This window comes from Dorea phocaeensis, assembly GCF_900240315.1.
In the GTDB taxonomy this organism is placed as follows: Bacteria; Bacillota; Clostridia; order Lachnospirales; family Lachnospiraceae; genus Dorea_B; species Dorea_B phocaeensis.
Genome location: NZ_OEPZ01000001.1, coordinates 519,045 through 845,705 on the forward strand (window position 1 = coordinate 519,045; position 326,661 = coordinate 845,705).

A 326,661-nucleotide genomic window follows, 5' to 3' on the forward strand; every position below is an offset into this window, starting at 1 on the left:
AACAGAAAATCTGTATTTCCTGTCTTTCGCATCTGTTTTTCTATCCGCTCTTTTGAAAGCGGCTGGCTCTGAGCCTTCTGAACTATCTCCCCGGTACACAGAATTTGCGTTTCCTTGGCGCTCACCACCAGTTTAGCACTCTGCCCGACAGAAAGTATTAATTTGCCATTAATTTTTTCTTGTATTTTTTCATCCAACCAGCTGTTTCCCTGATCTTTTTCCCGATCTTTTGCCGGCTGCGGACGCTGAAAGGATATCATATTCTTTCCGTTGTGCTGTCGATAATACCCTTCACTATATCCCCTTCTTTGATAAGCCTCCTGCAGTTTCTGAAGATCACTTTGCGTAACCCGGAACTTCTCTCTTCCATTTGCAAGATACGCGTCCGCATACTTCCGATACATCTGAGTCACCACAAACACATATTCCGGCTGTTTCATCCGACCTTCGATTTTAAAGGAGTCGATTCCTGCATCAATCAAATCCGGAATCATCTCAATTGTGCACAAATCTTTCAAGCTCATAAGATCCTTCGGCTTCTGCCCCTTCACTTGCCACGGAAGACGGCATGGCTGAGCACACTGTCCTCGGTTGCCGCTTCTTCCTCCAATCATGCTGCTCATTAAACACTGGCCAGAATAACAGTAGCAGAGAGCTCCATGTACAAAACACTCTACCTCCAGACCCGTTTCCTGCTTGATCTGTCTAACCTCCGCAAGAGACAGTTCCCTGGCCGGAACAACACGAGTAATCCCCTGGGCTTTCCAAAATGCCGCTCCCCTGCTTCCGGTAATGGTCATCTGAGTACTTGCATGGATCTGAAGATCCGGAAAATAACGGCGGATATAAGCTGCCACACCTGCATCCTGTACGATCACCGCATCCAATCCTCTTTTATAGTATGGAAGAAGATAACTGTACAGTCCATCCATCTCTGAATCTTTCAGCAAGGTATTCACCGTCAGATAAATCCGCCTCCCATGGATATGCACATAATCAATTGCGTCTAACAATTCTTCTTCTGACAGATTTTTTGCATACGCTCTTGCGCCAAATTGTATGCCGCCGATATAAACGGCATCAGCCCCTGCAAGAATCGCCGCTTTTAAACTTTCTATCGATCCGGCAGGCGCCAATATTTCAACTTCTCGTTTCATCATATTCCTTTTCCTATCCCTATTTATCTAGCAGGGATTTGTCTGTTCCCCGCACCTTATCTCTTTGAAGAAAAATAGGCTGTCCTCGGACAGCCTATTTTTTATGATTATTCTTTATCTCTGTTTCAAGCTGTACGATCTTCATCTGAAGCTCCTTGTTCTCCTCTTTCAGCTTGTCCATCGCTTTTTCTGCATTCTCAAGCTTAATCTGTACAGAGATCAATTCATGTTTCAGATCGTACATCTCCTTGTCCTTGGCTTCGATATCACTCTCCAGCGTACTTCCCTGCTTTTTCGCCTTAAAGTAATCATCTGCAATATTCAATGCCAGCAGGATACTTCTTGTCTCCGCACTCTGCTTCCGGTATCCATCGCTGTTCCCACATTCGTCAATCTTATGATTCAGATAAGTAGATACCTTCTGCAGATACTCTTCACTCTCGAATCCGCTAAGCGTAAATACTTTTCCCCCAATTAATACTTCTGTATAATTTTTTGATGATGCCATAAAAAGCCTCCTCGAACTTTCCTAATACTCTGATAACTATTATAAACTAATCCGCTGCAAATTGCCACAAATTTATTCATTTTCGCATGAAATTCCAAGATGACGATATGCATGATCTGTTACAACCCTTCCTCTTGGTGTTCTCTGAATAAATCCATTTTTCAGAAGATAAGGCTCATATACGTCCTCTATGGTTCCTGCATCCTCGCCAAGTGATGCCGCCAGCGTATCGAGTCCTACCGGCCCTCCCTGGAACTTTTCGATCATAATCAGAAGTAAATCCCGATCCGTCTGATCTAACCCTTCCTTATCCACATCCAGCAAATCCAGCGCATAGTTAGCCACTTCCTCTGTAATATGTCCTTCGTATTTTACCTGCGCAAAATCCCGAACTCTCTTTAAGAGGCGGTTAGCCAGACGCGGCGTTCCTCTTGACCGTCTGGCAAGAGCGTAAGCGCCTCTTTCATCAATTCCAACCTCCAGCACATGTGCTGATCGTATAATAATCGTCTTTAATTCTTCCACAGTATAGTATTCCATCCGGTTTACCACACCGAAGCGATCCCGCAGAGGAGCCGTCAGCATTCCCGCTCTGGTGGTAGCACCAACAAGGGTAAATTTCGGCAAATCCAGACGAATCGACCTAGCACTTGCCCCTTTTCCAATCATAATATCAATTGCATAATCTTCCATCGCCGGATAAAGTACCTCTTCCACCTGCCTGTTCAGCCGATGAATCTCATCCACAAAGAGAACGTCTCCCTCCTGAAGATTGTTCAAAATCGCCGCCATCTCCCCCGGCTTTTCAATTGCCGGTCCAGAGGTAATCTTCAAATTCACATTCATCTCATTGGCAATAATTCCCGCCAGTGTTGTCTTCCCTAACCCCGGAGGACCATAGAACAGCACATGATCCAGAGCCTCTCCTCTGGCTTTCGCTGCTTCAATATATATTTTCAACGTCTCCTTTGCCTTCTCTTGTCCGATATAATCTTCCAAAAGCTGAGGACGAAGATGGTTCTCTATCTTAATATCTTCTTCCAAATTCTCCGTCGTGATAATTCTTCTGCTCATGCTCTGCTCCCTACATCATGTATTTCAGCGCCTGTTTCAGCACCGTTTCCACATCGGTATCTGCCTGCATCTCTACCTGTTTCACAGCTCTTAAAGCCTCTGTACTGCCATAACCAAGAGCCACCAACGCCTGTACCGCTTCACTTTGCACCTCTCCTTGTCCACCGGAAGAGACCCCCGATGTAGGTGCTTCTTCCAGATGATCCAGTACATCCTCTAGATGAAGCTTGTCCTTTAATTCCAAAATCAACTTTTCTGCTGTCTTCTTTCCGATTCCCGGCGCCGCACAGATTGCCTTGACATCATTGGACAGAACCGCAAATCGAAGATCATCAGGCGACAGGACAGACAAAACCCCAAGTCCTCCTTTCGGACCAATTCCATTTACTCCAATCAACAATTTGAATACCCGCAAGTCATCGCGGGTAAAAAAGCCATATAACTTCATGGCATCTTCCTTTACACTTAAGTATGTGTGTAGTTTAACCTCACTTCCTGCTGGCGGAAGCATTCCCATGGCAGAACCCGCCATGTAAATTCCATATCCCACTCCGCCTACATCTACAATCACCTTGTCCTCTTCGCAGTCCACAAGGGTTCCTCTGATATACGATATCATAACTCCTCCTACAATTGAATATCTTTTAGTCTCCTAATCATCCCGTTTGCCACCAGACCAATCACCAGACCTGTTGCCACTCCGGCAACAAGAAGAACCGGCACATAATAAGCCACGCTGAACGTCTCAACGACCAGCATGGCAACAATTAACTGACCGATATTGTGGCAGACACCTCCAGCCACACTGACTCCCATCACGCTGAAGCCGTCATTTTTTTTCAAACACGCCATAGCTGTCAGGCTCAAAAGCCCCCCTGCCAAACTGTATATAATACTAAAATAATTTCCAAATATAAATCCGGATAAAACCACTCTGACTACTGAGAGTAGATAGGCTTCCGAAAGACGCATTTTATAAAGTGCGATCACAATAATCAAATTGGCAAGCCCCAGCTTCACACCTGGGATTCCGAATGAAATCGGAATCAGCGTCTCTACATAACTGAAGATCAGAGCCAATGCTGTGAATACGCCAAAATATGCTACTCTGCTTTTCACTGCTCTTCCTCCCTTGCCGTCCCGTTAATTACTGATCCCGTCCAGCTTTCCTGACTCTGCGCTTTCCACTTCCACTACAACCTTATGCGGCAGACAAATAATGCTCTCATGGTTTTTTGAAATGGCTTTCTGGTGCACACAGAGCTGATCCGGACAATCCGCTTCCTCCATATCTGCTTTTCCATCTTTGATTATGAGGATGTTCGTTCCTCCATTGATCGAAATTTCCTGATCCTTAGACAACGTATAGGTACCTTCTAGCACACCGTCCACCTTCACGCTAATAACACCGGCGCCCTCGCCCCCAATCAGCTCGTGAAACAGAAATGCAGCGCCTGCCACAACCACAATAATTCCTATCAGAAGCCAGTCTTTCTTTTTGAATCGAAATTTCTTTGTATGATTTTCACCCATGGTTTTTACCTCTTTCATTCATTCTGTTCTATTTTAACACAAGAAATCTATGCCATCAACCATATGTCAGTTTGCAGATCCGACTTTTCATGGTATAATAATTGCATTATATGCAATTCAAGCCGATATATCGGCTTGCTGTCACGCCCGTGACAGATTATACCCTGCAATCCAATTTTACAGATCAAAGAGGTGTCTTATGAAATCAAAACGACTGATTGTTTTGCTGGCATCTGCCGCGCTCCTTTTAAGCGGATGTTCCAGCTTATCGAAAAAGAAAGAACTGACTTATACTGATACCCTGTTCGATACCGTCATCAGTGTACAGATTCTAGATCCTGCAGAAGAAAGCATCCTTAACGGCTGCAAAAAACTGTGCCAGAAATACGACCTGATGTTCTCTTCTTATAATGAAGAAAGCGAAATTTCTAAAATCAATTCTGCCGGCGGCGCACCCGTAGAAGTGTCCCCTGAAACGGCAGCGCTGATCAAAAAGGGAATCTATTATAGCGAGCTTTCCGGCGGTGCCTTTGACATCACCATTGGCCCCGTATCCAAATTATGGGACTTCAAATCCGGTGAGCACATCATACCGGATGCTGGTGCGATCGCCGAAGCTCTATCTCATGTAAATTATGAAAACATTATGATCTCCGACAATGTGGTCACTCTTGCCGATCCGGCAGCTGCCATCGATCTTGGCGCACTGGCCAAGGGATACGTTGCTGACCGCATCCGCGATTACCTGGAGAAGCAGGGAGTCAAACACGCTTTCATCAATTTAGGAGGAAATATTCTGGCCATGGGAACCAAACCAGACGGTTCTGATTATAACGTTGGAATTCAGGCTCCTTTTAAAGACACTGGAGAACCGATTACTTCCGTGAAGGTTGCCGACAAATCTGTCGTAACTTCCGGTACATACCAGCGCTACTTCGAAGTAGACGGGAATCTGTATCACCACATTTTGGATCCAAGAACCGGTTATCCATGCGAAAATACGCTGACCAGCGTTACCATCATTACAAATTCCTCTTTGACGGCCGATGCTTTCAGCACTACCTGCTTTCTGTTGGGCTACGACGAAAGCATGAAAATGATCAGCCAGATGGAAAACGTGGATGCTGTCTTCATTACAAATGACAATAAGATTCACTACTCCGCTAATTTTCAACAGAAATAAATCAAAAAGCAGACGGCTCATTTTGTCGCAAGGTCTTCCCAAGTGGATGACTCTAAACAAAATAAACCCTCTGCTTTTTATTTTTATACCTTCTGATACGAATCTTTATCTCTCTATACAGCCCTTCCTTTTCGGAAAACTCATAAATATTCCCGAATTCTTGACAGCAGATTTCCCGGATAATAACTCATAGGCGGCTCTCCCGGATAATAGCGAAACATCCGCCATACGTAGAACGCTACCATAAGAAGCATACCTGCCACCAAAAGCTGCAGCATCCATTTTCTGCTCTCTCTAAGGAACACATACCGATTGATTCCGAACAAAAGCACGAAGAATATTACTGCATAGATAAATGGATGGATTTTCCATGCCCCTGCAAAATCAAAATGCAAAAGACATATTCCCGCTCTGGTAAGTCCACATCCCGGACACGGCATTCCCGTAATCAGAACCCATGGACACCCACCGTGAAAAAACGTTCTTAAAACGACAAAATAGGCGATTATACCCATAATCACCCATTTTATCTCTTTGACGTCACTCCACAGCAGACGCAGTCCATCCCGCACAACCTGCCTGAAAGTTCGTCTTTTCATGCTATGTCCTCTCTTATAAGATAATCTTCTTCGGACACTTCTCTGCACATTTTCCACAGTTCGTGCATTTTTCCGGATCAATGTGGGCGATATTGTCGATGACTTTCACTGCATCAAATTCACATACCTTCTCACACATCTTACATCCGATACATCCTACGGAACATGCCTTCATAACATCCTTACCTTTATCTCTGGAACTGCACTGTACCAGATGTTTCTGATCATATGGCACCAATTCAATCAAGTTCTTCGGACATACGGCAATACATTTTCCACATGCCTTACACTCATCCTTATCCACCACTGCAACTCCATCTACGATATGGATCGCATCAAATGGACAGGCTTTCACACAGCTTCCTTCTCCAAGGCAGCCATAATTACATGCTTTTGGCCCTCCGTCCTGCATCATATTCACCATTACGCAGTCGTTTAAGCCATGATATTCATATTCCTGCTTTGCTTTGTCACAAGTTCCTGCACATTTTACAAAAGCAACCTGATGAACCTGTGTTCCCGCTTCGATTCCCATAATCTTGCCAACCTTCTCCGCAACCGGAGCACCGCCGACCGGACATCCGCCTACTTCAGCTTCTCCTTTTACGATGGCTGCTGCAAGACCGGAACAACCTGCATATCCACATCCTCCACAGTTATTTCCAGGAAGGACTTCCAGGATAGCCTCTTCTCTTTCATCTACTTCTACTGCAAACTTTTTTCCCGCAATTCCAAGGAACACACCAATGAATAATCCGGTGCCGCCTACGATTGCAGCAGCAATAATAATTCCTGTAATACTCATAGTCTGTTTCCTCCTAAATCAGTCCAGAGAATCCAAAGAACGCAATAGACATCAGTGCTGCTGTAATCAGCACGATCGGTGTTCCCTGGAAGGACTCTGAAATATCATTGTATTCAATCTTCTCACGGATTCCTGCCATAATCACGATGGCGATAGCAAATCCAACAGAAGTTCCGATACCATTGATCACACCTGTCAGAATACCGTAATCCTTCTGTACGTTGGTTAAGGCAACACCCAGAACCGCACAGTTAGTAGTAATCAGCGGAAGATATACTCCTAACGCATCATACAGAGACGGCATTGATTTCTTCAGGAACATTTCCACAAACTGTACCAGCGCCGCAATCACAAGGATGAATACGATCGTCTGCAGATAGGAAATATCCAATGGAACCAATATAAACTTATAGATCAATCCTGTAAAGAATGATGCAATTGTGATAACGAAGATAACGGCTCCACCCATACCGGAAGCTGTCTCAACCTTTTTTGATACTCCGAGGAACGGACAAATTCCCAGGAACTGGCTGAGTACAACGTTATTTACAATTGCAGACCCAATTGCAATAATCAATAATTCTTTCATCTATGTACTCCTCCTATTCTTCATTTCCCGTTGGGAATACTTTGCCGCTGCATCCTCCGCAGGAACCGCAGCCTTCTCCGCATCCGGAAGTCTCTGTAACCTTCTTGCCCTTCTTTGCCGCATTTTTCTTAATCTTATTCTGTAATGCTACCAAGCCTGCCAGTACAAGGAATGCACCAGGAGCAAGAATAAAAATGGTTACCGGAACGTATCCTGCTTTTCCCGCCGCCTCATCTGCAAGTGGAAGCAGCTGATATCCGAAGATCTGACCGGCACCGATCACTTCACGCACGATACCGATACATGTTAAACCAACTGTAAATCCAAGCCCCATACCAATTCCATCAAAGATAGACGGAAGCACCGGATTCTTAGATGCGTAACTCTCAGCACGTCCAAGGATAATACAGTTTACTACGATCAGCGGTATGTAAAGCCCCAATGCATCATAAAGACTTGGAACAAATCCTTCCAGCAGGAACTGTACAATTGTTACAAAGGATGCTACGACTACAATGAATGCCGGCATTCTGACAGAATCCGGAATAACCTTACGCAGCATGGAAATCAACATGTTAGACAGTACAAGTACGACCGTCGTAGAAAGACCCATACCCACACCGTTGATTGCGGATGTTGTTACCGCAAGGGTCGGACACATACCCAACATCAAAACGAAGGTAGGATTTTCTTTGACCAGACCGTTATATACTCTTTCGGTACATCTATTCATCTTTCACTACCTCCCTACATAAATACATTCTGGTAGTAGCTAAGGGCAGCGTTCACAGCTCCTGTTACCGCTCTGGAAGTAATGGTTGCACCGCTTAACGCATCGATCGGCTCCCCGTCTCCTCCATCCTTAGATACCACGAATTTTTCTGCCTGTTTTCCCTGATACTGCTCATAGAATGCAGGTTCTTTAGCCTTCATACCAAGACCTGCAGTCTCACTGATAGACAGAATAGAAACACCGTTTACCGTTCCGTCTGCTGTGATTCCGACGGTAATCTTAATATCTCCGCCGTATCCTTCAGAATCTGTAGTTGTGATCACATATCCTTCCTCGCCAACGGTACAGACTTCATCAATAGATCCTTTAATTCCTAAATCTTTGATCACCTTGTCAGCAGCCTTCTGATCCACATCCATCGGCTCAAATTCATCAAGATCCGCCTCTGGGAATACCGCCTGCCATGCTTCTTTCTTTGCAGCTTCCTGTGCCTGAGCGATCGGCTCTTTGGTAATTTCATACACAAATCCAAGTCCCAGACCAGCCACCAATGTAATGACTGTAAGAATCAATGTGTTTTTAATAATCTTATTCATTATTTTTCTCCTCCTTTACCGAATGGTTTTGGAAGAGTAACCCTTTCAATCAACGGAACCAATAAGTTTCCAATGATGATTGCATAGGATACACCTTCTGCTGATCCGCCAAAGAGACGGAACAGACCTGTTAAAATACCAAGCAGCGCACCATAGACATACTGCCCTTTCTTGGTAATCGGCGCCGTCACATAATCGGTTGCCATAAACCATGCACCGAGCATTAAACCGCCTCCGCACAGATGTGCTGTAATGTACTGCGGATCGAAAAGTCCTACAGACGCTTCTGTAAACTGTCCGAAGATTCCCACGAAGAGCACGAAGCTTACAATGTATGTTCCCGGAATACGAAGATCGATGACACCCGTCAGAATCAGTAAGATTGCTCCAATAATAATTGCAATCACGGAAGTCTCTCCGATGGTTCCCGGAACGGTTCCGATCAGCATATCCATCGTGTCAACTGCTTCGCCGCCCTTTAACAATGCCAAAGGAGTCGGTCCTGTCACACCATCGTAGATAAATCTGGTCATCGGTCCTGTAAAGGAAATCAAAAGGAAACATCTTGCTCCCAATGCCGGGTTCATAAAGTTCTGCCCCAGACCGCCAAACAACTGTTTTACGATCAGAATACCAAACACACTTCCCAGCGCTCCCATCCACCATGGTGCGGTTGCCGGCATGTTCAGTCCAAGTAATAAACCTGTAACCACTGCACTGAAATCATTGATGGTTACTTTCTTATGCATTAATTTCTCGTATATGTACTCTGTCAGGACTGCAGATACCGTTGTGCTGATCAGCATAATCAGCGCAGGCAGTCCAAAGTTCCAAACCCCGAAAGCTGCTGACGGCAGAAGTGCCACAACAACCAAAAGCATAATATTGCTTGAGGTAATCTTGGAACGAATGTGTGGTGAAGATGACATTTTTAATAAATTGTTCTCACTCACGATTGTTCACCTCTTCCAAATTATTTTTTCTTTTTGCGATTTGCCATTGCAATCTTTCTCATAGATCCGATTGCCTGCTTTAACGGACGTTTTGCTGGACATACAAAACTGCACGATCCACATTCCATACATTCCAGACCCTCGCGCTTTGTAAATGCTTCCTCATTATGATGCTCCGCGTAGTCTGCAAGTCTGGATGGAATCAAACGGCTTGGACAGGCTTCTACGCAGCGCCCGCAGTTGATACATGCCGTCGGCTCAAATTTTGCCACCTCGTCTTTGGTAAAGCACAGAATGGAGGAAGATGTCTTTGTCACCGGAACATCCAGCGTAAACATCGCAAATCCCATCATTGGACCGCCGGAAATCATTTTTTCCGGATCCACCTTAAATCCGCCCGCTGCTTCTACAAGCTCTGCCTGGTTCGTTCCAAACGGCACCTTAAAGTTTCCAGGCTCATTGATCGCATCACCACTTACCGTAACAACACGATCCATAGACGGCTTGCCTTCTGCAACTGCCTGGTAAATATTGATCATCGTCTCTACGTTGTCTACCACACATCCTGCATCAGCCGGAAGCATTGCGGAATTGATTGCTCTTCCTGTTGTTGCATAAATCAGCTGACGCTCTCCGCCCTGTGGATACTTGGTCTTAAGCGCAAGCACTTCCATACGCGGTTCATCCTTCGTCAGTTCTTTTAATTTTGCAATACAATCCGGTTTGTTGTCTTCTACACCGAAGATTCCTTTTGCATTGTCGAACAGCTTCAGAACAACCTTCATTCCTCCGACCAGCTTCTCCGGATTTTCAAGCATCCGTCTGTAGTCCGCCGTAATGTAAGGCTCACACTCCGCACAGTTCGCGATTACATATTCGATTTTCTCAGGTTCCTTCGGTGACAGCTTTACTTTCGTCGGAAATCCAGCTCCGCCCATTCCGACTACTCCTGCTTCCCCAATTGCATTCAGGATCTCTTCCTTTGACATCTCGTCCAAAGATTTTACTGCCGGATACTCTACTTCTTCATATTCTCCGTCATTCTCAACTACGATACTGTTAACCGTAGCACCCGTCGGATTCATATGTGGTTCAATTGCTTTTACAGTACCAGATACAGATGCATAAATCGGTGCTGATACGAATCCTCCGGCCTCTGCAATCTTCTGACCTCTCAGTACGCGCTCTCCGACTTCTACAATTGGGCTTGCCGGAGCACCAATATGCTGGGATACCAGATACACCAGATCACCCTGGGGTTTTACTTCGACAATCGCCTTTTCCTTTGCTAGGCTCTTGCCGTCATCCGGGTGGATACCACCCTTAAATGTTAACAATGCCATCCCTTTATCCTTCCTTCCTTTTTACTCTTTAATATACTATACAGGAATATGCACTGTTTTTCCAGTCAATACAGGCAATTCCTTGTATATTTCCATAAACATTTTGTTGTTTTTTTAACAGACAGAAAAGATAGAGGCTGATACGCCTCTATCTTGTATTTCGATCAACATATTCTCTTTTCAGATTATTCTGCTGTATCTTCTTCTCCAACTTCTTCCACGCTTTCTGCCGGTTCTAAAGCTTTCATGCTTAAGCTGATCTTCTTCTCAGACTCGTTCAGATCAACGATCTTCGCTGTAATCTCCTGTCCGATAGCCAGAACGTCAGACGGCTTATCCACATGTGCTCTTGAAATCTGAGACACGTGAAGCAGTGCATCCACACCAGGTGCAAGCTCTACAAATGCACCAAAGTCTGTCATTCTTGCAACTTTACCTGTAATTACAGTTCCTACTGCATAATTCTCTGCTGCATTTGCCCATGGATTTGCCTCTGGGAATTTCAGAGTCAGTGCAACCTTGGTATCGTTAATATCTTTGATCATAACTTCTACCGTCTCACCAACCTGGAATACCTTCTTTGGATTCTCAACGCGTCCCCAGGACATCTCAGAGATATGAAGGAGTCCGTCCACTCCGCCAAGGTCGATAAACGCACCAAAATCAGTTACGTTCTTAACGGTTCCTTCCATTCTGTCTCCAACCTGGATCTTTGCAAACAGTTCTTTCTGCTTCTCTGCACGTTCTGCAACTAACAGCTGTCTTCTGTCACCGATCACGCGGTTTCTTCTTGGATTGAACTCACTGATTACGAATTCAATCTCCTGATCCTGATATTTGCTCAGGTCTTTCTCATAAGTATCAGATACCAGGCTTGCCGGGATGAATACTCTTGCCTCATCGATAACAACGCTTAATCCTCCGCCAAGGATCTGTGCTACAGGAGCTTTCAGAACCTCATGGTTCTCATAAGCTTCTTTCAGTCTCTCGTTGCCCTTCTCAGCAGCCAGTCTCTTATAAGTCAATAATACCTGACCTTCTCCGTCGTTTACTTTCAGTACCTTTGCTGTCATCTCATCTCCAACAGACACCATCGTTGTAAGATCTGCACCTGATTCATTGGTGTATTCACTTCTTGTGATAATGCCGTCTGCCTTATAGCCTATATTTAAGATGATCTCATCCGGCTTAACGTCGATGACCGTACCATCTACGACCTCTCCATTTCTAATTGTCTTAAATGACTCTTCTAACATCTGTTCAAAAGTTAATTCTGACATTATTTTGAACCTCCTCAATTATATTGTTGGGCGTGGATGCCCCTGCTGTAATACCTACTGTTTCCACGGACCCTAATTGATTCATATTCAAATCGCCGAGTGTCTGTATATAGTACGTATTAAGACATGCATTCCTGCATATTTCAAATAACTTCTGAGTGTTGGAGCTGCGCTTGTCGCCAATGACGATCATCGCATCCACACTCTCTGCAATTTTACGTGCCTCTTCCTGGCGTTCTTTCGTTGCATTGCAGATCGTATTTAAAACAATTATATCATACCCCTTTTTTTCAATGATTTCAACTAAATCTTTGAATTTATTGTAATTAAATGTCGTTTGGGATACAATACAAACTTTCTGACTCTGATCTGGAAGGAAAAAGCTTTTCGCATCCTCCGGTGTCTGAATAACAGTAACCGGACTTTCTGACCACCCCCGGATCCCCTCCACCTCAGGATGCTCGCTATTTCCAATGATCACAATGTGGGATCCTTTCGCGCTTTCTTCTGCCACAATGCGATGAATTTTCTTCACAAATGGGCAGGTAGCATCCACACAGTCAACCTCTTTTCTTTCCAGCATATCACAGATCCTTTTGGGTACGCCATGGGATCGAATAATCACCACTCCCTCTGTCAGCGCCTCCAGCTCCTCTTCGCTGTCCACAACTTCTACACCATGCCGCTTCAGATCCTTGATCACTTCTTCGTTGTGAATAATCGGTCCATAGGTGTAGATTTTTTTCCCTTTATGAAGAGCAATCTGTTCATAGACTGTATCTACCGCCCGCTTTACGCCAAAGCAAAACCCCGCCGTCTTTGCCAGTTCTACCTTCATCTTTCGCCTTTCGCTCCTTCCTCTTCCTTCTACCTGCAAAGCTTCACAATTGCAGCCACCACTTCATCAATCGTCATATCTGAGCTGTCCAAAAGGACTGCATCTTCTGCCTGACGAAGCGGTGAAATCTCCCGGTTTTCATCCCGTTCATCCCGCTCCTTAATATCTCGTTCAATCTCAGCAAGATCGCAAGCCGCACCTTTTTCTCTTAACTCATCATAGCGTCTCTTTGCACGCGTCTCTACACTGGCAGTTAAAAACACTTTCACATCTGCATCCGGTAGCACACAGGTTCCAATATCCCGTCCATCCATAATGACGTTCTGTGTCCGTGCCAGTCCCTTCTGGAGCTCCAGAAGCTTTGCCCGCACTTCCGGAATTGCGGACGTTACAGAAGCCATATTTCCTACCGCCTCATCTCTAAGCCTCGCCGTAATATTCTGCCCGTTAAGATAGACCTGCTGAAGACCATCTTCATAGCAGATTGTCACATCTGCACTTTCACATGCCTTTACTACTTTCTCCGTCTCATTTGGCAAAATTCCCTGATCCAGAAAATGAATCGCAAGACCGCGATACATCGCGCCTGTATCTACATAAACATAACCTTTTTCTTTTGCTACCAGCTTTGCAATCGTACTTTTCCCCGCACCTGCCGGTCCGTCAATCGCCACATTATATCCCATATCGTTCCTCCGAATGTCCTTTTTCTAGTTATATTTCAACTCTTCTTAGTATAGCGCATGCTTCTATACGAAACAAGCTGTTTCCTTACTCTTCTTTACACAGACATTCCTGCCGCATATCCGGTAGACCACGCAATCTGCAGATTAAATCCTCCGGTTACCGCGTCAAGATCCAGCACCTCACCGGCAAAGCAAAGTCCCTTAACCAGCTTTGACTCCATCGTCCCCGGATCAATCTCCTTTACTTTCACACCGCCCTTTGTAATAATCGCTTCGTTATATCCCCGAAGACCGGTTAATGTCACCGGAAGATTTTTAATCAGCGACACAAATCTCTGGCGTTCTTCTCTGGAAATAATATTTACCTTTTTATCTTCATCAATTCCACTCAATTCAATCATCACAGGAATCAGTTTTGCTGGAAAGAGCTTTCCAACCGCATTCTTAAACTGACGATTCTGATTCTCTTCAAAATCCCGCAGCACCCGCTTTTCCAACTGTTCCATAGAAAGAGCAGGCTTTAAATCTATTACAAGCTTTAATTCTTTTTCTCTTAGCTTCTTCCCCACAATGCTGCTGGCACTTAACATCAGAGGCCCACTCACGCCGTAATGGGTAAACAGCATTTCACCGAATTCCTCATAAAGCCGCTTCTTTCCATCATAGATCACTGCGCTGACATTGCGAAGCGACAATCCCTGAAGCCTCGGAACCCAGTCTTCCTTCGCCGTCATTGGAACCAATGCCGGCATACACGGCGTAACACTATGTCCATTCTCTTTTGCAAAGCGATGTCCGTCTCCGGTAGATCCTGTTGTCTGGTAGGAAAGTCCTCCAGTCGCCACAATACAGGCATCCCCCTTGATCTGGCTGCCATCTGTAAGTTCAATGAAGGAAAATCTTCCCTCATCCGATACCACACGCCGAACCTCTGTGTACAAATGGATCTGAACTCCCCTGCGCCGCATCTCTGCTTCCAGTGCACGGATTACATCTGAAGAATGATCCGATTGAGGAAAGACTCGCTCTCCTCGTTCGACTTTGGTTTTCACGCCAATCTGTTCAAAGAAATCAATCACATTCTGATTGGTATATCCGTAAAAGCTGCTGTATAAAAACTTGGAATTCGTCACGACCGCATCAAACAGCGTCTCCATATCACAGGCATTGGTAATATTGCATCTTCCCTTTCCTGTAATAAAAAGTTTCTTTCCCAGTTTTTCATTTTTTTCGTATACATGAACCTCGTGTCCGTTCCCTGCCGCCGCAATCGCCGCGAACATTCCGGCGGCTCCGCCGCCAATCACCAGTGTCTTACTCATCATCTTCTCCCGTCTTCATCTTCATGGTCAGCTCTACTTTATCTCCTACCATATTCAGCTCATCTTTACTGTAAACCTGATATTCATCCCAGATCTGTTCCAGTGTCTCCAACGTAGTAATGACTTCCTCCTGCTTTTTCATGCACAGAGCCACCACTAACGCATTCACCACGCTAAGGGGGGCTACCAGCGAATCCACGATGGATGCCATATCGCTTCTTGCAATCAGATTACAGGAGGAATAAATCGTCATCGGAGAGTGTACACTATCCGTCAATGTAATCACCTTTGCCTTACGATTGCTTGCGAACTCCAACGCCTTCAAGGTTCGCATCGAATATCTTGGGAAACTGATTCCAATGACCACATCCTGCTCTCCTACCCGGATAATCTGCTCAAAAATCTCGCTGGAACTATTGGTATTCACCAGTTTTACATCCGGACAGATCAGATTCAGATAAAATCCCAGAAAACTTGCAAGCGGAGCGCAGCTTCTAATTCCAATAATGTAAATGGATTTGGCATTTAAGATGGTGTCTACTGCCAATTCAAACACGCTATGATCGATGGATTCCATCGTCATCTTAATTTTTTCAATATCCGACTGCAAAACGGATGCAAGAATCTCTCCCTGACTGATTCTTCCATAAGTCACTTCCATCCGCTGAATGGAATTTAGCTTCGTACGCACCAGTTCCCCCAGCGCTTTCTGGAACTCCGGGTATCCATTATACCCAAGCGCAGTCGCAAATCGAACAACCGTAGATTCACTGACTCCTACTTCTTCTCCCATCTTTGCCGCCGTTAAAAACGCTGCTTTATCATAATACTCCCGGATAAAATCAGCCAGCTTTTTCTGCCCCTTGCTGAACTTTCCATATCCTTCCTCTATCTTCTGCAATAATTCATTCTTATTTCCCATATATTTGCTGTCCTTCTCAAATCCGATTTCTTTCAAAATTATAACAGAATTATTATATAGCGAATTCCGTTAAGATTCAAGCAAAGAAAAAAGCCCTGACAGGGAACCTCTATCCAAAAGATAGAGATTGCCCTGACAAAGCTTTTCTATTTTCTGTCAGAAAATATTTTCTTATACCGGATAGCTTCCGTTTTCTGTATCAGCTACAGTCTGATCCACTTTGGTCTGCTGTGCTTCTCTGTATTTGAAGAAATCCGTTGCAACCTGTGGGAAGAGTGCATATGTCAATACATCTTCATCCTGCTGGCTCCACTGTGCCATCTCCTGTCTCAATGTATCCAGCTCATCTGGAATCAGGTCTGCCGGACGACAAGTGATAATCTCAGCGTCATCGCCAAGAACTTTCTTTCTTACCTCTTCATTAAATGGTTTTACAGTTGCACCATACTTTCCACTTAATACATCCTTAGTCTCTTTTGTCGCCATCTTATAACGCTCGCCCATCAGCACGTTAAATACAGCCTGTGTACCAACGATCTGAGAAGAAGGAGTAACAAGCGGCGGCTCTCCTAAGTCTTTCCGAACCTTTGGAACTTCCTCTAATACTTCATAGTATTTGTCCTCTGCGTTCTGCTCTTTCAGCTGAGAAGTCAGGTTGGAAAGCATTCCACCAGGTACCTGGTATAACAATGTTTTAATGTTAACACCAAGGTTCTTTGGATTCAAAAGTCCGCTTTCTAATGCTTCGTCACGAATTGGACGGAAGTAGTCAGCGATCTCTGCCAATAAGTTCTGATCAAATCCTGTATCGTATGGCGTTCCCTTAAAGGTCTCAACCATAACTTCTGTTGCCGGCTGAGAAGTACCCAGTGCAAATGGTGACATTGCAGTATCAATCACATCCACACCTGCTTCTACTGCCTTTAAGTAAGTCATAGAAGCCACACCAGAAGTATAGTGTGTGTGCAGCTGGATTGGAAGATCCACTGCTTCTTTCAATGCTCCGATCAACTCGGTTGCTTTATAAGGAACCAGAAGTCCTGCCATATCTTTGATACAGATAGAGTTTGCACCCATATCCTCGATTCTCTTTGCGATGTCTACCCAGTAATCTAGAGTGTATGCATCTCCCAGTGTATAGGACAAAGCAACCTGTGCCTCAGCCTTTTCTTTATTTGCTGCAGATACTGCTGTCTGAAGATTACGAAGGTCGTTCAGACAGTCAAAAATACGGATGATATCAATTCCGTTTGCAGCTGATTTCTGTACAAAATACTCTACTACATCATCTGCATATGGACGGTATCCAAGAATATTCTGTCCACGGAACAGCATCTGAAGTTTGGTGTTTTTAAAACCATCACGGAATTTACGAAGTCTCTCCCATGGATCTTCTTTCAGGAAACGAAGGGATGCATCAAAAGTAGCTCCACCCCAGCACTCTACAGAATGATATCCGACCTTGTCCATCTTTTCTACGATCGGCAGCATCTGTTCTGTCGTCATACGTGTGGCAATCAGAGACTGGTGAGCATCTCGCAGGATCGTCTCTGTAATCTTAATTGGTTTCTTTTCTATTTCTGCCATTATATCTTCCTCCATATATAATTATTATATTATTACATTACTCCGAAAATAGCCATAAATGTTCCGGCAGCTACCGCTGTACCGATAACACCGGCAACGTTCGGTCCCATTGCATGCATCAGCAGGAAGTTTGTAGGATCCGCCTCTGCTCCCACCTTCTGGGATACTCTGGCAGCCATCGGCACTGCTGATACACCGGCAGAACCAATCAGTGGATTTACCTTACCATGCGTTGCAATACACATTAATTTACCAAACAGAACACCTGCCGCGGTTCCGAACGCAAACGCGATCAGTCCCAAAGCTACAATTTTCAATGTATCAAGATTCAGGAACGCTTCTGCACTCGTTGTTGCTCCTACGGATGTTCCCAGCAGGATAACGACAATGTACATCAATGCATTGGAAGCCGTATCGGTCAGCTGTCTTACCACTCCTGATTCACGGAATAAGTTACCCAGCATCAACATACCAACCAATGGTGCTGTAGTAGGAAGAATCATACATACGACGATGGTAACAATGATTGGGAACAGGATCTTCTCCAGCTTGGATACTGGTCTTAACTGCTCCATCTTAATCTTACGTTCTTTTTCCGTTGTCAATAATTTCATAATCGGCGGCTGAATAATCGGCACCAGTGACATATAAGAATATGCCGCTACTGCGATCGGTCCAAGAATCGCCGTCTGCTGTAATTTACCGGCAAGGAAGATGGATGTCGGTCCGTCTGCTCCACCGATAATAGAAATTGCTGCCGCTGCCTTATCAGAGAATCCCATTGCCATAGCTCCCAGATAAGCTGCAAAAATTCCAAACTGTGCCGCTGCACCAAGAAGGAAACTCTTCGGATTTGCAATCAGCGGTCCAAAGTCTGTCATCGCTCCTACACCAAGGAAAATCAATGACGGAAGGATGGACCATTCGTCCAGCATGTAGAAGTAGTAGAGCAATCCGCCCGTTCCGTTTGCAGCATCTTCTGCATGCAGCATAATATCCGGATAGATATTAACAAGCAGCATACCAAATGCAATCGGAACCAGAAGCAGAGGCTCAAACCCATGTCTGATTGCCAGATATAGGAACGCACATGCAACCGCAATCATGATCAAATTGCCCCATGTAAGACTGAAAAAAGCGGTCTGATGCACGAGGTTTCCTAATGTTGTTGTTATATATTCCATTTTTTAACCTCCAGTCGTTTCAGTAAACGTCTTCTGCCTATATGCTAGTTCAATGTAGCCAATACCTGTCCAGCATCGATTGCATCGCCTACAGCCACATCAATACTTGCCACGGTTCCGTCTTCCGGTGCCACAACTGGGATCTCCATCTTCATCGCTTCGATAATGACAACAGCGTCACCCTTCTTTACGCTCTGTCCTACACTCGCCTCAACCTTGAATACTTTTCCGGCTGCTCCTGCTTTTACTTCAATAGAACCTGCTCCTGCTGCCTTTGGTGCTGCTTTTGGAGCTGCCTTCGGTGCTGCCTTTGGAGCCGCTTTCGGTGCTGCTGCAGATGCTGCTGCATTTCCGTTTTCTTCTACTGTTACATCATATACATTACCATTTACTGTGATTGTATAGTTTTTCATCTTTCTTAATCCTCCTGATTTTTCGGTATTGGTTATTTCTTACCACTTATTCGATGGACGGCGTCTAATACTTCTCACAGTAAATCCGTCCGTACTGCTGCTTCCTTCTGAAGCTGCGATTGCCGCTGCAATAACTGCAACCAACTCTGTATCATCTGTTACGTCTTCTGCTTCTTCCACACTTGGCGCTGCCTCTGGCTGTACTGCCGGAGCTGCCTTCGGAGCATCCTTTTTCTTCTTGAATGCTGCTTCAATTGCCGGAATGAAACGGAACAGAGAAATCAATGCTGAAATAAAGATCAGTACCACAAACACGGTTCCCATACCAAGCACGGTATTCAGACCTGCTTTTTTCAGAATCTCTCCCGTTGTATATTCCGCATCTACCGTCATACTGTCCAAATACTGATTTTCATCAAACACAAATGTAATATGCGCATCCCGATCTGCAAATTCAGCCTCTGTAGATACTTGTAATTCATCCTTGGAGGCCTCGTACGTATAGTCTCCATGACTTACGTATTCGCCACATTCCTTCTCTGCTGACTGCCATGCATCCAAAGCACCCAAGAATCCATCTTTGGTAAATGGAAGTCCTGCCTGTGTCAGCTGAGACTCCAGCGCAAAGTCTGTCATCGTCTCCCACTGTTCTACCGTATCGTCCTGCATACTGGCACAATACTCGATCAGAAATTCCGTGCTCTGCTGCACTGTAGCTTCATCATACGCCATCGTCTCCTTGCTGCTTCCACAGCCGGTAAAGCACAGCGTCACTGCAAGTCCACAGAATAATAAGCTAATTTTCTTTCTCACTTTGCCTCACCTCTCTAAACCGTTCCATGCTTTTTCATCGGACGATCTTCTCTCTTTGTGAATAACATTTCAAAAGCACCGATCACATACTTTCTGGTATCTTCCGGCTCAATGATCGTATCCACATATCCTCTTCTTGCTGCAGATAACGGGCTGGACTGTAATTCCTTATATTCTGCTGCTTTTTCTTTCAATGTCGCAGCGTCTGCTCCTGCATACATAATCTTTGCTGCAAGTGCTGCATCCATCATTCCAATCTCTGCATTTGGCCATGCATAGACCATATCTGCACCTACAGATTTGCTGTTCATGCTCACATAAGCTGTTCCAAACGCTTTACCGATCACAACATTTACCTTCGGAACGGTTGCATTTGCGAATGCATAAGTCAGTCTTGCTGTCTGTCTTGCAAGATCTTTCTCTTCTTCCATGCCTGCCTTGAAGCCAGATACGTTGGTAAGTGTCAGAACCGGAATATTAAATGCATCACAGAAAGATACGAACTCTGCTGCTTTCTTTGCTCCGTCTGCTGATAAAGAGCCATCGAATTCTGCAACCACTTCTGCCTCTTCATTATAAACTTTGGAACGGTTTGCAACTGCTCCAACAGTCATTCCGTTCAAACGGATAAATCCTGTTACCATATCCTGTGCGAAATATTTCTTTGTCTCAAAGAAGATACCTTCATCAGAGATGGATGCCAGTGCAATCGCTGTATCCTCTGCTGCATTCTCGATTCCTTCGCATGCACGGTTCAAATCATCGTTGCACTCATCATAAGAAGCATCTTCCTCATTATTACATGGAAGCATGCATACCAGAGTACGGATGTTTTCCAACATCTCTTCCTCTGTTCCCATATCATCTACAAGACCTGCTGTCTCTGCCTGATATTTTGCAGAAGAGGTATCGTTCTTGGAGATCTCATTTCCAGGAATTGCATTTGGAGAATTGACAAAGAGTTTGCCTTTCTTTTCTTCCATAAATGTAAAGTCTGTCATAGCCGGAACTACGGATAATCCTCCTCCGCATGTACCGAATACAGCTGTAATCTGTGGAATCACACCAGAAGCCAGTGCCTGTTTCAGATAAAGTCCGCCGAATGCCTCCAGCGCGTCTGTCGCCTCCTGAAGTCTCATTCCGGCACAATCGATCAATCCGATCACTGGTGCCCCCATCTTCATTGCCATATCATAAATGTTAGCAATCTTCTTTGCATGCATCTCACCGATTGCTCCGTTTAACACGGATACATCCTGGCTGTATACATATACCAGGTTTCCATCGATTACTCCGTATCCGGTGATAACACCGTCTGCCGGAGTTGCTTTGTCCTGCAGATTGAAATCTGTATTTCTGGCTGTTACAGCGCCGCCGATTTCAACAAAACTGCCTGCATCAAGCAAAGAATTAATTCTTGCGCTTGCTGCGCTTTCTGTTGCCATGTTGCCCATAGTCAAATCCTCCATTTTCTAAGATATTAAAAGTTGGTTAATACCAAATTTTTTGCCAATTATATTATATATCTTTTCTTCCGATTGCGCAACAGTTTTTCCCTATTTTCGTTAAGAAATTGACAAACAAATATGGACACCTTTTTTCAAGATGCCCACACGCTTTTCTCCTTGTTTATATTCTCTTTTTTCTGCCTATTTCTGGCTCCTGAACTGCATTGGCGTCATATCGTACGCCTTCTTAAACAGCCGGTTAAAATGTTCTACATTTTGATACCCAACTGTGAGCGCAATATTCTCTACCGTCATATTACTGCTCTTAAGAAGCGCTCTTGCCTTCTTCATCCGAATCTGTTTTACCAACTCGCCAAAGGTCATTCCGGATTTTTCCTTGATGTATTTGGACAGATACGGCTTTGACAAATAGAATTTTTCCGCCAAATCATCCAGTGTAATATCAATATAGTTTGCCTGAATATAATTCAGCATCTCGATCATCCTTGGATCTTTACATCCTTCGGAATTCCCGATTTCATCAATTTTATTGACCGCTACCGTCAGCGCCTCCATAGACGCGCTGATAATATCTGCATCAATACCAACTCCCCAGAAGGTCTTTCCCTTGAAAACGATTCCCACATATGCCACCGCTTTAGAAGATGATCCTTTCGTCAGGGAATGCTCCTCATAAAAGCTCAGCTCATAACTAATATTAAAATATTGCTTGATTGCATTGCTGACCGCATCCAGACGTCCATTTCCCATAGCCGCTATGGTGTGCACCTTATTCTCATGGTTCAGCGTCACCTCTGCAGTAATTCCATCTGCCTGTTTAAAATGGCACTCGTCAATATGGAACACCGGCTTGGTATTCACATAATGATCGGAGAAAATCTGGTATACCCAGTCAGCCGTCAGTTCCTTGTGTGCTTTATCAGAAATATCCTTCACCAGATATCCCACTTCGGAACGCATTTCCTGCGGAAGATTGATTCCATGGCTCTGCTTCAGAATATAGTTCACACCGCCCTTACCGGACTGACTGTTAATCCGAATCACATCCGAATCATACTGGCGTCCCACATCCTGCGGGTCAATCGGAAGATACGGAACAGACCATGTTTCGCATGCCTTCTCTTCACGGTATGCCATTCCCTTGGCAATCGCATCCTGATGAGATCCTGAAAAAGCGGTAAACACCAGGTCTCCTGCATAAGGCTGACGCTCATATACATGCATCCTGGTCAGTCGCTCATAGGTTTCCCGAAGACGCTTCATATCTGAAAAGTCAAGCCCCGGATCTACTCCATGGGAAAACATATTCATTCCCATTGTAATCAGATCCACATTTCCAGTCCGCTCTCCATTGCCAAACAGCGTTCCTTCGATTCTGTCTGCTCCTGCCAGCACACCAAGTTCCGCCGTCGCCACGCCGCATCCTCTGTCGTTATGCGGGTGCAGACACAGAATAACGCTGTCGCGGTATTTTAAATGTTTATTGACATATTCCAACTGACAGGCAAATACATGCGGCATTGCATTTTCTACCGTAGTCGGAATATTGATAATTGCTTTATTGTCCTGCGTCGGCTTCCACACATCTAAAACTGCATTGCAGACGTCCACCGCGTAATCCACTTCCGTCCCCGAAAAACTCTCCGGACTATACTGGAAGGTAAAGTTTCCATCCGTCTCAGATGCCAGTTCAAGAAGAAGCTTCGCTCCGTCTACTGCAATCTGCTTAATCTCTTCTTTGCTTTTCCGAAATACCTGTTCCCGCTGCGCAACCGACGTGGAATTATACAGGTGAATCACAGCGTGAGGCGCTCCTTTTACAGCCTCAAAGGTCTTCTTAATGATATGTTCTCTGGCCTGCGTTAATACCTGAACCGTCACATCATCCGGAATCATATTCTTCTCAATCAGGGTCCGCATAAACTGATATTCCGTCTCAGACGCTGCCGGGAATCCTACTTCTATCTCTTTTAATCCGATGTCTACCAGCATCTGAAAGAATTCCAGCTTTTCCTCCAGGCTCATAGGTTCAATCAACGCCTGGTTTCCATCTCTAAGATCCACGCTGCACCAAATCGGAGGCTTTTCAATATATTCCTTTTTCACCCAGTCATAAGTTACCTCCGGTGGCATAAAATATGCACGTTCATACTTCTGATAATTCTCCATTGTTGCATTCCTCTCCTTCTTATATCCTATTTTGAAAGGCTTTGCTTGCGAAAGTCATTCGGATAATATTCATCAACTTTGTTGTTTATTTTTAACACTCTTTTATCCTATCATATGTGTTTTTAAAATTTAAGTGACATTTTTAATCACTTTTATTGATCTTTTTTAATCTTTCCAATCTTTCATCCCAATTCTTCTACTCCCGACAATTATTTCTGGTCTCCAAGGGAAGATTTTCTAGAAATCACAACCTTTTCTTCATAACACTCAAAGATCTGATCCACCTGTTCCCGTTTCGGCTTCGGCGTCAGCAAACTGACCACAGGCACCACCACAAGTCCCGCCGCCATGGCAAATGCTCCTGCATTAATGGGAGACTCAATATAACCGATCACCATGTTTGATACAGTAATTCCTACACCAACGGCAAAGCTTGCCCACACAGAGGCTTTCGTCACCCGTTTCCAGTATAATCCGTAGAGGAACGGCGCCAGGAATGCTCCCGCCAGCGCTCCCCAGGAGATTCCCATCAGCTGGGCGATAAATGTCGGCGGATTCCATGCCAGAAGTACCGACACCGCAATAAAAAATACGACCAGAATCTGCATCACCCGAATCTGTTTCTTTTCACTCATCTCCTGCATCAACGTATCCTTCAGGAAATCAAGGGTCAGTGTGGAACTGGAAGTCAACACCAGTGACGCCAATGTCGACATGGAAGCAGACAGAACCAACACCACCACAATTCCGATCAGAATATCCGGAAGGGAAGAAAGCATATGAGGAATAATACTGTCAAATACCACCACGCCAGATGCATCGTAAATTTCTTTCCCGTCAAACAGACGCCCAAATCCTCCAAGGAAGTAACACCCCCCGGAAATAATCACCGCGAAGATCGTGGAGATCACGGTTCCTGTATGGATGGATTTTTCATCCTTGATTGCGTAAAACTTTCCGACCATCTGCGGCAGCCCCCAAGTTCCAAGAGAAGTCAAAATAACAACTCCCAGAAGGTTCAAAGGATCTGGTCCGAAGAAGGAAGTAAATGCTCCCGGCTGCCCCAGTGTCACCGGAATATCACTTGGAATCTCCGCCATCTTCTCTATCGCTTCCAAAAATCCTCCCTGACCGCTAAGCACAGAGGCAATGACTGCCACAATTCCAATCAGCATAATAATTCCCTGAATAAAATCATTAATAGCCGTCGCCATATAACCTCCCAGAATCACGTAGATTCCTGTAAAGACCGCCATCCCTGCCACACACACTGTATAAGGTATGTGAAACGCCATTTCAAAGAGCCGTGACAGCCCATTGTAGATAGACGCTGTATAAGGCACCAGAAAGACGAACACGATCACCGATGCCGCAATCTTTAAAGCACGGCTTCCGTATCTGTTCCCGAAGAAATCCGGCATTGTTCTGGAACCTAAGTGCTGCGTCATTACCTTCGTCCGTCTTCCCAGAACGACCCACGCCAGAAGACTTCCAATCACTGCATTTCCAATTCCAATCCAGGTAGAAGACAACCCGTACTTCCAGCCAAACTGTCCGGCATATCCAACAAATACTACTGCAGAGAAATAGGAGGTTCCATATGCGAACGCTGTCAGCCACGGTCCCGCCGACCGTCCACCCAGCACAAATCCATCTACGCTCGTTACATGCTTTCTTGCATAAAGTCCGACTGCTACCATAACAGCAAAAAATACGATTAGTAATGCAATCTTAATCCCCATATCTGTTCTCCTTTTCTCTTTGTTTCGTCTTACTTTAAAGCGTTGCGCTTTAAAGCATTAAAGTTTTCTTCATAAGAATAACACACTGCTAAAAGAAATGCAAGTAAAAACAGGGCAGAAAGCCTTTTTGCCTTCTGCCCTGTTTTTTAACGCATTTTCTCGACCCGGTCCTGAATCGTTTTATTAAAATTCTCTACCTTCCGGCTGTATTCTTCTGTCATAAACTTAGAATTCAGCATAAAGTCTGCTGTTGCCAGGTTATTCGCTACCGGAATGTCATACACTACCGCGATTCTAAGAAGCGCTTTCACATCCGGATCGTGAGGCTGTGCCTCCAAAGGATCCCAAAGGAAGATCATAAAATCCACCTGGCCTTCCACAATCTTGGCGCCAATCTGCTGATCTCCTCCCAGAGGACCGCTGTTATAAGCTCTTACCGGCAGTCCCGTTTTATCTGCGATCAGTCTGGCCGTAGTTCCGGTTCCACATAAGAAATGCCCTTTTAAGACATCCTTGTTCTTATCGCACCACTCAACCAGTTCCTTCTTCTTTCCATCGTGCGCAACCAGCGCAATGCGTTTCGCTTTTCCAATCTCGAAAGATACATAATTATCGTTCATCATCTGCATTTCCTCCTTCATAATATTTCATCAGCGCCTGAGTTCCCAATTCTCCATACCCTTCTGCTTCTAATTCCTCATAGTTGGCAAGTACCTGACTTAACACGTCTAAGCTTAGGCCACTTCTGTTCGCCTCAATAAGCGCCAGCTTCATATCCTTAACAAAATGTTTCAGGAAAAATCCCGGCGCATAGTCTCCTGCCAAAATCTTCGGTCCAAAGGTATCAAGCTGTTTACTTCCCGCAGCTCCGGTTGCCACTGATTTCAAAACGGTATCAAGGTTCATCCCTTTGGCTTTCGCATAGGTAAGCGCTTCACAGACGCCAGACAATGTGCCTGCGATCATAATCTGATTGGCCATTTTGGCATGCTGGCCACATCCTGCGCTTCCCTGATAATTGATATTCGTTCCCATGGCTTTAAAAAGCGGCAGACAGGCCTCATAATCTTCCTGTTTTCCTCCCACGAGGATGGACAGCGTCCCTGCCTTCGCACCACCGTCGCCTCCGGTTACCGGCGCATCCAGCACGCGGCACCCTTTCTGCTGTCCGGCTTCGCTGATCTTCTCAGCCAGCATAGGACTGGTCGTTGTCATATCAATCAAATAGGTGCCTTCCTTCACGCTGTCTAAAATATTGCCTTCTTCAAAATATACTTCCTCTACATCTTTCGGAAAGCCAACAATTGTAATTACCGCGTCGCATCCTGTCACACAATCCTTTATGGTTTCATGGAATACCGCTCCTTCTGCAATGACGTCTTCCACCTTTTCTTTGTGTCTTGCAAAAATATGAAGCTCATATCCCGCCTTCATCAAATTACGAACCATGGATTTCCCCATAATTCCAACTCCGATAAATCCGATTTTCTTCATTGTACTCTCCTTTTATATTCCGCTTTTATTGTTTTTCAACTACTTCTCCCTGTCTTTTGTAAATACTCTCCTGCGGAACAAACCCTCTGACACTGGAAAGAGGATAAATATTCGTACGCTTTCCTACGACACTTCCCGGATTCAGCACAGTTCCACATCCTACTTCTACTTCATCACCAAGCATTGCACCGAATTTTTTCAGTCCGGTTTCCAGATTCCCTTCTGCCGTCTTAACCACAACCAGCTTTTTATCCGACTTCACATTGGATGTAATGGAACCGGCTCCCATATGCGCCTTGTATCCAAGGATAGAATCTCCCACATAATTGTAATGAGGTACCTGCACCTTGTTAAACAGAATGACATTCTTAAGTTCTGTAGAATTTCCTACCACCGCACCTTCTCCTACAATTGCATTTCCCCGAATAAACGCGCCATGCCGAACTTCTGCATCTTTCCCGATAATGGCTGGTCCATGAATATAAGCCGATTCAAATACATGTGCAGATTTTGCAATCCACACATCCTCTCCCACTCGGTCATATTCCTCTTCCGGAAGTGTTTCTCCTAATTTTAAAATAAAATCATGAATCTTTGACAATACTTCCCATGGATAAACCGCACCCTCAAAAATCTCTGCCGCAATGGTCTCATCCAATGTATATAGTTCCTGAATTGTTAATGCTTTCATCTCTTCTTATCTCCTTTTTTACTATTTGCCGTCGTCTTATAAAACTGCGCCGCCTTGTCATAACAGCCACGAAGCTGCCACTGATTTGCCAGCCCTTTGACTCCCTGCGTTCTGCTGACAATAAAATGATCCAGCTTCTGCATATATTCTTCCGGTGTGATCTCTCCGTCCGCCACGTAATTAAGTCCCTTTTCCCAGCTGGCTGTAAGCTCTGGATTCAAAAGCGATTTAATCGAGTGATCCACCACATCGTAAATCATCTCGCCCAACATGGTTGGCGTTACAATCTGCGTCTTTTTATTCAACGCCAGATATTTGTTGTGGAACAATTTTTTCAGGATTTCACCCCTGGTCGCACTGGTTCCAATTCCGCTTCCCTTAATCTGTGCACGAAGCTCCTCATCCTCGATCAGCTGCCCGGCATTTTCCATCGCAAGGATCAAAGACCCGGAATTGTAACGCTTTGGCGGCGACGTCTTTCCTTCTTTGATCGCGAGATTGGAAACCTCCAAAGACATCCCCTTTTTCAACGTCTGTATTTTCTGAAAAAAGGCTGCATCGGCGTCACGATCGTCTTCGGACTCTTCTTCCTGCTCTTCTTTTTCCTTCTTTAACGCCTGTGGCTTCGCCACCTTCAGATACCCTTCCTCTGCCAGCACCTTAAAGCTTGAGAAGAAAGACTCTTCCTTTATCTTCGTCACAATCGCCACTTTTTGGTACACCGCAGGCGGGTAAAAGATACTTAAGAACCTGCGCACAATTACATCATACACCATTCCTCCCAATCGTGGAAGAGAAGAAAGTGCATTCATTCCCTGTCCCGTCGGAATAATGGCATAGTGATCTGTAATCTGCTTATCATTTACATAGCGGGTTTTCTCCAGGCCTTTGTAACTCCCAAAAGATACAATTTCCTGAAGATACGGTACCGCCGGATCATATTTCATCAGACCATTTAAGTTTTTGTGAATCTCTTTTGCCACCGCAGTAGACAAAACTCTGGCATCCGTTCTCGGATAGGTCACCAATTTCTTTTCGTACATCTCCTGAACAATCCGAAGGGTCTCATCCGGGCTGATCTTAAAGCGCTTGGAGCACTCGTTCTGAAGTTCCGCCAGATTAAATAAAAGCGGAGGATTCTTCTTTTCCTTCTTTTTCTCAATGGTGGCAATCTGACACTTTAGAGGTTTTCCCTCTTCTGTTCCTTCCCGAAGCCAGCGGATCAATTCTTCTGCCTTTTCTTTCGTCTTAAAGCCATTTTCCTTATACAAATCAAAGGACTCAAAATAACGGGAGCCTTGCACTGCTCTCCATTCTCCTTCAAACCCCAGTTCTGATCCTCCGATCGTACTGATTACCCGGTAGAAGGGAGTCTCAACGAACTCCCGGATCTCCCGTTCCCGACGTACTACCATCCCCAGAACGCAAGTCATAACCCGCCCCACAGAAATGACCGAATATTTTGTATGTAAATAATTAGAAATACTGTTCCCATATTTCAATGTCAGAAGTCTGGAAAAATTAATTCCCATCAAATAGTCTTCTTTTGCCCGCAGATAAGCCGACGCAGAAAGATTGTCATATTCTTTCAAATCTTTTGCTTCACGAATCCCTCGAAGAATCTCTTCCTCTGTCTGAGAATCGATCCACACCCTTCTTCGCTCCTTGCCATGGACACCTGCCTGTTGTTCCACCAGTCGGTAAATATACTCTCCTTCCCGTCCGGAGTCGGTGCACACATAAATGGTATCCACGTCCTCCCTGTTTAAAAGGCCTGCCACAATCTTAAACTGCTTTGCCACTGCAGGAATCACCTCATATTGGAACTCCTGCGGAATGAATGGCAGTGTTTCCAGATTCCATCGCTTCAGCGCCGGATCATAGGCTTCCGGATAGCTCATGGTAACCAGATGTCCCACGCACCAGGTAACCACCGCATCTTCAGATTCCAAATATCCGTCCTGCCGTCTTGTCTTCATCTTTAATGCTTTGGCAAATTCCTGTGCAACACTTGGTTTTTCCGCGATATAAAGTGATTTCCCCATAAATATTATTCTAACTCCTTATATTTACTGTCTTTTATACCAGGCGGCAATACTCATTACCTCCGAAACAGACTCCTGATTCGTGCTGCAAAACTTTCTTTTTTCTCCTCCGGCTCTTTTCTTGCCGCCTGCAGAGCTTCTTCCATAAACACTGCCTGAGAATCAATAAATGGCTCGGACTGCTCCTTTTTTCGATAACTTCCGTCTCTTTGCAGCACCCTGGCTTTGATATTATCTTCCAGCATAATTTTCAAATAATGATTGATCTGTTCCTTAACCTCTTTATCCCGAACCGGACATGCAACTTCTACACGCTTCTCTGTGTTTCTCGTCATCATATCTGCAGAGCCAATATAAATTTTCTGCTCCGCTCCAGTTCCGAAACTAAAAATTCGCGGATGCTCCAGATAGCGCCCTACCACGCTCATCACCCGCAGATTGTCGGTATATCCCGGTACTTGCGGAAGTATACAACAAATTCCCCGGACAATCAAGTCAATTTTCACACCTGCACGAGACGCCTCTGATACTTTCTCGATAAAATCCGTATCCGTTACGGAATTCATTTTCATAATGATTCTTCCGTTGCTTCCTTTCAAAATTTCCTCATCCATCAGGGCAAGCACCGTCTGTTTCAGACTGGTCGGCGCCACAATCAGATGATGATAACTTCCATTCAGATTACTGATCGACATATTTTTAAAGAACTCTGCGGCATCCATTCCAATCTCTGGATTGGCAGTCATCAATGACAAGTCCGTATACATAGCAGCTGTCTTCTCATTATAATTTCCAGTACCAATCTGCGTAATATATTGAATCTCTCCTCGATTCCGGTAAGTGATAAGACAGATTTTAGAATGCACCTTATATCCTTCAAATCCATAAATCACCCGACAGCCTGCTTCTTCTAGTCTCTCCGACCATTCAATATTATTCTGTTCATCAAATCTGGCCCGAAGCTCGATAAGTACCGTGACTTCTTTGCCATTTTCCGCTGCTGCACAAAGATATTCCACCAGTCTTGCTTTCTTTGCCAGACGATAAATGGTAATTTTAATGGTCATAACATTCGGATCCACAGAAGCTTCTTTTATGAGCTTCAAAAATGGATTCATACTCTCATAAGGATAGAATAACAATAAATCCTTCTTCCGAATCTGCTTCATCATACTGCCGCTTGTCACTCTCGCAGATTCCTGCGGTGAAAATGCCGGGTAAGTCAATGATTTTTTCATAGGCTCCGGAAGATTTCCACTCATCGCAAAAATGTAGGAAAGCTTCATAGGCATTTTAGTACGGAAGATCTGATATGGTTTAATATCGAACTTCTCGCAGAAATATTTCTGCGTTTCGTCATTTAACTTCTCTGCCACTTCCAGACGCACCACAGACATTTTGCGACGTCTGTGAATGGTCTTTTGCATTAGTTTGCGGAAATCATCCGTAACTTCCAGGCCTTCATCATCCGGCGAAACGTCCCCGTTTCTGGTTACGCAGATATAATTAGCATCAGAAACCGTATACTGCTCAAATACCAGATCCAAGAACTCCAGAATCACCTTCTCCATGCGGATATAACGGATATCATGCCCCGGAAGATACAGCACATCTGAAATATACTGAGGCACAGGAACAATTCCCAGCATGGATTTCTCTTTCCATTTCAATGTCGCTGTCACATAGATTTCTTTATTAATCAGATGTGGAAACGGATGATTCGCATCCACAATCTGTGGAGACAGAACCGGAAGGACCTGTTCCTTAAAGTACTTCTTTACATATTTCTTTTCTGTCTGCTCAAGCTCCTTAAAGTCCAGCCCGCACACCCCATAAGGATGCAGCTGCTTCTTGATATCTGCGTAAGTCTTATCTCGTTCTTTGTAAAGCGGCGCAACCGCCTCATAAATCTTTGCGAGCTGCTCCCCTGCCGTCATTCCGGAACGGCTGTCCACCGCCTTTTCATCCGTGTGTACCATATCAAATAAACTTCCCACACGAATCATAAAAAACTCATCCAGATTACTGGTAAAAATTGCAACAAACTTCATGCGCTCCAACAGCGGAACGGTGATATCTCTTGCCTCTTCCAGTACCCTCTTATTAAATTCCAGCCATGATAATTCACGGTTCTGTGTGTAATTCAAGATTTCCTTTCTCATGGATAGCCTCCCCTTCTTCTCACGGTGTTCGAGCTGAATATCTGACGAAAATGTCAAAAACTTCCACTTATAAAACGTGATATCAAGCATGCATTTTCTGAAAGAGGCAGATAAGATATAATATCTGCTGTATGGAATGTTCTAGATACTCAGCACTCAAATATGCCAAATAAGATAATAGAAAATATATTTTTTATCATCTTAACATAAGCAACACCCAGTCTCAAGTAGAAAGCATGTTAAGTTCTTGTTAAAATTGATTATTTCAACGACAAAAAGGACAGAAAATCTCTGTCCTTTTTGTCGTGATCTTATTTTGCCTTAATATATCCCTTCGCAGTCAGCGCCTCTGCACAGAGCACTGCTCCGCCTGCTGCTCCTCGAACCGTATTATGAGAAAGTCCGATAAATTTGAAATCGAACATAGAGTCCTCTCTCAATCGTCCAATGGACACACCCATACCATTCTCATAATCCACATCCATTGTTACCTGCGGACGATTATCCTCTTCCAAATACTGGATAAACTGCTTTGGCGCGCTTGGAAGCTCTGCCTCCTGTGGGAATCCCTTGAAGTTTACCAGCTTCTCAATCAGCTGTTCCTTCGTAGGCTTCTTCTCGAAATTGATAAAGACTGCTGCCGTATGTCCATTCAATACCGGTACACGCACGCACTGACAGGTAATCTTTGGAAGACTTGCCTTGACGATCTCACCATTTTCTACCTTTCCAAGCACACGAAGCGGTTCCTGCTCGCTCTTCTCCTCTTCTCCGCCAATGAACGGAATAATATTTCCTTCCATCTCCGGCCAATCCTTAAATGTCTTTCCTGCACCGGAAATTGCCTGATAGGTTGTTGCAACTACTTCCTTTGGCTCAAACTCTTGCCACGCTGCAAGGCATGGCGCATAACTCTGGATAGAACAATTTGGCTTTACCGCAATAAATCCACGTGTTGTTCCCAGACGCTTCTTCTGATCAGCAATCACATCAAAATGATCGGCATTGATCTCCGGTACAACCATCGGTACGTCCGGTGTCCAGCGGTGCGCGCTGTTATTGGATACTACCGGAGTCTCTGTCTTTGCATAAGCCTCTTCAATCGCTTTGATTTCATCTTTTGTCATGTCCACCGCACTGAATACAAAATCAACCGTTTCCGCTACTGCTTCCACTTCATTGACATTATGTACAATCAGATTCTTTACAGCTTCCGGCATCGGAGTCGTCATCTTCCAACGTCCGCCAACAGCTTCCTCATATGTCTTTCCGGCAGATCTTGGGCTTGCCGCAACTGTCACCACTTCAAACCACGGATGATTCTCTAAAAGCGCAATAAACCGCTGTCCTACCATTCCCGTTGCTCCCAAAATTCCCACTCTTAATTTCTGTTCCATGTTCCTTCCTCTCCTTTTCTTGGTTCTCTTTATGCAATTCCTCTATACTGTCTCGTATGTCTCCATATATTTCTTATAAACTTCAATGACCTGCTTCATCACCGTCTGTCCCGGAGCCCCCGTCGTAACTCGCTTATTCACACAGGTTTCCAGACTGATCGCTTCATAGATATCCTCTTCAAAAACCGGAGAAATCTTCTGATATTCAGCAAGCGGAAGCTCATCTAATGCAATCTTCTTCTCCAGACATGTTAATACCAATTGTCCCACAATTCCATGGGCATCTCGAAATGCCACTCCATGATTCACCAGGTAATCTGCCGCATCCGTCGCATTGGTAAATCCATGCCTTGCACTGTCCTTCATACGATCCTTGTTAAACTGCATGGTTTTCAACATCCCAGTAAACAGGGAAATGCATCCTTTCGCATTGTCGATTGCATCAAAAGCCCATTCCTTATCTTCCTGCATATCTTTATTGTAAGCAAGCGGAATTCCTTTCATAGTAACTAAAAGGCTGTTAAGCGCTCCATAAACCCGTCCCGTCTTGCCGCGTACCAACTCCGCAATATCCGGATTTTTCTTCTGCGGCATAATGCTGCTTCCAGTACTGTAGGCATCGTCAATCTCCACAAAACCATATTCATTGGAATTCCAAATGATCACTTCTTCAGAAAACCTGCTTAAATGCATCATCATAATGGAAAGTGCAGACAAAAGTTCTAACAGATAATCCCGGTCAGACACCCCATCCATGCTGTTCATCGTAGGTCCGTCAAATCCAAGAAGCTCTGCCGTATAATTCCGATCTAACGGATACGTCGTTCCGGCCAGCGCACCAGATCCAAGCGGACAGGTGTTCATCCGTTTGCGAATATCTGTCAGTCTTTCGTGATCTCTTTTAAACATCTCGAAATAAGCTCCCATATGATGCGCAAGGGTAATTGGCTGCGCTTTCTGAAGATGGGTAAATCCCGGCATATAGGTATCCGTATTTTCCTCCATAATCACAAGTAACGCTTCTAACATCTCTTTTACCAGACCATTCAGCACTTCGATCTCATCTCTGGTGTAAAGCTTCATATCCAAAGCCACCTGATCATTTCTGCTTCTTCCTGTATGAAGTTTTTTACCCGGTTCTCCGATTCGGTCAATTAAAGTTGCCTCCACAAAGCTGTGAATGTCCTCATATTGATCTGTGATCTCAAGTTTACCACTTTCTACATCCGCAAGAATCCCTTTTAATCCATCAATAATCGTTTCTTTTTCCTCTGCGCTTAGAATTCCCTGCTTTGCCAGCATCGTCACATGCGCAATACTTCCTGTAATATCTTGTGCATAAAATCTTTTATCAAAAGAGATGGATGCATTAAAGTTGTATACGAGCTGATCTGTCTCCTTTGTAAAGCGTCCGCCCCATAATTGTGCCATATTTTCTGCTCCTTCCTGTTTTGTCATGTATACGATTGTACCACATTTTTGCATAAAATCAAGTATTTTGCTTATATTTATACATTTCATTGCATGATTCTATGCTTTCTGCTGTTCTCGTTCCCGTTTGGAAAATTCGCATCCACAATAATCCTGCCGGTAGAGTCCGTATTCCTTCGATAATTCAATGGAACGTTTATACCCATTCTTTTTCTTAAAATCTGACAATAGATACGCAACCTGATATTCTTCTGCCAACCGCATTCCAATCTCATTTAACTTAACCGCGTTCTTCATCGGGCTGATACTAAGCGTCGTAGTAAAATAATCAAAATTTCCTTTTTTTGCAACTTCCGCTGCTTCCCGAAGCCTAAGTTCATAGCATTTCATACAGCGCGCACCGCCTTCTTTTAACGCCTCCATCCCCTCTGCCATCGTATAGAAGCGTTCTTTGTCATAAGCTCCCGCCATAAAGGAAATGGGATGTTTACTCTTCATTTGGCCAATCAGCGTCTGCTGCTCCAAAATCCGCTTGGTATATTCACTCTCCGGATAGATATTCGGATTATAGTAGAATACAGTAATTTGAAAATACTGGCTTAAATATTCCAATACATAACTACTGCAAGGCGCACAACAGCTGTGAAGCAGAAGTGTTGGAACCTTCGCTTCCTTATCTAGCTGTTCCAAAGTCTTATCCAATTCTTTCTGATAGTTCATCGGGTCTTTCTCCCTTTCTCATATAATGGTTATACTTTTGAATTATACTGCTTCTGACTCCTTCTGACAAGCCTTAGCCATCCTAATCCTTTCACCAACCACCGTCTCCTGTCATAGAATACAGTATAGTCCATCCAGGAGGTTCCCATGAAACGAATCTTAGAATTAGAACACGTCCACTATGCCTATCACACACCGGAAGGGGAGACCCCTGCACTTACAGATCTTACCTTTTCTGTGAACGCCGGAGAATTTCTGGCTATCGTCGGTCCGTCCGGCTGTGGAAAAACCACACTGCTTTCTCTGATCGCAGGACTTCTGACCCCCGAGAAAGGACAGATCCGAATCTATCAAAAGCCCTTGAGCGAAAGCACGACAAATATCGGTTATATGCTCCAGCATGACGAGCTGTTTGAATGGCGCACCATCTACCAAAACGTACTGCTCGGTCTGGAAATCCAGCATATGTTAAACGCCAGTACACGCCAGCATGCCCATGAACTTTTGGAAACCTACGGATTAAAACAATTTGAAAACGCAAGACCTTCGGAACTTTCCGGCGGCATGCGCCAGCGCGCTGCACTGATCCGCACCCTGGTCCTAAAGCCAGATCTTCTTCTCCTAGACGAACCATTCTCTGCGCTGGATTACCAGACCAGGCTCAATGTAGGCGATGATATTGGGCAGATTTTAAGAAAAGAGAAAAAAACTGCCATCTTAGTCACGCATGACCTATCCGAAGCAATCTCCTTAGCTGACCGGGTCATCATTCTCTCCCGCCGTCCCGCTACCATACACCAGACAATCCCCATTTTCTTTGACCTTGACAACGATACTCCTCTGAACCGCAGAGATACTCCTGAATTTAAGTCTTATTTCAAATTGATCTGGAAGGAGATGAATGAACATGAATAACCTGTCTACCGGACAAAAAAATTATCTGCATCAGCGAAGACAGCACCGGCGCATCGTCTCTTTTTCCCGAATTCTAATTCTCGCAGGATTTCTCCTCCTCTGGGAAGCGACCACTGCCGCTGGAATCATTGATTCCTTTATTTTCAGCAGCCCTTCTGCAATCGCACAGTGCTTCTTCCGAATGATTTTAGACAAAAGCATTTTTCTACATTTGTCAGTCACACTCTATGAAACGATCCTAAGTTTCCTGCTGGTAACAATTTTCAGCATTTTGGCGGCCGTACTCCTGTGGTTCAGCAAAAAGCTATCGGAGATTCTGGACCCATTTCTAGTCGTATTAAACAGCCTTCCAAAATCCGCACTTGCCCCACTTCTCATCGTATGGCTGGGGGCAAATCAGACAACCGTCATCGTTGCCGGTATGTCGGTTGCCATCTTTGGAAGTATCCTGAATCTTTATACCAGCTTTACCACCGTCGATCCCGGAAAAATCAAACTCATCTATACCTTGGGCGGAAGGCGTTTACAGGCGCTTTCCAAAGTGGTGCTTCCAAGCTCCATTCCCTCTATCATCAGCAATATGAAGGTGAATATCGGACTTTGTCTCGTAGGCGTGATCATCGGGGAGTTTCTGGCAGCTAGAAGCGGGCTTGGGTATCTGATTATCTATTCCTCACAAGTTTTCAAAATGGATTGGCTATTAATGTCAATTGTTCTTCTTTGCATCATGGCAATGGGTCTATACGCAATCATTAACCTCCTGGAAAAATGGTGTATAAGGAAATTCTGATCATCCACCACAAAAAGAGAGCCTATGGAGAAACCTTAACATCTACATAGACTCTCTTTTTTCGCAAGCTGGAAATCGGACTTGAACCGACGACCCCTTCATTACGAGTGAAGTGCTCTACCGACTGAGCTATTCCAGCATTTGTAACCTTTGACAGTCACAAATATTATTATACTCAATTCTGAGTTTTTTGCAAGACTTTTTTTCGTGAAATTACCCTTTCATATGCACTGCCAGCTGCGGATACGGGATTTCAATTTCATTCTCATCCAGAGTCAGCTTAATTTCTTCCAAAAGCCGCCATCTGGTTGCCCAATACTCCTCACTCTTCACCCATGCACGGGCACCGATAATAACTGCACTGTCCGCCAAATCATCAACAAACACATTGATCTCTTCTTCCTTGATGGTAGAGGGATCCTCACGAAGCAGGTTTTCTATCAGGGTCTTTGCCTTTTTAAGATCCGCTTCATAAGATATAGACACCTTCAGATCCAGCCGTCTCTCATCCTTTGCCGTCGCATTGGTCAAACTGTTATTCGTTAAAATTCCATTAGGAATCACAATCGTCTTATTGTCAATGGTACTAAGCTTCGTGTAAAAGATCTGTATCTCCTTTACCGTACCTTCATTTTTATTCGTATCCTCAATGATATAGTCTCCTACTTCAAATGGTTTCAAAAGCAAAATCAACACTCCGCCTGCAAAGTTGGACAGACTTCCCTGCAGCGCCAGACCAATCGCCACACCTCCGGATGCGATTAACGCTGCCACAGACGCCGTATCCACGCCAAATTTTGCTGCGATGCTAAACAAAAGCAGAAAGTAAAGAATGAACTTCAAAAAGGAATCTACAAACTGCTCGACTCCTTTATCTGCCTTCGAGTGTTCCATAGACCGCCGCACAATTTTACGGATCCATTTGATCAAAAATCTTCCAATAAAGAAGAAGATCAACGCAAACAACACCTTGATGCCAAATGCAATAAGCGACGGAATATGATCCTGCAGATACTGTGCAAACCGTCCTACTTCCTCCACTGTCTCCTGCGTCACTTCTTCTACTTCATTTGTTCCTGACAAAAGCATAATCCCAAATGCCATATCATTCCTCCTGTCGTATCCCTTCTTCTTCGATGCAACGGCTTTTTTGCCGTTCTTTCTATTTTAATGCCAAAAACGCGCTTAAATTTCCTCGTTTGCCACCGGTCGCCCGATGGGAAAACAACACATTCGGATTACAGTGTGTACAAAGATTCGTCACTGCAATCTGATCCTTTGGAATTCCCGCTTCCTTAAGAACTAATTCATTTGCCTTCCAAAGATTCAGCTGATATTTCCCAGCTTCTCTTTGCTCTTCTTTCTGGTAAAACAGCTGCTGCCAATGGCATTCTTCAAAACTGTCCCGGAACTTTGCAATTACGTCTTCACTTACCTCGTAGCAATCCTGGCAGATAGACGGTCCGACAGCCGCCACGACATCGGCAGGATTCGTTCCATAGACCTCCGTCATCTTCTCCACTGTCACTTTTCCCATCTTATGAACCGTGCCCCTCCATCCGGAATGGCTAAGCCCGATCACTTTCTTCACCGGATCTACAAAATATAACGGCACGCAGTCTGCATAAAACGTCACCAGACAGATTCCAGGTACATTCGTTACCATTCCGTCGGTCTCCATAAATCTTGTCCCGCGATCTTCTTCCCGAACCACCGCTACATTCGTCGTATGCGTCTGATAAGTAAAAGTAAAATCTTCCACTTTCACTCCCAGCGCACCGGCAAGACGCCTTTTATTCTCCTCCACAGCTTCCGGCGCATCACCTCTTGTAGTACTGATATTCATCGTCGCACAATCTCCGGTGCTGACACCCCCTAACCGCGTAGAAAATCCATGCTTTACAACATTCGTTCTTTCCAACAGCGGATAAGTCAGAAGCGGAACTCCATTTACCACCTTTTCTTCTAATACGTTTTGGTCATCCTTATAAATTAATCCCAACATTTTTATTCTCCATAATCAAATGCGTTCTGATACAGCCGAAACTGCTCCCCTTCAATGCTGACCACATCAAAGCGTACCGGCACATCCACAAGACCATGCACCATCAGATAATAAAGCGCACATTTTGAAATCTTCTTCTGCTTGCGAAGATCCACCGCTTCCTCCGGATAACCACTTCCTGCCCCCGAGCGATACTTCACCTCGCAAAACACCAGGTACTCACCGTCTCTTGCTACAATGTCCACTTCTCCCTGACAGCATCTGTAATTGTATTCCAGAATTTTATATCCGTATTTTTCCAGATAGGCGCCTGCTTTCCTCTCATAAACGGCTCCTGTCCGGCGTGTATTCTGATAGCTTTCCTTTTTCATCTTTTCTTCATACTTCTGATACAAAATTTTTGATAAAGGTTCTTCTATGAATCGGACTTGCCCCCTGACTTTTCAGCGCTTCTATATGAGCTTTCGTTCCATATCCTTTATTTTTAGCAAAATCATATCCCGGAATCACCCCGGCATACTCCGCCATCAAACGGTCTCTTGTTACCTTTGCCACAATACTTGCCGCTGCGATCGACACACTTTTCGCATCACCTTTGATAATCGGAATCTGGCGGATCTCAACTTCCGGAATCGTCACCGCATCATTAAGCAGAAGATCTGGCTTTACCGCAAGCTTGGAAATAGCCTCCCGCATCGCCTCATAGGTCGCCTGCAAAATATTAATTTCATCAATTCTTGCCGGACTTACCATTCCAATTCCTACCGCAACCGCCTTTTCCATAATTTCATCATATAGCTGCTCTCTTTTCTTTTCCGACAGCTTCTTAGAATCGTTAAGATAGAGAATCGGTTCATCTTTTGGCAGAATGACAGCTCCTGCTACCACTGGACCGGCAAGAGGGCCTCTGCCCACTTCATCAATTCCGCAAATATACGTACAGTCTGAATGTTCTGTTTCGTATACACTCATGCCTTTGATGCGTTCCATCTCTTTTTCCAGCTTTTCCTGCTGCTTTCTTCTGCGCTCTTCTTCCCTCTTATTCATGCCGAATCACTCCCATCTTATCAAACGGGTAGATTCTGACCCAAGCTTTTCCGATCAGATCTTCCCGATGCAGAATTCCAACACTTGGATCCCTGCTGTCAGAACTATGATTTCGGTTGTCGCCCAATACAAAATATTCGTCTTCCCCCAGCGTAATTGGCTCTGCAGCAATTCCAGGGGAATCCATGATCTCTGCGCCATAAATATCACTGGTCAGCTGCTGTCCGTCAATATACGCATATCCATCTATCACCTGCACAGTTTCCCCCGGCAGACCGATAATCCGCTTAATATAATAAGTATTTTCTTCATATTTATAAGGAAATACAACAATATCATACCGTTTCGGATCTTTAAAACGATAACTCAACTTATCTACAATCAGATTATCTCCATCACTGAGCGTTGTCTCCATAGAATGCCCACTGACTCTGGTTCTCTGTCCGACGTAAGTAATAATCAGATACGTAAGACCAATCAAAATCAGAATATAAACAAGCCATCCAAATATCGTTGAAAAAATTCCTCTTTCCTTTTCTTCCAGTCTTCCCATAACTGCCTGTTTCCCCTTTCCGGCTTCTCTTTACTTCTGCAGCTTCTTTCCTTCTACTTTTCACCTTCTGCCGGATATTCCAGCGTCAGTCTTCCAAGCCTGCCACTGCGGAAATCATCCAGCATCAGCATTGCCGCCTTCTCTGTATCCAGCCCGCTTCCTTTTAACAGACAATGTCTGCTCTGTGCAATTCGTTCCAAAACCACATATGGATCAGCCGACGACTCCAGTGCATACTTTTCTTCTAACACTCCCGAATAATACGTATTCATAAATGTGATCGCTTCCGCTGCCAACTCTTCCGTCTGCAGAATCTCATCCTTAATGGAACCAATCAGCGCAAGACGAAGTCCCACTGCCTGATCTTCAAATTTCGGCCACAGAATCCCCGGAGTATCCAAAAGCTCTACCTGCTTATTCAAACGAATCCACTGCTTTCCTTTTGTAACTCCCGGCTTATTTCCGGTCTTTGCCGCAGCTTTTCCAGCCAGCGAGTTAATAAATGTGGACTTTCCAACGTTCGGAATCCCCACAACCATTGCCCGCACCGGACGGTTTAAAATCCCTCTTTTCCGGTCTCTCTCCATCTTTTCTTTGCAGGCTTCCTGAATCACATTCTGAATGGATTTCAGTCCGCCTCCTTTTTTGGAATTCACTTTTACTACAGAATATCCCTGTCCTTTGAAATATTCCGCCCATGCATCATTCCATTTATCCTCTGCAAGGTCTGCCTTATTCAACAGAATCATTCTTGCTTTATTTTTTCCCAGCTCATCAATATCTGGATTTCGGCTGCTCATCGGAATTCTCGCATCCACAAGCTCAATTACCAGATCAATCAGCTTAATATTCTCCTGCATCATACGCTTTGCCTTCGTCATATGACCCGGATACCACTGAAAATGCATCTATCTGCCTCCTTTTAATCAAATACAAGCCCAAAGTGCTCTTTTGGGGAAAGTGTCAGCCAGATCTTTCCATAGATATAGCTGCGTTTCACATTCCCTACATCCGCATTCCGGCTGTCCTCACTGTTTTCCCGATTGTCTCCCAATACAAAATATTCGTCTGTACCAAGCTGTATTTCTTCATTTACAATTCCAACATCATCAATCTTTGTCGTCTTGTAGTCCTCTTCTAATTTCTTTCCGTCAATATAAATCCGATTTTCCACAATTTCGACCTTTTCACCTGGAAGTCCCACAATCCGTTTGATATAGTAGTGTGCATTCTCATTTCCTTTCGGCTTAAATGCAATAATATCTCCCCGTTTCGGTGTCGTTGCATTATAAATAATCCGATTCACCAGTGTCACATCCTTATTATGCAGCACCGGGTTCATGGAATCTCCAATTACGCTGACCCGCTGACCAAAATACCATACTGTCACATATGCAAATAGACAGACAACGCCAATTTTAAATATCCACTTTCCCACTGATTTCCACCTGGAAAGACTGAAATGAAATGTTCTTTCCCGTTTGACTTTTTTTACCTTGCGGGAACTCTTTTTCACACTATATACCGGCTGTTTTTTTCTTTTGTGCCTCATGAAACACCTCATATGTGCATATACAGAAAAAGGACAATATACATTATGTACTTGTCCTTTTTTGTTTCAGCTATTATTTTACTAATTCTTTTACTTTAGCTTTCTTACCTACGCGCTCTCTTAAGTAGTTCAGTTTTGCTCTTCTTACTTTACCTCTTCTTACTACTTCTACACGTTCAATGTTTGGAGAGTGCAGCGGCCATGTCTTCTCAACACCGATTCCATTAGAAGTCTTTCTAACTGTGAAAGTCTCTCTGGATCCGCCTCCCTGTCTCTTCAGTACAGTTCCTTCAAATACCTGGATTCTTTCGCGATTACCCTCTTTGATCTTACCGTAAACTTTTACAGTATCACCAACGTGGAACTCTGGTGCATTCTCTTTTAACTGCTCTGCTTCAATGTTTCTAATAATATCGTTCATAATGTGTGCCTCCTTATTTTCTCGGATGTTCTTAATACCTTTCGTACTAGAGGACCATCTCTTTTCTTCACAACACGCTACATTTTATCATAGATACCTTCTGTTTGCAAGGATTTTCTTGCCAATTCCTGTTCTTTTTCGCTTAATTCTGCCTTTTCCAACAAATCCGGACGATTCTTTGCTGTTCTGATAATGGACTGTTCCCGTCTCCATTTTTCAATATTGGCATGGTGCCCCGACAACAGCACAGAAGGCACCTGCTTCTCATGCCAGATCTCAGGTCTTGAATACTGCGGATACTCCAGCAAATGATCTTGAAAGCTTTCAAATTCCGCAGACACATCATTGTGGAGCACTCCCGGTACCAGTCTGGAGATACAGTCTACCATAATCATCGCCGGAAGTTCTCCTCCCGTCAGCACATAATCCCCAATAGATACATAGTCCGTCACAATTTCTTCCAGCACCCGCTCATCAATTCCTTCATAATGTCCACAAAGGAAAACTAAATCATCCTCTTTCGCGAATTCTTCTGCCATTTCCTGATTAAATGTTCTTCCCTGCGGCGACAAATAGATCACTCTCGGCTTTTTCACCGCTCCACCGCTCTTTTTCTTTTTCTGTATAATCTGTTCTTCCAACGCACGATAACACTGGTAAACCGGCTCCGCCTGCATCAGCATCCCGGCTCCCCCTCCATAAGGGTAGTCATCTACACTGTTATGCTTATTAAACGCAAAATCCCGGATGTTCCAGGCTTCAATGCCAAGAAGGCCGTTATTGACAGCCCTTCCGATAATACTCGTATTTAAGCCTTCCATCACCATATCCGGAAATAAAGTCATAATATAAAACTGCATCGCCACTCCTTACCGCTTTGCTAAATCAATCCGTCCATCAGATGGATCTGCATCTTCTGTTCCTCTATGTTAATGTCCAGAATACATTCTTTGATTGCCGGAACCAGCACTTCTCCATGTTCACTGCTTTCAATGATATACACATCATTTGCGCCCGTCTCAATCACGTCTTTCAGAGTCCCGAATACGGCGCCGTCCTCTGTCACAACCTGCATTCCAATCATATCTGCAATAAAATATTCATCTTCCTGAAGTGGTACTGCATGATCTCTGGTTACTAAAAGCGGGCATCTCTTATAACGCTCCACTTCATTTATATTATCAATCCCTTTGAACTTCAGTATCACAAACTGTTTGAAAAACTTCACGCTCTCCACTTCCAGATCCCGCTTCTCTTTTCCGGTATCCAGGATCACCTGCTTCAACTTTTTGAATCTTTTCGGATCATCTGTTGACGGAAATACCTTCACTTCTCCCCGGATTCCGTGGGTGGAAGTAATTACTCCTACCTGTAATAATTTTTCCATGTCAGTCTCCTTTGCTTTCTGCCAAAAACAGGGACAGGCTTCGATCTCTCGGGCCTGTCCCTGCCTGGAAAGCAAGCTTATGAATCTAAAATATCAACAACTACTTTCTTATCTTCCTTCGCTGCAGCTGCTTTTACAACAGAACGAATTGCTTTCGCAATACGTCCCTGCTTTCCGATCACTTTTCCCATGTCGGAATCCGCAACCCGCACTTCCAGAATCGTCGTCTTCTTATCCTCGCGCTCTGTTACCACAACGCTGTCCGGATCATCCACCAGTGCTTTCGTAATCACTTCAACTAACTCTTTCATCTCGAGCACCTCCAGTCAAGCATCTCAAGGGCAAACTTATTTATTTCTCAATGCCTGCTGCTTTTAAGATCTTGCTCACTGTCTCAGTTGGCTGTGCACCGTTTGCAAGCCACTTTCTAGCTGCTTCCTCGTCAACCTTGATTGCACTTGGATCACAGTTTGGATCATAAGTTCCAACCTCAGCGATGAATCTTCCATCTCTTGGTGATCTAGAGTCAGCAACAACGATTCTATAGAAAGGAGCCTTCTTCTGTCCCATTCTTCTTAATCTCATTTTTACTGCCATGTTACTTACACCTCCATAATTTTTTATCATTCATTGTTTTATCTATATAACGCGCTATGCGCGATATACCTTAGTTAGAACGGCATTCTGAATTTTCCTCTTCTTCCGCCTTTTCCCATCATCTTCATCATCTTCTTCATCTCGTTAAACTGCTTTACCATGCGGTTTACCTCGCTGATGTCCACGCCGGCGCCCTTGGCAATCCGGTGCTTTCTGGATGGATTCAACAGATCCGGGTTTCTTCTTTCTTCCAGCGTCATGGAATAAATCATCGCTTCCATTCTCGCCAGATTCTTCTCAGCCTGGGCTGTCTGGTCATCATCAAGACCCTTCATCTTACCCATGCCGCCAAGTCCTGGCAGCATACTCATCACACTGCCAAGGCCGCCCATATTCTTCATTTGACTCATGCTGTCTAAATAGTCTTCAAAATCAAACTGGGCTTTCTTGAGCTTCTGGCTCATCTTCTTTGCCTTCTCCTCATCAATCTCAGCTTCCGCCTTCTCGATCAGAGTCAGCACATCTCCCATACCAAGAATACGGGATGCCATTCTCTCCGGATAGAACTGTTCCAGATCTGAAAGCTTCTCTCCCATACCTACATACAGGATTGGCTTACCGGTCACCGCTTTTACAGACAGCGCCGCACCGCCTCTGGTATCACCGTCAAGCTTTGTGACGATCACACCGTCTATTCCTATCTTATCGTTGAAATCTTTTGCAACATTGACTGCATCCTGACCCGTCATAGCATCAATTACCAGGATCGTCTGATGTACGTCTACCGTATCCTTGATCTCCTGAAGCTCTGCCATCATGTCTTCATCAATGTGAAGGCGTCCCGCTGTATCCAGGATTACGATATTATTCTTATTCTTCTGAGCATGCAGAAGCGCCGCCTTTGCAATATTAGCCGGCTTATGGTTCTCTCCCATGGAAAATACTTCCACGCCCTGCTTCTCACCATTGATCTGCAGCTGTTTAATCGCAGCCGGACGATATACGTCACAGGCTACCAGAAGTGGTTTCTTTCCCTTCAACTTAAACTTACCTGCAAGCTTCGCGGTCGTCGTTGTCTTACCGGCTCCCTGAAGGCCCGCCATCATAATGACTGTAATAGCGCTCCCCGGCTGAAGTTTAATTTCGGTCGTCTCGGATCCCATCAGTTTTACCAACTCTTCATTGACGATCTTCACAACCATCTGCCCTGGGTTCAGACCATTCATAACATCCTGCCCGATTGCACGTTCCTGGACGTTCTTAATGAAATCTTTTACCACCTTAAAGTTTACATCCGCCGCCAAAAGTGCACGTTTGATCTCTTTCAGTGCTTCTTTTACATCATCTTCGGTAAGACGTCCCTTACTTCTTAGATTTTTAAATATATTCTGAAGTTTTTCTGTCAAACTGTCAAATGCCATGCTACAACTCCTCTATAATCTCGTCAGATATTCTGCGGATACTTCCAAGCAGTTCTTCTTTTTGCTCTTCTTCATATTCTTCCAGTAATTGATCAATCTGCTTTACTTTCTCCTTAACTGCCACAAACTTCTCCACCAGATGCAGTTTCTCCTCATAACCTTTGAGCGTCTGACTGCACCGCTTCACCAGATCGTGTACTCCCTGTCTGCTGATCCCCGCTTCTCTTGCGATCTCGCCCAGCGAAAGATCCTCTAACACAAACTGTTCATAGATTTCTTTCTGATGTTCCGTAAGAAGCTCGCCGTAAAAGTCAAAGAGCAGAGCCTGTTCCAGAATTTCATTCACATTTATCACCTGTGTTATCATACAACAAAGCCTCTCTGGTGTCAAGTATTTTTTCTTGTCGAACTTATGTTCTTTCTTTATCTTTATTTTGAAATTGATTTCCATGGTATTTTGTCGTAATATAGAAATGCGCCAAAGGGGAGGCGTAAATCAGGGGAGGCAATCAGCAATGATGCATACGAATCAAAATGACGAAAAAAATTACTATGATATATTAGAAGTAACACAAACGGCATCTGCCGATGAAATTGCAGCGGCCAAAAACCGACTCGCAAAAAAATTTCATCCAGATACCAATCTTCAATACGGAATCGACACCACAGAACAGATGCAGGAAATTCTGGAAGCATACCGAATTCTTTCCGATCCGGTCTCCCGTGCCGATTATGACCAGTCTCTTCAGGGGCATCGCTCTTCCATGCAGACCTTCGACTTAAAAGAGGAAGACACCGCATCAGAAGACGCTTCTTTTGTCACCTGTTGGAAAGCTTCCGGGCATCTCTATGAACTCATCCTGGAAAGTGAGGAATTATTTCGTTCCCACAATCGAACCAGCCGTTTAACGCATCTTTCCATGCAGGCACTAAAGGATATTCTCGTTCTTAAGGAAGCTCAAATCCCGGAACAATACTGGTATCCCGATATCATGAACTGGCTGCTGTTCAAATGGTATCAAAACCGGAACTTCACCGTTCCGTATCTGCTGACACTCTATGACGAATATACAAAACAGGAAATGAAAGCTGTAGATCGCCTGAAACTTCAGCACCGTGCCAATCGTTTCTGCCATGCACTGAAACGATTGATGAAATATTAGCTCATCCTCTTTTCACACTTTGAAATCTTCCACATATGATATTACTGTAAATAAGATTAACGGAGGATTTTAACATGAGTGATTTAAGTGCGGCTAACTGCGGATGTGGATGTGGATGCGAGGCTGACAGATGTGGACGGCATAATGGATGCGGTATGATGAACAACAGTTGTATCTGGATTATCCTTCTTCTCTGCTGCTGCGGCGGTTTCGGTGGAAATGGCGGATGCGGCGGACGTGGAAACGACAGCTGTCTGTGGATCATCCTTCTGCTTTGCTGCTGCGGCGGTTTCGGTGGAAATGGCGGATGCGGCGGCTATGATGATGGCTGTGGATGCGGATGCTAATATAAACGTCATACCATTTCAGCAGAACAATTCTTAGTCAAAATAGAGAAGAGGGTGCGGAGTATATCACTTCGCACCCTCTTCTCTGTTTCGATTCTGCGCTTCATTCATTCCTTTTTCTACTTCCTCCTGTGTCAGTCTTTTCTTAAGCCGGCACTCTTCATCAATCTCATAGACTGCATTTCCTTCGATAATCAATGTACGCCCCATAGCTTCTCCTTTCTATTCCCATTTTTTACTTTCTTTTATTTTTCAAAAAGAGTATTGCCCCATTTCATAAAATTCATTCCCGTATCATATATATTTACAACGTTATCTTCAGGGGGCTTTTATGAATCAGAAATTTCCCAAACCCATGACGCCATTTGACAGCCTTGTCACGCCTCACCATCTCTATCTTATGAAGCTTTTGCTCCCTTATGTTCCCCCAGCTTTCCAACGTATGCTTGCCTGCTATATTAAATTCATGGAATTTCAATATACATTGGAACACTTCCAGGGATTCTCCTCTTCTTCCGATGAGACTTCCCATATTCTAAACGACCTAAAGCCCTACATGGACCCCGGTGAACAGGAAATGATGGAACAAATGGAAAGCATGATGAATATGATGGAAATGGTACAGGGAATGCAGGAAATGGCATCTTCTATGCCGGATTCCGATTCTGATAATACGGCCTCTCCAGGGTTTGATCCCATGGAAATGCTAAAATCCATGCTGCCCCCCGATTCTTAAAAAGGAGTATCTGATTATGAATGAATGGATGAATCACCCCGCCATGAAAAATCTGGATCCGATTAAGCTGGAGCTGATCCGCTCTGCCGCTTCCCAGACTGCCGGAAAGACCGGACGCTCTCTTGCTCCCGTTATGATGACTCTCATCACCAATGCCAACAAGAAGGGAATCCGATTCACCTCCGATGAAGTTTCCTTAATTCTGGAAATCTTAAAAGAAGGCAAAACAGAAGAAGAACAAAAACAAATTGAAAATATGATAAAAATGGTTACTACTTATATGAAAAAACAAAAATAGGAAAAGAGCCGGCGTCAGCCGACTCTTTCTCTATTCGCATCAGAATTATAATTCTTTCTATATTCCTTCTTCTTTTCTGCGCATCTTAAGATCTTTACGCATCTTGGCTTTCTCCCACTCTTCCCGATCTTCATCCGTCTCTAATTCCAACCGCGGAACCGGAACTGGTTTATCATCTGGTCCTAAACCAACCATCGTAAAATAGGCATGGTTAATCGGTGTCATCTCACCGTCAATCGTCTCGATATAGGTATCTACCTTTACTTCCATAGAGGTTCTGCCTACATAGGTGACTTTCCCGACAATCACAATGACATCATTCTGATAAGCTCCTCTCAAAAATGAAAGATTATCAATTGATGCCGTCGTAACATTCATTCTGGCATGACGCTTTGCCACAAGACCTGCGATCTCATCAATCCACTGTACCAGAATTCCGCCAAACAAACGTCCCGCACCATTGAGATGATTTGGACGTACCATATGAACTGTTTGCACCATAGATTCTGATACTTTTCTGCTTTGTATACTCATTGATAACTCTCCATTCTAGTGTTTTTCTATAATTTCTTCAATTCTGCTATTCTTTTCTGATCAAGCCCTTTTATTATACCACAGGATTTGTTATACTGAAACTGATTTATGACACAAGGGAGCGATTTGAATGAGAAATATTCGATTAACTATAGAATACGACGGAAGCCGTTACCAGGGCTGGATCCGTCTCGGAAAAGAAGAGACCGGAAGCAATACCATTTCCGGTAAGATTATGGAAGTCTTAAAAAAGATGACCGGAGAATACTCCATAGAATTAAACTGTGGATCACGCACCGAAGTCGGTGTGCATGCCTATGCTCAGGTTGCCAACTTCAAAACACAGTCAACCATGGACGTTTTGGACATCAAGCACTATCTAAACCGTTATCTGCCAATGGACATCGCCATTACCAGCGTAGAAGAAGTGCCGGAACGCTTTCACGCACAATTGAACGCCACTTCCAAAACCTATGTCTACCGAATGACGATCGATGATGTCCCAAGCGTCTTCGACCGTAAATATACCTATCACTGTTACCGAATTCCAGATAAACATCTGATGCAGCAGGCCGCCATGCTTCTGATTGGAAAGCATGATTTCCGTTGTTTCTCTTCCGCTAAGAAAACCAAGGTAACAGAACGAGAAATTTATGAAATTGAAGTCTATGGAGATACCGAAGAAATGCAGATTCTAATCCATGCAGACGATTTTCTTCATAATATGGCAAGATACATTATTGGCACCCTTTTGGACATCGGATTCGGAATTCGTCCCAAAGAGGACATTGAAGAGATCTTCGCAGGGAAGGCACTTCCAAGCACCGCCTGCGATCCCAAAGGTCTGTATCTTCAGGATATTACTTACTAACATAATTCAAGACACCAAACACCTTTTTAATACCTTAAAAAGAGACTTGCCAAAATCGGCAAGTCTCTTTTGCTAATGATCAATTTTGTCCCCGGATGATCACGGTTCCCATCTGCCTCAACTCTTCCAGTTCTTCTTTACAAAACTTATAGTCTGTCACGACTGCCGTGTAATCTTTCAGATGGTTCACACGGACCATCGCCTGACGGTCAAACTTGGAATGATCTACAACCAGATAGGCCTTTTCGCACTGCTTCGGGGTCTCCCTCTTAATCCACATTTTTTCAACCGTAGGTGTCGTCACCTCATAAGCTTCGTTGATGGATGCCGCACCAAAAAATCCAATGTCAAATTTGAAATCTGCAAGAAGTCCTGATGCATACCTATCAAACATGCTTCCAGTCTCCTTCTGCACTCTTCCGCCGCAGACGAATACTTCCACTTCACTGTCCATAAATAGTCTCGCGATCTCCAAATCATTGGTCACAATCAAAATGCCAGGAATCTCCTTAATCCGTTTCGCAATCTCATAGGTCGTTGTTCCCGCATCCAAAAAGATGGTATCTCCCTCTGACACAAAAGATGCACATTTACTGGCAAGCTGCTCTTTCATATTTCTATGACTGGTCTGCTTCTTAGCATAATTAACTTCCTTTTTTGCCACTGCCCCACCATGACAGCGCTCCACCGTCCCTTCTTCCTGCAGCTTCACCAGATCTCTTCGAATTGTCATAGCGCTGACTTTCAGTTCCTGTGCCAGATCTTCCACCTGCACACTCCCCCTGCTTTTAATCATCTCTGTAATCTTCGCCTGTCGTTCTGCCGCCAGCATATACACCCCTCCTTTGTCATCTATTCTTATTATAATAAGAAACACAGCAGGAAGCAACTCCTGCTGTGTTTCTCGTATGTAATCATTGTATTTTTACATGAAGATGTTTAAGATCAAAACTTCCACAACACCAATTGCCCATGCGATTGTAGATGTTACTGACCATACCGTCAGCTGGTCTTTCGCTTCGCTGACACCAAGTGTTCTGTTTACTACCCAGAAATAACTGTCATTGAAATATCCAAAGAACAGGGAACCTACACAACATGCAATCGCTCCAAGAAGCGGACTTGCTCCGGATGCAAGAATAATCGGTGCAGAAATACTTGCTGCCGTTGTCATTGCAACAGTACCTGATCCCTGAATAAAGCGCATTGCTGTAGAAATTAACAGCGGAAGAATAATGATCGGGATTGCAGTCTGTGCAAGTCCTTCTGCCATAAAGTTTCCAAGTCCGGAGTCTTTAATAATCTGTCCTAAAGCTCCGCCTCCACCGGTAACCAGCATAATAATACCTGCAGACATCATTCCTTTTTCCATCTCAGAAAGACAAGTATGTCTATCCAGCTTTCTTCCCAGTGTAAAGATTGCAACCAATAATCCAAGACCTACCGCTACAATTGGCTGTCCAAGGAAGACCAAAATCTCCATAGCACCTGACGTTTTACCAAGTGCAGACGCGATTGTATTGATCAGAATCAAAATAATCGGAACCAAAAGTGGCATAAAGGATTCCAATGCTCCTGGCACTCCGTGCATATCCATTGCAAATGCGCCTTCGTAATCCGGCTCCTGATAAGGTACTTCTACAATTTCACCTTCGTCATTTGGAATACGGTAATATTTTTTAGATAAGAATAATCTTGCATATGCAATACATGCAATCGTCATTGGCAGTGCAAGCACAATCGTAAGAAGAATAAAACTTCCTACGTCAATACCAAAGATACCACATACTCCTAACGGTCCCGGTGTCGGCGGTACCAAAGAGTGCGTAATAACAAGTCCTGCTGCCAGAGCTACTCCAAGACCAATGAAGGACTTCTTGGTAGCCTTTGAAATCGCTTTTGCAATTGGCGCCAAAACCACAAATCCAGAATCACAGAAAATTGGAATAGATACTAGGAATCCTGTCAAGGCAAGTGCTTCCTCTTCTCTCTTCTTACCGAACAGGCGCAAGAATGTATATGCCATTCTCTTCGCAGCACCCGTTACTTCAAAAATCTGCCCCATCATAACACCAAAGCCGATGATAATACCAATACTTCCAAGTGTTCCTCCGAATCCAGATGTAATCGAGTTAAGAATACCAAATGTCTTTTCTACTCCATCTACTTCAATTGTAATGTTAGCAAGCGGCATACCGCCAACTACACCAACGATAATCGTACAGATAATCAATGCCAGGAATGCCTGTACTTTTGTTTTCAATACCAGGAAAATCAGAACTGCAATACCTATTGCCAAACCGATTAGCATTCTTTCCCCACTAAGTCCATTTACCATGTTAGACCTCCTCGTTTCCTTTTGCCTTATTATTTTGTAAAGTTTGGTGCGTATTTTGCTGCCAGTAAAATAGCTTCGATCATGCTGACGGCACTTACGATTCCTTTTCCTGCGATATCAAATGCCGTTCCGTGATCTACGGATGTCCGTAAGATCGGCATTCCATTGGTAATCGCAATCGTCTTTTCAAAGTCGAGCGTCTTTGTCGCAATGTGTCCCTGATCATGGTACAAGGATAATACACTGGTATATCTGCCCTGTGCTGCCTGATGAAATACAGAATCCGCCCCGATCGGTCCTGCTACATCATATCCTTCCGCTTTCAGTTCCTCCACTGCCGGAATAATCTCATTGACTTCTTCCCATCCAAAAAGTCCATGCTCTCCACTATGTGGATTCAATCCGGCAATTGCCATTGTTCCATCTGTCACACCCAGCTTTTTAAGCGCTTCCAGACAACGTTTCACATAATCTTTGATTCTGTCTTTCGTAATCATATCAAGCATCTCTCGAAGTGATACGTGTCTGGTAAGGAAGAATACTCTCATCCCGTTGGTCTCAAACATGGTCAACGGATCCTCGGTGCCTGTAAGGGCTCCGAATATTTCCGTATGTCCGATGTAATTGATCCCGCCTGCACGGAGAGATTCTTTGTTGATCGGTGTCGTTGCCACAGCATCAACCTTGCCGTTATTGGCCAGCTCAATACACTTTGCAATATATTCATATGCGGCTTTTCCGCACATTCCATCGACCTTGCCAAATTCAAATTTGGCCATGTCAACATTGCCAAGATCAATTAGATTCAGGATTCCTTCCCGGAAATCTCCCTCCTCTGGTTCTGCAATCAGATTCACTGTCAGGTCTGCACCCACAATCTGAATCGCATTCTCCATAATCTGTCTGTCTCCCACAATTACGCAGTTGGCCACATCAAAGACTTCTTTTGATGCAACAGATTTTGCTACAATTTCCGGCCCTACTCCTGCCGGATCTCCAATTGGTACTGCAATAAGTGATTTTTTCATGCTGTCTCATCCTTTCCTTGAATTTATAAAACGTTAGATATATAATTTTTCCTTCAAATAAGTGATACAACGGTTGATAGCGTCTCGTCCGCCCTGACTTCCACCCTTGGTAATAATATGAACTCCTTCAAACTTTCCTTTCAGGAACTGCCCGTACGCTGCCAACGGCAATACTTCATCCATCAGACTTAATCCTGCCGTTTCAAATCTTTGGCAAACAGACACTGTCACATCCCCACCACTGGTATAGAGTCCTTTGAAGGTTGGCTCCGCCTGGAAGATCCGGTAAGTAATCTCCGCAAATGCCTGGTTGATCTTTCCTGTCACCTCATCTAAAGAGCACTGATAACGTTCCATATAAGGTGCAAAATCAATTCGATTCTCCGGATAAATACCATCTCCGGTCACTGTAGAAATCACATTTCTATCGCACTCGTCTAGAATTTCCTTCGTAACACGTGCAATTTCCTGTTCCCGTCTTCCTTCATCCTCCAAAAGTTCTTTCGTCTGAACAAACACATTGTGTGTCCGCTGTGACAGCCATAACTCCTCCATTTGTACCTTTGTATTCGAGTTAACACTTCCTACAACGGCAAGAATTTTATTTTTCTCTTTTTTCTTTGCCGGTACAATTAATTTTCTGGAAAGAGTCGCCGTAAAGACACCCGGATCTACTGCAACCACTTTCAACTTACTGGTAATCACCGCATCGGCAATCAAATCCAGATCCTCCTGTGTCACACAGTCCACTGTAATAATCCTGCTTCCGGCGTTGACACAATCCAAAAGCCGATCCGCCAGATAATGCTTTCCGTGCATCATATCCTTCATATAAATAGAGGATACCTGATACTTGCTCTGCTCCTTAAACAGCACTTCCACCTCAGACACTTTTACCGGAGTCTTCGGATCAATCGCAATATTCGTCTTATGGAGAGGAATTCCTTCTACCAGCATATAACCACCGATCACAATACGCCCGGAAGACGGAAAACAAGGCGCCACAATCGCCACGTAATCTTCTCCCAGTCCGTCCAGCATGGCATCCGTCTCGCTTCCAAGATTTCCTCGCAGGGTACTGTCAATTCTTTTGGAATAGACCTTCACCTCATCATTTTTCAACAGATTACATACATTGTATACCCGGTTATATGCAATCTCTGATTCCACCCCGCGGCTGTCTGTCGGATACAGCACACAATCACATTCCGAAAGCGTCTCCAGTTCAATCCGTTCTGTATTCATTACCGTGTACGCTTTATAATTCATTTTCTTCAGGAGTACCCCCGTGGCATTGGCCCCGGTCAGATCATCCGCAATCACAACACACTGTGGCATGGTATTTTCCCCCTTTTGCTACCGTTTATGTTTGTTTATGTTCATATTGTACTCCTAATGTTTGTTTTTGTCAAATAAATCTATTTTTTATCAATCCTTTTTCACTAATTGCACAATATCAATGTTATTATTTGTTCATAAGTACTTCCACAGCTTCTTTCAAAGTTGTAATCTCTCCTACATTTCCAGGGAAGATCACATACGGAGTAAGCGGAAATCTGCTTTCCTCTCCCGTCTGCCACACCGGGATGCCTGGTCGAATCTGACCTAACACATTCGCCTTCTTCACCGCCAGCGCTTTCGTACCCACGTCGCTGGATGTAATACCGCCTTTGGCAATTACAAAGCTTGGAGTAACAGAAAGACGTCCCACCAAAGACTGAACCGCATCGGAAATCTTTACAGAAAGACGAAGTTCATCCTCCTTATCTCCCGTATCTGCGGTAATCAATGCACGTGTCGTGTAACAGCATACTGTTTTCCCTGCCCGGATACATTCTTCTTCCTTTGCAAGGCATCTTTCCACCTCTGCCTCAAACGCTGCATCATCTTTCACGAGCGTCGCATCCAATTCGATAAATTCAAGATCCTGCAATTCTTTCAGGCACTCTACCTGCTTCGTTGTCTTCTCCGTATGAGAGCCTACCACAATAATACCGCCATTTTCTGTCTCTTTTACCAGCATCTGGTCTCTGCTAAGAAGCGGCTGGTCTGTCACTGCGCCCATCACCTTCACAATCGCCGCTGCCGTACGGAACATAAATACTTTTCCTTTTGCCATAGCCCGGTAAAGCGCCACACAGAACACCTTCACATCCACATAATCAACCGCATTGACGATGATTTTGTTAAAATCTTTCACTTCCATTAACTGCGCTTCTATTTTATCAATATCCATATTGTGAATATCTTCCAGGGAAATGCAGGTTACATCAGAAGCCTTGTATTCACCTTTCGTCTTCTCTTCAATGTATTCCGGCATGGTAGACGCTGTATATCCAAATGTCTTATCCTTCGCAAACTCTGTTTCATTTGCCGGAACCAGCTCATCCCCATACTTTACATAATGTACATTATCAATGGTAAATCTTCCGCCTTCTTTGAAGAACGGACACATAATTTCTCCATCAATAGTACTTCCTGTATATTTTTCATAATCCGCCTTTAGAAGCTGTGTCTCCAACGGATAATGGCCGCGCAGCGTACTGTCGCTCCGGCTGATAAATATGTACTCTTTGCCGGTTTCCTTCGCAACTTCATCCACCACTGCCGCAATCTCATGGTGCGCTTTTGTCGTCTGTTCCACTGTAAACCCTCTGGAATTTGTCAAAATGTAGAACAGATGATTTTCTTCTTCAAATCCCTGTCTGATGCTTTCCTTCTCCCAATTCGTATAAACCGAAATGTCATGCACCGTCTGTACTCCCGTCGGATCATCGTCAAGCACCACGATCTTCTTATTATTCGCTGCAATCTCTTTCTCCAAAAGTCCATCAATATACGCTTCATCAATTGTTTTAAAAGAAGTCAATACCTCTGCTTTGATCGCCATATTCCTCTCCTCCTGTCCTAACGCTTCCTCTTAGTCGAATTTCTTCACTTCTACATCGGCCAGTTTTTCAAAATACTGTACGATTCCGCCATGATCATCATTCATATGGCCATGAATCTTCAGCGCCTGAAGAATCTCATATAACTGCGCGGTATATGGAATGGGAACATCAATGGCATGAGCTGTATTCACGACATTCTTAATATCCTTATGATTGATTCTAATCGGTCCGCCCGGCTTAAAGTTGCGCTCTACAATCATTGGAATTTTCGCATCCAGCACAGCGCTTCCTGCCAGTCCGCCGCGAATCGCTTCGTATACTTTCTGCGGATCTGCCCCTGCCTTTGTCGCCAGTACAAACGCCTCAGATACTACTGCGATAGTGTTATTTACAATAATCTGATTCGCAAGCTTGGTTACGCTTCCACTTCCGGACTCGCCGATCAAAAGTGCAGAAGAACCAAGAATATCAAAATATTCTTTCAGTGCATTAAAATCCTTCTCGTCTCCTCCTGCCATAATTGCCAGGGTTCCTGCAATTGCCCCCGGTTCTCCGCCGGATACCGGAGCGTCCACAAAGCCCACACCCTTCTCTTTCAATCTTGTGTAACATTCTTTTGACTCTACCGGTGTCACAGAACTCATATCACATACGATACTTCCTGCTTTCAGCGTGGATGCCACTCCATTCTCATCAAACAGAATGGATTTTACAATGTCTCCATTTGGAACGATTGTGAACACAATCTCACATGCCTCTCCAATCTCCTGATAACTGGCTTCTTTCGCCCCTGCTGCCACTACATCTGCAACCGCTTCCTTGTTCAGATCCGTCACCAACAGTTCTACCCCTGCTTTTACAAGGTTTTTTGCCATAGGTCTTCCCATAATCCCAAGTCCGATAAATCCTACTTTCATAATGATGTCCGCTCCTTTTCTCTTATTTTTTAATGTTTGATCCTGTTTTTTGAAATAATTCGTTCATTATTTCCTGTCTTAAGCACACTATACTGCAAACCGGTATACCGGTCAACCACCCATATATTCTTTCTCCCATTTTCACATAATTTTCCTTTATTTTTTATGCAATTTTCACATAATAATCACGTTTTGTTCGTTATGTTTTTAACATTTTAGACATAAAAAAGCGCGCATTTCTGCGCGCAATATTGACCCTATCAGCTATTTGTTGTATGATATTCTTTAGAAAAATCAAAGAAGGAGATACCATGACAGCATTAAACGAACAAGCTTACGAACATCTGCAAAACTTAATCTTATCAAACCAGCTCTCCTACCAGCAGGTATATTCCGAGACAAAGCTTTCCAAAGAACTTGGAATCTCCCGGACACCTTTTCGTGACGCCATCCACCGATTGGCTCAGGAAGGCTATGTTGATATTATTCCAAGCCGTGGATTCACACTTCACCAGCTTTCCAAAAAAGACGTCGAGGAAACCTTCCAGATCCGTTCTGCACTGGAGTGCTACTGTACCCTGCAAATTGCGAAACATGCCGATACACCGGACGCTGCCAGACTATTCGGGGAACTGGACTTGATCATGGAAAAGCTGCGTGAAATTCTAAACACCACCCAATCCATTCCAGCATTCAGCAAATATGATTTTCAGTTCCACACCAAAATTATCGAATATCTGAAAAACGAACAGTTTGCCTCTGTTTTCGCAACCTTTCTATATCGAATGCAGCGTCTTGCAGCGCTGTCTTTATCACACGAAGGCCGGATGCAGGACACCTTCCTGGAGCACCAGGCAATTCTGGATACTATGAAACGCGGCGATACAGAACACATCTACGAGGTCACCCTGCAGCACATGGAGAAACCACGGGAAATCAATCTGGAAGATCTGTAAGACATCCCCTTAATAAGCCCTTGCTCCCACTACTGCTCCAGATATCGTTCCAGCGCCTCATACTGACGCTTCATCAACCGATATCCATGCTCATAGAAATACATCAGTGTATCATAATTTTTTTCCAGCCTGGACACCGTTGGAACCAAAGGACGAAGTACGAATATCTTCCCCTCTTCTTCCAGCTGTTCTACCAGTTTCATCTGTTGATTGTACATCAGACTTCTGCGAATGCAGGTTCGCGTAAGATTCGGATACTTCTGATAGGATCTACGGTAAAGTTTCCCCACTGCCTTGGAAACAGGTTTCTTACGGTATCCCGGATTTCGGGTTAAAATCAGCACAATTTTCTCATTTCCCTTCTGAAGCGCCCGTTTCACAGGAATCGAATCTGCCAGACCTCCATCCAGATAGGGAACCCCATCAATATTCACAATGGGCGATACCAGCGGCATACTGCTGGATGCCCGACAAATCTTCATCAGACGGCCTCCGTCTTTCGTTTCGGTCATATATTCTGCCTGTCCCGTCTCACAGTTTGTCGTAACAATCTCACACTCTATCTCCGAACGAAAATACGTATCAAAATCAAACGGAAATACTTCTTTCGGATATTTTTCAAAAACCATATCCATATCCAACAGACTCTTCGTCTTAATGGACTTTGTAATGCTGTTATAATAACTATACTCTTTCTCTCTGTGAATCATACAGTCCCTGGTTCTGCCCGGCTGCTTTGATACATAATCCACACCATTGCAGGAACCGGCAGATACTCCTATCACATGGGACAGATAAAGTTCCTTTTCCATCAGATAATCCAATACGCCAGAGGTAAAGACACCCCTTGTGGCTCCGCCTTCTAATACGATTGTTGCTTTTTCCATACTCGTCTCCCTCGCTTTCTATTCTGTTATTATATACCCATTTTTTAGGTTAGCAAACCATTCTGCAAAGAAAAAAGTATCCTTGCTATTTCCCTTCATATTTGTTAAGATGAGAATTGTATGTAGAAATAGAATGAATAACAATCATAAGGAGTATTGAAATTATGATAAGTGCAAGCAATGTCACACTGCGCGTTGGTAAAAAAGCGCTGTTTGAAGATGTCAATATTAAATTTACCGAAGGAAACTGCTATGGCCTGATTGGTGCAAACGGAGCCGGAAAATCCACATTTCTGAAGATTCTCTCCGGACAATTAGAGCCAACCAACGGAGATGTCATCATCACCCCCGGAGAGCGTCTGTCTTTCCTGCAGCAGGATCACTTCAAATATGATGAATTTCCGGTTCTCGACACCGTCATGATGGGAAATGCAAGACTTTATGAGATCATGAAGGAAAAAGAGGTAATCTACGCGAAAGAAGATTTCACCGATGAGGACGGAATCAAGGCCAGTGAACTGGAAGCAGAGTTCGCTGCTATGAACGGATGGGAAGCAGAATCTGACGCTGCTACTTTGCTAAATGGGCTTGGTATCCCGGCAGAGATGCATTATGATATGATGAAAAATTTAACCGGTCCGGAAAAAGTTAAGGTCCTTCTTGCCCAGGCTCTGTTTGGCAATCCAGATATCCTTCTTCTTGACGAGCCGACCAACCACCTGGATCTGGACGCTATTGCATGGCTGGAAGAATTCCTGATTAACTTTGACAATACAGTTATCGTAGTATCTCACGACCGTTATTTCTTAAATAAAGTATGTACACAGATCGCCGATATCGACTACGGAAAAATCAAACTGTACGCAGGTAACTACGACTTCTGGTACGAATCCAGCCAGCTTCTGATCCGTCAGATGAAGGAAGCAAACAAAAAGAAAGAGGAAAAGATCAAGGAACTGCAGGAGTTTATCTCAAGGTTCAGTGCCAACGCTTCCAAATCCAAGCAGGCGACATCCAGAAAACGTGCGTTAGAAAAAATCCAGCTTGACGACATCCAGCCGTCCAGCCGAAAATACCCATACATTGATTTCCGTCCAGACCGCGAGATTGGAAATGAGGTTCTCATGGTAGAAGGTCTCAGCAAAACCATCGATGGTGAAAAAGTATTAGACAACATTTCCTTTACCTTAAACCGCGAAGATAAAGTTGCCTTCGTTGGCGGCAATGAGCTCGCCAAGACCACCTTGTTCCAGATCCTCACCGGGGAAATGGAACCGGATGAAGGAACCTATAAATGGGGAGTAACTACCTCTCAGGCTTATTTCCCATTAGACAGCGGAAAAGAATTCGATAACGACTACACGATCGTAGAGTGGCTGACCCAGTATTCTGAAATCAAAGACGTCACCTATGTCCGCGGCTTCCTTGGAAGAATGCTGTTCTCTGGTGATGACGGCGTCAAAAAAGTCAAAGTACTTTCCGGTGGTGAGAAGGTGCGCTGCCTGTTGTCTAAGATGATGATTTCCGGCGCCAACATCTTGCTCCTTGACGAGCCAACCAACCACCTGGATATGGAATCTATCACCGCCTTAAACAACGGACTGATCAAATTCCCAGGTGTAATCCTCTTCTCTTCCAGAGACCATCAGATTGTACAGACAACCGCCAACCGAATTATGGAAATCGTTCCAGGCGGCAAACTGATTGACAAGATCACAACTTACGACGAATATCTGGAAAGCGATGAGATGGCAAGAAAACGCCAGACTTACAGTGTACAGGAAGAAGACAACTAAAACGAAATAGAACCTTCAAAAAAAGATCCTTTGGGAAATTACTCATTTCCCAAAGGATCTTTTTTATGCAATTTACTGCGCAGCGTTTCATAAATCTCATCGAACGTCTCCTGAAGCCCATCCCCTTTCACACAGGATACGATCTCATGGCGACCTCCTTGCGGATCCGTTAGAAACAGTACTTTTTTAATATCCTGCTGCTTTCCTACCTCAATCTTCTCCATATCCTCGATCCGAAGGATCTCCGGGACCGACTGATCTGTCAGCACATAATCCTTACTGATCATCACATGCACCAGCGGATATTCCAGAAGATCCGGCGCTGAAAGCTGCCAGAAAAAATCTTCCCTGTCTTTCACCCCATCCAAACATTTCATCAGCGCCTTTCTGGAATTATGATTGGCTGCTGCCAAAAAGATTCCAATTGCTCCCAAAACCACACCTATCATAATATTGGAAAGGGCTGAAATAAACGCCACTCCCAACATGCTGACCCATACGATTCTTCCCGTTTCAAGTCTGGTCGCTCGTTCTTTCATAAAATCATAATACTTCTGCTGTCCTGCCGTCTGTATCTTCATTCCGTATTTCCCCTTTCATTAGCGGATTCTCTCCGGAAATCCAACCTTCTTCTGCACTTTTCGCAGAGTCTTCATCGCGAAATAATTGGCTTTTTCTGCATTATTCTTAATGACACTGTCAATATAAGCCTTATCCTTTTCAAGTCTTGCTACTTCATCCTGCAGTGGCTTTAACACGGATACTACCGCTTCACCCACTGCCATCTTAAAGTCTCCATATCCCTTACCGTCGAATTCTTTTACCACTTCCTCCGGCTTCTTTCCGGTACATGCACTGTAAATATCAATCAGGTTCTTTACACCCGGCTGCTCATCCCGATAAAGGATCTGAGCCTCTGAATCGGTTACGGCACGCTTGCATTTGCGGATAATCGTATCCGGATCATCCATCAGATAAATGCTGGCATTCGGATTCTCATCTGACTTCGACATCTTTCTGGTCGGATCCTGAAGGCTCATAATCTTCGCTCCCACTTTTCCGATATAAGCCTCCGGTACCGTAAACACATCTCCATAAATATTGTTAAACCGCTCCGCAATATTACGGGTCAGTTCCAGATGCTGCATCTGGTCAATTCCAACCGGCACGACGTCCGCCTGATAAAGCAGAATATCCGCTGCCATCAGGACGGGATAGGTAAATAATCCCGCATTGATATTATCTGCGTGCTTAGATGCCTTATCCTTAAACTGTGTCATACGATTCAGTTCTCCCATATAGGTAAAGCAGTTCAGAATCCATGCAAGTTCTGCATGACCTGATACATGGGACTGATAATAGATACAGTTTTTCTCCGGATCCAATCCCGCTGCAATGTAAAGGGTCAAAAGAGCTCTTGCACGCTTTCTAAGGGTAGCCGGATCCTGTCTGACTGTAATGGAATGCATGTCCACCACACTATAAAAGCACTCATACTCGTCACTTAATGTCACCCAGTTTTTCAATGCCCCCAGATAATTGCCAAGCGTCAGATTTCCCGTCGCCTGCATTCCGCTGAACAGCACTTTTTTATCATTAATCATATCTTCATCCTCCTCTTGCCATCTATCTGGAGACTGTCTATTTCCCAATTCCCCAGTCTTCTACTTTATCATCATAATAAACTACATTTTCAGACAGAATCTCAATTCTGCCGTCTGCCGCGAACAATTCTGTCACTGCACAATTCTTATGTACGCCAATTCCCCAGTATTCTTCTATCGAGCCGCCCCGGATATGGTTCAGAATTCCTGCCAGCGCAGCTCCATGAGTCGTAATCAGAACATTACTCTCCTGATACTGCCTCTTCCCGCAGAGCTCCTCAATGAATTCTCCTGCACGTTTCTGCACCTGTTCAAAGGATTCTCCGCCTTTCGCAGGCTTAAAATGTGCCGGGTCGTGAAAAAAGCATTCAAATTCCTGAGGAAGGTTCCACCCTTCTTTGGAACAGCATTTTCCTTCGTATTCTCCAAATGCCATCTCCATAATCCGATTATCTGTAATAATCGGAACATCTCTTTCATTTAGAATCAGCCGCGCCGTCTCTTCCGCCCGTCCAAGAGGACTGCTGTAACAGACATCAAAAGGAATACTTTTCAGTCCTTCTGCCGTCTTCTTTGCTAAACTTCTTCCAAATGCATTCAGTGGGATATCTACTTGCCCTTGTATCCTCTTTTGCTTATTCCAGTCCGTTTCACCGTGGCGCACCAAATATAGTTTCATTTTCCTTCCTCCTTAAAACTCACCCTGTAAGTATAGCACATCTTCTGACATTTTTCATAGTATATTATACGTAAAAGTGCTATAATACCTGTAATTACAGAGAAAAGGAGTACAAAAATATGCAGAAAATTACCAGTTTCACAATAGACCATTTAAAATTAATTCCCGGCGTCTATGTTTCCCGGGTAGATTACGCAGGCGAATCACCGATTACCACTTTCGACCTTCGCATGACCAGTCCCAACGATGAACCTGTGATGAACACCGCCGAGATGCATACCATTGAACATCTTGCAGCAACTTTTCTTCGCAATCATGCCGAATTTGGCGATAAAACAATCTATTTCGGCCCTATGGGATGCCGAACCGGCTTCTATCTTCTCCTTTCCGGTAAGTATGAGTCTCGCGACATCATTCCTTTAATGCAGGAAATGTTTTCCTTCATTGCCGCTTTTGAAGGAGAAGTTCCCGGAGCATCCGCAAAAGATTGCGGAAACTACTTGGATATGAATCTTCCCATGGCAAAATATCTGGCAAAAAAATATCTGGAAGAGGTCTTAACCGACATTACCGATGAACGTCTGATCTATCCCTAATGTGGCAAAATCGTTTATTGTCCGATAATCTGAATCTGACACATATTCATAGCCTGCAATGCATTTTGATGGCTTTCTACCGTAACTCCGGCACAACAGCTGGCATCTACAATCACCGGAGTTTCCGGTAGAAATGCCTTCACCAGCAAAGCATTTGAAATCACACAGATATCGGTGCAAAGCCCTACCAGCGTTACCGATGTAATTCCCTCTTTCCTTTGTTTTTTCAGATCCTCGTCCTGCGCTTTCAAAAGCTGGCCAAGCACCGGACTTCCAAACGTCGGCTTATCGATCGGCTGCTCTTTTCTAAGCAATTCTATTTCCGGACAAATCTCCCATCCTTGCGTTCCGCGGATACAATGGCGTACCGGAAGATGACGTCCTTCCTGCGTATCAAGGTAATTCTCTTCGTGCGTATCTCTAGTGTACAGAACCCGACTGTTGGTTCCATCCTTGAAAAGACGAATCTTCTCTGCAACCTTCGGCACAATCTCTACCGCTTCTTTTGTTCCAAGCGCACCATCAACAAAATCATTCTGCATATCTACCACTACTAATATTTCCATGTTTTTCTCCTTTTTATTATCAACTATACTCTTGTTAACAGCTATCTACTTCCCTCAAAAATCCGTCTTGCTTCCTCTTCCTCAAACTGCTTATCATACAGATTTCTATAATATCCCTGCCGGGCCAGCAACTCTTCATGCGTTCCTTGCTCAATCACTTTTCCATCCTTCACCACCAAAATCAGATCTGCATTCCGAATGGTAGACAGGCGATGTGCAATTACAAAAGAGGTGTGCCCTTTCAGCAGTTTTTGTGTTGCCTTTTGAATCAACTGTTCTGTTGCCGTATCAATCGAAGAGGTCGCCTCATCCAATACAAAAATTGCCGGATCTGCCAAAATCGCCCTGGCAAAAGACAAAAGCTGCTTTTCACCCGTCGATAAACGGCCACCACTTTCACCAACATCGCTGTCGTATCCATCTTTTAATTTCCGAACCACCTCATCTGCCGATACACTTCTTGCAGCTTCCTCTACTTCCGCATCTGTTGCATCCAGACGGCCATACCGGATGTTCTCCCGTACCGTCCCTGAAAAAAGATGAGGATTTTGAAGGACATACCCGATCTGGCTATGAAGCCAAAGCTGACTTCGTTCTCGATAATCTACACCATCAATCAGAATCCGTCCCGCCGTAGGCTCAAAAAACCGTCCCACCAAGTTTACAAGAGTTGACTTTCCAGCCCCTGTTTCTCCCACAATTGCCACATTCATGCCTGCCGGAACATGCAGATTAAAATGCTCCAACACATATTCTCTTCCATCAGGATAGCGAAAGGACACATCTTCAAATACAATATCTCCTTTTATCTTCTCCCAGTTTTCCTTTTTCGGCTGAAAATGATCTCCATACTTTTCGATTACCTCCGCCCGATCCGTTACGTTCGGTGTCTGTTCCAAAAGATCCATCACCCGTTCAATATTTGCCTGACAGGAAATCAAATCGGCCAGAAGCCTCGCCAGCTGCTGAATCGGCTCAAAAATAACGACCGCATAGGAAATAAACACCGACAGCGTTCCCAGCCGTATCAAATCCTCCTGTACCATGTAGCCACCTCGGTATAAGACGAACGCGGCAGCCGATGATCCGCAAAGCAAAATCAATGGAATATAGACAGCATTTAGCTTTGCCGCACGCCCCGCCGCCTGGTACATATCCGAGGTTCGCCCGGAAAAGGCATCTTCATTCCCCTTCTCAATCCCCATACTTTTCGATGTCCGAACACCGGTGATTCCTTCGTTATACGCACTGGTAATCTGAGAATTAATCTTTCTGACCCGCCGGTTCCAGTAAAGAATCTTATTTTGAAATACCACCGTCAGTACAGCAATACAAGGCACGATTACCAGAAGAATCAACGCAAGACGAGCATTCAAAAAAAACATAATGATAAACACGCTGACCACATAGAGGAACGCCCAAAACATATCCACTAGCCCCCAGGCAACTACGCTGGCAATCTTTAACGTGTCACTCATCACCCGTGCATGAATATACCCCACCGGCGTCGTATTATAATAGGAAAAAGATAACGTCTGCAGATGCTTAAACTGTGCCCATTTCAAATCCTTCCCTACACACATCTCAATCGTAGTAGCCGCGTGAACCGACCAGTACACCGACACCGTCTGCATCACGATCATTCCCACATAAGCCGCTGCAAACACTCCGATTCCCTGCAGCGTATTCGGAACAATAAAATGATCAATCGCATAACTTTGAAACAGTGGTGTCAACACATCCACGCCTGCCAGGAAAATATTCAATCCCAGTGTAATCATAAAATATTTTCGGTAAGGCTTAAAAAACGGAAACATCTTTGCCCAGACTTTCATTTGAAACGGTTTCTTATACTCCTGTTCTTCATAAGCCGCCATCTTGCTTTTTCACCTTCTTTCTGTCATCCTGACTCATCTGTATCTCATAGATCTTTCGGTAAATTCCCTGTCCCTGAATCAGCTGCTCATGGGTTCCCAGTTCTTCTACCCTTCCATGATTCAAAACCAGGATCTGATCCGCTCCCATCAATGTTGTAATCCGGTGAGAAATCAAGATCATCGTTGTATCTTTTCGATTCTTAAGAAGCTCCTTACGGATCACATAGTCCGTCTGTGCATCCACTGCAGACAGCGAATCATCAAACACCATCACCTTTGCATTCTGAAGCAGCATTCTTGCTATCGCAATCCGTTGCCTCTGTCCACCTGACAGGGTAACGCCCCGCTCTCCTACCAGTGTATCATAGCCATCCGGAAATCCCATAATCGCATCGTCCACACAGGCAATCTTTGCGGCCTGACGGATCTCTTCTAAGGATGCTCCCGGCGCAGAAGCCTCGATATTCTCCCGAATTGTTCGTGAATAGAGAAATGGTTCCTGCAGCACCATCCCCACCATCTTTCTAAGTTCCTCCAAAGGGATATCCTGAACTTCCCGGTCTCCCACGAAGATCTTTCCCTTCCCCTTCTCGCACTCATACAGACGGGTCAGAAGCTGTGCAATTGTAGACTTACCGCTTCCGGTTCCTCCCAGAATTCCAAATGTTGTCCCTCCTGGAATCTCAAAAGATACATCGGAAAGAACTTCTTTGCCTTCTCCATAAGAAAAGTCAACATGTGAAAACCGAATATCCAAAGCTTTCTCACATTCCTCCTTCTTTGCATTCTGCCCATACGCCTCTTCTTCTCCCTTTACAATGTAGTCTACACGTTCAAAAGACACGCCAGCCTTACTCATATCAGAGAGAATTCTTCCAAGTCCGCGAATCGGCCATACCAGCGTCGTATTATAGGAAGCAAACGCCACAAATTCTCCCACTGTAATATTGCCATAAACCGCCTCTACAGCACCAATCACAATCACCGTCACCACCTGAAGCCCGGTAATCAGATCTCCCACGCCCCAATAGAGGCCGGAAAGTGTTCCAAGCTTAATCCACAGCTTCGCAAATGCGTCATTTTTCTCTTGAAATCGATCCATCTCAAACTTTTCTCTTCCAAATGCCCGCACTACCCGAACCCCGGTAGCATTTTCCTGCACTACGGTAGACAATTCTCCTTCCGCCTCATCGGCATCCGTAAACCGCCTTGCAATCAGGCGATAAAAAACAGCCGAATATAGCACAACCACCGGGACAAATCCCAGAACAATCAGCGACAATTTCCGATTCATGGAAAACATCATACCAAACGATACTGCCACCAGAAATGCAGTCCGAAACACCTCCAAAAGCTGTGTCACAACAAAATTTCGGATCACTTCCACATCCGAAGTACAGCGCTGAATAATATCTCCTGTCTGATTGTGGTCATGCCAGGACATCGGAAGCTTCTGCACATGGGAGAACAATGACTCCCGCATATTTCTGGCAAATGTCTCTCCCGCCAGCGCCGTTCCAACCCTTCCCATATACAGAAAAATTCCGGACAAAGCTGCAACTGCCACCAGTATCAGCGCCATGATCCACAGATGCGACGACAGATATGGGTATTTTCCACTTCCCAACACCGAATCGATGGTAAATCGAAAAATCTGGGGCGTCAAAGCATTCAGTGCAGTCGTCATAAGAGATGCAAGAACTGCTCCTGCAAAATACCTTTTTGCACCGTTAAAAAACTGTGCTGTCATGCGTATTTTTCTGCTTTTCATATATTTTTCTCCTCATAATTTCCTATGTTACAAGAAAATGATACAAGAAAATCCCGGACTTATGCCCGGGATCCATCTTATAACTTTTTCATCCAATTAAGCAAGTTTGCTCTTAGCAAGCTCTGCAAGTGCTGCAAATCCTTCTGCATCATTAACAGCCATCTCTGCAAGCATCTTTCTGTTCATGTCAACATTTGCTACCTTTAAGCCGTGCATGAATTTGCTGTAAGACAGACCATTCATTCTTGCTGCTGCGTTGATACGAGCGATCCAAAGCTGACGCATCTGACGTTTGCGCTGTTTTCTTCCTGCGTATGCAGAAGTTAAAGCTCTCATAACAGACTGTTTTGCAACTCTGTACTGTTTAGAACGTGCTCCTCTGTATCCTTTTGCTAACTTTAATGTTCTATTGTGTTTCTTTTTAGCGTTTAATCCGCCCTTAATTCTTGCCATCTCTTATTATCCTCCTTCAATACTTCCGATATCTTACAGATATGGTAATACTTTCTTCATGTTCTTTACGTTAGTTTCATCAGTAATGATTGATTTTCTAAGATTTCTTTTTCTCTTTGTAGATTTCTTAGTTAAGATATGGCTCTTATAAGCTTTATTTCTTTTTAATTTTCCTGTACCTGTTTTTTTGAAGCGCTTTGCAGCCGCTCTATTTGTTTTAATTTTTGGCATAATAACTTCCTCCTTAAATTTGTAAATGTATTTTTAACGTTTTACGGTTAAAACCATGCTCATACTTCTGCCTTCCATCTTAGCAGGTTTTTCTACTACAGCAACATCTTCCAGCATTCCGGCAAAATCATCCAAAATATGTTTACTCTGCTGAACATGTGCCATCTCACGTCCTCTGAATCGAAGCGTTACTTTTACTTTGTTTCCTTTACTGATGAACTTCTTAGCATTGTTCACCTTCGTATTCAAATCATTTGTATCGATATTAGGTGACAGACGTACTTCCTTCACTTCAACGGTCTTCTGTTTTTTCTTCGCCTCTTTTTCTTTTCTTGCAAGCTCATATCTGTACTTACCATAATCAATAATCTTGCAAACCGGCGGCTGAGCCTTTGGAGCAATCTTTACCAGATCAAGCTCTGCTTCCTGCGCAAGTTTCATTGCTTCTCTGGATGACATGATTCCCAACTGGTCTCCATTCTCTCCAATTACTCGTACTTCTTTGTCTCTGATTTGCCCGTTAATCATTAAATCGCTAATTGTCGTGCACCTCCATCATCATAATAAAAAATAAGTGAACAGTCTCAGACCATCCACTTATATATCTGTATACACACGAACTTTCATCGTCGTAATACTCAATATCAAACCGATAGTCACCCGATTGTGCTACGGTGAGAGTGGATACTCTGCTTTCTTTTTTCCTCATGCATTTATTAATCTACCATAACTGCGTTCAGATGTCAATAATTATTTTTCTTTCTTCTGCTTTTCTTTCATTTTTTACCATATTTATTATAATTTTCGACATCGTTTCATTAATTGTAACAGTTTTGCTTGAAAAAATCAATCTTTCATGCAATAATAGAGCATAATCTATTTTTTAGGAATGATTGCATACTATTTTTAGAGGAGGTTTTGTAATATGCAAAAACGAAGTAACTTTTCCAGTAAACTGGGATTCGTACTGGCTGCTTCCGGTTCCGCTGTAGGTCTTGGAAATATCTGGCGTTTCCCTTATCTTGCTGCCCAATACGGCGGTGGTTCTTTTCTTCTGATCTATTTGATTTTGGCAGTCACCTTTGGTTTCACACTCATGGTTGCCGAGATCGCAATCGGAAGAAAGACCGGCTTAAGTGCCATCGGCGCTTTTAAGGTTCTCGACAAACGATTCAGTTTCCTCGGCGTATTGGCTGCACTGGTTCCGATTATCATCTTCCCTTATTATTCTGTAATCGGCGGATGGGTAATTAAATACTTCGCAGTATTTTTAACTGGCGGCGTACATACTGCAGCAGAAGATACTTATTTTAATAGTTTTATCAGCGGAACTTTTGAACCCCTTGGATGGTTCTTCCTGTTTATCGCTCTGACTGCTATTATCGTACTGTGCGGAGTAGAAAAAGGAATTGAAAAAGTCAGCAAGGTGATGATGCCGATTCTGGTTCTTTTAACCATATTTATTGCGGTATACGGATTGACACTTGATGGAGCAATGGAAGGATTCGTTTACTACATCAAGCCACATATGTCTGACATCTCTGTAAAGACAGTTCTTGCAGCGATGGGTCAGCTCTTCTACTCCATGTCCCTTGCAATGGGTATTATGGTAACCTATGGTTCTTATATGAAGAAAGAGAACAACCTGGAAAGTTCTGTCAGACAGATTGAAGTATTCGATACCGGTATCGCCTTTTTGGCAGGACTGATGATCATCCCGGCCGTATTCGTATTCTCCGGCGGTGACCGTTCCATGTTAAGTTCTGGTCCTGGACTGATGTTCATGACACTTCCAAAAGTATTTGACAGCATGAAACTCGGCGGATTTATCGGATGCCTGTTCTTCCTGATGGTATTCTTCGCAGCACTTACTTCTGCGATCTCCCTGATGGAAACTATCGTATCCATCTTCCGTGACAAATTCCACTGGAGCAGAAAAGGCGCTTGTCTGTTCGTAACAGCTCTTGCACTGGTAATGGGTATTCCATCCTCTCTCGGATTTGGACCTCTTAGCTTCATCAGCTGGATGGGACTGACAATTCTGGATATTATGGACTTTTTAAGCAACAGTATACTGATGCCAATCGTAGCATTCTTTACCTGTATCTTTGTAGGATTTATTATTAAACCAAAGGCAATCGCAGACGAAGTCAAAGAAACCAACGGTAAATTCAAAGGCGAAAAGCTTTTCACTGTTATGATCAAATGGGTTGCTCCAATTTTCCTGATTCTGATTCTGGTAAGTTCTGTAGCCAATACATTTGGAATCATCAAATTATAATTTTAAAATGAATCCATAATAAAAACACCGGATTTGATATTCTTACAAATCCGGTGTTTTCTTACCTTTTATTCTACAATCCAGCTTTCTATTTCTTCTGCACCTGCGTAAGTTTCCAGATACCGTTTCCCGTATTCTAATGCCTTTTCCAGATCGTCATTGTCCGAAAAGGAATAGATTAGCGTCAGAACCTCGGCGGCTGATTCTGTAATCATCGCACGCTCCGAATCACTGGTAGAGCTTCCAATGGCTCCTTTTTCATCCGCCAGAACCGGAAGACAGTCGATTTTGATCTCTTCTTTTCCAATTCCTTTGTAAGTCTCTCCTTCTCGCCCTACACGAAACACTAAGTCTTCTTCGATATTCGCAGTATCATAAGAACCCACTGAGAAGCCTGATTCAATCGAGATCAGGTTGTTCACATCCACCACTGTATTGACCTCATACAGACCTTTGCCCTGTCCAATTCGGCGAATCAACGCTTCTGAGGATACGCGGTAACGGCTAGGATCCTTGCCAAAAGCCTTATATGCAAGTCTTGACTCTTTAATATTGGGAATATCATTTACCCCATAATCAAAGATTGCATCCTTCGTTTTTTTGAAAATATCCTTCTTCAGATACTTCCACATTTCTTCATTTTTCTTTTCTACCTTTACCCGATACTGAAAACACCCAACCCTTGTCGCCGGCCAGAGTTCTTTCATTTTGGCATCAATCGTCAGATTCTTCTTCATTTTTGTTTCCTCCGACTCTGTTAACGCTTATTTCCCATACAGAATACCGCTACCACTCCCGGTCCTGTATGACTTCCAATTACCGTTCCTATATTATTAATCAGAATATTCTCAATTCCCATCTTCGCGCGAACCAGTTCTGCAACATACTGGGCATCTTCCAGACAGTCTCCATGGGTAATCATTACAATGTCCTGTTCCCATCCTTTGCTTTGTTCAACTGCTTTATCCACAATCTTATTCAGAGAGCGCTTCCGTCCTCTTTCTTTTCCAACTACCTGAAGCGAACCATCGTCAGCCACATGAATCATCGGCTTAATCTGTACCATTGTTCCAAGAACGGCTGCCGTCTTTGAAATCCGTCCGCCCCTCTGCAGATGATTCAAGTCATCTACGGTAACATTGTGACAGATATGAAGTTTATTTTCCTCCACCCACGCTTCCACTTCTTCGATGGTTTTTCCTTCCTGCTTAAGTTTCAGCACATAATAGAGAAGAAGTCCTTCTCCAAGGCACGCGCACAGCGTATCGATCACGATAATTTTCCGCTCTGGATATTCCTCTTTCAACTCTTCCGCCGCAATCCGCATACTATTGCAGGTGCCGCTAAGAGCAGAAGAAAATGCCAGATGGAGTACATCTTTTCCTTCTTTTAAAAACGGCTCCAATGCCTCCCTTGCTTCCTCCGGGTTGATCTGTGATGTCGTAGCCATCTTTCCGTCTCTTAGTTTCTGAAAAAATTCTTTGGATGACAGCCCCGCCATATCTTCACAGGTCTCGCCATCTATGGTATATTTCAAAGGAATGACCGGAACATTTCTCTCTGCAAGCCATTCTTTCGGAAGATCCACGGTACTATTCACTGTTACAACATAATCGCTCATGTATTTCCCTCCTCTGATGCTTAATTTTTCTTTTCCTCCATCATATCACTTTTGCCCATCTTAGGCAAAATTTTTTTCATTGTAAAGATAAACAATATCGATGTAACAACCACAGACGTTACATCCGCAATTGGCTCTGCACGATAAATTCCCATAACACCCATCCATTTCGGCAGAAGAATTGCCAGAGGGATTAACAAAATCACTTTCCGAAGAAGTGCAATCAGCACCGACACTTTTGCCTCTCCAAGCGCCAGAAAAGTAGACTGACACGCAGACTGAATACCAAAAATGGTAAGCCCCATAAAATAGACCGGCATCACCTGAGACGTCAGTTCCACCAATTCTCTCTTAGATGTAAAGATGGATGCATACACCTCCGGTGCCAGCACGGCAACTCCGGCAAGGACCAGCGTTGCTCCAAAACAGATTCCAATCAGACGGCTGAATGTGCCAATCACTCTCTTCTTATTCCCGGCTCCATAGTTATAGCTGATAATCGGCTGTACCCCTTGTGTAATTCCCTGTACCGGAATTACGATCATCTGCATAACACTGGTCATAATCGACATCGTTCCCACATAAAGGTCTCCGCCGTACTTTTGCAGTCCGGCATTCAATGTAATACTTACCAAACTCTCCGTGCTTTGCATAATAAACGGTGAAATTCCAAGGCTTGCGATATTGCGCACAATCTTTCCTTCTAAGCGCATATTGGATGTTTTCAGCCGGATCACACTCTTGCCCGAAACAAGGAAACGCACAACCCACACTGCGCTGACCGCCTGTGAAATCACTGTTGCAAGAGCCGCTCCCTTCACTCCCATATCCAGCGCAAAAATAAATACCGGATCCAGGCAGATATTGATCACTGCTCCAATAAGAACCGACAGCATCGCAGTCTTTGCAGCTCCCTGCCCGCTGATAAATGTATTCAGTCCCAAAGCAAGCTGTACAAAAATCGTTCCAAATAAGTAAATTGTAATATAATCTTCTGCATATCCAATTGTTGCATCACTGGCTCCAAAAGCATAGAGAACCGGCGTCTTAAAAATCAAAAATCCAATGGTAAGAACAATGGAAAAAAACACGATCATTCCCGCAGAATTTCCAAGGATTTTCTCGGCCTCCTGATAATCCTTTTTCCCCAGCTGAATGGATGCCAACGGTGCTCCACCCATTCCGGCAAATGCACTAAATGCAGCGATTAACATAATAATTGGAAATGTCACTCCTACTCCAGTTAATGCCACATCTCCATACCCCTTAATATGGCCAATATAAATTCGATCCACAATATTATACAGCAAGTTAATAAGCTGAGCTGCAACCGCCGGAAGCGCCAATGATACCATCAGTTTCCCAAGCGGTTCTGTTCCCAGTCGATTATCTTTTTTCTCCTGCATATTTTTCAAACCTCTTCCCTTCACAAATTATTTCACATTGTATGATTTTAACACTATCCTCTCATTCTGTAAAATAAAATTACTATGAAAGAGTCGGATAAATCCCAAAAAACACCTGTATAAGCATCCACAAATCCGGGCATTCTATTGCTGAAACAACTGATTGAATAAGCGGAGGAAATCATATGCCGGAACCAAAAATCATTACAGCATCCAGAGAAGCCAGCATGAACTATATGAACGAAACACTGCCGGTGAAAGAAAGCTTTGACATTATTCAGCGGGACATGCTGATCGGAGGCCGCATGGCGACCTTTTATTTTATAGATGGATTTACCAAAGACGAAGTCATGCTCAAAATCATGGATTCCATGTTCAAGGTAACAGAAGAAACCATGCCTGCAGATGCCACACAATTTGCACGCATGTGCATTCCATACGTAGAGGTAGACGTTCTTGGCGACTTTGACCAGGTATTAAAAAACGTCCTGTCCGGAGTCACCTGCCTGTTCATAGACGGCTATGAGTCCTGCATCGCCATCGATTGCCGCACATATCCTGCAAGAAGCGTGGAAGAACCAGACAAAGACAAGTCCTTACGCGGATCCAGGGATGGATTTGTGGAAACGATCGTATTTAATACGGCACTTCTTAGACGACGCATCCGGGATCCTCATCTGACCATGCAAATGCTGGAGGTAGGCGAAAGTTCCCGCACTGACGTCGCCATCTGCTATATGTCAGACCGGGTGGATCAGAAGCTTCTGCAGACCGTATCCGAACGGATCAAAAACATTCAAACCAATGATCTTCGTATGAACCAACAAACCCTGGCAGAATGCATGTTCAAACGCAAATGGTACAACCCATTCCCTAAATTCAAATTCACGGAACGACCGGACACTGCCGCCGCCTGCCTGTTTGAAGGGAAAGTGATTATCCTTGTAGACAACTCGCCGTCTGCAATGATTCTCCCTACTTCTGTACTGGATATCATTGAAGAAGCCAACGACTATTATTTTCCAACGCTCACCAGCGTATACCTGAAGTTTTCCCGCGTATTGATTAATCTGATGACCATATTTTTAACCCCTTTATTTCTGCTCTTTATGCAAAACTTAAACTGGCTTCCTAAAATTTTTGCCTTCGTAGCCGTCAAGGACACGGTTAATATTCCGCTGATTTTTCAGCTCCTGATGCTGGAAATCGCCATCGACGGTCTGCGCCTTGCAGCCTTAAATACCCCTAGTATGCTAAGCACTCCCCTAAGTGTCATCGCCGGCCTTGTGATGGGAGAATTCTCAGTGAAATCCGGTTGGTTCAACTCCGAAGTCATGCTTTATATGGCATTTGTCGCAGTGGCAAATTATACCCAGCCCAACTTCGAACTTGGTTACGCCTTGAAATTTATGCGGTTGCAGCTTCTGATTCTGACTGCGTTATTTAACTGGGCAGGCTTTGCTGCCGGATGTCTCGTTATCCTCTTAAGCTTCTGCTTTAACAAGACATTATCGGGACGAAACTATTTGAACATTAAACTAAACTAACGAAAGAGGAAGAACGCTTCGCTGGCTGTTCTTCCTCTTTCTATCTTTCATTCCCTTTTATTTTTTATCTTCTTTTACTGTTTTCTATTTGGTCGTACTTCCAAATCCGCCATTTCGAACTTCTGTTGCTTCATCATCTACCGTGATGCCATACTCCACAAAGATTCCCTGCATAAATCCGATTCCCTGCTTTAACTCCACCGTCTTTCCTTCATTGCTGTCGTTGGTAATCTTCGCAAAAATATGCCCTTCATTATCAGACATATAATAATCACTGTCAATAATTCCCACGGTATTATTCAACTGCAAACGATATTTAAATCCCAGTCCGCTTCTCGGATAGCACTTTAATACCCAGTCAGTCGCAATCTTAACACGGATTCCCGTTGGGATCTTCAGAGTCTCTCCCGGCATTAATTTCGCTGTAATCGGCATATAGAAATCATACCCCGCAGACCCTTTCGTTGCCCGCTTTGGAAGCTTAATCTCCTCATAAATTCCGCGAAGCACTTCCTCATCTATTGTTCCAAATGTATCCTCATACCCTTGCTGAAACTGCTCAAAACTTACTTTAAAAAACTGTGCAACTTTCTTTGCCATCCTTTGCTCTCCTTCTTTCTTTCTAATGTCTTCTAAGATTGTAGCCGATTTTGCAAAGTACTGCAAGCACATTCCTAATTTCCGCACTCAATACTAATCTCATTAAACAGACCCAAAATCTCTTCTACCGACGTTTTTTCCTTCTCTTGCCCCTTCTTATCCAGAATCACCCGTCCCTGGTGCATCATCAGCAGACGGTTCCCGTACTCTACCGCATACCGGAGATTATGAGTCACCATGATCGTCGTCAGGTTCTTTTCCTTTACCACTTCGCTGGTCAGCTCCATAATCCGATCCGCTGTCTTAGGATCCAGCGCTGCCGTATGTTCATCCAAAATCAGGAAATCGATGGGTGTCATCACCGCCATCAAAAGTGCCAGTCCCTGACGCTGTCCGCCGGACAGCGCTCCTACTTTTACCTCCAGCTTATCTTCCAGTCCCAGATTCAGCTTTCTTAATTCTTCCCGGTAAGCCTCCACTCTTGCCTTATTACTCCCTCTTCCCAAACCAAAGCGTTTTCCTTTGTTATCTGCCAACGATAGATTTTCCAATATCGTCATAGAGGGGCAGGTCCCCATTGCCGGATTCTGATAAACGCGTCCAATCTTTGCATTTCTCTGGTATTCCTTTTTTCTTGTGATATCACGCCCCTGCATCAGCACCTGACCTGATTCTAGCGGAATGCTTCCGCAGATGATATTCAGCATCGATGTTTTCCCTGAACCGTTGCTTCCAACCACCGACACGAACTCTCCTTGTTCAACCTTCAGATCAAATTGATCAAACAGGCACATTTCATTTATGGTCCCTGGGTTATAGTATTTACAAATTTTTTTCAACTCAAGCATGCTTCTTCGCCCCTCCTTTTCTCTCCATACTGAAAATCAAAATAATCAGGAACAGAACGGCCGTAATCAGCTTCATTGCATTCGGTTCAAAGTTTTTAAGAGCAATTGCCACACACGCCTTATAAATAATCGAACCGATTAAAACTGCCGTTGTTGCCTTGAATACCGTCATCTTCCGAAACAAACTCGTTCCGATAATCACACTGGCAAGACCAATTACAATTGCTCCGGTTCCCATGGATATCTCAAAGACCCTTTCTTCCTGCGCAAATATACTTCCTGCCATTGCAACCAGTCCATTAGCAAGGGAAAGTCCCAGTATCTTCACATTCCCCTGATCCTTTGCAAGCGCTGTCACCAATGCCTCATTATCGCCCACTGCCCGCAGCAGATACCCGGATTTTGTCTTTAAATAAAGGTCTAGAAGCACTTTGCAGATCATCACCAGTACCAGAATCAGAATCAGCGTTGAATAAGGACGCAGACTCTTTGGAACCATTCCATCCATCAGTTTATTTTTGAAAATCGTCTTCTGTGAAAAGAGTGGTACATTGGAAGTCCCCGCGATATAAAGATTCACAGACCACAGAGCCGTCATCATAATAATCCCTGAAAGCAGATCTCTGACTTTCCCCTTTACATGAATAAGACCGGTACAGATTCCCGCCAACGCTCCTGATGCAAAGGATACCAGAAGCGTCAGATAAGGGTTCATTCCCCTGGTAATGAGCGCCGCTGTAACAGCCGCGCCCAATGGAAAGCTTCCATCCACCGTAAGATCCGGGAAATCCAACACCTTATACGTAATATATACTCCCAGTGCAAGGATTCCGTAAATCAGTCCCTGCTCAATAATCGTCACCATAAAATTCATAACTCTGTCTCCTTATTCTGCGGAAATCTCATGAAAACTTTCTACTGCATTTTTTGCCAGTTCTTCCGGTACTTCTACTCCCAAGTTTTCTGCTACCTTGGTATTGACATAGAATCCCGGCTCCGTGATAATCTCATATTTCATTTCGGATGCTTTCTTTTCTCCCTTTAATACTTTTGCTGCCATTTTCCCAGTCTGTTCACCAAGAGAAATGTAATCGATTCCTTCTGCTGCAAGACATCCAAGTTTGACCTGCTCAATCTCACTTCCAAATACCGGGATCTTCTTCTCCCCAGCCTTCTCCAAAATTGTAGCCAGTGAAGAAACCACCGTATTGTCTGTCAGATTCGTAATACAGTCCACTTCACCAAGAAGCTCATCTGTCGCCAACGGAATATCTGCAGTTGCCGTAATTCCTTTCTCTACAATCGCAAACTCATAGTCTCCCGCCAGTTTCTTATATTCTTCAATTGCAGATACAGAGTTTGCCTCGCTTGTCGTATACATAATTCCAATCTTCTTTGCATTTGGAAGGAGATTTCTGATCATCTCAAGCTGTGCTTTGATTGGAAGCTTATCAGAAGTTCCTGTCACTTCCCCAACCGCATTGCCATCCGCGTCTGCCAATTCCGCTTCTACCGGATCTGTAACTGCGGTGTAAATCACGGGGATCTCCGCATCCATTGCTACATTATATGCACTCTGCGCCGCTGGGGTTGCAATCGCACAAATCATATCTACTCCATCAGATACAAAGCTGTCGGAAATCTGTCCTGCCGTTCCCATATCTGCCGCCGCATTCTTGTAGTCTATCGTCAGATTCTCACCTTCTACAATCCCTTCACTTTCTAACCCTTTTAAAACCCCTTCCCGGCAGTTATCTAAAGAACCATGTTCTGCAAACTGCTCAATTCCAATGGTATAACTTTCTTTTCCGCTTTCCTTCTTGTCTCCAGATGATCCTGCACATCCTGTTAACATCATTGTCATCATTGCTGCTGTTAATAATCCTGCTGTTACTCTTCTTTTCATAGCTCCATTCTCCTTTTTTCATGCTGATTCTTACGCAAATGCGCTGTTTCACTTTGTTAGGAGAGAAAGTTGCCGCCATGTCCCGGAAACTAAAAAACCGCCCCAAACCTTACGGTTTGAGACGGTAATAATATACTTATTATCGCGGTACCACTCAAATTGACGAATCGTCCACTTTCTCATGTACTAACATACACTCCTGATTGATAACGGGTTCGGTTCCCGACAAGTCCTACTGTTCCTGAATTGAAATTTCAGACTGCCCTCGAAAGGCCATTCGCTCATCTGCTTCATACAGCAATCTCACCATCTGCTGTTCTCTTTGATGCCGCCTGATAAGTTACTCTTCTTTCTCAACGGTTTTGCTCTTTATATTTATCACTTTAATCCATTAAAATCGATTTGTCAATCCCTTTTTTTATTTTTATTCATCCAAAACCGGTACCGGCTCCTCATCCCATGCATCCAGATTGTTGATGTACTTCTTCGTCTCTTTTGCAATTACATTTGACAACAGAAGCACCGCAATCAAGTTCGGAATCGCCATCAACGCATTCAGAATATCTGCCAATGCCCATACAACATCAAGTGCTACAATTGGTGCGATTGCTGCAACTGCAACATAGAGAATACGATATGGCACCAGTCCCTTTTTCCCTGCAAAATACTCAACCGCACGCTCTCCGTAATATGCCCATCCAAGAATCGTAGAGTAGGCAAAACAGATAATTCCAAGCGTCAGAATAATCGGTCCAAGAACTGGAATCTGTCCAAATGCCAATGTCGTAAGAATACCACCATCTTCGATCTGATCCGCATTAATCGCCGGATTCTTCATAATCGTGGAAACCAAAACCAAACCTGTCAATGCACATACCACTACCGTGTCCCAAACAGTTCCTGTAGAAGATACCAATGCCTGACGAACCGGATTTCTTGTCTGTGCTGCCGCTGCTGCGATTGGCGCAGAACCCATACCAGATTCATTGGAGAATAATCCTCTCGCAATACCATACTGCATTGCCAGACGAATACCGCTTCCTACCAGACCGCCTGCTGCTGCGCCCGGTGTAAAGGCAAGCTTAAAAATAGTGGACAATGCCGGAATAATATAATCATAGTTGATTCCCAGAATGATAATACATCCAAGTACATAGAAAATCGCCATAAACGGAACTAACTTTTCACAAACTTTTGCAATAGACTTAATTCCGCCAAAGATTACGATTGCCGTTAATACTGCCACTGCGATACCAACCGCCGCCTTTGGAATACCAACGTTCTCCTGAACGATATTAGCAATTGCATTTACCTGTGTTGCACATCCGATACCAAAAGAGGCAAATGCTGCAAAGATTGCGAAGATAAGTCCCAAGGCTTTTCCCAGACCTTTCCACTTCAGTCCCCTGGAAAGTGCGTACATCGCGCCGCCCTGCATACGCCCGTCTTTTGTCTTTACCCGGTACTTAACTGCAATCAATGACTCAGAATACTTGGTTGCAATTCCAAATACACCAGACAGCCAACACCACAGAACTGCTCCCGGACCTCCAAGTGCAATTGCCGTACCAACACCGACAATATTACCAGTTCCGATCGTTGCTGCCAAAGCGGTTGTCAATGCACCAAAGTTGGATACTTCACCTTCTGCTTCCGGATCTTTCGTAACGGACAATTTAATTCCTTTACTGAAAGTCTTTCTCTGAATGAATCCGGTTCGAATCGTCATAAAGATATGCGTTCCGAACAACAAGATGATCAGCCACCACCCCCAAATAATGCCGTCCACTTTGTAAATCCAATCTGCAATCTGTCCAAACATACTATGCCCCCTTTTCCTTTAAGTTTTGTTGTGCACCTTCCACTCACGAAATTAATTGTTAATTCATTCTACCTTAATACTTTTAAAATAGCAATAATAGTTACAGAAATGACATTCTTTTTGTTTATTTCTACTTATTTGATAGAATATTTGCATTTTATTTTGTGTTAATTATATAACAATCATATTTTATATATATTCTCTGATTATTCACACTATTCTGGAGGTATCACCGATATCCGAACAAGCTTATTGGCCGATTTTAACAGATTCTCCCGGTAAGTTAAATTCTTATAACGGTGAATCTGTTTTACCGTAACTCCCATCTGTCCTGCTGTCTCTTCCTCATTAGCACCATAAGCAAACAGTGTTACTCCGCAGGTATTACGGATACTCTGCGCACTATAACAGGGAATTCCTGCCTGCATCTCATATTTTTTCAACATCCTGCTGATATACATCAAATTCAACACATCTCCGCGCCGGTTACGGAACAGATACCCCTGTGGCTGACACACCTCCAAATAATGAAGCAGAACCTTTGCTGCATCTTCCGGAACATAACTTGGCGCCTTTCGCCCCGGTACCGCTAGATACATTCCATTATCATAAAGCAGAATATTTTTCACCTTCATTTCTGTAATCTCCCTTGACGTAAGTCCTGCCCGATACAAAAGTGTAATAATTGTATAGGATGCTTCATCCTCCCTGGCCGCCGCTAAAAGTCTGTCGATATCCGCAATCGGAACCGACCTCGCATAACGTTCCTGCTTTGCCAGATAAGGAAGATATCCTGCGTAAACATCCGAATAACTTTTCGGAATCTGATACTTTTCCCGATGCTCGCACAAATAGGCCGCAAAGGAATGATATTCTTTAAATTTCTTTGCCATTGTAGCGGGACTGATTCGCCCAGCCTTCGTCCTCTCCTTCAATTCTTCATAAAAGGCCTTTACCTCTTTTGCCGTAATCTCCTGAAAATCTTTCCGACAATAAGCCATCAATTCTTCAATATCTGCAAGATAAGACCCCTTCGTCGTTTCGCTTTTAAAATGTGCAATATAGTCCGGCCAGATTTGATTTTTCAGTTTTTTCGATGCATAACTGCTTTTCATAAGACGGTCCCTCCCTCCTTGTCTGCTTTTTCCGCGAAGCGGATTCCCTAGGAATGTTAGAAGTATTCCTCATACTATAACATGTTTTGTGTAAAAGAAAAGACTTTTACAAGCCTTTTCCCAATAAATATTTTGCCTGTTCCAGATCTTTTTGGTGTACAAACACTTCATATTCATACATCAGCTCCATGGACTGACCAAAGCTTCCCGTCCGTCCGCGAACGGTACCTTCCCGTCCTGCCCAGCTTCCCGCCTGATTCTTTACTTTGTAGGTATAGTCAATATGGTTCTGCGCCAGGCATTCCCGCACCTGTGCACACTTCTGCATATCAAAACCGATATATACACTCCTGCGGTTCCAAACTGCGATCATATTTTCCTCCCCTCCGTCTCTACGAAAGAAGTCTTAAAAATTCGGTGTTCCTTCCAAATCATACGGTGTTACCTGGTATACATAATAATTCAGCCAGTTGGTGTACAGATTATTCGCTGTCGCTCTCCACGTCAGAAGCGGCTTCTTGGTTGGATCATCGTTTTCATAATAATTCTTCGGCACCTCAATCTCCAGACCTTTACCAAGATCTCTTTTATATTCTCCATCTAACGTAATCCGGTCATACTCAGGGTGTCCCATTACAAAAATCTTGCGCCCCTCTTCTGCCATCGCAAGAAACAGACCTGCTTCCTGTGACTCTGCAAGAACCGTCAACCTTTCCTCTGCACGGATCTGATCCATCGGAATCTCCGTATGTCTGGAATGCGGCGCCATAAATACATCGTCAAATCCTCTAACCAAAGGAATTCTTCGATTCATCACCCGATGTTCAAAGATTCCGAACATTTTATGATCCAGCTGCACTTTATTAATTCCATAATGATAATAAATGCCCGCCTGCGCTCCCCAGCACAAATGCAGGGTAGATGTCACATGGCTTTTCGTCCACTCCATAATTTCTGTCAGTTCTTCCCAGTAATCTACCTCTTCAAACGGCATCTGCTCTACCGGTGCTCCAGTAATAATAAATCCATCAAATTTCTGATTCTTAATCTCTGAAAACTTCTGATAAAACTTATTCAGATGGCTGGTCGGCGTATTCTTAGACTGGTGACTTGACACCGTCACAAAAGAGACGTCCACCTGCAGCGGCGTATTGGATAAAGACCTGAGAATCTGAAGCTCCGTGTCTTCTTTTAATGGCATCAAATTTAAGAGACCTATTTTGATAGGTCGGATATCCTGATGCGTTGCGCGGTGTTCATCCATTACGAATATATTTTCTTTCTCTAAAATCTCCTTTACCGGAAGATCATTCTGTACACGAATTGGCATATGTTATTTCCCTCCTTGCTCCATTTCCTGTTCCTTTACATGGCGGTATTTTCCATTGCTGTCCACATAACTTAGGGCATCATAATTCTGCGAATCTACCGGTAGCTTCTTCTTTTCCAATCGATTGTTCATCAACATTTCCACAATATAATACAAAACTGCAAACGTCGGGACACCCATAATCATTCCTGCAAATCCGAACAAGCCTCCTCCCAGCAAAATGGCAACAATTACCCAAAATGCAGACAAGCCTGTCGAGTTTCCAAGAATCTTCGGTCCCAAAATATTTCCATCAAACTGCTGCAAAAGTAGAATGAAAATCACAAAATAAATTCCCTTCAGCGGATCAGACAGCATAATCAGAACTGTACTTGGAATTGCACCGATATAAGGTCCGAAAAACGGAATAACATTTGTCACGCCAACGATTACACTGACCAGCATTACATACGGCATATCCAAAATACTAAGTCCAAAGAAGCAAAGAACTCCGATAATCGCAGAATCAATAAGCTTTCCGATGATAAACCCGCCAAAGATCTCATTACTCTTCGTCGTCAGATGCAGTACAAAATTCGCATGTCTTGGTGAAAACATCGCATAGATGCATTTTTTACACTGACTGGAAAACGTCTCCTTGCTGAACAGAATATAAACCGATACAATCACACCGATCAATGCATTGAAAATCTCATTCAGAAGATTGATCACACCCTCTGTCAGATTCGTCATCAATGCATTGGTTCTGGCCAGAAGGTCAGTACGCAGCCATTCCTGCAGCATATTCGTGCCCTCTTCTAACGCTGTCTTCATCAATTTTCCCGTCGTGGAATCGTCAATCTCAATTCCGTTTAGACTCTGAATCAAGTCATTTAACTGTCCCGGAAGGGTAAAAATCATGTTGCGGATACTGGAATATAATTCCGGAATCAGCAGGTTGAACAGCGTAACAATCAATACCGTCATCAAAATCAGTGAAGCCAGAATCCCGATTCCCCTCGTCAGCTTCAACGCTTGTTCCGGCTTTTTCATATGCTTTTCCAACTGCGGCCGCAAATATGTATCAATCTTTTTCACCAGCGGATTCAGAAGATACGCGATCACACATCCATACACCACCGGTTTTAACACATTAAAAACCTTGTTCAGCACTCCTGAAATATCCGTCATCCTAAGCAATGCAAAGTAGAACAGCAGACTGGCTGCAACAACCAGAAAAAATGTCATTCCTCTGCTGAACTGCTGTCTAAGCTTAGATGGTCCTCCCATTCCAAGCTTCGGTCTGCTGGCATAATATGCGCGCTCTTTCTCCGCTTCTGTCTGTGATTTTATTTCTTCTTTTTTTTCTTCCTGATTCATGCAATACACCCTCGTTTTCTACATATAGAACAATTATAACCTTCCGGCATATATGCGTCAAGACGCAACGAAATGGACGACACGAAAAAAGGAGAGACTTTTCAAATCGTCTCTCCTTGTCCTTTAAGATCCACACGAAAAGGTTGCACACTCTGTCTGCTCACATTTGCAGGCGCTGCTTCCCTCTACGCTGATTTTTCCGGCATGACAGTTACAGTCTTTATTGTACATACATTCCACCGCTTTGCAGTCGATCTCACTCTTCGGAGACGCTTCACCGGTTACATTGCTGTAGGAATCGGCAGTACGTTCCTCGAAGCTGTCACAGCAAGTCTCACCGGAACGCTTTGCACCACTTCCTCCCACTACAATCTGATCTAAATCACAATAAAAGTTTTTGTTGTGTGTACAAGTCTGTACCGTACATTTTAATTCTGGCATAATAATCCCTCCTGTTACAATGATCAGTAATTATTATGCCCACTTTTTTCTGTCTTACCCGTAAAATTTAATCTTCTTTGGTCACTTCTCTCTGCGTCTTTGTATCAATTTCTTCCCGAATCGCACTGATAAAATCAGCAATGCTCTTCTGTCCTTCATCTCCTGCAAAACGGCTTCTGACAGATACCAGAGAACTTTCTTCCTCTTTTGCTCCTACTACCAGCATATATGGAATCTTCTGCATCTGAGCTTCACGAATCTTATATCCGATTTTTTCTGCTCTCTCATCAATTTCTGCACGAATTCCTACTGCTTCCAACTCTTTCAAGACCTTCTGTCCGTATTCCAAGTGTTTCTCAGAGATTGGAAGTACCTTCACCTGTACCGGTGCAAGCCATGTTGGGAACGCACCTGCAAAATGTTCAATCAAAATACCGATAAAACGTTCAATGGAACCAAATGCCACACGGTGAATCATAATCGGGCGATGTTTTTCTCCGTCTGCTCCTGTGTATTCCAGCTCAAATCTCTGCGGCATCTGCATATCCAGCTGAATCGTTCCACACTGCCAGGTTCTTCCGATAGAGTCTTCCAGATGGAAGTCAATCTTCGGTCCATAGAATGCGCCGTCTCCTTCATTTACCACATAATCAAGTCCTAAGTCCTCCAGCGCTCCACGAAGTCCTTCGGTTGCAAGTTTCCAATCTTCATCGCTTCCCATGCTGTCTTCCGGACGTGTAGAAAGTTCAACATGATACTTAAATCCAAATAGACTGTAAACCTCATCAATCAGACGGGCAACTCCCTTGATCTCCTCACGAATCTGATCTGGCATCATAAAGATATGTGCATCATCCTGCGTAAAGCAGCGAACACGGAACAATCCATGCAGTGCTCCTGATTTCTCATGTCTGTGTACCAGACCCAGTTCTCCTGCACGAAGCGGCAGATCTTTATAGGAACGTGGTTCTGATTTATATACCAGCATTCCGCCTGGGCAGTTCATCGGTTTTACTGCGAAATCTTCTTCATCAATTACCGTTGTATACATATTGTCTTTGTAGTGATCCCAATGTCCGGAATTCTCCCACAAGTGTCTGCTTAAGATGATCGGTGTGGAAATCTCCACATAACCGTTTCTCTTATGGAGGTCTCTCCAGTAATCGAGCAGCGTATTCTTAAGCACCATTCCCTTTGGCAGGAAGAATGGGAAGCCTGGTCCCTCATCGCACATCATAAATAAGCCAAGCTCTTTTCCTAACTTTCTGTGGTCACGCTTCTTCGCCTCTTCCAGCCTGTGCAGATACTCTTCCAGCTCCGCTTTCTTTGGATAAGAGATTCCATAGATTCTGGTCAGCATCTTATTCTTCTCATCGCCGCGCCAATAAGCACCTGCAAGGCTTGTCAATTTCACAGCCTTTACCGTCTTCGTAGACATCAGATGCGGTCCTGCACACAGGTCCGTAAACTCTCCCTGTTTATAGAAGCTGATCTCTTCTCCTTCCGGAAGATCCTCTACCAGTTCTACCTTATATGGTTCCTCATTCTCTTTGAAATATGCAATAGCTTCTTCTCTTGGCATCGTGAAACGTTCAATCGGAAGCGCTTCTTTTGCAATTTTCTTCATCTCAGCTTCAATTTTTTCCAGGTCTTCCGGCACAAATGGTGTCTCTCTATCTAAATCGTAATAGAAACCATTATCAATGGATGGTCCAATTGCCAGCTTTGTCTCCGGATACAGGCGCTTTACTGCCTGTGCCAGAATATGGGATGTCGTATGCCAGAACGCACCCTTTCCTTCTTCTGAATCAAAAGTCAGAAGTTCCAGTTCACAGTCTTTCGTAACTTCTGTTCTCAGATCAACAATCTCCCCATCCACTTTCGCAGCTGTTGCCACTCTTGCAAGGCCTTCACTGATATCCTTTGCGATATCCAGCACGGACATGCTCTGCGCATATTCTTTGACAGATCCGTCTTTTAATGTAATTTTCATACGTCATTTCCTCTCTTTTACTTTTGTTTTATTTTCATGGTCTTATCGACCTTTTTGAACCGTTTTAAACTGTTCTCTCACTGCAGCCGTCCGGGTGAAGCCGGGACCAGCCGCTCTGCGGAATTGTGCCGATTCTGTACATATCTTCCTCGGAAATTTCAAAATCAAACACATCCTGATTCTGTTTCATCCTCTCATATGCAGAAGATTTTGGAAGCGGTACGATGCCTCTTTGCAGCGCATAGCGAATACAGATCTGCGCCACTGACACGTGATATTTTTCTGAAAGCTTCAAAAGAACCGGATGGTCTAAAAGAGCGCTCCGACCGATCGGACTCCATGCCTGCACCAGAATGTCCCGCTCTTTGCAATACTGCACCGTCAATTCCTGGGTATACCCCGGATGAAATTCAATCTGATTCACCATCGGTTTGATCTTGCTATGCTTCATCAGATTCTCCAGATGATAAGGAAGAAAATTGCTGACTCCGATTGCCCTTACGCGCCCCTCCTCGTACAGCTCTTCCAACCCTCTCCAAGTCTCAAGATCCAGTTTTTCCCAATCCTCATATCCATCTTCCGGAAGAGGCCAGTGAATCAGGTAGAGATCCAAATAATCCGTCTGAAGTCTTTTTAGCGATTCTTCAAATGCCTGTCTGACCTTCTCATATCCCATCTCCGTCTTCCACGCTTTGGAAGTCAGGAACAAATCCTCTCTTTTTACTTTGGACTCCTGAATCGCTTCTGCCAAATACTCCTCGGTTCCATAAAAGGACGCTGTATCAAAATACCGATACCCGGCATCCAGCGCTGTTTTTATCACTTCCGCGCTCTTCCCGTCCGCCGCTTTATAGGTCCCGAATCCAATACAGGGATTCTTCACCCCGTTTCTAAGTTCATATCCGTCATACATATTGTTCATACTGCAGTCTCCTATAAATAAAAAGCCCCCTACAGCTATAGCTGTAAGGGACGAGTTCACATTTCTCGCGGTTCCACCCTGCTTGAACCGGCACACATGCCGGAACCACTTCATTTTACGATGGTAACGGAATCACCGGACTGGTTCACAGTCACTCAGAGGTGGTCTTCAGTTGGTTTCCGATTAAGAAGCTCGCAGCCCATGGCTTCCCTCTCTGCAAATCTTTCTCCAGCCTACTCTTCTCTTCAACGTGTTGCAATATATGTTACTATTATATCACGGAAGATCACTTTGTCAACCACATCTTCCAGATGGCAAAACATTCCCGCACCATGTAATTCACGAACAATACCGGATTACATCCTGCTGCAATCGGGCATACATTGGAATAACCTGCCGCCTTCGCATACTGAAGCGCTCGATACAAATGGAAATTATTGGACACAATCCCTACCGGGCATCCACTCTCCTTTATAAGCGCCGCTGAAAACAACAGATTTTCCTTCGTCGTTCTTGACTGATCTTCCTGGGAAATGCGCTCTTTTGCAATCCCGTTTTCCATTAAATAGGACGCCATTGCTTCCGCTTCTGAAAGATCCTCTCCTTTGCCTCTGCCTCCGGACACAATCACCAAAGTCTCCTCATTTTGAACCAGATATTCTCTCGCCCGGTCAAGTCTGCGCTTCAGGGAATCGGTAATCCGTCTTCCCGAAACCTGAGCTCCCAGTACAATCAGATACCGACATGGTTCCTTTTCACCCCTGCGCATCCCACTGCCAATCAGAAGGCAGGTAAAAAGGACTGTCAGGACAAAAACGAGCAAAAGAATACCAAAAATCCCCGTGCATCCAAGTCTTTCTGCCACAAAGCTTCCTAACAGCAGAAAAATCCCTGCTGCCAGCCAAAAGCTCGAAAACGTAGAGTTCCACTTACGAAGCGTACCCGCAATCAAAAAATAGTACCCCAGACACAGAACTCCTGCCGCACAGAAAATTATCTGCCACAGCATTTCTTATATTTCTTTCCGGAACCGCACGGACACGGATCATTTCTTCCGATCTTCTTCTCCTTGCGAATCGTTGTAGACTCCTTCTGCTCCTTGTACAGTCTCTTTAATTCTTCTTCAGAATAAATCTCTTTCCACTGTGGAAGTTCATACAGCCAGTCTGCCTTTGCAGCAACCATATTCTTATACAGTTTCTCCTTGTCAAATGCAAGGCTTACAACCGTATCTTCTTCCATCGTCTCAATTGGATTTTCTTCCTTCAGACTTTCATTGATTCCATCCAAAAATCCAACCATAGTGAGAACTTCCTGTCCATATTTCTCAGCCAGTTCTTTTACAGTTCCCTTTACTTCCTCGTCCGGATTTGTCAAAAGCTTTTCATAAATTTCTTTTTCAATCTGAAAATAAGTTCCCCAGAATCTCTGAAGCTGCCCTCTGTCAGCAGTCTCATCATAAGCAATATCTCTCCACTGATCTAATAATGTACGACTCATATTCTTGTACTCCTTTGTATATTCATTTGCAATTTTTCATCGCTCTTTATATAATATACTAAAGTCTTGTATAGATGTAAAGGATGATTTGTGATGAAAAAATGGAAACGTATTATTGCCCTTGCGGGCGCAGTGCTTCTTGTAATCATGTATGGATGTACTCTCATCCTTGCATTAACCGACCAGTCAGAGACGATGGGGCTTTTTAAAGCATCTGTTGCCTGTACCATTATTATCCCGGTGCTTCTCTACGCCTATACACTGGTCTACCGTCTTATGCGTCACGATAAAGATGACGATGATACGACGTAATATTCATATGGAGTCAGACCGCTCTGCCTAGTGCGGTCTGGCTTTCTTACTTTTTTCCTTCTATTTAGGTATTCTTCCATAGAAATCACTTCCGGTTCCGGTACAACCCATTCTCTCTTATGCATATTCATACCTCCGTTTCCCTATTATTTATACTCTTCTTATCTTCTCCCCAAGGCCAATCCTGCACTCTATCATTATATGAGCACATTCTCTATTATATGCAGCGTTTGTGACCAGAATATGGCAGAAATCTAAAAGAAACATTAGGAATTCCTTAAGGCGCTTCTATGCAAAAAACAGGAAACCCCCGCATTTTGCGCAGTCTTCCTGTTCTTTTCTTTGGTACTATTCTTTATCGATAAATAATATCATCCCGTCCCGGTCCATTGGAAACCATGGTAATCGGATATCCGATTTCTTTTTCCACAAATTCAATATAATTTTTGCAGTTTTCCGGAAGTTCCTCATATGTTCTGATTCCTCGGATATCACACTTCCAGCCTGGCAGCGTTTTGTAAACCGGTACTGCCTTTTCAAGCAGATGCGTAGGCGGAAACTCTGTTGTTACCTCTCCCTGAATCTCATAGCCGACACATACCGGAATCTCATCCAGATATCCCAGCACATCCAGCACGGTAAATGCCACATCCGTCGTTCCCTGCATCCGGCATCCGTATTTGGAAGCCACGCAGTCAAACCAGCCCATTCTTCTTGGCCGTCCGGTTGTTGCTCCGAATTCTCCTCCATCTCCGCCGCGGCGTCTTAATTCATCCGCCTCGTCTCCAAAGATTTCACTAACGAACGCTCCCGCTCCTACTGCACTGGAGTAAGCCTTACACACCGTAATCACCTTCTTAATCTCATATGGCGGTACTCCTGCACCAATGGCTCCAAATGCTGCCAGTGTAGAAGAAGACGTTACCATAGGATAAATTCCGTGATCCGGATCTTTCAACGTCCCTAACTGTCCCTCCAGCAGAATCTCTTTTCCCTCTTTTATCGCTTGGTGAAGGTAAAGAGCCGTATCACACACATAAGGCTCTACCATTTTTTTATATTCCTGAAGTTCCTTATAGAGGTCTTCCGGATCAAGCTCCGGTTTCTGATATAAATGTTTCAAAAGCACATTCTTCTGCTCTGCCACACGAATCACCTTTTCTTTGAGCAGTTCATCATCGAACAGCTCACTGACCTGGAACCCAATCTTCGCATACTTGTCAGAATAAAACGGTGCAATTCCAGACTTGGTGGAACCAAAGGATTTTCCTCCCAGACGTTCCTCCTCATAGGCATCAAAATCTTTGTGATAAGACATCACGATCTGTGCGCGGTCAGATACCAGTATCTTCGGCATCGGCACCCCTCTGTCGATGATGGTCTGAATCTCGTGAAACAAAACCGGGATATCAAGTGCAACACCATTTCCGATCACACTGGTTGTGTGGTCATAAAATACTCCTGACGGCAGTGTATGCAGCGCAAACTTACCATAATCATTGATGATGGTATGACCTGCATTGGCTCCTCCTTGAAATCTTACAATAATATCCGCCTCTTTCGCGAGCATATCCGTAATCTTTCCTTTTCCTTCATCGCCCCAGTTTGCACCTACTACTGCTTTTACCATATTCATTCCTCCTGAATTATGAACCTGTATCTTCCTGTTATTCTGTGCAATTCCATAAAAATTACTTAAAAATTATACTATAATTCTTCTTTCGTGTAAAACGCAATTTTCCTCTTATTTCACAAGAAATTTCCCCTTATTTTCGTGCATTTCCCACAAAAACTATCGGTTTTTCTGTGCTTTACATCAGTGGCGCAATCAGACGGAGTACCTGTCCTGCAATCTTGGTAAAGGCGCTTCTTTTCTTCACTTCAATCAACGTCACCTTATGGCACTTGGCAAGTGTCTGCTGAAAATCCCGCTCAATTCGGTCGATCTCTGAGTTGTTATAAATAAATGTTCCACATTCAAAGTGCAGATATAAGCTTCGGTAATCCAAATTGATGGTTCCCACCGTAGCGGTATCATCATCCGCGACAAACACTTTCGCATGGACAAATCCCGGCGTGTATTCGTAAATCTGTACCCCACTTTCAATCAACTCCTTATAGTATGTCTTCGCCACTACAAATGCATACCATTTATCTGGAATATGAGGCATAATAATGATCACTTCAATCCCACTTTTTGCCGCTCTGGTAAGCGTCGTAATCATCTCATTATCAAGGATCAGATACGGCGTCATAATATGGACATATTTCTTGGCATGATTCAGAATGTGGAAATACACCTCTTCTCCCACATTTTCATTGTCAAAGGGACTGTCAGCATATGGAATCACGTATCCTAACTCCCTTTTAAGCCCCGGTGTCTTCGGCGTCAGATAACGCCTGTAATCTTCCTCTTTCCGTTCATCCACATTCCACATCTGCAGGAAAATCATTGTCAGACTCTGAACCGCATCTCCTTTAAGCATCACAGCAGTATCCTTCCAATGTCCAAAGCGTTCCTTCCGATTGATATATTCATCTCCCAGATTGATTCCTCCTGTAAATCCAACGCAGCCGTCGATGACGCAGATCTTCCGATGGTCGCGGTTATTCTGGGTCGTCGACAAGAATGGTTTCACCTTGTTCACCATCTTGCACTTAATTCCCCAGCGATTAATCTTATTCGGGTAATCATATGGAAGCATAGAAATGGCGCACATCCCATCATACATGAAACGAACCTCCACCCCTTCTTCTGCTTTATGCCGCAAAATATTCAGGATCGTTCCCCACATATAGCCTTCTTCTACAATAAAGTATTCCATAAAAATATACTTCTTTGCTTTTTTCAGTTCTTCCACCAGCGCTTTAAACTTATACTCTCCCAGTGGGAAATATTTCACTTCTGTATTCCGGTACGTCGGAAATCCAAGTCTCTGGGACAGATAGTAGGACAACTGTGCATTGGCGGATTTACTTGCCCAAAGCGCTTCTAACACTTTCGGCTCCTGCTGCAGATAAGGATCCGTCTCAATCCGAAGTTTTGCCAGGCGATGCTCCATATAGCTAGATCCAAACTGCATCTTCACGAACAGATAAAACAGTGTTCCAATAATCGGAAATGCCAGCACACACAGCATCCATGTCATCTTGAATGCCGGATTTCCTTCCGAATTAATAATATAGATCAATACCACAACCTCCAAAATTGTGGTAGCTCCATAAATATAGGTCATATATTCTTCCAGATAAAGAGGCATTCCAATAAAAACCGCCGCCTGCAATGCAATCAAAAGCAGAATAATCCCTGTTCGACTGAATACAATCCGAAATAAGCCTTTTTTGGCTGTACCTGACACTTCATTTTTAACCATAAAACGCATTTCCTCCCTCTTCTTTCTATTCAAACATATGCTACAGTGTAACACACTTTTTTCTTCATCTCAACTTGGCGCGTATTTTATTTTTATTTTATACCCAAAATCAGATGATATGTGTTATGATATAAGTTATAAATTGATTTTGAAAGGAGTTATATTATTATGGCAAAATGGGGAAAGAAAATTTTAAGTCTGGCTGTAATCGGAAGCGCAGCTGCAGGACTTGTATATTACTTTAAAAAGAAAGAAGCTTCCGAAGATGAGGCATTCGCCGATGACTTTGAAGATCTGGATTTTGATCTCGACAATGATTTAAAACCGGTATCCGACCGTGAATACGTGCCGCTTACTCCAGCTGCAAAAGAAGCAGATACAAAGGCGGAAACTTCAGAAGAGGCACCGGAAACCAAGACCGCTCCTGCTGAAGAAGTCTCTACTGAAGAAGCACCTGCTGAGGAAGATCCTGCTGAAGAAGCGAAAACAGCAGAGGAATAAAATCCATATCCGACTATCTCCTAAAACAAAAGAAAGCGGCGGCATCTAAGGTGAATAAGGCCTCAGATGCCGCTATTTTGGTTTATCTCCACACCCGGTTCAGCACTTCTGCTGCATCCCGGATCTCATCTTCACTTAAATTAGCATACCCTAAAAGAATGGTTGCCCCCTCTTCTTTTCTGCCTTCTTCAATACAGTAATCCGAAAGCCCATACACTTTGATTCCCTGTTCTTTTGCCAGGGAAACCAATTCCTGCTCGGTCCGCCCATTTTCAAAGGTCAAAAGAAGATGTACTCCTGCATTTTCCCCAGACACCCTACAGACAGAAAGGAGCGGTCTTAAAGATTCTAACAACGTATCATGCCGGCTCCGATAGAGGGAACGCGTCTTATTCAAATGACGTTCATAATGCCCTTCCTCTAAAAAACGCGTCACAATCATCTGATCTACTTTGGATACTGTAGAATGAACAAAACCAAGTCTTTCCCGGTAGGTTTCCGCCAGTTCTTCCGGCAGCACCATATAGCTTAATCGAATGGCCGGTGCAATGGATTTGGAAAACGTTCCCAGATAGATCACTCTCCCATGGACATCATATCCCTGGAGCGCCGGAATCGGTTTGCCCTTATAGCGAAACTCACTGTCGTAGTCATCCTCCACGATATAACGCTCTCCTTCATCCGCCCACTTCAGCAGTTCCATCCTGCGTCTGATCGGCATTACAATCCCAGTGGGATACTGATGCGAGGGCGTTACATAAGCAATATCGGTCCCGGAATCTTCCAGCGCGTCTACCCGCATTCCATACCGGTCAAGCCCCACGGGAACCGTCTCATATCCAAGCTTTCTCACTACGCGGTACGCCTGCTTATAAGCCGGATCCTCGAAAGCAAACTTGTGCTCCCTCCCAAGAATCATCCCCAGAAGCATCAGCATATAATCGCTTCCTGCTCCCACAATCACCTGCTTAGGCGTACAATTCACTCCCCTGGCCTGGTGAAGATACCGACAAACTGCACTGCGGAACTCATACTCTCCCTGTGAATCTCCAGAGCGGAACAATTCCGTTCTGTCATCCATCAGAATCTCTCTGGAAAGTTTCCTCCACACATGATACGGAAAGCTGTTTAAGTCCACCCCATAAGGCGTAAAATCATAGGCAAACGCCTCTTCTTTCTGCTGTGGCTTTATCGGGATGGAAGCGGCTGTTTCCCACCGGTACATCCCTTCAATCTGCGCTACGAAAAAGCCCCTGCAGGGTTCCGATTCAATATACCCTTCCGACAACAGCTGCTCATAGGCAAGCTCCACTGTACTCCTGCTTACTTCCAGATGCCGGCAAAGTGCTCTCGTTGAAGGAAGCTTCTCACCATAGAGAAGCTTCCCATCCTGAATATCCTTTTTAATATACTGATAAATCTGCTCATAAAGCGGAACGTTCCCTCCCGCCTTAAGATTGATCGTCAATTCATTCATCTTATTCTTATTTTGGCAGTTTAAAAGAACTCTTCAGCGATACGATTCGGTTAAACACCAGGTTCTCCGATGTGGAATCTTTGGAGTCAATGCAGAAATATCCATTTCTTACGAACTGGAAGCTGTCGCATCCCTTCGCATCTTTGAAGCTGTCTTCTACATAGCATTCCTTTAAGATGGTTAAAGAATTTGGATTCAGGTTCAGGGAACCGTCTTCCTTATTATAAACACCCTTCTCTTCATCTACCAGGTTCTCGTAGAGTCTTACCTCCGCCTGTTTTGCATACGGCGCTGCCACCCAGTGAATCGTTCCTTTTACCTTGCGTCCCGTAAATCCGGTTCCACATTTTGTCTCCGGATCATAAGTTGCATGTACCACTGTCACATTGCCATCTGCATCCGTCTCAAAGCTTTCACATTTCACAAAATATGCATTCATCAAACGCACTTCATTGCCTGGGAACAGACGGAAATATTTCTTCGGAGGCTCAATCATAAAGTCTTCGCGTTCAATGTACAGCTCTCTGCAGAATGGAATCTGTCTCTTGCCAAGTTCTGGATTCTCCATGTTGTTATCCACATCCAGGTACTCTACTTCTCCTTCCGGATAATTATCAATCACCAGTTTAATCGGATCCAGAATCGCCATCATACGTGACTTCTTCAGCTTCAGATCCTCTCGGATACAGTATTCAAGCATTGCGTAGTCTACAGAACTCTGGCTCTTGGAAACTCCGCAAAGCTCAATAAACATTTTCAAAGACTCCGGTGTAAAACCTCTTCTTCTTAACGCTGCAATAGACACCAGTCTTGGATCGTCCCATCCATCTACAATCCCATCCATAACCAGCTTTTTGATGTATCGTTTTCCAGTTACCACGTTAGTCAGATACAGCTTTGCAAACTCAATCTGTCTTGGCGCCGGATCAAATTCACACTCTTTTACCACCCAGTCATACAGTGGTCTGTGATCTTCAAACTCCAAAGTACAAATAGAATGCGTAATCTTCTCCACTGCATCTTCAATCGGATGCGCAAAATCATACATCGGATAAATACACCACTTATCTCCGGTATTATGGTGCGTCATATGAGCCACACGATAGATAACCGGATCACGCATGTTGATGTTCGGAGAGGACATATCAATCTTGGCACGAAGCACTTTTTCCCCATCCTTGTACTTGCCTTCCTTCATTTCCTCAAAAAGCTGCAGATTCTCTTCTACAGAACGATCACGGTACGGACTGTTCTTTCCCGGCTCTTTTAATGTTCCTCTGTATTCACGAATCTCATCTGCCGTCAGATCGCAGACAAATGCTTTTCCTTTTTTAATCAGCTTTACTGCACACTCATACATCACATCAAAATAATCAGATGCAAAGTACAGATGCTCTTTCCAATCAGCGCCCAGCCACGCCACATCTTCCTTAATAGATTCTACAAACTCCATATCCTCTTTCATCGGATTGGTATCATCAAATCGCAAGTGGAATGTACCATTATATTTTTTTGCAAGTCCTGAATTCAGCAAAATGGACTTAGCATGTCCGATGTGCAGGTATCCGTTCGGCTCCGGCGGGAATCTGGTGCACACTTCGCTGTAAACACCCTCTGCCAGATCCTTATCAATCTCCTGCTCTATAAAATTTTTGGAAACTGTCTCTTCTCCCATTCTTTTCCTCCTACTACTAAAAAATCTCTTAAAAATCCCTTGTTCCTTATCTTATCATAAAAAATATGGCGAAACAAGGTGACTTTGCAGGATTTTATCCCCACTTTCTCGAATCCCATCCTGAAATCAAGCGATTTTTACAACTAAACAGGAACTATTGACTTTTGATCCTTCGCTTGCTAAGATGTAGAAATAGAGCAGAGAAGTCCTTCGCCGTAAGGCGAGGACTTTTTGATTATGTCAAATGTAAAAAGGAGTATTTCCATGGAAGAAAATAGAACCAAAACCAACGAAAATAAGATTGAGGGGCGTAACGCCGTATTAGAAGCTTTCCGCTCCGGCAAGCCGGTAGACAAGCTTTATGTACTGGACGGCTGTCAGGACGGACCGGTACGGACCATCATCCGGGAAGCCAGAAAACACGATACGCTCATTCAGTTCGTAGAAAAGGAACGTTTATCTCAATTGTCAGAAACCGGGCACCATCAGGGCGTCATCGCCTTTACCGCAGCATATGAATATTCTGAAGTATCCGATATGCTGGAACTGGCACGAAAGAAAGGGGAGGATCCTTTCCTGATCCTTCTTGACAACATAGAAGACCCTCACAACCTGGGCGCCATTATCCGTACGGCAAACCTGGCCGGCGCACACGGTGTCATCATCCCCAAACGAAGAGCCGTCGGTCTGACGGCCACCGTCGCCAAAACCTCCGCCGGTGCGCTGAACTACACCCCGGTTGCCAAGGTAACCAATTTAAAGAAAACCATGGAGGACTTAAAAAAGGAAGGTCTCTGGTTCGTATGTGCCGATATGGGCGGGGAAAAGATGTACGATCTGAATCTGACCGGACCGATCGGACTGGTGATTGGAAATGAAGGCGAAGGCGTCAGCCGCCTGGTACGGGAAACCTGTGATTTCATTGCCAGCATTCCAATGAAAGGTGAGATTGATTCCCTGAATGCATCGGTGGCAGCCGGCGTACTGGCCTACGAAATCGTCCGGCAGCGTCTGCCAAAATAAGAAAAGGCGGGAATGGTATATGGCAGGATATGAACAAAAGACGGATGAACAGCTCATCCGAATGCTCCGCAAAGGAGATACTGCAATCACCGATTATATTATGGAAAAATATAAAAATCTGGTCCGCAAAGAGGCGAACGCCATGTATCTTCTAGGCGGCGAAAACGATGATCTGATTCAGGAAGGTATGATCGGACTATTTAAAGCCGTACAGAATTATGATCTGGCACAGGAAACATCTTTTTACAATTTTGCCAGACTCTGCATTACCAGACAGATGTATTCGGCAATCGAAGCGTCAAAACGAAAAAAACACAGTCCGCTGAACAGTTATATCTCTCTTTATGAAAAAACGGGAGAAAAGGGACCGCTGATTGATACAATGGAAGCCGCCAAAGAAAGTAATCCGGAAGAACTTCTGGTAGGCAGGGAATATGTGGAGCTGCTGCAAAATAAGCTAATGGAGAACTTAAGCGATCTGGAAAACCGTGTTTTATATCTGCATCTTCTGGGAACAGACTATAAAACCATTGCCAGGCTTCTTGATAAGAGTCCCAAAACGATAGATAATGCACTGCAGCGAATAAAAAGTAAAATGGAAAAAATTTTAGCAAAAGAAAAAGCAGAAAATTAAGAATTCATATTGACAAATACCAGGGCAGTATTGTATATTAATACCGTTGCATGTCACACATGTGTGCTGCCTTGGCTCAGTCGGTAGAGCGTCGCCTTGGTAAGGCGGAGGTCGGCGGTTCGATTCCGCTAGGCAGCTTAAAGAATACTTATTAAAAGCCCTTGTTTTCAAGGGCTTTTATGTTGTTCAAAAAAAGAAAATAACAAAGGAGGAAAACCTATGGAACGTAACACCACGATGACAGAAGGCTCCATCTGGAAAAAGCTGTTGTTTTTCTCGATCCCGCTGATTTTGGGAAATCTGTTCCAACAGCTGTATAATACGGTGGATTCGATTATTGTCGGCAACTATATTGGAAGTGAGGCCTTGGCCGCAGTTGGTGCCAGCGGTCCGATCATTACATTGCTGATCGGTTTCTGTATCGGTGCATCTACAGGAGCCGGAGTTGTCATCTCCCAGTATTACGGGGCAAAAGACAAAGAAGGCGTAAGAAAGGCCGTACATACGACACTGGCCATTGCCATCGGCGCCGGCGCCATCTTAACCATGGTCGGAATTCTTCTGGTACCTTTCATTCTGCGGGCAATGGGCACACCGCAGGAAGTATTCGATCCGGCAGTTCAATATCTGCAGGTCTATTTTGGTGGAATTCTCTTCTCGGTAATCTACAATATGGCTGCAGGAATTCTAAACGCAGTAGGCAATTCCAAGCGATCCTTAGTTTATCTGATAATTGCAGCCGTATCCAATATTTTCCTGGATCTTCTGTTCGTAGTCGGACTGAAAATGGGAATTGTCGGCGCAGCGCTGGCAACGGATATCAGCCAATTCCTTGCATTCGTGTTTATTATGCAGTTCTTGATGCGAAGTCAGGATATTTACAAAGTACGACTGAGGGAAATCCGGGTATACGACCATCTTTTTTCCAAGATTGTGCGGATCGGTCTGCCTACCGGGATTCAAAATATCGTAATTTCTCTGTCAAATGTAATCGTACAGTCCAGCGTCAACAGTTTTGGCGCAGTCGTGATGGCCGGATACGCAGCCTACGTAAAAATTGACGGATTCAATATCCTGCCCGTCCTAAGCATCGGCATGGCCGCAACCACATTTGCAGGTCAAAACATCGGAGCAGGTAAATACGACCGAGTAATGAAAGGCATGAAGGTGTCGCTTTTGATGGGACTGATCTATACCATTTCAACCGGAATTCTGCTTCTGATCTTCGCACCTCAGGTCATTGGCATCTTTACCAATAACCAGGAAGTGGTAAACATTGGTATTTATATTATGAGATTCTTCTGTCCATTCTACTGGCTGATTGGTATTCTTCAAATTGCATCCGGAAGTATTCGCGGCGCCGGAAAAACAATGGAAACCATGTTGGTATTCCTGTTCTCCCTGTGCATTTTCCGGGTGGCATGGATCTGGTGTGCAATGAAGATCTCCCATGAACTCTTTGCCGTCATGATTATCTATCCACTATCCTGGGTAGTCGGCGCACTTCTGATTCTTTTGTATGCCTGGAAGGGCAAATGGATGCCTCCAAGCTACTATGAATCCTTATCAGAAAAAAGCAACTGTTAAACGAAAAAAGATCAGGCAGGAAATTCTCCCGCCTGATCTTTTTTCGTTTTTCTATTCCAGACTTTCCAGTCCAATCTTAATCAAGTCCAGCATCCGCTTCCACTCTTTTTTCAAATACAAATATCCCATCAAAGCCTCAAATCCTGTTGCCCTTCGATAATCTGTAATAGACTGGTTCTTCGCCGGCGAAACACTTTTCGTATTTCTTCCGCGCTTAAAGACGGCATGCTCTTCTTCCGTCAGATGTTCCTGCATCCTGCGCATCATTTTCGACTGCGCAGACGCCTGTACCAGTGTACTGGTCGCCTTATGGAGCTTCTGCACCTGTTTGTTGCCTTCATTTACAACTAAAGATTTAATCACCAAATCATAGATACTATCTCCAATGTAAGCCAGTGTCAACGGAGAATACGTCCCCGGATCCACCTCTTTCATCTGAAAGATTTCCTGCATATATGAATCAAACTGCCATACTACGCCTTTTTCCATTTTACACCTTCTCTGGTATCTTCCAGAACAATTCCTTTTTCCAACAGTTCATCACGGATTGCATCTGCTCTCGCAAAATCTTTTGCCTTTCTTGCAACCTGACGTTCCTCGATCAGCTTTTCAATATCTTCTGCAAGGATTTCCTCTTTTTTATCCACAATAAGACCTAACACGTCGGTTAATTTCACCAACAGATCGAATAAATTCTTGAGATACTCCTTGGAGCTTTCTCCATCTGTATTGGTATTGATATATTTTACCAGATCAAATACGGATGCGACCGCATCTGCCGTATTAAAGTCATCGTCCATCGCCGCTTCAAAGCCATCTACAAACGCATCTGTTTTCGCATAAGCTTCCTTCTCTTCTGCTGTCATAGCTTCCGCTTTCGCATTCTTCATCAGATACTTTAAGTTATCTGCTGCATTTACGATTCGCTCCAACGCATTTTTAGAAGACTCCATCAGATCTGCACTGAAGTTCAGCGGACTTCTGTAGTGCGCGCTCAGCATAAAGAACCGAAGCACCTGAAGATCATACTGCTCACTGATTTCTCGAACCGTACGGAAATTGCCAAGAGATTTGCTCATCTTATGGTTATCGATATTCAAAAATGCATTGTGCATCCAGTATTTTGCAAATTCTTTGCCGTTAGCAGCTTCACTTTGCGCAATTTCATTTTCATGGTGAGGGAATACCAAATCCTCTCCACCTGCATGAATATCAATCTGCTCGCCCAGATATTTCTTAGACATCACAGAACACTCAATATGCCAGCCCGGACGTCCGTCACACCATGGAGACTGCCATGCCGGCTCTCCCTCTTTTTTCGGTTTCCAAAGCACAAAGTCCAGCGGATCTTCCTTCTCATCCTCTCCGGTTACCAAAAGAGAACGCTCTCCGGAACGCAGATCATCCAAGTTCTTGTGGGATAACTTTCCGTATTCTTTAAACTGTCTGGTACGGAAGTACACGGTACCGTTCTTCTCATAGGCATATCCCTTATCAATCAATGTCTGAATCATCTCTACCATGCCGCAGATCTCTTCTGTTGCAAGAGGATGCTTGGTGGCAGGTTTTACATTCATGCCAGCCATATCTTTCTTACATTCCTCAATAAAACGTTTGGATACCTCATCTGCAGAGGTGCCTTCTTCAATCGCTTTTTTGATAATCTTATCGTCCACATCGGTAAAGTTGGATACATAATTAACATCATATCCCTTGTATTCAAAATAGCGTCTTACCGTATCGAATACGATCATCGGTCTTGCATTTCCGATATGGATAAAATTGTACACGGTCGGACCGCACACATACATTTTTACCTTTCCTTCCTCCAACGGAACAAATTCTTCTTTTCTCTTTGTCAACGTATTATATAATTTCATGACTGTCTTCTCCTCCTTCGTCAATCTTCTCTTTGCTTTTTAAACACTTCATATGCTTCTCCATCTCATAGATCTGCTGGTGAAGCTTCAAGTTCTCAGACTGAAGCTGTTCAATCTCGCTGCTGATCGGGTCAGGCAGATGCACCTGATCCATATCCATCCGCGGCAGTCTTTCATTATCCCTCTTTACAATACGACCGGGAACACCAACCACGGTACAATTCGGCGGCACTTCTTTTAACACGACAGAACCGGCTCCGATCTTCGAGTTTTTCCCAATGGTAAAAGATCCAAGAACTTTTGCCCCGGCACTGACCATCACATTATCCTTCAGAGTCGGATGGCGCTTTCCCTGCTCCTTTCCGGTACCCCCAAGGGTTACACCCTGATACAGCGTCACATTATCTCCTAACTCCGCTGTCTCCCCGATGATCACGCCGCTTCCGTGATCGATAAACAGACCTTTCCCGATAGTTGCTCCCGGATGAATCTCAATTCCTGTCTTCCTAACTGCCCGCTGAGACACCCATCTGGCCAGGAAATAATGCTTCTTCAAATACAGCTTATGAGCCACCCGGTAACGCATAATTGCTTTAAAACTCGGATATAAAAATACTTCCATATTCGACTTAATCGCCGGATCCCGTTCCCGAATCACTTGAATTTCTTCTCTTACATACGATATGATCCCCATGCCGTGCGCTTCCTTTCCATAAAAATAAAAAATTCGTCTCCTGAATAATTCAAGAGACGAATTCAATCCGCGGTTCCACTCTTCTAAAGGCTCCAGATCTGATCATCCGTATAAGCCTCCACTTGATACACGTAACGTGTGTAATTCCCGTATCCGGCTACCTGGGATCTCTCCCGCTCGCCAGATCAACTCCCGGATGCACTTCACAGCCATTTCACCGAAAACTGCTTTCAGCCGGTGACAGTTTCTCTCTGTCGGATCCATTATCTGCTACTCTTTCCGTTCTAAGTCTTTTTCGTATACATTATATATTATGCGAAAAAGACTCATTTGTCAAATAAATTAAAACGTTATCTCCACTTTAAATAAGTCTGCTTCTGTCTCTATCTGCATTTCCCCTTTCTGCAATTCCACAAAACTTTTGACAATCGCAAGTCCCAGACCCGATCCTTCGGTATTCCTTGATACGTCTCCTCTTACGAACCGTTCGGTCAGTTCTTCCGGATTGAAGTTCAGTTCTTGTGCTGACATGTTCTTTAACTGGACCACTGTTTTCCCAGCTTCCCTTGCAATCCTTACGTACACTCGCGTATGCGGCATCGCATACTTGGTGATGTTCACCAACAGGTTTTCAAAAATACGGAATGTCTTCTGACTATCTAATGGTATCACAATTTTTTCTTCCGGATAATCACACCGAAATTCAAGTCCCGCTGCGGCAAACTTATCTTCCATCTCCAGCTTTACCTGTTTAAAAAGATTTACAATATCGACATCCACCACGTTTAACGTTACATTCTGACTGTTTGCCTTACTGATTTCAAAAAGATCTTCAATCAGCACCTTTAACCGCAAAGACTTTCTCTCTAACACGTCAATGTATTCTTTTTGTTTCTCTTCATCTTTTTCTTCTTTTAATAAATTAACATAAGTAATGATTGCTGTAAGCGGTGTCTTTAAATCGTGAGACACATTGGTAATAAGCTCCGTTTTCATACGCTGGCTCTTCACTTCTTTGTCCACCGCCAGTTTGAAGCCCTGGCGAATCTTTTCCATCTCCGCCTTAAATGGGGTGAAGACTCCCAGATCTTCTGTGATCTCCACATCCAGATTCCCTTCTGCCATCTGGTTTGTCGCTTTTAATAAGATTGCGTACTTTGCTTTCAGATCATTGAAATATTTCCGCAGGATCAAAAACAGGATCACCGAATAAATAACCAGTGCAATGATACCGAAAACCCAGATAGAACAAATGCAGACAAGGATTACAAAGTTCACCAGCACAAGCTTTAAAATAAACCTATTGTTCTTGTCATCCAGATCAATGTAATCAAAGGAGCGATAAATCTTATCCAGTCCCGCCTTACACTTTTCTATCATCCACCGTACTCCTTTTTTGATCTTTCCAGAGAAACGCACAATCAGGGAATTTTCTTTCAGATATCCTTTCAGTCCCATTGTAAAGAGATGTCTTACATTTGCCGCTGCCCAGTAAGTTCCTGCGAATACTCCCGTCCACACAAGTACATCCAGCGCTTCCACCCTTCCTTGATTTCTGGAAAACAGATACCAAAGATTATCAAAGAGTATGATATAGCCAAAGAATGCTGCCGCTACAACGATTTCCATCGGACACCGGAAAATTTTCTCTGTTCCTGTGTGCAAGGTTGAAAATATCGGAAGCAACAAAGCCGCTGCCGCTACGACACATAAGAGTATGAGAATCACTCCACTTGTTCTTTCAGACACCATATAACCGGTATAATGCCAGTTATCCATATAGGCCTTTAAGTTGCTTTCCGTCATTGCAAATGTAAAGGTACGGTTTTTCGGCGTTCTCATATAGACGTCCGCGCTTTCTTCCGCAGAGTACTGATATCTGTCCTGAATATTTCTGGAAAATTCATTCAGTACAGAACGAAGCTCCCGGATCTGCCCCGACTTATATTCACCCGCCTGAATCTTCGCCTCCGGAATTCCATTCCGATCGTAGTGGATCGTCATTGCAAGTCCATAAGAAGCAATGGATTTCTTCCCGGAATTGACCACGCTTTCCGCTACTGTCTTTCCCTCTTCGTCCTCCACAGAATACTCCAGATATGGATATAGATTGTCAAACTCATTCAATTCTTCCTGAAAGTCATACTCAAGCTCCTGCTCTTTCTCTACCTTTGACATTCCCGCATCCGATTCCGTAGAATAGAGAATGTAGCTTGCCCATACGAATTCTTCCAGAAAGTCAGAAGAACAAAGAGCCGCTTCATCTAACTCATTCTGAAGATTTTCACACTCTCTGGAATATGCAGGATATCCAGAAAGTACCGCCATCGTCGGGATGGCAATCATCAATAAAATTAATACAATGGCAAGTTTATGCCTGTTTTTCAATTTTGTATCCAACTCCCCACACCACCTTCAAATATTTTGGTTCTTTCGGGTTGATCTCAATCTTCTCCCGAATATTTCTGACATGTACCATAATCGTATCCGTATTTACTGCCCGTTCATTCCACACTCGTTCGTAGATCTCTTCTGCCGAAAAGACTCTTCCCGGATGCTTCGCTAACAAAAGCAGGATCTTATACTCTATCGGCGTCATCTTGATAACCTCTCCGTCTACGGATACCTCCACCGCATCCTCGTTGATCTCCAGTCCGCCGATGGTATGAATATTGGCCGTCTTTTCATGGTTTTTAAGCTTTTCTAAGAATTTCCGGTATCGACGAAGCTGGGAATTTACCCTTGCTAACAGTTCCATTGGAGTAAATGGTTTCGTCACATAATCGTCAGCTCCAATATTAAGTCCCATAATCTTATCCACTTCTTCCGATTTTGCCGACAGAAAAATCACCGGAAAATCATGTTTCTCCCGAAGCTTAATGGTCATGGCAATCCCATCCATCCGCGGCATCATTACATCCACAATAGCCAAATGGATCTCTTCTTTTTCAATGATTTCCAGCCCTTCCACTCCGTCTGCCGCCTGATACACTTTATATCCCTGGCTTTTTAGGTAGATCTCAACTCCCTTCCTAATTTCTGCATCGTCCTCCACAATCAGCACATGATTTATTTCCATTGTATGTTTCATCCTTTCTCATTCCCTTTGCCGTATTCTCTTACATCTGTCCTGATACCTTATAGTTCTCAACAGGTATCCCTGTCATTATACTACATTCCTCCTCATTCTGACAGATCCGAATTCCGGCCGGCTTACGGGCAGATACCACTCCATAGGAATCAAACCGTACCGTAAGTTTAGAAAACGGAAGCGGGATATGATAATGATCCCACCTCCCAAGAAGAGAAACCTTCCCCGAATAGGACAGGGTAACTCCCACCAGACTTTTCTGACTGTTCTCTGACAGTACATACGTCAGTTTCTTTGGAATATGCCTCGGTCCAAGAGGACCGTCCATAGCAATGGCTACACTTCGGTTTTCTTCCTTCAGTGCCCCAAGCAGTTCTTTTAAGATTCCGGCATTGCAAAATCCATATCCAATCCGCACCGCCTTTCCTCCACACTTTTCAATCAGATATTGAATATACTCTCCTCTTTCATCTGCTGTCACCAGCACATCAACATTCTTACCTCTTGCAGAAATTTCAGAAAGAATCAGGTTCATAGCAAAACTGTCCTCATGCCAGAAACCCACCACATGATTGCCCTCAAATACTTCCGGATGAATCCATTCCATCCGCACCGTCTTTTTAAGACATTTTAAATAGCCGTAAAACAGATGATTTAACATGTTTCTTTTCCACTGCCTCATATCCATATGCCGTCTTCCTCTCCTTAAAATTCTGCCCGTCATACTGCCAAAGCGCCTGCTGGTAATACTGCTCTGCCTGGGCTGCGATATCTTCCATCCGATAATTCTGCGCCGTCATTTTTGCACCCCTTTTCAGCCTCTTATAGTCTTCCTCCCGCTCCAGCATCGTTAAGACCTTCTTCGCATACGCTTGTGGATCCTCTTTAGCCAGGTATCCATTCTTTCCATCTTCCACGATGTCGTTGACACCACAGGCGCTTACAGCAGTCACCGGAAGACCTGCCGCCATTGCCTCTGCCAGTACGATGCCCTGAGTTTCAGACTTGGACGAAAATAGAAACGCATCGCACGCTCCCAAATAATCTCTCACTTTCCGGTTGGGAACGCCGCCGGTAAATATTATTGTATCAGAAAGCCCCTTCTCCTTCGCATACTGCCAAAGGGCTTCTTTTTCTGCTCCTTCTCCGATAAACAAAACCTTGACCAGGTCGCCTGCTTGTTCCCGTATCTTGCCGATACAATCCAACAGAAAGTAAAGATTCTTTTCTTTATCCATCCGGGACACCGTACAAAGCAAGTACTTTCCTTCTCCCAAATACTCCCTTCTGATCCTGTCGGAACTCTCTTTACACTTCTCATAAGCGAAATCCGAAAGCCCTGTTGGAAGTACACATACCGGCGTTTTTATCTTTTGCTGATACAGATAATTCCGAAGATCTGAGGACGGCGCAATCACCAAATCACAATGGTTCGCATAGGCATTTAGATATTTGGGGAGCAGCTTTTTCCCCTTCTCCCTCAGATACCTTCGCATCATCTTCTGACACTTTTCATCCGAAAACATTCCAATATAATGCAGGTATTCCTCATACCTGGTATGATATGTATACACCAGCGGAATCTGATGCTTCCTAGAAAGGTGCATCGCCACATTTCCAATCAGCATAGGCTGATGCACATGAATCAGATCAAAGGATCTTTTCTCAAACTCCCGACTAATGACCGGATCCATGATATTAGGAATCACCATTTTGTTTTTCAGTCTTTTCTCACAGGAACGATATCGTACAATATCTTCTTCCTCTTTATCTTCTGTACTTCCCTCATACTGCGGTGCAAAGATACAAACCTCATGTCCTTTTTTCCGAAGCCCTTTTGCAAGGTGCTCTACGGAAATCGGAACTCCTCCTACAAAAGGTTTATAATTATTCGTCATCATTGCAATTCTCATTTTTATGTCCCTCCCTCTTGCTGTCACGTCAGCAGGTTCCACACGGCATCTCCCAGATAATATCCGGCTCCTACAAAGACTAGATTCCAAACCAGAACTCCAAGAAGAGAACTGATCGTATAGGAAAGAAAATCCATGGAAATCATTCCTGCCGGAATGGAAACCAGCGTTCGCACCATAGGCAGCAATTTACTTACGAATACTCCCGGCGCTCCTTTCTTTCGCAAAATTCCAATATGTTTTTCTAACACATCTTTCTGCTTCGGAAACTTTCTTACATAAAACCGAAAGAAACGATCTCCTCCAAGTCTTCCTAAAAAGTATAGAATCCAACTGCCAAGAAGCCCTGCTGCCACCGACAAAAGAAGCACCACTAGGAAGCTTACCTCTCCTTTTGCCGCCCAGATTCCAGCAAGCGGCATGATCACACCCGCCGGAAAGCCCGGAAGATTTAAGTATTCCAGCAGCACAATAAAAAACACGAAAAACGCTCCGTACTGTGCAAAATACTGTGTCAGTTCCTGTACTCCCATTTCAAACCGCCTCCTTTCTTCTGATGGTATTAGGATACCCACAAATTCTTAAGATCCTTTTCTTCAATTTCCAAAGATTTTCTAAAGATTTATGAAAAAACAAGCGGATATGGAAATTTCTTTCCATATCCGCCTGGATTGTACAGATTGAATTTTATTCATTATTATAATTTCAGTACGCCAAAAATCACAGCCGTCAAAATAACCACTACGTTGGTCACTGTCTGAATTGGAACCGCTTTTTTACAGAAATGCGGCACCTCTGTTTCCGTTAATGCACAACCAAGATAGGTGGACGAGTTCGTCGGTGTAGAGCTTGTCGCCAGCGAAAGGTTACATACAAATGGCGCAATCATCGCCACCGGAGGAATTCCAAATCCCGCACCGATGGAAACAAACACCGGATACATGGCATTGAAAATCTGAAATGGTACAAAGTAGATGATCACAACACAAAGAAGCAGCAACACAATATGAATGTACCGGAGCAAAAATTCCGGACAAATTGCAACCAGCCCCTCTGACAGCGCTCCCACCATACCGGTACTGTTAAACACTGCCTGATACATGGAAATCGCAAGCAGCATGACCAAAATATTCAGATACATCGGTCCCACCTTATTAAAGATCTCCCCATAGTTCTTCGGATAGTTAATCATCGCAGTCACAACCGTTGCCACGATAAATACGAGATACGGTGCAATTCCAAATACTCCAAGCGCAACCATAAACACAATAAACAGAATCAGGTTTACCCAGAAAAGTTTCGGGCGAACATTCGGTTTTTCTTCTTCCTGCTCTTTCTTTTCCTCCAGAGCCGCTACCGCCTGGAATGTTCCTACTCTCTTTTTATGTTGTCTGGCAAAATACACCCACTGCAGGATAATCGCCGGAATAAAGCAAAGCCCCCAAGGCATGGACGCTGCCGCCAGTTCTCCGGTATCAATTCCTGAAGCCATCGCGGTATACGCCATTCCAATTCCCCACGGAATAAAACACATTGCCGACATCGCCGTCTGGGCAATAATAAATGCCGCTTCCCTGTCAAAATCAAACTTTTTGTATAACGGCACCAAAATCGGGAATGTGATCAGATATGCCGGTGTAAAGTTTCCAGTCAGAATACTGAACGCACCGATTACTGTCGTCAATATCATAATCATAATAACATTCATTTTGTTCCCAAGCTTTTGAATCAATGCTGAAACAATCGTATCGAACATTCCTGTCTCTGTAAGCATCGTAAAATACAAAAATGCAAACAACAACATAAATCCCGTCGATTTCATCAAAGATGCAAACTGCTCCAACACAAAATCGCTGACCTCTGTCACCGAAAATCCAAGCAGCATAGCACATACCATTGGAATAATTAATAACACAAAATTAAATGGAACCTTCTTGGTTACGACCGTTAATACAACAATCAAAATCAAGAGAATCGCCATAATCGTAACATTCATCTTTTCTTTTTCCTTTCTTTATAAGTATTTTCTGATAAACGTTTCTACCAGATCCATATTCTTCTCTGTCCAAAACGCAACATCGCCGTGACCGGCATTTTTCATCCGGTAGAACTCTACTTCTTTTCCTTCTTCCAGAAGTTTTTGAAATAACCGGACACTCTGATAATAGCTGACCATCTGATCATCCATACCATGCATCATCAGAACCGGCGGCGAAGGAATCTCTCTTCGCACATAATTGGCACATGCAATTGGTCTTGATAACTGCGGATATTCATAGACGTTTCTTCCTCCGATCAGTTTCCCTTCCGGACTGTCCGGCTCCCCCTGATTCAAAGTTGTCGGGAAATCTTCCTTCACACAGACATCCGATACTCCATAGAAATCTATCACGGCCTTTACTTTACAAGAATATTCTCCGTATACATCCGTATCCATCTGATTTTCATCCGCCGTGAATGCAGCGATAAAAGCGGTATTTCCACCGCTGGAATCCCCCATCAAAAAGATCTGATCCGGATCAATGTGATATTCCTGCGCATATTTTCTAAGAAAACGTACTCCCGTTTTCGTGTCTTCGATCTGTGCCGGAAAAGATGCAATTTCACTCTCTCTGTATTGAAGAATTGCCGTCACAAATCCTCTCTGTGCAAAACGCGCCATCACACCAAGTCTCTTATATTCATCTTGTTTCATCCACGCCGACCCCTGCACATAGAGAAGCGCCGGATACTTCTTCCCTTCTTTTTTCATTTCGGGAACAATCATTTGAAGCGTGCGCTTTATCCCGTCTCTTTCTACATAACATACATCGTGCTTATATAGGCTGTATTCTTCGTCTCCCTCTGCAGTAAGTGTATGTACCTGTTCCATCCCATCCATTGCTTTTTCAAATTCTTTCAGGTTCATATCTTCCAATACGATTCCCTCCTTTTTCAATTGCTTTCTTCATATTGTTAATTTTATAACCAGCACTTACTCCCAGGTCAACCGAGTTTCCATTCTATTTCTGCATGGATATTGCTACTTTTGTTTATTTTCTTTTTGTGTTATCTATTGATTGTCTTATTTATTTTCAGCTGTTTTTCCAGTTTTCTTCCCCAAACACAAAAAATCAGGGCAACCCGTGAGTCACTCTCAGGTTGCCCTAATCTTCTATTCAGGATCCGGGATCACAATTTTAAAATAATTCCAATCCTTTCCCTCTTCATCATACGTAATTTTAATCCGAATCGCATAGGCTGATGTCTCGAATGTATCTCTATATTCTCCATAAATTCTGCGAATCTTTTCTATCATCTCGCCTTGTGAGACATAGGGTCCGGTTACCCGCATATAGGTCACAAACGCTCTCCTTGCAAAAATATGTTCAAATCCTTTCCGATCCTGCATCCAAGTTTCTCCTTCCCGGATACAGATTCCCTGTCCCCAGGAAAAACGAACGGCCTTCCCGTTTAGATACTCCGGTGCGATTTTCACCACATTCTTGCTGCGCGGCGCGTAATCAATCAAGTTGATACCATCCGACTCCATGTACCCATCATCCAGGTATTCCAGATTTTCCGACTGCCTGCGAAAATAAAAATCCGGACACCTCTCTAGATACCATTCGTCAAGATGTTCATCCAACATTTCCAGTTCTTTAGAGTATTCCCGGATACAATCTCTAAGTACACATGCCTTTCGGATCTCTTCTTCTACTTCTTCCAATCGTTTGGCAAGCATTTGCTTTAACCGATCATCGTCTGCCTCGCCGTGAAGAAGACCGATCTCTTTCAGCGAAAATCCCAAATTCTTATACTTCACACACTCATAAATATCGGTACAGGCTCTCAAGCCATAAGACCTGTAATTCGACTGTTCCTTCCTGTTTGCACGGAAAAGTCCTATTTTTTCATAATATTTAATTGTATGCGACGATACTCCGGTAAATCTGGCTAATGTTCCTATCGTTGTCTCTTCCATAGACATTTTACGCATGCAGCTTCTTCAGTATCCATGCCAGATCCTCTACGCCGATCTGTCCCGGTGCCGAAGCCTTCTTCGCTGCTCCAAAGGTAAGTGCAGATCCAAAAGTTTCCCCTGCAAGGCGGCTGATCACCCCCGTTCCCGCCATAGACATGGTAATAATCGGACGGTCTGCATGCATTTCCTGCATGGTAAGGGTTGCATCAAGAAGTGTCAGAACATCCCGGCTGCATGTCGGCATTGCGGCAAGCTTCGGAATGTCTGCTCCCATCTCCTGCATTTTCATAAGACGTCTGACAATCTCGTCTTTCTTTGGCGTCTGATCAAAATCATGGTTGGATGCCACAACCTTCACTCCAGCCTTATGAATTCCTTCTATCATGCGGGTTACTTCCTCATCTCCAGTAAACGCTTCTACATCTACCAAATCCACATAACCGCTTTCTGCCACCTGAATATTCAACTTTTCATATTCTTGGGTCGAAATCGCCTTTTCTCCGCCTTCCTTCTTCGTACGAAATGTAAAAAGTAACGGAATCTCTCCCAAAACCGTCCGAAGCTGTCTTGCCGTTTCCAGCGTTTCTTCCAATTCAAGCACCTGATCGTACCAGTCGGCTCTCCATTCAACTACATCAAGCGGAAGCTCCTTACACTCCTCTGCCGCCGCTAGAATTTCTTCCCTTGTATTTCCTACAATCGGAACACAGATTTTGGGAATTCCTTCTCCAATCGCGACTCCTCTTACTACTACCGGCTTTATCATAATCATCCTCCTAGTCGTACTTAATATCCAGAATCTCTTTCATATATGGAATTGGCATTGCTTTTCCTGTGTACAGCTGCACCGCTGCATCTCCCTGGAATAACATCATGCCCAGTCCATTCATTGTCTTACATCCTACTTCTTTCGCCATCTTAAGAAGTGCTGTCTCTCTTGGTGCATAGATCACATCTACTACAATCAAATCCGGTCTTAAGTAGGAAGCATCCGGAATATAGGTCTGACCTTCCAAAGGTTTCATTCCCACGCCAGTCGCGTTAACAAACAGATAACTGTCTGCAATCTCTTCTTTTAATTTCGCAAGATCCGCAAGATCATATACGTGAGCGGTACATTCTGTATTGTTGTTAATCTTTTCTGCATTCGTAATTGCACGCTCCCAAGAAGCATCTTTGATATTAAAGATGGAAATCTCTTTCACCCCGTCAAGAGCTGCCTGAATCTGAATTGCAGTTGCCGCTCCGCCTGCACCTACAATCGTCATTTTCTTTCCAATCACGTCGATATTATTATCTTTCAAAGCAGCCATAAACCCAAGACCATCTGTGTTGTGTCCTGTCAGATGTCCATTATCATTTACAACCGTATTAACTGCTCCACACAGCTTAGCTGCCGGAGACAATTCATCCAAATACTGCAAGATCTCTGTTTTATTTGGCATAGATATATTAGAGCCTCTCATACCAAGCGTACGAATCGCATTCACTGCATCCTTCAAATTGCTGTTGTCCACCTCAAATGCCATCTGTACATAATTAAGCCCCAGCTTTGCATACGCCTCATTGTGCATGGTTGGGGAACTGGAATGTCTGATTGGATCAGCCATCAGCCCGATCAATATTGTTTTTGCATCTACTCTTTCTGCCATCTTTCTTCTCCTTTCAAGATTGTCAAATTCTTAACTTAATTATAAACTTAAGCCTACCTTCCGACCAATACTTATTACTCTTCCAACCTATAATTTTTATCTATCGGTTGTCTCCTTATATCTATAATAAATATTTATCAAAAAATAAAATATTATAATTTTACATTATTGTTAATCTGCGTTATATTGAACTGGAAGAACAGATAACGAAAATCCATCCACAGGAGGAATTGAAATGATGTACGATATAATCATTATCGGTGCCGGACCAGCTGGAATCAGCGCCGGACTTTACGCAGTCAGCAGGGGAAAGAAAACACTTGTTATTGAAAAACACGAAGTCGGCGGACTGATCAAAAAGGTATCTTCCGTCACCCATTACAGCGGATTGATCGAACAAGAAACTGGAGCTACCTTCGCTGCCCGATTAAAAAAACAGGCAGAAAACGCAGGTGTTTCCATCGTGCAAGAAACGGTAACGGAAGTATCTCTGACTCCGACAACAAAAACCGTCACTACCGACACTCATACCTATGAAGCTCCCCGCATCATTCTTGCTTGCGGAACTACTCCACGCAGACTTGGTATTCCCGGTGAACTGGAACTTTCAGGAAAGGGTGTATGCCAAAATGCCACAAAGGACGCTCCCCTTTGCGCCGGTAAACATGTTTATGTCGTAGGCGGAGCAGACGGCGCCATAAAAGAAGCGCTCTACCTTGCAGGCTTTGCCAAAAAGCTTACCATTCTTCATTTTGAAGAACAATTGGGCTGCATCGCAGAATTTAAAGAAAAGCTGAAAAAAGCAGAAAATATAGAAGTATGTCTCTCTTCCCGTCTCCATGCAATTCACGGGACAGATCAGATTGAGACACTGGAAATTAAGAACGAAATCGATTCATCCATCACTACCATCCAGGATCCTGGCTGTCAGGTATTTATCTATGCCGGATCCACACCAAACACCGAACTTTTTACGGAACTCTCTTTAGAAGACGGTTATATTCCGACAAATGAAAGGATGGAAACCTCCATTCCCGGAGTCTACGCTGCCGGCGATATCCGTATGAAGCAGGTGCGCCAGGCTGCAACTGCTGTATCTGACGGAGCTGTCGCAGCAATCAACGCTTCTATGTAAACCACGTAAAATCCCCCCGCCTGTGTGTTGGCATCTTCTGCCAGCACACAGGCGGGGGGATTTTATAATCGACTTTTGCATTCTCTTCTCAAAAAGCCCTCTAGACTATCTCATTTAAATAAATCCGGCTTAGAGGTATCAATTTCTTTAATTCTTCTTTCAGCCTCACAGAAAGTTCAACCCCTTCTTCTTTCTCAATCCCTTCTACGGAAGCCGCACCAAAAATCAGACTTGTAAGGGCTCCTATGGTAATGGTTCCCTCCTTTTGATGTTCACTTCCCTCCATCAGCATAACACCGGAATATTCTGTCCCCGTCAACAAAATGCAGCGATTGTTCTCTTCAATCACTGGATCGGTAACCCGAAAACACATACCGACAAAGGAGCAAACAGAAAGACTCATCAAAAGCCGCCTCACATCCACAATCCGAACCATAATCTTCGGGCGCTTCTCTCCCTGTGGCTCTGAAGCAGCAATCCTGCAGTCTGTAATATGTCCATCTGTCCGATAAACCATCAATCTGCCGCCATCACTTTCGCATTCTTTCCAAAGTCTTCTGTAATACGCCTCGTCCCGAAATGCATACACCTGATATTTGGAAGCCAAATCCTGATTGGCCGCCCTGGAAAGTTCTGATAAGTCCGCTTCCGTCACCTCCGCAACCTGCACGTTTTTAGGATACACTTCACCATCCTGATAATAGAGCGGATTCTGCTCATATACCGTCCGAAAATCATAAGGCGTATAAATTGCTTCTGCCGCTGGCATCAAAAAGGTAAATGCCTCTCCTTCCTGATACATATCGTTTAAGGCTCGCTTTAACAGCGCACCCATATATCCACGCCCTCGATATTCCTTTTGCGTGGCAACCGCCACAATATAATTGGCATTCTTTTTCCCCCGGTTTACCATTAGTGAATACGGATTCAGGTGAAGCATCGCCCGAATTTCACCATCTTCTATCACAGTATAAATCTGATTATCCTTTGTTTTCTCTGTGTAGTAGTAATCCACAAATGCCCGGCTATCCTCTGAGAACACGGTCTCATAAAGCGGCCTGGTATCTGCGCGTTCCAATTCTTCAAGTTTCCTGATCTCCATCCTTTGCTCCTACTCTCTTTATCTGTCAGTCTGTTTGCATCCCGGGCAGGAGTCGCAGGCTCTGTCCGTATCTTCTACTGTATAACTGTAATTGGAAATGGTATCCAGGGCAGCAATCGCCTGAGCTGAAATTCCTTCTCCACTTCCTGTAAAACCAAGTCCCTCTTCCGTCGTTGCCTTAATATTAATCTGGCTGACATCAATATGAAGAGCTTCTGCTACATTTTTTCGCATTGTTTCTATATGCGGAGCCATCTTTGGACGCTGTGCAATAATTGTCGCATCAATATTTCCAATTACATAAAGCTCCTTCTCAATCAGCTCTCCAACGTGTTCCAACAGACGGATACTAGAAGCCCCTTTGTACGCCGGATCGGTATCCGGAAAATGTTTTCCGATATCTCCAAGCGCCGCTGCCCCCAAAAGCGCATCCATAATCGCATGCAGAAGCACGTCCGCATCTGAATGCCCCAAAAGCCCTTTTTCATAAGGAATTTTCACTCCTCCCAGGATCAGCTCTCTTCCTTCTACCAACTTATGCACATCATAGCCCATTCCTATTCGCATGTCCCTTCCTCCTTTTCTTCTTAACTTTGCAAAAAAAGCCCATGTATCATGGGCTTTTCTCTAGTAGCGGAAACTGGATTTGAACCAGCGACACCACGGGTATGAACCGTGTGCTCTAGCCAACTGAGCTATTCCGCCATATAATATTTTGATGGTATGGGACCAATAGGGCTCGAACCTATGACCCTCTGCTTGTAAGGCAGATGCTCTCCCAGCTGAGCTATGATCCCATTTTCCGTTCTGTCGTGTTCCTCTCTCGAACCGACTTCGTTATTATACTATTATCTCATGCGAAATGTCAACACTTTTTTTCACTTTTTTTATTTTTTTATTTTCCAAGGATTTTCTTACCGTTTCCAGCCTAAAAGAGCCCACTTTTTTCCCTTCTGCAAATGCCAGAAAAGGAGCCAAGAACCCTTGCGGATTCTTGACTCCTTTTCGTCTTTCATCTTAGCTTTCCCTTACGGTACTTCTTGGCTGTTCATCAATATGTGTTAGATTTTCTTTCTCTTACGCATAACGACTACTGCCGCTCCTGCCAAAAGAAAAGCTGCTGCCCATCCGGCAACCGGAGCAGTATCTCCAGTCTTTACACTGCCTGCCTTGTTTCCGGCTCCCTTATCTGAACCGCTAGAAGCAGAACCAGAGCCCTGTCCATTTCCAGATCCATTAGGTCCTGTCTGGCCGCCCTGGCCTTCGTTCTGGTCGCCCTGACCTCCCTGGCCACCTTGACCTTCACCTTCATCCGGATCTTTCACTTTTTCCAAATTGCCATAGGCCTCTTTCAGTGCACGGACAGCTTCTGCCACCGCATCTTCCAACGCATCCGGATCCTCACTGACCTTCTGTGCTGCCTCATATGCCTTCTGGAATGCCTCGTATGTATCCTTGGTATATAACGTTCCATCTACATTCTTATACTCTTCCAGAAGCTGATTTAACTCGGTCTTATCTCCAAGTACGCCGCCCGCAATCTCAACATCTCTAAGCACACGGTTATAAACCTTAACATTGTCAAAATATCCCTGGAAGTAAGCATCATTTCCATAGAAGGACTTTCCAAGATAAGATTTTAATCCCACGCCAAGATCCTTTACAGAGATCGGAATATCATTCTGCTCTGCAATCAGGTTTTCACCCAGATACAGCTTCATGGTTCCATCGTCCATAACTACTGTCAGATGCAGCCACTGATCCTTCACCGGCTCTTCCACTTTCTGAGTAAATCCAAACTCTCTTCCATAAGAACGAGTTGTCATTACGGATTTCAGGGAATCCTTTGATGTCTTTAAGAAATAATATTTGTTACTGTCTTGTCCAAATGTAAAGGTAAAGAAATCACCGTCCACTTTTTCCGGCTTCACATCCATGGAAATAGAGAAGGTGTCGCGTCCATCAAAGAAACCTACAGGAAGTTCTGCGAATGTTCCATTACTTCCATCCAGATACAGTGCGTTGCCGCTTCCGTCTTGTCCTTCCTTAATGGCTGCATTTCCATTTAAAACTGCGTCATTGCCATTGCCGCTGACATCTGTAACAATTGTCTGATCTACCGTTTCAAAATCATATTCCAGTACCGGTTTCAGCTGCTCTTCTTCTGCATTTTCCGGTGCCACATCTCCCCATTTTGCCATAACAGCATCATACTCTTCTCTTGTAATCCGAATCGGAGTACCGTGTCTTGCACGAGATGGCATTAAATGAGTCGCGTCATCCGGACGGGTGAACTCACCGCTTGCAAGATCATTGGTCAAAAGAGGATAATAACCGATTCCGCCAAAGTTATCTACCAGCAGACACCACTGATCATTTTCTGAATCATCTGCATTAAACTTGAAGATTGTCGGACCTTCCACCCATTGATTTGCATTCAGGGACTCTGATCCTACCGGTGTCCATTCGCCCAAAAGAGTTCTGGACTTTTCAATAAAGATGGACTTTGTCTTCGCACCCAGTTCATTGGTGTTTCCACCTTCATTCTTGGTATAACGGTAGTACATATCCTCTTTGTCATTGTAAATAACGGTCGTGTCGATGCTGGATTCATTCTTTTCGATAAATTTCTTTGGCTCTGTAAAGCTATAGAAATCTCTCGTCTTTGCATAATAAACGATCTGCTTTCCATAGTTGTCCGCAGATGTCTTAGATGCCCAGTAGACGATGTATTCTCCCGTAATCGGATCATAGGTTGCCTCCGGCGCCCAGGTACATCCCGCATCAATGGAAGCGCTAACCTCTACCATACGCATATCGGACCAGTTCACCAGATCGTTGGACTCCCACACCATCAGGGACTGGCTTCCGGCTCTCTGAGCTGCTCCCCAGTCATTATTGCCATAGATCTTTAAATCCGTCGCGATCATGTAGAACTTATCCCCTTCCGGAGACCGAATAAGAAATGGGTCACGAACTCCCTTTTCTCCCTTATCAGACGTCAGTACCGGTTTGTTTCCATTCAAATCATTCCATCCAATACCATCCTCACTGGCTGCAAAATAGATCTGCTCTCCATCACTATATCCTTCGCCTGCAAAATAACCGAAGAAATAATCCGTGTAATCTTCTTCTGTCAGCTTTGGAACGGCTGCTTTTACCAGGAATTTAAATTCTTTCGTATCAGACAGCTCTCCGAGGGAAATGGTCGCTTTCATCGTTACCACAGTATCTTCAGCCGGTCTTGTCACTGTTCCTGCCGGAGTTGGATCATACCCTTCATTGGCATGCTCTTCTACGTCAACAATTCCTTTTCCGTCTGTTTCTTCCCAGGTAATCGTGGTCTCATTGAGTCCTGTGGACGGAAGCGTAATATTTCCATATACTGGCTGAGTCGTCTCATTATATGGAAGATTCAACGCTTCTTTCGCTTCTGCTAATTTTCCTGCATCAGAATGATCCTTTGTTTCTGCAAGAATCTTAAATGATTTTAAGTTGCCCTTAAATGTCGGATCTGGAGAATAGAGAGATTTTCCAATGTATCCCATCGCGTCTCCTTCTGTACCGTTCTTTAAGATCTCCTGAATCGAATATCCTGTTTCTCGTTCTCCTACCAGATTTCCATCTACAGAAACCTTTAAGAGTCCCTGCTGGAATTCATAACGAACCGTATGATACTGATTTAAATCCAGTTTCATAGACTCATCTAACAGAAGTTCAGAACTTCCATCTTTAATTCCTGTACGGACATTGCCCTGTTTTCCATTGTTATTATTGCCCTGTGCCGGACAAAAGAATGCATAGTTCTTAACATTTGGCCATTTATTTACCTTAGTTCCAAGACAGAACAGCCAGGAATTCCCCTCTGCTTTTGCCTGAAATACAGCTTCAATAGCAAATGCTTCTTTTTCGATCAATCCCGCTGGAAGCGTAACATACTGTTCTTTCTTTCCCTCGAAATTCAGAACGTTTTCTCCGTCTTCCACCACGAAATTTTCCTCTGCGAAGCCGGAATAAGGCGCATCATTTCCGTTTCCGGACTGATCTTTTAACACGCCGTCCTTATGGCTCATATCGTATGATGCCACAAGTTCCATCTTCGCATCCTGCGGCGGATTCTCTTCGGCTCTGGCAGGTAGCGCCGGCAAGAGAGATACCGCCATCACCGCACTTAAGATCCAGGCGGCGATTCGTTTTGTTCTCTTCATGTGTCTCCTCCTTTTCTCACCGGTCAAATCCGGCTCAAACTTTTCCATATATACAATATCATTTTCCCCAAAAGAAGGATACGGAATTATTTTCGATCTTTGTTGGAATATTTTTGATCTTTATTGAATATTTTTTGCTTTTTTAAAAAGCCGGCGCACACTGCACCGGCTTTCGATTCTGTTTCACATATGTTTTTAGACTGTCCTTACTACGGTTCTTTACACAATTCCCTGAGCAGTCATTGCATCTACAACTTTCTCAAATCCCGCAATATTAGCTCCAACTACATAATTGCCCTCTGCTCCGTAACGTTTTGCAGCGTCCGCCATGTTGTGGCAGATATTCACCATGATTCCCTGCAATTTTGCGTCTACTTCCTCAAAGGACCAGCTTAATCTCTCGCTGTTCTGAGACATTTCCAATGCAGATGTTGCCACACCGCCTGCATTAGCTGCCTTTCCAGGAGCAAACAATACGCCGTTCTCCTGCAGATATTCTGTTGCCTCTAAGGTAGTCGGCATATTGGCACCTTCTGCAACTGCCATACATCCATTTTCCACCAGCATCTTAGCATCTTCCAGATGCAGTTCATTCTGGGTTGCACATGGCAGAGCAATGTCTACTTTGACAGACCATACGCCGCGTCCCTCATGGTACTCGGCATTTGGACGATACTTCTTGTACTCTGTCAGTCTTGCGCGGTTTACTTCCTTGATCTCTTTTAATGCAGCAAGATCAATTCCTTCTTCATCATAAACCCATCCAGTAGAATCACTGACTGTTACAACCTTGGCCCCAAGCTGCTGTGCCTTCTCAGCCGCATAGATAGCAACATTTCCGGATCCAGAGATCGCAACCGTCTTTCCTGCCAGCTCCTGTCCATTTAATTTCAGCATTTCCTGTGTCAGATAGAGAAGTCCGTATCCGGTTGCCTCTTTTCTTGCCAAAGATCCTCCATAGCTTAAACCTTTTCCGGTCAGCACACCTTCGTATACGCCGCGGATTCTCTTATACTGCCCAAACATATAGCCAATCTCTCGCGCACCTGTTCCAATATCACCAGCCGGAACGTCAGTATCTGCACCGATATATTTGCAAAGTTCTGTCATAAAGCTCTGGCAGAATGCCATCACTTCTCTGTCTGATTTGCCCTTTGGATCAAAGTCAGCTCCACCTTTACCGCCGCCGATCGGAAGTCCAGTCAGCGAATTTTTAAAGATCTGCTCAAATCCCAGGAATTTGATAATTCCAAGATTTACAGATGGATGCAGACGCAAACCACCCTTATATGGTCCAATCGCACTGTTAAACTGTACACGGTAACCAGTGTTCACCTGTACCTGTCCATTGTCATCTACCCATGGTACACGGAATTTAAACTGTCTTTCTGGTTCTACCAGTCTCTCAAGAAGAGCATCTTTTCTGAACTTCTCTTCATTTGCCTCTACTACCACTCTCAGGGATTCCAGAACTTCTTTGACTGCCTGGTGAAATTCTGGCTCTGCCGGATTCTTTGCAACTACTTTCTCCAAGACTTCATCAACATATGACATAACTTCTACCTCCTAATGCTGCTTTTAACTTTCACTGTTTAGTATTGTAAAGTATTTTTATCTATAACACAAGATTTTTTTATAAAAAATTTTTAGTTTTTGCAATTTGTTTTTATTTTTCCTGCAAGTTAGATGATTTTTATGCAGTTTTTATTGATGTATTCCACTATATATGCAACAAACCATAATTAATGTTGCATTTCTTGTTGTTTTAAACATAGCAAAAGCCCCAAATAATTATGAAACCTATAGGGCAAATCTACTTCCGCTTCCCCTTTGACCAGCAGTAGCTACACAGAAAATACAGTTTGCGACAGGGGGAAACGTAATTTGGGACGGAGTAAAGTTTCATTTTACTCCGTCCCAAATTAATTATTTAAAATATTTCACGCCTGATTCAAAGATCTTCAAATCCTGCTCACCATAGATATTTTTCGCTACGCTTCTTGCACGTCTCTCGGAGTGCGCCATCTTACCAAGCACACGTCCATCCGGGCTTGTGATACCCTCGATTGCACAGTAGGAACCGTTGACATTCCATTCTTCGTTCATAGTAATATTTCCTTCTGGATCACAGTACTGCGTTGCTACCTGTCCATTAGCAAAAAGTTTGTCTATCCATTCTTTGCTTGCCACGAAACGTCCTTCCCCGTGAGATGCCGGGTTCGTGTATACACCGCCAAGCTCTGCACCCTGAAGCCATGGAGACTTATTGGTCACCACTTTGGTATATACCATCTTGGAAATGTGGCGTCCGATGGTATTGTAGGTCAGTGTTGGAGAATCTGCGGTCTGTCCGGTAATCTCTCCATTTGGAACCAGCCCTAATTTAATCAGTGCCTGGAATCCGTTACATACACCAAGTACCAATCCGTCACGCTCGTTCAAGAGCTTCTCTACCGCCTCTTTCATCTTCGCATTCTGGAATGCCGTTGCAAAGAATTTTGCAGAACCATCAGGCTCGTCGCCAGCAGAGAATCCACCTGGGAACATGATGATCTGTGACTGGCTGATCGCTTTCTCAAACACTTCTACAGAATCTACAATATCAGAAGCGCTCATGTTCTTGAACACCTTCACAATCGTCTTCGCGCCAGCACGCTCAAACGCTTTCTTGCTGTCAAACTCGCAGTTTGTTCCCGGGAATACCGGAATAAATACAGTCGGCTGTGCAATTTTATGAGAGCAGATATGAATGTCGGAAGCATTGTAAAGTCCTTTCTCGATTACCTCTTCCTGTCCCTCTGCTCCGGAATTGGTCGGAAATACTTTCTCTAAAGTTCCCTTCCAAGCTTCCTCTGCCTCAGATAACGGAATCTCTACATCTCCATAAGAGAATACAGCATCATCTGTTACTTCACCAATCACAGTATATGTAATGGCAAGTTCGCCAAGTTTTTCTGCCGGAACTTCTGCAATGATATCACCAAATGCAGGAGCAAATAAATCTCTTGCGTCCACATTATGCTCTAATTTCACACCCATGCGATTACCAAACGCCATCTTGCTTACTGCGGAAATAACGCCGTGTCTGTCAAGCGCATATGCAGATACGATTCTTCCAGCTCTGATGTCTTCTGTAAATTTACCATACTGAGCCATCACTTCTTCGTATTTTGGCACGTCATACTCATCCGTCGGAATACGAAGCCATACTAACTTATTACCAGCTTCTTTTAATTCCGGTGTAATAATATCTTTCTCCGTTGCAATATCTACTGCAAAAGATACCAGTGTCGGCGGAACGTCGATATCTTCAAACGTACCGGACATACTGTCTTTTCCTCCGATAGACGGCAAGCCGAAACCAAGCTGTGCATTGTAAGCTCCAAGAAGCGCCGCAAACGGCTGGCTCCATCTGTGTGGATCTTCAGTCATACGACGGAAGTACTCCTGGAAAGTGAAACGGATCTTACTATAATCTCCACCTGCTGCCACGATCTTTGCCACAGACTCTGTCACTGCATAAATCGCTCCGTGATATGGACTCCAAGTAGAAAGATATGGATCAAATCCATAACTCATCATGGATACGGCATCGCAATCTCCTGTAAGTACCGGAAGTTTCGCTACCATTGCCTGTGTCTCTGTCATCTGATATTTTCCGCCATGAGGCATGAATACGGATGCAGCTCCGATAGAACCGTCAAACATTTCTACCAGACCTTTCTGAGAACATACATTCAAATCTTTCAATACAGAAAGCCACTGTTCTTTTACATCTTTTACCTCTGCTCTTGTAAGAACGGTATCCTGTCTGTTTGGAATATCCACCTCTACGGTTGTCTCCTGATGAGCTCCGTTGGTATCCAGGAATGCACGGGAAAGATTTACAATCTCTTTGCCTCTCCAGGAAAGTACCAGTCTTGGAGACTCGGTTACTACCGCAACCTCAATAGCCTCTAAGTTTTCTTCCTTCGCATAGCCCATGAACTCTGCCACATCTTTTGGATCCACTACGACCGCCATACGCTCCTGAGACTCTGAGATTGCAATCTCAGTACCGTCCAGTCCCGCATATTTCTTCGGCACTTTATCCAGATCAACCTTCAGTCCATCCGCCAGTTCTCCGATCGCAACAGAAACACCGCCGGCTCCAAAGTCATTACATTTCTTAATTAATTTACTTACTTCTTCTCGTCTAAAAAGACGCTGAATCTTACGCTCTGTCGGTGGATTTCCTTTCTGTACCTCAGCACCGCAGGTCTCAATGGATTCCTCTGTATGTACTTTAGAAGAACCAGTAGCGCCACCGCAGCCGTCACGTCCTGTACGTCCGCCAAGTAAGATGATGATATCACCCGGATCAGAAGTCTCACGAATAACCGCACGCCTTGGTGCTGCGCCCAATACCGCTCCAATCTCCATACGTTTTGCCACATAATTTGGATGGTAAATCTCTTTCACCGCACCGGTAGCCAGACCAATCTGATTTCCGTAGGAACTGTAACCATGAGCCGCCTCGCGAACCAGTTTCTTCTGAGGAAGTTTTCCTTTCATCGTATCTTTCACAGACACGGTTGGATCTGCTGCTCCTGTCACGCGCATTGCCTGATATACATATGTACGTCCAGAAAGCGGATCGCGGATCGCTCCTCCCAGACAGGTAGCTGCCCCGCCAAAAGGTTCAATCTCTGTCGGATGGTTATGGGTTTCATTCTTAAAGTTTACCAACCATTCTTCTTCCACGCCGTCAACCTTAACCGGAACCACGATACTGCATGCATTAATCTCATCAGATTCTTCCTGATCTTCTAACTTTCCTTCCCGTTTCAGTTTCCGCATTGCCATAAGTGCAAGATCCATTAAGCAGACAAACTTGTCTTCTCTGCCTTTAAAGATCTCGCTGTGATCTGCAAGATACTGACGATAAGTCTCTTCGATTGGCTCTCTATAATCTCCTTCTCCAAAACTTACATCCGTAAGTTCCGTAGAAAACGTCGTATGACGGCAATGATCAGACCAATAGGTATCAAGCACACGAATCTCTGTCATGGAAGGATCTCTTAGTTCCTCTCCCTTAAAATAATTCTGAATGTGCTGGAAATCTTTAAAAGTCATAGCAAGCCCCAAAGAATCATATAACTCTCTCAACTGACCCTCTGCCATGTCCTTAAATCCATCAAAAACAATCACATCATCCGGTTCATCAAAAACTGTCACCAATGTCTCTGGTTTCTCCATACCTGTTTCTCTGGAATCCACCGGATTGATGCAGTGATTTTTCACTGACTCAAATTCCTCATCCGAAATCGGAGCGTTCTTTCCTACAATCACATAAGTCGTTGCCGTCTTAATTACCGGCTGCTCATCCTCTTTGATAAACTGAATACACTGAACTGCAGAATCTGCTCTCTGATCAAACTGACCAGGGAGAAACTCTACAGAAAATACTCTGCTGTTTGCTTCTGTTTCAAAATCTTCTCTATAAAGGGTATCCACCGGAGGCTCGGCGAAAATACCATTACATGCTTTTTCAAATACTTCGTCAGAAATATTTTCCACATCATAACGGATCAGAACTCTTACATCTTCCAAATCTTTAATACCGAGATAGCTTTGAATCTCATGCCGGAGATCTTTTGCCTGTACTGCAAAATCAGATTTCTTTTCTACATACACTCGTCTTACATTACTCATACATTTTCCTCCATTTGGTAACTTGGTAATTCCATTACACTGTTAGTTTCATTGTAACACACTTTTTGTTATTAATGTAATTAATATAAATTAATATTTTTATAACCTCTCCTTATAATTCTCATATCTTTTCCACAAATAAAACAGGACCCAGACTCCCAACAGTATTCCCAAAAATATACCGCCAATCCGAAATACCATATCTGCGAAAAATCCTTCCGGCAGCATCCGAATCATATAATCGGAAGCCGGATCAAACAGCCAAAGATCATTTGAAAAAAAGAGCTCATGAAACAAAGTAAAGCAGGCTGTAAAATCAACCGAAACCGCCACTGCCAGCAAGGTGATCGTCAAAAGAAATACCCCCAATGAAATGGAATACGCCCGGAAACATTGATTCCCGATGTCCCTCTCCTTCTGTCCCTCTTTCCGGTTCTTCCATAACAGTGAAAGAAGGAAAAGAGCTGCCACAAACACCACAAGGAAATTCCTTATCTTCAATCCTCCGAGAAAGAGCTTTCTTACATCTGCCATATGAAGTCTGTCCTGTTCATTAAAAAAATCCTGCCTTCGTCCATCCACTTCGGTCTTAACAGACAACACCTCTTCCCGTCCAATCAGATAATCCATCATATAATCCGTAACTTTCATCACATTTTCCATTGACATATGAAGGTCTTCTGTCACCCGGTACTTTCGATACTCTTTTTCATAAAATCGATATTCGCTGTCTCCGTAAATAGCAATCTGAAAGCTGGTGATCAAAATTATCATCACCAATAAAAACATCGCCGTAACCGTTCCGGCCATCCGTAATTTCCTCATACCCTCCTATATCTCCCATGCAAGCAGTCTTAATCAAACATTTCTAAATGATCTTACCAGTAAGTATATCACAATAGCAGTTGTAATTCACTTCCTTTTGACTTATAATAAAAAATAGTTTATTAGGAGGACTTATAATGGATATTAACTATGAATTATACAAGGTATTCTACTACGTTGCCAAAACGCTTAGCTTCTCCGAGGCATCTAAGCAGCTCTTTATCTCTCAGTCGGCCGTCAGCCAGTCTGTAAAGGCTCTGGAGAAAAAACTGGATCAGACCCTCTTTATCCGCAGCACCAAAAAAGTTCGATTAACACCAGAAGGGGAAATTCTGTTCCGCCATGTAGAGCCGGCAATGACACTCATTCAAAAAGGGGAAGCCCAGCTTCTTGACACCGAGAATGGCAGTGGGCAGATTCGCATTGGAGCAAGCGACACCATATGCCGGTACTTTCTGATCCCATACCTGGAAAAATTCCACAAAGCATTTCCTCGCGCCCACATCAAGGTAACCAACGCAACCTCGATTCGCTGCGTAGAGCTTTTGGAAACTGGTCAGGTGGATCTGATTGTTGTAAATTACCCCAATCCGGCTCTTGGAAGCATCTACAATGTCAAAAAGATCTTGGAATTTCAAGACGTCTTTATCGCCAATGAGACTTACTCCGAATTAAAGGGTCGTCACCTCTCTGCGGAAGAGCTTCTGAAGTATCCAATCCTTATGCTGGATAAAAAAAGTACCACCAGTGAATTCCTGCACGCACTCTTTCAGAAATATCAGCTGGATCTGGTGCCTGAAATCGAACTTAGCAGTAATGATCTTCTGATTGATCTGGCAAGCATCGGGCTTGGAATTGCTTTCATTCCAGACTACTGCCTTCCAAGGAAGCCCGAAAATCTGTTTATTGTAGAAACCCAAGAAGAGCTTCCCAAACGAGAACTTGTCATCGCGTACAACGATCACATTCCGGTTTCCAAAGCAACCCGCGAATTCTTAAACTACTGGCAGGGGGATCTTACTTCCTAATCCCCCTTATCCTCCTTATCCTTTCTGTTCTTCCCCCTGTTCTTCTCCCTGTTCTTCGCTTTGTTCTTCTATCTGCTCCCAAAACGTCTCCATCTTATCAGCCACATTATCTGCATTACAAGTTCCATAGTCTTTCCACTCTCTTGGAAAAATTTCCTGATAACGATAGTCGCGAAAGCGTTCATCCAGCAAAAGAATAACGCCGCAGTCCCTATCCGTTCGGATCACACGCCCTGCAGACTGCAGTACCTTATTCATACCGGGATACAGATATGCATAATCAAATCCTCTGATGCCCTGTTTCTGAAAATAGTCTTTCAAAAGTTCTCGTTCCCGACACACCTGCGGAAGGCCGGTTCCAACAATTGCTGCGCCAATCAGCCGATCCCTGGAAAGATCGATCCCTTCCGAGAAAATTCCGCCCATCACACAGAATCCAATCAGACTTCCCTCCCGTTCTTCCTCAAAATTCTCAAGAAAAATCTCCCTTGCCTCCTCGGACATATACTGAGATTGAAGGATATAATCAATCTCTTCTAGCTCTCCTGCAATTCTTTGCTCGGCAAGCAGAATTTCAAATGCCTCATAAACCTCTTCCATAAAACGGTAAGAAGGAAAAAACGCCATATAATTTCCTGCTTTCGCCCGTACCATACAAAGAAGATACCTCGCATATCGGCGATACATTTCCTCACCCCTGCTGGTATACTTACTGCTCACATCATTGCCCACAAGAAGAAGTCGTCTCCTTACATCAAAGGGAGATCTGGCATACACCGCATAATCTTCCTTCGATGTACTCAGCAAGTTTTTATAGTAATGAATCGGAAGTAAAGTTGCCGAGAAAAAAACTGCACTATTCCCTTTCTCTAAAAATTCCTGCAGGCAGGCGGATGGATTAACACAGAATAACCGAATCCAGAAATGCCCTTTTCCATCTAATTCTGAGTAAATCAGATAGTTCTCATCCACCCTTTCATAGATATTGACAAACATCCGTACCTGAAAATAAAAATCCAAAACCTCTTTTCTGACCTCCGGATCTGTGCATTCTTCTAAATACTGTTCCAATTCCCCCATCAGTGCAATCAATTTCAAATAGATATGTCCTACACTATTTAAGATCTGATATTCTTCACATTCCCGCTTCAATGCCAACATCTGCTTATTGCATTCTTCCAGCCTTCTGACAAGTTTCGGATCACTCATTTTTACCAGGCGCTTCACCTTCAACACTTCTTCTTTACAGACGGAAGCGCTATACATCTCCCTCCCCCGATCCACCAGGTTATGCGCCTCATCGATCAGGAACAGGTAATCCCCTTTCACGCTTTCTCCAAAAAAGCGCTTCAAATGAGCGTTGGGATCAAACACATAATTATAATCACAAATCACAGCATCCACCCAGGTTGACACATCTAAACTCATCTCAAATGGACAGACCTTCCACTTCCTTGCATGTTCTTCCAGAATCTCCCGGCTCATTTCATCGGAAGCGGTCAGAAGTTCATAAACCGCATCGTTCACCCGGTCATAATGACCTTTGGCATAAGGACATTTTTCCGGATTGCAGTCCGCTTCTTCACAGAAACAAATTTTCTCCTTTGCCGTCAGTACCAGAACCTTCATCCGAAGCGCCTGTTCTTTTAACGTATCAAACGCCTGCCACGCCACCGTTCGGGTAATCGTCCTCGCCGTCAGATAGAAAATCTTCTCTCCCAGTTCCTCTCCCATCGCCTTCACTGCCGGAAACACGGTAGCCATTGTTTTTCCCACGCCCGTCGGCGCCTGGATAAACAGTTTCTTCTTCCGAAGAATGGTACGATACACAGAAACCGTCAAATCTCTTTGCCCCTCCCGATAAGGAAACGGAAATTCAATCTTCTTAATCGATGCATTTCGCTTCTTTCTCCAGCTAATCTGATATCGCGCCCATTTTTCATACTGTCCCGCCAACTCCAAAAACCAACGTTCCAGCTCTTCATACGGATACACATTTTGAAAACGTTTGATTTCCTCCGTCTCCAGATTACAGTAAGTCATTTGGACACCAATGTCAGAAAGCCCCTGCTGATTCGCATAGATATAAGCATAACACATCGCCTGTGCCAAATGTACGGGAACCGGCTCCTTCAAAAATTCCAATTCTTTATAGATTCCTTTTATTTCATCAACAACAATCCCGTCCGCAGTCTCCATAATTCCGTCTGCTCTTCCTTCTACAGACAAGATAAAGCCCCGGCATAAAATCTCATGCTTTAACGATACCTCTGCATGATACCCCGCCCCCATCTGTCTTTGAATCTTTCGATGGATTTTGCCTCCCATCAGCATGGCGTCCTTGTCCATACCTGCTATACGATTGTCAATATCTCCGCTTCTTAAAATAAATTCCACCAGATTCCGTACGGAAATCCGGATGATTGGCTGTTCCTGTTCCATTGTACACTTCCACCTGCCTCACTGGCTGTCATCATTTCTTCTATCTTATCATACTTTTAGCCTCCCTGTGAAAATTCTGTCATATATGGACGAAAACGAAACGGCAGATGCTGTGCCTGCGCCTTTTTATCTTCCCTCTCTGAAATGGAAATCGTCTCACAAAACCCTCTCCACAGCTTTTCGTATCTTTTCTCCTGTTCCGACACCTCCAATTCTTCCAAACAAAATTCTTCCAAACAAGATTCTTCTGCCCAAACCACCACCCACCGTCTTCCTGATTCATGTACGGCAAACATCCGATGCGACTTGTCATAAATCATCCAGTTCTCTTTCGGAAGACGTTCTTCAAAATGGGGTGCAAGACAGGGAAGCACCTGACTTTTCGGACGAATCACCGCACAGAGAATCCCTCCCTTCAACTCTCGAAAACGTACAAATCCTTTCAAAGCGTGCGCTTCTGCTCCTACTCGTCTGCTAAGTTCAAATACCTTTTCCACGTCAGGATGTGTCAGATGTTCCATGATTCTTCGGCTGTCTGGAATATGCCTGGCCTCCATCATTGTTCCAAGAATAGCGTCCCCTCTTCCCGGATCATCTGAAAGAACTGCCTGGCTAATCTCCTGATAGGCTGTACCTCCCAAATGCCTGCATATCATGCGGTCTACCGCCGCTGCTTTTTCTCTGTTTTCCTCCACCTCTTCGTAAGTACAAAATAGCTCCGGTTCCACATGTCCTGCCAATGCAATTCCACTATCCTGCTGATCTTTCCGTCTCCAGGCTTCATAAATCCCAGAAAAAATCCCCGTCGCTGAATCACTGCATATATATACCTTTTTCACCCAAACCACCTCCAAACCTTACATCATCGAACAGTGACAATTGCTGATATCCCATATGAACCACCTCTTTCGGAAGCCGTTCCCCAGATGCCAGAAGATTTCTCGCAATCGACTCCTCGGTAAACTTCACCGGATACATCATCTTCCCCTCACAGGTAATAAAATAAACAGCCCTCTTAAGTACCACTCCCATCTTCTTTAAATCTTCATAGGTTAAGGTACCAAGCCGTCTCGCCTTCACAATTCTGGATGCCGATTTGTATCCGATTCCAGGCACCCGAAGGAGCGTCTTATAGTCTGCCTGATTCACCTCAACCGGAAAATATTCTAAATGCTTCAATGCCCAATTACACTTTGGATCAAAGAGCACATTGAAGTTCGGTTCCTCTTCTGACAGGAGTTCTTCCGCACGAAAGTGGTAATAACGAAGCAGCCAGTCTGCCTGATACAGCCGATGTTCCCGAAGAAGCGGCGGCCCTTCATCCGACCGTGCCGGAAGATGAGCATCCTCATTCACATGAACAAATGCAGAAAAGAACACTCTCTTCAAGTCAAACTTCTGGTAAAGAGACTGTGTCACCTGCATAATCTGATAATCACTTTCCGGTGTCGCACCAATAATCATCTGGGTGCTTTGTCCCGCCGGTACAAAGCGAGGTGCATGGCGGTAAAGAGCCAGTTCCTGTCGATTTTCTTCCATGCCGTTCTGCACCAGACGCATCGGCGTCAAAATCTTCTTCCGCGTCTTATGGGGAGCAAGAATCTTCAGACTCTCCGCTGTCGGAAGTTCCAGATTCACACTCATCCTGTCCGCCAGAAACCCCACCCGACGAATCAATTCCGAATCTGCGCCAGGAATCGCCTTTACATGAATATACCCTTGAAATCCACATTCTGTTCTCAGCTTATAAAGCGCCGCATAGATCAGTTCCATCGTATAATCCGGACTCTTTAAAATACCGGAACTTAGGAATAGTCCTTCAATATAATTCCGTCGATAAAACTCCATCGTAAGCGTACAGATCTCATCTGGAGTAAAGGATGTACGCACCACATCATTGGTTCTTCGATTCACACAATACTTACAGTCATAAATACATTCATTGGTAAACAAAATTTTGAGAAGGGAGATACATCTTCCATCCGCCGAAAAACTATGGCAAATTCCCGACTGCTCACAGCTTCCCATTCCCGTTCCGTCATTCCTTCTAGATGTTCCGCTGGAAGTACAGGCCACATCATACTTTGCCGCATCCGTCAGAATATTCAGTTTCTCATACATTGTTAAGGTCTCCTGAATCCTCATCCTCGTTCTTCCTCCTCTGACCACCGTATCCTTCTTATCTTCCTCTTTGATGCTTCACCCTTTCTTCCAAAGAAAAAAGAACACACGTTTGTATATTTCGTATTGTACAAACGCATGTTCTTTTTGTCAATATCTCTTATAACTTATTCACCGCATCCGTCAGATACTCATTGCTCACCGAAGCAAATGCTTCTTTTTCTACCGCTTCCGCCAGCCTAGCATCAATCGGCATCTTTCCAAGCACTGGAATCTCAAGCTCCTGCGCCACCTCATCAACATGACTTTCTCCAAACACAGAGATCATCTTGCCGCAGTCCGGGCACACCAGATAACTATAGTTTTCTACAATTCCAAGCACCGGAATATTCATTTTCTTTGCCATATTATAAGCTTTCTTTACGATCATTCGAACAAGATCCTGCGGAGATGTAACAATCACAATCCCGTCTACCGGCAGAGATTGAAATACTGTAAGCGGAACATCACCGGTTCCCGGAGGCATATCCACAAACAGATAATCCAATTCTCCCCACATAACATCGGTCCAGAACTGTTCTACCACACCTGCAATCACAGGTCCTCTCCAAATCACCGGATCTGACTCATGCTCAAGCAAAAGATTCACCGACATAATCCTCGTTCCATCTTTCGCCTCACACGGAAACATTCCCGCTTCGCTTCCCTTGGCATTCTCGTGAATTCCATACATCTTCGGAATAGACGGACCTGTAATATCCGCATCCAAAATTCCAACGGAAAATCCCTGCTCCCGCATCAAGCGCGCCAGAGACGCCGTTACCATTGATTTTCCAACTCCACCTTTTCCGCTGACCACTGCAATCACATTCTTTACATGTGAAAAAGGATTTGCCGGTTTCTTAAAATCCTGAGGCTTACTGCTGCACGAATCTGCATGTGCACAGCCGGCACAGTCAGACGAAGTACAGCCGCTTTTCTGTTCTTCTGCCATATCTTTTACTCCTCCACTGCTGCAATTACTTCTACTTCACACAATACGTTCTTTGGAAGTGTCTTTACTGCCACGCAGCTTCTTGCCGGTTTCGATGTGAAATATTTTGCATACACTTCATTGAAAGCCGCAAAATCTCCCATATCTGCCAAGAAACAAGTTGTCTTTAATACCTTGTCATAAGAAGTGCCTGCTGCTTCCAGAACCGCGCCAATATTCTTGCACACCTGCTCTGTCTGCGCTTCGATGGTCTCTGCCTCTACCGCATCCACCTCCGGGTTAATTGCAATCTGTCCGGCAGAATAGAAAATTCCGCCGTGTACATATCCCTGTGAATATGGTCCCAATGCCTTTGGTGCTTTCTCTGTTGCTACAACTCTCATGCTAATCTCTCCTTTGCCATTTCTAAAATTTTCTGTGCGATGCATACGTCAAACAGTCCCATTCCTACGGATTTATAATACACTGTCTTACCTTCGTCTGCCCCCGCATCCGCTCCTGATGCCAAAAATTCATTCATCAGTACCGTCTGTTCTTCTTTCAGTCTTCCTTCCGCCAGTGGCTGACTCAAATCCCCACTTTCTTCACAGGCATACGGAAGTTCGATGTACACCTTATCAACCAAATCCCAGATCGCGTCCGGGATCTCCCTCATCTGCGACGTATAAGAACCGATTGCAATGATGCATTTTCCTCTCAGAAGTTCTTTATCATTCGGAAGAACCGGTGAAGTTGCGGGTGTTGTCGTACAGATAATCTCACTGTTCTTTACAAGCTCTTCCACTGTCTTACATTGTACTACCTCTACAGCCGGGTTATCAATAGCTTTTTTCAGACGCGCCAGATAGTCGGTAAGATCCCTGTCGCTGTGATTGTACACATAAACGGTGTGAATTTCACGTGCCGCACATGCATACAGCGCCTGATGGAACCCCTGCACTCCTGCTCCTACGATACCGACGGTGTGACAGTCTTTTCTGGATAAATGACGGACTGCCACTCCTCCAACCGCTCCGGTTCTCCACGCTGTAACAGCCTGTCCATCCAATACTGCCAACGGCTTTCCTGTCGTATAATCATTCAAATATACGATTCCGTCAATGGATGGAAGCCCAAGCTTTGCATTATCCGGGAAAATACTTAAAATCTTTGTTCCAATTATCTCTTTGGTATAACATGGCATATACATCATTGTCTTATTCGCATCTTCCACCGTAGGTCTTGGCGGCATATAGAAATCGCCGCTTCCGAAAATACGATAAGCCTCCTCAATCCGATCCATCATTCCATTCAAATCGACGACTTCCTCAATCCGTTTTTTATCAAGTACAAGCATTGTTGTTTCCCCCTTTTTCATACTTTGCTAATGCTAATTATAGCACACTCTTTGTTCATTTCCTATCTCACATTCAAATAATATACTGCCAACTGTGTTCGATCTCTTAGATCCATCTTCTCCAAAATCTGACTCACATAATTTCTGACAGTTCCTTCACTTAAGAACAGTCTCTTGGCAATCTCTTTATTACTAAGTCCCTCTGCCACAAGTGAAATCACCTTCTGCTCCTTCTCCCCGATCTCATACTCTGACCAGTCAAAACGCTTTCTTTCTTTTAAAAGTTCCGGAAGTTTTGCCGTGATTTCGGTTCCAAAGACACTTTGACCAGAATATACCGCCTGCAGCGCCGGCAAAATACTATGATAATCCTGTTTTAAAAGATAGCCTTTCACGCCGTACTTCAAAGCCTTCACAATATACTCATCATCCGAAAACGTAGTAAGAATCAGGATCTTCGCCTGCGGATCCTTGCTTAAAATCTCCTCTGCCGCCTCTAATCCACTCATCTCTTTCATTCGTATATCCATAAGCAATACGTCCGGCTTCTGACTATGGTATAATTCCACCGCTTCCTTTCCATCCTTTCCCACGCCTGCAACCGTAACCTCTTCGCCCGACTCCAAGATCGTCTTAAGCGCCCCGGATACGAATGTATCATCATCAACAATTACAACTCTCATCTAAGCTTCCCCCTTCTTTTGGCACTGTAATATAAATACTAAATCCTTTCTCTGCAGTAATCTGGATTCTTCCGCCAAGCGCAGCCACTCTGTCCTGCATATTACGGATTCCAATTCCTGCCTTTTCTTCTCCGTCCGTTTCCTTTACTCCACACCCATTATCTTCTATAATAAGCTGATAAAGTCCCGGGTGCTCTCTCACTACAATATCCACCCTGTCAGCTTTGCTATGCTTTGCAATATTGCTTAAGGCTTCCTTTACAATGGCGATAAAACTATATTTTACCTCCCTGGGAATCATGTAACCCATATCATAACTTAAAGATACCGGACAAAATGTATTCGCCTCTGTGAGGCTTAAAAGAACCTCTTTTAAATTCACTGAATCATCATAAAGATCATGCACACTTTCCCGCACGCTGGTCATCGCTGTATGAAGCGTCCCTTCCAGCTGCTCCAACGGCTCTTCCAAATTCCCTTCCCGATTTACCGCCTTCATAGCGCCCACCATGAGAATCGCTCTGGACAACATATGACCTACGTTATCATGGATTTCTCTTGCAATACGATTTCTCTCCTTTAACGTAGCTGTATAAATCTCATAATCCTGATTCTTCAGCAGGTTCTGATTTTTTTCCTTCAACTTTAGATTCAGCTCCATGCTGTCATCTCTTATCTTACGGTATTCTTCTGCAAGCTTTTCACACTTCCTGCTTTGGTAGAAAAGCACACAGGCAAATCCACAGCCGCATATTAAAAGAACAAAAATTTCCACATCTCTTCCAACATAAAAGTATGCACAGATAATGCCAAGAACGATACCGGCTCTGCCCCAGCCCTTTTTTAACATCTCATATAAAACTGCCGGAGCAAATAGCAAAAAGTCCGGGAAGCAAACAGCAGCCAGCAAATATAATCCCGTCGTTATCGTTAAAATTCGTTTTGAAACAATCGTATTTCCCAAACAAATATAGATCAGCGTTACCAAAAATGCAGCTACAAATTTCATATCTGCCGGAACCCTCATCAGAAAGATAAAACTATATAGCATTAATAATCCTTGTTCTATGAACTGCCCCATAACTATTCCTCATTCTCTACTTTCGGGATTTTCTCTGTCACCATGACATTTGTCATATAAAACTATGACGTGCGACACTACCATTATAAACACAGAAAACCTATACTACAAGTAACAAAAGTCACGATTCTAATTTGACACAGAAAGGATAGATTCTAATGATTCACATTGAAAATCTGGTAAAACGCTATGGTTCTTTCGTAGCCCTTGACCACTTAAATCTACAGATTCAGGAAGGAGAAATCTTCGGACTTCTTGGTCCGAATGGATCCGGCAAAACCACGGCAATCTGCTGCCTTCTTGCTCTTCTTAAATATGATAAAGGACAGATTACCATCTTTGGAAAAGAAATGCAGCCTGATCGCTATGATATCAAGAAGGATATCGGCGTTGTTATGCAGAATGTCGCCGTTTTTGAACAAATGTCTGTCTGGGAAAATATTGACTACTTCTGCGGTCTGTATGTAAAAGACAAAGCAAAGCGAAGAGAGCTGGTAGAAGAGGCCATTCGCTTTACAGATCTGGAAGAATATAGAAAGGCCCGTCCCAAAAAGTTATCCGGCGGACTGCTTCGAAGACTGAACATCGCCTGCGGCATCGCACACAAACCCAGGCTCATCATTCTAGATGAACCAACCGTTGCAGTTGATCCTCAGAGCCGCAACAAGATTCTGGAAGGGATACAGGAATTGAACCGTCAGGGTTCCACCATCATTTACACTTCCCACTACATGGAAGAAGTAGAACAAATCTGTTCCCGCATTGCCATCATCGACCATGGACGTGTGTTGGCAACAGGTACCACCGAAGAATTAAAAAATATGATTAAGACCGGTGAAACCATTACCATAGAGGCTGTTGCTGCAGATGAACATCTGCTTGAAAAACTTCAGACTCTTCCGCATGTATTTGACATTTCCTACGAAAAACAAGTTCTGAAAATCCGCTTAAGCAGCGGCAGACATAATCTGGTACGCATTTTAAATTTTCTTACAGAGCAAGACATTTCCTTTGGTCGGGTATTCTCTGAACTTCCCACTTTGAACGATGTCTTTCTGGAAATCACCGGGAAAAAATTGCGAGATTAGGAGGCTTATTTTATGTTATTTCTATTCAAATACCGCTTTTTGCAAACGGTACGGGATCTTCCCATTATGTTTTGGGCTTTGGCGTTTCCACTCATCCTCGCTACCCTTTTCTATTTTAGTTTTGGAAGAGCCGGACTTTCTGCTACAGGAGAATCCAAATGGGAGGCTGTAAAAGTATGTGTGATAGATCATTCTCCTGCCTTTTCTTCTTTTCTGCAGTCCATGGACGGCGATGCGCTTAACATCCTGCCGTCTGCCTCAGAAAAAGAGGCGCTCCAAATGCTGGATGAAGGTACCATTGCAGGGATCTACTATGCAGGCGAGACGCCTTCCCTCACCGTTGGAAGGAATGGCTTAAATGAAAGTATTTTAACTACAATGCTGGATACTTATAACCAGAATGCTGCTATCTTAAAAAAAATCGCCGAAACACATCCAGAGAATCTTCCTGCTGCCATCCAAAGCAGTCAGGACTATCGGCAGCTGGTTTACGAGACCACTTTAGGCGGAGAAACGCTAGACCCAAGCGTACAATACTTTTTTGCTCTGATTGCCTACGCCTGTCTCTCCGGCGCCTTCCTTGGTGTACGGGCAAGTTTTGACAGCCAGGCAAATCTTACTGCCTTAGGCGCAAGAAGGAGCGTTACGCCCACGCACAAACTGACCCTCATTCTCATTGATATGCTCGTACTGGTAACCATTCATTTTGCAAACATTATGATACTTACCATTTATATCGGGAACGTACTTGGTATCAGCCTCGGAACAGACTATACGTCTCTTCTCCTTGTAAATTTCATGGGAAGTTTGATCGGAATCACCATGGGACTTGCCTTTGGTTCTCTTACAAAACTGTCTCTTAATATCAAGATGAGTCTGACCGTAGTAATCACACTGCTTCCAAGCTTTTTGGCCGGACTTATGTTCGCCAACATGAAAAACATCATAGAGCAACATGTGCCTTTCATTAACCGGATCAACCCGGCGGCGGTGTTAAGCGATGCCTATTATTGCATGGGCGTATACCAGGATATGGATCGTTTTGTCCGATGTATCGTGACACTGGTTATTATGAGCATTCTGTTTCTGACCGCTGCATTCCTAGGTATAAGGAGGGAACGCTATGACAGTATTTAAAGGATTTTTGACGATAACCAAACGGAACCTCGGCATGATGTTCTTATACATTGCCGTCTTCCTTACCATCAGTATTTTTGTCTCAAAAACGCTCGGCGACTCCGACCCGTCAGGCTTTACAGCCAAGCGCCTTAATATTGCCGTTATTGATCGAGATGAAAGTCTCCTGTCAAAAGGATTGAAAAATCATCTTCGTCAGTTCCATCATGTCAAAGACGTCCCTGATGACGCTGCCGTTTTACAGGATAAACTCTTCTACCGGGACATTTACTACGCAGTAATTATCCCTGAAAATTTTGAACAAAACTACACAAAAAATACCGAAAAACTTCCCGTAATAAAAGTTCCAGGGAGCACTTCCGGACACTATGTAGATCAACAAATCAACACATTTTTAAACAATATACGAACACTGACCGCCGGAGGATTCTCCGCCTCTGAAGCGTTGGAATACACAGAAGAATCCCTCTCTTTTCGTCCGAATGTAAGGCTGATTGATCAAACCGGACACAATGGAAATATGGCAAAACATGCCTATATGTTCCAATACATACCCTACATCATTTTGTCGATCCTCTGCTACATTTTGAGTTATATCATGCTTTCTTTCGGCAACAAGGATGTGAAGAACCGTATTCTTTGTTCCTGTACCTCGACACGCAGCATGAATCTCCAGCTCATCCTGGGGCACATTGTAATCGGCCTTGGTATCTTCCTCATCTGTGTCAGTATGCCCGCCATTCTGTACCCGAAGGATTTTTTAACGGATCCCAACCTGCCTTATTATCTAATAAACAGTTTTCTAATGATGCTGGTTGCTTTATCCATTGCATTTCTCATCAGTTCTTTTCCACTGAGGGAAGAGACGATCAATGGAATCGTTAATGTAGTTAGCCTGGGAATGTCTTTTATCTGCGGCGTATTCGTCTCCATGGACATTCTCGGTAAAGGTGTGAAAACGCTGGCTCGTTTCCTGCCAGTCTACTGGTATGAAATCGTCAATAACCTTTTAGCCAGAAACCACTCCCTTTCCGCATCCCAAACAAACGAACTTTGGCAGTGTTATGGCATTCAGCTTCTCTTTGCTCTTTCTTTTCTAGCTGTCGCAATGGTGATTCGAAGAAAGAGGCCTTCATAAAATATGAAAAAGTGCAGCTCATAGGTATTCCTTCCTAATAAGCTGCACTTTTTTCACTTTATTTAATCATCAAAGGCTTCTTTGACTTTATCCATAAAGCCCTTCTTCTTTTTGCTTCCTTTTCCTGCAGGCTCTGTACTCTCTTCTCTTCCCAGTGAATTGCCTGTCAATTCATCAAACTTACGAAGTGCCTCTTTGGCCTCAGCGCTTAAGTGTTCCGGTGTCTGGATCACCAGTGTTACATAGTGGTCACCTCTCACCTGTGCATTCCGAAGGGACGGAACCCCTTTTCCTTTCAAACGCACCTTGGTATCTGTCTTGGTGCCCGGCTTTACATTGTAGATCACTTCTCCGTCCACCGTCTTAATCCGGATATCAGCTCCAAGAGCTGCCTGCGCAAACGTAATCGGCACTGTGGAGAAAATGTGCATATCCTGGCGCTGGAAAATCGGATGTCTGGACACCGTCACTTCTACCAGAAGATCTCCTCTTGGTCCGCCATTTACGCCCGGTTCTCCTTTTTCCCGAATCCGAACGCTCTGTCCATTGTCAATACCAGCCGGAATGGATACGGAAATCTTCTTTCGGTTGGAAATGTAACCCGTTCCGCCGCAGTCCGAACATTTTTCCCGAACAATCTTACCGCTTCCATGACAATCCGGACAAGTCTGAACGTTCTGAACTGTTCCAAAGAAGGACTGCTGTGTATAAACAACCTGTCCTTTTCCACCACATTTCGGGCAGGTCTCCGGTGATGTTCCCGGCTTCGCACCCGTTCCGTTACACTTCGGACACGGATCCTTCAGTACAACGTCCAGCTCTTTTTCACAGCCAAATACAGCTTCTTCAAACGTAATTCTAACGCTTTTTCGGATATTCATGCCTTTCATAGGGCCTTGATTTGCACGGCCGCGCCTTCCGCCGCCAAACAGATCCCCGAAAATATCTCCAAAGATATCACTGAAATCTGCGCCATTAAAATCAAATCCGCCGAAACCGCCTGCTCCTCCAGCTCCGCCTTCGAACGCCGCATGACCAAACTGATCATACTGGCGGCGCTTCTCTGGATCACTCAAGATTGCATAAGCTTCTGAAGCTTCTTTGAATTTCTTCTCAGCTTCAGCATCACCCGGATTCACATCCGGGTGATACTTCTTAGCTACCTGTCTGTATGCTTTTTTCAGAGTTGCCTCATCTGCGTCCTTGCTGACGCCTAAGACTTCGTAGTAGTCTCTCTTTGTTTCTGCCATGATTATACTTCCTTATAGTCCCCGTCTACAACGTCGTCGCCCTGGAATCCTTCTGGAGCCGGACCTGCTCCTGCTCCCATATCCGGTCCTGCACTCTGAGCGCCTGCTGCTGCGCCAGCCTGCTCATACATCTTTGTAAACAGTTTCTGTGCACTTTCTGTTAATTTCTCTTTTCCAGCTTTGATCTCTGCAATCTCTGCATCCGTCATGCTTTCCATGTTTACTTTTTCCAACAGCTCTTTCAATGCCTTACAGTCTGCTTCTACAGCTGCCTTATCAGCTCCGTCAAGCTTATCGCCTACTTCGCCGAGCGCTTTTTCTGTCTGGAACACCATAGCGTCCGCTTCATTCTTAGCATCAATTCCTTCTTTACGCTTCTTATCCTGCGCTTCAAATGCTGCTGCTTCTTTTACTGCTTTATCGATATCTTCATCAGACATATTAGAACCTGCAGTAATCGTAATATGCTGTTCTTTTCCTGTTCCAAGGTCTTTTGCAGATACGTTTACAATACCGTTTGCATCGATATCGAAGGTTACTTCGATCTGCGGTACTCCACGTGGAGCTGGTGCAATTCCATCCAGTCTGAACTGTCCGAGGGACTTGTTGTCTCTTGCGAACTGTCTCTCACCCTGTACTACGTTGATATCTACTGCTGTCTGATTATCAGCTGCCGTAGAGAAGATCTGGCTCTTCTTTGTCGGAATTGTTGTATTTCTTTCAATCAATCTTGTAGCAACACCGCCCATTGTCTCAATAGACAGAGAAAGTGGTGTAACATCAAGAAGAAGGATATCGCCTGCTCCTGCATCTCCTGCCAGTTTTCCTCCCTGAACAGATGCTCCAAGAGCCACACACTCGTCTGGATTCAGAGACTTACTTGGCTCTTTTCCAGTAAGACGTTTTACTTCTTCCTGTACTGCCGGAATACGTGTAGATCCTCCAACCAAAAGTACCTGACCAAGCTCGGAAGCTGTAATTCCAGCATCAGAAAGCGCTCTTGTTACAGGCTCAGATGTCTTTAATACCAGATCATGTGTCAGTTCATCAAATTTTGCTCTCGTAAGGTTCATATCAAAATGTTTTGGACCTTCTGCTGTTGCAGTGATGAATGGAAGGTTAATGTTCGTTGTAGTTGCGGAAGAAAGTTCTTTTTTCGCTTTCTCTGCTGCTTCTCTTAATCTCTGAAGAGCCATCTTATCAGTAGACAAGTCTACACCTTCCTGTTTTTTAAACTCTGCGATCATGTAATCTGTAATCTTCTGGTCAAAGTCATCTCCACCAAGTTTGTTATTACCTGCTGTAGATAATACTTCGATAACACCATCTCCAATTTCGATAACAGATACGTCGAAGGTACCTCCACCCAAGTCGTATACCATGATCTTCTGCTCTTTCTCATTATCCAGTCCATATGCAAGCGCTGCTGCTGTAGGCTCATTGATGATACGCTTTACATCAAGACCTGCGATCTTACCTGCATCCTTGGTTGCCTGACGCTGAGCGTCGTTAAAGTAAGCCGGTACTGTAATAACTGCTTCTGTTACTTTCTCTCCCAAGTAAGCTTCTGCATCTGCCTTTAACTTCTGAAGTGTCATTGCAGAAATTTCCTGTGGGGAATATTTCTTATCATCAATTGTTACTCTGAAATCAGAACCCATCTCTCTTTTAATAGAAGAAATGGTTCTCTCTGCGTTCGTAACTGCCTGACGTTTTGCAGGCTCTCCTACTAGACGCTCTCCGGTCTTTGTAAATGCTACAACAGATGGTGTCGTTCTTGCACCTTCTGTATTTGCGATTACGGTCGGCTGTCCACCTTCCATAACGGCTACACAACTATTTGTGGTTCCTAAGTCAATACCTATGATTTTACCCATGATGTTTTCCTCCTATTTTATACTATTGTTCCATATACTACTGTTTTGGAAATTTAGTTTGCTACCTTTACCATACTGTGTCTCACAATAGAGTCACGGTAGGCGTACCCTTTCTGGAACTCCTCTGTGACAATATTCTCACCAAAGTTCTCGTCTTCCACGTGCATCACTGCATTGTGAAATTCCGGGTCAAATTCTTTCCCGACTGCCTCGATCGGTTTTACTCCAACCTCTTCCAATGTCGTCATCAGCTGTTTATACACCATCTCCATTCCCTGAACGAAAGGATTTTCTTTTTCCTCTTCCCCGACTGCACCCAGTCCGCGTTCAAAGTTATCAACGACTGGAAGGATCTTATCTATGATATCTTTCGCACCTACTTCGTACATATGAGATTTTTCTTTCTCCGTACGCTTGCGGAAGTTATCAAACTCTGCCATCTGACGGGTAAGTCGATCCGTCAGTTCCTCGATCTTCTCATCTTTTTTATCTTTCTTATTCTTTTTGCCAAACAGTTTTTTGCCGGACTCTTTGGAATCTTCCATCTCTTTTTGGCCTTCTTCGGTATCTTCGGTATTTTCTGCGTCTTCAGAAGCAACTTCATCTGCCGCTTTCTCATCCTCGGAAGGAGCTCCTGACGCTTCGGCTGCTTTTTTTGCTTCTTCCACAGCTTCTTTTACCATTTCCTCCTGGCTTTTTTCCTGATTGTTTTCCAAGGGTACATCCACCTTTCTTTATTCTTTCTTATGAAACATCTGATCCAGTTCATTCTGAAGACGCTTCATAGACTTTAATACATGTTCATAATCCATTCGCTTCGGCCCGATAATTCCGATGGTTCCCTTCATGCCGTCTCCCAGTTCATAGGTTGCGGTCACTACGCTGCAGTCTTTCATGGTCTGAACCGGCGTCTCATTTCCGATATAAACCTGAATTCCTGTATTGTCCTCCTGCGAAAGGGTCTGTGTTACCAGCTCTGTAAGCTGCTGTTTTTCCTCAAATGCACTGATAATCTCCTGGGCGCTCTGCTTATCGGAAAGTTCCGGATATTTGAAAATATTCGTCGCGCCGCTGGTGTAAATCTGCATATCCTCATCAACCTGTATCGCATCTGCCACTGCATCAAGTACATTTCCAACCACCTCACTGTGAATACCGGCCTGTTCCTTTAATCTGGCAATCAAACCCAGATTAATCTCTTCAATCGGCATCCCGGTCAGTGTTGTATTCAGAAGCATATTCAGCTTTAACAGGTTTTCATTGCTGATTGGCTCTGCAATATTAATAATCTTATTCTTAATCACATTGCCGTCCAGCACGATGACCGCAATCACCTGCTCTGCATCCACCATGGAAAGCTGGATGAATTTCAGCTTGTTGGCATTGACCATCGGTGTTGATACCATAGTCGCATAATTCGTACTGTTAGCCAGCACACGCGCCGCCTGCTTTAACAGCTGTTCCATCTTGTCTACCTTCTGGAGCATCTGCTCCTGCATCTCGCTAAGCTCCTGTTCTTTCTCCTGCATCAGCATATCAACATACAACCGATAGCCTTTGTCCGAAGGGATACGTCCTGCCGACGTATGAGGCTGAATGATATATCCCATCTCTTCTAAGTCGGCCATCTCATTACGGATCGTTGCAGAACTCAAATTCAAATCTGTATACTTGGAGATCGTTCTGGAACCAACCGGCTCTCCGGTCTCTAAATAAGTCTGAATAATCGCATGAAGAATCTTTAACTTCCGATCGCCAAGACTTTGTTCTGATACCATCAATCCTCCTCCTTTCGGCTTTTGTAGGTTATTAGCACTCTTTTATTTTGAGTGCTAACATCTTTCGATTATTAATGTAGCACTACGTTTTTCATTTGTCAACCGTGTTTATACAAATTTTATCAATTTAACCCACCATTTAAATGCTATCCGTCTTTGTCTTTCTATAAAAAAGACCCTGTACCTTTTTCTCAGATACAGAGCCTTCTCTTTTCTTATTTTTTAGCTTAATTCTACCTTCTGTGCCTCTTCTGGTTTAAACTCATTCTCAAGATCGTAGATATTATGACCTGTGGACTCTCCTAATACTTTGCCTTCCAGCGAATAGCAGCGAATAAATCTTTTCACATCGATACTGGACCAATGTTCCACATCCCATGTAAGATATCCGTCTTCATCAGACTTTTTCTCCTTCAAATAGAGATCCACCTGACGGCCGTTTCTCATCAGCTCAATCAGTCCCTTTGTCCCCTCTACTTCCACTTCTTCTTTGTTTACCGTATCGTATACTTTCATTTGGGTTCCCTCCTGTAACACGCATTCTAGGCCGGATTCACTTCCGCCTCGTTCTTCTGTGTCTCATTATACCCCTTTGCCGTGCAAAAGGAAAGTCTGAAATCACTTTCCTCTGCTCAAATTTCCTCTTGACAAATAAATCTTCCAGTTATATGATTGTATCAACTAAATAATACAACAGAACAATAATACAGGAGGTACCCTATGAGTGTTATTTTAAGAACAAATCATCTGACCAAGCGCTATGGTCACCGAACCGTTGTAGACAATCTGTCCATGACGATACACGAAGGAGATATTTATGGTTTTATCGGGAAGAACGGAGCCGGAAAGACAACTTTAATCCGTATGATTACCGGTCTTGCCGCTCCAAGCGACGGTAACCTTCTTCTATTTGGCAGTTCTAATCTTCTGGAAGGAAGAAAGCAGATTGGAACCGTCATCGAATCACCTGCGCTCTATCCGGGCATGACTGCCAGAGAGAATCTAATCACCCAATGCAAACTGCAGGGGGTAACAGATGAATCCCAGGCTGATTCCATCCTGACTTTAATCGGACTTTCGGATACCGGCAAAAAAAAGGTCAAAGATTTCTCACTGGGAATGCGTCAGCGCCTTGCCATCGGTCTTTCTCTCGTCGGCAACCCGAAGCTCCTTGTACTGGATGAACCAATTAACGGACTGGATCCGGAAGGCATCAAAGAAATCCGTGATCTGATCTTAAAGCTCAATCACGACCGCAACATCACTGTACTGATCTCTTCTCACATTTTAGGGGAGTTATCAAGACTTGCTACCCGCTACGGCATCATACACCGTGGACGTCTGATTGAAGAATTTACAGAAACCCAGCTCTTTGAACGCTGCCATACCAAGGACGGCAAAGCAGAGATGGATTTGGAAGAATACTTTTTAAATGCAATTGGAGGAAAATAGAATGATTCATATTATAAGAAGTGATTTTTATAAATTAAAGAAAGCCCGTTACTTTTGGATCTGCCTGATGGCCAGCATTCTGCTGGCAGTCGTCACCATCTTCATCCTGGATTTTACCTACAAAGTTGCAGGCAAACAGATGGAAGCTTCGATGGCTTCACAGGAACAGGCTCTGCAGGAAAATGGCTTTAATATTTCCACCGATGGCGTCCCTTCAAGCTATGAGGAATTAACTGCTTCCAGTCAGATGGTCAGCTTTTTCGCTGGAAATACACCACTGATCCTTGCCATCTTAATCTCCCTGTTTGTGGGCAGTGAATTTAACAATGGCACCATCAAAAATATAGTGTCCAAAAATTACAGCCGAACCAAAATCTACGCTTCCAAGCTGATAACCAGCTGCGCCGCTGCCATTTTCTTCGCCTTGGTATCTGCTGCTGCATCTGCTGTTACGGCAACGGCTCTCTGGGGATTTGGAGAGACCCCCGATGGATACTGGGCAGAACTTTTTGCCTCTGCTGCTTTAGAACTTCTGCTTTTATGTGCATTTGTCTCTATCTTCGTAATGTTTGCCATGCTGATTCGTCAGAACGGAGGCGCACTTGCTGCCAGCATTGGATTTTTAGAGTTCTTCTATCTGTTTGTAGTCCTTGGTGAAGCTTTAATCAACAAGATTTTTGATCAGGATCTGGCGCTGTCCAACTATCTGATCGACGCCAATATGTCTGCCATTGCCGCAGGTCTTAACCACACGGTCGTTACAAGAAGTCTCCTCGTCGGTCTTGGATTCTTCGCCGTGGCTGCTGCCATCGGACTGATCAGCTTCCAGAAACGAGACATTAAATAAGCTTCTCCTTGTTACTCCCGAAGATACTTCATCCATGCCTGGATCTCTTTTTCGTGGCCATTCTCACTAGCCTCATAGAATCTGGCATTCTTTATTTCATCCGGCAGATACTGCTGTGCCACATAATGTTTCGGATAATCATGGGCATAGCGGTATCCTGTTCCGTGCCCTATATTTGCCGCTCCCGGATAATGGGAATCCTGCAGATGAACCGGCACTGTCGTCTTTTTACTTTTCACACTGTCCATAGCTGCAAAGATAGCATTGCAGGCCGAATTACTCTTCGGTGCAGTCGCTACATAAAGCACTGCCTGGGACAGAATAATCTGCGCTTCCGGCATTCCAACCCGCTCTACTGCCTGCGCTGCCGAAACAGCCACCGTAAGCGCCATAGGATCTGCATTTCCCACATCTTCAGAAGCGCAGATCATAATGCGTCTCGCGATAAACTTAATGTCCTCCCCTGCATACAACATTTTCGCCAGATAGTAAACAGCTGCATCTGGATCACTGCCTCGCATACTCTTAATAAATGCCGAAATCGTATCGTAATGATTATCCCCTGTCTTATCGTAACGAACCACCCTCTTCTGAATACACTCAGATGCAACGTCAAGTGTCAGATGGATTTTACCGTCTTCACTTCTTTGTGTCGTAAGTACACCTAATTCCACCGCATTCAGTGCGCTTCTTGCATCACCGCCTGCGATATCAGCCAGAAAGTCAAGCGCCTCTTCCTCAATCACCGCCTGATAGCTTCCCATTCCCTTCTCCATATCGTAAACTGCCCGTTTCAAGAGAACCTTGATATCTTCTTTTTCCAGCGGCTTCAATTCAAAGATACTGGACCTGGAAAGCAGAGCCCCGTTCACTTCAAAATATGGATTTTCCGTGGTTGCTCCTATTAAAATGATGGTTCCATCCTCCACAAACGGAAGAAGGTAATCCTGCTGTCCCTTATTGAACCGATGAATCTCGTCCACAAACAGAATCGTCTTCTTCTGGTACATTCCCAGCGTTTCCTTCGCCCGTTTCACGACCTCTTCCATATCTTTCTTTCCGGCAACCGTCGCATTGATCTGGGTAAATTCTGCACTGGTCGTATTGGCAATCACCTTTGCAAGGGTCGTCTTTCCTGTGCCCGGAGGTCCGTAGAAAATAATGGAACTTAATTTATCTGCTTTAATCGCCCGGTAGAGAAGCTTATCCTTTCCGATAATGTGCTGCTGTCCCACCACTTCCTCTAACGTTACCGGACGAAGTCTCGATGCCAGGGGCGCTTCTGTTTCCATATTTTTTTCTCTCACATAATCAAACAAATCCATGGTTGTACCTCTTTCTTTTACACGAATTTCTCTTATCTTTTTGTCTTTTTAAAGCTTTCTTCTACGCCAAAAGATCCCGGATCACTTCTCCGGCAATCAAAAGTCCCGCTACCGGCGGAACAAAGGATACGCTACCTGGAATCTGACGCCGGTTCCCTTTCTCTTCCTTCGTCTCTTTTCCCCGGATATCTATCGGCTTCTCCGGAGAATACAGAACCTTCAGATGGAAAATTCCTCTCGCTTTTAGTTCTTTGCGCATAACCTTGCACAGAGGGCACACGGATGTTTTACTGATATCCGTAATCGTAAACATTTCCCCGTGGAGCTTATTGCCAGTTCCCATACTGCTGATCATCGGAATTTCTTCCTTTTCTGCCTTTTCTGCTAGCGCCAGCTTTGCCGTTACCGTATCAATGGCATCAACAATATAATCCGGCCGCTCCTGAAAGATCTCCTCCAGATTTTCCGGCAATACGAAACACTCATAAGTCACTACCTCGGTCTCCCTGCAAATATCTGCAATCCGCTCCTTCATCACCTGCGTCTTGTACTTTCCAATAGTGCTGTGATAGGCAATGGACTGACGGTTAATATTCGTCAGCGATACCGTATCGTTATCCACCAAAATCAGTTTCCCCACACCGCTTCTTGCCAGCGCTTCTATACAGTGGGATCCCACACCTCCTACACCGAGCACCATCACACAGGCATTCCGAAGCTTCTGTACTCCTTCCTGTCCCAATAATAACTCTGTTCTTGAAAATTCATTTATCATCATCACCGCTCTTTTCTATTTCATTTTCCTGCCGGCTTTTCAGCAGCCTAAAATCAGCTGATCCACCGTTACAAATTCGTAGCCCTCTGCCTTTAGCACATCCACAATCTGAAGGGCTGCATCCACACTGGACTCATAACAGTCATGTAATAGAATGATATCATTTTCCCCTGCCTGCGTCACTACCTTATTCACAATTTCCTCCACATTCTTTGTTGTCCAGTCCAAGGGATCAATGGTCCACATCACCGGCAGCACATCAATCTCCTGCTCCAATTTCTCCTGCCAGACTCCAAAAGGGGGTCTCATATATTCCACATGTTCTCCCAAAATCTCATAGATCACCCGATCCATCTCCTTTAGTTCCTCTCTGGCTTTCTCATCCGGAAGCTTGGTAACATCCACATGATGATACGTATGATTTCCGATCAGATGCCCCTCTTCTTTTACCCGTCTTACCAGATCTTGATTCCTTTCTGCTGATTCTCCGATCATAAAAAAAGAAGCTTTTACGCCCCGCTTTTGCAGTCCCTCTAACAGCTTTTCTGTATACCGGCTTGGTCCATCATCAAAGGTCAATGCTATCTTTGGCGGAAGGTCTCTTTGCATCTTTCCTGTTTTTTCTTCCGCTTCTTTTTCCATGACTTCTTCCTCCACAGCCATTTCTTCCCGCCCTGCCTCAACGAAAGAAGATACCACCTTTTCTTTCTCCACTTCCAGTCCCGCAGGCAGTAGTGATCCTCCCCATAAGCGCAGCAGACAAATGGTAAGAAAGAACCCGCATAAGATCTGATATTGCTTCAAATATTTCATCATTTTCCCCAAACAAACTCTTTCTCCTATCTATATGAAATTTCAAAAAATAGTATGTCGCACATTGCAATATAATTTTTCTGATGCTATACTATTTGTCACGGGTGTCAAATTTCTTTGACACTTTTTCTATTGACTTTTCATGATATAAAGGAGGTACACTATGTCAGAAAATCATACGACCGAGGCTTCTGTTGCCGAGAACAAGATGGGGGTCATGCCCATTCCGAAGCTTCTGATTACCATGTCCCTGCCCATGATGCTTTCCATGCTGGTGCAGGCGCTCTATAATATCGTAGACAGTATGTTCGTCGCTCAGTTAAGTGAAGATGCGCTGACTGCTGTCTCTCTTGCCTTTCCGATTCAAACGCTGATGATTGCCATCTCCTCCGGTACCGGAGTTGGTATCAATGCACTGTTATCTAGAAACCTTGGCGAAAAGAACTTTGAGGGCGCCAACAACGCCGCAAAGAACGGATTATTCTTAAGTATTGTAAGCTGTATCATCTTTGCCATCGTCGGAGGACTGGGATCACACCTTTTCTTTACGTTGCAAACGGACAATCCGACCATCATCAAATACGGAACGGAATATATGACGATTATCACCGTCTGTTCTGCCGGAATCTTCCTGCAGATCACTTTTGAACGATTGATGCAGTCTACCGGAAAAACAATCTACAATATGATTACCCAGGGAACCGGTGCAATTATCAATATCATTCTCGACCCGATTATGATCTTTGGTCTGTTCGGATTCCCAAGACTGGAAGTTGCCGGTGCGGCCATCGCAACCATCTGCGGACAGGTTGTTGCCGTAATCATGTCCTTCTACTTTAACCATAAGAAGAACAAAGAGATCAATATCAATATGCGCGGATTTCGCCCACACCTTCATACCATTGCAGTCATCTATGAGGTTGGTATCCCCTCTATTATTATGCAGGCAATCGGTTCTGTTATGACCTTTGGCATGAACAAAATTCTGCTGATGTTCTCTTCCACTGCAGCCGCTGTATTCGGAGTCTACTTCAAACTGCAAAGCTTTATCTTTATGCCGGTATTCGGACTCAATAATGGAATGATCCCGATTATCGCTTACAACTACGGCGCCAAAAGTAAAAAGAGAATCACCCAGACCACAAGACTTAGCGTCATCATTGCCGTTCTCATTATGATCGTTGGTCTGATCATCTTCCAGGCAGCTCCTGCGTTCCTTCTTAAGAATCTTTTTGATGCTTCTGAAAATATGCTGGAAATTGGTGTTCCGGCTCTTCAGATTATCAGCTTAAGCTTTTTATTCGCGGGATACAATATTATTGTAGGTTCTGTATTCCAGGCTCTTGGAAATGGTGTTTACAGTCTGCTGGTTTCCGCAGCCAGACAGCTGGTTGTCATCCTTCCGGTGGCATACCTCTTCGCTAAAATCTTCGGACTTCATATGGTATGGTGGTCCATTCCTTTGGCTGAAATTGTATCGCTTCTGATGTCCACGGTACTGCTAAAACGGATTTATCGTCTGAAAGTTAAGCCGCTGGAACAGGAAGCAACTCTATAAGCATAAAAAAAGATACGCCTTAAAAGCGTGTCTTTTTTGCTGCACTCTATCTTTTCTCTGTCTTCTTTTTCTTCTTTTGTCCGCGTCCGGAAGGCGCTTTTTTCCGAACGCTCCACCCAAAGGTACCAAGACTTTTCCCAAGGCTTAGATATTCCCCGTGAGAGTAAGCCAAAAGCCCTGTAGCATTCAGCTGAAACTTCCCGTTCTCATCCAAATATCTCTCATCTACCTGCACAGCCTTCACTTCTGCCAGGAACATATGATGGGTTCCCAGTTCTTTTACTTCCGTTACCTTACACTCTATATTCACCGGGCTTTCCTCGATAATCGGCGCATAGGAAAGCGCCTTTGCCTTTCCCTTTGTCAGATGCATTTCTTTCCATTTATCCACATCCCGTCCAGACCTCACTCCGCACCAGTCTGTCGCCTTTGCCAGTCGTTCGGTAGTGAGATTGACTACAAACTCTCCCGTTTCCCGGATCATATGGTAGGTATGCCTCTGAGGACGTACCGAGATATAAAGCATCGCCGGATCCGAACAAATGGTACCCGTCCACGCCACCGTCAGGATATTTGCCTCACCTTTTTCGTCTGCTGCACTTACCATCACCGCCGGAAGCGGATAGAGCATGTTGCCGGGGCGCCAGACTTGCCTGCCGCCTGACTGCTCCTTTATTTGCCCCTTTATTTGCTTCTTTGTTTCTTTCTTATTCACAATTCTTCCCTGTCCCTTTTCTTCTTAATTACTGCTGCAGCGCGCCGACCAACGTCGGGATCAGCTGCTTTTTTCTGGATACAACACCCTTTAAGATGATTCGCTCCGCATCCTCAGGAAGATCAAATGCATCTGCAATATACGATCTGGCTCCGTGACCGCAGCAGATGATCTCCGTCGATTCGTCCAAAATATCCGTCAGCATAAAGTAGATCATCTGCAAGCTGTGTGTCTCCAAAACCTTAGGAAGATGCGGAACCAACACTTCTTTGATCTCCTGAAGTTCTTCCCGGTTCATCGAGTTGATCTGTCCAACCCCAAATACGATATCATTTACCGTAAACTGTTTGAAATCCTGGAAACAGATCTCATCTGCCGTCTTTCCACAGAGACTGCTTCCTGCGCGGAACATTTCCTGCGCCATATTCTCCAGTTCAATTCCTGCAATCTTTGCCAGTTTCTTCGCAGTTCTTTCATCTACTTCCGTGCAGGTTGGCGAGCGGAACAAAAGCGTATCCGAGATGATTGCAGAACACAAAAGCCCTGCGATCGTCGGCGTCACCTTTACCTTCGCCTCTTCATACATCTGATACACAATCGTTGCCGTACATCCCACCGGCTGATTCCGGAAAAATACCGGTCCCATCGTCTCAATATTTCCCAGTCTATGATGATCAATAATCTCTATAATATCCGCCTCTTCAATCCCGTCTACCGCCTGAGACTTCTCATTGTGATCCACTAAAATGACTTTCTTTTTGCTCACATCCATAAATCTTCGTCTGGAAATAAAGCCTTTAAACCGTCCATGCCTATCCAGAATCGGGAAGTCACGGAATTTCTTCTTCGTCATTACATCCTTAATATCTTCCACATAATCGCTCATCCGAAATGTTACCAGCGGAGTCTTGGTCATAAAATGCTTCACCGGGATACTTTGGTTAATCAGACGCGCTACCGTAAAAGTATCGTGGGGCGTGCTGATAATCACAATACTCTGCTCTTCTGCTTTGCGGATCAAAGCCGGCGGTACCTGCGCGCCCTGGCAGATTACCAGACAGCTGGCGTCAATATCCACCGCACACGCCTGTGCTTCATAGCGGTTCCCCAGAATAACCAGATCATCTTTTTCGATAAACTCTTCCATTAAATCCGGATTGGATGCCGCAATCGTCACTTTTCCCTTCGTAAAATACCCATGATCATTTCCCGTAATCAATGTACCATCCAGTGTCTTGATGATATTCTTATATTGCGTTCTCGCCTCTGCAAGAATCCGGCTATCATACACTTCCATATAAGAAGTAGCAATATCACCAGTGGAAATCACACCTACCAGTTCCTCGTCTTTCAGAATCGGAATGGTCTTGACATTGTTCTCCTTCATCTTCGTCCAGGTATCCTTAATGGACACATTGGGGGCAACCCCCTCAATTTTATGAATATCCATATCTTTTACCTGCAGTTTAACATTGGCAAGAAGCGGCGGTGCATCCACACCGAAACGCTGCAGTACGTAATGCGTCTCTTCATTAATCTGGCCTGCCCGCCTTGCTGTGTATTCCTGTCCTGTAATCTCCCGTTTCAGATTTGCATATGCGATCGCCGAACAAATAGAATCCGTATCTGGATTCTTATGTCCCACAACATATACTTTTCCTGCCTTCTTTCCCATAAATCTACTCCTCATGTTCATACTTATACCGTAAAGCTTGCCACCTTTTCCCCATTTCGTCAACCACAAATCCTTAGATAAATGTTTTTTTCTTTGAACAACTCTGCCATTCTATGTTATACTAAAACTAATATGTATTACAGACATTAGAATTGTCAACAGAAAGGGAAGAAGAAATGAGCGAAGAATTATTACACGAAGAAACACACACAGAAGAAAACTCCATGACCATGGCAGATCTGGAGGATCATTTTGACGATGCAAATCCTTGGAACCTTGTCACTTCCTATATGGAAAAAGGCACCATCCTTCCTGTGAAAGTAGAAGGAATCGTAAACGGCGGAGCCATTGCCATGGTAGAAGGCCTGCGTGGATTTATCCCGGCATCCAAGCTGTCCTTATCCTACATCGAAGATCTGGAAACCTATCTTTTGAAAGATATTGAAGTCAGAGTCATCGACGTTAATCAGGCAGATAACCGTCTGGTTCTCTCCGCCCGTGAGATTTTAAAAGAGCGCGAGCTGAAAGAAAAAGAAGAAAAAATTGCTAATGTAAAAGTCGGAAGCGTTATCAGCGGAACAGTAGAAAGCCTGCAGAATTATGGTGCATTCATCCGCCTGGAAGATGATCTGTCCGGTTTGGTTCACGTATCTCAGATCAGCCAGAAGAGAATCAAATTCCCAAAAGATGTATTAAATGTAGGTGATGAAGTACAGGTGAAGATCATCGGTGTCAAAGACGGCAAGATCAGCTTGAGCATGAAAGCTTTAGAAGAAGTCAAAGAAGAGGAAGAGCCTGTAGAAAAAGTAGAAATTCCGAAGGCTGAAAATATCGGAACCAGCCTGGGTGATCTGTTCAAAAATATTACACTGTAATATCCATACATAGAATTTTCCATAGGATTAAAATGCAATTGGGGACGGAGTTTTTTGAAAAAACCTCCGTCCCCAATTGCGTAAAACATCATATCAACACTATCTGTCTAATATTTCTGCCAGGTATTCCTCTGTCAGCGCCGCTGCGTCTTCCACGCACTTGGTACAGCACACCAGCGGCTGCGGACCATCCACATTCTTTAAATCCCGACAGTAGATGGAGCGATTCTCCTGCTGGAATTTTTCCGCTGCATCCCGGAACTTCCGGTACGTATCCATCTTCGTTGCAAGCGGACGATCCATCTCTCCTGCGCTGTTTGCCAGACTGATGGTCAAAAACATTCCCATCACAGCACCGCAGGTATCTTTCAGACCGCCGATTCCGGAACCAAATCCTTCTGCTAGCCGAAACATATCTCTTTCTGGAATTCCCAGTTCTTCACAATAAGTACAGGCAACTGCCTGACAGCAATTGTATCCTTTTTTAAACTTCTCCACTGCGATTTCTTTTTTCGATTCCATTTTCCACATCTCCCTCTGTTATCTGCGTGTCCACAAAGCGAAGCTCGCATCACTTGGCATCCGCCAATCTCCTCTTGGTGACAATGCCACGGTTCCCACCTTCGGACCATCCGGTAAACAGGAACGTTTAAACTGCTGTGTAAAGAATCTTCGGCAGAACGTAGAAAGCCATTTTTCGATTACCGCCTCTTCATAAGTTCCTTCAAATGCATACTTTGCCAACCGGAAGATTTTATCCGGCTCATATCCAAAACGCAGGAAATAATATAAGAAGAAATCATGCAGCTCATAAGGTCCTACCAGATCTTCCGTCTTCTGTGCAATCTCTCCGTCTTTCGGCGGAAGCAGCTCCGGACTGACCGGCGTATCCAGCACATCATACAAAACTTCTCGTAATTCTTGATCTTCACAGGTATCTGCATAATACTGTACCAAATAACGCACCAATGTCTTCGGAACAGAGCCGTTCACACCATACATGGACATATGATCTCCATTGTAGGTCGCCCATCCAAGCGCAAGTTCTGACATATCTCCCGTTCCGATAACCAGGCCGCCATTTTGGTTTGCCACGTCCATCAACACCTGCGTACGCTCTCTTGCCTGTGCATTTTCATAGGTGACACTGTGATCTTCCATGTCATGCCCAATATCCCGAAAATGCTGTTCTACCGACGCTGCAATCGGGATCTCACGAAGAGAAGCTCCAAGCTTTCTCGACATCTTGCAGGCATTTTGATAGGTTCTATCCGTCGTTCCAAAACAAGGCATCGTCACTGCCTCAATCCCATTTCTTGGAAGTCCCAGCGCATCGAACGCTTTCGCCGTTACCAGAAGCGCTAATGTGGAATCCAAACCACCGGAAATTCCCACTACTGCATGCTTCGTTCCGGTATGATCCAACCTTTTCTTCAGTCCCATTGACTGAATGGTCAAAATCTCCCCGCAGCACTTTTCCCGTGCTTCTTTCTCTTCCGGCACAAACGGCATCTGAGAAATCTTCCTTGTCAGCACCGTATCTTCTGCCATCACATGAAACGGTACCCGCACCAGCGACTTTTCCGCTGTCGCCTGGAAGGTCGTATTTTTCCGCCGTTCACTGACAATCCGATTCAAATCCAGTTCGGAATAAATCACGCCGTTTTGGAAACACTTGCTGCTTTCCAGCACACTTCCGTTCTCTGCAATAATATTATGTCCGCCAAACACCAAATCTGTCGTGGACTCTCCTTCTCCTGCATTCGCATAGAGGTATCCACAGATCAGACGAGCCGACTGCCCTGCAATCAAACGATTTCTGTAATCCGTCTTTCCAATCGTCTCATCACTGGCAGAACAGTTGACAATCACCGTCGCACCTTCTCTTGCCGCCCGGATACTCGGTGGAATCGGAGACCATACGTCCTCGCAGATCTCTGCGGAAACGATCAGCTCTTCTATCTCATCCGACACATACAGAATCTGTGGGCCAAACGGCACCTTCTCTCCATCAAATAAAATTTCTTCTGCTTCCCTGGGACCGGGACGAAAATGACGCATCTCATAGAATTCTCCATAATTTGGCAGGAACATCTTCGTCGTAAATCCTAGAACCTTTCCGCCACTGACAGCCGCTGCCACATTGTAAAGAGCCCCGTCCACGGAAAGCGGCGCTCCCACAAAATACAGTCCATCCTTTCCCCTGGTATGCTCTGCGATCACACGGATCGCCTGTTTTGCCTCCTTTACTAAAAGGTCCTGCGCAAATAAGTCTCCACAGGTATAGCCCGTCACGCACAACTCCGGAAATACGGTCACTTTTGATTTCTGCGCTGCCGCCTCATCAATCAGTCGACAAATTTCTCTGGTGTTATACTCCACATCTGCCACTTTGATATCCGGCGTTGCAGCCGCCACCTTAATAAAGCCATGTTTCATTTTTGCTTCTCTTCCTTCCTCACTGCTTTCCTATCTTCCATCTATCTGCTGTTCTTTATAATCCGATTCAAATCTTCTACCGTATATTGATATGCCGTATTACAGAAATGGCATTTTACTTCGATATCTTTTCCTTCCTGAATCATTTCCTGAATCTCTTTTTTCCCAACACTGGCAACCGCACGCTCCACCCGTTCCTTTGAACAGTTGCAGTAAAACTGTGTCGGTATGGTGTCTGTGATTTCAAGACCCAGATCGCCAAGCAGAGCTTCCAAAAGCTGTTCCGGCGTATATCCCTGATCGAGAAGCGCCGTTACAGATGTGACGTCCTTTAGATTCTCCTCCAGCTTACAGATCACTTCTTCTGTAGCAAATGGCATCAGCTGAATAATAAATCCGCCTGCGCAGCGAACGGTATTGTCTTTTTCCATGAGCACTCCAAGTCCTACGGATGACGGCACCTGCTCAGAATTTGCAAAATAATAGGTCAGATCTTCTGCAATCTCGCTGGTCACTAAAATCGTCTGTCCAGAGTAGGGTTCTTTCAGTCCCATATCTTTAATCACCTGCAAAAGACCAATTCCAACCGCTCCGCCTACATCCAGTTTGCCATTCTTTGGCGGAAGCATCACATCCGGATTGCCTGCATACCCTTTGACATTTCCTTTACTGTCTGCTGTGACGGTCAGCCCTTCAATGGGCCCGTCCCCTCTTACCTGCAGCGTCAGCATATCTCCTTCATTCTTCATCATACTTCCCATAATGGCTCCCGCCGTTAAAAGGCGTCCTAAAGCAGCTGTAGCCACTGGGCTTGTCCCGTGATGAACTCTCGCCGTCTCCACACACGCTCTTGTCGTCGCGGCAAATGCCCGGATCTGCCCATCTGCTGCCGTTGCTCTTACAATATAATCCTTCATCCTTCTTCGTCCTTTCCTATTCTATCTTATCTTTTTATCTTGTCCTTCTTTCCACATTCCCTTGCAGCCACCGTAATGCGCTCACTCTTACTGGTTGGCTCTTCCAGGGTATAAGCATCATATGCTGCTTCAAAGATCAATCCTCCCGCCGCCAGAAGCTCTTTCATCTGCTCCAGCGTATAGGCTCTCTGATAATGCAGCTCCTGATACTTCCGATAGAGACTTTTCTGTTCTTCACACTGTACAAACAGAGTCAGCTCATACTCATTGATTTCCTCTTCCTCATCGTAATAATTATCCCAGATAAAACTACATGCTTCCCGATCTTCTGCAATCACCTGATCACCTAAGATCTCCTGATACTTATACTTCGTATTAAAATCAAAAAGGAACACACCGTCGGGATCTAAATAGTTATTCACCAAGCGGAATACCTCCGCCAGATCCTCTTCCTCCGTCACGTAATTGACACAGTCACATACGCTTACTACCGCCCGAACAGTTCCGTAAAGTTCAAACTCCCGCATATCCTGAAGAAGATACAGGATATCCCTCCCGGTCTTTTCCTTCTTCTCCTGCGCCAGTTCCAGCATATCTTCTGAATTATCTATGCCGATCATATCGTAACCTTTTTCTGACAGGATCTGTGTCATACTCCCGGTTCCGCATCCAAGCTCCATCACCAGACCGTCTTCGATTCCATACTCTTTTAACCGTTCTTCCAGATAGTCTGCCCATTCCTGATAGGGAACATTATCCATAAAAGTATCATATACTTCCGCAAAACTTGTATATGCTTCCAAGCGTCTCCTGCTCCTTTCCGTCATCCTTTGTTTTTCATACGTTATTTATTTTACCATATCCGGCTCTTCCTTTCTAGGAAAATATATGGCAGAAAATACTGGCGGAAAATATATAAAGAAACATCTGTAACCCCAAAGGAAAAGCGAAGCCTTGTGCTCTCCAGATTCTCCATCTGGTCTTTGCACACTGCTTCGCTTTGCTCTCTCTTGCTATTTTTTATTTGTAATACCTTCCGTCTCAATGATGAACTTGGTGCTTCCATCCATGTCATCTTTGATTCCGGCAAAAGATTTGTAATTTCTTCCAAGCGTTGTCATCGCGTCGATTCTTGAGGTAACTTTCGTGATATCCCCTCCGAAAACCTCTGCAATCTTGTCGATTCCGGAAGTCTTAAACTCTGACATTCCCTCTGCCAGGGTCTGATTTCCGCTTGCCAGTTCTCCCGCTCCGCTTGCCAAGGTATCTGCTCCTGTATTCAGCGCGCTTGCTCCGCTTGCCAAATCTCCCGCTCCCTTTGCAGCCGTCTGGGCTCCGACTGCCAGTTGCTTAACACCTCCTGCAAGCTGTGTTCCGCCCTCCTGAAGTTTGGAAGAACCAGTTATGAGAAGACTGCTCTGGCTGTTTAAGTTCTCTGCTCCGTTTGCTAGATCTGAAGCGCCTTTCTGAAGTGGAATCGCTCCTTCGTTCAAAAGCTTCGTATTGCCCTCCTGAAGTGGTGTAATTCCTGTCTGAATCAGATTTTCCGTTCCCGCAGAAAGGGCAGTCACAGTTTGCTGTAATCCGCTCGCATAAGTATTTGCCGTTCCCACTGCCGTTTTTGCTGCTGTAATTGCATCTGTTGGATCAACGCTTCCGGCTCCTTTTGTAACTTCTGCCATTGCACTGATGTTTTCCGCCATCGCACTTCCAATTGCTGATACTGCTGCCTCTCTTTGCTCCTGCGATATAATTCCAGAGGCAATCAGCTGATCTACTGCTACCTGTGCGGCTGTATCTTCTCCCTGCACCACTGCGTTTGCCTGTATAGACGCTTGATTTTCCGTCATCTGCACAAGCAAAGATGCCAAAGTATCAATCGCCTTTGATGTGCTTCCAATGGCCTGCACGGTTCCTGCTGCCAGCGTATTTGCTCCCGGATTCTGCGCCGTTCCATCTCCCTGATATCCGGCATTTAGTTTCCCTGCTCCTTCTGCCAGTGCGGCAAGCCCGGCCTGTTCCTGCTCAATTCCTGCCGTCAATGCATTGACACCGTCTTTCACCTGACTGCTTCCGCTTGCCAGACTGCTGACACCTCCTGTGTAGGCATTGACACCCTCTGCCAAATCATTGACACCCTGCGTCAGTTCCCCGCTCTTACTGTTTAGCGTATTCACACCTTCTGCTAACGCTCCTACTCCGGTCTTTAGCGCACTGCTTCCATCAGCCAAGGTCTTGCTTCCGTCTGCCAAATCCTTACTTCCATCGGCCAGTGCGCTGCTTCCATCGGCCGCCTTCGCAGAGCCTTCTGTCAGCTGCTGCGCTGCGTTTTCCAACTCATCGACAGAATCACTAAGCCCATCAAAGCTGTCGATGCCGTCTAAGCCAACCTGATCCAGAACATCTGCCGCTGCCACCGTCATCGTCGGTCCTACGGATGCATTCTTTACGTCTGCCGTAATCGTAATGCTGTCAGGAATCTCAATATCCAGATCTTCACTGGACAGATTCAGATTCTCTTCCAATCCCGGAAAACCAAGACCGACCACAATGTTTTTGTCTCCGTCAGAAAGGATTCGCCCATTGTCGATCGTGACATTTGTATACTCATCTCCGGGAAGCATCATTGCTGTTACCATGGTAAACGGCGTGTACATTTCTACCTGCTCTCCTGACACATCTACCATCTCTTTCGACTGATTTTCATATTGAATCTTCATCTGAAGCTTCCCGTTCTTCCCCTTAAGTTCCTTTGGTGAAATTTCTTTTCCATCAAGCTGATAAGTAATCTTGACATTTACCGGAAGTTTCTGATTGGTAGTTCCCTGATAATAAATGTCTTTTCCTTCGGACTTCCAACTCATTTCATCCGCGCCATTTTGCGTATAGGTCTCTTCGCCCTTTACATTTTCAATCTCCTGAAGCGCTGTCACATCCTCTACTGCCCCTGTTCCCGGATTTTTCAGCCATTCTGTGACGGTTGTTTCTTTTACCATTCCGTCGGCGTCCGCTTTTACATACACGGACTCATCCTTGTAAACCTTTCCTTCTTCTATGACTGTACTATCTCCTAATACCTGTTCTGCTGCTTCTTTCAACTCCTTCGTATCCACTTCCTGCGCATCTGCCTGAAGGGACGTCTCATATGCACAAGTTCCAAGTAATCCGGTTCCTACAACAACTGCCATGGAACCTGCTAACATCTGTTTTACTTTTCGATTCTTCATTGTCTACTGCCTCCTATTTTCCTTCTGCCTTCTGGAGCAGAAAATTTTTACTCGTTTTTACAATTACTTTATCAAAAATCATAAACATGGACGGCAGAATAAATACTACCACCAGCATACTGATCAAAGCGCCTCTTGCCATCAGAATACAAAGAGAACTGATCATGTCAATATCAGAATAGAATCCCACTCCGATCGTCGCCCCAAAGAAGCTAAACGCACTGACGATAATCGATTGTGCTGACGCCTTGTGAGCCGTGGTAATCGCATCGTATTTGCCTGCTCCGTGATTCCGCTCCCTCTTATAGCGGGTTGTCATCAAAATTGCATAGTCAACCGTTGCTCCAAGCTGAATCGTTCCAATTACAATAGACGCCACAAACGGAAGCTTCGTACCCGTATAATATGGAATTCCCATATTAACGAAAATAGCAAATTCAATAACACCTACCAGAATCACCGGAATGCTTGGTGACTTAAAGAGAATCAGAATAATCAGGAAAATGATTCCGATGGAAACCGCGCTGACCGTCTTGAAATCCTTATCTGTGATGCTGATCAAATCCTTCGTAAGCGGCGCTTCTCCTACCAACATAGCTCCTTTGTCATAATGATCTAAAATCCTGTTAATCTCTGCCACCTGATGATTGACCTTCTCTGATGCCACTTTATAAGTAGAATTAATCAAAATCATCTTATAGCGGTCGCTCTGCAGCATCTCTGTCACCGACTCTGGAATCATGCTTTCCGGAACCCCGGGACCAATTACCCGATCCAGGCCAAGCGCCCATTTCACACCGTCTACACTCTCAATCTTCTTTAGCATTTCCCCGGTATCTTTCGCTGACAGAGAACGATCTACCAGCAGCATATGCGTGGTATTCATATCATAATCATCTTTTAGTTTTTCATTGGCAATAATACTTGGAAGATCCTTCGGAAGCGTCTCATCCAGGTTATAGTACACTCCTACATGATTATTTCCGTAAACGGCCGGAATAAGTAAAAGCAAAAAGATCGCCACATACCAGCCATATTTTTTTGTTACCTTATCGGAAATCTTTCCAATATCCGGAAGCAGCGGTCTGTGTTTCGTCTTCTCAATCCATTTATCAAAACAAAGAATCATAGACGGAAGAATGGTTACACATGCGATCACACCAAAGATGACGCCTTTTGCCATAACGATACCGATATCTTTTCCCAGTGTAAAGCTCATAAAGCACAGTGCAATAAAGCCGGCCACCGTCGTAACAGAACTTCCGATCACAGAGGAAAAGGTCTGGGAAATTGCATGTGCCATCGCCCGTTTCTTATCTCCGTCATACCGCACCTGTTGTTCCTGGTAGCTGTGCATCAGGAAAATGGAATAGTCCATGGTAACTCCCAGCTGAAGCACGGCCGACAACGCTTTTGTTACATACGAAATCTGTCCCATGAACACATTGGATCCCAGGTTGTAAACAATCGCCATTCCAATACTAAGAAGAAACAGGATCGGTACAAATGCCGATTCCATCGTCACTGCCAGAACCAGGGTAGACAGAAGCACTGCAATTAATACGTAGATCGGTGTCTCCTTCTCAGACAATTCCTTGGTATCTTCTACTACTGCCGACATTCCACTTAGAAAGCACTGCTTTCCGGAAAGTTTTCGTATCTCCTTCACTGCATCAAGGGTCTCATCCGAGGATGTTGTATCGTCAAAGAAAATGGCCATCATCGTTCCATTTTCTGAATTAAACACTTCATAAATATCATCCGGAAGCATCTCCATCGGTACAGAAATGTCTGCCAGTGAATCATACCAAAGTACATTTGATACATGATCGACTTTCTCAATCTTATCTTTTAACGCTGCTACCTCTTTTTCTTTCATTCCATCAACCATAAACATGGAAAATGCTCCCGTTCCAAAGTCATCTACCATGATGTTCTGCCCTTGCATCGTCTCAATGTCTTCCGGCAGATACGTCAAAATATCGTAGTTAACTCTAGTATGGAGATATCCAAACACAGATGGAATCAAAAGCAGAATGCTGGCAATTAAAATCGCCACCCTGTGTTTTACCACTTGCTTTCCAAACTTAACCATAACTCATAGCTCCTTTTCTTTTATGACTATTAGTCATTTGTTACTCACTGCAATATACTACAAAAATGACCTTTAGTCAATATGTTTTTGACCAAAAGTCATTTTTTAGCTTTTCCTATTGCAATTCTCCAAAATCTCTGGTTATAATATGCCTAAGGAGTGAGTGATATTATGGGAAAAATCGACGAAAATAAGAAAAAAAAGAAAGAGGCCCTCTTTAATACAGCCTATGAGCTTTTTACCACCAAAGGGATTACCTCTACAACAATCTCAGATATTGTAGAAAAAGCAAAGGTTGCAAAAGGGACCTTCTATCTCTATTTTAAAGATAAATATGATATTAAAAACAAGCTGGTTGCCCACAAGACCCAGGAACTATTTGATGCGGCAGGACTGGCTCTTTCGGAAGCAAGAATTCACGGACTGGAAGATCAGATGATCTTTCTAATCGATCATCTGATCAACAGCCTCAAAGAAGACAAGCCTTTGTTAAACTTTATTTCCAAGAACCTGGTCATGGGAGCCCTGCGCTCTGCCCTGCTCACCGGAGAATACTCCGACGGGAAGGTCTACGAACAGTTTCTGGAACTGGTCGCTGCCGACGACCATGAATATGAGGATATCGATGTCATGCTCTTCACCATTGTAGAGCTGGCAGGGTCTGCCGGATATAATTCCATCATGTACGAAGAACCACTTCCCATCGATCATTACAAACCGTTCCTGTATCGAACGGTACGCTTAATTGTCAGAAGTCACCAAAAAGGAAATCTTCCTGATTAAGCCATTCTGGCAATACTCTCTGTAATCAATTTCTGAAATTCTGCTGCCACGCGGTCTGCCGTCTCCTGCACCTCCGCGTGGTTTAATTTTTTCTCTGACATTCCCGCTGCCAGATTGGTAATGCAGGAAATCCCGCACACTTCCAGTCCCATATGTCTGGCCGCCATAGCTTCGCACGCCGTGCTCATTCCCACCGCATCTGCGCCCCAGCTTCTGAACATCCGAATCTCTGCCTTTGTTTCGTATGCCGGACCGGTCGTCTGTACATACACTCCTTCTTTTAAAGAAATGGAAAGCATTCCGGCCGCCTCCTTTACTGCCTCCTGCATCCTGCGGCTGTACACTTCACTCATATCCGGAAATCTTGATCCTAACTGATCTATATTTGCCCCAATCAGCGGACTTGGCACCGCTGTTGTGATATGGTCTGTAATCAGCATCAGATCCCCCGGATGATAATCAAAATTCACACCGCCTGCTGCGTTCGTCAAAATCACTTTTTTTGCGCCAAGCATTCCCATCACCCGAATGGGAAGGACGACATCTGCCATGGAATATCCTTCGTAATAGTGCACCCGGCCCTGCATTGCCACCACTGGGACAATTCCCACATACCCGAATACAAACCTCCCCTTATGTCCAGCCACCGTAGACATCGGGAACCCTTCAATCTCCCGATACTCCACCGTCTGTTCAATCCGAATCGTATCTGCATAGTCTCCGAGTCCGGAGCCCAATACCAATGCAATCTGCGGCTGAAAGTCCGTTTTCCTTTGAACTGCTTTCACGCAGGATTCCAATTTTTCATAAATTTCATTCATATTTTTTTGCTTCCTTTCCTCTCTTATCCATCTACCATCCATATTATATTTCATTGAATCAAAGAAGCTTCGCAAGCATCGAAGTTCCAATGGTTCCTTCTGGCATCTCTATCTGAAAGTTCTCTGCGATGGTAGCGCCAATCGCCGCAAAGCTCTTCCCCTCTTCCAGCCTTCCGCCTTCCTTTATTCTCCGGGAATAGGAAAGAAACGGCACGTACTCCCTGGTATGATCGGTACCCTTGTACGTAGGATCATTCCCATGGTCTGCTGTCAGGATCAACAAATCATCTTCTCGAAGTCTGTCAAGCAAAACGCCTAAATTCCGATCAAACTTCTCGATCTCCTTTCCATAGCCTTCCACGTCCCTTCGGTGTCCCCACAGAGCATCAAAATCCACCAGGTTTACAAAGCAAAGGCCACAAAACTCCTGATCACAGACTTCCAGTGTCTGCTCCATTCCATGCACAGAACTGTCCGAATGATACGCCTTCGTAATCCCTTCTCCGCAGAAAATATCGTTAATCTTTCCAATACCGATCACATCCAGATCTGCATCCTTCAATGCATTTAAAACCGTCCTTCCTGTAGGTTTTAACGCATAATCACGACGGTTGCTGGTACGGTGAAATTCGCCCCGTTTCTTTCCCACGTAAGGTCTTGCAATCACACGTCCCACTCGCCATTCATCCTTCATGGTAATCTCTCTGGCAATCTCGCAGCATCGATATAAATTGGCAAGATCGAACGTCTCTTCATTTCCGCAGATCTGCATCACGGAATCTGCCGACGTATAGACAATCATGGCTCCTGTCTGAATCTCTTCTTCTCCCAGTTCTTCAATAATTGCCGTACCACTTGCACTCTTATTCCCAATAACACGCCTGCCGCAGCGTCTCTCAAGCTCCTGAATCAATTCCGGCGGAAATCCATTTTCCGTAAACGTCCGAAAGGGCTTTTCCGTCCGAAGCCCCATCATCTCCCAATGACCGGTCATGGTATCCTTGCCGTTGCTGGCTTCCGCAAACCTCGCATAACGCCCGATGGGACGTTCTTCTTCCTTCATTCTGCCGCCAGGATGAAGATTCACAAGTCCCAGTTTTTGAAGATTTGGAATCTTAAGCGTCTCCATTTTCTCCAGAATATGACCAAATGTATCTGCTCCTTCATCCCCAAAGGCTGCCGCATCCGACATCGCCCCAATTCCCAAAGAATCCAGTACAATTAAAAATATTCTCCGATATGCCTTCATGTGCCATCACCTCTCTACCGTCTTTGCCTGTTAAAGTTTTCCAATCTATCATAGAGCTCTTTTCGCATCGGTTCGTCCACGAATGCTGTGGTCGCTGCATTTTTCATACACCTTAGGATCTGTTCATTCGTCACCTGATACTGCTTTTGAATCCACGCGAATTCTTTCGTAAGAGACGTATTGCTCACCGTCCGGTTATCCGTATTAATGGTTACCAGAAGTCCGGCATCCAAAAATTCCTGAAGCGGATAAACAGACGCATCCGGTACCGCTTTCGTCTGAAGATTGCTGAGCGGACACATTTCCACTCCAATCTGTCCTTCCCTCATCTTCCTTTGTACTTCTTTGTTCCTGCGCATAGCAATTCCATGACCGATTCGTTTTGCACCAACTGCGGCTGCATCCAGAATATTTTCCACACTTCCACACTCGCCTGCATGAATCGTAAATGGCATTCCAAGTTTTCTCGTCTCCTGAAAAAGCTCCGCGAACTGTTTCATTGGATATTGGGCTTCCGCTCCTGCAAGATCCGCTGCACATACTCCTTTTCCAAGAAATTCCCTGGCAGAACGAATCATCTCATAATTTTCTTCAAAGCTATGGTGACGCATCGCACAGACAATCACATTGTAAGCAACATGATACTTTTCTTCCCCACGCTTCAGCCCTCGAAGCAGCGATTTGATTACCGTTTTTACATCCATATGATCGTTCACCGAAAGAAGCGGTGCAAACCTGATTTCTGCGTAGATGACGTTCTCCTTAGCCATCGTTCGAAGGACATCTTCTCCTGCCTCTTCTAAGCCTTCCTCATCCTGCAGACAGGACAGAGGAAGTGAAAACTTCTCCAGATACTCAGAAAGGCTTTGACAGTCTTCCTGCACGCAGAGTTCCCTTTGGCTGACAGACCGCCCAAGCCTTCGTTCTATATATTCCTGACTGAGAGAACCATCTAAATGACAGTGGAGTTCAATCTTCGGCAATCTTCTCAATTCTTCTGCTGTCATATTCCTCTCTCCCTTCCCAGATTCTTGGGTCCAAATCCCATCGGAAGTAATTCTCTCAATGTAAAAATCCGGTAATGTTCCCGGTCTATGGCCAGGATAATCTGAAACTGATCCGGCTCGCAAAATTCCATCATTACCTGGCGGCAGACACCGCAAGGCGCCGTATAATCTGCCGGCACGCCGTCTGCTCCGCCTACGATACAGATCCCAGAGAATTCTCGTTCTCCTTCACTGACCGCCTTGAAAAACGCGGTTCTCTCTGCACAGTTCGTGGGAGTATAAGCAGCATTTTCTATATTGCAGCCTGTGTAATATCTGCCATCCTTCGTTAACAGCGCCGCTCCTACCCGGAAGCCGGAATAGGGCGCGTAAGATTTGGAAAGCTGTTCAAGCGCCAGTGTAATCATTTTCTCAATCTGCATCTTAGAAAGCATTTTTCTCCCCACCTTCCCGGTCCTTTTGAATCATTTCCCGGATAGCTTCTACCGCTGTCTGGATAGCCAGATCCGTATCATGTACCACAGGATTTTCCATTCCCAACTTCTCCCGTTCCTGATTCGCAATCACCAGAAAGCAGGCTCCTGCCCGTACGTGAAGATAACTTGCCACCGTAAAAAGCGCTGCCGACTCCATCTCGGAAGCCAGACACCCTAACCGTTTCCAGGCTTCCCACTTCTGCATCAATTCATAGCCAACCGGCTTCGTTTCCGGTTCATGCTGTCCGTAAAAGGAATCCTTACTCTGCACCACACCTGTATGAAAGGAAAGCCCCTTCTTCTTCGCCGCCTGCAAAAGTGCATTCGTTACTTCAAGATCCGGAACGGCCGGAAACTCAATTGGTGCAAATTCCCGGCTGGTACCTTCCATCCGAATGGCGCCGGTAGCAATCACAATGTCCCCGCTTTTCACCTGCGGCTGCATGCCTCCGCAGGTTCCTATCCGCACAAACGTGTCTGCTCCGCAGTGATACAGTTCTTCCATAGCAATGGCCGCCGATGGTCCGCCAATTCCCGTTGATGTGACGCTGACCTTCTCGCCATCCAACATCCCCGTATAGGTAACATATTCCCGGTTGTCCGCAATTAACACCGGATTCTCCAAATACTGTGCAATCTTCACACACCGCTTCGGATCTCCCGGCAGTATCACATAACGTCCAACCTCTCCTTTCGACACCTGAATATGGTATTGTCTTTCTGCATCTTCCGAGTAATTCTTCATACAATCAACTCCTTTAGCACTATCCTTTTTAAGCTCTTTCCCCATCATCCTTCTGTCTTATAGTGTACCACAAAAGCGAAAAATCTACCATTCTTTTCGCTCCAGGAAGCAGATCGAGATCTTCATCGAAGTCAGCCCTGCCACGCACCAAAAGATACCAAGTCCCAGCACAATCACAGCACCCGACAGCTGTTCTACCTTACGAATCAGGTTAAGAACGCCCATAAGTTCTCCATCCTGCGTCAGCTTCATTACGAGATAGAAACCAAGGAAAAATACTGCCATAATCACGATAAAACCGATTCTTCCCTTCTCTACACCAAATTTAATCTCGATTGGGAACGCAATACTTAAGAACAGCACACAAATCGTAATCGATGACAATCCGGTTGCACCAATTGTCACAAGATCCACGGACTGCCCTTTGATCACACTTGCACCTATTGCCAGCACAGTAGAAACTGTCAGAGCAATAAGACAGGTAAGCAGCCCAAAAAGATATTTCTCTCTTACATAGGTTTTCCGGCTAAACGGCAAGGTAAACAAATAAACCGCGCCATTGTCAAATTCATCATAACTAAAAGACGTAATGGCAAACATAGAAAACATCATGGTAATATAACTGATTGCAAAATAAGGGGCATCCCAGGTAATCAAAAAGATCAGCCCCACAACTGCCATAACCATAAAAAACGATTTCTGATTCTTCATTAATTTCAAATCTTTGATTAACAATCCCTTCATGATCTGTCACCTCTTACCATCATCATAATCAACTCATCGATACTTCCCTTCTCCACAACGATATCCGGATAATTTTCCTGATAAAACTGTTTCTCATTCGTCAGGCAGCTATATCCAAAGGTTTCCTTTCTGGATCGAAGCACATAGGTCTTATCAAGACGCTCATACTGCTTCCCGTCAACCTTTAAGAGTCCATATTCATTCAATAGCGTATCCGTCTCCTCATGGAGAATCACCTGTCCATGATCAATCATATAAATATCATCACAAAAATCTTCCAAATCGCTGGAAATGTGGGAACTGATTAAAATCGCACGCCCTTCTATCTCCATATATTCCCGCAGCATCGTTAGCATCTCATCTCTTGCCAGCACGTCAAGCCCTGCCGTTGGTTCATCTAAGATCAAAAGATCTGCATGATGCGAAATTGCGGCCAGCACCTGTAGTTTCCGCTTCATCCCTGTTGAAAACTCTTTGATCTTCTTCGTCATAGGCAGTTCAAATCTGCGGCACTGCTCTTCAAAATAGGTCTGATCAAATTGATGATACATGGCCTTTAAAACCGGTATCAGATCCCGTATACTTAAGTATCCGCTAAATCCCGAATCTGCCAGTACCACTCCAAGCCGTTCCTTATCTTCCGGTGTTATCTCCTCCGGCCGTTTCCCGAACAGCTCCACCATTCCGCTCTCTGTGCGAATCAGTCCCAGCACAGCCTTGAATGTCGTACTCTTTCCTGCTCCATTCGCCCCAATCAACCCGGTAATCATTCCTGGCTTCACAGTCAGGGAACAGTCCAGATGAAAATCCTTATACTGTTTTTTTACATGTTCCAATTTTAACATTTTTAATCCTCCAAAATAATCTCAAACAGCTGCTTTAACTCTTCCCTGCTCATTCCACAACTTCTGCCTTTTCGGATCGCCGTCTCCAGATCTGCTTCCACTTCTTTCCTTTTTTCTTCCAGCATCACATTCTGATTGGCAAATGCCACAAAGCTTCCTTTCCCATGAACGGTAACGATCAGCCCTTCTTCTGTTAAAACATCATACGCTTTCTTTACCGTCAAAGCGCTGACCTTTAAATCCTTTGCCATTCCCCGAACCGACGGAAGCGGAGTATTTTCTTCCAATTCTCCCCTCATCACCATTCCTTTAATCTGATCTACGATCTGCTCATAAATCGGCTGCATGGAAGAATGATTTATAATCAACTTCATTTTTTCCCTCCTTTTCTATAAACAGCATATAACAGTTCACATCTGTTGTCAACTGTTATGTGCTGTTTATTTTCAATTTTTCTCCATCGGACGAATACTTCACATGAAACAATTCCATTTTACAGACAAAAAAGGACACCTGCCATCTGCAAAGTGTCCCTCTTCTTCGTTCTATATTCTATATCTTGTAGTTTGCCTAACAAACTCTGTGAATCCAGCCTTCCGGCGCTTCAATATGTCCCATCTGAATGCCTGTCAGCGTATCATAAAGCTTCTTTGTCACCGGTCCCATCTCATCCATACCGCTTGGGAAACAGATCTCTTTTCCATGATCTACCACCTTGCCAACCGGAGAGATGACTGCCGCTGTTCCGCAAAGTCCGCACTCTGCGAACTCTTTCACTTCATCAAAGTATACTTCCCGCTCTTCTACTTCCATTCCCAGGTAATGCTCTGCCACATACATTAGAGAACGTCTTGTAATCGATGGCAGAATGGTGGAAGACTTTGGCGTTACCAGTTTCTGATCTTTGGTAATAAAGATAAAGTTGGCGCCTCCTGTCTCTTCTACTTTGGTTCTGGTTGCTGCATCCAGGTACATATTCTCGTCGTATCCCTGGCTGTGAGCCTCCATAATTGCGTACAAACTCATGGCATAATTAAGACCCGCTTTTACGTGACCTGTTCCATGCGGCGCTGCACGGTCATAATCACAGACGCGAATGGTAATCGGCTTTGCACCCCCTTTAAAGTAAGGTCCAACCGGAGTCGTAAATACACGGAACTGATATTCATCCGCCGGTTTTACACCGATAACTGGATTGGATCCAAACATATAAGGACGGATATACAAGGTTGCTCCTGAACCATACGGCGGAACAAACGCCTTATTCGCCTCTACCACTTTGTGTACCGCCTCTAAGAAACGCTCTTCCGGGAATGCCGGCATCATAAGTCTCTTTGCTGAATCCGCCATTCTCTTTGCATTCAGATCCGGACGGAACATCACGATATGCCCATCTTCTGTCGTATATGCCTTTAAGCCTTCAAAACAAGTCTGTGCATACTGAAGTACACCCGCACACTCGTTAATCACAACATTTGCATTATCTGTTAAAAGTCCCGCATCCCATTTTCCATCTTTATAATTGGAAACGAAACGCTTCTCGGTCTCCATATATGAAAATCCCAAATTTGACCAGTCAATCGCTTTCTTTTCCATAAGTTCCACTCTCCTTCATCCTTCTACAGCTAATTTTAAATCTGAAGTTATTATAATACCATCGTTTTTAAAATTCAAGAGTGCGCTCTGTTTTTTACAGAAAATTTTAAATCCAAAATTTCAAATTACCGCTCCATCATGCTGATAGATTCAATTCCAACACTTCCTCCGCGTACCACTTCAATGCTGTCAAACTCTTCTTTCATCAGCTTAATCACCGCATCATTCTTCGTTCCGGTCTGCACAAATTCCAAAAGAACACTGTCCTTCCCATAATCAATGACCTTCGCCTTGAACGTCTCTGCGATCTGGAAGCACTCTACCTTATCTTCCGGTGTACATCTGCGCACTTTAACATACAGAATCTCTTTCATCCGAACAAACACGTCTGTAAAATCTATTACTTTGATGACTTCTACCATACGGTTTAACTGCTTTTTGATCTGTTCAAACGTCTCATTATCACTAACCGTTGCAATCGTCATCCTTGACACGGTAGGATCTTCCGTTGTTCCTACCGTCAAGCTGTCCAAATTATAAGATTTCCCTGAGAACAGACCGGAGATCTTAGAAAGAACTCCTACCTGGTTCTCTACATACAGAGAAATCCAGCGCTTTTTCATTCCATTTCCATTCATATGCCCATCCTCCTTAACAATCCAGAATCATCTCTTTGAGCGTTCCACCCGGCTGAATCATTGGATAAACCAGATCTTCCGGATCAATCTCAAATTCAATAACCACTGGTGTCTTCTGGCTCTTCATCGCCTCGCGAAAAGCCGGTTCAATGTCTTCCTTTCTCGTTACCCGGATTCCTTTTGCGCCATAACTTTCCGCCAGCTTCATAAAATCAGGCGTATAAGTCGGACACTCTACCTCTCCGCATCTTCCTCTGCAGGCAGCTCCGGAACGCAGACAGGTCATGGAATATCTCTTTCCATAGAACAGTTTCTGCCACTGACGCACCATTCCCAAATTGCTATTATTAAAGACACAGGAAATAATCGGCAGTTCTTCCAACACTGCTGTGGCCAGCTCCTGGCTGTTCATCTGCATTCCGCCGTCTCCGGAAATCGAAATAACCGGTGTATCCGGATTCCCGATCTTTGCACCAATGGCGCCTGGAAGTCCATACCCCATCGTTCCAAGTCCACCGGACATATAGAGCCTCTTCTTCTCATTCAATTCAATAAACTGCGCGGTAAACATCTGATGCTGACCTACATCGGTAATAATAATCGCCTCATCAAAAAGACGATTGATTGTCTGAATCACATCTTCTGGCGTCATAATCGGCTTTTTCTTCATCTCCATCGGATGCTCCTGCTTCCAGGAGTCAATCTGAGAAATCCATGCTTCTGTCTCACATTCTGCAGCGTATTCCCGCATTTTCTCAAGGGCTTCCTTCGCATCTGCTACAATCGGCACATCAACCTGCACATTTTTGGAAATTGCCGCCGTATCAATATCAATGTGGACAATCTGCGCATTCGGTGCGAATGAATGCAGTTTTCCGGTAATTCGATCATTGAATCTTGTTCCGATTGAGAACAGAAGATCACACTCATTGACCGCCATATTGGCTGCATAAGCGCCATGCATCCCCAGATTTCCAATATAAAGCGGATTCGTTGTTGGAATTGCCCCCCGCCCCATTACTGTCGTCACAACCGGAACCTTCGTCTGATTCACCACCTCGGTAAACAACGCTCCTGCACGGGAAATATTCACACCGCCTCCAGCCAAGAACAGGGGACGTTTTGCCTTTCCAAGCATCTTAATCGCCCGTTTCATCTGACCAATATGGACATGTGTATTCGGTTTGTATCCCCGGATATTTACTTCTTCCGGATATTCATTGCTTCCCAGCTCTCCCATTACATCCTTAGGAAGGTCTACCAGTACCGGCCCCGGCCTTCCGCTTCTCGCAATGTAGAAAGCCTCTTTCAAAATCCGCCCCAGATCCTCTCTTCTTCTTACGGTTACTCCGTACTTCGTAATGCTTCTGGTAATACCGACAATGTCTACTTCCTGAAAGGCATCGTTTCCAATCAAATGCCTTGCCACCTGCCCGGTAAAGCAGACAAGCGGTACGCTGTCATAATAAGCTGTCGCAAGTCCGGTTACCAGATTGGTTGCTCCCGGCCCGCTTGTCACCAGACAGACACCTACTTTCCCAGTCGATCTTGCATAAGCATCTGCTTCATGTACCAGCGCAACTTCCTGACGCGGAAGAATCACCTTCGTGTAATCCTGCTTATACAATTCATCACTGATATCGATCGTACAGGCTCCGGGATAACCAAAAATGGTATCTACCCCTTCTTCTTTCAATGCCTTTACCAATAACTTATTTCCACTGATTTTCTTCATATTCTCTACCCTCCATCAAAAGCTCTCATCAAAAAAGTTCCGTATCTTCTTTGCAATCGCCGCCCAGGAAATCCGGCTGACATCCGCCGCCTTTTTTGTCTCTGTCTGAATACTTGCAAATAGTGCATCTGCAAGATTTTTCTCGAACACAGGAAGACTTTCTTCTACTGCTTCATCCGTATTTTGCATCTTTGGCATCGGTACATAACGAACAAATGCCCCACTCGTATTAGATTCAATCCAATCTCGAATTCCCGGAAGATCCGTCACTACCACCCGGTCACCGCAGGCCAGTGCTTCAATGACCGTTAACGGCAGACCGTCAAAAAAGGAGGGAAGCACAAACACATCGCTCTGATTATAAACTTTGGCAAGCTCTGGCTGTGAAAGTCTTCCCAGAAACCGAACCGGATACGGACACTTAGACGCAAGATCCTGAATCTGTCGAAACTCCGTTTCATTTCCCGCACTTCCGGCAAGCAGAACTTCCAACTCTTCCCGCTTATATGGCAGATAAGAAAGACTCTTTATCAGGCTTTTTACCCCTTTTTTCTCTGCAATCTTCCCGGCAAATACAAGTCTGGTAATCCCATCTTCCGGCTTTTTCCCCATCACGTGGAATACATCCTTATTATATCCCATCCCAAGAATCTTGATCTGTTCTTCCGGCATATCATAAATCTTCTGCACGCCCTGCTTTTGTGCACTTTGAGGAACAAAGATATGATCCAGCTTCCGAATCTGCTCCCGAATATAACTGCGCTTCAAATCTGTCTTCTGCATCTGTCTAAGGTCAGTATTATGACAGAAGCCATAGATCGCATGCGATGGAAATCGTTCCCGAATCAGAGCAGTCAGTAGATACAGGTGATGACACAAAATCAGATCCGGACGGAACTCTCTTACCGCTTTTTCTGCTACTTCCAGAAATGCCTCTTCAAACTGCCGCGTCATCGTTTCCGTAAGATCGCAATACCGGATACTTTGATACGGCATCTCATCCGACATTCCCACGACAGGAAATGGCAGCCTCTCGCTTTCAAACAGAACCGGATACCATGCTGTCCCTTCCGGAAGCTCCACCTGGTCTTCCCGCGTAACACCTGCAATTACCGCCTGCGTACACCCTGACTTTGCAAATTCCTTTACAAGCTCCGTCAGATAGATCCCACTTCCGGTGCTGCTTGGCTTCTGTGCAGTAATACTCAATATCCTCATTACTTCCTTGCGTTCCTTTCGTAAATCGTAAAATAATATTCCAAATTAAAACAAGTCTGTTCTTCACTGATCTTTGTCATCGTCCACTCCGGATCCTCATCCAGATTCGGGAAGTAGGTGTCCGCATCGTAAGCATGATCAATCTTTGTCACCAGCGCCTTCTCACAGTACGGAAGCATAGCGCGGTAGATGCTCTCTCCGCCAATGACGTAAATCTCTCCTTCATACTTTTTCGCTTCTTCCATCGCCTCTTCAATACTGTGCACGATAAGCGCATCCTTCACTTTATAATTTGGATTCTTAGTAATCACAATATTGGTACGGTTTTTCAATGGCTGTCCCTGAGGAAAACTCTCCAGCGTCTTTCTTCCCATAATAACAATATTTCCCTTTGTGGTCTCCCGAAAATACTTCATATCCGCCGGAATACTCCACATTAATTTATTATTTTTCCCAATGGCCCAGTTCTTGTCCACTGCTACAATCAAATTCATCTTTGCATTTCCTCCTTTTTGTCCTTTTCGTCTTCTATATTGCTACCGGAATATTTTTAATCTGCTCGTGTGTCTCATAGTCAATCAGCTTTACATCATCCCGCGTAAACTCATAGAAATTCTTGACTTCCGGATTCAACCAGAATTTCGGCGCCGGAAGAGGCTTACGGCTAATCAGCTCCTCGATCATCGGAATATGACGGTCATAAATATGAGCATCTGCAATCACATGTACAAATTCTCCCACCTTCATGTCGGAAACCTGTGCCATCATATGAAGAAGCACCGCATACTGGCACACATTCCAGTTATTCGCTGCCAGCACATCATTGGAACGCTGATTTAAAATTCCGTTCAAGGTCAGCTTCTCGCTTCCCGGCTCCTTGGTCACATTAAAAGTCATGCTGTATGCACACGGATACAGATTCATCTCATGGAGATCCTGATGCACATAGATATTCGTCATAATCCGGCGGCTATAAGGATTGTTCTTCAAATCATAGAGCACTCGATCTACCTGATCAAACATTCCTTCCTTATACTCATGCTTTACTCCCATCTGATATCCATAGGCCTTTCCGATGGAGCCATCTTCATCCGCCCAGCTATCCCAGATATGGCTGTGAAGATCGTTAATGTTATTGGATTTCTGCTGCCAGATCCAAAGCAGTTCATCGGTACAGCTCTTAATGGCTGTGCGCCGAAGCGTAAGCGCCGGAAATTCTTTTGACAGATCATAGCGGTTGATGACTCCGAACTTCTTCACTGTATAAGCCGGTGTTCCATCCTCCCACACCGGGCGTACCTTCTCACCTCTGGTATCTGTCCCATTGTCAATTATATCTCTGCACATATCAATAAAGACTCTGTCTGCATAACTCATTTGCTTGCCCTCCTGTCCCTTATTCCATACATTATGCAACCATTTTACCATGTTTGTCCCAATAAAAAAAGAGGGATTCCTCCCTCTTCCACATTTCTCCTCTTCCCTATTTGCAGCACGTAAGCATAGCCTCCAGCGCATTAGCACTGCTGCTGTGCGACCGCTCCACACGGATATTGTAACGCTCTGCCTCTTTCAGCGCACAGCGAACCATCTTGTGCGCCACCGTAGAGGTGAACAGGATAATCAAATCCGGCCGGCCAATCTGCGTCTTTAGATTTCCTGACATTCTTGTAAATACCTTTGCCTTACATTGGTGCTTCCTGCATATCTGCTTGTACTGCTGTTCCATCCTCTCGTTGCCGCCTATAATTACAACACTCATCCGAACCTTCCTTTCCTGCCGCTAGTCATTTCCCTTTGGATTCCCGATTCCATATCTGTCATGCCAGACCATTCCTACGCCGCATGACAGACAATTTCACACATTCTCTTTCCTGTCAGAAATTCATTCACCGCACTTGTCTTCGCCTTGTCATAAGCCAAAAATATCATTCTTGCCCGCTCAGGATTCTCATAAACCTTCCAATATCCCGTCAAAAGACTTCCCTTTCCTTCCTGCCGGATAAACCCTCTGACATCCTCCACCGGATAATCTAAAAATGCTCCGATTTCGTGGGGAAAACAAATATGATTTCCGGAATATTCACAGACTCTATGTGCCAGCCTCTCAAGCACCCTCTCAAGCCACTCTTCTTCCATTTCATCCGCATTTAACGTTCCGACTCTTCCTTCTTCGTCTCTCTCCATATCATACGCATATCCATATTCCCTTAAAAAAGAGGCGACATCTCGCCGTTTCAGATATCGAATCAAAGACTTTCTTCGATAAAAATACACCAGACTTTTCCCCTTACGGGATGCCAGCACAAAATATTGAATCCCTGTTTCTTCTAAAGCTTCTTCCAATTCCTCACACTGCGATGCTTCCAGATTCATCACACAGGCAACTTTGATTCCTTTTAAAAACGGCGCGCCCTGCAGAATCATCCGAAACTGCAGCCTTCTCCTGATATCTTCATTGGAAAGCATGTATGATATAACTTCTACCGGCATTTTAATTCCCTCCTTTTATTTGATTATGATTATCATTTGCATTAATATTATCATAGACGAATTGCCTTGGCAAGAACTATTTTTCTAATACGGATATCTGAATACATAAAAAAGACCCCTATGCTTAACATAAGAGTCTTTCCATTCTTTTCTGCTTTTATTCATACGGACACTTTCATGGATCTTCAAACCATATTAATTACGGATCTGAAATATTATACAACACCTGATCCAGCATCCGTTCCAATGCCGCGACCTCCTTCTTACTCATACCAAGAGTCAGCATCTTGTCGATCTTCTTGCGGTCTGTCTCCATCCTTCGCTGGATATCATAGGCTTTTTCTGTCAAATAAATATTCTTGCATCTGCGGTCCTTATTACTTGGAATAATCAAGATATATCCTTTCTCATCCAGACGTTTTAACAACCCGGTTACGGTAGGATTCTTAAGGCTTAACGCTTTCTCAATATCCTTTTGGTTGACCGCTTCCTTACTGCTATGGAACAAATAATCCAAAACCGCGCACTGAGAGGATGTAATGCCTAACTTTTTCAGTCGGTTATTGCATTCTTTCTCATATACGTTATTAATCTGTTTGATCACAAACCCAATGGGCACCCTCTCTTTCATCCGCTCCTCCTACTTAAGATCTGGCAGTGCTTCCCACCTCTGAAAATACCCGCGCACGGGAAAGAATTTTCGCCACCGAATAATACAGCACAATCTCAATTGGAAGCATAATCAGCTGCTTTACTGCTCTCGCCGGAAATAAAGCAGCATAAGTGTCTCCATAGAGAATGGTCATCCAATAAGTGTTAAGAAACAGATTGATTAAGATCGTCACCGTCGTATTGGCCATGATAATCCGCTTTAAGCTAAGCGGCTTCCGATACAGGAACATTCCATAAATAACAGACGCCAGCATGGCGCTGATGGTGAGTCCTGGGAAAAACGCTCCTACCGGCTTAATGATAAAAGAAATAATATCAGCCAAAGCCGCAACCACACACCCCACTCCGGGGCCAAAAAGCATAGCCGTTAATTCCTTTGGCAGGAAATCAAAGCCAAGCCTCAAAAAGTCTGTCAGCTGCAGGCGGTAAAAGCCCAATACCACGGTAATCGCCAGCAGCATAGATGCCGCCACCATGGTTTTCATGCTTCTCAACTCTTGAAAGGAATCTGTAAATTGAGTTCTTAGTTTCTTCATAAAAAATACCTCCTTTGCAGTAGTCCTTAATGCTACGCATAAGCAGGTATATACACTGTCTATGTGTAGCAGCGGGATGCGGAACATGTACCGCAAACAATCCATTGCTGATTGCTTTTCGTCCCTCCGGCAACTCCCCGTCCGACTGGCACTTAACGCACATCTTCCTACTCTGCTTTTCTTTATTCTATTATTACACACACATTCTAGCACACTCTGTTTTATAACTCAACCCTTTTCATCCGGCGAAGTTCTCACAACATTTCATTTTGCGAAGCTCTCGCAGCGCATATCCAATTGCCACCAGTGCCGCCGCTGCGTCTGCAATCGGTCCTGCATACATGACACCGTCAATTCCCATAAGAATCGGGAAAATAATAATCAGCGGCAAAAGGAAAATCACCTGTCTTGTTAAGGACACCACAATTCCAAGCTGCGCCTTCCCGATCGAGGTGAAAAATCCCGACGACATAGGCTGAATTCCATTGATAAACGTCATCAGCATATAGATGCGCAGATAACGCTCTGCAAAGTGAAAATATGCCTCACTTCCCCCTCCGAAGATTCCCACGATAGATCGCGGGAAAATTTGGAAACACAGGCAGAAAATAATCCCCGTCAGCAATGCTACCCGAAACGCCAATCCATAGGCCTTCCGCACCCGGTCATATTTTCCGGCTCCGTAATTATATCCCCAGATTGGCTGACATCCCTGGGAGATTCCGATACAAATTGCCATAAAAACCATATTCACCTTGGAAATCACACCCACACAAGCCAATGGAATATCCGTTCCATAAGAAGACAACGCACCATAATGGCGCAAAGTATTGTTCATCGTAATCTGAACGACTGCCATAGAGACCTGATTGATGCAGGACGCCATACCAAGGGATGCAATTGCCCGAACGAAATCGCCCTTCGGACGAAGCATAGAAAGCGTCAGTTCCATATTCCGCACCTTCCAGAAATACACAATCACCATCATGCCGGATACCATCTGACCAATCACCGTCGCCCACGCTGCACCTTTAATCCCCCAATTGCAGCCAAAGATAAACAACGGATCCAAGATCGTATTTAAAATGGCACCTGTCAGCATACACATCATGGAATACGTCGGGCTTCTGTCCGCCCGGATCAAATGATTGCCTCCCGTCGTCAACACCAGAAACGGAATTCCAACGGCCGTAATCCCGGTATAGTCCTGCGCATAAGGAAGCACCTCCGGCGTGACGCCAAAGAGCTCCAGGAGAGGGTTTAGGAACACCCCTACAATGATAGATATGATGACTCCACATATTACCAGGAGCGAAAGACCTGTCGCAGCAATCTGACATGCTTTCTTTCCCTGTCCCGCTCCCATCTCCAGATTAAAATTAGACGCACTTCCGATTCCCAAAAGCAGCGCTGTAGCCGTACAGATAATCGATACCGGAAATGCAATGTTCGTAGCTGCATTTCCCAGCATTCCCACTCCCTGCCCAATAAAAATCTGATCCACGATATTGTAAAGAGAGCTTACCAGCATACTGATAATGGCTGGTATTGAAAATTTTGCCATCAACCTTCCAATCCGTTCTGTTGCCAGCGGATTTGCTTCTTCTACTCTTTCACTCATGTTCTAACCTGCTTTTTCCAGTTTCTTACTCTTTCTTTAATATTCCCGGATCACACTGCTGATCTCTCTTGTGGTCTCCATATCCCGAAGATGCATCAGTGCATCTTCCATATGATATTCTTTCACCGGCTCTGTGACGATCACAAGTTCTGCAACTCCATCTGTAATTCTTTTCTGAATCACCTTTGAAATACTTACCTTGTGTACACCAAATACGCTCGCAATTGCCGCTAATACCCCCGGCTTATTGTCTACCTGCATCCGAAGGAAGAACTTATTCTTAATATCACGGAAATCCTTTATCTTCGTCGTCCGGTAACAGGTACAGCTGATCCGCCCCGTACAGTGGTACTGGATATCCCGGATCACATCGATCACATCACCCATCACAGCACTGGCTGTAGGGAATTCACCGGCGCCACGCCCATAGAACATCACATCGTCAACCGCGTCTCCATGCACAAACACTGCATTAAAAGAATCCCGAACAGATGCCAGCGGATGGTTCTGATCAATCAGCATCGGATATACCGCCACTTCGATTCCACCTTCTGTATTATGCGCAACACTCAAAAGCTTAATCACACTTCCGAATTCTTTCGCATAACTGATATCTCTGCTGGAAATTTTCGTAATTCCTTCTGTATAAACATCCTGAAATGTCACACGTGAATGGAATGCAATTGAAGACAGAATCGCTGCCTTTCTTCCTGCGTCCAGCCCCTCTACATCCGCCGTAGGATCTGCTTCTGCATAACCATACTCCGTTGCCTTTGCAAGCGCTTCCTCAAAATCCATTCCATCTTCAAACATTTTGGTCAAAATATAATTGGTGGTTCCATTCATAATTCCCACCACTTCTGTAATCTCATTGGCTGCAAGGCACTGTTTCATCGGACGAATAATCGGAATTCCTCCAGCCACAGCAGCCTCAAACAGGAAATCCACCCCATGTTCTTCAGCCGCATCCAGAAGTTCCCTTCCATGCTCCGCTACCAGATCTTTATTCGCAGTTACCACGTTCTTCCCAGCGCGAAGAGCTTCTAGAATCCGGGTTCTGGCTGGTTCAATTCCACCCATCACTTCTATGATCAGCTCGATCTCATCATCCATGATAATCTCTTCCCACTGATCTGTCAGAAGCGCGGGATCCACGCCTTTTCTCTCTTTATTTCTATCACGCACCAAAATCCTAGTAATCTCAAATCTTGCTCCCGTCTTCGACTCCATCTCTTCTTTCTGACGTTTTGCCAGTTTATAGACACCTGCGCCCACCGTTCCAAATCCAAGAAGTCCTGCTTTTATTATCTTATGTTCGGCCATTGCACTCGCACTCCTTTTCCAAATATTTTCTAAAAGTATAGCATAAAACAGGGCAATCTGCACGGCAGAATTATTTTTTCATTTTTTTCAGAAAAAGTGTTGACATCCATCTTTTCTTGTAGTATAGTATTCATTGTTCTGAGGAACACAAACGACACAGAACAACACAAAACATCAAATGCGACAGTGGCTCAGTTGGTAGAGTACGACCTTGCCAAGGTCGGGGTCGCGGGTTCGAACCCCGTCTGTCGCTCTCAAAAAACACTTGGAAAATTCCAAGTGTTTTTTATTTTATACCGAATGAAAACTTTTATAATTATGTCAGTTCTCTTCCATCCATACACAAAGAGGCGGCTCCCACTTTGGAAACCGCCTCTTTGCGATATTTACTCTTTTATCTTTCTATTTTTACTCTACGCTTTCTTCTTCACCTTCGCCCAGAGCCAGTCCCAGCTCTTCCAACTGTTTTTCGTCCACCACGTTTGGCGCTTCTGTCATCAGACAGGATGCATCCTTCACTTTCGGGAACGCAATGACATCACGGATACTGTCCTCTTTTGCCATCAGCATTACCATACGGTCCAGTCCGTAAGCAAGTCCTGCGTGAGGCGGAACTCCATATTTAAATGCATCTAAGAGGAAACCGAAACGGTCATAAGCTTCTTCTTTAGAGAAGCCAAGTGCCGCAAACATTCTCTCCTGTACGTCATCCTGGAAGATTCGTACACTTCCTCCGCCGATCTCATTTCCATTCAGCGTAATGTCATAGGCTTTCGCGCGTACGCGTCCCGGTTCACTTTCCAGATATGGCAGGTCTTCTTCCATCGGCATGGTAAATGGATGATGCATCGCCACATAACGGTTCTGCTCTTCACTCCACTCCAAAAGCGGGAATTCTGTAATCCACAGGAACTTATACTCATCCTTGCGAAGAAGGTCCATCTGTTTTGCCAGCTCCAGACGCAGATTTCCTAACACATCCCATACCACTTTATTCTTATCTGCGGCGAAAAGAAGCAGGTCTCCTGATTCTCCGCCCATGGCATCAATCAATGCCTTCATCTCTTCCTCTGTCATAAATTTTGCAAAGGAGGATTTCACTGTCCCGTCATTTTGAATTGCAATATAAGCAAGTCCCTTTGCGCCATAATCCTTCGCAAAGCTTACCAGCTTATCAATCTTCTTTCTTGGCATCTCGCCCTGGCCTTTGGCGTTGATTCCCCGAACCGTTCCGCCATTCTCGATTGCCCCTTTAAACACTACGAACTCGCTGTCCTTCACAACTTCTGTCACATCCGTAAGCTCCATGCCAAAACGGGTATCCGGCTTATCGGAGCCATAACGATCCATGGCCTCCTGCCAGGTCATACGCGGAATTGGAAGCGGCACTTCCACATCAAGGACATCTTTAAAGAGTTTTGCCAGCAGGCGTTCATTCACGTCAATCACATCGTCCACGTCTACAAAGGACAATTCCATATCAATCTGTGTAAACTCCGGCTGACGGTCTGCACGCAGATCCTCGTCACGGAAACACTTTGCAATCTGGAAATACCGATCACATCCAGAACACATCAGCAGCTGCTTGAACAGCTGCGGAGACTGTGGAAGTCCATAGAAATTACCTGGATGCACACGGCTTGGCACCAGATAATCTCTGGCTCCTTCCGGAGTACTCTTTCCAAGAATCGGAGTCTCAATCTCCAAAAATCCTTCCTCAGCAAGGAACTGTCTCGTCAATGTTGCCACTCTGCTTCGAAGCAGCAGATTCTTCTGCATATCCGGACGTCTCAAATCCAGATAACGATATTTCAGTCGAATCTCTTCCTTCGTCTTGGAATTTTCTTCGATCGGGAACGGAGGCGTCTCTGCCTCAGACAGCACCCGAAGCTCGGATGGAATCACTTCAATATCTCCGGTAGACAGATTTTCGTTGACTGCTCCAGAACGTTTTGCTACCTTTCCTACAATTGCCACTACATACTCTGCACGAAGCTTTGCTGCCTTTTCAATCAACGCTGCGTCCGTACTTCCTTCTTCAAATACCACCTGGATCAGCCCAGAACGGTCTCTGACATCAACGAACACCAGTCCGCCTTTGTTTCGATTCTTCTGTACCCATCCCATAATCGTCACGTTCTCGCCTACGTTTGCCGCAGACAATTCTCCACATCTGTGACTTCTCTTTAAGCCTTTCATTGACTCTGCCATTTTTCTTTACGTCTCCTCTCTATAACTGATCCACAGAATCGCAATAACAGTCTACAATCTCACTGTATCCGTCTTCCATCAGCTGCTCCTTCTGGAACTTCTTATTCTTCTTCATATTTGCAATCAGCACCTGGCTTCCGGCTTCTCTGTCCGCCTTCGCCATAGCAAGCACCTTCAGCATTCCTTCTTTTGGCATGTTTTTCTCCAACAGATAAGCTTTTCGCTTCGCCTTTCCCGGAACCTGATAACCATTTTCCAAAAGCAGCATTACGATTCTCTCAAATCCGATGGAAAATCCACAAGCCGGCGTATCCTGTCCGGTAAATTTTCCGATCATCTTATCATAACGTCCGCCTCCGGCTACTGAGCCGCCGAAATCGTCCATGGTTACCTCAAAAATCGTACCTGTATAGTAAGATTGTCCTCTCACCAGCGTCGGGTCAAATTTAAGATTAAACTCACACTCTTTGGCCGCTTCCACACTGGATATAATCAGCTCCATACCATCCGCCGTCTCATCTTTTAAGTAATCTCCAAGCTTTTCCTTCAAGTAACGGACACCCGTCACATCCGAATTCACTTCCTCAAAAAGATTCAAATAGGTTTCCACATTTTCTTTGGTATAACCCATCTCTTCCAGTTCTTTTGCAACGCCTTCGGCGCCAATCTTATCCATCTTGTCAAGAATGATGAACACTTCATCATAATCTTCTTCTCTAAAGCCACTGTAAGCCGCCATCGCCTTTAAAATGTTGCGGTCATTGATGCACACTGTAAAGTTGCGGAAGTTCAGTTTCCCAAGCATGGCTGTTGTTGCAAGGATCAGCTCAATCTCCGCCAAATTGCCCGGTTCTCCCAAAATATCAATATCACACTGCATAAACTGGCGGAAACGTCCTTTCTGCGGACGGTCTGCACGCCATACATTTCCAATCTGCAGAGCTTTAAACGGAGACGGAAGCTCATTTGCATGATTTGCGTAATATCTTGCAAGAGGAACCGTCAGGTCGTAGCGAAGTCCGCCGTCTGCCAGATCATTTTCCTCTTTTGCCGTATCAATCTTAAGCTTCTCTCCACGTTTCATAATCTTAAAGATCAGCTTTTCATTATCTCCCCCCTGCTTGCTGCACAGGTTCTCAATATGCTCCACACAAGGAGTCTCCATAGAGGTAAATCCATAGGTTTTATAAGTATCTTTGATCAGCCAGATCACATAATCCCTAATTTCCATCTCCTGTGGCAGGATATCTTTCATCCCGGTAACCGGCTTCTTCTTTAACGCCATAACCATTCTCCTTTTCGTTCTATCATCTCATCAATGCGGTCAATGTACGCATCAATCGCCTTTACATTTTCAATCCGCATCAATCGCGTCAGTTTCTGATTTCCACGTCCAGATGGCACCGGCTCTTTCAGCACAATTTTCATCGATGCTCCAGCACCTGCTGCCACAATGGACTGTTTTTCTTCCATAATAAGTATATTGTATATTCCCGCTTTGTCAACCTTTGCATAACCAACATTTTCAAAATTCCCGGCAATATTCTTCTGGCGGTACAGATAATACGGGAAAAGCCCCATCCTGGCCGCCGATTCTGATGCTGCATGGATCATCTGTCCCAGACATTTTGCCAGCTTTCCACCGTCTTCTCCTAAGTCTTTCTGCTCCATCTTCGCCGCCCGCTTAATCGCAAGGGAGTGTACCGTCAGACTGTCCGGCGCCAGGCTTTCAATCTGGCGGAGAGTATCTTCCATCTCTTCACTCGTCTCCCCCGGAAGCCCGGCAATCAGATCCATATTAATATTATCAAATCCGATTTCTCTTGCTAGATGAAACGTCTCATAGATCTCTTCCACCGTATGTTTTCTTCCGATCGCATCCAGCGTTTTCTGCTGCATACTCTGAGGGTTAATCGAAATCCTGGTAATTCCATGCCGCTTCAATACTTCCAGCTTTTCTTTGGTCACACTGTCGGGGCGTCCCGCCTCCACGGTATACTCCAACAAAAATTCCCGCGAAAAACTCTGATCAATACAGGCAAGAAGACGCTCCAGCTGTTCTGCACTCAGAGTTGTAGGCGTTCCTCCGCCGATATAAATGGTATTTAACTTCTTATCCTTCGACCGTTCTGCAATAAATGTCAGCTCTTTGCACAGAGCATCCACATACTCTTCTACCCGGTCTTTCCAATCTGAGAGAGCACCCGAACTAAAGGAACAATAGGTGCAAACCGATGGGCAAAAGGGAATCCCCACATACAGACTATAACCATTCTCATAATCCAAGCGGTCTAAAAGCTGTTTTTCTCTTCCTGCAATCTCCCATGCAAGTGCTGCTTTTTCTTTACTTACCTTCATTTCATTTTGAAACCATGATAGGTATGTTTCATAATCCCAACCTGCTTCCAGCTTCTGCATGGCAAGCTTCGTCGGGCGTACTCCTGTTAAAATTCCCCAGGCAAGTGTTCTTCCTGTAATCTTTACAAGCTTCTGATAAAGTATCCGGTCCAGCTCTTTTTTCTCCATTTCCCCGGCCGCAGAATCTGTATCATCAAAGATTTCCACCTTCTGTCCGTCCGCAAGCTGTACCATTACATAATTAGAGGCTTTTTCCTCTACTCTGCAACGAATTTCCTCAGAGGGGTAAAAAGCCTTAATTACATGATACGCATTATAAGTATAAGTGTCTCTCTTACATATAACCTGAATCATTCTATTTGCTCCATTCTAAATAAATGGGTTATTCTGTTTCTCATAACCGATTGTGGTTTCTCCCATATGTCCCGGATAAACCTTCGTCTCATCCGGCAATGTCAGCAGTTTTTCTCGGATGGAATGCATCAGATCCGACATACTGCTGTTTGGAAAATCCGTCCTTCCTACCGATGCCTGGAACAAGGTGTCCCCACAGAAAAGTGTGTTTTCCGCCTCTACATAATAACAGCATCCGCCTTTCGTATGTCCCGGTGTATGAATCACCCGAAATTCATATCCTGCAAAGGAGAGGATCTCTCCATCTTGCACCGTCTCTGCCTTCGTAAATACATACCCCTCTATATAGGTAGCGGACAGGTTCAGCCGCGGATCTTGCAGCACCTCTTCGTCCTCCTCCTCTACATAAACCGGTACATCATATTCTTTCAGGAACCCATCCAGCCCCATCATATGATCAAAATGGCCGTGTGTCAAAAAGATTGCTTCCACCTTAAGTCCTTCTGATTTCAAATGGTTCATCAGATATTCCGGGCTTGCTGCCGGATCAATGATCACGGTCTGCTTCGTTTCTTCATTAATCACGAGATAACAGTTGGTACTGATGATCCCCGTTACAAATTTTTCTATTTTCATCTCTTCTACCCCGCTGTTCTTTCTATATCGATCACACCTTCTAACTGCCTAAATTTCTCAATCAGCCGCGTCAATTCTTCTCTTCTGTGAACGATAAATCCCATCTCAATCGTTGCCGTTCCCTTCTTGCTGGTACGCACATTCATAGACTTCACATCTACGTTACCCTCGGTGAAAATCTTAGACAGCTCCATCAAAAGTCCCTGTCTGTCATAGGCATACATTTTAATTTCTGCCAGATACTGTCCACCCGACTTTTCTGCCACATCGCTTTCCCACTCGGCGTCGATCAAACGCGCCCGCTCTGACTCGGACAGGTGAATCATATTCACGCAGTCGGTTCGATGGATGGAAAGACCCCGTCCTCTGGTAACAAATCCTACGATTTCGTCTCCCGGCACCGGATTACAGCAACGGGAAAACCGGACTGCCACATCGTCAATTCCTTTGACCACAATTCCACTCTTGGATTTTGCAATATGCACCTTATTCTTCGCTGCTTCTGCAACCTTCTCAAGAACCACTTCATCCGTCAATTCCTGCTTGTGCTCTTTGTTGTATTCCTCAGCCAGACGGTTGACCACCTGGCCTTCCTTCAATCCGCCGTGGCCGATCGCTGCAAGCACCGCCTCCCAATCTCGGAATCCGTACTTTTTCTGCACAATCTCCATATACTTCGTATTCATAATATTGCTCTGGTTGATGTTCTTGGTCTTGCAGTAAGCAGTAATCATCTCTTTTCCCTTGATGATATTGCTTTCCTTAAATTCCTTCTTAAACCATTGGTTGATCTTATTCTTTGCCTGTGTACTCTTAACGATGTTCAGCCAATCCCGGCTTGGCCCCTTGGAATTCTGGGATGTTAAAATCTCAATTCTGTCACCGTTTTGAATCTTATAATCAATGGTTACCAGTTTGCCATTTACTCTGGCTCCTACCATCTTATTTCCCACTGCACTGTGAATCGCATAGGCAAAATCGATCGGTGTAGAGCCGTTTGGAAGATTCTTAACGTCTCCCTGCGGGGTAAAGCAGTATACATCCTCTGCAAAAAGATCCAAATCCCCTTTGATCAGATTTAAGAACTCCCGGTTATCAGACATATCTCTTTGCCACTCCAGAATCTGTCTAAGCCAGCTTAATTTTTCTTCTTCCTGCGCTGCCACACTCTTCTTTCCATCGTTTGATTCCTTATATTTCCAATGAGCAGCAATTCCATATTCTGCTGTCTTATGCATCTCCTGCGTACGAATCTGAATCTCAAATGGCTGTCCCACCGAACTCATCAGCGTCGTGTGCAGGGATTGATACATATTTGGCTTTGGCATAGCAATATAATCCTTAAAGCGGCCGGGGATCGGCGTATACATCTCATGAATCACTCCCAGCGCCGCATAACAGTCTTTCACAGAATCTACAATGATACGAACTGCGAACAGATCATAAATCTGATCCACCGTTTTATCCTGATTCACCATCTTTTTATAAATACTGAAGAAGTGCTTAACACGGCCATTGACATCCGCCTGAATCCCGGCATTTTTCATATGCGCGGAGACTTCATCCACAATCTGCTGAACGAATTCTTCCCGCTCCGTCTTTCTGGCATTGATTTGGTTTACCAGATCAAAGAATACCTCCGGCTGAGAATATTTTAAAGCCAGATCGTCAAGCTCTGTCTTAATCTTGGAAATACCAAGCCGCTGCGCAATCGGCGCATAAATGTCCATGGTTTCTTTCGCTTTTTCTTTTTGCTTCTCCGGCCGCATAAACTGAAGCGTCCGCATATTGTGAAGGCGGTCCGCAAGTTTGATAATAATCACACGAATGTCCTTTGCCATTGCAAGGAACATTTTCCGAAGGTTCTCCGCCTGTACTTCTAATTTATCCGAAGAATAAGACAGCTGTCCCAGCTTTGTAACGCCATCTACCAGAAGCGCTACTTCCTCGCCAAACTCTTTCTTAATATCTCCGTCCGTCGCATCCGTATCTTCCACCACATCGTGCAGAAGTCCTGCTACGATCGTCTCCTTATCCATCTCCAGATCTGCCAGAATAATAGCAACCCAAAGCGGATGAACGATATACGGTTCTCCTGATTTACGGCACTGAATCCCATGCTTGTTAGCTGCAATATGATAAGCCTTCTCAATCATGGTCACATCCGTAGACGGGTGATATTTTCTGATACGGGCGATCAACATATCAAATAACTGGTCTGGATTTTCATAATCCTTTTCTGCCTTTACAGCGTGGCCGTCTACGATATCCAGTCCTTTTGCATTGTCTTTCACCAGCGCCTCCGTCACCGCGTGGCCGTCCAGTGTCTCATATGTTATTTTCCCTGACATATCAATGCCCCCTTTTTTTCCGCTCATTCTCGCTTTAAACTTATTCTTAAGTATAGCATTACTCCGCATTATTTTCAAACAATTCTGCATATTTCCTATTCCATCATTTACTGATAATGGGTAATCACAATCTGAGGCGTCATCTGTCCCTGATACTCATTGAGATCTGGATAATAGGTCAGGGACATCCGAATATCTCTTCCTCTTCCCGTCAACAGCTCTTCTTCTGCCTTTTGTCCATATCGTTCTTTTACACACGCAAGGAAATTTTCTGCGTCTCGAAAACACAGTGCGTCTATCGATACTCCTCTTCCGTCTCTGACGCGAAGCTTTAGTACGCTGCGATTTTTCCCCAGGATTCTGGCTCCTAGAAGCTCCACATTTCGAGCTGCAAATACCGGCTTGGCATTCCCTTTTCCAAAGGGCTCCAAAAGCGACAGCTCTTCTATAAATTCTTCCGTTACACAGGAAAACGGAAGTTCCATGTCAATGACCACTTTTTCCTGCATCTCTTCTTCCGTCAGCGTACAACATTCATTCAGCATCCTGCGAAATTTCTCCACGTTACAGCTTTCCAACGAGAACCCTGCCGCCATTTTATGACCTCCGTATCGCGTCAAAAGTTCCTTACAGCGGCTTAGCTCCTCGTACATATGATACGTCTCAATGGAACGCCCGGACCCTTTGACACCTTCTTCCGCATCCGTCAGCACAAAGGTCGGCCGGTGATAACACTCCCGAATCCGTCCTGCTACGATTCCCGCAAGACTTTCATGGCAGCCCGCAAGATAGATCACCAGCACCCGGTCCTTTGAAAGACTTGTGGTTTCTACCAGTTCTTTCGCCTGCTCTACTGCTACTTCTGTCAGATCTTTGCGGCTGTCATTGAGCGCCTTTAAATCTCCCGCCAAAAGAGCCGCCTCTTTTTCGCTTTTGCTTCGAAGCAGATTTAATGCCCGCTTCGCAGTATCCAGACGTCCGCTGGCATTCAGACAAGGCCCCAGTACAAATCCGATGTGGCAGGCGTTCACCCGTCTGCGGTCAATTCCCGTACACTCCATCAGCGCCTTTAACCCAAGGTTCGAAGTCCGCCCCAGCATCTGCAGCCCTTCCCGAACCAGAATCCGGTTCTCACCTTCTAAGTCCATAACGTCGCCTACCGTAGCAATAGCCACATTTTCAATCAAATCATCAAAATCCTCTTCATCTCTTCCCATGGCCTCTCCTAATGCCTCAATCAGCTTATAGGCAATGGTTGCACCACAAAGTCCCGAAAAGGGATAATCACAATCCTTCTGCTTTGGATCAATGACTGCATCTGCCGGCGGAAGGTGGTACCTCTTCTTTCCTTCTGTTTCCTCATAAGGAATCTCATGATGATCCGTCACGATCACGGTCATTCCAAGACTTTTCCCATAGGCAATCTCCCTGGAAGCCGCGATCCCGTTGTCACAAGTAACAATGGTATCTGCCCCTTCCTGATATGCCCGTTCCACCAATTCCATGCTCAATCCATATCCATCTGCGATCCGATCCGGAATATCACTGTCTACTTTCGCTCCAAGTCTCTCCAGCCCTTCCATCAAAATATAGGTCGCGTTGACTCCATCAATATCATAATCTCCTATAATTCGGATTTTGCATCCTTCTGCAATCTTCTCCCGAAGGATATCCACCGCCTTTGACATATCCTTCATCAACATCCCATCTTTCAGATCGGCCAGTGTTCCATTCAGATACTGGTCAATCGCATCATCTCCCACAATATCCCGGTTACGGATCAGACACGCCAGTCTGGGACTAATATGGTATTTTTTCCCAATTGCTTCAAAATCAGCACCCTTTCTCAAAAGCACCCATTTTTCCATCTTGTCTTATTCTCCTCTTGTTCTATAAAAAACGGACTGCTGCAAAGAAAATAAATCCCCGCAACAGTCCATTGTTCTTATTTCTGTTTCTTTTCTGCTTTTTTCTCAAGCTTTGCCTTCATAACATACCACAATGCTCCTGTGATACATACAGAAGAATATGCTCCTGCTATAATACCAACCATAAGCGGAAGCGCAAACTCACGAACGGAGCTGACTCCCAAAACAAACAGTACCGCTACCATTACGAACGTAGTCAGTGAAGTATAAATACTTCTGGTCAGCGTCTGTGTGATACTCTTGTTTACCACCTCTGCAAGATCCGTTGTTCTCGTCTTGTAACGAAGTTCCTCACGGATACGGTCAAAGATAACGATGGTTGCATTGATAGAATATCCAACGATGGTCAGCATACATGCAATAAATGTATTTCCTACAGAAATTCTTGCCACTGCGTAGAATACCATTACAATCAGTACGTCATGGAGCAGCGCCAGTACTGCACTCGTTGCAAACCGGATATCCTTAAATCTAAACCAGATGTAAAGCAGCATACAGATTGTCGCAATAATCACTGCCACTACTGCATCCTGACGCATTTCATTGCTGACAGTAGAACTGATATTTTCTGCTGTAATCTTGGAAGTATCTACACCAAATTCATCTGCCATCGCCTGATTCAACGCTTCTCTTTCCTTCAGATCCAGTGTTACCGTCTTGATAATTACCTGCTTCGTTCCAGCTACTTTCTGGGTCTGTACATTGTGATCTCCGGTTACCTCTTCAATGACCGGCACAATCTCACTGTCAATCTCTTCAATGCTGTAAGCCTTGTCGAAGGTTACGTTGGTTGACGTTCCTCCTTCAAATTCCAGACTGTATGCAAATGCGCCCTTGCCTGTTGCAGAGTTAACTCCCATATAGATAACTCCTGCCACAATCACAGCCAGTGAAATACCAAAGAATACTTTTTTCTTCTTCAGGAAGTCGAAAGCTTTCCGCTCCTTCTGCGGACGATAATACAGTCTTTCCTTCTTAAGTCCCACTGCATAGAATGCATATACGATCATTCTGGTAATTACCAGCGCCGTAAACATGGATACGATAATACCAATGGCAAGTGTCTGTGCAAAGCCCTTCACAGAACCGGAACCTTTGAACCACAGCACTGCCGCAGCAATCAACGTTGTAACGTTTCCGTCCACAATCGCAGACAACGCTTTTCCAAAACCGGTTTTCAGAGAGTTCTTCACACTCTTTCCGCGGCTTAATTCCTCTCTCACACGAGCGAAGATAATGACGTTTGCATCCACCGCCATACCAATACTTAAGATGATACCTGCAATACCCGGAAGCGTCAGTGTTACGTTAAACGCATTCAGAATCACCAGGACAAGTCCTGTGTAAATCAAAAGCGCAAGACTGGATGCCAGTCCGCCCAGCGAATAAACACAAATCATAAAAATAAATACGATGGCAAGTCCGATTGCCCCTGCCTGTACACTCGTCTTAACCGCTTTTTCTCCAAGCTGAGCTCCTACAACATTGGATCTTAATTCCTCCAATTCCAGCTTCAAGCCACCAATACGAATGGTAGACGCAAGGGTGTCTGCATCTTCGAATGTCATGGAACCGGAGATCTCTGCCTGTCCGTCTTCAATTGCCTCATTTACATTCGGTACACTGACGAATGCCCCGTCATAGTAAATTCCGATGGATTCTCCCGCTGCTGCTGCCGCTCTTGTTGCATCCGCAAATTTTGTCGTCCCCTCATCGGTAAACACCAGAGATACTACATTTTTATTGGCATTGGTTGTCTCATCCTGTCTGGTTCCTGCTTTTGCACTCTTAACGTCCACACCTTCTAAAACAATGCTTCCATCTGCCTTCAATTCATCAATTGTCTTCGTTAACTTATAGTCCTCTGCCTCGTTGCCGGTATTATTTACCCTTTCATAATTGGCTGTTCCGTCGCTTCCTGTCTGCTTAATAAAATACAAGCTTCCAGGCTGTCCCAGATCTTCCAGGATCTCATTTGCATCAGACACTCCCGGAATTTCAATATTGATCCGGTCGTCTCCTTCCTGGTAAACACTCGCCTCTGTGCTGTACTGCTCCACACGTTTCTGCAGTTTATAGATGGTGTCACTCATCTCTTCTTCTGTCGGATTCTCATCCTTGACCTGATACGTGATACTAACACCACCCGCCAGATCCAACCCCAGCTTGATGTTCTTCATCGCACCGGTTCCGTCTTTTCCGAATCCGACCAGCACTGTAAATCCCAGTACCGCAATCAGTACCGCAGTCGTGATCAGACTCAGCACGCCTTTTTTCTTGTTCATGCCGCTACTTCCTTTCTTAATTCCTTCCCTTATAATGATATATGTATTATACGTCAGCCAAGGCTGCCTTCATCATAATCGCACATTCTACACGCTTGCGCTGCATTTCACAGCCAATATCATAGGCATCATGAATGGTGCCATGGAAATTATAGGCATTCGCCATACATCCGCCGCTGCAGTAAAATTTCGCAAAACAATCCCTGCACTTATCCTTGGAATAGACATTGCAGCTTCTGAACTCGTCTGCAATCTCCGGCTTTACAATTCCCTCATCTACGTTACCCATCAGAAATTCTTCCTGTCCAACGAACTGATGGCACGGATAAAGATCCCCCCACGGAGTCACAGCCAGGTATTCCGTTCCTGATCCACATCCGGATAAGCGTTTTGCCACACACGGCCCACCGTCTAAGTCTATCATAAAATGGAAGAAATTAAACCCTTTTCCCTCTTTCTCCCGCTCAATCATCATCTTCGCAAGCTTGTCGTATTCTTCCATAATCACCGGAAGATCTTCCTTACGGATTGCGTACGGATCACTCTCATCCCCTACAACCGGTTCAATCGACATCTGCTTGAATCCCAGATCTGCAAAGTGCAGAATATCCTCTGAGAAATCCAGATTATTTCTGGTAAAAGTTCCTCGAACATAATACTTCTCCTGATTCCGGCTCTCGGCCAGCTTCTGGAACTTCGGAACGATCAGATTATAGCTTCCTGCTCCGTTTCTAAATGGACGCATCCGGTCATTGACTTCTCTTCGTCCGTCCAGGCTCAGTACTACGTTGTCCATTTCTTTATTGACAAACTCCTGAATCTCATCATTTAACAACACTCCATTTGTCGTAATGGTAAAACGGAAATGTTTGTCGTGAAGTTTCTCCTGCTCTCTTCCGTAAGCGACCAGGTCTTTCACTACCTGCCAATTCATCAGCGGTTCTCCTCCAAAGAAATCCACTTCCAGATTTCTCCGGTTGCCGGAATTTGCAATCAGAAAATCCAGCGCCTTCTTGCCCACTTCAAAACTCATCAGCGCGCGTCTCCCATGATATTCCCCCTCTTCTGCAAAGCAGTATTTGCAAGCCAGGTTACAATCATGCGCAATATGAAGACAAAGAGCCTTTACCACCGTCTTTCTCTTCTTTACTTCATCAATCATGCATTCATAAGTATCCGGAACGAACAGTCTCCCTTCTTCTGTCAGCTCCACAACGTCAGAAAATGCGTCCCGAATCTCTGACTCCTGATACGTTCCGCTGAGCTTTTCAATCACACCTTCTAAAACAGAAGGCTCCAAAAGTTCTTCCTTTGTATAGTCTTTTCCAGGCTCGTTTAAACTCTCAATCACGTCATAACACAAGTCGTCCACCACGTGAACGGCTCCGCTTATCACATCCATTACAATATTATATCCATTATTACGGTACTGGTGAATCACAGCCATATACCCCTTTCTATTTTCCTATTCTTCCGGCTTCTCTGCCGGTGCCGCATACTGCTTTCACACAGCACCGAACTTTACCGCCGGATTCTCTTCCTTGTCCACAACATTTCTCGCCCAGATCCGTTTTACCCGGAGATGCCAGTAACGCAAAAGAAACAGCGACCCTTAAGACCGCTGTCTCCGAGTATTCCATATGACCTGAATCTTTCTTATTTCTTCTGCTCGCAAGTCTGATTTCCTACGGTACAGGATGTCTTGCATGCAGACTGACAGGATGTCTGGCACTCACCGCATCCACTCTTCTTTAAGTTGTTGTTCATCGTCTGTGTATTTAATGTCTTTACGTGTTTCATGTCCACATTCCTCCTTACTTTGCTTAACTTCTGTTATTATACCATCTTCCCTTCATTTTCGCAATGCTTTTATCACGAAATCATCCCTCCTGCCATACCGCCTCCCGCACACAGGATGAATGCCGTCAGCAAATTACCTCCGCTTCCATTCAACGTATGATAAACGCCAAGGGTAATCAGAAGCAGTAGCACAAAATAGCCGGTGCCAAGCAGCATTCCCCACAAGAATCTTCTTGTCTTCGCCATCTTTCCAATCACAACGCCCCCAGCCAGTGTAGAGGTAAGATAAATTCCGATAATAGCTGCCGACACCGTCTTCTCATTCAATTCCAGCTTGTAAAGCGCTATAGTCAAAAGAAGAAGCAACACTCCCGTAATGACATAAGACAGCAACAGCGATTTCAGAACCCACATCACTTTCGATTCCTTTTGCAGATGTTTTTCCATCCTCATCCCTCCTTGTCTCTGTCACATCGTATGCGGAACTTCTTTCCGGTATGCCTATTACTGCTCCATTTGGCTTCCTAAAAATTCTGCTGCGCACTGCGCCATCTTCTGCTCCAGTTCTCCAAAGGGCTTCTTTGCTTCTTTTTCAAGCAAAATCACCCCGCCGATTACATCTCCTGCACAGATTACCGGCCATAAAACCTCATGCGCATAATTTTCTGCCTTCTCATCTATAGTCACATATCCCGTCTCTCCCTCCGATGCCGCAATCATCTTTCTGCCTGCAAGTGCATTTTCTAATGTCCGGTTGATATATCGCTCCTTCCAGTCCTTTTTTCCACTTCCAGCTGCCGCAATCACCTGATCCATATCACAGATCAACACCAGACAATTCAATACCCGAGACAGACTCTTAGCATACTGTTCGGCAAAAGCTGACAATTCTCCAATGGGCGAATATTTTTTCAGGATTACTTCCCCTTCTCTGTCTGTAAAGATTTCCAACGGATCTCCCTCCCGGATTCTCAAAGTCCTCCTGATTTCTTTCGGTATCACCACTCTTCCAAGATCATCGATTCTTCTGACTATCCCCGTTGCTTTCATAAAAAAACTCCTCCACTTACTGTACTTTCCATTTTTGGAAATAGTATCTGTAAATGGAGGAATTTTATACCTTATTTTACCGTTTATGTTGATTTATTTGTCGTTTTCTTCGATACACCCCAAAAACACTAATACCAGAAACCATTACCAGTAAGATCCAAAGTGTCATGTTTGTGCTGTCTCCTGTTTCAGGAGTCTTATCATTTACAGATGCATTTGGCACAACTGGTTTATTTAGATCATTTGGTTTGTTTGGTTCACTTGGAACTACCGGTGTAGCTTTTGCTTTTACCGTTACTTTGATTGTTTTCACTGATGAAGCGCCTTGACGATCTGTCACCTTATATGTAACTTCATATGTTCCTGCTTTTGTAGTATTGACCTCATTTTTCAAGACTGCAATTACGCTTGTAAGATCACCATCTTCCTTATCGGTTGCAGTTACATCTTTTAATGGATCAAATTCATCTCCGACTGTGATTGTCTTATCTCTTGCGTCGATTGTTGGAATCTGATTCAGACCTTCCATTTTCGGATTAACGGTTACATAAATCGTCTTTATGAAAGAAGCTCCCTGGCTATCCATTACTTTATAGGTAACTTCGTATACTCCAGCTTCACTTGTATTTACTCCATTTTCAATCACATTTTCTATTGTCAATGGAATACCGCCATCTTCTTCATCGGTTGCAGTTACATCTTTTAGTGGATCGAATTCATCTCCAACAGTAAGTGTCTTATCGCTTGCATTGATGGTTGGAACCCGATTGATCATACTTGCATTTCTCTTAAACTCCCAAGTTCCAACAAACTCTACATTCTCTGTTACGTTCTCATATTGATCAGGTGTCCAGCCTTTAAATGTCCATACACCATCTGCAACTTCTACATCATCAAATGTTGTATCCGGTGCAGTTACTGTACTTCCATGCTTAATGCTTCCTGCTGTTGGTAACTGATCTTTGATTTCTGTTGGAAGTTCTTCATCTTCGTTTGTAGATTTAAAGCTGTAATTTACCGAATAGCTATTTAATTCAAATTCCCAGGTTCCTGTAAATTTAATGTTTCTGTCTTCATCTGCTGTCGTTTCACTTGCTATTTTGCTATCGGCATCATATCCCTTAAATGTCCATGCACCATCTGTAACTGCAACTTTTGTTTCCCCTGGTTGAATTGCATTGATTGTATCACCTTCGGAGTATTTATTAGAATCTTCTGGCAATAAAGCAGTCACCTCAGGTGGAAGCGCTTTTCCTCTGGTTCCACTTATAAAATCATAGATTACATGGTATTCATCTTTAAAAGGACTTATTTTAAAGGAAACTGTTCCAGTAAAGTAGCTTTTAGTTCTAGAATCGGCGCCTTTGTTGTTATTAAATAAAAATGATAGTTGTGCTTTTTCAAATGGATTTTTACTTTTGCTATTTACATCATTCTCAGGAATATAAATATATGTTTTTCCATTTAATTTAGAAGTTGTATAGCTCTTTGAAGTATTGTCTGCAAATTCAACATTAACAGAGCTAGTATCCGTTAATGTGCCATCAATATCAATCGGCATTGGCAATTCAACTTTATACATGCCATTTTCTAAAGTTGTGATTACTGTTTTATCATAAGTAATACTTTGACTTCTAGCACTAAATGTTCGTCCTGCTACAATACTATTTGGCAGAGTTGTTTGCATTGGACTTAAATCAAATATTTGATTGCCTCCCAGGTCTAGAAATCTTAAGCTATCAAATTTAGATTTACCTAATGGTTCAACAGATTTAATTTTATTACGTCCTAAAGCGAGCGTTCCAATTTCTTTATGTTTTTCGATACCTTCAATAGATTCAACTTCATTGTAATTACATTTTACATAATATAATTCTCCATTCAATTGGCTAACCACAGGAAAATCTTTAAAGCCTGTTCCACTTAGAGATAATTCACCTAAATTTGGCATATTGCTAATTGCTTTAGCAATCATTTCAGGAGTATATGAATCTTTTGGCAAATTAGTACTATTGTCACTAATTTCAGTTATTCTTAATTGTTTCAAATTCGGATAATATGTATTCGTAATAGGTTCAATTGTTTCTCCTTTTGCCAATCTACTACAATCAAACAAATACATTCCATGAATATTTGTTAAATATTGTAACCCATCTAATGAAGTCGTATATTTAGCTGTACTTCCATTATCTCCATCTTTACCAAAATCAAAAACAAGATCTCCCCATGGATCATATTGAGGAGTTGCTAAAATCTCTTCTGTAACATATTGTCCACCCTGGTGACTTAATCCTGTAAATTCACCATAATTATTAATTAAATGTCTACGCATTGCCGCATCTTTGATAGAAACTAAACCTTCTACCGTATACGATTTTGTAACGGAGTGTTCTGTCCCATTCAAAGAATAGTTGATTGTAAAATTATAGGTTCCATTATCATAAAAATAGAATGTATATGTCCACTTAGAATTCTTATCATCTTTCTTAATTTCAGAATACTCAGGATATAAAGATTCGGCAGACGGCTCTATACTCGTTATTTCTAGACCATCTTGATATGGAATTTCCACAGTCAGCTGCATTAACTGCCATCCATTATATGGAACTTCTCTATCATATTCTAGAATTGTTTGTGTTGTTCCGCTCCATGGAGTACCATCAAAGAAAGTTGCTCCTTTTAACTGAATGTCCACATTTAATTCATCGTTTTGATTTGCAGCTACTTTTGTTTTATCTTCATTAACTTCTTGCAAGGCTTCATATGGAAGTGGAGAAGCATCTGTTCCTTGCGCGAATGCAGTCTGAGGTATCAAACCTAATACCATAACCAGTGTAAGAACCCTTGCAATTATCTTCTTAGGTAAATTCACTTTTATTCACTCCTTATTCCTCATTCTTCATTTTATCGATTTGTTTTTCGTCTTTTTCGATACGCACCAATAAAGGCAATACCGGAAGCAATTAATACTAACGTCCAAAGTGTCATGTTTGTGCTATCTCCTGTCTTAGGAGTTTTATCATTTACAGATGTATTTGGCACAACTGGTTTGTTTGGTTCACTTGGAACTACTAGTGTATCTTTGGCTTTTACAGTTACTTTGATTGTTTTCACTGATGAAGCGCCTTGACTATCTGTCACTTTATAAGTAACTTCATAAACACCAACTTTCGTATTGTCTACTTCATTTTTAATGACATTTTCGATGGTCAATGGAATATCGCCATCTTCCTCATCGGTTGCAGTTACATCTTTTAGTGGATCAAAGTTATCTCCTACTGTAATTGTTTTATCACTTGCATTGATGGTTGGAACCAGATTGATCACACTTGCATTTCTCTTGAATTCCCATGTACCTGTAAAAGTGATGTTTTTGTTTTCATCCGCATTAGTTGCGTTTGCTAATTTATTTTCTTCGTCATATCCATTAAATTGCCATGTTCCATCAGATACTTCAACCTCGGTTTTCTCTGGTTGAATAGCGTTGATTGTATCTCCTTCAAAATACATTTTAGAATCTTCTGGTAATAAAGAAGTCACTTCAGATGGCAGTGTTTTTCCAGATGTTCCACTTTCAAATGAATAAAGAACTTGGTATTCATCTTTTTGGGCTACCTGCCACATATCGTAATCTGATTTATCTTCTGTGTTTGCATCTGCAAGCTTCTTAAAATATAAACCATTTGTTTTTGCATTTTCATTTGCTAATTCAAAGGTATTTTCACTTACCTTTAATGCATTGATATAATTCTGTCCAACAATCGGCTCACCTTCTTTTGAAGTGTCTTTTTTATCAACAAGAGTTACTGCCGTTTTTCCTGTTGCTGTCCCCAAAATTTCTAAAGGTATCGTTTCATCAGGATAGTTTTCATCGCCTGTAAAAGCGAATAGATTTAATTTACTTGAAGCAGCATTATAATTTCCATATATACTAGTTGGGACAAACACACTCCATGTACTATTTGCAATTTCAGCATTACCATAGATTCTATTTATAAAGGCATGTTCATTAAATATATATGTATCATCACTGCTTGTTACAGCGATTTTATCATGCGGATTATCATCTTTATATCCATAGCCAAATGCAGCATAGTCATTCATTACAATTTTGGAATTTGATGTGTTTGTTGCACTTGTAATATATAGATAACCATTTGCAACCCATGTGCCATGATCCATATTCAAAGCACCTTTTGCATATGCTTGTTTATTGGTTGTCAATTTAGCATTTGTATTAATGTTTACATCATAAACTGTTCCAAATGCGTTCTTATTCTCATTTCCTAAGATTACATCTGAATCGTTTATTACATTTACAGTTTTGAAATAACCCACAATCGGAATAGAAGTACTTGCTTTATCCAAATTCAATACCGACTTATCACCAGCGCTGTTTTCTGTGACTTTTTGTCCCCATACCCCGTCTGTAAGCAATGTAAATTTAGGTTGTCCTGTAATATTAACGGTTGTATTTCCTTTTGTTGTACCAATACTACAATTAATTTGAGAAACTTGACCACCATCCATGTTGATTGTTGCGTTTTTCTCTATTGTACCGTCACTGATAGGATAGATATAACTGGTATTATCTTTGTCTCTTAATTCTGCATTTGTTGCATTAATAATAACATTCCCTTTCACAAGAGAGCCACTTACCATGGACTCATCCACACCGGTAATATCTTCCAAATGAGAGCCGTGGACATTGATGATCACATCTCCACCGACCACTGCGGAGTCTGCGCCCACAATCCCCGGTGGGTCATAGTCAGGCGTTCCGTTCCTATCCCATCCCCAAACATTTTCATAGGTGTCAATCGTTACATTGCCTTTCACCTGAAATAGACGACCGGAATTATTGATTTGCTCTCCGGCACCAGTAATATCCCAGTTATGACCAACGCGACAAATACGATCTGAGTCTTCGTACGCGGGATCACCGCCGATTATATGGATATTACCGTCCACAATAGACTGGTCGGCGTCTTCACGCATACCATTGATCCCATTAAAATAACCAGATTTAACCTGTACGGTTACATTCCCTTTAACGTGAGAATTATATGCACCGATCACATTCTGTGGTTTTGTATCCTTCGCTGGACTATCAAGAATCAATGTTACATTTCCGCCTACATAAAGCGGTCCGCCACCAGGCTTGTCTCCACCGTAAGCAGTTGCTTTATTCGTAGCCGCCAGATAATTTCCGCCTTCATTATTACCATAACTAATATTACCCGCAAGCTCTACATAAATGTCGCCTTCTACAGCCCCCTTGTAACTTCCGCCAATAACAACATTCTCTAAATCAGCAGTATTAATCTTACCTGTACCATTGATTTTGACATAAACGCTTGCGACTGTCTTTTTATTTCCGCCACCGTAAAGTGTACCAGAAATAGTAAATTCGCAATTCTCGGTAAAAATCGTTCTATGTCCACTACAATACAACGTTCCAGCAGAAGCCTTTACATTGTCTAATGTAATATCACCTACTAATTCACTTCCAAGAGTAAGTGCATATTTTTGACCTTCTGTACTTTTTACAATAATGGATTTATCCGCAACACCAACAAATTTTACATTACTTCCAATATTAGCACTTAAAACAATTGTTGCTTCTGTCTCTTGATTATTTTTAATTTCTTCTAATGCATTCTGCAATTCATCCGCACTAGAAACTTCATAAGTAGTTCCGTTAGAAATTGGATTTTCCTCTGAAGCTGGTAAAACTTCTTCATCCGTTTTCTTTTCCTCTAATCCAGATACTTCAACAGGAATTGTTTCTTCCTGTGATGTTCCATCCATCAAATAATTTACCTTGAAATCATATGTTCCATTTTCAGACGCAGCATAAGTAATAACTGATAAATCTTCTGCTTTCTTTGTACCATCCGGCAATGTTACATTCTCTAACTGAATGATTTCTGTATCTGCAAACTTTATAGAAATAGTTGCTTCTGTTTTGTCTTCATTAACTTCTTGCAAGACCTCATATTGAAGTGGAGAAGCAGCTGTTTCTTGCGCGAATACAGTCTGAGGTATCAAACCTAATACCATAACCAATGTAAGAAACCATGCAGTTATCTTCTTAGCCAGGTTCATTCGCATTCCCTCCTTATTCATTTTTGAACCAAAATACATATTAAGAGATAAATGAAATGGTAAGAAAAGCAGACTTTTTATCCCATGAAATAATAAGACTAATTTCTAAGGGAAACTACATAGATATCTGTTTTTCTCTGTATTTATATGTGTAAACAGTAAATACCGTTCATATTATCTCAATCTATAATTTTAACACCGCTGATAACAAAAGTCTACTTTTTATCCCATGAAAACCTAGTACTTTCAACACTTTTTTCGTATTTATTTATCCAGTTGGAAAAAGTATTATGATTTGTATTTAATAATCTTGCTCCTTTGCGTTTACTAATTTTATTTTCTTTCCATAATTGATAGATTTCTTCAAATTCTTTTGGAACCGGAATCGGTGGACGCCCCAGTCGTATGCCTTTTTCTTTTGCAATTCGTATCCCCTCTGCTTGCCGCTGTCTGGTATTTTCCCGTTCTACCTGTGCGACATAAGAGAGTATTTGCAATACCAAATCAGCTATAAACTTTCCTGTAATCCCATTCACTTGATTTCTAGTATCCAAAAGCGGAAAATCTAATACGATAATATCAATATTTACCTTTTTTGTAAGATAACGCCATTGTTCCTGAATTTCGTCATAATCTCGTCCCAAACGATCGATAGAATTGTTTATCTATAAACATCTCTTTTTCTAAAATCCCAATACTCTGCATTGCTTCTACTTGTCTTGCAATATTCTGATCTTTGCTTGAAACTCGAATATAAGCGTATTTTTTCATTATAATTCCTCCTTAATATTAAAGTATAAGAGAAATTATAATTTTCTTATCGCTTAGAAAATGAAAACCTCATAAACAAAAGCATCTACTTCATTTTAAAATTTTCGGATTAATAGCCAAAGAACAAGTCCAGCCCATCCGCAATTCCTTTTACCATCTGCGCCTGATACTCTGGCGTCTGCATTTTCTGATCTTCCTCTGGATTCGTCATATATCCCATCTCCACAATGGTAGTCGGAACCTGGCTCCAGTTATTTCCACTCATGGTATCCGTCTCCCACACTCCGTCATTCTCGCATCCGGCAGCTTCACAAAACTTCCCGATCACACAGTCTGAAAGTCTTCTACTTTCTCCATAAAGCCCCGGTACATAAGGATTCTGCGGTGTGATGCAGATCGTCATAGCTCCAACCGCGCTCTGATTTTCCGCCCCGTTTGCATGGATCCTGACATATGCGTCTGCTCCCGCCTGATTTGCCACATCCGCTCGCTGCACACAGCTTACCGGCACATCGTTTGACTCCCTTGTCATAAGAACTGTATATCCTCGAAGCTTTAGCTCTTCCCTAAGCTTTAGAGAAACCGACAGCGTCAGCTCGTACTCCGGCACCCCAGTTCTGACTCCCACCGTTCCGGAGGCATCTGCTGCCTTCTGCTCTAAAGAGCCCGGTCCAAGCGGCTCTGTTCCGGCTGCCACCACCTTTGAATGCCCCGGATCAATGACGACCGTCTGCGGTCTCTGCTCTGGTTTCTGTGGTTCTTGTTCCAGTTCTTCTGCCATTTCTTTTTCTTCCTCAGCGTCCTGCGTGTCCTGCTCTTTTTCCAGCATCTCCTGCTGTTCCTGAGACTTTTTTGATGCGTCCTGCTTTTCTTTTTCCTTCTCGCCGCCACATCCCGTCAATAATATTCCAAACAAAAGCGCCGCACATACCAGCGTCCTCATATTTCTTTGTGTCCTCATTGCATTTGCCCCCTATCTTCTATCTTCTATCTTCTTTATTCCTTTTATTTTACCGCAGCAAAACCTCTTTTGTCAGCCAGGAATCCACATGTTGCGCAAAAGATTTGTAATTCTGGAATCATTCTGTTAAAATAAAGGTTAAAAATGAACATCAAACAGGAGGAATCATCATGAGTAAAATTGAAGAAGTAAGAAGCGCCATGGTTGCCGCTATGAAGGCAAAAGACAAAGAAACCAAAGAAACCTTATCCGCCCTTCTGGCAGCGCTGAAGAATAAAGCAATTGACAAACGCGCCGACCTCACAGAGGAAGAAGAGGTTCAGGTTATTATGAAGGAAATCAAACAGACGAAGGAAACATTGGAAATGACACCAGAGGATCGTACCGATATTCTGGAGGAATGCCAAAAACGACTGGCTGTTCTGGAGCAGTACGCACCGAAAATGATGGATGAAACAGAAATCCGATCCGTCATCGATGCAACACTTACTGAGCTTTCCATCGATACTCCAACTGCAAAAGACAAGGGTCGTATTATGAAGGTTCTGATGCCAAAAGTAAAAGGAAAAGCGGACGGAAAACTGGTTAACGAGACTTTGATGTCTTACCTGAACTAGAATTTCTATTTATTGCAATGTACAAAACCCCCGGCAGAAAAATCTGCCGGGGGTTTTATCTCTTTACTCCTGAACACTATCCTTACTTTTGTCTATTGTCCTTCTGCCACATCATCTGTCTGCACCTGGTCAGCATATGGATCTGTCTCCATCATTTTCATGGTTACCTTCAGATCATTAAAGTCAATTTTTCTCCACACATTCTTATGCACTTCAATCTCTGCTTCTTTTCTCCATTTCTTGCAGGTATCGGTGTAAAGTTCATTTTTTCTTTCCTCTACAATACTCTGCTTCTTGCTGTCGGTAGCCGCCTGATCAAAAAGACTGGTTACCTTTGCGACATAACAGCCATCCTCCGTCTCAACAACGCCTGTTGTCTCTCCTTCTGCCAGTGCATCTGCTTCCTTACAGAGATCTGCCGTCGGAACGGTTGCCTCTTTATCAAAAGTGGCCGTGCTTACTTCCAGACTCTGCTCGCCCGCAAAAGTCTCAAAGTCCGCAGCCTTTACTCCTTCTGCAAAGCTTTCTGCCTGCGCTTTCATTGCAGCCTTTTCATCATCAGAAAGTTCCGTTGTATTGCCTTCCTCATCCTTATTCTTGTAAGAAAAGAATACATACTGCATGCTCTTTTGTGCCGCCTCTTCATCAGCGACTTCCGTGTCTGCTCCTGCCTTGATAGCTCCGGCCATCTTTTCTCTGATTGCCATAAGTGTAAGCACACGCTCTACCGTCTTTGTATCTGCCCCAGAGACTTTCTCCTTCTCTTCCAGCCCGTTTACCTCATCAAAATCTGCTGCTGCTTTCTTAATTACTGCCTTCTCTTCGTCAGTAAGCGTTACGTCATACTCTTTCATATGCGCTTCCAAGAGAATCATATCTTCCAAATCTTTCTGAACGGAATCCTTAACTGACTCCTCATAAGTCTTGCCTTTCTCGGCTTCGGAATTCCACATATCTTCTCCCAGAATTTCGGCATAATAAGTCTCGTACTGCGCCTGTGTATATCTGGCATAGAAATTAGCTACTCCTGCCGTTACTTCTTCTTTTTCCACAGTCAGTGCTACATCGCTGTCTTTGATTGCGCTGCTGCATCCGGTGAGCGTTCCGATCATCAAGCCGCCCGCCAATGTCAGTGCAAGGAATCTTTTTTTCATGTCTTTTTATGTCCTCCTTCGTACCCGTTAACTGTTTTATTATATCCTGTTTTTACTATTCAATCAATGCTTTCAAACCATTTAACACTTTTTTCACGACTTCCAGACTGTCTTCCGGCTTTTCTTTTCGATTTCGAATCTTCTTCTCATAGATGAAACTTGGATTTTCCGCATCAGCCCGAAAAGCCAGCGTTCCCTTAAAGTTCGCGATCAGCTCCGGAATCTTCTGCGGCTGCACCTTTGCCTTCTCATACATGGTGAAGGTATAGATCTGTCCTTTCTGTTCTACAGACGTTACATAAAGCCTGCGCGCCTGCGCTTTTAAGCTTGCCACCGTCAAAAGCTTCTCCACCTTTTTCGGAATATCTCCAAACCGATCAATCAGCTCTTCGATCATATCTTCTTTCTCTTCCTCATTCTCAATAGCCGCAATCCTCTTATAAATATCCAGCTTCTGATACTCATTGGCAATATAAGAATCCGGAATATACGCATCCACATTCAAATCCATCGTCGTAGCAAAAGTCTCTTCTTCTATTTCTCCTTTCAGCAGCTTTACCGCCTCATTGAGCATCTTACAATACATATCGTATCCAACCGCTTCCATATGCCCATGCTGCTCTGCCCCCAGAAGATTTCCGGCGCCGCGAATTTCAAGATCTCGCATGGCAATCTTAAAACCAGATCCCAAATCGGTAAATTCCCGAATTGCCGCCAGGCGCTTTTCTGCCACTTCCTTTAACATTTTATCTCGTCGGTATAACAAGAACGCATACGCCATCCGATTCGATCTTCCAACTCGGCCTCTTAATTGATAAAGCTGCGACAATCCCAGCCTGTCTGCATCATGGATAATCATCGTATTTGCATTGGAAATATCAAGTCCCGTCTCAATAATGGTCGTAGAAACCAGAACATCGATCTCGCCGTTCATAAAGTCATACATAATCCGTTCCAGCTGATGTTCCTTCATCTGTCCATGCGCGAATTCTACGGTCAGCTCAGGAACCAGCTTCTTGATATGTGCAGTAACCTCCGCAATATCTTCCACTCGATTATAAACATAATATACCTGACCCTGCCTTGCGCATTCCCGCTCAACCGCTTCCCGAACCATCTCGTCATTATATTCCATAATGTAAGTCTGAATCGGCAGCCGATCATTTGGTGCCTCCTCCAGCACACTCATATCCCGGATGCCAATCAAGCTCATGTGAAGTGTTCTCGGAATCGGCGTCGCCGTCAACGTCAGCACATCAACATTTTCCTTTAACTTTTTGATCTTCTCTTTATGCTGCACGCCAAATCGCTGCTCTTCGTCAATAATCAAAAGTCCCAGATCTTTAAATTTGATATCGGATCCCAATACCCGATGAGTTCCAATCACAATATCCACCAGACCACGTTTCAGGTCTTCTACCGTCTTTTTCTGCTGAGCAGGTGTCCGAAACCGGCACATCAGATCAATCCGCACCGGGAAATCCTTCATTCTCTGAACAAAGGTATTATAATGCTGCTGAGCCAGAATCGTTGTCGGTACCAGATAAACGACCTGTTTATCCTCCTGCACCGCCTTAAATGCTGCCCGAATAGCAATCTCTGTCTTCCCATATCCGACATCTCCGCAGATCAGACGGTCCATAATCTTGCTGCTCTGCATATCCTGCTTCACCGCTTCGATCGCCATCATCTGATCCTCCGTCTCCTCAAACGGGAACATCTCTTCAAACTCCCGCTGCCAGACGGTATCTTCCCCGTAGACAAATCCTTCCTGCTCCTGCCTTGCGGCATAAAGTTTTACCAGATCTTTGGCAATCTCCCTTACCGCTCCACGCACACGGCTCTTGGTCTTATTCCATTCCTGGGTTCCCAACTTATTTAACTTCGGTTTCTTCGCATCGGCGCTGGCATACTTCTGAATCAAGTCAAGCTGAGTTGCCGGAATATAAAGATTCCCGCCCTGTGCATAGGAGATCTTCATATAATCCTTGGAGATCTTATCCACTTCAATCTTCTCAATCCCTTGATAAATCCCCAGCCCGTGGTTCTCATGAACCACATAGTCCCCCGGCTTTAACTCTGCAAAACTTGCAATCTTCTGTCCTTCGTACTTTTTTCTCTTCTTCTTTTTCCTAATCTTTCCAAAGATATCCGTCTCCGAGATTACGGTAAACTTCAGCATTGGGTACTCATACCCTTCTGCCACATGCCCATACGCCGTCATAATTTCCTGCGGCTTCACTTCACGATCCATATCTTCGCTGTAAAAACTGCTCAGGTTATAATCTCTTAGATCTTCCGCTAGACGTTTGGCACGCGTCCTTGAACCGGATAAGAGCACCACCCGGTATCCTTCTCTCTTATAGCGCTTCAAATCCTGTGTCAACATCTCAAAACTACTGCTATACGGATTGACACTTCTTGCCTGGAGCCCATAAGTACCGCGCATCACCAATTCTTTGCATCGAATATCCAGCGCAAAAAAGCCGATACTGCTGTAGGTATTTATTTTTTTCAAAATCTCTGCCGCCTGATAGAGACGAACCTCTCCTTCTTTCATCTCATACCCGGCTTCCACCCGTTTCTTCTGAGCTTCCATAAACTCTTCTTCTACGCCGCGGCCTTTTTCCACCAGGCGAACCGGCTCATTTAAAAAGAGAATCGTCTCCTCTTTCGGGAAATAATCCAGAAACGAAACCGCCGTTTCCTCTTCCCTCGGAAATTCCTCTGCCGGACAGATACACACCTCTTCTAAATTTTCTATCGATCTTTGGGTCTCTGGATCAAACGTACGAATGGAATCAATCTCTTCCCCCCACAGTTCGATTCTCACCGGCTGCTCTTCTGTCAGCGGATAGACGTCCAGAATTCCGCCTCTGACCGCAAACTGTCCCGGTCCTTCAATCTGCACCTCCCGGTCATACCCCAGATCTGCAAGTTTTCGTGCAAGCGCATCTAAATCCAGTGTATCGTCCTGTTTGATTCGAATCATCCGTCCTGCAATGACATCTCTTGGAAGCAATGCATCCATAAATGCATCAAAACTTGTCACCACCGTCAGACTTTCTCCTGCCACCACCGACTGCAGCACTTCCATCCGCTCGCGAACCAGTTCTTTACTTCTTAAATCAGCCTGATAAAAAAGAAGATCCTTCGCCGGATAAAAATAAGTCTGCGGATCCAGAAAACGATATTCTTCATAGACCTGTTTTGCCTTCGACTCACCGGCACAAACCACGACTTTATAACGGATATTCTCGCTCAGGGCATACATCATGTGAGTTTTCTGAGAATTTACACACCCCGTTACCCGAAGCATCCCCGGTTCCTTCTTTCGTTCTCTATATAATTCTTCGTATTCTGCCAGTTCCTTAAGCGGCGCAATCAAAGCCTGCATATTTACGTCTCCTTTGGCGTTACTTTTCGGTTATATTCATTCATTGCCTCATCTATACGACCGGTCAGCATCAATTCTACCGCCCGCATTGCATTGTGATAGCCTTCCTCCATTTGCTCCTTTTCACCTTTTGAGAAGTGCCCGAGCACATAGTCTGCGAGATCATATTTCTTTGGTTTCTCTCCTACGCCCACCTTGATCCGTGGAAATATCTGCGTTCCCAGATGTGCAATAATATTTTTTATTCCATTGTGGCCGCCGGCGCTTCCTTTCTTCCGAATCCGGAGCTGTCCCACATCCAGACTCACATCATCATAAATTACTACCAGCTCATTCTCCGGATCAATCTTATAATAATCCACTAACCCACGAATACTCTCTCCACTCAAATTCATATACGTCTGCGGTTTTACCAGAATCACCTTCTGGCCTTCGATCATTCCTTTTCCGATGAATGCCCTGCTTTTCCTTACATCCACCGATATATTATATTGCTTTGCAATGACATCTATCACATCAAATCCTACATTGTGGCGTGTTCCTTCATACTGCGCCGTCGGATTTCCAAGTCCTGCTATTATATACATCTTTCTCACCTTCCGTTCTCGTTTTCCTTTCCATTCTACAGGATGGTACGCCTTTTGTCACGCAAAAGAAACGAATAATCCTCCTGCTTCTCACATACATTATAGAAAGCAGAACATATCATATCACATACAGGAGGTCTCTTATGAGTTCCAGAACAAAAATTATCGTATTGCATATGAAGGAGATCATCTACACAGCGGTGTTTGCGGTACTTGGCATTGTACTGATTCTGCTGCTTCTGTTCATGTTCCTTCCCGAACGGGAGAAACACACAGACAAAGAAGCAAAATATACACCTGGGAGCTATACTTCCACCGTTACCCTCGGCAGCAATGCTCTGGAGGTAGAGGTCTCCGTTGATGAATCCCGTATTCATTCTATTCGTTTTTCCAATCTAAACGAATCCGTATCTGCCATGTACCCGCTGATTCAGCCCACTCTGGAAGAACTTGCCGAGCAGATCTACGCCAAACAGTCTCTGGAGAATCTTGAATACTCCTCTGACAGTCCATACACGGCACAGATCATTACTGACGCCATACGGAAAGCATTAAAAAAAGCCGAAACCACCAAATAGTTTCGGCTTTTCTCTTATCCTTCTACGATCAGGTATCTTCCTCCCGGAAGTGCGAACACCTCAGATGCCTCTTCGATCTCTTCCATAGACATTCCGTCTATATCAAGACCCTCTTCTTCCAGAAATTCTTTCACCTCGTCCAGGCTCTCCACCACTGTCGCCATACAGTCTTCCAGGAAAGCTTCTGCTTCCTCCAGTGTCTCTGCCACCGGTTCATCGAATAATTTGGACTGGTCTCTTAAGAACGTCTTCAGACACTCTTCATCATACTCATACATGTTCCTTGTTCCTCCCTTATCACATATTCCTCACTTTATACGAACTGCAACAGTTCCTCCGGTCTGTCAATGATTCTCTCTGCTCCGGCTTCCAAAAGCTCTTTACGCTCCCTGAATCCCCAGGATACGGCAACTGTTGAAACCTGCGCACGGTGTCCCGTCTCAACATCCACCTCGGAATCCCCAATATAAAGACATTCCTCTTTCTTTACTTCCAGCGCTTCCGCTGCCTGGTACACGCCTTCCGGATCCGGCTTTCTCTTAACGCCTTCCTTCTGACCCTGCACAAAATCGAACACACCGTCTCCAAAGATCTCCCGAACCACCTTATCTGCCTGCTTATCTGGCTTATTAGACAGCACTGCAGTCTTGATTCCCCGATCTTTTAAGTTCTTAAGGGTACTGACAATTCCTTCATAAGGTGTTACATGATATGTACAATTCGCGTCAAATATACGTCCATATATCCGCATTCCTTCTTCCAGGCGCTCACACGGATCTGCTCCGGCAGCCTGAAGCGAGAGCTCCATCAGCCGTCTCGCTCCATTCCCCACAAAACTTTTACACTGTTCCTTCGTAATCTTTTGAAGTCCCATCTCCTCTAACGTTAACTGCACCGAATATGCCAGGGACTCCAGCGTATCCGTCAGTGTTCCATCCAGGTCAAATATACAAGCTTTTATCATGACATCTCCTCCATGCAATTATGATAGTATGCACGTATCAAAAATGCAAGAGAAGATTATAGAATTTTATAAGAAACTCTGTCTCTATAAAATCTGTTACCCTTCCAGATACTGCCGCATCACCTTCAAGGCATTTTTTTCCAGACGGCTTACCTGCGCCTGCGAAATATGAATCTCATCAGCCACCTCCATCTGTGTTTTCCCTTCAAAAAAGCGAAGGGTAATAATATGACGTTCCCGTTTATTTAACCGATTCATCGCTGCTTCCAGGGACAGATTTTCTATCCATTTCTCCTCTTTATTCTTAGTATCGCTGATCTGATCCATCACGTAAAGAGCATCTCCACCGTCATTGTAAACCGGCTCCTGCAAGCTCATAGGCACCTGAATAGCGTCCAGGGCAAATACAATATCTTCTTTGGAGATTCCAATCTCAGAAGCAATCTCTTGAATGGTCGGCTCTTTCAAATAACGCTTCACATAATTTTCTTTTGCATAAATCGCCTTATATGCCGTATCCCGCAGTGACCGGCTGACCCGGATAGAATTGTTATCCCTCATATATCTACGGATCTCTCCAACGATCATGGGAACCGCATAGGTCGAAAATTTCACATCCAGCTCTGTATTGAAGTTATTGATCGCCTTAATAAGCCCAATACAGCCAATCTGGAACAGATCGTCAGGATTTTCATTGCTGGCGCCAAACCGTTTGATTACGCTTAATACCAGGCGCAAATTCCCCTTGATATACGTTTCCTTCGCTTCCTCATCGCCAGCCTTAATCCGGACAAACAGCGCTTCCTTTTCTTCTTCCTTCAAGACAGGCAGTCTTGACGTATTGACTCCGCAAATCTCTACTTTTCCCTGTGCCATAAATAAAACCCTCCTACCAGATCCATCGATGTTGTCTAGTAGGAAGGTTCTCCAGATGCTTCTATGTTATTCTGTTTCCCGTGAAAATAAAAAAAGTTTTAGGACTTGACAAACTGCGCATGATAAAGGTCTGCATAAAATCCGTTACGTTCCAATAATTCTCTGTGGTTCCCCTGTTCAATAATCGCACCGTCCTTCATCACCAGAATCTGATCTGCCTCCTGAATGGTAGAAAGACGGTGTGCCACCACAAACGAAGTTCTTCCTTCCATCATATGTGCAAACGCATTCTGAATTTTCAGTTCTGTTCTGGTATCAATGGACGATGTTGCCTCATCAAGAATCAACATCGACGGAAGACAAAGCATCACACGCGCAATACACAAAAGCTGCTTCTGCCCCTGAGACAATATGCTGCCATCCTCTCCCAGCACCGTATCATATCCATTTGGAAGCCGGTTGATAAAACCGTCGCAATAGGCTTCTTTTGCCGCCTTTATAATCTCTTCTCTGGATGCATTCGGGCGTCCGTAAGCAATATTTTCCCAAACGGTGGCAGATTTCAGCCACGTCTCCTGCAGCACCATTCCAAAACTGGCTCGAACGCTGTTTCTCGTCAATTCATCCTGCCGGATTCCATCCAGACGGATCTCTCCCTCATCTACATCATAGAACCGCATCAGAAGATTGATAAGCGTCGATTTTCCACATCCTGTCGGACCCACAATCGCAATTCTCTGCCCTGGCTTCACATGAAGATTCAAATCCTGAATCAGCGGCCGCTCTGGTGTATAGGAAAAAGAGACATGTTCCAGATCTACGTATCCTTCCACATTCTCAAGTTCCCGAACCGTCTCTTTCTCTTCTGGAATCGTCGGCTCGTCAATCAGCGCAAAAACCCGCTCTGCAGACACCAGCGAATTCTGAAGTTCCGTCACCACCCCGGAAATTTCATTGAAAGGTTTCGTATACTGATTGGCATAGTTCAAAAAGCTGGTCAACTGCCCCACAGTAATGGCTCCCCGAATAGCCAGCAGTGCTCCAATGACTCCCACCGCCGCATAGACAATGGAATTTACAAACCGGGTGGATGGATTTACAATCGATGAAAAGAAAGTCGCCTTCATGGAATATCCCGCCAGATTCTCGTTTAATTTCTCGAACCGTTCCCCCGCTTCCTTCTCCTGAGAAAACGCTTTTACCACCTTTAGATTTTCAATCATCTCATCTGTAAACGAAGTCATCTCTCCCCGCGTGCGGGACTGATGCTGGAACATCGAAAAGGTCTTTTTCGCAATAAACCGTGCCACAAAAAAAGAAAGAGGCGTTACCGCTACTACAACTGCGGTAATAACCGGATGAATTCCCAGCATGAACAACAATGTGCCGCCAAGGGTCATAACACCGGTGAACAGCTGTGTAAATCCCATCAAAAGACCTTCCGAGAACTGATCTGTGTCTGTGATAATCCGACTTACAATATCCCCAGATGGATGGCTGTCAAGATATCCAGACGGAAGCTTCTGCAGCTGTGCAAACGCCCGTACCCGAATATCTTCTGCCACATAGTATGTTACCTGATTATTAATATGGTTTTTCAGCCATTGAAGGATCGCAATTAGAATCGTCAAAATCCCAATTTTTTTAAGAATCTGCAAAAGTTCCTTAAACTCTACTGCTTCCGCTCCGATAATCTGATCAACGCCCTGACCAATCAGAATGGGAATATAAAGGGTCGCAGCAACCGACACTGCCGCCAACAGAATGGACAAAATTACACGCCCCCGGTACCTGGCAATATACTTCAGAATTCTCCGGATCGTTTGGTTTCTCTTACCGTCCATCTTTCGACACCTCCTCTCCCAGCTGCGACTGGCAGATTTCCCGATAGACACCACATTCTGCCAATAGGCTTTCATGTGTTCCCACCCCTGCAAGCGCACCTTCCTCCAATACCAAGATCTGATCTGCATATCGAACTGCCGATACCCTCTGAGATACCAGGAACACCAAACGCTCTTTATTCTGTTCATTTAAGGACTTCCGAAGCGCTGCATCGGTAGCATAATCAAGCGCGGAAGAAGCGTCATCCAGAATCAGAATCTGCGGTTCCTTCACAAGCGCCCTTGCTATGGTTAGGCGCTGCTTCTGACCTCCGCTTAGATTCCTTCCATTCTGTTCAATTCTAAGATCCAGTCCCTCCTTCTTTTGTTCTACAAATTCTGCTGCCTGCGCAATTTGAAGCGCTTCTTTTAGCTTTGCATCCTTTGCATCCTTCTTTCCCCACTTCAAGTTATCCCGAAGGGTTCCCTGAAAAAGTACCGGATTCTGAGGAACAACTCCTATCATCGCCCGAAGCGCCGCAACATCCATCTGCCAAATCGGAACGCCGTCAATGCGGATCTCTCCCTGCCGGACATCATAAAACCTTGGAATCAGATTGATAAGTGTCGTCTTTCCACTTCCGGTTCCTCCGATAATCCCAATCGTCTGTCCTCTTTCTGCCGAAAATGTCAAATGACTTAAACTTGTACTTTGACTTCCCGGATAAATGAAACTAACATCGTCAAATTCCAGAAAGCCCTTCTTAGCATTTGCGCCTTCTTGTCTCTTCCGGTCCCCCTCCAGATTGGACTCCTCCTTTAAACCTACTGCCTTCTGCTGCTCTGACTCCAATTCAAACACAGCGTTCACTCTTGACAGACAAGCGGACGCCTTCGTCATAAGAATAATCAGATCTGCCAGCTTCATCAGCTCTGCCAAAATCTGCAGCATATAATTCACCAGCGCAACCACTTGTCCCTGCGTCAGACTTCCGGCATCTACGCGGATTCCTCCTGTATAGAGGAGGCCCATCACCGCCAGATTCACTACAATGTACGTCAATGGATTTAAAAGCGCCGAGATCTTTCCTACGAAAACCTGAAAAGCAGCCAGTCGATCCTGCTCCCTCTGAAATTCTTCTTGTTCCTGGCTCTGCCGGTTAAATGCACGGATGACTCTGGCTCCAAGAAGATTCTCTCTGGTCATCAACACCACCCGATCCAATTGCCTCTGCACTTTTTTATAAAGCGGCATGGAACAGAGCATAATAGAAAACACGATGATCGAAAGAACCGGAATCGCCACCGCAAACAGAATCGCCGCCTTCCCATCCACAGTAAACGCCATCGCCATCGCTCCAAAAACAATGAACGGTGAACGCATAAACAGGCGCAGAAACATATTAATTCCATTCTGCACCTGATTGATGTCCGACGTCATCCTTGTAATCAATGTCGAGGTTCCCGACTCGTCAATCTCCGCATAACCAAGACTTAGAATTTTCTGAAACAAATCCCGCCGAAGTCCCGTTCCCACATGAATGGCAACCCGCGCCGCAAAATACTGCGCGGTGATCGAGCACACCAGCCCGATCACCGCTAACAAAAGCAAAACTCCTGCCATTTTTAATACATACGCGGAATCCTCTTCTCGAATTCCGTGATCAATCATGCCTGCAACCACCAGTGGAACCAACAGTTCCAAACATGCCTCCAGGCATTTAAACAGAGGTGCCGTCACCGTCCTTACTTTATAACCTTGAAAATATTTCCCTAAACGCTTCATTTGTTCTTACTCTCGATCCCACTTCTCCGTCAAATTCTGAATCTGGCTTTCTAACTTTGCCAAGTCTTTATTCGCCAGCCCTTCCTGCTTGTAAACCACCTCAAGGAGCCGCTTGGCAGCTGCAACCACACGGTTAAAGGCATGGTCTGCCCGAATTTTAACCGGTTTTTCTGCCGCCTTCTTCGGCATTTTTATACCTTCCGTTACAATCTCGCCCGTTGCCAGATCTACACATCCTCCAGAATACGGCGCAAAGGCCGGACATCCGATCGTTTCCTCTACCAGACCTGCAAAATGATCCGTCACGGTATCTTCTCCATGTACCACAATCACACGATCCGGTTTTTGTTCAAAGCCTTTCAGCCAATCAAGGAGTCCCTTCTGATCCGCATGTCCGCTAATTCCTTTCAAGACTTCAATTTTGGCATTCACGGTAATACTGTCCCCGAAAAGCTTCACCGACTCCGCCCCTTCAATCAACTTGCGTCCCAGCGTTCCAACCGCCTGGTATCCCACAAAACAAACCGTACACTCCGAACGCCACAGATTGTGTTTCAAATGGTGCCTGATTCTTCCCGCTTCACACATGCCGGATGCCGAAATAATCACCTTCGGCTTCTCGTCAAAGTTGATCAGCTTCGACTCCTCACTGGTAATCGTCGTCTTAAGACCCGGAAAAATCAGCGGGTTGATTCCCTGTTCTACTAAGGCCATCGCCTCTTCATCAAAACAGGATTTCACATTTTTATTAAAAACATTCGTTGCTTCAATTGCTAACGGGCTGTCTACATAAACCTCAAATCCCCGAAATTCCGGCAACAGATCTCTCTCTTTGATCTCCCGGATAAAATACAAAAGCTCCTGCGTCCTTCCTACCGCAAAAGACGGAATCACCACATTCCCGCCGCGGAAAAATGTCTCTCGAAGAATCCGCGTAAATTCTCCCACATAATCCGGCCGTTCCTCTCCGTGCGTGCGGTCTCCATAAGTGGATTCAATCACCACATAATCCGCCTCCGACACTTTCCCCGGATCCCGGATAATCGGTTGATTGGTATTTCCCACATCTCCTGAGAACACAATCTTCTTCGTTATGTCCCCTTCTGTTACCCACACTTCAATGCAGGCAGATCCAAGCAGATGACCGATATCGTGAAATTCCACTTCAATGCCTTCACACAGTGTAATCCTCTGCTCATAATCACAGGGAGCCAGAAGCTTAATCGCCGCATCTGCATCCGCCATCGTATACACCGGCTCATACAGTTCGCCTCCGCTTCGTCTCGCCTTTCGATTCCGCCATTCTGCCTCAAATTCCTGAATATGCGCACTGTCACGGAGCATAATATTACAGAGATCTGCCGTAGCAAATGTAGTTACCACTTCTCCCACAAATCCCTGCTTGCAGAGCAGCGGAATATTTCCGGAGTGGTCAATATGCGCATGGGTCAAAAGAATGTAGTCAATATCTCCCGCAGTAACCGGAAGCTGCTGATTCTCATAGAGATCCGGTCCCTGCTCCATTCCGCAGTCGATCAGGATATTCTTTCCACATGCTTCCAGCAGATGACAGCTTCCTGTCACTTCGTGAGCTGCACCATAAAAATTAAGTCTCATATACCCAACCCCTTTTTCTTTTCATTGTAACACCTTTTTCTCATTGTTTCTATGAATACTTTACGATCTCACGTTTTAATCTCTGCATAATCTTTTTTTCCAGTCTTGAAATATAAGACTGCGAAATCCCCAGAAGATCCGCCACCTCTTTTTGCGTCTTCTCTTCTCCGTCCGGCATCCCAAGTCCAAACCGCATCTTAATAATCGTTCGTTCTCTTCCTGACAGCCTCCCGATTGCTCGAAGCAATACTTTCTTCTCTGCTTCCTGCTCTAAATCCCGGTAAATCGTATCCTCCTCCGTTCCCAGAATATCCGACAGCAGAAGTTCATTCCCATCCCAATCCACATTCAGTGGCTCATCGATGGATACCTCCAGCTTCGTCTTATTGTTTCTTCTAAGATACATCAAAATCTCATTTTCAATACAGCGCGACGCATATGTGGCAAGCTTGATATTCTTCTCCGGATTAAACGTATTAATTGCTTTTATTAACCCAATCGTACCAATAGAAATCAAATCCTCTACCCCAACCCCTGTATTATCAAACTTTTTCGCTATGTATACCACCAGCCTCAAATTATGTTCAATCAAAATTTTTTTAGCCAGTTCATCCTCTTCTGATCCCAAATGGCTGATCGCTGTCGCTTCTTCTTCCGCGTTCAAAGGCGCCGGCAAAATATCCGCTCCCCCGATATAGTGAATATCCTTCTTATCCGGGAAAAGAAGCGTCCTAAGATCCGGAACAACTTTGAATTTGAATTGATGAGGTACCGCTACTTTAATTACCATAATTATACTCCTCCTGTAAATATATCAGGATTCAGAATCATCTGGTAATCATCTCCGCTAAGATTTCCTTCTCCAACAGCGGCCAAAGGGTGCTCGATCCAGCATTTTCTTTCCTCTATCCATATCCCATCCAGTTCAAAAAGCGGCATGACTCCCGCCTCTTTTCCGATAGAATGGTATGGAATATAGCGAAACGGCTCTTCCCCCTGCTCCCAAAGCTTCTCTGCCGTCTCCCTGCTAAGTACCGACACCGGTTTCCCGCTCCAGATATCCGTCAACGTATTTCCGGTATCCACAAGAGCCTTCACCTCACACTCCTTCTCTCCTTTCTTCAGACGGATACGCATCCGATTCCGATTCTGCCGGATCTGGCACACCGCCAAATCCCAGAGAGCAGAGACTACCAAATAGCTAAGCACCGCCAACAGAAAGAACAAGCTTCCCATCCGCAGATAGGGCTGGAGCAGCTCCATCACACCGCCAAGAAAGATTCCGCCGATATGGAGAAATATCCACGCCTTCGCCAGCTCTCTTCCCCGATGAATTCCAAGTCCTGTTATGATCATTACAAGACTAACCGGTATGTACAGAAGAGCATACTTCAAAACCGCAGATGGAATCGGAAGAATTACCACCAAACAAGTAAAAACACTTCCCAGAAACGCCCCAAAGCAACGCCGTCCCATAGAAACCTCTCGCTTCAACATTTTCCCCAAAAGCAAAAGTGTCAGATAATCCATCATAAAGTTTACCGTGAAAAACACATCCAGATACAGTTCCATGCACGCATTCACCTTCTTCCGCCTTCGTTATTCACCGGTCAGTCTGATTGTTAAGCAAGACATATTATACGAGCCGTGGCCGAAAGATTTTGTCAGAAGCTGTTGCCTGTTCGGATTTTCGTTCGACAAATTTTCCCTGCGTTTCCGCAAAAATAAATATTAAAAAAACAGAGTCCATCTGCATCTGCAAATGAACCCTGTTTAAATTTTTAAGTATAATAACTGTTAAAACATTCTTATTTCTTAAAGAAATCCGGAATCTTAATAGACTGCTCTTTCACTCTGCTTGTTGGAGTCTTTGGTGTCTCCAATGTCGGAGCGGTTCCGCCTACCGGTCTTCTAGTGGTCGTTCCCGCACCATTTCTAGGTGATGCCATACCAAGATCCAATCCCGCTGAAGATGCTGTTCTAGTACTTGTCTGTCTTGCCGGAGCAGTTCTCGTAGGCTTTGCTGCTGAAGCATTCTGAGTCTGTCTCTCATAATTCTGAGACGCAGATGCAGATGCATGAGGCATAGAAGACATTCTCGAATTCTCCAATCTAGATTTTAACTTTGAAGCGCTTCCTCCTACATTATGCAGACCTGTCGCAATAACCGTAATCGTAGCTTCATCTGCTCTAGAATCGTCGTACATCGCACCGAAAATAATGTTGGCATCTTCTCCTGCCAGCTCCTGTACATATTCTGCCGCATCTGACGCATCCATCAATGTGATATCACCAGATACATTAATAATAACATGGGATGCTCCTGCAATCGTGGTCTCAAGAAGAGGACTTGCTACAGCCTGCTTCACAGCCTCCAGCGCTTTATCATCACCACGGCCCTGACCGATACCGATATGCGCAATACCTTTGTCCGTCATAACCGTCTGTACGTCAGCAAAGTCAAGGTTAATCAAAGAAGGTACATTAATCAGGTCGGTAATACCCTGAATACCCTGCTGCAGAACCTCATCCGCTTTCTTCAGAGCCTCCGGCATGGTTGTACGTCTGTCCACCACTTCCAAAAGCTTGTCATTTGGAATAACAATCAGTGTATCTACACTCTCTTTTAATTTTTCAATTCCAGCAAGAGCATTATTCATACGGGTCTTGGACTCGAAACGGAACGGCTTTGTTACAACGCCAACCGTCAATGCTCCCTGCTCTTTTGCAATCCGTGCAACGACTGGTGTTGCTCCGGTTCCGGTACCTCCACCCATTCCACAGGTAACGAATACCATGTCTGCACCTTTTAATGCAGCGGAAACTTCTTCTGCACTCTCTTCTGCTGCCTTCTCACCAATCTCTGGTCTTGCTCCTGCTCCCAGTCCTTTGGTAATCTTGTCACCAATCTGCATAAGGGTTGGTGCCTTACATAACTGAAGTGCCTGTTTATCTGTATTAATAGCGATAAATTCAACGCCGGCAATCTGTTCGTCAATCATTCGGTTTACAGCGTTATTTCCACCGCCTCCAACTCCAACAACAATAATTTTTGCCGCCGCTTCTGATTCGTTCGTCTTAATTTCTAGCAAGGGTTTCTCCTCCTTTGTTTCCTCATTATATATTATACATCCCATACATAAGCGCTGAAAAAGTTCAGTTTTGCCATATATAACTATATAATATAGACTTTTGTATAAAAGATCAATAGAATTTATTTATTTTTATTAATTTTCTTGCGGAAATTCCCCTTTATCAAAGGTAATTGTCGTACTTGTCTCCGAATAATTTTCCAAATGCAGGGTTCCTTCTTGATCTCCAAGCTTTTCCAAAATCGGACGAATCTGTGCAATCTGCTCTGGAGTAACCGTTTTCCCCAGACCGACGCAGACATTTCCAATGTAAAGATACAGCTCATGGTTGATGCAGACAATTCGGTCCGACGAAAGCTCATGCTTACTGATCTCCTGTGTAGCGTCCAGAATTTCCTCAAAAATCCTGGTATCCTCCGACTTCAGCTGCCCATAGAGGCTGATCCCTTTTACCTCAATGCCTTCCACCCTCGGAATCCCTTCTATGGCCGCGGTAGACTGGGCAACCACCGTTCCCTCTTTGTCAAAATATGCATACTCCTGCCCATTTTGGACATATCCGATAATCGGCTTTTCCTTCACCTTAATTTCCAGCGCCCAAGGTGCTTTCATATGAATCTTTAAGTTCTCCAGGCAGGGAAGCTTCTCACCTTTTCCCAAAGCGTACTTTCCAAGAATATACAGCGTATTTACAGAATACTTATCATTCTTCACCATATCTACAATTTCCTGATCCGTACTGTACTCATTTCCACTGACTTCTATTTCCTGTACATAGAACAGAATCAATATCCCCAAAGCAAGAATCGCCGCCGCCAAAAGAAGTACTACAAACGCATACAATCGGTGCGTCTTTTTCTTCTTGGTCGTTTTCTCTTCCCGCTGTTCTGTTTTTTTCATTTTCTATATTCCTCTTTTCATCGGTGTTTTATTTATCAGTTTATTTTACCAAAGATGATACGCTAAGCACAAGCCCCATTTCCAAAAGCAGGAATACAACTGACGTTCCGCCATAACTGACAAAGGGAAGTGTAATTCCCGTATTCGGAATCGTATTTGTCACTACTGCAATGTTTAGAATCACCTGAATCATCATATGCGCCATGGCACCGCACGCAATCAGCGCACCAAATAAATCTTTGGCATGGGTCGCAATCACGAAAAAGCGCCATATCAGAATTAAAAATAACAGCATCAGAAAACCGGCTCCAAACAATCCGATCTCCTCGCAGATAATCGAGAAAATCATATCGTTTTGTGCCTCCGGCACAAATCCCAGCTTCTGAACGCTCTGCCCCAATCCCCTTCCAAATAGTCCGCCGGAGCCAATGGCATAGAGCCCCTGAAGGGTCTGATACCCCTTTTCATACGCCTCCGGATTTCTCCAAATCGCAAGGCGTTCCAGACGATAGCTTTCCAAGGCAAGAAATACGCCCAAAAATCCTACTCCCGCAAGCCCCATCACCACAAACTGTCTATACTTCGGACTCGCCGTAAAGATCAGGACGCCTCCGATTCCGAGAATGATGATCGCCGTACTTAAGTTGCTGGCTCCCACCAGGCCCACAATAGGAAGAATTAAGAGCATCACCCTTGCCATTGTCCGCATCTTCCCCATCCGTACCGCATCACGGCTGACTATGCAGGCAAGGAAGATGATCACCGCCACCTTCGCATACTCAGAAGGCTGAAAAGAAAAGGGTCCTAAAGACAACCATCTTTTGGACCCATTGTATTCATCTCCCACGAACAGAACCGCCAGCGACAATAAAACAGCCGTCGCATAACCCAGCCATGCAAAGCGTTTCCAGATATGATAATCCATTCTCGCCACCATAAACATTCCTGCTATTCCAAGAAGGGTTGCAAAGATCTGTTTCTTCAGATAGTAGAACGAATCGTGAAACTTTACTTCTCCGTTGTAAGCGCTGGTACTGTAAAGGATGACAAGCCCCATCGCAAGGAGCGCTGCAAGTACAGCAAGCATTACAACATCATATTTTCTTTTTCCCACCTGACTGTCCCTTCGTCCGGTCAATGTACGCCACCTCTTATAAGGAATTTACAATTTCTTTAAACTTCTCTCCGCGTACTTCATAATTCGGAAACATTCCCCAGCTTGCACAGGCCGGTGACAAAAGTACTGCATCTCCGTTCTCAGCCGTCTTCGCCGCCAGAAGAACTGCCTCCTCAAATGTATCTGCAAACACATAGTCATGGAAACCACAGGCATCTGCGTCTCTTGCAATCTTCTCTTTCGTCTCGCCAACCAGGATCAGCTTCTTCACCTTACCGTCAAAGCTTTCTATCCATTCTGTATAGACAGAATCCTTATCGTATCCGCCTCCGATCAGCACGGTCGGACGGTTCATCGCCTGGATTCCCTTGATCGCAGCATCTGGATTGGTACCCTTAGAGTCATTGTAGTAAGCTACACCATTTTTCTCCGTCACGTATTCAATCCGGTGTTCCACGCCGCCAAATACTTTCACACTCTTTCGGATTACATCCATCGGCACACCATACACATAAGCCATAGCTGCCGCCGCCATCACATTTTCATAATTGTGTGTTCCAAGAATCTTCAAATCCTCTACCGCACATACTTCCTGCTTTTTCCCATAAGCCAGGATTATCTTCCCTTCTTCCAGGTAAATCCCCTCTTCTAATGTATGCCGGCTGCTGAAATACAGAACCTTCGCACGAATCTTTTTTCCAAATTCCCGCGTCAATTCATCCTCATAATTCAAAATGCAGAAATCTTCTTCTGTCTGATTCCTGGCGATATTCTTCTTCGCATTAACATAAGCTTCCATCGTGTGATGCCGATTCAAATGATCCGGCGTAAAATTCAAAATAGCACTGACTTTTGGCCGAAAGCTGTCAATCGTCTCCAACTGAAAACTACTCATTTCTGCCACTGTAATCGTCTGATCAGTCATATCATCTGCCACGATGGTATATGGATTCCCGATATTGCCTACTACATAGACATCATCCTGATAATTCTTCATAATCTCGCCCAGAAGAGACGTTGTTGTTGTCTTCCCATTGGTACCAGTAATTGCCAGCACATCCCCTCTGCCATACTGATAAGCAAGCTCAATCTCTCCAATCACACGTATCTTCTGCGCCTTCATGGCTTCTACAATCGGAAGATCCGTTGGAACGCCAGGGCTTAACACAACCAGATCCAGCTCCGAAAGAAGTTCTTCCGGGAATGTTCCAATCACAACTTCCGCTCTGCTTCCTGGTGTCAGACGTTCTTTTACCTCTTCTGCTTTCAATGCATTGTTCCCATCATAGAGCACAACTTTTGCTCCATGCGTTTCCAAAAGTTTTACCGCACCGATTCCGCTGATCCCAGAACCAAAGACGAGAACCTTCTTTCCTGTTACATCCATCATCTCTATCTCCTTCTCTCCTGCCACGCATTTCTCCATCGTCTTTCCTGACTACATTGCCATCAAAGCAACCAGGCACAGGATAGCCGTAATAATGGAGAATACTGCTACAACTCGAGTCTCTGACCATCCACACAATTCAAAATGGTGATGAATCGGCGCCATTTTGAAAATTCGTTTTCCACCCGTCTTTTTAAAGTAAGTAACCTGAATCATAACAGATAACACTTCTACCATGTAAATCAAACCGACGATAATGATAAAAATCGGCATCTGCAGCATATAAGCGGTCGATGCAACGAATCCGCCAAGAGCCAAAGATCCTGTATCTCCCATAAACACGCTGGCCGGATACACATTAAACAGTAAAAATCCAAGCAGCGCACCCACAACCGCACAGGTCACCGGCTCGATTCCGCTCTTGGTTCCGATCGCCACTACAGTAAAGAAAGTTGCTACCAGAACGGTTACACTAGAAGCCAACCCGTCCAGTCCATCCGTAAAATTCACACCATTTACGGTTCCAATCACTGCGATGAACAACAGCACAATCGCAAACCATCCAAGATCCAGATACTTTCCTCCGGAAAATGGGATCAGCATTTTCAGTGATACATCCGTAAATTTCACCAGATAAAATGCAAAAATCGCCGTCACCACGATCTGAAGCGCCATTTTCTGCTTCGGAAACAACCCGTCAGAACGCTTCATCACAACTTTTAAATAATCATCCAGAAATCCGATCAGACCAAAGCCCAGCGTCACAAACAGAATCGGAATGATCTTTGGATAATCCTTCAGATAAAACACAGAAGTAATGACAATACTCAATAAGATGATCACGCCTCCCATGGTCGGTGTTCCCGCCTTTTTCAGGTGAGACTTCACACCATCTTCCCGCTCTGTCTGTCCCATCTTTAGTTTTCTGAGTACCGGTATAATCAACGGTCCCATAATCACACTCAGTGCAAATGATATCAATACCGGAATAAATACTGTATAATCCATAATCCACCTCTTCGTTTCTTTTGTTATTCTTTCCTTTTACATAGGGGCTTCTCCCTCCCCTAACCTTCCCTAGTATACTGCATTTCCTGTTCTTTTTCAATGCCAAGATAGGGGAATATGCTTTCAAAAATATTACCGATCACAGGCGCTGCTATCGTTCCTCCATAGTAAATCCCTTTCGGATTATCAATCACACACATTCCCAACACTTGCGGATCATCAGCCGGTGCAAACCCTATAAAAGAAGAAATATATTTATTGGCGCTTCGAGGCAGCGTCTGGGATGTCGCCGTCTTTCCCCCGACTGCATAACCTTCAACGTATGCATTCTTTCCGGATCCTTCGGAGACAACACTTTCAAGCAGACGCTGCATGATTTTTGACGTCTCTTCCGATACGATCCGCTCTCCATTTCCATAACCAAACTTCTTTACTTCCTCCCCCTTAAAGTCGCATACCCGGACTCCCAAATGCGGCGTCACCCTTTTCCCTCCGTTAATCAGTGAGCTAACCGTAGCCGCCATTTGAATGGGTGTCACCTGAAAAGACTGCCCAAAGCTCATCGTTGCAAGTTCCACCAGCCCTACATTTTCTTTTTGATGCATAATCGTGGATGCCTCTCCCGGCAAATCAACTCCTGTTGGCTCCATCATCTGAAACTGTTCAAAATATCGATAAAAATGATCCACTCCCAAGCGCTGTCCAATATCGATAAACACCGGATTACAGGAATTCTGAATTCCCTGCACAAAAGTCTCCGTTCCATGACCTCCCGTCTTGTGACAGCGAATTTTACGATCTTCCACCACCCGGTAGCCGGGGCAGGAAAAGGTATCATCTAAGTGTACCGCCCCCTCTTCCAGACACGCGGCTGCTGTAATAATCTTAAATGTGGATCCCGGTTCATAGGTATCATTGATACAGCCATTGCGCCACATCTGATTTAAAGCATCCTGCTTTTCCTCTGCCGTCATCCTTTCTTGTTCTGTCGTTCTTCGTTTAGAACTTTCATTCTCCTTTTCCAGCTCTCCTTCTGTAGGAAGAGTAAAAGGTGCATTCAGATTAAACTCCGGCACATTTACCATAGCGAGAATCTCTCCATTTTGAGGATTCATCAGCAAAATCTCCACCTGATCCGCCTGTTTTTCTTCCATCACCTTTTCTGCCATCTGCTGTGCATAGGTCTGGATATTATAATCCAGACTGATCTGAAGGGTATGCCCCGGTATCGGCTCCACCCGATTTTCCGCCACAGCTTCCAATTCCATCCCTCTGGCATCTGTGGTCGTTAGAATCCTTCCATTGATTCCTTTCAGATACTCCTCGTACTTTACCTCCAATCCCACAATCCCCTGATTGTCTCCTCCTGTAAATCCAAGCACCTTTGACGCCAATTCCTGATAGGGATAATACCGTTTGAAATCTTCGTCTACTTTTACACCCGGAAGCTCCAAATCACGAATCTTATCCCCCGTCTCCTTATCTACGTTCGTTCGGATCCGCTCCATTGAGGATACCTTCTCCACCCGTTTTCTTACCTCTTCCTCGTCCATTTCAAGCGCCGAAGAAAGCGCTGCCACCACTTCCTCTACATTCTCAATCTGACTGTGGATCACCGAAATCGTACAAACCGTGCGGTTGGTGGCAAGCACTGTTCCGTTCGCATCCACAATCTCCCCTCTGGCGGCTTTGATTTCCCGTTCCCGTTCATGCAGCTCCTGCGCTTTTTGCTGATAATACTTTGCATCAAAAACCATTAGATAGCAAAGCCTTCCCAACAATCCCAAAATCATACAAACTGCACATAAGAACACCACCAGCATCTTCTTTTTGTGATATGTTTTATTTTTTCCCATAAAAAAACCTCACAACAGCCTTTCTATTAATTTATTAGGTCTGTTGTAAGGTTATTCTGCTTAATTTGTCACTGCTCCCTCTGCCGCATCTGCAGGCACTGCTTTCGGGACTCCCAGATACGGGAAGATTTCTTCCATAATATCAGAAGCGAGCTCTGTTGCATACGTGCTGGATGCTTGACCTGCAACATTCGGTTCATCCACAACCACATACACCACCACTTCCGGATTTTCCTGCGGTGCATACCCAATAAATGAAACCAGATATTTGCCATTGCCTCGCGGCAGCTTCTCAGCCGTACCTGTTTTTCCTCCGATATCGTATCCTTCTACACCAGCTGAAGCTCCTGTTCCTTCCTGAACAACGCCCAGCATATAATCTTTGATCAAATCACTGCTTTCCTTGGAAATCGTCTTCTTTAATAAAACCGGATCCTTCGTCTCTGTCACATTTCCATTCTCATCCTGGATCTGTTTTACCACATGAGGCTTGTAATAATCTCCGCCATTAACCAGCGAACAGAACGAAGCAGCCAGCTGAGTCATCGTCACATTAAAGTTCTGACCAAAAGCATTCGTCGCAAGACTGGCGGCATCCATATTTTCCGGCGTATACAAAAGTCCTTCTGTAGAACCTTCTCCCGGAAGATCGATTCCTGTATATTCTCCAAATCCAAACAATTTCTGATAACGGCAGAACTCTTCTGCTCCCAAACTCTCTCCAATCTCCATCAACGCTACATTGCAGGAGTTTTCCAGCGATTGTTTCAATGTCTGAGGTCCATGCCCTTTCCGGTTGCTGCAATGAATATCATGGTCCCCCACATGCAGCACACCTCCGCACATGTAGCCTTCTTCTCCTGTCAGAGTCCCATTTTCCAGCCCCGCAGCAATCGTAAATGGTTTAAACGTGGAGCCAGGTTCATAGGTATCACTGACACAGAAGTTATTCCACAGATTATTCAGCACATCCAGTTTCTCTTCATCACCCATGGCTTCCAGCTCTTCCTCTGTGTAATACGCACTTAAATCTCTTGGATGATTCAGATCATAGTTCGGATAAGAGGCCTCCGCCAGGATCTCTCCATTCTGCGGATTCATCACAACCACCGCCGTATTCTTACTTCCTTCACCTTCTGCAAATTCATTTTTATGCGCCTCATTAAATGCCAGAACGTGTTTTTCTACAATACTTTGTACCTGCAGATCGATCGTCGAAACGACCGTGCTTCCGTTTTCCGGTTCTTTGACTGTACGCTCAAAAGAGGAACCTGCATCCAGGTAACCATACTCTCGCCCATCCGTACCATTCAGAACCGAATTATAGGATGCTTCTATTCCGTTGCTTCCCACATTTCCATCTACAGTAAACCCAACCACATCACAGGCCAGCGTTTGATAGGGATATGTTCTCACATAATCTTCTTCTAACCAGATTCCCTTTACATCCGAATACTTCTTTTCGTCTTCTTCAATCTCGCGAAACTCCAGCGCCTTTTCATAAGATACGCCCTTCTTCAATACATTATATCTGCCGGAGGAATTTTCTTTTATCAACGTCCGAATCTCTTCTTCGTCAATCTCAAAGCAGCTTTTCAGAACCTCTATCGTCGGCTCCACATAATCCTCATTGCTAAGCATCACTTTTACATCCAAAATGACGTTGTAAACACGCTCGCTGGTAGCAATCTTTGTACCGTTACGGTCTACGATATCACCTCTTTTAAAGGGAATGATCCGACTGTCATACTGCTGCTGATCCAATACTGTCTTCGTATATTTGTCTCCACTTGATGCATTGATATAGGTAATTCTTCCCACCAAGAAAACAAAAGCTAGTATAATTGCCATAAACAACATTACTAGCTTTTTCTGCATCAGTTTGGAAAATTTCTTTTTAAAAAAATTCGTTTTCTTTTTTGCCATAATTCCAACCTATCTTGAAGTCTTATCCGACTGTGCAAGCACACCGTCTTTTGGAATCTCCTCATACTGTTTTACGTAATCGGTTGCCGGGTTTTCATACTCCACAATTTGTTCCGGTGAAGCATAAACCATTCCGAGATCATTCTGAGCACGATCTCTTACTTCATCCAAATTAACCGAATCCATCACAGCATTTTGACGGGTGGTATTCTCTTCCTTCATATCAGCCAATTCTTCCTGCATCATTGTAATATTCTTGGAACGATCGACGATACTGGACTGCAGCCGAACATAGTTCACACATACGATTAATGCAAGCATGGCAGCCACCGCAAGAAACACCACATAGCCCCGACTCATATGCTGTGCTTTCTTCCGGTTCTTTTTCACCTGTCTGCTGACCTTTTTCTTTGGTCTTTCGGGCAACTTTTCCTGGCGGTCCGGATCATAAACCGGTTTGGTCACAACATTTCCATATACATACATCTGCTGCGATGCGCTGTTTCCTCTGTAGTTCTGATTCATTTGTCTGTCTGTATAACGCTGTCTTTCCGCCACGTATAGTCACCCCTTTCACATTAATCTTTTCTTTTTTGCCTTAACTGCGTTCAAAAATCCGAAGTTTCGCACTCTTTGAACGACTGTTGTTCGCCAATTCTTCTTCACTTGGAAGAATTGGTTTTCTAGTAATAATACTCCCCTTGGATTTCTTCCCACATACGCATACAGGAAAATCCGGAGGACAGGTGCAAGGATTCTCGTTTTTCTTAAATGCACTCTTTACAATTCTGTCCTCAAGCGAATGGAAGGTAATAATGCACAATCTTCCACCCGGATTTAACAATTCAATCATATCATCCAATGAATCTCTAAGAACCTCAAGCTCCCTGTTTAGTTCAATGCGAATTGCCTGGAACGTCCGCTTCGCCGGATGCCCAGACTTCTTCTGATACTTCATTGGAATGGCCTGTCTGATAATTTCCGTCAGCTGGCCTGTCGTCTCGATCGGTTCTTTCTCGCGTGCGATTACAATATGTTTTGCAATATTCTTAGCAAACTTATCCTCCCCGTAATCTCTGATCACCCGATAAAGTTCCATCTCACTGTAGTCATTGACGATGTCCCTGGCCGTCATCTTCTGACGTGTATCCATCCGCATATCCAGTGGCGCATCTTCACGATAGGAAAATCCCCGTTCTGCCGTATCTAACTGATAAGATGATACGCCCAGATCAAGGACGATTCCATCGACCTTGTCAATGCCTAATTCCTGGAGCTTTGACTTCATATTGCAATAGTTGCTCCTGACTATTGTAACCTTCTCCCCGAAGTCTTTTAATCGGAACCCGGCCGCTTCAATCGCAGCCTCGTCCTGATCTATTCCTACAATACTCCCCTGTTTTCCAAGGCGCCTGCATACTTCATATGCATGTCCGCCTCCACCAAGTGTTCCGTCCACATAAATTCCGTCCGGCTTGATGTTTAATCCATTTACTGTTTCATCCAGTAATACTGATTTGTGTACGAATTCCATATCTTCTCCCTCTTAGATACTGAATCCACTTGCTTCCATATCAGATGCAATATCTTCAATGTTAAGTTCCACTTCAGCATTCTTTTCTTCCCATCTTTTCTTGTCCCAGATCTCAGCACGCTTCCCCATGCCGACAAACACAACTTCTTTATCAAGATGTGCAAATTCTCTGAGTACGGAAGGGATGAGAGTTCTGCCCTGCTTATCCAGATCGCCATCCGTGGCGCTTCCCTGGAAAAAATATGCAAATGCACGGGCTTTCTTATCGGTGGTTGTTGGCAAAGCGTTCAATTTTTCTTCAAAGGCGTCCCATTCGTTCTCCGGGTATACATACAGACAGTTCTCCATTCCTTTCGTAATGACGAAATGCTCCCCTAAATCGTCACGATACTTGGCTGGAATAATTAATCTGCCTTTTGCGTCAATATTATGACTGTACTCCCCCTTTAACATTAGAACTCACCTTCTCCCACATGGTTCACCACTTGGTCACCACTTCATTCCACTTTTCACCACTTTCTACCACTTGAACCCATTGTAAACTACTTTTTCATCTATTTCAAGAGCTTTTCACGTTTTTTTCACATCATCTATTAAAAAAACGCAGAAAAAAAACGAGCAGAAAATCCTGCTCGCTTCATTTTTATTCTCTTATGATTCTTTTTCTACCACTTTTTTACCACAATCTACCACACGGCTTCCATTTATTGAACCGGTTCCTCCACCTGAACGGCCGCAAGGTTCTGGGACAGCTCATTCACTGCTGTATAATCCACCTGTGCTTCCTGCTGCGGCTGCTTTGCATCATATGTTGTATAAGCGGAATAGCCAATCCATCCGACCAATGCAATTCCCACCAAACCTACGACACATTTTCGGATCACATTACCGAATTTTTCTTTCTTCATGTTTTTTTTGCGGTTTGCTTTTTCCTGTTTATAGCGGTCTACTTTTTCCTGACTCATGATTTTTGTCCCTTCTATCCTGATATCACTTTTTCAACTGAAAAATATTCTACCATATTCCGGCCAATTATACAACCACTATTACACCGCCATCAGATGCATACATACTGCTGATACCAGCCGTGTCTAAAATGATCACATCCCGAAAAGAAGCTTTCTCTTCCAGCATCTTCTTTACCTCTTTGGCTCGTTCCAAACAATTACAGTGCGCAATTGCCAAAATTTTCTGTTCCGAATTCCGAACCTGCACCGTCACTTCTTCCACCATTTTCGCAAGCGCTTTTTTAACTCCCCGAGCTTTTCCTAATTGAACAATGGTTCCTTCCGGTGTTGCTCCCATCACCGGCTTAATATTAAGCGCAGATGCCATTACCGACTTAATTCCCGTTAATCTTCCGTTTTTCCGAAGTGTCTCCAGTGTCTCCAGCACAAAATAGGTATTCTGTTCACAGATATAAGCTTCCACTGTATCAATTACCTGCTCAAATGTCATTCCCTGTTCTTCACATTCCGCAATTTTTAACGCAATCAGTGTTTCTCCCACGGATGCGGACCTGGAATTAAAAACATGAATATCTTTTTCTCCATATTCTTCTTTATACAGACTCTTTCCCAACACAGCGCTATTATAAGATCCACTCAGTTCTGCGGATAATGTCACTGCATAAACATGCTCCGCTTCACAGTGATACCCTTCCATATACCGTTCAGGAGACGGACAAGATGATTTGGCACACTCTTCAGTCTCCGCAACAATCTTCAAAAAAGATGCCTGATCAAACGTCTCATCATCTACGATATGATGTCCTCCTACATCTATATGCAGCGAAGCCGTCTCATAATGGCCGGACGCCTTCATCTCCTCTGTCAGTTCTCCACAACTATCTACAATAATTTTATAACTCATATGCTTCCTCCCGGCACACCAACACTCACACAATCCGGTGTGTCATTCGCTTCCATAATATGTAGTTTTGAATACCACGTCTTTAATCATAGCATATTTATCTGACAAAAGGAAGTCTTTTATTCATGGAATTTAATTTTTCGCGAAACCCCCAACGCGATTCCCATTTCTGCCATTAAAAACAACACCGCCGTACCTCCATAACTGATAAACGGAAGCGTAATTCCGGTGTTCGGAATCAAGTTAATTACTACGGATACATTTAAAATAACCTGCAGTGCAATGTGGCTGAAAATTCCCGTCACAATCAAAGAACCGTACACATCCGGTGCGTTCTGCGCAATAAACAACAGACGATACAACAGCATTCCAAACAGCACCAGCACAACAATGGCTCCAAATACACCCAATTCCTCACATATTACCGACAGAATCATATCGTTCTGAACTTCCGGAATCACCATTTTCTGGGCGCTGTTTCCAAGACCTTTGCCAAAAAAGCCCCCGGAACCAATCGCATACAATCCCTGCAGTGTCTGATATCCAACTCCTGACGCATACTCTTCCGGCCTTAACCAAGTCAAGATTCTCCGAATACGGAAGTTATCACTGGTGGTTAACGTTGCATTCAAAATCACCACCGTCACCAAAATCAACACCAGGCCGATTACTACAATCGCTACAAACGGCTTTGTCTTTGGATGCACTACAAAAATAGTGATGCAGGTAATCCCCATTACAATAATCGCCGTACTTAAGTTATCCGTCAAGAATAATACACATGCCGCAGAAAAACCTCCCCACAGCAACACACGAATCACGCCATTTAGAGTCTTAATTTCTTTACCCATACTGCAGATCAACGCCGGAATAAAAAGAATCACTGCAATCTTTGCTACCTCAGACGGCTGAAGCTGCTGATCAAAAGGCAGACGAATCCACCTCTTTGCACCATTTACCTCCTGTCCAAGCGGAGTCTGCACTAACGCCATCAAAAAAATCGACAGAAAGTAAATCGGTTTTGACCACTTAATATAGAAATGATAATCAATATGCATCACAATATACATACCGATAAATCCGGCTATAATAAAGAGCAGCTGACGCACAAAAAAATGCATGCTGTTCCCATATTTTACCAATGCACTATAAGAACTGGTACTATACAGCATCACCAGTCCAAAACAGATCAGAAAAATCAACACTGCCAGCAGACTATAATCAAAATATACTGCTTCTTTCCTTTTCAAAGCACCTTTTTTCTTCATTTTTTCATTCTTTGTTATTCCCATTTTTTACACTCCAATCGTCTTTTATTATACTCATATCTATCCACAAAAACAACCGGAAAAATGTCGCCTTAAAATTGTTCAGATTTTTCAACAATCTTTTTGAATTTTTCTTATAGTTATGCTAGAATATGAATGTATATAGCATTTTATAGATATACCTAATATAAATATAAGAATAGCAAGGAGGCCCATTCTCATGAAGTGTCCAATATGTGGTCAGGAATTAAAACCGGGAAAAAAAGATCCTAATTATCTGTTATGTTACAACTGTAAGAAAAAATTCAAAGTGCCGGCACAAAAAGCTTCCGGTAAGACTGAAAAAAAGGAAGTGGACGAAGAAGAAATTCATGCACCTAAATATGCCAATATTCCTCCAAAACATGTTCGCGAAAAACGAGAACAGGAAATGCGCCGCGCATACGATGAGATGCTTGCTGTCGGAGATGGTAAGAAAAAGAAAAACAAACCTGCCCGTCGGGTAGAAGAACCTGAGGATGATTTCTACGAGGACGATTACGAGGATGAAAAAATGTCTAAAGCGCCGATTATTATCCTTGCCATTGCTATTCTTATTGTTATAGCAGTGATCGCCTTTCTGCTTCTCCGATAAACGAAAATTTGATCTGACATAAAAATCGCTTAATCTTTCAGGATTAAGCGATTTTCATATTCTGCTCTTCTATTTTACTGGGCAGGAATCAAACGCAGGATTCACTGCATAGAAATTTCGACTGTCTAACTTCTCCTGCGTAAGCCTTAAGCATTCCCCAAATCTTTGATAATGCACAATTTCACGCTCTCTTAAGAAACGAATCGGATCACAGACTTCCGGATCCTTCACCAGACGAAGAATATTATCGTAGGTGGTTCGAGCCTTCTGTTCTGCTGCCATATCCTCGTGGAGATCCGTAATCGGATCGCCCTTCGACTGGAAATATGTTGCTGTCCACGGCGCACCACTTGCCGCCTGTGGCCACAATGCAAGTGTATGATCCACATAGTATTTATCGAAACCAGAACGTTCTAACTCTTCTACACTTAAATTACGTGTTAATTGATGCACAATTGCACAAATCATTTCCATATGAGCCAGCTCTTCCGTTCCGATATCCGTTAATGTTCCCATCACTTCCTTATAAGGCATACTATATCTCTGAGACAGATATCTCATCGAAGCTGCCAATTCTCCATCCGGGCCTCCGAACTGCGTAATAATCACTTGCGCAATTTTCGGGTTTGTGTGGGTAATTTTTACTGGATACTGTAATCGCTTTTCATAATTCCACATTCCTTAACATCCCCCTTCCTGCCATGGCCACGGTTCCTGAATCCAACACCAATATTCTTCCGGAGTGTACGCCGTATCCAATGTCAGCGGGCCGTAGTATTTCGCATATTCCTTCAATGCCTCCACACGCTGTTTCTGAAATTCCTCAAAATATTCCAGTGCTTCCTCACATCCGGGATGTGTATCCAAAAAAAGTTTTACATCATCGACCACAAAACTGACCACATTAATCCAATCCATCAGCTCACGTCGGCAAGGCTTATTCTCCATCATCTACAACAACCTCCCATTCCTTTAAATGGTTTATCCAATTCTTGAAAGATTGTTCCTTTCGCAAACCCTTTTTCAGCATCATAAAGATCACACCATTTCTGCCAAGGCACGTAGGCCATCGCAATCGGCATCCCAAAGATCCTGTCTTCTTTTGCACAATCATTTTTTTGAGCCTGCTGAACACACGGTTTTACAGAAGACATTGCCTGGCATCCAGTTTGACACCCAGTTTGGCATCCATATCCGCCGCGCCGCATGGTATCCGAAGTATTATAGCGATAATTCTGCATTCTTGATGCTCCTTTCCCTTTTCATTTACACTACTATTGTATGGGAAAACTGTCATGTTGTGCTTACAAGAGGAGCCGCATCCTTTCTCTTTGGATGCGGCTCCTCTATTTCCTGATCTTTCTATTCTTAATTTTCTGTTTTTTCTTATCTTTCTTCTGCGTTTTGATTTTACTCTCTTAATTTCAGGAGTCCCTCCATCAAAATCTTTACATCATCCAAAATATAATCAAAGGCCCCAGCCTTATAAAGATTCATCACAATCATTCCGATCGGCACCGCGAAAATCATCGCAATCACACCGCCAATCTTGTATCCTGCATATAAAAACACCAGTGTCAGAAGCGGTTTTAATCCCATACTATCCCCCACCAGCTTCGGCTGGATAAGCTGACGCACCAGCTGTGTCACCCCATAAAGGATCACAAGGCCGATCACCATCTTATAATCTCCCACCATTAATTTATATAGTCCCCACGGTATCAGCGCCGTTCCCGTTCCAAAAAACGGGAGAAAATCAAGAAGCGCAATCAAGATCGCCAGTAAGAAGTAGAAATGAACATCTAAAATCACAAACCCCACAATCAGGATCAGGCACACAACGATCATAATCTTAAACTGCGCCTTAAAGTAACCGCCCACTGCATATTTCAGATTATCCATCACCATGCTCATCCGCTCTACCAGTGGATCCGGCGCCACTTTTTTAGCCCAGATAATTACTTCCTCCCGCTCTGCAATGAAAAAATACGAGGAAATAAATGTGACAATAGTCCCAATAAAGATCGATGGAATCCGCTTGGCAAAATTTCCAGCCGCAGCCATTGTCGGCTCGCTGATTCTTCCGATCAGATTACCCATCGTCTGATCCAGATTACTGATCATCGTCTGCCAGCCTTCCTGCACTCCTTCCGGAAGCATTTCAAAAATGCCCTCTAAGTTTTCTCCCACTGTATAGAAGCCACTCTCCAAATCCCGATAAATTCCCGGCATGTTTTCAATCAACGCACGAATCTCCTGCCACAGCTTACTGCCAAGGAAGTAGCAAAGAAGTCCAACTCCGGCCAATACCAGAATAATAATCAGTGCAGATCCCAGCTTTTTCACAATCCTCACCCGTTTTTCCAGCCAATTTACCAGAGGACTTGCCACATAGGCAAGGAACCATCCAATTACAAAAGGCATGAAAAACGCGAGCAGACGATATCCAACGTAAATAAATAAAATTGTTCCAATCAAGCTGACCGCTAAGCTGACGATCACCTTCCAGTAGGGACGTTCATCGTGTAACTGTTCCTTAAAATTGGTCTGCATTTATGATTCCACCTCTTTTTGATCCGGTTCTTCATCAGAACCTTTCCCCAGATACTTCGTTTCCACAAATTCCCAGATTTCATCGCGCCCCTGCTTGGTCACAGATGAAAACGGAATCACTTTGGTTCCGGGAATCAGTCCCAGTCCTTGTTTTACCGCCTTTAAATGTTTTGCCACCTGACTTCGCTTAATCTTATCTAACTTCGTTGCAATAATAATCGGCTCAAATCCCTGCGCTACAATCCAGTCATACATCATTTTGTCATTTGCTGACGGGTCATGTCGGATATCGATCAACAAGAATACCGCTTTCAACTGTTTTGATCCATGCAGATACCGTTCGATCAGCTTTCCCCACCGAATTTTCTCCTGCTCTGAGACCTTCGCATATCCATATCCCGGCAAATCCACCAAATACATTTCATCATTGATATTATAGAAGTTAATGGTCTGTGTTTTTCCGGGAGTTGCCGATATCCTCGCGTAGGATTTGCGATTCATAAGTGCATTGATCAGCGACGATTTTCCAACATTAGACTTTCCCGCAAACGCAATTTCTGGATAACTATTATCCGGAAGCTTACTGGTAATACCACACACCGTCTCTAAATTAATATTTTTGATTATCATCCTTTTCGTCTCTCCTTTTACGCTTTTCATTTACAAAAGTGCAGCCTCTAAGACCTCTTCCATATAACTCACCGGGAGAATCTTAAGCCCACGGGTAATCTCTGCTGAGATTTCTTCCACATCCTTCTCATTTTCCTTTGGTATCACCACTGTATGTATCCCGGCATTCTTAGCTGCCAAAAGCTTCTCCTTTAATCCGCCAATCGGAAGCACTCGACCGCGAAGCGTAATTTCCCCTGTCATTGCCAGATCTGCCCTTACCTTTCGCCCGGTAATTGCAGAGATCATTGCCGTTGCCATAGTAATACCGGCAGACGGCCCGTCTTTAGGAACCGCTCCCTCCGGAATATGAATATGAACGTCATGCTCTTTTAGGAAATTCTCCGAAATCCCATACTCACCGCTCACAGAACGGATATAGCTGATTCCAGTTCTAGCCGACTCCTTCATTACGTCACCTAATTGACCTGTCAGAAGAATCTCACCCTCACCCGGCATCACATTTACTTCAATCTGAAGGGTATCACCTCCGACACTGGTCCATGCCAGACCGCGGACAATTCCAACCTCATCTTCTTTGTTCGCCATCTGATAAGTGTAAACTTCTTTTCCCAGATACTGACAGAGATTGCGTTCTGTCACACGTACAGCCTTCTTCTGGCTTTCCAGAATCTCTCTGGCTGCCTTCCGGCAAATATCTCCGATTTTCCGTTCTAACTGACGCACACCGGCCTCTTTCGTATAATTGCGGGCCATTTTCCACCGTGCATTTTTACTGATCACAAGTTGATCTTCTGTCAGTCCGTGTTTTTCCCGCTGTTTGGGAATCAGATGTCTTGTTGCAATATGCATTTTCTCATTTTCTGTATAACTGCTGATTTCAATAATTTCCATTCGGTCAAGAAGCGGTCTTGGAATCGTCTGAAGCGTATTCGCTGTCGTAATAAACAAGACTTCGGACATATCAATAGGCACCTCCAGATAGTGATCCCGAAATTTGCAGTTTTGCTCACTGTCCAGCACCTCTAAAAGCGCTGAAAAAGTATCCCCTTTATAATCATTGCTGACTTTATCGATCTCATCTAAAAGCATCAGCGGATTCTTCACCCCTGCCTGACGCAAACCTGCGGCAAGCCGTCCCGGCATTGCTCCTACATAAGTCTTTCTGTGTCCGCGAATTTCCGCTTCGTCCCGCACTCCTCCTAAAGAAATGCGGACATAAGGCTTCTTTAACGCACGCGCAAGAGATCTTGCAATGGATGTTTTTCCAGTTCCCGGCGGTCCCACTAGACACAGAATCGGTGCGTCTCCCCGTTTTGTCAAGGCGCGAACTGCCAGAAATTCTAAAATTCTTTCCTTTACTTTTTCCAATCCGTAATGCTCTGCTTCCAATACTTCTTTTGCATAAGCAATATTCTGATGCTCCTCACACATTTTATCCCAGGGCATCTCCAGCATGGTTTCAATATAGGTACGGATAACACCGGTTTCCGCCGGGCTTCCCATCGAATTGCGAAATCGTTTAATCTCTTTATAAAGCTTTTCTTTTACCTCATCTGATGCCTGAAGCTTTTCTGCCGCCTGCTGAAATTCATCCGCATCTGACAAGGTGCTGTCATCACCGAGCTCTTCCCGAATCAGCTTCATCTCTTCTCTTAAAATGTATTCTCTCTGATTTTTATCCACCCGCTCTTTGACCTTCGCCTGCAGTTCTTCTTTTACATTCAGTACCTGAATCATACTTACCAGCTTATATACCAACAGTTCATATCGATCCATCAAATTCTGTTCTTCCAGAAGGAGCTGCGCGTCTTTATACCCAAACGGCACATTTGCCGCAATTACATCCACAAGCTTTTGCAGCTCTTCTGTCTGCTCTACCTGAAAGGCCAGTTCCTTAGAAAGCTTCGGATTTTTCAAGAGATATTCTTTAAAAATATCCTGAAGACCAGAACGCATTGCCTCCACACTAAGCGGATTTTCTTCTTCCCCGTCTGTCTGCACTTCATCCGGGACTTCTGTCACATTCGCACGAAGATACGGATCTTCAAATTCCAGCACATTCAGTCTCGCTCTCGTTTCTCCCACAATCAATACTCTTAGCATCTTCTTAGGAAGCTTAACCACCTGTTTAATGGACGCAATACAGCCGATTCTATATACATCAGCGATCCCGGGATCTTCCGTATCAAGTTCAATCTGAGCAGAAAGAAAAATTTTCTGATCGCCTTCCATTGCCTCCTCGATTGCCTGAATTGATTTCGTTCGGCTTACATCAAAATGCTTCACCATCTCCGGCAGCACTGTAAGCCCTCTAAGCGCTACCATAGGCAGACTTTTTGTCTCTACATTCATATTTTCCACTCCTGTATGATATTTTTGACCTCTATATGAAAACAGGCGGGCACAATCTTTATTCTTGTACCCGCCCATGATAGTTATGCACTCTCAGATCTGACGGATGTGTGTACACACTCCGGTTCTCCGATTCCTTTTACAACGTCTTCCGTAATACGACAAGACTTCAATGTGTCGTCTGACGGAGCTTTATACATAATATCCATCATGATCTTCTCCATAATCGCACGAAGACCTCTTGCTCCTGTCTTTCGCTTCAGCGATGTTTCAGCAATCGCCTCCAATGCCTTATCGTCAAAGATCAATTCTACCCCATCCAGTTCCAGCATTTTCTCATACTGTTTCGTAATGGCATTCTTCGGCTCCGCCAAAATACGCACCAATGCTTCCTTATCCAGCATTTCAAGCGCAACGGTAACCGGCACACGTCCTACCAACTCTGGGATGAGACCGAATTTCACCAAATCCTGCGGAAGCACCTGTTGAAGCAATGCATCCACATCATTTTCATGCTTATCTGCAATTTCTACATTAAATCCAATAGACTTCTGATCGATTCGTTTTTCAATAATCTTATCAATTCCCTCAAATGCACCTCCGCAAATAAAGAGAATATTGGTAGTATCAATCTGAATCAACTCCTGGTGCGGATGCTTTCTTCCTCCCTGCGGCGGAACACTTGCAACAGTTCCCTCAATAATCTTTAAGAGCGCCTGCTGTACACCCTCGCCGGATACGTCTCTGGTAATAGACGGATTCTCAGACTTTCTTGTAATCTTATCAATCTCATCAATATAGATAATTCCATATTCTGCACGTTCAATATCTCCGTCTGCCGCCTGAATAATCTTAAGAAGAATATTTTCCACATCTTCTCCTACATATCCGGCCTCTGTCAGAGCCGTAGCATCTGCAATAGCAAACGGAACATTCAGGATCTTGGCAAGTGTCTGAGCCAGAAGTGTCTTTCCACATCCGGTTGGCCCTAACATTAAAATATTACTTTTATGTAATTCTACTCCCAAATCCTTCTCTGCCATAATTCGTTTATAATGATTGTACACCGCCACAGAAAGGACTTTCTTCGCCTCGTCCTGACCAATCACATAGTCATCAAGGAAATTCTTGATCTCTTCCGGCTTCAACAGATTGATATCCGCAAACGGATTCCACTCTCTTCCATCATCATATACAAATTCTTCTTCCAGTATCTCATTGCAGACCTCAATACACTCATCACAAATATAAGTGCCATTAGGACCCGCAATCAGCTTGCGCACCTGATTCTGCGTCTTATTACAGAACGAACATCTCACCTGATCATCGTTCTTATTTACCATACTTCCACCTCATAATCAGACAGCCATTCCTAGCGGCTTTTAATAACTTCGTCAACCAAGCCATATGCTTTTGCTTCTTCAGCTGACATAAAGTTATCACGTTCCGTATCAATGCTGATAACATTCAGCGGCTGTCCCGTATTTTCTGCCAATATCTGATTTAACTTCTGACGAGTCTTCAGGATGTGCTCAGCCGCAATTTGGATTTCTGTTGCCTGTCCCTGTGCGCCGCCAGATGGCTGGTGAATCATAATCTCCGCATTCGGAAGCGCCAGTCTCTTGCCTTTGGTACCTCCTGCAAGCAGGAAAGATCCCATACTTGCAGCCATACCGATACAAATCGTCTCTACATCGCACTTAATATACTGCATGGTATCATAAATTGCCATACCTGCAGTCACAGATCCTCCCGGACTGTTGATATACAGATGAATATCTTTCTCCGGATCCTCTGCTTCCAGGAACAAAAGCTGCGCTACAATCACGCTTGCTGACGCGTCAGTTACCTCTTCCCCAAGGAAGATAATTCTGTCTTTTAATAATCTTGAATAGATGTCATAGGAGCGTTCCCCACGGCTTGTCTGTTCAATTACATAAGGAATTACACTCATGTATATGCCTCCTTTGACTATACGTTCTTCTTAAAATTCTTATTTTTCAACGGCATTTTCTACAAGGAAGGATACTGCCTCCTGCACTGCCATATCTTCTTTCATCTGTTTCTTTTCGTTCTCACCCATAAACTCTTTCAGCTTATCTGCTTCCATCTTGTAAGCTTCTGCCATCTTGGCGATCTCTTCATCCAGCTTTTCATCGCTGATCTCAATATTCTCAGCCTTTGCAACTGCCTCCAGAACCAGACGTGTCTCAATTCTCTTCACTGCCTGTGGCTTCAGTTCTTCCATCATCTTTTCAGCTGTCATGCCTGTAAACTGGAAGTACTGCTCCATAGTCAATCCCTGAGACTGCATTCTCTGAGCGAACTCATCTGCCATCTGCATTACCTGTGTATCGATCATTGCTTCCGGAATCTCGTAGGATGCATTCTTAATTGCCTGCTCCACTACCTGATCTTCCTGTTTTCTCTTTCCTTCAGAAGCTTTTTCTTCTTTGATCTTCGCTTTTACATCTGCTTTGTACTCATCTAAAGTATCAAATTCTGATACTTCTGCTGCAAACTCATCATCGATTTCTGGCAGCTCTTTGGCCTTGATCTCATGGACTGTACATTTGAATACAGCTTCTTTTCCCTTCAGTTCTTCTGCATGATACTCTTCTGGGAATGTCACTTTTACTTCTACTTCTTTCTCTGTCTCTGCGCCTACTAACTGCTCCTCAAATCCAGGAATAAAGGAACCAGAACCAATTGTCAGCGGATAGTTTTCTCCCTTACCGCCTTCAAAAGCCTCTCCGTCAACAAAACCTTCAAAATCAAGGATCACTTCATCGCCGTCCTGTACTGCGCGATCTTCTACAGTGATTGTTCTTGCATTCTTCTCTGCTTCTTCTTGAATCTTGGCATCTACTTCTTTCTGTGTCACACGAGTAGATACTTTGTCTACTTCCAGACCTTTGTACTCTCCAAGTGTCACTTCCGGCTTAGTTGCCACATCAGCAGTAAAAATAAATGCTTTTCCCTTCTCGATCTGTACAACATTGATCTCCGGTCTGGATACGATTTCCAGATCACATTCATCATATGCCTCTGCATATGCCTTTGGAATCAGCTCATTTGCTGCATCATCATAGAAAATTTCTGCTCCGTACATCTTCTCGATCATCTGACGCGGAACTTTTCCTTTACGGAATCCCGGCAGAGAGATTTTGTTTTTCTGCTTCATATATGCACTCTGAAGCGCTTTCTCTAAATCATCGGCTGGAACTTCGATTGTAAGTTTCGCCATGTTTTTTTCTAATTTTTCTACCTGTAAACTCATTTACTATTTTCCTCCTGTTTCTATCCCTGTTCCGGACAGTTTTTCCCGGAAAATGGGCATACTACATTACATTCACCTCAGAAGTATAACACAAACCCTCGCAAATATCTAGCCCCCGATTTCATCTAACTTCAGGATTTTTAGAATCAATGTGTTCATGTCATCTTCATCAATAAAATATTCATTCTTTTTATCTGCTCTCACATGCAGAATCACCGTTTCTTCTTCCTGGTATTCCTGATCCTGGAATGCTGCATCCAGAAGTTCATACGAATGATTAATAATGTCTCCCAGCATTTGCTGATTTACTTCTTCCTCTGTACCAACATATCCGCCTTCTCTGACCTTTTCTGCAATCTTAAGCGAATCTGCCACTAACAATTCCTGATACTTTTCAAATAGGTCTGTAGGCCAGATAGAAACCGGAACTTCATATTCCCGCTTCCCACTCTCCTTTGCCTCTTTCACATCATAGCGCATCGTAGTCAGGATCGTCGAAACCAACTGTGCAAAATTCTGCCGCTTCGTCTCCGGAAGCTCCAGTCCGCTGGCAATATTGGTCTCTACAAACTGATCAATAAACGCCTGATATTGCTGCATCAGATCTTCCTTTGTGACTCCATCCACATATTCCAATGCCCCTGCGGATTCTCCCTGAAAGTTAAGATCTAAAAGCGCCTTCGTATATCCTCTGGCATCAAACTTACTCCCACATCCGCTTAGAAGTCCGGTCATCACCAAACACAGCAGTAAAACCCAGCAAAACGGTCTTCTTTTTTTTCTATTCATAGAGAATTGCCTCGGCAATTTCGGCAGCTTTCTCTGCTCCGGACAACATCTCGATCAGCTTTAATGCAAATGCAATCGCAGTACCTGCACCGCGGCTGGTAATCAGATTGCCATCCACCGTTACATCCGTCCGTGTCATAACCGCTCCCTGAATTTCCTGTTCTACAGACGGATAGCAGCTGACTCTTTTTCCTTTCAGAAGTCCCAGATTACCAAGAATTGTTGGAGCCGCACAGATGGCACCAATGTATTTTCCATCTCGGTTAAATTCTTTCACCACTCGTCTGACACCCTCATGCGCGTTCAGATTAGAGGTTCCCGGCATTCCTCCCGGAAGTACAATCATATCCGATTCGACAAAAGCTACTTCTTCGAATAAATCTTCTGCCTGCACATTAATCCCATGCGCCCCATGAACCGTATAATCATCGGTAATAGAAACGGTTCCCACATAGATTTGTGCCCTTCTCAAAAGATCTACAACAGTCAGGGCTTCAATTTCTTCAAAGCCGTCTGCCAAAATCACACTTACTTTTTTCATTGATATCAGCCTCCTTGATCTTACATTTTATCATTTTAGCATTGTTTACATTTTTTGTATACTCCATTATTATGGTAGCTGTAAGCACCTATATCATGCATACTCTAATTACAGATAAGAAAGGAACCTACTATTATGGAAATCGAACGAAAATATCTCATCCATCAACTTCCAAACGATTTAGAAAGATACCCTTGTCGAATCATCGAACAGGGGTATCTGTGCACAGAACCGGTCATCCGCATCCGTCGTGACAACGATACGTTTGAGTTAACTTACAAATCTTCCGGTCTGATGATCCGAGAAGAGTACAACCTTCCGTTAACCCAGGATGCTTATACCCATCTTCTCTCCAAGGTTGACGGAAGACTCATTCAAAAACGTCGTTATATGATTCCTCTTCCGAATGATCTGACGATCGAGCTGGACCTCTTTGAAGGTGACCTTGCGCCCCTCGCGCTTGCAGAAGTAGAATTTCCAGACGAAGATACTGCCAGACATTTTCAGGCGCCTGACTGGTTTGGTGAAGACGTTACGTTCTCCGGAAAATACCACAACAGCCAATTAAGCAAATCCAATTAGCATCATTTTGTTGCTTTCTTTCTCTTTGTGACGTTTTGTTGCATAGATTTCTATTTATTTGGCAAATTGCTATACTAACAGGAGATATTATTTTCCGGAGGATAGAAGGACATGCCAAATATACAGCTTGCAAACAATTTAAGATACCTTCGCAAACAGTGCGGCCTGACCCAGACCACACTGAGCGACATGCTGAATATTTCCAGACAGGCATATTCCAACTATGAGACAAGCAAACGCACACCAGACCTAGACTCTTTGCTTCTTCTTGCCTCTTTCTATCAGGTTAATCTCGATGCTCTTGTTCTTAAAAATCTTCAGCACAGCGACACCTCCGGCATTCTGTCTGAAGATCCTGCTCCTTACGCGCTTGCATCCGAGAAAAAAACCGGTAATACGATCTATCTCTCAGAAGAGGAAATCGATATGATTATTCAATACCGTACCCTCTCCCATGAGAACCAACAGATTATTACCGGTTTTCTGCGTGCAAATTCTGAAGTTTAATACTGCGGCTTTTAATCCGCCATTCCAAATCCATCATGAACCGCATTCATTGCTTTTTCAATATCATTCTTGGCAACCAATACCGTGATTCGGATCTCAGATGTCGAAATCATATTAATATTAACACGGGAATTATACAATGCCTCGAACATTCTCGCTGCAACTCCCGGATTACTCATCATACCCGCCCCGACAATGGACAATTTTGCAACATCTTCATTATAAGTTACTTTTTGAATCGTCAGTCTTTCTTTATTCGCATCCAATACCTGAAGCGCATTTTCAAGATCTTCTGAAGCAACGGTAAAGGAAATATCTTTTGTTCCTTCTCTTCCCACAGACTGAAGAATAATATCCACATTAATGTAGCTCTTAGCAAGCGTATCAAAAATCTGGAATGCAATTCCCGGTTTGTCATCCACTCCAATTACCGAGATTCTAGCCGTATTACTGTCCGCCGCAACACCCGTCACTAATAATTTTTCCATTTTGGAAGCCTCCTTCACTACGGTTCCCTCTGAACGGTTCAGGCTGGACCGTACTACTAATTCTACATTATATTTCTTTGCCATCTCTACAGACCGATTGTGAAGTACCTTCGCTCCCAGACTGGCAAGCTCCAGCATCTCATCATAGGTAATCGTATCCAGCTTTTTGGCGTTCTTTACGACTCTTGGATCTGCCGTATAGACACCATCCACATCTGTATAGATTTCACAACGATCTGCGTGAAGCGCCGCTGCCAGTGCAACAGCAGTGGTATCAGAACCACCCCGGCCAAGAGTGGTAATATCGTCATATTTATTGACTCCCTGAAATCCAGTCACTATAACGATCTTTCTGGAATCCAGCTCGTGCTGAATCCGTTCAGTATCCACTCGCTTAAATCGGGCATTTCCATACCGTGAGGTAGAATGCATCATCACCTGAAATGCATTTAAAGAAACCGCTGGCACATCCAGCGCCTGCATTGCCATTGCCATCAAAGATACTGACACCTGTTCTCCTGTAGTAAGGAGCATATCCAACTCTCTCTTTTTCGCCTTTGGGTTGATCGTATTGGCCAGCCCAATCAGATGATCCGTAGTATCTCCCATAGCAGAAAGCACCACCACCACATCATTTCCCGCTTTATATTCTTCAATACAACGGTTTGCGACATTAAAGATCCTTTCTTTATCAGCGACCGAACTGCCGCCAAATTTCTTTACTACTAACATAACTCCTCCTGCAGCAGATGTCCGATCAGACGATAACCATCTTTCTCATACCGTCCTGACGTCTCTGCCGTCTTCTCGTTGTAAGCCACAAGTCCGTCCTGTTCCTTCGTGCTGTCATACAGAAGATATGGTACGGGATCTCCCGTATGGGTCCGAACTTCTATCGGTGTCGGGTGATCTGGAAGCAAAAGAAGTCGATAGTCCTCTCCTGCCTGATTCAGTTTCTCTGCCACTGTTCCCAGGACCTCTTTATCGACATGTTCAATGGCCTCAATCTTATGAGCTGCACTTCCCTGATGTCCCATTTCATCCGGGGCTTCCACATGGATATAAGCAAAATCATATCCGTCTTCTGTCAACGCCTGAACTGCTGCCAGCGCCTTTCCCTTGTAATTGGTATGAAGACCTCCATTTGCACCTTCCACACACACACAGTCCATACCAGCTCCAATGGCAATTCCTTTCAATAAATCTACTGCTGAGATCATCACGCCCTTTTTCCCGGTTCGCTCCTCAAAGGAAGTCAAAGCAGGTTTCGTTCCTGCCCCCCAGAACCAAAGAGAATTGGCTGGTTTCAATCCATTTTTCCTTCGATTTTCATTGATCGGATGATGTTCCAAAATCTCATAACTTTTCTCCATCATCTCCCGTAATACAGGGTCCTTTGGAAGATAAGATCCGATTTTCTTCGTCAAAATATCATGGGGCGGTGTCAGTTCAAGAACCCTTCCCCCCTTCCAGATGAGAAGATGACGATAACTGGTTCCCGTATAAAACTGATAGCCCTCTTTCACAAGTCTTTCTTTTACTGCGCTAAGCAGAACTTCTGCCTCCTGCGTACTGATTTCATCAGAACTGTGATCCAGAATCGTGCGTTCTTCATAAGCGTCCCCTTCTTCTGAAAGAGTCACCAGATTACAACGGAACGAGATATCGGAATCCGCCATATCAACTCCGATACTAAGCGCTTCCAGAGGGGATCTTCCGGTATAATATTTTTTCGGGTCGTATCCCATTACAGCCAGATTCGCTGTATCACTTCCCGGCGCCATTCCCTTCGGTACCATGGAAGTCATTCCAATCTCCGAAACCTTTGCCAGTGTATCCATCACTGGTGTATGAGCCGCTTCTAACGTCGTTCTCCCGGAAAGTTCCGAAAGCGGCCGCCCTGCCATTCCATCACTCAACAATATGATATATTTCATAGGCATCTCCTTTTCTTGCCGTCCTGTTTTCCTAGCCTTCTACACGGATCATATGAAGAATCTGCTCCCGGTATAAACGGGCGCGCACCTCATAATCTCCTTCCATCATCACCGGTGTTATAAATCCAAATTCTCCATCCAGTCCCTCTGCCCGGACAACTTCTACGTCCCCAAAGGAATCATGAATTGCCGGAAGGAGACTTTCCTCTTCTCCTTTTATCCGAACGAAGAAACGACGTTTCGCACCGGCTTTTTCCTCTAACCGAAGCTTCTCTTCCTTCCACATCGTCATAATATTACGGTTCAAATGCTTCGCAGCATCTACGACATCTGCCACTACTGCACTGGCCGTAGGAAGTTTTCCTGCACCACTTCCATAGAACATGGCATCTCCCAGGACATTTCCATGTACAAAAATAGAATTAAACACACCGTCCACATGGTACAGCGGATGATCCGCCTTCAGAAGGAAGGGCGCTACAATTGCATGAAGCCGGTTGCCAGCATAGCGCTTACTGGACGCCAACAGCTTAATTGTCATCCCCATACCCTTCGCATACTTCATATCTTCAGCTGTGATTTGTGTAATTCCTTCACAGTAGATATCTTCAAAATCCACCTGCTGTCCTGAGATCAGGGAGGACAGGATCGCAATTTTTCTACAAGCATCATATCCTTCCACATCCGCTTCCGGATTCCTCTCTGCGTAGCCTTTCTCCTGTGCCTCTTTCAGCACGTCCTCGTAGTCTGCCCCTTCATAGAACATCCGGGTCAGCATATAGTTGGTCGTCCCATTCAAAATACCGGTAATTTCCTCAATCTCATCTGCTGTCAGCGAAGAGTTCAAAGGTCTTATAATCGGAATTCCACCTCCGACACTGGCCTCAAACAGAAAATTAATATTCTGCTCTTTTGCAATGGATAACAATTCCGCACCATGCTTGGCTACCAACGCCTTATTAGAAGTCGCCACACTCTTTCCTGCCTGCAAGGATCGCTTGACAAATGTGTATGCCGGTTCAATTCCTCCCATCACTTCCACAACAATCTGAATCTCTTCATCCTCGATAATCGTCTCAAAATCATGGACAATCTTCTCCTGTACCGGATCTCCCGGAAAATCCTTCAAATCCAGCACATACTTAATGTTCAATTCATCTCCGATTCTCTGACTGATCCGGGAGCCATTGGTATTCACAACCTCTACCACACCGGAACCAACCGTTCCATAACCTAATACCGCTATGTTAACCATATGCCCTCCTTATCCGCTGACTGTTTGTTTCAAATATGCATTGATGAACAGATCAATCTCTCCATCCAACACCGCATTCACGTTACCGCTCTCCGCATTCGTTCTGTGGTCTTTCACCAGTGTATACGGCTGCATCACGTAGGAACGGATCTGATTTCCAAATCCAATCTCCTTAACCTCACCCCGAATATCAGAAACCTTCTCTGCCTGTTCCTGCTCCTTCAGCATCTGAAGCTTCACCTTCAGCATCTGCATTGCCTTTTCTTTATTATGGTGCTGAGACCTTTCATTCTGACACTGTACTACAATTCCCGTCGGAAGATGGGTGATCCGAATTGCGGAAGAAGTCTTATTTACATGCTGACCTCCGGCTCCGCTGGCACGGTAAGTATCAATCTTTAACTCATCATCTGCAATCTCGATATCAATCTCATCTTCTATATCCGGCACCACATCACAGGATGCAAAGGATGTCTGACGTTTCCCCGCTGAGTTAAACGGAGAAATTCTAACCAGACGATGCACGCCTTTTTCTGATTTCAGGTACCCGTAAGCATTCTCCCCGTTCACCTCAAAGGTGACGGACTTTGTTCCTGCAATATCTCCTTCCAGATAATCCAGTATCTGAAGTGAAAAACCTTTCCGCTCTGCCCAGCGACTGTACATACGGTAAAGCATTCCTGCCCAGTCACAAGACTCTGTACCGCCTGCTCCCGCATGGATCGTTACAATTGCGTTACACCCATCATATTCACCAGACAGCAGAGTCTGAATCCGAAGTTCCTCAAATAAAGTTTCAAAGGATGCTATCTCTGTCTGAATCTCCCGAACCATTTCTGGATCCTCTTCCTCGTATCCCATTTCTATTAACACCTGAATATCCTCATAGGTGCAGTACAGACTTTGAATCGTCTCCTGAAGCGCCTGTAAATCTTTTAATTCTTTCATCAGCTTTTGGGATTCTTCCGGCTGATCCCAAAAGCCTGGTTCTTCTATCTTACGCTGTAATTCTTCGATCCGTCTCTCCTTGCCGGCCGGGTCAAAGTGAATCCCTCATTTCAGCAAGTGGTTCCTCATAAGAATTCATCAATGTTTTAAACTGATCTAATTCAACCACCTAATCACCTCTTTTTCTGATTATTTCCGTCCACAGCACTGTTTGTATTTCTTACCGCTTCCACATGGGCATGGATCATTTGGATACACCTTTTTCTCCGCCCGCTTCTTCGGCTCTTTTACTGCGCTGTCATCTTTATTGGTTCCGGTCACCTTTGCAACCTGTTCTCTTTCCACCTTCTGTTCCAACTTGATGTGAAGCAGCGTACGAACCGTATCTTCCTCAATACTCTTCGTCATCGCATCAAACATCTCATATCCTAACATCTTATACTCTACCTTTGGATCTCTCTGACCATATGCCTGCAGACCGATTCCCTGACGAAGCTGATCCATATCATCAATATGATCCATCCATTTGGCATCGATCACCTTCAGAAGTACCACTCGCTCCAGTTCGCGGATGTGTTCCGGCTCTGGGAACTCAGATTCTTTCGCCTCATAAGCCTTGGCAGCCCGCTCTTTGAGCATATGCTTCAACTCTTTCTGGCTCATATTCTTAACGTCTTCTTCCGTAATCGGAGCCATTGGAATCGTATTGTGAAGAGCCAGATTCAACTCAGCTAAATTCCACTCTTCCGGATCCTGATCGGAACTGGTCATACGATCCACCAGGTTTTCTACATATTCGTTCATCATATGGAAAATAGAATCCCGCATATTTTCTCCGTCTAACACCCGGCGTCTCTCTTCGTATATAATTTCTCTCTGCTCGTTCATAACCTGGTCGTATTCCAGCAGATTCTTACGGATTCCGAAGTTATTGCTTTCAATCTTCTGCTGCGCCTTCTCGATTGCACTGGAAAGCATCTTATGTTCAATCTGTTCCCCGTCCTGCACGCCAAGTGTATTAAACACATTCATCAGACGCTCGGATCCAAATAAGCGCATCAGATCATCTTCCAGAGAAATGTAAAATCTGGATTCACCCGGATCTCCCTGACGTCCGGAACGTCCGCGCAGCTGGTTATCAATTCGTCTGGACTCATGGCGCTCCGTACCGATGATCTTTAAACCGCCGGCCTCTTTCGCCTCATCATCCAGCTTAATATCCGTACCACGTCCCGCCATATTGGTCGCAATGGTAACGGCATCATGGATACCCGCCTGAGCAACAATCTCCGCCTCCATCTCATGGAACTTGGCGTTCAATACATTATGCTGAATACCTCTTCTCTTCAGCATTCCACTTAACAATTCGGATGTTTCAATGGTAATTGTACCTACCAGAACCGGCTGATGTTTCGCATGTGCCCGCTCAATCTCATCACAGACAGCGCGGAACTTTTCTTTCTGGGTCTTATAAACCGCATCCTCTAAATCCTCACGGAGAACCGGTTTGTTGGTCGGAATCTCAACAACGTCCATTCCGTAAATCTCACGGAATTCCTTCTCCTCTGTAAGGGCAGTACCTGTCATACCTGCCTTCTTCTGGAATTTATTAAACAGGTTTTGGAACGTAATCGTTGCAAGTGTCTTGCTCTCCCGTTTTACCTTCACATGCTCCTTCGCCTCAATCGCCTGATGAAGACCGTCAGAGTAACGGCGTCCTGGCATAATACGTCCGGTAAATTCATCTACAATCAGAACTTCGTCATCTTTCACCACATAGTCCTGATCTCTAAACATCAGATTATGTGCGCGAAGCGCCAGAATAATATTGTGCTGAATCTCCAAATTCTCCGGATCTGCAAGGTTATCAATATGGAAGAACTTCTCTACCTTCTTTACACCATCCTCGGTCAGGTTGACATTCTTCTCCTTCTCATTGACAACAAAGTCACCTGTCTCTTCAATATCTTCACCCATAATGGCGTTCATTTTGGTGAATTCTCCGCTTGCCTCTCCACGCTCCAGCTGACGGGCCAGAATATCGCATGCTTCATAAAGCTTCGTAGACTTTCCGCTTTGTCCGGAAATAATAAGCGGAGTACGCGCCTCATCAATCAGAACTGAGTCAACCTCATCAATGATGGCATACTTCAGCCCTCTCTGCACCAGCTGCTCCTTATAAATCACCATATTATCACGCAGATAATCAAATCCCAGCTCATTATTCGTCACATAAGTGATATCACAATTGTAAGCAGCCCGTCTTTCATCATTATCCATACTATTTAATACAACGCCGACTGTCAGCCCCAGGAATTCGTGAACCTGTCCCATCCATTCCGCATCACGCTTTGCAAGATAATCATTGACCGTGACGATATGGACACCCTCTCCTGTTAATGCATTTAAATATGCCGGAAGGGTAGACACCAGTGTCTTACCTTCTCCTGTCTTCATCTCTGCAATACGACCCTGGTGAAGAATAATTCCACCGATTAACTGCACTCGGTAATGCTTCATTCCCATTGTACGGAAAGCTGCTTCTCTGACAACCGCATATGCCTCCGGAAGCAGGTCGTCAAGCGTCTCCCCCTCTGCTAGGCGGTTCTTAAACTCTTTGGTTTTTCCCCTCAATTCTTCATCCGAAAGCTTCTGTATCTCCGGCTCCAATGCCTCGATCGCATCTACGATCGGGTAAATTCTTTTTAATTCATTTTCACTATGTGTTCCAAATATTTTTGTAAATAAACTCATGTGACGTATACTCCTTGTCATGAATTTGGCCTATAAATGACCACTCTATCCTTCCATTCTAGCACCAACACTGTTTCAGTTCAACTAATTTATAAAGTGTTCACACTATCGTTACGATTCGGACATAGTCCCTGCCTTTTTACATACTCATAAGGTATCGAACCGCCAAATAAATCCAACGCACTTCCGATTGTATAGTCCAATCGCCCACCCGACATCTGCCGGAAGGCTTCCAAGTCTTCCATTTTCCCGATCCCCCCTGCATAAGTAATCGGTATATTTTCCACAGACCGCAATATTTGCACCAAATTTTCTTCCACTCCGGAGGCTTTTCCTTCTACATCCACTCCATGTACCAGAAATTCATCGCAGTACGCTGCAAGCTCCTCCATCTTCGCTTTTGTAAGACGTACATTCGTAAATGTCTGCCACCGATCCGTCACGATATAGTACGCATCGCCTTTTCTGCGGCAGCTGACATCCAGCACCAGATGCTTTCTTCCCACTGCCTTTTCAAGCTCCTTAAGCCTGTCTAAACGGATTTCCCCGTCCTTAAATACATAGGATGTAACAATGACATGACTTGCTCCGGCCTCCAAATACTCTTCTGCATTCTCCGCCGTAATTCCGCCTCCGACCTGCAGCCCTTTCGGATATGCCCGAAGTGCTTTCAGCGCCTGCTCTTTCGTCTTCTCGTAATAAGGAGAAGACGAAGAGTTCAGAAGAATCACATGCCCACCCGGCAGATCATCCTCCCGGTACATTCTCGCATAATACGCCGCATCCTGATCCGATCTGAAATTTTCAATCGCCTGATCTCCCTGATCTTTCAGGCTTCCTCCCACAATCTGCTTTACCGCTCCATTATGAATATCAATACATGGTCTGAACCGCATAATACTCTCCTTTTTTCATCCGCAATTCTTTGCTTTTCATTGATTCATGTTTCGTGCTTAGTTTATTCTACCATAGGCCGCACTTCTTGAAAAGAGAGCACACTCTATTTCATTTTACATTCAGCCACATTTCCATCAAACAAAAATACCGGGACTTACCAAGCCCCGGCATCACAAATATTCTATCTCACTTTTATCTTGTTGTCTTATCTGGATCATTTTCATCCATCATTTCATTGACTCCGTTTTCGGCATCTTCTTTTATGTCCTTGGCTCCATCTTTGATATCTTTGCCAATTTCATCTGCGACGCCGTCACGATTGCCATCCTCTATGGCATCATTCTTTCCAGCATCATCCATCTTGCCCTCTTCATCATCCGCCATATCTCGATCCTGATCCTTACCTGTATGATCCTGATCCTGCGTCGCCTCGTTATCCTTTGCATTCTTGTCGCTTCCACAAGCGGTTACACTCATCATCGTCCCTGCACACATCAGAACGAGCATCCATTTTTTCAACTGTTTCATGTCTGTCTCCCTTTCCTGTATCATGGTCTGTTATCAAGCAATACTTGCTACAGATACTATTTGCAGATACCGGAAATTTATACCGCTTTTTCTATGGAATTTTTTTCCTTTTCTTTTGGCTGAAACGTAGTTAAAACATCACATCCGTTCTGCAATCTTTCCACTTCGGTAAGCTGCCAGCAGACGTTCCAGATCCAAAATCTGTTCCTGCAACTCTCGTCCTACATCCGTATCCCCAACCAGCTTACGCTCAACCACCCGTTTAACGATTGTACTGTCCGAATGAATATCACTTTCTTTTTCGATGGCAGCTTCCGTAGATTCAAACGGCTCATGGGCGGCCAGAATCAAACCGTAAGAATTATAGATAAGCGTATACCCTGCAATTCCCGTTTCTTTCTGATAAGCTTTGGAAAATCCACCATCAATAACCAGAACTTTTCCACCACATTTCACCGGACTCTCCCCACTTTTACTCTTAACCGGAACATGCCCATTGATAATGTGGCTTCCCTCTTCCGGCAGACCAAACTCCCGCAAAATTCCATTCATTGCCTGCTCATTCTCCAGAAGATGATAGTAGGGATTTTTCTCTTCCTTATGGGTCGCTTTATCTGCAAGAAAATACCGTTCAAACGTCGCCATCTTATCCTTTCCAAAAAGCGGAGAATCTTCTCCCAGCCAGATATACCACATCAAATCCCGACCTTTTTTTCGCTCTTCTTCCTCCATCGCATAAAAGCCTTTTCTCACAGAACTTTCCAGCATCTCGTACAAGCTTTTCCCCTGATATTCTTTCCCATATAAAGAAACTTTCTTCAAGCTCCCATCTTCCGCAAGCGGTACACAGCCATGATACAGAAGATTCTGATTGCAAATCTTATAAAGCCCGCCTTTACTTAGCAGAAACCTCATATGCCGCTGCAGCTTTTCACAATTCTGAAAGGCTCCCGTCAGACGCTCCATAATCTCCTCTTCCTCTTTCGTCAGCGCATAAGGATCTTTCCGATCAACCGTAGGGAAATTCGTATCTAACAGCTCATATGTATGCCCCTGTATCTCTATCGTTCCAGTCTCACAATTCATAAGGTGCAAAAGATTCCTGCTATCCAAGTGAAATTCCGGATGCTCTCGGATCAATTGCCCTTCCACCTTAAACTGAATCACAGACATTGCCTTATGCATCTTTATTTCTAAGAGCTTCTCTTCTTTCCCATGCCCGGATTCTCCTTTCAGCTGAAAGCAGGCACAAGAATCCTGCTCATACGTATTCATCGCAAATGTGGCAAGCGGAAGCAGATTAATTCCATATCCATCCTCAAGAATATCTAAATTGCCATACCTTGCGCAAATGCGTATCACATTCGCAATGCACCCTCTCTGACCGGCTGCTGCCCCCATCCACAACACATCATGATTCCCCCACTGAATATCCACAGAATGGTACGCCATTAACTTGTCCATAATAATGTGCGGCCCAGGCCCCCGATCATAAATATCCCCTACAATATGAAGATGATCTACGATCAGCCGCTGGATCAGCTCACTTAGTGCAACAATAAACCGATCTGCACGCCCAATACGGATAATCGTACTCACAATTGCATTATAATAGGATTCTTTATCTATTCCTTCTGCCTTTTCCGTCATCAGCTCTTCGATCACATAGGCAAAATCCGGCGGAAGGGCTTTGCGCACTTTAGAGCGGGTATATTTACTTGCTGCACATTTACACACTTCTATCAGGCGATACAGAGTAATCCGGTACCATTCCTCCATATTTTCTTCTTTCTGTCTGATCCGCTCCATCTTCTCTTCCGGATAATAAATAAGAGTAGCAAGCGTCTGTTTTTCCCTGCTACTCATTGTATTCCCGAATACATCTTCAATTTTACGGCGCACTGATCCCGAACCATTCTTAAGCACATGAGAAAAAGCCTCATATTCCCCATGAATATCCGTAAGAAAATGCTCCGTGCCTTTCGGCAGATTCAGAATCGCCTGCAGATTAATGATCTCCGTTGATGCCTTGGCGATGGTTGGATACAATTCAGAAAGGCGTTCCAGATAACGATCTTCCAATTCTTTCATGTAGTCCTCCTTCTCTTTGCAGACAAGGACAGCAAAATCCGGCTTTTTCGTCCATCTCCTGCTGTCCTTGTTCTGTAAAGTTAAAAATGAATTACATCTGACATATCATAGCGCCCAGCTGGTTTCCCTGCCAGGAACTTCGCAGCTTCCACCGCTCCTTTTCCAAATACAGATTTGGAATACGCAGTATGCTTAAACTCAATCACCTCATCCACACCGGCAAAAATCACTTCATGGTCTCCCACGATCGTTCCACCACGTACAGCTGAGATTCCAATTTCTTTCTGATCTCTTTTCTGTCTGACCTGGCTTCTGTCATATACATATGTATATTCCTGATCCAAAGCCTCATTGATCGAATCTGCCAAAACCAGAGCCGTTCCGCTTGGTGCATCTACTTTCTGGTTGTGATGCTTCTCCACCAATTCAATATCGTAACCAGCCGGTCCCAGAACCTTTGCCGCATCCTGAAGGAGCTTCATTAAAAGATTGATTCCCAAAGACATATTGGCAGATTTTAAGACTGCCGTCTTTCCTGCCGCCTCTTCTACCTTCGCAAGCTGCTCTTCGGAAAGTCCCGTTGTACACAGTACAACCGGAAGCGCCTTCTCCACACAGTACTCAAGAAGCGCATCCACTGCCGCCGCATTGGAAAAATCAATCACAACATCTGCTTCCACATCACACTTCTCAATGCTGTCAAATACCGGGTAGTCGTTGGTGATTCCCATATACCGATCAATTCCCGCCACAATTTCTATCTGTTCATCTGCTTTTGCAAGACCACTGATCACCTGACCCATCTTGCCATTACAGCCATGCATAATCGCTCTTACCATCTTTTTCTTATCCTCCTGTCACTTCTGCAAAAGCATTTTCGCCATTGTATGTATCACGCCATGCCACTCCTAGACAAGCGCAATCCCGAAATCCTTCATTGCCTTCGCCAGTGATTTCTCATGTTCCGGTGTCAGTTCCGTAAGCGGCATCCGAAGCGGACCACAATCGTATCCCATCAGCTTCATCGCCTTCTTTACCGGAATCGGATTCACTTCGCAGAACAGCTGCTCTACCAATGGAATCGCCTTTAACTGAAGTTCTGTACTGGCCTTTATCTCTCCGTTAAAGAAGAATTCACAGATATCGTGCGTCTCTTTCGGAGCAACATTAGACAATACAGAAATGACTCCCTTTCCGCCCAGTGACAGAATCGGCACAATCTGATCATCATTTCCGGAATAAAGATCAATGTTCCCATCCGTCATTGCCATAATTTTCGCAACCTGGGAAATGTTGCCGGAAGCTTCCTTGACTCCTACAATATTATCTACATTCTTCACCAACTCTGCAACGGTAGCTGGCTCGATGTTACATCCTGTTCGACTTGCAACACTGTACATAATAATCGGAGCTTTTGCTTCTCTGGCAACTGCTGTATAGTGAGCAATCAGTCCCTGCTGGGTTGCCTTATTGTAATACGGAGTCACAACCAGAAGTCCGTCTGCTCCGTTTTCAGCCGCCTCTCTTGACATCTCAACAGCCGTTCTGGTGCAATTTGAACCGGTTCCTGCAATTACCGGAATCCGCTTTTTCGTCCGCTCAATGGCAAACTTCACACACTCCATATGCTCTTCTTCCGTCATCGTGGCTGATTCCCCTGTAGTTCCACATATAATAATACTATCCGTACCATTCTCACAGTGATAGTCAATTAATTCGTCCAGCTTATCATAATTGATCTCTCCATTCTCCTGAAATGGGGTTACGATCGCTACGCCTGCGCCTGTAAAAATAGACATAATATCCTCCTGCCTTTCTATCAACATTCTGAAATACATTCATAATGAAATTCTATCATTATTCAAATATGATGTCAATGAAAAGCCCTTCTCTACTCCATGCACTCAAGTTTGCTGACCGACACCTCGTATGCCACCCGTCTTTCCGTCCTCTCTTCTGTCAGCTTTTTCACATATTCCCGGCTTTGGATTCTCCCTGTAATCTGCACATGTTCTCCAACTTCAAAGGAAGAAGCATACCTGGCATTCCTTCCCCAGCAAATACAAGGTATGTAATCGGATTTTCCATAAGGTCGGTTAACCGCCAAAAGAAGATCTGCAATTTCTCGTCCAAGAGGCGTCTTCCGATACACCGGAAGTTTACAGATATATCCGTCTAACAGGATATTATTTGTCTTCGCTCCATCCAGCTCTTCTTCAACAAATTCAATCTCCCGCGCAAACACAGACAGAACCAGTCTGTTCTTCACCTCGTCATGTCGGTTATAGGACCGAAACTGTCCGCTCACCATAATAAATTCTCCTGTGTAATCCTGTGATACATCAATCAGCCGTTCCGATACCATAACCGGAATCTGATCCTGTGAGTTGCTAAGTCTTCTGACACTTACTTCTACCATATAGAATCCTTCTCCAAACACCTCATGGCTGAATGTAAATGGAGTTACGATTTCTCCCATAATGGTTACCTGGTTGTTTTCAATAATCTTATCTGACATAATTTGAGTTTCTCCCTTCCTCTGCGTCGTATTTCTAGGTCATTAATCAGTCTATGAACGGTTCTGGCATTTTAGAACTACTTTTTTCAAAAAATCAGATATCCGCATCCCGGTACTTGTAAAATCCACAAAATATGATAAACTATTAAAGTTAATGTAAAAAAATGTATTTAATAGGTAGAGAAAAGGAAGGTTCATATGAAAACAAAACGTGAAGATGTTCGTAATATTGCAATCATCGCCCATGTTGACCACGGTAAAACCACCCTGGTGGACGAGCTGTTAAAACAAAGCGGTGTATTCCGTGAAAATCAGGAAGTAGCCGAACGTGTCATGGACTCTAACGATATCGAGAGAGAGCGTGGAATCACCATCCTCTCTAAAAATACTGCCGTCTATTATAAAGGTACGAAAATCAATATCATTGATACACCAGGACACGCTGACTTCGGAGGCGAAGTAGAACGTGTTTTGAAAATGGTCAACGGTGTTATTCTGGTCGTAGACGCATTTGAAGGCGCCATGCCGCAGACCAAATTCGTATTAAGGAAGGCACTGGAATTAGATCTTCCAGTCATCGTCTGCATCAATAAGATCGACCGTCCGGAAGCAAGACCGGAAGAAGTTATTGACGAAGTTCTGGAGCTTCTGATGGATCTGGATGCATCCGACGATCAGCTGGATTGCCCATTCATCTACGCTTCCGCCAAATCCGGAATTGCTGTTTTAGACTTAACAGATGAAGAAAAAGATATGCAGCCGCTGTTCGAGACGATTCTCGACTATATTCCAGCTCCGGAAGGTGATCCGGAAGCCCCGACTCAGATGCTGATCAGCACCATCGACTACAATGAATATGTCGGCCGAATCGGCGTTGGAAAAGTAGACAACGGTACCATTGCCGCCAACCAGGATCTGATCATGGTTAACCACCACGAGCCGGACAAACAGAAGAAAGTAAAAATCAGCAAATTGTATGAATTTGACGGATTAAACAAGGTTGAAGTCAAAGAAGCTTCCATCGGTTCCATCGTTGCCATCTCCGGTATTGCAGATATCTCCATTGGTGACACACTCTGCTCCCCGGAAGATCCGACTCCGATCCCGTTCCAGAAGATTTCTGAACCAACCATCGCAATGCAGTTCATTGTCAATGACAGCCCATTTGCCGGCCAGGAAGGAAAGTACGTTACCTCTCGTCACCTCCGCGACCGTCTGTTCCGTGAGTTGAACACAGACGTCAGCCTTCGAGTGGAGGAATCCGAGAACACCGACAGCTTCCGTGTATCCGGCCGCGGTGAACTTCATCTTTCTGTATTGATCGAAAATATGCGTCGAGAAGGCTATGAATTTGCAGTCAGCAAAGCAGAAGTTCTGTATAAAAAAGATGAAAGCGGGAAATTATTAGAACCAATGGAAGTCGCTTATATTGATGTACCGGAAGAATTCACCGGAACAGTCATTGATAAATTAAGCCAGAGAAAGGGAGAACTCCAGAATATGGGAACCGCAAGCGGTGGTTACACTCGTCTGGAATTTAAAATCCCATCCAGAGGTCTCATTGGCTACCGCGGAGAATTCCTGACTGATACCAAAGGAAACGGAATTATGAACACCGCATTTGACGGATATGCCCCATACAAAGGCGATATCCAGTACCGCAAACAGGGATCCCTGATTGCATTTGAAACCGGAGAATCCGTAACCTACGGTCTCTACAGCGCCCAGGAACGTGGAATCCTCTTTATCGGCGCCGGCGAGAAAGTTTACTCCGGTATGGTAATCGGCCAGAACGCTAAAACAGACGACATTGAAGTAAACGTCTGCAAAACCAAGCACCTGACTAATACCCGTTCTTCCAGCGCAGACGATGCACTGCGCCTGTCTCCTCCGAAGATCTTAAGTCTGGAAGAGGCGCTTGATTTCATCGATACCGATGAACTTCTGGAAGTAACACCGGAAAACTTGAGAATCCGCAAAAAAATCTTGGATCCAAAAATGAGAAAACGAGGAAACAGATAATGTCATTCTTATGGTTTTTAGAGGGGATTCGTACCCCATTTCTCGATAAACTAATGCAGTTTATCACTTATTTCGGCCAGGAAGTTATCATCATTGCGTTTGTCTGTGCACTATATTGGTGCATAGACAAACGTTTTGCATATCTGCTTGGTTTCACTTACTTTACCGCCGGTCTTTGTGTCCAGACCTTAAAAGTTACCTTCCGCATTCCCCGCCCCTGGGTACTGGATCCCGCTTTCCATGCAGTTGAAAGCGCAGTCCCCGGAGCTACCGGCTACTCTTTTCCCAGCGGACACACCCAGGGAGCCACCTGTCTGTTCTACCCGCTGGCGAAAAAGTCCCAAAAACTCCTCCTCAAAATCCTCTGCGTATTAGCTTTTCTTCTCATTGGATTTTCTCGGATGTACCTGGGCTGCCATACTCCAAAAGACGTGCTGGTATCTATGGGATTGTCTCTTCTTATCGCCACATTCATCTGGCACTTTCAGTCTGCATTTCTTGACGATAACCGTTACCTTAAGCCTATTGCCTTAATACTCTTTCTGACTTCTATAGCTGTTGCACTCTATGCACTATGGCTTATGAAAAACGGAACCATTAGCGCCAAATATGCTTCCGACTGCTGCAAAGCCGCAGGCGCAGGTCTTGGCTTTTCTGTCGGCTGGTACCTAGAGCGAACCCATTTCCATTTTGATCCCCAAATCGGCTCTACTTCCGCAAAGGTAATCCGACTGCTTTTGGGGCTATTTTTCACCGTACTCTTAAAAGAAGGTCTTGGGATGCTGGCACAAAGTTCTATCTTGGCAAAGATGGCGGAATACTTTATACTGGTATTATGGATTTTAATTATCTATCCATGGATCTACCATAAACTAGCCAGGAGGAATTTATGAAACATTTTGCAGAAAAATTTTTACAACGTGTAGCAGTTATCTTGGAATTTTTCATCGCTCTTATGTTATCTGTCGGTATTATTTTACTTTGTCTTCGGATGGCAGGTTCACTGATCTATATTCCAGATCTGCAAGTGTGGCCAAACTATGACGATCTGCTAGAGACATGCTTTAACCTGATTATCGGTGTTGAGCTGATTCGCATGATGTATTACCACACGCCAAACACCGTCTTCGAGGTACTGCTCTTTGCCATTGCAAGACAGGTCATTATCGACCACTCTTCTATTATGGGCAGTCTGATCGGCGTCTGTGCCATCGCAGTCCTGTTTGCTACCAGAAAGTTCTTATTCTGCGAATTCGATATAGCAGAAGAAATCATTTTCCGAGCAAGCACAAAGGCTCATACCGTTAACAAACTTCTCGATATTGATATTCCACATGAAAAAGGGGAAACTCTTCTCGATGTCCTTTCAAAAAAATGTGAAGAGTACGATATCGAAATCGGGGTTGGTGCGAGTGTTTATTTTCCAGACTTTGGTCTTCGTGTAGCCAAAATGCATGACAAAAAAGTTTCAAGAATTCAAGTAATACATGCTATACATTGACGTCAAAACGTGTTATACTACATATATCAGATAGATCGTTGGTATTTATATTAATTATCTGACTATATCTTCTGAAATTATGTCGAAAAGGGGTTGGACAGCATGAAGTATATCATTATTGGAAAAAACATCGATGTAACACCAGGATTAAGGGAGGCAGTTGAACACAAACTCGGAAAATTAGAGCGATATTTTACTCCCGATACGGAAATTCACGTAACTTTGAGTGTTCAGAAAGAACACCAGAAAATTGAAGTCACCATCCCTGTCAAAGGTGGAATCATCCGCTCCGAACAGGTAAGCAGTGACATGTATGTATCGATTGACCTGGTAGAAGAAGTCATTGAACGTCAGCTTCGCAAATATAAAAACAAACTGAATGCAAGACATCAGGAAGACGGCAACTTTAAACAGGAATTCTTTGATGCTGCAGACAGTGTAGACGAGGATAACGAAATCAAGATTGTCCGCACCAAAAAATTCGGATTCAAGCCAATGTATCCGGAAGATGCATGTGTGCAGATGGAATTACTGGGACATGATTTCTATGTATTCTGCAATGCAGAAACAGACGAAGTAAATGTTGTATACCGCCGAAAAAATGGTACCTTTGGATTGATTGAACCAGAATTTTAAGTAAAATTTTATAAAGAGTGGGAGCAAAATCAAAGATTTTGCTCCCACTCTTTCTTACTCTTTAAACAACCTATCCAGCAATTGCTCTCTATGATTCACAAACATTTCCGTCACCTGATAGCTAGAGGTATCTTCATACGCACAAGTATGTACTGCACCTTCGTCAAACGTCCATATCTTGGCTTCTGGAATGGCCAGTAAAATCGGCGAATGCGTTACGATAATAAACTGTGCACCGGCTTTTGCATATCGATGGATTTCCAACATAAGCGTCAACTGCCTGTGCGGTGACAACGCTGCCTCCGGCTCATCCAAGATATAGATGCCATTCGGCTGCATTTGCTGCTGTGCCAATGCCAAAAAACTCTCTCCATGAGATTGCGCATAAAATCTGCTGGATGGATGCCCTGCATCTGCATAATCTTCTTCTTTTGTTGCCACGTTATAAAAACTCTCTGCACGTAGAAAATAACCGTGCTTCGCCTGCCTGAATCCTTTGGACAATCGTATCGCTTCACAAAGATTAGAATGAGAATCATAGGTAGAAAAAGAATAGTTCTTCGTTCCCCCCTCCGGGTTAAACCCATAAGCAACCGCAATCGCTTCCAATAACGTAGATTTGCCACTTCCGTTTTCTCCGACAAAAAACGTAATAGGGGTTTCAAACTCTAATTGCTCAACCCCTTTCAGTGCCTCAATGTTTTTCAAATAGCTGTCCCGCTCAATTTTATTCCAATCAATTTCCAATCCACGTATAAATTGCTGATTCATACAATCTATTTTCCCCTTTTGTCCACATAAAAATACACATCACATTTCTTTACTTACATAGGAGTTCCAACTTCTATCAGATTTCCATCCAAATCGTAAAAACGAACCACTTTTTGCCCCCAGCTATGTGTCACAAGCCGATTGACATACTGAATGGAAGGATATAACTTTTCCAGCCTTTCGACAAATCCTTCTATGTCCTGCTCTTCAAAATACAATTCACAAGAATTATTTCGCGGAATAATATCTTTCTCCAAAAATTCCTTCCAAATATCTTCCTTCTGCAGCACAAGACCTTCTGTTAAAATCACATTACCTTCATTATCAAGTATCACATCAAGCCCAAACAAGTCATGGTAAAACTTTTTTGATTTTTCAATATCTTTGACAACAATTAAAACATTTTTTAATTTCATTATCTGTATCTCTCCTCTTCAACGCGGAAAACCGGAATTTATTTATTTCTCATAATATCATACTTTGTAATTATTTACATCATTATAATCACAAAAAATAACGCAGACAATATCTCTACTATCTGCGTCATTCCTTTCATATCTTCTTGAAATATTTACTCCATTTTCTTTCAACTTTTACTCCAAATTTACTCCATTTTAAAAATCTGTTACGATATTATGCGGTATTCTATGATACCTTTTCTTTGAAGAAAAATGTCTGCAAACCTTGATTTTAAGCGAACTTTTCAATATTTCCAAGCACTTTATTCTGTTGTGAGAATTTCTTCTCAATTATTTCTGCACAATATTTATAATCTTCTTTGGTACATAGATCTCTTTCACAATCGTACCTGTCAGTTTATCTGCAATCGCTTCTTTTCCTGCTGCAATCGCTTCTTCTTTGGAAATATCTGCTGCGATAGAAATGACAGCTCTTGTCTTTCCGTTGATCTGTACCGGGACCTCGATCTCATCATCTTTCATGGCATTCTCGTCATAGGTAGGCCATCCGGCAGTAAATACGCTTCCTTCATGTCCTAACTGCTCCCACACCTCTTCTGCGATATGTGGTGCAAATGGGGACAGAAGCACTGCCATCGTTGACAGCGTCTCTTCATCGATTCCGCCTTCTTTTTTCGCAATCTCAATGAGCTTGTTATTATGCTCCATGAATCCAGAGATTGCAGTATTCAGACTGAAGCTCTCCAGACGGATTGTAATATCCTTCACCAGTCTATGACGTTCTTTAATCATTTCTTTAGAAGCTTTTACGTTTGCTTCCTTGCTGTCCATAACAAGATTCCAGAATCTCTTTAAGAATCTGTTTACACCGTCAATTCCTCTGTCATCCCACTCTGCGTCTAACTCCGGCGGTCCTACGAATAATTCGTACATTCTTAAAGAATCGCATCCGTAATCTCTTACGAGGTCATCCGGAGATACAACATTTCCTTTGGATTTACTCATCTTAATTCCGTTTTTGCCTGTAATCATTCCCTGATTGAAGAGTTTCTGGAATGGCTCATCAAAATCGATCGCTCCGATATCACACAGGAACTTTGTATAGAAACGTGCATACAGAAGATGAAGTACCGCATGCTCTACACCACCGATATACATATCTACCGGAAGCATCTCATCTGCTTTTTCCTTGGAAACCAGTTCATCATTATTGTGATTGTCCACATAACGCAGGAAATACCAGGAAGATCCTGCCCACTGCGGCATTGTATTTGTCTCACGTTTTGCAGGCTGTCCACATACAGGACAAGTACAATTTACCCACTCATCAATAGCTGCAAGCGGAGATTCTCCGGTTCCTGTAGGCTCATAAGATTCCACGTCCGGAAGTTCCAGTGGAAGCTGATCTTCCGGTACCGGTACGTTTCCGCAGTGCGGGCAGTGAATGATCGGGATTGGTTCACCCCAGTAACGCTGGCGGGAGAATACCCAGTCACGCAGCTTGTAATTTACAGTTGCACGTCCAATACCACGTTCTTCGATAATATGTGGGGCTTCTTTTTTAAGGACTGCGGATTCCATTCCATTCCACTCACCGGAGTTAATCATGGTTCCAACTGCCTCTGTGTAAGCCTCTGTCATATTTTCAATTTCTTTTCCGTCTTTTGCAATAACCTGAACAATCGGAATGCCGAATTTCGTTGCAAATTCAAAGTCACGATCGTCGTGAGCCGGTACACACATGATTGCTCCGGTTCCGTAATCTGCAAGTACATAATCAGATAACCAGATCGGTGTCTTCTCTCCATTTAACGGGTTAATCGCATAGCTTCCTGTAAATACACCTGTCTTATCTTTATCCTGCAGACGATCTACATTTGACTTCATAGATGCGTCATAAATATATTTCTCAACAGCTTCTCTTGTCTCATCATTAGCAAGGCTTGCAGCCAGCTCATGTTCTGGAGCAAGTACCATGAAGGTTGCACCATATAAGGTATCTGGTCTGGTCGTATAGACCGTAATCTTCTCATCCCGTCCATCTACCGGGAAGTCTACCTCTGCTCCATAAGATTTTCCAATCCAGTCGGACTGCATTTTCTTAACCTTTTCCGGCCAGTCAAGCTTATCAAGATCACTTAACAGACGCTCTGCGTAAGCAGTAATCTTTAACATCCACTGACGAAGATTTTTCTTCGTTACTTCTGCTCCGCAGCGCTCACATTTTCCGTTTACCACTTCTTCATTGGCAAGACCTGTTTTACAGGACGGACACCAGTTAATCGGGAACTCCTTCTCATATGCAAGACCTTCTTTAAACATCTTTACGAAGATCCACTGTGTCCACTTGTAGTAATTCGGATCTGTGGTGTTTACTTCGCGATCCCAGTCGTAAAGCGCTGCAATTTCATTAATCTGACGCTTGATATTCTTGATATTTTCCGCTGTAGAAATAGAAGGATGCACTCCCATCTTGATTGCATAGTTCTCAGCCGGAAGACCAAAAGCATCCCATCCCATCGGATGAATGATATAGTATCCCTGCTGTAATTTATATCTGCTCCACACATCAGAGATCACATATCCTCTCCAGTGTCCTACATGCAGACCATTTCCTGACGGATATGGAAACATGTCCAGACAGTAATATTTTTCTCTCTTGCTGCCATCTGCATTTTCCTTGACATTAACCGGGTTCTTCTCCCAGTTTTCACGCCATTTTTTCTCAATTGCCTTATGATTATAAGGGACTTTTGACATGATAAACTTCCTCTCTTTCTTCTTTCATAAAAATCATTTCATAAAAAAACAAAAGCCTTCACATCTCACAAGAGACGAAAAGGCTTATTTTCCGTGGTACCACTCTTCTTCATCCGCAGATTCCTCTGCAAATGCACTCATTGTTTCTATAACGGGAATTCCCGCCGACATCTATACATACACTTTCATTTTCCTCTTTAGAAAAGTAAAAAATCCCGTGTCCTTCAATACCGGAACTCCAAGGCGAGTTCAAAGTTTCCACCCGCTGCCTTGCACCATCCGGCAGTTCTCTGAACGGTTTCTCACTTCTACTGATCCTCTTCATCGCTTTTCTCATATACGTTACTTATTATAGGAAGAATCTTAAAATAAGTCAAGAGGTTTATCTTGGATTCTCATCCCTCACATTTTCCCCTTCATTTTCAAGTGCAAAATATATAATTTTTGTATTGTTTCCGTATATCTTTTAGTGTATAATAAACATAAGTTAATCGTACTGAGGGGGCTCAGTATAATATGATACATAAAGGAGAGTTTGCCATGGTAAATTTATTAACAGGTCCTAAGGGCAGCGGAAAGACACAACAAATGATTGAGCAGGCTAATGCTCAGGCTAAAAAATGTAATGGAAATGTAGTATTTATTAAGAAAACTCACCGTGACACAGCAAGTGTTACCTTCGACATTCGTACAGTATGTATGGATGATTTCCCGGCAATTGAAAATATTGACGAGTATATCGGATTTTTATATGGTATGTACAGTTCCAACCACGATATTGAATGCGTATTTATCGATGGTATTTTGAAACACGCGAATATTTCTCTCGAAAATATTCCTACTTTTATCGAAAGATTGAAAAAGATTTCTGCAGAATGCGGAATTGAATTTTATGTAAGCATCAGCGCAGACAAAGCTGATTTATCTGAAATCAACTCAGAAGGCTGCAACTATCTGAATTAAGAATAACAAAGGAAAATATCAGGCAGTCCCTTACGGGCTGCCTGTTTTATGGTAAAAAAATGAGTGGAATCAAAGACGCCAGAAAACGTCAAAAGAAAAAGAAACAAAAGAAACAACTCCGGGCTCTCATCTGCATTGTCGTGCCTCTCTTCCTCTGTCTGCTGTTGTTCTTCGGCATCCGAAGCATACTGTCAAAGCCAGACAAACAGCCGCCCAAGGAAACTACGCAATCCGTAGACGATAAAGAAAAGGTGGCTAAAAAGCCTGCCAAAAAGGAAAACAAAGAAAACAAAAAAAGCGACAAAACAAAATCTGTTAATACACCAAAACCCCAGGTTGAAAAGCTAAAGCTAGATAAAGAAACGCCAAAAGATTCCGATCAGGGGATTTCGATCACTATAAGTTCCATGGGAGACTGTACACTGGGAACAGATATCAACTTCAATCCCGCAACCAGCCTCAATGCCTACTACAATGCGCAGGGAGCAGATTACTTCTTCCAGTATATCCGCCCCATATTAGAAAAGGATGATTTATCCATCGTCAATATGGAAGGAACCCTGACAACTGAAGAACAAAGGGAAGCCAAGACCTATGCTTTCAAGGCCGACCCTGAATATTCCAAAATCCTGTCCGGAAGTTCTGTTGAGGCAGCGAATCTTGCCAATAATCACAGCCATGATTACGGAAGCAAGAGTTACACCGACACCATCGAATTCTTGGAAAGTGACAATGTTGCAACCTTCGGATTTGAACGTGTCAAGTTAATAGAGTTAAAAGGTATTAAAATCGGTCTTACCGGTATCTATGAACTTGCAGATCATTTAGATAGAAAAGAACAGGTAAAGGAAAATATTTCCGCACTCAAAAAGGCGGGAGCTCAATTAATTATCGTCAATTTTCATTGGGGAAATGAACGGGAATACGTTCCCAATGAAATCCAGAAAGAGCTTGCTCATCTTGCGATTGACAAAGGCGCCGATCTGGTGATCGGTCATCATCCCCATGTTCTTCAGGGGATTGAAAAATACAAAGATCGTTATATTGCCTACAGTCTTGGCAATTTCTGCTTCGGTGGAAACTCCAATCCCGGAGACAAGGACACGATGATCTTTCAGCAGACCTTTACCTTAAAAGAAGGAAAACTGGAAAAAACAGATGATGTTAACATTATTCCTTGTTCACTTTCTACCGCCAGCGGATACAATGACTATTGTCCAATTCCATTGGACGGCGATGAAAAACAGCGGGTTCTTGATAAAATTGAAGAATACAGCAATCAAATCCGGTAATCTCTTTCTCAAAAAAGAGTGGATCATCTCAACGAAACGATCCACTCTTTTTTGAGTTCAATTTTTATTTTTCTATCCTCTTTCTTTCACTACAACATATAGAGGAACTCATACAACATCACCACTGCCGGCATCGTAATAATGCAAAACAACACGGACATCACATTGATAACGCTTGCATACTGTTCATCCTTATGATAAATCTGTGAAAGCTGTGTAATCATAGCCGCTGCCGGCGCCGATGTAGCAATCAGAGAGACCATCAGAATATACTCTGCATCTTTGTGAATTCCCATGCGTCCCACCCATGCAAACACTGCTGCTGCCAAAACCGGCACCACAATAAGCCGCAGAAAACAAATCAGATAAGGACGCTTTTTCCGAAACACCTGTCCTAATTTCACTTTTCCAATAATCATTCCAATTACCAGCATGCTTGCCGGACTGATCATATCACCAAACCCTTCGATACAACTTGCCGGTATGGACGGAATCCGAATCTTCGTCAGGAACAAAGTCAATCCAATTGCTGTTGCAATAATATTAGGATTCCTCAAAATCTTACGATAATTCCCTTCTGATTCTCCTCCCAGGAGTCGGACTCCATGTGTCCAAATCAGTATCGTCTGAACCAGAATATAGGCCGTTGTATAAAATACCCACTCTTCTCCCAGAACCACATCCACAAGAGGAATGACCAGATATCCCGCGTTCGAGTAAATCACAGAAGCTTTCTCAATGCTGGTAAGTCCAAGCGGTTTTTCCAGTAGCTTTACCAGTATAATCAGCACCGCATGAACTGCTACTGCCGCTGTCATTGCCAACAGAAGTCCCTGCACTTTATCCGGCGTCATATCAATCTGAAAGGAATTGACAATTACACACGGCGAACAGATATAGACAACCATGTTGGAAATAACCCGGCTGTCTTCCGACCGGAACAATCCCAGCTTTACCACAGCGTATCCAACTGCCATGGTAAGAAACATCACGATGATCTGTTCTGCCAGCAATCCACTAAGCGCCATTACTCTGCCACCTCATCTTCAGAAGCTTCTGCATTTGCAGGCTCTGCCCCGTCAAACGTCAGTGACATCACTGTATTGGCTTTCTCGCCCTTCTTGTATTCCATCGTAATTTCCTGACCCACTTCACATCTGACAACATCGATGAAGTCCACAACCGATGCATCGAAGATCTCTTCAGATCCTTCCACCATCAGATAGTAGTGAGACGTACCATCCAGTACCGCCTGTGCAATTTTCGTAATCTTACCGGAAATCTCAAGTACCTCTCTGGTATCCTTCTCTTCTTCCTTCACTCCATTACTTAACAAAAGTTCCAGATAATTCTCTTCACACTGGCTGACACTATCTCCAATCGCTACAATCTGGTATCTCTGTACATTAACCATCGCATACTTCTTCACCAGACCCGCATCATCCTTCAACGCAATAAAATACGTCGGCTCGCCGGAAATATTCAAAAGCAGCGGGAATGTAGCCGTATATTTCAGGTTCTGTACCTGACCTTCCGCAGAAGACATTGCCGCAGCCTCAGTAGCGCCTTCTACCTCATAGTATCTTGTCTCCATAGTCCGCTGGTTAGAAAGCACGAATCCAACGTTGGACTGATCTCCATTGACAGAGGTTACTCCTGTGTACATCCACACATCATCCTCAAGAGCCAGATAATTATAACCATCCGTCGTCTCTAGACAGTCTTTCTGGCTTAATACACTATTTAAAAATCCATGCTTTAAAGTTCCATAATAATCAAACAGCTGTACCAGCAGATCTGCGGAATAAACACGATCCACCCACTGCGGAACATCCTCTACATCGTAAGTCTTCATCTCTCCTGTTACCGCATTACAGAGTACCACTTTCCCAACTGTCTCACCGCCAAACAAGCCAATATTGTACTTCTTTACCGGTGCAATCCAATAAGGCACTCCCTTTTCGTCAATCTCAAAGCTGAGCTCGCCATAAATGTAAGTCGGATGTGCAAACCGCAGATGACGGTAAATATTTCGATTAAAATGTTCACTCGTTGTATATTTAATTCCTTCATCCAGCTTTACCAGTTCTGTCTCCTGGGTTGCCATATTAATCCGAATATATGCCGGAATTCCTTCTGATCGGTTGGTAAACCATTTAATCAGGCTGGCATACTTCAGTGGAGTCACACGCACCGGATTATCCTGATAGTTGATCTGGCTGTAAATATTGTCTGCATCGAACTGGGATACCATGTCCACCATGCTTCCCATCTTCCGATCTCCTAAAATCTCAGCAGTCTCCTTATCCAGAAGCGGAACCTTATCAAAAGACTGTTCCTCAATATCTTCGGTAAAAGTTCCCTCTTCTACCTTCATCAGCTTCTGATATTTCTTCGCATTGATAATCGGGGAAGACAAAAGCGTACCTGCCAGATAGATAATTCCAAGTCCCAGAACCACAACACCGAAACTCTTCATCATCTTGCTCTGTTTTAATTCCCGAATTCCAATCTGTCCTTTCTTCATGTAGAGAAGCGCAATCACAATCACCAGTGCAATCATAAAGAACCACGTCTCTGAAGAATGAATATTTACTGCCGGCAGCGCCGCATAATAATAAGCAGCTGCCACCAGAATTATAACAATGCTCAAAAGCAGTTTTTTCTTTCCTTTCATAATACCTCCCTGGTCGCTTCCAACCTTTTTCTAGAATTTTCTTCTCCATGCACTTGCCGTAAACAGCATCAGAAATGGAAAGATTTCCAAACGTCCTGCCAACATATCAATACAGAACACCAGCTTAGACAACGGTGAAAAATCGGAAAAATTTCCTGCCGGTCCCACTTCCGCAAGTCCCGGACCAATATTATTTAGTGTCGCAAACACCGATCCTATCGTCGTTGCAAAATCTTTGTTATCTATAGACACAATCAAAATCGATCCTACCATCAGCACTCCGTATGCCATCAAATACACATACAAACTTCTCAGCACATCGGAACCCACCTTCTTATTATTCACACGAATTACATTGACAGACTTCGGATGCGCCATCTGCATAATCTCTCGCTTAATACATTTGAATACCATCAGAAGCCGGGACACCTTAATACCGCCTCCCGTGGAAGATGCACAGGCACCAATCACCATTAATATCAATAGTATCATCTGCGAAAGCAATGGCCACACTACATAATCAGTCGTCGCATACCCCGTCGTCGTAATTATAGAGGCCACCTGGAAAATGGCGTATCGGAACGCGGTCAATGGGTTCGGATAGGACGGACTGATATTCCAGGTAATTAAAAGCGCTGAAACAAGAATAATCCCCAGATATGCCCGAAGCTCTTCATTTTTCCACACCGGCTTAAAATCTCTTAGCAGTAAAAAGAAATAAAGATTAAAGTTGACCCCAAACAGAATCATAAATACCGTGATCACACCGTCAATGTATGCACTGTTAAAGTGTCCAACGCTGGCCGCATAATTAGAAAATCCTCCGGTTCCCGCTGTACCAAAGGAATGGATCAAACTGTCAAAGAGACTCATTCCACCAAATACCAGCAGCACAACCTCCACAATCGTCAGCCCCAGATACATCGCGTACAGAATTCGCGCAGTACTCATAGCCTTAGGCACCAGCTTATCCTTTTCAGGTCCCGGAACTTCCGCCCGCATCAAAAACATCGTATGGTGTTTATCAAGGGATGTCAGCACCATTACAAATACCAATACCCCCATTCCGCCAACCCAATGGGTAAAACTCCTCCAAAAGGTCATACACTGCGGAAGAATTTCCACATCCGGCATAATAGAAGATCCCGTAGTCGTAAATCCTGACACTGTTTCAAAAAATGCGTCCAGATAATTAGGAATATACCCTGACAAGCAAAACGGCAGCGCACCAAACAATGACCACAAAATCCATGCCAAAGCAACAATAATCATTCCTTCTTTTCCATAAATGGTCTGTTCCTTCGGCCGCTTTCTTCCTCCTATCAGATAGAGCACCGCCAAAAGAGCAATCGGAACCAGAAACCAGACTCCGCTCTTTTCTCCGTAAATCACCGCCACAAATGCAGGAAGAAGCAGAAGAAGCGCCTCTACCCCCAGCATCTTGGCCAGTATATATCGTATCATCTTCGTATTCATCATTTATCTCCTATGCAAGTATGTCACTGAAACTATTAATAATGTGATCCTTCGTTACTACAATCACACTGTCGCCTGCTTCCAGATGATCCTCTCCATTCGGGATAATAATTTTTCCCTTTCGGCCAATACATGCAATCAGATGATTTGCTTTTGTCGCAAGATTCTTAAGCGGCACATTCGTAAACTGGCACTCTTCCTTGATAATAAATTCCAAAGCCTCCACTTTTCCGCCAAGCAGTCGATATGCAGTTTCGATATTCACGCTGCTGTAAGAATTATTTCTGGCTCTGACATAGCTCATAATCGCATCTGCCGTCGCTCCTTTTGCCGATACGGTACTGTCAATTCCGAGTTCCTCTACAAGCTGTGCACGGGAGTCTTCGTTAACTTTTGCAACAACTTTTCCCACTCCCTGCGTCTTTGCGAACAGGGACATAATAATATTTTCCTCATCCATACCGGTCAGCGCTACAAATGCATCCGCCTCCCGAATTCCTTCTTCTAAAAGGAGATCATGATCTGCCGCGTCTCCATGAATGATCGTCGCCTTCGGCAGGATTTCACAGAGCTGTTCACACCGTTTCTCATCTCGTTCAATAATCTTCACCTGCATTCCTGCCTGAAGAAGCTGCAAAGCCAAATAGAAGCACACATGGCCTCCACCGCCAATCAGCACTTTCTTTACCTTAAGAATCCGTTTTCCAATAGCTTTAAAGAATGCCTCCAACTCCTGATGGGACGCCGTGATATGAATCTTATCCCCCTGCTGAAGCAAAAATTCTCCATCTGGAATGTAAATCTCGTCTCCACGCTTTACTGCACACACCAGAATCTTGATCTGGAATTTCCGATAAATCTCCTTCAGCGGAAGGCCAACAAGCAGTCCGTTTTCCCGAAGCGTAAATTCTACCAGTTCTACTCTGCCTTTCATAAAAGTCTCTACTTTACTGGTCTCCGGAAGCAGTAAAACTCTGGCAATCTCCATAGCTGCCGTTAATTCCGGATTTACCGCCATACTTAAATGAAGATCTTCTTTTAACAATCCCATCTGACGATAGTAAACTGGATTTCTGACACGGGCAATGGTATGCCTTGCCCCCAGGCGTCTCGCCAAAAGGCAGCTTAACATATTAAGTTCATCGGTGGATGCACAGGCAATCACCAAATCTGCATTTTGAACTCCCGCTTCCTTTTGAACATCCGCATCCGCACCATTTCCTGTAATACAGAAAATATCCAGCCGATTCAGAGCTTCCTTTAATTTTCCTTCATTTTGATCAATTAATACAATGTCATAATCTTCTTCGGACAACTGCGCGGTCAACTTATGACCAACCTTTCCATCTCCGATGATTACTATTTTCATCTTTCTTTTCCTCACCATTTTTCTATGTATTTTTTTGATAGCAAGGAGATTATAGCACCTTTATCCTAAGAAAAAAAGCCCTTCCGGGCTTTTCTTCTATTTATTATAGATCCATAAAATTATATTTTTATCTATTCTTCTGCTGCACGCTTTGCAATCTCTGCTGCCTGTACATCAGACGGCGCCTGCTCATACCGGCTAAACTGATAAGAATAAGTACCTCTTCCACCAGTCATAGACCGAAGCGTTGTACAATATCCAAAGAGTCCTGTCATTGGAATATCTGCAACAATCTCCTGACAGCCATTTGCAACAGGATTCATACCAAGGACACGTCCACGTCTCTTATTCAGATCTCCCATAACGTCTCCGGTATAATCGTCTGGAACTGTAACCTTTACAGAAGCGATTGGTTCCAAAAGGACCGGTCCGGCTTCCATAAAGCCTTTCTTGAATGCCTGGCTGGTTGCTGTCTTAAATGCCATCTCTGAAGAATCTACCGGATGATAGGATCCATCATAAAGCGTTGCTTTTACTCCAACTACCGGATATCCAGCCAAAGGTCCCTTCACTACAGATTCCTGAAGTCCTTTTTCTACTGCCGGGAAGTAGTTCTTTGGTACAGCTCCGCCAACAACGGTTTCCTCAAATACATACGGTGTCTCCAGATCTCCGGATGGTTCAAATTTCATCTTTACGTGTCCATATTGTCCATGTCCGCCAGACTGTTTCTTATATTTTGTATCTACATCAGACGTTTTCTTGATTGTTTCACGGAATGCTACCTTTGGTGTCTCCAGTGTGATCTCACATTTATATCTGGATGCCAGTTTGCTTGCCACAATCTCCAAATGCTGATCACCCATTCCATAGAGCAGTGTCTGACGGTTTTCGCTGTCATTGACCGTCTTAAGTGTAACGTCTTCCGCCATCATTTTCTGCAATGCCTGAGAAACTTTGTCTTCGTCTCCTTTATTTTTCACAACATACTTCATATATGTATATGGCTTAGAATATTCCGTCTTTCCATAGATGATCGGTGTTCCTTTTGCTGATAAAGTATCCCCTGTCTTGGTTCCGGATAATTTTGCAATAGCTCCTATGTCTCCTGCAAAAAGCTCGCTGACTTCAACCGGCTTATTTCCGCACATGGTATACAGCTTGCCAAGTTTCTCTTCCACTTCCGAATCTGAATTATATAAAGTATCTTCTCCCTTCAATACACCAGAGCAAACTTTTACAAAAGAGTATTTTCCAATGAACGGGTCTACCATCGTCTTAAATACATATGCAGATTTTGCTCTCGCAAAATCATAGTTAGCTTCATAAATTTCATTCGTCTTACGGTTAATTCCCGCACACTCTTTGCAGTCAGGGCTTGGGAAGAATCTTACGATATCAGACAAAAGATTCGTAACTCCTTGCGCCTGAAGATTGGAGCCCATCGCAACCGGAACAATACTTCCATTCATTACTTCCGTACGCATTGCAGAACGAATTTCCTCCACGGAAAATTCTTCTCCTGCAAAATACCGCTCCATAAACTCTTCACTGGTCTCAGCAACAGCTTCCAATAATTTTTCTCTGTAAATCTCAAGATTTGGTTTACAGTAATCTGGGATCTCACACTCTTCCCGCTGTCCTAGACTTGTAAAGCGTCTTCCTGCATTTTTAATTACATTCACATAGCCCACAAGCTTCTCGTTTTCACGAATTGGCTGGAAGTGCGGTGCAATAACTTTTCCGTAACGCTCTGTCAGATCCTGAACTACCTGACGGAAACTTGCATCATCTACATCCATCTCTGTTACATAGACCATACGTGGAAGATTGTATTTATCACACAATTCCCAGGCTTTTTCCGTTCCAACTTCTACGCCTGCTTTTCCAGATACAACAATGACCGCTGCATCTGCTGCACTTACCGCTTCTTCTACTTCTCCGACGAAGTCAAAGTAACCCGGTGTGTCAAGCACATTGATTTTCGCTTTCTCCCATTCAATCGGCACCAGCGTTGTGCTGATAGAAAATTCACGTTTCTGTTCTTCTTTATCAAAATCACTAATCGTATTGCCGTCCGCGATCTTTCCCATACGATTCGTTGCTCCTGATACATAAGACATGGCTTCTACAAGACTTGTCTTGCCGCTTCCTCCGTGTCCTAACAGGACCACGTTTCTGATTTCATCCGTTCTGTAAACTTTCATATTAGCTGCCTCCTTGCTTAGTAAAATCTCATGTATATATTGTACTAAGATTTTTATCTAATTACAACTCTTTTGTGCATTATTTATAAGATTTATCATAGCAATCTGACTATCTATTCTACATTTTTCCTATTTTAATGATGTCCTTGTCATAGCTTGCCTCTACCTGGAACCCCGGCGGGACAACGAGGAACTCTTCTTCTGTCCACTCTCCATCTACGAGCCTTTTAAGAATTGTATTTTTCCCTATAATTTCTTCATATTTCCACCCCTTCTCATTCGCACGCTGCTTGATCTTCTCCTCATATTCCGAAAATGGAATAGTATCCCATTTAATATAAGAAAATCCCTGATAAGAAATAATAAATGATTTTTCAATTTCTACTGCACGCCTTGCTTTCTTCTCGCTCCCCTTATACCGTGACAAGTACGTCTGATAACGCCTTTCCCATACCGCATCGTCATCCGGATACCCAATTTCTACAAATCCCGGAGTATAGTAGAAAAATCCCTTGTGCGTTTCATAGTAATTCGCATACTCTTCCTTACTCCCCATAAAAAGTGTAATGCAGTCGTGCGCCCTCGGTACCACAATCGGATACTTTCTGCTGTGAAGCCCGATCACCGCATTCGAACATAATCCATATCCCAATAGAATTGCATCAAAATCATTTTCTTTTGTATCATTAGAATATTTATGCTCATTACTCTCCAATTGATCAATCTCATTTTGCAGTACCTTGCGCAGATTATCCGGTCTGTCGTGAAGTTTCTGCCGAATCAATGTCACATCAATTACATTTTTACAAGAGTAAACAACACTCGCGATCTCCCTTTCCATAATTTTGCATCCCAATAGCTTATAACGTCCCATAAATCGACTCCTCATCTGATCATTCTACGCGCTGTGTCCTTCTGATTATCATCATACTCCTTCTGTTTTTACATGTCTATTTAATTTCGTACTTTACCCCGGCAGACTTTTTCACTTTAACGCATTGTAGATTGACAAATAAAATGGGGACAGGGTAAAATGGAAATGGGGACGGAGTTTTTTGAAAAAGTACACGTCCCCGAAGCCATTTTAAATCCATTTCAGGAGGTTACTATGAAAGACAAAGTAGGTTTTATCGGCCTGGGACTGATCGGAGGCTCCATTGCTAAAGCGATCCGCCAGTACCATCCCACATACGAGATCGTAGCGTTTGACAAGAATAAGGAAACACTTGCACTGGCTACGCAGGAATCGGTCATCGATGTAGCGGCCACTACAATAGATGATAACTTTCGCAACTGTTCTTACATATTTTTATGCGCACCGGTTTCTTACAACACAGCTTATTTAAAACAGGTGGCCAAATACCTTGGAAAAGAGTGTATTTTAACCGATGTAGGCAGTGTAAAAACAAATATCCATAACGAGGTGGCAGCGCTTGGACTTGGTTCTCATTTTATTGGCGGCCATCCTATGGCCGGCTCAGAAAAAAGCGGCTATCCCAACTCCAAAGCCATGCTGATTGAAAATGCATATTTTGTGTTAACTCCATGTGCAGAAACCAAACAGGAGAATTTGGACCGCTACGCCGCTTTCGTTCAGCAACTGGGTGCCATCCCCGTTATTCTGGAGGCGCATCAACATGACTATATCACTGGTACTATCAGTCATCTTCCTCACATCATTGCTGCAAGTTTGGTGAACTTTGTCCGTGATAATGACACAAAGGAAGAACTGATGAAAAATCTTGCAGCAGGAGGATTCAAGGATATCACCCGGATTGCCTCTTCCTCCCCAACCATGTGGCAACATATTTGTGTAAAAAACAAGGAAAATATTTCTCAAATACTTGCAAATTATATTGAAACGCTTCAACAGGCAAAGGCTCTGGTTGATCAAGGGGATGAGCAGGGATTGTATCAGTTATTTGACACTTCCAGAAACTACCGCAATTCCCTTCCGTCCACATCTGCCGGACCAATCAAAAAAACTTTCGCCGTATATTGTGATATCATCGACGAAGCCGGTGGAATTGCAACGATTGCAACCATTCTGGCGTCAAACAATCTGAATATCAAAAATATTGGCATTGTTCACAACCGGGAATTTGAAGAAGGGGTTCTGCGAATCGAATTCTACGACGAGAATTCATCCAACAAGGCAGCCTTGCTGCTGCAGAAATACAGGTACATAGTCTATGAACGTTAAATCTATTTTTCCGGCATCTTGCGGACTGCGTGGCGCGATTACAATACCCGGAGACAAATCCATCTCTCACCGCAGTGTAATGCTGGGCGCCATTTCCAAAGGTACTACAGAAATCACTGGATTTTTAAATGGAGCCGACTGCCTCTCCACCATTGCATGTTTTCAGAGTATGGGCATTGAGATCGAGGCGATCCCATCGACTGCTTCCTCCAATCCCTTAACAAGTTCCACCGCCTCTTCCGGTCGGATTTTGGTTCACGGCAAAGGTCTACACGGGCTTTCGGCGCCTTCTAAGACCTTAAATACCGGCAACAGCGGAACCACCACCAGGCTTCTTAGCGGTATCTTATCCGGACAGCGTTTTTCGTCTCTGCTCTCCGGCGATGCCTCCTTGAATACACGCCCGATGAAACGGATTATGACTCCGTTAAATGCTATGGGCGCTCATATTGAAAGTCTAAATGGTAATGGATGTGCGCCTCTTCTAATTAATCCAGGCAGCCTCCATGGAATCAACTATACCTCTTCTGTTGCTTCCGCACAGGTAAAGTCTGCCATTCTCCTTGCCGGACTCTATGCCAACGACCCTGTCTCTGTCACAGAACCTTCTTTGTCACGGGATCATACAGAACGAATGCTCCAAAGCTTTGGCGCATCTCTTTCTTCCCGAACATTCCCGGATGGGCAAGCCACCGCAACCATCCTCCCTTGCCAGGAATTATATGGACAAGAGATTGCTATCCCCGGAGATATTTCCTCCGCAGCTTACTTTATTGCTGCCGCACTTCTAGTGCCGGACTCCGAACTTCTCATCAAAAACGTAGGCATCAATCCGACACGTGCAGGATTTCTTGCAGTTTGCAAAGCCATGGGAGCCGATTTAACTTATCTAAACCAGAATATCACCGGCGGAGAGGAACATTCTGACATTCTGGTTCGCAGCAGTCAGCTTTACGCCACCACGATAGAGGGTAGTCTGATTCCTACTCTCATTGATGAGCTTCCGATTCTTGCCGTTATGGCTGCCCACGCGGAAGGCACCACCATCATTCGAGACGCTGCCGAACTGAAAGTGAAGGAAACCAACCGTATCGACACTATTACCACCAACCTTCACGCTATGGGATGTGATATCACCCCAACAGAAGATGGTATGATCATTGAAGGCGGACATCGGATCACTAAAGCTCCTCTTCACCCGGCAGTTATTTCCTCGTTTTTAGATCACCGGATTGCCATGGCCTTTTCCATCGCTGCATTACTGGCCAAAAAGACTGCCGCACAGACACAAGAACAATCCGCCACACAGATCCTTGAAAGTCAATGTATTGATGTCTCATATCCCAACTTCTTTTCAACACTGGAAAGTTGCTTCTAATAGTTTTTTATATCTTTTATGCTTTTTCTTAAAAAATCAGCTTCAGCAAGAAAAAAAGTGAAGGTGACCTAATAACAGGTCACCTTTACTTTTTTCCCCATATGCTCAACACATTCCTTTAATTGTTCCACAAGATTCATCCGGACACTTAGATCAAATGGAAGATTAGAATTTTGATGCGCTGTATTCATAGCCTTTCCAACAAACAGATTCAACTCTGTACACTCTTCAATCAAAAGCTTTGCCAACCTTGATGCTCCATTATCTGCATCCAGTTCATCAAAAAACGCCTCATCAAACGCATCCTGTTCATATCGTTTCAGAAGTCCCAGCGCTTTTCCAAGCGTCAATACCCCTTCCGTTACCAGATCCAGCCCGTCAATAGAAGCCGTTGGCGGAACAGAAGGATCTGCGTAATTCAATGATGTCACAATCTCTTTTTTCAAAACTCTTGCCGCAATATTGGCACTGGTTCCTCCACAGACCACTTTTTTTCCTTCCTGACGCATAAAGTCACGGATCGCTCGATCATCATCCTCTTTTTTCTGAGGCGGTCCGGTAAAAATATTTAGAATCCGCCGTTCAATCACGCGCGCAACAGCAATCGTCGTATCATCTCCCGGCTTCTGTCCGTATAGATCATCACATGCCTGACTTAACATAGCAGCAAGTCTGGATGCCGACAACGTCTGCTTGGTACATTTCAACGTATACTCAGCCATACTCTCCCAAGTCCATCCAAAATTCAAAAGCTCTCCGACTCCTGCATAGATTACCCCATCACTCATCAGCACAAAGCAATCTTTTAGTTTCACCTGAAACCTATATTCCCGGATTTTCTTATCCTCTATCATGCGTTCCTGATAGGGATAATCTACAATCTGTCCATCCCGAATAAACACACATTTGGGATTGTCAAATTCTACCAGATAGGCTTCTCCACTATGGAAAATCTGCAAAATGCTGAACGTCGCATATGCTATTTCCCGTACTTTACAGACAGGAAGCGTTTTTGCAATGGTTTCCACACAAGCTTCAATCTCCGCCCCTTCCAGAAACATTGTCCCCAAAATCTTAGACGTCAATGTCGCTAGAATATTGGCTTTAACGCCGCTTCCCATCCCATCTGCCAAAATCACAATCTCAGAATCATCTGTTTTCAGCACTTCCACCTTGTCTCCGCAGAGTTCTTCCTGATGCTTGTTCAAACTTTTCCATGCAATATCGATACTTACGCTCATCTCTACTCTTCCTCTTCAAACAGAATCGAATCCCGAAGCCTTGAAAGCGTTACCTTCGTCTCCGCTGTCGTCTCTCCCAGAAGGCCTGCTATTTCCTGCGCCACCAGCATTTGCTTATCAATTACCTTCTGCGCCATCTCTACCGTCTCTACTTTCAGATGATAATGCTGTTCCTTGGCTTTCTCCTCTTTGGTAATATCCTGATAGGTCACCAGCACGGATTCCAGACTATCAATATAGATAATCGTCTCTTTCACCGTCATCCCAACCGAGTCCAAATTTAGTTTCTTATGAAACACTTGCCTTTTCGTCGCCAATACTTCCGCAATATCCTTCGCATCCACAAACTCAAAAATGTATCGCTCCAGTGCTTCCTCTCTAGAAACCCCCAGTATCTTCTGTGCTTTTTTATTACACTCCCGAATCCGCATATCCTTATCCACAATCAGAATCATATTCGGCGTCACATCCATCACAATGTTGGACATCGATTCCGCCTGTGCCACCGCATAAGGCAGACACATACTGATCTCTGCCTTCTTTTGATAGACTGCCACTGCCTTAGCACGACAGGTAGGATAACCACAGGCTCCGCAATTTAATTCATCAGTCTGCGTATATTTTCCCATTGCATGCAGGACTTCCTGCATTTCTGCATCCGTCGGTATCCGGTCTTCCACATGCCGATCCCGAAATGTCTTTGCAAGATCAATCTGTCTTCCGTCAATCCCTTCTGCCTCTTCCCTATAGACCGCCTGATCCTCTACATCCATCTTTGCGCGAATCAAAGACTGCTGCCACTTATCCGACGCCGGTCCCTTAATACAGCCGCCTTCACAGACGTTTACTTCAAAAAAGCTGTGAAGAATTTCTCCCTTTTCCAGTTCTTGAAACAGTTCCATACAAGCTTTCAGACCATCAATATGTATCTTATAATAATTATCTTCCACCGAACTGGCACGAATAGACTGAATAATACCACCGCTTACCGGGTAGAGCTGATTGACTTTCGGACTCGGATTACCAAACGGAAGATTTTCACACTTGTCTACCTCGATGCCTTCCGCCTGCCACCATTTCACAATTTCCTCAAAGGTCAGAATCGCATCTACGGCGCCGCTAACTCTTTCATCTCCGATTGCTTCTTCCTTCTTTGCAATACAGGGGCCTAAAAATACCACTTTTACCTCTTCTTTGTAAATGTCTTTGATCAGCCTTCCATGCGCAATCATTGGAGACACCACTGGCGCCATCATTGGAACCAAAGATGGATAATACTTTTCAATCAGATCATTCACACTGGGGCAACAGGTAGTAATAATATTTTCCATCTTCCCTTCTTTTAGTAATTTCCAGTATTCCTTTGTCACAAGAGCTGCACCCTCCGCAGTCTCACGTACCTCATAGAACCCAAGCCGCTTCAGCGCATCCACAACCTGACCCGGCTTTTCATAATCCAGCACACCCAGATAAGACGGCGCCAGGGAAATAATCACCTTCATTCCCTGTCCCAAATATCCCTTGACACGCTCCATATCACTGGCAAACGTCTTGGCGTTCTGCGGACAGACCTCTAGACAATGACCACAGTTAATACAGTGATCTACCATAATATGAGCCTGCTCCTGTTCCACCGAAATCGCTTTCACTTCACAGTGGCGTACACACTTATAACAGTGCCTGCAGCTTGCATCCTTAAAATCAATTACCCGCACCTTTCTGCCTCCTTTAGAATCACCTCATAAAAGAAATCTTTGGCATCTTCCGGTCTCACATGGTAAATCCTTTCTCCAATCCGAACGCTGACTCCCTTCGAGCAAGCGCCCATACAGAAAGAACCCGCAAGCTCTATTTCCGCCTTTACATGGTTTTCTTTCACCAATCCAGTTAATGTCTCAACGACCTCCTTCGATCCCCTGACATGGCAGGAACTTCCAATACAAATCCAAACCCGCATAACTCTCCTCCTCATATTCATATGATTATTGTATCACAGTTCCCGATCATGGAACAACTCCCAGGATCCGAGGCTTCACCCCGGACTCTGGGAGTCATCTTTTTATGAATTAGTTCACTTTTCTCTTTACATAACTCGTATGTAATGTCTCATGCGCCTTATGGCTTCCCGGTTCTCCCAGATATTCTTCATACAACTTCTTAATCGCTGGATTCTCATGGGACTTACGGATCTTTTTGCCCTCATCGTTCCGATAGAGTGCCTGAGCGCGAATTCCCGCTACATCCGTAAAATTCCGCACATCCGCAGATACTTGAGGCTGTCCGCCGCCGTTTACACATCCTCCTGGACATCCCATGATCTCAATAAAGTGATAATTTGCTTCTCCCGACTTTACCCGCTCCAACAATGTTCTAGCCTTTCCAAGTCCGGATGCTACTGCGACATTTACTTCCATCCCGGCAACCTGATAAGAAGCCTCTTTTATTCCTTCTGTTCCACGGACATCTTCAAATTCCAACTTGCCCAGCTCTTCTCCTGTGAGCACTTCTACTGCCGTCCGAAGAGCCGCTTCCATCACACCGCCAGTTGCGCCAAAGATAACACCGGCTCCCGTAGATTCTCCCATCGGGTCGTCAAACCCTTCCTCCGGAAGCATGGTAAAATCAATACCGCAACGCCGGATCAGCCTTGCAAGTTCTCTGGTGGTAATGGCAATATCTACATCCGGAACCCCTGCCGCCGCCTGATCATCGCGCCCAATTTCAAACTTCTTTGCCGTACATGGCATCACGCTGACAGAAACAATTTTTTTCGGATCAATTCCTTCTTTCTCAGCAAAACAAGTCTTCAACATCGCGCCGAACATCTGCTGCGGAGATTTACAGCTCGAAAGATTCTCCGTCATATCCGGGAAATAATGCTCACAATACTTAATCCATCCCGGTGAACAGGACGTAATAAGAGGAAGTACACCGCCATTTTTGATTCGATCAAGAAGCTCTGTTGCTTCCTCCATAATCGTAAGATCTGCCGCCCAATCTGTATCAAACACTTTATCAAAGCCAATTCTCCGAAGAGCTGCTGCCATCTTGCCTTCTACATCGGTTCCCATTGGATACCCAAATTCTTCTCCCAAGCCAGCCCGTACTGACGGCGCTGTCTGTACTACTACATATTTATCTGGATCTGCAATTGCTTCCAAAATCTGATTCGTATAATCTTTTTCATAAAGTGCGCCCGTCGGACAGACTGCAATACATTGTCCGCATGAAACACAGCTGGTCTCCCCTAAGCCCATTTCAAAAGCCGAACCAATGACGGTATCAAATCCTCGGTTGTTGGCTCCGATCACTCCGATTCCCTGTACCTTTTCACAGACGGCTACGCATCTGCGGCATAAAATACATTTATTATTATCCCGAATCATATGCGCCGCAGAAGTATCCGGCTCATAGTGATTCATAACGCCTTCATAATAGTTCTCATCATCCACTCCATATTCCCGGCAAAGCTGCTGTAATTCACAGTTTCCGCTTCGCACGCAGGAGAGACATTTCTTATCGTGATTGGAAAGCAGAAGCTGCAGTGTCTTCTTTCTGGATTCTATCAATTTTGGTGTATTGCTATACACCTCCATTCCCTCTCCGATCGGATGCACGCAGGCTGCCACCAGATTCCTTGCTCCTTTTACTTCCACCACACACATGCGGCAGGCACCGATCTCATTGATCTCCTTTAGATAACAAAGCGTAGGAATGCGGATTCCCGCCTGGTGTGCTGCCTCAAGAATCGTAGAACCAGCCGGAGCCGATACATCAAGTCCATTAATTTTTAAATGAATAGTTTCCATAGTCTCCGCCCTCCCTTATTCTTTATAGATCGCGCCGAAGCGGCATTTTTCCATACAAGCTCCGCACTTCACACATTTATCCTGATTAATCACATGAGGCTCTTTCACTGAACCGGTAATTGCATCATTTGGACAAGTCCTTGCACAAAGTGTACATCCCTTACATTTATCAGCATCAATCTTATAAGATAGCAGTGCCTTACAGACACCAGCCGGACATTTTTTATCTACAATATGGGAAATATACTCATCCCGGAAGTACCGCAAAGTAGACAGGACCGGATTCGGAGCCGTCTGTCCCAGCGCACATAAGGATCCCGTCTTCAAATGCTCTGCCAGCTCTTCCAATTTATCCAGGTCTTCCATGGTTCCCTGCCCATTCGTAATCTTTTCCAAAATTTCCAGCATTCTTCGGGTTCCCACACGACACGGCGTGCACTTACCACAAGATTCATCTACTGTAAACTCCAGGAAAAACTTGGCAATATCCACCATACAGGTGTCTTCATCCATAACAATGAGTCCGCCTGATCCCATCATAGAACCAATGGCGATTAAGTTATCATAATCAATCGGCACATCAAAATGTTCAGCCGGAATACAGCCACCGGACGGTCCTCCGGTCTGCGCCGCCTTAAATTTCTTGCCATGCGGGATTCCTCCGCCGATCTCTTCTACAATCTCCCGAAGGGTCGTTCCCATGGAGATCTCTACCAATCCGGTATTCTCTACCTTTCCGCCTAATGCAAATACTTTCGTTCCCTTGGATTTCTCCGTTCCCATGGACGCAAACCACTGAGCTCCATTTAAAATAATCTGCGGAATATTTGCCAGCGTCTCTACGTTATTTAAAATGGTCGGCTTCTGGAACAATCCTTTGAGCGCCGGGAACGGTGGACGCGGACGCGGTTCCCCACGATTTCCTTCAATAGAAGTCATCAGAGCTGTCTCCTCGCCACAGACAAACGCTCCGGCTCCCAGCCGCAGTTCAATGTTAAAATCAAAACCCGTTCCAAAGATATCTTTTCCAAGCAGTCCACAGGCTCTTGCCTGACCGATCGCAATGGTAAGTCTCTCTACTGCAATCGGATATTCGGCACGCACGTAAATATAGCCCTGAGATGCACCGATAGCATAGCCAGCAATGGCCATTGCCTCTAAAACTACGTGCGGATCTCCTTCCAGCACGGATCGATCCATGAAAGCTCCCGGATCTCCTTCATCCGCATTACAGCAGACATATTTCTGATCAGCTTCATTTGCTGCTGCAAATTTCCATTTCATTCCAGTCGGGAAACCGGCTCCGCCTCTTCCTCTTAATCCACTGTCTAAAATGATCTGAATTACATCCTGAGGTTTCATCGTTGTCAGCACTTTCCCAAGCGCTTCATATCCACCTGTTCCTATGTATTCTTCGATCTTCTCCGGACTGATCACGCCGCAGTTACGAAGCGCAACACGATGCTGCTTCTTATAAAATCTGGTTTCCTGAAGCGGCAGAATGCCCTCTCCGTGCTTCACCGTCTCATCATACAGAAGATGCCGAACCACATTTCCTTTTACCAGATGTTCTTCTACAATCTCAGGAATGTCTTCTTCTTTTACCATGGAATAAAAGGCACCTTCCGGATAAACGATCATAATCGGTCCCAATGCGCACAGACCAAAACACCCCGTTTTAATCACACAGATCTCATTTTCCAGTCCATTCCTTTTTAATTCTGCTTCCAGTTCTTCTCGGATTTTCTGGCTTCCGGAAGAGGTACATCCCGTACCTCCACACACCAACACATGCTTACGGTATTGGGAACCATTTTCCAGACCTTCCGCGCTGCCTGCCTGATAATATTCTTCGCGCTCATAGCGGATTTTTAATTCTTCATGCATCCGTTCCCGAATACTTTTTAATTCTTCAAGCGACTTCATACCCGTCCTCCCTTCTCGTGATCGGTCTATTCATATTTTGCCAGGATATCATCAATATCATCTACCGTCAGCCGTCCGTAAACTTCATCGTTAATCATCATAACCGGCGCCAAACCGCAGGCACCGACACAACGGCATGCATCCAGGGAAAACTTGCCGTCAGGCGTACATTCTCCTCCCACAATCCCAAGTTTTTCCATCAGCTTATTGTAGATATCACCAGAACCTTTTACGTAACAGGCCGTTCCAAGACAGACGGATATATGATAGCGTCCTTTTGGATTCAGGTTAAACTGCGCGTAAAATGTAACCACTCCATAGATCTTCTCCAACGGAATTCCGGTCTCGTCAGAGATGATGGTCTGCACTTCGATGGGCAGATATCCATAAATATCCTGCGCTTTTTGCAAGATCGGCATCAGCGCCCCCTTCTCATCTTTCAGTTCATGGATCACGTTTTTTAATTGTTCTTCCTGTTCCTTCGTTCCATGAAACTGAACTGTGGATTTGTTAGAAAGCATTTTTGCATTACCTCCTTTTTCTGTCATATTATACTCTTAATTACTATCGTAATTCAAATGAAATTATTAAGTATCATAACATAGTATTTTTTTGAAATTCTATATGTTTTATTATAATTGTTTGTATTTTCTGACTTTTAAAACATCGGTAGTGCAGAAGCTATTTTCCCCACTGCAGACAGAGACAAAATGACAATAAAATAGGCAGGTTTATCTCTTTTTCAGAAATAAATCCTGCCTGTTTCAGCCAATGAAAACTTCATTTTGGAGTCTAAATCCCACGTAGAATCCGGTCTGCATCTGTCGTATAAAATGCATTATCCTCAAAAAATGTCTGTGCTGACTCCGTTGATAAAATCTCGCCTTCAAATAAAAGGCTGCACACATCCGCATAAGCCGCCGCAAAATCAACATCGTGGGTCACACACAATACCGTGTGCCCCTGACGTACATAAGTCTCCAAATCATCGCCGATCCGCTTTTTTGCCACCCCGTCAAGACCTTTCGTAGGCTCGTCCAACAGAAGAAGATCCGGCTCTTTTGCCAGAACCATGGCAAGCCCCAGCCTCTGCTGCTCTCCTCCGCTCAAATCATAGGGATGCTGTGAAAGAAGCTGCAAAAGCCCCAGAGATTCTGCCAATTTCTCTGTACATCCAGCTTCCTGCAATTCTTCCTCCACAGTATCTCTGGAAAACATGGCCTTGGGATTCTGTGGAAGAAGCGCAATCCTAGGCAGCTTTCGATCCTCTCCCAGCCGAATCTTTCCCCTATTGGCATATAGCCTCTTCCCAAGTATCGATAAAAGCGTTGTCTTCCCACTTCCATTCCCTCCAAGGATCACATGAAATTCTCCCCGCTCAATCCGAAGTTCCAGCCCCTTTAGTACGAATGGCGTCTGCTTTTGATACTGAAACCAAATATGATCAATCAGCAGGCAGACATTCTTACGGCTTCCTTTTGTTCCACGCTCTTTGACGCTTTCTTTCTTCCGATAACGCTCCTTAATCTTTTCTATTTGTTGATCCCACTGCCCGGTCTCTTTTCCTTCCTCCTTCTTCTTTCCCAGATATTGCCGTCCCTCTCGAACCGTAAGGGGCAGTTTCTCCACTTTCGCCTCTTTTCGTTCCTGCTCCCAGAAACATGCGATCTCTGCCGCTGCCGAAATACCGCTTTCTAATCCATACAACTTCTTTTTCTGTTCCGCCCTTCTCCTTTTCATATATCGTACATACCCCTGGGCGTCTCCTTCATAATGAAATGCACCTGCTTCCATAAAAAGCACCCGATCCGCAAGCGGCAGCATCTCTTCTAAGTGATGTTCACTTAACACAACTGCAATTCCCAACTCACGATTGACCCGTAAAAGCACATCTAAAAAATTTTTTCTGGCAAGAGGATCCAACTGTGAGACTGGCTCATCCAGCAACAGAAGCTTCGGACGCATAGCGATCACAGATGCCAGATTCAAAAGCTGTTTCTGACCTCCGCTGATCTCATAAACAGACGCATCGATCCATTCATCAATTCCAAAAAACAACGCCGTCTCCGCCACACGCCGACGGATTGTCTCCGTCTGAAGCCCCATGTTCTCCAACCCAAATGCCAATTCATGGCGCACAGTGTCTGTTACAATCTGGTTCTCTGGATTTTGAAACACATATCCGATCTCTTTTGCCGGAAGGTCACTCATACTTCCCTTCCTCGTTCCCACCGGAGCAATCTGCGCTTTCATACAACGAAGCAGCGTCGTCTTTCCGCATCCTGAAGGTCCGCACAACAGTATAAATTCTCCTTCTGCAATCGTCAAATCTATCGCATGCAATATATTTTTTCCATTTGGATAAGCAAAACTTAAAGCTTTTACATCCAATACACTCATCGTCTTCTTCCTCCCGCACCTATCACTTCCATCCAGCATGGCATTAGCAAAAATCCCGCTTCGCAAAAACATATCAGGACATTCCAGACAAGCATTTCCTTATTCCATGTAAACGTAGGATAGTAGGAAAATGTAATCTTTCCAAGCACCATCCCCATGATCACAGTTCCGCTCAGGCAAAGCATCACGGCCAATGCCCCCAGGTCATACGACGTAAAATGATACCTCTCGTACTGCCCCCTTCTGCCTGCTCCGTAGCCACGAGCTTTCATGGAATCTGCCGTCTCGATACTGTCTTCCATACTCCATTCCAACAGACAAGAAATCTGGCGCATGCCTTTTTTCAATCGTACTTTCAAAGCTTCCTTCTCCTGGAATGCCGAATCATCCTGCGCCATACGAATCTGCGTAATCTTATACTGTGTCTCCGGAAATAATTTCAAAATCATAGACAAAAGAAGCGCTGCCGTCTGAAACCTACGTCCGAAAAGATACAGAAACTTCTGATTGGATAGCACTGCCGAAAAGCAGCGGAACCAGAAAATCACCGCGCAGAGCAGCAATCCGTTTGCCGCACCATAACAAAGGCTCTCCAGCGTATATCTTCGGGTTCTTGTCTGGAACAAAATAATCATTCCCCGGTGGTTGGTCATAAAATTCAATATCATAATCAGCAAGAACAATAGCCAGGTTCCGCGGATTCCCTGCCACACAAACTGCTCTCCCAGATAAAACCACTCCATCACCAGCGCACATCCAAAGGAGACCAGAAGGCACCACGGATTTCCCATACACATCGTCAAGATTGGCGCTCCCAAAGCATAGCCAAGAAGTATCACCGGATGCAGGGTTGAAAACAAGGTATAAGGTCTTATATGCATGATTCTTCTCCCTTCTCTTCTTGCGCTGACAAAATTCCATACTTCATTTTCAAACGGTGAAGCTTCTTGCCCCACGGTTTCTCTAAAAGCATCAAAAACAATACCGTAGAACTGCCATGTACTAGATCAAAACCTAGTCCCGCTGTATAAGTTAGTACAATCGCCTGCCAAGACACCGGACGAATATATCCAATCAGATATTGGAGATTTAAAAACCAATCGAATAAGATCCCCGCCAAAAAGCCTGCAAAATACAATACACCGCTTCGCCGAAACCACTTTCTTTGTCCTGCTATGCCCGACAAAAAACCAATCAGGCCCCACGCATACATCTGCCATGGCGTCCACGGCCCCTGCCCTAAAAACATATTACTGGCAAGGGCTGACAGTGCACCTGTCAAAAAACCTGCCAATGGGCCAAACTGCATTCCGGTAATCATCACAATTGCAGTCGTCGGTTTAAAATTGGGAACTGCTGCAAACAACGCTCTCCCCAGAGATGCAATCACGCTCATCACTGCGATAGGCACCAGATCTCTTGGCCGTGGTTTCTTCTGTTCAAAACCGATAAAAAATGGCAGCAGCGCCAGCAGAATTACTGCAATACTGGCTGCTGCCGCATAGGGATAAGCAGTAACTGCCATCACCGCCAAAAATATCGGCGGCAACAGCAATGCTGCAATTTGAAATGCTATGGATTTAGTACATATACCCATTGAACCGAATCTCCATCCTTTAATACATAATCTGCACAACTCATCATCGGCGCTGACCCATTTACGTAATACTTCCAGCCACTCTTCGCACTGAAATCTTTTTCCCACAGACCGCCAATTTCTTCGATATACCCATATCCTGTATAGGAAAGTCCCGTTGCTGCCAGTGCATCATAAACGGTTGCTCCTTCCGGAAGTGTCATGGCACTTCCATAAGACACTGACCCGTCCGCATTAGAAGAATCTACAGAAAACTGAATCGATACCGTATGCTTTTGGCTGCTATTTCCGGAAGAACCGGTCCCTCCAGAGGCAGCCCCTCCATTTCCCGATGCCGTCTGATTTCCTCCCTGGCTTTTACTTCCAGCCGAAGAATTATCTGCATAAGCGACGCCGTCTTCTTCTGCTTCCGCTTCGTTGTTTCCGTCTACATCTTCCCCTTCCGTCTGCCCCGGAAGAAGCCCCTGTGGAATTTCCTCTTTCTGCGCCTTTTTCTTTTCTTTCTCCTTCGCCTGTTCTTTCTTATCTTTGTTCTGTTCTTCCGTCTGTTTCTTCGTATTCTGTTCCTGAGACGAAGATTCCCCTGTACAGCCGGAAACGCTAATAGAAAGGATCAGGACTGTAAGTATTACCAGCCAACCCCTTCCTCGTTTCCAATGCTTCTTTAATTTTCCCATGTATCTTCCTTCTTTCTGCGTTTTGAGACAACCAATCCTGTTATCGCTGCACCGATTGCCAGTCCTCCCAGCACTGCACTCCCAACCATCAGCCAACTTGGAGTCAGCTTGCTACTTTGTTTTTGGGTTCCTGACGGCATATTAGAGTCCATTGTTTTCGCCATTGCCAACTCAGTCTCATCTTCCTTTTCCGCTTGTGCTGCCAATACATATTTTCCAGGATCTTTCATGGTAAACATCGCATACCCCTTCTGCATCACAACTTCTTCAACCGCACTAAGATCCCGCTCTTTTACTTTGGAAAATTCATACAACTCGAGCATCTCCATATCCCTTAGGTGCTCAGGAAGCTGATATACCACTGTCACAACTCCAGGAAATTCTCCTTCCTGTTCCAATGCAAGCTGCTGATATGCCTGGAACATTTCTGCTTCTTTGTCACTTAGTTCACTCTCCATTTCCACCAATCTGGTGTGTAAGGATGCCGACGGATCTTTTACATCCATCCCTTTTATGCTAAGGGTATAACTTTCACAGTCAAGCACCAGGGAGAACTGTGGATATTCCGCCAAAGTTTCAAACACTTTCGCCTCTAATACTTCCGGTACATTCCGCACAGTTAAAGAAGTTTCTCCTTTTTCTGCATTTCGTTTAATAGCCTCGGCAATATTTTCACTCTGGCTCTTCTTTCCAGCTTCTCCTTTCTTTTGCTTTACATTCTTTACCGGACGAAGGACAGGTTTCTGCTCCCCTTCATTTTCCTGATTTTCTCCAGAAGTTCCCGCTCCCGGATTTGGTGATGGTTCCGGTGATGGATTTGGATCTGGCGTTGGTTCCGGTAAAGGTTCTGGTGATGGCTCCGGATCTGGTGTCACTGGCTTTTCGCCTTGAATTGCAAACAAATAAGAAGAATCATTCCCGTAGTAAATGGTTCCATCCGCTCCAATAACTACATTTGCCATTCCATAATTGGCATCTTCTCCTTCCGGTGTGTACAACGTTTTGATCGTTACTTCATTCTCTGCCGTCACTGTGGCTACATACAGACTTCCCGGTGTCGTATATTCTGTAAAATACACATAAGTATCTTCATATGCCGTTATCACCGTTGGCGTATTTAACTGACTCTTGGTTTCCACTGTCTTTAATTCGTTCAGATTGTCATCATAGACCGACAAGAATCCCTGATTATACATTCCACCTGTAATATACACTTTCCCGTCAGCTACTGCTGCTGATGCATTGGTCTGCATCGGAAGATCTGCCTGTGCGGCCTTCTGAATACTTCCATCTTCTTTCAAATCTAATTTGTAAATTTTCCCTTTTTGTGTTGTCACCCACAGATACCCATCTGCTTCCACAACCGCACTTCTAATTGCTCCTTCTACCGAGAGTTCACCCTTTACCTCACCGTTTTTTGGAGTAATACTGATTACTTTTCCATCATCACCACCAATGACAATATAAGCATTTTCTCCACGTTCTGCCGCTACAGCTCCGGTTCCATAAAATCCTTCACCATTCTGATAATCCCATACAGGATCCACAATCTCTTCCGCATCTTCTTTTACAAGGTCAAGAGTCTCATACGCAGCGACACCTCCCTGGCTGGAACCAGGATTTCCACCGTTGGTATAGCCAACATAGATTTTCCCATCTGCATAGCAGACAGAACTCAGTCCCTGATACCCAAGTCCAAGCCCTGGTACACTGGTAACAAATAAAGACTTCAATGTCTGTGCATCAAAACACTGTACACTTCCATCTGCCAGAGGAACAAAAATTTTTCCATCCCCATATGAAATATAGGAATACCAACCGGTCTGCTTCTTTAGCTTCGTACTTTTTACTACTTCGCCGGTTGCCTTATCCAGCATCTGTATTTCTTCGTTTCTCGCCACGTAAACTTTTTCATTTACCAAGATCGGATATCCTGCACTTCCAAAAAATGCATCTCCCTTGTTGCTGCTTTTCCATATAAGATTTGCATCCTTCACCGGAGTTTCCACAGAAATAACGGCATTGTTTCCCTGATTTCCCAAATGCTGTCCCCAGTCATGGGGAAGATCCGGAAGTGGATCCGCCGGATTTCCGCGCTTCACATGAAGCGTAACCGTTCCAGCCACAGCTCCCATGGTTTCTATCACGATATCCTGTGGTGTCAGCTCTGCTCCACTTTGATTCACCAACCAGGATTCTTTCTCAAATTTAGGATCTACGACCGCCAATACCGTCTCCGTCTTTTCTTCGCCTTTTTCACCTCGTACTTTCAACTTTACAACACTGACACCCTCTTCAGCTGTTCCGCTAATCGAAAGTTTTTTCACGCCATCCGGCACGTAAAGGGTATATTCTTGAATCCCCTTTTCATAAACCAGCTTCCCATAATCTGTATGAAGCTCTGTAAACAGCGCCGTTCCTATCACCGTTGCCTCAAATTTTTTAGAAGCGACTTCGCTGCCTCTCTTTACTTCTGCTGTCAGAGTCACGATTCGGTCCTCTCCTGTCGGACGGGTCACCTTCCCCGTCTCTCCTTCGATCCGAATACAGGATTCATCCGAGCTCGTCCAGGTAATCTGCGTTCCCTGCTTTCCTGCCAACGGAAGAGTTAAGTCCTTCGTCACCTGGCTAAGATCGCCCAAATTCAAGGCTTCCACCGTCTGTTTAACAGCCTCTGCATCTGTTAGCATCTCTCCCGGCGTCACGGTCAGTGTTCCGTGAGGCGTAACCAGATCCCAGGCATAATTTCCCTTTTTATCATAGTAAGCATTCTGGCGCTTTGCCGTCACCGTATAGCTTCCGGCTTCTGCAACTACCACCGATGCCATTCCATCTGCTCCAGTATTCCCTTCTGCCACAACTTCCTGGTCTGCATTTTTCACCTGAATGGTTGCCCCAGAAGGATTGGAAGCTTCATTCCACATCAGAGGTGTGGTATTTAACTGAATCGCAGCCGGTTCTCCCGCTTCTGCCGTCATATTTTCCTGTGCAAACCACCCATACTGGCCACCAAATGACCAATCACTGCTCGCCCAGATATCCACTACAGAAAGCAGATCCCCTTCCTGTACCATCTGCTCCTGCGCTCCCACCTGTAGACTTTCATGGTTTCTAAGAAACATTAAAGTTGACTCTTCCGGAAGATCAAGGAATCCTGAAACGTATCCCCCGTCTGCCTGAATCAGGTCCGGTGCTGTTCCTTCTCCATATTGCTGTTCACAATATTCCGCCATTACGTGCAGCACCGTATAACCAGGTTCTGCCGGTTCCGGCACTCCTTCCAGACCATAGTCTGCAAAGGTGTGGTATGTATCCGGCATCGTAATCTTCATCCCCTGCTCTACCGTTCGGCCATACCCTTCAATCTGAAGTGTCACCGTCATTCCATAGCCTGTAAGCGTCTGATCACCAGCATGCACACTTCCTGCATTAGCCACGCTTCCCAGCAGCAAAAGTGCTGCAAGGAAAAGGCCTGACAACCTCTTTCTTTTCTCTCTTCTCTTTTTCATTGATTCTCCATTCTACTTTCGTACGAAGAACAGAATTAAGCTGCTTTTCACCCCACAGATTTTCTCTGTAAAGAAAAAAATGGCTGCCTTTCGGCAACCACTACACATCACAAGAATGTCTCTTCTTTCCTATATTTTTAACTGAGACCTCTTCCTTTGCGTATCCTCTTATCCTCACCGAAAGATTTTACAATAATTACAGGCAGGTCTCCTGGCTTGGGTTTCTTATCTACTTGCCACCTTCCCGCCATACGTTATTCTGACAGTGGTCTTTGGCGTTCGCCATCCCTTACAGTAGAGTGAGCTGCTGCGGCTTTTCACCGCATTCCCTTTTCATCTGTAACATACAGAACCTGTATCTTTTTTATTGTATCTTCTTCGGCATCGTCTGTCAAATTCTTTTCTCACTTTTTCATGCCAATTTTCGGCATTTACAAATTCTTCCCATATGTTTTTCGAACAGCTTCTATCCGATCATAGACAGTAGCTGAAACAGGAAATTTGCCACAATTCCGGCACATAAACCGCCAATAGTATGACTGACGATCGCCTTTCCTGTCATCTTGCTGACTTTCAGCGAAGACATCATTGCTACATGGGTACTTAAATATCCGCTCCAGCACATACACATTGCGGTAAATACTGCAACGTCATTTGCATGAGCCGCTCCGGAAGCAAGCATATTCGGCACCAGTCCGATGGCTGCCCCAGCTGCTCCAAGTGCAGTAATCGGAACTGCAACCGCAGATGCAGAACTAAATCCAAACAATGGTTTCAGAATAAAATCCAGTTTTTCTCCCAACCACGGAAGCAGTGCAACACCTTCGTAAGCTGCTCCTGTGTATGTCCCGTCTGCAGACGGACCATTCGTCAAAATCATTACAACGGTACAGATTGCAAGCACTCCCGGAATAATCGCAAGGCCGACATCCACACCATTCTTTCCACCTTCCAACATGGATTCTAAAAGGCGCCGTCCAACACCGCCGTCCCGAATTTCTCTCTTATTCAGCAGATCATCCATATTTTCATTCTTATCAAGAGGAATACAATATTCCGTCGTTCCAAATTCCTTCTTTGTAAAGTGCATCATCATTCTGACACTGACAATGCTTCCAATCACTGCAGCGATATTTCCGATCAAAACTGCAAGACCGATCTTCTCTCCATCAGAATTCAGACCAATCATAAATGTTGTGACAATCAGTCCCATTCCAAAAGAAGTCCCTAGATTACAAAGCACCGGAAGCTGAAATTTCTTAAAATACTTTTTAAAATTCCGATCCTCCGCCAAGCTTAAAATCGCCGGGTTATCAGACAGATAAGTCGTCATTACTCCGATTGCCGCTGCACCTGGTAAATTATAAAGTGGCTTCATCAACGGCGAAAGAAGTTTGTTTAAAAGTGCAATCACCCCGAATTCCGAAAAAATTCCGGAAAGCGCTCCGGCAATGACTGCAATTGCCATAATATTAAACACCGTATCCAAAAGAAGTTCATACGCTGTTGCCATCAGGGTTTTCATCATATTTCCGCCCCCCATCGTCATACCGATGGCGGCTGCTCCGACTCCAAACAGAACAAGAAATACAATAGTTTCTAAACTGACTGCGTTTTTTGTTTTTCTGTTTTCCATATTCTTCCTTTCTGTACTATTTGATTTGCTCGTTAAGAAAATGACGAAAACCATCATAACACAAAAACGAAAAATATACAAATGCCGTTTTAACTTTTTTCCCAGCCCTCAATCTCTCCGCAGGCAATCTTCCTGCCACTTCCTCCGGATGGCTGCGTCCGAAAATCATCAGGACAATCGTGAATGATAATGGTTTTCCCAATAACGTCTTCCGGATAAAACCTTCCTGTATAGACCTCCATCCACGCAATTCCCCGATGACTTAAAAGAGGCGGCAAATCTCCTTGATGCTTCGGATGCGGCTCTTTCTCTGGATTTAAATGTCCTCCTGCAAAGGCGAACGCTTCCTCCGGGCTTCCTGTACAGCTTCCACCTTCGTGAATGTGAAAGCCCAAAAAGCCTCCGCTTTCCTTCTCCACTTCATCTGGAATCCCGAAAATCTCTCCTACCAGTATTGTTCCGTTGTAAACTTCATAAAAATAAACATTTCCCTGAATTGTCTCAAATGTCTCACTTCCCCGGATAACCGCATGGGCCGCCGGCATCTCATGGATCACTCGCAGCATACCAATCATCTCCTACAACTATCCATTTATCTTATGCAGAAGATTTAAAAATGTTTCTTTATATGCTGCAGAATCAGCATTTATAAAATCAGCATTGCATCTCCAAATGAGAAGAATCGATATCTCTGCTGCACAGCTTCTTCATAAGCTGCCAGCACAGGTTCCCGACCTGCCAACGCCGAAACCAACATAATCAATGTGGATTCCGGCAAATGGAAATTCGTAATCAGCCCATCCAGCACCTTAAACTGATACCCCGGATAGATAAAGATCTCCGTCCAGCCACTCTTCGCTTCCAGATGTCCATTTTCATCTGCGGCCGATTCTACCGTTCGACAGCTGGTAGTTCCTACACAAATCACACGCCCCCCCCGTTCCTTGGTACAGTTGATTTTCTCTGCTGCCTCTTCATCAATCTGGAAAAACTCTGAATGCATATGATGATCTGTAATCTCATCCACCTTCACCGGTCGAAACGTTCCCAGACCGACATGGAGAGTCACCCTGGCAATATCCACCCCCATCTCTTCCACCTGACGCAGAAGTTCCGGCGTAAAATGAAGCCCTGCCGTCGGCGCTGCCGCAGAACCTGTATGCGTTGCATAGACCGTCTGATAGCGGTTCTTATCCTCTAATTGGTGAGTAATATATGGCGGAAGCGGCATCTGCCCCAACTGATCTAAAATTTCTTCAAAAATCCCATCATAAGTAAACTGAATCAGACGATTTCCTTCTTCCACAATGTCTACTACCTCTCCGATCAGAAGTCCATCACCGAAGCTGATCTTTGCTCCGACTTTTGCCTTTTTTCCCGGTTTCACCAGCGTCTCCCAGACATTATTTTCTTTCCTTTTCAATAATAATACTTCTATCTTGGCATCTGTTCCCACTTTAGAACCGATTAACCGAGCCGGAATTACTTTCGTGTCATTGATCACCAGGCAGTCGCCCTCTTTCAGATAATCCGTAATTTCCCGAAATGTATGATGGGAAACAGCCCCAGACTGCTTATTTAATACAAGCAGCCTGGAGCTGGAACGATCTTCAAGCGGATCCTGAGCAATCAATTCTTCCGGCAATTCATAGTAAAAATCCTGACGTTTCATTTCTCTTTGAATCCCTTCTATATGATAATCTGTTATTTACGAAGTTCAATTCCCATACCTTCCAATGCCTTTAAGATTCGGTTCATTGCTTCCGTAACCTCTGCATCTTCCAAGGTCTTATCCTGCGCACGGAATACGATGGAGTAGGCAACAGATTTATAACCATCCTTAATCTGCGCACCCTCATAGATATCGAACAGCGCATAGCTTTCCAGATAAGCACCGCCCTTCTTCTCGATCACGTCTTCTATCTGACCAACTAGAATCTCTTTTGGCATCACCATACTGATATCACGAGTCACTGCCGGGAATCTTGCGATTCCGGTATATTTCCGGTCAAATGTGGCACGTTCTACAATCTCCGGCATGTCAATTACCGCAATATATGCACGGGTACCGATTCCATAAGTATCTGCCACATCTGGATGCACTTCACCTAAATATCCAACCACTACGCCATCATACAGGATATTTGCCTGACGTCCTGGATGTAAATATGGCTTGCCGGAATTCGGATCGTAAACCTCTTTCTTGTGAAGACCAATCTTTTCAAAGAATTCTTCTACCACACCCTTCATGCTGAAGAAATCACCGTCTCCATACATTCCCAGCGTAAACTGCATCCGCTCTTTTGGAAGTTCCGTCAGAGGAAGCGCCTTTGGCAAATAAATATTTCCAAGCTCATAAAGTCTTACATTCTTGTTTCTTCTATTATAGTTGGTTGCAAGAGAGGTCAGCATCCCATTTAGCGGCGTCGTACGCATGATACTGTAATCCTCGCCCAGTGGATTCATAATCTCTACTGCCTGACGAAGGGAAGAATCTTCCGGAATCAAAAGCTTATCGAATACCTTCGGGCTTTCAAAAGAGTATGTCATTCCCTGGCTAAATCCACAGAACTCTGCGATGTCACGTGCAACCTCTTCCACACGAAGCTTAAAGGAAAGTTTTCCTGTCGTTGCTTCTCCTCTAGGAAGTGTAGTCGGAATATTATCATATCCATAGAATCTTGCCACTTCCTCTGCCAAATCTGCCATGCGGAACAAATCGTGACGGAATGTTGGTGTAACCACCTCACCAGAAGCTTCATCGTAAACGATACCGATCTTTTCAAAATATCCAATCATATCTTCCTTAGAGATCTGCGTTCCCAACAGCTCATTAATCGCATCTGGATCAAACGGTACCCGAACCGGCTCTTTCTTTTTGCTATATACATCAACCATGCCGCCTACGACTTCACCTGCTCCCATCTCTTCAATCAACTGACATGCCCTATCAATAGCAGCCTGCGCATTATTTGGATCCAGTCCTTTTTCAAATTTTCCAGAAGCATCTGTACGAAGTCCAACCTTTTTGCTGGATTTTCTGATATTTGTTCCGTCAAAACATGCTGCTTCAAACAACATCGTCTTCACATCATCCGTAATCATGGAGTTCTCTCCTCCCATAATTCCGGCAATTCCTATAGATTTTTCCCCATCGCAGATCATCAGCACGGTCTCATCTAATTCCCGTTCCTGTCCATCAAGCGTCGTAAATTTTTCTCCGTTTTCTGCATTACGTACAACAATCTCTTTGCCCGCAATAGTATCCAGATCATACGCATGCATCGGCTGCCCATATTCCTCCATTACATAATTGGTAATATCTACCAGATTATTGATCGGACGAATTCCTACAGACGCCAGACGTCTCTGCATCCATTTCGGAGATGGTCCGATCTTGATATTTTTTACCACACGGGCGCAATATCTCGGACACAGATCCTCATTTTCCACTCTCACTTTAATGTAAGCATTCACATCCTCGTCATTTCCGGTTGGCGTAACAACCGGAGGATGAAATTCCTTTCCGAATGTCGCCGCAGCTTCTCTTGCAATTCCAACCACGCTGAAACAATCCACTCTGTTGGAGGTAACTTCATACTCAAATACCACATCGTTAAGACCTAAGACTTCCACTGCATTCGCGCCGACTTCTGTCTCTTCCGGGAAAATATAAATTCCTTCTTCCGGTGCCTCCGGATACATTTCCCGATTGGAGCCCAGCTCTTCGATGGAACACATCATTCCAAAGCTTTCTACCCCGCGAAGCTTTCCCTTCTTAATCTTCACGCCGCCTTCCACACGGCTTCCCGGCTCATGTCCGCCTGCTACACGACCGCCATCCAACACGACCGGCACCTTATCGCCCTCATGCACGTTATTGGCTCCTGTAACGATCTGTATTGTCTCAGATCCCACATTAACCTGACAAATAATCAGTTTGTCTGCATCCGGGTGCTTTTCAATCTTGTCGATCTGTCCAACCACGATCTTATGAAGGTCTGCATCCAACACTTCATACCCTTCTACCTTCGTACCGGACAATGTCATTGCATCTGTATATTCCTGTGCAGTTACATTAAGATCAGGAACATATGCTTTTATCCATGATAATGATGTATTCATTATAAATCTCCTTTCAATATGTCTCTTATGCCTCTTTCTTCTATCTTCTATCGATTCATTAGAACTGTTTTAAGAAGCGAATATCGTTCTCATACAGCAGACGCATGTCATCAATTTCATATTTCAAAAGTGCAATACGCTCTAAGCCTACACCGAATGCAAAGCCTGTATATTCATTCGGATCAATGCCGCACATTTCCAACACATGCGGATGCACCATACCACAGCCAAGAATCTCGATCCATCCAGATCCCTTACAGAAACGACATCCTTTTCCGCCGCACTTGAAGCAGCTGACATCAACCTCCGCGCTCGGCTCTGTAAATGGGAAATGATGTGGACGGAATTTTGTCTTTGTATCCGGTCCAAATAATTCCTTCGCAAATACTTCCAGCGTTCCTTTTAAATCGGCAAAAGAAACGTTTTTATCAATAACCAGCCCCTCAATCTGATGGAAAGAAGGAGAATGTGTTGCATCTACTTCATCTGAACGGAATACTCGTCCCGGCGCAATCATACGGATTGGAAGCTTACCCTGCTCCATCACACGCGCCTGAACCGGTGAAGTCTGTGTACGAAGCACAATTTCCTTATTCACATAAAATGTATCCTGCTCATCCTTTGCCGGATGTCCATCCGGAATATTTAATTTTTCAAAATTGTAAAGGTCATATTCTACTTCCGGTCCCTCTACCACTTCATAACCCATTCCTACGAAAATACGCTCTACTTCTTCCAACGCAATGGTATTTGGATGACGGTGACCTACCATATTTTTCTTAGATGGAAGTGTTACGTCAATGACTTCCTCTTTCATCTTCTCTTCACGGATCGCACGCTCCATCTTCGTTCTGCTCTCTTCCAGCAGTGTTTCAATGGCTGACCGTGTTTCGTTTACCATCTGTCCCACCTTCGGTCTATCCTCAGGCGCTACATCCTTCATACTTTTTAACACCGCCGTAAGTTCACCCTTTTTACCAAGGAACTTGACACGTACATCATTCAGTTTCTCCGGCACATCTGCCGCTTCAATCGCTCTTAGCGCTTCTTCTTTGATGTTTTGTAACTTTTCTTTCATCTCTTTCTTTTCCTTTCTAAATACTTTTTAGCTGCTGCTAGTGACTTTTCCAGAAAAATTTTCTTCTATAATCCATGTCTCTTAACAGAAATTCTCTGACAAATAAAAAAACTCGCCCCTAAAAGGGACGAGACGATTACCCGTGGTACCACCCTGATTCTCATATTCTTCTGAATATAAGCACTCATCTGCTGTGTAACGTACAGCGCTCTACGGCATCTCCTACTATTATTTCAAAGATACGGCTTACGTGGGAAATTCGATCCTCATCTGAACCCAAGAAAACTTTCAGCCCGGTGGTCTTCCCTCTCTGATGGAAAATGATTCTCTACTTACACGGTCATTGCCTTTTTACTATCTTCTGTTCACACTTCCTTATTTTATCATATGAATTTGGGTTGTCAAGTCATTACTTGGGATCTTTTTCTTTCTTCTTACTCTCATTCTCCTGATCCTTTGCACCAAACAGCTTATCGTACATCCGCACATTCAGTTCTCCGCCAAGCAGTGTAATATACATACAAAAATACATCCACAGCATAATAACAACAATTGTTGTAAGACTTCCATACATACTGGAAAAGCCCTTAAATACATCCACATAGATCGAAAAGATCCAGGAAACGATCATCCATCCAATCGCCGCAAATACAGCACCTGGAAGCTGCCTTAACATCTTATCTTTCCGGTTTGGCAAAAACTTGTATATCAGCAGCGAAAACGCAATCATTACAATCAGCGTAATGATCGTTCTAGATGCAATCAATTGATCCGCCAGATTCTCCAAAATCGGTATATGTTCCGCGATAAAAATATTCAATGCATTTCCAAATACAGACAGCACCAGCAGCAAAATAATAACCAGAATAAACATCACTGTATAAATCGTTGCACGGATGCGAAGCACAATATAATTACGGGTCTCAACACATTTATATACACAGTTCAAGCCCGTTGTCACTGCCAGCACGCCCTTGCCCGCAGACCAGAGCGCAACCAAAACCGTAACCGGAATGATTCCCATAGACTGATTGTATACCTGATTTACAATCGATGTAATCATGGAATCCACGGAAGATGGAAACACCTGCAGCACAGCCGTCATTACATCCGCTTTCGTAATCGGCGTATACTGCACCATCGTAAGCAACAGCAAAATAATCGGAATCATACACAGCATAAAGAAATAAGAAGACTGAGCCGCATAGGCTCCAACATGATCCGATGCAACATCTCCGGCAATATTCATCATTTCTCGATAGACTTTTTTTACTCTTTTCATTCTCTTCTCTCCAATTATACGTTCTATATTTTACCTGATTTTTGTCTATTTGTCTATTGAAAAACTTTTCACTGTATTATACTATAGAATTTATACACTATGATACATAAGGAAGGTAGATCCCATGGAACTATTAAAAGAACGAATCTTAAAAGACGGGCTGGTAAAACCCGGTAATGTACTGAAAGTTGACAGCTTTTTGAATCATCAGATGGATATCGATCTTATCAATGAAATTGGTAAAGAATTCCGCCGCCGCTTTCCAAGCGACAAGATCACGAAAATTCTTACAATAGAAGCTTCCGGCATCGGAATTGCCTGCATTGCAGCCCAGTACTTTAATGTACCGGTAGTATTTGCTAAAAAATCGCAAAGTATCAATCTGGATGGAGACATATACTCTACAAAAGTTGAATCTTTTACTCACAAAAAAGTTTATGATGTTATCCTATCCAAGAAGTTCTTAGACTCCAATGACCATGTTCTTGTCATTGACGACTTCCTCGCCAATGGCTGTGCACTGATGGGACTGATTGACCTGATTCACAAAGCCGGCGCGACCATCGAAGGCGCTGGAATTGTTATCGAGAAAGGCTTTCAGCAGGGAGGCGATATGATCCGGGAAAAAGGAATCCACCTGGAATCCCTTGCCATAATTAAATCCATGACGGATACTTCTTTGGAGTTTGAATAATTTAATTGGGGACGGAGTTTTTTGAAAAAAACTCCGTCCCCAATTAAATTTACCCTGTCACCATTTGTACTTTAGCTCCCCGGAAAAAAAACTCTACAATCTCCTCGTAGGATCTCCCCTCCTTCGCCATTTCATTCGCGCCATTCTGACTCATTCCTATCCCATGACCGTATCCTCCCCCCTTAATCAGGAAGATGTCTGCTCCCTTTTCTACTGTAAAAAAGGCGCTTGGAAGCAATTTTGAACTAGGCACTACGCCTCCATCCTGCTTCTTAATCTCATAACCATTTCCTCCCAAAGCAGCCCGAATTTTATTCTCAGTGTCTACTGTCGCATCTCCATTTTCTCCGATAAGCTTAATCTGAAGCACCACTCCCCCCGGCCCTTTCTTCGTCACCTGAATATCCCGAATCATCCCCAGCCCTTTCCCCAAATTCTGTTCCACCAATGTGGATAAGGTCTGTACTGGTATGGCTGCTTCCCATCGATACCAAGGTAGATCTTTTTCATAATCCCCAACTTTTCCACTTACCTCTACCGCCTGTAAGTATCCATTCTCGTCATTTGTCGGAGTTCCCCACGCTTCCAGGCTCGTTGTTTCTCCACAGGATGTGGAATAATAATAAGTTGTCGCAATCTGTCCGTGATACATGACTACTTCTCCACATGTCGCATTCACGGCTTGTGTCGAACGTTCCTGCGGCTTGGAGTTTCCATATACCTGGTAAGCCGTACTATCATCTATATGTGCTTCATATTCCGGATAACCATAAGAAGCCATCTGACGATAAGCATAGCTTCTTGCACACACTGCCTGAACTTTCAACGCTTCCAGCTCGTAAGACGGCGGCATCTCACTGGGAACAACTTTACACAGATAACGTTCCACCGGTAATTCATTGATCAGTATCAATCCGTTCGTTCCACAACGAATTTCCACTGTTCCTTCATAAGATGGTTTCCCGTATGCGCGATCGATGCTGTTTACCGTGATCTCCCCTCCATCCTTCGCCCACGCCCGAACAATCTTATCCTTGACCCATTCATCCCCCGGTGTAATAGACAAGCTTTGTCCTCCTTCCACTTGCCATCTTTCTTCTCCTGCTTCCAAAATCATCCCCGCTGGCGAAACAAGCTCTGCCTGACTATGCTGCGTTCCCTGATATCCATTTGTCATCAGCAATACTCGAATCACCGGATCTTTCTTTGTTTCTTTGTTCTGCTTGTTCCCCCTATTTGCTTTCTTCTTTCCTTTCGCATCTGAACGTTTCCTTTTCCAACTTTCTTTTTCTCCTCTTTCTGATCCCCAAGGTTCTTTCCCCATAAATCCTCCATCGGCATCGTTCTTCTCCACTTCAAAGCTACTTTTTGCTCCCCCGGGTCCACACCCCAAAACAGCCAGCATTCCAGTCATCACCAACAAATGAAGCCAGATACCTGCACAATAGAGGATATAACGAAAAATCAAAAGAGATCTGCTGCCTCTTCTTGTCATCCACTTCACTCTCACCACTTCAGGCTCCTTGTCCTTCTTGCATCATCTTATGCCCATGGTATTCCAATTATACTTTCCACTTTAAAACGCTACCTTTTCTCAGTTTTTTTGCTAGATCTTTTTCAAACCTTATTTCTCCAATTAATCATAAACACGACAAAAAAGGCAGCTGCCTAAGCAACTGCCCTTTATCTTTTGTATATCCCCAAAATGCCGGTTTCTGTATTTTGACTCCTAGCTGCTGCTAGGTGGGTGTCCGCATCCGCTTTTCTGTCTTCCCCTGCGTAACTGGAGGCCTGACATATTACGGAGATATAAGAGTCCCGTTTAAAGTAATGTAGGTTCAAAATAACAGAAGTTGTCGTGCATCCCAGGTGATCACTGAGATTATTATACCTCATTTACATGGATTTTACAACCCATATATTCAATTCAAAACTGTTCCAATTTTTGCAAAATTTGCTGATTCTTACAGTTCCGGTCCAGCAGAAACAAGTGCCTTTCCAGCTTCATTTCCTTCGTATTTTGCGAAGTTCTTAATAAATCTTCCTGCAAGATCTTTTGCTTTCTCTTCCCACTCTGCAGCATCTGCATAAGTATCACGTGGGTCAAGAATTGCAGGATCAACTCCTGGAAGTTCTGTTGGAACTTCGAAGTTAAAGTGTGGAATCTTCTTAGTCGGAGCATCTTTGATATCTCCGTTTAAGATTGCATCGATAATTCCACGAGTATCTTTAATGGAGATACGTTTTCCTGTTCCATTCCATCCTGTGTTTACAAGATATGCTTTCGCACCATTTGCTTCCATCTTCTTAACAAGCTCTTCTGCATACTTGGTTGGATGCAACTCTAAGAATGCCTGTCCAAAGCAAGCAGAGAATGTTGGTGTAGGCTCTGTGATTCCACGCTCTGTACCAGCCAATTTTGCTGTAAATCCAGACAGGAAGTAGTACTCTGTCTGCTCTGGTGTCAGCACAGATACTGGAGGAAGTACTCCAAATGCATCTGCGGAAAGGAAGATTACGTTCTTTGCTGCTGGTGCGGCAGATACCGGACGTACAATCTTCTCGATGTGATCGATTGGATAAGATACACGTGTATTCTCTGTTACACTCTTATCATCAAAGTCAATCTTTCCTTCTGCATCTAATGTAACGTTCTCAAGAAGAGCGTTTCGTTTAATTGCATTGTAAATGTCTGGCTCAGATTCTTTATCCAGGTTAATTACCTTTGCATAGCATCCACCTTCAAAGTTGAAGATACCATTGTCATCCCATCCGTGCTCATCATCACCGATCAGAAGACGTTTTGGATCTGTAGAAAGTGTTGTCTTACCAGTTCCGGAAAGACCGAAGAAGATTGCTGTATTTTCGCCGTTCATATCTGTGTTTGCAGAACAGTGCATAGAAGCAATTCCCTTTAATGGAAGGTAATAGTTCATCATAGAGAACATACCCTTCTTCATTTCTCCACCATACCATGTATTCAAAATAACCTGCTCACGGCTTGTGATGTTAAACACTACTGCTGTCTCAGAATTCAATCCTAATTCTTTGTAATTCTCAACTTTTGCTTTAGATGCATTATATACTACGAAATCTGGCTCAAAATTCTCAAGTTCTGCTTCTGTAGGCTGGATAAACATATTTTTTACAAAATGTGCCTGCCATGCAACTTCCATAATGAAACGGATTGCCATACGAGTGTCTGCATTTGCACCGCAGAATGCATCTACTACAAACAATCTCTTATCAGAAAGCTCTTTTAATGCAATCTCTTTGCATGTGTCCCAAGCTTCCTGTGTTGCCGGATGGTTATCGTTCTTATATTCATCAGAAGTCCACCATACAGTATCTTTAGAGTTTTCATCCATAACGATGAATTTATCTTTTGGAGAACGTCCGGTATAAATACCTGTCATTACGTTCACTGCGCCCAGTTCGCTTTCCTGACCTCTTTCAAAACCTTCCAGCTCTGGCTTTGTCTCTTCTTCAAAGAGTACTTCGTAGGAAGGATTATACACAATCTCTGTTGTTCCGGTAATACCATACTTAGTTAAATCGATTTTTGCCATCTTTCATTAACCTCTTTTCTTTCATTCATTTTAATCGCCGCCGCTGATACCTGAACTTTTAGATGCCTATACCTAGTCACGACGACATTTGCTTTATTATCTCATTTTTCTTTAAAAAAGTCAACACTTTAACAAGCTTTTTGTGAAAGTTTATATTCTTTATTATTCATTTATCTTTCCTTTCTTCGGTATCATGGTATAAAAAAACGCGAAAATGCAAGATCGTTAGATCAAACTTGCATTTTCGCGTTTTAAATTACAGAAGCTTTTTATCCCTTTAAAAAATGCTTCTTTTATCTTCTCTTCATCAGAATACTACTTCTTTCTCTGCCTTACTCATTATCGCATCGTGCCTTTAAAAAGTCAATAGTCTTTTTTTTAACAATCTCTTAAATTTTTAAAATTCCCTTGACTGTCTCCTTCATCTTATCCGCATCACACTCCAGTGTATGCAAGATTTTTGCATCCAGAATTTCACGAACTGCCTGAGGCATCTCCACACCTGATACTTTCTCCAGCTCTTCAAGAAGCTTTAACTCTTCCGCCTCACCGTACTTTTCATCAATCGCAGTCAATACGCTCTTAACAAATTTATACGGACTTGCCGTAGATGCTACCAAATATTTTTCTGATTGTTCCTCATTCTTTTCAGTATCCTGATCACACCGATTCGCTTTGCGGTATTTACAACACACATCTGCTGCCACTGCTGTATGTGTGTCAATCACGTATCCTGTCTCTTCATATACATTTCGAATACATTCTGATGTCTCAGCTTCTGTCGCATATCCACCTGCAAATTCTGTTAAACGTTCCTTCATTTCATCTGTAATCGTATAGCTTCCATCCACTGTCAACGCCTCCATAAGTGCTTTTGTTTCCGCGGAATTTTCACCAGAAACCAGATAAATCAAACGCTCTAAATTACTGGAAATCAAAATATCCATAGACGGAGACGTTGTCAGTACAAACTCTCTGTTCCTGTCATACGTTCCCGTCTGAAAGAAATCAAACAGAACTTTATTTTCATTGGATGCGCAGATCAGTTTCCCAATTGGAACTCCCATCCGCTTTGCGTAGTATGCTGCAAGAATATTCCCGAAGTTTCCAGTTGGGACTACAACATTCAGAAGTTCTCCCTCTTCCAGTTCTCCATACTCTAATAATTTTGCATATGCATATACATAATAGACCACCTGCGGAACCAGACGCCCAATGTTAATTGAATTTGCAGAAGAAAACTGGTAGCCATGTTCTGCAAGTTCCTTCGCCAACTCCTGGTCACGAAACATTTCCTTCACACCACTCTGAGCCTGATCAAAATTACCGTGGATTGCCACTACATCTACATTTTCCCCATTCTGGGTCACCATCTGCAGTTCCTGAACCTGGCTGACGCCATCCTTCGGATAGAAAACAATAATTCTGGTTCCTTCCACATCCGCAAATCCTGCCATTGCAGCCTTTCCAGTGTCTCCGGAAGTCGCTGTCAAAATAACAATTTCCTTGTCTGCATGGTTTTTCTTTGCCGCCGTTGTCATCAGATGCGGTAAAATCGACAATGCCATATCTTTAAATGCAATCGTTGCTCCATGGAACAATTCCAAATAATAAGTATTTCCCGCTTTTACCAGCGGCGCAATCTCTTCATTGTCAAACTTACTGTCATAAGCCTTGCTGATACAGGATTTCAATTCTTCTTCTGTAAAATCATCTAGGAACTGTTTCATAACCAAATATGCTGTTTCCTGATAGCTTTTTCCCGCCAGTTCCTTCACCGGAATCGGAAGTACCGGCAACTGTTCCGGAACAAACAAACCACCGTCCGGAGCCAATCCTGTCAAAATCGCCTCAGATGCTGTAACCCGCAACTGAGAATTTCTTGTACTTTTATAATATAGATTCATGTTATTCTCACCCTTCTATCATTATTTTGCTTTTCGGAACAGTATGAATACCACCGCACTAATTGCCATCAAAATTGGATAAAAAAGATATGGCATAATCGCAAATGGCGTCAGACCAGTAAGACTTGCAGCTGACAAAAGCTGCGCTCCATAAGGAATCATTCCCTGTCCGACAGATGTAAAAATGTCGAGAAGCGATGCTGATCTTCTTGGAGAAATCTCAAATTCATCGCTGATTTCTTTTGCAATAGGGCCTGCCATTACGATAGCTACTGTGTTGTTCGCCGTACACATATCTACCAGCAAAGACAATCCGGCAATTCCAACCTCTCCACCCTTTTGTCCTTTGATACTTTTCTTAATCAGATTTAAAATAAACTGGATACCGCCAAATTCCTTTACCAGTGAAACAATACATGCCACTACGATGGAAATCACTGTGATATCATACATTCCCGTTACGCCTTCCCCTACAGCTGAGAACATATCTCCCACTGCAAGGCTTCCCGTTGCCACTCCGACAATCAGTGAAATTACTGTACCGCTAATTAAAACCAAAAACACATTGATTCCAATCAGTGCGCCTACCAAAACCAATACATACGGAAGTACCCGCCAAATATTACAGGACAATTCTTCAGCCAGTTTGAAATCACCATTCCTTGTGATAAAAAAGAAAATCACAATGGTAATAATCGCCGCCGGAAGTACAATGAAAAAGTTTTCTCTAAACTTGTCCTTCATCTGACACCCCTGTGTCTTGACTGCCGCAATCGTTGTATCAGAAATCATGGATAGGTTATCGCCAAACATTGCACCACAAACTACTGCTCCAATACAAACTGCCAGGGAAAATCCAGTCTTTTCACTAATCCCCACTGCAATCGGCGCCAATGCTGCAATTGTTCCCATTGAAGTTCCCATGGACACAGATATAAAACATCCGATCACAAATAATCCCACAACTGCTACCTTCGCCGGCAAAATGGAAAGGCCTAAATTTACCGTACTCTCCACTCCGCCTGCTGCTGTTACGGCACCAGAGAACGCCCCTGCACTTAGGAAGATCAAACTCATGGTGATAATGTTTTCATCGCCCACGCCCTTTGATATTACGGAAATTTTTTCCTCAAAGCTCAATCCGCGATTCTGCAGAAATGCAATCATCAACGCAATCAAAAATGCCACAATTGCCGGCATTGCATAAAAATCTCCGGTAATAATTCCAGATCCTAAAAAAATAACTAAAAACACCCCTATCGGCAGCAATGCCGCCCCATTACCTCTCTCGTTTCCCATTCAGATACCTCTCTTACATCTCTTATATCTTATCTATTTTTCTTACTATTTGTATAATTGACTAATCCGCCTGCCGCAATCAACTTCTGCATAAATGGCGGAAACGGCTGTCCCTGAAACTCCGTTTTCTTCGTCCGATTATAGATTTTTCCACTATCAAAATCGACTTCTACTTCATCACCTGCTTCAATTCCATTGGCTGCTTCTGGGCATTCAATAATAGGAAGTCCGATATTAATCGCATTCCGATAAAAAATTCTGGCAAATGTTTCTGCAATCACGCAGCTCACCCCTGCTGTCTTAAGACACAGTGGCGCATGTTCCCTGGAAGATCCACACCCAAAATTCTTATTCGCCACAATCAGATCGCCTGGCTGCACCTTGCCTGCAAATTCCGGATCAATGTCCACCATTGCATGACTTGCCAACTCCTGAGGGTCAAAAGAATTCAAATATCTTGCCGGAATAATAACGTCTGTATCTACATTGTCTCCATACTTAAATACATGTCCCAATGCCTTCATTATCTTTCACCTGCTTTCTCTGGATTTGCAATCTGTCCTGCAATCGCACTTGCTGCCGCCACTTCTGGAGATGCAAGATAGATCAAAGAGTCCACATGACCCATCCGTCCTACAAAATTCCGGTTCGTTGTAGACACACACTTCTCTCCCGCTGCCATAACCCCCATATGACCTCCCATACAAGGTCCACAGCTTGGCGTATTAACTGCGCATCCCGCATCCACAAAGATATCGAGAAGCCCTTCTTCAATACACTGTTTATAAATTTTCTGTGTTGCAGGAACAACCATTACACGCACATCCGGATGTACCGTATGTCCTTTCAGGATTGCTGCTGCCTTTCTCATATCTGAGATTCTTCCATTAGTACAAGACCCGATAACGACCTGATCAATCTTAATTGGCTCCATGGCCTCAATCTCATCGATTGTCTTTGCATTTCCCGGAAGATGTGGGAATGCAACGGTTGGGCGTACTTCTGATAAGTCTATTTCAATCGTCTCTTCATACTCTGCATCAGCGTCTGCCTCATAAACCTGATACTGCTTTTCCGTGTGTGCTTTCAAGTATTCCTCTGTCAACGCATCCACCGGAAAGATCCCGTTCTTCGCCCCCGCTTCAATTGCCATGTTTGCCATAGTAAAGCGGTCATCCATCGTCAGATTCGCAATTCCATCTCCTGTGAACTCCATAGACTTATACAATGCTCCATCCACACCGATCTTTCCGATAATATGAATGATCACATCCTTACCACTGACATATGGAGACAGTTTTCCTTTTAAAACAAATCGAATCGCTCCCGGCACCTTAAACCACAATTCTCCCGTTGCCATACCGGTTGCAATATCCGTCGTCCCAACACCTGTTGAAAACGCACCAAGCGCACCGTACGTACAGGTATGTGAATCTGCTCCAATAATACATTCTCCTGCTGCCACTACACCTGCCTCCGGAAGAATCGCATGCTCTACTCCAGATTTTCCTTGCTCAAAATACCACTTCAATCCCTGCTCTTTCGAAAACTCACGGATCGCCTTAGAATTTTCCGCTGATTTAATATCCTTGTTCGGTGTAAAATGATCTGGTACAAATACAACCTTATCCTTATCAAATACCGTATCTGACATCTGCTTTAAAATCGGTAGCGCCATCGGCCCGGTAATATCATTCGCCATTACTACATCCAGTTTTGCTTCAATTAATTGTCCTGCCGTCACAGATTCAAGTCCTGCATGCGCAGCTAAAATCTTCTGCGTCATCGTCATTCCCATTGCAACACCCTCCTGTTCTTTTACTTAGTCTTACTCGTTATTTTAACACAGGTAATAATTGCGGTGCAAGAAAGAATCACGAACAGCATAAGAACGATTAAATTCGCTCCATCTCCTGTCTTGATGCTTTCTGCCTTTTCTTGCCTTGGCTGTTGCTCTTGTGGCTTCTGTGGCTCTTCCGGCTTCTGTGGTTCTTCTGGTTTCTGCGGTTTTTCCGGCTCCTTTGGTTTTTCTACTTTCACTTTTTCCTCATCTTCTGCTTCCGGCGCGTTATCTGAGCGCACCACCACCTGATTTTCAATCTCTTTTCCAATCAGTTCTTCATCAACGATTACCACCTGATATTCTACGGTATATTTTTCTCCCGCCTCTACACTCTGCAGGAAATCCGCTGTATGAATCGTATAAGAATTGCCTGTTACGGATATCTTTGCCTCTGACACGACATGATGTTCTGCATCCAGCAGAACGATAGAATCTTTTTGAAGTTTGACCCCTTCTGTAAGAATAGTATCTGTGAGAATTACATTTTTGGCGACTGCATCCTGAATCTGCTGCGTCACATCCACCGTATAAGTAATCACATCTCCAACCTGATAGAGCTTGCTTTCCTTGTCTGCATACTTATCTACAAACACTTCCGGCTGTGGGATCCATTTGACATTTAAAGATACTGTAGACGGCTCCACCGTTACCAGATGACCACTTCCCATATCCTGGCTTCCACCGCCTGTTTTTACAACTAACGTTCTCCACGTTTTATCAAGCGTCCCCTGAATCGGCCCACTCTCCCAAAAGGTTCCATTTCCCCAGGCAACATCTGCTGCCAAATAGAACCGTTCCTGACCATACACCTCTACTCTGCCCGTCTGTTCTCTTCCTGTGCCTGCATCCACCAGAGCCACTCCTTCCGGCAGAGAAAAGATCAACGAATTGGAAGGATCGCCTGTGCATGTAACCACTTCGGTGCGCTGGCAGCCTTTCTCTTTATCAAAAAACGCTTTGAGGCTGTCAGCAGAAAGAGAAATATCCGTCTTAGGAATGGCAGGCCAGCTCCCAATCGCATTGGTATACTGTACAACCGCTTTCTTTAAATCCTCATTAAGACCAATAAATCCCGCACTGTTCTGACTGCATCCATCATAAATATAAGACAAAATACAATGGGACAGACAATAGGAACGGTCATTCTGATCCCACCCTCCCGTCAAAGTTGGTTTCATATATGCTTCAAAGCCCGGTCCTCCATAAACATAATACATTGCTTTTGCCAGGAGTTCATCACTTCCCAGCTCCTCAGACGGATAAGACCCACTTCCCGGAGACCTCATATCAGGCTCCAGACAGTACGCCAGATTTCCGTTCACATAATAATAGTGGGTTTCATATCCCATATACTGTACCTTTTCTCCTTTTACCAACTGCACTTCTTCTGCTTTCGCTTCCATTTCTCCAATGCCGCTTAAGCACCATCCCAGCGCCATACCAAGACATACCATCACATTCAAAAAGAGACGGCCTGGTTTCTTTCTTTTCATAATTACAACTCCTTCTTTTACGAATCAAAATTTACAAAAGTAACGCCTTAACTGTCCTCCTTTCCTATATGTTGTTCTTCTCGTTTTGGAATCTGGGAATGAACTTTCCCGCGGGGATGCCCCATTGAATAATAAGATTTCTTAGACGAGTGAGATAATCATAGCTGTATTTTTCCCTTTTGTCAATAGCCGTAAGAAAAAGTTTAGATTTCAAAAAAAGACCGGATTATCTCCGGCCTTTCTTTAGATTTTGTCTGATTTCCTCCAGCAGATCCTGATGTCTTCTGGACTGCATTTTCGGGAACGCCTTTACAAACCGACTTCCCAGATGCGTACTGGTCTTTGCAAGTTCTGTATACTTCTCGCGCAGTTTTTCCGCCCGCTCATGCTGCTCCATAACATTTTCGTAAATATTTTCTCCCAGCTTGTCGGACAACTCCTTCAGCTCTTCTGCCACTCTTTCCATCATATCCAAATGATGATTCATCTTCAATACCCGAAGAGTCGTCACACAGATATCCGCGCAGGTTGCACCCACCAAAACGCACAAGATCACAACACCCGCCGTAATCGGAATCATTCCTACAATTCTTGCAATCAACGGATGAATCACTTTCACAATAAACACGCACGCCACGCCCCAGACTAATGAGAACAGCAGACATACATACCCTCCAATATTCAACGGCACATGAGAGTAATCCCACCATTTGTGATGAAAAATTTTGTCCATCAGATAGCCGGTCATCCATTCAATAAATGTTACCAAAATCGTGGACAATACATACAGCAGTACAATCCGATCCCGATAATCATATAACAAAAACACTACAATACCAACACCTACACCATAGACCGGGCAAATCGGACCATTTAAGAATCCCCGATTCACAAATTTTCCAGATTTGACTGCGGCAAACGCTACTTCCGTGCACCACCCAAGCAATCCGTAAATAAAGAAACACCATAGAAAATCATATAGCAAAAGCAATTTTTTACTCCTTTCTCATTTCCTTTTCTTGTAATTTTTTGTAAGATTCCCTTGAAAAATTGTATGTTACAGTATACTTCACATTGCCAATTCCGTCAATTAGTGTTATGATATCTTCTGACGTAATAGATAATAATTATCAATAACACTTAAGAGGAGCAACTGGATATGACTTTAAAACAAGGAAAGAATCATCATACCTACCAGGTACAATCCATCAATATAGAACTGGAATTGGAACGCCGCCTGGAGGCTCTTGGCCTTACAGAGGGTTCGCAGATCACGATTCTGAACAATGACAAAAAAGGATCCTTGACCGCCAAATTTCGCGGCACGCGATTTGCACTCGGCAAACGAATTGCAGATCATATCGAAGTAACGGAGGTAACGGAATCATGAGCGATATTATCAAAGTCGGATTCATCGGCAATCCAAACTGTGGAAAAACCACACTTTTTAACGCCTATACAGGCGCTAACTTAAAAGTAGCTAACTGGCCCGGCGTTACTGTGGAGAAAAAAGAAGGGAAAACCACCTATCAGGGACAGGAATTTCAACTCATTGATCTGCCCGGTATCTACAGTCTAACTTCTTATACAATGGAAGAGACTGTATCCCGAGAATGTATTCTAAGCGATGAGGTAGATGTCATTGTGGATGTAGTAGACGCTTCTTGCCTGGAGCGCAACCTCTACCTGACACTCCAGCTTATTGAACTTGGGAAACCCGTTGTAATGGCATTAAATATGATGGATATTGTGGAAGAACGTGGTATGGAAATCGATCTTCACCGTCTGCCGGAAATGCTTGGAATCCCAGCCATTCCCGTATCGGCGCGAAAGAAAACCGGTTTATCTATTCTGATGCATGCGGTAGCACATCACAGTGAATACTCGGCACAGGGGCCATTTATTCACCATCATCCGGGCAAGAAATCTTCTTCCCATGAACACAATCACCACGAAGAATATGCCATGGTTTACAGTGATGAAATCGAAGATAAAATTGACCGGATTATGGAACGGCTTCACGCTCAATATCCGGATATTCAAAATCCCCGCTGGCATGCCATCAAAATGCTGGAAATGGACAAAGCCGTCACTGATAATCACCCGATTGATATCAAAGATATTGCCAATCAAAGCTATGAAAAAGAGATTATCAATCAAAAATATGATTTTATTGAGGAAATCATCTCTGAAATTTTGGTAGGCAAATCAAAGAAAGAAGAAAAGACAGAGAAAATTGACCGTTTCCTTACTCATCGGTATCTAGGACTTCCAATTTTCCTTGCCATTATGGCGCTGGTCTTTTTCTTTACCTTTACCATTGGAGACTGGCTGAAGGGATATTTTGAAATCGGTCTGGAATCTTTTTCCGCACTGGTATCCAGTGGTCTTTCTGCCATAAATGCCAGTCCTATGCTTACTTCACTCATTGTGGACGGTATCATTTCCGGTGTGGGCGGTATCCTGACGTTTTTACCTAACATTTTCATCCTGTTCTTGGCTCTTGCTATCCTGGAGGACAGTGGCTATATGTCCCGTGTTGCCTTCGTAATGGATGATATGATGAGTAAACTCGGACTGTCCGGCCGTGCATTCCTGCCATTACTCCTTGGCTTTGGCTGCACCGTACCTGCCGTCATGGCTTCCCGTGCACTGGAAAATAAAAAGGACCGTTTTAAAACGATCCTGGTAACCCCATTTATGTCCTGCAGCGCAAGACTTCCGATTTATGTATTATTTTCCTCTATGTTCTTCGGAAAATATGCCATGCTGGTCTGTTATTCCATGTATCTTTTGGGAATCGCTGTAGCAATCATAACCACATTTATTCTATCTAAAATAGATGGAAGCAAGGCAGAGCATTCACTGATGATTGAGCTTCCGGAGTATAAATCTCCAAACGCACATACCATCGCTATCTACGTCTGGCAGAAAATCAAGGATTACTTAACCAAAGCCGGTACTGTCATCTTCGTAGCTTCTGTAATTATGTGGATTCTTTTAAATTTTGGTCCGCAAGGTTATGTTACGGATATCAGTCAGAGTTTTGGCTCCATGATCGGGAAAACCATCGTCCCACTCTTCAAACCCACAGGACTTGGCTACTGGCAAATCATCGTTGCTTTAATTGCCGGAATTGCTGCAAAAGAAGTCGTTGTATCCAGCTGCAGCGTACTGTTTGGAATCCAGAATATTACTACCGCTGGAGGTATGGACGCTATGGTCGCTACACTTGGAGCGATAGGCTTCGGCCCAGCCAACGCCTATGCCATGATGGTTTTCTGCCTGCTGTATATTCCTTGTACCGCGACAATCGCAACCATTCACAGAGAATTAAAGAGCTGGAAATCTACATTGGGCATTCTCCTGTTCCAATTGTGTATCGCCTGGCTGCTAAGTGCCTTTGTATATCACATTGGTCTTCTGTTTGTATAACTAACATCCCATATATCAAAAACCTGCAGGACGAAAACTCTCGTCCTGCAGGTTTTTTCTAGTCTCTTTTAACGATTCTTTAAATAAGGAATTTCAATAGGATCGATTGGATCCATTGGATTCTCTACTTGTCCTTTCAGCCTTCTCTTTCGGCGCTTGGACAACTCTCCTGCTTTATTATAAAACCAGAAAGAATAGACCAGCAGTTTATTAGCCTTTCCCATCTTGTCTTTGGTTGTCTTACCGTATAATGTACCACCAGCTTCAATCGGAACCTTTCTCCTAATCAGTGAAATTAGTTCTGTCTCACAGGTTACATACTCCGGAAGTTCCGTATACGCCATGGAAACACACTCCAGCTTATGCGCATCACTTCCACCGATTCCCGGCTTCTTATACTTCCTTGCCAGCTTCATGGCACCCTCATTTGATTCCTTCGATTCACAGGCATTAAACGCTTCTATGAAATCAAACCGCTTAACAATCTCCGGTGACTGATAGAACCTTTTACTCTTGGTATAACTTAAATATTTCTCTCCGCACGGATGTGCCGGTCCCAAAATCCCGCCATGACGATGAACAAAATCAATCAATACAGAAACCGGAAGTCCCCTAAGTTCCAAAAGCCTCATCTTCACACCTTCCGGCATAATACAAATAATATGTCCCGCATCACAGGTATCATACTCAATCCCCTTCAATACAACAAAATCCTCGTGCTTCTTGCCCTTCATCGTATTCTTCCAATGTCTGTACCCCTTATAGGTATCATGATCTGTGATCAGCATCCCGTCAAATCCATGTTCTTTCAATTTGGTAATATACTCATCCAGACTCACCTTGCTGTCTATCGATCCTTCCTTTACATGGCAGTGCATATCTATCTTCATAAGGAAGCCTCCTTCGCTCATATCTTACTTATAATTATACCACATTTGCCCTAAAATACAACCAAACCAAACAACAGGATAAGATTCCTTTTCCTCCACCTAAACTATGCTGCATTCTTCCTTCCTGCTATCTCCCGAATCACATATGCACACACCGTCCAAATCAGTATGGAAGGGTATGCAGAAATCTCGCCTTCTGTAAAACTATACATTACCAAAACCACTGCCTGTATCATCCCACATAATACCATTGCCAAAATTCTTACTTTTTTTCCCATAATAAAGCACCTCTCCTTCTATAGCTTTTACTATATCAGAAGAGGTGTTCTATAAAACGGACTCCTTTTTACAAGTCCTCTGTATTCATAATTTCAATATCATCATCGTCGTCATCTATGTCCTGCATATCCTCGTCAGCGTCCTCATCAGCGTCTCCCGCCAACTCGTCATCCAAAACCATTCTCGCTTTTTCGACCTCAGATTCCATCGATACTGCTTCACGAAACTTCTCCGAATGGATCTTTTCTTTTCTTCCCATCTTCCTGGAATGCATCATAAACTGAACCACCATGCCTAGCACTGCCAGCAAAACAGTGATCACCCAGGTCAGCAGTCCTATCCTTCCTTGAATGAACCAAGAAGCTGCACTTCCTATCATCAAGCCTCCGCTTATTGCCGTAACAGATACTGCAACAAGCTCTTCCTGCTTCACGGCCAAAATTGCAAGAAGCAAACCAACTACCAATCCTGCAATCGAAATCATCAGGAAATAGGATGGTGAAATCAGCAGGCCGATTCCGGAAACAATCTCTGCACTCAGAACCAGTACAGACCAAAAGACTCCCGCCTTTCTGAATATTCCAAACAGAATAGCAAGAAGCAGACCGGTTCCTGCAACACATCCCACAAACGCTCCGCCGGAAAGCCCGAATACAACAGCTGCCACTGTTCCTAAAACAGCTCCCGTCAGAAGTCCTGTCACCACGCCAATCACTCGAATTATCTTCTGACCAAACAGACAGAAAACAACACCGATCACAAGCGCCGCAATCAAAATTATCATCTCCAGCTCTTTGGGAAGCGCCACAAAAACGCTGGTCGGCCCATCTGCACCGCCTGTTAGCGACTCCATTATCAGACTTGCTTCATTCATCATAATTCTTATCTCCTTTACCCCTTATTCGCTGCCTATCTTCCCTTAAGTATGTGCCAATTCTGCCTAAAATGCAACGGATCCGGTGTCTACTCCGTTAATCACATAGTAAATCGCACTTTCCTGAGGCTTGATATAAAGATCCATAGACTTGATCTCACCAACTTTTCTTCCAGATTTTGTCCATGCTTTCTTTACTCTTGCGATCATTTCCTTTTCTTCGACCTGTTTTCCGTCGTGTTCCACAATCGCTCTTACCTTCAGTTCTTTCTTTACAGCTGCCTTTTTTGCCACTGTTTTCTTCGTTGCCTTTTCAGCTGTTTTCTCCTCGGATGTCTTAGCCTCAGCTGTCTTCGTCTCTACTGTCTTTGTCTCTACTGTCTTTGTCTCAGGTGTCTTCGTCTCAGGCATTTTCTTTGCTGCTGTTTTTTCTTCTGGAGTCTCAACCTTGACTGCTCCTACTGCAAACGTTTTCTTCTCTAGTTCTGCTTTTTCTGCTGAAACCTCATTTGCCACCGGCGCTGCCTTCTCTTCTGCTGTCTTTACGGATGATGTGGTCTTAACTGGCTCTGCTGCAACCTTTTTTGCAGTCTCCTGTTTCTTAGTTACTCGTGTTACTTTCTTTCTAGCCATCTTAATTCCTCCTCATATATCCTAAGCTCTTCACCTAGTCTTACCTATTATAACACATTCCCATAAAAAAGCAATTTTCAGACGAAAAGATCTATTCCAATACCTGCAGCAATAGAAATACCCAAAAGCATTCCCACAATTTTTAAATTTTCTATACGATTATGATTCATTTTAAACAACACTACGAGTCCCACTCCAGCCCCTGTACAAAGGCCTGCTATCACTGACGCAAACGAAATTGCTCCACTTAAGTACAGCTGTGTTAACAGTACCGATGCTGCACAATTTGGAATCAATCCAATCACAGCAGCTGCCACCGGCTGGAATATGGTATCCCCTAAAAGCATGGTAGAAATTTTCTCCACACCGAGTAATTCAATCGCCCCATGTAAAATACAGGTGAATAGAAATAAATAAACAAAGATCCGAATCGTATGCCACCAGGCTGGAAGGAGAATTCCCACCTGATGTTCCTGACATCCGCATTCCGTACAGAGCTCTCCCTGTTCCTTAGGAACCATAATCTTATCTTTCAAGAACAGGTCAACCAGATATCCTGCCGACGCACCAATCAGCACTTTCACTGCAAGCAGTGCTCCTACTTCCTTCATGTACCCCGGACTTCCCATAATAATCAGAATTGCCTCATCCGATGTTGCGATAAATACAGACAAAAGCGTCCCCGGAGAAATCACACCTCCGGCATACAGATTGGCTGCCATTACTGAAAAACCACACTGGGGAACACATCCGGCGATCGCCCCTACCAACGGTCCTGCTACTCCCACTTTTTTTAGTATTCGCGCCAAAGCTCCGCCGGAATAGTGCTCTAATCCCTCTATCAACAAAAATGCGGCAAACAGAAACGGTAACATCTTCACACAATCTATACCGCTGTCTAATACCACTTCTTTGAGCGATTCAAATAAATCCATGTTTTGTCATCCTTCCTAAACCTGTCAATGATCTCAATGGATCTATTTTAGACTCTGCTCTGAAATTTGGCAAGGAGATTTTTCTAAAACTTTCTTCTTATCTGATCCTTACCAGTTCTTATACATTCCTTCCAGCACATCTACCGTCCGCTCAATACCAAGCCTGCTGACATTTAAAAGAATCTGACGAGATTCTATACTTCCCCACTCCTGACCTGTGTGCGATTCATAATAATATCTTCTCTCACGGTCAATTTTCTTAATCTTATCTGCTGCCTTCCGCTCTGATACATCATACCTCTTTGCGATCCGCCGAATCCGGTCCTCTTTGTCTGCACAGATAAAAATATGAATACAATTAGGATTCTTTGCCAACACATAGTCTGCACAGCGCCCGACAATCACACATGGTCCACGCTCCGCCAGCTTATGAATAATCTCTGACTGCAGATCATACATCTGCTCTCCCAGTGGCTGCGCACACTCCATAGAATTAGTATACGGCGAATATTCCAATGGCGCCAACACATATCCTGCCAGGAAACTATTTAATGTCGTCTCATCCACTGCCTGCGCCGTCTCTTCACGAATTCCCAGCTTATCTGCTGCCATCCTAACCAAATTGTTGTCATACATAGGAATATCCAGCCTCGTTGCCAGCAAATTTCCAATCTCATGGCCACCGCTTCCAAACTGTCTCCCTATCGTAATAATCTTGTGATCTGTCATCTTACTCCCTCCTTCATCCTACTTCCTTGAAAAAATATGTTTCAAAAATACATACATTACAATTCCAAATGCAATCAGATATCCAAATGCTCCAAGCGCTGGAATTCCCCATATCTTCGGCTTCATATCCGTTGTACAGATAATACTGGAGCTGATCAAAAGCGCCATCACCCAAAGTCCTATCACAATATTGCGTACCAGTCTGCGAAGAAGTCGCTCTAATTCTGTTGATGCATGCAGATCCAGATTCACCTTTGTCTGCCCTTTTAAATGACCTTGCAGAATATCTGAAACCAATGACGGGATACCAATTGCTTTATGAATAGAGCGATATAGTTCCCGCCCTCCTTTTTTCAATTCCTGACTAAAGCTTCGCTCTTCCAATACAATTCCTGCCATATGAGCAGACGCAATTTCAACCATATTGATCTGTGGAGCAATTTCTGCCAGCACGCCCTGCATGTGCGTCAATCCCCTCGCCAGCATCGTCATCCCGTGAGGCATAATAATTTTGTTTTCCTTCATCACCTCCATAAGGCTCATCGTAATCTCTGCCAGATCAATCTTTCCAATATGCATAGAACCATATTTCACAAGAAGCCCCCGGATATCTTCATACAACCGGCTCTGATCTGGCTTTTCTTTAAATTCTCCCAACGTCAGCACAACTTCTTCAATCAAGCCCACATCCTGCAATGCAATTCCCTGAATCGCTTTTCCGATCTGTTCCCGATCCGAATCCGTCAGCCGCCCCATCATCCCCATATCAAGCCAGACAATTTTTCCTTCCCGTACTTTCACATTGCCCGGATGTGGATCTGCATGGAAAAAACCATCTTCCATCACCTGCTTAATGTAATGATCGACCAGCTTACTTCCAATCTCTTCCAAATCGTAGCCTTCTGCTTCCAGATGTTCCCGGTCATCAATTGCATACCCTTCTATGTATTCCATCACCAATACCAAATGATTCGTATACACTTGATAAAGCTTTGGAACGCCTACAAAAGCAATCTCTTTATTTCTTCTGGCAAACTCCTCTAGGTTGGCTGCCTCCGTCTGGAAATCCATTTCTTCCTTCGTCACCATCCATAATTCATCCAGCACCATATCAAGATCTACCAAATCCTTAAAGCTTACCGGCGGAAGCAGCTTGACACAGCAATGCAATGAATTTTCATATTTCTCTCTTTGCGTATCCCGCTGAAACTCCCCTCGAATGCATAACCAAAACTCCGATACAAAGGATTCTTTTTTTGCCTGTCCATTTCGTCCACCTTCTCGTCCAAGATTTTCTTATATTGTACTACAGTTAAGATTAAAAGTATTTATTTTCAGATAGTTTTTATGGAAATTTTCTTTTTCCTATATACTGACAACGTTCAACTTGAAATGCTATAATAAAAATAATTAACTGCTATCATTTTTAGCAATTGCTATATTACTTATACTATAATGGAGGCTTTTTATGAATCATCGAACAATCCTGCAAGAAATCTCAATCTTAGATCTTCCCGGTCTTCACGTCGGGCATGCTCAGAATACTACTGCAAAAACAGGGGTAACCGTTCTGCTCTTTGATCATGGTGCCCGCGTCGGCATCGATATCAGTGGTGGCGGACCGGCTTCCAGAGAAACCCCTCTTGCCAACCCTGAAACCGCCGACAATCCAGTCAATGCCATCGTACTGTCCGGTGGTTCCGCTTACGGTCTCTCCGCTTCAGAGGGTGTCATGCGCTATCTGGAAGAACACGGAATTGGCTACCCTACCGGATTTGCAAATGTTCCCTTAGTGTTACAATCCTGCATTTATGATCTTGGAATTGGCGATGCAAACATCCGACCAGATGCACAAATGGGTTATGACGCATGTGCAAACGCTCAGATTCCCTGCACAGATCCTTCCCTTCTTCAAGGAAATGTAGGCGCTGGAATCGGAGCAACCGTTGGGAAAATCTGTGGAATGGAACGTGCTGATAAATCCGGTATCGGAATTCACGCAGTATCCATCGGTCCCTTAAAAATAGCTGCCATCGTCGTTCTGAATGCTTTGGGAGACATTTTCAATCCAGAAACCGGTCAAAAGATTGCCGGACTGCACAATGAAGATAGAAGCGATTATGTCGACACGCGTGATATCCTCTATCAGATGTTTACCCCTACGGACCTCTTTACTGGAGAAGAAAAGTCCGGTAATCCGGTCCCCCTTCCTTCTACTAATACAACCATTGGCGCAATTATTACCAACGGAAATTTTTCTAAAGCAGAACTTTGCAAACTGGCATCCATGACTCGATGTGCCTATGCAAGATGTATCAATCCGGTAGGTACCATGGCTGACGGCGATTCTATCTATGCTGCATCCATTGGCAAAATTGATGCTGATATTAACATGGTGGGAACCCTTGCCGCTGAAATTATGGAAAAGGCAATTCAAAAAGCAGTGAGTATTTAACTCACTGCTTCTTCCGCTATTCCAATACATCCATCAGCAATTCGATCCAAATTATATAAAATTTGAGAAAATTCTTTCGTCATGGACACATCACACTCTTTAGCTTTTATACGTTTTAAATGATCCTTCTTCAGCTTCTTCTGCGCTTTTCGAAGCTTGTCCTTAACCCCTATCACTTCCTGTGCGTAATCCTGATTCCCTTCTCTAACCGCTTCCATAGAGCCTTCAAATAAGCTTTGGGAAATACGAATACATTCCCTAAGATCAGAAAGTGCTTTCTCTGACATCTGCTTTCCTTCTTCATTCATCTGTTTACAAATCTCCGAAACCTCTCCACACCGATCCGCAATTCGATCAATGTTGTTGGATACATAAAGATGAACCGCTGCCTGTTCGGATTGTTCTTCTGTCAGATTTCCACTCGAAAATAATCTTGTAATATAATTGTTCAATAAGTCACTTAGTTTTTTCACTGCATGGAAAGATTCATCCAGCTTCTCCTGCCAAAGTCTGTCCTGCTTTTCTGTAATGGCGTCCTTCATCGTTCCCAGCATAGAAGCTGCCAATTCAGAAAGATGATCAACTTCATTTGCAACAAGATAGATCGCAGCAGCCGGCTGACTTATCACTTTATCATCCAGATATTTCGGTTTCCAGAACACGGTAGCTTTCTCGTCATTGCCGCGAACAAGCCATGTAACAATCTTCACCATCAGCGGAATCAATGGAAGCCAAATCAATGTACACACTACATTAAATGTTGTGTGGGCGTTTGCAATCTGTCTAGAAATAATATCAACTTCATTTCCCTTAGGTGAAATAAATTCTACAAACTTAACCAGAACCGGAATAATCCAAATAAATACCATACTTCCCGTAATATTGAATACACTGTGGGCAACCGCTGTCCGTTTCGCATTTTTAGACTGTCCAATGGACGCCAGAAGTGCCGTAATTGTTGTACCAATATTATCTCCCAGCAGAATTGGAATCGCTCCTGCCAGACCAATGACGCTGGTCACACCATCCGGTCCTGCCTGAGCTGCAAAATTCTGAAGCACCGCAATGGTAGCTGAACTGCTCTGTACTACAAGTGTCATCACAAGACCAAGCAAAACACCCAGAACTGGAATCTCTGATACTTTCCCCATCATGTCAATAAAAATTGGACTGTTTGCAAGCGGCTTCATCACACTTCCCATTATTTCAATTCCTTCAAACAGAAGACCAAAAGAAAAAATTACCATACCAATATTTTTGATTTTTTCTTTTTTACTGATGAAATAAATCATAAATCCAATAAATATAATTGGATAAATATAATCACTGATCTTAAACGCAATCAACTGTGCTGTCATTGTGGTTCCGATATTTGCACCAAAGATTACGGAAATCGCTTGCGGAAGTTTCATAAGTCCTGCACTTACAAATCCTATCACCATAACCGTTGTTGCCGAACTACTCTGAAGTACTGCCGTTACGAGCGCCCCTGCAAGAGCACCCATGATAGGGTTCTTTGTAAGAAATTCCAAAATCTTTTTCATACGCTCTCCCGCTGCTTTCTGAAGCGCATCACTCATACTGTTCATTCCATAAAGGAATAACGCCAGGCCTCCTGCCAGGCCAAAAATTACAGAAACATTCTCATTCATCTTTTGTTTTACCTTTCTTTAACTTCTTGTTAAACCAGATAAAACATAACATCCTCAGATCAAATTTTAATAATACCTATGTTAAATCTATGTAAAATTATTTTACAAAACCTGATTTTAGCATAAAAAAAACAACTGGAAATTACCAGTTGTTTCCTATTATATACATCTTCAAAACTGCATATAAGAAACGTTTTCATCCTTTTACCTATCACCTTGCTTGGTCATGCCCTCGACCGATTAGTAACAGTCAGCTACATGTGTTACCACACTTCCACCTCTGTCCTATCTACCTC

At 44.1% G+C, this 326,661-nt stretch carries 299 protein-coding genes, 5 tRNA genes, 1 other RNA gene, 2 pseudogenes, 2 riboswitches and 4 other annotated features (1 of these 313 cut by a window edge); of the genes and pseudogenes, 47 read left to right on the forward strand and 260 right to left on the reverse strand.

Annotated features, from left to right (window positions below; all coding sequences use genetic code 11):
* From C0979_RS02410 to C0979_RS02435, 6 genes are all read right to left on the reverse strand, one after another.
* On the reverse strand, window positions 1-1,160 hold the 5' portion of the coding sequence (locus tag C0979_RS02410) for a peptidase U32 family protein (protein WP_242962628.1). The gene continues 979 nt to the left of window position 1, outside the view; only the first 1,160 of its 2,139 coding nucleotides appear in the window; the start codon lies at window positions 1,158-1,160; its stop codon lies beyond the left edge, outside the window.
* A 91-nt stretch (window positions 1,161-1,251) separates the two neighbouring features.
* Window positions 1,252-1,665: a cell division protein ZapA gene (zapA, locus tag C0979_RS02415; RefSeq protein ID WP_101694468.1), complete on the reverse strand. Its 414-nt coding sequence runs from the start codon at window positions 1,663-1,665 to the stop codon at window positions 1,252-1,254.
* Window positions 1,666-1,737: 72 nt separating this feature from the next.
* On the reverse strand, window positions 1,738-2,739 hold the full coding sequence (gene ruvB / locus C0979_RS02420; protein ID WP_101694469.1) for a Holliday junction branch migration DNA helicase RuvB: 1,002 nt from the start codon (window positions 2,737-2,739) through the stop codon (window positions 1,738-1,740).
* 10 nt (window positions 2,740-2,749) lie between these two features.
* A complete protein-coding gene (ruvA, locus tag C0979_RS02425) occupies window positions 2,750-3,358 on the reverse strand; it encodes a Holliday junction branch migration protein RuvA (RefSeq protein WP_101694470.1) in 609 nt (202 codons plus the stop codon).
* An 8-nt stretch (window positions 3,359-3,366) separates the two neighbouring features.
* Window positions 3,367-3,858: a Gx transporter family protein gene (locus C0979_RS02430; RefSeq protein WP_101694471.1), complete on the reverse strand. Its 492-nt coding sequence runs from the start codon at window positions 3,856-3,858 to the stop codon at window positions 3,367-3,369.
* Window positions 3,859-3,882: 24 nt separating this feature from the next.
* Window positions 3,883-4,272, reverse strand: a complete 390-nt coding sequence (locus C0979_RS02435) for a NusG domain II-containing protein (RefSeq protein ID WP_101694472.1) — start codon at window positions 4,270-4,272, stop codon at window positions 3,883-3,885.
* A 199-nt stretch (window positions 4,273-4,471) separates the two neighbouring features.
* On the opposite strand from C0979_RS02435, the gene C0979_RS02440 reads away from it, so the two are divergent.
* The gene (locus C0979_RS02440; protein ID WP_101694473.1) at window positions 4,472-5,455 is read left to right on the forward strand and encodes an FAD:protein FMN transferase; all 984 of its coding nucleotides are present in this window, start codon (window positions 4,472-4,474) and stop codon (window positions 5,453-5,455) included.
* 140 nt (window positions 5,456-5,595) lie between these two features.
* On the opposite strand, the gene C0979_RS02445 is transcribed toward C0979_RS02440, so the two are convergent.
* The 27 genes from C0979_RS02445 to C0979_RS02575 all read right to left on the reverse strand — a co-directional run bounded on the left by C0979_RS02445 (window position 5,596) and on the right by C0979_RS02575 (window position 35,438).
* Window positions 5,596-6,054, reverse strand: coding sequence for a DUF2752 domain-containing protein (locus C0979_RS02445; protein WP_101694474.1), 459 nt, complete (start codon window positions 6,052-6,054; stop codon window positions 5,596-5,598).
* Between the two features lie 13 nt (window positions 6,055-6,067).
* Complete coding sequence (locus C0979_RS02450) at window positions 6,068-6,859, reverse strand: RnfABCDGE type electron transport complex subunit B (protein ID WP_101694475.1); 792 nt, start codon at window positions 6,857-6,859, stop codon at window positions 6,068-6,070.
* Between the two features lie 13 nt (window positions 6,860-6,872).
* Window positions 6,873-7,448 carry an electron transport complex subunit RsxA gene (gene rsxA, locus C0979_RS02455; RefSeq protein WP_101694476.1) on the reverse strand — a complete coding sequence of 192 codons (576 nt, stop codon included), beginning with the start codon at window positions 7,446-7,448 and terminating at the stop codon, window positions 6,873-6,875.
* Window positions 7,449-7,461: 13 nt separating this feature from the next.
* A complete protein-coding gene (rsxE, locus tag C0979_RS02460; RefSeq protein ID WP_101694477.1) occupies window positions 7,462-8,181 on the reverse strand; it encodes an electron transport complex subunit RsxE in 720 nt (239 codons plus the stop codon).
* Between the two features lie 14 nt (window positions 8,182-8,195).
* Window positions 8,196-8,777, reverse strand: a complete 582-nt coding sequence (locus C0979_RS02465; RefSeq protein WP_101694478.1) for an RnfABCDGE type electron transport complex subunit G — start codon at window positions 8,775-8,777, stop codon at window positions 8,196-8,198.
* The gene (locus C0979_RS02470; protein WP_101694769.1) at window positions 8,777-9,706 is read right to left on the reverse strand and encodes an RnfABCDGE type electron transport complex subunit D; all 930 of its coding nucleotides are present in this window, start codon (window positions 9,704-9,706) and stop codon (window positions 8,777-8,779) included. The genes C0979_RS02465 and C0979_RS02470 overlap by 1 nt, the downstream gene beginning before the upstream one ends.
* Window positions 9,707-9,750: 44 nt before the next feature.
* Window positions 9,751-11,073, reverse strand: coding sequence for an electron transport complex subunit RsxC (gene rsxC / locus C0979_RS02475; protein ID WP_101694479.1), 1,323 nt, complete (start codon window positions 11,071-11,073; stop codon window positions 9,751-9,753).
* A gap of 185 nt (window positions 11,074-11,258) precedes the next feature.
* The gene (rpsA, locus tag C0979_RS02480; protein ID WP_101694480.1) at window positions 11,259-12,353 is read right to left on the reverse strand and encodes a 30S ribosomal protein S1; all 1,095 of its coding nucleotides are present in this window, start codon (window positions 12,351-12,353) and stop codon (window positions 11,259-11,261) included.
* Entirely contained in the window at window positions 12,334-13,191 is an 858-nt protein-coding gene (gene ispH / locus C0979_RS02485; protein ID WP_101694481.1) for a 4-hydroxy-3-methylbut-2-enyl diphosphate reductase, read from the reverse strand. Before ispH ends, rpsA begins: the two co-directional genes overlap by 20 nt.
* 29 nt (window positions 13,192-13,220) lie before the next feature.
* Window positions 13,221-13,877: a (d)CMP kinase gene (gene cmk, locus C0979_RS02490; protein ID WP_101694482.1), complete on the reverse strand. Its 657-nt coding sequence runs from the start codon at window positions 13,875-13,877 to the stop codon at window positions 13,221-13,223.
* A 95-nt stretch (window positions 13,878-13,972) separates the two neighbouring features.
* Window positions 13,973-15,199 (reverse strand): BaiN/RdsA family NAD(P)/FAD-dependent oxidoreductase, encoded by a 1,227-nt coding sequence (locus C0979_RS02495; RefSeq protein WP_101694483.1) that lies wholly within the window; start codon window positions 15,197-15,199, stop codon window positions 13,973-13,975.
* The gene (locus C0979_RS02500; RefSeq protein WP_101694484.1) at window positions 15,192-16,121 is read right to left on the reverse strand and encodes a MurR/RpiR family transcriptional regulator; all 930 of its coding nucleotides are present in this window, start codon (window positions 16,119-16,121) and stop codon (window positions 15,192-15,194) included. Before C0979_RS02500 ends, C0979_RS02495 begins: the two co-directional genes overlap by 8 nt.
* A 171-nt stretch (window positions 16,122-16,292) precedes the next feature.
* The gene (locus C0979_RS02505) at window positions 16,293-17,708 is read right to left on the reverse strand and encodes an oxaloacetate decarboxylase subunit alpha (protein ID WP_101694485.1); all 1,416 of its coding nucleotides are present in this window, start codon (window positions 17,706-17,708) and stop codon (window positions 16,293-16,295) included.
* 32 nt (window positions 17,709-17,740) lie between these two features.
* On the reverse strand, window positions 17,741-18,892 hold the full coding sequence (locus C0979_RS02510; RefSeq protein ID WP_101694486.1) for a sodium ion-translocating decarboxylase subunit beta: 1,152 nt from the start codon (window positions 18,890-18,892) through the stop codon (window positions 17,741-17,743).
* A gap of 44 nt (window positions 18,893-18,936) precedes the next feature.
* Window positions 18,937-19,305, reverse strand: coding sequence for a biotin/lipoyl-binding carrier protein (locus C0979_RS02515; RefSeq protein ID WP_101694487.1), 369 nt, complete (start codon window positions 19,303-19,305; stop codon window positions 18,937-18,939).
* A 39-nt stretch (window positions 19,306-19,344) separates the two neighbouring features.
* The gene (locus tag C0979_RS02520; protein ID WP_101694488.1) at window positions 19,345-20,118 is read right to left on the reverse strand and encodes an OadG family transporter subunit; all 774 of its coding nucleotides are present in this window, start codon (window positions 20,116-20,118) and stop codon (window positions 19,345-19,347) included.
* A gap of 14 nt (window positions 20,119-20,132) precedes the next feature.
* Window positions 20,133-21,572, reverse strand: coding sequence for an acyl-CoA carboxylase subunit beta (locus tag C0979_RS02525; RefSeq protein ID WP_101694489.1), 1,440 nt, complete (start codon window positions 21,570-21,572; stop codon window positions 20,133-20,135).
* A 195-nt stretch (window positions 21,573-21,767) separates the two neighbouring features.
* Window positions 21,768-23,756, reverse strand: a complete 1,989-nt coding sequence (locus tag C0979_RS02530) for a 2-isopropylmalate synthase (RefSeq protein ID WP_101694490.1) — start codon at window positions 23,754-23,756, stop codon at window positions 21,768-21,770.
* A 209-nt stretch (window positions 23,757-23,965) separates the two neighbouring features.
* Window positions 23,966-25,498, reverse strand: a complete 1,533-nt coding sequence (locus tag C0979_RS02535) for a sodium:solute symporter family transporter (RefSeq protein ID WP_101694491.1) — start codon at window positions 25,496-25,498, stop codon at window positions 23,966-23,968.
* Between the two features lie 146 nt (window positions 25,499-25,644).
* On the reverse strand, window positions 25,645-26,121 hold the full coding sequence (locus C0979_RS02540) for a methylglyoxal synthase (protein WP_101694492.1): 477 nt from the start codon (window positions 26,119-26,121) through the stop codon (window positions 25,645-25,647).
* Entirely contained in the window at window positions 26,108-26,992 is an 885-nt protein-coding gene (locus tag C0979_RS02545; RefSeq protein WP_101694493.1) for an NAD(P)-dependent oxidoreductase, read from the reverse strand. Before C0979_RS02545 ends, C0979_RS02540 begins: the two co-directional genes overlap by 14 nt.
* 25 nt (window positions 26,993-27,017) lie before the next feature.
* Window positions 27,018-27,683, reverse strand: a complete 666-nt coding sequence (locus tag C0979_RS02550) for an LbetaH domain-containing protein (protein ID WP_101694494.1) — start codon at window positions 27,681-27,683, stop codon at window positions 27,018-27,020.
* Window positions 27,680-29,728, reverse strand: coding sequence for a DNA topoisomerase (locus C0979_RS02555; protein WP_101694495.1), 2,049 nt, complete (start codon window positions 29,726-29,728; stop codon window positions 27,680-27,682). Before C0979_RS02555 ends, C0979_RS02550 begins: the two co-directional genes overlap by 4 nt.
* Window positions 29,729-29,784: 56 nt before the next feature.
* Window positions 29,785-31,890 carry a polyphosphate kinase 1 gene (gene ppk1, locus C0979_RS02560; RefSeq protein ID WP_101694496.1) on the reverse strand — a complete coding sequence of 702 codons (2,106 nt, stop codon included), beginning with the start codon at window positions 31,888-31,890 and terminating at the stop codon, window positions 29,785-29,787.
* A gap of 311 nt (window positions 31,891-32,201) precedes the next feature.
* On the reverse strand, window positions 32,202-33,287 hold the full coding sequence (gene asd, locus C0979_RS02565; RefSeq protein WP_101694497.1) for an aspartate-semialdehyde dehydrogenase: 1,086 nt from the start codon (window positions 33,285-33,287) through the stop codon (window positions 32,202-32,204).
* A gap of 42 nt (window positions 33,288-33,329) precedes the next feature.
* Window positions 33,330-34,718, reverse strand: a complete 1,389-nt coding sequence (gene argH, locus C0979_RS02570) for an argininosuccinate lyase (protein WP_101694770.1) — start codon at window positions 34,716-34,718, stop codon at window positions 33,330-33,332.
* 99 nt (window positions 34,719-34,817) lie between these two features.
* Window positions 34,818-35,438, reverse strand: a complete 621-nt coding sequence (locus C0979_RS02575; RefSeq protein WP_101694498.1) for an epoxyqueuosine reductase QueH — start codon at window positions 35,436-35,438, stop codon at window positions 34,818-34,820.
* Between the two features lie 147 nt (window positions 35,439-35,585).
* On the opposite strand from C0979_RS02575, the gene C0979_RS02580 reads away from it, so the two are divergent.
* Both C0979_RS02580 and C0979_RS02585 read left to right on the forward strand, forming a co-directional pair.
* A complete protein-coding gene (locus C0979_RS02580) occupies window positions 35,586-36,353 on the forward strand; it encodes an ABC transporter ATP-binding protein (RefSeq protein ID WP_101694499.1) in 768 nt (255 codons plus the stop codon).
* Window positions 36,346-37,143, forward strand: coding sequence for an ABC transporter permease (locus tag C0979_RS02585; RefSeq protein ID WP_101694500.1), 798 nt, complete (start codon window positions 36,346-36,348; stop codon window positions 37,141-37,143). The genes C0979_RS02580 and C0979_RS02585 overlap by 8 nt, the downstream gene beginning before the upstream one ends.
* Before the next feature lie 66 nt (window positions 37,144-37,209).
* On the opposite strand, the gene C0979_RS02590 is transcribed toward C0979_RS02585, so the two are convergent.
* The 15 genes from C0979_RS02590 to ylxM form a co-directional block, all read right to left on the reverse strand.
* A tRNA-Thr gene (locus C0979_RS02590) sits at window positions 37,210-37,282 on the reverse strand.
* A 74-nt stretch (window positions 37,283-37,356) separates the two neighbouring features.
* Window positions 37,357-38,232 (reverse strand): mechanosensitive ion channel family protein, encoded by an 876-nt coding sequence (locus tag C0979_RS02595; RefSeq protein WP_101694771.1) that lies wholly within the window; start codon window positions 38,230-38,232, stop codon window positions 37,357-37,359.
* Window positions 38,233-38,305: 73 nt separating this feature from the next.
* Complete coding sequence (gene pgeF, locus C0979_RS02600) at window positions 38,306-39,148, reverse strand: peptidoglycan editing factor PgeF (RefSeq protein ID WP_101694501.1); 843 nt, start codon at window positions 39,146-39,148, stop codon at window positions 38,306-38,308.
* A gap of 2 nt (window positions 39,149-39,150) precedes the next feature.
* Window positions 39,151-39,519 carry a YraN family protein gene (locus C0979_RS02605; protein WP_101694772.1) on the reverse strand — a complete coding sequence of 123 codons (369 nt, stop codon included), beginning with the start codon at window positions 39,517-39,519 and terminating at the stop codon, window positions 39,151-39,153.
* 7 nt (window positions 39,520-39,526) lie between these two features.
* On the reverse strand, window positions 39,527-40,195 hold the full coding sequence (locus tag C0979_RS02610; RefSeq protein ID WP_101694502.1) for a ribonuclease HII: 669 nt from the start codon (window positions 40,193-40,195) through the stop codon (window positions 39,527-39,529).
* Complete coding sequence (gene lepB / locus C0979_RS02615) at window positions 40,188-40,748, reverse strand: signal peptidase I (RefSeq protein WP_101694503.1); 561 nt, start codon at window positions 40,746-40,748, stop codon at window positions 40,188-40,190. Before lepB (C0979_RS02615) ends, C0979_RS02610 begins: the two co-directional genes overlap by 8 nt.
* A gap of 53 nt (window positions 40,749-40,801) precedes the next feature.
* Window positions 40,802-41,656, reverse strand: coding sequence for a ribosome biogenesis GTPase YlqF (gene ylqF / locus C0979_RS02620; protein WP_101694504.1), 855 nt, complete (start codon window positions 41,654-41,656; stop codon window positions 40,802-40,804).
* 14 nt (window positions 41,657-41,670) lie between these two features.
* Window positions 41,671-42,300 (reverse strand): signal peptidase I, encoded by a 630-nt coding sequence (lepB, locus tag C0979_RS02625; RefSeq protein WP_101694505.1) that lies wholly within the window; start codon window positions 42,298-42,300, stop codon window positions 41,671-41,673.
* A gap of 73 nt (window positions 42,301-42,373) precedes the next feature.
* Window positions 42,374-42,721, reverse strand: a complete 348-nt coding sequence (gene rplS, locus C0979_RS02630; RefSeq protein WP_101694506.1) for a 50S ribosomal protein L19 — start codon at window positions 42,719-42,721, stop codon at window positions 42,374-42,376.
* Window positions 42,722-42,798: 77 nt separating this feature from the next.
* Complete coding sequence (gene trmD, locus C0979_RS02635) at window positions 42,799-43,581, reverse strand: tRNA (guanosine(37)-N1)-methyltransferase TrmD (RefSeq protein ID WP_101694507.1); 783 nt, start codon at window positions 43,579-43,581, stop codon at window positions 42,799-42,801.
* A gap of 20 nt (window positions 43,582-43,601) precedes the next feature.
* On the reverse strand, window positions 43,602-44,108 hold the full coding sequence (rimM, locus tag C0979_RS02640; protein WP_101694508.1) for a ribosome maturation factor RimM: 507 nt from the start codon (window positions 44,106-44,108) through the stop codon (window positions 43,602-43,604).
* Between the two features lie 77 nt (window positions 44,109-44,185).
* On the reverse strand, window positions 44,186-44,419 hold the full coding sequence (locus C0979_RS02645; RefSeq protein WP_101694509.1) for a KH domain-containing protein: 234 nt from the start codon (window positions 44,417-44,419) through the stop codon (window positions 44,186-44,188).
* A gap of 40 nt (window positions 44,420-44,459) precedes the next feature.
* Complete coding sequence (rpsP, locus tag C0979_RS02650; RefSeq protein ID WP_101694510.1) at window positions 44,460-44,705, reverse strand: 30S ribosomal protein S16; 246 nt, start codon at window positions 44,703-44,705, stop codon at window positions 44,460-44,462.
* A gap of 74 nt (window positions 44,706-44,779) precedes the next feature.
* The gene (ffh, locus tag C0979_RS02655) at window positions 44,780-46,126 is read right to left on the reverse strand and encodes a signal recognition particle protein (protein ID WP_101694511.1); all 1,347 of its coding nucleotides are present in this window, start codon (window positions 46,124-46,126) and stop codon (window positions 44,780-44,782) included.
* 1 nt (window position 46,127) lies between these two features.
* On the reverse strand, window positions 46,128-46,493 hold the full coding sequence (gene ylxM / locus C0979_RS02660) for a YlxM family DNA-binding protein (protein ID WP_101694512.1): 366 nt from the start codon (window positions 46,491-46,493) through the stop codon (window positions 46,128-46,130).
* Between the two features lie 148 nt (window positions 46,494-46,641).
* Here ylxM and C0979_RS02665 point away from each other — a divergent pair, with 148 nt between their 5' ends.
* Both C0979_RS02665 and C0979_RS02670 read left to right on the forward strand, forming a co-directional pair.
* Entirely contained in the window at window positions 46,642-47,289 is a 648-nt protein-coding gene (locus C0979_RS02665) for a J domain-containing protein (protein ID WP_242962630.1), read from the forward strand.
* Between the two features lie 74 nt (window positions 47,290-47,363).
* A complete protein-coding gene (locus C0979_RS02670; RefSeq protein WP_101694513.1) occupies window positions 47,364-47,636 on the forward strand; it encodes a chorion class high-cysteine HCB protein 13 in 273 nt (90 codons plus the stop codon).
* A 66-nt stretch (window positions 47,637-47,702) separates the two neighbouring features.
* Here the strand turns inward: C0979_RS02670 and C0979_RS11945 are convergent, their stop codons facing one another.
* Window positions 47,703-47,846 (reverse strand): hypothetical protein, encoded by a 144-nt coding sequence (locus C0979_RS11945; protein WP_173814175.1) that lies wholly within the window; start codon window positions 47,844-47,846, stop codon window positions 47,703-47,705.
* A gap of 121 nt (window positions 47,847-47,967) precedes the next feature.
* Here C0979_RS11945 and C0979_RS02675 point away from each other — a divergent pair, with 121 nt between their 5' ends.
* Both C0979_RS02675 and C0979_RS02680 read left to right on the forward strand, forming a co-directional pair.
* Window positions 47,968-48,372, forward strand: coding sequence for a hypothetical protein (locus C0979_RS02675; RefSeq protein WP_101694514.1), 405 nt, complete (start codon window positions 47,968-47,970; stop codon window positions 48,370-48,372).
* A 16-nt stretch (window positions 48,373-48,388) separates the two neighbouring features.
* Entirely contained in the window at window positions 48,389-48,670 is a 282-nt protein-coding gene (locus tag C0979_RS02680) for a hypothetical protein (RefSeq protein WP_101694515.1), read from the forward strand.
* Window positions 48,671-48,727: 57 nt separating this feature from the next.
* Here the strand turns inward: C0979_RS02680 and C0979_RS02685 are convergent, their stop codons facing one another.
* Window positions 48,728-49,204 carry an acyl-CoA thioesterase gene (locus C0979_RS02685; protein WP_101694516.1) on the reverse strand — a complete coding sequence of 159 codons (477 nt, stop codon included), beginning with the start codon at window positions 49,202-49,204 and terminating at the stop codon, window positions 48,728-48,730.
* A gap of 130 nt (window positions 49,205-49,334) precedes the next feature.
* Here C0979_RS02685 and C0979_RS02690 point away from each other — a divergent pair, with 130 nt between their 5' ends.
* The gene (locus tag C0979_RS02690; protein WP_101694517.1) at window positions 49,335-50,075 is read left to right on the forward strand and encodes a tRNA pseudouridine synthase A; all 741 of its coding nucleotides are present in this window, start codon (window positions 49,335-49,337) and stop codon (window positions 50,073-50,075) included.
* Between the two features lie 79 nt (window positions 50,076-50,154).
* Here the strand turns inward: C0979_RS02690 and C0979_RS02695 are convergent, their stop codons facing one another.
* The 6 genes from C0979_RS02695 to garR all read right to left on the reverse strand — a co-directional run bounded on the left by C0979_RS02695 (window position 50,155) and on the right by garR (window position 57,249).
* On the reverse strand, window positions 50,155-50,907 hold the full coding sequence (locus C0979_RS02695; RefSeq protein ID WP_101694518.1) for a DeoR/GlpR family DNA-binding transcription regulator: 753 nt from the start codon (window positions 50,905-50,907) through the stop codon (window positions 50,155-50,157).
* A 93-nt stretch (window positions 50,908-51,000) separates the two neighbouring features.
* Window positions 51,001-52,413 carry a GntP family permease gene (locus C0979_RS02700; protein ID WP_101694519.1) on the reverse strand — a complete coding sequence of 471 codons (1,413 nt, stop codon included), beginning with the start codon at window positions 52,411-52,413 and terminating at the stop codon, window positions 51,001-51,003.
* 29 nt (window positions 52,414-52,442) lie between these two features.
* Complete coding sequence (gene pdxA / locus C0979_RS02705; protein WP_101694520.1) at window positions 52,443-53,441, reverse strand: 4-hydroxythreonine-4-phosphate dehydrogenase PdxA; 999 nt, start codon at window positions 53,439-53,441, stop codon at window positions 52,443-52,445.
* A 33-nt stretch (window positions 53,442-53,474) separates the two neighbouring features.
* On the reverse strand, window positions 53,475-54,779 hold the full coding sequence (locus C0979_RS02710; RefSeq protein WP_101694521.1) for a four-carbon acid sugar kinase family protein: 1,305 nt from the start codon (window positions 54,777-54,779) through the stop codon (window positions 53,475-53,477).
* Window positions 54,780-54,906: 127 nt separating this feature from the next.
* On the reverse strand, window positions 54,907-56,331 hold the full coding sequence (locus C0979_RS02715) for a four-carbon acid sugar kinase family protein (RefSeq protein WP_101694522.1): 1,425 nt from the start codon (window positions 56,329-56,331) through the stop codon (window positions 54,907-54,909).
* A gap of 30 nt (window positions 56,332-56,361) precedes the next feature.
* Window positions 56,362-57,249: a 2-hydroxy-3-oxopropionate reductase gene (gene garR, locus C0979_RS02720; RefSeq protein ID WP_101694523.1), complete on the reverse strand. Its 888-nt coding sequence runs from the start codon at window positions 57,247-57,249 to the stop codon at window positions 56,362-56,364.
* A gap of 311 nt (window positions 57,250-57,560) precedes the next feature.
* Between garR and C0979_RS02725 the strand changes: the two genes are divergently transcribed.
* Window positions 57,561-58,205 carry a GntR family transcriptional regulator gene (locus tag C0979_RS02725; RefSeq protein WP_101694524.1) on the forward strand — a complete coding sequence of 215 codons (645 nt, stop codon included), beginning with the start codon at window positions 57,561-57,563 and terminating at the stop codon, window positions 58,203-58,205.
* A gap of 29 nt (window positions 58,206-58,234) precedes the next feature.
* On the opposite strand, the gene C0979_RS02730 is transcribed toward C0979_RS02725, so the two are convergent.
* On the reverse strand, window positions 58,235-59,092 hold the full coding sequence (locus C0979_RS02730; RefSeq protein WP_101694525.1) for a patatin-like phospholipase family protein: 858 nt from the start codon (window positions 59,090-59,092) through the stop codon (window positions 58,235-58,237).
* A gap of 164 nt (window positions 59,093-59,256) precedes the next feature.
* On the opposite strand from C0979_RS02730, the gene C0979_RS02735 reads away from it, so the two are divergent.
* Window positions 59,257-60,888, forward strand: a complete 1,632-nt coding sequence (locus C0979_RS02735; RefSeq protein WP_101694526.1) for an ABC-F family ATP-binding cassette domain-containing protein — start codon at window positions 59,257-59,259, stop codon at window positions 60,886-60,888.
* A gap of 38 nt (window positions 60,889-60,926) precedes the next feature.
* On the opposite strand, the gene C0979_RS02740 is transcribed toward C0979_RS02735, so the two are convergent.
* Genes C0979_RS02740 through C0979_RS02750 form a run of 3 tightly spaced genes read right to left on the reverse strand, consistent with a single transcriptional unit; the run spans window position 60,927 to window position 63,171 of the window.
* The gene (locus C0979_RS02740; protein ID WP_101694527.1) at window positions 60,927-61,469 is read right to left on the reverse strand and encodes a hypothetical protein; all 543 of its coding nucleotides are present in this window, start codon (window positions 61,467-61,469) and stop codon (window positions 60,927-60,929) included.
* Window positions 61,470-61,487: 18 nt separating this feature from the next.
* Entirely contained in the window at window positions 61,488-62,492 is a 1,005-nt protein-coding gene (trpS, locus tag C0979_RS02745) for a tryptophan--tRNA ligase (protein WP_101694528.1), read from the reverse strand.
* Window positions 62,493-62,529: 37 nt separating this feature from the next.
* Complete coding sequence (locus tag C0979_RS02750) at window positions 62,530-63,171, reverse strand: histidine phosphatase family protein (protein WP_101694529.1); 642 nt, start codon at window positions 63,169-63,171, stop codon at window positions 62,530-62,532.
* A gap of 119 nt (window positions 63,172-63,290) precedes the next feature.
* On the opposite strand from C0979_RS02750, the gene C0979_RS02755 reads away from it, so the two are divergent.
* Window positions 63,291-63,767, forward strand: a complete 477-nt coding sequence (locus C0979_RS02755; RefSeq protein ID WP_101694530.1) for an S-ribosylhomocysteine lyase — start codon at window positions 63,291-63,293, stop codon at window positions 63,765-63,767.
* A gap of 14 nt (window positions 63,768-63,781) precedes the next feature.
* Here the strand turns inward: C0979_RS02755 and C0979_RS02760 are convergent, their stop codons facing one another.
* From C0979_RS02760 to infC, 6 genes are all read right to left on the reverse strand, one after another.
* Complete coding sequence (locus C0979_RS02760; RefSeq protein WP_101694531.1) at window positions 63,782-64,333, reverse strand: cysteine hydrolase family protein; 552 nt, start codon at window positions 64,331-64,333, stop codon at window positions 63,782-63,784.
* A gap of 41 nt (window positions 64,334-64,374) precedes the next feature.
* A complete protein-coding gene (locus tag C0979_RS02765; protein WP_101694532.1) occupies window positions 64,375-66,210 on the reverse strand; it encodes an ABC transporter ATP-binding protein in 1,836 nt (611 codons plus the stop codon).
* Window positions 66,197-67,981 (reverse strand): ABC transporter ATP-binding protein, encoded by a 1,785-nt coding sequence (locus C0979_RS02770; RefSeq protein ID WP_101694533.1) that lies wholly within the window; start codon window positions 67,979-67,981, stop codon window positions 66,197-66,199. Before C0979_RS02770 ends, C0979_RS02765 begins: the two co-directional genes overlap by 14 nt.
* Window positions 67,982-68,077: 96 nt before the next feature.
* Window positions 68,078-68,434, reverse strand: coding sequence for a 50S ribosomal protein L20 (rplT, locus tag C0979_RS02775; RefSeq protein ID WP_101694534.1), 357 nt, complete (start codon window positions 68,432-68,434; stop codon window positions 68,078-68,080).
* A 33-nt stretch (window positions 68,435-68,467) separates the two neighbouring features.
* A complete protein-coding gene (rpmI, locus tag C0979_RS02780; RefSeq protein ID WP_101694535.1) occupies window positions 68,468-68,665 on the reverse strand; it encodes a 50S ribosomal protein L35 in 198 nt (65 codons plus the stop codon).
* Window positions 68,666-68,698: 33 nt separating this feature from the next.
* The gene (gene infC / locus C0979_RS02785) at window positions 68,699-69,193 is read right to left on the reverse strand and encodes a translation initiation factor IF-3 (RefSeq protein WP_101694536.1); all 495 of its coding nucleotides are present in this window, start codon (window positions 69,191-69,193) and stop codon (window positions 68,699-68,701) included.
* Window positions 69,194-69,590: 397 nt separating this feature from the next.
* On the opposite strand from infC, the gene C0979_RS02790 reads away from it, so the two are divergent.
* A complete protein-coding gene (locus tag C0979_RS02790) occupies window positions 69,591-70,946 on the forward strand; it encodes a sodium-dependent transporter (RefSeq protein ID WP_101694537.1) in 1,356 nt (451 codons plus the stop codon).
* A gap of 68 nt (window positions 70,947-71,014) precedes the next feature.
* Here the strand turns inward: C0979_RS02790 and C0979_RS02795 are convergent, their stop codons facing one another.
* The 3 genes from C0979_RS02795 to C0979_RS02805 are packed head-to-tail and all read right to left on the reverse strand — an operon-like array spanning window position 71,015 to window position 73,973.
* Window positions 71,015-71,683, reverse strand: coding sequence for a B3/B4 domain-containing protein (locus tag C0979_RS02795; protein ID WP_101694538.1), 669 nt, complete (start codon window positions 71,681-71,683; stop codon window positions 71,015-71,017).
* 20 nt (window positions 71,684-71,703) lie between these two features.
* Window positions 71,704-72,567: a DegV family protein gene (locus C0979_RS02800; protein ID WP_101694539.1), complete on the reverse strand. Its 864-nt coding sequence runs from the start codon at window positions 72,565-72,567 to the stop codon at window positions 71,704-71,706.
* A 20-nt stretch (window positions 72,568-72,587) separates the two neighbouring features.
* Entirely contained in the window at window positions 72,588-73,973 is a 1,386-nt protein-coding gene (locus C0979_RS02805) for an MATE family efflux transporter (RefSeq protein WP_101694540.1), read from the reverse strand.
* A 185-nt stretch (window positions 73,974-74,158) separates the two neighbouring features.
* On the opposite strand from C0979_RS02805, the gene C0979_RS02810 reads away from it, so the two are divergent.
* Complete coding sequence (locus C0979_RS02810; RefSeq protein ID WP_101694541.1) at window positions 74,159-75,520, forward strand: spore germination protein; 1,362 nt, start codon at window positions 74,159-74,161, stop codon at window positions 75,518-75,520.
* Between the two features lie 84 nt (window positions 75,521-75,604).
* Here C0979_RS02810 and C0979_RS02815 read toward each other — a convergent pair whose 3' ends face one another.
* From C0979_RS02815 to C0979_RS02880, 14 genes are all read right to left on the reverse strand, one after another.
* Window positions 75,605-76,120 carry a dCTP deaminase/dUTPase family protein gene (locus C0979_RS02815; RefSeq protein ID WP_101694774.1) on the reverse strand — a complete coding sequence of 172 codons (516 nt, stop codon included), beginning with the start codon at window positions 76,118-76,120 and terminating at the stop codon, window positions 75,605-75,607.
* 74 nt (window positions 76,121-76,194) lie between these two features.
* Window positions 76,195-76,968, reverse strand: a complete 774-nt coding sequence (locus C0979_RS02820; RefSeq protein WP_101694542.1) for an ABC transporter ATP-binding protein — start codon at window positions 76,966-76,968, stop codon at window positions 76,195-76,197.
* Window positions 76,961-77,842 carry an ABC transporter permease gene (locus C0979_RS02825; RefSeq protein ID WP_101694543.1) on the reverse strand — a complete coding sequence of 294 codons (882 nt, stop codon included), beginning with the start codon at window positions 77,840-77,842 and terminating at the stop codon, window positions 76,961-76,963. Before C0979_RS02825 ends, C0979_RS02820 begins: the two co-directional genes overlap by 8 nt.
* A 12-nt stretch (window positions 77,843-77,854) precedes the next feature.
* Window positions 77,855-78,874 (reverse strand): ABC transporter substrate-binding protein, encoded by a 1,020-nt coding sequence (locus tag C0979_RS02830; protein WP_101694544.1) that lies wholly within the window; start codon window positions 78,872-78,874, stop codon window positions 77,855-77,857.
* Window positions 78,875-78,988: 114 nt separating this feature from the next.
* Window positions 78,989-79,240: a binding site (T-box leader), on the reverse strand.
* A 58-nt stretch (window positions 79,241-79,298) separates the two neighbouring features.
* Window positions 79,299-80,696 carry an alanine/glycine:cation symporter family protein gene (locus C0979_RS02835; protein WP_101694545.1) on the reverse strand — a complete coding sequence of 466 codons (1,398 nt, stop codon included), beginning with the start codon at window positions 80,694-80,696 and terminating at the stop codon, window positions 79,299-79,301.
* A 215-nt stretch (window positions 80,697-80,911) separates the two neighbouring features.
* A complete protein-coding gene (locus C0979_RS02840) occupies window positions 80,912-81,811 on the reverse strand; it encodes a tyrosine-type recombinase/integrase (RefSeq protein WP_101694546.1) in 900 nt (299 codons plus the stop codon).
* A 106-nt stretch (window positions 81,812-81,917) separates the two neighbouring features.
* A complete protein-coding gene (locus C0979_RS02845) occupies window positions 81,918-82,184 on the reverse strand; it encodes a hypothetical protein (protein WP_101694547.1) in 267 nt (88 codons plus the stop codon).
* Window positions 82,185-82,217: 33 nt separating this feature from the next.
* A complete protein-coding gene (gene metA, locus C0979_RS02850) occupies window positions 82,218-83,141 on the reverse strand; it encodes a homoserine O-acetyltransferase MetA (protein WP_101694548.1) in 924 nt (307 codons plus the stop codon).
* A 3-nt stretch (window positions 83,142-83,144) separates the two neighbouring features.
* Window positions 83,145-84,500, reverse strand: coding sequence for an AI-2E family transporter (locus C0979_RS02855; protein ID WP_101694549.1), 1,356 nt, complete (start codon window positions 84,498-84,500; stop codon window positions 83,145-83,147).
* Between the two features lie 123 nt (window positions 84,501-84,623).
* Complete coding sequence (locus C0979_RS02860; protein WP_101694550.1) at window positions 84,624-84,941, reverse strand: DUF1540 domain-containing protein; 318 nt, start codon at window positions 84,939-84,941, stop codon at window positions 84,624-84,626.
* Window positions 84,942-85,008: 67 nt separating this feature from the next.
* Window positions 85,009-86,934 (reverse strand): threonine--tRNA ligase, encoded by a 1,926-nt coding sequence (gene thrS / locus C0979_RS02865; RefSeq protein WP_101694551.1) that lies wholly within the window; start codon window positions 86,932-86,934, stop codon window positions 85,009-85,011.
* Window positions 86,935-86,998: 64 nt separating this feature from the next.
* A complete protein-coding gene (locus C0979_RS02870) occupies window positions 86,999-87,856 on the reverse strand; it encodes an aldo/keto reductase (RefSeq protein ID WP_101694552.1) in 858 nt (285 codons plus the stop codon).
* 286 nt (window positions 87,857-88,142) lie between these two features.
* Window positions 88,143-88,865, reverse strand: a complete 723-nt coding sequence (locus tag C0979_RS02875) for a YdcF family protein (RefSeq protein ID WP_101694553.1) — start codon at window positions 88,863-88,865, stop codon at window positions 88,143-88,145.
* The gene (locus C0979_RS02880) at window positions 88,850-89,356 is read right to left on the reverse strand and encodes an SEC-C metal-binding domain-containing protein (RefSeq protein ID WP_101694554.1); all 507 of its coding nucleotides are present in this window, start codon (window positions 89,354-89,356) and stop codon (window positions 88,850-88,852) included. Before C0979_RS02880 ends, C0979_RS02875 begins: the two co-directional genes overlap by 16 nt.
* 93 nt (window positions 89,357-89,449) lie before the next feature.
* Between C0979_RS02880 and C0979_RS02885 the strand changes: the two genes are divergently transcribed.
* Window positions 89,450-89,668 carry a hypothetical protein gene (locus tag C0979_RS02885; RefSeq protein ID WP_101694555.1) on the forward strand — a complete coding sequence of 73 codons (219 nt, stop codon included), beginning with the start codon at window positions 89,450-89,452 and terminating at the stop codon, window positions 89,666-89,668.
* Here the strand turns inward: C0979_RS02885 and C0979_RS11950 are convergent.
* From C0979_RS11950 to cls, 3 genes are all read right to left on the reverse strand, one after another.
* Window positions 89,638-89,793 (reverse strand): hypothetical protein, encoded by a 156-nt coding sequence (locus tag C0979_RS11950; protein ID WP_200816236.1) that lies wholly within the window; start codon window positions 89,791-89,793, stop codon window positions 89,638-89,640. The two genes, C0979_RS02885 and C0979_RS11950, sit on opposite strands and share 31 nt — an antisense overlap.
* 230 nt (window positions 89,794-90,023) lie before the next feature.
* Window positions 90,024-91,298, reverse strand: a complete 1,275-nt coding sequence (locus tag C0979_RS02890; RefSeq protein ID WP_101694556.1) for an adenylosuccinate synthase — start codon at window positions 91,296-91,298, stop codon at window positions 90,024-90,026.
* Window positions 91,299-91,479: 181 nt separating this feature from the next.
* Complete coding sequence (gene cls, locus C0979_RS02895; protein WP_101694775.1) at window positions 91,480-93,042, reverse strand: cardiolipin synthase; 1,563 nt, start codon at window positions 93,040-93,042, stop codon at window positions 91,480-91,482.
* Window positions 93,043-93,210: 168 nt separating this feature from the next.
* Here cls and C0979_RS02900 point away from each other — a divergent pair, with 168 nt between their 5' ends.
* Window positions 93,211-93,543, forward strand: a complete 333-nt coding sequence (locus C0979_RS02900; protein WP_101694557.1) for a hypothetical protein — start codon at window positions 93,211-93,213, stop codon at window positions 93,541-93,543.
* An 82-nt stretch (window positions 93,544-93,625) separates the two neighbouring features.
* On the opposite strand, the gene pdxR is transcribed toward C0979_RS02900, so the two are convergent.
* Together pdxR and C0979_RS02910 are read right to left on the reverse strand one after the other, a co-directional pair.
* Entirely contained in the window at window positions 93,626-95,020 is a 1,395-nt protein-coding gene (gene pdxR / locus C0979_RS02905; RefSeq protein WP_101694558.1) for a MocR-like pyridoxine biosynthesis transcription factor PdxR, read from the reverse strand.
* 7 nt (window positions 95,021-95,027) lie between these two features.
* On the reverse strand, window positions 95,028-96,695 hold the full coding sequence (locus C0979_RS02910; protein WP_101694559.1) for a glutamine--tRNA ligase/YqeY domain fusion protein: 1,668 nt from the start codon (window positions 96,693-96,695) through the stop codon (window positions 95,028-95,030).
* A 264-nt stretch (window positions 96,696-96,959) separates the two neighbouring features.
* Between C0979_RS02910 and rlmB the strand changes: the two genes are divergently transcribed.
* The 4 genes from rlmB to C0979_RS02930 all read left to right on the forward strand — a co-directional run bounded on the left by rlmB (window position 96,960) and on the right by C0979_RS02930 (window position 99,939).
* Window positions 96,960-97,718, forward strand: a complete 759-nt coding sequence (gene rlmB / locus C0979_RS02915) for a 23S rRNA (guanosine(2251)-2'-O)-methyltransferase RlmB (protein WP_101694560.1) — start codon at window positions 96,960-96,962, stop codon at window positions 97,716-97,718.
* A gap of 19 nt (window positions 97,719-97,737) precedes the next feature.
* A complete protein-coding gene (locus tag C0979_RS02920) occupies window positions 97,738-98,352 on the forward strand; it encodes a sigma-70 family RNA polymerase sigma factor (RefSeq protein ID WP_101694561.1) in 615 nt (204 codons plus the stop codon).
* 65 nt (window positions 98,353-98,417) lie between these two features.
* Window positions 98,418-98,490: transfer RNA gene (locus tag C0979_RS02925), tRNA-Thr, on the forward strand.
* An 81-nt stretch (window positions 98,491-98,571) separates the two neighbouring features.
* Entirely contained in the window at window positions 98,572-99,939 is a 1,368-nt protein-coding gene (locus C0979_RS02930; protein WP_101694562.1) for an MATE family efflux transporter, read from the forward strand.
* 51 nt (window positions 99,940-99,990) lie between these two features.
* On the opposite strand, the gene C0979_RS02935 is transcribed toward C0979_RS02930, so the two are convergent.
* The 13 genes from C0979_RS02935 to C0979_RS02995 all read right to left on the reverse strand — a co-directional run bounded on the left by C0979_RS02935 (window position 99,991) and on the right by C0979_RS02995 (window position 113,133).
* The gene (locus tag C0979_RS02935) at window positions 99,991-100,428 is read right to left on the reverse strand and encodes a Mini-ribonuclease 3 (RefSeq protein WP_101694563.1); all 438 of its coding nucleotides are present in this window, start codon (window positions 100,426-100,428) and stop codon (window positions 99,991-99,993) included.
* Window positions 100,413-101,819 (reverse strand): cysteine--tRNA ligase, encoded by a 1,407-nt coding sequence (cysS, locus tag C0979_RS02940; RefSeq protein ID WP_101694564.1) that lies wholly within the window; start codon window positions 101,817-101,819, stop codon window positions 100,413-100,415. The genes C0979_RS02935 and cysS overlap by 16 nt, the downstream gene beginning before the upstream one ends.
* On the reverse strand, window positions 101,806-102,513 hold the full coding sequence (epsC, locus tag C0979_RS02945; protein ID WP_101694565.1) for a serine O-acetyltransferase EpsC: 708 nt from the start codon (window positions 102,511-102,513) through the stop codon (window positions 101,806-101,808). Before epsC ends, cysS begins: the two co-directional genes overlap by 14 nt.
* A 49-nt stretch (window positions 102,514-102,562) precedes the next feature.
* Window positions 102,563-102,809 (reverse strand) — a binding site (T-box leader).
* A 46-nt stretch (window positions 102,810-102,855) separates the two neighbouring features.
* The gene (locus C0979_RS02950; protein ID WP_101694566.1) at window positions 102,856-104,913 is read right to left on the reverse strand and encodes a sensor histidine kinase; all 2,058 of its coding nucleotides are present in this window, start codon (window positions 104,911-104,913) and stop codon (window positions 102,856-102,858) included.
* Window positions 104,885-105,592 carry a response regulator transcription factor gene (locus C0979_RS02955; protein WP_101694567.1) on the reverse strand — a complete coding sequence of 236 codons (708 nt, stop codon included), beginning with the start codon at window positions 105,590-105,592 and terminating at the stop codon, window positions 104,885-104,887. The genes C0979_RS02950 and C0979_RS02955 overlap by 29 nt, the downstream gene beginning before the upstream one ends.
* Window positions 105,593-105,632: 40 nt before the next feature.
* Complete coding sequence (locus tag C0979_RS02960; RefSeq protein WP_242962631.1) at window positions 105,633-106,265, reverse strand: DUF374 domain-containing protein; 633 nt, start codon at window positions 106,263-106,265, stop codon at window positions 105,633-105,635.
* Complete coding sequence (locus C0979_RS02965; RefSeq protein WP_101694568.1) at window positions 106,225-107,517, reverse strand: glycosyltransferase; 1,293 nt, start codon at window positions 107,515-107,517, stop codon at window positions 106,225-106,227. The genes C0979_RS02960 and C0979_RS02965 overlap by 41 nt, the downstream gene beginning before the upstream one ends.
* A 23-nt stretch (window positions 107,518-107,540) precedes the next feature.
* Entirely contained in the window at window positions 107,541-108,050 is a 510-nt protein-coding gene (locus tag C0979_RS02970; RefSeq protein ID WP_101694569.1) for a DedA family protein, read from the reverse strand.
* A gap of 164 nt (window positions 108,051-108,214) precedes the next feature.
* A complete protein-coding gene (locus C0979_RS02975) occupies window positions 108,215-109,513 on the reverse strand; it encodes an SLC13 family permease (protein WP_101694570.1) in 1,299 nt (432 codons plus the stop codon).
* Window positions 109,514-109,531: 18 nt separating this feature from the next.
* The gene (locus tag C0979_RS02980; protein ID WP_242962640.1) at window positions 109,532-110,425 is read right to left on the reverse strand and encodes an alpha/beta hydrolase; all 894 of its coding nucleotides are present in this window, start codon (window positions 110,423-110,425) and stop codon (window positions 109,532-109,534) included.
* A 246-nt stretch (window positions 110,426-110,671) separates the two neighbouring features.
* Window positions 110,672-111,496, reverse strand: a complete 825-nt coding sequence (locus C0979_RS02985; protein ID WP_101694571.1) for a helix-turn-helix domain-containing protein — start codon at window positions 111,494-111,496, stop codon at window positions 110,672-110,674.
* Window positions 111,489-112,244, reverse strand: coding sequence for a type I 3-dehydroquinate dehydratase (gene aroD / locus C0979_RS02990; RefSeq protein WP_101694778.1), 756 nt, complete (start codon window positions 112,242-112,244; stop codon window positions 111,489-111,491). The genes C0979_RS02985 and aroD overlap by 8 nt, the downstream gene beginning before the upstream one ends.
* A 13-nt stretch (window positions 112,245-112,257) precedes the next feature.
* The gene (locus tag C0979_RS02995) at window positions 112,258-113,133 is read right to left on the reverse strand and encodes a shikimate dehydrogenase (RefSeq protein ID WP_101694572.1); all 876 of its coding nucleotides are present in this window, start codon (window positions 113,131-113,133) and stop codon (window positions 112,258-112,260) included.
* 238 nt (window positions 113,134-113,371) lie between these two features.
* On the opposite strand from C0979_RS02995, the gene C0979_RS03000 reads away from it, so the two are divergent.
* Window positions 113,372-114,268 carry an FAD-dependent oxidoreductase gene (locus C0979_RS03000; protein ID WP_101694779.1) on the forward strand — a complete coding sequence of 299 codons (897 nt, stop codon included), beginning with the start codon at window positions 113,372-113,374 and terminating at the stop codon, window positions 114,266-114,268.
* 100 nt (window positions 114,269-114,368) lie between these two features.
* Here the strand turns inward: C0979_RS03000 and C0979_RS03005 are convergent, their stop codons facing one another.
* From C0979_RS03005 to C0979_RS03040, 8 genes are all read right to left on the reverse strand, one after another.
* Window positions 114,369-115,370: a GNAT family N-acetyltransferase gene (locus tag C0979_RS03005; RefSeq protein ID WP_101694573.1), complete on the reverse strand. Its 1,002-nt coding sequence runs from the start codon at window positions 115,368-115,370 to the stop codon at window positions 114,369-114,371.
* Window positions 115,371-115,388: 18 nt separating this feature from the next.
* Complete coding sequence (gene ispF, locus C0979_RS03010) at window positions 115,389-115,937, reverse strand: 2-C-methyl-D-erythritol 2,4-cyclodiphosphate synthase (RefSeq protein ID WP_101694574.1); 549 nt, start codon at window positions 115,935-115,937, stop codon at window positions 115,389-115,391.
* A 64-nt stretch (window positions 115,938-116,001) separates the two neighbouring features.
* Window positions 116,002-116,075 (reverse strand) — tRNA-Met (locus tag C0979_RS03015).
* A 19-nt stretch (window positions 116,076-116,094) separates the two neighbouring features.
* A tRNA-Val gene (locus C0979_RS03020) sits at window positions 116,095-116,167 on the reverse strand.
* A gap of 264 nt (window positions 116,168-116,431) precedes the next feature.
* Window positions 116,432-119,578, reverse strand: coding sequence for a LamG-like jellyroll fold domain-containing protein (locus C0979_RS03025; RefSeq protein ID WP_159459843.1), 3,147 nt, complete (start codon window positions 119,576-119,578; stop codon window positions 116,432-116,434).
* Between the two features lie 219 nt (window positions 119,579-119,797).
* Window positions 119,798-121,132 (reverse strand): NADP-specific glutamate dehydrogenase, encoded by a 1,335-nt coding sequence (gene gdhA / locus C0979_RS03030; RefSeq protein WP_101694576.1) that lies wholly within the window; start codon window positions 121,130-121,132, stop codon window positions 119,798-119,800.
* Between the two features lie 372 nt (window positions 121,133-121,504).
* A complete protein-coding gene (locus tag C0979_RS03035; RefSeq protein WP_101694577.1) occupies window positions 121,505-125,272 on the reverse strand; it encodes a phosphoribosylformylglycinamidine synthase in 3,768 nt (1,255 codons plus the stop codon).
* Window positions 125,273-125,371: 99 nt separating this feature from the next.
* Window positions 125,372-126,097 (reverse strand): TIGR01906 family membrane protein, encoded by a 726-nt coding sequence (locus C0979_RS03040; RefSeq protein WP_101694578.1) that lies wholly within the window; start codon window positions 126,095-126,097, stop codon window positions 125,372-125,374.
* Window positions 126,098-126,234: 137 nt separating this feature from the next.
* Between C0979_RS03040 and C0979_RS03045 the strand changes: the two genes are divergently transcribed.
* A complete protein-coding gene (locus tag C0979_RS03045; protein WP_173814146.1) occupies window positions 126,235-127,125 on the forward strand; it encodes a LysR family transcriptional regulator in 891 nt (296 codons plus the stop codon).
* A gap of 15 nt (window positions 127,126-127,140) precedes the next feature.
* Here C0979_RS03045 and C0979_RS03050 read toward each other — a convergent pair whose 3' ends face one another.
* From C0979_RS03050 to C0979_RS03085, 8 genes are all read right to left on the reverse strand, one after another.
* On the reverse strand, window positions 127,141-129,567 hold the full coding sequence (locus C0979_RS03050) for an ATP-dependent DNA helicase (RefSeq protein ID WP_101694580.1): 2,427 nt from the start codon (window positions 129,565-129,567) through the stop codon (window positions 127,141-127,143).
* A gap of 56 nt (window positions 129,568-129,623) precedes the next feature.
* On the reverse strand, window positions 129,624-130,406 hold the full coding sequence (locus C0979_RS03055) for a TIGR03915 family putative DNA repair protein (protein ID WP_101694581.1): 783 nt from the start codon (window positions 130,404-130,406) through the stop codon (window positions 129,624-129,626).
* Window positions 130,381-131,712: a putative DNA modification/repair radical SAM protein gene (locus tag C0979_RS03060; RefSeq protein WP_101694582.1), complete on the reverse strand. Its 1,332-nt coding sequence runs from the start codon at window positions 131,710-131,712 to the stop codon at window positions 130,381-130,383. The genes C0979_RS03055 and C0979_RS03060 overlap by 26 nt, the downstream gene beginning before the upstream one ends.
* A 136-nt stretch (window positions 131,713-131,848) precedes the next feature.
* Window positions 131,849-132,682, reverse strand: a complete 834-nt coding sequence (locus tag C0979_RS03065) for an Mrp/NBP35 family ATP-binding protein (protein WP_101694583.1) — start codon at window positions 132,680-132,682, stop codon at window positions 131,849-131,851.
* Window positions 132,683-132,687: 5 nt separating this feature from the next.
* Window positions 132,688-133,065 carry a Rid family detoxifying hydrolase gene (locus C0979_RS03070; protein ID WP_101694584.1) on the reverse strand — a complete coding sequence of 126 codons (378 nt, stop codon included), beginning with the start codon at window positions 133,063-133,065 and terminating at the stop codon, window positions 132,688-132,690.
* A complete protein-coding gene (locus C0979_RS03075) occupies window positions 133,062-134,018 on the reverse strand; it encodes an ornithine cyclodeaminase family protein (protein ID WP_101694585.1) in 957 nt (318 codons plus the stop codon). The genes C0979_RS03070 and C0979_RS03075 overlap by 4 nt, the downstream gene beginning before the upstream one ends.
* A 62-nt stretch (window positions 134,019-134,080) precedes the next feature.
* Window positions 134,081-134,701, reverse strand: a complete 621-nt coding sequence (locus C0979_RS03080) for a response regulator (RefSeq protein ID WP_101694586.1) — start codon at window positions 134,699-134,701, stop codon at window positions 134,081-134,083.
* The gene (locus C0979_RS03085) at window positions 134,682-135,782 is read right to left on the reverse strand and encodes a sensor histidine kinase (protein ID WP_101694587.1); all 1,101 of its coding nucleotides are present in this window, start codon (window positions 135,780-135,782) and stop codon (window positions 134,682-134,684) included. Before C0979_RS03085 ends, C0979_RS03080 begins: the two co-directional genes overlap by 20 nt.
* Window positions 135,783-135,940: 158 nt before the next feature.
* Here C0979_RS03085 and C0979_RS03090 point away from each other — a divergent pair, with 158 nt between their 5' ends.
* Genes C0979_RS03090 through C0979_RS03100 form a run of 3 tightly spaced genes read left to right on the forward strand, consistent with a single transcriptional unit; the run spans window position 135,941 to window position 139,145 of the window.
* Complete coding sequence (locus C0979_RS03090) at window positions 135,941-136,870, forward strand: ABC transporter ATP-binding protein (protein WP_101694588.1); 930 nt, start codon at window positions 135,941-135,943, stop codon at window positions 136,868-136,870.
* Window positions 136,871-136,882: 12 nt separating this feature from the next.
* Window positions 136,883-138,007: an ABC transporter permease gene (locus C0979_RS03095; RefSeq protein ID WP_101694589.1), complete on the forward strand. Its 1,125-nt coding sequence runs from the start codon at window positions 136,883-136,885 to the stop codon at window positions 138,005-138,007.
* Window positions 137,994-139,145, forward strand: a complete 1,152-nt coding sequence (locus C0979_RS03100; RefSeq protein WP_101694590.1) for an ABC transporter permease — start codon at window positions 137,994-137,996, stop codon at window positions 139,143-139,145. Before C0979_RS03095 ends, C0979_RS03100 begins: the two co-directional genes overlap by 14 nt.
* A 62-nt stretch (window positions 139,146-139,207) precedes the next feature.
* On the opposite strand, the gene dnaJ is transcribed toward C0979_RS03100, so the two are convergent.
* The 5 genes from dnaJ to C0979_RS03125 all read right to left on the reverse strand — a co-directional run bounded on the left by dnaJ (window position 139,208) and on the right by C0979_RS03125 (window position 144,566).
* The gene (gene dnaJ, locus C0979_RS03105) at window positions 139,208-140,395 is read right to left on the reverse strand and encodes a molecular chaperone DnaJ (RefSeq protein ID WP_101694591.1); all 1,188 of its coding nucleotides are present in this window, start codon (window positions 140,393-140,395) and stop codon (window positions 139,208-139,210) included.
* A 2-nt stretch (window positions 140,396-140,397) separates the two neighbouring features.
* The gene (dnaK, locus tag C0979_RS03110) at window positions 140,398-142,272 is read right to left on the reverse strand and encodes a molecular chaperone DnaK (RefSeq protein ID WP_101694592.1); all 1,875 of its coding nucleotides are present in this window, start codon (window positions 142,270-142,272) and stop codon (window positions 140,398-140,400) included.
* A gap of 53 nt (window positions 142,273-142,325) precedes the next feature.
* Window positions 142,326-142,955 (reverse strand): nucleotide exchange factor GrpE, encoded by a 630-nt coding sequence (gene grpE, locus C0979_RS03115; protein WP_173814304.1) that lies wholly within the window; start codon window positions 142,953-142,955, stop codon window positions 142,326-142,328.
* Window positions 142,956-143,006: 51 nt separating this feature from the next.
* Window positions 143,007-144,050, reverse strand: a complete 1,044-nt coding sequence (hrcA, locus tag C0979_RS03120) for a heat-inducible transcriptional repressor HrcA (RefSeq protein ID WP_101694594.1) — start codon at window positions 144,048-144,050, stop codon at window positions 143,007-143,009.
* Window positions 144,051-144,272: 222 nt separating this feature from the next.
* Window positions 144,273-144,566 (reverse strand): hypothetical protein, encoded by a 294-nt coding sequence (locus tag C0979_RS03125; RefSeq protein WP_101694595.1) that lies wholly within the window; start codon window positions 144,564-144,566, stop codon window positions 144,273-144,275.
* Window positions 144,567-144,770: 204 nt separating this feature from the next.
* On the opposite strand from C0979_RS03125, the gene C0979_RS03130 reads away from it, so the two are divergent.
* Both C0979_RS03130 and C0979_RS03135 read left to right on the forward strand, forming a co-directional pair.
* Window positions 144,771-145,502, forward strand: a complete 732-nt coding sequence (locus tag C0979_RS03130) for an ABC transporter ATP-binding protein (protein WP_101694596.1) — start codon at window positions 144,771-144,773, stop codon at window positions 145,500-145,502.
* A gap of 1 nt (window position 145,503) precedes the next feature.
* On the forward strand, window positions 145,504-146,349 hold the full coding sequence (locus C0979_RS03135) for a DUF2705 family protein (protein WP_101694597.1): 846 nt from the start codon (window positions 145,504-145,506) through the stop codon (window positions 146,347-146,349).
* A gap of 11 nt (window positions 146,350-146,360) precedes the next feature.
* On the opposite strand, the gene C0979_RS03140 is transcribed toward C0979_RS03135, so the two are convergent.
* The 3 genes from C0979_RS03140 to C0979_RS03150 form a co-directional block, all read right to left on the reverse strand.
* On the reverse strand, window positions 146,361-147,674 hold the full coding sequence (locus C0979_RS03140) for a replication-associated recombination protein A (RefSeq protein ID WP_101694598.1): 1,314 nt from the start codon (window positions 147,672-147,674) through the stop codon (window positions 146,361-146,363).
* A 61-nt stretch (window positions 147,675-147,735) separates the two neighbouring features.
* A complete protein-coding gene (locus C0979_RS03145) occupies window positions 147,736-148,449 on the reverse strand; it encodes a tRNA threonylcarbamoyladenosine dehydratase (protein WP_101694780.1) in 714 nt (237 codons plus the stop codon).
* 39 nt (window positions 148,450-148,488) lie between these two features.
* Window positions 148,489-149,265 (reverse strand): polysaccharide deacetylase family protein, encoded by a 777-nt coding sequence (locus C0979_RS03150; protein ID WP_330403439.1) that lies wholly within the window; start codon window positions 149,263-149,265, stop codon window positions 148,489-148,491.
* 160 nt (window positions 149,266-149,425) lie between these two features.
* Here C0979_RS03150 and C0979_RS03155 point away from each other — a divergent pair, with 160 nt between their 5' ends.
* Window positions 149,426-150,820 (forward strand): MATE family efflux transporter, encoded by a 1,395-nt coding sequence (locus C0979_RS03155; RefSeq protein WP_101694599.1) that lies wholly within the window; start codon window positions 149,426-149,428, stop codon window positions 150,818-150,820.
* A gap of 46 nt (window positions 150,821-150,866) precedes the next feature.
* On the opposite strand, the gene C0979_RS03160 is transcribed toward C0979_RS03155, so the two are convergent.
* Entirely contained in the window at window positions 150,867-151,451 is a 585-nt protein-coding gene (locus tag C0979_RS03160; protein ID WP_101694600.1) for a flavin reductase family protein, read from the reverse strand.
* A gap of 112 nt (window positions 151,452-151,563) precedes the next feature.
* The gene (locus tag C0979_RS03165; RefSeq protein ID WP_101694601.1) at window positions 151,564-153,210 is read right to left on the reverse strand and encodes a putative manganese-dependent inorganic diphosphatase; all 1,647 of its coding nucleotides are present in this window, start codon (window positions 153,208-153,210) and stop codon (window positions 151,564-151,566) included.
* A 176-nt stretch (window positions 153,211-153,386) separates the two neighbouring features.
* Between C0979_RS03165 and C0979_RS03170 the strand changes: the two genes are divergently transcribed.
* Window positions 153,387-154,085 carry a S1 RNA-binding domain-containing protein gene (locus tag C0979_RS03170; RefSeq protein WP_101694602.1) on the forward strand — a complete coding sequence of 233 codons (699 nt, stop codon included), beginning with the start codon at window positions 153,387-153,389 and terminating at the stop codon, window positions 154,083-154,085.
* Between the two features lie 99 nt (window positions 154,086-154,184).
* Here C0979_RS03170 and C0979_RS03175 read toward each other — a convergent pair whose 3' ends face one another.
* The 6 genes from C0979_RS03175 to C0979_RS03200 all read right to left on the reverse strand — a co-directional run bounded on the left by C0979_RS03175 (window position 154,185) and on the right by C0979_RS03200 (window position 162,763).
* Complete coding sequence (locus C0979_RS03175; RefSeq protein ID WP_101694603.1) at window positions 154,185-154,607, reverse strand: C-GCAxxG-C-C family protein; 423 nt, start codon at window positions 154,605-154,607, stop codon at window positions 154,185-154,187.
* Window positions 154,608-154,625: 18 nt separating this feature from the next.
* Window positions 154,626-156,524 carry an NAD(+) synthase gene (locus C0979_RS03180; protein WP_101694604.1) on the reverse strand — a complete coding sequence of 633 codons (1,899 nt, stop codon included), beginning with the start codon at window positions 156,522-156,524 and terminating at the stop codon, window positions 154,626-154,628.
* 41 nt (window positions 156,525-156,565) lie between these two features.
* Window positions 156,566-157,441 carry an Hsp33 family molecular chaperone HslO gene (gene hslO / locus C0979_RS03185; protein WP_101694605.1) on the reverse strand — a complete coding sequence of 292 codons (876 nt, stop codon included), beginning with the start codon at window positions 157,439-157,441 and terminating at the stop codon, window positions 156,566-156,568.
* A 26-nt stretch (window positions 157,442-157,467) separates the two neighbouring features.
* Window positions 157,468-158,244, reverse strand: a complete 777-nt coding sequence (locus tag C0979_RS03190; RefSeq protein WP_101694606.1) for a class I SAM-dependent DNA methyltransferase — start codon at window positions 158,242-158,244, stop codon at window positions 157,468-157,470.
* 210 nt (window positions 158,245-158,454) lie between these two features.
* On the reverse strand, window positions 158,455-160,668 hold the full coding sequence (locus tag C0979_RS03195) for a YhgE/Pip domain-containing protein (protein ID WP_101694607.1): 2,214 nt from the start codon (window positions 160,666-160,668) through the stop codon (window positions 158,455-158,457).
* Between the two features lie 13 nt (window positions 160,669-160,681).
* Window positions 160,682-162,763: an efflux RND transporter permease subunit gene (locus C0979_RS03200; RefSeq protein WP_101694608.1), complete on the reverse strand. Its 2,082-nt coding sequence runs from the start codon at window positions 162,761-162,763 to the stop codon at window positions 160,682-160,684.
* 171 nt (window positions 162,764-162,934) lie between these two features.
* On the opposite strand from C0979_RS03200, the gene C0979_RS03205 reads away from it, so the two are divergent.
* On the forward strand, window positions 162,935-163,546 hold the full coding sequence (locus C0979_RS03205; protein WP_101694609.1) for a TetR/AcrR family transcriptional regulator: 612 nt from the start codon (window positions 162,935-162,937) through the stop codon (window positions 163,544-163,546).
* On the opposite strand, the gene C0979_RS03210 is transcribed toward C0979_RS03205, so the two are convergent.
* From C0979_RS03210 to C0979_RS03305, 20 genes are all read right to left on the reverse strand, one after another.
* Window positions 163,543-164,367, reverse strand: a complete 825-nt coding sequence (locus tag C0979_RS03210) for a purine-nucleoside phosphorylase (RefSeq protein ID WP_101694610.1) — start codon at window positions 164,365-164,367, stop codon at window positions 163,543-163,545. The genes C0979_RS03205 and C0979_RS03210 overlap by 4 nt on opposite strands.
* 58 nt (window positions 164,368-164,425) lie before the next feature.
* Window positions 164,426-165,616, reverse strand: coding sequence for a phosphopentomutase (locus tag C0979_RS03215; RefSeq protein ID WP_101694611.1), 1,191 nt, complete (start codon window positions 165,614-165,616; stop codon window positions 164,426-164,428).
* 14 nt (window positions 165,617-165,630) lie between these two features.
* Complete coding sequence (gene add / locus C0979_RS03220) at window positions 165,631-166,623, reverse strand: adenosine deaminase (RefSeq protein WP_101694612.1); 993 nt, start codon at window positions 166,621-166,623, stop codon at window positions 165,631-165,633.
* Window positions 166,620-167,057 (reverse strand): cytidine deaminase, encoded by a 438-nt coding sequence (locus C0979_RS03225; RefSeq protein WP_101694613.1) that lies wholly within the window; start codon window positions 167,055-167,057, stop codon window positions 166,620-166,622. Before C0979_RS03225 ends, add begins: the two co-directional genes overlap by 4 nt.
* Window positions 167,047-167,844: a uridine phosphorylase gene (gene udp / locus C0979_RS03230; RefSeq protein WP_101694614.1), complete on the reverse strand. Its 798-nt coding sequence runs from the start codon at window positions 167,842-167,844 to the stop codon at window positions 167,047-167,049. The genes C0979_RS03225 and udp overlap by 11 nt, the downstream gene beginning before the upstream one ends.
* Window positions 167,845-167,928: 84 nt before the next feature.
* A complete protein-coding gene (locus C0979_RS03235; protein ID WP_101694615.1) occupies window positions 167,929-168,588 on the reverse strand; it encodes an ABC-2 transporter permease in 660 nt (219 codons plus the stop codon).
* Complete coding sequence (locus tag C0979_RS03240) at window positions 168,585-169,433, reverse strand: ABC transporter ATP-binding protein (protein ID WP_101694616.1); 849 nt, start codon at window positions 169,431-169,433, stop codon at window positions 168,585-168,587. Before C0979_RS03240 ends, C0979_RS03235 begins: the two co-directional genes overlap by 4 nt.
* Window positions 169,434-169,435: 2 nt before the next feature.
* Entirely contained in the window at window positions 169,436-169,807 is a 372-nt protein-coding gene (locus C0979_RS03245; RefSeq protein WP_101694617.1) for a GntR family transcriptional regulator, read from the reverse strand.
* A gap of 196 nt (window positions 169,808-170,003) precedes the next feature.
* Entirely contained in the window at window positions 170,004-171,029 is a 1,026-nt protein-coding gene (locus C0979_RS03250; RefSeq protein WP_101694618.1) for a branched-chain amino acid aminotransferase, read from the reverse strand.
* A 125-nt stretch (window positions 171,030-171,154) separates the two neighbouring features.
* Window positions 171,155-171,667: an acetolactate synthase small subunit gene (ilvN, locus tag C0979_RS03255; RefSeq protein WP_101694619.1), complete on the reverse strand. Its 513-nt coding sequence runs from the start codon at window positions 171,665-171,667 to the stop codon at window positions 171,155-171,157.
* A 13-nt stretch (window positions 171,668-171,680) separates the two neighbouring features.
* Window positions 171,681-173,402 carry a biosynthetic-type acetolactate synthase large subunit gene (ilvB, locus tag C0979_RS03260; protein WP_101694620.1) on the reverse strand — a complete coding sequence of 574 codons (1,722 nt, stop codon included), beginning with the start codon at window positions 173,400-173,402 and terminating at the stop codon, window positions 171,681-171,683.
* Between the two features lie 15 nt (window positions 173,403-173,417).
* Complete coding sequence (locus C0979_RS03265; protein WP_101694621.1) at window positions 173,418-174,620, reverse strand: glycosyltransferase family 4 protein; 1,203 nt, start codon at window positions 174,618-174,620, stop codon at window positions 173,418-173,420.
* Window positions 174,620-175,114 carry a dihydrofolate reductase gene (locus tag C0979_RS03270; RefSeq protein WP_101694622.1) on the reverse strand — a complete coding sequence of 165 codons (495 nt, stop codon included), beginning with the start codon at window positions 175,112-175,114 and terminating at the stop codon, window positions 174,620-174,622. Before C0979_RS03270 ends, C0979_RS03265 begins: the two co-directional genes overlap by 1 nt.
* Before the next feature lie 34 nt (window positions 175,115-175,148).
* Window positions 175,149-175,997 carry a thymidylate synthase gene (thyA, locus tag C0979_RS03275; protein WP_101694623.1) on the reverse strand — a complete coding sequence of 283 codons (849 nt, stop codon included), beginning with the start codon at window positions 175,995-175,997 and terminating at the stop codon, window positions 175,149-175,151.
* Between the two features lie 106 nt (window positions 175,998-176,103).
* Window positions 176,104-176,382, reverse strand: a complete 279-nt coding sequence (locus tag C0979_RS03280) for a DUF2325 domain-containing protein (RefSeq protein WP_101694624.1) — start codon at window positions 176,380-176,382, stop codon at window positions 176,104-176,106.
* A 74-nt stretch (window positions 176,383-176,456) separates the two neighbouring features.
* A complete protein-coding gene (locus C0979_RS03285; RefSeq protein WP_101694625.1) occupies window positions 176,457-177,113 on the reverse strand; it encodes a DUF3793 family protein in 657 nt (218 codons plus the stop codon).
* 199 nt (window positions 177,114-177,312) lie between these two features.
* Entirely contained in the window at window positions 177,313-177,744 is a 432-nt protein-coding gene (locus C0979_RS03290) for a MarR family winged helix-turn-helix transcriptional regulator (protein ID WP_101694626.1), read from the reverse strand.
* A 13-nt stretch (window positions 177,745-177,757) separates the two neighbouring features.
* Window positions 177,758-178,321 carry a folate family ECF transporter S component gene (locus C0979_RS03295; RefSeq protein WP_101694627.1) on the reverse strand — a complete coding sequence of 188 codons (564 nt, stop codon included), beginning with the start codon at window positions 178,319-178,321 and terminating at the stop codon, window positions 177,758-177,760.
* 67 nt (window positions 178,322-178,388) lie between these two features.
* Window positions 178,389-178,498, reverse strand: a riboswitch (THF riboswitch).
* Window positions 178,499-178,559: 61 nt separating this feature from the next.
* The gene (locus tag C0979_RS03300; RefSeq protein ID WP_101694628.1) at window positions 178,560-179,942 is read right to left on the reverse strand and encodes an MATE family efflux transporter; all 1,383 of its coding nucleotides are present in this window, start codon (window positions 179,940-179,942) and stop codon (window positions 178,560-178,562) included.
* 36 nt (window positions 179,943-179,978) lie between these two features.
* Window positions 179,979-181,265, reverse strand: a complete 1,287-nt coding sequence (locus tag C0979_RS03305; protein WP_101694629.1) for a homoserine dehydrogenase — start codon at window positions 181,263-181,265, stop codon at window positions 179,979-179,981.
* A gap of 180 nt (window positions 181,266-181,445) precedes the next feature.
* On the opposite strand from C0979_RS03305, the gene C0979_RS03310 reads away from it, so the two are divergent.
* Window positions 181,446-181,518: transfer RNA gene (locus C0979_RS03310), tRNA-Gly, on the forward strand.
* Window positions 181,519-181,673: 155 nt separating this feature from the next.
* On the opposite strand, the gene aspS is transcribed toward C0979_RS03310, so the two are convergent.
* From aspS to C0979_RS03390, 17 genes are all read right to left on the reverse strand, one after another.
* A complete protein-coding gene (aspS, locus tag C0979_RS03315; RefSeq protein WP_101694630.1) occupies window positions 181,674-183,476 on the reverse strand; it encodes an aspartate--tRNA ligase in 1,803 nt (600 codons plus the stop codon).
* Between the two features lie 19 nt (window positions 183,477-183,495).
* Window positions 183,496-184,767, reverse strand: a complete 1,272-nt coding sequence (gene hisS, locus C0979_RS03320) for a histidine--tRNA ligase (RefSeq protein WP_101694631.1) — start codon at window positions 184,765-184,767, stop codon at window positions 183,496-183,498.
* Window positions 184,752-186,188, reverse strand: a complete 1,437-nt coding sequence (gene hemZ / locus C0979_RS03325; RefSeq protein ID WP_101694632.1) for a coproporphyrinogen dehydrogenase HemZ — start codon at window positions 186,186-186,188, stop codon at window positions 184,752-184,754. Before hemZ ends, hisS begins: the two co-directional genes overlap by 16 nt.
* A gap of 15 nt (window positions 186,189-186,203) precedes the next feature.
* Window positions 186,204-186,824, reverse strand: coding sequence for an MBL fold metallo-hydrolase (locus C0979_RS03330; protein WP_101694633.1), 621 nt, complete (start codon window positions 186,822-186,824; stop codon window positions 186,204-186,206).
* A 5-nt stretch (window positions 186,825-186,829) separates the two neighbouring features.
* Window positions 186,830-189,175 (reverse strand): RelA/SpoT family protein, encoded by a 2,346-nt coding sequence (locus tag C0979_RS03335; RefSeq protein WP_101694634.1) that lies wholly within the window; start codon window positions 189,173-189,175, stop codon window positions 186,830-186,832.
* A 107-nt stretch (window positions 189,176-189,282) separates the two neighbouring features.
* Window positions 189,283-191,043, reverse strand: coding sequence for a single-stranded-DNA-specific exonuclease RecJ (recJ, locus tag C0979_RS03340; protein WP_101694635.1), 1,761 nt, complete (start codon window positions 191,041-191,043; stop codon window positions 189,283-189,285).
* 77 nt (window positions 191,044-191,120) lie between these two features.
* Window positions 191,121-193,388, reverse strand: a complete 2,268-nt coding sequence (gene secD / locus C0979_RS03345) for a protein translocase subunit SecD (protein WP_101694636.1) — start codon at window positions 193,386-193,388, stop codon at window positions 191,121-191,123.
* Window positions 193,389-193,434: 46 nt separating this feature from the next.
* The gene (scfB, locus tag C0979_RS03350) at window positions 193,435-194,829 is read right to left on the reverse strand and encodes a thioether cross-link-forming SCIFF peptide maturase (protein WP_101694782.1); all 1,395 of its coding nucleotides are present in this window, start codon (window positions 194,827-194,829) and stop codon (window positions 193,435-193,437) included.
* A gap of 16 nt (window positions 194,830-194,845) precedes the next feature.
* Window positions 194,846-195,028, reverse strand: a complete 183-nt coding sequence (locus C0979_RS03355) for a hypothetical protein (RefSeq protein ID WP_101694637.1) — start codon at window positions 195,026-195,028, stop codon at window positions 194,846-194,848.
* Window positions 195,029-195,044: 16 nt separating this feature from the next.
* Window positions 195,045-195,188 carry a six-cysteine ranthipeptide SCIFF gene (gene scfA / locus C0979_RS03360; RefSeq protein WP_101694638.1) on the reverse strand — a complete coding sequence of 48 codons (144 nt, stop codon included), beginning with the start codon at window positions 195,186-195,188 and terminating at the stop codon, window positions 195,045-195,047.
* A gap of 72 nt (window positions 195,189-195,260) precedes the next feature.
* Window positions 195,261-195,635, reverse strand: a complete 375-nt coding sequence (locus C0979_RS03365; protein WP_101694639.1) for a TIGR04086 family membrane protein — start codon at window positions 195,633-195,635, stop codon at window positions 195,261-195,263.
* A gap of 57 nt (window positions 195,636-195,692) precedes the next feature.
* Window positions 195,693-196,238 carry a stage V sporulation protein T gene (gene spoVT, locus C0979_RS03370; RefSeq protein WP_101694640.1) on the reverse strand — a complete coding sequence of 182 codons (546 nt, stop codon included), beginning with the start codon at window positions 196,236-196,238 and terminating at the stop codon, window positions 195,693-195,695.
* A 76-nt stretch (window positions 196,239-196,314) separates the two neighbouring features.
* Window positions 196,315-199,110 carry an SHIRT domain-containing protein gene (locus C0979_RS03375; protein ID WP_159459844.1) on the reverse strand — a complete coding sequence of 932 codons (2,796 nt, stop codon included), beginning with the start codon at window positions 199,108-199,110 and terminating at the stop codon, window positions 196,315-196,317.
* Window positions 199,111-199,142: 32 nt separating this feature from the next.
* A complete protein-coding gene (locus C0979_RS03380; protein ID WP_159459845.1) occupies window positions 199,143-202,346 on the reverse strand; it encodes an SHIRT domain-containing protein in 3,204 nt (1,067 codons plus the stop codon).
* Window positions 202,347-202,561: 215 nt separating this feature from the next.
* On the reverse strand, window positions 202,562-202,990 hold the full coding sequence (locus tag C0979_RS03385) for a recombinase family protein (RefSeq protein WP_306346029.1): 429 nt from the start codon (window positions 202,988-202,990) through the stop codon (window positions 202,562-202,564).
* The gene (locus C0979_RS12450) at window positions 202,974-203,117 is read right to left on the reverse strand and encodes a recombinase family protein (protein WP_306346030.1); all 144 of its coding nucleotides are present in this window, start codon (window positions 203,115-203,117) and stop codon (window positions 202,974-202,976) included. Before C0979_RS12450 ends, C0979_RS03385 begins: the two co-directional genes overlap by 17 nt.
* A 109-nt stretch (window positions 203,118-203,226) precedes the next feature.
* Entirely contained in the window at window positions 203,227-204,078 is an 852-nt protein-coding gene (locus tag C0979_RS03390) for an N-acetylmuramoyl-L-alanine amidase (protein ID WP_200816237.1), read from the reverse strand.
* Window positions 204,079-204,248: 170 nt separating this feature from the next.
* On the opposite strand from C0979_RS03390, the gene C0979_RS03395 reads away from it, so the two are divergent.
* On the forward strand, window positions 204,249-204,695 hold the full coding sequence (locus tag C0979_RS03395; RefSeq protein ID WP_101694642.1) for a GatB/YqeY domain-containing protein: 447 nt from the start codon (window positions 204,249-204,251) through the stop codon (window positions 204,693-204,695).
* Between the two features lie 92 nt (window positions 204,696-204,787).
* Here the strand turns inward: C0979_RS03395 and C0979_RS03400 are convergent, their stop codons facing one another.
* From C0979_RS03400 to pth, 3 genes are read right to left on the reverse strand one after another with little or no spacing between them, the layout of a single operon-like run.
* Window positions 204,788-205,849: a peptidylprolyl isomerase gene (locus tag C0979_RS03400; protein ID WP_101694643.1), complete on the reverse strand. Its 1,062-nt coding sequence runs from the start codon at window positions 205,847-205,849 to the stop codon at window positions 204,788-204,790.
* Between the two features lie 55 nt (window positions 205,850-205,904).
* Window positions 205,905-209,246, reverse strand: a complete 3,342-nt coding sequence (mfd, locus tag C0979_RS03405) for a transcription-repair coupling factor (RefSeq protein ID WP_101694644.1) — start codon at window positions 209,244-209,246, stop codon at window positions 205,905-205,907.
* Window positions 209,247-209,248: 2 nt separating this feature from the next.
* Window positions 209,249-209,833 (reverse strand): aminoacyl-tRNA hydrolase, encoded by a 585-nt coding sequence (gene pth, locus C0979_RS03410; RefSeq protein ID WP_101694645.1) that lies wholly within the window; start codon window positions 209,831-209,833, stop codon window positions 209,249-209,251.
* 143 nt (window positions 209,834-209,976) lie between these two features.
* Between pth and C0979_RS03415 the strand changes: the two genes are divergently transcribed.
* Window positions 209,977-210,411, forward strand: a complete 435-nt coding sequence (locus tag C0979_RS03415; protein ID WP_101694646.1) for a hypothetical protein — start codon at window positions 209,977-209,979, stop codon at window positions 210,409-210,411.
* Between the two features lie 14 nt (window positions 210,412-210,425).
* On the opposite strand, the gene C0979_RS03420 is transcribed toward C0979_RS03415, so the two are convergent.
* From C0979_RS03420 to C0979_RS03520, 21 genes are all read right to left on the reverse strand, one after another.
* Complete coding sequence (locus C0979_RS03420) at window positions 210,426-210,689, reverse strand: glyoxalase (RefSeq protein WP_101694647.1); 264 nt, start codon at window positions 210,687-210,689, stop codon at window positions 210,426-210,428.
* A 35-nt stretch (window positions 210,690-210,724) separates the two neighbouring features.
* Window positions 210,725-211,375 (reverse strand): HAD family hydrolase, encoded by a 651-nt coding sequence (locus tag C0979_RS03425; RefSeq protein ID WP_101694648.1) that lies wholly within the window; start codon window positions 211,373-211,375, stop codon window positions 210,725-210,727.
* A 96-nt stretch (window positions 211,376-211,471) separates the two neighbouring features.
* A complete protein-coding gene (gene sigG, locus C0979_RS03430; RefSeq protein WP_101694649.1) occupies window positions 211,472-212,251 on the reverse strand; it encodes an RNA polymerase sporulation sigma factor SigG in 780 nt (259 codons plus the stop codon).
* Between the two features lie 98 nt (window positions 212,252-212,349).
* A complete protein-coding gene (locus C0979_RS03435) occupies window positions 212,350-214,095 on the reverse strand; it encodes an ABC transporter ATP-binding protein (protein WP_101694650.1) in 1,746 nt (581 codons plus the stop codon).
* Window positions 214,085-215,860 carry an ABC transporter ATP-binding protein gene (locus C0979_RS03440; RefSeq protein ID WP_101694651.1) on the reverse strand — a complete coding sequence of 592 codons (1,776 nt, stop codon included), beginning with the start codon at window positions 215,858-215,860 and terminating at the stop codon, window positions 214,085-214,087. The genes C0979_RS03435 and C0979_RS03440 overlap by 11 nt, the downstream gene beginning before the upstream one ends.
* A 6-nt stretch (window positions 215,861-215,866) precedes the next feature.
* Window positions 215,867-217,477 (reverse strand): MBL fold metallo-hydrolase RNA specificity domain-containing protein, encoded by a 1,611-nt coding sequence (locus tag C0979_RS03445; protein ID WP_101694652.1) that lies wholly within the window; start codon window positions 217,475-217,477, stop codon window positions 215,867-215,869.
* Between the two features lie 49 nt (window positions 217,478-217,526).
* A complete protein-coding gene (gene sigE / locus C0979_RS03450) occupies window positions 217,527-218,267 on the reverse strand; it encodes an RNA polymerase sporulation sigma factor SigE (RefSeq protein ID WP_101694653.1) in 741 nt (246 codons plus the stop codon).
* Between the two features lie 2 nt (window positions 218,268-218,269).
* Window positions 218,270-219,049: a sigma-E processing peptidase SpoIIGA gene (locus C0979_RS03455; RefSeq protein ID WP_101694654.1), complete on the reverse strand. Its 780-nt coding sequence runs from the start codon at window positions 219,047-219,049 to the stop codon at window positions 218,270-218,272.
* A gap of 236 nt (window positions 219,050-219,285) precedes the next feature.
* A complete protein-coding gene (gene ftsZ, locus C0979_RS03460; RefSeq protein ID WP_101694655.1) occupies window positions 219,286-220,569 on the reverse strand; it encodes a cell division protein FtsZ in 1,284 nt (427 codons plus the stop codon).
* A gap of 135 nt (window positions 220,570-220,704) precedes the next feature.
* On the reverse strand, window positions 220,705-221,469 hold the full coding sequence (locus C0979_RS03465) for a cell division protein FtsQ/DivIB (RefSeq protein ID WP_101694656.1): 765 nt from the start codon (window positions 221,467-221,469) through the stop codon (window positions 220,705-220,707).
* Window positions 221,470-221,509: 40 nt separating this feature from the next.
* Complete coding sequence (locus C0979_RS03470; RefSeq protein WP_101694785.1) at window positions 221,510-222,556, reverse strand: FtsW/RodA/SpoVE family cell cycle protein; 1,047 nt, start codon at window positions 222,554-222,556, stop codon at window positions 221,510-221,512.
* A 64-nt stretch (window positions 222,557-222,620) separates the two neighbouring features.
* Window positions 222,621-223,973: a UDP-N-acetylmuramoyl-L-alanine--D-glutamate ligase gene (murD, locus tag C0979_RS03475; protein ID WP_101694786.1), complete on the reverse strand. Its 1,353-nt coding sequence runs from the start codon at window positions 223,971-223,973 to the stop codon at window positions 222,621-222,623.
* Window positions 223,974-224,024: 51 nt separating this feature from the next.
* Window positions 224,025-224,981 (reverse strand): phospho-N-acetylmuramoyl-pentapeptide-transferase, encoded by a 957-nt coding sequence (mraY, locus tag C0979_RS03480; RefSeq protein WP_101694657.1) that lies wholly within the window; start codon window positions 224,979-224,981, stop codon window positions 224,025-224,027.
* 59 nt (window positions 224,982-225,040) lie between these two features.
* Window positions 225,041-226,837, reverse strand: a complete 1,797-nt coding sequence (locus C0979_RS03485; protein ID WP_101694658.1) for a peptidoglycan D,D-transpeptidase FtsI family protein — start codon at window positions 226,835-226,837, stop codon at window positions 225,041-225,043.
* Window positions 226,838-226,897: 60 nt separating this feature from the next.
* Complete coding sequence (locus tag C0979_RS03490) at window positions 226,898-228,763, reverse strand: peptidoglycan D,D-transpeptidase FtsI family protein (RefSeq protein WP_101694659.1); 1,866 nt, start codon at window positions 228,761-228,763, stop codon at window positions 226,898-226,900.
* Between the two features lie 9 nt (window positions 228,764-228,772).
* Window positions 228,773-229,288 carry a hypothetical protein gene (locus C0979_RS03495; protein WP_101694787.1) on the reverse strand — a complete coding sequence of 172 codons (516 nt, stop codon included), beginning with the start codon at window positions 229,286-229,288 and terminating at the stop codon, window positions 228,773-228,775.
* A gap of 73 nt (window positions 229,289-229,361) precedes the next feature.
* The gene (gene rsmH, locus C0979_RS03500; protein WP_101694660.1) at window positions 229,362-230,297 is read right to left on the reverse strand and encodes a 16S rRNA (cytosine(1402)-N(4))-methyltransferase RsmH; all 936 of its coding nucleotides are present in this window, start codon (window positions 230,295-230,297) and stop codon (window positions 229,362-229,364) included.
* 12 nt (window positions 230,298-230,309) lie between these two features.
* Window positions 230,310-230,750 carry a division/cell wall cluster transcriptional repressor MraZ gene (gene mraZ, locus C0979_RS03505; protein ID WP_101694661.1) on the reverse strand — a complete coding sequence of 147 codons (441 nt, stop codon included), beginning with the start codon at window positions 230,748-230,750 and terminating at the stop codon, window positions 230,310-230,312.
* A 251-nt stretch (window positions 230,751-231,001) separates the two neighbouring features.
* Window positions 231,002-231,262, reverse strand: coding sequence for a hypothetical protein (locus tag C0979_RS03510; RefSeq protein WP_101694662.1), 261 nt, complete (start codon window positions 231,260-231,262; stop codon window positions 231,002-231,004).
* 67 nt (window positions 231,263-231,329) lie between these two features.
* On the reverse strand, window positions 231,330-232,169 hold the full coding sequence (locus C0979_RS03515; protein ID WP_101694663.1) for a DegV family protein: 840 nt from the start codon (window positions 232,167-232,169) through the stop codon (window positions 231,330-231,332).
* A 119-nt stretch (window positions 232,170-232,288) separates the two neighbouring features.
* Entirely contained in the window at window positions 232,289-233,461 is a 1,173-nt protein-coding gene (locus tag C0979_RS03520; RefSeq protein ID WP_200816238.1) for an FtsW/RodA/SpoVE family cell cycle protein, read from the reverse strand.
* A 196-nt stretch (window positions 233,462-233,657) separates the two neighbouring features.
* On the opposite strand from C0979_RS03520, the gene C0979_RS03525 reads away from it, so the two are divergent.
* Window positions 233,658-234,071 (forward strand): hypothetical protein, encoded by a 414-nt coding sequence (locus tag C0979_RS03525; RefSeq protein ID WP_101694664.1) that lies wholly within the window; start codon window positions 233,658-233,660, stop codon window positions 234,069-234,071.
* 69 nt (window positions 234,072-234,140) lie between these two features.
* Here C0979_RS03525 and C0979_RS03530 read toward each other — a convergent pair whose 3' ends face one another.
* From C0979_RS03530 to C0979_RS03580, 11 genes are all read right to left on the reverse strand, one after another.
* On the reverse strand, window positions 234,141-234,749 hold the full coding sequence (locus C0979_RS03530; RefSeq protein ID WP_101694665.1) for a manganese catalase family protein: 609 nt from the start codon (window positions 234,747-234,749) through the stop codon (window positions 234,141-234,143).
* 3 nt (window positions 234,750-234,752) lie between these two features.
* Complete coding sequence (locus C0979_RS03535) at window positions 234,753-235,022, reverse strand: spore coat protein CotJB (RefSeq protein ID WP_101694666.1); 270 nt, start codon at window positions 235,020-235,022, stop codon at window positions 234,753-234,755.
* The gene (locus C0979_RS03540; RefSeq protein ID WP_242962632.1) at window positions 235,019-235,312 is read right to left on the reverse strand and encodes a spore coat associated protein CotJA; all 294 of its coding nucleotides are present in this window, start codon (window positions 235,310-235,312) and stop codon (window positions 235,019-235,021) included. Before C0979_RS03540 ends, C0979_RS03535 begins: the two co-directional genes overlap by 4 nt.
* A 169-nt stretch (window positions 235,313-235,481) precedes the next feature.
* Complete coding sequence (gene ytvI / locus C0979_RS03545; protein ID WP_101694667.1) at window positions 235,482-236,624, reverse strand: sporulation integral membrane protein YtvI; 1,143 nt, start codon at window positions 236,622-236,624, stop codon at window positions 235,482-235,484.
* Window positions 236,625-237,254, reverse strand: a complete 630-nt coding sequence (gene yihA, locus C0979_RS03550) for a ribosome biogenesis GTP-binding protein YihA/YsxC (protein WP_101694790.1) — start codon at window positions 237,252-237,254, stop codon at window positions 236,625-236,627.
* 30 nt (window positions 237,255-237,284) lie between these two features.
* Window positions 237,285-239,609 (reverse strand): endopeptidase La, encoded by a 2,325-nt coding sequence (gene lon, locus C0979_RS03555; protein WP_101694668.1) that lies wholly within the window; start codon window positions 239,607-239,609, stop codon window positions 237,285-237,287.
* Window positions 239,610-239,692: 83 nt separating this feature from the next.
* Window positions 239,693-240,952 carry an ATP-dependent Clp protease ATP-binding subunit ClpX gene (clpX, locus tag C0979_RS03560; RefSeq protein WP_101694669.1) on the reverse strand — a complete coding sequence of 420 codons (1,260 nt, stop codon included), beginning with the start codon at window positions 240,950-240,952 and terminating at the stop codon, window positions 239,693-239,695.
* 29 nt (window positions 240,953-240,981) lie between these two features.
* On the reverse strand, window positions 240,982-241,563 hold the full coding sequence (gene clpP / locus C0979_RS03565; protein WP_101694670.1) for an ATP-dependent Clp endopeptidase proteolytic subunit ClpP: 582 nt from the start codon (window positions 241,561-241,563) through the stop codon (window positions 240,982-240,984).
* Between the two features lie 39 nt (window positions 241,564-241,602).
* On the reverse strand, window positions 241,603-242,889 hold the full coding sequence (gene tig / locus C0979_RS03570; protein ID WP_101694671.1) for a trigger factor: 1,287 nt from the start codon (window positions 242,887-242,889) through the stop codon (window positions 241,603-241,605).
* Window positions 242,890-242,997: 108 nt separating this feature from the next.
* Window positions 242,998-243,678: a hypothetical protein gene (locus tag C0979_RS03575; RefSeq protein ID WP_101694672.1), complete on the reverse strand. Its 681-nt coding sequence runs from the start codon at window positions 243,676-243,678 to the stop codon at window positions 242,998-243,000.
* Entirely contained in the window at window positions 243,671-244,219 is a 549-nt protein-coding gene (locus C0979_RS03580) for a DJ-1 family glyoxalase III (RefSeq protein WP_101694673.1), read from the reverse strand. Before C0979_RS03580 ends, C0979_RS03575 begins: the two co-directional genes overlap by 8 nt.
* Window positions 244,220-244,354: 135 nt before the next feature.
* Between C0979_RS03580 and C0979_RS03585 the strand changes: the two genes are divergently transcribed.
* Both C0979_RS03585 and C0979_RS03590 read left to right on the forward strand, forming a co-directional pair.
* Window positions 244,355-244,801, forward strand: a complete 447-nt coding sequence (locus tag C0979_RS03585; RefSeq protein WP_101694674.1) for a CYTH domain-containing protein — start codon at window positions 244,355-244,357, stop codon at window positions 244,799-244,801.
* 111 nt (window positions 244,802-244,912) lie between these two features.
* A complete protein-coding gene (locus C0979_RS03590; RefSeq protein ID WP_101694675.1) occupies window positions 244,913-245,308 on the forward strand; it encodes a helix-turn-helix domain-containing protein in 396 nt (131 codons plus the stop codon).
* 11 nt (window positions 245,309-245,319) lie between these two features.
* On the opposite strand, the gene C0979_RS03595 is transcribed toward C0979_RS03590, so the two are convergent.
* The 11 genes from C0979_RS03595 to C0979_RS03645 all read right to left on the reverse strand — a co-directional run bounded on the left by C0979_RS03595 (window position 245,320) and on the right by C0979_RS03645 (window position 258,724).
* On the reverse strand, window positions 245,320-246,528 hold the full coding sequence (locus C0979_RS03595; RefSeq protein ID WP_101694676.1) for an aspartate kinase: 1,209 nt from the start codon (window positions 246,526-246,528) through the stop codon (window positions 245,320-245,322).
* Complete coding sequence (locus tag C0979_RS03600) at window positions 246,522-247,733, reverse strand: cofactor-independent phosphoglycerate mutase (RefSeq protein WP_101694677.1); 1,212 nt, start codon at window positions 247,731-247,733, stop codon at window positions 246,522-246,524. Before C0979_RS03600 ends, C0979_RS03595 begins: the two co-directional genes overlap by 7 nt.
* A gap of 31 nt (window positions 247,734-247,764) precedes the next feature.
* Window positions 247,765-248,988, reverse strand: a complete 1,224-nt coding sequence (locus tag C0979_RS03605) for a homoserine dehydrogenase (RefSeq protein ID WP_101694678.1) — start codon at window positions 248,986-248,988, stop codon at window positions 247,765-247,767.
* 9 nt (window positions 248,989-248,997) lie between these two features.
* Window positions 248,998-250,105 (reverse strand): peptide chain release factor 2 gene (gene prfB, locus C0979_RS03610; RefSeq protein ID WP_101694679.1). Its coding sequence is split into 2 segments (ribosomal slippage): window positions 248,998-250,029 and window positions 250,031-250,105, totalling 1,107 coding nucleotides; the frame shifts between segments, so codons are not numbered across the junction.
* A gap of 20 nt (window positions 250,106-250,125) precedes the next feature.
* Window positions 250,126-252,690, reverse strand: coding sequence for a preprotein translocase subunit SecA (gene secA, locus C0979_RS03615; RefSeq protein ID WP_101694680.1), 2,565 nt, complete (start codon window positions 252,688-252,690; stop codon window positions 250,126-250,128).
* Between the two features lie 89 nt (window positions 252,691-252,779).
* Window positions 252,780-253,586 carry a phosphoribosylformimino-5-aminoimidazole carboxamide ribotide isomerase gene (hisA, locus tag C0979_RS03620; protein WP_101694681.1) on the reverse strand — a complete coding sequence of 269 codons (807 nt, stop codon included), beginning with the start codon at window positions 253,584-253,586 and terminating at the stop codon, window positions 252,780-252,782.
* 193 nt (window positions 253,587-253,779) lie between these two features.
* Window positions 253,780-254,115, reverse strand: a complete 336-nt coding sequence (locus tag C0979_RS03625) for a hypothetical protein (protein ID WP_101694682.1) — start codon at window positions 254,113-254,115, stop codon at window positions 253,780-253,782.
* 138 nt (window positions 254,116-254,253) lie between these two features.
* Window positions 254,254-256,206 (reverse strand): fructose-1,6-bisphosphatase, encoded by a 1,953-nt coding sequence (locus C0979_RS03630; RefSeq protein ID WP_101694683.1) that lies wholly within the window; start codon window positions 256,204-256,206, stop codon window positions 254,254-254,256.
* A gap of 80 nt (window positions 256,207-256,286) precedes the next feature.
* Window positions 256,287-257,045: a 4-hydroxy-tetrahydrodipicolinate reductase gene (gene dapB, locus C0979_RS03635; RefSeq protein ID WP_101694684.1), complete on the reverse strand. Its 759-nt coding sequence runs from the start codon at window positions 257,043-257,045 to the stop codon at window positions 256,287-256,289.
* A gap of 69 nt (window positions 257,046-257,114) precedes the next feature.
* Window positions 257,115-258,005, reverse strand: coding sequence for a 4-hydroxy-tetrahydrodipicolinate synthase (dapA, locus tag C0979_RS03640; RefSeq protein WP_101694685.1), 891 nt, complete (start codon window positions 258,003-258,005; stop codon window positions 257,115-257,117).
* Window positions 258,006-258,097: 92 nt separating this feature from the next.
* On the reverse strand, window positions 258,098-258,724 hold the full coding sequence (locus tag C0979_RS03645) for a single-stranded DNA-binding protein (RefSeq protein ID WP_101694686.1): 627 nt from the start codon (window positions 258,722-258,724) through the stop codon (window positions 258,098-258,100).
* Between the two features lie 198 nt (window positions 258,725-258,922).
* On the opposite strand from C0979_RS03645, the gene typA reads away from it, so the two are divergent.
* The 4 genes from typA to hpf all read left to right on the forward strand — a co-directional run bounded on the left by typA (window position 258,923) and on the right by hpf (window position 262,883).
* A complete protein-coding gene (gene typA / locus C0979_RS03650; protein ID WP_101694687.1) occupies window positions 258,923-260,746 on the forward strand; it encodes a translational GTPase TypA in 1,824 nt (607 codons plus the stop codon).
* Complete coding sequence (locus C0979_RS03655) at window positions 260,746-261,639, forward strand: phosphatase PAP2 family protein (protein WP_101694688.1); 894 nt, start codon at window positions 260,746-260,748, stop codon at window positions 261,637-261,639. The genes typA and C0979_RS03655 overlap by 1 nt, the downstream gene beginning before the upstream one ends.
* Window positions 261,636-262,247: a transporter gene (locus tag C0979_RS03660; protein WP_101694689.1), complete on the forward strand. Its 612-nt coding sequence runs from the start codon at window positions 261,636-261,638 to the stop codon at window positions 262,245-262,247. Before C0979_RS03655 ends, C0979_RS03660 begins: the two co-directional genes overlap by 4 nt.
* A 102-nt stretch (window positions 262,248-262,349) precedes the next feature.
* Window positions 262,350-262,883: a ribosome hibernation-promoting factor, HPF/YfiA family gene (gene hpf, locus C0979_RS03665; RefSeq protein ID WP_101694690.1), complete on the forward strand. Its 534-nt coding sequence runs from the start codon at window positions 262,350-262,352 to the stop codon at window positions 262,881-262,883.
* A 54-nt stretch (window positions 262,884-262,937) separates the two neighbouring features.
* Here hpf and C0979_RS03670 read toward each other — a convergent pair whose 3' ends face one another.
* From C0979_RS03670 to leuS, 3 genes are all read right to left on the reverse strand, one after another.
* Complete coding sequence (locus tag C0979_RS03670; protein WP_101694691.1) at window positions 262,938-263,654, reverse strand: AAA family ATPase; 717 nt, start codon at window positions 263,652-263,654, stop codon at window positions 262,938-262,940.
* A 53-nt stretch (window positions 263,655-263,707) separates the two neighbouring features.
* Window positions 263,708-264,070 (reverse strand): VOC family protein, encoded by a 363-nt coding sequence (locus C0979_RS03675; RefSeq protein ID WP_101694692.1) that lies wholly within the window; start codon window positions 264,068-264,070, stop codon window positions 263,708-263,710.
* A 333-nt stretch (window positions 264,071-264,403) separates the two neighbouring features.
* Window positions 264,404-266,833, reverse strand: coding sequence for a leucine--tRNA ligase (leuS, locus tag C0979_RS03680; RefSeq protein WP_101694693.1), 2,430 nt, complete (start codon window positions 266,831-266,833; stop codon window positions 264,404-264,406).
* Window positions 266,834-266,900: 67 nt separating this feature from the next.
* Window positions 266,901-267,167 (reverse strand) — a binding site (T-box leader).
* 206 nt (window positions 267,168-267,373) lie between these two features.
* Here leuS and C0979_RS03690 point away from each other — a divergent pair.
* Both C0979_RS03690 and C0979_RS03695 read left to right on the forward strand, forming a co-directional pair.
* The gene (locus C0979_RS03690; RefSeq protein WP_101694695.1) at window positions 267,374-267,796 is read left to right on the forward strand and encodes a hypothetical protein; all 423 of its coding nucleotides are present in this window, start codon (window positions 267,374-267,376) and stop codon (window positions 267,794-267,796) included.
* A gap of 59 nt (window positions 267,797-267,855) precedes the next feature.
* Window positions 267,856-269,088, forward strand: coding sequence for a CapA family protein (locus C0979_RS03695; RefSeq protein ID WP_101694696.1), 1,233 nt, complete (start codon window positions 267,856-267,858; stop codon window positions 269,086-269,088).
* Between the two features lie 89 nt (window positions 269,089-269,177).
* Here the strand turns inward: C0979_RS03695 and C0979_RS03700 are convergent, their stop codons facing one another.
* The 6 genes from C0979_RS03700 to C0979_RS03725 all read right to left on the reverse strand — a co-directional run bounded on the left by C0979_RS03700 (window position 269,178) and on the right by C0979_RS03725 (window position 277,691).
* Window positions 269,178-270,116: an AEC family transporter gene (locus tag C0979_RS03700; RefSeq protein WP_101694697.1), complete on the reverse strand. Its 939-nt coding sequence runs from the start codon at window positions 270,114-270,116 to the stop codon at window positions 269,178-269,180.
* Window positions 270,116-271,765, reverse strand: coding sequence for a hypothetical protein (locus C0979_RS03705; protein WP_101694698.1), 1,650 nt, complete (start codon window positions 271,763-271,765; stop codon window positions 270,116-270,118). The genes C0979_RS03700 and C0979_RS03705 overlap by 1 nt, the downstream gene beginning before the upstream one ends.
* A gap of 30 nt (window positions 271,766-271,795) precedes the next feature.
* The gene (locus C0979_RS03710) at window positions 271,796-273,241 is read right to left on the reverse strand and encodes a TrkH family potassium uptake protein (RefSeq protein WP_101694699.1); all 1,446 of its coding nucleotides are present in this window, start codon (window positions 273,239-273,241) and stop codon (window positions 271,796-271,798) included.
* Window positions 273,242-273,251: 10 nt separating this feature from the next.
* Entirely contained in the window at window positions 273,252-274,628 is a 1,377-nt protein-coding gene (trkA, locus tag C0979_RS03715) for a Trk system potassium transporter TrkA (protein ID WP_330403434.1), read from the reverse strand.
* A 113-nt stretch (window positions 274,629-274,741) separates the two neighbouring features.
* On the reverse strand, window positions 274,742-276,817 hold the full coding sequence (locus tag C0979_RS03720; RefSeq protein WP_101694701.1) for an elongation factor G: 2,076 nt from the start codon (window positions 276,815-276,817) through the stop codon (window positions 274,742-274,744).
* A gap of 118 nt (window positions 276,818-276,935) precedes the next feature.
* Window positions 276,936-277,691 carry a DUF1638 domain-containing protein gene (locus C0979_RS03725; protein WP_159459846.1) on the reverse strand — a complete coding sequence of 252 codons (756 nt, stop codon included), beginning with the start codon at window positions 277,689-277,691 and terminating at the stop codon, window positions 276,936-276,938.
* 234 nt (window positions 277,692-277,925) lie between these two features.
* On the opposite strand from C0979_RS03725, the gene C0979_RS03730 reads away from it, so the two are divergent.
* A complete protein-coding gene (locus C0979_RS03730; protein ID WP_101694703.1) occupies window positions 277,926-279,020 on the forward strand; it encodes a prephenate dehydrogenase in 1,095 nt (364 codons plus the stop codon).
* Window positions 279,010-280,398 carry a 3-phosphoshikimate 1-carboxyvinyltransferase gene (aroA, locus tag C0979_RS03735; protein WP_101694704.1) on the forward strand — a complete coding sequence of 463 codons (1,389 nt, stop codon included), beginning with the start codon at window positions 279,010-279,012 and terminating at the stop codon, window positions 280,396-280,398. Before C0979_RS03730 ends, aroA begins: the two co-directional genes overlap by 11 nt.
* Window positions 280,399-280,466: 68 nt before the next feature.
* Here aroA and C0979_RS03740 read toward each other — a convergent pair whose 3' ends face one another.
* The 17 genes from C0979_RS03740 to C0979_RS03820 form a co-directional block, all read right to left on the reverse strand.
* On the reverse strand, window positions 280,467-281,639 hold the full coding sequence (locus C0979_RS03740; RefSeq protein WP_101694705.1) for a SpoIIE family protein phosphatase: 1,173 nt from the start codon (window positions 281,637-281,639) through the stop codon (window positions 280,467-280,469).
* A 2-nt stretch (window positions 281,640-281,641) separates the two neighbouring features.
* The gene (locus C0979_RS03745) at window positions 281,642-283,354 is read right to left on the reverse strand and encodes a [Fe-Fe] hydrogenase large subunit C-terminal domain-containing protein (RefSeq protein ID WP_101694706.1); all 1,713 of its coding nucleotides are present in this window, start codon (window positions 283,352-283,354) and stop codon (window positions 281,642-281,644) included.
* Window positions 283,345-283,596, reverse strand: a complete 252-nt coding sequence (locus tag C0979_RS03750; protein WP_101694707.1) for a (2Fe-2S) ferredoxin domain-containing protein — start codon at window positions 283,594-283,596, stop codon at window positions 283,345-283,347. The genes C0979_RS03745 and C0979_RS03750 overlap by 10 nt, the downstream gene beginning before the upstream one ends.
* 109 nt (window positions 283,597-283,705) lie before the next feature.
* Window positions 283,706-285,448 carry an NADH-dependent [FeFe] hydrogenase, group A6 gene (locus C0979_RS03755; RefSeq protein WP_101694708.1) on the reverse strand — a complete coding sequence of 581 codons (1,743 nt, stop codon included), beginning with the start codon at window positions 285,446-285,448 and terminating at the stop codon, window positions 283,706-283,708.
* A 15-nt stretch (window positions 285,449-285,463) separates the two neighbouring features.
* Window positions 285,464-287,374, reverse strand: coding sequence for an NADH-quinone oxidoreductase subunit NuoF (gene nuoF, locus C0979_RS03760; protein WP_242962633.1), 1,911 nt, complete (start codon window positions 287,372-287,374; stop codon window positions 285,464-285,466).
* A gap of 26 nt (window positions 287,375-287,400) precedes the next feature.
* Complete coding sequence (locus C0979_RS03765) at window positions 287,401-287,895, reverse strand: NADH-quinone oxidoreductase subunit NuoE family protein (protein ID WP_101694792.1); 495 nt, start codon at window positions 287,893-287,895, stop codon at window positions 287,401-287,403.
* Between the two features lie 271 nt (window positions 287,896-288,166).
* Window positions 288,167-289,774 (reverse strand): ABC transporter ATP-binding protein, encoded by a 1,608-nt coding sequence (locus tag C0979_RS03770; protein WP_159459847.1) that lies wholly within the window; start codon window positions 289,772-289,774, stop codon window positions 288,167-288,169.
* The gene (locus C0979_RS03775) at window positions 289,771-290,655 is read right to left on the reverse strand and encodes an energy-coupling factor transporter transmembrane component T (RefSeq protein WP_101694710.1); all 885 of its coding nucleotides are present in this window, start codon (window positions 290,653-290,655) and stop codon (window positions 289,771-289,773) included. Before C0979_RS03775 ends, C0979_RS03770 begins: the two co-directional genes overlap by 4 nt.
* Window positions 290,646-291,371 carry an ECF transporter S component gene (locus tag C0979_RS03780; protein WP_101694711.1) on the reverse strand — a complete coding sequence of 242 codons (726 nt, stop codon included), beginning with the start codon at window positions 291,369-291,371 and terminating at the stop codon, window positions 290,646-290,648. Before C0979_RS03780 ends, C0979_RS03775 begins: the two co-directional genes overlap by 10 nt.
* Window positions 291,347-292,048: a DUF4430 domain-containing protein gene (locus tag C0979_RS03785; RefSeq protein WP_101694712.1), complete on the reverse strand. Its 702-nt coding sequence runs from the start codon at window positions 292,046-292,048 to the stop codon at window positions 291,347-291,349. Before C0979_RS03785 ends, C0979_RS03780 begins: the two co-directional genes overlap by 25 nt.
* A complete protein-coding gene (locus C0979_RS11785) occupies window positions 292,036-295,557 on the reverse strand; it encodes an immunoglobulin-like domain-containing protein (RefSeq protein WP_145995101.1) in 3,522 nt (1,173 codons plus the stop codon). Before C0979_RS11785 ends, C0979_RS03785 begins: the two co-directional genes overlap by 13 nt.
* 184 nt (window positions 295,558-295,741) lie before the next feature.
* A riboswitch (cobalamin riboswitch) is annotated at window positions 295,742-295,929 on the reverse strand.
* Between the two features lie 94 nt (window positions 295,930-296,023).
* Window positions 296,024-297,193, reverse strand: coding sequence for a CD0519/CD1768 family membrane protein (locus C0979_RS03795; RefSeq protein ID WP_101694713.1), 1,170 nt, complete (start codon window positions 297,191-297,193; stop codon window positions 296,024-296,026).
* Window positions 297,194-297,282: 89 nt separating this feature from the next.
* Window positions 297,283-297,759 carry a superoxide dismutase family protein gene (locus C0979_RS03800; protein ID WP_101694714.1) on the reverse strand — a complete coding sequence of 159 codons (477 nt, stop codon included), beginning with the start codon at window positions 297,757-297,759 and terminating at the stop codon, window positions 297,283-297,285.
* Window positions 297,760-297,839: 80 nt separating this feature from the next.
* Window positions 297,840-298,865 carry a tRNA preQ1(34) S-adenosylmethionine ribosyltransferase-isomerase QueA gene (gene queA, locus C0979_RS03805; RefSeq protein WP_101694715.1) on the reverse strand — a complete coding sequence of 342 codons (1,026 nt, stop codon included), beginning with the start codon at window positions 298,863-298,865 and terminating at the stop codon, window positions 297,840-297,842.
* A 32-nt stretch (window positions 298,866-298,897) separates the two neighbouring features.
* Window positions 298,898-301,318, reverse strand: a complete 2,421-nt coding sequence (gene pheT, locus C0979_RS03810) for a phenylalanine--tRNA ligase subunit beta (RefSeq protein ID WP_101694716.1) — start codon at window positions 301,316-301,318, stop codon at window positions 298,898-298,900.
* 58 nt (window positions 301,319-301,376) lie between these two features.
* Window positions 301,377-302,396 (reverse strand): phenylalanine--tRNA ligase subunit alpha, encoded by a 1,020-nt coding sequence (gene pheS, locus C0979_RS03815; RefSeq protein WP_101694717.1) that lies wholly within the window; start codon window positions 302,394-302,396, stop codon window positions 301,377-301,379.
* Between the two features lie 120 nt (window positions 302,397-302,516).
* Window positions 302,517-302,749 (reverse strand) — a binding site (T-box leader).
* A 56-nt stretch (window positions 302,750-302,805) separates the two neighbouring features.
* Window positions 302,806-303,678, reverse strand: a complete 873-nt coding sequence (locus C0979_RS03820; protein WP_101694718.1) for a YihY/virulence factor BrkB family protein — start codon at window positions 303,676-303,678, stop codon at window positions 302,806-302,808.
* Window positions 303,679-303,802: 124 nt separating this feature from the next.
* On the opposite strand from C0979_RS03820, the gene C0979_RS03825 reads away from it, so the two are divergent.
* Complete coding sequence (locus C0979_RS03825) at window positions 303,803-304,372, forward strand: xanthine phosphoribosyltransferase (protein WP_101694719.1); 570 nt, start codon at window positions 303,803-303,805, stop codon at window positions 304,370-304,372.
* A gap of 49 nt (window positions 304,373-304,421) precedes the next feature.
* On the opposite strand, the gene C0979_RS03830 is transcribed toward C0979_RS03825, so the two are convergent.
* From C0979_RS03830 to C0979_RS03870, 9 genes are all read right to left on the reverse strand, one after another.
* Window positions 304,422-305,882, reverse strand: a complete 1,461-nt coding sequence (locus C0979_RS03830; protein ID WP_242962634.1) for a SpoIID/LytB domain-containing protein — start codon at window positions 305,880-305,882, stop codon at window positions 304,422-304,424.
* Between the two features lie 183 nt (window positions 305,883-306,065).
* A non-coding RNA gene (gene ssrS, locus C0979_RS03835) (6S RNA) lies at window positions 306,066-306,247 on the reverse strand.
* Between the two features lie 89 nt (window positions 306,248-306,336).
* Window positions 306,337-307,941 (reverse strand): phosphoenolpyruvate carboxykinase (ATP), encoded by a 1,605-nt coding sequence (gene pckA, locus C0979_RS03840; RefSeq protein WP_101694720.1) that lies wholly within the window; start codon window positions 307,939-307,941, stop codon window positions 306,337-306,339.
* A 389-nt stretch (window positions 307,942-308,330) separates the two neighbouring features.
* The gene (gene thrC / locus C0979_RS03845; RefSeq protein WP_101694721.1) at window positions 308,331-309,848 is read right to left on the reverse strand and encodes a threonine synthase; all 1,518 of its coding nucleotides are present in this window, start codon (window positions 309,846-309,848) and stop codon (window positions 308,331-308,333) included.
* A gap of 21 nt (window positions 309,849-309,869) precedes the next feature.
* Window positions 309,870-311,147, reverse strand: coding sequence for a Na+/H+ antiporter NhaC family protein (locus C0979_RS03850; protein WP_101694722.1), 1,278 nt, complete (start codon window positions 311,145-311,147; stop codon window positions 309,870-309,872).
* 29 nt (window positions 311,148-311,176) lie between these two features.
* On the reverse strand, window positions 311,177-311,671 hold the full coding sequence (locus C0979_RS03855; RefSeq protein ID WP_101694723.1) for a 3-isopropylmalate dehydratase small subunit: 495 nt from the start codon (window positions 311,669-311,671) through the stop codon (window positions 311,177-311,179).
* Entirely contained in the window at window positions 311,671-312,945 is a 1,275-nt protein-coding gene (gene leuC, locus C0979_RS03860) for a 3-isopropylmalate dehydratase large subunit (protein ID WP_101694724.1), read from the reverse strand. Before leuC ends, C0979_RS03855 begins: the two co-directional genes overlap by 1 nt.
* A gap of 20 nt (window positions 312,946-312,965) precedes the next feature.
* Entirely contained in the window at window positions 312,966-314,483 is a 1,518-nt protein-coding gene (locus C0979_RS03865; protein WP_242962635.1) for an isopeptide-forming domain-containing fimbrial protein, read from the reverse strand.
* A gap of 226 nt (window positions 314,484-314,709) precedes the next feature.
* On the reverse strand, window positions 314,710-315,474 hold the full coding sequence (locus tag C0979_RS03870; RefSeq protein WP_101694725.1) for a putative ABC transporter permease: 765 nt from the start codon (window positions 315,472-315,474) through the stop codon (window positions 314,710-314,712).
* Between the two features lie 168 nt (window positions 315,475-315,642).
* Here C0979_RS03870 and C0979_RS03875 point away from each other — a divergent pair, with 168 nt between their 5' ends.
* Both C0979_RS03875 and feoB read left to right on the forward strand, forming a co-directional pair.
* Window positions 315,643-315,873, forward strand: a complete 231-nt coding sequence (locus C0979_RS03875; protein WP_101694726.1) for a FeoA family protein — start codon at window positions 315,643-315,645, stop codon at window positions 315,871-315,873.
* Complete coding sequence (gene feoB, locus C0979_RS03880) at window positions 315,870-317,918, forward strand: ferrous iron transport protein B (RefSeq protein ID WP_101694727.1); 2,049 nt, start codon at window positions 315,870-315,872, stop codon at window positions 317,916-317,918. Before C0979_RS03875 ends, feoB begins: the two co-directional genes overlap by 4 nt.
* 68 nt (window positions 317,919-317,986) lie before the next feature.
* Here the strand turns inward: feoB and C0979_RS03885 are convergent, their stop codons facing one another.
* The 8 genes and pseudogenes from C0979_RS03885 to C0979_RS12360 form a co-directional block, all read right to left on the reverse strand.
* Window positions 317,987-318,808, reverse strand: a complete 822-nt coding sequence (locus C0979_RS03885; RefSeq protein ID WP_101694728.1) for a PHP domain-containing protein — start codon at window positions 318,806-318,808, stop codon at window positions 317,987-317,989.
* 104 nt (window positions 318,809-318,912) lie between these two features.
* Entirely contained in the window at window positions 318,913-319,086 is a 174-nt protein-coding gene (locus tag C0979_RS11835) for a hypothetical protein (RefSeq protein WP_159459848.1), read from the reverse strand.
* 68 nt (window positions 319,087-319,154) lie between these two features.
* Complete coding sequence (locus tag C0979_RS03890) at window positions 319,155-319,964, reverse strand: ABC-2 transporter permease (protein ID WP_101694729.1); 810 nt, start codon at window positions 319,962-319,964, stop codon at window positions 319,155-319,157.
* Between the two features lie 63 nt (window positions 319,965-320,027).
* Window positions 320,028-320,594: a DUF6465 family protein gene (locus C0979_RS03895; RefSeq protein WP_101694730.1), complete on the reverse strand. Its 567-nt coding sequence runs from the start codon at window positions 320,592-320,594 to the stop codon at window positions 320,028-320,030.
* Window positions 320,595-320,671: 77 nt separating this feature from the next.
* On the reverse strand, window positions 320,672-321,529 hold the full coding sequence (locus C0979_RS03900) for a putative manganese transporter (RefSeq protein ID WP_101694731.1): 858 nt from the start codon (window positions 321,527-321,529) through the stop codon (window positions 320,672-320,674).
* Between the two features lie 108 nt (window positions 321,530-321,637).
* Complete coding sequence (locus tag C0979_RS03905) at window positions 321,638-322,258, reverse strand: cytidylate kinase-like family protein (protein ID WP_101694732.1); 621 nt, start codon at window positions 322,256-322,258, stop codon at window positions 321,638-321,640.
* An 18-nt stretch (window positions 322,259-322,276) separates the two neighbouring features.
* Window positions 322,277-323,428: pseudogene (locus C0979_RS03910) on the reverse strand (ABC1 kinase family protein); the annotation flags it as partial.
* Window positions 323,416-323,526: pseudogene (locus C0979_RS12360) on the reverse strand (diacylglycerol kinase); the annotation flags it as partial. The pseudogenes C0979_RS03910 and C0979_RS12360, both read right to left, overlap by 13 nt.
* A gap of 200 nt (window positions 323,527-323,726) precedes the next feature.
* Here C0979_RS12360 and C0979_RS03920 point away from each other — a divergent pair.
* The gene (locus C0979_RS03920) at window positions 323,727-324,713 is read left to right on the forward strand and encodes a P1 family peptidase (protein WP_101694734.1); all 987 of its coding nucleotides are present in this window, start codon (window positions 323,727-323,729) and stop codon (window positions 324,711-324,713) included.
* Here C0979_RS03920 and C0979_RS03925 read toward each other — a convergent pair.
* Entirely contained in the window at window positions 324,710-326,365 is a 1,656-nt protein-coding gene (locus C0979_RS03925; protein WP_101694735.1) for a Na/Pi cotransporter family protein, read from the reverse strand. The genes C0979_RS03920 and C0979_RS03925 overlap by 4 nt on opposite strands.
* Between the last annotated feature and the right edge of the window lie 296 nt (window positions 326,366-326,661).

Excerpts from the sequence above, each read along its gene's own strand:
- zapA (WP_101694468.1), bottom strand. The coding sequence starts at position 1,665 with ATGGCATCATCAAAAAATTATACAGAAGTATTAATTGGGGGAAAAGTA.
- ruvB (WP_101694469.1), bottom strand. The coding sequence starts at position 2,739 with ATGAGCAGAAGAATTATCACGACGGAGAATTTGGAAGAAGATATTAAG.
- ruvA (WP_101694470.1), bottom strand. The coding sequence starts at position 3,358 with ATGATATCGTATATCAGAGGAACCCTTGTGGACTGCGAAGAGGACAAG.
- C0979_RS02435 (WP_101694472.1), bottom strand. The coding sequence starts at position 4,272 with ATGGGTGAAAATCATACAAAGAAATTTCGATTCAAAAAGAAAGACTGG.
- C0979_RS02440 (WP_101694473.1), top strand. The coding sequence starts at position 4,472 with ATGAAATCAAAACGACTGATTGTTTTGCTGGCATCTGCCGCGCTCCTT.
- C0979_RS02445 (WP_101694474.1), bottom strand. The coding sequence starts at position 6,054 with ATGAAAAGACGAACTTTCAGGCAGGTTGTGCGGGATGGACTGCGTCTG.
- C0979_RS02450 (WP_101694475.1), bottom strand. The coding sequence starts at position 6,859 with ATGAGTATTACAGGAATTATTATTGCTGCTGCAATCGTAGGCGGCACC.
- rsxA (WP_101694476.1), bottom strand. The coding sequence starts at position 7,448 with ATGAAAGAATTATTGATTATTGCAATTGGGTCTGCAATTGTAAATAAC.
- rsxE (WP_101694477.1), bottom strand. The coding sequence starts at position 8,181 with ATGAATAGATGTACCGAAAGAGTATATAACGGTCTGGTCAAAGAAAAT.
- C0979_RS02465 (WP_101694478.1), bottom strand. The coding sequence starts at position 8,777 with ATGAATAAGATTATTAAAAACACATTGATTCTTACAGTCATTACATTG.
- C0979_RS02470 (WP_101694769.1), bottom strand. The coding sequence starts at position 9,706 with ATGTCATCTTCACCACACATTCGTTCCAAGATTACCTCAAGCAATATT.
- rsxC (WP_101694479.1), bottom strand. The coding sequence starts at position 11,073 with ATGGCATTGTTAACATTTAAGGGTGGTATCCACCCGGATGACGGCAAG.
- rpsA (WP_101694480.1), bottom strand. The coding sequence starts at position 12,353 with ATGTCAGAATTAACTTTTGAACAGATGTTAGAAGAGTCATTTAAGACA.
- ispH (WP_101694481.1), bottom strand. The coding sequence starts at position 13,191 with ATGAAGGTAGAACTGGCAAAGACGGCGGGGTTTTGCTTTGGCGTAAAG.
- cmk (WP_101694482.1), bottom strand. The coding sequence starts at position 13,877 with ATGGGATATAATGTGGCGATTGACGGACCGGCAGGTGCGGGGAAAAGT.
- C0979_RS02495 (WP_101694483.1), bottom strand. The coding sequence starts at position 15,199 with ATGAGTAAGACACTGGTGATTGGCGGCGGAGCCGCCGGAATGTTCGCG.
- C0979_RS02500 (WP_101694484.1), bottom strand. The coding sequence starts at position 16,121 with ATGGGAAATAAGAATGAATTATTGCAGAAGATAGAGGAAGGATATGGA.
- C0979_RS02505 (WP_101694485.1), bottom strand. The coding sequence starts at position 17,708 with ATGGCAGAAATAGAAAAGAAACCAATTAAGATTACAGAGACGATCCTG.
- C0979_RS02510 (WP_101694486.1), bottom strand. The coding sequence starts at position 18,892 with ATGGAATATATAACAACAACATTAGGAAACCTCGTGCATCAGACCGCT.
- C0979_RS02515 (WP_101694487.1), bottom strand. The coding sequence starts at position 19,305 with ATGAAAAACTATACAATCACAGTAAATGGTAATGTATATGATGTAACA.
- C0979_RS02525 (WP_101694489.1), bottom strand. The coding sequence starts at position 21,572 with ATGGGCAACATGGCAACAGAAAGCGCAGCAAGCGCAAGAATTAATTCT.
- C0979_RS02530 (WP_101694490.1), bottom strand. The coding sequence starts at position 23,756 with ATGGAGAATTATCAGAAGTATGAACGTGCATATTTTATGCCACCGGAG.
- C0979_RS02535 (WP_101694491.1), bottom strand. The coding sequence starts at position 25,498 with ATGGGGATTAAGATTGCATTACTAATCGTATTTTTTGCTGTTATGGTA.
- C0979_RS02540 (WP_101694492.1), bottom strand. The coding sequence starts at position 26,121 with ATGATGAACGATAATTATGTATCTTTCGAGATTGGAAAAGCGAAACGC.
- C0979_RS02545 (WP_101694493.1), bottom strand. The coding sequence starts at position 26,992 with ATGAAGAAAATCGGATTTATCGGAGTTGGAATTATGGGGAAATCCATG.
- C0979_RS02550 (WP_101694494.1), bottom strand. The coding sequence starts at position 27,683 with ATGAAAGCATTAACAATTCAGGAACTATATACATTGGATGAGACCATT.
- C0979_RS02555 (WP_101694495.1), bottom strand. The coding sequence starts at position 29,728 with ATGGGGAAATCACTTTATATCGCGGAAAAACCAAGTGTTGCACAGGAA.
- ppk1 (WP_101694496.1), bottom strand. The coding sequence starts at position 31,890 with ATGAGAAAGGAAATCTTGAATTACACACAGAACCGTGAATTATCATGG.
- asd (WP_101694497.1), bottom strand. The coding sequence starts at position 33,287 with ATGGAACAGAAATTAAGAGTGGGAATTTTGGGAGCAACGGGAATGGTA.
- argH (WP_101694770.1), bottom strand. The coding sequence starts at position 34,718 with ATGGCACAATTATGGGGCGGACGCTTTACAAAGGAGACAGATCAGCTC.
- C0979_RS02575 (WP_101694498.1), bottom strand. The coding sequence starts at position 35,438 with ATGAACTATCAGAAAGAATTGGATAAGACTTTGGAACAGCTAGATAAG.
- C0979_RS02580 (WP_101694499.1), top strand. The coding sequence starts at position 35,586 with ATGAAACGAATCTTAGAATTAGAACACGTCCACTATGCCTATCACACA.
- C0979_RS02585 (WP_101694500.1), top strand. The coding sequence starts at position 36,346 with ATGAATAACCTGTCTACCGGACAAAAAAATTATCTGCATCAGCGAAGA.
- C0979_RS02595 (WP_101694771.1), bottom strand. The coding sequence starts at position 38,232 with ATGCTTTTGTCAGGAACAAATGAAGTAGAAGAAGTGACGCAGGAGACA.
- pgeF (WP_101694501.1), bottom strand. The coding sequence starts at position 39,148 with ATGTTGGGATTAATTTATAAGGATGACCAAAACGTATTAGAAGAAAAG.
- C0979_RS02605 (WP_101694772.1), bottom strand. The coding sequence starts at position 39,519 with ATGAAAAAGGAAAGCTATCAGAATACACGCCGGACAGGAGCCGTTTAT.
- C0979_RS02610 (WP_101694502.1), bottom strand. The coding sequence starts at position 40,195 with ATGAATAAGAGGGAAGAAGAGCGCAGAAGAAAGCAGCAGGAAAAGCTG.
- lepB (WP_101694503.1), bottom strand. The coding sequence starts at position 40,748 with ATGGGAAGACTGGAAGAAAAGGAAAGAGGAATTTTTTCAACGATATTT.
- ylqF (WP_101694504.1), bottom strand. The coding sequence starts at position 41,656 with ATGCATTTTCAGTGGTATCCGGGTCATATGACGAAGGCAAAGCGTATG.
- lepB (WP_101694505.1), bottom strand. The coding sequence starts at position 42,300 with ATGAGGCACAAAAGAAAAAAACAGCCGGTATATAGTGTGAAAAAGAGT.
- rplS (WP_101694506.1), bottom strand. The coding sequence starts at position 42,721 with ATGAACGATATTATTAGAAACATTGAAGCAGAGCAGTTAAAAGAGAAT.
- trmD (WP_101694507.1), bottom strand. The coding sequence starts at position 43,581 with ATGCAGTTTTATATTATGACTTTATTTCCGGATATGGTGATGGAAGGC.
- rimM (WP_101694508.1), bottom strand. The coding sequence starts at position 44,108 with ATGGAAAAATTATTACAGGTAGGAGTAATTACTTCCACCCACGGAATC.
- C0979_RS02645 (WP_101694509.1), bottom strand. The coding sequence starts at position 44,419 with ATGAAAGAGTTAGTTGAAGTGATTACGAAAGCACTGGTGGATGATCCG.
- rpsP (WP_101694510.1), bottom strand. The coding sequence starts at position 44,705 with ATGGCAGTAAAAATGAGATTAAGAAGAATGGGACAGAAGAAGGCTCCT.
- ffh (WP_101694511.1), bottom strand. The coding sequence starts at position 46,126 with ATGGCATTTGACAGTTTGACAGAAAAACTTCAGAATATATTTAAAAAT.
- ylxM (WP_101694512.1), bottom strand. The coding sequence starts at position 46,493 with ATGATAACACAGGTGATAAATGTGAATGAAATTCTGGAACAGGCTCTG.
- C0979_RS02665 (WP_242962630.1), top strand. The coding sequence starts at position 46,642 with ATGATGCATACGAATCAAAATGACGAAAAAAATTACTATGATATATTA.
- C0979_RS02670 (WP_101694513.1), top strand. The coding sequence starts at position 47,364 with ATGAGTGATTTAAGTGCGGCTAACTGCGGATGTGGATGTGGATGCGAG.
- C0979_RS11945 (WP_173814175.1), bottom strand. The coding sequence starts at position 47,846 with ATGGGGCGTACATTGATTATCGAAGGAAATGCAGTCTATGAGATTGAT.
- C0979_RS02675 (WP_101694514.1), top strand. The coding sequence starts at position 47,968 with ATGAATCAGAAATTTCCCAAACCCATGACGCCATTTGACAGCCTTGTC.
- C0979_RS02680 (WP_101694515.1), top strand. The coding sequence starts at position 48,389 with ATGAATGAATGGATGAATCACCCCGCCATGAAAAATCTGGATCCGATT.
- C0979_RS02685 (WP_101694516.1), bottom strand. The coding sequence starts at position 49,204 with ATGAGTATACAAAGCAGAAAAGTATCAGAATCTATGGTGCAAACAGTT.
- C0979_RS02690 (WP_101694517.1), top strand. The coding sequence starts at position 49,335 with ATGAGAAATATTCGATTAACTATAGAATACGACGGAAGCCGTTACCAG.
- C0979_RS02695 (WP_101694518.1), bottom strand. The coding sequence starts at position 50,907 with ATGCTGGCGGCAGAACGACAGGCGAAGATTACAGAGATGATTAAAAGC.
- C0979_RS02700 (WP_101694519.1), bottom strand. The coding sequence starts at position 52,413 with ATGGTAAATGGACTTAGTGGGGAAAGAATGCTAATCGGTTTGGCAATA.
- pdxA (WP_101694520.1), bottom strand. The coding sequence starts at position 53,441 with ATGAAAAAATCACTTATTGCAGTACCAATTGGAGATCCGGCAGGAGTA.
- C0979_RS02710 (WP_101694521.1), bottom strand. The coding sequence starts at position 54,779 with ATGCCACAGTGTGTTGTGATTGCGGATGATCTGACCGGGGCCAATGCC.
- C0979_RS02715 (WP_101694522.1), bottom strand. The coding sequence starts at position 56,331 with ATGGCGATCAAAGCAGAGGTATTGACTTCTTTTAAAACAATTGATGAA.
- garR (WP_101694523.1), bottom strand. The coding sequence starts at position 57,249 with ATGAAAGTAGGATTTATCGGACTTGGGATTATGGGAAGACCTATGGCA.
- C0979_RS02725 (WP_101694524.1), top strand. The coding sequence starts at position 57,561 with ATGACAGCATTAAACGAACAAGCTTACGAACATCTGCAAAACTTAATC.
- C0979_RS02730 (WP_101694525.1), bottom strand. The coding sequence starts at position 59,092 with ATGGAAAAAGCAACAATCGTATTAGAAGGCGGAGCCACAAGGGGTGTC.
- C0979_RS02735 (WP_101694526.1), top strand. The coding sequence starts at position 59,257 with ATGATAAGTGCAAGCAATGTCACACTGCGCGTTGGTAAAAAAGCGCTG.
- C0979_RS02740 (WP_101694527.1), bottom strand. The coding sequence starts at position 61,469 with ATGAAGATACAGACGGCAGGACAGCAGAAGTATTATGATTTTATGAAA.
- trpS (WP_101694528.1), bottom strand. The coding sequence starts at position 62,492 with ATGATTAATGATAAAAAAGTGCTGTTCAGCGGAATGCAGGCGACGGGA.
- C0979_RS02750 (WP_101694529.1), bottom strand. The coding sequence starts at position 63,171 with ATGAAACTATATTTGGTGCGCCACGGTGAAACGGACTGGAATAAGCAA.
- C0979_RS02755 (WP_101694530.1), top strand. The coding sequence starts at position 63,291 with ATGCAGAAAATTACCAGTTTCACAATAGACCATTTAAAATTAATTCCC.
- C0979_RS02760 (WP_101694531.1), bottom strand. The coding sequence starts at position 64,333 with ATGGAAATATTAGTAGTGGTAGATATGCAGAATGATTTTGTTGATGGT.
- C0979_RS02765 (WP_101694532.1), bottom strand. The coding sequence starts at position 66,210 with ATGGCGGCTTATGAAGAACAGGAGTATAAGAAACCGTTTCAAATGAAA.
- C0979_RS02770 (WP_101694533.1), bottom strand. The coding sequence starts at position 67,981 with ATGAAAAGCAGAAAAATACGCATGACAGCACAGTTTTTTAACGGTGCA.
- rplT (WP_101694534.1), bottom strand. The coding sequence starts at position 68,434 with ATGGCAAGAATTAAGGGCGGATTAAACGCTAAAAAGAAACACAATAGA.
- rpmI (WP_101694535.1), bottom strand. The coding sequence starts at position 68,665 with ATGCCAAAAATTAAAACAAATAGAGCGGCTGCAAAGCGCTTCAAAAAA.
- infC (WP_101694536.1), bottom strand. The coding sequence starts at position 69,193 with ATGATTAACGGGCAAATCAGAGACAAAGAAGTACGAGTAATTGGAGAG.
- C0979_RS02790 (WP_101694537.1), top strand. The coding sequence starts at position 69,591 with ATGCAAAAACGAAGTAACTTTTCCAGTAAACTGGGATTCGTACTGGCT.
- C0979_RS02795 (WP_101694538.1), bottom strand. The coding sequence starts at position 71,683 with ATGAAGAAGAATCTGACGATTGATGCCAAAATGAAAGAACTCTGGCCG.
- C0979_RS02800 (WP_101694539.1), bottom strand. The coding sequence starts at position 72,567 with ATGAGCGATTATGTTGTAACAGTGAATAGTACCGTGGATCTTCCGAAA.
- C0979_RS02805 (WP_101694540.1), bottom strand. The coding sequence starts at position 73,973 with ATGCAGGAGAAAAAAGATAATCGACTGGGAACAGAACCGCTTGGGAAA.
- C0979_RS02810 (WP_101694541.1), top strand. The coding sequence starts at position 74,159 with ATGCCGGAACCAAAAATCATTACAGCATCCAGAGAAGCCAGCATGAAC.
- C0979_RS02815 (WP_101694774.1), bottom strand. The coding sequence starts at position 76,120 with ATGGCAAAGAAAGTTGCACAGTTTTTTAAAGTAAGTTTTGAGCAGTTT.
- C0979_RS02820 (WP_101694542.1), bottom strand. The coding sequence starts at position 76,968 with ATGCTTGAGTTGAAAAAAATTTGTAAATACTATAACCCAGGGACCATA.
- C0979_RS02825 (WP_101694543.1), bottom strand. The coding sequence starts at position 77,842 with ATGAATTTTATGGTGACGATTATTGAGCAGGGACTGATTTACGGAATC.
- C0979_RS02830 (WP_101694544.1), bottom strand. The coding sequence starts at position 78,874 with ATGAAAAGAAGAGTAACAGCAGGATTATTAACAGCAGCAATGATGACA.
- C0979_RS02835 (WP_101694545.1), bottom strand. The coding sequence starts at position 80,696 with ATGTTTGGACAGATTGCAGATTGGATTTACAAAGTGGACGGCATTATT.
- C0979_RS02840 (WP_101694546.1), bottom strand. The coding sequence starts at position 81,811 with ATGAAAAGCAGTTATGCATCGAAAAAACTGAAAAATCAAATCTGGCCG.
- C0979_RS02845 (WP_101694547.1), bottom strand. The coding sequence starts at position 82,184 with ATGATCGCAGTTTGGAACCGCAGGAGTGTATATATCGGTTTTGATATG.
- metA (WP_101694548.1), bottom strand. The coding sequence starts at position 83,141 with ATGCCAATTCGTGTACAGAATGATCTTCCGGTAAAGGAGATTTTAGAG.
- C0979_RS02855 (WP_101694549.1), bottom strand. The coding sequence starts at position 84,500 with ATGAATCAGGAAGAAAAAAAAGAAGAAATAAAATCACAGACAGAAGCG.
- C0979_RS02860 (WP_101694550.1), bottom strand. The coding sequence starts at position 84,941 with ATGCCAGAATTAAAATGTACGGTACAGACTTGTACACACAACAAAAAC.
- thrS (WP_101694551.1), bottom strand. The coding sequence starts at position 86,934 with ATGAAAATTACATTAAAAGACGGATCTGTCAAAGAATATGCGCAGAGC.
- C0979_RS02870 (WP_101694552.1), bottom strand. The coding sequence starts at position 87,856 with ATGAACAATATGTATGACGGATATGAACTTAGAAACGGGGTGAAGAAT.
- C0979_RS02875 (WP_101694553.1), bottom strand. The coding sequence starts at position 88,865 with ATGCTGTGGCAGATAATTTTCTGTGCGGCAGGAGTTCTGTGTCTGGGG.
- C0979_RS02880 (WP_101694554.1), bottom strand. The coding sequence starts at position 89,356 with ATGAGTCGTACATTATTAGATCAGTGGAGAGATATTGCTTATGATGAG.
- C0979_RS02885 (WP_101694555.1), top strand. The coding sequence starts at position 89,450 with ATGAAAAAATGGAAACGTATTATTGCCCTTGCGGGCGCAGTGCTTCTT.
- C0979_RS11950 (WP_200816236.1), bottom strand. The coding sequence starts at position 89,793 with ATGCATAAGAGAGAATGGGTTGTACCGGAACCGGAAGTGATTTCTATG.
- C0979_RS02890 (WP_101694556.1), bottom strand. The coding sequence starts at position 91,298 with ATGGTAAAAGCAGTAGTAGGTGCAAACTGGGGCGATGAAGGAAAAGGA.
- cls (WP_101694775.1), bottom strand. The coding sequence starts at position 93,042 with ATGGTTAAAAATGAAGTGTCAGGTACAGCCAAAAAAGGCTTATTTCGG.
- C0979_RS02900 (WP_101694557.1), top strand. The coding sequence starts at position 93,211 with ATGGCAAAATGGGGAAAGAAAATTTTAAGTCTGGCTGTAATCGGAAGC.
- pdxR (WP_101694558.1), bottom strand. The coding sequence starts at position 95,020 with ATGAATGAATTGACGATCAATCTTAAGGCGGGAGGGAACGTTCCGCTT.
- C0979_RS02910 (WP_101694559.1), bottom strand. The coding sequence starts at position 96,695 with ATGGGAGAAGAGACAGTTTCCAAAAATTTTATAGAGCAGGAGATTGAT.
- rlmB (WP_101694560.1), top strand. The coding sequence starts at position 96,960 with ATGGAAGAAAATAGAACCAAAACCAACGAAAATAAGATTGAGGGGCGT.
- C0979_RS02920 (WP_101694561.1), top strand. The coding sequence starts at position 97,738 with ATGGCAGGATATGAACAAAAGACGGATGAACAGCTCATCCGAATGCTC.
- C0979_RS02930 (WP_101694562.1), top strand. The coding sequence starts at position 98,572 with ATGGAACGTAACACCACGATGACAGAAGGCTCCATCTGGAAAAAGCTG.
- C0979_RS02935 (WP_101694563.1), bottom strand. The coding sequence starts at position 100,428 with ATGGAAAAAGGCGTAGTATGGCAGTTTGATTCATATATGCAGGAAATC.
- cysS (WP_101694564.1), bottom strand. The coding sequence starts at position 101,819 with ATGAAATTATATAATACGTTGACAAAGAGAAAAGAAGAATTTGTTCCG.
- epsC (WP_101694565.1), bottom strand. The coding sequence starts at position 102,513 with ATGGGGATCATATCGTATGTAAGAGAAGAAATTCAAGTGATTCGGGAA.
- C0979_RS02955 (WP_101694567.1), bottom strand. The coding sequence starts at position 105,592 with ATGGAAATAAATCATGTGCTGATTGTGGAGGACGATGCAGAAATTAGG.
- C0979_RS02960 (WP_242962631.1), bottom strand. The coding sequence starts at position 106,265 with ATGTTAAATCATCTGTTTTACGGCTATTTAAAATGTCTTAAAAAGACG.
- C0979_RS02965 (WP_101694568.1), bottom strand. The coding sequence starts at position 107,517 with ATGAGAATTGCAATGATGACGAATAATTATAAACCTTTTGTAGGAGGA.
- C0979_RS02970 (WP_101694569.1), bottom strand. The coding sequence starts at position 108,050 with ATGGGAGTACAGGAACTGACACAGTATTTTGCACAGTACGGAGCGTTT.
- C0979_RS02975 (WP_101694570.1), bottom strand. The coding sequence starts at position 109,513 with ATGAATGTTACGATTATGGCGATTCTCTTGATTTTGATTGTTGTATTA.
- C0979_RS02980 (WP_242962640.1), bottom strand. The coding sequence starts at position 110,425 with ATGAACCTGAAAGAATTTGAAAAAGCAATGGATGGGATGGAACAGGTA.
- C0979_RS02985 (WP_101694571.1), bottom strand. The coding sequence starts at position 111,496 with ATGCGTAAAATGTCTATGGAAGAGACAACGATAGGAACATTAGCCAGA.
- C0979_RS02995 (WP_101694572.1), bottom strand. The coding sequence starts at position 113,133 with ATGGCAGAAAGAGTAGATGCAAAAACAATATTGATCGGGCTGATGGCT.
- C0979_RS03000 (WP_101694779.1), top strand. The coding sequence starts at position 113,372 with ATGTACGATATAATCATTATCGGTGCCGGACCAGCTGGAATCAGCGCC.
- C0979_RS03005 (WP_101694573.1), bottom strand. The coding sequence starts at position 115,370 with ATGGAGATCAGGAAACTTGAAGAATTGGAACGCGCAGATACCAGGCCG.
- ispF (WP_101694574.1), bottom strand. The coding sequence starts at position 115,937 with ATGCGAATAGGAATGGGCTATGATGTGCATAAGTTGGTAGAAGGAAGA.
- C0979_RS03025 (WP_159459843.1), bottom strand. The coding sequence starts at position 119,578 with ATGAAGAGAACAAAACGAATCGCCGCCTGGATCTTAAGTGCGGTGATG.
- gdhA (WP_101694576.1), bottom strand. The coding sequence starts at position 121,132 with ATGTCATATGTTGATGAAGTCTTGGAGAAAGTAGTTGCAAAGAATCCG.
- C0979_RS03035 (WP_101694577.1), bottom strand. The coding sequence starts at position 125,272 with ATGAGTAATGTAAGACGAGTGTATGTAGAAAAGAAATCTGATTTTGCA.
- C0979_RS03040 (WP_101694578.1), bottom strand. The coding sequence starts at position 126,097 with ATGAGGAAATTACGGATGGCCGGAACGGTTACGGCGATGTTTTTATTG.
- C0979_RS03045 (WP_173814146.1), top strand. The coding sequence starts at position 126,235 with ATGGATATTAACTATGAATTATACAAGGTATTCTACTACGTTGCCAAA.
- C0979_RS03050 (WP_101694580.1), bottom strand. The coding sequence starts at position 129,567 with ATGGAACAGGAACAGCCAATCATCCGGATTTCCGTACGGAATCTGGTG.
- C0979_RS03060 (WP_101694582.1), bottom strand. The coding sequence starts at position 131,712 with ATGAGGATTCAGGAGACCTTAACAATGTATGAGAAACTGAATATTCTG.
- C0979_RS03065 (WP_101694583.1), bottom strand. The coding sequence starts at position 132,682 with ATGGCAGAAGAACAGAAAAGCGGCTGTACTTCGTCTGACTGTGCCGGC.
- C0979_RS03070 (WP_101694584.1), bottom strand. The coding sequence starts at position 133,065 with ATGAGAGTTGTAGCAACAGAGAAAGCACCAAAGGCATTGGGACCATAT.
- C0979_RS03075 (WP_101694585.1), bottom strand. The coding sequence starts at position 134,018 with ATGCTTGTACTTGATAAAAAACGGATTGAGGAAGTCGTCGATTTGAAT.
- C0979_RS03080 (WP_101694586.1), bottom strand. The coding sequence starts at position 134,701 with ATGAGAGTTGTAATTGTTGATGATGATACATTCGTATCCGGGGCGCTT.
- C0979_RS03085 (WP_101694587.1), bottom strand. The coding sequence starts at position 135,782 with ATGGGGCAGTTCATAGAACAAGGATTATTAATGCTATATAGTTTTATC.
- C0979_RS03090 (WP_101694588.1), top strand. The coding sequence starts at position 135,941 with ATGATTCACATTGAAAATCTGGTAAAACGCTATGGTTCTTTCGTAGCC.
- C0979_RS03095 (WP_101694589.1), top strand. The coding sequence starts at position 136,883 with ATGTTATTTCTATTCAAATACCGCTTTTTGCAAACGGTACGGGATCTT.
- C0979_RS03100 (WP_101694590.1), top strand. The coding sequence starts at position 137,994 with ATGACAGTATTTAAAGGATTTTTGACGATAACCAAACGGAACCTCGGC.
- dnaJ (WP_101694591.1), bottom strand. The coding sequence starts at position 140,395 with ATGGCAGAAACAAAGAGAGACTACTACGAAGTCTTAGGCGTCAGCAAG.
- dnaK (WP_101694592.1), bottom strand. The coding sequence starts at position 142,272 with ATGGGTAAAATCATAGGTATTGACTTAGGAACCACAAATAGTTGTGTA.
- grpE (WP_173814304.1), bottom strand. The coding sequence starts at position 142,955 with ATGGTAAAAGAAGCTGTGGAAGAAGCAAAAAAAGCAGCCGAAGCGTCA.
- hrcA (WP_101694594.1), bottom strand. The coding sequence starts at position 144,050 with ATGGTATCAGAACAAAGTCTTGGCGATCGGAAGTTAAAGATTCTTCAT.
- C0979_RS03125 (WP_101694595.1), bottom strand. The coding sequence starts at position 144,566 with ATGAAAGTATACGATACGGTAAACAAAGAAGAAGTGGAAGTAGAGGGG.
- C0979_RS03130 (WP_101694596.1), top strand. The coding sequence starts at position 144,771 with ATGAGTGTTATTTTAAGAACAAATCATCTGACCAAGCGCTATGGTCAC.
- C0979_RS03135 (WP_101694597.1), top strand. The coding sequence starts at position 145,504 with ATGATTCATATTATAAGAAGTGATTTTTATAAATTAAAGAAAGCCCGT.
- C0979_RS03140 (WP_101694598.1), bottom strand. The coding sequence starts at position 147,674 with ATGGATTTGTTTGATTATGTGAGAGAAAAAAATATGGAAACAGAAGCG.
- C0979_RS03145 (WP_101694780.1), bottom strand. The coding sequence starts at position 148,449 with ATGATAAATGAATTTTCAAGAACAGAGTTATTATTGGGACAGGAAGGA.
- C0979_RS03150 (WP_330403439.1), bottom strand. The coding sequence starts at position 149,265 with ATGATGAAATATTTGAAGCAATATCAGATCTTATGCGGGTTCTTTCTT.
- C0979_RS03155 (WP_101694599.1), top strand. The coding sequence starts at position 149,426 with ATGTCAGAAAATCATACGACCGAGGCTTCTGTTGCCGAGAACAAGATG.
- C0979_RS03160 (WP_101694600.1), bottom strand. The coding sequence starts at position 151,451 with ATGCTCTATCCGCTTCCGGCGGTGATGGTAAGTGCAGCAGACGAAAAA.
- C0979_RS03165 (WP_101694601.1), bottom strand. The coding sequence starts at position 153,210 with ATGGGAAAGAAGGCAGGAAAAGTATATGTTGTGGGACATAAGAATCCA.
- C0979_RS03170 (WP_101694602.1), top strand. The coding sequence starts at position 153,387 with ATGAGCGAAGAATTATTACACGAAGAAACACACACAGAAGAAAACTCC.
- C0979_RS03175 (WP_101694603.1), bottom strand. The coding sequence starts at position 154,607 with ATGGAATCGAAAAAAGAAATCGCAGTGGAGAAGTTTAAAAAAGGATAC.
- C0979_RS03180 (WP_101694604.1), bottom strand. The coding sequence starts at position 156,524 with ATGAAACATGGCTTTATTAAGGTGGCGGCTGCAACGCCGGATATCAAA.
- hslO (WP_101694605.1), bottom strand. The coding sequence starts at position 157,441 with ATGAAGGATTATATTGTAAGAGCAACGGCAGCAGATGGGCAGATCCGG.
- C0979_RS03195 (WP_101694607.1), bottom strand. The coding sequence starts at position 160,668 with ATGAAGAATCGAAAAGTAAAACAGATGTTAGCAGGTTCCATGGCAGTT.
- C0979_RS03200 (WP_101694608.1), bottom strand. The coding sequence starts at position 162,763 with ATGGTTAAGTTTGGAAAGCAAGTGGTAAAACACAGGGTGGCGATTTTA.
- C0979_RS03205 (WP_101694609.1), top strand. The coding sequence starts at position 162,935 with ATGGGAAAAATCGACGAAAATAAGAAAAAAAAGAAAGAGGCCCTCTTT.
- C0979_RS03210 (WP_101694610.1), bottom strand. The coding sequence starts at position 164,367 with ATGAATGAAATTTATGAAAAATTGGAATCCTGCGTGAAAGCAGTTCAA.
- C0979_RS03215 (WP_101694611.1), bottom strand. The coding sequence starts at position 165,616 with ATGAAGGCATATCGGAGAATATTTTTAATTGTACTGGATTCTTTGGGA.
- add (WP_101694612.1), bottom strand. The coding sequence starts at position 166,623 with ATGACAGCAGAAGAATTGAGAAGATTGCCGAAGATTGAACTCCACTGT.
- C0979_RS03225 (WP_101694613.1), bottom strand. The coding sequence starts at position 167,057 with ATGCTTTCTAAGATGCAGATTGAGAAAATGATTACACTGGCGCTTGAA.
- udp (WP_101694614.1), bottom strand. The coding sequence starts at position 167,844 with ATGAAGAATTACTCGGAAGATGCAGAAAGACAATACCATATTCAGGTG.
- C0979_RS03235 (WP_101694615.1), bottom strand. The coding sequence starts at position 168,588 with ATGAAGGGATTGTTAATCAAAGATTTGAAATTAATGAAGAATCAGAAA.
- C0979_RS03240 (WP_101694616.1), bottom strand. The coding sequence starts at position 169,433 with ATGTTAAAATTGGAACATGTAAAAAAACAGTATAAGGATTTTCATCTG.
- C0979_RS03245 (WP_101694617.1), bottom strand. The coding sequence starts at position 169,807 with ATGAAGTTGATTATAAATCATTCTTCCATGCAGCCGATTTATGAGCAG.
- C0979_RS03250 (WP_101694618.1), bottom strand. The coding sequence starts at position 171,029 with ATGGAAAAGAAAGCGATTGACTGGTCAAATTTGGGATTTTCATATATG.
- ilvN (WP_101694619.1), bottom strand. The coding sequence starts at position 171,667 with ATGAATGGAAATGGAATGAAAAAGCGCTGGATTTCTCTGTATGTAGAG.
- ilvB (WP_101694620.1), bottom strand. The coding sequence starts at position 173,402 with ATGAAGAAAATCAGTGGAAATAAGTTATTGGTAAAGGCATTGAAAGAA.
- C0979_RS03265 (WP_101694621.1), bottom strand. The coding sequence starts at position 174,620 with ATGAGGATATTGAGTATTACTGCACAGAAGCCAAGCAGCACCGGAAGT.
- C0979_RS03270 (WP_101694622.1), bottom strand. The coding sequence starts at position 175,114 with ATGAATTTGATTGTAGCAGTGGACAAGAACTGGGCCATTGGGAAAAAT.
- thyA (WP_101694623.1), bottom strand. The coding sequence starts at position 175,997 with ATGAGTTATGCAGACAGAGTCTTTATTGATATGTGCAGAGATATAATT.
- C0979_RS03280 (WP_101694624.1), bottom strand. The coding sequence starts at position 176,382 with ATGAGTGTTGTAATTATAGGCGGCAACGAGAGGATGGAACAGCAGTAC.
- C0979_RS03285 (WP_101694625.1), bottom strand. The coding sequence starts at position 177,113 with ATGCCGGTAGAAGTTATATCATACATGCTTTCCAATGAAGATATCAGG.
- C0979_RS03290 (WP_101694626.1), bottom strand. The coding sequence starts at position 177,744 with ATGAAAGAGAGGGTGCCCATTGGGTTTGTGATCAAACAGATTAATAAC.
- C0979_RS03295 (WP_101694627.1), bottom strand. The coding sequence starts at position 178,321 with ATGAAGAAACTAAGAACTCAATTTACAGATTCCTTTCAAGAGTTGAGA.
- C0979_RS03300 (WP_101694628.1), bottom strand. The coding sequence starts at position 179,942 with ATGAGTGAAAGAGTAGAAGAAGCAAATCCGCTGGCAACAGAACGGATT.
- C0979_RS03305 (WP_101694629.1), bottom strand. The coding sequence starts at position 181,265 with ATGGCCGAACATAAGATAATAAAAGCAGGACTTCTTGGATTTGGAACG.
- aspS (WP_101694630.1), bottom strand. The coding sequence starts at position 183,476 with ATGGCAGAGTCAATGAAAGGCTTAAAGAGAAGTCACAGATGTGGAGAA.
- hisS (WP_101694631.1), bottom strand. The coding sequence starts at position 184,767 with ATGGTTATGGCGTTAAAGAAGAAGCCGGTTACCGGGATGAAAGATATC.
- hemZ (WP_101694632.1), bottom strand. The coding sequence starts at position 186,188 with ATGATTCAGGTTATATGTAAGAGAGACACTTATACTTATAATGCGTAT.
- C0979_RS03330 (WP_101694633.1), bottom strand. The coding sequence starts at position 186,824 with ATGAAAATAGAAAAATTTGTAACGGGGATCATCAGTACCAACTGTTAT.
- C0979_RS03335 (WP_101694634.1), bottom strand. The coding sequence starts at position 189,175 with ATGTCAGGGAAAATAACATATGAGACACTGGACGGCCACGCGGTGACG.
- recJ (WP_101694635.1), bottom strand. The coding sequence starts at position 191,043 with ATGGAAAAATGGGTGCTTTTGAGAAAGGGTGCTGATTTTGAAGCAATT.
- secD (WP_101694636.1), bottom strand. The coding sequence starts at position 193,388 with ATGAACAAGAAAAAAGGCGTGCTGAGTCTGATCACGACTGCGGTACTG.
- C0979_RS03355 (WP_101694637.1), bottom strand. The coding sequence starts at position 195,028 with ATGGAATACTCGGAGACAGCGGTCTTAAGGGTCGCTGTTTCTTTTGCG.
- scfA (WP_101694638.1), bottom strand. The coding sequence starts at position 195,188 with ATGAAACACGTAAAGACATTAAATACACAGACGATGAACAACAACTTA.
- C0979_RS03365 (WP_101694639.1), bottom strand. The coding sequence starts at position 195,635 with ATGGAAAAACATCTGCAAAAGGAATCGAAAGTGATGTGGGTTCTGAAA.
- spoVT (WP_101694640.1), bottom strand. The coding sequence starts at position 196,238 with ATGAAAGCAACGGGGATAGTCAGAAGAATCGATGATCTTGGAAGAGTG.
- C0979_RS03380 (WP_159459845.1), bottom strand. The coding sequence starts at position 202,346 with ATGAACCTGGCTAAGAAGATAACTGCATGGTTTCTTACATTGGTTATG.
- C0979_RS12450 (WP_306346030.1), bottom strand. The coding sequence starts at position 203,117 with ATGAAAAAATACGCTTATATTCGAGTTTCAAGCAAAGATCAGAATATT.
- C0979_RS03390 (WP_200816237.1), bottom strand. The coding sequence starts at position 204,078 with ATGAGGACACAAAGAAATATGAGGACGCTGGTATGTGCGGCGCTTTTG.
- C0979_RS03395 (WP_101694642.1), top strand. The coding sequence starts at position 204,249 with ATGAGTAAAATTGAAGAAGTAAGAAGCGCCATGGTTGCCGCTATGAAG.
- C0979_RS03400 (WP_101694643.1), bottom strand. The coding sequence starts at position 205,849 with ATGAAAAAAAGATTCCTTGCACTGACATTGGCGGGCGGCTTGATGATC.
- mfd (WP_101694644.1), bottom strand. The coding sequence starts at position 209,246 with ATGCAGGCTTTGATTGCGCCGCTTAAGGAACTGGCAGAATACGAAGAA.
- pth (WP_101694645.1), bottom strand. The coding sequence starts at position 209,833 with ATGTATATAATAGCAGGACTTGGAAATCCGACGGCGCAGTATGAAGGA.
- C0979_RS03415 (WP_101694646.1), top strand. The coding sequence starts at position 209,977 with ATGAGTTCCAGAACAAAAATTATCGTATTGCATATGAAGGAGATCATC.
- C0979_RS03420 (WP_101694647.1), bottom strand. The coding sequence starts at position 210,689 with ATGTATGAGTATGATGAAGAGTGTCTGAAGACGTTCTTAAGAGACCAG.
- C0979_RS03425 (WP_101694648.1), bottom strand. The coding sequence starts at position 211,375 with ATGATAAAAGCTTGTATATTTGACCTGGATGGAACACTGACGGATACG.
- sigG (WP_101694649.1), bottom strand. The coding sequence starts at position 212,251 with ATGGCACAGGGAAAAGTAGAGATTTGCGGAGTCAATACGTCAAGACTG.
- C0979_RS03435 (WP_101694650.1), bottom strand. The coding sequence starts at position 214,095 with ATGGACGGTAAGAGAAACCAAACGATCCGGAGAATTCTGAAGTATATT.
- C0979_RS03440 (WP_101694651.1), bottom strand. The coding sequence starts at position 215,860 with ATGAAGCGTTTAGGGAAATATTTTCAAGGTTATAAAGTAAGGACGGTG.
- C0979_RS03445 (WP_101694652.1), bottom strand. The coding sequence starts at position 217,477 with ATGAGACTTAATTTTTATGGTGCAGCTCACGAAGTGACAGGAAGCTGT.
- sigE (WP_101694653.1), bottom strand. The coding sequence starts at position 218,267 with ATGGTAATTAAAGTAGCGGTACCTCATCAATTCAAATTCAAAGTTGTT.
- C0979_RS03455 (WP_101694654.1), bottom strand. The coding sequence starts at position 219,049 with ATGGAACTGTATCTGGATGTGTTTTTCACGGTAAACTTTATGATGGAT.
- C0979_RS03465 (WP_101694656.1), bottom strand. The coding sequence starts at position 221,469 with ATGAAAAAAACAGAACAGCGGGAAGAGAAAACGACCAAGAAGAAAAAG.
- C0979_RS03470 (WP_101694785.1), bottom strand. The coding sequence starts at position 222,556 with ATGCTTGCTGTACTTGCAGCGCTCCTTGCGATGGGGCTTGTCATCCTT.
- murD (WP_101694786.1), bottom strand. The coding sequence starts at position 223,973 with ATGGATGTAACAGGAAAGAAGGTTCTCGTCTTTGGTTCTGGGATCAGC.
- mraY (WP_101694657.1), bottom strand. The coding sequence starts at position 224,981 with ATGGATTATACAGTATTTATTCCGGTATTGATATCATTTGCACTGAGT.
- C0979_RS03485 (WP_101694658.1), bottom strand. The coding sequence starts at position 226,837 with ATGGGAAAAAATAAAACATATCACAAAAAGAAGATGCTGGTGGTGTTC.
- C0979_RS03490 (WP_101694659.1), bottom strand. The coding sequence starts at position 228,763 with ATGGCAAAAAAGAAAACGAATTTTTTTAAAAAGAAATTTTCCAAACTG.
- C0979_RS03495 (WP_101694787.1), bottom strand. The coding sequence starts at position 229,288 with ATGAATCAGAACTACAGAGGAAACAGCGCATCGCAGCAGATGTATGTA.
- rsmH (WP_101694660.1), bottom strand. The coding sequence starts at position 230,297 with ATGGAATTCGTACACAAATCAGTATTACTGGATGAAACAGTAAATGGA.
- mraZ (WP_101694661.1), bottom strand. The coding sequence starts at position 230,750 with ATGTTAAAGGGGGAGTACAGTCATAATATTGACGCAAAAGGCAGATTA.
- C0979_RS03510 (WP_101694662.1), bottom strand. The coding sequence starts at position 231,262 with ATGAGTCAGGAAAAAGTAGACCGCTATAAACAGGAAAAAGCAAACCGC.
- C0979_RS03515 (WP_101694663.1), bottom strand. The coding sequence starts at position 232,169 with ATGAGTTATAAAATTATTGTAGATAGTTGTGGAGAACTGACAGAGGAG.
- C0979_RS03520 (WP_200816238.1), bottom strand. The coding sequence starts at position 233,461 with ATGGGAATAACAAAGAATGAAAAAATGAAGAAAAAAGGTGCTTTGAAA.
- C0979_RS03525 (WP_101694664.1), top strand. The coding sequence starts at position 233,658 with ATGAAGTGTCCAATATGTGGTCAGGAATTAAAACCGGGAAAAAAAGAT.
- C0979_RS03530 (WP_101694665.1), bottom strand. The coding sequence starts at position 234,749 with ATGTGGAATTATGAAAAGCGATTACAGTATCCAGTAAAAATTACCCAC.
- C0979_RS03535 (WP_101694666.1), bottom strand. The coding sequence starts at position 235,022 with ATGATGGAGAATAAGCCTTGCCGACGTGAGCTGATGGATTGGATTAAT.
- C0979_RS03540 (WP_242962632.1), bottom strand. The coding sequence starts at position 235,312 with ATGCAGAATTATCGCTATAATACTTCGGATACCATGCGGCGCGGCGGA.
- ytvI (WP_101694667.1), bottom strand. The coding sequence starts at position 236,624 with ATGCAGACCAATTTTAAGGAACAGTTACACGATGAACGTCCCTACTGG.
- yihA (WP_101694790.1), bottom strand. The coding sequence starts at position 237,254 with ATGATAATCAAAAATATTAATTTAGAGACGGTGTGTGGTATTACCAGT.
- lon (WP_101694668.1), bottom strand. The coding sequence starts at position 239,609 with ATGAATGTAGAGACAAAAAGTCTGCCTATGGTAGCGCTTAGAGGGCTT.
- clpX (WP_101694669.1), bottom strand. The coding sequence starts at position 240,952 with ATGGTAAATAAGAACGATGATCAGGTGAGATGTTCGTTCTGTAATAAG.
- clpP (WP_101694670.1), bottom strand. The coding sequence starts at position 241,563 with ATGAGTGTAATTCCTTATGTAATTGAACAGACAAGCCGTGGGGAACGC.
- tig (WP_101694671.1), bottom strand. The coding sequence starts at position 242,889 with ATGAGTTTACAGGTAGAAAAATTAGAAAAAAACATGGCGAAACTTACA.
- C0979_RS03575 (WP_101694672.1), bottom strand. The coding sequence starts at position 243,678 with ATGAATAGAAAAAAAAGAAGACCGTTTTGCTGGGTTTTACTGCTGTGT.
- C0979_RS03580 (WP_101694673.1), bottom strand. The coding sequence starts at position 244,219 with ATGAAAAAAGTAAGTGTGATTTTGGCAGACGGCTTTGAAGAAATTGAA.
- C0979_RS03585 (WP_101694674.1), top strand. The coding sequence starts at position 244,355 with ATGGAAATCGAACGAAAATATCTCATCCATCAACTTCCAAACGATTTA.
- C0979_RS03590 (WP_101694675.1), top strand. The coding sequence starts at position 244,913 with ATGCCAAATATACAGCTTGCAAACAATTTAAGATACCTTCGCAAACAG.
- C0979_RS03595 (WP_101694676.1), bottom strand. The coding sequence starts at position 246,528 with ATGTTAGTAGTAAAGAAATTTGGCGGCAGTTCGGTCGCTGATAAAGAA.
- C0979_RS03600 (WP_101694677.1), bottom strand. The coding sequence starts at position 247,733 with ATGAAATATATCATATTGTTGAGTGATGGAATGGCAGGGCGGCCGCTT.
- C0979_RS03605 (WP_101694678.1), bottom strand. The coding sequence starts at position 248,988 with ATGGTTAACATAGCGGTATTAGGTTATGGAACGGTTGGTTCCGGTGTG.
- secA (WP_101694680.1), bottom strand. The coding sequence starts at position 252,690 with ATGAGTTTATTTACAAAAATATTTGGAACACATAGTGAAAATGAATTA.
- hisA (WP_101694681.1), bottom strand. The coding sequence starts at position 253,586 with ATGCGGTTCAGACCATGTATTGATATTCATAATGGAGCGGTAAAGCAG.
- C0979_RS03625 (WP_101694682.1), bottom strand. The coding sequence starts at position 254,115 with ATGAAACAGTTGAAAAAATGGATGCTCGTTCTGATGTGTGCAGGGACG.
- C0979_RS03630 (WP_101694683.1), bottom strand. The coding sequence starts at position 256,206 with ATGAAAGAATTGGAAGATCGTTATCTGGAACGCCTTTCTGAATTGTAT.
- dapB (WP_101694684.1), bottom strand. The coding sequence starts at position 257,045 with ATGGTAAGAGCGATTATGCATGGCTGTAATGGCAAGATGGGTCAGGTG.
- dapA (WP_101694685.1), bottom strand. The coding sequence starts at position 258,005 with ATGTCTATTTTTACAGGCGCAGGCGTAGCGATCGTAACCCCATTTCAG.
- C0979_RS03645 (WP_101694686.1), bottom strand. The coding sequence starts at position 258,724 with ATGTCAGATAAGATTATTGAAAACAACCAGGTAACCATTATGGGAGAA.
- typA (WP_101694687.1), top strand. The coding sequence starts at position 258,923 with ATGAAAACAAAACGTGAAGATGTTCGTAATATTGCAATCATCGCCCAT.
- C0979_RS03655 (WP_101694688.1), top strand. The coding sequence starts at position 260,746 with ATGTCATTCTTATGGTTTTTAGAGGGGATTCGTACCCCATTTCTCGAT.
- C0979_RS03660 (WP_101694689.1), top strand. The coding sequence starts at position 261,636 with ATGAAACATTTTGCAGAAAAATTTTTACAACGTGTAGCAGTTATCTTG.
- hpf (WP_101694690.1), top strand. The coding sequence starts at position 262,350 with ATGAAGTATATCATTATTGGAAAAAACATCGATGTAACACCAGGATTA.
- C0979_RS03670 (WP_101694691.1), bottom strand. The coding sequence starts at position 263,654 with ATGAATCAGCAATTTATACGTGGATTGGAAATTGATTGGAATAAAATT.
- C0979_RS03675 (WP_101694692.1), bottom strand. The coding sequence starts at position 264,070 with ATGAAATTAAAAAATGTTTTAATTGTTGTCAAAGATATTGAAAAATCA.
- leuS (WP_101694693.1), bottom strand. The coding sequence starts at position 266,833 with ATGTCAAAAGTCCCTTATAATCATAAGGCAATTGAGAAAAAATGGCGT.
- C0979_RS03690 (WP_101694695.1), top strand. The coding sequence starts at position 267,374 with ATGGTAAATTTATTAACAGGTCCTAAGGGCAGCGGAAAGACACAACAA.
- C0979_RS03695 (WP_101694696.1), top strand. The coding sequence starts at position 267,856 with ATGAGTGGAATCAAAGACGCCAGAAAACGTCAAAAGAAAAAGAAACAA.
- C0979_RS03700 (WP_101694697.1), bottom strand. The coding sequence starts at position 270,116 with ATGGCGCTTAGTGGATTGCTGGCAGAACAGATCATCGTGATGTTTCTT.
- C0979_RS03705 (WP_101694698.1), bottom strand. The coding sequence starts at position 271,765 with ATGAAAGGAAAGAAAAAACTGCTTTTGAGCATTGTTATAATTCTGGTG.
- C0979_RS03710 (WP_101694699.1), bottom strand. The coding sequence starts at position 273,241 with ATGAATACGAAGATGATACGATATATACTGGCCAAGATGCTGGGGGTA.
- trkA (WP_330403434.1), bottom strand. The coding sequence starts at position 274,628 with ATGGTGAGGAAAAGAAAGATGAAAATAGTAATCATCGGAGATGGAAAG.
- C0979_RS03720 (WP_101694701.1), bottom strand. The coding sequence starts at position 276,817 with ATGAAAGTTTACAGAACGGATGAAATCAGAAACGTGGTCCTGTTAGGA.
- C0979_RS03725 (WP_159459846.1), bottom strand. The coding sequence starts at position 277,691 with ATGGGACGTTATAAGCTATTGGGATGCAAAATTATGGAAAGGGAGATC.
- C0979_RS03730 (WP_101694703.1), top strand. The coding sequence starts at position 277,926 with ATGAAAGACAAAGTAGGTTTTATCGGCCTGGGACTGATCGGAGGCTCC.
- aroA (WP_101694704.1), top strand. The coding sequence starts at position 279,010 with ATGAACGTTAAATCTATTTTTCCGGCATCTTGCGGACTGCGTGGCGCG.
- C0979_RS03740 (WP_101694705.1), bottom strand. The coding sequence starts at position 281,639 with ATGAGCGTAAGTATCGATATTGCATGGAAAAGTTTGAACAAGCATCAG.
- C0979_RS03750 (WP_101694707.1), bottom strand. The coding sequence starts at position 283,596 with ATGCGGGTTTGGATTTGTATTGGAAGTTCCTGCCATGTCAGGGGATCG.
- C0979_RS03755 (WP_101694708.1), bottom strand. The coding sequence starts at position 285,448 with ATGGAAACTATTCATTTAAAAATTAATGGACTTGATGTATCGGCTCCG.
- nuoF (WP_242962633.1), bottom strand. The coding sequence starts at position 287,374 with ATGAAGTCGCTTGAAGAATTAAAAAGTATTCGGGAACGGATGCATGAA.
- C0979_RS03765 (WP_101694792.1), bottom strand. The coding sequence starts at position 287,895 with ATGCTTTCTAACAAATCCACAGTTCAGTTTCATGGAACGAAGGAACAG.
- C0979_RS03770 (WP_159459847.1), bottom strand. The coding sequence starts at position 289,774 with ATGAGTGTATTGGATGTAAAAGCTTTAAGTTTTGCTTATCCAAATGGA.
- C0979_RS03775 (WP_101694710.1), bottom strand. The coding sequence starts at position 290,655 with ATGCATATAAGACCTTATACCTTGTTTTCAACCCTGCATCCGGTGATA.
- C0979_RS03780 (WP_101694711.1), bottom strand. The coding sequence starts at position 291,371 with ATGGGTATATGTACTAAATCCATAGCATTTCAAATTGCAGCATTGCTG.
- C0979_RS03785 (WP_101694712.1), bottom strand. The coding sequence starts at position 292,048 with ATGGGAAAATTAAAGAAGCATTGGAAACGAGGAAGGGGTTGGCTGGTA.
- C0979_RS11785 (WP_145995101.1), bottom strand. The coding sequence starts at position 295,557 with ATGAAAAAGAGAAGAGAGAAAAGAAAGAGGTTGTCAGGCCTTTTCCTT.
- C0979_RS03795 (WP_101694713.1), bottom strand. The coding sequence starts at position 297,193 with ATGGAAAACAGAAAAACAAAAAACGCAGTCAGTTTAGAAACTATTGTA.
- C0979_RS03800 (WP_101694714.1), bottom strand. The coding sequence starts at position 297,759 with ATGCTGCGAGTGATCCATGAGATGCCGGCGGCCCATGCGGTTATCCGG.
- queA (WP_101694715.1), bottom strand. The coding sequence starts at position 298,865 with ATGAAACGTCAGGATTTTTACTATGAATTGCCGGAAGAATTGATTGCT.
- pheT (WP_101694716.1), bottom strand. The coding sequence starts at position 301,318 with ATGAATACATCATTATCATGGATAAAAGCATATGTTCCTGATCTTAAT.
- pheS (WP_101694717.1), bottom strand. The coding sequence starts at position 302,396 with ATGAAAGAAAAGTTACAAAACATCAAAGAAGAAGCGCTAAGAGCGATT.
- C0979_RS03820 (WP_101694718.1), bottom strand. The coding sequence starts at position 303,678 with ATGAAAAGAGTAAAAAAAGTCTATCGAGAAATGATGAATATTGCCGGA.
- C0979_RS03825 (WP_101694719.1), top strand. The coding sequence starts at position 303,803 with ATGGAACTATTAAAAGAACGAATCTTAAAAGACGGGCTGGTAAAACCC.
- pckA (WP_101694720.1), bottom strand. The coding sequence starts at position 307,941 with ATGGCAAAAATCGATTTAACTAAGTATGGTATTACCGGAACAACAGAG.
- thrC (WP_101694721.1), bottom strand. The coding sequence starts at position 309,848 with ATGAATCTATATTATAAAAGTACAAGAAATTCTCAGTTGCGGGTTACA.
- C0979_RS03850 (WP_101694722.1), bottom strand. The coding sequence starts at position 311,147 with ATGGGAAACGAGAGAGGTAATGGGGCGGCATTGCTGCCGATAGGGGTG.
- C0979_RS03855 (WP_101694723.1), bottom strand. The coding sequence starts at position 311,671 with ATGAAGGCATTGGGACATGTATTTAAGTATGGAGACAATGTAGATACA.
- leuC (WP_101694724.1), bottom strand. The coding sequence starts at position 312,945 with ATGGGAATGACGATGACGCAGAAGATTTTAGCTGCGCATGCAGGACTT.
- C0979_RS03865 (WP_242962635.1), bottom strand. The coding sequence starts at position 314,483 with ATGAAAAGAAAGAAACCAGGCCGTCTCTTTTTGAATGTGATGGTATGT.
- C0979_RS03875 (WP_101694726.1), top strand. The coding sequence starts at position 315,643 with ATGACTTTAAAACAAGGAAAGAATCATCATACCTACCAGGTACAATCC.
- feoB (WP_101694727.1), top strand. The coding sequence starts at position 315,870 with ATGAGCGATATTATCAAAGTCGGATTCATCGGCAATCCAAACTGTGGA.
- C0979_RS03885 (WP_101694728.1), bottom strand. The coding sequence starts at position 318,808 with ATGAAGATAGATATGCACTGCCATGTAAAGGAAGGATCGATAGACAGC.
- C0979_RS11835 (WP_159459848.1), bottom strand. The coding sequence starts at position 319,086 with ATGGGAAAAAAAGTAAGAATTTTGGCAATGGTATTATGTGGGATGATA.
- C0979_RS03890 (WP_101694729.1), bottom strand. The coding sequence starts at position 319,964 with ATGATGAATGAAGCAAGTCTGATAATGGAGTCGCTAACAGGCGGTGCA.
- C0979_RS03895 (WP_101694730.1), bottom strand. The coding sequence starts at position 320,594 with ATGGCTAGAAAGAAAGTAACACGAGTAACTAAGAAACAGGAGACTGCA.
- C0979_RS03900 (WP_101694731.1), bottom strand. The coding sequence starts at position 321,529 with ATGGATTTATTTGAATCGCTCAAAGAAGTGGTATTAGACAGCGGTATA.
- C0979_RS03905 (WP_101694732.1), bottom strand. The coding sequence starts at position 322,258 with ATGACAGATCACAAGATTATTACGATAGGGAGACAGTTTGGAAGCGGT.
- C0979_RS03920 (WP_101694734.1), top strand. The coding sequence starts at position 323,727 with ATGAATCATCGAACAATCCTGCAAGAAATCTCAATCTTAGATCTTCCC.
- C0979_RS03925 (WP_101694735.1), bottom strand. The coding sequence starts at position 326,365 with ATGAATGAGAATGTTTCTGTAATTTTTGGCCTGGCAGGAGGCCTGGCG.